The 461,373-nt window shown below is 39.7% G+C and carries 372 protein-coding genes, 3 tRNA genes, 2 other RNA genes and 2 riboswitches (2 of these 379 running past the window's edge); of the genes, 245 read left to right on the forward strand and 132 right to left on the reverse strand.

Annotated elements, in window-relative coordinates; genetic code table 11:
• From ccoN to AC04Q1_RS00285, 7 genes are all read left to right on the forward strand, one after another.
• Positions 1-772, forward strand: the end of a protein-coding gene (gene ccoN, locus AC04Q1_RS00255) for a cytochrome-c oxidase, cbb3-type subunit I (RefSeq protein WP_478360695.1). 1,370 nt of this gene lie to the left of the window's left edge; the window shows 772 of its 2,142 coding nt (coding positions 1,371-2,142); its start codon lies beyond the left edge, outside the window; the stop codon is at positions 770-772.
• Between the two features lie 3 nt (positions 773-775).
• A complete protein-coding gene (locus AC04Q1_RS00260) occupies positions 776-958 on the forward strand; it encodes a hypothetical protein (RefSeq protein WP_478360697.1) in 183 nt (60 codons plus the stop codon).
• A complete protein-coding gene (locus tag AC04Q1_RS00265; RefSeq protein ID WP_478360699.1) occupies positions 945-1,913 on the forward strand; it encodes a cbb3-type cytochrome c oxidase N-terminal domain-containing protein in 969 nt (322 codons plus the stop codon). Before AC04Q1_RS00260 ends, AC04Q1_RS00265 begins: the two co-directional genes overlap by 14 nt.
• A complete protein-coding gene (ccoG, locus tag AC04Q1_RS00270) occupies positions 1,897-3,270 on the forward strand; it encodes a cytochrome c oxidase accessory protein CcoG (RefSeq protein WP_478360701.1) in 1,374 nt (457 codons plus the stop codon). The genes AC04Q1_RS00265 and ccoG overlap by 17 nt, the downstream gene beginning before the upstream one ends.
• Before the next feature lie 71 nt (positions 3,271-3,341).
• Positions 3,342-3,770 carry a FixH family protein gene (locus AC04Q1_RS00275; protein ID WP_478360703.1) on the forward strand — a complete coding sequence of 143 codons (429 nt, stop codon included), beginning with the start codon at positions 3,342-3,344 and terminating at the stop codon, positions 3,768-3,770.
• Positions 3,770-4,468, forward strand: coding sequence for a sulfite exporter TauE/SafE family protein (locus tag AC04Q1_RS00280; protein ID WP_478360705.1), 699 nt, complete (start codon positions 3,770-3,772; stop codon positions 4,466-4,468). Before AC04Q1_RS00275 ends, AC04Q1_RS00280 begins: the two co-directional genes overlap by 1 nt.
• A gap of 299 nt (positions 4,469-4,767) precedes the next feature.
• Positions 4,768-5,175: an Hsp20/alpha crystallin family protein gene (locus tag AC04Q1_RS00285; RefSeq protein WP_478360707.1), complete on the forward strand. Its 408-nt coding sequence runs from the start codon at positions 4,768-4,770 to the stop codon at positions 5,173-5,175.
• Positions 5,176-5,926: 751 nt separating this feature from the next.
• Here the strand turns inward: AC04Q1_RS00285 and AC04Q1_RS00290 are convergent.
• The 5 genes from AC04Q1_RS00290 to AC04Q1_RS00310 all read right to left on the reverse strand — a co-directional run bounded on the left by AC04Q1_RS00290 (position 5,927) and on the right by AC04Q1_RS00310 (position 11,395).
• Complete coding sequence (locus tag AC04Q1_RS00290; RefSeq protein WP_478360709.1) at positions 5,927-6,376, reverse strand: hypothetical protein; 450 nt, start codon at positions 6,374-6,376, stop codon at positions 5,927-5,929.
• 178 nt (positions 6,377-6,554) lie between these two features.
• Positions 6,555-7,688 (reverse strand): PAS domain-containing protein, encoded by a 1,134-nt coding sequence (locus tag AC04Q1_RS00295; RefSeq protein WP_478360711.1) that lies wholly within the window; start codon positions 7,686-7,688, stop codon positions 6,555-6,557.
• Positions 7,689-7,991: 303 nt separating this feature from the next.
• Complete coding sequence (locus AC04Q1_RS00300; protein WP_478360712.1) at positions 7,992-8,420, reverse strand: hypothetical protein; 429 nt, start codon at positions 8,418-8,420, stop codon at positions 7,992-7,994.
• 297 nt (positions 8,421-8,717) lie between these two features.
• Complete coding sequence (locus AC04Q1_RS00305) at positions 8,718-9,866, reverse strand: acyltransferase family protein (RefSeq protein WP_478360714.1); 1,149 nt, start codon at positions 9,864-9,866, stop codon at positions 8,718-8,720.
• A 344-nt stretch (positions 9,867-10,210) separates the two neighbouring features.
• On the reverse strand, positions 10,211-11,395 hold the full coding sequence (locus AC04Q1_RS00310) for a right-handed parallel beta-helix repeat-containing protein (protein ID WP_478360716.1): 1,185 nt from the start codon (positions 11,393-11,395) through the stop codon (positions 10,211-10,213).
• 326 nt (positions 11,396-11,721) lie between these two features.
• On the opposite strand from AC04Q1_RS00310, the gene AC04Q1_RS00315 reads away from it, so the two are divergent.
• The 27 genes from AC04Q1_RS00315 (at position 11,722) to AC04Q1_RS00445 (ending at position 41,819) form a co-directional block, all read left to right on the forward strand.
• Positions 11,722-12,495, forward strand: coding sequence for a polysaccharide biosynthesis/export family protein (locus AC04Q1_RS00315; protein ID WP_478360718.1), 774 nt, complete (start codon positions 11,722-11,724; stop codon positions 12,493-12,495).
• Positions 12,496-12,523: 28 nt separating this feature from the next.
• Entirely contained in the window at positions 12,524-14,776 is a 2,253-nt protein-coding gene (locus AC04Q1_RS00320; protein ID WP_478360719.1) for a GumC family protein, read from the forward strand.
• A 158-nt stretch (positions 14,777-14,934) separates the two neighbouring features.
• Positions 14,935-15,459 carry a UpxY family transcription antiterminator gene (locus AC04Q1_RS00325; RefSeq protein ID WP_478360721.1) on the forward strand — a complete coding sequence of 175 codons (525 nt, stop codon included), beginning with the start codon at positions 14,935-14,937 and terminating at the stop codon, positions 15,457-15,459.
• Positions 15,460-15,468: 9 nt separating this feature from the next.
• The gene (locus AC04Q1_RS00330) at positions 15,469-16,770 is read left to right on the forward strand and encodes a nucleotide sugar dehydrogenase (protein WP_478360723.1); all 1,302 of its coding nucleotides are present in this window, start codon (positions 15,469-15,471) and stop codon (positions 16,768-16,770) included.
• A gap of 23 nt (positions 16,771-16,793) precedes the next feature.
• Positions 16,794-17,825 carry an SDR family oxidoreductase gene (locus AC04Q1_RS00335; RefSeq protein WP_478360725.1) on the forward strand — a complete coding sequence of 344 codons (1,032 nt, stop codon included), beginning with the start codon at positions 16,794-16,796 and terminating at the stop codon, positions 17,823-17,825.
• Complete coding sequence (locus tag AC04Q1_RS00340; RefSeq protein ID WP_478360727.1) at positions 17,822-19,267, forward strand: lipopolysaccharide biosynthesis protein; 1,446 nt, start codon at positions 17,822-17,824, stop codon at positions 19,265-19,267. Before AC04Q1_RS00335 ends, AC04Q1_RS00340 begins: the two co-directional genes overlap by 4 nt.
• Positions 19,268-19,294: 27 nt before the next feature.
• Complete coding sequence (locus AC04Q1_RS00345; protein WP_478360728.1) at positions 19,295-20,560, forward strand: O-antigen ligase family protein; 1,266 nt, start codon at positions 19,295-19,297, stop codon at positions 20,558-20,560.
• Entirely contained in the window at positions 20,490-21,254 is a 765-nt protein-coding gene (locus AC04Q1_RS00350; protein ID WP_478360730.1) for a hypothetical protein, read from the forward strand. Before AC04Q1_RS00345 ends, AC04Q1_RS00350 begins: the two co-directional genes overlap by 71 nt.
• A 123-nt stretch (positions 21,255-21,377) precedes the next feature.
• A complete protein-coding gene (locus tag AC04Q1_RS00355) occupies positions 21,378-22,688 on the forward strand; it encodes an MBOAT family O-acyltransferase (RefSeq protein ID WP_478360732.1) in 1,311 nt (436 codons plus the stop codon).
• Positions 22,689-22,699: 11 nt separating this feature from the next.
• A complete protein-coding gene (locus AC04Q1_RS00360; RefSeq protein WP_478360733.1) occupies positions 22,700-23,656 on the forward strand; it encodes a hypothetical protein in 957 nt (318 codons plus the stop codon).
• Complete coding sequence (locus AC04Q1_RS00365) at positions 23,653-24,717, forward strand: glycosyltransferase (protein WP_478360734.1); 1,065 nt, start codon at positions 23,653-23,655, stop codon at positions 24,715-24,717. Before AC04Q1_RS00360 ends, AC04Q1_RS00365 begins: the two co-directional genes overlap by 4 nt.
• A gap of 35 nt (positions 24,718-24,752) precedes the next feature.
• Entirely contained in the window at positions 24,753-26,594 is a 1,842-nt protein-coding gene (gene asnB, locus AC04Q1_RS00370) for an asparagine synthase (glutamine-hydrolyzing) (RefSeq protein WP_478360736.1), read from the forward strand.
• Positions 26,594-27,481, forward strand: coding sequence for a glucosamine inositolphosphorylceramide transferase family protein (locus AC04Q1_RS00375; RefSeq protein ID WP_478360738.1), 888 nt, complete (start codon positions 26,594-26,596; stop codon positions 27,479-27,481). The genes asnB and AC04Q1_RS00375 overlap by 1 nt, the downstream gene beginning before the upstream one ends.
• Before the next feature lie 47 nt (positions 27,482-27,528).
• Positions 27,529-28,608, forward strand: coding sequence for an NAD-dependent epimerase/dehydratase family protein (locus AC04Q1_RS00380; protein WP_478360740.1), 1,080 nt, complete (start codon positions 27,529-27,531; stop codon positions 28,606-28,608).
• Positions 28,605-29,663 (forward strand): glycosyltransferase, encoded by a 1,059-nt coding sequence (locus tag AC04Q1_RS00385; RefSeq protein WP_478360742.1) that lies wholly within the window; start codon positions 28,605-28,607, stop codon positions 29,661-29,663. The genes AC04Q1_RS00380 and AC04Q1_RS00385 overlap by 4 nt, the downstream gene beginning before the upstream one ends.
• A gap of 52 nt (positions 29,664-29,715) precedes the next feature.
• Complete coding sequence (locus AC04Q1_RS00390) at positions 29,716-30,858, forward strand: glycosyltransferase family 4 protein (RefSeq protein ID WP_478360744.1); 1,143 nt, start codon at positions 29,716-29,718, stop codon at positions 30,856-30,858.
• Positions 30,859-30,868: 10 nt separating this feature from the next.
• The gene (locus tag AC04Q1_RS00395; protein WP_478360746.1) at positions 30,869-31,840 is read left to right on the forward strand and encodes a glycosyltransferase; all 972 of its coding nucleotides are present in this window, start codon (positions 30,869-30,871) and stop codon (positions 31,838-31,840) included.
• Complete coding sequence (locus tag AC04Q1_RS00400; RefSeq protein WP_478360748.1) at positions 31,837-33,009, forward strand: glycosyltransferase family 4 protein; 1,173 nt, start codon at positions 31,837-31,839, stop codon at positions 33,007-33,009. The genes AC04Q1_RS00395 and AC04Q1_RS00400 overlap by 4 nt, the downstream gene beginning before the upstream one ends.
• 18 nt (positions 33,010-33,027) lie before the next feature.
• Positions 33,028-33,651 (forward strand): sugar transferase, encoded by a 624-nt coding sequence (locus AC04Q1_RS00405; RefSeq protein ID WP_478360750.1) that lies wholly within the window; start codon positions 33,028-33,030, stop codon positions 33,649-33,651.
• The gene (locus AC04Q1_RS00410; RefSeq protein ID WP_478360752.1) at positions 33,620-34,429 is read left to right on the forward strand and encodes a hypothetical protein; all 810 of its coding nucleotides are present in this window, start codon (positions 33,620-33,622) and stop codon (positions 34,427-34,429) included. The genes AC04Q1_RS00405 and AC04Q1_RS00410 overlap by 32 nt, the downstream gene beginning before the upstream one ends.
• The gene (locus AC04Q1_RS00415) at positions 34,426-35,463 is read left to right on the forward strand and encodes a GNAT family N-acetyltransferase (RefSeq protein ID WP_478360754.1); all 1,038 of its coding nucleotides are present in this window, start codon (positions 34,426-34,428) and stop codon (positions 35,461-35,463) included. Before AC04Q1_RS00410 ends, AC04Q1_RS00415 begins: the two co-directional genes overlap by 4 nt.
• A gap of 49 nt (positions 35,464-35,512) precedes the next feature.
• Positions 35,513-36,700, forward strand: coding sequence for a DegT/DnrJ/EryC1/StrS family aminotransferase (locus AC04Q1_RS00420; RefSeq protein ID WP_478360756.1), 1,188 nt, complete (start codon positions 35,513-35,515; stop codon positions 36,698-36,700).
• Positions 36,681-38,597 carry a polysaccharide biosynthesis protein gene (locus AC04Q1_RS00425; protein WP_478360758.1) on the forward strand — a complete coding sequence of 639 codons (1,917 nt, stop codon included), beginning with the start codon at positions 36,681-36,683 and terminating at the stop codon, positions 38,595-38,597. The genes AC04Q1_RS00420 and AC04Q1_RS00425 overlap by 20 nt, the downstream gene beginning before the upstream one ends.
• 88 nt (positions 38,598-38,685) lie before the next feature.
• Complete coding sequence (locus AC04Q1_RS00430) at positions 38,686-39,069, forward strand: hypothetical protein (protein ID WP_478360760.1); 384 nt, start codon at positions 38,686-38,688, stop codon at positions 39,067-39,069.
• Between the two features lie 85 nt (positions 39,070-39,154).
• Positions 39,155-40,990, forward strand: coding sequence for a glutamine--fructose-6-phosphate transaminase (isomerizing) (gene glmS / locus AC04Q1_RS00435; protein ID WP_478360762.1), 1,836 nt, complete (start codon positions 39,155-39,157; stop codon positions 40,988-40,990).
• 25 nt (positions 40,991-41,015) lie between these two features.
• Complete coding sequence (locus AC04Q1_RS00440) at positions 41,016-41,153, forward strand: hypothetical protein (protein ID WP_478360764.1); 138 nt, start codon at positions 41,016-41,018, stop codon at positions 41,151-41,153.
• Positions 41,154-41,174: 21 nt separating this feature from the next.
• The gene (locus AC04Q1_RS00445; RefSeq protein WP_478360766.1) at positions 41,175-41,819 is read left to right on the forward strand and encodes a LuxR C-terminal-related transcriptional regulator; all 645 of its coding nucleotides are present in this window, start codon (positions 41,175-41,177) and stop codon (positions 41,817-41,819) included.
• Positions 41,820-42,198: 379 nt separating this feature from the next.
• On the opposite strand, the gene AC04Q1_RS00450 is transcribed toward AC04Q1_RS00445, so the two are convergent.
• From AC04Q1_RS00450 to AC04Q1_RS00470, 5 genes are all read right to left on the reverse strand, one after another.
• Positions 42,199-42,283: transfer RNA gene (locus AC04Q1_RS00450), tRNA-Ser, on the reverse strand.
• 95 nt (positions 42,284-42,378) lie between these two features.
• On the reverse strand, positions 42,379-43,368 hold the full coding sequence (locus tag AC04Q1_RS00455; RefSeq protein ID WP_478360768.1) for a YihY/virulence factor BrkB family protein: 990 nt from the start codon (positions 43,366-43,368) through the stop codon (positions 42,379-42,381).
• Between the two features lie 8 nt (positions 43,369-43,376).
• Complete coding sequence (locus tag AC04Q1_RS00460; protein WP_478360770.1) at positions 43,377-43,784, reverse strand: acyl-CoA thioesterase; 408 nt, start codon at positions 43,782-43,784, stop codon at positions 43,377-43,379.
• Positions 43,784-44,839, reverse strand: coding sequence for an endolytic transglycosylase MltG (gene mltG / locus AC04Q1_RS00465; RefSeq protein ID WP_478360772.1), 1,056 nt, complete (start codon positions 44,837-44,839; stop codon positions 43,784-43,786). Before mltG ends, AC04Q1_RS00460 begins: the two co-directional genes overlap by 1 nt.
• Before the next feature lie 17 nt (positions 44,840-44,856).
• Positions 44,857-45,627 (reverse strand): PASTA domain-containing protein, encoded by a 771-nt coding sequence (locus AC04Q1_RS00470; RefSeq protein WP_478360774.1) that lies wholly within the window; start codon positions 45,625-45,627, stop codon positions 44,857-44,859.
• Between the two features lie 213 nt (positions 45,628-45,840).
• Between AC04Q1_RS00470 and AC04Q1_RS00475 the strand changes: the two genes are divergently transcribed.
• A complete protein-coding gene (locus AC04Q1_RS00475) occupies positions 45,841-46,827 on the forward strand; it encodes a D-alanine--D-alanine ligase (protein ID WP_478360776.1) in 987 nt (328 codons plus the stop codon).
• A 100-nt stretch (positions 46,828-46,927) separates the two neighbouring features.
• Here AC04Q1_RS00475 and AC04Q1_RS00480 read toward each other — a convergent pair whose 3' ends face one another.
• From AC04Q1_RS00480 to AC04Q1_RS00500, 5 genes are all read right to left on the reverse strand, one after another.
• Complete coding sequence (locus AC04Q1_RS00480) at positions 46,928-47,395, reverse strand: hypothetical protein (protein ID WP_478360778.1); 468 nt, start codon at positions 47,393-47,395, stop codon at positions 46,928-46,930.
• A 141-nt stretch (positions 47,396-47,536) separates the two neighbouring features.
• Positions 47,537-48,298, reverse strand: coding sequence for a copper homeostasis protein CutC (locus AC04Q1_RS00485; RefSeq protein ID WP_478360780.1), 762 nt, complete (start codon positions 48,296-48,298; stop codon positions 47,537-47,539).
• A gap of 62 nt (positions 48,299-48,360) precedes the next feature.
• Positions 48,361-49,395 carry a glycosylasparaginase gene (locus AC04Q1_RS00490; protein WP_478360782.1) on the reverse strand — a complete coding sequence of 345 codons (1,035 nt, stop codon included), beginning with the start codon at positions 49,393-49,395 and terminating at the stop codon, positions 48,361-48,363.
• Positions 49,396-49,571: 176 nt separating this feature from the next.
• Positions 49,572-50,378, reverse strand: a complete 807-nt coding sequence (locus AC04Q1_RS00495) for an amidohydrolase (protein ID WP_478360784.1) — start codon at positions 50,376-50,378, stop codon at positions 49,572-49,574.
• A gap of 18 nt (positions 50,379-50,396) precedes the next feature.
• Entirely contained in the window at positions 50,397-51,542 is a 1,146-nt protein-coding gene (locus AC04Q1_RS00500) for a methionine aminotransferase (protein WP_478360785.1), read from the reverse strand.
• A 324-nt stretch (positions 51,543-51,866) separates the two neighbouring features.
• On the opposite strand from AC04Q1_RS00500, the gene AC04Q1_RS00505 reads away from it, so the two are divergent.
• Together AC04Q1_RS00505 and AC04Q1_RS00510 are read left to right on the forward strand one after the other, a co-directional pair.
• Positions 51,867-53,393, forward strand: coding sequence for a DUF2271 domain-containing protein (locus AC04Q1_RS00505; protein WP_478360787.1), 1,527 nt, complete (start codon positions 51,867-51,869; stop codon positions 53,391-53,393).
• Positions 53,365-54,048, forward strand: coding sequence for a PepSY-associated TM helix domain-containing protein (locus tag AC04Q1_RS00510; RefSeq protein WP_478360789.1), 684 nt, complete (start codon positions 53,365-53,367; stop codon positions 54,046-54,048). Before AC04Q1_RS00505 ends, AC04Q1_RS00510 begins: the two co-directional genes overlap by 29 nt.
• Before the next feature lie 72 nt (positions 54,049-54,120).
• On the opposite strand, the gene AC04Q1_RS00515 is transcribed toward AC04Q1_RS00510, so the two are convergent.
• Positions 54,121-55,347 carry a multidrug effflux MFS transporter gene (locus AC04Q1_RS00515; protein ID WP_478360791.1) on the reverse strand — a complete coding sequence of 409 codons (1,227 nt, stop codon included), beginning with the start codon at positions 55,345-55,347 and terminating at the stop codon, positions 54,121-54,123.
• A 201-nt stretch (positions 55,348-55,548) separates the two neighbouring features.
• Here AC04Q1_RS00515 and AC04Q1_RS00520 point away from each other — a divergent pair, with 201 nt between their 5' ends.
• Positions 55,549-56,319 carry a queuosine precursor transporter gene (locus AC04Q1_RS00520; RefSeq protein ID WP_478360794.1) on the forward strand — a complete coding sequence of 257 codons (771 nt, stop codon included), beginning with the start codon at positions 55,549-55,551 and terminating at the stop codon, positions 56,317-56,319.
• 32 nt (positions 56,320-56,351) lie between these two features.
• Entirely contained in the window at positions 56,352-56,801 is a 450-nt protein-coding gene (locus AC04Q1_RS00525) for a hypothetical protein (RefSeq protein ID WP_478360796.1), read from the forward strand.
• A 79-nt stretch (positions 56,802-56,880) separates the two neighbouring features.
• Here AC04Q1_RS00525 and AC04Q1_RS00530 read toward each other — a convergent pair whose 3' ends face one another.
• The 3 genes from AC04Q1_RS00530 to AC04Q1_RS00540 form a co-directional block, all read right to left on the reverse strand.
• Positions 56,881-58,125, reverse strand: a complete 1,245-nt coding sequence (locus AC04Q1_RS00530; RefSeq protein ID WP_478360798.1) for a homoserine dehydrogenase — start codon at positions 58,123-58,125, stop codon at positions 56,881-56,883.
• A 133-nt stretch (positions 58,126-58,258) separates the two neighbouring features.
• Positions 58,259-59,359 carry a homoserine O-acetyltransferase family protein gene (locus tag AC04Q1_RS00535; protein WP_478360800.1) on the reverse strand — a complete coding sequence of 367 codons (1,101 nt, stop codon included), beginning with the start codon at positions 59,357-59,359 and terminating at the stop codon, positions 58,259-58,261.
• Positions 59,360-59,405: 46 nt separating this feature from the next.
• The gene (locus tag AC04Q1_RS00540; RefSeq protein WP_478360802.1) at positions 59,406-60,737 is read right to left on the reverse strand and encodes an O-acetylhomoserine aminocarboxypropyltransferase/cysteine synthase family protein; all 1,332 of its coding nucleotides are present in this window, start codon (positions 60,735-60,737) and stop codon (positions 59,406-59,408) included.
• 266 nt (positions 60,738-61,003) lie between these two features.
• Positions 61,004-61,114: riboswitch (SAM riboswitch) on the reverse strand.
• A gap of 207 nt (positions 61,115-61,321) precedes the next feature.
• On the opposite strand from AC04Q1_RS00540, the gene AC04Q1_RS00545 reads away from it, so the two are divergent.
• On the forward strand, positions 61,322-62,338 hold the full coding sequence (locus AC04Q1_RS00545; protein ID WP_478360804.1) for a hypothetical protein: 1,017 nt from the start codon (positions 61,322-61,324) through the stop codon (positions 62,336-62,338).
• A 49-nt stretch (positions 62,339-62,387) separates the two neighbouring features.
• On the opposite strand, the gene AC04Q1_RS00550 is transcribed toward AC04Q1_RS00545, so the two are convergent.
• A complete protein-coding gene (locus AC04Q1_RS00550; protein WP_478360806.1) occupies positions 62,388-63,503 on the reverse strand; it encodes a trans-sulfuration enzyme family protein in 1,116 nt (371 codons plus the stop codon).
• Positions 63,504-63,625: 122 nt separating this feature from the next.
• Between AC04Q1_RS00550 and AC04Q1_RS00555 the strand changes: the two genes are divergently transcribed.
• From AC04Q1_RS00555 to AC04Q1_RS00570, 4 genes are all read left to right on the forward strand, one after another.
• A complete protein-coding gene (locus AC04Q1_RS00555; protein WP_478360808.1) occupies positions 63,626-64,120 on the forward strand; it encodes a hypothetical protein in 495 nt (164 codons plus the stop codon).
• A gap of 344 nt (positions 64,121-64,464) precedes the next feature.
• Complete coding sequence (mqnE, locus tag AC04Q1_RS00560; protein WP_478360810.1) at positions 64,465-65,658, forward strand: aminofutalosine synthase MqnE; 1,194 nt, start codon at positions 64,465-64,467, stop codon at positions 65,656-65,658.
• A gap of 95 nt (positions 65,659-65,753) precedes the next feature.
• Positions 65,754-66,380, forward strand: a complete 627-nt coding sequence (locus AC04Q1_RS00565) for a histidine phosphatase family protein (RefSeq protein ID WP_478360812.1) — start codon at positions 65,754-65,756, stop codon at positions 66,378-66,380.
• Positions 66,381-66,419: 39 nt separating this feature from the next.
• Positions 66,420-67,160, forward strand: a complete 741-nt coding sequence (locus AC04Q1_RS00570) for a menaquinone biosynthetic enzyme MqnA/MqnD family protein (protein ID WP_478360814.1) — start codon at positions 66,420-66,422, stop codon at positions 67,158-67,160.
• 104 nt (positions 67,161-67,264) lie between these two features.
• On the opposite strand, the gene AC04Q1_RS00575 is transcribed toward AC04Q1_RS00570, so the two are convergent.
• Positions 67,265-67,579, reverse strand: a complete 315-nt coding sequence (locus tag AC04Q1_RS00575; RefSeq protein ID WP_478360816.1) for an HPF/RaiA family ribosome-associated protein — start codon at positions 67,577-67,579, stop codon at positions 67,265-67,267.
• 546 nt (positions 67,580-68,125) lie between these two features.
• Between AC04Q1_RS00575 and mutS the strand changes: the two genes are divergently transcribed.
• The 4 genes from mutS to AC04Q1_RS00595 all read left to right on the forward strand — a co-directional run bounded on the left by mutS (position 68,126) and on the right by AC04Q1_RS00595 (position 72,566).
• Entirely contained in the window at positions 68,126-70,738 is a 2,613-nt protein-coding gene (gene mutS, locus AC04Q1_RS00580; RefSeq protein ID WP_478360818.1) for a DNA mismatch repair protein MutS, read from the forward strand.
• A 72-nt stretch (positions 70,739-70,810) separates the two neighbouring features.
• Positions 70,811-71,338 carry a C40 family peptidase gene (locus AC04Q1_RS00585; RefSeq protein WP_478360820.1) on the forward strand — a complete coding sequence of 176 codons (528 nt, stop codon included), beginning with the start codon at positions 70,811-70,813 and terminating at the stop codon, positions 71,336-71,338.
• Positions 71,339-71,543: 205 nt separating this feature from the next.
• Positions 71,544-71,954 (forward strand): TlpA disulfide reductase family protein, encoded by a 411-nt coding sequence (locus AC04Q1_RS00590; protein WP_478360822.1) that lies wholly within the window; start codon positions 71,544-71,546, stop codon positions 71,952-71,954.
• Between the two features lie 6 nt (positions 71,955-71,960).
• Positions 71,961-72,566, forward strand: a complete 606-nt coding sequence (locus AC04Q1_RS00595) for a thioredoxin family protein (RefSeq protein ID WP_478360824.1) — start codon at positions 71,961-71,963, stop codon at positions 72,564-72,566.
• Here the strand turns inward: AC04Q1_RS00595 and AC04Q1_RS00600 are convergent.
• A complete protein-coding gene (locus AC04Q1_RS00600) occupies positions 72,563-73,750 on the reverse strand; it encodes an acetyltransferase domain-containing protein (RefSeq protein ID WP_478360826.1) in 1,188 nt (395 codons plus the stop codon). The genes AC04Q1_RS00595 and AC04Q1_RS00600 overlap by 4 nt on opposite strands.
• Positions 73,751-74,036: 286 nt before the next feature.
• Between AC04Q1_RS00600 and AC04Q1_RS00605 the strand changes: the two genes are divergently transcribed.
• The 3 genes from AC04Q1_RS00605 to AC04Q1_RS00615 all read left to right on the forward strand — a co-directional run bounded on the left by AC04Q1_RS00605 (position 74,037) and on the right by AC04Q1_RS00615 (position 77,079).
• Positions 74,037-75,461, forward strand: a complete 1,425-nt coding sequence (locus AC04Q1_RS00605; RefSeq protein WP_478360828.1) for a glycoside hydrolase family 125 protein — start codon at positions 74,037-74,039, stop codon at positions 75,459-75,461.
• A gap of 239 nt (positions 75,462-75,700) precedes the next feature.
• Positions 75,701-76,888, forward strand: a complete 1,188-nt coding sequence (locus tag AC04Q1_RS00610; protein ID WP_478360830.1) for a GAF domain-containing sensor histidine kinase — start codon at positions 75,701-75,703, stop codon at positions 76,886-76,888.
• Positions 76,885-77,079, forward strand: a complete 195-nt coding sequence (locus tag AC04Q1_RS00615) for a hypothetical protein (RefSeq protein WP_478360832.1) — start codon at positions 76,885-76,887, stop codon at positions 77,077-77,079. The genes AC04Q1_RS00610 and AC04Q1_RS00615 overlap by 4 nt, the downstream gene beginning before the upstream one ends.
• Here the strand turns inward: AC04Q1_RS00615 and AC04Q1_RS00620 are convergent, their stop codons facing one another.
• The gene (locus AC04Q1_RS00620; RefSeq protein WP_478360834.1) at positions 77,080-77,433 is read right to left on the reverse strand and encodes a nuclear transport factor 2 family protein; all 354 of its coding nucleotides are present in this window, start codon (positions 77,431-77,433) and stop codon (positions 77,080-77,082) included. It abuts the gene before it with no gap.
• 223 nt (positions 77,434-77,656) lie between these two features.
• Complete coding sequence (locus AC04Q1_RS00625) at positions 77,657-79,915, reverse strand: glycoside hydrolase family 95 protein (RefSeq protein ID WP_478360835.1); 2,259 nt, start codon at positions 79,913-79,915, stop codon at positions 77,657-77,659.
• 223 nt (positions 79,916-80,138) lie between these two features.
• Here AC04Q1_RS00625 and AC04Q1_RS00630 point away from each other — a divergent pair, with 223 nt between their 5' ends.
• The 3 genes from AC04Q1_RS00630 to AC04Q1_RS00640 all read left to right on the forward strand — a co-directional run bounded on the left by AC04Q1_RS00630 (position 80,139) and on the right by AC04Q1_RS00640 (position 85,096).
• Positions 80,139-82,292 (forward strand): GH92 family glycosyl hydrolase, encoded by a 2,154-nt coding sequence (locus tag AC04Q1_RS00630; protein ID WP_478360837.1) that lies wholly within the window; start codon positions 80,139-80,141, stop codon positions 82,290-82,292.
• Positions 82,293-82,746: 454 nt separating this feature from the next.
• Positions 82,747-83,862 (forward strand): acyltransferase family protein, encoded by a 1,116-nt coding sequence (locus AC04Q1_RS00635; protein ID WP_478360839.1) that lies wholly within the window; start codon positions 82,747-82,749, stop codon positions 83,860-83,862.
• Positions 83,863-84,097: 235 nt separating this feature from the next.
• Positions 84,098-85,096: a 2-hydroxyacid dehydrogenase gene (locus tag AC04Q1_RS00640; protein ID WP_478360840.1), complete on the forward strand. Its 999-nt coding sequence runs from the start codon at positions 84,098-84,100 to the stop codon at positions 85,094-85,096.
• 530 nt (positions 85,097-85,626) lie between these two features.
• Here AC04Q1_RS00640 and map read toward each other — a convergent pair.
• Positions 85,627-86,427, reverse strand: coding sequence for a type I methionyl aminopeptidase (gene map, locus AC04Q1_RS00645; protein ID WP_478360842.1), 801 nt, complete (start codon positions 86,425-86,427; stop codon positions 85,627-85,629).
• A gap of 206 nt (positions 86,428-86,633) precedes the next feature.
• On the opposite strand from map, the gene AC04Q1_RS00650 reads away from it, so the two are divergent.
• The 3 genes from AC04Q1_RS00650 to AC04Q1_RS00660 all read left to right on the forward strand — a co-directional run bounded on the left by AC04Q1_RS00650 (position 86,634) and on the right by AC04Q1_RS00660 (position 88,648).
• Entirely contained in the window at positions 86,634-87,242 is a 609-nt protein-coding gene (locus AC04Q1_RS00650; protein ID WP_478360845.1) for a Crp/Fnr family transcriptional regulator, read from the forward strand.
• A gap of 231 nt (positions 87,243-87,473) precedes the next feature.
• Entirely contained in the window at positions 87,474-87,884 is a 411-nt protein-coding gene (locus AC04Q1_RS00655) for an ABA4-like family protein (protein WP_478360847.1), read from the forward strand.
• Between the two features lie 2 nt (positions 87,885-87,886).
• Positions 87,887-88,648 (forward strand): hypothetical protein, encoded by a 762-nt coding sequence (locus AC04Q1_RS00660; RefSeq protein WP_478360849.1) that lies wholly within the window; start codon positions 87,887-87,889, stop codon positions 88,646-88,648.
• Positions 88,649-88,797: 149 nt separating this feature from the next.
• Here AC04Q1_RS00660 and AC04Q1_RS00665 read toward each other — a convergent pair whose 3' ends face one another.
• The 4 genes from AC04Q1_RS00665 to AC04Q1_RS00680 form a co-directional block, all read right to left on the reverse strand.
• Positions 88,798-91,170, reverse strand: coding sequence for a YfhO family protein (locus AC04Q1_RS00665; protein ID WP_478360851.1), 2,373 nt, complete (start codon positions 91,168-91,170; stop codon positions 88,798-88,800).
• A 386-nt stretch (positions 91,171-91,556) separates the two neighbouring features.
• The gene (locus tag AC04Q1_RS00670; protein ID WP_478360853.1) at positions 91,557-92,075 is read right to left on the reverse strand and encodes an RNA polymerase sigma factor; all 519 of its coding nucleotides are present in this window, start codon (positions 92,073-92,075) and stop codon (positions 91,557-91,559) included.
• A gap of 509 nt (positions 92,076-92,584) precedes the next feature.
• Positions 92,585-93,211, reverse strand: coding sequence for an NAD(P)-dependent oxidoreductase (locus AC04Q1_RS00675; RefSeq protein ID WP_478360855.1), 627 nt, complete (start codon positions 93,209-93,211; stop codon positions 92,585-92,587).
• A gap of 84 nt (positions 93,212-93,295) precedes the next feature.
• Positions 93,296-94,072: a helix-turn-helix domain-containing protein gene (locus AC04Q1_RS00680; protein ID WP_478360856.1), complete on the reverse strand. Its 777-nt coding sequence runs from the start codon at positions 94,070-94,072 to the stop codon at positions 93,296-93,298.
• A 282-nt stretch (positions 94,073-94,354) separates the two neighbouring features.
• Here AC04Q1_RS00680 and AC04Q1_RS00685 point away from each other — a divergent pair, with 282 nt between their 5' ends.
• Positions 94,355-95,041: a DUF2461 domain-containing protein gene (locus tag AC04Q1_RS00685; RefSeq protein WP_478360858.1), complete on the forward strand. Its 687-nt coding sequence runs from the start codon at positions 94,355-94,357 to the stop codon at positions 95,039-95,041.
• 138 nt (positions 95,042-95,179) lie between these two features.
• On the opposite strand, the gene AC04Q1_RS00690 is transcribed toward AC04Q1_RS00685, so the two are convergent.
• Positions 95,180-95,926 carry an SDR family oxidoreductase gene (locus AC04Q1_RS00690; protein ID WP_478360860.1) on the reverse strand — a complete coding sequence of 249 codons (747 nt, stop codon included), beginning with the start codon at positions 95,924-95,926 and terminating at the stop codon, positions 95,180-95,182.
• 82 nt (positions 95,927-96,008) lie between these two features.
• Between AC04Q1_RS00690 and AC04Q1_RS00695 the strand changes: the two genes are divergently transcribed.
• Entirely contained in the window at positions 96,009-96,389 is a 381-nt protein-coding gene (locus AC04Q1_RS00695) for a winged helix-turn-helix transcriptional regulator (RefSeq protein WP_478360862.1), read from the forward strand.
• Between the two features lie 135 nt (positions 96,390-96,524).
• Here AC04Q1_RS00695 and AC04Q1_RS00700 read toward each other — a convergent pair whose 3' ends face one another.
• The gene (locus tag AC04Q1_RS00700; RefSeq protein WP_478360864.1) at positions 96,525-96,755 is read right to left on the reverse strand and encodes a hypothetical protein; all 231 of its coding nucleotides are present in this window, start codon (positions 96,753-96,755) and stop codon (positions 96,525-96,527) included.
• Positions 96,756-97,056: 301 nt separating this feature from the next.
• On the opposite strand from AC04Q1_RS00700, the gene AC04Q1_RS00705 reads away from it, so the two are divergent.
• The 3 genes from AC04Q1_RS00705 to AC04Q1_RS00715 are packed head-to-tail and all read left to right on the forward strand — an operon-like array spanning position 97,057 to position 100,482.
• Complete coding sequence (locus tag AC04Q1_RS00705) at positions 97,057-97,611, forward strand: YciE/YciF ferroxidase family protein (protein WP_478360866.1); 555 nt, start codon at positions 97,057-97,059, stop codon at positions 97,609-97,611.
• Between the two features lie 11 nt (positions 97,612-97,622).
• The gene (locus AC04Q1_RS00710) at positions 97,623-99,815 is read left to right on the forward strand and encodes a catalase (RefSeq protein WP_478360867.1); all 2,193 of its coding nucleotides are present in this window, start codon (positions 97,623-97,625) and stop codon (positions 99,813-99,815) included.
• Between the two features lie 58 nt (positions 99,816-99,873).
• Positions 99,874-100,482: a hypothetical protein gene (locus AC04Q1_RS00715; protein ID WP_478360869.1), complete on the forward strand. Its 609-nt coding sequence runs from the start codon at positions 99,874-99,876 to the stop codon at positions 100,480-100,482.
• Here the strand turns inward: AC04Q1_RS00715 and AC04Q1_RS00720 are convergent.
• Positions 100,479-100,973, reverse strand: a complete 495-nt coding sequence (locus AC04Q1_RS00720; RefSeq protein WP_478360870.1) for an ankyrin repeat domain-containing protein — start codon at positions 100,971-100,973, stop codon at positions 100,479-100,481. The two genes, AC04Q1_RS00715 and AC04Q1_RS00720, sit on opposite strands and share 4 nt — an antisense overlap.
• A gap of 326 nt (positions 100,974-101,299) precedes the next feature.
• On the opposite strand from AC04Q1_RS00720, the gene AC04Q1_RS00725 reads away from it, so the two are divergent.
• From AC04Q1_RS00725 to AC04Q1_RS00735, 3 genes are all read left to right on the forward strand, one after another.
• On the forward strand, positions 101,300-101,770 hold the full coding sequence (locus tag AC04Q1_RS00725; protein WP_478360872.1) for a PA2169 family four-helix-bundle protein: 471 nt from the start codon (positions 101,300-101,302) through the stop codon (positions 101,768-101,770).
• A gap of 247 nt (positions 101,771-102,017) precedes the next feature.
• Positions 102,018-102,398, forward strand: coding sequence for a LytR/AlgR family response regulator transcription factor (locus AC04Q1_RS00730; protein ID WP_478360873.1), 381 nt, complete (start codon positions 102,018-102,020; stop codon positions 102,396-102,398).
• 11 nt (positions 102,399-102,409) lie between these two features.
• Positions 102,410-102,877, forward strand: a complete 468-nt coding sequence (locus AC04Q1_RS00735; protein WP_478360876.1) for a hypothetical protein — start codon at positions 102,410-102,412, stop codon at positions 102,875-102,877.
• 5 nt (positions 102,878-102,882) lie between these two features.
• Here AC04Q1_RS00735 and AC04Q1_RS00740 read toward each other — a convergent pair whose 3' ends face one another.
• The gene (locus AC04Q1_RS00740) at positions 102,883-103,665 is read right to left on the reverse strand and encodes a sensor histidine kinase (RefSeq protein ID WP_478360877.1); all 783 of its coding nucleotides are present in this window, start codon (positions 103,663-103,665) and stop codon (positions 102,883-102,885) included.
• Between the two features lie 1,059 nt (positions 103,666-104,724).
• Entirely contained in the window at positions 104,725-105,450 is a 726-nt protein-coding gene (locus AC04Q1_RS00745; RefSeq protein ID WP_478360879.1) for a LytR/AlgR family response regulator transcription factor, read from the reverse strand.
• Positions 105,451-105,574: 124 nt separating this feature from the next.
• Here AC04Q1_RS00745 and AC04Q1_RS00750 point away from each other — a divergent pair, with 124 nt between their 5' ends.
• The 3 genes from AC04Q1_RS00750 (at position 105,575) to AC04Q1_RS00760 (ending at position 109,971) form a co-directional block, all read left to right on the forward strand.
• On the forward strand, positions 105,575-105,796 hold the full coding sequence (locus AC04Q1_RS00750) for a cold-shock protein (RefSeq protein ID WP_478360880.1): 222 nt from the start codon (positions 105,575-105,577) through the stop codon (positions 105,794-105,796).
• Between the two features lie 332 nt (positions 105,797-106,128).
• Positions 106,129-106,620, forward strand: coding sequence for an anthrone oxygenase family protein (locus AC04Q1_RS00755; protein ID WP_478360882.1), 492 nt, complete (start codon positions 106,129-106,131; stop codon positions 106,618-106,620).
• A 213-nt stretch (positions 106,621-106,833) separates the two neighbouring features.
• Complete coding sequence (locus AC04Q1_RS00760) at positions 106,834-109,971, forward strand: glycosyl hydrolase (protein WP_478360884.1); 3,138 nt, start codon at positions 106,834-106,836, stop codon at positions 109,969-109,971.
• A 74-nt stretch (positions 109,972-110,045) separates the two neighbouring features.
• Here AC04Q1_RS00760 and AC04Q1_RS00765 read toward each other — a convergent pair whose 3' ends face one another.
• Positions 110,046-111,317: a carcinine hydrolase/isopenicillin-N N-acyltransferase family protein gene (locus tag AC04Q1_RS00765; RefSeq protein ID WP_478360886.1), complete on the reverse strand. Its 1,272-nt coding sequence runs from the start codon at positions 111,315-111,317 to the stop codon at positions 110,046-110,048.
• Between the two features lie 327 nt (positions 111,318-111,644).
• Between AC04Q1_RS00765 and AC04Q1_RS00770 the strand changes: the two genes are divergently transcribed.
• The 10 genes from AC04Q1_RS00770 (at position 111,645) to AC04Q1_RS00815 (ending at position 126,317) form a co-directional block, all read left to right on the forward strand.
• Positions 111,645-112,229 (forward strand): RNA polymerase sigma-70 factor, encoded by a 585-nt coding sequence (locus AC04Q1_RS00770; RefSeq protein WP_478360888.1) that lies wholly within the window; start codon positions 111,645-111,647, stop codon positions 112,227-112,229.
• Positions 112,230-112,373: 144 nt separating this feature from the next.
• Positions 112,374-113,492: a FecR family protein gene (locus AC04Q1_RS00775; protein WP_478360890.1), complete on the forward strand. Its 1,119-nt coding sequence runs from the start codon at positions 112,374-112,376 to the stop codon at positions 113,490-113,492.
• 275 nt (positions 113,493-113,767) lie between these two features.
• Positions 113,768-117,100 (forward strand): SusC/RagA family TonB-linked outer membrane protein, encoded by a 3,333-nt coding sequence (locus AC04Q1_RS00780; protein ID WP_478360892.1) that lies wholly within the window; start codon positions 113,768-113,770, stop codon positions 117,098-117,100.
• 32 nt (positions 117,101-117,132) lie between these two features.
• Positions 117,133-118,623, forward strand: coding sequence for a RagB/SusD family nutrient uptake outer membrane protein (locus AC04Q1_RS00785; protein WP_478360894.1), 1,491 nt, complete (start codon positions 117,133-117,135; stop codon positions 118,621-118,623).
• Between the two features lie 29 nt (positions 118,624-118,652).
• A complete protein-coding gene (locus AC04Q1_RS00790) occupies positions 118,653-119,462 on the forward strand; it encodes a DUF4843 domain-containing protein (protein ID WP_478360896.1) in 810 nt (269 codons plus the stop codon).
• Positions 119,463-119,472: 10 nt separating this feature from the next.
• Positions 119,473-120,894 carry a PKD-like family lipoprotein gene (locus AC04Q1_RS00795; RefSeq protein ID WP_478360898.1) on the forward strand — a complete coding sequence of 474 codons (1,422 nt, stop codon included), beginning with the start codon at positions 119,473-119,475 and terminating at the stop codon, positions 120,892-120,894.
• A gap of 68 nt (positions 120,895-120,962) precedes the next feature.
• On the forward strand, positions 120,963-122,096 hold the full coding sequence (locus AC04Q1_RS00800) for a redoxin domain-containing protein (protein ID WP_478360899.1): 1,134 nt from the start codon (positions 120,963-120,965) through the stop codon (positions 122,094-122,096).
• 20 nt (positions 122,097-122,116) lie between these two features.
• On the forward strand, positions 122,117-123,985 hold the full coding sequence (locus tag AC04Q1_RS00805; protein ID WP_478360901.1) for a protein-disulfide reductase DsbD domain-containing protein: 1,869 nt from the start codon (positions 122,117-122,119) through the stop codon (positions 123,983-123,985).
• Between the two features lie 67 nt (positions 123,986-124,052).
• Positions 124,053-124,640 (forward strand): TlpA family protein disulfide reductase, encoded by a 588-nt coding sequence (locus AC04Q1_RS00810; RefSeq protein ID WP_478360903.1) that lies wholly within the window; start codon positions 124,053-124,055, stop codon positions 124,638-124,640.
• On the forward strand, positions 124,641-126,317 hold the full coding sequence (locus AC04Q1_RS00815; RefSeq protein ID WP_478360905.1) for a trypsin-like peptidase domain-containing protein: 1,677 nt from the start codon (positions 124,641-124,643) through the stop codon (positions 126,315-126,317).
• A gap of 581 nt (positions 126,318-126,898) precedes the next feature.
• Here the strand turns inward: AC04Q1_RS00815 and AC04Q1_RS00820 are convergent.
• The gene (locus AC04Q1_RS00820; protein WP_478360907.1) at positions 126,899-128,170 is read right to left on the reverse strand and encodes a peroxiredoxin family protein; all 1,272 of its coding nucleotides are present in this window, start codon (positions 128,168-128,170) and stop codon (positions 126,899-126,901) included.
• A gap of 136 nt (positions 128,171-128,306) precedes the next feature.
• Positions 128,307-128,414: riboswitch (SAM riboswitch) on the forward strand.
• Positions 128,415-128,736: 322 nt separating this feature from the next.
• On the opposite strand from AC04Q1_RS00820, the gene AC04Q1_RS00825 reads away from it, so the two are divergent.
• Together AC04Q1_RS00825 and AC04Q1_RS00830 are read left to right on the forward strand one after the other, a co-directional pair.
• Complete coding sequence (locus AC04Q1_RS00825) at positions 128,737-131,943, forward strand: SusC/RagA family TonB-linked outer membrane protein (RefSeq protein WP_478360909.1); 3,207 nt, start codon at positions 128,737-128,739, stop codon at positions 131,941-131,943.
• 11 nt (positions 131,944-131,954) lie between these two features.
• Positions 131,955-133,394 (forward strand): SusD/RagB family nutrient-binding outer membrane lipoprotein, encoded by a 1,440-nt coding sequence (locus AC04Q1_RS00830; protein WP_478360911.1) that lies wholly within the window; start codon positions 131,955-131,957, stop codon positions 133,392-133,394.
• A gap of 154 nt (positions 133,395-133,548) precedes the next feature.
• On the opposite strand, the gene AC04Q1_RS00835 is transcribed toward AC04Q1_RS00830, so the two are convergent.
• Together AC04Q1_RS00835 and AC04Q1_RS00840 are read right to left on the reverse strand one after the other, a co-directional pair.
• Positions 133,549-133,749, reverse strand: a complete 201-nt coding sequence (locus AC04Q1_RS00835; protein ID WP_478360913.1) for a YtxH domain-containing protein — start codon at positions 133,747-133,749, stop codon at positions 133,549-133,551.
• Positions 133,750-134,171: 422 nt separating this feature from the next.
• Positions 134,172-134,357, reverse strand: a complete 186-nt coding sequence (locus tag AC04Q1_RS00840) for a hypothetical protein (RefSeq protein WP_478360915.1) — start codon at positions 134,355-134,357, stop codon at positions 134,172-134,174.
• A gap of 395 nt (positions 134,358-134,752) precedes the next feature.
• On the opposite strand from AC04Q1_RS00840, the gene AC04Q1_RS00845 reads away from it, so the two are divergent.
• From AC04Q1_RS00845 to AC04Q1_RS00880, 8 genes are all read left to right on the forward strand, one after another.
• Entirely contained in the window at positions 134,753-135,775 is a 1,023-nt protein-coding gene (locus AC04Q1_RS00845; RefSeq protein ID WP_478360917.1) for a GntR family transcriptional regulator, read from the forward strand.
• A gap of 9 nt (positions 135,776-135,784) precedes the next feature.
• Positions 135,785-137,377 carry a solute:sodium symporter family transporter gene (locus AC04Q1_RS00850; protein WP_478360919.1) on the forward strand — a complete coding sequence of 531 codons (1,593 nt, stop codon included), beginning with the start codon at positions 135,785-135,787 and terminating at the stop codon, positions 137,375-137,377.
• A gap of 380 nt (positions 137,378-137,757) precedes the next feature.
• Complete coding sequence (locus AC04Q1_RS00855) at positions 137,758-141,033, forward strand: SusC/RagA family TonB-linked outer membrane protein (protein ID WP_478360921.1); 3,276 nt, start codon at positions 137,758-137,760, stop codon at positions 141,031-141,033.
• Positions 141,033-142,964, forward strand: coding sequence for a RagB/SusD family nutrient uptake outer membrane protein (locus AC04Q1_RS00860; protein WP_478360922.1), 1,932 nt, complete (start codon positions 141,033-141,035; stop codon positions 142,962-142,964). The genes AC04Q1_RS00855 and AC04Q1_RS00860 overlap by 1 nt, the downstream gene beginning before the upstream one ends.
• A gap of 18 nt (positions 142,965-142,982) precedes the next feature.
• Positions 142,983-144,218: a DUF5000 domain-containing lipoprotein gene (locus AC04Q1_RS00865; protein WP_478360924.1), complete on the forward strand. Its 1,236-nt coding sequence runs from the start codon at positions 142,983-142,985 to the stop codon at positions 144,216-144,218.
• A gap of 35 nt (positions 144,219-144,253) precedes the next feature.
• On the forward strand, positions 144,254-145,474 hold the full coding sequence (locus AC04Q1_RS00870) for a DUF4998 domain-containing protein (RefSeq protein ID WP_478360926.1): 1,221 nt from the start codon (positions 144,254-144,256) through the stop codon (positions 145,472-145,474).
• A 99-nt stretch (positions 145,475-145,573) separates the two neighbouring features.
• Entirely contained in the window at positions 145,574-147,631 is a 2,058-nt protein-coding gene (locus AC04Q1_RS00875; RefSeq protein WP_478360928.1) for an alpha-galactosidase, read from the forward strand.
• Positions 147,632-147,680: 49 nt separating this feature from the next.
• Positions 147,681-149,888 carry an alpha-galactosidase gene (locus tag AC04Q1_RS00880; protein WP_478360929.1) on the forward strand — a complete coding sequence of 736 codons (2,208 nt, stop codon included), beginning with the start codon at positions 147,681-147,683 and terminating at the stop codon, positions 149,886-149,888.
• Positions 149,889-150,509: 621 nt separating this feature from the next.
• Here the strand turns inward: AC04Q1_RS00880 and AC04Q1_RS00885 are convergent.
• Complete coding sequence (locus tag AC04Q1_RS00885) at positions 150,510-154,595, reverse strand: hybrid sensor histidine kinase/response regulator transcription factor (RefSeq protein WP_478360931.1); 4,086 nt, start codon at positions 154,593-154,595, stop codon at positions 150,510-150,512.
• 435 nt (positions 154,596-155,030) lie between these two features.
• Here AC04Q1_RS00885 and AC04Q1_RS00890 point away from each other — a divergent pair, with 435 nt between their 5' ends.
• The 14 genes from AC04Q1_RS00890 (at position 155,031) to AC04Q1_RS00955 (ending at position 176,977) form a co-directional block, all read left to right on the forward strand.
• Complete coding sequence (locus tag AC04Q1_RS00890) at positions 155,031-155,504, forward strand: CHRD domain-containing protein (protein ID WP_478360933.1); 474 nt, start codon at positions 155,031-155,033, stop codon at positions 155,502-155,504.
• 15 nt (positions 155,505-155,519) lie between these two features.
• Positions 155,520-158,354 carry a SusC/RagA family TonB-linked outer membrane protein gene (locus tag AC04Q1_RS00895; RefSeq protein ID WP_478360935.1) on the forward strand — a complete coding sequence of 945 codons (2,835 nt, stop codon included), beginning with the start codon at positions 155,520-155,522 and terminating at the stop codon, positions 158,352-158,354.
• A gap of 10 nt (positions 158,355-158,364) precedes the next feature.
• Positions 158,365-160,116 carry a RagB/SusD family nutrient uptake outer membrane protein gene (locus AC04Q1_RS00900; protein WP_478360937.1) on the forward strand — a complete coding sequence of 584 codons (1,752 nt, stop codon included), beginning with the start codon at positions 158,365-158,367 and terminating at the stop codon, positions 160,114-160,116.
• A gap of 17 nt (positions 160,117-160,133) precedes the next feature.
• Positions 160,134-163,259 (forward strand): SusC/RagA family TonB-linked outer membrane protein, encoded by a 3,126-nt coding sequence (locus AC04Q1_RS00905; RefSeq protein WP_478360939.1) that lies wholly within the window; start codon positions 160,134-160,136, stop codon positions 163,257-163,259.
• A gap of 17 nt (positions 163,260-163,276) precedes the next feature.
• Positions 163,277-165,100 (forward strand): RagB/SusD family nutrient uptake outer membrane protein, encoded by a 1,824-nt coding sequence (locus tag AC04Q1_RS00910; protein ID WP_478360941.1) that lies wholly within the window; start codon positions 163,277-163,279, stop codon positions 165,098-165,100.
• A gap of 83 nt (positions 165,101-165,183) precedes the next feature.
• Positions 165,184-165,576, forward strand: a complete 393-nt coding sequence (locus AC04Q1_RS00915) for a hypothetical protein (RefSeq protein ID WP_478360943.1) — start codon at positions 165,184-165,186, stop codon at positions 165,574-165,576.
• 85 nt (positions 165,577-165,661) lie between these two features.
• Positions 165,662-165,952 (forward strand): hypothetical protein, encoded by a 291-nt coding sequence (locus AC04Q1_RS00920; protein WP_478360945.1) that lies wholly within the window; start codon positions 165,662-165,664, stop codon positions 165,950-165,952.
• Between the two features lie 134 nt (positions 165,953-166,086).
• Positions 166,087-167,511, forward strand: coding sequence for a hypothetical protein (locus tag AC04Q1_RS00925; protein ID WP_478360947.1), 1,425 nt, complete (start codon positions 166,087-166,089; stop codon positions 167,509-167,511).
• 34 nt (positions 167,512-167,545) lie between these two features.
• Positions 167,546-168,961 carry an alpha-L-fucosidase gene (locus AC04Q1_RS00930; RefSeq protein WP_478360949.1) on the forward strand — a complete coding sequence of 472 codons (1,416 nt, stop codon included), beginning with the start codon at positions 167,546-167,548 and terminating at the stop codon, positions 168,959-168,961.
• A complete protein-coding gene (locus AC04Q1_RS00935; RefSeq protein WP_478360951.1) occupies positions 168,961-170,553 on the forward strand; it encodes a beta-N-acetylhexosaminidase in 1,593 nt (530 codons plus the stop codon). The genes AC04Q1_RS00930 and AC04Q1_RS00935 overlap by 1 nt, the downstream gene beginning before the upstream one ends.
• Before the next feature lie 24 nt (positions 170,554-170,577).
• Positions 170,578-172,080, forward strand: a complete 1,503-nt coding sequence (locus tag AC04Q1_RS00940; RefSeq protein WP_478360952.1) for an alpha-L-fucosidase — start codon at positions 170,578-170,580, stop codon at positions 172,078-172,080.
• 100 nt (positions 172,081-172,180) lie between these two features.
• Entirely contained in the window at positions 172,181-174,361 is a 2,181-nt protein-coding gene (locus tag AC04Q1_RS00945; protein WP_478360954.1) for a glycoside hydrolase family 2 protein, read from the forward strand.
• A gap of 304 nt (positions 174,362-174,665) precedes the next feature.
• The gene (locus AC04Q1_RS00950) at positions 174,666-176,156 is read left to right on the forward strand and encodes a family 43 glycosylhydrolase (protein ID WP_478360956.1); all 1,491 of its coding nucleotides are present in this window, start codon (positions 174,666-174,668) and stop codon (positions 176,154-176,156) included.
• Positions 176,157-176,362: 206 nt separating this feature from the next.
• Positions 176,363-176,977, forward strand: a complete 615-nt coding sequence (locus AC04Q1_RS00955; RefSeq protein ID WP_478360958.1) for a class I SAM-dependent methyltransferase — start codon at positions 176,363-176,365, stop codon at positions 176,975-176,977.
• Between the two features lie 76 nt (positions 176,978-177,053).
• Here the strand turns inward: AC04Q1_RS00955 and AC04Q1_RS00960 are convergent, their stop codons facing one another.
• Entirely contained in the window at positions 177,054-177,851 is a 798-nt protein-coding gene (locus AC04Q1_RS00960; protein ID WP_478360960.1) for a M12 family metallopeptidase, read from the reverse strand.
• A 1,121-nt stretch (positions 177,852-178,972) separates the two neighbouring features.
• Here AC04Q1_RS00960 and AC04Q1_RS00965 point away from each other — a divergent pair.
• From AC04Q1_RS00965 to AC04Q1_RS00990, 6 genes are all read left to right on the forward strand, one after another.
• Positions 178,973-179,551: a Crp/Fnr family transcriptional regulator gene (locus AC04Q1_RS00965; RefSeq protein WP_478360962.1), complete on the forward strand. Its 579-nt coding sequence runs from the start codon at positions 178,973-178,975 to the stop codon at positions 179,549-179,551.
• Between the two features lie 86 nt (positions 179,552-179,637).
• Positions 179,638-180,045 carry a VOC family protein gene (locus tag AC04Q1_RS00970; RefSeq protein WP_478360964.1) on the forward strand — a complete coding sequence of 136 codons (408 nt, stop codon included), beginning with the start codon at positions 179,638-179,640 and terminating at the stop codon, positions 180,043-180,045.
• Positions 180,046-180,068: 23 nt separating this feature from the next.
• Complete coding sequence (locus AC04Q1_RS00975) at positions 180,069-180,680, forward strand: YdeI/OmpD-associated family protein (RefSeq protein WP_478360966.1); 612 nt, start codon at positions 180,069-180,071, stop codon at positions 180,678-180,680.
• Positions 180,681-180,817: 137 nt separating this feature from the next.
• Entirely contained in the window at positions 180,818-181,159 is a 342-nt protein-coding gene (locus AC04Q1_RS00980; protein WP_478360967.1) for a YbhB/YbcL family Raf kinase inhibitor-like protein, read from the forward strand.
• A 161-nt stretch (positions 181,160-181,320) separates the two neighbouring features.
• The gene (locus AC04Q1_RS00985) at positions 181,321-182,142 is read left to right on the forward strand and encodes a helix-turn-helix transcriptional regulator (protein ID WP_478360968.1); all 822 of its coding nucleotides are present in this window, start codon (positions 181,321-181,323) and stop codon (positions 182,140-182,142) included.
• Positions 182,143-182,144: 2 nt separating this feature from the next.
• Entirely contained in the window at positions 182,145-182,654 is a 510-nt protein-coding gene (locus AC04Q1_RS00990) for a DinB family protein (RefSeq protein WP_478360969.1), read from the forward strand.
• Positions 182,655-182,852: 198 nt separating this feature from the next.
• Here AC04Q1_RS00990 and AC04Q1_RS00995 read toward each other — a convergent pair whose 3' ends face one another.
• Together AC04Q1_RS00995 and AC04Q1_RS01000 are read right to left on the reverse strand one after the other, a co-directional pair.
• Positions 182,853-183,269, reverse strand: a complete 417-nt coding sequence (locus AC04Q1_RS00995) for a hypothetical protein (protein ID WP_478360971.1) — start codon at positions 183,267-183,269, stop codon at positions 182,853-182,855.
• 10 nt (positions 183,270-183,279) lie between these two features.
• Positions 183,280-183,996, reverse strand: coding sequence for a hypothetical protein (locus tag AC04Q1_RS01000; RefSeq protein WP_478360973.1), 717 nt, complete (start codon positions 183,994-183,996; stop codon positions 183,280-183,282).
• A 440-nt stretch (positions 183,997-184,436) separates the two neighbouring features.
• Here AC04Q1_RS01000 and AC04Q1_RS01005 point away from each other — a divergent pair, with 440 nt between their 5' ends.
• Both AC04Q1_RS01005 and AC04Q1_RS01010 read left to right on the forward strand, forming a co-directional pair.
• Complete coding sequence (locus AC04Q1_RS01005) at positions 184,437-185,186, forward strand: SDR family oxidoreductase (protein WP_478360975.1); 750 nt, start codon at positions 184,437-184,439, stop codon at positions 185,184-185,186.
• Positions 185,187-185,241: 55 nt separating this feature from the next.
• Positions 185,242-186,114: an RNA polymerase sigma factor gene (locus tag AC04Q1_RS01010; RefSeq protein ID WP_478360976.1), complete on the forward strand. Its 873-nt coding sequence runs from the start codon at positions 185,242-185,244 to the stop codon at positions 186,112-186,114.
• Positions 186,115-186,411: 297 nt separating this feature from the next.
• On the opposite strand, the gene AC04Q1_RS01015 is transcribed toward AC04Q1_RS01010, so the two are convergent.
• The 3 genes from AC04Q1_RS01015 to AC04Q1_RS01025 all read right to left on the reverse strand — a co-directional run bounded on the left by AC04Q1_RS01015 (position 186,412) and on the right by AC04Q1_RS01025 (position 188,047).
• A tRNA-Lys gene (locus AC04Q1_RS01015) sits at positions 186,412-186,484 on the reverse strand.
• Positions 186,485-186,675: 191 nt separating this feature from the next.
• Positions 186,676-187,374 carry an NUDIX hydrolase gene (locus AC04Q1_RS01020; RefSeq protein WP_478360977.1) on the reverse strand — a complete coding sequence of 233 codons (699 nt, stop codon included), beginning with the start codon at positions 187,372-187,374 and terminating at the stop codon, positions 186,676-186,678.
• 1 nt (position 187,375) lies between these two features.
• Positions 187,376-188,047, reverse strand: a complete 672-nt coding sequence (locus tag AC04Q1_RS01025; RefSeq protein ID WP_478360979.1) for an HAD family hydrolase — start codon at positions 188,045-188,047, stop codon at positions 187,376-187,378.
• A 195-nt stretch (positions 188,048-188,242) separates the two neighbouring features.
• Here AC04Q1_RS01025 and AC04Q1_RS01030 point away from each other — a divergent pair, with 195 nt between their 5' ends.
• Positions 188,243-189,418, forward strand: coding sequence for an aldose epimerase family protein (locus tag AC04Q1_RS01030; RefSeq protein ID WP_478360981.1), 1,176 nt, complete (start codon positions 188,243-188,245; stop codon positions 189,416-189,418).
• Between the two features lie 80 nt (positions 189,419-189,498).
• On the opposite strand, the gene AC04Q1_RS01035 is transcribed toward AC04Q1_RS01030, so the two are convergent.
• The 5 genes from AC04Q1_RS01035 to AC04Q1_RS01055 all read right to left on the reverse strand — a co-directional run bounded on the left by AC04Q1_RS01035 (position 189,499) and on the right by AC04Q1_RS01055 (position 193,687).
• On the reverse strand, positions 189,499-190,668 hold the full coding sequence (locus tag AC04Q1_RS01035; protein ID WP_478360983.1) for an alpha-hydroxy acid oxidase: 1,170 nt from the start codon (positions 190,666-190,668) through the stop codon (positions 189,499-189,501).
• Between the two features lie 205 nt (positions 190,669-190,873).
• Positions 190,874-191,695: an amidohydrolase family protein gene (locus AC04Q1_RS01040; protein ID WP_478360985.1), complete on the reverse strand. Its 822-nt coding sequence runs from the start codon at positions 191,693-191,695 to the stop codon at positions 190,874-190,876.
• Between the two features lie 11 nt (positions 191,696-191,706).
• Positions 191,707-192,036: an L-rhamnose mutarotase gene (locus tag AC04Q1_RS01045; RefSeq protein ID WP_478360986.1), complete on the reverse strand. Its 330-nt coding sequence runs from the start codon at positions 192,034-192,036 to the stop codon at positions 191,707-191,709.
• Between the two features lies 1 nt (position 192,037).
• Positions 192,038-192,892: a fumarylacetoacetate hydrolase family protein gene (locus AC04Q1_RS01050; RefSeq protein WP_478360988.1), complete on the reverse strand. Its 855-nt coding sequence runs from the start codon at positions 192,890-192,892 to the stop codon at positions 192,038-192,040.
• 30 nt (positions 192,893-192,922) lie between these two features.
• The gene (locus AC04Q1_RS01055; RefSeq protein ID WP_478360989.1) at positions 192,923-193,687 is read right to left on the reverse strand and encodes an SDR family NAD(P)-dependent oxidoreductase; all 765 of its coding nucleotides are present in this window, start codon (positions 193,685-193,687) and stop codon (positions 192,923-192,925) included.
• A 269-nt stretch (positions 193,688-193,956) separates the two neighbouring features.
• Here AC04Q1_RS01055 and AC04Q1_RS01060 point away from each other — a divergent pair, with 269 nt between their 5' ends.
• The 7 genes from AC04Q1_RS01060 to AC04Q1_RS01090 all read left to right on the forward strand — a co-directional run bounded on the left by AC04Q1_RS01060 (position 193,957) and on the right by AC04Q1_RS01090 (position 209,012).
• A complete protein-coding gene (locus AC04Q1_RS01060) occupies positions 193,957-196,692 on the forward strand; it encodes an alpha-d-galacturonidase (protein ID WP_478360991.1) in 2,736 nt (911 codons plus the stop codon).
• A complete protein-coding gene (locus tag AC04Q1_RS01065; protein ID WP_478360992.1) occupies positions 196,692-198,245 on the forward strand; it encodes an MGH1-like glycoside hydrolase domain-containing protein in 1,554 nt (517 codons plus the stop codon). Before AC04Q1_RS01060 ends, AC04Q1_RS01065 begins: the two co-directional genes overlap by 1 nt.
• Positions 198,246-198,342: 97 nt before the next feature.
• Positions 198,343-199,929 (forward strand): glycoside hydrolase family 28 protein, encoded by a 1,587-nt coding sequence (locus tag AC04Q1_RS01070; RefSeq protein WP_478360994.1) that lies wholly within the window; start codon positions 198,343-198,345, stop codon positions 199,927-199,929.
• 1 nt (position 199,930) lies between these two features.
• Entirely contained in the window at positions 199,931-202,747 is a 2,817-nt protein-coding gene (locus AC04Q1_RS01075) for a glycoside hydrolase family 95 protein (protein WP_478360996.1), read from the forward strand.
• 116 nt (positions 202,748-202,863) lie between these two features.
• The gene (locus AC04Q1_RS01080; RefSeq protein ID WP_478360998.1) at positions 202,864-206,355 is read left to right on the forward strand and encodes a malectin domain-containing carbohydrate-binding protein; all 3,492 of its coding nucleotides are present in this window, start codon (positions 202,864-202,866) and stop codon (positions 206,353-206,355) included.
• A 98-nt stretch (positions 206,356-206,453) separates the two neighbouring features.
• A complete protein-coding gene (locus tag AC04Q1_RS01085; protein ID WP_478360999.1) occupies positions 206,454-208,022 on the forward strand; it encodes a sodium:solute symporter family protein in 1,569 nt (522 codons plus the stop codon).
• A 57-nt stretch (positions 208,023-208,079) separates the two neighbouring features.
• Positions 208,080-209,012 carry a dihydrodipicolinate synthase family protein gene (locus AC04Q1_RS01090; protein ID WP_478361001.1) on the forward strand — a complete coding sequence of 311 codons (933 nt, stop codon included), beginning with the start codon at positions 208,080-208,082 and terminating at the stop codon, positions 209,010-209,012.
• A gap of 138 nt (positions 209,013-209,150) precedes the next feature.
• Here the strand turns inward: AC04Q1_RS01090 and AC04Q1_RS01095 are convergent, their stop codons facing one another.
• The gene (locus AC04Q1_RS01095; protein ID WP_478361003.1) at positions 209,151-210,020 is read right to left on the reverse strand and encodes an AraC family transcriptional regulator; all 870 of its coding nucleotides are present in this window, start codon (positions 210,018-210,020) and stop codon (positions 209,151-209,153) included.
• A 228-nt stretch (positions 210,021-210,248) separates the two neighbouring features.
• Between AC04Q1_RS01095 and AC04Q1_RS01100 the strand changes: the two genes are divergently transcribed.
• From AC04Q1_RS01100 to AC04Q1_RS01200, 21 genes are all read left to right on the forward strand, one after another.
• Positions 210,249-211,886, forward strand: a complete 1,638-nt coding sequence (locus AC04Q1_RS01100) for a fucose isomerase (RefSeq protein ID WP_478361005.1) — start codon at positions 210,249-210,251, stop codon at positions 211,884-211,886.
• Between the two features lie 11 nt (positions 211,887-211,897).
• On the forward strand, positions 211,898-212,575 hold the full coding sequence (locus AC04Q1_RS01105) for a DUF3826 domain-containing protein (protein ID WP_478361007.1): 678 nt from the start codon (positions 211,898-211,900) through the stop codon (positions 212,573-212,575).
• Positions 212,576-212,976: 401 nt separating this feature from the next.
• Positions 212,977-216,213 (forward strand): SusC/RagA family TonB-linked outer membrane protein, encoded by a 3,237-nt coding sequence (locus AC04Q1_RS01110; RefSeq protein WP_478361009.1) that lies wholly within the window; start codon positions 212,977-212,979, stop codon positions 216,211-216,213.
• 35 nt (positions 216,214-216,248) lie between these two features.
• Positions 216,249-218,264, forward strand: a complete 2,016-nt coding sequence (locus AC04Q1_RS01115; protein WP_478361011.1) for a RagB/SusD family nutrient uptake outer membrane protein — start codon at positions 216,249-216,251, stop codon at positions 218,262-218,264.
• A 394-nt stretch (positions 218,265-218,658) separates the two neighbouring features.
• The gene (locus AC04Q1_RS01120; RefSeq protein ID WP_478361013.1) at positions 218,659-220,314 is read left to right on the forward strand and encodes a pectate lyase family protein; all 1,656 of its coding nucleotides are present in this window, start codon (positions 218,659-218,661) and stop codon (positions 220,312-220,314) included.
• A 1-nt stretch (position 220,315) separates the two neighbouring features.
• Positions 220,316-221,956 (forward strand): pectate lyase family protein, encoded by a 1,641-nt coding sequence (locus tag AC04Q1_RS01125; RefSeq protein WP_478361015.1) that lies wholly within the window; start codon positions 220,316-220,318, stop codon positions 221,954-221,956.
• 178 nt (positions 221,957-222,134) lie between these two features.
• On the forward strand, positions 222,135-225,266 hold the full coding sequence (locus tag AC04Q1_RS01130) for a DUF6298 domain-containing protein (protein WP_478361017.1): 3,132 nt from the start codon (positions 222,135-222,137) through the stop codon (positions 225,264-225,266).
• 2 nt (positions 225,267-225,268) lie between these two features.
• Entirely contained in the window at positions 225,269-226,669 is a 1,401-nt protein-coding gene (locus tag AC04Q1_RS01135; protein WP_478361019.1) for a glycoside hydrolase family 140 protein, read from the forward strand.
• Positions 226,670-226,880: 211 nt separating this feature from the next.
• Positions 226,881-227,807 carry a glycoside hydrolase family 43 protein gene (locus tag AC04Q1_RS01140; protein ID WP_478361021.1) on the forward strand — a complete coding sequence of 309 codons (927 nt, stop codon included), beginning with the start codon at positions 226,881-226,883 and terminating at the stop codon, positions 227,805-227,807.
• 98 nt (positions 227,808-227,905) lie between these two features.
• Entirely contained in the window at positions 227,906-229,738 is a 1,833-nt protein-coding gene (locus tag AC04Q1_RS01145) for a six-hairpin glycosidase (RefSeq protein ID WP_478361023.1), read from the forward strand.
• Positions 229,739-229,847: 109 nt separating this feature from the next.
• On the forward strand, positions 229,848-231,266 hold the full coding sequence (locus AC04Q1_RS01150; RefSeq protein WP_478361025.1) for a sialate O-acetylesterase: 1,419 nt from the start codon (positions 229,848-229,850) through the stop codon (positions 231,264-231,266).
• Entirely contained in the window at positions 231,266-234,067 is a 2,802-nt protein-coding gene (locus tag AC04Q1_RS01155) for a glycoside hydrolase family 2 protein (RefSeq protein ID WP_478361027.1), read from the forward strand. The genes AC04Q1_RS01150 and AC04Q1_RS01155 overlap by 1 nt, the downstream gene beginning before the upstream one ends.
• A 74-nt stretch (positions 234,068-234,141) precedes the next feature.
• On the forward strand, positions 234,142-236,880 hold the full coding sequence (locus AC04Q1_RS01160) for an alpha-L-rhamnosidase (RefSeq protein ID WP_478361029.1): 2,739 nt from the start codon (positions 234,142-234,144) through the stop codon (positions 236,878-236,880).
• 67 nt (positions 236,881-236,947) lie between these two features.
• Positions 236,948-237,613 (forward strand): DUF3826 domain-containing protein, encoded by a 666-nt coding sequence (locus tag AC04Q1_RS01165; protein ID WP_478361031.1) that lies wholly within the window; start codon positions 236,948-236,950, stop codon positions 237,611-237,613.
• Positions 237,614-237,699: 86 nt separating this feature from the next.
• Positions 237,700-238,854, forward strand: coding sequence for a sialidase family protein (locus AC04Q1_RS01170; RefSeq protein ID WP_478361033.1), 1,155 nt, complete (start codon positions 237,700-237,702; stop codon positions 238,852-238,854).
• Position 238,855: 1 nt separating this feature from the next.
• A complete protein-coding gene (locus tag AC04Q1_RS01175) occupies positions 238,856-240,340 on the forward strand; it encodes an acetylxylan esterase (RefSeq protein ID WP_478361035.1) in 1,485 nt (494 codons plus the stop codon).
• Positions 240,341-240,345: 5 nt separating this feature from the next.
• The gene (locus tag AC04Q1_RS01180) at positions 240,346-241,278 is read left to right on the forward strand and encodes a sugar phosphate isomerase/epimerase family protein (protein WP_478361037.1); all 933 of its coding nucleotides are present in this window, start codon (positions 240,346-240,348) and stop codon (positions 241,276-241,278) included.
• 30 nt (positions 241,279-241,308) lie between these two features.
• Positions 241,309-243,879 carry an L-rhamnose mutarotase gene (locus AC04Q1_RS01185; RefSeq protein ID WP_478361039.1) on the forward strand — a complete coding sequence of 857 codons (2,571 nt, stop codon included), beginning with the start codon at positions 241,309-241,311 and terminating at the stop codon, positions 243,877-243,879.
• Positions 243,880-243,945: 66 nt separating this feature from the next.
• Positions 243,946-245,031, forward strand: a complete 1,086-nt coding sequence (locus AC04Q1_RS01190) for a Gfo/Idh/MocA family protein (protein ID WP_478361041.1) — start codon at positions 243,946-243,948, stop codon at positions 245,029-245,031.
• A 179-nt stretch (positions 245,032-245,210) separates the two neighbouring features.
• Positions 245,211-246,800 (forward strand): sodium:solute symporter family transporter, encoded by a 1,590-nt coding sequence (locus tag AC04Q1_RS01195; protein WP_478361043.1) that lies wholly within the window; start codon positions 245,211-245,213, stop codon positions 246,798-246,800.
• 73 nt (positions 246,801-246,873) lie between these two features.
• Positions 246,874-249,039: an alpha-L-rhamnosidase-related protein gene (locus AC04Q1_RS01200; protein WP_478361045.1), complete on the forward strand. Its 2,166-nt coding sequence runs from the start codon at positions 246,874-246,876 to the stop codon at positions 249,037-249,039.
• A gap of 401 nt (positions 249,040-249,440) precedes the next feature.
• Here AC04Q1_RS01200 and AC04Q1_RS01205 read toward each other — a convergent pair whose 3' ends face one another.
• A complete protein-coding gene (locus AC04Q1_RS01205) occupies positions 249,441-250,214 on the reverse strand; it encodes an IclR family transcriptional regulator (RefSeq protein WP_478361047.1) in 774 nt (257 codons plus the stop codon).
• Positions 250,215-250,489: 275 nt separating this feature from the next.
• On the opposite strand from AC04Q1_RS01205, the gene AC04Q1_RS01210 reads away from it, so the two are divergent.
• From AC04Q1_RS01210 to AC04Q1_RS01300, 19 genes are all read left to right on the forward strand, one after another.
• A complete protein-coding gene (locus AC04Q1_RS01210; RefSeq protein ID WP_478361049.1) occupies positions 250,490-253,249 on the forward strand; it encodes a family 78 glycoside hydrolase catalytic domain in 2,760 nt (919 codons plus the stop codon).
• Entirely contained in the window at positions 253,246-254,355 is a 1,110-nt protein-coding gene (locus tag AC04Q1_RS01215) for a glycoside hydrolase family protein (RefSeq protein ID WP_478361051.1), read from the forward strand. Before AC04Q1_RS01210 ends, AC04Q1_RS01215 begins: the two co-directional genes overlap by 4 nt.
• Before the next feature lie 100 nt (positions 254,356-254,455).
• A complete protein-coding gene (locus AC04Q1_RS01220) occupies positions 254,456-256,885 on the forward strand; it encodes a glycoside hydrolase family 2 TIM barrel-domain containing protein (protein ID WP_478361052.1) in 2,430 nt (809 codons plus the stop codon).
• 102 nt (positions 256,886-256,987) lie between these two features.
• Positions 256,988-258,148 (forward strand): ABC transporter substrate-binding protein, encoded by a 1,161-nt coding sequence (locus AC04Q1_RS01225; RefSeq protein ID WP_478361054.1) that lies wholly within the window; start codon positions 256,988-256,990, stop codon positions 258,146-258,148.
• On the forward strand, positions 258,145-259,296 hold the full coding sequence (locus AC04Q1_RS01230) for a CaiB/BaiF CoA transferase family protein (RefSeq protein WP_478361056.1): 1,152 nt from the start codon (positions 258,145-258,147) through the stop codon (positions 259,294-259,296). Before AC04Q1_RS01225 ends, AC04Q1_RS01230 begins: the two co-directional genes overlap by 4 nt.
• 110 nt (positions 259,297-259,406) lie before the next feature.
• A complete protein-coding gene (locus AC04Q1_RS01235) occupies positions 259,407-260,570 on the forward strand; it encodes a CaiB/BaiF CoA transferase family protein (RefSeq protein WP_478361058.1) in 1,164 nt (387 codons plus the stop codon).
• Positions 260,563-261,801: an extracellular solute-binding protein gene (locus AC04Q1_RS01240; RefSeq protein ID WP_478361059.1), complete on the forward strand. Its 1,239-nt coding sequence runs from the start codon at positions 260,563-260,565 to the stop codon at positions 261,799-261,801. Before AC04Q1_RS01235 ends, AC04Q1_RS01240 begins: the two co-directional genes overlap by 8 nt.
• Positions 261,798-262,880, forward strand: a complete 1,083-nt coding sequence (locus tag AC04Q1_RS01245; RefSeq protein WP_478361061.1) for a Gfo/Idh/MocA family protein — start codon at positions 261,798-261,800, stop codon at positions 262,878-262,880. Before AC04Q1_RS01240 ends, AC04Q1_RS01245 begins: the two co-directional genes overlap by 4 nt.
• 66 nt (positions 262,881-262,946) lie before the next feature.
• Complete coding sequence (locus tag AC04Q1_RS01250) at positions 262,947-263,390, forward strand: MaoC/PaaZ C-terminal domain-containing protein (RefSeq protein ID WP_478361063.1); 444 nt, start codon at positions 262,947-262,949, stop codon at positions 263,388-263,390.
• 157 nt (positions 263,391-263,547) lie between these two features.
• The gene (gene fucP / locus AC04Q1_RS01255; protein ID WP_478361065.1) at positions 263,548-264,834 is read left to right on the forward strand and encodes an L-fucose:H+ symporter permease; all 1,287 of its coding nucleotides are present in this window, start codon (positions 263,548-263,550) and stop codon (positions 264,832-264,834) included.
• Entirely contained in the window at positions 264,834-268,280 is a 3,447-nt protein-coding gene (locus tag AC04Q1_RS01260; RefSeq protein ID WP_478361067.1) for a glycosyl hydrolase, read from the forward strand. Before fucP ends, AC04Q1_RS01260 begins: the two co-directional genes overlap by 1 nt.
• An 18-nt stretch (positions 268,281-268,298) precedes the next feature.
• Positions 268,299-268,892 carry a hypothetical protein gene (locus tag AC04Q1_RS01265; RefSeq protein ID WP_478361069.1) on the forward strand — a complete coding sequence of 198 codons (594 nt, stop codon included), beginning with the start codon at positions 268,299-268,301 and terminating at the stop codon, positions 268,890-268,892.
• A 24-nt stretch (positions 268,893-268,916) separates the two neighbouring features.
• Complete coding sequence (locus AC04Q1_RS01270; RefSeq protein ID WP_478361071.1) at positions 268,917-270,980, forward strand: aceric acid hydrolase; 2,064 nt, start codon at positions 268,917-268,919, stop codon at positions 270,978-270,980.
• Between the two features lie 20 nt (positions 270,981-271,000).
• Entirely contained in the window at positions 271,001-272,452 is a 1,452-nt protein-coding gene (locus tag AC04Q1_RS01275; RefSeq protein WP_478361073.1) for a sialate O-acetylesterase, read from the forward strand.
• 187 nt (positions 272,453-272,639) lie between these two features.
• Positions 272,640-274,892, forward strand: a complete 2,253-nt coding sequence (locus AC04Q1_RS01280) for a DUF5703 domain-containing protein (protein ID WP_478361870.1) — start codon at positions 272,640-272,642, stop codon at positions 274,890-274,892.
• A 97-nt stretch (positions 274,893-274,989) separates the two neighbouring features.
• On the forward strand, positions 274,990-275,778 hold the full coding sequence (locus AC04Q1_RS01285) for an L-fucose dehydrogenase (protein ID WP_478361075.1): 789 nt from the start codon (positions 274,990-274,992) through the stop codon (positions 275,776-275,778).
• 54 nt (positions 275,779-275,832) lie between these two features.
• Entirely contained in the window at positions 275,833-276,852 is a 1,020-nt protein-coding gene (locus tag AC04Q1_RS01290) for a zinc-binding alcohol dehydrogenase family protein (protein WP_478361077.1), read from the forward strand.
• Positions 276,853-277,045: 193 nt separating this feature from the next.
• Positions 277,046-277,240 (forward strand): hypothetical protein, encoded by a 195-nt coding sequence (locus AC04Q1_RS01295; protein WP_478361079.1) that lies wholly within the window; start codon positions 277,046-277,048, stop codon positions 277,238-277,240.
• Complete coding sequence (locus tag AC04Q1_RS01300) at positions 277,228-277,503, forward strand: hypothetical protein (protein WP_478361081.1); 276 nt, start codon at positions 277,228-277,230, stop codon at positions 277,501-277,503. Before AC04Q1_RS01295 ends, AC04Q1_RS01300 begins: the two co-directional genes overlap by 13 nt.
• 115 nt (positions 277,504-277,618) lie before the next feature.
• On the opposite strand, the gene araA is transcribed toward AC04Q1_RS01300, so the two are convergent.
• From araA to AC04Q1_RS01330, 6 genes are all read right to left on the reverse strand, one after another.
• Positions 277,619-279,109: an L-arabinose isomerase gene (araA, locus tag AC04Q1_RS01305; protein WP_478361083.1), complete on the reverse strand. Its 1,491-nt coding sequence runs from the start codon at positions 279,107-279,109 to the stop codon at positions 277,619-277,621.
• A 387-nt stretch (positions 279,110-279,496) separates the two neighbouring features.
• Positions 279,497-280,198, reverse strand: a complete 702-nt coding sequence (locus tag AC04Q1_RS01310) for an L-ribulose-5-phosphate 4-epimerase (protein ID WP_478361085.1) — start codon at positions 280,196-280,198, stop codon at positions 279,497-279,499.
• A complete protein-coding gene (locus AC04Q1_RS01315) occupies positions 280,195-281,895 on the reverse strand; it encodes a ribulokinase (protein ID WP_478361087.1) in 1,701 nt (566 codons plus the stop codon). Before AC04Q1_RS01315 ends, AC04Q1_RS01310 begins: the two co-directional genes overlap by 4 nt.
• A gap of 144 nt (positions 281,896-282,039) precedes the next feature.
• The gene (locus AC04Q1_RS01320; RefSeq protein ID WP_478361089.1) at positions 282,040-282,774 is read right to left on the reverse strand and encodes an AAA family ATPase; all 735 of its coding nucleotides are present in this window, start codon (positions 282,772-282,774) and stop codon (positions 282,040-282,042) included.
• Between the two features lie 289 nt (positions 282,775-283,063).
• Positions 283,064-284,152, reverse strand: a complete 1,089-nt coding sequence (locus AC04Q1_RS01325) for a family 16 glycosylhydrolase (protein ID WP_478361090.1) — start codon at positions 284,150-284,152, stop codon at positions 283,064-283,066.
• A gap of 283 nt (positions 284,153-284,435) precedes the next feature.
• Positions 284,436-285,326 (reverse strand): winged helix-turn-helix domain-containing protein, encoded by an 891-nt coding sequence (locus AC04Q1_RS01330; protein ID WP_478361091.1) that lies wholly within the window; start codon positions 285,324-285,326, stop codon positions 284,436-284,438.
• Between the two features lie 187 nt (positions 285,327-285,513).
• Here AC04Q1_RS01330 and AC04Q1_RS01335 point away from each other — a divergent pair, with 187 nt between their 5' ends.
• Both AC04Q1_RS01335 and AC04Q1_RS01340 read left to right on the forward strand, forming a co-directional pair.
• On the forward strand, positions 285,514-286,653 hold the full coding sequence (locus AC04Q1_RS01335; RefSeq protein WP_478361093.1) for a ligand-binding sensor domain-containing protein: 1,140 nt from the start codon (positions 285,514-285,516) through the stop codon (positions 286,651-286,653).
• A gap of 59 nt (positions 286,654-286,712) precedes the next feature.
• Positions 286,713-287,360 carry a YceI family protein gene (locus AC04Q1_RS01340; protein ID WP_478361095.1) on the forward strand — a complete coding sequence of 216 codons (648 nt, stop codon included), beginning with the start codon at positions 286,713-286,715 and terminating at the stop codon, positions 287,358-287,360.
• A gap of 157 nt (positions 287,361-287,517) precedes the next feature.
• Here AC04Q1_RS01340 and AC04Q1_RS01345 read toward each other — a convergent pair whose 3' ends face one another.
• The 4 genes from AC04Q1_RS01345 to AC04Q1_RS01360 form a co-directional block, all read right to left on the reverse strand.
• Positions 287,518-288,372, reverse strand: a complete 855-nt coding sequence (locus tag AC04Q1_RS01345) for a hypothetical protein (protein ID WP_478361096.1) — start codon at positions 288,370-288,372, stop codon at positions 287,518-287,520.
• A gap of 85 nt (positions 288,373-288,457) precedes the next feature.
• The gene (locus AC04Q1_RS01350; protein WP_478361098.1) at positions 288,458-288,757 is read right to left on the reverse strand and encodes a hypothetical protein; all 300 of its coding nucleotides are present in this window, start codon (positions 288,755-288,757) and stop codon (positions 288,458-288,460) included.
• A 367-nt stretch (positions 288,758-289,124) separates the two neighbouring features.
• Complete coding sequence (locus tag AC04Q1_RS01355) at positions 289,125-290,708, reverse strand: hypothetical protein (RefSeq protein ID WP_478361099.1); 1,584 nt, start codon at positions 290,706-290,708, stop codon at positions 289,125-289,127.
• Between the two features lie 710 nt (positions 290,709-291,418).
• Positions 291,419-291,491, reverse strand: a tRNA-Lys gene (locus AC04Q1_RS01360).
• 183 nt (positions 291,492-291,674) lie between these two features.
• Between AC04Q1_RS01360 and AC04Q1_RS01365 the strand changes: the two genes are divergently transcribed.
• The 3 genes from AC04Q1_RS01365 to AC04Q1_RS01375 all read left to right on the forward strand — a co-directional run bounded on the left by AC04Q1_RS01365 (position 291,675) and on the right by AC04Q1_RS01375 (position 294,848).
• Positions 291,675-292,793 carry a formylglycine-generating enzyme family protein gene (locus tag AC04Q1_RS01365; RefSeq protein ID WP_478361101.1) on the forward strand — a complete coding sequence of 373 codons (1,119 nt, stop codon included), beginning with the start codon at positions 291,675-291,677 and terminating at the stop codon, positions 292,791-292,793.
• A gap of 103 nt (positions 292,794-292,896) precedes the next feature.
• On the forward strand, positions 292,897-294,183 hold the full coding sequence (locus AC04Q1_RS01370) for a sugar MFS transporter (RefSeq protein ID WP_478361103.1): 1,287 nt from the start codon (positions 292,897-292,899) through the stop codon (positions 294,181-294,183).
• A 158-nt stretch (positions 294,184-294,341) separates the two neighbouring features.
• On the forward strand, positions 294,342-294,848 hold the full coding sequence (locus tag AC04Q1_RS01375; RefSeq protein ID WP_478361105.1) for a D-glycero-alpha-D-manno-heptose-1,7-bisphosphate 7-phosphatase: 507 nt from the start codon (positions 294,342-294,344) through the stop codon (positions 294,846-294,848).
• A gap of 323 nt (positions 294,849-295,171) precedes the next feature.
• On the opposite strand, the gene fsa is transcribed toward AC04Q1_RS01375, so the two are convergent.
• The gene (gene fsa / locus AC04Q1_RS01380) at positions 295,172-295,831 is read right to left on the reverse strand and encodes a fructose-6-phosphate aldolase (RefSeq protein WP_478361106.1); all 660 of its coding nucleotides are present in this window, start codon (positions 295,829-295,831) and stop codon (positions 295,172-295,174) included.
• A gap of 92 nt (positions 295,832-295,923) precedes the next feature.
• Positions 295,924-296,023, reverse strand: an RNA gene (gene ffs, locus AC04Q1_RS01385) — signal recognition particle sRNA small type.
• 422 nt (positions 296,024-296,445) lie between these two features.
• On the opposite strand from ffs, the gene gltB reads away from it, so the two are divergent.
• Both gltB and AC04Q1_RS01395 read left to right on the forward strand, forming a co-directional pair.
• A complete protein-coding gene (gltB, locus tag AC04Q1_RS01390; RefSeq protein WP_478361108.1) occupies positions 296,446-300,945 on the forward strand; it encodes a glutamate synthase large subunit in 4,500 nt (1,499 codons plus the stop codon).
• Positions 300,946-300,948: 3 nt separating this feature from the next.
• On the forward strand, positions 300,949-302,415 hold the full coding sequence (locus AC04Q1_RS01395; RefSeq protein ID WP_478361109.1) for a glutamate synthase subunit beta: 1,467 nt from the start codon (positions 300,949-300,951) through the stop codon (positions 302,413-302,415).
• A 78-nt stretch (positions 302,416-302,493) separates the two neighbouring features.
• Here the strand turns inward: AC04Q1_RS01395 and AC04Q1_RS01400 are convergent, their stop codons facing one another.
• Both AC04Q1_RS01400 and AC04Q1_RS01405 read right to left on the reverse strand, forming a co-directional pair.
• Positions 302,494-304,170 (reverse strand): metallophosphoesterase, encoded by a 1,677-nt coding sequence (locus tag AC04Q1_RS01400; protein ID WP_478361111.1) that lies wholly within the window; start codon positions 304,168-304,170, stop codon positions 302,494-302,496.
• A gap of 328 nt (positions 304,171-304,498) precedes the next feature.
• Positions 304,499-305,701: a DUF763 domain-containing protein gene (locus AC04Q1_RS01405; protein ID WP_478361113.1), complete on the reverse strand. Its 1,203-nt coding sequence runs from the start codon at positions 305,699-305,701 to the stop codon at positions 304,499-304,501.
• A gap of 217 nt (positions 305,702-305,918) precedes the next feature.
• Between AC04Q1_RS01405 and AC04Q1_RS01410 the strand changes: the two genes are divergently transcribed.
• Positions 305,919-307,022 (forward strand): metallophosphoesterase, encoded by a 1,104-nt coding sequence (locus tag AC04Q1_RS01410; RefSeq protein ID WP_478361114.1) that lies wholly within the window; start codon positions 305,919-305,921, stop codon positions 307,020-307,022.
• On the opposite strand, the gene AC04Q1_RS01415 is transcribed toward AC04Q1_RS01410, so the two are convergent.
• A complete protein-coding gene (locus AC04Q1_RS01415) occupies positions 307,008-308,099 on the reverse strand; it encodes a sensor histidine kinase (RefSeq protein WP_478361115.1) in 1,092 nt (363 codons plus the stop codon). The genes AC04Q1_RS01410 and AC04Q1_RS01415 overlap by 15 nt on opposite strands.
• Positions 308,100-308,253: 154 nt before the next feature.
• On the opposite strand from AC04Q1_RS01415, the gene AC04Q1_RS01420 reads away from it, so the two are divergent.
• Positions 308,254-309,720, forward strand: coding sequence for a glycoside hydrolase family 130 protein (locus AC04Q1_RS01420; protein WP_478361117.1), 1,467 nt, complete (start codon positions 308,254-308,256; stop codon positions 309,718-309,720).
• 227 nt (positions 309,721-309,947) lie between these two features.
• On the opposite strand, the gene AC04Q1_RS01425 is transcribed toward AC04Q1_RS01420, so the two are convergent.
• A complete protein-coding gene (locus AC04Q1_RS01425) occupies positions 309,948-312,218 on the reverse strand; it encodes a glycosyltransferase family 4 protein (RefSeq protein WP_478361118.1) in 2,271 nt (756 codons plus the stop codon).
• A 130-nt stretch (positions 312,219-312,348) separates the two neighbouring features.
• On the opposite strand from AC04Q1_RS01425, the gene ku reads away from it, so the two are divergent.
• A complete protein-coding gene (gene ku, locus AC04Q1_RS01430) occupies positions 312,349-313,119 on the forward strand; it encodes a non-homologous end joining protein Ku (RefSeq protein ID WP_478361120.1) in 771 nt (256 codons plus the stop codon).
• 107 nt (positions 313,120-313,226) lie between these two features.
• Here ku and AC04Q1_RS01435 read toward each other — a convergent pair whose 3' ends face one another.
• Positions 313,227-314,345, reverse strand: a complete 1,119-nt coding sequence (locus tag AC04Q1_RS01435; protein ID WP_478361122.1) for an alpha/beta hydrolase — start codon at positions 314,343-314,345, stop codon at positions 313,227-313,229.
• A gap of 141 nt (positions 314,346-314,486) precedes the next feature.
• Here AC04Q1_RS01435 and AC04Q1_RS01440 point away from each other — a divergent pair, with 141 nt between their 5' ends.
• Genes AC04Q1_RS01440 through AC04Q1_RS01450 form a run of 3 tightly spaced genes read left to right on the forward strand, consistent with a single transcriptional unit; the run spans position 314,487 to position 315,854 of the window.
• Positions 314,487-314,855 (forward strand): SpoIIAA family protein, encoded by a 369-nt coding sequence (locus AC04Q1_RS01440; protein WP_478361123.1) that lies wholly within the window; start codon positions 314,487-314,489, stop codon positions 314,853-314,855.
• 14 nt (positions 314,856-314,869) lie between these two features.
• On the forward strand, positions 314,870-315,025 hold the full coding sequence (locus AC04Q1_RS01445) for a hypothetical protein (protein WP_478361125.1): 156 nt from the start codon (positions 314,870-314,872) through the stop codon (positions 315,023-315,025).
• Positions 315,026-315,047: 22 nt separating this feature from the next.
• Positions 315,048-315,854: a mechanosensitive ion channel family protein gene (locus AC04Q1_RS01450; protein WP_478361127.1), complete on the forward strand. Its 807-nt coding sequence runs from the start codon at positions 315,048-315,050 to the stop codon at positions 315,852-315,854.
• Between the two features lie 5 nt (positions 315,855-315,859).
• Here AC04Q1_RS01450 and AC04Q1_RS01455 read toward each other — a convergent pair whose 3' ends face one another.
• Complete coding sequence (locus tag AC04Q1_RS01455; RefSeq protein ID WP_478361129.1) at positions 315,860-316,228, reverse strand: response regulator transcription factor; 369 nt, start codon at positions 316,226-316,228, stop codon at positions 315,860-315,862.
• Positions 316,229-316,374: 146 nt separating this feature from the next.
• Here AC04Q1_RS01455 and AC04Q1_RS01460 point away from each other — a divergent pair, with 146 nt between their 5' ends.
• The 4 genes from AC04Q1_RS01460 to AC04Q1_RS01475 all read left to right on the forward strand — a co-directional run bounded on the left by AC04Q1_RS01460 (position 316,375) and on the right by AC04Q1_RS01475 (position 320,040).
• Entirely contained in the window at positions 316,375-318,588 is a 2,214-nt protein-coding gene (locus tag AC04Q1_RS01460) for an ATP-binding protein (protein WP_478361130.1), read from the forward strand.
• Between the two features lies 1 nt (position 318,589).
• Positions 318,590-319,009, forward strand: coding sequence for a response regulator (locus AC04Q1_RS01465; RefSeq protein WP_478361132.1), 420 nt, complete (start codon positions 318,590-318,592; stop codon positions 319,007-319,009).
• Between the two features lie 84 nt (positions 319,010-319,093).
• A complete protein-coding gene (locus tag AC04Q1_RS01470; protein WP_478361134.1) occupies positions 319,094-319,678 on the forward strand; it encodes a biliverdin-producing heme oxygenase in 585 nt (194 codons plus the stop codon).
• Between the two features lie 182 nt (positions 319,679-319,860).
• Positions 319,861-320,040, forward strand: coding sequence for a hypothetical protein (locus AC04Q1_RS01475; RefSeq protein ID WP_010602585.1), 180 nt, complete (start codon positions 319,861-319,863; stop codon positions 320,038-320,040).
• A gap of 236 nt (positions 320,041-320,276) precedes the next feature.
• On the opposite strand, the gene AC04Q1_RS01480 is transcribed toward AC04Q1_RS01475, so the two are convergent.
• Positions 320,277-321,320, reverse strand: a complete 1,044-nt coding sequence (locus tag AC04Q1_RS01480) for an HmuY family protein (RefSeq protein WP_478361135.1) — start codon at positions 321,318-321,320, stop codon at positions 320,277-320,279.
• A gap of 16 nt (positions 321,321-321,336) precedes the next feature.
• Positions 321,337-323,421: a TonB-dependent receptor plug domain-containing protein gene (locus AC04Q1_RS01485; RefSeq protein ID WP_478361137.1), complete on the reverse strand. Its 2,085-nt coding sequence runs from the start codon at positions 323,419-323,421 to the stop codon at positions 321,337-321,339.
• Between the two features lie 103 nt (positions 323,422-323,524).
• Between AC04Q1_RS01485 and AC04Q1_RS01490 the strand changes: the two genes are divergently transcribed.
• A complete protein-coding gene (locus tag AC04Q1_RS01490; protein WP_478361139.1) occupies positions 323,525-324,460 on the forward strand; it encodes a helix-turn-helix transcriptional regulator in 936 nt (311 codons plus the stop codon).
• 25 nt (positions 324,461-324,485) lie between these two features.
• Here AC04Q1_RS01490 and AC04Q1_RS01495 read toward each other — a convergent pair whose 3' ends face one another.
• Positions 324,486-325,502: a LacI family DNA-binding transcriptional regulator gene (locus AC04Q1_RS01495; protein ID WP_478361141.1), complete on the reverse strand. Its 1,017-nt coding sequence runs from the start codon at positions 325,500-325,502 to the stop codon at positions 324,486-324,488.
• A gap of 558 nt (positions 325,503-326,060) precedes the next feature.
• Between AC04Q1_RS01495 and AC04Q1_RS01500 the strand changes: the two genes are divergently transcribed.
• The 8 genes from AC04Q1_RS01500 to AC04Q1_RS01535 all read left to right on the forward strand — a co-directional run bounded on the left by AC04Q1_RS01500 (position 326,061) and on the right by AC04Q1_RS01535 (position 332,724).
• Positions 326,061-327,155, forward strand: a complete 1,095-nt coding sequence (locus AC04Q1_RS01500) for an MBL fold metallo-hydrolase (protein WP_478361143.1) — start codon at positions 326,061-326,063, stop codon at positions 327,153-327,155.
• A 50-nt stretch (positions 327,156-327,205) separates the two neighbouring features.
• Positions 327,206-327,571: a hypothetical protein gene (locus tag AC04Q1_RS01505; RefSeq protein ID WP_478361145.1), complete on the forward strand. Its 366-nt coding sequence runs from the start codon at positions 327,206-327,208 to the stop codon at positions 327,569-327,571.
• Between the two features lie 198 nt (positions 327,572-327,769).
• Positions 327,770-328,408, forward strand: a complete 639-nt coding sequence (locus AC04Q1_RS01510) for a hypothetical protein (protein WP_478361147.1) — start codon at positions 327,770-327,772, stop codon at positions 328,406-328,408.
• Complete coding sequence (gene miaA, locus AC04Q1_RS01515; RefSeq protein ID WP_478361149.1) at positions 328,408-329,337, forward strand: tRNA (adenosine(37)-N6)-dimethylallyltransferase MiaA; 930 nt, start codon at positions 328,408-328,410, stop codon at positions 329,335-329,337. The genes AC04Q1_RS01510 and miaA overlap by 1 nt, the downstream gene beginning before the upstream one ends.
• 117 nt (positions 329,338-329,454) lie before the next feature.
• Positions 329,455-329,973, forward strand: a complete 519-nt coding sequence (locus AC04Q1_RS01520) for a hypothetical protein (protein ID WP_478361151.1) — start codon at positions 329,455-329,457, stop codon at positions 329,971-329,973.
• A 149-nt stretch (positions 329,974-330,122) separates the two neighbouring features.
• On the forward strand, positions 330,123-330,674 hold the full coding sequence (locus tag AC04Q1_RS01525) for a hypothetical protein (RefSeq protein WP_478361153.1): 552 nt from the start codon (positions 330,123-330,125) through the stop codon (positions 330,672-330,674).
• Between the two features lie 96 nt (positions 330,675-330,770).
• The gene (locus tag AC04Q1_RS01530; protein ID WP_478361155.1) at positions 330,771-331,301 is read left to right on the forward strand and encodes a DUF3347 domain-containing protein; all 531 of its coding nucleotides are present in this window, start codon (positions 330,771-330,773) and stop codon (positions 331,299-331,301) included.
• A gap of 133 nt (positions 331,302-331,434) precedes the next feature.
• Positions 331,435-332,724 carry a citrate synthase gene (locus AC04Q1_RS01535; protein WP_478361157.1) on the forward strand — a complete coding sequence of 430 codons (1,290 nt, stop codon included), beginning with the start codon at positions 331,435-331,437 and terminating at the stop codon, positions 332,722-332,724.
• Positions 332,725-332,885: 161 nt separating this feature from the next.
• Here the strand turns inward: AC04Q1_RS01535 and AC04Q1_RS01540 are convergent, their stop codons facing one another.
• The 5 genes from AC04Q1_RS01540 to AC04Q1_RS01560 form a co-directional block, all read right to left on the reverse strand.
• A complete protein-coding gene (locus AC04Q1_RS01540) occupies positions 332,886-334,007 on the reverse strand; it encodes a DUF3667 domain-containing protein (RefSeq protein ID WP_478361159.1) in 1,122 nt (373 codons plus the stop codon).
• Between the two features lie 14 nt (positions 334,008-334,021).
• Entirely contained in the window at positions 334,022-335,401 is a 1,380-nt protein-coding gene (locus AC04Q1_RS01545; protein WP_478361161.1) for a nucleoside permease, read from the reverse strand.
• A 185-nt stretch (positions 335,402-335,586) separates the two neighbouring features.
• Positions 335,587-336,201, reverse strand: a complete 615-nt coding sequence (locus AC04Q1_RS01550; RefSeq protein WP_478361163.1) for a bifunctional nuclease family protein — start codon at positions 336,199-336,201, stop codon at positions 335,587-335,589.
• 53 nt (positions 336,202-336,254) lie between these two features.
• Positions 336,255-337,223 (reverse strand): electron transfer flavoprotein subunit alpha/FixB family protein, encoded by a 969-nt coding sequence (locus tag AC04Q1_RS01555; RefSeq protein ID WP_478361165.1) that lies wholly within the window; start codon positions 337,221-337,223, stop codon positions 336,255-336,257.
• Positions 337,224-337,335: 112 nt separating this feature from the next.
• Positions 337,336-338,073, reverse strand: coding sequence for an electron transfer flavoprotein subunit beta/FixA family protein (locus AC04Q1_RS01560; RefSeq protein WP_478361166.1), 738 nt, complete (start codon positions 338,071-338,073; stop codon positions 337,336-337,338).
• A 131-nt stretch (positions 338,074-338,204) separates the two neighbouring features.
• On the opposite strand from AC04Q1_RS01560, the gene AC04Q1_RS01565 reads away from it, so the two are divergent.
• Positions 338,205-338,540, forward strand: coding sequence for a tetratricopeptide repeat protein (locus AC04Q1_RS01565; RefSeq protein ID WP_478361168.1), 336 nt, complete (start codon positions 338,205-338,207; stop codon positions 338,538-338,540).
• A gap of 37 nt (positions 338,541-338,577) precedes the next feature.
• The gene (gene chrA, locus AC04Q1_RS01570; protein ID WP_478361170.1) at positions 338,578-339,795 is read left to right on the forward strand and encodes a chromate efflux transporter; all 1,218 of its coding nucleotides are present in this window, start codon (positions 338,578-338,580) and stop codon (positions 339,793-339,795) included.
• A gap of 316 nt (positions 339,796-340,111) precedes the next feature.
• Here chrA and dnaB read toward each other — a convergent pair whose 3' ends face one another.
• The gene (gene dnaB / locus AC04Q1_RS01575) at positions 340,112-341,674 is read right to left on the reverse strand and encodes a replicative DNA helicase (RefSeq protein ID WP_478361172.1); all 1,563 of its coding nucleotides are present in this window, start codon (positions 341,672-341,674) and stop codon (positions 340,112-340,114) included.
• 199 nt (positions 341,675-341,873) lie between these two features.
• On the opposite strand from dnaB, the gene rlmB reads away from it, so the two are divergent.
• Complete coding sequence (gene rlmB / locus AC04Q1_RS01580) at positions 341,874-342,641, forward strand: 23S rRNA (guanosine(2251)-2'-O)-methyltransferase RlmB (RefSeq protein WP_478361174.1); 768 nt, start codon at positions 341,874-341,876, stop codon at positions 342,639-342,641.
• A gap of 70 nt (positions 342,642-342,711) precedes the next feature.
• Here the strand turns inward: rlmB and AC04Q1_RS01585 are convergent, their stop codons facing one another.
• Both AC04Q1_RS01585 and AC04Q1_RS01590 read right to left on the reverse strand, forming a co-directional pair.
• Complete coding sequence (locus tag AC04Q1_RS01585; protein ID WP_478361176.1) at positions 342,712-343,803, reverse strand: mannose-1-phosphate guanylyltransferase; 1,092 nt, start codon at positions 343,801-343,803, stop codon at positions 342,712-342,714.
• Between the two features lie 15 nt (positions 343,804-343,818).
• Positions 343,819-344,787 carry a KpsF/GutQ family sugar-phosphate isomerase gene (locus AC04Q1_RS01590; protein WP_478361178.1) on the reverse strand — a complete coding sequence of 323 codons (969 nt, stop codon included), beginning with the start codon at positions 344,785-344,787 and terminating at the stop codon, positions 343,819-343,821.
• 91 nt (positions 344,788-344,878) lie between these two features.
• Here AC04Q1_RS01590 and recQ point away from each other — a divergent pair, with 91 nt between their 5' ends.
• The 3 genes from recQ to AC04Q1_RS01605 all read left to right on the forward strand — a co-directional run bounded on the left by recQ (position 344,879) and on the right by AC04Q1_RS01605 (position 348,682).
• Positions 344,879-347,068, forward strand: coding sequence for a DNA helicase RecQ (recQ, locus tag AC04Q1_RS01595; protein WP_478361873.1), 2,190 nt, complete (start codon positions 344,879-344,881; stop codon positions 347,066-347,068).
• A gap of 82 nt (positions 347,069-347,150) precedes the next feature.
• Positions 347,151-347,963: a 3-deoxy-8-phosphooctulonate synthase gene (gene kdsA / locus AC04Q1_RS01600; protein WP_478361180.1), complete on the forward strand. Its 813-nt coding sequence runs from the start codon at positions 347,151-347,153 to the stop codon at positions 347,961-347,963.
• A 2-nt stretch (positions 347,964-347,965) separates the two neighbouring features.
• The gene (locus AC04Q1_RS01605) at positions 347,966-348,682 is read left to right on the forward strand and encodes a YqjF family protein (RefSeq protein ID WP_478361182.1); all 717 of its coding nucleotides are present in this window, start codon (positions 347,966-347,968) and stop codon (positions 348,680-348,682) included.
• Between the two features lie 180 nt (positions 348,683-348,862).
• Here the strand turns inward: AC04Q1_RS01605 and AC04Q1_RS01610 are convergent, their stop codons facing one another.
• From AC04Q1_RS01610 to AC04Q1_RS01620, 3 genes are read right to left on the reverse strand one after another with little or no spacing between them, the layout of a single operon-like run.
• Entirely contained in the window at positions 348,863-349,279 is a 417-nt protein-coding gene (locus tag AC04Q1_RS01610) for a DUF6526 family protein (RefSeq protein WP_478361184.1), read from the reverse strand.
• Between the two features lie 30 nt (positions 349,280-349,309).
• Positions 349,310-351,196, reverse strand: coding sequence for an OmpA family protein (locus AC04Q1_RS01615; RefSeq protein WP_478361186.1), 1,887 nt, complete (start codon positions 351,194-351,196; stop codon positions 349,310-349,312).
• Positions 351,197-351,233: 37 nt separating this feature from the next.
• Entirely contained in the window at positions 351,234-351,857 is a 624-nt protein-coding gene (locus AC04Q1_RS01620; protein ID WP_478361188.1) for a 7-carboxy-7-deazaguanine synthase QueE, read from the reverse strand.
• A gap of 107 nt (positions 351,858-351,964) precedes the next feature.
• Here AC04Q1_RS01620 and AC04Q1_RS01625 point away from each other — a divergent pair, with 107 nt between their 5' ends.
• Positions 351,965-352,300, forward strand: coding sequence for a Rieske (2Fe-2S) protein (locus tag AC04Q1_RS01625; protein ID WP_478361190.1), 336 nt, complete (start codon positions 351,965-351,967; stop codon positions 352,298-352,300).
• Positions 352,301-352,443: 143 nt separating this feature from the next.
• On the opposite strand, the gene AC04Q1_RS01630 is transcribed toward AC04Q1_RS01625, so the two are convergent.
• Together AC04Q1_RS01630 and lepA are read right to left on the reverse strand one after the other, a co-directional pair.
• The gene (locus tag AC04Q1_RS01630) at positions 352,444-353,325 is read right to left on the reverse strand and encodes a bifunctional 5,10-methylenetetrahydrofolate dehydrogenase/5,10-methenyltetrahydrofolate cyclohydrolase (protein WP_478361192.1); all 882 of its coding nucleotides are present in this window, start codon (positions 353,323-353,325) and stop codon (positions 352,444-352,446) included.
• A gap of 85 nt (positions 353,326-353,410) precedes the next feature.
• The gene (gene lepA, locus AC04Q1_RS01635) at positions 353,411-355,198 is read right to left on the reverse strand and encodes a translation elongation factor 4 (RefSeq protein ID WP_478361194.1); all 1,788 of its coding nucleotides are present in this window, start codon (positions 355,196-355,198) and stop codon (positions 353,411-353,413) included.
• Between the two features lie 294 nt (positions 355,199-355,492).
• On the opposite strand from lepA, the gene AC04Q1_RS01640 reads away from it, so the two are divergent.
• Positions 355,493-356,119 carry an ATP-binding cassette domain-containing protein gene (locus tag AC04Q1_RS01640; protein WP_478361196.1) on the forward strand — a complete coding sequence of 209 codons (627 nt, stop codon included), beginning with the start codon at positions 355,493-355,495 and terminating at the stop codon, positions 356,117-356,119.
• Entirely contained in the window at positions 356,119-357,216 is a 1,098-nt protein-coding gene (locus tag AC04Q1_RS01645) for a hypothetical protein (protein WP_478361198.1), read from the forward strand. The genes AC04Q1_RS01640 and AC04Q1_RS01645 overlap by 1 nt, the downstream gene beginning before the upstream one ends.
• 74 nt (positions 357,217-357,290) lie before the next feature.
• Here AC04Q1_RS01645 and AC04Q1_RS01650 read toward each other — a convergent pair whose 3' ends face one another.
• Both AC04Q1_RS01650 and AC04Q1_RS01655 read right to left on the reverse strand, forming a co-directional pair.
• On the reverse strand, positions 357,291-358,715 hold the full coding sequence (locus AC04Q1_RS01650) for an MATE family efflux transporter (protein ID WP_478361200.1): 1,425 nt from the start codon (positions 358,713-358,715) through the stop codon (positions 357,291-357,293).
• 288 nt (positions 358,716-359,003) lie between these two features.
• Entirely contained in the window at positions 359,004-359,423 is a 420-nt protein-coding gene (locus AC04Q1_RS01655) for an acyl-CoA thioesterase (RefSeq protein ID WP_478361202.1), read from the reverse strand.
• A gap of 70 nt (positions 359,424-359,493) precedes the next feature.
• On the opposite strand from AC04Q1_RS01655, the gene AC04Q1_RS01660 reads away from it, so the two are divergent.
• From AC04Q1_RS01660 to AC04Q1_RS01695, 8 genes are all read left to right on the forward strand, one after another.
• Complete coding sequence (locus AC04Q1_RS01660; RefSeq protein WP_478361204.1) at positions 359,494-359,697, forward strand: hypothetical protein; 204 nt, start codon at positions 359,494-359,496, stop codon at positions 359,695-359,697.
• An 8-nt stretch (positions 359,698-359,705) separates the two neighbouring features.
• Entirely contained in the window at positions 359,706-360,182 is a 477-nt protein-coding gene (locus AC04Q1_RS01665; protein ID WP_478361206.1) for a hypothetical protein, read from the forward strand.
• A 330-nt stretch (positions 360,183-360,512) separates the two neighbouring features.
• Positions 360,513-360,797: a 30S ribosomal protein S15 gene (gene rpsO / locus AC04Q1_RS01670; protein WP_116249811.1), complete on the forward strand. Its 285-nt coding sequence runs from the start codon at positions 360,513-360,515 to the stop codon at positions 360,795-360,797.
• A gap of 177 nt (positions 360,798-360,974) precedes the next feature.
• Positions 360,975-363,110, forward strand: a complete 2,136-nt coding sequence (gene pnp, locus AC04Q1_RS01675) for a polyribonucleotide nucleotidyltransferase (protein WP_025146264.1) — start codon at positions 360,975-360,977, stop codon at positions 363,108-363,110.
• A 328-nt stretch (positions 363,111-363,438) separates the two neighbouring features.
• Positions 363,439-364,110: a ribulose-phosphate 3-epimerase gene (rpe, locus tag AC04Q1_RS01680; protein WP_478361208.1), complete on the forward strand. Its 672-nt coding sequence runs from the start codon at positions 363,439-363,441 to the stop codon at positions 364,108-364,110.
• Between the two features lie 101 nt (positions 364,111-364,211).
• Positions 364,212-366,638 carry a TonB-dependent receptor gene (locus AC04Q1_RS01685; RefSeq protein ID WP_478361210.1) on the forward strand — a complete coding sequence of 809 codons (2,427 nt, stop codon included), beginning with the start codon at positions 364,212-364,214 and terminating at the stop codon, positions 366,636-366,638.
• A 243-nt stretch (positions 366,639-366,881) separates the two neighbouring features.
• A complete protein-coding gene (gene serC, locus AC04Q1_RS01690; protein ID WP_478361212.1) occupies positions 366,882-367,955 on the forward strand; it encodes a 3-phosphoserine/phosphohydroxythreonine transaminase in 1,074 nt (357 codons plus the stop codon).
• A 70-nt stretch (positions 367,956-368,025) separates the two neighbouring features.
• Complete coding sequence (locus AC04Q1_RS01695; RefSeq protein WP_478361214.1) at positions 368,026-368,976, forward strand: D-2-hydroxyacid dehydrogenase; 951 nt, start codon at positions 368,026-368,028, stop codon at positions 368,974-368,976.
• Between the two features lie 106 nt (positions 368,977-369,082).
• Here AC04Q1_RS01695 and AC04Q1_RS01700 read toward each other — a convergent pair whose 3' ends face one another.
• From AC04Q1_RS01700 to AC04Q1_RS01710, 3 genes are all read right to left on the reverse strand, one after another.
• A complete protein-coding gene (locus AC04Q1_RS01700; RefSeq protein ID WP_478361215.1) occupies positions 369,083-369,229 on the reverse strand; it encodes a hypothetical protein in 147 nt (48 codons plus the stop codon).
• 52 nt (positions 369,230-369,281) lie between these two features.
• Positions 369,282-369,806 carry a hypothetical protein gene (locus tag AC04Q1_RS01705; RefSeq protein WP_478361217.1) on the reverse strand — a complete coding sequence of 175 codons (525 nt, stop codon included), beginning with the start codon at positions 369,804-369,806 and terminating at the stop codon, positions 369,282-369,284.
• A gap of 180 nt (positions 369,807-369,986) precedes the next feature.
• A complete protein-coding gene (locus AC04Q1_RS01710) occupies positions 369,987-370,766 on the reverse strand; it encodes an SAM hydrolase/SAM-dependent halogenase family protein (protein WP_478361219.1) in 780 nt (259 codons plus the stop codon).
• A gap of 103 nt (positions 370,767-370,869) precedes the next feature.
• Between AC04Q1_RS01710 and AC04Q1_RS01715 the strand changes: the two genes are divergently transcribed.
• From AC04Q1_RS01715 to AC04Q1_RS01730, 4 genes are all read left to right on the forward strand, one after another.
• Positions 370,870-371,829 carry a PhoH family protein gene (locus AC04Q1_RS01715; protein WP_478361220.1) on the forward strand — a complete coding sequence of 320 codons (960 nt, stop codon included), beginning with the start codon at positions 370,870-370,872 and terminating at the stop codon, positions 371,827-371,829.
• A 134-nt stretch (positions 371,830-371,963) separates the two neighbouring features.
• A complete protein-coding gene (locus AC04Q1_RS01720) occupies positions 371,964-372,908 on the forward strand; it encodes a phosphoribosylaminoimidazolesuccinocarboxamide synthase (protein ID WP_478361221.1) in 945 nt (314 codons plus the stop codon).
• A gap of 43 nt (positions 372,909-372,951) precedes the next feature.
• Positions 372,952-373,329 (forward strand): STAS domain-containing protein, encoded by a 378-nt coding sequence (locus AC04Q1_RS01725; protein WP_478361222.1) that lies wholly within the window; start codon positions 372,952-372,954, stop codon positions 373,327-373,329.
• A 70-nt stretch (positions 373,330-373,399) separates the two neighbouring features.
• Positions 373,400-374,305: a ribonuclease Z gene (locus AC04Q1_RS01730; protein ID WP_478361875.1), complete on the forward strand. Its 906-nt coding sequence runs from the start codon at positions 373,400-373,402 to the stop codon at positions 374,303-374,305.
• A gap of 125 nt (positions 374,306-374,430) precedes the next feature.
• On the opposite strand, the gene AC04Q1_RS01735 is transcribed toward AC04Q1_RS01730, so the two are convergent.
• Entirely contained in the window at positions 374,431-375,780 is a 1,350-nt protein-coding gene (locus AC04Q1_RS01735) for an alpha-L-fucosidase (protein ID WP_478361224.1), read from the reverse strand.
• 182 nt (positions 375,781-375,962) lie between these two features.
• On the opposite strand from AC04Q1_RS01735, the gene AC04Q1_RS01740 reads away from it, so the two are divergent.
• On the forward strand, positions 375,963-376,814 hold the full coding sequence (locus AC04Q1_RS01740; RefSeq protein WP_478361226.1) for an SDR family oxidoreductase: 852 nt from the start codon (positions 375,963-375,965) through the stop codon (positions 376,812-376,814).
• 34 nt (positions 376,815-376,848) lie between these two features.
• Positions 376,849-377,673, forward strand: a complete 825-nt coding sequence (locus AC04Q1_RS01745) for an ion transporter (protein ID WP_478361228.1) — start codon at positions 376,849-376,851, stop codon at positions 377,671-377,673.
• A 49-nt stretch (positions 377,674-377,722) separates the two neighbouring features.
• Here the strand turns inward: AC04Q1_RS01745 and AC04Q1_RS01750 are convergent, their stop codons facing one another.
• Complete coding sequence (locus tag AC04Q1_RS01750; protein WP_478361230.1) at positions 377,723-378,040, reverse strand: hypothetical protein; 318 nt, start codon at positions 378,038-378,040, stop codon at positions 377,723-377,725.
• A gap of 165 nt (positions 378,041-378,205) precedes the next feature.
• Here AC04Q1_RS01750 and AC04Q1_RS01755 point away from each other — a divergent pair, with 165 nt between their 5' ends.
• The 4 genes from AC04Q1_RS01755 to AC04Q1_RS01770 all read left to right on the forward strand — a co-directional run bounded on the left by AC04Q1_RS01755 (position 378,206) and on the right by AC04Q1_RS01770 (position 383,555).
• Positions 378,206-378,889, forward strand: a complete 684-nt coding sequence (locus tag AC04Q1_RS01755; RefSeq protein ID WP_478361232.1) for a DUF4142 domain-containing protein — start codon at positions 378,206-378,208, stop codon at positions 378,887-378,889.
• A gap of 98 nt (positions 378,890-378,987) precedes the next feature.
• Complete coding sequence (locus AC04Q1_RS01760) at positions 378,988-380,754, forward strand: FAD-dependent oxidoreductase (RefSeq protein ID WP_478361234.1); 1,767 nt, start codon at positions 378,988-378,990, stop codon at positions 380,752-380,754.
• A 61-nt stretch (positions 380,755-380,815) separates the two neighbouring features.
• Complete coding sequence (locus AC04Q1_RS01765) at positions 380,816-382,765, forward strand: glycoside hydrolase family 97 protein (RefSeq protein ID WP_478361235.1); 1,950 nt, start codon at positions 380,816-380,818, stop codon at positions 382,763-382,765.
• A gap of 193 nt (positions 382,766-382,958) precedes the next feature.
• Positions 382,959-383,555 (forward strand): FMN-dependent NADH-azoreductase, encoded by a 597-nt coding sequence (locus tag AC04Q1_RS01770; RefSeq protein ID WP_478361237.1) that lies wholly within the window; start codon positions 382,959-382,961, stop codon positions 383,553-383,555.
• A 78-nt stretch (positions 383,556-383,633) separates the two neighbouring features.
• Here the strand turns inward: AC04Q1_RS01770 and AC04Q1_RS01775 are convergent, their stop codons facing one another.
• Positions 383,634-383,996 (reverse strand): response regulator transcription factor, encoded by a 363-nt coding sequence (locus tag AC04Q1_RS01775; protein WP_478361238.1) that lies wholly within the window; start codon positions 383,994-383,996, stop codon positions 383,634-383,636.
• Between the two features lie 285 nt (positions 383,997-384,281).
• Between AC04Q1_RS01775 and AC04Q1_RS01780 the strand changes: the two genes are divergently transcribed.
• Positions 384,282-384,596, forward strand: a complete 315-nt coding sequence (locus AC04Q1_RS01780; protein ID WP_478361240.1) for a hypothetical protein — start codon at positions 384,282-384,284, stop codon at positions 384,594-384,596.
• 222 nt (positions 384,597-384,818) lie between these two features.
• On the opposite strand, the gene mnmA is transcribed toward AC04Q1_RS01780, so the two are convergent.
• The gene (gene mnmA, locus AC04Q1_RS01785) at positions 384,819-385,910 is read right to left on the reverse strand and encodes a tRNA 2-thiouridine(34) synthase MnmA (protein ID WP_478361242.1); all 1,092 of its coding nucleotides are present in this window, start codon (positions 385,908-385,910) and stop codon (positions 384,819-384,821) included.
• A gap of 669 nt (positions 385,911-386,579) precedes the next feature.
• Here mnmA and AC04Q1_RS01790 point away from each other — a divergent pair.
• The 5 genes from AC04Q1_RS01790 to AC04Q1_RS01810 all read left to right on the forward strand — a co-directional run bounded on the left by AC04Q1_RS01790 (position 386,580) and on the right by AC04Q1_RS01810 (position 391,929).
• Positions 386,580-388,865: a GH92 family glycosyl hydrolase gene (locus AC04Q1_RS01790; RefSeq protein WP_478361243.1), complete on the forward strand. Its 2,286-nt coding sequence runs from the start codon at positions 386,580-386,582 to the stop codon at positions 388,863-388,865.
• A 148-nt stretch (positions 388,866-389,013) separates the two neighbouring features.
• Positions 389,014-390,420: a DUF6794 domain-containing protein gene (locus AC04Q1_RS01795; RefSeq protein ID WP_478361245.1), complete on the forward strand. Its 1,407-nt coding sequence runs from the start codon at positions 389,014-389,016 to the stop codon at positions 390,418-390,420.
• 135 nt (positions 390,421-390,555) lie between these two features.
• Positions 390,556-390,885: an ArsR/SmtB family transcription factor gene (locus tag AC04Q1_RS01800; protein ID WP_478361247.1), complete on the forward strand. Its 330-nt coding sequence runs from the start codon at positions 390,556-390,558 to the stop codon at positions 390,883-390,885.
• Between the two features lie 37 nt (positions 390,886-390,922).
• Positions 390,923-391,489, forward strand: coding sequence for a DUF6428 family protein (locus AC04Q1_RS01805; protein ID WP_478361249.1), 567 nt, complete (start codon positions 390,923-390,925; stop codon positions 391,487-391,489).
• Between the two features lie 20 nt (positions 391,490-391,509).
• Positions 391,510-391,929: an arsenate reductase ArsC gene (locus tag AC04Q1_RS01810; RefSeq protein ID WP_478361250.1), complete on the forward strand. Its 420-nt coding sequence runs from the start codon at positions 391,510-391,512 to the stop codon at positions 391,927-391,929.
• Positions 391,930-392,131: 202 nt separating this feature from the next.
• Here the strand turns inward: AC04Q1_RS01810 and AC04Q1_RS01815 are convergent, their stop codons facing one another.
• The 3 genes from AC04Q1_RS01815 to AC04Q1_RS01825 form a co-directional block, all read right to left on the reverse strand.
• The gene (locus AC04Q1_RS01815; RefSeq protein WP_478361252.1) at positions 392,132-392,983 is read right to left on the reverse strand and encodes an SDR family NAD(P)-dependent oxidoreductase; all 852 of its coding nucleotides are present in this window, start codon (positions 392,981-392,983) and stop codon (positions 392,132-392,134) included.
• A 100-nt stretch (positions 392,984-393,083) separates the two neighbouring features.
• Positions 393,084-393,917: an SDR family NAD(P)-dependent oxidoreductase gene (locus AC04Q1_RS01820; RefSeq protein WP_478361254.1), complete on the reverse strand. Its 834-nt coding sequence runs from the start codon at positions 393,915-393,917 to the stop codon at positions 393,084-393,086.
• A gap of 89 nt (positions 393,918-394,006) precedes the next feature.
• Positions 394,007-394,918 (reverse strand): helix-turn-helix domain-containing protein, encoded by a 912-nt coding sequence (locus AC04Q1_RS01825; RefSeq protein ID WP_478361256.1) that lies wholly within the window; start codon positions 394,916-394,918, stop codon positions 394,007-394,009.
• A 166-nt stretch (positions 394,919-395,084) separates the two neighbouring features.
• Here AC04Q1_RS01825 and AC04Q1_RS01830 point away from each other — a divergent pair, with 166 nt between their 5' ends.
• The 4 genes from AC04Q1_RS01830 to fabF all read left to right on the forward strand — a co-directional run bounded on the left by AC04Q1_RS01830 (position 395,085) and on the right by fabF (position 398,457).
• Positions 395,085-395,672 carry a TetR/AcrR family transcriptional regulator gene (locus tag AC04Q1_RS01830; RefSeq protein ID WP_478361257.1) on the forward strand — a complete coding sequence of 196 codons (588 nt, stop codon included), beginning with the start codon at positions 395,085-395,087 and terminating at the stop codon, positions 395,670-395,672.
• Positions 395,673-395,710: 38 nt separating this feature from the next.
• Positions 395,711-396,196, forward strand: coding sequence for a PaaI family thioesterase (locus AC04Q1_RS01835; protein WP_478361259.1), 486 nt, complete (start codon positions 395,711-395,713; stop codon positions 396,194-396,196).
• Positions 396,197-396,209: 13 nt separating this feature from the next.
• Positions 396,210-396,980 (forward strand): SDR family oxidoreductase, encoded by a 771-nt coding sequence (locus AC04Q1_RS01840; protein ID WP_478361261.1) that lies wholly within the window; start codon positions 396,210-396,212, stop codon positions 396,978-396,980.
• A 226-nt stretch (positions 396,981-397,206) separates the two neighbouring features.
• Positions 397,207-398,457, forward strand: coding sequence for a beta-ketoacyl-ACP synthase II (gene fabF / locus AC04Q1_RS01845; protein WP_478361263.1), 1,251 nt, complete (start codon positions 397,207-397,209; stop codon positions 398,455-398,457).
• Positions 398,458-398,719: 262 nt separating this feature from the next.
• Here fabF and AC04Q1_RS01850 read toward each other — a convergent pair whose 3' ends face one another.
• Positions 398,720-399,370: a YceH family protein gene (locus AC04Q1_RS01850; protein ID WP_478361265.1), complete on the reverse strand. Its 651-nt coding sequence runs from the start codon at positions 399,368-399,370 to the stop codon at positions 398,720-398,722.
• Positions 399,371-399,545: 175 nt separating this feature from the next.
• Here AC04Q1_RS01850 and AC04Q1_RS01855 point away from each other — a divergent pair, with 175 nt between their 5' ends.
• The 4 genes from AC04Q1_RS01855 (at position 399,546) to AC04Q1_RS01870 (ending at position 404,540) form a co-directional block, all read left to right on the forward strand.
• Positions 399,546-400,166, forward strand: coding sequence for a (2Fe-2S)-binding protein (locus AC04Q1_RS01855; protein WP_478361267.1), 621 nt, complete (start codon positions 399,546-399,548; stop codon positions 400,164-400,166).
• Positions 400,163-401,146: an FAD binding domain-containing protein gene (locus AC04Q1_RS01860; RefSeq protein WP_478361268.1), complete on the forward strand. Its 984-nt coding sequence runs from the start codon at positions 400,163-400,165 to the stop codon at positions 401,144-401,146. Before AC04Q1_RS01855 ends, AC04Q1_RS01860 begins: the two co-directional genes overlap by 4 nt.
• Positions 401,147-401,148: 2 nt before the next feature.
• Positions 401,149-403,272, forward strand: coding sequence for a xanthine dehydrogenase family protein molybdopterin-binding subunit (locus tag AC04Q1_RS01865; RefSeq protein WP_478361270.1), 2,124 nt, complete (start codon positions 401,149-401,151; stop codon positions 403,270-403,272).
• Between the two features lie 221 nt (positions 403,273-403,493).
• Positions 403,494-404,540: an NAD(P)-dependent alcohol dehydrogenase gene (locus AC04Q1_RS01870; protein WP_478361272.1), complete on the forward strand. Its 1,047-nt coding sequence runs from the start codon at positions 403,494-403,496 to the stop codon at positions 404,538-404,540.
• 221 nt (positions 404,541-404,761) lie between these two features.
• On the opposite strand, the gene AC04Q1_RS01875 is transcribed toward AC04Q1_RS01870, so the two are convergent.
• The 4 genes from AC04Q1_RS01875 to AC04Q1_RS01890 all read right to left on the reverse strand — a co-directional run bounded on the left by AC04Q1_RS01875 (position 404,762) and on the right by AC04Q1_RS01890 (position 408,337).
• Positions 404,762-406,375 (reverse strand): S8 family peptidase, encoded by a 1,614-nt coding sequence (locus AC04Q1_RS01875; RefSeq protein ID WP_478361274.1) that lies wholly within the window; start codon positions 406,373-406,375, stop codon positions 404,762-404,764.
• A 230-nt stretch (positions 406,376-406,605) separates the two neighbouring features.
• Entirely contained in the window at positions 406,606-407,202 is a 597-nt protein-coding gene (locus AC04Q1_RS01880) for a DUF4142 domain-containing protein (RefSeq protein ID WP_478361276.1), read from the reverse strand.
• A 60-nt stretch (positions 407,203-407,262) separates the two neighbouring features.
• On the reverse strand, positions 407,263-407,709 hold the full coding sequence (locus AC04Q1_RS01885; RefSeq protein ID WP_478361277.1) for a GNAT family N-acetyltransferase: 447 nt from the start codon (positions 407,707-407,709) through the stop codon (positions 407,263-407,265).
• A gap of 136 nt (positions 407,710-407,845) precedes the next feature.
• Entirely contained in the window at positions 407,846-408,337 is a 492-nt protein-coding gene (locus tag AC04Q1_RS01890) for a YajQ family cyclic di-GMP-binding protein (protein ID WP_478361279.1), read from the reverse strand.
• A gap of 76 nt (positions 408,338-408,413) precedes the next feature.
• Between AC04Q1_RS01890 and AC04Q1_RS01895 the strand changes: the two genes are divergently transcribed.
• From AC04Q1_RS01895 to AC04Q1_RS01905, 3 genes are all read left to right on the forward strand, one after another.
• Positions 408,414-409,043 carry a hypothetical protein gene (locus tag AC04Q1_RS01895; RefSeq protein ID WP_478361281.1) on the forward strand — a complete coding sequence of 210 codons (630 nt, stop codon included), beginning with the start codon at positions 408,414-408,416 and terminating at the stop codon, positions 409,041-409,043.
• Positions 409,044-409,143: 100 nt separating this feature from the next.
• Positions 409,144-411,204, forward strand: coding sequence for a polyphosphate kinase 1 (gene ppk1, locus AC04Q1_RS01900; protein WP_478361283.1), 2,061 nt, complete (start codon positions 409,144-409,146; stop codon positions 411,202-411,204).
• A complete protein-coding gene (locus AC04Q1_RS01905) occupies positions 411,204-412,085 on the forward strand; it encodes a Ppx/GppA phosphatase family protein (RefSeq protein WP_478361284.1) in 882 nt (293 codons plus the stop codon). Before ppk1 ends, AC04Q1_RS01905 begins: the two co-directional genes overlap by 1 nt.
• 202 nt (positions 412,086-412,287) lie before the next feature.
• Here AC04Q1_RS01905 and AC04Q1_RS01910 read toward each other — a convergent pair whose 3' ends face one another.
• The 5 genes from AC04Q1_RS01910 to AC04Q1_RS01930 form a co-directional block, all read right to left on the reverse strand.
• Positions 412,288-412,665 (reverse strand): DUF5655 domain-containing protein, encoded by a 378-nt coding sequence (locus AC04Q1_RS01910; RefSeq protein ID WP_478361286.1) that lies wholly within the window; start codon positions 412,663-412,665, stop codon positions 412,288-412,290.
• A gap of 4 nt (positions 412,666-412,669) precedes the next feature.
• The gene (gene pgl, locus AC04Q1_RS01915; RefSeq protein ID WP_478361288.1) at positions 412,670-413,395 is read right to left on the reverse strand and encodes a 6-phosphogluconolactonase; all 726 of its coding nucleotides are present in this window, start codon (positions 413,393-413,395) and stop codon (positions 412,670-412,672) included.
• A gap of 114 nt (positions 413,396-413,509) precedes the next feature.
• Complete coding sequence (gene zwf / locus AC04Q1_RS01920) at positions 413,510-415,024, reverse strand: glucose-6-phosphate dehydrogenase (protein WP_478361290.1); 1,515 nt, start codon at positions 415,022-415,024, stop codon at positions 413,510-413,512.
• Between the two features lie 29 nt (positions 415,025-415,053).
• Entirely contained in the window at positions 415,054-416,469 is a 1,416-nt protein-coding gene (gene gndA, locus AC04Q1_RS01925) for an NADP-dependent phosphogluconate dehydrogenase (RefSeq protein WP_478361291.1), read from the reverse strand.
• Between the two features lie 86 nt (positions 416,470-416,555).
• Positions 416,556-417,314, reverse strand: a complete 759-nt coding sequence (locus AC04Q1_RS01930) for an ROK family protein (RefSeq protein ID WP_478361293.1) — start codon at positions 417,312-417,314, stop codon at positions 416,556-416,558.
• 163 nt (positions 417,315-417,477) lie between these two features.
• Between AC04Q1_RS01930 and AC04Q1_RS01935 the strand changes: the two genes are divergently transcribed.
• The 7 genes from AC04Q1_RS01935 (at position 417,478) to AC04Q1_RS01965 (ending at position 429,043) form a co-directional block, all read left to right on the forward strand.
• Entirely contained in the window at positions 417,478-418,698 is a 1,221-nt protein-coding gene (locus AC04Q1_RS01935; protein ID WP_478361295.1) for a sterol desaturase family protein, read from the forward strand.
• Between the two features lie 645 nt (positions 418,699-419,343).
• Positions 419,344-422,517, forward strand: a complete 3,174-nt coding sequence (locus AC04Q1_RS01940; RefSeq protein ID WP_478361297.1) for a SusC/RagA family TonB-linked outer membrane protein — start codon at positions 419,344-419,346, stop codon at positions 422,515-422,517.
• Between the two features lie 11 nt (positions 422,518-422,528).
• Positions 422,529-424,097, forward strand: a complete 1,569-nt coding sequence (locus AC04Q1_RS01945) for a SusD/RagB family nutrient-binding outer membrane lipoprotein (protein WP_478361298.1) — start codon at positions 422,529-422,531, stop codon at positions 424,095-424,097.
• A gap of 10 nt (positions 424,098-424,107) precedes the next feature.
• Positions 424,108-425,649, forward strand: a complete 1,542-nt coding sequence (locus AC04Q1_RS01950) for a DUF5689 domain-containing protein (RefSeq protein ID WP_478361300.1) — start codon at positions 424,108-424,110, stop codon at positions 425,647-425,649.
• 92 nt (positions 425,650-425,741) lie between these two features.
• Positions 425,742-427,151 carry a calcineurin-like phosphoesterase C-terminal domain-containing protein gene (locus AC04Q1_RS01955; RefSeq protein WP_478361302.1) on the forward strand — a complete coding sequence of 470 codons (1,410 nt, stop codon included), beginning with the start codon at positions 425,742-425,744 and terminating at the stop codon, positions 427,149-427,151.
• Between the two features lie 264 nt (positions 427,152-427,415).
• On the forward strand, positions 427,416-428,315 hold the full coding sequence (locus AC04Q1_RS01960) for a glycerophosphodiester phosphodiesterase family protein (protein ID WP_478361304.1): 900 nt from the start codon (positions 427,416-427,418) through the stop codon (positions 428,313-428,315).
• Between the two features lie 29 nt (positions 428,316-428,344).
• Entirely contained in the window at positions 428,345-429,043 is a 699-nt protein-coding gene (locus AC04Q1_RS01965) for a GDSL-type esterase/lipase family protein (RefSeq protein WP_478361305.1), read from the forward strand.
• Between the two features lie 50 nt (positions 429,044-429,093).
• Here the strand turns inward: AC04Q1_RS01965 and bioD are convergent, their stop codons facing one another.
• Positions 429,094-429,702: a dethiobiotin synthase gene (bioD, locus tag AC04Q1_RS01970; RefSeq protein WP_478361306.1), complete on the reverse strand. Its 609-nt coding sequence runs from the start codon at positions 429,700-429,702 to the stop codon at positions 429,094-429,096.
• A complete protein-coding gene (locus AC04Q1_RS01975; protein ID WP_478361308.1) occupies positions 429,703-430,824 on the reverse strand; it encodes an aminotransferase class I/II-fold pyridoxal phosphate-dependent enzyme in 1,122 nt (373 codons plus the stop codon). It lies immediately after the preceding gene.
• Positions 430,825-430,949: 125 nt separating this feature from the next.
• On the opposite strand from AC04Q1_RS01975, the gene AC04Q1_RS01980 reads away from it, so the two are divergent.
• The gene (locus tag AC04Q1_RS01980) at positions 430,950-431,690 is read left to right on the forward strand and encodes a class I SAM-dependent methyltransferase (protein ID WP_478361310.1); all 741 of its coding nucleotides are present in this window, start codon (positions 430,950-430,952) and stop codon (positions 431,688-431,690) included.
• A gap of 68 nt (positions 431,691-431,758) precedes the next feature.
• Here AC04Q1_RS01980 and AC04Q1_RS01985 read toward each other — a convergent pair whose 3' ends face one another.
• Both AC04Q1_RS01985 and AC04Q1_RS01990 read right to left on the reverse strand, forming a co-directional pair.
• Positions 431,759-432,211, reverse strand: coding sequence for a hypothetical protein (locus tag AC04Q1_RS01985; RefSeq protein WP_478361312.1), 453 nt, complete (start codon positions 432,209-432,211; stop codon positions 431,759-431,761).
• Positions 432,212-432,289: 78 nt separating this feature from the next.
• Positions 432,290-433,066, reverse strand: a complete 777-nt coding sequence (locus AC04Q1_RS01990; RefSeq protein ID WP_116249686.1) for a LexA family transcriptional regulator — start codon at positions 433,064-433,066, stop codon at positions 432,290-432,292.
• Between the two features lie 133 nt (positions 433,067-433,199).
• Between AC04Q1_RS01990 and AC04Q1_RS01995 the strand changes: the two genes are divergently transcribed.
• A complete protein-coding gene (locus tag AC04Q1_RS01995) occupies positions 433,200-433,550 on the forward strand; it encodes a GIY-YIG nuclease family protein (RefSeq protein WP_316843709.1) in 351 nt (116 codons plus the stop codon).
• Between the two features lie 187 nt (positions 433,551-433,737).
• On the opposite strand, the gene AC04Q1_RS02000 is transcribed toward AC04Q1_RS01995, so the two are convergent.
• On the reverse strand, positions 433,738-436,926 hold the full coding sequence (locus AC04Q1_RS02000) for a peptidase MA family metallohydrolase (RefSeq protein WP_478361314.1): 3,189 nt from the start codon (positions 436,924-436,926) through the stop codon (positions 433,738-433,740).
• Positions 436,927-437,101: 175 nt separating this feature from the next.
• On the reverse strand, positions 437,102-439,552 hold the full coding sequence (locus AC04Q1_RS02005; protein ID WP_478361316.1) for a transglycosylase domain-containing protein: 2,451 nt from the start codon (positions 439,550-439,552) through the stop codon (positions 437,102-437,104).
• A 142-nt stretch (positions 439,553-439,694) separates the two neighbouring features.
• Between AC04Q1_RS02005 and AC04Q1_RS02010 the strand changes: the two genes are divergently transcribed.
• The gene (locus AC04Q1_RS02010) at positions 439,695-440,573 is read left to right on the forward strand and encodes a polyphosphate kinase 2 family protein (RefSeq protein ID WP_478361317.1); all 879 of its coding nucleotides are present in this window, start codon (positions 439,695-439,697) and stop codon (positions 440,571-440,573) included.
• On the opposite strand, the gene rnpB is transcribed toward AC04Q1_RS02010, so the two are convergent.
• From rnpB to AC04Q1_RS02055, 9 genes are all read right to left on the reverse strand, one after another.
• Positions 440,573-440,969: RNase P RNA component class A (gene rnpB / locus AC04Q1_RS02015), an RNA gene on the reverse strand. The two genes, AC04Q1_RS02010 and rnpB, sit on opposite strands and share 1 nt — an antisense overlap.
• A 149-nt stretch (positions 440,970-441,118) precedes the next feature.
• Positions 441,119-441,541, reverse strand: coding sequence for a c-type cytochrome (locus AC04Q1_RS02020; protein WP_478361319.1), 423 nt, complete (start codon positions 441,539-441,541; stop codon positions 441,119-441,121).
• A gap of 127 nt (positions 441,542-441,668) precedes the next feature.
• Positions 441,669-442,319, reverse strand: coding sequence for an SCO family protein (locus AC04Q1_RS02025; protein ID WP_478361321.1), 651 nt, complete (start codon positions 442,317-442,319; stop codon positions 441,669-441,671).
• A 156-nt stretch (positions 442,320-442,475) separates the two neighbouring features.
• Positions 442,476-442,736 (reverse strand): YHS domain-containing protein, encoded by a 261-nt coding sequence (locus AC04Q1_RS02030; RefSeq protein ID WP_478361323.1) that lies wholly within the window; start codon positions 442,734-442,736, stop codon positions 442,476-442,478.
• Positions 442,737-442,848: 112 nt separating this feature from the next.
• Positions 442,849-443,280 carry a hypothetical protein gene (locus tag AC04Q1_RS02035; protein ID WP_478361325.1) on the reverse strand — a complete coding sequence of 144 codons (432 nt, stop codon included), beginning with the start codon at positions 443,278-443,280 and terminating at the stop codon, positions 442,849-442,851.
• A gap of 10 nt (positions 443,281-443,290) precedes the next feature.
• Entirely contained in the window at positions 443,291-444,268 is a 978-nt protein-coding gene (locus tag AC04Q1_RS02040) for a transporter (protein ID WP_478361326.1), read from the reverse strand.
• Positions 444,231-445,268 carry a cytochrome-c peroxidase gene (locus AC04Q1_RS02045; protein ID WP_478361328.1) on the reverse strand — a complete coding sequence of 346 codons (1,038 nt, stop codon included), beginning with the start codon at positions 445,266-445,268 and terminating at the stop codon, positions 444,231-444,233. Before AC04Q1_RS02045 ends, AC04Q1_RS02040 begins: the two co-directional genes overlap by 38 nt.
• Positions 445,269-446,039 carry an MbnP family protein gene (locus AC04Q1_RS02050; RefSeq protein ID WP_478361329.1) on the reverse strand — a complete coding sequence of 257 codons (771 nt, stop codon included), beginning with the start codon at positions 446,037-446,039 and terminating at the stop codon, positions 445,269-445,271.
• 173 nt (positions 446,040-446,212) lie between these two features.
• Entirely contained in the window at positions 446,213-446,584 is a 372-nt protein-coding gene (locus tag AC04Q1_RS02055; protein WP_478361331.1) for a hypothetical protein, read from the reverse strand.
• 289 nt (positions 446,585-446,873) lie between these two features.
• On the opposite strand from AC04Q1_RS02055, the gene AC04Q1_RS02060 reads away from it, so the two are divergent.
• The gene (locus AC04Q1_RS02060) at positions 446,874-447,608 is read left to right on the forward strand and encodes a beta propeller repeat protein (RefSeq protein ID WP_478361333.1); all 735 of its coding nucleotides are present in this window, start codon (positions 446,874-446,876) and stop codon (positions 447,606-447,608) included.
• Between the two features lie 142 nt (positions 447,609-447,750).
• Here the strand turns inward: AC04Q1_RS02060 and AC04Q1_RS02065 are convergent, their stop codons facing one another.
• Positions 447,751-449,487, reverse strand: coding sequence for a phospho-sugar mutase (locus AC04Q1_RS02065; RefSeq protein WP_478361335.1), 1,737 nt, complete (start codon positions 449,485-449,487; stop codon positions 447,751-447,753).
• Positions 449,488-449,748: 261 nt separating this feature from the next.
• On the opposite strand from AC04Q1_RS02065, the gene AC04Q1_RS02070 reads away from it, so the two are divergent.
• Complete coding sequence (locus tag AC04Q1_RS02070; protein ID WP_478361336.1) at positions 449,749-451,062, forward strand: aspartate kinase; 1,314 nt, start codon at positions 449,749-449,751, stop codon at positions 451,060-451,062.
• Here AC04Q1_RS02070 and AC04Q1_RS02075 read toward each other — a convergent pair.
• Positions 451,051-451,215 carry a hypothetical protein gene (locus AC04Q1_RS02075; protein ID WP_478361337.1) on the reverse strand — a complete coding sequence of 55 codons (165 nt, stop codon included), beginning with the start codon at positions 451,213-451,215 and terminating at the stop codon, positions 451,051-451,053. The two genes, AC04Q1_RS02070 and AC04Q1_RS02075, sit on opposite strands and share 12 nt — an antisense overlap.
• A gap of 165 nt (positions 451,216-451,380) precedes the next feature.
• On the opposite strand from AC04Q1_RS02075, the gene lysA reads away from it, so the two are divergent.
• A complete protein-coding gene (gene lysA, locus AC04Q1_RS02080; protein WP_478361339.1) occupies positions 451,381-452,547 on the forward strand; it encodes a diaminopimelate decarboxylase in 1,167 nt (388 codons plus the stop codon).
• 65 nt (positions 452,548-452,612) lie between these two features.
• Here lysA and AC04Q1_RS02085 read toward each other — a convergent pair whose 3' ends face one another.
• From AC04Q1_RS02085 to AC04Q1_RS02105, 5 genes are all read right to left on the reverse strand, one after another.
• A complete protein-coding gene (locus AC04Q1_RS02085) occupies positions 452,613-452,825 on the reverse strand; it encodes a hypothetical protein (protein ID WP_478361341.1) in 213 nt (70 codons plus the stop codon).
• Between the two features lie 42 nt (positions 452,826-452,867).
• Positions 452,868-453,680, reverse strand: coding sequence for a hypothetical protein (locus tag AC04Q1_RS02090; RefSeq protein ID WP_478361343.1), 813 nt, complete (start codon positions 453,678-453,680; stop codon positions 452,868-452,870).
• Between the two features lie 12 nt (positions 453,681-453,692).
• A complete protein-coding gene (locus AC04Q1_RS02095; RefSeq protein ID WP_478361345.1) occupies positions 453,693-454,073 on the reverse strand; it encodes an SRPBCC domain-containing protein in 381 nt (126 codons plus the stop codon).
• Between the two features lie 56 nt (positions 454,074-454,129).
• Positions 454,130-454,528 (reverse strand): GxxExxY protein, encoded by a 399-nt coding sequence (locus AC04Q1_RS02100; protein ID WP_478361347.1) that lies wholly within the window; start codon positions 454,526-454,528, stop codon positions 454,130-454,132.
• A 136-nt stretch (positions 454,529-454,664) separates the two neighbouring features.
• A complete protein-coding gene (locus AC04Q1_RS02105; protein WP_478361349.1) occupies positions 454,665-455,855 on the reverse strand; it encodes an acyl-CoA dehydrogenase family protein in 1,191 nt (396 codons plus the stop codon).
• Between the two features lie 113 nt (positions 455,856-455,968).
• On the opposite strand from AC04Q1_RS02105, the gene AC04Q1_RS02110 reads away from it, so the two are divergent.
• Both AC04Q1_RS02110 and AC04Q1_RS02115 read left to right on the forward strand, forming a co-directional pair.
• On the forward strand, positions 455,969-456,337 hold the full coding sequence (locus tag AC04Q1_RS02110; RefSeq protein WP_478361351.1) for a dihydroneopterin aldolase: 369 nt from the start codon (positions 455,969-455,971) through the stop codon (positions 456,335-456,337).
• A 1-nt stretch (position 456,338) separates the two neighbouring features.
• Positions 456,339-457,754 carry an FAD-binding oxidoreductase gene (locus AC04Q1_RS02115; RefSeq protein ID WP_478361353.1) on the forward strand — a complete coding sequence of 472 codons (1,416 nt, stop codon included), beginning with the start codon at positions 456,339-456,341 and terminating at the stop codon, positions 457,752-457,754.
• A gap of 135 nt (positions 457,755-457,889) precedes the next feature.
• Here the strand turns inward: AC04Q1_RS02115 and AC04Q1_RS02120 are convergent, their stop codons facing one another.
• Positions 457,890-458,384 (reverse strand): acyl-CoA thioesterase, encoded by a 495-nt coding sequence (locus tag AC04Q1_RS02120; protein ID WP_478361355.1) that lies wholly within the window; start codon positions 458,382-458,384, stop codon positions 457,890-457,892.
• Between the two features lie 76 nt (positions 458,385-458,460).
• Between AC04Q1_RS02120 and AC04Q1_RS02125 the strand changes: the two genes are divergently transcribed.
• Both AC04Q1_RS02125 and AC04Q1_RS02130 read left to right on the forward strand, forming a co-directional pair.
• Positions 458,461-458,895, forward strand: coding sequence for an Hsp20/alpha crystallin family protein (locus tag AC04Q1_RS02125; protein ID WP_478361357.1), 435 nt, complete (start codon positions 458,461-458,463; stop codon positions 458,893-458,895).
• A gap of 254 nt (positions 458,896-459,149) precedes the next feature.
• A complete protein-coding gene (locus AC04Q1_RS02130) occupies positions 459,150-460,466 on the forward strand; it encodes a nicotinamide mononucleotide adenylyltransferase (protein WP_478361359.1) in 1,317 nt (438 codons plus the stop codon).
• 179 nt (positions 460,467-460,645) lie between these two features.
• Here the strand turns inward: AC04Q1_RS02130 and AC04Q1_RS02135 are convergent, their stop codons facing one another.
• Positions 460,646-461,373 carry the 3' portion of a MutS-related protein gene (locus tag AC04Q1_RS02135; protein ID WP_478361361.1) on the reverse strand. Its footprint extends 958 nt past the window's final position, so only the last 728 of its 1,686 coding nucleotides appear in the window; its start codon lies off the right edge, out of view; its stop codon occupies positions 460,646-460,648.

Genomic DNA, 461,373 nt, shown 5'->3' on the forward strand with positions numbered 1-461,373 from the left:
CATGTTGGGTGCTAAACTAATTGCCAACGAACCCGCCGAGGCCATGCCTTTAGCCAAGATTATTATAGAAACATCTCCTGCGGATAAAGCCTGGCATAGGGTTTTAGAGCGCAAACCAATGAAATTTATGGTGCTGTCGCTAATCATTATCCTCATTGGCGGTATGGTAGAAATGATGCCCACTTTTACCATCCAATCTAATGTGCCAACCATTGCCAGTGTAAAACCTTACTCGGCGCTCGAGCTCCAGGGAAGAGACCTGTACATCAGGGAGGGCTGTGTAAACTGCCACTCGCAAACGGTAAGGCCTTTCCGTTCAGAAACGGAACGTTACGGAGAGTACAGTAAAGCCGGAGAATTTGTATACGATCACCCTTTTTTATGGGGAAGCAAACGTACCGGACCTGATCTTCACCGTATAGGCGGAAAGTATTCTGATGCCTGGCATTATAACCACTTAATGGATCCGACTTCTATGTCGCCGGGAAGTATTATGCCCCCGTACGCCTGGCTTACCGAACAGAAACTGGATATAAGCACTACCGCGAGTAAGATCAGGGCTATGCAGACCCTTGGTGTGCCTTATCCCCAAGGTTATGATCAGCATGCCAATGAAGATTTGAAAGTTCAGGCAGAAAAGATAGCCACAGACCTTAAACAGAATAATATCAAGGTTAAAAGCGACAGGGAGATCGTGGCGATTATTGCTTATCTGCAACGCCTGGGTACCGATATTAAAGCGAATAAAGAAACCATTCCTTCAAATCAATAAAATATGTTTAACCAGATTAAAGATTTAGCCGGTGGTGAGATATACCTCATCACCTCTCTGCTCATGTTTATGGTGTTTTTTGTAATCGTGGGTATTTACCTGCTCAAATTAAGCAAGAAACATATTGAAGTGATGAGCGAAATCCCATTACAAGAAAACCAACCCAATGCATATGAAGAAGATTAACCTATCGTTATTGTCGCTGCTTTTATCCATTACAGCTTTTGCTGCGGATGAGAAAACCGTAGCGGAGGTAGCGCCTGCCCCGGCCGGCTTGGGGCTTAGCCAGTCGGAATTGCTTATCGTATTGCTTTTGCTTTTTGTAACCGTACTGCTTGTTGTTTCTTTAACGCTGCTAAAAGCGTTTAAGGTCATGTATCAGGAACAGTTACATCCCACGCCCTACAGCAAGCCAGTAAAAGAGCCGGTTTTAGATTACGACAGCTGGTTAAAGCAACAACCCGTTAAACCATCCATCTGGATTAAACTTTTAAGTTTAAGGCCAATTGAAGAAGAGAAAGATCTTGTTATCGATCATGCATACGATGGTATTAAAGAACTGAATAATCCTGTTCCCGCATGGTTCAACTTCCTTTTTTTTGGCACCATGATTTTCGCGGCAGCTTATCTTTTTTATTACCACATCGGTGGCTATGGCGATCTGCAGGATAAAGAATACGAAAAAGAAATGGCTAAAGCTCAGGTAGAGAAAGCCGCCTATCTCGAGAAATCGGCCAATACCATCGATGAAAACTCGGTGAAGTTTGACAATACTCCCACTGTGCTGGCAGATGGCAGGACCATTTTTACGACCAACTGTGTGGTATGCCATGGTGATAAGGGGCAGGGGATTATCGGGCCAAATTTAACTGATGAATACTGGTTACATGGCGGAGGCATCAACAATGTATTCAAAACCATTAAATATGGTGTTCCGGAAAAAGGGATGATCAGTTGGGAGAAAAACCTGAACCCCAAACAGATCAGTGCAGTTGCCAATTTTATCCTGTCGTTAAAAGGAACAAATCCCACAGGTGCTAAAGCGCCTCAGGGTGAAAAATACGAAGCGAAAGATGTAAAAGACAATGAAATGAAAGCGCCGAAAGACAGTATGAACAAAGCCGATGTTACCAAAAAATAAAACAGGAATTAGGGACAGAAACTTTATCTATCCTAAACAGCCATCTGGCAGGTTATACAATTACCGGAAATGGGTAAGCTATATGCTGCTCTTGTTTTTATTCTCTTGTCCGTTTTTAAAACTTAATGACGAGCAATTGGTGTTGCTCAATTTTATAGAAAGAAAATTTGTCTTTTTTGGACTGATTTTTACCCCACAGGATTTTTACCTGTTTGCCCTTGCTATGCTCATTTTTATCATGTTCATCGTATGTTTTACAGTGGTGCTGGGCAGGTTATGGTGCGGGTGGGCCTGTCCGCAGACGATTTTTATGGAAATGGTTTTCCGCAGGATTGAGTACTGGATTGAAGGTGATGCCGGTAAACAAAGGAAATTGGATCAGGGCAGTTGGAACGCAGAGAAAATTTTGAAAAAAACAAGTAAACATTTTATTTTTCTGGTCATTTCTTTTGCCATTGCCAATACCTTTCTGGCTTACATGATCAGCTCGGATGTGCTTTTTAAAATTATCACCGAACCCATTGCTGGTCATATATCGGGCTTTATATCCATCTGGCTATTTACATTTATTTTCTATGGGGTATTTGCTTATGCCCGCGAAATAGTGTGTACGGTAATCTGCCCTTATGGTAGGCTGCAAGGTGTATTGTTAGATAACCAGAGTTTAGTTGTGGCCTACGATTTTACAAGGGGCGAACCACGTGGCCACATTCAAAAAAGTGCAATGACAATAAAAACCGGCGACTGTATCGATTGTGGCCTTTGCGTACAGGTTTGTCCTACGGGCATCGATATCCGTGAAGGCACACAGCTCGAATGTGTAAACTGTACCGCCTGTATCGACTCTTGTAACGAGGTGATGCTTAAAATAAATAAGCCCAAAAATCTGATCGGTTTTTTTAATCAGGATTTTATCAATGAACGCAAGCCCTATAAAATTGCCTTAAAATCTTATGGATACGCAGCAGTGCTGTTTGCGGTATTGCTGGTTTTTTCTTCACTGATCTATAAAAGGGAAGATATCCAAACTACAGTTTTAAGGGCTAGTGGAACGTTGTACCAGAGCAGGGGAACCGACAGAACAAGCAATCTTTATAATGCAGAACTGATCAATAAAACCAATAAAGCCATAAAATTTAAGTTCTCGTCGCGAACAGACGGTGATGAGATTGATTTTATCCAAAAAGCAGATGTTTTGCCAAAAGAAGGCTCGGTACACCTTACTTTCTTTCTGATCAGGAAAAATAATACCATTAAAAAGTATAAAACAGATGCTGTTTTCGAAATTATCGCCGATGGCAGGGTTTTAAGTACAGCAACAACAAGTTTTTTCGCACAGCCGGAAGGGGTAGAATAATTGAATGGGAGAAGGGTGGATTGAGGGAATTATTGATACCATTCACTCATTCAAAATTAAAAAAGAGAAATATGAACTGGGGAACAAAAATAGTGCTGGGGATGCTAACATTCATGATGTTTATCGTGTGTATGGTCATTTATATGTTTCATGTACACGGACGGGACGCCCTGATCGAAGAGAATTATTACGAAAAAGGTATTAATTACAATGAAGAATATAATGCCAGGCAAAACGTAATCAATGATCATGCTCAACCCAAAATTACGGTGACCAAAACCCAGATTATCGTACAGCTTAAAGACGCTGCGCAATACAATCTTATTTTAATGCGTCCTGCAAATAGCGACGATGATGTTAAACTAAAAGGAAATACTTCAGGCACTTCTAATCTTATTTTAGTTGATAAAACAAAAATGCAAAGGGGAATGTGGTTTTTAAATCTTGGATGGCATTCCTCAGGCAAGGAATATCTGTTTAAAAAAAATATCACCCTGTGATGGACTTTTTACCACTGGCATTCTTGATGGGGCTATTCGGCAGCCTCCACTGTGCAGTAATGTGCGGGCCCATCATGCTGGGCATGCCATTCAGAAAACAGGATTTCTGGCAAAGCGGATTTCAGCTCTTGCTTTACCAGTTTGGCCGAATTGCGGTATATACTGTTTTAGGGCTATTGGCTGGTACCTTAGGAAGCAGCATCCGCATATTTAGCGATCAGAAAATACTGAGTATGTTGATTGGTTTTTTATTGGTCCTGTTTACGGCGCTACAGTTTAATACCGCTTATAGATATCGGTTCTCCAGGTTTCAGTCGCGGGTACTGAATCCTTTAAGCAGCTTGATAGGAAAAACATTCAATTTACCCTTGTGGGGACTGTTTGCGGGGATGCTGAATGGTATTATTCCTTGCGGGATGGTCTATCTGGCGTTGGCTACGGCTTTAAATACGGGCACTGTTCAATCTGGCGGAATATTTATGTTTCTTTTCGGATTGGGCACTACGCCGCTAATGCTCATGGTTTCGCTGGGCGGAATCTACCTGAAAAAATACATCCGCTTTAATTCCAATAAACTTATTCCGTGGTTTATGTTTTTTATGGGGGCATTGCTCATTTTGCGATCAGCAGATTTAGACATTCCTTTTATATCGCCAAGAAATACTGGTGCTTATGGTCATGTGATAGACTGCAGATAAAAATATCTCTTACACAGGTAAAGTAATTGTCTGGTGGTAGGTTATTTTTTTTCGATTGCCTTACTTTATTTCCAATCGTCCTAAGAAATTGCTTGTGATATAGTTTGCTGATCCTTCGATAAAATGCTGCGGTCATTTCTTAAACGCTCCTTGCAAAAGATTGAAACTATGCGATGTGATTGCGGGAAAGCGTTGATACATAGGTTGATTCATTGTGATTGCAATCATTTAATTCAATGAGACCGATCATGTAATGATACGTTTCAAGAAACTAATTTTACCATTCTAAACTAAACGATATGTCACTTTTAGAAAACACAATTACCGAAAAAGGATGCAAAATGACCGAAGATTTTTGGGATCCTGAATTCTCTGATCAACCTGGCCAGCCAAAAATGCCCGTGAATATCAGGGAAAAGGAAAATAAGTTTAAACTTGAGGTTTCTGCACCAGGTTTTAAAAAAAAGGATTTTAGCATCAGCGTCGAAAACGGCCAACTTAATATCCTGGCGGAGCATGAATCTGAAGTGGATGAAGGCTATCTCCGTAAAGAATTTTCCCGGTCGTCTTTTTCAGGAACCTTCACTTTGCCCGAAAATGTGTCGCCTGATCATATAACTGCAAACTATCATGGCGGAGTTCTGATACTTACCCTAAGGAAGTTAGCAAGGTCAAGAGCGATTAAAAAGAAAGTTAAAGTAGCTTAACCTAGTACTAAATCTAAATTCTGCCGTGACAGACAGGTGAGATATTATGGTCTTAAAGACGTACTAAGGTTAGCCGCGATTTTGTGATGGACTTTTCATGCTTCCTTTTTCTGTTCTCGATTTCGGTATTTGTAAAAGATATGTGTGTAGTTTTTTCCTCCTCATGTTGGCTCTAAGAACAAATCAGTGCGCTGAATGATTCCGGTCATTGTTATGGAAATAAATATATCTGATTTTTAGATAAACAATGGAAATCCAAGCGAATGTAACTATCAACGGCGGGACTTTGAAGCGCTTATCCTTGGGGGATATACTTAAAGATATGGCAAAACATTTTGCATGGGATCAGAGGAGATTGGAGATCTTCTACAGGATACCCTGCTCAAGGTACTATGCTTTTACGAAAATTCAATATGGATAGCCGCATCTGTAAATGGTTGTTTAGCATAATGAGAAATACATTCGTTGATTTTGTTATCAGAGAATCTAAGGGAAGGAAAGTTGACCTAGCCTTACAAATTTCAATGAAAGACAAATATCCTGTAAATGCGTTTTTTAAGTTAAAGATGATTTTGACGTGGCCATTTGTCAGTCTGCTCCACCTTTCCATCAGCCATTAACGACGTTCAATGCGGGTTTTAAATACCAGGAGATTTCTGAGGCTATGGCGCTATCGACCGGTAGGATCAAGACCAGGATAAGGAGAGTCCGGATTCCCTTGGGCGTAATCAAATTTAACTAGTTATCTGGCTCAATTTATTGATTTATCTTTTATTGCTTTACCGCTGAGCAGGGTTTTATTCATATTCTCCAGTAACTGGATATATTTACCCATCCAGTAATAAGCTGTATCATTTTGGGTTAAGCTGACAAAGGGCATCTGATTAAATTGTTGATCCATTCCATGAGTCCTGTCTGTCAGGAATTCTTCCGGTAAGTCTACCGAAAAATTATAGCCGATAATGTGACCTATTTTACGGAGCACATCCAAGTTGATTTTATCGGATTCAAACCAGTTGTAAATTGTCCGTCTACTGATCTTGAGCCTTCTGGCGATCTCACTGATTCCAATGGGGGCCCGCCGGATAACTCTTTCAAGTAACTGTCCATGGTGAAGCGTTTGAGGACTAGCTTGCTTTTGGGGATTGATGGCTAGATCCATCGCCCGACTGTCTTGATTTTTGGTTTTGTCGCTGTTCATTCTGATTTTGATTGATTCCTGGATGAATCGCGGCGCAATGGCTCAATACGGTTAATTTTGACTGCGGATCACGTTGCGATTCTATTATATCCTATTGTTCATTTATACATCTAAGATACCAAGATTGATATAGAATGGGAACCTGTTAACGGTCATTTTATACCTGCATAAGTCAATTTTAACAATATTTGATCGATATGATCTCCTGAAAGGTTCCTGATACACTTTGACATCGGCCATCTCTAAATTCTGGAAAACCAATCACTCTGATTAATTTGATATTACCCTTTCCTGTAATCATTTCCACTTGATAATCAAATGGTTGCCCGGTTTCCATCATCGCTTTTAATATTTTTTTAGCATGCGCTCTGCTTTTCCCATTTTTATACAAGCACATCACCCTTTCAAGATCAGGCACAAAGTCTGGGGGTAACTCTAATATCTCCCTCGTAATTTTGCTCCAAATTGCCGTTCCATTGTCGAAGTTTCTTGTCCACGTTCCTATTTTCGAAATTTCGCTGGCCCTGCAAAGTATTTTTACATCCTCATTTAATGAAGTATTTTGAAACCTAACGGATGTTGAAGTATCTTCTTTTCGTATAATGTAACGTTTGTAACAAGATGAGAAGTTTGACGGATTGGAGAAGTTGAACATTACCGCCAATTGATACTTCGTAAATAGTTTCTCCTTTATGTACTTTTCGGCCAGTTCCATTTGTAATTTTCGGTAGAATGAAAATACACTTAAACCATGTTTTTGCTTAAAGTCTCTTTTCAGTTTCGATTCTGATACCCTATGCTGTTTAGCCAGTGTACAAAGGCCGGGAAAAGAGCTCTGAAGGTTTTTCTTGAGTTCCTGCTCAACTTCGTACATCACCTCATCATTTTTGCTGGATGTGTTTGCCGGCCCAGGAGGTATTGTGGTATCACTATTAGTCCCTATTGGATCGATATCTGTTACACAAACATAAAATCCCAGTACGTTGCCATCTTTAATCTCGGGTGTGTATATCGCTCGTGTATTTCTGAGCAATCCGTCCGGGGTAGGGATCATCCGCTCAAAAACCTGTACCTTTCCCGATAGCGCCCCCTTAATGTATTTCAGGTTTTTCTCGTATAGCGGACCCAATAGTTCCTGAATATGCATTTTGTCGATCATCTCTTCCGGCTTTGCCCCAAACCAATACAGGTAGGCAAGATTTGCAAAGCGACAGATTAGGTCCTTATCCCAAAATGCAATCATAGCCGAAGTATGTTGCAAAGCTTTAGGACCGATATCATTTAAACGCTGGTTATAAATTTTTAGCGGCATACATACTCATTACTGAACGCTAATTTTAGAAATCAAAATTAATTTGCGTGGTTAATTATATTTGGCTGTTACTATTAAAATTACTGCAAAAAAAACAATAAAAATGATTTTGATCACATTTTAAGATAGTTAGTTTTTTATATAAAAAAATTTTACTGGTTGCTGTATAGCTGAGGCAATTTTATCAATGCAGGCATACGCGGCTATCATTATTGCTTAAAATAAATAACATTTCGCATGCGCGATAAATTTATGTTATTATTAATCGGCGAAACGGGGAAGGTGAAGACGAAGGATATGAGTCTAGCTATTTTCTCTGCCTAGAATTGCATTGAAGTTTTCTAACAGCTTAATGTATCTATCCTTCCAATAATAAACCGAATCGATATTTTTTTCGTCACCGAAATTATTGCGATCCTGCATATTGGTTTGGTTCGATTCTGTGTAAAATTTCAAATCATCTGGAAACTCCTTTGAAAAATCGTGTCCGATTACGCAACCTATTCGTTTAATAATTTCGACTGTAATTTTTTCGGATTCGAACCAATTATACATAGATTTTCTACTTACACCCATTCTGCGTGCAATCTCACTAATTCCAATGCTATTTCTTCTGATCACTTTTTCAACAACATGACCGTAGTGAAAGTTGTGCGGAGTTGTTGGCGAGCTTGTTTTTTTTGCAGTATCATTGATGGGGTCATCTTGAGTACAATCAATTTTAGTTTGCATGTTAATTTAGTTAGTGAATGATTATAACATTTTATCTGTTTGGTTATCTTACTTGATTTTGGGGATTTCGATATATTAAGATTAATCAAATATTGGATGCTATTCAAGCAGCCAAATATTGTTATTGTATTTTACCGATCAGTGAAATTTGTATTGGGGAGTGAGCTGAGTCTTTCGGTTGTACTGCTTAATACTTAAAGTGAAGGCATATTCATTTATAAACTGGAATCGACTAATGTCAAATATATTAATTTTTGTATTACTACTAATACTATTTGTTTATGTTTTTTGTTTATTTTATTGATAAAAGTCACTAATAATGAGGTTTTTTTTGTTTAATTCATCTGATTTCGTTCTTTTTGAGGTCTTAGGCTTTCGAAAAGTAAACAGCCACCATAGTTGCAAGCGTATACAATTGTTGTAAATAATAATAGGAATGGCTATTCCCAAAATCCAGATAATGGGAAAAAGAATTAGCGCTTCTTTGATCCCCAATATGTTAACCAACGCTATCCTGCTAAAATTCATTACTATAATCTGCATACAGTAAATAAATAAAGAATGGAAGCCGACAACCCTTAAAAAAACGAGCTTTTTTTGTTTCTCCAACATAAATGAAAAACATATCGATATTGCGCATCCTAACAATGCCTGTGCGAGAAATAAAAAGGGAAGTTTTCTTTCTACGTATAACATACCCGATGAATGTGAGCCAAGGTTGATCTGTGTAGCATAATATTGTAGGATAACAAACCCGAGAAAAAGGGGGATATAAAGCTTTGGAGAAGTAAAATATGCTTTTCCTTTTTCAGAAAGCATCAGTTTTGATATATAATCTCCAATGGCAAAAAACAGATAGTATTCTAAAATGTCGGTAAGAAAGCCGGCAGAATAGCCATTGATATGGATGTACCCCGAGATGCAGAAAAGCAACAATCCTATAATTAGCTGATGGGAAGCGCGTAGTGCAAATTTGGTTTTAACGATTGAATAAAAAATACCGATAAAAAAAAGTGCATTCAGGTACCAGAATACTCCGGTTTTTCTGGGATCGATCAATAAATTAAGGTAATCGGCAAACAAAGTTTTTGAGGGAGGGATTTCTCCGGCGCTAACCAGTTTAATCGTAATTTCAATAATGCCCCAAACGAGCAGGGGATGAAGAATATTGTTTACTCTGCTATAAAGGTAACCCCATACTCCTTTGCGCTGAAGGCTTTTGCCCAGAAGCATTCCGGAAATGATAAAGAACAGTGGCATTCTAAACCCATATAAAAAAAAGCCTATATAATTTAAGAAAGGGTAATTCCCAAAGTTTGTTCCGTGCCCCTGCAATACGGCAAATGCGTGTCCATAGCCAACCAAAATAATACTGATGCCTTTATCATAGTCGATCCATTGGGTGCGGTGTTCGGCCAGGATCGCTTTGGAATTGAATATAATCATACAAAATATTGCTAAGTGCCCAAGCGGGTAAATGGATAGAGAAAGGGATAGCGGCTCTAAAAATCAGAAAACAGGCAATGCCAAGCCTACTTACAGGAGGTTGGTGTACGAAATTAGCACTAAAGCATGATTAATATACCTGATTTAAATTATGTGTATGAAGTTGTGTAAAATGCACACATTTATACAACTTTTGGTCAGAAAGAGTATCGTTTATGTTAGAAGCGGCAATTTTAGATTAAAAATTGCCGCTATCAGTAATTATTTTGAAATGATTATAACATCTCCTGCAACATTATATAATAATGCTGAGATTTTTTTTCAGAAAAAAATCTGGGTTAATATTAAAAAGTTAACGAATAGTTTGCCCCGCGGTTAATGCGTGTCTTGTAGGTGAGGTTGCTGATGGTTTGCTCCTGGGTTAATTGCGTGCCATTTACATCCATAATAACGGGTTTGGTAATTACCAATTTAAGGTTGTTCTCATAAAGATTAGTGGTAATTGTTGAGCCTGGATTTTGCCTCCAAAATGGTGATGAAAATGTAAGCATGCCACTGATTATTTCACTACCTCTTCTTTTTGCAATATCTGCTGATACCTTTACGGCTGTTACCGATTTTTTATCGTAATGGTTCTGAATGTTAATGCTGGTTGATTTATTGTTGCCACCATACAGGTTCGAATAGCCTATTTGTATGCCATAGCCTCCATTGTATTCTGTTTTACAGTTTAGCAGACTAATGTTTTGTAATTCATCTGTAGCGGCCTCCGGTTCGAAGTTTATCCCCGTCATTGGCGAGGTGCCGGTGGTATTTCCGGCAACAACCGATTCCATAACGAGTCCGTTTACACTGGTAATCGAAATTCCGGCCCTTCTATTGTATTGCAGTACAGTATTGGTAATGGCAATTTTGGTATTGGTGATTTTGCTGCCCGAAGCTGAAAGATAAATTCCATCGCCCCAACATTTAGTAACGCTACCATCGTTAATGGTGATGTTGCTTGAAGAGAGGATGACGATGCCATTTCCCCATTCTCCACTGCTGCCAAGGTGATTGCCAACATCACCAACAATTACCGGATTATTTAACACCACGTTAGATGCGTTTTCAATCCTGATCAGATTGTAATTGCCACTTGAAGTTGGTTTAAGTAATAATTGCGATCCCGACAGGAAGTTTAGCGTCCTGTTTGAGGGAACAATAATTCCTTTTTCGTTTACCAAAATAGGGAAAGCCGGAAAAGAAACATTTGAATTTGCATTAATGGCCGCCTGTACGTAGCTGGTATAATCAACTGATCCATCTTTTACATATCCTGATGGAAGGCTTTTGGTCAGATCATAGCTACCGTTTGGAATTGAAGTCAGCGGCAACCCCGCGACTTCCAGATTTGAGGTGTTTTGAAAAAGAGCACTTTCATTGCTTGTTGCATCCTCAGCCTTATCGCAGCCTGTTATGGTTACACTAATTACTAGTCCCATTAAAAGACTTTTGAATGCTAAAGTAGTTTTTTCAGTTTTTTTCATATTTATAAATTATTGTTTTCAAAGGTAACGGGCTTCGCTTTGCATTCTTATCTTAACCTATTCCCATTAACCGGTTTATGGTAGAAACACATGTCTTTTTAGTAAAATTACGAAGATTTTTAACCGTGTTGAATAGATTTTCAGCCCATTGTTTGACAATGTTTTTTGAATTTTGAAAATTTTTATACAGAAATCTGATCAGATTTTACACAATATTGTTCGCAACTGTAAAACTTATACATAAAACTTCACAATTGCCCCGAGCAGGGTTTACCGGTGTTGATATTCGCTAATTTTACTGAACAAAACCATTTAAAAAAAGCCTTATGGTAACTCGTGTTAAACTTAGCGCCATTATACTTGCTCTTTGTACCAGTACACTGCTGATCAGTTCGTGCGGATCGAAAAGGAACCTGGTATATTTCAGTGATCTACCTAAACAGGATGGTAAAATGAAATCGCAATCCTTTGAAGTACCCGAAACTGAAATACTTCCTAATGATGTACTTTCTATTATTGTAGTGAGCTCGAGTACAGAATCTAACAACCTTTTCAACAGCACGGTTCCGGGTAACGGACAAACGCCGTTTGTTTATAAAGTTAACGCCAGCGGATTTATCAATTTTCCAGGGATAAAAGAAATTAAGCTTGGTGGAATGAGCCTCTCGGAGGCAAAAGATGCTTTAACACGCGAACTTTCAAAGATGACCAAAAGTCCTAATGTAAGCATCTCCTTTGTCAATTTCAAGATCACCGTAATCGGAGAGGTTAGCCGGCCCGGTACTTTTACAATCACCAATAGCGAAGTTAACCTGCTTGAAGCTTTGGGAATGGCAGGAGACATGACTCCGTTCGGAAGGAGAGATAATGTGCTTGTAATTAGAAATATAAAAGGTGTTCGAACACTCGAAAGACTGAATATCAATTCGGTGGAGCTGCTTAACTCACCCTATTATTTCCTGAAGCAAAATGACATTGTATATGTAGAACCTGATAAGTCGAAAGAACAGGAGGTTAATCAAAATAACAGGTTTATCCCAATCATTTCAGCCTCATTCTCCGTGCTTGCGGTTTTAATCAGCATTCTGGTAAAGAAATAAACATTTCAATCACTTAGTTTCCCTTAATATGAAGCCATTTTTTAAATATGCGAAGTATTGGTACCTTTTTCTGATCTGCATTGCACTTTGCATGGCAGTAGCGGTAGGTGTTATTTATTTTACCACACCATATTACCAGGTAAGTACAACACTGCTTTTGCAGGATGACAAAAAGGGCGACGGGATACTTAAGGAAAGTGCTTTCAGTGATCTTAACATGTTCCATACCACCAAAACCATCGAAAATGAGATCCAGGTATTGCGTTCCGTAAACCTGATGAAAAAAGTACTCAACCGGCTCTCCATTAACAGCCAGGTATTTGTTGGAACAGGATTGTTGCAGAAAGAGGTTTATGGAAAAACTTCTCCGGTAGTGATTAAAGTGATGCGGGTTTCTCCACAGACCATGGGTAAACCTATAACCTTGAAAATGCTTGATCAGAACCGTTTTGCACTTACGCTTCCAGATGAGGTTGTCAATAAAAATTATCATTTTGGAGATACCATTTCAAATGCGGATTTTAGCATCAGCATTGCTAAAGGGCCGGCTATCGTAAAAGGCGATTGGGAAGTGTATTTATCGCTAATCAATGTAGATGAATTAGCCAAATCGTACCGCGACAGAAAACTTGAAATTACCGAAATCGTTAAAGATGCAAATGTATTGCAGATCGGTATGCTTGATAATATACCGGCACGTGGTATCGATATTCTTACTCAATTGGTAAAAGAATATAATCTGGAAGATATTGCCTTTAAAAACCAGATGGCACTTGCCACCATTGATTTTATCGATACCAGGCTGAGGTACCTGACCCAGGATTTGGGTACGGTTGAAAGAAATGTACAACAGTATAAACAGCTTAACCGGGTAACCAACGTAGCGGCTGATGCACAATCAAACCTGCAACGGGCAGAAGATTATAAACAACAATTGGAATCGATAAATGTACAATTGGGCATACTCAATGCCGTTGATGTTTATCTGCGCAAAGCAGGAAGACTTCTTCCGATTGTACCTGGAACAGCAGGGCTGCAAGATGGATCGCTGCTTACCCTCATTAATAAATATAATGCCACGCAGGAAGAGTATCAGCAGTTGCTTACCGAAAATCTGCCGGGAAACCCCCTTGTTATCAATATCAAGCAGAAACTTTCTGTAATCAGGGAGAACATTTCGGGAAATATTGCAAGCATCCGCACAAACCTGATGATTAACAGGCAAAGTCTGGTATCCAACTCGTCAAAATTTGAGGCCAGGATACAGACTGCGCCGGAGATTGAGCATGGTTTGCAACAACGCGACCGTGAGCAGAGCGTTAAGGTTAATCTTTTTCAATACCTGATCCAGAAACGCGAAGAAACAGCCCTTACGCTGTCGGCAAATGTGCCAGAAGCAAAGGTGATCGATCAGGCAAATTACGATAGCAGCCCAACCAAGCCCAAACGTCAGCTGATATTTTTATCTGCGCTACTATTTGGCTTTATTATTCCTGTATCCTTTATCTGGACCAAGGATAAGCTAAACAGAAGGGTGGATAATGTGGACGAAATTACGGATCAAACTAATGTAAGGATACTGGGTGAAGTATGCCATGCCAGGGGAAGCGGGGGATTGGCCATAAACGGAAAGCACAGGAACAACATCACTGAACTTTTTCGCTACATCCGGAGCAATCTTGGAAGCAATGTGCCCCATGGAAACAGTCAGGTGCTGATGGTTACCTCATCAGTGCAGGGTGAAGGCAAAACCTTTACCTGCATTAATCTGGCTGCTACGCTGGCCAATATTGATAAAAAGGTAGTACTGTTAGAATTTGACCTCCGCAAGCCTGACCTGATAAATAAAATGAAACTGGAAAAAGGTATCGGGATAAGCGAGTATTTAGATTCGGAGAATATGAAAGCAGGAGAAATAATTGTTCCATCGGGAATTTCGGATAATCTATCCGTTATTGGCAGTGGATTAAACAAGGTGGATGCAGGCAATGAAATGCTTAATCCGCGTATTGCCACGCTTTTTGAAGAACTCAGGGGAGAATTCGATTATGTGATTATCGATACTTCTCCAATCGCCCTTGTTGCCGATGCTTTTAGTCTTGATATGCACAGTGATGCCACCATATATGTGGTTAGGTATAACTATACCCAGAAAAGCCATTTAAACATACTTGCTGATATAGAAAAGAACAATAAGCTTAAAAATTTAATGGTGATCCTTAACGACGGAAAAACCGAGCATATTAAACATTACGGCTATGGTAGTCGCGATTACGCATAAAATACTGTACGTCAAAAATTAATTCTACCAAATAACATTTTCCCTTAACATTCTTTTACCGTTTTCCATTGCCCACTTGGCCACTGTAACCGAGATAGCGAAGCTTTGTGCTTTGAGCAAAGGAAAATTATACATCTCAATAACAAAAAAAAATGACAATGCTAAGTAACACAAACAAACTCTATCTCCAGCAAAAAAGCTGGAAAGTGGTTTACACGAGGCCAAGATGGGAGAAAAAAGTAGATACACTTTTGCAGGCTTCAGGAGTGGAATCTTATTGCCCGCTGAAAAAAGAATCGCACAGATGGGCTGACCGGAACAAGATTGTACATTTACCTCTTTTCAGTTCCTATGTTTTTGTGCATTCCAGTCTGAAGGAAGAATTCCTGATCAGGCAAACCCTGGGGATAATCAATTTTATCCATTTTGAAGGCCGGCCAGCTACTTTAACCGATGCAGAAATAAACAGGATAAAAGAATTTGTTGCACAGGAAAAAGATATTGAGATTGTTAATGTAAACCAGCTTTCGGCCGGAGACCGTATAAGGATTAAAAGCGGAGCGCTCGAAAGCCTGTCGGGAAAAGTCTTACAAGTACAGGGCAAAAATGTACTCATGGTTCTCGATCATCTGGGTTGCGTGATCATCACAAAAGTTGCCGCCGAAAATACCATTCTTGCTTAATTCCGAATCATGAAAACACAATTAACAGACCTTCCTAAAATAGCCGTAATCGGCCTTGGCTATGTGGGCCTGCCGCTTGCAGTAGCTTTTTCCAAAAAATACAAAGTATTCGGATTTGATACCAATCCATCACGTATAGATGAAATCAAAAATGCGGTTGATCATACCAATGAGATCAGCACCGCAGAGCTGCAACAGGTATTAACGCAGGATTGTACCACATTGAAAGGGCTTTTTTGCACTAGCGATGTGGAACATATCAGAAACTGTACCAGGTACATTGTAACCGTACCCACTCCAGTTGATAAGAATAATAGTCCTGATTTAACACCTTTACTTAAAGCCAGCAAGATTGTTGGCGGTGTGTTAAAAAAGGGGGATATCGTGATATACGAATCTACCGTTTACCCTGGTGTTACAGAAGATGAATGCGTGCCGATACTGGAACAAGAATCGGGATTTCGGTTTAATATTGATTTTTTTGCCGGATATTCTCCAGAGCGCATCAACCCGGGCGACAAGGAACATACTGTTGTGCACATTAAAAAGGTAACTTCAGGATCTACACCAAAAGCCGCAACCATTATCGACGAGCTTTACGGCTCTGTTATTCTTGCCGGTACCTTTAAGGCTTCCTCAATCAGGGTGGCCGAGGCCGCAAAAGTAATAGAAAATGCCCAAAGAGATATTAATATCGCTTTTGTAAACGAGCTGGCTAAAATATTCAATCTCCTAGGTATTGACACCGGAGATGTTTTGGAAGCTGCAGGAACCAAATGGAACTTCATGAGATTTAAGCCCGGCTTGGTAGGCGGTCATTGTATTGGGGTAGATCCTTATTACTTAGCGCAAAAAGCACAGGAAGTAGGTTATCATCCTGAAATTATTTTAGCAGGAAGACGCCTTAATGATGGAATGGGCAGTTATGTTGCCGATGAACTGGTTAGGCTCATGCTGATGAAGGGGATTATTATCCTGAACAGTAAAGTGCTGATTTTGGGCTTCACCTTTAAAGAAAATTGTCCTGATGTACGCAATACCAAAGTGATTAATATTGTGAGGCGATTGGAAAGCTATAAAATCAATGTTTGCATTCAAGATCCATGGGCAGACCCACAACGCGTTCAAAAAGAATATGGCATAGTTTGCCAGGATTCGGAGTATAACGGGAAAAGATATGATGCCATTATACTGGCAGTAGCCCATGAGACATTTAACGATATCGATCTTCTACCGCTGCGCATGCCCCATACCATTGTGTACGACCTGAAATCTGTGCTCCCCAACGCATCAGTTTCTGCCAGGTTATAAGTGTTACACTTTAAAATACGATTATGTACGACAAATCATTCCACGGAGTAAACGATCTTTCCGGATACAGTTTTCTGGTTACCGGAGGGGCCGGTTTTATAGGCTCTAACCTTGTAGAATACCTGCTGAAGTTTGGCGCCGGAAAAGTAAGGGTGTTAGATAATTTCTCAACAGGATTTACAGCCAATATAGAACCCTTTTTTATGCACCGAAATTTTGAGCTGGTGAGGGGCGATATCAGGGACAGGCAAGTTTGCCGCAACGTAATGGAAGGAATAGATTATGTATTCCACGAGGCCGCTCTTGGTTCGGTTCCAAGGTCGATAGAAGATCCGTTTACCACCAATGAGGTGAATATTTCCGGCTTTCTTAATGTTCTTATTGCTGCCCGGGATGCCGGGGTGAAACGGATGGTTTATGCCGCTTCTTCCTCTACTTACGGCGATAGCGAGGCTCTTCCAAAAACAGAAGATGTGATCGGAAAACCACTGTCTCCTTATGCGGTTACCAAATTTGTAAATGAACTGTACGCCGATGTTTTTTCTAAAATGTTTGGAATGGAGCTGATCGGCTTGCGGTACTTCAATGTTTTTGGCCCCAGGCAGGCACCAGATGGCGCTTATGCTGCGGTAATCCCTAAGTTTATCAAATCGCTCATTCGGCTGCTGCCTCCTGTCATCAATGGTGACGGTTCGGTATCAAGAGATTTTACCTACGTAGAAAATATTGTTCAGATCAATATCAAATCGATTTTTACAGAAGATCCGATGGCCGTTAACCAGATATTCAATGCAGCCTGCGGACAAAGAATTACCCTGCTCGAACTGCTTGGTTATATTAAAAAAAGTCTGGCATTACATAATCCTGGAATTCTGGATGTCGACCTGCGCTATTCGCCGGTACGAAAAGGTGATATTGCCCATTCGCTCGCTTCAATTGAAAAAGCTGAAAAACTTTTGCACTACCGCCCAGCGTTTTCAGTAGCGCAGGGAATTACCGAAGCCGTAAAATGGTATTATGCCGAAGAATGTGAAAACCGAGGAGTTAGGGAATGAAACCAAAACCCGAGCAAAAAGGAAGTGGCCTGCATGCGGTTAAATGGGCACTGGTAGATAAGTTTGGCGCACAGCTGGTGCTGTTGGTTAACATGCTGGTATTGGCCAGGTTACTCAGTCCTGAAGATTTTGGCTTAGTAGGCATATTGTATATTTTTTTAAGTGTTGCCGGTGCATTGGTGGATAGTGGAATGGGCGGAGGACTTATTCGGAAACAGGATATGAGTGATCGCGATACCTCGACTTTTTTTTATTTTAATATCGCCATAGCGTTATTGTGTTATCTGGCAATATTTATTGCAGCCCCCTACATTGCTGTATATTATCATCAGCCATCCTTATTGATGCTGGCCCGGATAATGGCTTTAGGGATCATCATCAATGCTTTTGGACTGGTGCAACGGGTATTATTGATCAGGGCGCTTGCTTTTAAGCTTGTTACCCGGGCTTCGCTCATTTCATCGGTTTTTAGTACAATTTTTGCCTTGTTGTGTGCGCTAAAAGGAATGGGTATTCTTAGCCTGTTGGTATTGCAGCTCAGTCAAAGCACGCTCAATACGTTTTTTCTATGTGCTTATGGAAAATGGGCACCAAAACTGATTTTCTCCATATCGGCCTTTAAAGAACTTTTCTTTTTTGGTTTTAGCCTGCTGCTTACTGCAATGCTCAATATTTTCTTTGCTAATATTTATCAGCCCATCATTGGCCGTTATTTTTCAATCGCTTATGCCGGGTTTTACTATCAGGCAAAACGACTTTACGAAGTGCCGGTACTTACCATATCGCAGGTGGTAGATTCGGTTACCTATCCAATTTTGGTGCGTTACCAGCATGATCGGGCAGGCCTGGAAAGCCGCTATCGGAAAATAGTCACATTACTGGTTTTCAGTGCGACACCTGTTGTGGTTATGATCTCTATATTTTCGAGGGATATTGTATTGACATTATTAGGCGAAAAGTGGCTTCCAAGTGCAAAACTGCTGGCCATCCTAAGTTTTTCTGGGATTTTCCAGATACTGGAAACCACCAGCGGCAGTTTACTTAAGGTAGAGGGCAGAACCAGGCTTATTTTCAGGTTAGAACTGCTTAAGAAAACCATTATACTCTTCAATATTATTCTTTTCTGTAAGTGGGGTATAGTAGCGTTGATGTTTGGGATAGTGGCCAACTCGGTCATTTCTTTCGCCATCAACCAGTACTTTACCAGTATCAAAATTGTGAGTTACAAGAAAATGGCTACCATATTGATCAATGCATTTTTGATGGGGCTAATGGCTATTCTGTTAAAAGAAATGATTTCGAATGCATACATGGCAATGGTTGTAGCGGGAAGTGCCGCATTACTTTTCTATTTGCTTCTCGGTTATTTGCAGCGACTTCCCGAACAGATCATGGTGCTTGGTTTTCTCTCCGGAGGAAGGAGGTCGGTGGCTAAACCATAGCTTTAATTAACACTAATCCAGTTCACAATGCCAAAAAAAATACTGATCCTGATTTTAGTAGTGGTTTACATTTACGCCCTAACTTTCGACATCTTCCTGAATAACTATTTCAAGTTTCCGGCGGTGGTAGTGGGGGTCGCCATTGCCCTTTTATTTCCTGCCAGGGGAGATTCACAATTTATCGCGATGCGGGAACTGTGGCTATTGTTCCTGGCCAATTTCTTTTACTATGTACTTGGTCAGGATCAGATTAAACCCCTGATAGTTAATTTGTTGATATTTATCGGTTGTGCACTGTATTTTAACTTTTTTGTGGGGAATACTCTCGGCAGGTTAAAAATGTCGGTCATTGTTTTTTTCTCTTGTTTAGCACTTTCGGCTTTGGTAATGGGAGCAGATCATATTAATCCTATTGCTACCATAATATGGCGGGAGAGATTGATTGGAGGAGAAATTGTACAAAGCCCCTCCGGAATATGTACGAGTATATTTACTTTCGGTTACCAGGTAGCGGCACTTTCTACATTTGCTTTTTTATATGCCCTTTTTAGCGGTAAATCATTTATTGTGGTAATGCTGGTACTTATGATGGCCATAGTCCCCATTTTTTATGGGATGCAACGCTCGGCACTCATGGTATTTGCGATCGGTTCAGTATTGGCCATTGTATTTTATTTCCGAATGAGATCCATACCCATTTTGGTTGGAGTGGCTGTACTGGGGCTGGTGTTCTTTTCTACCATTTCCAGATACAATGGTAATGCACAGGAGAATATTTTGAGCAAGGCACAACAAAATTCAGAAAGGGGAGAAGACAGATCAGGGCTCGTTACAGAAAATATTAAAATCTATAGTGATTATCCACTCGGACTACTGTTTTATAACAGGCAATGGGCTGATGTATCAAGGCATAACCCCATTTATCAGGGTGGCTTAACCTCGCACAATGCTTATCTGATGTTTATTACTTACTTAGGGCCATTGGTTGGTATCATTTTGTTATTGTCCATCTATTGGCGTGTAGGTAAAATATTCAGGTCGGTAATGGTCGACATCAGAAATCCTAAATCGGCTTTACAGGCGGCATTATGTTTTACCTTTTTGGCCATATCGCTCAACTCACTTTTTCATAATGCCTGGCTGGTTAATGCCAATGGGCCTACCGTATTCCTGTTTTTTTGCATCATCCAGTTAAACGCCATCAACTCAAAAAAGAAAATATATGATCATCCTGAAAAAGAAAATATTGCCCTTTCTAAACGGAGAGGTCGTATGGTTCGGGCAGAAGCCTAAAACTGGTCAGTGTTTAACTACCGTATTCAGGCAAAGTTTGGTTAAAGGGGAGCGTTTTGGTTACAAACGCGAAGATTTTTACACCAAACTCATCGATATTTCGGCTAACGAGGATACCTTTTTTTCTCAGTTTGATAAAAATACTGCTTACGATATCCGCAGGGCCAGGAAAGACGGAATTCATACCGATATACACACACAGCTGGATGAGTTTATTATTTTTTACAATGATTTTGCTCTAACAAAGGGGCTGGAGCCTATCGGGTTAAGTTTATTGGAATATGGCGATAACATTTTCATAACCAAAGCGATATCTGAAGGAGAGATTTTGGTGATGCATGCCTACCTGCTCGACCGTTCTGAAGGCCGCGTCCGCCTATTGTATTCGGCATCACTCTACCGGAAAGAGGAAATGGGTGGAACTAAACGCAGTTGGATAGGCAGGGCCAACAGACTGCTGCATCTTGAGGATATGAAAACATTTAAATCTATGGGCTTTACGATGTACGATATGGGAGGATATGCCTTTGGCACAACCGACGACAGCCTCCAAAGGATCAATCTTTTTAAAGATGGTTTTGGCGGGCAAATGGTGGTTGAAAACGATTACTGGCCTTTGCTAATGCTTTTGGCCATACGACTTCGGTTATTGCTCAAAAATCAAAAATCTACCATGGTTATTTCTAAAAATTAAGATAACATGCTGTTTAACTCCTTTCACTTTCTGCTCTTTTTTCCGATAGTTGCCGGGTTCTATTGTATTATGCCCTACAAATACAGGTGGCTGTGGTTATTGTTGGCCAGTTGCTTTTTTTACATGTTTTTTAAGGCAATTTATATTCTGATCCTGTTTTTTACCATCCTGATCGATTATTTTGCCGGTATCTACATCGAGAAAGCAAAATTTCCGAAGACAAAAAAAAGGCTTCTATTACTAAGCATCGTGGCCAATATACTGGTGCTGGGCATATTTAAATATTTCAATTTCCTTAACGATAGTGTATCAGGTATATTAAATTGGGCCGGTTACAATAACCCCATCCCGGCATTGGCTATACTCTTACCTATTGGGCTCTCTTTTCACACCTTTCAGGCCATGAGTTACACCATCGAGGTGTACCGTGGTAACCAAAAGGCAGAGCAGAAATTTGGAATCTATGCCCTGTATGTCATGTTTTTTCCACAACTGGTGGCCGGGCCGATTGAAAGGCCGCAGAACATGTTGCACCAATTTTATGAAAAACATCCCTTTAATCCTTATGATGCCAGTGAAGGACTTAAGCGGATTTTGATCGGTCTGTTTAAAAAAGTGGTGGTGGCAGATCGGCTGGCGATATATGTTAATGCCGTTTATGGCAATTACGAACACCATGGCAGTCTCAGCCTGATCATGGCAACCGTTTTCTTTTCCTTTCAGATTTATTGCGATTTCTCTGGTTATTCTGATATCGCAATCGGTACCGCAAGGATTTTGGGTTTCAGGCTCATGGAAAATTTTGACAGGCCTTATTTTGCCAAGAGCATCAGTGAGTTTTGGAGCAAATGGCACATTTCACTTTCCACCTGGTTTAGAGATTACCTCTATATCCCTATGGGCGGAAACCGCGTTTCGACGCTGAAATGGTACCGTAATCTCTTTGTTGTGTTTATGTTAAGTGGCCTTTGGCACGGTGCAAACTGGACTTTCATCGTTTGGGGTGCACTGCACGGTACTTACCTTATTTTAGAAATCGTGTTCAGGAAATTGCATGGCCCCTGGAAAAAATGGAAGTTTTTAAGCATGCCCAACTTAGGCGGGTTGCTGCAGGTAACCCTTACTTTTCTATTGGTTACGCTTGCCTGGATATTTTTCAGGGCCGATAATATTGCCCAGGCATTAGGCATCCTTAAACGTATTTTCAGTTTTGAACCAGGTTTCTTTTTAGGTCAGCCAAATTATTTTTTCTACAGTATGTTGTCCATTTTATCATTATTGTGCTACGAATTGAGACAGGAATTTCATTGGCAGGGTATAGCTGTTTCAGACCTCCGTTTTCCCTGGCGTTTGCTTACCTATGGTGCCTTGGTTTTTGCCATTATGCTGTTCGGCGTTTTTGACGGCAGCCAGTTCATCTACTTTCAGTTCTAAATCATTAAACAATGCGCAGACTTAATCCAACCCAGTATTTTTTCTTAAAATGCGGCATTTTTATAGCGGTCATTTTATTGGTCGACCAGTTAAGCGGGCGATTGCTCCATGCCTGTTTTATGCGCGAAATAACGGGCGAATATGCAATTGCAAATCATATTGTTTATCAGGCTCAGGAAGATGTACTCATCCTGGGAAGCTCTCGGGCAGCCCATCATTACAATCCTGAAATTTTAGACCGCTCACTCGCGATGAAATGTTACAATGGAGGCCGCGATGGGCAGGGAATGATTTATTACGAGGCTATGCTTGATCTGGCACTTGAACGACATACCCCACGATTGCTTATTTTGGATGTTAACAACAGGGATTTGGATAATGATCCTGAAAAGAAAGATAACCTATCGTGTCTATTGCCTTACCTCAGTACTTCAAATTCAGTAGAACGGTTTCTGCTGCAAAAAAGTTCATTTGAACTCTTAAAAGCATCAATGCAGACTTACAGATACAATGGACAGTTATTTTCCATGGTACAGCATACCTTGTTTTCCAAATTTTCGACTCCTGATATTGCCGGATACAGGCCATTAACAGGTAGGTTGAAAGCGGGAAGTTTACCCAAAAAAGCTAGGGCTGTACAAAAAGAAGAAATGGATGCTGAAAATATCCGGTCATTGGAAAATATTATTGTGAACTGCCGTAAAAACAACATCAGGTTATTTGTATTCATTTCCCCAAGATACTCGCTCGATCCAACTACCACAACCGTAAAAAAGGTGAGGGAAATTTGCAAACTTATGGGAATCGATTTTTCTGACTATACAAGCAACAGGGAATTTGCGCATTGGCAATATTTTGCAGATGCTTCACATCTGAATGATAAGGGAACCGATTTATATTCAAAAACCGTTGCTTCGCATATTTTAAAATCGGATGTCAAAGACTTTTCTAGATCAGCCAAACGATGAAAAAGAAAGTGTTCTTTGTGGTCAGTTCGCTAGGTGCCGGAGGTTCGGAGCGTGTGTTCTGGTTACTTGCCCAGGGATTTGATAAGATCCAATTCGAGGTTTTTATTGTGTATTTAGGTGGCGAAAAGGACGTGTTCTCAACCAATCTGGAAAACGTAAGGGTAATTAATCTGATGACTTTCCGTGCTTCGAGGTCTTTCGGTAAACTCCTTGCTTTGATCAAAAAGGATCGGCCATACGCCATCTTTTCGACGGGGGCGCACATCAATGTACTGATTGCAGTGATATCCCTGTTTGTTAAAATTCCATTCATCATTGCAAGAGAATCAAATGTATACCGCGAAATGGCTCAGGTCAATAACGTGAAACAGCTACTTTGGGTGCCCATGATCGAAATTTTTTATCGCCGGTTTAACAAAATCGTATGTCAGTCGGCAGAAATCAGTTCCTCTTTTTTAAATACTTTTAAGATCCCCAAAAACAGGTTAATCACCATTCCCAATCCCGTTAAAGCACCGCTTCCCGATATCACTAATATAAAAAATGATTTAAACGGGAAAATGAAAATACTTATTGTGGCTAGGCTTGCTACCGAAAAAATGCACAGCCGTTTACTCAATATTTTTGCAGGGCTGCCGAACAATTTTCACCTGAGCATTGCCGGAGACGGACCTTGCAGGGCAGCCATTACCAAACAGATTAATGCGCTAGGCATTGCAGACCGGGTGTGTATGCTTGGAGAAATTGAGGATGTAGATAGGCTTTACCAAAATCACCAGCTCTGTCTGCTTACCTCAGTTACTGAAGGTTTTCCAAATGCCTTGTTGGAGTCAATTGCCAATGGCACTCCGGTAGTGGCCTTTAGGGTTGGGGGGCTGTCTAATCTGGTGATAGAAGGCTTTAACGGATATACCATCGATCAACATGATGATGGTGCTTATGCCATTCATGTTCAAAAAGCCTGTTCGCAGGTATGGGATCATCAGGCCATGATGGATGATGTTCAGAACCGCTTTTCTCTAAACAAAATTGCAAGCTGCTACCAGTCATTGATCAGTTAAATCTTCTTCAAAAAACAAGCTAAAAAGAATAAATTATGTGCGGAATATATGGAACCACCATGGCCGTTGGTGATGAAATGGTATTGGCCAAATTGGACAGGGCCAGATTCAGAGGTCCCGATTTCTCTAATTTTGAGCGGAGCGAAGGCGTAGTGCTGGGGCATAACCGGCTGGCCATTATCGATATTGATCCGCGCTCCAACCAGCCATTTTCGTATGGCTATCTCAAAATTGTTTTCAATGGTGAAATATATAATTATCGCGAACTGCGCAAAACGCTGATGGAATTAGGACATCATTTCCATACCACCTGCGATACCGAAGTAATCTGTGCGGCTTACATGGAGTATGGTGCAAATTGCGTCGAGTATTTTAACGGAATGTTTGCTTTTGTGATACACGATATGCAAAAAGGGCTACTTTTTGGTGCAAGGGATAGGTTAGGCAAAAAACCGCTTTACTATTACAATGGTGAGGGCTTCGAATTTGCCAGTCAACCTTCCCAGATCAGCATGGATAAAGAACTAAGTATAAATCCTGATGCCATAAGCGCTTACCTCCACTGGAGTTACATTCCGGATCAGTACTGCATCTTCAAAGGCATAGAAAAACTGAAAGCTGGCCATTGTTTTACCTACAACCTGCATAAGTGCATTCTGCTCGAAAGAAAATATTGGGATATGGACCAGCAATCAACGGGTACCTATTCTAAAAGTTATGTGGAGGCAAAAGAGGAGCTGGGATTACTGATACATGATGCCGTACGGATCCGCCTTCATGCGGATGTACCATTGGGTATTTTCCTCTCCGGCGGAATCGACTCCTCTCTGATAGCCGGTTTAGCCGCGAAGGAAAATGCATTGACCAAGACCTTTTGTATCCGCTTTGAAGATAAAAACCTTGATGAAAGCATACATGCAGAAAAAATCGCTCATTACTTAGGAACTAAGCACCAAACCATTACCTGTTTACATTCGGACGGATTGGACATGCTCGAAAATTACGGGTGTTTTTTTGACGAACCCTTTGCAGATCCAAGCGCGATACCGCTGATGTTATTGGCCAAACACACTAAAAAACATGTAACAGTAGCGCTTAGTGGAGATGGCGGAGACGAAGGTTTTTTGGGCTATGGCCGGTACGACTGGATGAAAAAAGCCGGCTGGGCCTATCAGCTCCCTTTAAGCATGCGGAGCACATTGTTTTCGCTGGCAAAACTTTCTCCAAATTATCGCCACCGCTTAATTGGTGCCGGCCTGGTTCAAAAGGATCTGGCTTCACTTTACGAAGGGCTATGTACCGGGATGGATACTTCCTGGCTGAGCGAAAAGCATTATCAAACAGATCAGCCCCACCGCTGGCTGCTGGAGCAGGATCAACAACCATTAATGCAACGCTTATCCAATTATGATATCAAAACCTACATGTGTGACGACATTAATACCAAAGTAGATCGGGCAACAATGGCTTACGCTTTAGAGGCACGCGCCCCGCTAATGGATTACAGGGTGATGGAGTTTGCCAACCAGTTACCCGTGCACTATAAAATGGGCGGTAGGTTTGGTAAAAAGCGCATCATAAAGGATCTGCTGTTCGATACGCTGCCCGAAGATTTTTTTAAAAGACCCAAGGCGGGTTTTACACTGCCCATAAAATCGTGGCTCCAAAACGAGCTTAAAGAATATGTACTCGATCACCTGAGCCTTTCATCCCTTAGTGATATTCCTGGGCTTGTGCCTACAAAAGTTAAAACAATGATCGATCTGCACCTCGCTGGCAAGCATAACTACAGCAGCCAGATCTGGTCGGTACTGATGCTTAAAAAATGGCTCGATAACAACAAACTAACACAAAAAAAGATTTTAGTTAACCAATAATGAGAAAATACTTAAATAAGCTCTTTTACTCTGATAAATGGAATATTGGTTATGTAAGCCAATCTGCAGAGTGTTTTATTGAACAAAGGGGACTAAGCGAAAAGGTTACCTGGCTTAACGAAGTGAATGCCGACTATTCTGCCGATCCTTTCGTCATTTTGCACCAATCGAAGGTGTATATCTATTATGAAGAATTAAAAACGATTCTGGGCAGGGGAAAGATAAACGTAATCAGTGGCTTCAATTTCTCGACCAAAAAAAGGGTAAAAGGTTTTGAACCTTATGATATCCACCTTTCTTACCCCTATATTTTTACCGATAAGGAAATCATTTACTGTGTACCCGAAACAGCTACTGCAGAGGAAGTAGCCTTATATCAGGTAAATCCACAGCAAATGAATAAACTGACGAAACTTAGGCTACTTGTTAAAGGTAAGCGGTTTGTAGACAGTTCCATTGTATTCTATGAGGGGAGGTTTTGGTTGTTTACAAGTGTAAGCGGTATGCCAAATGTATTCTACATCTATCATGCAGCCACATTGAAAGATGAGTTTGTACCTCATCAAAAAAATCCGATCGACACCGACAATAAAAATTTTAGAAGTGCAGGCAATCTTTTTGTGGTGGGCAACATGCTTTACCGGCCCACCCAAAACATGGAAATTACCTATGGGGGCTCAGTAATAATCAATCAGATCACAGCGCTCAGTCCGGATCAGTTTGAAAGCGTGGATTTGTTTGAGGTAAAACCAAAAGCACCTTATGATAAAGGATTGCATACGATTAGCCTGTTGGCGGATATCATCGTTTTTGACGGCAAGCGGAGATATTTTTCACCAACGGTGGTTTTCAACAAAATGATCAAAAAGATCATGAACATCCTATAAGCACACTCCTTTAAAGATCAATCATTCATAAACCAAAACCAATAGATATGAAAATTTTAGTAACAGGGTGTGCCGGTTTTATCGGTTTCCACCTTACCCGAGAATTGCTGCAACTGGGCTATGAAGTTACCGGTATCGACAATATTAACGATTATTATGATGTTGGGCTCAAATACGATCGCCTGGGCGAACTTGGTATCAGCCGTGCAGATATAAGTTCAGTTTCATTTTGTTCAAATTTAAAATACCCCAATCTGAAATTCTTTAAAATGGACCTTGTTGATCAGCCTGCAATTTTTTCGCTTTTCGAAAACAGTGGCTTCGACCTGGTTTGCCATTTAGCGGCGCAGGCAGGGGTAAGGTACAGCATTGCCCAACCACAGCGCTATATCGATTCCAATATACAGGGCTTTTTTAATATTTTGGAGGCCAGCAGAAAATCAGCCGTACACCACCTGGTCTACGCCAGTTCATCAAGTGTTTATGGCTTAGGAACCACATTGCCTTTCAGCACCGCTGAAAATACCGATCAGCCTGCCTCACTTTATGCCGCAACCAAAAAATGTAATGAGCTGATGGCACATTCGTATAGCCATGTTTTTGGCATGCCAACAACCGGTTTGAGGTTTTTTACCGTTTACGGTCCATGGGGAAGGCCAGATATGGCCATGTTTCTTTTTACAAGGGCCATTTCCGAACAGAAACCACTTCAGGTATTTAACCAGGGGAATATGAAACGCGATTTTACATACATAGACGATATTGTTGATGGAATAGTGAAAGTAATTGAGAAGGAGGCCAGAGGGGTTGCTAACATAAGGAGAACAGCAACTCCTTACCATGTTTATAACATTGGAAGGGGTAAATCAATACCTTTGGAAGATTTTATTACTGAAATTGAAAAGCAGTTGGGTATAAGTGCCATGCGTGAATTAATGCCCATGCAGGCTGGCGATATTGCCGAAACCTGGTCGGATATCGATGACATGAGAAATGATTTTCGTTACCAGCCACATGTAGATGTAGCTACAGGAGTAAAACATTTTGTTGATTGGTATTCGGTTTATTACGCCAAGCAGAAAGCTCCGCAAGCGTTAAGTGTTTTAGATGAGCCTTTGAGCCAATGAAAACCAACATACTGGTACTTTCGCTCTCTGACCAGATGGGAGGGGCTGAACAGTGCCTCAGATTGATTGCTGCACAAACGAATGCGCAGATGCTCTTTTTACTGAGCGCCAAATCCAGTAAACTTTCAGAAATCGACCCCGAAAAGGCACAATACCTGAGTAGAAGCAGCCTGTTAATGGGTTTCATCAGGCTTCCGTTTGCCCTGTACCGTTATCGTAATTTCACGCTTGTTAGTTCGCATGCTTACCTCAATGCGGTAATCGGGATAATGGGACGTGTGGGTTATTTGAAAGGTGTTCTCATTGTGAGAGAATCTACTTCAATATTTGAAAGATACAACGGCTTAAAAAAACGGCTTTATCTGATACTTTATAGATTAGGTTATCCTGCATTGGATCGGGTAATCTGCCAGAGCAATGCAATGGCCAGTCAACTGTTGGCCAACGCACCATACCTTGGTAAAAATGTGGTTAAGGTGATTCCTAACCCGTTAAATCTTGATAAAGCACTGGAGCTGGCAGCAATTAAAAGTTCGCCGGTTGTGGGACAATATATATGCGCTGCAGGTAGGCTCATTGCTATAAAGGGCTTTGATTTCTTGATCAAGGCATTTTCGCGGTTATTGGTACAGCACCCTGGTTTGCGCCTGGTTATTTTGGGCGCCGGACCACTACATGCCAAACTCAGTTTATTGATTCATGAGCTGGGGATAGAAAAAAACGTAATGCTGATCGGTTATCAGGAAAATCCATATCCCTATTTTAAATCGGCAAGGGTATGCGTCATCCCATCCATTATGGAGGGTTTTCCGAATGTGTTGCTGCAAATGATGGCCGTAAACGATTCGGTAATGAGTACACGTTGTGCTGGGGGTATTGACGAGATTCCCGGCATCATCAAGGTCAATCCCCGATCAGTAAATGAACTTTATGCAGGGTTACAGGAGGCGATGTTGAAAAAAAAAACTGAACGTTCAGCGGTGGACGCCTTTCTGACAGAACGAAACCCGAACACCTTTATCCACAATATATTCTCCGGATTGCCAGCCCACTAAATTAAGATGCTGATCTACCGGTTAGTATTCCCGATTGCCAAACAATTAAAAAATGAAAGATTCACTTCTGCTCATCATGACCCCAAATATGAGCCTTGCACAGTGGCACAGGGCGGGATTGCTCTCGAGGGAACTTGATATTTACCAAAAAATATGCGCTGCAACCGGGCTTCGGCTCATTGTTTACAGTTACGGCAGAGACGAACAACACTTTTTAACAGGTATTGCAGGGGCTAGTGTGCTCCAGATGCCAGGATGGATTCCAAAAGGAATTCCATTTTCAATACAAAATTTGTTGTATCATTTGATTTCGCCGGTACTATACTTTAGCAGTTTTAAAAGAATAAAAATCGCCAAAACAAACCAGTATGCTGCCAGTGCATTTGGACTTTTGATCAAATTGCTTTTCAATATACAGCTTGTGATCAGAATGGGCTATTACCATACCCATTTGAAACCCCGTGGGCGGTTATGGCATTTGATGGAAAAAATAGCTTTCTCTTATTGCGACCGGATTTTGGTGACCTCAAAAAGTGCCGAACGTTTTATTAAAGAGGAATATCGCATTGATCCGGATAAAATAACAACCATTCATAATTCGATTGACCTTGAACTTTTTAAACCCATCAATATGCCAAAACAAGTAGATGTACTTTTTGTGGGAAGGTTGGAAAAGGTGAAAAATATTGGATTACTTACTGATTTTCTGAAGAAAACGAGTTGTAGCGTGTTGGTCATTGGTGATGGCTCACTATCTGGTGAAATCGAAGCAATAACCCAAATAAAAAACAACATTAAATGGATCAAAAGGGTAGATAACAAAGCACTTCCCCAATACTATAACCTTGCCAGGGTGTATATCCTTATATCCGAGTACGAAGGTAATCCAAAAAGCCTGTTAGAGGCCATGTCATGCGGGCTTCCCTGTATCGGGACCAATGTGCCCGGGATAGCCGAATGCATTAGTCAGGATTACACGGGCCTGTTAATCGGCCAGCATGTAAATGTATTGACCAGCGCGGTAAACCGCTTGTTGTCCAATCCGTTGAAAGCCCAAAAAATTGGTGAAAATGCAAGAGAATGGATTATCGCCTCATGCAACATGCAACAGAACATGATGCAGGAGGCAGAATTTTATAAACCATTGTTAGCAGATTCTCGGATGCCAGAAAACAAAATGTTGATCCAGAACTAAATTAAATACTATGTTGATTTCCGTTATTATGTCGGTTTACAATGCGGAGGAGTACCTCAGTGAAGCCATCGACTCCATTCTCAGCCAAAACCATAAAGACTTCGAACTGATCATTGTTGATGATGGTTCTACAGATCGCAGTGCTGATATTATCAGGCAGTATGCCAGTCTCGACAGTCGCATTATCCTTATTTCCAATGAAAAGAATATTGGCCTTCCAAAATCGTTGAACAAGGCGATAATGTTTTCAAAAGGCGAGTACATTGCCCGTCACGATGCCGACGACAGATCTGCCCCAGAGCGTTTTTCAATTCAGGTGGCTTATGCTACGGCCCATCCCGAAATCGACCTGATTGGCAGTGATTGTTATGTGATCGATATTAACGGCGATATCGTTTGCGAAAACAATAGTTATTCTGCCATTAGCGATCCGTGGACAGACCTCCTGCAAAGACGGGCCATATTTACCCATGGCAGCGCTTTTATAAAAAAATCATCTCTGATCAATGTAGGGCTTTATGACGAAAGGTTCTATTATTCGCAGGATGGCGAGTTATGGCTCCGCTTTCTCTCGCGGGGAGCCGAGGTGCATACCATTGCCAGGCCGCTCTACCATTACCGGGTATTGCCATTACAAACGGTAAAAAAATACAATGCACAAGCTTCTTTTAACGAGGTGAAACACATGATGTATGTTCACCACTCAAGCGATACCGAAATTACTTCAAAACTGGAAGAAATTGCCCGTGCTATTGCTGAAAAGAAACCCCAAACAAGCGTAGAAAATTATAAATCCATTTACTGGAAAACCCTGGCTAATATCGCATATTTTAACAATGCCCGCAGCTGGACCATACCTTATCGCTATTTATTTAAGGCTTTCAGGGAAAATGAGGTGAAGCAAAATACTTTCTACCTTTTAAAATTGGGCATACTGTATTTGATGCCCAGGTTTATCACTGCTAAGCTCCGCAAGCAATGAAGCACAAACTGATGAGGATTACCACTGTACCAATTTCCTTATTGGTGCTGCTCAAAAAACAGCTTGTGTTTATGAGCCAGTATTTTGATGTACTGGCCGTTTCTTCAGCTGGCGATGCGCTGCAACAGGTTGGAAAGGAGGCACCGGTAAGGATTAAGGCCGTAAACATGACCCGCAGGGTAACACCGCTACAGGATCTTGTTGCCATTTTTAAACTCTGCAGGATAATGCTCGCCGAACGCCCCGGTATTGTACATACCCACACCCCCAAAGCGGGCCTGCTTGGTATGATTGCCGCAAAACTTGTAGGGGTGCCCATCAGGCTCCATACGGTAGCGGGTTTGCCTGTTCTCGAAAAAAAAGGATTACTGAAATGGGCTATGGGCATCACTGAAATACTTACTTCGGCCTGCGCTACACACATATATGCCAATTCGCCAAATATGATGCGTTTGATGATAGACCGAAGGTATTGCACAGGTAAAAAAATCAAAGTAATTGGGAGGGGCAGCACAGGAGGAATCGATACCGCAGTGTTTAACCCGGATTTACCAGAAATTATTGCTGCAAAAACTGAAACCAGAATTGCACTGAGACTAAAAGATGAAGCATTTGTTTATTGTTTCATCGGCAGGATGGTTGGCGATAAGGGTATATCAGAACTGGTGAGTGCTTTCTGCAGCCTCTATCAGCAAAATCCACAGATGATCTTATTACTGGTTGGGCCTTTCGAAAACGAACTCGATCCGTTACCCGTAGCCATTCATAAGCTTATTAAAGAACATGAAGGAATCAGGTGGCTGGATTTTCAAACCGACATCCGGAAGTATCTGGCCATCAGTGATGTGTTTGTACTTCCGAGTTACCGCGAGGGTTTTCCCAATGTAATTATGCAGGCTGGGGCTATGGGGGTTCCCTGTATCGTAAGCAACATTAACGGTTGCAACGAAATTATTAATGAGGGCATAAACGGCCTGATCGTGCCTATTAAAAACATTCCCGGTTTAGAGCAGGCCATGGCAAGGCTTCATGCCACACCAACCGAAAGGTTAAACATGGCCACTGCAAGCAGGGCAATTATTCAAAACCGATATGAAAGCGATCTGCTGATTGGACAGATATTTTCAGAGTACCAGCTTCAGATACAGAAATACAACGAAAAAAATTAATAGCTACTCTTTAAAATCATGTACAATTCAAAAATGAAAAGGCTTCTGGATATTTTATTGGCCTTAACCATATTTATTCTGGTGTCGCCAATAATGCTGGTTATTCTCCTGATTTTGCTCTTCACCACAGGAGGCCAACCCATATTTATGCAAGAGCGGGCAGGTAAAAATGAAGGGCCATTTATGCTTTTTAAGTTTAGAACGATGAACTCGTTGAGGGCACCAGATGGAGAACTGGCATCCGATCAGGTTAGGCTGACAGCTTTTGGCCGTTTTCTGCGGAAATCATCGCTTGATGAACTTCCACAACTGATCAATGTGATTTGTGGACAGATGAGCCTGATTGGTCCCCGACCACTCTTTATAAGATATCTGGATTATTACCGGCCAATAGAAAAAAAACGCCACAGCGTTCGCCCGGGTATTTCAGGTTGGGCCCAGGTTAATGGTCGTAACAATGCAAATTGGGACGAGCGCCTCCGTATGGATGTATTTTATGTAGAAAATGTTTCTTTTAAGCTTGATGTGCTTATCATTTATAAAACAGTTATCAATATTATTCTTTCGCGTGATGTGGTTGTGGATGAAACCTATTTGATTGCTGATCTTAATGAGGAAAGGCAGGCACATGTCGTTAGGTAGTTATCGGCTCAAACGCCTTCGAGCTAACGAATGTATAGCTATCGATCATATTGCACTATTGTTACGGAACACTTATCATACTCAGGTTTCTGGTTTTTTTATCTATCACGACCCTAATTACGCTAAATACCTGAGAATGGCCTTACTGGATGAGGATAATTTCTGGATATACCAACTAATTGATCCACTAGAAAAGCAGATGCTGGCTTTTTCCATATTAACCTGTAAAGAGCGGGATGTTTTTCTGAACCAGATTGTTGTTTTGGAGCATTTTAGAGGTGATAACTTGGCTGCAACGCTACTTTCAGGCATTCTAGGATTACTGTTAGAAAAATATGGTAATTATAAATTCAGCTCCCTAAAGCTCGAAACTTTTTACAGCAACCAAAGGGCCATGGCCATTTATCAGCATTGGAAAATGGAAGCCAGCCCAGGCAAAAACTGGTATCTATATGAGTTGCCAGACAAGGATAATCAACTTCATGAGCCCATAACCACCTGTTCTACCATTACCGACCGATACGGTTTCCTTCAGCTTTATGCTAACAACAATCCAATGGGAACGGTGATCAACGGTGATCGGGCAACGATAAATGGAGCACACATCGATGACGCAAAGATTTTAGTAAAGTACCTTAACGGACAGATGGGCATTTCCAAAATCTGCCTGGTTGCTGAGCAACAGCTCCAGCTCCCGTTAATCGATCGAACCATAACCTATTCACTTGGCATTTCCAAATTAAAGGATATGCTCACTACAACAAATTATAAACCATGAACTATACGATTATCAAAATAGAAGAAGGTGATAAATGGAGAGATTACGTGCAAAAGGCTAAATACTACGATTTCTATCATTCCTGGTATTATCACCATAACATTAAAAATGGAGAGGCTTTTCTGTTTGTTTATGAAAAGGAAGCTGCCTTTATCGCCATACCGCTAATTAAAAGGGCCATAAATGGCAGCGAATGCTTCGACCTCACTTCTGCTTACGGATACCTTGGTCCAATCACCAACCTTGATATAGAGACAATTAGCAGTGAGTTCCTGTTGGCCTTTAGAGCAGCATTTCTTGATTTTATGGCGCAGGAGAAAATCGTTTGTGCCTTTAGCAGGTTGCATCCCTTACTGCATCAGGTAGCGCTTTTGAATGATATTGGAGGTGTATATGAGAACGGATCAACCGTTTACATCGATCTAAAAAGCTCCATCGAACAGCAGACCAGGCATTACCGAAAATCTGTTAAAAACTCCATTCATGCCCTTGCCGAATATTCGCCCTCGGTTAAAAGGGTTGAAACAGAAGCAGAGTTGGAAACATTTGTTTCCATCTATACCGAGAATATGAAGCGCATAGGGGCCGATGATTATTATCATTTCGACCTGCAGTATTTTAAAGAGCTGATCGGAGCCGAGGAGTTTTTATCGCTGCCCTTAATGTTGTATCTGGATGGAGTTGCCATTGCGGCAGGATTCTTCGTTTACACCAACGATATTATTCAGGTGCACTTGCTGGCAACCAAAACAGAGTTCCTGCATTTTTCGCCTACAAAATTTCTCATTCATGAGGCAAGCAGGATCGGTAGAGACCATGGGATGAGATATCTTCATTTGGGTGGAGGTGTTGGGGGTAAAAATGATTCACTTTTCTTTTGGAAATCAGGTTTTTCCGACCGCTTGCTTTCGTTCCGCACCTGGAGATACATCAACAATCAGGCAGAATATGACCGGCTTAAAGCCAAAGTGGTTTTACACGAACCTAAAGACAGCGATTTCTTCCCTGCTTATCGCACATTGGAAAAACAGTAACCTGGTAAAATCCAATATCCATTATTAAGAACTTAAATAAGATAAGGTTATGAGTAAAAGAATCTATCTCTCTCCTCCGCACATGAGCGGACAGGAGATCATGTATGTAAAAAATGCATTCGATACCAATTGGGTAGCACCTCTCGGGCCAAATGTTGATGGCTTTGAGATTGATATTGCTGGCTTCCTTGGCGATGGTACACAGGTAGCTGCCTTAAATTCGGGCACAGCTGCCATTCATTTGGGGCTGGTATTGTTGGGGGTGGGGGCAGGTGATGAGGTTATCTGTCAATCACTTACTTTTTCAGCCTCTGCCAACCCTATTTTATACCTTGGCGCTAAGCCAGTGTTTATAGATAGTGAATCTCAAACCTGGAACATGTCACCATTTTTTCTGGAACAGGCCATTAAAAATAGGCTTGAAGCCGGAATAACTCCAAAAGCCATTATTGTGGTACACCTTTATGGCATGCCCGCAATGATAGAAGAGATTGTAGAAATAGGTGAACGGTACGGAATTCCAATTCTGGAAGACGCTGCCGAGGCTTTGGGATCAACATTTAGGGGAGCAAAACTCGGAACTTTTGGTACCATCGGGATCTTTTCTTTTAATGGCAATAAAATCATTACCACTTCAGGTGGCGGGGCAATGGTATCTAAAAGTGCTGCATTGGTGGCAAAGGCCCGTTTTCTGTCCTGTCAGGCAAAAGAATCCTGTGCCTATTTTCAGCATACCGAAATTGGCTACAACTATCGCATGAGCAATATTGCTGCTGGAATTGGCAGGGGACAGATGGAAATGTTGCCCATGAGGATTTCGCAGAGGCGTGCCATATTTAACAGGTACAGGGAAAGCCTTTCGGGTACAATCGGAATCAGTTTTCAGGAAGAACCAAACCATCATTATTTCTCCAACAGGTGGCTTACTGCTTTTGTTGTGAACGAATCGGAACATTTTGAGGTCGAAAATTTCAGGCAGGCACTCGAGGCCGAAAATATTGAAGTGAGGTACATCTGGAAGCCGATGCATCTGCAGCCACTGTTTTCGCAATACCTTTATTTTGGCTCAGGTGTAAGCGATCGCCTTTTTCAGAATGGGATCTGTCTTCCATCAGGATCGGCGATGGACGAAGAAGATATGTCGAGAATTATTGGAGCATTTGAGCGTAATTTTTCGCCGAAACCCATTTACTGCGGAGCTATAATACAAGAAGAATATGGTACGGAAACAAACTGAGGGCAGAACACGCTCGAGATGGTTGATTTTTTTGATTGATCAGGTAATTGTGTGCTGGTCCTTATCGCTTTCCTTATTTGTGGTGATGCAGTTCAATTTTTCGATCGTACAGCGTGGTTATTTTTTTATCTATCTTTTTAGCTACCTGCTTATTACGAGTTCTGTATTCCTAGCGATGCGTATCCATACCGGAATTGTGAGGTACGCTAACCTCGATGATGTATACCGGATTTTTATGGCAACGCTCATATCGGGCATTTGTTACTGGCTATTTATAGAACTCATTGTTACGCCCTATCTCAAAAAAGGGTGGACGGGATTTAATCTTGCGCTAATCTTCAATTTTTTCATCTCCAGTTCATTGCTCATACTGCTGCGGGTTTATGTAAGGCAGGGTTATAACCATTTGCATATCCCGTCAGAGCATAAGGTAGAAACGGTTTTAATTTACAGTAGAACCGGATCGGCCATCATTCTAAAACAGGCACTTGAAGCACAAAGGGAGAACAACTTTAATATTTTGGGATATATTAACAACGATCCGGATAAGGTTGGGAAGTATATCCAGCAGAAAAAAATCTACCATTCCTCATCGATCAGTTGCCTCAAGAAAAAATTTAAGCTCGAAAAGGTACTCATCTGTGGCGATGATCTCGATTATGGCGAGCGGAAAAGCATATTGGACAAGTGCATGACTGAAGATATAAAAGTATCGCTCTTACCGCCTCCGAGCCAATGGGCCTGTGGGAGGTTATCCAATAACCAGATTAAGGAGCTAAACATTAATGACCTGTTACAGCGCGAGCCCATTGTACTCAACAAAGAAAAGATTCTTTCAGAGATTACCGGAAAGCGTGTTTTGGTTACTGGTGCTGCAGGATCTATTGGTTCAGAAATTGTCAGGCAGCTTATCGGCTATTCACCAGAACTGATTATCCTTTGCGACCAGGCAGAATCACCGCTACATGAACTTCAGCTTGAGCTAATGGACCGTTATCCGGATTGCAGGGTGGTCATTTTTATGGCAAATATTCAGGACAGGCTTAGAACTTATCAGCTTTTCGATCTATATCGTCCCGAGCTGGTATTTCATGCAGCGGCCTATAAACACGTTCCATTGATGGAGAACAATCCAACAGAAGCCATTATGACCAATGTTTTTGGAACCAAAAATATCGCTTCGCTGTCCAAACGTTTTAAGGTCGAGAAATTTGTGATGATTTCGACCGATAAAGCCGTTAATCCAACCAATGTAATGGGGGCAACTAAGCGGCTTGCCGAAATCTACATTCAAACCCTGCAAAATGATGAAAACGAAGGTCTTAACCGTACAGGTACACGTTTTATTACCACCAGGTTCGGCAACGTACTGGGATCCAACGGCTCTGTAGTTCCCCGGTTTCGTACCCAGATAGATGCTGGCGGTCCGGTTACCGTTACCCACCCGGAAATTACCAGGTATTTTATGACTATCCCTGAGGCTGTAGAACTGGTGATGGAAGCAGCCTCGATGGGCAAGGGGGGGGAGATTTTTGTTTTTGACATGGGGGAGGCCATAAAAATAGTCGACCTCGCCATTAATATGATTAAACTTGCAGGCCTCGCGCCCAAAAAGGATATAGAGATTGTTTTTACCGGTTTGCGTCCCGGAGAAAAGTTGTACGAGGAACTCCTCAACAACGAAGAGGCAACAATGCCCACCCATCACCGTAAAATTAAAATTGCCCGTGTGAAACATAATTCGTCCGGAGCGGTAGAGGTTTTGTTGGACAATTTATGGAAAGCAAAATGTAGTGGCAATGAGATTGATATGATCGGACTTATTAAAAAAATGATACCCGAATACAGAAGTAATAATTCCGTTTTCGAAACGCTCGACAGTCCCGTGGCAGTTTAATCCGCCTGTGTTTGCTATCCAGAAAACCAATGAAATACTAACCGTCTATAGATTATTTGATTGAACTGAACCAGATAAAATCAGCTATATGAGTTTACACTACGGAGCAATCGTTGAGATGGCTGTGCGCCGCAAATCGGTAAATATAAGCGAGATATCGCGAAGGATGAATGTGAACCGGCGTTCTATTTATAACTGGTTTCAAAAGGATTTCCTCAGCATCGAAATCATTTGCGAAATCGGATACATTATCGACTATGATTTTTCAAATGATTTTCCAGATGAATTCGCACCAGACGGTTTTGCCAATCCCAATCATCCAATGGGCTATAAGAGCAGAAGAAATGGAGAACAGGCTTATTCCACCCATTTTTGGATGAATAAATACATTGTTTTATTGGAAAAATATAATAATCTACTGATGGACTATGCCCGGGAAACCCAGGCGAAGGATGGTACAGACCCAACCTGAAAATATTGTAAGGCATTTTAAAGGTCAAAACCTGCAAAAATGTGTTTCAATGCTCAAGCGTACAAAATCTTTAAACTAAATTAATATGTGTGGAATAGTTGGTTATATAGGAAACAGGGAGGCATTCCCTGTCCTGATTAATGGTTTGCGCCGTTTAGAATACCGTGGTTACGATAGTGCCGGAATTGCCTTTCTTGATGATAGGCTAAAAGTCGTTAAAAAATCGGGAAAGGTTGCCGTTCTCGAAGCTGCCTGTAACAATATCAAAATTACCTCCAGAATTGGCATTGCCCATACCCGATGGGCTACTCATGGAGCACCAAGCGATGCCAATGCGCACCCTCATATTTCTCCGAACGGAAAACTGGCCATTGTACATAACGGGATTTTCGAAAACTATGCATCGCTGAAAACAGCCCTTTTATCTAAAGGGCATGTATTTACCAGCGAAACTGATACTGAAGTGCTGATACATTTGATTGAGGAAGTACAAGAACATACAGGACTTGATCTTGCCGAATCTGTTCGGCTGGCATTACACAATGTTACCGGAGCCTATGCTATTGTGATTATAGATGAGGATAATCCAGGTCGACTGATTGCCGCCAGAAAAGGCAGTCCTTTGGTGATAGGTGTCGGTAAAAATGAATATTTTGTAGCCTCCGATGCTACTCCACTTATCGAATATACCAAAAATATTGTCTATCTGAACGATAATGAAATTGCTTGCGTAGCTTATGATGGAATTAGTATTTTTAATCTTGATAACATACCGCAGGTACCTTTTGTACAGGAACTGGAAATGGAAATTGAAATGCTTGAAAAAGGTGGTTATAGCCATTTTATGCTTAAAGAGATCCACGAACAGGCAAAATCGATCCGTGAATGCATGCGGGGCAGGGTTTACCCTGAACAGGGTAAAATTGCCTTGGGTGGCATTGCTTCCTTTGATGGTTTATTGAAAAACGCAGAAAGGATTGTTATCGTGGCCTGCGGTACCTCCTGGCATGCAGGATTAATTGGCGAATACCTGATTGAAAAATATGCCCGTATTCCCGTTGAGGTTGAATATGCTTCCGAATTTAGGTACCGCGATCCTGTGATTCGCAGCAACGACCTTGTAATTGCTATATCCCAGTCAGGCGAGACCGCAGATACCCTTGCTGCAATTGATTTGGCTAAAAATATGGGCGCTGTTGTTTTGGGGGTATGTAATGTAGTGGGTTCATCCGTATCGCGGGCCACAGACGGAGGAATTTATACGCACGTAGGCCCCGAAGTGGGTGTAGCATCTACCAAGGCATTTTCTGGTCAGGTAACGGTACTCACCATGTTGGCGCTCTATCTTGCACAGCTCAAAGAAACCTTATCAAAAGAAGAACTTAGTAATTGTATTCATTCCCTTTGGAAATTGCCCGAATTTGTTGAAGAGACATTGCAGTGTGAAGATCAGGTACAGCGCATTGCTTCCGGAATGTTGCGTAGCAGGAACTGTATTTACCTCGGAAGAGGATGTGCCTTTCCGGTAGCGCTGGAGGGTGCCCTCAAACTTAAAGAAATCTCGTATATCCATGCAGAAGGGTACCCGGCTGCCGAAATGAAACATGGCCCAATTGCCCTTATTGATAAAGAAATGACGGTTATTTTTATTGCTACCAATCATTCCTACCATGAAAAAATAATCAACAATATACAGGAGGTGAGGGCAAGAAAAGGCAAGGTTATCGCCATTGTTTCTAATGCTGGAGGAGAAGTGGCCGCGCTTTCTGATGAGGTTGTTCAAATACCTCATTCAGATGAATTTTTGCTGCCCATCCTTGCAGCCATCCCACTCCAGTTATTGGCCTACCATGTGGCCTTGATCAGGGGGTGCAATGTAGATCAGCCCAGAAACTTGGCTAAATCTGTTACAGTGGAATAGTTCACTCTCTTATTTCCCGATTATTATGAAAAAAATTAAGTTCTCCCTCATCGACATCAATTCTTCCATCACCAAAAATAGGGATAAAATCATTTTTCTGGCTTGTGTAATCAGCATTATTTCGATTATGCTGCTTGCCACCTTGCTGGCCGTTAAGCATTAGTTAACAGAAAACCAGACGCAGATGTTAAAAATTATTATAGTCGAATCGCACATTATCATTCTTGATCACCTTAAAACATTGCTTTCAGATCAAACTGCTTTTAAGGTGGTGGAGGTGGTAAGCTCTGGCAACGGACTAGTAGAATTACTGCTTTCTGGAGTCGGTGTAGATCTGATTATGGCTGGCTTGTACAAAACAAAAGGAAATAACCTGGAGTGGCTGTTGGAGGCAAAACGCCTAAGGCCAGGCTTACCTATACTGGTGATCAGTAATGTGGCAATTGCTACACAGATCAGGGAGGTTTTTCTTGCCGGTGCTTCAGGTTACTTACTGAGTAATATAGGAAGGGACGAGCTGTTTTTTTGTATCCGCCACACTGCTTTGGGTGGAGAATACATTTCGAGCCAATTGGCTGTGAGGGCATTTAAAGAACTATTTTTGTCGCCACAACAAAATTTCTTAAGCGAAAACGGGCGTTACTCGGTCATGGAGGTTCGGCTTTTGCAGGCCATTTCGGATGGATTAAGCAGTCAGGAAATTGCAGATACATTCTTTTTAAGCAGGAGAAGTATTGAAAGTAGGAGAGCTGCATTATTGGCAAAGGCCGGGGTAACCAATACCGCCTCGCTGATTAAATTTGCAGCGCTTAATGGATTGGTTAATTAATTTTATCTTTAAGAACATGGTTCTTAATATATTTCCAATGATGTCTTGCGGATATTTGATAATTTTCTGACAACCAACGTGACTGCTATGTCCTGGAGACTAAGTCAATATTGGGTTCTAGCAGTTCTAGTATGCTGATTTCTTACAGATTTTCTTTATCCTTTGGTAGAATTATTTTGTTTTGGCAAAAGAAATTATTTCAGGATATAATTGATTGCTTTTAGGGCATCTAAGAGAAATAATTGATGACAAAATTAAGCAGGTTAATACTTAATCAGTTCAATGATGTCGCGAACTTTATGATGATTCATGGATGTTTTATATAGTGCCGGAAACGAAAAAGCCTGAAATCTTACAATTTCAGGCTTTAATTTTTCTGCGGAAAGCGAGGGATTCGAACCCCCGGACCTGTTACAGTCAACAGTTTTCAAGACTGCCGCATTCGACCACTCTGCCAGCTTTCCGGAGGCAAAAGTACAAACTCTGGTTAAAACTGCAAAGGTCGTGGCTCTTTTTTTTATATAAACTTGATAATTCCTTAACACAGAGGAAGAAAAAATTATTTCTTTTGGATATTTTCTTCAATTGGCTCCGATTTTTTAAAAAGATTGAAGGTAGGGCGGATAATCTTCACACTTCTTTTGCTTACATCAACACTGGCATTCAACTCAAAACCGATCAATAAAATCAACGAATTTAAATAGAGCCAGATCATGACTACGATTAAAGTACCAATAGAGCCATATACCTTATTATAAGAACCAAAGTGGTTGATGTAGAATGAAAATCCCCAGATGGTTAGGAAGGCCAGGATAGTGGCAAGCCATGAGCCCGCGCTAAACAATCTCCATTTTTTTGAATGTGCCGGTCCATATCGATATAAGACGGATACCGTTAAAAAATATAAAATAGCCAGTAGTGCCCAACGGGTAAACTTTACCGCAAACACAAGAAAACTGTCTTTAATGTGTAGTTCGTTTGTGATCTTATTCAGTAAAAATTCGCCCAAAGCCATCGCACTGATGCAGATGATAATGGAAAAACAGATGATGGTGGTCAAAATGAGTGCAATCAAACGTTGTTTTACCCAACCCCGGGTTTCAATAATCAATGATGATTTGTTAAAAGCCTTCATCAGGTTTTTAACGCCGTTTGTGGCAAAAAATATGGCTGATAAAAAACCGAAAGATAACAATCCCCTATTCTGGTTTTTGATAATGTCTTTTAGGGTAGTTTCAAAGGCATCGAAGGCATTGTGCGGCAACACCAATTGGATTAAATTTAAAAGCTGGTCCTGGAAACCTTTGATTGGGATAAAAGGAATCAACGTAAACAGGAAGATAATTCCCGGGAAGATGGCCAGCATAAAACTATAAGCCAGTGACGACGATTTATTGACCAATGAATCTTTCCCGATTTCGCGAAAGAAAAATGTGGCTACTGTGTATAATGGGAGCGGGCTAAAACCGGGCAAAATACAGCCCTTAGTCCATTCGATAAACCGCGAATAGAGCTTAAGATGTAATAATTGCCGGTGTAACCATTCCATTGTAACTGTTAATTAAAAAATACCGATAACTTTTCCATAAAGTTTTCGGGTGGGTTGGTGGGTTTATTTTTTTTTATATCTACAAAAACAAGCGTAGTAGCCCCTATGTTGATCAGTTCTTCCTTTTCGTTATACAATTCGTAATCAAAGAAAATCCTGATGCCCGGCAAGGTTTTGATAATGGTTTTCACCGTGATTTCCTGATCGTAAAGCGCAGGTTTAATGTATTTGCATTTTAACTCCAGAACTGGCATCATAATTCCATCGGCTTCCATAGCGCTGTAACTCATGCCCAGGCTACGCAACATTTCCACCCGGCCAACTTCGTAATACTGTGCATAATTGCCGTAATACATGTAGCCCATTTGATCGGTTTCGCCGTAACGCACCCTGATTTTTGTACTGTGGCTATACATTATTTAAAGATGTTTCTTTTGTTTAAAGCATCACGATATTTCTTTGCATTGATTTCGTGCTGAGCTTTATCTGCTGCAAAGTTATGATAGCCAGAAAAATCTTCTTTGGCGCACATATAAATGTAATTGTTCTGGTCGCGGTTTAATACAGCATCTATCGCGTTTATACTTGGCATCATAATTGGCCCAGGGGGCAAACCGGCGTATTTATAGGTATTGTAAAGCGATTGTACCTGCAATAATCTTCCGGTAACCCGCTTCACGGTAAAATCGTTATTCGCAAAAATTACGGTCGGATCAGCCTGTAACAATATGCCCTTGTTTAAACGGTTAAGGTATAAGCCCGCTATAATGGGCATTTCTTTGTCGTAAAGCGCCTCAGCATCAACAATCGAAGCCAGTGTATATACCTGGGCAGGCGTAAGGTTTAAACTTGCCGCTTTTTGTTTACGGTCTGCCGTCCAGAATTTGTCATATTCCTTGTGCATCCGCTCAAAAAAATCAACCGGCGAAATATTCCAATACATTTCGTAGGTATTGGGAATAAACATGGCATACACATTATCCTGGTTGAAGCCATATTTGCTGATTAAAGCTGTTGAATCTAATACCTTAATGAAACTTAACGAATCAGCTTCCAGGTTGCTGGCCAGATAAGCAGCGAAATTTTCTTTCTTGCGGATATTGTGGAATTTCAGTTTAACCGGGTCCTGGTTACCTGCCTTAATTAAATTAATTAAGGTACGGTTCGTCATGCCTTTGGTAAGGCGGTAACGCCCTGGTTTTACTGTTGTGGCCAGGTTCATTTTTCCGGCAGCAGCTGTAAAAGTAGCGATGCTTTTTACCAGGTCTTTCTTTTTAATTTCGGCAACTAAATCGTCGTAGCTGCTTCCGGTTTTAATGTATAAATATTTTTGGTTTTCGGTAACGTTAGGGGCAAAGTAAAGCCTGTAAATGTTAAGCGCAAAGTAACCGGCAATTAAAATAACAACAAGCGCGATTACGATCGCCACTTTTTTGCCTGTACTCATGGTCTTTTTTTCTACTTCAGTCATCTGTAATTATGCGTATTTTATTGTTGTTTGTTAGATAGGGTAATGTTGATTTTCGTGCCAATGGCCACTTTGGTCACCGAATCAACCAGCATAGGGTCTTGTTTGGTAATAATGGCAGCGGCACTGTCGGTAATCGGACCATCATAAATAATGGTACCTAAGGTGAGGTTCGAGCCTCTCAGACTAAATTTAGCTTCATCCATGGTTAAACCCATTAATTGCGGGATGTCTACTTCTTCATTCCCACGCCCATCGCCTAAAACCAGATTAATCCTTGAGCCTACCGGTACAATCTGCCCGGCGGTTATCGGTTGACCACCAAAAGAGGCTTCCAAAACGACATCACGGCTTACATCAGGTTTGTAGGTGGTATCACCAAGTTTTAATCTCGAACTTTCTATAATGGCCTGTGCTTCGCGTAAGGTTTTAAACGCAACATCGGGGAATTTGGTATTCGGCGTTTTACCTGCGTTGATGGTAAGGTAAATGGTACGGTTATCTTTTACAAAAGTATTGGGATCGGGATCCTGATCGATTACCATTCCTGCAGGCTGATCCATAATGAAAACAGAATCTACTTCATATTTTAATCCGGCATCTTCCAGTTTTTTTACAGCCTGCTCAAAAGACAAACCTTTTACCATGGGCACATTTAGGCCCTGACCGTGTTTGGTGTAATATCTTAAACTAAAAAAGGCGATCAGTAAAAGTGCAACAACGGTGATTATAGCGGCTAAAATGTTGTTCCTAAACGATTTGGTTTTTAAATAATCTATAAATTTAGACATGAATCTTAATTTGGGTTATGCGTACAAGCTCAAATGTAACTATTTTAATTATCGAATGGAGGATAGAATCAAATTCGCCCACGCAATCATTCAATAATTCTCTCCTTTATTCATTTGATATTTCTATCCTTCAATATTATTAAAGCACAAAGATATTTATATTTTTGAGGATATATTTACATTCAATTTCAATTTAATAAAAGGATTTCTGACATGAAGAAAACGATTGCGTTGTTAACAGGCGGTACAACAGGCGAATGGGTTGTTTCGGTAAAAAGTGCAGCTACCATTGCCCAAAATATCGATCCAAACCTATATGATGTATATAAAATTATGCTGAACGACAAGGGATGGTTTTACGAACCTTCAGATTCTGTTAAAATTGATGTAGATAAAAATGATTTTTCCCTAACGCTTGATGGAAGAAAGATCAAGTTTGATGGGGTATTTATTGCCATTCATGGTTCGCCGGGCGAAGATGGCAAACTTCAGGGTTATTTCGATATGCTGGGAATTCCTTATACTACCTGTGATGCATTAACCTCATCAATTACAATGAATAAAGGTTATACCAAGGCTATTGTAGAGGGTATCGATCACCTCTATACGGCTAAGTCTGTTCAGATATTCAAAGGTGGAAATTACAGCTTAAATAAAATCAAGCAGGATTTAAAATTGCCGTACTTTGTTAAGCCGAACAGCGGCGGAAGCAGCATTGGCATGAGTAAGGTAAAACACGCTGATGATCTCGACAGCGCAATTGATAAAGCTTTTCAGGAAGATGATCAGATTTTGATTGAGGAGTTTGTAAGCGGGAGAGAGTTTTCGATCGGTGTTTTTGGCGCCGAAGGTAAAATTACCGTTTTGCCTACTACCGAAGTTATCCCGCAGAATGAATTTTTCGACTTTGAAGCGAAATATACGCCAGGATCAACCGAAGAAATTACACCTGGACGCATGAATGACGAAGAGTTGGTGCGTGTACAACAAGTAGTAACAGATGTATATAAAAAGTTAAATTGCAGGGGAGTGGTACGCGTTGATTATTTCCTGGAGCACGAAACAGGTAAATTCTATTTTATCGAGATCAATACCATCCCCGGACAAACGGCAACGAGCTTTATTCCACAACAGGTAGCTGCAATGGGTATTACACTGAAGGAGTTTTATACCCGTTTGATGAAGGAAACACTTGGCTAGGTTTTTAGTTCATAGTCAAAGGACCATTAAACCAATGACGATTAATCAATGACTAGTGAACTATCAAAAGGATGTTCTTATGGATAGGAGTTAAGAACATTCAGGATTGCGTCGTTTTGACTAATGATTGTTTACGTTTCATCAGGCCAACAATTAAATTAATTACGGGGAGCAATTGGACAAAAAGAAACCCTAGCCCAAGCGCGGCAAGTTGAGTGTTGAACCGTTTGAAATAAGCCAATGAACCTTCGTTGGTTAACTCAATTACTGCCCGCGACTTGATATAACTATATTGAATATATAAATAGGATAGAAGCAAAAGGATAGACAATAGGATGTGTAACCAACTCAAAGTATCCCAGGCCATGAACCGGCTAAGCAATCTATAGAATAAGGCTAAAATAAATAAAAGTATCACCCAAAATCTGATGAACTGGATATTTGTCATGATATAGTAGGTATCATGAAAATTAATGTCCAGGTTTGATACCGGGATAAAGAATGAAACGATCAGAAGGAGGGTAGCAAGTAAAACCAGAAAATTATAGGTCTTAAAGATTGTTTTCATTTTTATGTAGCATATTAGTTTGTTGGTCTGAGTGTTGACAAAGCACTTACTATGATAAATTTAAAAAAAAAATACCTGGGTTACAAGCAATTTGCAAGTGCAGTGACTGTCTTCCTGAGTGGCAAAAAATATCTAATAACCTTAATTAAATACTTCATTTATGCCATCAACCAAAGCCTTTACTTTGGCTTCCGAAGTAAGTTCATATTGGTATTCATCCTCGATACTGCCCATTTTGGTTTCAGTATTTCGGAACTCCATTTTACTCGCCACAAATTCTTTTGCTGAAGCGTGAAACTGTCTGGCTCCGGTTTGATCGATCAGGGCTTTGATGTTGTGTTCGTTTATTCCTGCACCTGGCATGATGGTAATACGCCCATTGGCTTTTTTCACCAGCTGGGCTAATTTTTCTGCACCTGAAATTGCTGATGGGGCACCGCCCGAGGTAAGTACCCGCTTAATCCTGAGCGCAATTAAATCTTCCAATGCCTGATCCATATCATTGCTCATGTCAAAAGCACGGTGGAAAGCAACCGCCATAGGTTTGGCCAGCTCAATCAGTTCGGCACATCTTTCTTTATCAATGGCACCATCTGCCTTAAGTATTCCGGTAACTATACCTTCACAATGTAATGATTTGCAGATTTTTATATCTTCCTTCATCAATTCAAACTCGATGTCGGAATATAAGAAATCACCACCACGCGGACGGATGATTGGCCACACTTCGATGGATAAGTTTTTCTTGGCGAGCGCAATCTGCGCATAGCTGGGGGTAGTACCGCCTTCTGCCAGATTATCGCAGAATTCGACCCTTTTGGCGCCACCGTTTTGAGCTGCAATCGCAGATTCGTAAGAGTTTGCACATACTTCCAGGCAAGCAATCGCGTCAACACTATTCATATTTTATAGATAATAATCCGATGACCTTAATTTAGTTTATTTTCTGGGATGTTGATTTAAAGCTAGTAGTAACTTTTACCTTTAATTAAAAGATCTTGTTTTTCTGCGTTGCAAACGGCGTAACTAAAGCCTTGTTGAATGGCATAGGCCCCATATTCGCCTTGTTTATTGATGGCTAAAAATCCCACCTGGATGTTTTTAGCTGTTTCTGGTTTCTTTTTGATGATGCGCATCACGGCTTCTTTGCAGGCCGCTTCAGGGGTATAACCCTGGCGCATTAACTCTACTACTAAAAAAGCGCCCACATTTCTGACAACTTCTTCGCCCACACCGGTTGAAGTTGCACCGCCAATTTCGTTATCTACATAGAGGCCGGCACCAATAATCGGACTATCGCCAATCCGGCCACGCAGTTTATAGGCCATGCCGCTCGTGGTACAGGCACCAGATATATTACCCTTGGCGTCGATGGCCAACATGCCGATGGTATCATGATTGTACTGGTTTCCGGGTAGTTTTTGTGGAGCTGCTTTTTCGTAAAGTTTATTTTCAATATTCATTACCGGTGCATACTTCGCTGTTTTTAACCATTCTTTCCAGGCTTTTTCGCTGGCAGGCGTTAGGAGGTTTTCTTTTTTGAAACCTTGTTCCAGGGCGAACTGCAACGCACCGTCGCCAGCCAACATCACATGTGGTGTTTTCTCCATCACCTTTCGGGCTACGGAAATAGGATGTTTGATATGCTCTAGCGCTAAAACAGCACCACAATTGCCGAGCTCGTCCATAATACAGGCGTCGAGGGTAACATGGCCATCCCGATCGGGCAAACCACCATATCCGACAGATTGATTTTTTTCATCTGCTTCTGGCACCCAAACGCCTTGTTCAACAGCATCTAAAGCACGCCCGCCTGATGACAACACTTTCCAGGCATCGGCATTAGCGGCAATCCCAAAATCCCAGGTAGAAATTACAATGGGAAAATTGCCTGCTTGGTTGGCTTTTTGTGGAACTATTTCTGCGATGCTATTTTTATCAATGGCCAACAATCCGGCAGATAGGGCAGATGCTTTTATAAATTTACGGCGGTTAAACATGGGATGGTTATTTGTTTTGTCGGTTAACTGTTGGATTGGTTAACTGGTTAATCGTTTAATTAAGAGATTAATCCAGTTTGAAAAATAGGATTTGATTATAGGTAATAAGTCAATTGGTCGATTGCCCTTGTTTGATCATTGTAGTTTGTACTTTGGTGATGACTAACAATTGATCATTAATCAGTGATTGTAAACCTGTCAGCATCTTTTAAAAATGGAAATTGCCTTCTGATTTTTACCAGTTCTTCATAATTAATACTGAAAGTATATAAATCTTCATCTTCAGGTTTGTAATAAACGGTATTGCCATAAGGATCTAAACACATGGATAATCCACTATGATAAATTTGGTTTCCATCATGGCCAACACGGTTCACGGCAATTACATAACTTTGGTTTTCGATTGCTCTGGCCGGAATTAAGGCTTTCCAGTGTGCCGAACGTTTGTCAGGCCAGTTGGCCACCAAAAGCAGAATGTCGTATTCCTGATCTACATTGCGTAGCCAAACCGGGAAACGAAGATCATAACAGATGGCCAACCTGATTTTCCAGCCTTTTAATTCTACAATCAACTTTTCTTTTCCCGGACTGAAGTGGTGGTCTTCATCTCCCATTCCAAACAAGTGACGTTTATCATAATGCTGGTGTTTGCCATCCGGCTCCATCCAGATTAAACGGTTAAAATATTGATTGTTTTCTTTTATAATTAAGCTTCCGGTAACCACACAATTGTATTGGTGCGCCATTTTTTGCATCCATTGCATGGTTTTTCCGCCCATTTCTTCGGCTAAAGCCTCAGAATTCATGCTAAAGCCCGTATTGAACATCTCAGGTAAAACAATAATGTCTGTTTTCTCCCGAACACCCATCGATAGTCGAAGGGCCAGATTTAAGAGGTTTTTCTCGATGTTTTCCCAAAAAAGATAGGCCTGAAAGACAGTTACTTTCAGATTTTCTATTTGAGTGTAAACAGGTGCTTCCATTTTTGTTATTTGGGATGGTTAAACATTTTTTAATTTCTCTGCCGCCGAGGCAAGCGTAGTGTTTTCTTTTGCAAAACAGAGCCTGATAATTTTATGGTCGGTAGCTTTCTGATAAAATGCAGAAACTGGAATAGTGGCCACTCCAAATTCTTTAATTAGCTTTATACTGAAATCGGTATCTTTTTCATCGCTAATACCGCTATAACTCACACATTGAAAATAAGATCCGTTGCAGGGCAGGAGGGTAAACCTGCTTTCGGCTAATAGCCCTCTAAAATAATCCCTTTTCTGTTGAAAGAAACTGGCTAATCCGCTATAATTTTTGGGTTCTTCAATGTAACTGGCAATAGCTTGCTGCATGGGACTATTAACGCTGAAAACATTAAATTGGTGTACTTTTCTAAATTCTTTTGTTAGCATCTCGGGGGCCAAACAATAGCCCAGCTTCCAGCCGGTGGCATGTAAAAGCTTGCCAAAGGAGGCTACAATGAAGCTTCGCTTTCTTAATTCCGGATAAAGCATCACACTTTGGTGTTTTTGTTCATCATAAATTAAATGTTCGTAAACCTCGTCGCTTAATATTAAAATATCAGTCCCACTGATCAATTTAATGAGCGATTCCATATCCTCAGGCGATAAAATACTGCCTGTAGGGTTATGGGGCGTATTTAAGATAATCATCCGCGTGCGTGCCGTAAACAGCTTCTTCACCATGTCCCAATCAATACCATAAGTAGGTGGGGCAAGCTCATAGGTTTTAACCAAACCGCCTAAAAGCCTAACCGTGGGGGCATAGCTATCGTAAGCGGGCTCGAAAATAATTACTTCATCCCCTGCATTGATAATGGCCGCCAGAGCGGTGAATATAGCCTGTGTTCCACCAGCAGTAACAGTGATTTCCGTTTCCGGATTATATTTTATGTTGTAAAGTCTTTCAACTTTATCGGCAATGGTTTCCTTTAAGAAAAAAGAACCAGGCATTGGCGCATATTGGTTAAAACCATCTTTCATGGCCTTATTTACCAGTTCTATCAATTTTGGGTCGCAGGCGTAGTCGGGAAATCCCTGTGATAAATTAATGGCGTTATGTTCTGCCGCAAGTTTGCTCATCACCGAAAAAATAGTGGTGCTCACTCCTGGAAGTTTTGATTGTATATTCAGCATCGTATAAGCGAAAATAGGAAAAAAAAGCTTAAACCCTAAAGGCCGTTAGCAAAAGCTAGTCTGAATAAAGGACAAATCCTCTGTTTTTTTCTTAAAATTAGCCCTACAGAATATTTTTTGTAAACGAAAAGACATTTTGTTTTTCTATCGATCTCATTAAACCCTTGCTTTAACGAACGTCAATAACATAAACCCAAAAAAGTTTGATCAGAATGGTTTAATAGTACAAACCATGTATCATTTCAAATATATTTCGGCCTTATTTAAAATTATTCCAGATAAACTGTTTTCTTTGCATATAAAATCTCCAATCATCCAAAATATATGAAGTTTAAACACTTAATTTCTGCTTTTTTAGTGGTGATAACTGCTTCCGCATTTATTAGTCCAAAAAAAGCATTGCAAACTTTCGTTTCCAACTACGAAAATGTACTGGGTACCTCCTTAGAATTAAAATTTAAGGCAAATAATCAGGCCGATGCAGACTTGGCTGAAGAAAACGCATTAAAAGAAATAGATCGTTTGGATGGTATTTTAAGTGCTTACAAAACAACAAGCGAGTTTAATAAATGGATGAGCAATGGGAAAAAGACCACCAAAGTTTCATCTGAATTATTTGAGGTTTTGCAACAGTTCGAAGATTATAAGGACCTAACCCATGGGGCGCTCGACGCTTCGGCAGCAGTAATTGGAAATGTTTGGAAAAAAGCAGCAGTTGAGCATCGTTTGCCTTCAACTCTAGAGTTGCAAAATGCGGTTACTTTAGTGAAACAAAAACATTATGTGCTGGATGAAAAAAACAAAACTGCTACACGCTTGGATGAGGTGCCTTTGGCTTTGAATTCTTTTGCAAAGAGTTATATTATCAATAAAGCTGCCGAAAAGGCAATGCAAAGTGAGGGGATTGAAGGTGTAGTGGTCAATATTGGCGGTGATATGGTAATTAAGGGAAATCAACCAGAGGCAATTGAAATTGCCAACCCTAAGGCAGATGCCGAAAATGATGTTGCTTTAACCACGCTAAAAGTTTCGAATATGGCGGTGGCTACCAGCGGGAATTACCGCAGAGGTTTCAATGTAAATGGAAAATGGTATTCACATATTGTAGACCCACGAACGGGAAACCCTGCTGCAGACATCATCAGTGCTACTGTAATTGCAGCTGATGCAAGCGAAGCGGGTGCTTTAGCAACCTCTTTTAATGTACTTTCTGTTTCAGAAATTGAAAAGCTAACCAAAAACAGAACCGATATTGCCTATTTATTGGTGACGAAGGAAGGAAAAGAGATTAAAAGCAGCGAGTGGACAAAATATGAGGTTGTTTTAAATAAATCAGTAAATGTATTACCAAAAACAAGCAAAGCCGATAAACCCTGGAATACCAAATATGAATTGTTGGTAAACTTAGAAATTGCGAATATCGAATCAACAGATGGGAAACGTGTTCGCCGTCCTTTTGTTGCCGTTTGGGTAGAAGATGCCGCCAAAACGCCTGTACGTAACCTGGCCATTTGGTACAATAAACCACGCTGGTTGCCAGATTTAAAATCGTGGAACCGTGCCAATGGCGACGAATTTAGAAAAGCAGAAGCAGGTAAATTGAGTTCAACGAGTTCGGCTACCCGCGGTCCTGGTAAGTATAGTTTATCTTGGGACGGTAAGGATGATAGCGGAAAACTGGTAAAAGCAGGTTTATACACTGTTTTTATTGAAGTGGCACGTGAACATGGAACCTACCAGGTAATTTCTAAAGAAATGAAGTTTACCGGTTCGGCGCAAAAAGTAGAATTAACCCCAAATACAGAATTAGCATCAGCATCTCTTGACTACAGAAAAATCGCAAAAAAATAATATCATTGCCGCACCTTCTGGCCTTGGAAAAAAGCCGGTAAAAAAGGATAGCGGGAAGGGAAAGGGCAAAAAGCGTTTAGCGGGTTTATCACGCTGGTTGCACATCTATCTATCGATGGTAAGTTTTACCATTCTGTTGTTTTTCGCAGTATCGGGTTTGACTTTAAACCATGCAGACTGGTTTACTTCTGGAAAGGAAGTGGTTGTTAAAGATTCTGGTTCGGTCGATTTGAAATGGGTTAATCAACCGGATACCAATAAGATCAATAAACTGCAGATTGTTGAGTTTTTCAGAAACAAACATGAAGTAAAGGGCGCATTGAGCGATTTCAGGATCGACGACCGCGAGCTGAGCTTAACTTTTAACGGCCCCGGTTACCTTGCTGATTCTTTTATCGACCGCGAAACGGGTAAGTATGAATTAACTACCACAAGGTTTGGTGCGGTAGCGGTGATAAACGATCTGCACAAGGGCCGGGATTCTGGCAAAGCCTGGTCCTGGATTATTGATATCTCGGCCGTGCTGATGACCTTGGTTTCCATATCTGGCATCATTCTGATCTGTTTTATCAAAAAGAAACGGCTAAGCGGTTTTATTATCGCCGCTGTAGGAACAATTATATGCTACCTGATCTATAAATTGTTTGTACCCTAGTTGACTACGAAGGCACGAAGGGCGTTATCATGGTGTTCTTTGTGCCTTTAGTAAAAAACAAGCATAGTAAGCTTAATGCGCTATCACAGCCGAATCAGACGATGCTTCCACTTCTGTGGTAATAAATCTTCTGCCGATTAATAAACAAGCTAAAGCGATAAATGCAGCAGCCGTCATGACCAGTGGCATGGGTACAACCGAATGTTCACTGAATAAACTCACCAACACCGAAGCCAAAGCACCTAATCCCATTTGCAGAGCACCCATTAACGCCGATGCGCTACCTGCATTCTTGGTAAAGGGTGCCAGCGATAAAGCAGCAGCGTTGGGATTGATCAAGCCTAAACAGGCTAAAAATAAAGCAATAAAGCCGATGGTAGAATATAAATTCAACCAGTTATTTAGCGCGAAAATTAAGAAAATCAGACTGAAAATACATTGTGCAATAAGTGCATAAGTGACGATTTTCTTACTGGTAAACCACCTCAATATTAGGCTGTTCACCTGACTTGATCCAATAAAGGATACAGAAAGCAGTGCGAAGATCCAGCCGTAACCTGTTTTGCTTACCTCATAAATTTTCATAAATACCTGCGGCGATGAAGATACATAAGCGAATAAACCAGAAAAAGTAACTGAACTGATGAGCGCATAGGTGTAAAATTGTGGCTCCTTTAAAACCATTAGGAAATTGGTTAAAATAGGCTTTGGTTTTAAAGAGTAATTTGGATCGGGCTTATAACTCTCAGGTAATTTAAAAATAGAAGCCAGAAGCATTAAAACAGCCATTAATCCTAAAAATACAAATACATATTTCCAGCCTAATGCCGAAATTAAATAGCCACCAGCGGTTGGGGCAAGCATTGGTGAAACGGCAATAACCAACATTAATGAAGCAAATACCTTAGGACTTTCTTCTACAGAAAATAAATCTCTTACCATAGCAACCGATGCTACAGCGGTGGCACAGCTTCCAATGGCCTGTACAAAACGTAAAACAATCAATTGGTTTACATCGGTTACGGCTAAACACAAGAATGAAGCGATTATATATAATGCCAAACCAAAGTATAAGGGTTTCTTTCTTCCGTATTTATCCAAAAGTGGTCCATACAATAACTGTCCGGCAGAAATTCCGATAAAAAAACTGGATAATGAAAGTGCTACGGTAGATTCGGTACTTTTTAAATCTTTCGCAATATCAACGAAACCAGGTAGGTACATGTCAATAGAGAACGGACCAAGTGCAGCCAATGAACCTAAAATAAGTATCAGATAGAAGTGTTGTTTTTTAGCCATGAAGATTACCGGATTTTGATGCCGCAAAGATTGGGACATTTAATTTCTTAACCTATTTTTATGGTCGAACGATTGTAAAAATCACATTTTTTGTGGAAACTAATTACTCAGTGGAGTGCATGCGTAATCTTTATGTTATCTCTGCTAAAAATGCGATAATCGCTATGCTAAATCTGCTATTTATTTATAGATTTATAGTCTATGACTTTTAAAACGAAAGAAAGCCGTTTACTACTCATTCTGGGTAGCTTTTTTGTAGCAAACGCTATATTATCAGAATTTATTGGCGTTAAGTTATTCAGTGTAGAGGAAACATTGGGCATAAAAAAGTTCGATATCAACTTGCTTGGTGTGCCAAATTTATCATTTGTGATGTCGGCAGGGGTTTTAACCTGGCCGATCATTTTCATCATGACGGATATTATAAATGAATATTTTGGTGTAAAACAGGTTCGTTTTCTTTCCATCATGACCTCAATTTTAATTGCTTTTGCCTTTATGGTGGTTTGGGGATCGATGCATTTGAGTGCTGCAGATTTTTGGGTCCATCAAAAAATTAATGGCGAAGACCTCAATATGAATAATGCCTTCGCGGGGATATTCGGACAGGGCATGTGGATCATCGTCGGTTCCATCACTGCTTTTATAATCGGTCAGCTGGCGGATGTGTTGATTTTCCATCGGATTAAGAAGATTACCGGAGAACGGGCCTTATGGTTACGCGCTACAGGTTCAACGCTGGTTTCGCAGTTAATTGATAGTTTTGTGGTGATCTTTATTGCCTTTTATTTGAATCCACAGTATCATTACAGCTGGCAAATGGTTGCCGCAATTGGCTTGGTGAATTACACTTATAAATTTGTGGTCGCCATTTTAATGACACCAATTTTATATGTGGTACATGCGATTATTGACGGTTATTTAGGAAAAGACCTTGCGCATAAACTGATCAAAATGGCTGGCAGGGGATAAGTTTTGAAGATAAATTAACCAAATAACATACTATGAGACTAAACATTGTAATGCTACTGGCGGTACTTTCGCTTTCATCGTGCGCCAGTAAAGATGATAATAAGAAAGAAGGGATTGATATTCAGGGTACCTGGCAATTGTTTTCAGCTACCACTATCGAAAATGGGAAAAGCCAGACCACAGACTATTCCGGCGACTTAAAAATGATCAAAATTATTAACGGTACGCATTTTGCATTTTTAAAACATAGTATTAACCCGAAAGATACGAGCAGCTTCGATGCGGGCGGAGGAAGCTATACATTAGATAAAGACGATTATACCGAACATCTGGAATATTATAAAAACAAAGACTGGGAAGGCAAGACTTTTAAATTTAAACTCACCATCAATAAGGATACTTTGAGTCAGAAAGGTGTGGAGAAGGTAGAAAAAGCAGGGGTGGACCGGGTAATTATCGAGAAATATATTAAGGTAAAATAATAAACGCAAAAGGTCGGACTCGCTCCGACCTTTGTACTTAACAACAAAACAAATAAAAAAATTAACCTTAAAAAATAAGTTATAGGCTTGCCAATTCCTGGGCAAAAACATTTTCACTCAATTGCTCTTGTTTATAAATCTGTCTGCCAGTATAGGCCACAAAAACAGATTCATCCAAAAGCAGATCGCGGTTTTTAATTAAACTTTCTAACTTAACCGTTCCAACCACATATTTATAACTGCTGGCCGCATAACGTTCGCTGATGTTATCAAATTCCAATAGCGTAATCAGATCTTCGTCAGCGTAACGCAGATAAATTTCCAATAAAATATCTTCCGTATGTTTTACACCATTTTCTGAATGGTATTTCTTGTACTCATAACGATAATCGTAACGCAATGCTGCAATATCCGAAAGTACAGCAGCTCCGGTAGGGTGGCCACCAGCACCTTTTCCATAGAAAAACTGTTTATCTGCAAAGGCTGCCTGTACCGCAACAGCATTGTATTCATTTTCTACGTTATACAAGAAATCATCTTTAGCTACAAGTTTAGGCAACACATAGGTGACGATATCTTTTGTGTTTACCTTGCGCGCAGTAGGAACCAATTTGATTTTAAAGTTTTTCTCACGCGCGTATTTAATGTCGTGTTGAGAAAGATTTTGAATCCCGATATTTAAAATGGCGTCAGGGTTTACAAATAATCCGTAAGCATGTGCCGTAGCAATGGCCAGTTTATATTTTGGGTCGTAACCACCCACATCCAGAATTGGATCTGTTTCGGCGAAGCCTAAATCTTGCGCTTCTTTTAATGCCGAATCGTAATTCTGGTTCTCGTTAAATATTTTAGATAAAATATAATTGGAAGAGCCATTGAAAATACCACTCAAGGCGTGGAACAATTCGTTATCATAATATTCTTCCAGGTTGCGGATGATTGGAATACTACCACATACAGCGCCTTCGTATAATAAAGAAGTGCCATATTCCTGTTGTAAGTCTACCAGCTCCTTTAAATGCGTGGCAATCATTTTTTTATTGGCGGAAACTACATTTTTGCCATTTTTTAATGCTGTAGTTACAATTTCATAAGCGGCATCAGCATCATTGATCAGTTCTACTATCGTATTGATCTCCGTATTGTTCAGGATTTCGTTGCGATCGGTCGTAAAGAGATCTTTATTTAAGGTACGTTTCTTTCTTGGGTCTTTTATCGCAATTTTAATGATCTCCAGGTTCAGGTTCTGGCTTTGGATAATATCCAATAAACCTTGTCCCACAACGCCGAAACCAAATAAACCGATTTTTAAATTCTTACTCATTATTACTTTTGTGATTACACAGGTAGCGGAATTACACCGATTAACTGTATTTATATTATATTATTTTTTTGTTGAATTTTGTTGTACAAATTTTAGCAGTTTCTGTTGTTCTAATCCCTAACCTTCTGCCTTTCTAAGCCGTATGCTGCAATTTAATAATCTTCTTATCCCGGCTTTCTTTAATGAAGTTCCCGATCACATTGGTTAACGCATCCGTTTCGATTAAGAAACCATCATGACCGTAATCAGAATGTAAGGCACTAAATTCTGCCCTCGGGATATGATCAGCTAAATACTTTTGCTCTGAGATAGGAAACAATACATCATTTTCTATTCCAATGACCAGGGTATTGGCGGTGATTAGTTTTAATGCATCGGCAATACTTTTGCGGTTACGGCCAACGTTGTGGCTATCCATCGCCTTGGTTAAATAATAATAACTATAGGCATTAAAGCGGTTGATCAGTTTTTCACCCTGATAATTCTGGTAGGAAGATGACCTGAAATTGTCGGTTTTATCGTTTACGCTTTCTACCTGTGTGCTGCCATAAGCGTTGTATGTTCTGTAACTTAAAAGTGCAATGCTACGCGCTGTTTTTAAACCTTTGCTACCTCCATTTGGCTGGTTGGCATAAAAAGTTCTGTCGGTAGTGATGGCCAAGCGCTGACTTTCATTAAAAGCAATTCCCCAAGGAGAATGCGCGGCATTTGTGGCAATCAAGATCAGGTTTTCGATTTTATTGGGTTCTGAAATGCTCCACTCAACGGCTTGTTGTCCGCCTAATGAACCTCCAATTAACAATTTGATATCTTCTATCCCCAAATGTGCAGCCAGCAGTTGGTGAGCTGACACCAGGTCGCGGATGGTAAACTGCGGAAATGAAAGGTAATAAGGCAAACCATTTACAGGGTTGGTGCTCAATGGATTTGTACTTCCATAGTGCGAGCCCAAAACATTTGCACAAACGATGTAATGGTCTTCCGGATTGAATAAGGCATTTTGACCGAATAAACCTTCCCACCATTCAAAAACATCGGCATTGGCGGTAAGCGCATGGCACACCCAGATTACGTTATCTTTATTCGCATTTATTTTGCCATAAGTTTGATAAGCAATTTGCAGGTTGCGGATCTTTTTCCCGCTTTCTAATTTGAACTGTTTATTGTAACTATATGTAGCTCCTAAATCCCCTGAGGAGGACTTTGAAGTGCTATCGTTTTTACTGTTATGCATTTTTGTAATGTTGTTGTTGTAAAAACCCCCTTTCAGGGTTTCGGTTTTAGGCTTGTAAACTTTCTGCAGGAACTGTGGAATCGATCGTCGCAAACGCCTGCTCGAAATCGGCTTTTATATCATCGATATGCTCAATACCGACTGAAACCCGCAATGCGTTTGGTTTTACACCAGCCGCCAACTGTTCTGCCTCACTCAATTGTTGGTGCGTAGTGGCCGAAGGCTGAATAATCAATGTTTTTGCGTCACCCACATTTGCCAAATGTGATACCAATTTCAAACTATCAATCACCTGGCTTGCGTTTTCTTTGCTTCCATTTAACTCAAAAGATAAAACTGCGCCAAAACCGTTACTTAAATATTTTTTAGCCAGGTGATTATATTTGCTGCTTGCTAAACCAGGGTAATGAACTTCTTTAACCAGTGGATGGTTTTCTAACCAGGTAGCCAGTTCCAAAGCATTATCTACATGGCGTTGTACACGAAGCGATAAGGTTTCTAATCCCTGCAATAAAAGGAATGAATTGAAAGGCGATAGGGCAGGTCCAAGATCTCTTAACCCCTCTACACGGGCGCGGATAATGAACTGGATATTGCCAAAAGGCCCACCGATGCCAAAAACATCACTAAAAACCAATCCATGATATCCTTCTGAAGGTTCGGAGAACTGAGGAAATTTTCCATTACCCCAATTGTAGTTTCCTCCATCAACAATCACACCGCCAATACTTGTGCCGTGACCGCCAATCCATTTGGTTGCCGATTCTACCACAATGTTTGCACCATGCTCCAGTGGTTTAAATAAATATCCTCCCGCCCCGAAAGTATTGTCGACAACCAAAGGCAAATCGTACTTTTTAGCTATTGCTGCAATTTTTTCAAAATCTGGAATGCTAAAAGCCGGATTGCCAATGGTTTCTAAGAAGATTGCTTTGGTTTTATCTGTAATTTTACTTTCAAATTCTTCAGGCACATCCGGATTTGCAAAATCTACCTGAATGCCTAAACGTTTAAAGGCTACTTTAAATTGGTTGTATGTTCCTCCATAAATGTGCGACGAAGACACAATGCTGTCGCCGGCTTCCAGTATGTTATTTAAGGCTATAAATTGAGCTGCTTGTCCTGATGCTACAGCCAAAGCGGCTACACCACCTTCTAAAGCGGCAATGCGTTTTTCGAAAACGTCATTGGTTGGATTCATGATCCTGGTGTAGATATTTCCGAACTCTTTTAGGGCAAATAAGTTGGCACCGTGTTCGGCATTTTTGAATCCGTAAGAAGTGGTTTGGTAAATTGGAACCGCTCTCGAACCTGTTGTTGGATCTATTTCCTGACCAGCGTGTAATTGTAAAGTTTCAAATTTATATGATGTTGACATTTTTCTATTTTTTAAATTGTTATTGATGAGATGCATCCAGATTTAGGATCATCCTAAAACCTAGCAGGGCGTATCCCGATTTGCCGGGACCTTCCAGTTTGAAAGAAACAAAAAAGGAAGATTTTTAAATTACTGTATGCAACAGCACATACCAGTAATCACACGCATGTCGTAACAAATCAAATAAATAGAAGATGCTTCTAAATTTTTCAGGTTTGCACTGGGCTCGCTTAGCGATTGAAGATTTAATGTTTTCATCAGTTCTAAATTTATATCACCCAATAACACCATGTTATCAGGTCAGGAATTGGCACCTTCTCTTTCTGAGGGTTGCCAGTGGGTCATCGAGCCAGTCTCTCGCCACTTCTTTATAAATCAACCTCTGAAGATTGACTTTTATTTAGCTATCTGCCAAATAATATTCCAAATGTCTGAATTTAATTTTAATCCACAAAATAAAATTTCGAATTTAAGTTAACCTATTGATAATGAATATATTATTTTCGTTTATGAGAGATGGTGTAAAAGTTTTAATATAAATTAACGCCTAAAATTCTAAGTTTGTGTTACCTATCTAAATTATCATGATGAAAAATACAAAATCCCTGTGTTTAGGCTTGCTATTTACCGTAGCATGTTTGAATAATGTAAACGCCCAATTTGGAGGTTTAAAAGACAAATTATTAAAAGTGGGTGCCGCGCAAGGTGCCAAAGCTTTAGGGGTAGATAAATTTTTAAAACAACCTGCCGCCATTACCACCAGTTTTGAGGATGTGAACAGAGAGAATGAAAAACTACCTGACTTTGTAAATTCGCTAAAACTAAAAGCCCAGCCCTTATATCTCCTGCCTAAAAATCCGGAAGGTGGTTTTGTACTCTGCGAAGGCCTCTACGAAATGACCAATAAAAGCTACTGCTTAAAAGCCGGAACCTTTGCACCCTCAAAAGGTGATGGTTATATGTTTGCGCCAGTTTTAGGTCCGAAAGAAGAGATTGTAGTTTCCATCTTAAAAAGTGCCGAAAAACACCCTGATGTAGAACAGCACGATATTCAGGCACTATTGTGGACGATCATCGCCAGAACAAAATTTGCCGATTATAACGGTCAGGTTAAATTAACCGCAGTTAAATTATTAACACCAAAACAACTTACCCAATTAGAAGGTGGTGCATTGGGTATTTTGCCATTTGACGTGATGGAAAAGGCCAAAGATCAGTTACCATCAGGTGTGAGGGCTGTTTTTGAAGCAGAGAATAATATTCGCCAATTGGTGGCTTCAGGCAATTATACCTATGCCGATATGGAAAAATATGCGATTGTAGCAGGGATGGCGCCACCAAGAAGTGATGTGCCCAGTGGTATCTGGACCAAACATCCCGATGGTTATTATGTGCGTTACTTTCCTTCAGGTTATGCCATTACCAAAGTACAGGTTTATGTACCAAAAGAATTATTGGCCAATGGAACTAAATTGGTTTATGATGCTGCAGGCGATATTGCTTGCCCTGCCAATACCGGCGCGCAGCGTTTGGCGCAAACAAATGAGCCATTAGAGGCGAATTATTCAGCTAAGCTAATTACGATTTGTAATCCAAAATAGATTGATTATAAACCTATAAGGCCTTGGAGACTTTATAGGTTTTATTTTTTTATCCCAAAGCCTGTTCCAGATCTGCAATAATATCATCTACATGCTCCAGTCCCACAGAAATACGGAGTAAATTTTTAGGTGTTTTACTATCCGGACCTTCTACCGAGTAACGGTGTTCGATTAAACTTTCTACACCGCCCAAACTCGTGGCTTGTGCAAACAATTGAACTTTGTTCACCACTTTATGGGCATCTTCAACATCTCCTTTAACTAAAAAAGACATCATCCCGCCAAAATCTTTCATTTGTTTTTTAGCGATTTCGTGTTGTGGATGACTCGATAATCCCGGATAGAAAACAGCTTCCACTTTTGGATGGCTGTTTAAATAATCAGCAACTATTTTTCCATTTTCGCAATGACCTTTCATGCGGTAGGCTAAAGTTTTAATGCTCCTGGTTAACAGAAAGCAATCAAATGGGGAAGGGACAGCTCCACCGGTTTGTTGGATGTTTTTAATTTTCTCCCAGAGCTCGTCTTTTTTTGCTGTGACTAAAATACCCCCTAATACATCACTATGACCCCCAAGATATTTGGTACTGCTGTGCATTACAATATCAGCTCCTAATAAAATCGGGTTTTGTAAAATAGGGGAAGCAAAGGTACTATCGCAGGCAAAAGTGATATTGTTAGTTTTAGCGATTTTACCAATCCCCTCAATATCAGTAACTTTTAATAATGGGTTAGAAGGTGTTTCGATCCAGATCAGTTTCGTATTGGGTTTAATGCTCGCCTGTATCAGATTTAAATCGGTCTGGTCAACAAAATCAAATTCCAGGCTATCATTAAAAATGGTCAGCAACTGTTTTTTAATCCCCCAGTACATGTCATCAGGCGCAATAATGTGACTGCCAGGTTTTAAAGCCTGAAACATGGCCAGGCCACAGGTATTGCCAGAAGAGAAAGCTGCTGCATCTTCGCCATATTCTAATTTGGCTACAGTGTTTTCTAAAGCAGACCGGTTTGGATTGCTTACCCTGCTATACATGTGCCCACCGGGATAACCTCCATCTTCGTCGCGGAAAAAAGTTGTCGATAGATTAATTGGTGGGGTAACATCACCTGTGGCGTTTTTTACAAGATTAGAAGCGTGAATAGCAAGGGTTTCGGGTTTCATGATCACTTATGTTAATGGAAATAATATCAGGATACAAATTATAATTTGGTGCTAATTTAAGGTTCGTAATGGTTTTGGCAAGATTTATGTAACAAGTTTGACGAAATTTAAATTAAACAAAAATGAAAAGATTATTTATAGCTATCGCAATAGCATGTTCTACTTTAGTAATGTTACAAAGCTGTAATACCGCAAAAAGAGTAACTGCAGGAGTAACTGGTAGCAGAGGTACGGTTGTTCGCGAATGGGTAGTGAGTAATGTAGCTTTAGAAGGATTGCCTGACGGCGCGGTTCAAGGTTTATTCGGCGAGAAATCGTACAAATGTTTTCAGGGCAGTACCTGGAATTTAACCAATAGCGGTAATGGTTCTTATACTTTACCTGCTTCTAGTACTTGTGGTTCGGTAATGCAGACTATTTTCTGGTCGGCTGCCCCTAAAGATCAAACCTTCCAGTTTAAAAAAATATATGAAGGCGATAAGGCTAAGAACGTAACTGAAGGTTACCGTTTAGTATTAACCGACCTTTCGAGCACACAAATGATCTTAAAATCGCCAATCGAATTTGGTGGCAAAACAGCAAACATTGTATTAACGTTTGTACCTGCTGCAAGATAATAGCTAAAAATACTTACCTGTGAAAAACATTAAGCACTTCTGAAAAGAGGTGCTTTTTTTGTCTCTAACCTTTTATGATGGCCACGGAAACACGATTTGCGCGGAGTTTCTTGAGCTCTTTTATAATAGGGATTAACGACAGATGGTACAGATCAATACAGATATAAATGAGGATCAGGTTTTGCTTTACCTGCCTAGCCATCAATTATACTAAGGTTAGACAATTGTTTTTCCGTGCTTCCGTGGCTAATAATCAAGGTCAGTATCCAAAAATCGCCGTTTGTTACAAGAAAATGATTTTCAAATCGGCTCATTATTGTATTTTTGTTCAAAATAAATCAGGAATGAATACAACTGAGCAAGTTGAAAAAATATTAGCTGATACCAATTTATCAACTGAATTACAAAACATAGCACATAAAGTTCTTCGCGGAGAGCGCATTACCTTTGATGAAGGTGTTTACCTGTACGAACATGCGGAACTGGGTTACTTGGGTATCCTGGCAAATTTCATCAGGGAGCGAAAGCATGGCGATAAAACTTATTTTAATCGCAATTTCCATTTAGAACCAACCAATCTTTGCGTTTACGACTGCAAATTTTGTTCTTATTCTCGTTTAATTAAACAAAAAGAAGAAGGCTGGGCACTAACCATGGAGCAGATGCTCGATATTGTTAAAAAATATGATGGTGAGCCTGTAACCGAAGTGCACATTGTAGGTGGTGTGCTGCCTCAGTACGATGTTGCATTTTATGCTGCTTTGTTCACGGCAATCAAACAACACCGTCCTGATTTGCATGTAAAAGCTTTAACTCCTGTAGAGTATCACTATATTTTTAAGAAAGCTAAAATCGATTACGCAACAGGTATGCGTTTGATGAAGGAAGCTGGATTAGAGTCAATACCAGGCGGTGGTGCAGAGATCTTTCATCCCGAAATCAGAGAGCAGATTGCTAAAGATAAATGTACCGGTCAGCAATGGCTGGATATACATGAAGAATGGCACAAACTTGGTATGCGCAGTAATGCGACTATGCTTTACGGACATATCGAAAAATATTGGCACCGTGTAGATCACATGGAAAAACTGCGTGAACTACAAGACCGTACAGGTGGTTTCCAAACCTTTATTCCTTTAAAGTTCAGAAATCAACATAACCAGATGAGCAATGTTCCTGAAACTTCAGTGATTGAGGATTTAAGAAACTATGCCATTGCCAGGATCTACATGGATAATTTTGATCACATTAAAGCTTATTGGGCTATGATCAGTCGAGAAACAGCCCAGTTATCTTTGAATTATGGCGTTGATGATATTGATGGTACTTTAGATGATACCACTAAAATCTATTCAATGGCTGGCGCAGAAGAGCAAACGCCAGCAATGAGCACTAAAGAACTGGTTAATCTGATTAAACAGGTGGGCAGAAAGGCAATAGAGCGCGATACTTTATATAATGTAGTGACCGATTTCGAAAATGTAGTTTTCGAGGAAGAAAAGAAACCGCAATATTATAAATTACCTGTAGTGAATTAGGAGTATTATGATGATAGGATTTTAAGATCTTTTCGTAAAATCCAAAATTTTAAAATAAAAAACGTTAATCCTATAATCCAAAAAATCCCATTTTAATGGTCAAGGAAATATACATCATACGCCACGGCGAAACGGAACTGAATAGACAAGGCATAGTACAGGGCAGAGGTATAAATTCTGACTTAAATGATTTAGGCAGGGCACAGGCAGAAGCTTTTTACCAGACCTATAAAGATATTCCTTTTGACAAAATTTACACTTCGGATTTAAAGCGAACCTGGCAAACCGTTCAGAAGTTTATTGATTCGGAATTGCCCTGGGAAAAACTTTCGGGCTTAGATGAATTGGCCTGGGGTGTTTGGGAGGGAAAACCCAACACCGAAGATGCCCGTGACGCTTTCCGGGAAATGTTACAAAGTTGGCAGGATGGAGATTACACTGCCCATTTTGAGGGGGGTGAAAGTGTTCAGGATGTTTACGAACGTTTAAAGCAACCCATGGAAGTTTTAATGGCCAGACCTGAAGAAAAGACAGTTTTAGTGTGTATGCATGGCAGGGCAATGCGTGTTTTCTTATGTTTATTGCTGGGCAAACCACTCAGCGAAATGACTGAATTTCCGCACCAAAACACGGTACTTTATAAAATGGGTTTCGAAGATGGGAAATTTTCCGTTCTTGAATTTAACAGCGCCGTTCATTTAGACTGTTTAGTAATTGAATAATACGCTTATCGCCAAACGCGAAGCGCAAAACATAACACCTTGAATAAGATTAAAATATCGGCTGTTGCTTACACCAACACCAAAGCTTTTATATACGGATTAGAACATTCGGACATTATAAATAAAATTGATTTAAGTTTAGATATCCCTTCAGATTGCGCGTCCAAAGTGATTAATGGTCAGGTTGATATCGGTTTAATGCCAGTTGCAGCCATTCCCCAGGTTCCAAATGCGAATATTGTGGCCGATTATTGTATCGGCAGCGATGGAGGGGTTAATTCAGTATTTATTTTTAGTGATGTCCCGGCAGAGGAGATTAAAACAGTAAGGTTGGATGCACATTCGCGTACATCGAACAATTTAGCTAAAGTTTTGCTTAAGTTCCATTGGAAAAAGGAAGTGGAGTTTACCACCGATCCTGATGCAAAAACAGATGCCTTTGTTTTGATCGGTGACAGGACTTTTGGCAAAAAAGATGATTTTGCCTATGCCTACGACATGGGAGAGGAGTGGAAAAAGCTAACAGGTTTGCCGTTTATGTATGCCGCCTGGGTAGCGAATAAAGAAATCTCCCGGGAATTTAAAGACGAATTTAATGCGGCGCTGAAGTTTGGCCTTGATCATAGAAAAGAAGTGTTGCAAGAATTGCAAATATCCCCAAATTTCGATCTCGAAGATTATTTATACCACAGACTTCAATTTGATGTTACTGACGACCGGAAAAAAGCACTGAATTTGTTCTTGAGGTATATTCAAGAATTGGAAAAAATAAACATTTAGATAAAGTCGTCATCTCGACTGTAGCGAATGGAAACGGAGATAACATTGATTAGATTTCTCAACTGCGTTGCACTCCACTCGAAATGACGATAAATTGTATATGTCTAATGCGTTTTCATTTTACCAGCTACCTTCTCCAGCGTACTTTTTAATTTGGTTAAAGCTCCTGTAATCGCTAAATCGTATGTATTACCAAGATTAGTAACCGCAATCGGGTCTTTTCCGGTAATTCTGGCTTCCAGTAAACATCTTTTATCGTCCAGGCCATCTTTACTGCCGTTTTCATCAGATAAATGCACCTCTAAACGTGTAATTAAATCGCTATATCTGCTCAAGCCTTCATTTAATTGCGTTTGGATTTTCTCGTCGTATTCCTGGTGGATTGTTAAGTTTTTGTCGGTGTTCAGTTGGATCGTCATAATTAAAATATTAGTTGTAAATTATATAAGATTAACACACAACTTCGGGAAACGTTTTGAATTAGGGTTAATTGTTGATAATATGGTTAACTGTTTAAACTGTAAAAAGTGTTAACTGTTAAAGCAAGAAAATTATTATGCACCGGGTAACAGACCATTGTACCTAAACCTGGTAGGAGCGAACACGAGTGTAACGAAGTAAAGCGGATAGCAGGACTACACACCCCTAAATGCAGAGCACCCTTCATTTTCTAATCCTCGGTTAACTGTCAAACTGTAAAGAAACGGTTAACTGTTGAGTGAAGAAGTTATGCAACCAGGTAACAAACCATTGTACTTAAACCTGGTAGGAGCGAACACGAGTGTAACGAAGTAAAGCGGATAACAGGACTGCACTAACCGAAATGTACAGAACCCTTCATTTCCAAATAGTGGTTAACTGTTCTTAACCGATTAAACAAGCAAATTTTTTTTAACTTTTCAACAAAACAGCTGTAAAATGCATATTCGTGTTATCTTTATGGCTTTTGTAAATTAATTTCAGTTTTGGCTAAAGACACGAATAAAGAAACCCCGTTAATGCAGCAGTACAACGCGATTAAAGCGAAGTATCCGGGCGCACTTTTACTATTTAGGGTTGGCGATTTTTATGAAACCTTTGGCGAAGATGCCATTAAAACGGCACAGATTTTAGGGATAGTATTAACCAGAAGGGGTACAGGGCCAAATGGCGGTGCTTTAGAACTGGCTGGTTTTCCGCATCACTCTCTGGATAATTATTTATCTAAACTGGTAAGGGCGGGTCAGCGGGTAGCCATCTGCGATCAGCTGGAAGATCCAAAAACCACAAAAACCATTGTCAAACGGGGGGTGACTGAATTGGTTACGCCTGGTGTAGCGTATGGCGATAATATAGTCAATCAAAAATCGAACAACTTCCTGGCATGTGTTTTCTTTGATAAAACGCAACTAGGGGTTTCATTTTTAGATATCTCAACAGGTGAATTTTTAATTGCACAGGGCAATAGCGATTATATTGATAAACTTTTGCAGGGTTTTAAACCTACAGAGGTTATTTTCCAAAAATCGAAGCGCCAGGCTTTTACCGAAAACTTCGGCGACCGTTTTTACACTTTCGGTCTAGACGAATGGCCTTTTACATCCGATTATGGCAACGAAACCCTGATGAAACATTTTGAAGTTTCTTCATTAAAAGGTTTTGGTGTAGAGCGTTTACAGAGCGGAATCGTAGCTGCCGGTGTTATTCTGCATTACCTGGGTGAAACTGAACACCGGAATTTACAGCATATCAGTTCGATAGGACGTATTGAAGAAAACCGTTATATGTGGTTAGACCGTTTTACCATCCGTAACCTGGAACTGGTGAACTCGCCAAACGATAATGCCGTAACCTTATTCGATATTCTCGACCATACCTGTACGCCAATGGGTGCACGTTTGCTGCAAAAGTGGATTATCATGCCATTGAAAGAATTGAAACCGATCCAGGAACGCCTGGGTATGGTGGAATATTTTGTGCAGCATGAAGAATTACAGGGCGAATTTTTAAACAACATCAAGCAAATTGGTGATTTAGAACGCCTGATTTCTAAGGTAGGTTTGCAGCGTGTAGGTCCGCGTGAGTTGGTGGCGCTAAAACGTGCGTTATACCATATCGAAGCGGTTAAAAAACTCGCAGCTGATTCTAAAAACCCTTTCCTGATCAAGATAGCAGACCAATTGAACCCGTGTTTGGCCATTAGGGAAAGGATTGAAAGGGAATTACAGCCTGAGCCACCGGCCTTGCTGATTAAAGGAAATGTAATTGCCGATGGTATTGATGAAGATTTGGACCGCCTGCGTAAAATTGCTTTTGGAGGTAAAGATTATTTGGTGCAGATTCAGAAAAGGGAAGCCGAAGCAACAGGTATTCCATCACTAAAAATTGCCTTTAACAACGTTTTTGGGTATTATTTGGAAGTTACCCATACCCATAAAGATAAAGTACCTGAAGGCTGGATCCGTAAACAGACCCTGGTAAATGCCGAGCGTTATATCACACCAGAGCTTAAAGAATACGAAGACCAGATTTTGGGGGCTGAGGAAAAGATACAGGCGATAGAAATCCGTTTGTACAACGAACTGATGTACGAAACGGCAAGTTATATCAAGCCGATCCAGCTCGATTCATTTTTAATCGCACAGTTAGATTGTTTATTGTGTTTCGCACAGTTGGCGGTTAAGAACCACTACAACAAGCCTAAAGTTACCGAAGAAAAGGTGCTAGATATTAAAGGCGGTCGACATCCGGTAATAGAAAAGCAATTGCCCGTAGGACAGGAATACATCACCAATGATGTTTATCTGGATACGGATAGTCAGCAGATTATTATGATTACCGGACCTAACATGGCGGGTAAGTCGGCAATTTTAAGGCAAACTGCACTAATTGTATTGATGGCGCAGATGGGTTCGTTTGTTCCGGCTAAAGATGCTGAAGTGGGTATCGTTGATAAGATTTTCACCCGAGTAGGGGCATCTGATAATATTTCTTCGGGAGAAAGTACATTCATGGTCGAAATGAATGAAACGGCCAGTATTTTGAACAACATTTCTGATGATAGTTTGATTTTGTTGGATGAAATTGGCCGCGGAACGAGTACCTATGATGGTATTTCGATTGCCTGGGCCATTGCCGAATTTTTACACCAACATCCAACAGCCCGGCCCAAAACCCTTTTCGCTACGCACTACCACGAGTTAAACGAATTGGCGAACACGATGCCGCGTATTAAGAACTTTAATGTTTCGGTAAAGGAAATGACCAATAAAGTGATTTTCTTGCGTAAACTGGTGCCTGGTGGAAGCGAGCACAGTTTTGGTATCCATGTGGCAAAAATGGCCGGTATGCCAACAAAATTAATTGGTCGCGCGAACGAGATATTGAAGAAACTCGAAATAGACCGAACTGAAGGACAGAGTATAAAAGACAGCATTAAGAAAGTGCAGAACCAGGCGTACCAACTGCAGATGTTTGCCATTGATGATCCGGTTTTGGTGAAAATACGTGATACACTAAATAATTTGGATGTAAATGCGTTAACTCCTGTAGAAGCTTTGCTAAAGTTGGATGAAATACAACGATTGATCAAGAATTAAGAGGGGTGTAGGGATTGGGGTTTAAGTCATAAGGTTTTGAATCTCATAAACATGCAACTAATCAAGTATACAATGGAAAGAACCTTTAATCTTAAATCATTTACCTTTCACCTCAAAAAGAATATATTCTTTTTAATAGCATTGGTTATCTTCTTTTCTTCCTGTGGTACGCGTAAATACACGGTTAAAAGTGACACCAAAGCTTCCAAAGCAGCTGATGCGATGGCAAATTTACAGAGTAAACCCCTATATCGTTTCATTACCGATTGGACAGGTGTAAAATACCGTTTTGGCGGTTTGGATAAAGGTGGTATTGATTGTTCAGGTTTTGCGTTTTTATTGGAGAAGGAAATTTATGGCGTAACGCTTCCACGTATTTCACGCGAACAGGCCAATGTTGTAAAGCGTAAGGATATTGATCGTTTAAAAGAAGGCGATCTGGTGTTTTTCTCCTTCGGCGGCAATGATGTAGACCATGTTGGGGTTTACCTCAATAATGGCTTTTTTGTACATGCCAGCACCACCAGAGGGGTAATTGTTGATGATTTAACACTTCCTGCCTACCAGAAGGTATTGGTTAAATCGGGATCGGTTAATTAAATTTCTCTGCTACCGTCATGCTGAACTTGTTTCAGCATCTTTTTGATGTAATCATTAGAATTAATATTTTTCCTGGATGGGCCCTGAAACAAGTTCAGGGTGACGCTCCCAATTAATAACAAAACCCTTCATTTTTCGTTATCCATTTATGCGTATATTTTTTATAATCTGCTTATCTTTAATTACTTATTTTGCAAAAGCACAAGTGCGATTACTCAAATTGGATGATCTGGATAAGCGTATAGCCAATGGAAAAGATACTACTTATGTGATCAACTTTTGGGCTACCTGGTGTTCGCCCTGTGTGGCCGAATTGCCAAATTTCGAGAAACTGCGGGTTGCCAATTTAAAAAAGCCGGTTAAAGTGCTTTTGGTGAGCCTGGATTTTAAATCAAAACTACAAAAGGATGTGATTCCCTTTGTACAAAACAATAAAATTAATGCTGAGGTATTTCTTTTAAATGAGCCCGATCAGCAACAATATATTGAAAGGATCGACAAGAAATGGTCTGGAGCTATTCCGGCCACACTTTTTGTAAACAAGAAAAGCAGACGTTTTTACGAAAAAGAGTTTACCGAGACGGAACTGAAAAATACTTTGTTAAACTTAAAATAGATTGTGATGAAAACATTGATTTTAACAGCATTTATGCTGATTTCAGGACTTGCATTTGCACAAACTGAAGGTTATCAGGTGGGTGATGTAGTAAAAGACTTCTCACTGAAAAATGTAAATAACAAAACGGTGTCGCTGGCCGATTACAAGGACGCAAAAGGCTATATTGTTGTTTTTACCTGCAACACCTGTCCGGTAGCTAAAGGCTATCAAGACCGGGTAGCTGCGCTGAATGCAACTTATGCGGCTAAAGGTTATCCCGTTATAGCCATCAATCCAAATGATGCCGGCGTGGTACCTGAGGAAAGCTTTGAAAAGATGCAGGCCCTGGCTTCAGAAAAGAAATTCAGCTTCCCATATCTCTTAGATCCAGGTCATGTAGTTACCAAACAGTTTGGTGCGACCAGAACACCACATGTTTTTGTGTTAAACAAAACAGACAAGGGCAATGTGGTAGAATATATCGGCGCCATTGATAATGATCCTGAAGAAGCAAACTCCACCAAGATCGATTATGTTAAAAATGCTGTGAACGAATTGTCTGCCGGCAAAAAACCGGCGATCGCATCAACCAAAGCCGTTGGCTGTGGCATTAAATGGAAAAAGGGTTAAACATACCTCAACCACCACTGCCGGTGCGTTTCTTTATATTTCTTAAACCATCGGCAGGGTAAATACAGCGAAGCCACCACGCAAAGCCAGATTAAATATACGATTGGTAAACTAAAGCCAAATGCCACAGGCCTGAATAAAAACGGTACCTGCTCAATTTCTTTTGAGCTATGCCCGGTTTCAAAAAATAGCACAACAAGTAAGGTATGCAACAGATAAAAGTGAAGGACATAATAGAAGAAAGGTACTGCGCCATATACTGAGGTTATTTTGGTAAACCAGTTACTGATGTTTTCGGTAAAGGCCAGGACCAGCATCGCCGGACCTAGAGTCATAGCGGCATACTGTAAGGAAGGGGGATATTTGTTTACGTTGAAAAATGCCAGTAAATTTTTAAACAGATCGTGGTATTCTTTTCTTGGCACAGGATCACCATATACATTGATCAATCTTAAAGTGATAAATAAAAAAACAGTAAGTGATCCTACAATTAATAAATTGCGCTTTCTGCGTTCGGCTTCATAACCTTTTTTGTACCAGGCACCAATGCCGTAACCGACAAACATAATGCCTGTCCAGGGGAGGATGGCGTAAAAATCGCCAATCAAATGATTTTTAGTCAACTGTATTACCGAGCCAGATGCGGTAAAAAATAGATTCAAAATCAGTCCACCTGTGGGATCTGTTGGCGATGGAAATAAATTGAAAAGATTGTGTCCGAAAACCAATATCAGGCCCGTAATCAAAACCGCTTTATAGGAAATGCGGCTAAATAGTGCCAACAAGATCATGCTACAGCCAATGGCCCAGATCACCTGAAGGATAATAAAATTATAGAATGGATTAAAGGTTAAACCGAGTGTGATGATTGCAATTTCGATAAAGATCAGCCACAAACCTCTTTTGAATAAGAATGAACTCGCCTGGGCAGGTGTTCTGCTTTGGGCGGATAGATAAGCTGATAATCCAGAGAGAAACACAAACGTAGGTGCACAGAAATGGGTAATCCAACGGGTAAAAAATAACATTCCCGTCGTGGTATCAGGATTTAAGGGATCGGCCGTCATGGCGCCAATGTGAAAGAAATCACGGGTATGATCAAGTGCCATAATGATCATGACTAATCCACGCAATATGTCTATAGATAAAATGCGTTTTGGTAGGGTTGGGCTGTCGGCATTCATGGCAAGAGGTTTGGTTGATTAAAGATAACAATTCAAAATTATTTTCTGTATCCTTATTATACCCCTTTCGTTTGCCAGACTGGTATGGATGCAGGTTTTTATATCATGATCAAGAAAATCGATTTAGGAATAGTTTAATTGGCGATAATCATTTTGATGTTCCAAAAATTATAATAATATTTGTTTAAGCGCTAACCGAATAATATCTTACCTTACTATTGATCACGGTCAATACCAGATGGCTTTCGGTTATTAAAATTTGACCAAATTATCATAACACATTATAATGAAAAGAAGAACATTTATACAAAACACGGGCTTGTTGGGAGCAGGAGTTGTCGCATCGAAATTTTCTTTTGCGGCCAATCCCGCACCAGAATTTCCTGTGGTACGTGTGGCTGCTGCTAAACGACATTTTCAGAGCAAGGCTGTTGATGCCGCAATCAAGACTTTCCAGGCAAACGTTAAAAACCCCGAACTGGCCTGGTTATTCGAAAACTGTTTCCCGAATACACTGGATACTACGGTTTACCATTCTGAGAAAAATGGCAGACCAGATACTTATGTGATTACCGGTGATATTGATGCGATGTGGTTGCGCGATAGTTCTGCCCAGGTTTGGCCATACCTTCAGTTCGTGAACGAGGACGAACCGCTTAAAAAAGTAATCGCTGGGGTAATTATCCACCAAACAAAATGTGTTTTAAAAGATCCGTATGCCAATGCTTTTTATGGTGATGCCACCAAGGTAGGCGAGTGGAAAACAGATAAAACTTCCATGCAGCCTGGGGTACACGAGCGTAAATGGGAGATCGATTCTTTATGTTATCCCATCCGCCTGGCTTATCACTACTGGAAAAAAACAGGCGACAAAACACCTTTCGATGCCGATTGGAAAAAAGGGATCGAAGCCACTTTAAAAACATTCAAAGAACAACAGCGCAAAGCGGATAAAGGTCCGTACCATTTCCAGAGAGAAACAACACAGCCAACAGATTCGTTGCCAATGGCGGGTTATGGTTTTCCGGTAAATCCGGTTGGATTAATCTGCTCTGCTTTCCGTCCAAGTGATGATGCTACCATTTTCCCTTTTCTGGTACCGTCTAACTTTTTCGCGGTATCTAGTTTAAAACAGGCAGCAGAAATGATCAAAGCTTTACAGCCTGATAAAACTTTAGAAAGCAATTTGTTAAACCTTGCCGACGAAGTAAATGCTGCATTACAGAAACATGCCATTGTGAACCATCCGAAATACGGCAAAATTTATGCTTTTGAAGTGGATGGCTTTGGAAGTTCATACCTGATGGACGATTCTAACGTACCAAGCTTATTGGGTTTACCTTATTTAGGCGCCATGAAAGTGGAAGATCCAATTTACCAGAATACCAGGAAGTTTGCCCTTTCTAAAGACAATCCTTATTTCTTTAAAGGAACTGCCGCAGAAGGAATTGGTGGACCGCACGCTGGTCAGGATATGATCTGGCCGATGAGTATTACCATGCGCGCCTTAACGTCGAAAGATGATGCCGAAATTAAATACTGCATCGATACTTTACGTAAAACGCATGCCGGTAAAGGTTTTATGCACGAATCCTTTAATAAAGACAATCCCGAAAACTTTACAAGGGCTTGGTTCGCCTGGTCGAACACTTTATTTGGCGAACTCCTTTGGAGAACTTACCACGAAAAACCAGCTTTGTTAAAAGCTTAATTATACTAACCGTATTTATTGGCAATTTTGGCTAATAAATACGGTTTCTTTCTATAGCCTACTCCGCTGAGTTTTTAATTGCCTGGCCGTTTATTGACATCCCCTGTTAATTACGCCGTAAAACTACGCTATTCAGGAATAATAACGATCAATTTATGTAAAAGCTGTGTTAGAAGAGGTGATGCTGTTTTTTACAAAAATAAATATTTGTAAATTGCCTGAAATTATTTATCCCTACATTGCAAAATCCTGAAAAATTCATCCTTGCTGATATAGAGGCAATAAGCAAAATACCTGCTGTTGCGCATATTTTAGAAATCGTTTGCAGAACTACGGGAATGGGTTTTGCAGCTGTGGCCAGGGTAACTTCTGATCGGTGGATTGCCTGTGCAATACACGACGAAATCAATTTCGGATTGGGCGTTGGTGGCGAACTTAAGCTGGAAACGACCATCTGTAATGAAATCAGGCATCATAAAAAACCTGTTGTAATCGATCATGTTGCTGAAGATCCTCAGTTTGCTGGTCACCATACCCCCTTGATGTATGGTTTTCAAAGTTATATTTCGGTACCGATTACCTTAAAAAACGGAGACTTTTTCGGTACGCTATGTGCCATCGATCCCAAACCTGCAAAACTAAACAACCCGGCCATTACGGGCATGTTTACCATGTTTGCCGATTTGATCGCCTTTCATTTAGATGCGCTGGAGCAGCTGGCCAAAACAGAAGAAGAATTAAAAAAGGAACAGGAGATAGCTGTTTTGAGAGATCAGTTTATTGCTATTTTAGGTCATGATTTGCGAAATCCGCTAAATGCGATTTCAAGTAGTGCGCAGCTTTTATCGCGCTTAAGTTTAGATGAACGCGGTGGGCGTATCGCCAAAATTATTAAGGATTCTTCTTTTAGAATGAACGGCCTGATTGAGAATATGCTTGATTTTGCCAGTGGCCGTTTAGGTGAAGGCATTACGATCGACAAAACAGCTGATGAGGACCTTGAAAAATTACTGACTCAGGTGGTAGATGAGCTGCAGGCGATTTGGCCAGGCAGACATATCAAATTAAATTTTAACCTGGATCATCCTGTTCATGCTGATGGCAAAAGACTTGCCCAGCTTTTTTCTAACTTGTTGGGTAATGCTTTAAATTATTCACCGGCGGATTCGACTGTAGAAATTACCGCTTTTAGCAATACGGAAGAGTTTAATCTTTGTGTAGCGAATAAGGGCAAACAAATCCCGGTTGCTGCTATGGACCGTCTGTTTCAGCCATTTTCGAGAGGTGAAGTAGAACCCAATCAAAAAGGCCTGGGTTTAGGTTTGTATATTGCATCCGAAATCGCGAATGCGCATGATGGTACACTTGATGTATCTTCTACGCCTGAACAAACTTGTTTTACCTTACGTTTACCTTCACAAAAATGATCACTGTTAGTGATAGCTTGCCAACATCAACGCTTTTAGAACTAAAAGTTGGAGAAGAGATTACAGATGGAAATAACCTATCTGGTCCCATTAAAAGTATCGAAATTAGTGAAACAGATGAGTTTTTAATGTTCGTATTTCAATTGGAAAGCAGTTATATCATTGTGAAGAAACTTAAACAGGTCTGTTGATTACAATAGCGGCCTCGGATCAAATATGACCTGAAATGATTTAATCTTTTCTTCTTCCAGTTTGTACCAACCACTGGAAAAGATTGTTTTTTCACCCATATCGATATCGTACCACAGGCAAACTTCTTCCTGATCTACGAATACTTTTTTAACATCGTATTTGAATTTCATTTTCTTCATGTCTCCGATGTAATTATCCGCTCCATTTCTTTCACCCATTACACCTTTAAAGGTCATGTCATCGTGGAGCTGCGCTCTGGCTACTTCAAAATCTTCTGCATTTAAGGCATTGATAAAATCGAGCACAACAACTTTTGCATTGTGTTCGGTCAGGATTTTATTGGATGTACTCATAATAGAAATATTTTACTTAAAACGAAAATCCGGCAGAAAATGTTTGAGATGAGGCGACTTAATGAACAGCAAATGAAAGATTTATATAGATCGGTCATCATCACGATCCAATTAATAATCGGATAAAGCGTAGTCCCAAATTTCGGGAGAGATCTATCAATTAGATCTCTCGGCTACGTTGCACCCGATAGCTACGGGTTCGCTCGAAATGACGACCTTTCTGTCATTCAAAACTGTACACTTTCCCCGCTTGCGTTTTAAAGCTGTATGTAAAGTCTTTTCCTGATTTCTTTTCAATGATGCCTTTACTCCTAAGTGCATTCGGACTTCTTATGATACAATCTTCGCCAGATAATGATTTGATGGATAGCTTCACAATTTTACCATCTTTCCATTGCAGGTTAGTGATTTCGAAGTTGCCACGTGCCCTTAAGCCCTGGATACTCCCTGTCGGCCATTGATCAGGCAAAGCGGGTAAAAACTGTAATTCGCCTGCCTGACTTTGCAAAAGCATTTCAGAAATACCTGCTGTGTAACCAAAGTTACCATCAATCTGGAAGGGTGGATGGGCACAAAAAAGATTGGAATAAATACCACCACCTTTATTGTAATCGGTACCTGAGCCACCAACCGGGGTAATAAAATTCTGTAATATTTTATAGGCGTGGTTTCCATCTTGTAATCTCGCCCAGAAATTCATTTTCCAGGCCATAGACCAACCTGTTGATTCATCGCCACGGGCAGTTAAGGTTACCCTGGCCGCTTTGGCGAGTTCCGGTGTTTTAATGGTACTGATTTCCCTTCCCGGATGCAGACCAAAAAGGTGGGATATATGCCTGTGCTGATCTTTAGGATCGTCACGATCGGTTTCCCATTCCTGTAGCTGTCCCCATTTACCAATTTTTGGTTTTAATAAATGTGCTTTAAGATCGGCAATATGGGTTTTGTAATCTTTGTCAATTCCTAATATATCCGCTGCTTCAATATAGTTGGTAAATAAATCGTACACAATCTGTTGATCGTGTGTTACACCATCCTCTGTAGGGCCATGCTCTGGCGACCAACCCATTGGTGAAACTAAAGTACCATCTGGTCTTCTTTTTAGGTGGTCATCCCAAAACTCAGCGATTTCTTTTATAATCGGGTAGGCAAAGTTCTTTAAATAATCTTTGTCTTTTGTAAAGGCATAATGCTCCCAAAGTGCCTGTGCATACCATGCGCTGCCTGGTGTGTTCCAAAGAAAGCTCATTCCTCCGAAAATATTGTTTTCCGTTTTTACCGTCCAGCCACGCGTATTTGGATATTGTTTGCGGGTAGCAATGGCGCTTACTTCGCGCATGCTGTTGATATAATCGAGGTATGGAATCTGACATTCTGAAAGATTGGTCGGTTCAGCGAGCCAATAGTTCATCTGGATATTGATATTGGAATGGTAATCGCTGCCCCAGGGCGGGGTGTTGGTTTCGTTCCAAAGTCCTTGGAGGTTGGCGGGTAAACCTCCCTTCCTGGACGAACTGATCAATAAATATCTTCCATATTGAAAAATTAAGGATTCGAGTCCCAGATCTGGCGTTTTTTTGTAATTGATCAACCGTTGATAGGTAGGTAGATTGTTGTTTTTTATCTCTTCCGATCCTAAGTGAATAGACAAACGTTTAAACAGCTTTTGATAATCCTTTACATGGCTTCCTAATAAATTGGCATAAGATTTTGCTGAAGCCTGTTGTAGTATCGCATCTATTTTTGGGGCCGGTTCTTCACCTTTCCAGTTTTGCCCGCGTTTATTGCTGTAATTGGTAGCGCCTGTGAAAATGATGGTGATGGCATCGGCGTTTTCTATTTTTAATTTTTCACCATCATCATCTTTAACCGGGTGGCTGCTGCCATTTTCAATTTTAACCAAAGCGGTAGCCTGATACGACATTCCGTTAGACAGTTTGCCTACAAATTGAATGGTATTTCCGGTAACGGTAATGGTGCCCTGATGTGCGTTTTTAAGTCTGATTGCAGCCGAATAAGCCCCTTTTTTATTTGCGCTCAACCTTAAAACCATTACTTTATCGGGAAAACTGCAAAAGTATTCGCGTTTGTAGTTCACTCCATTTTGGGTATAGGTGATGGTATGGATGGCGTCAGCAAGGTTAAGCTGGCGTTTATAAGTGGTAAAGTTTAGGTCTTTATGATCAAAATCTATAAACAGATCGCCAAAGGCCTGGTACATGCCTCTGTCGTTTTCATCACCTGTCCAAAGGGTATTGTCGTTAAACTGGATATGTTCCTGGTTTACACCTCCGAAAACCATCCCGCCGATGCGGCCATTGCCAATAGGATAAGCTTCGGTCATCCAGGTAGTGGCGGGTTTATTGTCCCAAAGCAGTAAGGGTGATGTTTCTTCCTTTTGAGCGAAAACAGCATGGGATAAGCTTAGCGAGAACAATAAAAGTACGGCGCGGGAAATGATTTGCTTAGGTTTAAAAAGCATAAGGAATATTTGATTAGTGTGTGGCCAAATATATAGATAATCAAACAATTGTGTTACGCTTCGGGCAAGTGAAAGCATCTCGATTATTGGCATTATATTGAGTTATTTAAGCAAAGGCATTTTGGTTTTGTTGAACTTTAATAAGTAACTATTGTGATATTTTCAGCAGGGTTTTAATAGATTTTCTATATTTGGTATCACACACTAAAACGTTTTATGTAAAATGAAATCGCTAACCAAATTTCTAAACTTATTCTTATTTCTAAATGTAGCGGGCATTTATCATGCTCAGAGCCAGTCGAAAACATCATTTACCAAGTATGTCAATACTTTTATCGGCACAGCACCGCTAACCGATCCTAAAATTTTGGGTTATGAACTGCCGCAGGGCTGGCGCTCGTGGGCAGGCTTAACCTTTCCGGGGAGTTCGCTGCCTAATGCCATGGTACAGTTGAGTCCGATTACCGAATTCGGTTCGGGCGCAGGCTACGAATATGAAGACGATACCATTTATGGTTTCGCACACACCAACAAAGGGCACTGGAACCTCTGTAATATTCCGATTTTACCGCTTTCTAATCCAACAGCTAAGTTTGGGTCAAAATTTTCGCATAAAAATGAAAGTTCAGCACCGGGTTTTTATCAGGTTTACCTGGATGATTATCAGGTTAACGTGAAGCTTACTTCAACCCTGAGAACGGGATTTCACCAATATGAATATAAAAATAACCACGATAGGCAGATCTTATTTCTGTTGGGGAAAGCCAACAGCGGTGTTTCTACCTGGAATATTGAGCAGGTGGGCACTTCGGCTATTCAAGGTTTTCAGGGGGGAGAGAATATTTATTTTTATGCCACTGTTAACGGTACGATCGGGAAGCTTGATCAAACGGATGTAGGTAAACGCTCGGGCTACGCCATTGTGCATCTTGCCGATGGGAGCAAGGGACCTGTTGAACTTAAAATCGGTTTATCATTTGTAAGTGTGGCCAATGCGAAGGAAAACCTCGAACAAGAACTGGGCAATAAAACTTTTACAGAGGTGCGCAATGCGGCTACCACTACATGGGAAGCACTTTTAGGCAACATTCAGGTAAAGGGGGGGACAGAGAAGCAAAAGCAGATGTTATATTCTTGTTTATACCGGTCTTTTTTATGGCCTGCATTGCGCAGCGATGTGAATGGCGAGTTTAAAGACGCTAAGCGCAATGTGACCAAAGGTAATTTCAACTATTACACCGAACCATCACTTTGGGATACCTACCGCAATAAAGATGTGCTTTTAGGACTGATTACGCCAAAAGTAACCTTAGATGTAATTAAATCAATGAAAGATGTAGGCGATAAAACCGGATTTATCCCGACTTTTTTTCATGGTGATCATGGGGCGTCATCTATAGCGGGGGCTTACTTAAGAGGCATTGATGATTTCGATATCAAGGGCACTTATCAGATTTTGTTGCGCAACGCGAATGTAGAGGGGGGCGCCCGTCCTTTTATAAAGGAATATATTGAGAAGGGTTATATTTCAGATCCTGATGTGAAGAATCCACATGTGGAAACCAAGGCGAAAGCGGGTGTTTCTAAAACGCTGGAGTATTCTTATGATGATTATTCGCTGGCACAGATTGCCAAAAAACTGGGCGATAGTACAAATTATCGTATCCTGATGGCGAGATCTAAAAATTATAAGCATATGTTCGATCCCGGTACCCGTTTTATGCGTGGGCGGTTAGAAAATGGCGACTGGATTAAACCCTTTAATCCGCAGTACCCGTATTATGAGTATATGTACAGGGAAGCCAATGCATGGCAGGTTTCTTTTTATGCCCCGCACGATATGAAAGGTTTAATTGAACTCTATGGTGGTGCTAAAGGTTTCGAATCGAAATTGGATTCGTTGTTTACCTTGCCCTGGAACCCGAAATATATTGCACGTAACGTTGAAACCATGATCGGTCAATATTGTCAGGGTAATCAGCCCGATCATGAAGCACCTTTTGCTTATACTTTTATCGGCAAGCCGGAGAAATCGCAGAAGATAATCGATAAAATTTTGAATGAACTCTATGGCATCGGTAGCGATGGTTTGGCACTTTCGGGCATGGACGATGCCGGTGAGATGTCGGCATGGTATGTATTCAGTTCATTAGGTTTGTATCCGTTTTCGGCAACCGATCCCAATTATATTGTAACGGCACCTCTGTTTGATGAAGTAAAGTGGAAAACAAATACCGGGAAATTGTTAACGATTACCAAACCTGGAAAGGGAAGAGGAATTACTGCGATTAAGGTAAACGGGAAAGTAAATGAAGGGTATTTTATTTCTCATGATCTGTTTAAGAATGGAGGAAAGGTTGAGATTCTGACGAAGTAATACACTAGACCCCGCAGGTTTTTAAAACCTGCGGGGTTTTATAAAATATTAACTCCACAGTCATTTATTGAGTTCAGATTTCTTTTTAGGGCGATAGTTTTATTTTTATAGGGAAATGCAGGTTCAGTTTTTCATCGGATTTTCAGCCCCGCTTTCCGTTTTATTCCGATAAAGGATCGGAATGTCCACTTCAATCGGGTTTATTTGCCTCGGATAAGTGCATGATGGCCGCCAATTAAATCGCCGCCTAAAGCAGGCAAGCGACCGCAGTAAGATTCCTATGAAACATGCGAGGTTTGTGGCTGATGATGGAAGATGTACAATGGATGATGATTGTATGCCCAACTCTGTGCCCTCTGCGTCTTTCTCTTTGCGTTCTTTGCGGTTAAAAAAAGAACCGGATAATATAATGTTAAGTATTTTTTACAAATTACAATTTTTTACAATCGAATAAATGATCACTAATCTAAATAACGAACTGGCTACCAAGCCACACTATCCCATATTAGATGGCTTGCGCGGTATTGCGGCCATTATTGTTGTCACTTTTCACCTTACCGAGCCTTTGGGGACGGGACACCTGGATATCCTGGTTAACCACGGTTACCTGGCGGTAGATTTTTTCTTTTTATTGTCGGGTTTTGTGATGGGCTATGCTTACGACGACAGGTGGCAGAAAATGACCGTAGGCAATTTTTTTAAACGCCGTATCATCCGTCTTCAGCCCATGGTGGTTTTGGGGATGACGCTCGGCGCCATCGGATTCTATTATACGGATTCGACCATATGGCCGCTTATCCATACGATTCCGCTTTGGAAGATGCTGTTGGTGTTGCTGATCGGTTATACGATATTACCGGTATCCTTATCGCTTGATATTCGTGGCTGGCAAGAGATGCACCCCTTGAACAGCGTGGGCTGGTCGTTGTTTTTCGAATATATTGCGAATATCCTTTATGCGGTATGGATCAGGAAGTTTTCTAAAACGGCATTAAGTATTTTAGTGGTGATCGCCGCAATTGCACTTGCATACGTGGCCATTTCAAACGGGGATGTGAGTGGTGGCTGGACGCTAAATGTGGAACAGGTACGCATTGGATTTATCCGTACGATGTACCCTTTCTTTGCGGGGCTGTTGCTTTCACGTATCGCGAAGCCTGCCCGGATTAAAAATGCCTTTTTATGGTGCAGTCTTTTGGTTGCCATTGTATTGTATATGCCACGCATTGGTGGGGCGGAACATCTTTGGATGAACGGGATTTATGAAGCGGTTTGTATTATCTTCATTTTCCCGCTGATCGTATATCTGGGCGCCAGTGGCGTGATTGAATCGCAAAGAGAAAACAGGATATGCAAATTTTTGGGTGATATATCCTACCCGCTTTACCTGGTGCATTACCCGCTGGTGTATTTTTATGTGGCCTGGATCAGCAATCATAAGGGGGTAACGCTTGCACAGGCCTGGCCTTATGCCTTACTGATTTTAATTGGCGGGATTGTTTTGGCTTATGCGGCGTTGAAATGGTATGATGAGCCGGTAAGGAAGTGGTTAAGGATGAAGTTAGGGTAGAAAGATGGAAGATGTAAAATGGATAATGGAATTTGTGCTGCTAAAATCAGTGTGGTCAGCGGGAGGATCTGTTAAACCATTTTGATTATGCGATATTCAACTTAGGAGTACATGATATCTGACGGATGTATTGCTAATTTTAGATTACGATCCATTCATCAATATGGATGGATCGCTAGTGCTTTAATGTTAAACTTAACTTCCCAACCCACATTTAATCCGTATTTTAGCCTATATGAAAATAGTATTTTTTTCTGCTAAGGCTTACGACCGCGAATTTTTTGAAAGTTGTAACGAGGCTTATGGTTTCGAACTGGAATTTTGGGAAACGCATTTAGGGCCTCATATTGCTGATGCGGTAAAGGAAGGTACGGATGCGGTTTGTGTATTTGTAAATGATAAACTTAACGCGGAGGTAATTGAGGTGCTGGCACAGAAAGGGGTAAAAATTATCGCCTTACGTTGTGCAGGTTTTAATAATGTAGATCTCGAAGCGGCCAAACAGTATGGTATCCGTGTTTGCCGGGTGCCGGCCTATTCACCACAGGCAGTAGCTGAGCATGCAGTGGCGATGTTGCTTACGCTGAACCGTAAAACGCATAAGGCTTATAACCGGGTGCGGGAGCAGAATTTTTCGTTGTCGGGTTTAATGGGTTTCAATCTTTTTGGCAAAACGGTAGGAGTAATCGGTACTGGAAAAATAGGGGCCGCTTTTTGCAAGATTATGCTGGGTTTTGGCTGTGTGGTGCTGGCTTCCGATCCCTTTGAAGATGAAGCACTCCGGCATGCAGGGGTAAGGTATATGCCCTTTCACGAAGTAATAAAAGAGGCTGATGTGATTTCGCTGCATTGCCCGTTAACGCCCGACAACCACCACCTCATCGGTTCAGCGAGTTTATCAGCGATGAAAAAGGGCGTTACGCTAATCAATACAAGCAGAGGTGGTTTGATCCATACGCGTGATGTGATTGATGCGCTGAAAACGGGTCAGGTGGCGGCGCTGGGCATTGATGTGTATGAGCAGGAAGAAAAATTGTTTTTCAAGGATCTTTCGGGAAGTATTATTGGAGATGATGATATTCAGCGTTTAATCAGTTTCCCGAATGTTTTGGTTACCGGACACCAGGCTTTCTTTACGCAAGAGGCGTTAACGGAGATTGCCGAGTCGACTTTAGGTACGGTAAAGGCGATTTTGGAAGGGGGAGATGTAGGGGACGGAGCGGTATTGGTGTAGGAAGTCCGGAGTCAGGGGTCGGAGGTCCGAAGTCGAGGAGTAGATCGCATGTGGCCAATTGCGGGGTTCTTTAACTTGTCTTTGAGCCCTTTCCCTTTCAGAGGAATGGTGCCGACAGGCGGATATGGGCTGTGTGCCCTTTATCGTCCTCGTTTATAACGAGGATGAATGAGAAAGGCGATTTTATCGCCATTAATTATTTACTTGTGCATTACAAATGCACAACTCGCTGATCCTCGTTATAAACGAGGACCATTTTGAATAGGGGCTCCGAACCTTTTCTCTGTGGCCTCTGTGGTTAAAAAAGGAAAAGTCGGGAGTCAGAGGTCCGAAGTTGAAGAGCAGATCGCATGCGACTAATTGCAGGATTCACTAACTACTCTTTGAACCCTTTCCCTTCCAGGGGAAAGGTGCCGACAGGCGGATAGGGGCTCTGTGCCCTCTGTGCCTTTTCTCTGCGTACTCCGTGGTTAAAAGAGAAAACATACAAAAGCAACAAAGCCACAACTTGCGCTGTGACTATATTTATTTTAGAAATACGAAGTATTGAGGTTGCTGTTTTGCTTTTCGGCGGCTTCGATGGGTGCATAGTTGGAGAGGATAAGTGCTTCTCCTTTTTTAACGCATACATCGTGTTCGAAATGCACTGATGGACTTCCGTCTGCAGTTCTGATGGTCCAGCCGTCGTCGTCGAGGAAAACTTCTTTTTTACCCATATTGATCATAGGCTCTATGGCCATAACCAGGTTCTCCCTTAATAACAAACCATTGCCTTTGCGGCCGTAATTTGGTACCTGTGGGTCTTCGTGCATGTCTTTGCCCAGGCCATGACCTACCAGATCCCTCACAACACCATAACCTTGTTTTTCGTTATGACTTTGGATGGCTGCGCCGATATCGCCGATGCGTTTCCCTACAACAGCTTCTTTGATGCCCAGAAAAAGGGACTCTTTGGTGGTTTTTACGAGTTTTAATATCTCTGGTGAAACTTCACCAATAATAAAGGTATAGGCATGGTCGCCATGAAAGCCATTTTTGATGGTACCTACGTCAACCGAAATAATATCGCCGTCTTTTAGCTCATCTTTATTTGGAAAGCCATGTACCACTACATCGTTTACTGAGGTGATGATATGGAAGGGAAATCCGTTAAAGTTATAAAACGACGGGATAGCACCGTTATCTAATATATATTCGTTGGCCAGTTTATCAATGGCCAATGTGGTAATGCCAGGTTTTAATATTTTGGCTACTTCTGCCAGTGTATCGCTCACGAGTAGGGCGCTGATCTGCATCAGTTCTACTTCTTCGTTGGTTTTGTAAAAAATCATTGCTGCAAATTTAGTAAAAGAATAGTTAGTATGGAAGATGGATGTTGGAAAATGGATGAGGGAGGGTTTAAAGGTTATTTGTTGGAAGAAGTTAAGCGTGGCGATCGCGCGTTAGGTAAAAAGTCTAATCATGATGCACAACGTATAAATGTTAATCGAAATAAGGTTAATAGCCGCTAAGCATTAACTGCTAAACATAAAAATATATGCTAAATTTGGGTTTAATTCCTAAAGCAGGTATGTACGAAATCATTACACAATCCTTAACTAAAGTAGTCGATTTTACGGATGAAGAGCTTTTTTTGTTTATGCAAAGGCTTAAGCCGGTAAGTTTGAAAAAGTATGGTTTCTACTTATCCGAAGGTCAGGTTTGCAGGAGCATGGTGATTGTGTACAAGGGTGGGATGCGGGTTTTTACGCGCAACGAGAAGGGTGACCATACCTTAGGTTTCGCCTTCGAGGGCGAATGGATCGGGGATTATGAGAGTTTTTTGCTGCAGGCGCCTTCCGATTCTTTTATCGAAGCATTGGAGGATTGTGAACTGTTTACACTCAGTTATGCAGATATGCAGGCCTTGTATTCGCACAGTCAGCGTTTTGAAAGGTTCGGTCGCATTATCGCCGAAAATTTATTCGTGGAAACGGCAAAAAGTAAACGCACCTTACTCCTGCAATCGGCTGAAGACCGGTATTTAGATTTATTGACGAATCAGCCTCATATTCTGGAAAGACTTCCCCAGCATTTAATTGCGTCGTATCTTGGCATCCAGCCTCAAAGCCTGAGCAGGATTAGGGCTAAAGTGGCGAGGAAATAGTTGATTGGTCATTGGTTCACTTGTTTTCGCAAATAGTCTATTTCAAACGCCAAGCTCATCCTGGTTAACTGTCAGCTGTAAACCGCCAATTGGAAACTGCTTAATTGTCTCCAAACGCTCAACGCTTCACCTATGTTAACTAATCTCTTGTGCTTTTTAACCTAAGAGCATTTTTAGCTTTAATGATTATTTTCAGTTTTGTATCAGGTAAAGGATTAAAAATTTTTTTATATGAATACAGCACAGGTTTTTTCGGTGGTTAGCACATTAGCGGCCATGCAGTGGTTATTGTTAATCCTTGCGCCGAAATGGAAGGTAACACAATGGTTAATTCGCTATCCTGTGGTTCCATTAGTATTATCTCTTGTTTACGTGGTTTATATTACGGGTTTCTTTAATATTCAGGGAGGCGGATTCGGATCGATACAGGAGCTGCGCACACTTTTCAATAATGATCATCTGCTCCTGGCGGGTTGGGTACATTATCTCGCTTTTGATCTGCTGATCGGGTTCTCCATTATAAAATCGGCACAGGATAAAAGTGTTTCACATTGGCTTGTGATCCCTTGTTTACTACTCACCTTTATGTTCGGCCCTTGTGGTTATTTACTTTATCTGATTATCCAAAAAATTAAATCATAGTGATGAAAACTTTATTCACAAGGATTAAGACTGCTAGTCCTGCTTTATACTACTGCGGTATAGGTCATTTGGTTCTAATGGCGCTGATGTTGCTTATCACATTGTTCGATCACCGGCAACTGATGGGCATAAACCTTTGGATTAAACCGATCAAATTTGCCATTTCCATCGCCATTTATTGTTTAACCTGGCCACTGTTTTTGCAATACTTCCCATATGTGCGTTTAAAAAAACGCTTTGCGAATTTTACGGTCTTCGCCATGACTTTTGAGATGATCGCCATTGCTACGCAGGCAGCGAGAGGTGAATTGTCGCATTATAATGTTTCAGGTGCGAATGCTTTGGTGTTTGCATCAATGGGGATCGTAATTGTTTCGCAAACTTTATTTGCGTTGTATATGGGGATTGTATTTTTTAAGGTAAAGGCTGTCGATATCAGTCCTGCTTTATTGTGGGCAATGCGTTTGGGTATTATCATGGCTGCTGTTTTTGCTCTAGAGGGTGGGATTATGGCTTCGCGACTGGCCCATACGGTTGGTGCGGCAGATGGCGGTCCGGGGATTCCGTTGTTTAACTGGAGTACGATAGCAGGTGATTTGCGCATTGCCCATTTTATGGGACTGCATGCTTTACAGATTGTGCCTTTGTTTGTGTTGCTCACCAAAGTAAAAACGGCAAGGCCAGTTATTGTTTTTTCGTTGCTATATTTTGTGTTGATCTCATTGCTGTTTTATAACGCGATGTTGGGTAGGCCGTTGTTTTAATTTATAGAATAATTAACCACAGATAAAAGGATAAACACAGATGGAATATTTAATCTGTGTTTGTCCACTCGTGGCCGATTGGGATGGTGTGCGCATCTGCCGCAATCAGGACAGGTAGCGCTAATCCCTCAACCCTAAACGCCTAACGCTTACCGCCTTTCGCTCCGCGCCCGACTAAAGTTCACATACAAGCCAGCGCCGATCAGCAGAACCAACAGCAGGGATGCGGCGAATGAGATTTTTTCGCCCACATAATAAGAAGCCGGATGAAAAATAAATTCAATTTTATGCTTCCCGGCGGCTATTTGTGCACCTCTTAAAATGTAATTGACACTGAAATAGGGCTTTTCAATTCCATCAATAAACATTTTCCAGCCTTTGTTGTAGTAAATTTCGGAGAATACAGCGGTATTGGCCTGTGGCGAATTACTTTCGTAAACCAGGGTGTCGGGCGAGTAGCTGGTCAGTTTGATCTGCCCGTTGGGTAAGGCATTGTTAATGCTTGCTTTGTTGATCAGGCTGCTGAATTTTTCGTTAACAATCACCTCCTTCCTGGGATCCAAAGTGCTTAAGGCATTCATTTCTGCATCTGCACTTTTTACAAAAGTGAGGTTGTTTACAAACCAGGCGTTACCGCAGGCCGCAGGATTGGCCATGGCACGCAACTGCTGGGTAGAATCGCTGGTAATGATGTATTTCGTATTCAGCATGCCCAGAATATTGGGATTAACGCCCTTGGCAAACTGTATTTCAACAATCTCGTTGAATTTTTTTAAGCGCACTGCAGAATATCCACCTATCGATTTGTGGAAATAAGGGGTAGTGGCATCGCTCAAGATATCTTTGGTAAGATCAATTACTTTATAGTTGATATCGCGGTCTTTCCATATTTCTAAGTCGACGGCCCTGGGCTCGGGTGTGTTGGTGATGGATTTGGCCACAAAGCTATCTTTATTCACATAACGTTTATCAACCGTATACAGATCAATCAATACGATCAAGGCGATGGCAATGGGGAAAATAGTCAGGCTAAGTTTATCTTTCAGGTAAAACCAAAGCAATGCAAATGCGGCAATGATATAAGCCAGGCTTCTGATGGCATCGCTTTGTGCAAGCGATTTCCGGTCTTCAACCAACGCATTTCCGATGGTGTTGGCTTCAGGGGCACCGATTTTAAAAGCCGTAGCAATCTGGTTAAGCATTTCGTTATGGTTTGCACTTTTGAAAGATAGAAACAGGGTAGGCACCACAGCGATTAAGAGTGTAAAACCAGCGGTAATGTAAAAAGCCAGCAGTGTTTTTTTGAGCAAAAGTTTTTTGTTACTGTTGATGATGATTTCCTGTAGCGTTAGGATGGCCAGCATCGGAAAACAAAGTCCTGCCACGGCGAGGATCGATTCTACCGCTCGAAATTTATTGTATAGCGGTACATGATAAAAAAACAGATCGGAAAGGTATGGCCAGTTTTTACCAAAGGACAACAACATGGTCAGGATGATCACTGATAAGAGCCACCATTTGATGCTCGATTTTACAATGAAAAGGCCAAGTACAAAGAACAATACAATAATGGCACCGAAATAAAAGGAGCCTTCGGTAAAGGGTTTTTCGCCCCAATAGAGTGCGGGCATACTTTGTGCAATGCCTAAAGCCTGGCTATCATCAGCCCCCAGGGTTTTAAGCGATTTAACAAGGTTAGATTCAGGACTGGTGCTGGGTCTTGAGCTGCCACCGTAAGCATTCGGGATTAAAAAGGTAATGCATTCGCCCACACCCTGACTCCACTCATAAGCATAATCACGGGGTAAGCCGGTTGTTTTTTTCGTGGTGGAGGGGCTGAGTTCAGAATTGCCACGGATAGTTTCTTTACCATATTCGTAAGTGCTCCATAGCGAAGAAATATTCACTAAAATCGCCAGTATGGCAGCAGCGGCAGAAAAACCAACAGATTTAAAAAATACAGGAACCGTTTTTTCTTTGATGGCTTTATAACATTCTATCAGCACAAAAAGCAGGATCGCCAGCAGGAGGTAATAGGTCATTTGGATATGGTTGGCCCTGATTTCCATGGCCAGGAAGGTACTGAGCAGAATCGTACCCATAAGGTATTCTTTTCTGAAAATAAGGATAATACCAGCGATAACCGGGGCAAAAAAAGCAATGGCGAAGATCTGATTGGAGTGGCCTGCACCTATGAGAATAATATTATAAGAAGAGAATCCGAACGCGAGTGCACCTGCAAAAGATAGCCATGGGTTGATTTTGAGCACACAAAAAAGCAAATAGGCACCGAGTAAAAGGATCATGAAAATTCCAGTTGGCGCTGGCAGGGCATAGCTAATTACCTTAACCGCCCAGGTGGTGATGTTGGCCGGATAGGGTGCCCAGATTTGAAAGGTGGGCATCCCGCCATGGATCTGGTTGGTCCATAAAATAGTTTCTCCTTTTTCTTTGTAGCGGTTAATTTCCGTCTGCGTGGATTGTGCCCTGGTGACATCATTTTGTCCGAGGGTTTTGCCCATAAACGATGGACTAAAAAAAAGAAAGCAAATAACGGAAAGTAAAAATACAATGAGGAAGTGTGTAGAATTCTTGCTAAACCAGTTTTTCATCATGATGGGAATGTTTCAGGGATAAAAATATGATTTTCAACCGAGAATGGAGGATGATGTAAAAAGTAAGATGAACTGCTGAGCGCATTTTTTTTAAAAAAAAAGCGTCAAAATTCATTCAAGGCCTTTAGGCTTAAATATTGATTTAAAATGAACATTATATTCCGGGATTGATTAACGGAAGCTAGCAGAACGCTTAAAAATCACGCTATAAGGCATCCAAATGATAGCATAACTAATTTTAGCCCACAACGATGAGCTAAATCATCTTTGCTGTGATCCTAATGCGTTGTGATTTAAAAGTGGTAATTGCCCCGGTAGTTTTTGAGGTATTTTTTGAGTTCGAGACGGGCCTGGTGGATACGTGTTTTTACAGTTCCCAACGGGATATCGAGCTCTTCGGCAATTTCGTGGTATTTATATCCTTCAAAATACCTTTGAAAGGGGATGCTAAAAGCAGGTGGTATACTGTTTAATGCCCGCTGGATGTCGCTGATGACAAAACCTGATTCGGAAGCATTGCGGGAAGAACTTTTGAGAAGCTGTGCACTCGAAATTTCCTCTTCGGTTGTTACCATTTCACTTCGCTTCTTGTTCGAGCGGTAGTTATTGATAAAGGTATTCCGCATAATCACATAGAGCCAACCCTTAATGTTGGTGCCCTGATCGAAATTATGACAGAAGCGGATGCCTTTAAGCAGCGTATCCTGTACCAGATCTTTCGCCTCATCGGGATCTTTGGTAAATTGCATGGCATGCGAATGAAGTGCTGACGCATGCGTGTTTGCAGCTAAGCTGAATTCATTTTGATTCATCGTTTTCTTAATTAGGGCCTTTTTAAATCAATTCAGTACGCCGGATCTAATGTTATTTCAAGGTTAGATCCTATATGATTAGGGATATTGAACGGATTAACAACATAAGATAGATTTGGTTTAAATATTTTTCTGAAAAAAAGAAAATACAGTATTTCTACGGGGGAGAAAGGATGTGAGATGTAAGATGGATGATGGAAAACGGATGAGTGTAGATGTATATGATTAAATGAGAGAATGATTGAGTTATTGAATGGGTCGATCTTCTCAGATGAACTTAGATGGCTAAGGTGGTGAAAAAAGGAGATGTGAAATGTATGAGGTCTGATGGAGGTGTTGAATGATAATTGAATGGGGCGATCGCCTCAGATGTGCTCAGGTAACTAAGGTGGTGAAAAAATGAGAGAATGACTGATTGTCATAAGTAAGAAAAGAATAATAACTCATGCTTCAGGGTGTTTTCGTGGTAAACAGCACCTCCTGAGGCATGAGTTTGTTTTAATGATGGTTTAGTTGGAAATACTGATCGCTTTTTTTATTCCCTGAGGGTTGGCCAGCTGATCAATCATAAAATCGGCTACATCGGCTCTGCTGATTTTAAGACTCAGATTCTTATAGCTTCCATCAAACCCCACTATGTATTGTTTAGTGATTTCGCCATCCGTAAAGGCACTTGGTCTCACAATGGTATAATCACGGTCGCACCCGAAGAGATATTGTTCCTGAACCTCGTGATCCTTAAATGCTTTCTTTAAGAAAAAGCCAAACATGATGTATTTCCACACAAAATCTAAATTACCTGCACTGCTGCCCAAACCGAGGGTAGTTTGGCAGATCAGTCTTTTCACATTGGCTTTTTTCATGCCTTCGATGATGTGTTTAGTACCGATGGCCCTTACTTTGCCCGCTCGTCCATCTCCGATGGCGCACAAAACGGCGTCCTGATTGGTGATGGCTACGGTTACAGCCTCGCTGTCCATGAGATCGCCTTCGAAAATGTTTAGATTCTCGTGTTTTAAGGTCTGAAGTTTACCGGCACTGCGGCTAAAAGCTGTTACCTGATGGCCTTTGGCCAATGCATTTTTTACAAGATGGATGCCTACGCTTCCTGTGGCTCCGAAAATAACTAGTTTCATTTGTATATGATTTAAAGTTTATACAAACAAATGTCGTGAGGAGCAGGGAGGCAGAATAGAAAAAAAACGACAGTTGAACTAATTTTACTGTCTGATAAAAGCATTTGGTGTTTTCCCCGTATAGGCCTTAAATACCTTTATGAAATGCGACTGATCGGAAAAACCATTTTCATAAACGATATCGGTAAGTTTGGTAAAATCTTTATAGTTCAGCTGTTCTAATGAAGATTGAAACTGAATTATTTTGGCGAATTGCTTGGGCGAAAGACCTGTTTCGGCAAAAAAACGACGCTCGAGTGTACGGCTATTGATGTGATGGGATTTGGCGATATCATTGATGTTTTCAGTGCCTTTTTCTTTAATGATGGATTTGATGACCTGAAGAATCTTATAATCGAGCTTCTGCTTTTTCAGGATAAATAACTGTAATAAAAAGTGACTGAGACATTCAACCCGCTGATGGGTGTCGGTTAAGGAAAGCAATATGGCAGAGAAAGCGTTTACATCAAAATCCTTTAATTCGGTTAAATCGTAACAGTTGTCGTTAATGCTATCAGGCGTGATATTAAAAAAGCCTTTCAATAGAAAAGGATAGAGTTGAAAAACAATGATGCGGTAAGCACCGTTCATCTCCAATTCGATCGGTTTTAAGGTTTGTCCATATAGAAAAAGGGTTGGCATCAGCTTTTGGTGCGGATTAACAACCAGTCCTGCCGGAGTTTGATGGAACATCAGTCCGGGGTAGCCATCGGCAAAAAACGGTAGACATGTTTTTACAGTGGTATCCGTATTCTCGAATACCAATATATCCTTCACAAAAAGCGATATATCCATATTTGGCACTACACTTTGAAAATTCATGTTATAACCTTCTGGTTTCCTGCTTCAATTTTTGTGTAAATTAAGCTTAATTGATTTTTTAAACAAAAATGATTGAAGGAAGGGGCAATTTGCCTGGACGTGCTCAGGTAACTAAGGCGGTGAAAAAAGGATGGAGAATGATGAAATAACTAAGTTGTTGAATTAGCGGTTGGTGATAGCGGGCGTTAATTATTAATTTAACTTTATTACTCCAGTATGGATAATCTCTTTTGTGCAGCTGTTATCTTTGAAGCCAGAATACCTATAAAAAAAAGTTACCAAATGCCGGCTACCCCTATAAAAATACAGCGTTCCAGTATCGATTTTTTGGAGAAATTGAAGAAGAACAACAACCGCGAATGGTTTAACGAGCGTAAATCCGAATTTTTATCCGAACAGGCAAATGTCGAAGATTTTGCCTCAGCTTTATTAACCGAGTTGAATTTGCATGATGTAATTGAAACCCCATCGGGCAAGAAAAGTTTATACCGCATTTATCGCGATACACGCTTTTCGTTGGATAAAACACCCTATAAAACACATTGGAGTGGAAGTTTTAAACGGGCAGGTAAAAGCAGGCGTGGTGGCTATTATTTCCATATTGAAAAAGGAAACAGCTTTGTTGGTGGTGGATTTTGGGGTCCATCTCCTGCAGACCTGAAGCTGATTAGGGACGATATTGCTTTTGACGCGCAACCCTTGCGCGATATTTTAAGCAGCAAAGATTTTGTATCTGCTTTTGGTAGTTTAGCTGGCGAACAATTGAAAACTACGCCAAAAGGTTTCGAAGCCGAACATCCAGATATCGATCTTTTGCGTTTTAAGCAATTCCTGCTGGTTAAAAGATTTGATGATGAGGCTGTAGTGAGTGATAATTTTGTCCAGCAAATGGGGCAGGCCTTTAGGGATATGCGTCCGTTTTTTGATTACATGAGTAGTGTGTTGACTGGTGATGCGAATGGGGAATAGTTTTTTGGTTCAATAGTTCATTTGCCTGGTTAATTGACTCTGGACTATCAATTCAGGACTCTGAACTGTCAATTGATCACTGAGACAGTAAAAACAGAAGGCACCAGTTCAATATACCCGTGCCTTCATATTGTTTACTTAAACCTTCAGGCTCATTCCGCCATCCATCACTACCTCTGCACCTGTAATAAAATTAGCTGCATCAGCACAGAAGAATGCGACCATCTTGGCTACATTTTCAGCTTTTCCGATTTTTTTAAGCGGAATGCGGTCGATCATCCATTTGTTCAATTCTGCAAGCTGCTCTTGGTTCAATCCTTTCTTATTCATAATCTCTGTAGCTGTTGGTCCCGGGCTAACACTGTTTACACGGATCTGGCGTGGCGCCAGTTCAACCGCTGCAATACGCATAATGGAGTTGAGTGCAGCTTTGCTTGAAGAATAGATGGAACTGTTTGCGAAATCCATACTTGCGGTATTTGAAGATAGAAATACTACAGATCCGCCATCGTTCAATAATGGGATGAATTTGCTCAGGGTAAAATAAGCCCCTTTAAAATTGATATCAAAAATGGTGTCAAAGATTTTTTCAGTGGCATCTGCAATGCTGCTCTGTTCAACTACTCCCGCATTAATAAATAGGATGTCGATTTTACCAAAGGTTTTATCTACATCACTGGCAAGTGCCTCAATGGCTGCAATCTGACTTTGGTCGGCCACAAAGCCTGTAACACCAAGTTCCGCGGCAGCTTTTTCGATGGCATCTTTTCTTCTGCCGGTAATAATGACTTCTGCACCCTGTTCTTTTAATTCTTTTGCGGTGGCGTAGCCAATACCGCTATTTCCGCCGGTAACCAGCGCTACTTTTCCTGTTAAATTGTTCATGATAAAAAAAAATATTTTATACAGGCAAAAGTATGGAGATATTGGTATACTTTTGTAAGTAGTATAACAGAGTATACCAGGTATGGAAACAGCAAAAATAAACCAGATGGCAGTAGAAGTGCTTTCTAATCCCCGCAATCAGCAAGAAGAAATACAGGCTTTACAAGATACATTGTATGTTTTAGGCGGAAAATGGAAGCTGCCGATTATCAATTCGATCTGTAACGGCAATAAACGATTCAGGGATATTGAAAGGAGTATCCCGGGCATCACTACACGAATGCTTTCGAAAGAATTAAAAGAGATGACGGCAAATCAACTGATCAAAAGAACGGTGATTGACGACACGCCCGTGAGCATCGAATACACTTCTACCGATTATTGCAGATCGTTCGGAGATATTATACTCGAAATGATCAAATGGGGGAAAGCGCACAGGAAAAGATTGAAGGGGAAGGAGTAGTTGATTGGTAATCGACTCCCAACGCAAAGCGCCAAACCCCTAATGCGGCTTGGTTAAATCGGTTAATTGAAACCGGACACCCAATGCTAAACTCCTAACTCTACCTGGTCAGTCGACTTCCGCCTTCCAACTCAATTAACTATTCACCACTTCGAAACCACCATACATGGCCATTTCGGCAGAGTGGTGTACCGTTAGTTTTAATTTCATGCGTTCGATTAATTCTTTTGCAAAAGTTATACTCCTGTGCACATCGTTATTGCCACGGATTTCAATTCCGCGGGCCAGCATTTTAAATTTATTTGGCTCAAACTTTTCGATAAACTTTTGAAGGTCTGTGCTGATCTGAGTATCGGTATTTTTCATATATATGGCTTTGATGTTGGGTATAAGTCAATATTGTATGCAATTGTTTTATTTATTTTTTTAACAAATAGCAGGTTTTAAACAAAATTGCATCATTGCCTTTACATGGTGTTGTAAATGAGTATTTTATATTGTGCGAAAGATTTTCATCTTTTTCAGAACAATTCAATCTGGTTGATAATCCAGTTTGATTTGGATTTTTTACCGAGATAAATACGCTTTATCGTACTATCGGTAAAAAGGCAAAACCTTAAGCTAAAATTATGGGTTGTAACTACACTATAACTAACAGCATAATACCATGAAAAAAAATGAAACTGGTGGCGATCCAAAATTCGCAACTAAAACTACAGCACAGGATGCACCTGCTTTGCACGAACTTTTCAAAGATGCCATTGCTGATCTTTATTGGGCCGAAAACCATTTGGTAAAGGCACTGCCTAAAATGATTTCAGCAGCTACTGCACCTGAACTTAAAAACGCGATCACCTCACATTTAGCGGAAACTAAAGGTCATGTTACCCGGTTAGAACAAGTGTTTGAGCTATTGGGAGAAAAAGCCATTGCTAAAAAGTGCGATGCCATGGAAGGGCTCAGCAAGGAAGCTGAAGGAATTGTTGAAGAAACGGAACCAGGTACGGCCACCCGCGATGTTGGGATTATCCTTGCCTCACAAAAGGTAGAGCATTATGAGATTGCCAGTTATGGTGGTCTTTTTCAATTGGCCACTACACTCGGGTTAACCGAAATAGCCGATATTTTAGAACAAACACTTGCTGAAGAAAAACTCGCCGATAGCAAACTGACCGATATAGCAGAAAACGAAATCAATTATAAAGCAGCTGAAGAAGCTTAAAAGGAAATAAAATGGCTAAGAAAACATCAGATAAAAAAAGCGCACCCTCAAAGCAGGAAAACGATAAAACCAAAAAACTGGAATCGTTTGTTGCCGATGCCAGTGGTGAATTGATGACCACCAACCATGGCTTAAAAATTAACGATGATCAAAACTCCCTTAAGGCTGGCGAACGCGGAGCAACACTTTTAGAGGATTTTATCCTTAGGGAAAAAATCACGCACTTTGATCATGAGCGCATACCCGAAAGAATAGTGCATGCCAGGGGATCTGCGGCACATGGCATTTTTAAGGTATATGAAGATATGTCGGAATTAACCCGGGCTGCTTTTTTATGCGATCCGGGAGTGGAAACACCAGTGTTTGTGCGTTTCTCGACCGTGGCAGGCTCCCGTGGATCGAGCGATCTGGCCAGGGATGTAAGGGGGTTTGCTGTAAAATTTTATACTCAGGAAGGTAATTTTGATCTGGTTGGAAACAATATGCCGGTATTCTTTATTCAGGACGCACTTAAATTCCCTGATCTGATACATGCCGTAAAACCTGAACCCGATAACGAAATGCCACAAGCGGCTTCGGCACACGATACTTTTTGGGATTTTATTGCACAGATGCCGGAATCAGCACATATGGTGATGTGGGCCATGAGCGATAGGGCATTACCAAGAAGTTACCGTATGATGGAAGGTTTTGGCGTACACACTTTTAGATTCGTAAATGCAAAAGGCGTGGCCAGCTTTGTGAAGTTTCATTGGAAGCCTTTGTTAGGCGTACACGCCGTAGCTTGGGACGAAGCGCAGAATATTTCGGGTAAAGATCCCGACTTCCATCGCCGAGATCTCTGGGATGCCATCGAAGCAGGTGCTTTTCCGGAATGGGAACTTGGCGTTCAGATTGTTCCCGAGGCGGATGAATTTAAATTCGAGTTTGATCTTCTGGATCCTACCAAACTGATTCCCGAAGAACTGGTGCCGGTGCAGCGTATTGGTAAAATGACCTTAAACCGGAATCCGGATAACTTTTTTGCAGAAACTGAGCAGGTGGCTTTCCATGTAGGGCATGTGGTTCCCGGTATCGATTTTACCAATGATCCCTTGTTGCAAGGCAGGTTATTTTCGTACACCGATACACAGCTACTCCGTTTGGGCGGTCCTAATTTTCATGAGATCCCGATTAACCGTCCGGTGGTTCCAGTGCACAACAACCAACGCGATGGCCATATGCGTCAGACCATTAACAGGGGCAAAACCAGCTATGGTCCGAACGCTATCGGCAATAATGATCCGCAACAGGTTAAAGCGGCAGAAGGGGGCTTTGTAAGTTATAACGAACGCATCGATGCCAGGAAAGTAAGAGCAAGGAGCAGAAGTTTCTTTGATCATTTCTCACAAGCCAGATTGTTTTTTAACAGTCAGAGCGAGGCGGAAAAAAACCACATAATCGATGCCTTAAGCTTTGAACTTGGTAAAGTTAAAACGATATCTATCCGGGAAAGAATGCTTGCCATATTGGCGCAGATAGACAAAGGTTTGGCTGCTGAGGTGGCTTTTGCGCTTGGATTACACATTCCTAAAATCCCTCTGGAAGATTTAAATAATAGCATACCTGCTGATGGAGACCGGGCTAATTTTGCCTCACTGAACCCTGAAGGAAGTTTAGCTAAATCGGAAGCGTTAAGCATGGCTGGAACGATAAAAGACACCATTAAAACCAGAAAAATTGCTATACTGGCGGCCGATGGTGTTGATGGCAAATCGCTAAGTAAAATGAAAGATGCATTGATCGCTGAAGGAGCCGTTGTACATATCATTGCACCAAAGTTAGGACAGATCATATCGAAAGAAGATCAACAGATTACGCCTGATGAAAGTTTTTTAACAGCCGCTTCGGTATTGTACGATGCGGTGTATATTCCGGGTGGAGGCAATTCGGTTGCTACATTAGAAGCAGAGGCCAATGCGGTTCATTTTTTAAATGAAGCTTTTAAACATTGTAAAGCCATTGCAGCAGATGAAGAAGCGCTTCAGGTATTGGCATCAACTTATTTTTTCAAGAAACTACCAGCGGAATATTCGGAAGAAACCGTGTTGCGGGAAGGGGTACTTGTGGCAAAAGATTTAAAAACACTTTCGGCCACGTTTATAAAAATGATTGCCTTGCACCGTTTTTGGGATCGGGAGAATCCGAGAAAAATCCCAGCATAATAATTATTGATTTATAATGAGCGAAGGGTTTTCCTTCGCTTATTAAAATGCATATAAGATGGAAGAAGATCAGTTTAATCGCAATATTATACCGGCCCAATATATAGGAACCAGTATGGATGCTTTGGAGGAGAAGATTAGTATTTCTACAGATGAGGCTATAGCGTGTTTCAATAGGGCATCGGCCAAACTTTTAACTGTAAATGAGTGGGGTAATTACGCTGGGATGTCAGATTTTCAGTTGATTGATCCACACGGCATTAAAGCAGAGAGGAAAGCAGCGGAAGGAGATTTTATCAGGATCGATATCCCCGGACCGGGCACACAGACCGGAAAAGGATATGATTGGGTAATGATCAAAGAAATAAGGACAATCAACGAAGGAGAGCAGCAGGTATTGGCGATGACCGTAAGGCCTTGCGCGCACCCCCTTGCTCAAAATGGCGATACCGCACATTTTTTAAAAGATGCTGCAACCTCTACCTTTATGATTAAAAGAGATGGCCTTCGGGTAACTGCCGAAGAGCATGGCCGTAATGAAGTACCCAATACTACTGCCGGAACCTTATATGATAAGAGCAGAAATTTTATGGTGGGCATGGCCGCAAAACTTGGCCTCTCTTATCCGCAATGGAAAAGTTTGGTTATTGGTTTATTAAAAGACTAAACCTGGATATGTGCCTGTAGCATTTCAATGCCAACCTTATTGCCCTGAAGTGCCGCAAATTCGATTGCACGCTGGCCATTTTTATCTACGATGAGGGTATCAGCCCTGTTTTCCAGCAATAATCTTAATACTTCATTTCTACCGAACATGGCGGCAAACATCAGTGCCGTGCCCCCGTTTCCATGTTGTAGATTTAAGCTGGCTCCGTTTTCGATGAGCATTTTAGCAATAAGCGGATAACCCTTAAAACTTACGCCCATCAATGCTGTATTTCCACCAAAATCGGCAGCATCAATGTCCGCGCCAGCATCAATCAACAATTTAGCGGCTTCCAGCTGATTGTTGTAACAAGCTATGATTAATGGTGTGTAACCTTTGTCATCACGATGGTTTAAATCTGCACCTCTGCGGATCAATTCTTTCAGTACTTCCAGTTCGCCTAACCGCGCAGCAGGAATAATCAAATCATTTATGTCATTTATGTTCTCCATATTTTCTACAACCTTTATTCACCGTTAAAGTTTTAAATTCAACAGTTTATAATCGATAGAAAATTTATTTATTTTTTTTAAAACAATTTAAAACCGGCAGCGTTTAGTATGTAGTTTGTTTGGTTAGTTTTATACGTGGATGCTTATAAAACATCATTATATAGCCTCATAGTAATATGGGGCTTTCTCTTTTTCCAAATTTTCTACTGTGCCCTTTTTCCTTAGCAGAAAAAACACAATTATTCGAAATTTCAACAAAGTTGTAAGATATTCTAAACTATTCTGGTTAAAGTACTGTTCTTATTTTAAATTATCTACAATACATTATGGAAAATCAAGAAAAAACAGTAGAGGTGCTTAACGACCTCATTCAGATTAACAACGATAGGGCAGATGGCTTTGATAAAGCTAGTGCAGATTTAAAAGACGAGAACATTGATTTAAAAGCAACTTTCAATAAATTATCTTCAGATAGTAGAGCCAATGTAACCGAACTGGCAGGTTTAGTAGGACGTAACGGCGAAAACCCAGACACGGGAAATACCATTTTGGGTAGTTTACACCGTGCATGGATCGATATTAAGGCGAGCTTTGGTGGGGATGACAGGCACAGTATTTTAGAAGAGTGTGAGCGTGGTGAAGATGCGATTAAAAAAGCTTACCGTGATGCCCTTCAGGAAAATGAACTGGGTGAAAACATTAGATCGGTATTATTGAAACAACAGGAAGGTATTAATATCAGCCATGATGCCATTAAAGCATTGAGAGATGCACACGCTGCATTACAAGATTTCTAAATAAAGATGAAGCCGTCCCGATGTAAATCGGGACGGCTTTTTTATGGAAAAAGCAAGATGTTTACCGTAAAGGTTAAGTCTAAACCGGATATGAATTTTTTTGTTAAGCATAATACGTGGCATTAAAGAATGCTCGGTCTTCACCCAAACAGAAATTTATTACCGTAATTTTACCTTTTCTCTTTTTAGCTATTGGAAATGATGTAGATTTTAACAAGATTTGTATGGTCTATTTAAAATTACAAATATGTATTATAACTGTTCGATAGTTGATGATGAGCAGCACGCCATCGACGCGCTTAATGACTATATCAAAGAAATTCATTTCTTAAAAGTGACCAACATATTTAACAACCCGTTAGAAGCATTAAAAACCATTGGCAATGGAGAAAAAGTGGATTTTCTTTTTTTAGATATCGACATGGCGGGAATGGCAGGTACCGAACTATCCAAATGTTTGAGGGAAAAGGCAAGGTTTGTTATTTATGCTTCATCCAATTTGGAACATGAGGTAAGAATGCTCGATTCCAGCTTTGAATGTTACCTCGGAAAACCCATTTCGATGAAACGTTTTGTCACCAGCATAGAAACCATCGTACGACTTAACAATCTACCAATAACAAACTGATAAGCATCGTTATGATCGAATTGACCTACTTATTCAAACAGGAATCTTTAAAAGATAAATCTTATCAGTTAATCCGCGCCAGCACGGGAGACCCATGGTTGGTCCTTGATGGCAGTAATGTGCTTGGTATTATTGATGAGGTTGAAGGCAATTGGATACAGATAGTGGGTAGTGAAATCTCAGAGGATGCAATAAAGGGAATGGGCACATTAATCAAGTTGCAGCAATTTAGCTGGTTACCCAGCCTGTTAAGCAAACAATGGCCCGATTATGTAAAGGAGGTTACCGTTAAAGGCAAGAACCGTTATGAAATCATTTGCCATGAAGATGTTTGTATTAAACGGTTTAAACAACGGTTTATCCCAGGAATCCATGCTTTGGCCAGACGAGAAGAAGAGCTGATATTTAAAGTTTCTTCCTTCAATAAATCGGGTTTTTATGAAGTAATTAAAGCTCCGGCTATTGATCGGTTTGTGTAACTAAATCAAATAGATTGATAAATTACTGTTTCCATGTTGTTGGGAAATGCTTTTTCCAATGCTTTGTCTTCAATGGCTATGTTTAAGGTATAAAAACCTTCTTCATCAACAGAAGCCTTCATTTCAGCACGATTGCCATAGGTATAATCTAACCTGGTGCTGATATTGGCTAAGCCCGATCCAAAACCTACTTTGCTTTTTACCAATGCGGGTAAGTTTCTGCTTTCTATTTTCAATTGCTCGCCATCCATATAAATATCGATGGTGGCTTTGTTATCACTATCGAACAGGTTGCCATGTTTAAACATATTCTCCAGAATGGTTAACAGTACCAATGGAATAAGTTTAATATCCAGCACATCATGCGAGAAGGCCATCTCAATAAAAACCCGGCCTTGGGTAAGCTGATGCAGCTTGATGAGGTTTTGGCATTGGTTAATCTCTTCGCTTAATTTGATATAACCTTCATTGTGTTCGGTGGTTGCAGCAAAACGCATCATGTCTGATAAGTATACCATTACCTGCGCATCTTCCGGAGAATGCTGCCTGATTTTTTGATGAATGAACTCGAAAGTATTGAAAAGTAAATGCGGATTGATCTGTGCTTTTAAAAAGGCATTTTTAGACATTAGAAGTTCCTTGTCCGTTCTTTCCTTATCAATAAGCATCTGGAAACGCTGTTTCTCAATACGTTCTTTTTCGGCTCTTTCATTTAGGAAGCGCTTTAAGAAAAAATAACCAGTAGAGAATAACATAAAAAATGAAGAGCGCCATGCAAGATTGATCATGCGTTTCAAAAATGGTGGTTGGACTCCAGTTAAGAAATTTGTATAGTGTGCAAGAAAATCATCAACCATGTACACAAAGGACATGTAAATGGCTATTTCCAAAAATATAAACAAAGGTACTTTCCAATAGGCACTGCGAAACGACTGTGTCGATATCATTAATAGCCTGGCATGGGTGTAAAAGAGTATTATATTAATTACATAGTGTACGGCATAATTACCGAATTTCCCAAAAACGCCAAAAAATAGACCCACAAGTATGGTTTCCCAAAAAATGTAACAGCTCCACGCAATTATGTGGATCTTATATTCTGCCAACCAATTTTTGATTAAACTATTTTTCCAATTTAAACTATCCATCATGATAATCTTACCATCTATATAATACCTCAGGTTACAGGGCGTTTGGCCAGTTAGTTTTCGGAAAAATGAAATATGAAAACTAAAAAGTTAATCAAGAGATCCCTATTTGTGTTCAAAAAAAATAATTTTAAAGATGCAAAATTACACCCTTCAACTTCATCCGACCCGACAGGAACAACCCTTACTTTGGGAACCACTGGACTTGTATCTCAATAATTTTATTAACAGCAGTCGTTACTTTTTGCGGCTGCTGAAATCAGTTTATCCATAAAAAAAAATCATGAAAATTATTATAATAAACAAGTCCATTACGAAATCGATATGAGCATTATCCAGGCTAAGTTGACCTTAAATGACTGTGAGTATTGCTGTTAAATTCGTATTTTTATATCTTAGACTGGTATTCTTCATTAGAAAAGATGTGGTTATTTTCTTCTAATATTTCAAACATCAGTTCATTATAATAAATTTTAAACAATTATGTTGCTAAAAATCAATCAATTATATTTTTATCATGTACTAAAAAAAAATTATGAAAGCTAAAAAGTTAATCAAGAGATCCCTATTTGTGTTCAAGAAAAATAATTTTAAAGATACAAAATTATACTCTACAACTACATCGGACCCTACAACAACAACCCTTACTGGGGGAACCACTGGACTTGTATCTCAATAATTGTAATTTTCCAGCAGCCGCTACTTTTTGCGGCTGCTGATAATCAGTTTACCGGTAATAAATTCACGGAAGTCGTTATTGTAAATGTCGCCAACCGTAAAACTCGTCTGGTTTGTCAGGGTTATCCTGGTTCCATCAATATTGAGTATATGATCAATCGCAATAATATAGGCCCGGTGCAACTGTATAAAGTTTTTCTTAATACTCAGTTGTTCCTTTACATCCTTTAAACTCAGGTAAGCAATAATTACTTTTTCTTTTGTATGGATTTTGATATAATTATGAAAGCTCTCAAAAGCTATAATATCAGCATAACGTACTAAAACTGCTTTATGTTCCTCTGATTTATTCTTTACCAGAAAATACGTTTCTTCCTCTTTATTTTCCATCTCTTCTCCAAAAAGCCGGTTTAGCGTAAGCGCGAACTTGGCATAACCATAAGGTTTTAACAAGTATGCATCACCTTCGGCCTCAAATGCTTCAAAAGCATATTCCTCGTGCGAAGTCGTAAATATTAATTTTCTGGTTTTCGAACGCACTGCCTTGGCAAGTTCTAATCCGGAAATCTGTGGCATTTGCACATCCATAAAAATAACGTCAACAGTGTCAATCTTTTTCAGTTCCATCAATGCGGTTAGCGGATCAGTATAACTCCCCACAAGCCGCATATTCGGTGTTTCTTCAATATATTTTTCCAGCCCTACTATCGAGCTTTGCTGGTCATCAATGGCTATACACTTAATCATCTCCTAAATCTTCATTTGCATACATCACGAAATTACGCCTTTTCATAACGAAAATAGTACGATTTATCCGGAATTGTATCAATTTTTGATTTTAATGGCTAAATTAATGTAAAAAATGTGTCTTATGAGATATACAGGAATTATTAAATGGTACAACCCGATACGTGGATTCGGATTTATCAAGCCCGATAGTGGCACAGAAATGGTTTATGCCGACAATCAACAGCTGAAAGGTATTTATAAACCATCGTTATTGGTCGGAACCAAGGTTCGTTTTGATTTAGAGAGAGGACATATTGGTTGTCAGGCTACCAATATTGTGGTATTAAGCCAGGATGTTAGCTAGTATTTTGACCCATTTATAACGAAAATTGACCGATCTGTGTAATCTTGTTCATAAAAAGTTTTCTGCATGCGATATTCGCTTAGGTTTTATAAGCATATAGATTTAATCTCAGCTAACCCTTGTTATGCAAAGCTTAATATAGAAAAAATTCGTTCTACATCTACCTATCAATACCTAGTTTAATGTGCCTCCCTATCTAAAATGACGCTCTCATTTTAGATTTGGATATGCACTATACGTCTAGCATGATATTACTCGTGCTTTCGGTGATATCGGCTGATTTTTTCTTAAATTCGTTATACATCTTTATGATTGAATTAACATAACGGTTTATGACTTTCAAAACTTTGTCTCTTTTGCTGAGTACAGTTTCTACTGCACTTATTGGCGGTCTTTTTTATGCTTATTCCTGTTCGGTTATCCCAGGTCTTGCGCGTGTTTCCGATGCTTCTTATCTGCAGGCGATGCAATCTATTAACAGGGCCATTCTAAATCCCTTGTTTTTTATTTCTTTTATGGGGACACTGGTGTTGTTACCCATCAGTGTCTGGTTTTTTAAAGAACAATCTGTGGTCTTTTATTTGCTGCTTGCTGCAGCTTTATTGTATTTTGGAGGCGTCCTTTTAGTTACGATGATAGGCAATGTACCGCTCAATAACCTGTTGGATGCTGCTGATCTTGGTAAACTTGATGCAGAAAGTTTAGCCGATCTTCGGAATAAATTCGAAAACAGCTGGAACTTTTTCCATCGGATAAGGACTATTGCCTCATTTGGATGCATTGTTTTAGTCGCATACGCTGCAATATTAAGCCGGAATACCTGATCGGCGGAACGAAGGAGCAGCTTAAAATCATGTTCCTATAGCGGATTTATTGAAGGTCCCGTTCGGGGAAATATCATTCATAAAGCTTCTGGAAATCGTTTTACCATTTAAATATTATAGCGCACATAAATGTTGCGTTATATTTTTCATTTATCCAGATCTTCATTTTAAATTGCCTGTTCTGACGACCAGGCTTTTTATTAACTAAACCAAATGAATATATCTCAACGATCCACTTTTTGTAAAGTATTACTTGTATTATTTGTCATCACCTTTGCACCTTCAGCTTTACAAGCCCAGCAGTCTGTCCGCAATAATTTTGTTCATATTCCTGATTCTGTGCAAACCAGTATCTACTGGTATTGGCTATCGGGAAATATCTCTAAGGCAGGTGTGATCAAAGATTTGCAGGCCATGAAAAAAGCTGGGATTAACCGGGCATTTATTGGCAACATTGGACTGGACGATAGTAGTGTTCCTCATGGAAAAGTAAAGATGCTTACTGATGAATGGTGGGATATTTTGCATACGGCACTGAAAACGGCTACGGAGCTGAATATTGAAATCGGGCTTTTTAATAGTCCGGGGTGGAGCCAGAGCGGCGGACCATGGGTAAAACCTGCCCAGGCGATGCGTTACTTAACTTCCACCCAAAAGTTGGTAAGCGGCACAGGTTCGAAATCTATTCAACTGGAAAAGCCTGCAGGAGATTTTCAGGATGTAAAGGTTATCGCCTACCGTGCGCCACCTAAGAATAAATCTGAAGAAATTACCAGAACCCTGAAATCGGATAATAAAGTGGCAACCGTAGATTTTGTGGCGGATAAAGCGATTACAGCAAGAAGCATCTCGATTTTAACAGGTGAAAATCAAATCAATGCCACTGCAGTTTTAAAAGTTTTAGACCGGGGGACATACAAAGAGGTGAAAACCTTTACAATAGATCGGCACAACATGGCTTTAAATGTGGGCTTCCTGCCGTATGGTCCCGTGGCCATTTCGCTTCCCGAAACCACTTCCAAAACATACCGGCTGGAAATTAAAAGTAATGGCGGGGGTGTATCATTAAAAGAAATTAAAATTTCCAATGTTCCCGTTGTAGAGCATTATGTAGAAAAAAGCCTTGGTAAAATGTTTCAGGATCCGCTCCCATATTGGAAAGAGTATCAATGGCCGGTACAATTTGAAACTCATTACAGTGAAGTCATCGATCCCAAAAAGGTAATCGATATTTCTGCATTTATGGATAAAAATGGTCTGCTTAATTGGGATACTCCGAAAGGTGAATGGATTGTTCAACGTTTTGGGATGTTGCCAACCGGGGTAACCAATGCTCCGGCTGATCCCGAAGGTACTGGTCTCGAAACGGATAAAATGAGTAAAACCCATATCGAAAGTCATTTTAATGCATTTATGGGCGAGGTGCTTAAACGTATTCCGGCCAACGACAGAAAAACGTGGAAAGTAGTGGTGCAGGATAGTTATGAAACAGGTGGACAAAACTGGACGGATGATATGGCAACACGCTTTACCAGTCAATATCATTACGATCCCGTGCCATATCTTCCTGTTTTAGACGGCAAGGTGGTTGGCTCTCAGGATAAAAGCGATCGTTTTTTATGGGATTTGAGACGATTGATCGCTGACCGGGTAGCCTATGATTATGTTGCCGGATTAGGAGCAATCAGTCATAAATATGGCTTAAGAACCTGGCTCGAAAGTTATGGGCATTGGGGTTTTCCTGGAGAATTTTTGCAATATGGCGGGCAAGCTGATGAAATTGGAGGAGAATTTTGGAGCGAAGGCCAATTGGGTGATATCGAAAACAGGGCAGCCTCATCAGCAGCACACATTTATGGGAAAACAAAGGTGTCAGCCGAATCTTTTACCGCTGCAGGAAAAACTTTTGGAAGATTTCCCTATATGATGAAACAGCGTGGTGACCGTTTTTTTACCGAGGGCATCAACAGTACGCTTTTTCACCTGTATATCCATCAACCTGAAGAGCAACTCCCTGGAATGAACGCCTGGTTCGGTAACGAATTTAACAGGCACAATACATGGTTTCCGTACCTCGATCTGTTTACAGCTTATTTAAAGCGCTGTAACTATATGCTTCAGCAAGGAAATTATGTAGCTGATGTGGCTTATTTTATAGGTGAAGATGCACCGAAAATGACCGGTATAACTGATCCTGCACTTCCGAAAGGCTATTCATTTGATTATATCAACGCAGAAGTGATTTTGCAACGCGCAACGGTAAACAATGGCAGAATGTACCTTAAAGGAGGAATGAGCTATGCTTTACTGGTATTGCCACCACTCGAAACGATGCGACCGCTCTTGTTAAAGAAAATACTGGATATGGCCAATCAGGGATTACACATTATGGGGCAATTGCCAAAACGCTCACCAAGCCTTGAAGGTTTTCCGCAATCGGATATAGAAGTAAGGGCATTGGCGACTGCGCTTAAAAATAATAGTAATTATATTAAGGATAACGACATCTCTAAAACCTTATCAGTTATGGGGCTTGGACCTGATTTTAACGAAGAAGGATCCCATTCAACCTTATTTATTCACCGCAAGCTTGCTGAAGGGGAGTTATATTTTATCAGTAATCAAAAAGAGGAAACAGTAGAACTGTCGCCATCTTTTAGGGTGAAGAATGCTGTTCCGGAATTGTGGGATCCGCTTAATGGAGATATCAGGCCTTTGAAAGGCTTTTCTGTGCAAGACGACCGGACCACGGTACCATTGAAGTTGGCACCGTTGCAAAGTGTTTTTGTGTTTTTCAAAGATGGGGTTCCTCAATCCAATACCGTAAATGCTTTAGCTATGGATCTGAATTTTCCCTCACCGCTAACGCAAATAACCATAAATACCCCTTGGAAAGTCACATTTGATGAATCACTTCGGGGACCAAAAACACCAGTAATTTTTGAAAGTTTAAGCGATTGGACCAAAAGTCCTGAAGATGCCATAAAATATTACGCCGGAACTGCAGTTTACAATAATACATTTAAACTGAAACGACCAGCATCGGGAGAAAAGATTTACCTGAATATCGGTGTGTTAAATGGTATGGCCAAGGTAAAAATAAATGGCAAATACATAGGAGGAATCTGGACTGCTCCGTGGAAACTTGACATTAGTAAAGCCCTTAAAAAGGGCAAAAATAAACTGGAAATATCTGTAGTGAATAACTGGATGAACCGTTTGATCGGAGATAGTAAATTGCCTGCAACGGAAAGGAAAACGGCTACATTTGTAAATCCTTACCGTCCCGATAGCAATCTTCAACCCTCCGGATTGACAGGGCCGGTAGTAATTGAACGGGTTAAATTCTAGATCTTGTAATAGAAGAGGAAATGAGGCTGTATCATTTGATGATGAAGCCTCATTTCCATGTTTTTTTAATCTATTTATAAAAGGGCCAGCATTTTCTTTGATCGGTTAAAGGATATCGGCCAGCTATCGGAAGTATTGCCTGAAGCTATTCCATAATATTCTTTTGCTTTATTTTGATCGCCCTGAAGGAGATTCACATAAGCGCTGAGCTCAAAAATAAAGTTCTTCAATTTAACATCGATTCCATTTTGGGTACCTAAATAGTCAAGGATTTCGCCTGCGGCTTTTAATCGTTTGTCGTTAAAGCTTTCTATTTTAAAACCGCCAGGCATGGCAAACCAATATTCCCATATCCCGCCATTGGCATGCTGGTTATAACTGTCTTTGACCAGTTGGATGCCGACCTCCAGCAACACGCTATTAATGGTGCTGTCTTTTTTTACGGAAACCTTGTTCACACCAAAATAATGGTTAAGCGTAGGCTGTAAGCCTTTCGTATTGATCTCATCCAAAATCATTTCCTTACGGTACATGGCCCGGTCGTTCATGGAAAACTGCTCGTAGGCAAAACTGGCAGGGAAATAATTACTTAGTTTTTCTAACCTGTATCCCTTTGCCAATTCCTTCTTCAAGTCGATTACATAAGGATGTTCGAAATCATGAAAGTTGTAAACGGTAATGATTTTCCGTTTAAGATCGTAGATGTTGGAATAAATTGTCGATAATTTTCCTTCTTGCCGGGTACGGTTTAAAATGTCGCGTAGAAAAGGAACATTTATGGTTTTTGCATCTTTTAACATCTCTTCTGAGATATCATATCTTCTGCACGAATAGTTTTTGGTTTTTAGGTTACTGATATCAAAATTGGTATTGATCTGGTAATGTCCGGATTTTGTTAATCTTGTTCCCGCGTTGATGATCATCGAATTTCCGAGTGCATCTGCAATTAACACCTGTGAGCTGATGGCATAATCGTATTTCTCTAAGAAAACCAATGCTTCCTGTACTGTTTTGCATTTCCCAAGGATTTCAAAAAACAGATCTCCTTTATAAATATTTTTAGGTCCGTATTTAGCGGGATCGATATTCTGAGCAGTAAAATCGTAAAATAAACCGTACTCATTCATCGCAGCTTGAGCCTGCAGATCGGGAAGCCCAAAACATACTGAACCATATCTTTCGGCAGTTTTTGGATTGAACCAGATCCGCGCAAAGCCCATATAATCATCTTCGTTGGCGGCAGCATATACCTCATCATTTAATGCATAAGAGATTACGGTGCAGGAATAAATATTTTGAGATAATATGGAACTAACCATAAGGGCAAATAATAATATCTTCTTCATTCTTAAATTTATATCGCTAACGGCGAAGACTGTGCCAAGAGATAATATCCCTTTTAATAGGACGGAGGAAGGATATTTTGGATTTTAGCCCTCAAATATGTCCGCAATTGAACGCTTCTCGTTCGGAAATGAACATATTTATTGCAAGACTTAAATTTCGTCTTTTTGTGCTGACAAAACCTTTGAAAGTTGTATAATTTCTTATGGTTAAGTAAAAAAATGTTATTTTATTGGGAGAAATACTGCAAATATCAAGATATAAGTAAGATAACACCTGTTTTAGTACAATGAAACCGATTGTATTTATATTATCTTTGTGTTATCTCTATGCGTGTTTACAGTTCATATTCTGATAGCGAATTGGCATTCTTGTTAACTCAGGGTGATGCACTGGCATTTACCGAAATTTATAACCGGTTTTATGGACTACTTTTTATCCATGCCAACAAACGTTTAAACGACGAAGAGGAAGCTAAGGATGTGCTCCACCAATTGTTCGAATCGCTTTGGGTAAAACGTATACAAGTAGCACCTGACGGCAATTTATCCGCTTATTTATATACAGCAGTCCGAAATAGAGTTTTAGATGTGTTTGCACACCAAAAGGTGGAAAGCAAATATGTAGATTCTTTGCAGGACTATATCGATCAGGATCATATTTTAACCGATTATCTTGTTCGTGAAAAGCAAATGGCTTTATTAATTGAGAAAGAAATTGACGCTTTGCCACCCAAAATGCGTGAAATATTTATTTTAAGTCGGAGAGAAAATAAATCACACAAAGAAATTGCCCTTGAACTTGGACTTTCTGAACTAACCGTTAAAACACAAGTCAAAAATGCCTTAAGGATTCTTAAAAACAGGTTAGGGTTGGTGGTTTACCTTGCTTTCTTGTTGAAAACGTATAGATAGCCTTGACGACGCCTGATTTAAAGCGTGTTTTCTCTGCAAAAACAACCCAAATAAATTTATTTTAATAAAAATAAATTTTATATACCCCCAGGGTGATGGCTTTGCCGTATATATAGTAATCAACCAGACTAGATTTCTTTTTTAATGGAGAAAAATTCGAGAAAGCTTTTAGATAAGTACCTTTCAGGTAATTGTACGCCAGAAGAAATGGCTATTGTTGAAGATTGGTATCTTCAGCTACCTGATGAAATTGTAGCTCCAGCCCATATTACGATTGAAAGCAGTAAGGAAGAAGTTTGGAATAAGCTAAGTCCGCGCAGAAAGTCTGTAAAGTTGACTACAGTTAAACGTATTGCGATTGCTGCAAGTATTGTTTTATGCTTTGGCTTAGGGTTTTATATGATTTCCGGTCGCAATGCTTTGCCTTTAGCTGCTAAAACAGAGCTGAAAGATATTCTTCCCGGTGGAAACAAAGCCTTATTAACATTGGCTGATGGCACTGTGGTTAACTTAGATGATGCCAAAAATGGCCAGATTGCCAATCAAAATGGTATTGAAATCCGTAAAGCTAAAAACGGTCAGCTTGAATATGTAATCAATGAAGTACAAAATGCCTCACTTACAGGCTCGAATGCCATTAGCACGCCGCGTGGCGGGCAGTATCAGGTGAGCTTGCCTGATGGTACAAAAGTTTGGCTCAACGCGGCCACCACCTTAAAATATCCATATGCCTTTGCCAAAAACGAAAGGGTAGTGGAATTGAATGGAGAAGCTTACTTCGAGGTTGCTAAAGACCATGCCCGTCCTTTTAGGGTAAAAACTGATGCACAAACAGTAGAAGTTTTAGGTACGCATTTCAATATCAACGCTTATCACGATGAAGCCGTTGTTAAAACCACTCTTTTGGAAGGTGCTGTTAGAGTGAGTGCGGCTTCTGGCAGTGTAAACCTGCATCCCGGAGAACAAGCGCAATTCAGTATGGCCAGCGCCAGGTTAATTGTTGATCAGCAGATTGATATCGATAAAGAAATGGCCTGGAAAAATAATATTTTCTCATTCGATAATGACGATCTACAAAGCATCATGCGACAGATTTCGCGTTGGTATGATGTAGAAGTAGTTTATGAAGGCAAAATTTCAACGGAAAAATATGTTGGCGAGATACCAAGAAGTAGCAACCTCGCAGAGGTATTTAAAATATTAGAACTTAACCATGTTCATATTGATGCGAAGGGCAAGGTATTGACCATAACCAAAGATTAAACAAGAATGGCTTTTCTTTAAACAGCCGAGAAATCAACCAACCAGTTCACAAACAAACTAAACTTTATGATGAAAAAACTACCAGAAATTTAGCATCCTACCTTTAAAAAAAACCGAAAGCGCGACAACGCTTCCGGTAGAAATTTGGACAAGCAGCTTGCTTCGAAACCCAGCTGCTATTTTTTAACCTCATTCATTACAAAGGTATGAAATTAACTACCCTTTACAACCCCGTATGCGACATACGGAGGGTAAAGATTAAATTTTTATTGGTCATGAAATTGACTGCTATTTTACTATTGGTTGGTGCCCTACATGTGTCGGCAGCTTCCTTCTCCCAAACAGTAACGCTCTCTCGAAGAAAAACCTCGCTAAAACAAGTCTTTAAAGAGATAAAAAAGCAAACAGGCTATTTTTTCTTTTACAAAGGTCAGCTGCTTCAGGATAAACCTGATGTAACGGTCGAGTTTGTGAAGGCATCGTTGATAGATGCGTTGAATGCTTCTTTGAAAGATCAAAACCTGAGCTATAGTATCGTTAATAGAACCATCGTCATCAGCGGCAAGGAAAATGTAGCTGTTACACCAGAACGCGCAGCTGTAAAGGTTGAGGTAAAGGGTGTGGTGATTGATAAAACTACCGGTGAAACCATTCCTGGCGTTAATGTTTCTGTTAAAAATGGTTCAAGTGTAGGCATGACCAACGATAAGGGCGAATTTAAGGTCAATGTTGATGAGGGAAGTATTTTGGTTTTTAGTTATGTTGGCTACGATGTGATAGAGGAAAAAGCGACAAGCGGAAAAATCTTAAATATTAAGCTTACGGCTAAATTAACCCAAATGAACGATGTGGTGGTTACGGGTTATCAAACGATTAAAAAGGATAACTATACTGGTAATGCGATCACGATATCCGGAGATCAGCTGAAAAGGGTAAACCCACAAAATTTGCTTCAAAGTATCGGCACATTCGATCCTTCATTTAAACTGATCGATAACAATCTTGCAGGATCTAACCCCAACAGAATTCCTTCTATTAACGTTAGGGGAGCTTCTGCGCTACCAAGCGGTGATAGTCAGGTATTGAGAAGGGATGAAATTCAGGGAAATGCAAATATGCCTGTTTTCATGCTTGATGGATATGAGGTAAGCGTACAGAAAGTATTTGATCTGGATGTGAACAGGATTGCATCGGTTACCTCATTAAAAGATGCGGCTGCAACGGCAATTTACGGTTCACGCGCGGCCAATGGTGTAATTGTAATTACGACCAAAACACCATTAGAGGGAAAATTAAGAATAGAATACAACTACGAATTAAATCTTACCGCTGCGGACCTAACGGATTATCAGGTGTTAAATGCAGCTGAAAAATTAGATTATGAAGTATTGGCAGGCGTATATAGTTCTGCAAAACAACAAGTACCTCAGGACCAGCTTGATGAAATCTATTACCACAATAAAGCGAATGTTGTTGGTGGAGTAAACAGTTACTGGCTATCGCAACCCCTGCGCAATACGATAGGGCATAAGCATGGTATAAATCTGGATGGCGGTTCACAAGCATTTCGATACAATGTAAACCTCCGTTACCAAACAAGACCCGGAGCAATGAAAGGATCTGAAAGGGATCAATATTCGGGTGGAATGAGTTTCCAGTATAACGTGAAGAAAATTCAATTTAGAAATGAATTATCCATCACCCAGGTGGGTGCTACCGAATCTCCCTATGGTGATTTTTCTAATTATGTGAAGATGAACCCCTATTATCCATTGCAGGATGCCAATGGTATGGCGATGAGGATTTCGGATGTATATGAAAAGCAAGACCGGTCAAAGGAATATGTTTTTAATCCATTGTTTGATGCCAGTTTAAGCAGTTTCAATAAATCTAAGTACACGGAAATTATTGATAATCTTTCTGCCGATGTTGAGGTGGCAAAAGACCTTAGATTAAGGGCGCAGATGAGTTTAACCTCGCGATCAAATTCAGATGATGTATTCACTTCGCCTCAGGCAAATAAATATTACCTGTACACAACAGATAAAATAGATGAGAAAGGGGAGTACACGAATAGGGAAATGAAAGAAACCTATTGGGACAGTAATGTCCGGTTAACCTGGTTAAAGCAGATCGGCGGTAACTATTTTAACGCATTAGTAGGTGTAAACGCCCGTACCGAGCTACGCGACCAAAAAGAATTTACTGCTATTGGATTTGCCAACGATCGTTTTACCAGCATAGGTTTTGCCAAGGGATATGCTGAGGATGGAAAACCGATGAGCAAACTCGAAAGAGCAAGGCTTTTTGGCTCTTTCTTTACCATGAACTACTCGTATAAAAACCGCTACCTGATGGATGGAACGGTTCGTATTGACGGTTCTTCAAAATTCGGAGTAAACAATAAACTCGCTCCTTTCTGGTCGTTCGGACTAGGATGGAATGTGCATCAGGAGGAATTTCTAAAGGATAATAGTGTGATTAGCCAACTGAGAATAAAGGCTTCTACGGGCCTCACCGGTTCGGTTGAGTTTGATCCTTACTTATCAAAAACCATTTACAAGTACAATACTGGAAATTGGTACTCATCGGGTATCGGCGCAGGGGTGAATAGTTATGGAAATGAAAACCTGGGCTGGCAAAAAACGAGAATGACGGATATTGGTATCGATATCGGCTTGTTTAAAGATCGTATACTGATTACGCCAAGGATATATAAAAAGTTTACCAAAGACATTTTGGCTGATATTACCTTACCGCCATCAACCGGCTTTTTATCCTATAAAGAAAACCTTGGCGACATGGAGAACAAAGGTGCCGAATTAGGGCTGGTAATAGATGCAGTAAGAAGTAAAGACTGGTCGGTAAACCTGAATGCAAGTATGGTTACCAACAAAAATAAAGTGGTGAGAATCTCTAACGCTTTAAAGAAATACAATGATCGGGCAGACGAATTACAGTCGGTAAAACCTGGAGATGGTGGTTACAGAGGTATACCATTACTTAGATTTAGCGAAGGACAGCCTTTCAATGCCATTTATGGTGTACGTTCGTTGGGTATAGATCCTGAAAACGGACGTGAGCTTTACATCAAAAAAGATGGTACGCTAACATATGATTATGATAAGAGAGATTACGTGGTCATAGGCGATCCCAATCCGAAAGTAAGCGGTTATTTTGGCGGAACTGTTAATTACAAAAGATTTAGCCTGTATGTGCAGTTTCAGACCTACTTCGGTGGCGACAAATATAACCTGACTTTGGTAGAACGCGTTGAAAATGCTGATCCAAGATATAATGTTGATAAACGTGTATTCGAAGAAAAATGGAAACAGCCTGGCGACCTCTCGTTTTATAAAAATATCGCGGATAACGGCGAGACCGATGTAAGTTCGAGATTTATACAGCCGGATAATCTGATCAACCTCCAATCACTCAATATTTCTTATGATATGGATAAAAAAATCGCAGCTAAGTTATCGATGTCGAGTTTGATGTTCCAGATAACAGCCAATGATGTAGTACGTTGGTCGTCAGTAAAAGAAGAGCGTGGAATTAATTATCCATTTACCAGGAGTTTAACCTTTTCTGTTAGAGCAGCTTTTTAAGCTATTCATTAACAGATTTAAAATATAAAAACATGAAAATTAGATTATTAATCTGCTTCATCTTAATAACAGGCTTATTTAGCTCCTGTAAGAAGTGGCTGGAAGTGGAGCCTGAATCGGAAATTGCCGCTCCAATTTTATTCAGCACTGAGAGTGGCTTTATGGAAGCCATAAACGGCGTGTATAACCGGAGTACGGAATCCGATCTCTATGGGAAAGAACTTACTTTTGGTACAACAGAGGTACTGGCCCAAAATTTCTCGATGCGCGATGACGGACAGGATTACAGACAAACCTCCTTGTACAATTATAAACATGGTGAGTTTATCAAACGTAAGGACAAAATATGGGCGGGCTTATACAATGCAATTGTAAACTGCAACCTGATCCTCGAAAACGTTGATGCAAAAAAGAACATTTTTAGTGGTAATAATTATGCCATTATCAAAGGAGAAGCACTTGCATTAAGAGCGTATCTGCATTTCGACCTGTTGCGTCTTTTTGCACCTTCTTATTTGAGAAACCCAACGGCAAAAGGCATTCCATATGCAAACAAATACACCAAAGATATCACTCCGGTTTCCTCTGTAACAGAAACCATGGATCTCATCATCAAAGATTTGGAAGAATCGAAACAACTGTTGGTTGCCGATCCGATCCGGAGTGCCGGTTATATCGTAAACTACCCATTAGTTACCGATACGCTGAAAAATACCGAAGAGAAGAACCCAAGTCTTTTCCTCCAGAACAGAAGGCACCGTTTAAATTATTATGCGGTATGTGGAACACTTGCCAGGGTTTACCTGTATAAAAATGATAAGGTTAAGGCTTTACTGAATGCTAAGGAGGTTATCGACTCAAAAAAATTCCCCTGGACCGCAAAAAGTGATTTTGAGGCCTTCGAAGATTCGAAGAAAGACCGTATCCTTTACAAGGAACTTGTTTTTGGATGGTATATCCCGGGAGCTGCAAAAGATATAAAAGAGAATTGGTTTCAAAGTGGCACCAGGGGCTTTTATCTGATTGAGGACGCCGCAGATTATATTTATGAAAAGGCAACTGCAGGAGCAAGTGATTCCCGTTACAAATACTGGTTATCTGCCACTTCAAGCCAATCGTCAAGATCCTACGATATCGTTAAATACCGCAGAAACCCTTTAAGTGCTGAGGCAAATGCAAATTTACATTACCTGATGGCGCCAGCAATCAGGCTTAGCGAAATGTATTATATCGCTGCCGAGTGTTCGTATGAGAGCAATCCTACAGATGCAGTCAATTACCTTACACAGGTTCGTGAAGCGAGGCAAATCGGTGATCCTTTGACCATCAATAGCCAGGAAGATTTATTAAAAGAACTGCTTAAGGATGCCCGTAAAGAATGGTTAGCCGAAGGCCAGTTGTTTTACATGTACAAAAGGCTCAATAGAGGCATAGTAGGCCAAACTGGTGTAATTATTCCTGCTTCGGATAACATTTTTGTACTCCCTCTTCCCAACGATGAGATTGTTTATGGAGGCAGGTAAAACAATTTGAAAATTATTAATAGCAAATTATGAAAGCATATATATTAATATTCGCAGTCATCTGTCTTGCTTCTTGCAAGAAAGCAGAAGAGATGCGTTTTGATCACAGTGCCAATGTCTACTTCGATATTTATAATGGCGACAAAGACAGTATAGTAAGAACCTTTGCCTATAATCCTACACGAGCGCAGGATACGGTTTGGTTACCGGTACGTTTGTCTGGCGTAAGAACAGATGCAGACCGTAAATTTAGTGCACGGGTAGATCGCGATTCTTCCACCGCCATTCCCGAACTCCATTATGAACCTTTGAAAGCTCAATATTCAATTCTTCCAAATAATGGGATAGGCTATATCCCTGTGGTGATTTATAACAAGGATAAGGAACTTGAAAACAGATCGGTTTCGATACTGATCAAATTAACCGGCACCTCAGATCTGGGCATTGAAAACCCCTACATGATCAGGGCAAAAGTAGTTTTCTCTTCCAAATTGGAAAAACCAGATTGGTGGGACTCCTGGCCGCTTCCTCCTTACTCGAGAACCAAACATGAATTGTTTATTCTGGTAACCGGACAAACTTCGCTTACTACCGACGGACTGGATGCTCCTAAAAACCTTTATTATATAGGTTTATTAACCACAATGTTAAATAATCCATTTAATTGGGTAACTAAAAATGCAGCAAAAGGTTATGTGATTGAAGCCGTAACCGATGGTAATACGGATAACTATTATTTCTACAATAAGAGCAATCCAGCCAAAAAAACGCTTTTGCGGAAAAATGCGCAGAATGGTAAATATTATTTTATAGATGAAAACGGCAATGAGGTTATTTAAATATAAAAACATGGATATTAAAAAATTAATCTTGTTAATAATTGGTGTGGCTTTCCTGGCCGCATGTCATAAAGACCTGGGCAATTATGATATCAATATGCCTGTCGAGCCTAAATTGGCAAACCTCGATTCAGTTTATACCGCGAGTGTAGGTGATAGTTTGATTATCAAGCCAAAAATAGAAGGGGCTGATGCTGCCAATATCGAATTTCAGTGGAGAATCAGCGTAATCGAAGGGAACGATATCCTTTATACCGGCCCAGCTTTAAGGATCATATTCGGTTTGCAGGCTAAAAGATATGCGGCCCGTCTTACCGTTTTAAACAAAGCAAATGGAATGAAATATTTCCATAAGTTTTACATCGACGGCGGAACCGAATTCGCAAATGGTACCTCGGTATTAAGTATTGAAAACGGAATCACACAATTTTCATTTGTAAAACCAGATGGTAGTGTACAGGCACGTTTGTACAGGGCGATGCAAGGGAAAGATCTGCCTCCAAACCCCACCAATTTATTTCTGCTGAGGAACACATTTACGGGTGGAACTTTATTGGGCTACTGGATTATTACAAAAAATGGCGGAGTCAGACTGGAGCCAAACACCATGCAGGAAGATCCAAAATATCCAAATACACTTAAAGATAACTTCTTTACGCAACCGGATAATCTTGAGGTGGGGTCACTGATTTCGCATCCTCAAGGGGTAATGATGGGTATTGTAAATGGTAAGTTTTACGGCGGAACAACAAGTACATGGGATCAGGCTGCTACTTATGGGATGTTTGGTTTACCTGCTGAAGGAGATTATGAACTGGCCCCGTCTTTTGTGATGAGCTTTACGCAATCGGCTACCTATTTTATTGGCTTCGACAAAAACAGAAAGCAATTTGTCCGGATTAATCTGTATGGGGCACCTGTTTATTTTGGTACCCAATACTCGGTTTCCACAACAAGTCCTTTCGATCCTACAAATGTAGGCATGGATCTTATTCATCTGGAGCAGCTCAATAACGCAGATTGTTTTGCTTATTGCAAGGGAACTGATGGAAAGATTTATGAATTAAAATTCAATGTTCAGTTTAACGGACCATTCACTTTTACCCCTCAATATAAACGTGTTTTTGTGCGTCAGGAATTAATCAATGAAAATACAAAATGGAGCGGTGCTAAAAATGGCGTAATCTATATTGCGAATGGCAGTAAACTTTACCGGTATAACCCTGTAAATGAAGAATTGAGGGAATTGGCCACAAGTTTTACCGGAAAAACGATTACGATGCTTAAACTTTCTGAAGACGAAGAAACGTTGATGGTAGGAACAGAAGAAACTGTTACTTTTCTTAATATATCGACCGGAATGAACGGTGTGTTCATTAAAAAGATCGAAGGAATACCAGGTACTCCTGTAGATATCGCCATCAAAAAATAATCTTATTCCATGCCTAGGCCTTCAAAATCTTTGGCATGGAAATATTTAGACCATAAAGAAACATACAAATGAAAATGATAAAATTAGCAGTATTGGCCTTTTTAGTCCCGGTTTTAGGCTGGGCGCAAGCGCCAAATTTTAGTTTAACAGGTAAAATAGGCACATTGGGTGCTCCGGCAAAAGCCTATATCGATTACATGGATAATGGTGTAAGCCATGAAGATTCGGTGGCATTGGTGAACGGAACTTTTAAGTTTGCCGGACATATTTCGGGTAATGCCTATGCGCGCATGGCGCTCGATCATACTGGTGGCGGTAAAGGCAAGGCCGTTTATACTGGCGATGTGATTTACTTTTATTTTGGTAAGGAGCAGGTAAACATTACTTCAAAAGATTCTCTGGAGAATGCGGTTTTTACGGGCTCGAAAGTATACCAGGAATACGACGCCTACAACAAAGCGATCGGCGGCACCATTATGGCGCTTACCAAAGCTGTAAACATCGATTTTAACCGTGGTACGCCCGAACAGCAAAAAGATACCGCTTACATGAAAGCAGTTGATTTGCGCTACCGGAAAAACATCCATAACAGAACAGATAAGCAATTTCAATTTGCTAAAGAACACCCAGCATCTTATTTCGCTCTGGTGGCATTATCAGAAGCTGCCGGAAGCAAAGTAGATGTGGCCAAGGTTCAGTCACTTTTTAATGCCTTAAACAAAGAATACCGCGAAACGGATATGGGCAAAGAACTTGCTCAGCGCATTGCAGCCAGTGGCATTACTGCTGTTGGAAACGTTGCTCCGCTTTTTACACAGAACAATGTGGTAGGCAAGCCAGTTTCGCTGGCTAGTTTAAAGGGTAAAGTCGTGCTGGTTGAGTTTTGGGCCAGCTGGTGTGGACCATGCAGGGCCGAGAATCCGAACCTGGTAAAACAATACCAGACTTATAAAGATAAAGGCTTCGAAATTATATCCGTTTCGCTGGATAATGTAAAGGAACGCTGGTTGGAGGCGATCGAAAAGGATGGTTTAGACTGGATCCATGTTTCTGACCTGAAAGGGTGGAACAACGAAGTAGGCCGTTTATATGGCGTACGTGCTGTACCTGCAAGTTTTCTGGTAGATGCCCAAGGTAAAATCATCGGTAATGGCTTGCGCGGCGAACCATTAAATAAAAAGCTTGCCGAAATATTCAATTAATCATTGATAAAAAATAGATGATGAAAAAGATACTAACGGCATGCCTGATGCTGGTTTCGCTACTCGCTTTCGGCAGTGGAAAATATCGGGATAAAATTGCCCTAAGGATATTGTATGTAGGGTATAATCCTGATAAGCCAATGCCCAAAAATGTAGTGTATTATTCAACTACACCCAATATTCTCGAAAAAATATACAAAACCAGAATGCCCGATTTTAAAGCTTTTCTGGAGCAACGCTTTACCGAAGTTAAGGTGGTAGATGTAGCCGATTATAAAGTAGAAATGTCTGAAGGGGTAGATGTAACCTTAATGGACGCCGGCCCGGTGAATATACCAGCAAACTTTAACCGTCCTATGGTTTTAATGCACGCCATGGCACCCAATGTAGGTTTACCTTTAGGATTGAAGTTCGATTGGTACTGCCAGTGTTTGGATAATGAAGCTTTAAATATTAAAACCAGTCACCCCATTTTTAATACCCCAAATGCCGTAAAACTAAGTATGGTAATGAAACCAACCCCGGGTTCTTTTTTTAATGGGCATCAAGCTGCAACAACACCAAAACAAATGAATATGTGGCAGGTGGTAAAACAAGGTTTTTCTTCCAAAGAACCTTATTTAATCGGTATGGTTTCGCATGGTGAAGGTTTTAATGATTCGCCGGATGCTGAATCTATTTCAGGCGGTGTTTGTCTCAAAAATGCAGAGGCAGTAGCACTTGGCCGTCAGGGAAATTATTTTATGTGGGGTTTTGCGGGTTCGCCCGATTTTATGACGGATGAAGCTAAAGATGTTTTTGTAAATAGCATCTGTTACATCAAAAAGTTCGACCGCCAGCCAGCGATGGTTAAAAAAGTACAGATCGAAACCCGTAGCGGGATTGATGAACTGATTTACCGCTTAAACAAAGACCTGTATAACCAGGCCATAGTATCCAGACGCGAAGGGAACCTGCGGATGCTGAAAATGCAGCAGGAATTAAAGGATAAAAAAGCAAAGGGTGAAGATATTGGCCATGGCAATGAAATGTTTTTAAAAATGCCGGTCACCAACGATACACAATCTTTTGAGGACTATGTAAAAGGTTTCGCAGGCGACAGTTTGTTTGCCATTTATGGCACGAATATCAGCCAGTACCACAAATACTACCGTCAGAATTATGAATACTTCTATCCTTCAGGTGTGTATACCCTTCAATTGGATCAGGATGCGCAAAAATTAGGTATTTCTAACCGTAAGGTGGCCCTTTTAGATAAATGCATCAGTTTATTGGAGAGCGGCAAAGACGTGGCGATGGCGCAACGCTTGCTCGAGCGTTATACCACCGAAAAATTTACTACAGCTTCCGATTGGAAAAAATGGCTCAATCAAAACCGCAACAATTTATTTTATACTGAATCCGGCGGGTTCAAATTTATGGTCAACACTTACGGAAAAAGTATTCCTGTGAGCCAGCAACAAAGCTACCAGTTGCCAAAAGCGGTAGTTGGTGGTGAGCCGACCACCGCCGATCCTGTTGCGGTTTCGGCAAGGTTTATTCCCGGCAATGGCAATAAAAAAGACAGTTTATTGATTGAAGCCAAAATTTTAAAAGGCTGGCATATCTATGCTTATGTTTCAAAAGATAACCCATTTATTGTTACCGAAACCAGACTAGAACTTCCGGAAGGTGCTGTAGCCGATCAGGAATGGAAAACCACTGCAGCGGTGCCTTATCCTGGTAGCGATGGCATGTTCATTTTTGAAGGAAAGGCAAATTTTAGGATCATGGTCGATTATAGCAAGGCTAAAGCGGGCACGAAAATCAAATGTGGTTTATACTATCAGGTGTGTGACGAAACCAAATGTTATCCACCAAAAGAAAAAATACTGGAAATACTCATCTAATCAACCTATGCGCCCGGCATGGCCGGTAAAATGGCCTTGCCGTTTTTTAAATCCTTTAACTCAAACTATGAACCCTTTTTTAAGGCTTTGCTTTTTAGCCTCTTTGTGCCTGTTTATACGTATTTCGGCATCGGCACAAACTGTGCTAAGTAAGGCTGATTCCCTGCACAACAAGCTCTCAACAGAAATGATCACTTTACCAGCACCTGGTTTCACTTTAAAAGACCTTGATGGAAATACCGTGTCGTTAAAAGATTTAAAAGGAAAAGTAATTGTACTCGATTTCTGGTCTACCTGGTGTGTCCCCTGCAAAAAATCATTCCCTGCCATGCAGCTGGCCGTTAATGCCTATAAAAATGATCCATCGGTAAAATTCCTGTTTATCCATACCTGGGAAACCACCAAAACACCTGTTGAAGATGTGAAAAAGTACATCGCACAATCTGGCTTTAAATTCACGGTACTCATGGACCTGAAAGATAGTGCCGGGCATAACGCCGCAGTAGAAGCCTATGGCGCAAGTGCTATACCTGCAAAATTTATTATCGATAAAGCAGGGAATATTGTATTTAAACTCACGGGTTTCACCGGAACCGATGCCGCTGCGCTCGAAGAAATTTCTGAGCGGATTAACCTGGCCAAAAATCATCAATAAATGAAAAGATATATGAAGAATGTAGCGTTAGGTTTGGCGCTATTGCTAAGCCTGAATGTTGCTGCCCAGAGAAAACAGGTTGCGAAATTCCAGAAAACCATTGCTGAAGCCGTACAAAAAGCTTATCCGGCCAGTGTACGCATGTGGGGTTTCGATGTGCAACAGAACCAAAGAACCAGCGGTCAGTTTAGCGGGGTAGTGGTGAGCGCCGATGGTTATATCTTAACGGCTGCACATACCATTTTGCCCGGTAAAAATTACAAGGTCTTTTTTCCTGACGGGCGGGAGTGTATTGCACTGGCCTTGGGTAAGATAGAGAACAAAGATACGCCAGGCATACCTGATGTAGGCATGATGAAAATTACCGACAAAGGAACCTGGCCCTTTGCAGAGATGGGCTACTCTGCAAGTTTGGTTAAAAACGAACCCTGTATCAGTATTTCTTATCCCGAAAGTTTAAACCAAACCTTACCAACTTTAAGGTTGGGGCAGGTGGCCGAGGTGAAAAATGAATATGGTTTTATCCGCTCCACCTGCAAAATGGAGCCCGGCGATTCAGGCGGCCCATTGTTTGATTATTACGGTCGCGTAATTGGCCTACACAGTGCCATTGATATTTCTGAAGACATGAACTTTGAAATCCCTGTTGATCTGTACCACCGATATTGGACAGCCTTAAACAAGGAAACCCTTTATACAGCGTTCCCCGAAAAGCTGGATAGTGTTAAAGCAGATCCATTATTTTCGGTTATCAAAAAAGAAAATAAACAAAAAGCATTACATCCGGAGTTTGAGGCACCAAAGGTTAAAAACAGCACCCTTTTGATTAAGAGTGTTTTGAAAGGTAAAGTACAGGAAATAGACGTTACTTTATTGAATGTTAAAACAGCCAATGGCGATGAAAAACAGTTTCTTTTGAGTAAAAATACCATGATTGGTGAAAATGCCCAGTTGTATAATAATGGGTCATCTGCTCCACTTACGTTAATCGCAAGAGATCAAGAAAGTGATCTTATATTATTCCAGATGGGAGAGAAAATAACTGGTGGAGTCGATTTAGATCTTGCTCCAAATGATACCGCCAAAATGGAAATGGGAAGATTTTTATATACCATTGAGCATGATGGTAAAACAATGCGCAGTGTTTTAGGCAGTACGCTATTTAATTTAGCGAAAATTAACAGTCAGCCTTATTTGGGTGCTATGGTGGTGTACAATTCGAGTCCGGTTCAGTTCTCGTTAATCAAAGAGGGGAGTCCGGCAGAAAAAGCAGGTTTAAAAGTTGGCGACGAACTGATCAGTATTAATGGAAAAGCGATTAAAAAGGCAAATGAATTTGCGCCTGAAATACTGAAATATTGGGCAAACGATGAAGTAACTTTCGAGTGGACAAACACAACTGGTAAAATGAGCAAAACATTCAAGCTCGACGGCAGGGGACAATCGGTTTTCAATCACCCGGCAGAGCAATTTGAAGGGGGTAAATCACAAAGAAGAGATGGTTTTAATGCTATATTTACGCACGATGCCGCCATTAAAGCCAATGTCTGTGGATCACCGGTTTTCGATTGGGAAGGCCGTTTTTACGGCATTAATATCGCCAGGTTCAGCCGGACGACCACTGTTGTGGTGCCTAAAAAGACAATTACGGAGTTTATTTTGAAGGTAATTAAATAATCGAGTTTTTTTGCCACGGAGACACGAAGATCACGGAATTAATTCTTTAGCAGTTCCTTCTTCTATTTTTTATTATTCCATTGGTCGGTGTCTCACCGACCAATGCTTAAAATTTCGCCGATGAACATGCTGTCTTTGATATTCATTCACCTGTTTTGTTCCACTGCCTTCAGTTAAATAAACCATATTGTAGCGGCTATCCTTTTTGATGCATTACCAATCATTATACAATTACTGTCACAAAAAGATAGAAGCGGAAAGAAGGACTGCCTAAACCGAAGAGCAATGAGACTGCTTTACTAAGAAAAAGTTATTTATCTGTTTCTAAGCCTTTCATTTTGGAGCGCAGTGGCTGTGCAACTATTTGAGTGGTTCCCGCGCTTCGCTGTATCCCTCCGCTACGCTTCGGGGATGCCACTACGCCCTGGGCTAAATACTCCTTTTCTGCAAGCAATACGCTCTAAAGCCGCCAATGCTTAAATTTTATTTCTATTCTGCATTTAAAAGATTTCTCAGCAAAAGGAGCTCCTTTAAGGCATTGTGGTCGAAATGATGATACTATGGAGGGTTGTTGGCTCCAGTTATTTCTTCAGCAAGGTATCAATCTCCGTATTAAATTCTTTCACAAACTCATCATAAAACCTGCCTGTGGCGGGGCCGTTAAAACCAGTATGGATTTGTGCTACATTACCTTGTTTATCAATGATGATCGTAGTTGGGAAAGATAAAAAAGAATCCAGCGCTGGCAGCGATTCGGATACTACCTGTTTATCGGCTGTGCCTGCAAGAACCTGATCGTACTCGATGCCAAAACGCTCACGGAAACGCGTCATTACTTTTTTTGCATACTCAGGCTCGGTAGAACGTTCGTAATGTAAGGCAATAATTTCTACACCACGTTTTTTATTTGCTTTATACCAGGGTGCAATAAAAGTAGCTTCATCCACACAGTTCGGGCACCAGCTTCCGGTGATGGTTAAAACCACTACCTTGTTCTTGTATTTTTCATCTTTAAGCGAAATCTTCTTGCCGTTTACATCAGGGAAAGAGAAATCAAGCGTCTTATAACCTGTTTTAAGATAAGTCAGTTTATAAGGATCAGGAAGGGCTGCATCTTTGTTTTTGGTTCCGGTAAAAGCCTGACTTCCCCTTGCACCCAAAATTTCGCCAGTTAAAGTACCATCTGCCCGGAAAGTCCCTTTGTAATAGGCAGGAGAGGAGCCAATGAAACTCGATAACTGAAATTCATTTCCTTCCACTATACCTTCGAGATAACGCGAGTCGCCGGTTACGCGTAAAAAAGTACCCGTAAGTTTGTTCCCGGTCTGCTTAAATAAACCCACTGTTTTTTCGTCCTTACCACTTGGCGACTTAAAAACCACATCGTAACTGCCAGAGTAATCTGCGGTTGCAGGTTTGTCTGTAGTTTTAAACCGGTAGTTTTTGCGCTCAGCAACAATAACCAATGGTTTGCCACCTTTATCTTGTTTTCGCAAAGTACCGCTTAATTGGTCACCTTCAATCGCAAAAGCCAGTTCATTATCAAACTGATCGAGTTTTACAAAGAGTGAATCGGCGGTTTGTTTAACCAGACCACCTTCAAAACTTTCTTCCGCATTGCGGAAATATAATTTCTGTTGACCGCTTTTTTCATTGATTTCGAAGTTGAAAGGGATCTCTAGCCCTTCCTTCACTTTTGCTACGCCACGCCAGTTACCCAGGGCAACAAAAGCTTTCGATTTTTTCTCCTTTGGCCTTGCCGCCTGATTATTGGCTAAACTAGCAGGTTCCTGAGCATAAGTAAAGGATGTTGATATGGCCAATAAGGCTGTAAGGATGGATTTTGATTTCATCGGGATTGTGTTAATCGACTAAATTAGTCGACAAATATAGGGATGAAATGATCAAAGAAAAAATATTTCAATAAAAATCTATAAAAACTATAGGATAAATGGAATTAGTTATACCTTTGCAGCAGTTATTTTAAAATACTTATCAAGAAAGGCGGAGGGAATGGCCCTGTGAAGCCTTAGCAACCATCTATTTATTTAGAAATGGTGCTAATTCCATCCCAGACGATTCTGGGGTAGTTAAGTCAGTTGTTTGCATTATCCCTATCAAAAATATATGGAGCACTTCTGATTTAAGGGGTGCTTTTTTTTTGCCCTGATGCAATCTTGACAGGTAAATAATGTTTTAAATAAAAATCATCAAATGAAAAAAACAGACGAGCTGAAATCCCTTTGCGTAAACCCTGATGCATACTTCCGAATGCGCAGGTCCTGTTAAAACTGCTCTAATTTAACAGGCTTTTCCAGGCTTAATTCCCTTTCATTCTTAACGAAGAAACACGGTTTTAGATCGTGCTGGAATGGTATGGCCTAAATTTTATCCTTTAACTAATTATTAATACATACACATGATCAAAATTTTTAAATCAATTGCGTTGATCCTGCTGCTCTTTATTACGCAGCAGCTATTCGCTCAAAATGCCACCATTACCGGAACGGTAAAGTCGGCAGATGGTGAGACACTGCCAGGTGTTTCCATCTTCATAAAAGAGACCAAACAAACTACCATAACGGATGGCAAGGGTGCTTTTAGCATTAGTGCACCAGAAAAGGGTACCCTGGTGTTTTCTTATATCGGTTTTAAAACCCAGGAAATACAGATCAGCAAAAACGGACCGGTTTCGGTGGTCCTGCAATCGAGCGACAATGCGCTTGATGAGGTGGTGGTTACGGCTTTGGGTATATCCAGACAGAAAAAATCTTTAGGTTATGCGGTTCAAGAATTAAAAGGACAGGATTTAGCTGAAGCAAAAGAATCGAACCTAGTTAATGCACTTGCAGGTAAAATTGCCGGTGTACGGGTAACCAATAGTCAGGGGAGTATGGGGTCATCCAGGGTGGTGATCAGGGGTGAAACCTCTATCGCCGGAAATAACCAGCCGCTATTTGTGGTGGATGGTATCCCGGTTGATAACTCTCAGTTAAACTCTGCCGGAGCAAGAGATTATGCCAATACTATTTCGGACATCAATCCTGAAGATATCGAATCCATCAGTGTATTGAAAGGACCCAATGCAGCTGCATTGTATGGTTCGAGGGCGGCAGCAGGGGTGATCCTGATTAAAACCAAAACGGGTAAATCAAAAAAAGGGTTGGGGATCGCTGTTAATTCCAATGCCGTATTGGAAACTTTGCTTACCCTCCCAGTTTATCAAAATGCTTTCGGCCAGGGATCTGAAGGTAGGTTCAGTTATGTAGATGGTGCTGGTAAGGGTTTAAACGACGGGGTAGATGAAAGCTGGGGGCCAAAACTGGATGGAAGATTGATCCCTCAGTTTTATTCGAAAGGGGTAGCAGTTCCCTTTGTGGCGCATCCTGATAACGTACGTGATTTCTTCCAAACCGGATATTCATTGAACAATGGGGTATCTGTTGCCGATGCCGGAGAAAAATACGATTACCGGATTTCTTACAATAACCTGAAACAGGTAGGTATAGTGCCGAACTCTGGTCAGGGCAAAAATTCGTTTGTATTCAATACCTCGTTAAAAATCACACCAAAATTAACCTTAACCGCGAATGCGAATTACAGTAAACTGAATTCAGATAATTTACCGGGTACAGGTGGTTCAAGATCAACCAGTACCATGTTGCAGTTTACCTGGTTCGGGCGTCAGGTAGATATCAACCAGTTGAAAAACTATTTGGACGAAAATGGAAAAACGTTTAACTGGAACAATAGTTACTATAGCAATCCATATTGGGTAGCTTACGAAAATACCGTATCGCAAAACCGCAACCGGATTATTGGAAGTTTAGCGCTGAACTATAAAATTATTGATGGTCTTGATTTCAATTTCAGATCAGGTACGGATTATTATAACGACAGACGTAAAGTGAGGATTGCCTATGGTACCAATGGAACACCATTTGGTTCCTATACCGAAAGTGCTTTTACAGTGAATGAGAACAATACCGATGCAACTTTAAATTTTAACAAACAGCTAAATGAGGATTTCAGTTTAGAATTGTTAGGCGGTGGTAACATCCGTACGCAATCGATAGAGCAGAACGATCAGAGTGCGCCTAAACTGGCCATCGCCGGACTATATACGCTTAAGAACTCCCGCGATCCGCTCATCTCTTCCAATAACCTATCACGTTTAAAATCGTATAGTGTGTATGCCTCCGGACAGATTGGGTTTAGAAACTACCTTTTTGCCAACATTACAGCACGTAACGATTGGTCTTCTACCTTACCGGCACAAAACAGATCTTATTTTTATCCCTCATTTAACGGAAGTTTTGTTGCAACAGAAGCATTTGATATTAAAAGCGAAGCGCTCACTTATTTAAAAATCCGTGGCGGCTGGTCGAAGGTTGGTAAAGATGCCGATCCTTATCGTTTGATTAATACTTACGCATTTGGTGCGCCATTTAATATCAATCCTGACCTACTTAAACTATATCCTGATATTGTTGGTGCAAATCCTCAGTTAAGTCCGGGTGCTATAGATTTAAATCCTAACCTCAAACCAGAGACTACTACATCTACAGAGCTGGGAGTAGAGGCCGTATTTTTTAATAAAAGGTTACGTTTCGATTTAAGTGCCTACAATACCAATAGTTACAATCAGATTTTGGCTGCCGATGTAAGTCAGAGTACTGGTTTCAGCTCTAAATTGCTCAATGCGGGTAAAATCAACAATAAGGGAATTGAAGCACAATTGGGCATAACACCAATTAAAAAAGCCTTTACCTGGGATATCGATTTCAATTTTGCAGCAAACCGGAGCAGGGTAATAGAACTGGATGCTGAAAAATTATTAACCAATTATGTTGTGGCCTCCAGCTCTGCTCAGGTAATCGCCACTGTTGGCCAGCCTTATGGATCACTTTTTGGAACGGCCTTTTTAAGGGATGGAAATGGAAACATTATAGTAAATGCCACGGGAGCACCATCCACAAACCCCAACAAGCAAGTTTTGGGAAAATATACCCCGGATTGGATTGGCGGCGTATACAATACTTTTACGTACAAAGGTTTAAGCTTAGGTGTTTTAGTTGATGCAAGCATTGGTGGGTCTATCTACAACGGTACGTATTCAACTGGTACCTATACTGGTGTGTTGGCTTCTACACTTCCGGGCAGAGCAGCAGAATATGGTGGTATTTCCTACTATTATCCAGGCAATGATAAAACTAAAGGAACAGTAAGGGTAAACGGAACTGCTCCTGCAGGTGTTACCGTTTATGATGACGGGATTATTTTTGATGGGGTAACAGCTGATGGCAAGCCTAATGATAAGATATTGCCTGCTCAACAGTACTACAAAACATTCAGAAATATCGACGAATCAAGCATATTCGATGCCTCTTATGTTAAACTTCGTGAGGTAAAATTAAGCTATAACCTGCCGGCCAAATGGATCCGTCCGCTAAGTTTACAAGGGGTTTCCGTATCGCTTGTTGGCCGTAACCTTTGGATTATCCACCGCAATACGGTAGATATTGATCCGGAGGTGGCCTTTAATACAGGTAACGGACAAGGTTTAGAAAGTTTATCTAACCCAAGTACCCGCAGTTATGGTATCAACCTGAATGTTAAATTTTAATTATCTTCATCATGAAAAATAAAAAATTCTATATACTGGCCATTTTGGCAATTGCATTTTCATCTTGTAATAAAGAGCTTGATGAGGTGAATATTAACCCAAATGCCCCTGAAATTCCACAGCCGGATTATCTATTAACCGGGGCAATTAAAAATACCTCCGATACATATTGGGGTACTACAAATAACCTGAACTCAAGTTTGCTTTTTGTGCAACATTGGGCCAAGGTTCAGTATACAGAAGAAGATCGGTTTATCTTCTCAAACAGTAGTTTTACAGCATTGTGGTCTACAGGATATGCACAGAGTGTCGCTGGCTTAAATAAAATAATAGAACTTGCCGATGCGCAATCTAATCCAAATTATAAAGGTGTAGCGCTTGTGTTAAGATCCTGGGTATTTTTATTGCTTGCCGATGCTTATGGCGATGTGCCATATACCCAGGCAGGAAAAATAAAACAGTTTGTTACACCGGTTTACGACAAGCAAAAGGATGTATATTATGGTATTCTGAATGATTTAAAATCTGCCCAGAGTGTTTTAGATCCCGCTGCTGGTGCAGCACGTATTTCTGGTGATATTATGTATGGTGGCAACATTACCCACTGGAAAGAATTTGCCAATTCGCTGCGTTTACGTATTGCTTTGCGCATTGCGGATAAAGAGCCCACAAAATCGAAAGCAGTAATTGATGAGATTAAGACCGAAGGCGGCAATTATATTGGTAGTAACGCATTTAATGCACAGCTTGTTTACCAGGCATCACCGCAACAGAATCCGGTAGCGGCTTCTTTCGAAACCCGAAACGATTACAGGATCAGCAAAACTATCGTGGATAAACTTTTTGCCCTTAAGGATCCGAGACTTCCGGTATATGCAAGTAAAACTGAAAATGTAACCCCGCAAAATTATGTAGGTATTCCAAACGGTTCTACCAACTCTGAAGCGAGCGCAATAGGTTTGGCAAACTCTTCAAAACCAGGTGCATATTTTTTAAATCCACTTGCGCCGGCAGTAATTTTAAGTTATGCGGAAGTGCTTTTTGATCGCGCAGAGGCAGCAGCAAGAGGCTTTACCACTGAAAACGCTGAGGATCTCTATAAACAGGCGATCAGGGCGTCGTTTAGTCAATATGCTTTAACTGGAAGTGATGTTGATAATTATATTAACCAGGCCGCAGTGCAATATGACCCAGGCAATTATAAAAAATCAATCGGTGAGCAAAAATGGATTGCCCTATTTGGGCAAGGTTTAGAAGCCTGGGCAGAGCAAAGAAGGTTAGATTATCCGCAGTTAACCGCTTCCGTAAATACCGTGCTTAACGGTAAAATTCCCGTGCGTTTTATTTACCCAGGTACCGAGCAATCATTAAACGGACAGAATTATAAAAATGCCGTGAGCAGCCAGGGTGCTGATTTATTAACCACCAAACTTTGGTTTGATGCTTTTTAATCGAGCAGTAGTGACAGATGTTGCCATCTGACACAGTGCTATGATCAACTACTATTAAACAAAAAACGTCCCGATATAAAACCGAGACGTTTTTTGTTTTTTACCATCAAAGAAAAAGGTAAACCTCTTCAGGTTTCTTTCTTCTAATTGGTATTCATCTCGCTAAATCTTCAGCGGCATTGCTAGCCCTGGTTTGCAAATCCTCTGCATAACCTTTCGCTTTATCTGCCCATTGCGGTGCTTTATCCATTAATTCATCAACAATTGATTGTCCGGTAATTGGATCTTTCTTGGTGATATATTTTACGCCTGCATATACAGCGGCGCCAATAATTGCTGTTTTTAAAATTCCCATGTTCTTTTCTTTTTTTAGTTAAACATTGTGAGACCGTTAAAAGTTTTAGACGATTTGTAAGGCTGGTTGTTACAACAGGTCGCTTGCTGTCAAATGTTTCCATCTGACAGATTCAACATACGCTACAAATGGAAATGCAAAAACAACTGGAATTTAATAGCAGCAGATGGTAACATCTGCCGCCACAATACAATTGGCGGAAAATTACAACCCATTTTACCCTGTCCATTTCAGTCTGCTATCTTCCCATTTCAAACCTGATTATGTCCGGCCAGACAATTTTTCGCTGCCTGAACGGCACTTTTTGGAATAGTTTTGCGCAATAAAAAGAGATATAAAATGAAAACAACCAGAATTTTAGGGCTGATAAATTTTGTAATGATTACCGCCCTTTCCATTACTGCCATTGCCGCCATGTATCATTATAGAAAATCCGCTGGCACATCACGTGAAACATAAGCGGGAAGCGTCATTACATTATAGTACCAGATGAGTACGGCAAAAAGAAAAGTCACTGTAGAATCGATCAGGGCCTCGTATGGGTTAAACCGGTGTTCGACAATTTTGGGTACAGAAGTGAGTATGCCCAGGAAAATGAACTCAGCCATATTACTTTGTGCGAAATCTTAAAGGTTTTCTTTTTCATGCCGGACCAAATATAATATAAATTTGGTCCTGTCAGATGTTACCGTCTCACACTGAATCCAATCTTTTATGTTTTTACCACAGAAACACGGAAACCACAGAAAATGCCTCAGTGTTTATCTATATTTTAATTCACCAGATTATTTAGACTGCATCAGAAATACTTTGACCCCGCTCAAGATGATGAAATGAGCTGGAGAATTACCTACAGAATATCCCGTGTTAATCCATGTCTACGTGGTTAATTTCAACAACAACGTATCGTACATCTGTAAAAATTTTATACATAATCACTATTAAATTTATATATTTCGGGCAAATTAACCTCAGGTAAATCGATTAAACCAAATATTACTGCATGAATAAAGAAAAGCTGTTCAATGAAATCAAGGAGTTGAGCATCATCAATTCTTTCTCGAAACACGAACAGCTTGTACAGGGAATCATCAATGGCTTAAACCATAAACTGATTGCTAAGGGAGATATTCTGCCTTCGGTAAACGAGATGATGCGGGAAACAGGTTTTGCCAAAGAAACTATAGGTAAGGCTTATAAAGATTTGATTAGTAGGGGGATACTGGAATCTAAAAATAGGATGGGCTATTTTGTAGCCACCGATGATACCGAACAACATCTTAAGGTTTGTTTATTAATTTATGCCTTTGATACTTTCCAGGAAACCTTTTACCAGAATTTCCGGGACCATTTAGGGGAGAACATTCAGGTTGATGTGTATTTCCATCACAATAATTTTAGTGTTTTCGAATCGATCATCAACAGCAACAAAGGCCAGTACGGTTTATATGTGATTGCACCGATAGAAAGCGATTCGGCCAAAGAAGTATTGGAACAGTTGCCAAAAGAAAAACTACTGATTGTAGATCGGTACGTAGAGCTAAAAGGCGATTATTCTTATATCGTTCAGGAATTTAAAAAGGCATCTTACAATGCGTTTTTACAATTGGCGCCCAGGATTAAAGAATTCTCAGAATTTGTGTTTTTTTTTAAACCTTCATCTGCCGAGCCCAATGAAGTATTGCTTTCTTTCAAGCGTTTTGTAAAAGAATTTAAGATCAACGGCGTAATCAGGAACAGTTATGAACCTGGGAGTATCGCACCGGATAAGGTCTATTTCACCATTCATAACCTCGAGCTTTGGGAAATGTTAAAGGATACCAAGGTGAAAGGATTAAAAGTAGGTAAGGATTTGGGAATCCTTTCGCATAATGATGATAACGTAAAGGAAATTATTTTTGATGGAATCACCACTTTTTCGATCGATTTTGCGCAAATGGGCCGTTTGGCTGCTGAGTTTGTACTGAGCTTAAAACCGATTAAGCATGTCATGGAAAATAAACTGATCAGACGAAATTCACTTTAACACCATCGAGTGGGCACAACGGCAATCATCAGCTTTATTTTGTTTACGGTACTCGCCGCAACAATTTCTTATTTTAAAACCCGTAAAACGCAGAGATCAACCATCAGTGGTTTTTTCTTCGCCAACAGGACCAATGGTTTTATCATCATTGGGGCTTCATTGTTTTTTAGCAACATCAGCGCCAACCAGTTTATCGGCGAAAATGAGTCGGTTTACATCAATAATATGTCAGTAATCGGGTGGGGAATTTCCTCTATACTCGCTATGATTATTGTGTCTGAGTTTTTTATTCCCATTTATTTCAAAACCGGTATCCGCACCATCCCCGATTTTCTGGAGAAACGTTATGATAAACAGACTAAAACCCTGGTTTCTGTTGTTTTTCTGTTTAGTTATATCATCAATCTGCTGCCATCGGTATTATACGGCGGAGCGGTGGCCTTTAGCAATCTGATCGATCTTTCAGGTTTCCATCTTTCTTATTGGGAAAGCATCTGGATATTTGTGTGGATTATGGGCTTAATTGGGTCAGTTTATACGATTTTGGGTGGCTTTAAAGCGATAACGATATCCGATACGGTTTTGAGTGCAGGGATGTTGATCTTAATTATTGCCTTACCGTATTACGGCTTACGGTTTTTAGGTCATGGCGATTTTTTTAGCGGGCTCTCTACCGTACTTTCGACCAAAAAAGAGCACTTAAACTCCATTGGCAACAGCCATGATGCTGTTCCTTTTTCTACGCTGTTTACGGGGATGCTGATTGTTAACCTCTATTATTGGGGAATGGAGCAGTACATTGTTCAACAGGTATTGGCCGCTAAAAGTCTGGAAGAAGGTCAGAAGGGTATTGCCTTAACCTGTTTTGCAAAACTGCTATGTCCCTTGTTGATCAATATCCCCGGTTTAATTGCAGTGCATTTGTACCCGGTTTTAACCAATACCAATCAGGTATTTCCTTTATTGATCAAAGATGTACTGCCACCGCTGTTGATGGGTTTATCGGCCTGCGTACTTTTCGGTGCGGCCATTACCACCTTTAACGCTGGTCTTAACAGTTCGAGCACTTTGTTTCTCCTCAATTTATACAAGCCTTTTATGGAGAAGAAAGGGAAAGTATTATCAGATAAAAGTTTATTGCGAACAGGGCGCTTATTCCAGATTTCGGTATCGTTGTTTGCCATGGCATTCGCACCCTTTATCATATTTTCGAAGAATGGCTTTTATGAATACCTGCAAAAAATAAGTGCGATATTTAGCCTCCCCATTTTTACGATTATTTTTCTGGGCTTTATTACCAAAAAAATGCCGCCGATAGCAGCCAAAATCGGGATGATTTTCTTTATTTCCTGTTATGTACTTAGCGAATGGGTTTTTACCATTCATCTTCATTATCTGCATACTTTGGCCATCATTTTTTTAATCACGATTGTATTGATGCTGATCATTTCGAAAATGTACCCCAATCAAACGCCTTACACATTGGTGTTGGATAATAAAATAGAAATTATCCCCTGGCGCCGCAGGCACTACTACCATGTGTTCTTGATTTCGTTGATGGCACTCGTATTCTTCATTTTTTCATCCTATATACTCGCATAGCCAGATTTTTTATTCTCAGACGTTTTATTTAAGAAACTTGGAATATTGATTTTTTTGTTTATCATTGTACTTGAGAATAGTAGGATAGGATAGGATAGGTTAAAATATCGCATTTACTTGCGTTCCAGCGTTTTGTTTCCTTTTAAAAAAGGGCATAAAGGTAAAGAAGATGCTATGATCGTTTATCCTAACTAGATTCCGTTAACCAAATAAATCCCAAATTATGAGAAATTTTACAACTTATTGTGCAGCAATGCAAACCCCTCCTTCAATTGCTAAAGGATGGCCGGCAGGTTTACAAAATCTTAAAAGAGGTTAATTCCCGTCGATCTACATCTATCTACAATTTTTTAATTCATCATTTAAAAGCTTATTAGCAAATGAAGCAATTATTTTTGTTTTGTAGACACCTGTCGGTGTCTGGCAGGGTAAAAAATGCAATGGTATTGACAGGTTCGATACTTGTATTTTTCCTGATTTTTATGCCTGTAAAAGGTTATTCCCAAGCGGGAAAGAAAACGATTACGGGTAAGGTTACGGATACGTTGGGGGCAGGGCTTCCCGGTGTAACTGTAGCCGTAGTGAATAAGGTTAATGTGGGCACACAGACCGACAATAACGGAAAGTTTGTACTTGACGTGGCTCCTGGCGAAATATTAAGATTTTCTTATGTAGGATACAGGGAGCAAAGGGCAACTGTTGGTGCTGCTAATGTGCTAAACATCAGGTTAACTGAAGAAAACATGCTCTCAGAAGAGGTGGTTATTACCGCTTTGGGGCAGAAACAACGTAAAGAAGCTTTGGTGGGTTCAGTTACCACGGTAAAAGTTGGTAATCTTAAAATACCCTCAAGCAATTTAACCAATGCACTTTCTGGTCAGATTGCGGGCGTAATCGGTTATCAGCGTAGCGGACAGCCTGGACAGGACAACTCTCAATTTTTTATCCGCGGGGTCACAACTTTCGGTTATAAAAGAGATCCATTGATTTTAATTGATAACGTAGAGCTGACGAGTTCAGATCTGGCCCGCCTTCAGGTGGATGATATAGAAAGTTTTTCGATCCTGAAAGATGCCAGTGCAACAGCACTTTATGGTGCAAGGGGTGCGAATGGGGTAATTTTGGTAGCGACCAAATCTGGTAAAGAAGGCAAGGCTAAGATTAGTTTCCGCCTGGAGAACTCCTCTTCTCAGTCTACCCAGAATTTAGAACTCGCCGATCCGATAACTTATATGAGGCTCTTTAACGAGGCGGCGATTGGAAGGGGAATGGATCCTAAATTTACCCCAAACCAGATTATCAATACGCAGGCAACAGTAAATAAAAGTCCGGGTTATAACGAATATGTGTACCCGGCGGTTGATTGGTTAGGCTTATTATTTAAAAAACGAACCAGTACACAGCGGGCGAATTTGGGCATTAGTGGTGGTGGTGGTGTAGCACGTTATTATATTGCAGGCTCTTATAATCTGGATAACGGCGTGTTGAATCAAGATGAGCGGAACAACAACGATAACAATGTAAAGTTCCGCAACTATCAGTTGCGCTCCAATATAAATATAGACCTGGGAAAGACTACAGAACTGGTGATCCGTTTGGCAGGGAATTTTAGCGAATACAATGGCCCTTTGGCTACTGATGGTGGCTTTTCAACTGATTTGTATAATATAGCGATGCACACCAGTCCGGTTGCTTTTCCGGCATATTATCCTGCTGATGCGGCGAACCAGAACGCACAACATATTCTTTTTGGAAATACTGGCGGATCTGGTGTAAACAGTATTTTAGATAACAACCCTTATGCGGCTTTATTGCGTGGGCATAAAAACTCATCAGAATCGCGGATGTCGGCCCAGTTAGAACTGAACCAAAAACTGGATTTCTTTACCCAGGGACTGTCATTCAAATCGATTTTTAGTACCAATCGTTATTCATATTTCGATTCGTCAATGGCTTATTCGCCATTTTATTACAATATCAGTTCGTATGATAAGCAGAGCAATACCTATGTATTAAACTGGTTAAATTCTTCGGTAACAGGTAATCCGCCTAATATCGCGCAGGAGTATTTAAGTTATTATCCTGGCGACCCTAATATTAGTACTTTCCTTTATGGACAGGCATCGGTAAATTACGACAGGACCTTTGGCGAAAAGCACAGCATTAGTGGAACGTTAATTGGTACGGCACAGCAGAATCTGTATAGCAATGTTAAAGATCCGGTTACCAAGGAGCGCACACTTCAGTATTCACTTCCTTACCGAAATTTGGGGCTGGCTGGACGTTTAACTTATTCGTATAAAAGCCGTTACTTTTTAGAGACCAATTTTGGATACAATGGATCAGAAAGGTTTTCAGAAAACCACAGGTTTGGTTTTTTTCCAACCATTGGCGCTGGATGGGTGGTTTCGAACGAAAAATTCTGGACTGGCGGAATTGCCAATGTGGTTAACCGATTAAAATTGAGGGGAAGTTACGGTATTGTAGGTAATGATGCTATTGGTGCACAACGGTTTTTCTATATTTCAGATGTTAACTTAAACGGAGGTGGGAATTATGCCGCTTTTGGCTTTAACAGCTTTTCTAGCCGTAATGGAGTATTCGTTAAAAACTACGAAAACAGGGATGTTACCTGGGAAACCTCAAGACAGACCAATTTAGCATTGGAAGCTACGCTATTTAAAAATATGAATCTCGTTGCGGAAGTGTATAATAATTACCGGTATAATATTTATATGAGCCGGGCCAACCTCCCTACCACACTCGGACTTGAGTCTGGCGTAGGTGCTAATGTTGGTGAGGCAAAATCAAGGGGAATTGATTTATCGCTAGATTATAAATTTAATGTAAATGCTTTTTCTTTTGCAGTGCGATCTAACCTAACTTTTGCGAAAAACAAATATATTAATTATGAAGAGCCACAGTGGGCGGAAGCATACCGTTACACCACAGGACAAGCCATTAACCGTAACTTTGGCTACATCGCCGAACGTTTATTTGTTGATGACAAAGAAGTACAGAATTCGCCCACACAGATATTTTCCGCAAACGGAAAACCACCCAGAGCAGGCGATATTAAATACCGCGATTTAAATAATGATGGTAGAATTGATGATGCAGATAAAGCATTTATCGGCTACCCACAATCGCCAGAGGTGGTGTATGGTTTTGGTTTCAGTTCATCTTATAAAGGATTTGATCTTTCGGCCTTTTTTACCGGACAGGATAGAATGACCTTCTTTATCGATCCAACTAAGGTGAGTCCTTTCGTACCCAGTAACCAGGATTATATCTATGGTAATACCCAATTATTGAAAGATTTTGCTGACAACCATTGGTCGCCCGAAAACCAGAACCTGTATGCGCTTTATCCCAGATTGGCGGTGAATTCGGTCGATTTACAAAATAATGCACAAACCAGCACCTGGTGGATGAGAAACGGACGTTTAATGCGACTGAAATCGCTTGAGCTTGGCTACACGCTACCTAAGCGCATGTCTAACAAGATTAAATTAAACTCTTGCAGGATTTATTTTAATGGATTAAACCTGCTTACCTGGAGCCCTTTTAAATTATGGGATCCGGAACAGGGCGGAAACGGTTTTGCTTATCCAATACAAAAGGTATTCAATGTTGGTCTTAACGTAACATTATAATGAAAACAATAAAAACTTATTTCACATACAGTTGCATATTTTTAATGATTTGCGGTTTTGCGTCCTGTAAAAAATATCTTGATGTAACACCTGATGACATCGGTACATTAGACTATGCCTTTAGAAACAGAAATGAGGCCGAAAACTATTTGTATTCTTGCTATGCTTATTTGCAGCGCATGAACGATATGGCCACAAACCCGGGTTTTACGACTTCTTCCGAATTGATTTATTCGAATACCCTGGATAATTTCCAAGGCTTTAACCCAACTGGCTTTAACCTTTTAAGGGGAACACAAACCGCTGCCAAACCGGGTTTAAATACCTGGGATGGAGAGGAGGGAAGTTACAGTCTTTGGCGTTCCATCAGAATCTGTAACATCATGCTCGAAAATATTGATAAACCTATCGATCTGGGGGCAGCGGAAAAGAAACGCTGGATAGCGGAAACCAAATTTCTAAAAGCTTATTATCATTATGTGCTTTTCAAAATGTATGGGCCGATTCCACTGGTAAAAACAAACCTGGCCATTAACAGTACCACAGATGAAGTGCGTGTTAAAAGGGCACCAGTGGATGAAACAGTAGATTATATCGTTTCCTTATTAGATGAAGCCGCTGCCGATCTTCCACCGGAAATTACCAGCCAGGCAACAGAGCTGGGTAGGGTAACCAGTGTTATTGCATTATCAGTTAAGGCAGATGTTTTGGCAACAGCTGCAAGTCCGCTTTTTAATGGTAATCCTGATTATGTTAGCTTTAGAGATAAAGATGGACTGAGCCTGTTCCCGGCTGCCTATAATGCCCAAAAATGGCAAAAAGCGGCTGATGCCGCGAAAATCGCGATAACAGCTGCCGAAGCACAGGGCATTAAGCTTTACACCTTCAATTCACCTTCAACCGTGGGTAAATTATCCGATTCGATTAAAAGAGAATTGGATGTACAGAACGCGGTGGCGGAAAAGTGGGAACTTAATCCAGAAATTATCTGGGCTTCAAATCCCGAATTTAACTATCAGGGCTTTTCGACACCGAGACTTACCGCGAATTCGGCAGTAAACAATTTCTCTAACCCTTCTACTTTCTCTGCACCTATAAGTACTCAGGAGCTTTTTTATACCGTTAACGGTGTACCTATTAGTGAAGATAAAACCTGGGATTACGCAGGCAGGAATACAATAAAAGCAGGTGATAATGCCAGTCGCTACTACATCCAACAAGGTTACGAAACCATTAAAGGGCATTTTGCGCGGGAAAGCCGTTTTTATGCCGATGTCGCTTTTGATGGCGGGATCTGGTTCGGAAATGGAAGGAATAATCAGGACGACCCTGGCAAACCCCTTTATTATGTTTCGGCAAGAGGAAATGGATTTGCCGCACCAAGTGATAATATCAGACTAAATATTACTGGTTATTGGCCAAAAAAACTGGTGAGCTACGCTTCTGTATATGATGATGGTTTCCAGCCATCGCCATTCCGTTTGCCTTTAATCAGACTGGCCGGTTTGTATCTGTTGTATGCGGAAGCCCTAAATGAGGTAAATGGCCCAACTGCTGAGGTATTTACTTATTTAGATAAGGTTAGGCAAAGGGCAGGTTTGCAGGGGGTACAGGCCTCATGGACCAATTTCGCTAAAAATCCGAATAAATTTAATACCAAGGATGGTTTAAGACAGATTATTCATCAGGAAAGAAGGATTGAACTGTGTTTTGAGGGCCAGAGTGGCTGGGATTTAAGAAGATGGAAAGAGCTTCAGGCGGTTTTAAGCAATCCGATACAAGGCTGGAGTATCAATAACGCAGAGGCAGTGAATTACTACCGACCAACTACTCAATTTATCCCAGTATTTGGTTTAAAAGATTATTTATGGCCGATTAGAAGTTCTGATCTGGTGGTCAATCCAAACTTAGTTCAAAACCCTTATTGGTAGTTTAAAATATTTAAAGACATGAAAAATATTAAAAATAGTATTTACCTGCTTTTTATCGTTTCTGTTTTAGCGGGCATCACTGCCTGCGAAAAAATGGATAGCTATAATGATCCTGCTTCTTCGGATATGACCAAGCCAGGAGTAGTAAGCAATATTAAAGTTGATAACTTTAGCGGTGGCGCCTATATTACCTATTCTTTGCCTAATTCCAAAAACCTTTTGTATGTACTGGCACAGTATAAAATAAACGGTGTAACTACCCGCGAAACAAAATCGAGCTATTATTCTGATTCAATTATGGTTGATGGTTTTGCCAAAAAGCAAGGTTATGATGTTACCTTGTATGCCGTAAGCAGAGCAGAAGTTAAATCAGATCCTGTTGTGGTAAGGGTTAATCCTGATACCCCACCTTACCTGCTGGCAAAGCCGACCATAAACGCCGATGCGGATTTTGGCGGTATAAAAATTACCGGTACAAATCCTTCAAAAAATAATCTTGGGGTTATTCTTCTGAGTGTAGGTGATAACAATACTTCAGATGTAATCGATCAGCATTATGGCAAATCGGATGTGATTAATTATTCGGTAAGGGGTTACCCACCGGTAGCGAAGAAAATCGGTTTTTATGTGACCGATAATTTTGGAAATATCTCTGATACGACCTTTAAAACCATTACGCCATTTTTTGAAACGTTGTTAGATAGAGGTAAGTTTTTTCAGTACAGGCTTCCATCTGATGGTGTAATTGCATACGGATGGGATTTACCATATTTATGGGATGGAAAAACAGACGGAAGTTCTAATGGATGGCACACAGCCCCCGGTGGCGCTATGCCCGCCATCGCAACATTTGGTTTAGGTGTCAGCGCAAAATTAAGCCGTTTCGTACTATGGGAAAGACCTGATGGAAGCGACAAATTTGCTTATGGACATGGAAACCCTAAAGTGTTTTCAGTATGGGGTTCTGATGTGGCCGTTCCACGCGATGCTCAGCTTCCAATGTCGGCACCAGAAGGCACTATAATAGGCGACTGGATCAATATGGGCAACTATAATTATCCAAATCCCCCATCAGGAGCAACTCCAGTAGCGCACACCACTGCCGATAACGATTTTGTAAAAGCTGGGGTAAGTTTCAACTTCCCGTTAACCAATCCGAAAGTGCGTTATGTTCGCTTGTCGGTAAGCACCACATGGTCTAACGGTACATTTGCCCATGCCATGGAAATGGCCCTTTACGGCGACCCGAGGTAGTTAATAATTGATATAAAAAGATAAATTTTCATATTATGAAAAGTATATATAAAATTAGCGGTCTGCTATTGCTGTTGGTAACCATAGTGATCAGCTGTACCAAAGATGATCTTGCCTTTAAAGATTTTTTAAAAGATGGCGAGATTGTTTACCCAGGCCGTGTATCCAACATCATCACTAAACCGGGAAATTTGCGCACAGGTTTGTGGTGGAATCCAAGTCCCGATCCAAGTATCAGTAAATATGTCGTGTACTGGAACAATAATGCAGATTCTGTTGTCGTAAATTCAAGTACCCATAATCCGCTCGACACTATAAAAGTAACGATCCCGAACCTTAAAGAATATACGTATACTTTTACGGTATATTCTTACGATTCGCAGGGGCATAAATCGATCCCGATAGAGGCCAGAAATGTGCGGGTTTTTGGTCCCCTGTATCAATCAGGCTTGCTAAACAGACCTTATAATGCAACAAACCCGTATGTGGTAAACAGTAATGGATCGGTGCAATTAAATTTTAAGACACCCGATACCATTAATGTAAATACGACTATTAGATATACCACAACTGCTGGTGTAAGTGTAGATAAGATTCTTTTACCAGCCGATACAGCCATTACGCTCGCTGATTATAAAGCAGGAACAGATATTACCTATAAATCGGCCTATATTCCTGGTAAAGGATCTTTGGATGTATTTTCAGTAACAGATTTTTCTACCTTTCCTAAAATTTTTACTTACGTACTTTGCGACCGCTCACTTTTTACCGAAGTACACTTACCCGGAGATGTACCTACCTATGAGTCGGGCACCAGTATCAGCAAGCTTTGGGACGGAAGTGTTGGCCCACAGGGTTACCCGAATATTTTTCACAGTGCGGGCAATAGTGGTATGCCACATGTCTTAACCTTTGATCTGGGTAAGGTTTACACCAACCTCTCGCGTATAGAAGAAACCGGAAGGGATTGTTGTAACAATCCTGATCGTTTTGAGGTTTGGGGAACAGCCGATTTAACCAATGCCACGACCTCTTTACCGGCCAGTGATAATGGCTGGCCAGCAGAAGCCACCAGTAAAGGATGGACACTTTTAAAAGAGGTAATCCGGTCTGACGATGGAAAAAATGCAATAACAGCAGAACTGGATAATGGAGGAAAAGCGATTCGTTATATTCGAATCAGGATTAAACATGTAACTACAGGCGATGGCAATTATAGCAATATGAGCGAAATCAGGTTCTGGGACAAACAATAATCTTTTTACACACCTGAGTTCGATTAATCATTAATTTCGTTTAATCGAACCCAGGTAATTTCACAAATACAATGCGGGCAATGATTTATTATTGCGCTAATGAAACCACAATACATGATTTTTAAATATTTATTCAAACAGAAGCCCTTTTTAGTTTTATTGGTTTTATGTTGCGCTCATCAATCAGCTACAGCAATTGTTATTGATTACGGCAAAAGCGGAAAAATAGATTACAATCTCCAAACCGGTACTTTTAAAGTCTTGAACGGAAACAAAAATCTGTTGTTAAACGGTTTTTCTCAGGTAACGTATCAGGAGAAGATCCTCAGTTCGAAAGATTACAAACAGATCAGTTATGCCAAATCAATAATTAATGACGGGATTGGAAAAGGCTTTAACTATACTTTTCTTTTAAAAAAGGCAGGTTTACCCGACATGTTGCAGAGCTTTTATACCTATACGGGGAAAGATTTTTTTATGATAGGGATTACGCTGAAAGGCACTAATTTATCCATTAACCATATGGTACCCATAAATGGAACCTTGATTGATGGCGAAAATTCAGACACACCGACCAGTTTATTCGTTCCCTTTGATAACGATACTTTTATCTCTTACAATACGGTACCATTAAACGCCAATGTAAGCAATCCAAGTGCGGAGGTTGGTGCTTTATATCATGATTTATCGAGGGAAGGTTTCGTTATCGGTTCTGTAGAACATCAGAACTGGAAAACGGGTATCATTACGGCGATGGATAACGATAAAAACATTGGATTACAAACGGTTTGTGGTTATACCGAAGAAAAGATCACCCGCGATAAAATAGCACATGGCTATCTGAAGGGAAATACGATCAGTTCGGCGAAAGTGTTTTTTGGTGTTTTTGACGATTGGCGCGAAGGGATGGAAACTTATGCCAAAACGAACCGCCTGGCAGAACCACCCCTGGTTTTTAAATGGAAAGCGGCAACACCGGTAGGATGGAACAGCTGGGGTGCCATGCAGGAAAAAATCACACTCGAAAAAGCGAATAAGGTAACAGATTTTTTTGCCGATAGTTTGAAGTCTTTCAGAAGTGGGGGCGTGGCTTATATCGATCTCGATTCGTATTGGGATAACCTGTTAAACGGTGGTTTGCATGGTGACTATTCCAAACTAAAAGCCTTTGCCGACCATGCGAAATCAAAAGGATTAAAGCCGGGCATTTATTGGGCACCTTTTGTAGATTGGGGTTTCGCAGCTGGCGGAAAGCGCGTAGCCGATGGTAGTTTTTATACTTTTGGTGAAATGTGGACAAAAGTTGGCGGAGCTTATCACGATCTTGATGGCGCACGGGCGCTGGATCCCACCCATCCGGGCACAAGGCAGCGCATTATGACTGTAATAAACAAGTTTAAGGAATGTGGTTTCGAAATGATCAAAATTGATTTCTTAGGTCATGCGGCGATAGAATCCGACCACTTTTACGATCCAAAGATTACCACAGGCATGCAGGCTTATAAAGCTGGTATGGAGTTTTTGTTAAAACAACTTGATGGTAAAATGCTGGTGTATGCAGCCATCTCACCAAGTTTAGCTTCAGGACGCTACATACATGTACGTAGAATAGCATGCGATGCTTTTAAATCCATAAAGGACACCGAATACACCTTGAACAGTGTAAGCAATGGCTGGTGGCAAACATATCTCTACGATTACATCGATGCCGATCATGTGGTGTTCTCTGATCAATCGGATGGGGAAAACAATGCCAGGTTTTTATCTGCAATTGTTACCGGAACCTGCATTACCGGCGATGATTTTTCCCGTCAGGGCAAATGGAGCGGCACCGCCCGGCGTTTATTGAACAATACTGAAATCATTAACGTTTTGAAAGATGGAAAGGCATTTGTTCCGGTAGAAGGGAACAGGGGCAAATCGGCTTCACAACTATTTGTTAAACAGGTGGGAAATGTAAAATATCTTGCCGTGTTTAATTACAGCGATGAGGCAAAAGCTTTTGGTATCGATTTTTCGCGGATCGGTTTAAAAAAAGATCAGGTATATAGCACCGAAAACCTCCTTAGCAAAAAAACGGAAAGTTTTAAAAACAAACAGACCATCAGCCTTGCGGCAAAAGATGCGGTCATTTTTAAGATGACGCTCAAACCATAACATCAACCCTCTATCTATAAAACATTATCGAATAGTATTGAAAGCACAAATGAACAGATCACATCACATTACAGCTTACATCAGACATGGTGCATTGGCAATGGCCGTTTCTCTTTTTACGATCGCCACTATACAGGCACAAAACATTATTCCCATTGAAACTGCCCATAACGCGCTTGTTTTACAAGCCAATTCGAAGAAGGATGTAAACACCATATTTTTTGGAAAGAAACTGGCCAATAAAGAGGAATACAATCAGGTTAACGGACAGTACAAACAAACAGAAGATTATACCGGACAGTTAAACTCTGTTTATACCCCTTCAGGTTCGCGCAACCTGGTAGAACCTGCCATCAGTGTTACCCATGCCGACGGCAACAACTCCCTCGACCTGAAATATGTTGACCATGCGGTTACCAGGATAGATGATAATGTAAGTTTGTTAAAGATCAGGTTAAAAGATCCGGCTTACAATTTTGAGGTAACCATGTGTTACAAATCCTTTTATCAGCAGGATGTGATCGAGCAATGGACAGAGATCAAACACGCAGAGAAAGGTACGGTAGTGCTGCATAAATACGCATCGGCCAACCTGCATATAAAATCGCCACATTTTTGGCTGAACCAGTACCATGGCGATTGGGCCAAGGAAATGCAACCTGAACAAAGTGAAATTACCCATGGCATTAAGACATTGGATAGCAAGCTGGGAACAAGAGCGAACCTATTTCAGCCTTCAGTTTTCATGATCTCACTAGATAAACCTGCTGAAGAGAATGAAGGGAATGTTTTATACGGTGCACTGGAGTGGAGTGGTAATTTCAAGATCGATCTGGAACTGGATTATCAGGATAACCTCCGCATCATTGCCGGAATGAACAATTATGCATCGCCATACAGCTTAAAACCGGGCGAAGTTTTTGCAACACCTGCATTTTTGTACACTTTTTCTGACCAGGGAAAAGGCGATGCCAGCAGAAAGTTACAGAACTGGGCACGCAATTATAAAATACTGGATGGCAAGGGAAGCAGGTTAACCCTTTTGAACAACTGGGAGGCCACTTATTTCGACTTTAACGAACAAAAGCTTGCCGGTTTATTACAGGACACCAAAAAGCTGGGTGTCGATCTCTTTTTATTGGACGACGGTTGGTTCGGCAATAAATACCCGCGTAACGACGATCATGCGGCATTAGGCGACTGGCAGGAAAATAAGAAGAAACTGCCTAATGGCATCGCATCATTGGTAAAAGAAGCCGACTATGTGGGAACGAAATTTGGAATCTGGATCGAACCGGAAATGGTGAGCCCGAAAAGCGAACTCTACGAAAAACATCCTGATTGGGTCGTGAAACAGCCTAACCGACCTGAATATTATTTCAGAAACCAGTTGGAGCTTGATCTTTCAAATCCTAAGGTACAGGATTTCGTTTTTGGAGTGGTTGACGATTTATTTACCAAAAACCCGAAACTGGCCTATATTAAGTGGGACTGCAACGCGGTAATTTACAATGCCTATTCGGCACATTTAAAAAATCAATCTCACTTTTATGTCGAATATGTAAAGGGTTTGTATAGCGTATTACAGCGCATCAGGGCAAAATATCCAACAGTGCCGATGATGTTGTGTTCTGGAGGAGGTGGCAGGGTAGACTATGCAGCCTTACAGTATTTTACCGAGTTCTGGCCGAGTGATAATACCGATCCATTAGAGCGGATATTTATGCAATGGGAATATTCCTACTTCTATCCGGCTGTAAGCAGTTCCAACCATGTTACGGATTGGGGTAAACAATCAATCAAGTTCCGCACCGATGTGGCCATGATGGGCAAATTGGGCTTTGATATTGTGGTGAGTAAACTGCCTGAAAACGAACTTCAGTTTTGTCAGGAGGCCATTAAAAATTATAATGATGTAAAACAGATCATTTGGCAGGGCGAACAATACCGTTTGTCGAATCCGCGTGCAGGTAGTGTAGCTTCGATGCTATATGTAAACGAACAAAAAACGGAAGCCGTGATCTTTAATTACCTCGTAAACTACCGTTATGGTGAAAGCAGTAAGTATCCGATTAAACTGAATGGTTTGGATGCGGCAAAGAAATACCAGATTAAAGAGATCAATGTTTTTCCGGGTACAAAATCATCTATCGATAGCAGCAAAACCTATACAGGGGATTTCTTAATGAAGATTGGTTTTAACCCTGATCTGAATAAAGACAGGACGAGTGTGGTGTTGAAGGTAGAAGAGGCATAATAATTTAACTTAGTTCGTCATCTCGATTGAAGCGCAACGAAATGGAGAGATCTAATGATAGTTTCTCCATTTTTTTTACCGCAAAGTGGGCTAAGTATTTGGCGCAAAGGCTGCAAAGCTGGGCATATATTAGGTTATATCATTTACTGATGCAGTAGTTCGTGTCATCATGAAGTACTTTAGTGACCACATTGTCACCATTAAATAGTCCTTCGATTACGCTCAGGTGATACAAGAAGCGTAAATTGCTGGAGATATTTCGTGCTTTTCGAGCATCAGTAGCTCTGTTTATAACATAGTGATCTGGATACTGACCAACCGTCAGTTGCAGCCAAACATATCGATCTTTATGCTGACCAATTGACACTGGAAGGAAAGAGATCGATGATGTACGTTAAGCAATTGACACTGGAAGGAAAGAGATCAATGATGTACGTTAAGCAATTGACACTGGAAGGTAAGAAATCGATGCTGTAGGCCAAGCAATTGATACTGAAAGGGAAGAAATCGATACTGTACCCCATTATTTCCTTTCCCTAATATTGATTTTTATAAAAAAAATACCCCCCAGGGTGACACACTTAAGGGAGGGGAATCGACTCAAGACTAAGGACTGATGACTCAGGACTCAAAACCACCATTCATAATCTCCCTCGGGCTCTTTCCAAATTGTTTCTTAAATTCCCTGCTAAAGTATTTCGGATCATTAAATCCAACCTGATAGGCCACTTCATAGATGGTAAACCTCTTCTGTTTAAACAGTTCCATCGCCTTTTTAAGCCGGATCGATTTTACGAAGTCATTTACCGATAGGTTGGTGAGCTGTCTGATTTTTTTGTATAGCACAGGTTTGCTCATACCTACCATCGAAGCCAGTTCCGATACCCCAAAATCTTCGTTGGCAATATGTGTGTCTATGTATTTCAATAGCTTTAACATAAAAGCTTCGTCTATGGCGTTAACCGTGAGCTCTTTTGGCTGTAAGTGGATATGTTTCAGAAACTTCTGGCGCATGATCTTTCTGGACATCAGTAAGTTGCGTACATTCAATAAAAGCAGCTCCGGACTGAAAGGTTTGGTGATGTAAGCATCGGCGCCGGTTTCTAAACCGCTCACCTGATGAATGTGTGATGAACGGGCAGTCAGGATAATCACAGGAATATGGCTGGTCCGCTCATCTTGCTTAAGTCTGCTGCAAAGTTCTATACCATCCATAACTGGCATCATAATGTCACAGATAATGAGGTCGGGTAGGGTTTCTATGGCAGTTTCCCAACCCGTTAAGCCATTTTCGCGTTCTGCTATCTGGTAATGGCTACCCACTAAAGATGTAATCAATGACCTGATTTCACTATTGTCTTCTACCACCAGGATGGTTTCGGCTGAAATAGCAGCCTCACGGTCAGGTTTTACAATATTAAGGCCCTGTTCCGCCTGTTCGGTATAAAGATTTGGATGAGCCGGGTAATCTTTTACACCATCAAAAAGGGCCGTTTTAAAATGCGTCCTACCTTTCTTCAACTTTACGATAAATTGGGTAAAACCGCGCAATCCATTTTCGGCAGGAGTACTTTCTACTGCAATATGGCCCTGATGTTCTTCAATAATGGCTTTTGAAAGGGCAAGGCCTATGCCCGAACCAATATGGCTTTGTTGCTCGTCTACCTGGAAATAATCGCTAAAAAGGTTCTTTAAACTTTCGGCAGGGATACCCAGGCCATTATCCGAAATGCTGATGACTACCTCATCCTCTGATTCGCGTACTGAAACGGAAATCTGCCCACCTTTGTCGCAGAATTTAAAGGCATTGGATAACAGGTTGAACAATACCTTTTCGAGCTGCCGTTTGTCAAAATACAAATTGATTCTCTCCTGCTCATGTATAAATTTGTAATCTATATCGTTAGCCTGCGCCAGATGCGAGAAAGAAATGAATATTTCATTGATAAATCCGATGATATTATCTTCGGTAACATGGAGGGTAAGGTGCCCGGTTTCAGCTTTCCTAAAGTCCATCAGTTCCGTAATTAAACGCATGAGCCTGTTTGCGTTGTTTTTTATGGGAACGAGTTGCCGGTTCAGCTCGGGATCGCTTTGGTGCTGACTGGAAAGGTTTTCCAAAGGGCCAAGGATCAGGGTAAGCGGCGTTCTGATTTCGTGGGCCACATAGGTAAAGAAATTCAGTTTCATCTTCTGAATATCTTCAGTACGTTTAAGCAAGGCACGTATAAAGAGATAACGCACAATCAGGAACAGTAAACCTGAAAAGAAGGCCAGATAAATGAGGTAAGCCCACCAGGTTGCCCAAAAGGGCGGGAGTATGGTAATTTTTAATGAAGCTGCCTTACCAGTGGGATTTCCATCGTTATTATTGCCTGTAACCATAAAGGTATAGTTGCCAGAAGGCAAATCAGCATAATTTACAGTCGGTATATTGGTTTTAGTCCATACTTTACTATGGCCTTTAAGGATATAACTGTAGCTGTTTTTTTCAGGTTTGATATAATTGAGCAGTGCAAAATCGATACTGAAATTGTTTTCGTCGTGTTTAAAGGTAATTTGTTGTGTGTTTTGGATATCCTCCTTTAATATGCCGTCGGCACCGTTTACCTCTACAGGCTGATTGAACAGTTTAAGTCCGGTAAAAGTGATCGGTGCGGTGTTTTTATTGATATCGATTTGTTTGGGATAAAAAGCAGTCAAGCCATCGTATCCACCAAAAAACAATTCGCCATGGCTATCTTTTAAAAACGACCGGATGTTAAAATCGTTTCCAGCAAGTCCATCGCTTTTGGTGTAGTTGATAAATTTTCCCGTTTGCGTAATCAGTTTGGATAAACCTTTATCGGTACTGACCCATAAATTCTTTTCCTCATCCTCTATAATACCAAATACATTGCTGTTCGGGAGGCCATCTTTTTCACTGTAATTTATGAATCTTCTGGTTTTGTAATCGAAGATACTCAAGCCGCCAAAAGCAGTTCCGATGCAGATATTTCCATTTTGGATCTGTACGATACAATTGATATGACCAGACTTTAAACTGCCCGCATCGCCTCTGTTCTGGTAATAAGCCTTAATTTTTTTAGATATAGGGTTGAAGGCATAGAGTCCTTCCATCGTTCCAATCCACAGGTTTTTGGCTTTATCTTCAAAAATCACCTGAATATATTTGTTCTTCAGGCTTTTTTCTACAATACTTTTAACGGTGGAGCTGGCGTAGTGACCATTGGCTTTAGATAAGGTAGATAAGCCGTCTCTGGAGCCGACCCAAACCGTACCATTGCTGTCTTCCGTTATCGCGATCACTTCAGCATCACCAGGCGTATTTTTTACATCCCTAACGTTGATTACCTTTCTGAATTTCTGTGCCGATGGATTAAACACATAGAGGCCACCGCGGTGCGTACCCACCAATAGCTGTCCGGTTTTATCCAGACATAAAGTTTTGATCAGGTTCGAATTGAGGCCGTTGCTGTTATTGGGCTCTGATTTATAATAAGTAAAGGTATTGTGGCTTCTGTTTACATAATTCAGACCACCACCTTCAGTACCGATCCAGAGGTTATGGTATTGATCTTCGGCCATAGCGCTTACAATATTACTGCTTAAGCTTTGCTGCTGTTTAGAATTTCGGTAAACCGTAAAGGGGGTGGCAGAGGGATAAACCACATTAACACCCTTATAATATGTACCCACCAACATTGAACCGTTAAGATCCTGAAAGATGCTGTGGATGGAGTTTTGGCTCAATCCGTTGCTCTGTTCGGGATCGTAACGGTAATTGCTGAATTTGCGGGTGTTGGGATCCAGGATACTCAGTCCTTCCTGTGTGCCGATCCAGATGTTGCCAGCTTTATCGCAGGTCAGTTTCCTGATGTCGTTATTGACCAATGCATTTGGATCTGTTGAACTGGTTTGATAACGGGTAAACGTTTTATGCTTGTAATCGAATAGGTTTAGACCATTGTAGGTACCTAGCCAAAGTCTTTTTTGTTTATCGATCACAATGCTTTTTACGGCATTGGAGCTGATGCTATTTGCATCATTGACTTTGTGCCTGAAGATTTCGGAATGGTATTTACCATTGATTTGGTAAATGCGCACCAAACCATTTAGGGTGCCTGCCCAAAGATTCTGCTGGTCGTCTTTAAAAACCGAGAAAACATAATTAAGCCCCGATTTATAATTGGTTTTATCGAAAAGAAACTTTTTAAAGATCTGCTTCTCAGCATCAATTAATAAGTCTAATCCATTATTGCTTCCAATCCAGATATTTTTTTGCGGGTCTTCGTACACACACTCTACCGAATCGCGACTGAAAGATTTTGCAGCGTTTTTTTTGTTGATCCGGATAAAACGATCGCTTTTTTCATTATAGATATTTAATCCATTTTCGGTACCTACCCATAAATGTCCTTTACTATCACTCAGGAGGCTGGTAATCACATTATCGGAGATGCTGTTGTGGTTATCGGAGCTGCTGGTGTAAATTTTGAACCGGTAACCATCGTAACGGTTCAGTCCGTGATGGGTACCCAACCAGATCAATTGATTTTTATCCTGTGTGATGGCCATCACAGAGTTTTGTGACAAACCATTCTCCATGGTAAGGTGATTAAAAACAACAGGCCTTTGTGCGCGTAGGGAAGTGCATATCAAAAGCATCAGGAAAAACCATATCGCGTTTAAACGCAGCTTCATCATTTGGGTTAGATTTTTTAGGGATGGTTGTATTTCAGTTTAAATATAGGGTGAAGTTCTTAAAATATGGAAGAATTGCCTTTTTTCTACCCTTTCATTTACAATTTTCGACCTTTTTCATTTTACACCCCACTAGTTTTGAAGAAGCTAATGCAGTGGTATTAAAAGCAATATATACCAACAGAAATTAACCAGCTTCTGGCATCGGCTTAACCAAATTAACTAACAACCAATACTGTATGTAAATCTGATGTCAATCCATCTTAAGTTCTGCAGTAGATATTAACCAAACCAAGCATGAAACAAAAATTACTTTTATCAAAAGCAGTGCTTTTAAAATTTAGGCGTTTGTATGGCCATTCTTTATCCGTAGGCGGGAACAAACAAAACCGGATGAGCAATTAAATTAACATCCCTAAACAATCAATCCTAAAATTTATGAACTTATTTACATTAAAAAGGCATTGTCTGATGCCTGCACTTGCGCTGCTGTTTTTTACTTCCTGTAAGAAAAAGGAAGTTGAATCAGACATCTATACCATCAGACAGTGGAAATCAGATTTATCGGTAAGCAATATCGTACCCGCAATTACTGGTAGAACGGACCACGCGGTAGCGGTATGTTATTTAATGACGGATAACAAGCTTTATTATTACCTGTATTTTGATAAACCCCTCAACAATGAGGATACCCCCACCAAAGCAGTGATTTACAGCGGAGTTTCCGGAGCAAACGGAACTGTTTTAATCGACCTGAATAATGGAGCCTATAATAGCAATCGGGAAGTAAAAGGCTCGGTTGAATTATCAGCCCAAAGTATAGCAGATTTAAATTCCAAAACACTTTACCTGCAGATTTCCTCAAGCCAGCAGGCTTCAGGTTTGGTAAGGGGTACATTAACATCATACTAATAAACAGCTGATATTATGAAGAGAAAAATTACCAATATTAAGCTTCAGTCGTTGATGGGATTGTTAAGCCTGCTGCCTGTTTTTGCACTTGCACAGGAAAAACCAAGCGCTAGCACCAGCAAAACAGCTGATAGTACGCTGATCAGAAAATTTGATCCGAAAAACTTCCTGCAGAATAAGGTGGATCAATGGAACGGAAACACCAAAAAGGCTAACCTGATCGCGGGAGCTGCCACCATATACAGCGATGATATTAATGCGACTCCGGTATCGGATGTAACCAATACCGTAGCAGGCCGTTTAACGGGTTTGTATACCTTACAATCGTCGGCCCGGACCGGCTTTGATGCAACCCAATTGGTGCTTCGCGGACAAACGCCGCTTATTGTGGTGGATGGCGTTCCAAGATCGTTCACTAATTTTAATCCTGATGATGTAGAAAGCATTACGGTATTAAAAGATGCCTTATCCACTTCTATGTATGGCATGCGTTCATCTGGTGGAATAATTTACATTACCACCAAGAAACAATCAAAAAACAATCTCTTTGAAATTAATTTCGGGGCAGAATATGGTGCGCTGCAAAATCTCTTTACGCCCAAATTTATTACAGGTGGCGATTATGCCCGTATTTATAACGAAGCGCAGTTAAATACAAATCCTGGCAGTACTCCTGTATACAGCGATGGGGTAATCAGTGCTTATGATAATCAAACCAACAATCCGTTTTTACAGCCTGATAACAACTGGTATGATATGGTTTATAAAAAGAACAGCGCCCAAAAACGCTATCACCTGGGGGTTGCAGGCAATTCTGAGGCCTTTAAATATTATGCGAGTTTAGAGCACTTTGCATCTGATGGTAATTTTGTAACCGATGACAACAACGTTTACAATACCAACAACTACTACAAACGGTATAATATCCGTACCAATGCCGAAATTAACTTTAATGAAGATATTTCCTTACAGTTAAATATTTTCGGATCCGTAGAAAACAACAACCAGCCGGGCGGTAATGCCTCAACGATTATGGGCTTGGTTTATGCTACCTCACCTTTGGCCTATGCGGTAAAAAATCCCGACGGTACTTACGGTGGTACGGCCGCCTTAACCAATAATATCCTGGCAAACACGATCAATTCGGGCTACGTAATGACCACCACCCGTACTTTAAACTCCGATGTCGCATTAAAATATAAGTTAGATGATATTACCAAAGGTTTATGGGTGAAGGCAGGCCTGTCTATAGCAAACTATTACAGCGAAGATGTTTTAAAAACAAAAACATTCGCCATTTACTATCCAACCGTCAATGGTACTACGGTTAACTATACCAAATCGGGCACGGATAGTAAGGTGCTTTTAGGTGGCGGTACTTCAGATGTAACTGATCAGTTGAAACAGACCTATTACAATTTCATGTTAGGTTATGCAAGAGATTTTGGTAGCCATCATTTAGACTTGTTGGGTGCCTATAATGGCGATAACAGTTTAACCAGTGGCTTTTTAAACAGTGGTCAGCTAAACAGCATCCTTAAGACCGGAGGTTTGACAGCCAGGTACAACTATAACGATAAATATTTTTTCGAAGCAGCTGGTTCATATAGTAGTTTTAATAAATATGCCGATTCAAAAAAATGGGAATTTCTCCCATCGGTAGGTTTAGGCTGGGTAGCTTCGAAAGAGGAATGGTTTAATCCTTCGACTGTCAATTTTCTAAAATTCAGGGCTACTTATGGTTTAACGGCAAAAGTAAATCTTTCTGATTATTTCTCCTACATCCAAAAGTATGCGATTGGTAGCTCCGGATATGTTTTTGGCACCGGACAAACGGTTGTTGGTTCGGCCACACAAGTAAGCCTGGCTACAACAAATGTAGGCGCTGCAAAGGCCAAAAAATTTGAAGTAGGAGCTGATGCGGCATTTCTAAACAATAAGTTAAATGTAGGTTTAACCTATTATAACAATAAATACTATGATTTATTAATCTCCAGGCCAGATGCAAGTACCATTATCGGTGCAACTTATCCCAGTCAGAACCTTGGCGAAAACAGGTACTCGGGTATAGAGGGCACAGTTGATTTCATAGGTAAATCGGGCGATTTTGGCTATAAAATAGGACTAAACCTTAGTGCACAACAAAATAAAGTTTTATATGCGGGCGAACCGGATTATCCCTATAGCTGGATGTATACCGCCGGCCAGGCATCAGGAACTTTTGGTTACCAGGCTATTGGCTTTTATCAAACAGGAGAAACGGCAGGTAATACCCCAACATTATTGGGTTATACACCGGTTCCCGGCGATATCAAATACCTGGATCTGAATGGTGACGGTGTAATTTCTTCTCTCGACCAAAAGAAAATTACCAGCGACAAAGCCCTTATTTACGGAGGTTTAAACCTTGCCTTCAATTACAAAGGATTTGACTTTTCGGCCCTGGTGCAAGGGGTTTTCAATAGAGAAGTGTTACTGGCTACAGGTTCTATGCTGGCTTTAAATAACAACACAGGTTATGTTTTAGATTATACTACCCAAAACAGATGGACACCAGGCAATCAGGAAAACGCCACCTTGCCACGCTTAACATTGGGAACCAATTTAAACAATAACGCGACTTCTTCTTTCTGGTTAAGAAACGGCAATTATCTCAGGCTGAAAAATGTAGAACTGGGTTACACGCTTCCTGCTCAACTCGTAAGCAGGTTGAAAATAAAAAAGCTTAGGTTTTTCGTAAACGGCTATAACATGCTTACCGCTTCAAAACTGGATTTTGATCCCGAATCGTTGGTGAGCAGTTTCCCCAATCAACGGGTAATTAACGGAGGTGTATCATTAACATTATAGAAAAAGATTTATGAAAAAATATTTTATAATATCCTTAGTATCTGCTGTATTATGTGGAACATGGGGATGTAAAAAATTAAGTGAAGATACCCCTTTAGAACTCATTGGTCAGGAAATTATCTTTGATAAGACAGATTCCCTGGGGGTAAATGCCGAGAAATTTCTAAACAGTATTTACTCAGGTTTGCCCAATGGATACAACAGAATCACCAACAATCTACTGGATGCAGGGACAGATGATGCCCTGCCAAATGCCGTAGGCGATGCAGTGCAATATTATAGTAACGATGGGATAAGTCCTTCAAATGTCGTGGACAACGTATGGGCAAAAAACTATGCCAACATCCGGAAAACAAATATCTTTCTGGCCAATATCGATGTTGTGCCCTTAAACCTTAAAGGGTATAAAGACAGGTGGAAAGCAGAAGCGCGTTGTTTAAGGGCAATGTCGTATTTCGAACTGATTAAAAGATGGGGAGGGGTACCACTAATTGGTGATAAAGTTTTTACAGCGGAAGAAACCATTAATGTTCCTCGCAATACCTACCAGCAATGCGTAGATTATATATTAGTTGAGCTGGATGCTGCGATGCCATATCTATTAACTGCAAATGCGTCTACCAATGGTACCTTCGCTGCAAACTTTTACGGGCGTTTTGGTCGTGGGGCAGCCATGGCATTAAAAAGCAGATTGCTCTTATATGCCGCCAGCCCGCTCAACAACCCTTCAAACGATCTGACCAAATGGACAACTGCAGCTGCCGCTGCGAAAGCAGTAATGGATAGTGTTACAGCAGCTAAATTTACCTATGCGTTAAATAACGCAGCGACAACAGCGCATTATACCACAACGACACTTGCAGGTGTGGCACCAGCAGCAACACTTGCCACATATGTAACCAATGTGAACAAGTTTTTAAGCGTTTTTACCACGGCAAGTAACAACGAAATTATTTTGCCTTATATGGCCACGAGCAACTCTACCGTTGAAGCGCTTAATGATCCGGTAGGTTACACGCGTGCCGCATCTTCAGGAAAAACGAATCCAACTCAGGAACTGGTTAATGAATATGAAATGAGTAATGGCAAAATGATTACTGAAACAGGTTCAGGTTATGCGGCCACTAATCCTTATTACGACAGAGATCCGCGTTTTCCTGCAACCATTACCTTCGACGGTCTTTATTGGCTGAACAGAAAAGTGCAGACTTACGATGGTGGGCTGGATAGACCTTTCGGATATGGAAGGGTAACAAAAGGCGAAACCCGAACCGGCTATTACATGCGCAAGTTTATGACCAGCAATTCGAGCGGGACATCTTATTCCAATTATCCTCACATCTTTCCGATTATCAGGTACGCAGAAATTCTGTTAAACTATGCTGAGGCACAGAATGAGGCTGTTGGAGCAGATGCAAGCGTTTACGCAGCCATTAATGCCATCAGAACGCGTGTAGGCATGCCAGTCTTGCCCGCAGGTTTAACGCAAATACAGATGCGCGATAAGATCAGGCATGAGCGAAGAGTAGAGTTTGCTTTTGAAGAGCATCGCTTCTGGGATATCAGAAGATGGAAAATTGCTGAAACAGTACTTAATGGAATGCTTCATGGCGTTCAGGGTACCACGGCTGGCGGCGTGGTTAACTACGAAACGGTAGATGCTGCTGCGACTAAATTTGACGCGAATAAAGGTTATCTGTTTCCAATTCCATTAAATGAGGTGATTTCAAATAAAGCAATGGTTCAGAACCCTAACTGGTAAAAATTAGCACAAATCACATGAAAAAAATTATAAAAACAATCATCTTGTTTGTTGTGCTTATGGTTTGCAACAGGGCATTCGCACAAACAGGTAAAATAATAACGGGAACAGTGAGTGATGGCAATGGACCCATTCCTGCAGCCACCATTTTTGAAAAAGAGTTTACAAGCAATGGTGTTTCTTCCGATGAAAAGGGCCGTTTCAGTTTAAAATTAAGAGGTAACCAAGGTATTATTGTGGTGAAATCAGTTGGTTATCTTTCACAGGAAATCAATGTATCCTCAAAATCCGCTATTAACATTATTTTAAAAGATGATGCCAAGGGCTTAGAGGACGTGGTGGTACTGGGCGTAGGCCAATCGGCGAAAAAAATAACGGTTACCGGAGCGGTAAGTTCCATTTCCGGAGAAAAAATCCGTCAGAGCCCATCTGCAAGTTTACAGAACAGTCTGGCAGGCCGTTTACCGGGTTTCTTTTCGCAACAGCGTAGTGGTCAGCCGGGAAATGACGGTGCTGCTTTCCAGATTAGGGGTATCAGTACCTACGCTGGTGGTACTACTCCACTGGTTATTGTTGATGATGTAGAAGTAAGTGCCGACCAGATCAGTTCCATCGATAATAACGAAGTAGAAAGCGTAACCATATTAAAAGACGCGTCAACTACAGCAGTTTATGGGATCAGGGGTGCAAATGGTGTGGTTATTATTACTACCCGGAGAGGACAAAGTGGAAAACCTGCATTAAATATCAAAAATGAAAGCGGGCTACAGATGCCTACACAACGCCCAGTGGTGAATTCGGGTTTTACTACCTTGAGTTTATTTCGCGAGCGTTTAGCTGGTCTGTATAATAACCCGGCTACTTTATATCCAAATTTCTTTTCAGGTGACAACCTGCAGCATTATTTAACCAACGATGATCCTTATAACCATCCAAACGTAAACTGGTGGGATGAGGTGATTAAAAAGGTGAGTTTGCAAAACAAAATAAACTTCGACATTTCAGGTGGTACCGAAAAGGTAAAATATTTTGTCAACCTGGGTTACCTATATCAGGGCGGTTTATTTAAAGATTTTTCAGAAGATCAGGGCTATAACTCCAACTATTTATACAACAGGTATAATTTCAGGTCGAATGTGGATATTACGCCCAATAAAAATTTAAAGATCAAGATCGATCTTTCAGGTAAATTTGGGGTTACCAACGAGCCGAACGATAAACCGTGGAACAATGGCGGTACCATATTTCAATATTTATGGAACGGCGAGCTTTCTTCGTTCCTTTATCCGATATATTGGCCAAATGGTTTAATCGCCAGTTCTGCCGCAACGGGAACCAAACCGAATCCGGTAGCCAACTTAATGTATTCGGGTTATAACCGCGGCTATAATAATAATATCGCGGCAGCTACAAGTGCCAACCAATTGCTGGATGTAGTTACACCTGGCTTATCGGCAAATTTTCTGGTATCGTACACTGGCGATTATAGCTTTAGCAGAAACCTAACGCGCGCATCAAGCGAAATTTTAGCTTATAGTTATGATCCGGCTACGCAGAAATACAATCCGGTTACGCCCAATCTCTATCGAATGGGTGTTTTAACCAGAAGTACAACTTTTAACGATACAAAACGCACCACAACCATCCGTGGAGGTTTGAATTACAACCGCAGCTTTGGTGATCATAATGTGGCTGCAGTAGCGTTGATTAACCAAACACGTACCAATATTTTACCGGTAGGAACAACCACGGTTACTTTAATCGATCCCTACAATATTCAGGGCTTTACTGGTAAGGCCACCTATGCCTATAAACAGAAATACCTGCTAGACTTAACTGCAGCCTATAACGGGTCAGACAGGTTTAGCGAAAACAACCGTTTTGCCTGGTTCCCTGCAGCCAGTATTGGGTGGAACATCAGTGAGGAGAAATTTATCAAGGACAATTTAAAGTTTGTCAGTTTCTTAAAACTCAGGGCTTCGTATGGCATAACGGGTAACGACAACATCGGTGTATCGAGTTTGATTTATCAAAAAAGCTACTCAACCGGTGCAAGCGGTATTGTTTTTGGCGAAACGCCACAGTCTTATACCGGTATTGTAGAACCAACTTTATCTAACCAAAACGTAAAGTGGATGACCGTAAATGATTTGGATGTGGGTTTAGATGCCAAGTTCTTCGGTAGCAAACTGTCTTTGACCCTGGATTATTTTAACAAAAAGACAAAGGATATTTTTACTACCCCGGGCCTGATACCCGCATCTTTTGGTGCAACATTACCGCCTTATAACTTAGGACGGGTAAGTAATAAGGGTTATGAAATCGATTTAACCTATCGGGATAAAATCGGCGCAAATTTTGAGTTTTTTGTAAATGGAAATGTTACCTATGCCAAAAACAAGGTATTATACAGAGATGAGCCAGCTTACCTTTATGACGGACTGGCCTTAACCGGCAAGCCTGTCGGCGCTGTTTTTCAATACACAGCTGATGGTTATTATGAAAGTTTATCCGATCTGTACAATGCACCCCGTTTAGCAGCTTCCGTTCCCTTGTCCACCCTGCAACTGGGTTCAATAAAATATAAAGACTTAACCGGCGATGGTATAATTGATGCCAATGACAAGCAATACATCGGCAATAATAATCCAAATTATACCGGAGGTTTAAGTTTTGGTTTTTCTTACAAAGGATTCGATGTGTCGACACTGTTCCAGGGTTCATTCGATTATATCATCAACATGAACAGGGGAGCACTGTCATATGCACGGCCAGATAGGGTTTCGGTTCCCTGGAACTTGGGCAGATGGACGCCCGTAACGGCTGGTACAGCTTCATTTCCAGAACTTTCGGGCAGTGTGCAAAATGGATTTGATGGTTCGGGGAACTACTGGTCGACCTTCTGGTTTGTTCAGGGCGATTTCATCAGGTGGAAGAATTTTGAAGTGGGTTACAGGGTTCCTTCCTCTTTTGCTAAAAAACTACATGTAAACAATATCCGGGTTTATGCCAACGGTTACAATATGGGCATTGTTTATACTAAAATCCCCTCATTTATTGATCCTGAGTCGGCATTAACGGCATCAGCTGGAGAATATCCTCAACAACGTGTATTGAATTTTGGGATACAATTTGGACTATAACTTTTAAATCAAAAGATATGAAAACTAAAATATTTACAATAACAATGGCATCGGTAGTGGTGATGTTGTTATTCTCCTGCAAGAAAGGCGGTTTCCTTGATTCGCAGGTAGAAGTGCTTTCGGAAGAGAATGTTTTTGCCGACAGTACCATGACCTTTAATTTTCTTAATAATATTTATTGGAATACTGGTTTGGATATCCATCCTTACCGGAATACCATAGGTGGTGTGTCAGGCGCCGGACCTGGTAGCAGCGATTGGAACGATGCCTTCGAAACCCTGTCGTCTAATGCTGCAAGCGGTTTTTCAGGACAGGATGCCTTTTTAAAAGGAACTTGTACCAGTTCCAGTCATCCTTTGCTGGCCATGTGGACACTGATGTACAAAAAGATCAGGGCAGCGAATAAATTTATAGCGAATGTGCCTAATTCGCCTATTTCGGCTTCCAGGAAGAAAGTTTTAATTGCTGAGGCTAAATTCTTAAGGGCATTTTATTATCAGATGTTGGTAAGGTATTATGGTGGGGTACAGTTGGTAGGTAACGATGTAAGTGATGATTTTCCGACCTATGATTATAAACGTGATACCTACAAAGACTGTGTAGATTATATTGCTGCAGAATATGATAAGGCAGCTGTTGATTTACCAGATGCCGCTACGCTGGAGGCCATTAATTATGGTAGAGCTACTTCAGGAGCATGTAAGGCTTATAAAGCCAGACTTTTGGTCACTGCGGCAAGCACATTGTTTAATGGCAGCCCTGTGGCTTCTGATGCATCGATACGCCCTCTGATCTGTTATTCGGCCAGTTACGACCCTGCTTTATGGCAAAAGGCAGCCGACGCCTGTAAGGCGGTTATGGATTTACCAGAATATGCCCTGATTGTAGATAACGCAACCAAGGCAGGGGACGGTTTTTTTAAACTCTTTACAAGTGGGAGAAAAACCAGCGAATTTATCTTTGTATATAATCTGGCATTAGCTGCTGCCAATGCATCTGATACCAATGGAGGGTTAGAGCGCCCGTTTTTCCCCTGGTCTATCACAGCAAGGGGTACAGGCTCTACAACATCAATGAATCCAAGCCAGAATGTGGTTGACGCATTTGGAATGGCGAACGGAAAACTGATCAGTGACGCCTCATCAGGTTATAATATTTTGGATCCTTATAAAAACCGTGATCCACGATTTTATAATTCTATTATTTACAATCAGGCTACTATGACCAGTAGGTCTACAACAGCTTTAACCACCATAAATATTTATACTGATGCCAATAATAATGCGGTTGGTGATGGCATCCAGTCATATCATACCAAAACCGGATATTATACCCGCAAAATGTGTAATGATCGTTTACCTTTTGCAAGTTTAACCGTAGCAAGGGCTTTGCCGATGATGCGTCTGGCTGAGATGATTTTGGGATATGCAGAAGCGCTAAACGAACTGGGAAGAATTGAAGAAGCCGTAACAGAGGTAAATAAAATCAGAAATCGAGGTGGTATTACACCAGGATCGGATAACCGTTATGGTATTCCTGTTGGGGTAACACAGGCAGAGTTAAGAACTATAATCAGAAATGAATATCGTGTAGAATTTTATGGTGAAGGACATTGGTATTACGATACCCGCAGATGGAAAACAGCAGAAATTACTGAAAACGGCAGTTTATTATTGGCTAAAGGAAGGCCGAATACAGCTGGGAGTACTTATCCTTTCGCTTATACTTATGAAAATGCATTGTCAATGAATTTTTTAGCACCAGCCATGTATTTCGTGCCTATCCCGTTAAGTGAGGTGTTAAAATCCAAAGGATTGTTGTTGCAGAACCCGGGCTGGTAATGGAGTTGTGCCGGTTGGCAACCTTTAATAGCACGCTAGGTAATTGATATGTTTCCAGATTTCAAACCATTAAATAAATTAATATGAAAAAGTCTATTTTAATCTTATCCTTCTTTTTAAGTTTCTTCGCTATCCATAGCGAAATAAAAGCGCAATGTGTACAACCACCTGCACAGATTTTAACTACTGCATATGATCAGTCGCAGTATTATGTAACGGTAACCTTAAATCCAACCACAGGTGCACAATCAGTATTGATTGAAGACCCCAGCAATACCTTCAACAATGCTTATGTAACTATTGACAGCACTTATGGTGGTTGTACCTTATCTGCTTACGAGGTTTACGGCTCGTTCGTCATATTTGATATTCCATCACAAAGCTATAAACGTTATACTGTGGCCTTAACTGCACAAACAGGCTTTGATGGAACCGATCCGGAGCGGGGAGCTTACACTATAAGCGAGTATTATTGAGTGAGATTGATACCAGTTGCCTGCACCTAATTTAGGGCAGGCAACACGATTAACCAATAAGCCAAGAACTATCTACCGTGTACCAATGACAAATGAACAAATAAACCCTGCCACCAATATCAGAACACTCGAACCCATTCTATTTTATTCAGGGAAGAATGATGAGCTACAGATTTTTTTGAATGAGACCGAGTTCGGCGAATTGATTATTATCTCACTGTCAAATGATCAGTTAGTGGTAAAAGATGTGCAATTGGAAGAAACAGATCAGAGACTGGAGTGGAAGCAAGACCATAAAGGGCTGCGGATTTCAGTACCTGAAGGGTTACAAAAAAATGGGGGAAAGATGGGACGTGTATTGAAAGTTACATTTTAACCGGCCAATCGATTGGAACGGGTACCTCAACTCAGTGAACAAATGAACAGCCTTGCACTTGGAGTTCGGCCTTTGGCGGCTTTAACCAATTTCAACAGTTAACCAATAACCAATTAATCCTAAACCTTTAAACAATGAGAAACAAAAAACAACTTTGCTTTGCCTTGCTTTTAATGATTTCGAGTGGCTTTTTAATGAGCGCTTGTAAAAAAGCAACAGTTTCAGAACCAGAAACGGTGAATACAAAGCCCAAAACGCTGGCATTAACAGGAACCACGCCGCCAAGTTTTGTAAGCAACACCAAAAACCTGAACATTGTGATGTTTGTGCCGACGGATAATCCGGCACTGTCGGATTACAAAACCCGCTTGACATCTTTGCTCGTGCACTTTCAAGGCTGGTTTCATACCGAAATGTTACGGTATGGGTACGATAAGTATATGGGCCTTCCTAAAATAGATTCTACCGGACTGGTACGTTTTATTGAAATACCGGCACAGTTTGCACAATCGGCCTATCCTTACGATTCGGGAGTTTCTGCTACCAAAATCCTGAACGAAATTGCGGCCTACAAAGCCACGCATGCTTCTGAATTTTCAAATTCGAGCCATACGCTGATTTTATTGCCCAATAGAACCGATGGCGGTGATCAGCCATTTTATGGCTATGGCAGAAACTGTTTTGCGGTGGATAATGCAAACATGGCGGTAGATAAAATTCCTAATGCAACATCAAATTTACTGGGCGGTATGCTGCACGAATTGGGTCACGGACTAAATTTACCGCACGATCATGCCAAATACGCCTCAGAACAACCAACCTTAGGCACTTCATTAATGGGCTCGGGCAATGTAACCTTTAGTAAAGGACAGCCGACTTTCTTGACCGAAGTGGATGCTGCTATTTTAAACCGTAATGAAATATTCCAAAACCCTTTACCAACTGAAATACCTTACGAAGCAGCCACTACAACGATCGATGCCCAGTTTGCGTACAATGCAACCACACAGGCTTTCAATGTTACCGGCTCATTTACAAGTAATAAAGATGTAAATGATATTTTGATTTATATGGACCCGGATTTGGGCAATAGTGATGCCGACTATAATGCTGTTGCCTGGAGATCTAATCCTGGTACCGGAAATACCATTTCAACAACAATTCCTTTTAACGAACTTTATTATAAAAATAACGAGGCTTATAATGTTAGGGTGAAATTACTATTGAAAAATGGAAATAATGTGAGCAAAAACTACTCCTTTTCGTTTTTGAATGGGGTGCCACAGATTGGAGCAAACGGTTCTGCTAAATTTTATCAGAATGCAAGTTACGGTGGTTATGGTGTAAGCTTACCGGTTGGCCAATACACAACTGCTGATCTGATCAGTCGTGGCATTAGCAATAACGATGTATCATCTGTTAGTTTAGGTTTGGGCGTAAAGGTAATCATGTATGATGGAGATAACTTTACCGGAAACAGTATTGAATTAACCTCATCAAGCACGTACGTATCTACCTTTAACGACAAGGCATCATCCATAAAAGTGATTGCCCTTTAATGATTATATTTATAAAAAGCTTGTGCTGAACGTTTTGAAAGATAAAATAAAATTGAGAAAACCGCTTTTTATAAGCTTGTTATTTGTACTGTTTGCCCAGTTATTGCTTGGGCAAACAGTGCAAAATAATGCATTGGAAAAATTTAAAGCTGAAAAGTTTGGACTCTTTCTGCATTGGGGCTTATATGCTCAAACGGCAGGCGATTGGAAAGGCCACAAAGTAAAGGGTGGGGAGCATTTTATGCTCTACGAACGTATTCCGGTACAGGAGTATGCAAGCATGGCTGATCAGTTTAGTCCGGTAAAGTTTGATGCAGATCAATGGGTTAAACAAGCCAAAGAAACTGGCATGAAGTATATTGTTTTTACCGCCAAACACCATGATGGTTTTGCCATGTACAATTCGGTCAGTAGCGATTATAATATCCTGAAAAGAAGTCCGTTTAAACGAGATCCGATTGCCGAACTGGCAAAAGCCTGCAAAAAATACAACATTATACTCTGCCTGTATTATTCTTTAGGTCGAGACTGGCAAGACCCCGATGTGCCAACCAACTGGCCGGTAAAAGCGGGCAGGAGCAATACCTGGGACTATCCAAATGAAGACGCAAAAGTATTTAACCACTATTTTGAAAGAAAGGTTAAACCTCAGATTACCGAACTTTTAAGTAATTATGGCCCAATTGGGGCAATATGGTTCGACACCCCCGAACTGATTAGCAAAAAAGAAAGCGCTGAACTTAAAGCCTTGGTTCATCAACTGCAGCCAAACTGTTTGGTAAACAATAGGATCGGTAATGGATTAGGTGATTTTTCGATCTCCGAACAGTCCTTATCGCCATCATCAAAAAAGGCCTGGGAATCTTGTTTAACCATTGGGCAGAACTGGGGTTACAACAGGCACGATAGTGTTTGGAAATCACCCGAGGTATTGGTACGCCATTTGGTTGAAGTTGTCGCCAATGGTGGAAATTTATTATTAAACGTGGGCCCAAAAGGCGACGGAACATTTCCCGATTGGGCAACCGCAAGGTTAAAAGCAATCGGTAAATGGATAAATATTAATCATGAAGCCATTTACGATAGCCATCCATGGTTAGCAGTAAAAGAAAATACTAAAGCCAATAAAGAAAACAACACAATAGAAGAGCATATAAATACCATCAAAGATGCTGTTTTTGATGGTACGCCAAAGTCAATAACTCCAGATGTATATTATACTGCGAAAGATAAATCGGTATATGTTTTTCTTCGAAGCTGGCAAAGTTCAGAAGTGGTTTTAAAGCAAATTAATAAAACTAACCTATCTGTTAAAAACATAGAACTACTGGGCAGCAAAAAGAAAGTTAAATGGTCGGTAAATGAGCAAGAGTTAATACTTAATTTACCTTCAGATTTTAAAAATGGAAGTGAGATTCCTGTCTATGTATTGAAAATAACAACCAATTAATGAGGTTACTATATATATTAAGTATATTTTTTGTTTATTCAAACGCTTTTGCTCAACAGCAAGCGGGTGTTATTCCTATGCCTGATAAATTTTTACCTGGCAATGGCTTTTTTACACTCAATAATAGCAGTACCATTGGCTACAATAACAATCAGTTAAAAATGATTGCTTATTATTTTCAGAACGAATTATTAAACCAAAAAGGAATTACTGTTCAGCAAAAGGTGGAGTCAGCGAGTATTGTTCTGGTGTTGAAACCAGAAAAAAAGCAGGTAGATTCATCTGCTTATCACATCAGCATAAAACCCCGACAGATTGTTGTTTCTGCCAGTCACCCTAAGGGCATTTTTTACGGCTTAGTTTCGCTGTTGCAACTGGCATTGACTGACAAGAACAATCAAATTCCTGTTGCTGAAATAACCGATGCACCTGCTTATGCCTGGCGGGGTTTCATGCTTGATGAATCACGTCATTTCTTTGGGAAAGCGAAAGTAAAATCCATTCTCAATTGGATGGCTTTTTATAAACTGAACATCTTCCACTGGCATTTAACTGACGAGCCGGCCTGGCGATTGGAGATCAAGAAATACCCTAACTTAACACTTATTGGCGGTATTGGCGATTATTTAAATCCTGATTTACCTGCCCAGTTTTATACACAGGCAGATGTGCAAGAAATTGTGGCTTATGCAAACGAACGGTACATTAAGGTAATACCGGAGATCGATATGCCTGGTCATGCCACTGCGGCCAATAAAGCTTATCCGGAATATTCTGGGGGCGGTTCGGCAGGGCATCCGGAATTCACCTTTAATCCTGGCCTGGAGAAAACATACAGTTATCTAACCAGTATTTTAAAAGAAAGTAATGTGCTTTTTCCTGCCGGACTGATTCATTTGGGAGGTGATGAAGTGAGTTATGGAAATGAAAAATGGAAAAGTAATCCTGATATTTTGAAACTCCGTGACCGTGAAAAGCTTAAAGATGATGCTGCGGTAGAACACTATTTTATGCAGCGGATGGCCGATTCACTTTATCACCTGAATGCTAAAGCTATCTTTTGGGATGAGATGGCCGATGTGGAACTCCCAAAAGATAAGACCATCATGCTCTGGTGGCGACAGGAAAAACCCGGACAGCTTCGGACAGCTTTTAGCAAGGGTTATCCAACCGTTTTATGTCCGAGGTTACCTCTATATTTCGATTTTGTTCAGGACAGCACCCACCAATATGGTAGAAAATGGAATAAACTATACAATCCAATCGAACAGGTATACCAGTTCGACGCACAATCTTTTGCCACAGATGCAAAAGAAAAATCGCTGATTTTAGGTATTCAGGCTAACCTCTGGACTGAAACTGTAGATAACAACAATAGATTAGACTACCTGCTTTTTCCACGTATTGCAGCCCTGGCAGAAGCAGCATGGACACGGCAAACCCGCAAAGATTTTAAAGCTTTCGAAAAGAATTTAGTTCAGCATCTGGCCCTTTACAGCAAAGCAGGTTTGTATTATTATCACCCCTCAAGGCCATTACAGAATCCGGAAATACCCGTAAAAAGAAAGAAACCATTAAACTATAAAGATTAACAAGAAGACGCATAAAATTTGAATATGAAAAATATATTAAGGTCTGCATTGCTTGCAGTAGCTTCTATTATTGTTACAAACCAGGCAGATGCTCAGTGGACCGGACCAAAGCACAAACCGGGCAAGGAATTGGAGGTTAAATTTGGGACATTAACTCCTCCACACCGTACAGATGCCGATATGCAGGCTTTCCGAAGTTATGGTTTGGGGCAATTTATCCATTGGGGCATTTATTCCATAGCTGGTAACGAATGGAATGGGGTGAGTGCAAGAGGAGGTGCAGCAGCCTCAGAATGGATCCGCTCCTGGGGCGGCCCAACAGCGCCGAAAGACTGGACAACAACCTACGATAACCTATACAAACAGTTTAATCCGAAGAATTTCGATGCGAAGCGCTGGGCAAAACAGGCAAAGGATATGGGTGCAAAGTATGTTATATTTACCACCAAACACCACGATGGCTTTGCCATGTGGCCGACGAAATATTCAGATTATAGCATCTCAGCATCTCCTTACAAAAAAGATATTGTAAAACAGATTATAGATGCCTATACCGCCGAAGGCATCGATGTTTATCTATACTTTTCAATCTTAGAGTGGAACAATCCGAACTATATGGGCAAGGCACCAAAAACAGATGGAGAGAAAGCAAAATTTGATAAATTTCTGCAATACACCCGCAACCAGTTATTAGAACAGTTGGAAAATTATCCTAAAATTAAAGGATTCTGGTTTGATGGTACCTGGGATGCTTCGTGGAAAAGCGCCTACGAATTTACTTATAACCTGGAAAAGGAACTCCGTGAAAAACATCCTGGATTAATTATTGGTTCCCGTTTCCGCAATGATGAACATGGATCACGTCATTTTGATTCGAACGGAAATATTCTGGGCGACTACGAACAAGGCTGGGAGCGCAAACTGCCTGCAGAATTTGAATGGCTCAACGGTAACGATTGGGATGCCGTAATGACCATTCCACCAAATGGCTGGGGTTATATGAAAGATTGGTCAGGAATTTATACTAAAACTACCGATGACTTATTGGATATGTTAATGCATTCGGTATCCATGAATGGCAATTTTGTGTTGAACTTTGGCCCTGATGGCAATGGTAACATGCATCCGGAAGAAGATAAAATTGCAAAAGAAATCGGGGAATGGATGAAAGTCAACTCCGAAGCCGTTTACGGTGTACGCCATGCGGCACTCACACCTTCCAGATTGGGTTATTTTACACAAAAAGAAGATAATCTTTATCTAACCGTTTTCAACAGACCCGTGAATAATATTATCCGTATTGCCGTACCTAAAAATGCAAAAGAGGTTCCTGGCAATGCGGCGCTTTTAGTGGATGGCAAAAATTTACCGCTAAAACAGTCAGATATTGGATTGGATCTGGATAAGAATACTTACTATGATGTAACGCTACCAAAAGATTTCCAAACCAACAGGGCCTTTGTGATCAAGATGAAACTGGTTGCGCCTAAAGCGAAATCGGCAAAGTTGATGGATGCGAAGATGTAGCTGAGATGATCCTTCATTTCGACAGTAATGGAGGAATCTGCGTTCGTCATTCAAAGATTTCTTCTTCTGCCATGATCCACCCGATAGTTATCGGATCGAAATGACGAATGTTCAACAGAGTTGTCATCCTAAGCTTGCCGAAGGACATAAACAGCCCTTATATAAATTATTGAAACCACTTGAGGGTGAAGAAACCTCAATTTTACAAAGAAGAATGAAGATAGATACTTCCAGATTTAGAAAAATACTTTTAATCACGTTATTTACCTTAACAGCTGGCCTTGCATCGGCGCAACAGCAGGCCAGGATTATTTTGCCTTTTAATGCCGATTGGTCGTTTAAAAAAACGAAAGACAGTTCCGAAACGAAATGGGAGAAAGTTACGCTTCCGCACACCTGGAATGCTGTGGATATGCAGACCACAAAAAACTTTTACGAAGGCGAAGGGATTTATAAAAAGGATTTTCTTTTTGGAAACGAGTACAAAGACAAACGGCTTTTTTTAAAGTTCGAAGGTGTAGGCCAGTTGGCCGAGGTTTATGTCAACAATAAACTGGTTGGTAAACACAAAGGATCTTATAGTGCCTTCTGTCTGGATATCAGTTATGCGGTAAACCTTGGTAAAAGCAACACCATTGTGGTTAAGGCCAACAATACTGCTAAAAGAGATGTGATTCCTGTAAACCATTTCCTGTTTGGTATATACGGTGGGATTTACCGTCCCGTTGAATTGATCGCGACGAATAAACTCAACATTACAACCACCGATTACGCTTCGCCTGGGATTTATATTTCGCAGAAAAATGTTTCAGCCCAATCGGCCGATATTGCTGTTGAAGTGAAAATAGAAAACAAACTGGCCGTAGCAACGGATGCATCGATCAGAACCACCATTTATGATCAAGCTGGGAAGGATGTGGCACACCAGACAAAAAGCTATACTGTAAACACTCAGGGCAGACAGGATTATGTACAGCAATTAACTGTTCAGAACCCAACGCTCTGGGACGGTTTTAATAATCCATATCTCTATAAAGTGGTTACTCAGATTATTAAGGATAAGGAGGTAATAGATGAAGTTACGCAACCTTTGGGTATCCGTAAGTTTGAACTGGTAGCTGGAAAAGGAATGATGCTTAACGGAAAACGCTACAATATGTATGGCGTATCCAGGCATCAGGATCGGTGGCAATATGGCAATGCCCTGAGCAATGCACAGCACAAAGAAGATTTAAATATCATTAAAGAAATGGGCGCTACCACTATCCGCCTGGCGCATTATCAACAGGCAGAATATCTGTATTCGCAATGCGATAGTATGGGTTTTGTGATTTCAGCCGAAATCCCCTTTGTAAATACTTATTCAGGAGAGGAGGGAGATAACGCCAAACAGCAATTAATGGAATTGATTAAGCAGAACTACAATCACCCTTCCATTTACCTGTGGGGCCTGCATAATGAAGTGTACGGAAAAACTCCTGCAGATTTTCCTGCGGTATTAACGCGCGATTTAAACGATCTGGCAAAACAGCTCGATCCGTACCGCTATACGATTACGGTGAGCGGTTATGGTGAAATGGAACGGCCAACCAATCTCAATGCAGATGTACAGGGAATGAACCGTTATTATGGCTGGTATGAAGGTAAAATTGGTGGTTTAGAAAAATGGGCTACAGATCTGGAGACAAAATATCCGAATAATAAGGTCATTTTATCTGAATATGGTGCAGATGGGAATATATTTCACCAGCAGGAACAGGCCGATTTAAAGGATACTTATAATTATACCTTGCCCGATTATCCTGAAACTTACGAAACAAAAACCCACGAAATCCAGTGGCCTATTTTGGCAAAACATCCTTATATATTGGCTTCCTATGTATGGAATATGTTCGATTTCGCTACCCCAATGTGGAACCGTGGCAGTATGCCAGCTCGAAACATGAAAGGCCTGGTTTCTTTCGATAGGAAAATCAAAAAAGACGCTTTTTACTGGTATAAGGCCAACTGGAGTAAAACACCTGTACTATATTTAACTGAACGAAGGGCAACAGTGCGTAAACATCAGGTTACCGATGTGGTGGTATATTCAAATATAGGTGCACCGAAACTTTATTTAAACGGAAGGAAAATTGCTTCCGAACCTAAATTGGTTGATGGGAACGTATTGTACAGATTCGAGAATATCAATCTGAAAAAAGGTAAAAATATAATTGAAACCACCATCATTAAAGGTGGTAAGACCATTAAAGACAGCATCAGCTGGGATTTCAATAGGTAATATTTAAATGTAAATGAGTTGGCATCCTGTAATTTGGTTGATTAGTCCAGATTTGCCAACTGCGCTCGACTGTATATTGGGATGGTTATCCAAAGGTCTTGCTGCAGCACATTTATTTGATTAGTTAATGATGGCGTAGCGATGGATGTTGCTGCGCAATCTTAACCTTTTCCGTTTCATTTAAAGCTATCTTTAACCGATGGTGACTCCAAAAAGCACAAACTTTTTATCAAAAACTACAAGGTTAATTTTTATGATTAATTTACATTTGATTCAACGTTTAGTGATAATTTAGAATCGTATAATGAGAAAAATTTCAACGGTAATATTGATAGTTTTGTTATTTGGTAGTGCTTTGCACGCCCAGGAAATTAAAAACTTTAACCCTGATGGCAAGCAGATTACGAAATTCGATCAAATGGGAAAAGCTGTTGATGCCCATGATGGTGAAATTGCTTATTTCGAAGGAACTTATTATCTATATGGCACCAGTTACGACTGTGGTTTCGAATGGAACAACAAAACAGCACCCTTTTGTGGTTTCAAAACCTACTCTTCCAAAGATATGGTGAGCTGGAAAGATGAAGGTTATTTATTTGATGCGAGTACACCTTTATGGCAATCGCGCTGCGATGGCAAAACTTATGGTTGCTTCCGTCCGCATGTCATTTTCAATTCAAAAAATAAAACCTATGTGTTGTGGATCAATGTGTACGATAATGTGAGCGGGTATAGGGTATTTACGGGTAAATCACCGATAGGACCTTTTACAGAACAACCTGAACCCAAAATTTCCATCAACAGCAACATGCCTGCCGCTGGTTTAAACAATGGCGATCACGATCTTTTTATTGATGATGATGGAACAGGATACCTGGCTTTTACCGATTGGAGAACAAAAGGAACGATAGTAATAGAACAACTAACGGCCGACTATCTTTCAGGTACCGGTAAAGTTGTTAAGGCTATCACACCAGGACAAACAGAAGCACCGGCATTATTTAAAAGAAAGGGGATGTATTACTTAACCTATTCTGATCCCAATTGTGGTTATTGCTCGGGTACAGGAACCTCTTACCGCACTGCAAAAAATGTTTTAGGCCCTTGGTCGGAAGGCAAAAAGATTAGCGATAACTCTTGCGGTGGACAACCCTCTTTTGTGTCTACCATGAAAATCAATTCTGAAACCATTTATCTTTATGGAAGTGATTTATGGAACAATGCAGCGAAAAACGAAGCGCTGGCTAATTTTTATTGGGCTCCCTTGACGTTTGCGGCCGATGGTGCTATAAACCCAATGGAATGTTTGAAAACTTTCGCTATAAAGAAAAGTAATGTAACGCATAAAGCTTTAGATGAAGAAGATTATCTGGCCACTTGCGATATTAATTTAAAACTACAGCGCACGCAATCTTTCACCGCGACAAAGTCTGGTACCTTAAAATCCGTAGAGATTACGACGCTAAAAAGTGGCTATCCTGATCAGGATCTGAACATGGATTTTTATCCCGCGGCCGCTGGAAAAATTAATGGGACGGCTATCGGAAAAGTGAGTATCTCTGAAAAAGAGATGGGCTGGTCAGCAAAACCGATTCTGGTGAAAACAAATGTACCCTTAAAGAAAAACCAGCAATATGTTGCCGTAATCTATTCTAGCACTACGAAAGGATGTTATGGATTGGCTTCAAGTACTATAATTGAACCGAAAGAAATGGCTTCGATCAGTAAGGATAAGGGTGAAAGTTTTGAAGTAGAGCAGGGTAAAAAACTTAAAATCAATTTCAATATCAAATAATTCCAATCGGCGGTCGCGTCTAAATCACTCATGCGTCATCCCCCTGCGGAGGCGGGGATTTTGGGGCACTCAGCAAATTAGAAAAGCATTAGGAATATCTCCGATAGGCATTGTACAACTCCTAATGATTTCGGTATGGCAATGCCCATAAATAGTTTTACTTACTCTTGCTATATTGCGCTCAATAATAATTTAAGTAAATCTGAATGGAAGAAAGCGATAAACCCGAATTTTGGGAAGTTGCATTTGGCGATAAACAAGAAATGTGGGGCTTTGAACCTGCAAAATCTGCTGTGCTCACCAAGGATCTCTTCCTGACTAAATCAGTAAAAAACATACTGATTCCAGGAATTGGTTATGGTAGGAATGCGCAGGTTTTTGTAGATGATGGAATAAGTGTTACCGGAATTGAGATATCCAAAACGGCTATCGAGATGGCCAGAAAACATTATGGTACAGATATGGTAATTTACCATGGCTCTGTAACCAATATGCCTTTTGACCAAAATAAGTATGATGGCATTTTTTGTTACGCACTGATCCATTTATTGGATGGTGATGAAAGAAAAAAGTTGATCAGTGATTGTTATCATCAGCTTAGAGACGGTGGTTATATGGTTTTTACAGCAATTTCTAAAATAGCGCATACCTATGGACAAGGAAAATTGATCAGTGAAGACCGTTATGAAATTGTAGAAGGAGTTCCACTGTTCTTTTATGATCAAAAATCGATAACTTCTGAGTTTAGTGGTGCTGGCTTATTTGAAATTACCGAAATTGAAGAAAACCAATCTTTTTACCTGATTAAATGTAGAAAGTAGCAATAAATAAAGAGATGCTAATAATCATCTAACATCTCTTTATTAAGTTAATCTATATTTTGAAATTTAAATGGATTTAATTTCTTCCTGGATAATAGGTTCTCACATAGGCAATATCTCCCTGCGAAATGGTGGTGTTATTTGACGCAATTGCTTTATTGTTGGTTGTAAAGCGTGCTTGAACAGGATAATGCATAATCGATTTCGTATCGTAAGCATTATAGTTTAAACCAGTTCTGGAGTTTACGGAAAGCACATTGAAATCAATCTCTGATTTAGTCCAGAAATTTGGAGAACCCATATAATAATTATAAACTGCTTGTTTATTCCATGGGATATTGGAATCAGGATGTGATTGTTCATGCTCCAATCCCAGGGCATGACCAAATTCGTGAGTGATTACTCTTCTGAATTCAGTTTCATCTGTACTAGCATCGAACCCATAATTCATTGATGTTGTAGCGCTTCTGGAATCTGTACCCATATAAGACCAATAACCATCATCTTCAAAAGCAACCTTAACATCAGCGGCTGCATTGTCGGCAACGAATGAGAACGTAATGTTGGCATAAGGCTCCCAAGTTTTGGCATATTGTATTACTTTGTTACGAAACAAGGTAGATCCTCCAATGAAACGAACTTTAACAATACTTCCATTAACCCATCTTTTTCTGGCGTAGCCGTTCGCTTCAGTTGCTGGTCCGCCATCATTATTAACGAGCATTTTACAACTGAAAGCATCATGCAGTTCTGTTTTTTCAGTTTTTAAATCAGTGTTGTCGGGGATTGTTTCTTCTACATTTTTCTTACAGCTTATGGTCATGGTCATGATCAGCGCTAGCAAGAGGCTTGATTTTAAAAAATAATTTTTCATAGGTTTTTGGTTTTAAATGTTAATAATAGGTTTATGTTTTTTATAGATTAAGCTGGTTAGAAAAATACAGTGGAAATACGGTTGAGGAAAAATCCCACGCAGGGTTAAACAGCAATATTAAAAGGCTGAAAGTATTCTTTTACGAGATTATAGCATGCCGATTGGCTGCTTTAATTGTTTCCCTGAAACAGTTGGTTTTTGGCCCTGGGCCTTTGTAGAAATGAAAATATCCTCCATAATACGGTCTTTTGTTAGTAACAGTAAATATTATTCGGGATGAATAATCAAATATAGAAGGGGATATGCTTTAAATGAAAATAAAATTTGCTTTTTTACACCAAATCTAGTGTATGTTTGTAATTAGGAATATTTAGACGGTATTTTATGTTGAATTTTACATGAAGACTGAATTCGGTCGATGTTAGTGTCAATCATAATAATTTAAGTCCCTAAATTTCGAAGACTTAAATTATGTTTTAATGATTTTATGGAACTTGATTTAACATCGCTAGCATTTTGTCTTGTGCATCATCAACATGCATACATTCTACCCTGTAAAAGTCTGGAAACTGTCAACCCTCCCGGACCACCACCTATGATGGTTACCTGTTTGTTATCTAACAACACGTATTTTTATTTTAATACATCAAATAAATTCTACACAAAATTGTTGTTACCTTTGTGGATAAAATAGCTGCCTACGTCATTAAAATAGTTGTGAATGAAAATATCAATTACAGATAAGGGTTCGGGCATCGTGCATGAATTTACAAAAGTGACAGGAGCCAGGATGGAGGACTGATACATCTATATCCCCCGAAAGTAGAGACTCAAGCTATATCACCGGTTTTTCATGGGGCAACGAGTTGCACGTGATGATTGGATATTATCACTTTAAGGAAGATGTTTTTATTGATCGTACAAACGAACTTGCGGAGGGGCAGGAGGATGTTGTTTTCCTGTTAAGTGGAATTTTTCTCCCACCTGTAGAACCGCAAAAGAGAATATTGGGAGGGCAGGACAATGTATTGACCTGTATGTATGCTGTTTCTTCGATAATGGCCATGCCATCCATGAAGTGTTATTACCATTGGCAAAATTGAACAATTACATTAGCCTTAATGAATACTGACCTGTTTTTTCAAAAGATCCGAAGCTATTACAATATTTCAGCAGAAGCAGAATGTGCGTTTAAAAATCTGTTGAGGTTTAAGAAATATGCTAAAAATGAAAATTTTATCTCCCTGGGTCAGCAACCCAAAAAAGTAGCTTTTGTGCTGAGCGGACTGCTTTCTCAAAACTACCTAACCGATGAAGGCGACGTGGTGATCAAATATTTCTTTCCCGAACAAAGATTAGCGGCTTCTTTAAGCGCAATGCTGGCAGGCCAGCCCAGTATGTTCTATATCACAGCCATTGAAGAAAGCAATGTGATTGAATATGATTTTTTTGAATTTAAAAAGTTATTTACTGCTTTTCCTGATCTTGCTCTATTTTATATCAACTATACCGAACTGCATTGGATTATAGAAAAAGAACCCTTAGAAGTTACCTTTCGGACGGAAACGGCCGCCAAGCGCTATGATGACTTTCTTAAAAAATACCCCAATCTGGTAAAAAGGCTGAAGAAACACCATATCTCGTCCTATTTAGGGATTACACCAACACAGTTGAGCAGAATATTTTTAACCAATAAATAATTTTTCATTTTCTCAACATATGTAAAAGTTTAGTCCAGACCGGTGTTCCATCTTTGTGTATCGTTTACAAATTAAAATATACAGAAATGGCAACAAAAATTTTTATCAACCTACCCGTGAAAGATTTAAGCAAATCAATTTCATTCTTTACAAACCTTGGATTTAATTTCAATCCACAGTTTAGCGATGAGAAAGGCACATGCATGGTGATTAGCGACAACATCTTTGTGATGCTCTTAACCGAAAACTATTTTCAGACTTTTACAAAAAAGCCCGTGTCTGATGCAAAAAGCACGACAGAAGTTTTAATTACATTGGATAGCAATTCAAAAGAAGAACTTAAACAACTGGTTGAAAAAGCGGTAGCGTTAGGCGCTATGGTTTACAACGAGCCACAAGACTATGGCTGGATGTATCAGCACGGTTTCGCTGACCTTGACGGACATCAGTGGGAACTGGCCTATATGGATCTCTCGCAATTGCCAACTGAATAATTTTTAACCTAATATTGATCAAAATGTCAACATTCAATCCAAAATTCGAAGAATATATTGCAGGATCCGCAGATTTTGCCAAACCAATCCTAAGCTATTTGAGGGAAATCATTCACGAAGTATGTCCTGAAGTTGAAGAAATAATCAAGTGGGGGATTCCCCACTTTGATTATAAGGGCGATATGATGTGTATTTTGGCGGCCTACAAAAACCATTGTTCTTTTAGTCTTTATAAAGCGGAGCTGATGAGCGATCAAAAGCTAATCGAAAGCGTAAAAGCAGGGAAGAAGATGGGCTACATGGATAAAATAAAAGCTTTATCAGATTTACCCGACAAGAAGACATTAGTTGCCTATATTAAGGAAGCGATGGTTTTAAATGAAACTGGTATGAAAAAAGTAAAACCTGTAACTGAAAAACCAAAAACAATTGAAGTACCGGATTACTTTAGCGAAAGACTCGAAGCCCATCCTGTGGCGAAAGAAATTTTTGAAAGTAAAACACCATCTTTTCGAAAGGATTATCTGGTCTGGATTACTGATGCAAAAACGGAGGCGACCCGTCAGAAAAGAATTGATCAATCTTTAGCTTGGATCGCGGAAGGAAAAGGAAGGTTTTGGCAATATGAGAAATAAAAACCATCTACTTCAAACGTTTAGTTCGTTATTGATTTGTTTTCTAAAATTGAACGTTTAGCGATACTTTTTGAACGTTGGGCTATCGTCCTGCCCAAATAGGCAGTTTATCTTTGGTTTATTAAAATAAATCAAAAATGACGACAACAATATTCACTTTAAAAAGTAACGAATTAGGCGGACAGCTCAATCAGGAACAATATGTCAGGGGTATGGGTTTTACAGGGCAGAACCGCTCGCCTCAGCTTTATTGGGAGAACCCGCCCAAGGAAACCGTGGCTTTCGCTTTGACCATGTACGACCTGGATGCCCCAACGGGCAGTGGTTTCTGGCATTGGGTGGTTTTTAATATTCCGGCAAACATCAGTGAACTGCCATCTGATGCCGGCAATCCAGTTAAAAATTTAATGCCAGATAATGTGATCCAGAGCAATACGGATATGGGCACACCAGGATATGCCGGTGCTGCTCCACCCTAAGGCCCGGCGCATCGTTATCTGATCACTGTTTATGCCCTTGCTCAAAAACTTGACCTGGATAAAAACGCAACGCCCGCATTTGTAGGCTTTAATCTGAATTACGTTACGCTCGCTAAAGCCTCATTATTGGTTTACGGACAAAAGTATTAAATTAGCCTGAGATGAAACTAACTGAACCCATCTCCATTTTTAGCTATCAGGCCAAAGGGAGCAGCATTAAAAACAGGATTACCCTCCAGCAAAACCTTTTTAGCTTTTTGCTGGAAGGGGCAAAAACTGTCTGTTATGCAGATACCAGGATTGATATCATACCCGGTCAGTTTCTATTGCTTGCCGCAGGAAATTGCCTGATGAGCGAAAAAATGGTGACATCAGACGGCCATTACCGAAGCATACTGATCTCTTTCGATAATGGCGTACTTGCTGATTTTTTCATCAGGCATACAGATCTGCTTCGTGTACAAGCCGCTAAAATTGCTGAAGAACCTATTCTGCGTTTTGAGCAGGATGCTTTTCTCAAAAATTTTATCCTTTCCCTTGAACATATGCTGGCGGATAATCAAAGTATTTCACCAAAAATGCAGCAATTAAAATTGCACGAGCTATTGCTCTATCTAAGTGAGCATTATCCGGGTGAACTGCAAAAACTCCGGGGCATCAGTCAGGAACCTGTTGATGATATCCTGATCAGGCAGGCTGTTAATGCCAATATTGATCATCCGGTAAGCGTCGAAGAGCTGGCTTTTTTATGTAACACAAGTTTATCTACCTTCAAGCGTCGCTTTGCCAGGATCTATTACACCTCGCCAAGCAAATGGCTGCTGGAAAAAAGAATGCAAAAAGCGGCTATGCTGCTTAAACAGGGAAATACCACCGCCAGTGAAATCTACTATGAACTTGGCTATGAAAATTTATCCAGCTTTATACAATCTTTTAAGCAGGTACACGGTATCACGCCCAAACAGTATCAATTAAGTCATTAAAAATGAACAAACAATATTTTACCAGCTTAGCTGCTTATAACAGCTGGGCGGATGATAAAGTTATGGCCTGGTTAAGCCAGATCACTGACACACAATGGGAGCAATCCCTTCCTAGCAGCTTCAGCAGCATTAAACAAACCAGTGTCCATATGGCCAGTGCGGAAAAAATATGGATCGATTTCTGGACAAAAGAAACCAACCCGGTTTATCTGTCTGCCCATTTTGAGGGCTCTAAAAATGAGCTGATCAACATCTGGAAAATAGCTTCAACAGGGATGCGGAATTTTATAGAAAACTATCCCGAAGAAAACTACAACGATCTGGTTACCTTTGTTTATCCCAGAGGAGGGGCTGGACAGATGGTTTACTGGCAAAGCTTTGCGCATATCATGAACCACTCCACCTATCATCGCGGTCAGTTGGTAAACCTATTGCGGCAAGCAGATTTTACTGGACTATCTTCGCTCGATCTGGCCACTTATTACTTGACGCACACTATAAATGCATCATAGAAACAGTATTTAATACAAAAGCTCCAAGCCTTAAGACTTGGAGCTTTTTGTGATCCCGCAGGTACTGAACTCGAACAATTAGATTTAAGGTTTAACACTTAAATGGACCAGATCATCTTTGATCAATTATTTTGCCGGCCCCGAAAATTAATCCAGCCCTTCTAATGGGTTGTAATGGCCTTTTTAGCATATCCCAGGTTAAATCTCGTTGTATTTCCATACACCGGAAATGGTAAGCAAAGTTAGTCCGGGCTGTTTTTCACCATAACTAAAAACACAAATATACTTACAGCCACAAGAAGGGCAATCTGTTCCAATGTATAGCGTTGGTAAATTATTTACCGTTAATTCTCCAAAATGCAGTGAATTTCTGGAAGTTTCGGAAACAATTTTATTGCCTAGTAATTCATTCTTAGCTAAAACCTTTTCGTGGTTGTACAATTGAAAAACCGGAAAACCGGTTTCGTATGGCGTTATTTTAATGCTGTTTTCTTCTCCGCAATCGGAACATTTGAATTTTACTTCTGCTAACTGACCGATTTCGTCGTTACTGAAGATGTTTTTTTCAACAGGAACCTGTTTTTCAATGAATATTTTTTTTGAAATGGAATACATCTAAATTATTTTATTGTGCAATAACTACCCCTACAGCTCCCGGATATTTTCCACTTGGATTTTTCTTAATCGTAACTTTGATGTATCCTTCCTGTGCCAGTTTATTCCATGTTTTTTGGTAGCCGGTTGTCGGATCGATCGGGATTTTCCACATCGTCTGCTTACCATTACCTACCTGATTAAACCAGGGGATAACGTCTGCTGTTTGGCCCCCGAAATTTAGCGAATTATTTAGAACTTCTATTTCATAATAAAAATCATAAGAATTTTCAGGTTGGTTCAAAGCCCTTTGCCCGAAAGTATATACGGATCCATTGATAATCGGACTTGTAAAACTACCGCCCAAAGTCGGAGCTCCGGTTCCGCTATAAGTTCCTATGCCATTGCTATACCGATCATATCTTTGTCCCATCGTAATAGGCGTATCATCTACCGTATTATACCCTCCATTTGCAGGCGGCCATTTTCCGTTTAAATTATCATTTATAAATAAAGTTTCCAGCTCACCCCACTTTTTCGACCTGTATAAATCGTAAACCCTATCTCTTACCGTCTGACTTACAGCATTCGAAGGATCATAAGTTGCAGCCAGTTCGTTTGCATTTTTGTAGAACTCAGTAGCCGGTTTGTGCGGCTGTTCACCTAAAAGGTCATCCTTATCTGAACGGCAGGCCACAGAAAATACGGCAATGTTTAAAAGCAGCAGGTACTTCAATAAATTTTTCATAATTGTTAGTTTGGGTTTATTAAAATAGGGTTTAAAAAACTGATGGATGATGATGTAAAATCAGACATGAAAATGCATAACGAAGCTAATATTTTTTATATTAAAAAATACAATTGTATTATAATATTTACTACAACAATAAACACATGAGTTTTATATGATGTGATCAATCCATAAGAACTTGAGGACTTGAATGCTTCTTTTGCCGGTGGGAATCAGTTGAATAATAGGAAAAAAGATATGGCTGTCCTTATCCTGATTAATAAGCTCTGCTTTATGTGAAGGTAATGGCTTAATTAAGGGATGATGAAAATAGGAAAAAATTCTGCAGTTTTCACAAATAGGGTGAGATCAAAATAGCTTCCCAACTTTTGTAACACGGTACTTTTTGCTTGTCCAAATAGTGGCGACAATAGAGTTGCTATTAAATTATTGTAAAAATGGACAAATTAAAAAACAAAGTTGCTGTAATAACAGGGGGGAGTAGTGGGATTGGTTTGGCTACAGCCAAAGAATTTATCGCAAACGATGCAAAAGTTGTAATTTTTGGGCGGGGTAAACAAGCCCTCAATGAAGCTGTAAGCGAACTTGGCCCAAACAGTCTTGCTGTACAGGGAGATGTGTGTAAACTAGCAGACCTGGACAAATTGTTCGATGAAACGAAATCTAGATTTGGAAAAATTGACATCTTATTCGTTAATGCTGCACAAGCAAAATTGGCAACCATTGCGGACACAACAGAAGCTTTTTTTGATGAAATGATCAATGTAAATTTCAAAGGAGCTTACTTTACACTTCAAAAGGCCATTCCTTACCTAAATAATAACGCTTCTGTAGTCATTACGACATCTTGGTTAAATAGTATAGGTTTTGGCGGGAGCAGTTTATTAAGTGCAAGTAAAGCGGCTTTACGTTCTGTTGTCAGGGTTGCATCTGCCGAATTAATTGAAAAAGGGATCAGAGTAAATGCAGTAAGCCCAGGAGCGATCGGAACGCCACTTTGGGGTAAAATCGGGTTGCCTGAAGAGGTATTAAAAGCAGCAGGCGAAGCCATTACAGATCAAATCCCGGTTAAACGTTGGGGACAACCGGAAGAAATTGCTAAAACAGTACTATTTCTTGCTTCTGATGATTCGTCCTATATTATAGGTAACGAATTAACAGTAGATGGTGGTTTAAGGCAAATTTAAATTGTAAATTAACTAAAGCAAATTTAATGGTTTGCTTTAGTTTTATTAAAAATAAATGGATAATCCTTTTCAAATAAATTATACCGACGAAATAGATTCGGGCTTGGTAAAACTGGCCATTGGTGGTGATAAAAAGGCACTACAAAATCTAATTGGCAGACATCAATTGTTCATTTATAACCTTGCGTTAAAAATGACTAAAAGTGTTGAAGATGCAGAAGACTTAACTCAGGAAGTATTTATAAAAGCAATTACTGCATTAACAAAATTTGAAGGTAAAAGTAAATTCAGAACCTGGCTATATAGAATAACTGTAAACCACTTCTTAAACACAAAAAAAAGTAAATCCGCATTGAAAACAATAGACTTTGAAAGTTATTTTAATTCAATTGACAATATCCCTGTTCACGAACTAAATGAAACTGAAGAAAATGAACTCAAAGACACAATAGAAGAAATTAGAATAAGCTGTACAGCTGGAATGTTACTTTGTTTAAGCAGAGAACAAAGAATGGTTTATATACTAGGCGAAATGTTTGACATTGACCATAACTTAGGTTCGGAAATTTTAGGAATTACAACGGGTAATTTTCGTATTCGGTTAATGCGGGCAAGGCAGGACTTATATCATTGGATGAATAAAAGATGCGGTTTGGTGAATAAATCTAACCCTTGCAGATGCGCTAAGAAAACAAGGGCCTATATTGATGCAGGAATTGTTGATCCAAACAATTTAGTATTCAATATCCGCCACAAGAAAAAAATATATGAACTATCGGAACAAAAGGCTATTTTAATTACCCATACCATAGAAGATTTACATAGAAATGTTTTTCGACAACATCCACTTCAAGAACCTTTAACATCAACAAAAATAGTGAACGAAATATTTAATAATAAGCTAATAAAATCAATATTGGATTCTTAAATAGCACCTGTAAACTATCGATTATGAAACGTGCTTCGAGCTGGAAACTGTATATTTTATTTTGCAGGCATGTGATAAGGAATCCTATGATTTGAACGCTAAAATATATTTAATCATTGATACCTGTCGCCAAAGCAATTGGGCTTTTAGAAAGAGAAGGTAATGCCGCAGAAGAGGATTGAGCTGGACAAATGACAGGATTTATGACAGAAATCTTTCGCTCCCTGTACAGACGCATGCCCGCCCAAAATCACCTTTGACAAAAAACCTCCAAGCTTTTTGGCTTGAAGGTTTCTGTGATCCCGCTGGGATTCGAACCCAGGACCACTACATTAAAAGTGTAATGCTCTACCAGCTGAGCTACGGAATCATTTCCCTTTGTTTAAGGAGGTGCAAATATAGAGATTTATCCTTTCGTTGCAAACATTTTTTAAAAATGTTTTAGCTGTTTTTTGCTTAGCTAAAAAACAGCGCTTATAACTTGTTGATTTTGAATTTTCTAAGCATAAAAATAATTTAAAAATTTATTTTCGGCGTAACAGCAAATTTTAAAATCAGCCTCTATTTGCTTGCTTTCGGGATAAAATTCAGAAAAGACTGAAACTGTGCCTTGTGTTTATTCTTATCCAGTTTAAAATAAAAAGCACCTCTGCGGGAACTCGATTTATCCTTATCGGTCTGTTTGATCAATAGTCCACTGGCTGTGATCTTGCGGATAAAGTTCCGGTTATCGATCGGCGAATCGTAAACCTGTTCATATAAAGCCTGCAGCTGTGGTATCGTAAAGCGTTTTGGTAAAAGTTCAAATAAGATGGGATGGAGGGCTGCCTGATAACGGATTTTATCCATTGCAGCTTTTACCATCATATCGTGGTCAAAAATCAGTTCAGGAACTTCTTTGAGTTTAAACCACTCGGCATGGTATTGATCGTTGATCTGTTTACTGTATTTGTTGATATCGATAAGTGCAAAATAAACTACAGAAACCGTGCGTTCGATGGGGTCACGGTCGGGGCGGCCATAAGCGTGGAGCTGTTCGAGATAAACATCATGTAATCCCGTTAATTCCAATAATATCCTTTTGGCTGCGCCATCAAGATCTTCTGTTTCACCAATAAAACCACCCATCAAACTCCATTTGTCTTTAACGGGTTCTATGGCTCTTTTGATGACCAAAAGTTTTAACTGTTCGCCATCATAGCCAAAAATGATGCAGTCTACTGCAACAAGAACAGGTTTTTGATTTAAATATTTTCCCATGTTAAAAAAGCGTGTTTAATTTGGCATCATTATAATCTGTAATATAGCCTAAGATATTTGGATAACCATCAAATTCTTCGATCGTGTGCGTGGTTGTTAATACCATACATTGCATACCGGCATTTAAGGCCGACTCTACACCCTTCGGTGCATCTTCGAATACCAGACAATCGATTGGGGCAATATTTAAAGCTTTTGCTGCCTTTATAAAAGTTTCAGGATCCGGTTTACTTGTTTTTACATCATCTGCACTTACTATCGCATTCATATAATGACGGATATTAAGCCCGTCTATTACAAAATCGATATTAAAAGGTATTGCCGCTGATCCAATGGCCATTTTAATATTGGCTTTTTTTGAACGTTCCAGGAAAAGGTCCAGGCCATCAATAAGCGCAAGGTGTGGCATATAACCTTGCTGATAGCGTTTTTCCTTATCCATAGAAAGCCGTTCTATTTCTTCAGCATTAAATTTACCTTTTCCAAAAACACGTTCCAAAACCTCATGGTTTTTGCCATACATTTCTTTTTTAATGTTTTCGTAATCGAGTTTAGCGCCTAAATCTTCCGTCATGATGCTGTACCATGCTAAAGTATGGTATCCCATATCATTAATCATAGTGCCATTTAAGTCGAAAAGAAAAGCCTTTGGCCTGAAATTCAAATGATGCATATGGCCGCTAAATTATGTGATTTTTTTTATTGTTGATGATCATCGACCAGAATAGGAGAAATAATAATTATAATCGTTACTATGACGTTAATATTTTTTTCATACTTTAGTCTTAACCAAAAATAAATCAATATGAAGCCATGTCAATAGTTGTATCGCATTACAATCAAGGCCTGCTTCCTCAAAATTTAATCCATGAAAAAAATATTTCTTAAGGCTTTGCCCTTCGCTACACTGTGTTTATCTATAGTTTTTACTTCCTGTAATCCTAAATCGGATAAAGGGGCCACAACAACCGTACAAAGTGATTCCGTAAAATTCAACAGCACCATTGATGGGAAAAATGTTAAACTATACACCTTGAAAAATAAACAGGGCGCCTCGGTTTCCATAACCAATTACGGTGGTAGAGTAGTCTCACTCCTGGTGCCCGATAAAGATAACAAATTAACCGATGTTGTTTTGGGTTACGACAGTATAGGTGCTTACCGTAAAAAAGGAGAACCGTTTTTTGGCGCATTAATTGGCCGATATGGCAACAGGATCGGGAAGGGTAAATTTACTTTAGCAGAAAAAGAATATACTTTACAGCTTAACGATGGTGTGAATACCCTGCACGGTGGTAAGGACGGTTTCTTTTCAAAAGTTTGGGAGGCTAAACAACTGGATAGTCAAAAACTGGAGTTGAACTATGTTTCAAAAGATGGTGAAGCAGGTTATCCAGGCAAATTAGATGTTAAGGTAACGTATACTTTAACCGATGACAATGCCTTACAAATTGATTATTTGGCTACCACAGACAAAGCTACAGTGGTAAATTTAACCAACCATGCTTATTTTAACCTAAATGGAGAAGGCAATAATACAATTTTGGACCACGAACTCACCATCGATGCGAATGCCTATACTCCGGTTGATTCTACCTTGATTCCAACTGGTAAACTACAGCCGGTAGCCGGAACAGCTTTCGATTTTAACAAAGCCAAAACCATCGGAAAATCGATCGAAGAAAATGATCAGCAATTAAAATTCGGTAAAGGTTACGACCATAATTTTGTATTAACGCATCACGATGGCAAAACACCCGTGGCTATCGTTAAAAGTCCGGTAACGGGTATTGTTTTGGAAGTTTATACAGTTGAGCCCGGCCTACAGTTTTATAGCGGTAACTTCTTGACAGGGGCTGATAAAGATGGTAAAGGCGGAAAGTCATACCCTCACCGTTCGGCCTTTTGCCTAGAAACACAACATTTTCCTGATGCGCCAAACCATGCGAATTTTGCATCTACAGTGCTCAAACCAGGCGAAACGTATAAAACGAGTACAACTTATAAGTTTTTGAAAACAGCAGCACTGAAGAAAATGGATTAAGAATTGTTATAAAATTTCAAACAAAAAAAGCAAAACTAGGAGTTTTGCTTTTTTTGTTTGTTTTATCTGAAAATCCGTCTTTAAGGGGTTAATAACCGATCAGGGAATTGTGTAATCTTCTCAATGGTTAATTGTTGCATGATCTGGTATAAATGCGTTTTGAACATATTGATGGTATGATCGCCTCCTTCATTGCCCAAAGCGCCAACGCCATACATAAAAGGCCGGCCCATAAAATTGAATTCCGATCCTACGGCATGTGCTCTTGCTAAATCAACGCCCGAACGGATACCACCATCTAACATGATCTTCAGTTTTGATTTGTATAGTGGATTGTTCGCCAGTTTAATCAGTGAATTGATCGAAGATTCGCCTGCGTCAATTTGTCTGCCACCATGATTGGAAACAATCACACCATCAGCACCCAGTTGTATAGCAGCCTGCATATCTTCATCAGTCGTGATTCCTTTTAGTACCAAAGGTCCTTTCCAAAGATCACGAATGGCAGCAACCTTTTCAATATCAACCTTACCGGTAAATGTTCTGTTCATGAATTGCCCCAGCTGCGACATATCCATTCCTTTTTCCATATAAGGCTTTAAGGTCGCAAATGATGGAATCCCATGTTGCAGGGTTTTAATTCCCCATAGCGGACGGGCAAAAGCCTGCAAGATATTATTGACTGACATTTTTGGTGGTATAGATAGGCCACTCTTAATTTCTTTATATCGTAAACCAAATGCAGGCACATCGACCAGAACAACCAATACCGGACATTCAACAGCTTTTAATCGATTTAAGATGTCATCTCTTAAGCTGTTCTCCGTTGGATGGTACAATTGAAACCAGGCTTTTCCTTCTGATACTTCGGCAATCCGTTCGATGCTACTCGTGGATACAGTGCTTAACGTATAAGGAATATCGGCTTTAGCGGCAGCCTTGGCTAAAATTTCGGGGGCATTAGGCCACATCAAACCTTGCAAACCAATCGGAGATACCCCAAATGGAGCACTATAACGACGGCCAAATAATTCAACCGACATGTCGATATCCCCACCAACACGTAAGTAATTCGGTTTAAGGTAAATATTGTCGAAGTCGCTCTCGTTTCGCGATAAATTAAGTCCCTCATTACAACCACCCTCCAGATAGTCGAAAGCAAATTTAGGAATCCTTGATTTTGCCTTTTTCCTTAAGTCGGCTACAGAAGGGTATTGAGGATTGTATGGGAATGTAATCTTTTTACTCATTTTTAAATATTGTATTGGTCAGATGCTGTTTTAAAAGGCGGAAACTAATCTTTTATATTATATTTTCCATCCTGCTCTATCTGCTATTTTGTATTTATTGTTTTATGTTGGAGAACATTAGCGATTTGCTTACACGAGTTAGGGATATCAATAAGAGATAGCAGCAATCTGTGTATATCTGTGAATCTTTGGCTAAAAACGACAGTTAAACCGAATAAAAAGCATTTGCATTATCCGTAAAAATTAGTTTTCGCTCTTCCGCAGAAAACCGTTCGGCATATTTATGCACTAAATTAAACCAATCCTGGTACGGTCTGCTAATCAACATGACCGGCCAATCGCTGCCATACATCACCCTTTCAGGGCCGAAATGTTCGAAAACTGTATCAAAACAATTGAAAAGTTCTTTTTCTTTCCAGTTTTTCCAGTCTGCTTCTGCAAGTAAACCAGAAACTTTACAGTGTATATTGGGGTGAGCCGCTAAGATTTTAATGTTTTCAGACCATGATTTCAAATCTTGATTTTTAACATTGGGTTTGCCACAATGATCCAATACAAATGGTTGGTCAGGGATCTGATCAACCATTTTGATAATAGCTGGCAATTGATTGTGGTAGCACAACAAATCGTAAGTATAATGGTATTTTTTTAAAAGCTTAATGCCATCAATAAATTTTTTATTGAGTATAAATTCCGCATTTTCAGCCTGTAAAATATGTCGCCAGCCCTTAATGGTTTTGAAGGTGTTCCAATAGCTTAAACGTTCATCTAAACCTGGATTAAGCAGATCAACCCAGCCCACAATGCCTTTTATGATTTCATTTTGCTCTGCCAGCGTTAAGAGAAACTGATTTTCTTCTTCCGATTGGTTAGCCTGTACTGCAATACAACCGGTTATCTGAAGATCATTGTATACCCTTAAAAGATTTTTCGGTGAGAAATCTTTACGGATAGCCATCATCTCTTTACTGATCCAGCTATCCCTGACCGGATCAAAATTCCAAAAATGTACGTGCGTATCAATCATGTAACAAGAGGTTAAAGTTTAAATATCTGATCCATTAAAATCCATTTTTCGCCAGGTTTCGAACCTGGTATAGCCTGTTGGTATTTCCACATCAAAGTTTCCCATTCCTGTACTTTTGGATTGGCCAAATCGGCTTTTGATTTTTCTTCAAAGGAAAAGCTTTCATTTACCTCCATGATCATAAATAAGCGGTTCCCAAGCAGATATATTTCTAAGTTCTCTATTCCAGAAGAAGTGATACTTTCTTTAATCTCCGGCCAAACCGATTGATGATACTGCTTATACGCTTCGATAAGCTTTTCATCATTTACAAGATCGAGTGTTAAACAGTATCTTTTCATGTTAAATTCCGCTGTATGCCTTAACGGTTTGTTTACTCGATCCAAGGCCATCAATACCTAATTCTACTACGTCGCCAGGCTTTAAATACCATGGCTCTGGTTTTTGACCTAAGCCAACACCGGCCGGTGTTCCCGTAGTAATCACATCTCCTGGTAAAAGCGTCATAAACTGACTGATGTACGAAATCATAAAGGGAACATTGAAAATCAGGTTTGAGGTATTTCCATCCTGTAATGTTTTTCCGTTTACGGTTAACCACAGGCGAAGATTGTGCACGTCGGCAATTTCATCCTGAGTGGCGATAAATGGTCCGATAGGTGCGAAGGTATCGCAGCTTTTTCCCTTTACCCATTGTCCGTTTCTTTCGATCTGAAATTCACGTTCGCTATAGTCGTTATGCAAAACATATCCCGCGATATGGTCTAAAGCATTTTCTTCAGCAACATAACTTGCTTTTTTATCAATAACAATGGCCAGTTCTACTTCCCAATCGGTTTTTTTACTGTTTTTTGGAATGATTAAGTCGTCATTTGGTCCAACTATTGCCGAAGTGGCTTTGAAGAACAAAATCGGTTCCGCTGGAATCGGCGCATTGGTTTCTGCAGCATGGTCTTTATAATTTAAGCCTACGCAGATTATTTTTGAAGGACGGGCCAAAGCAGGGCCTAGGCGTACACCTTTATCAACCTGTGGCAGATCTGCCGATTCGATATCCTTTTTTAGTTTTTCTAAACCATCACCACCGAAAAATTCTTCGTTATAATCTTTCACCAATGCAGAAACGTCGAAATAATTATCGTTAATCATTACTCCAGGTTTTTCGGCGCCGGCTTCTCCAAATCGTATTAATTTCATTATAATCTCTTTATTGTATTTAAAATTCTTTTAGTTGTTTAAGGTTGTAAATCCACCATCAATAGGGTAATCGCAACCCGTAATAAACGAGGCTTCATCGCTGCAAAGGTATAGTGCCAATGCACCCACTTCTTCTGGTTTGGCCATTCTGCCGATGGGTTGTGTTTTCGATAGTTTTTCGAACATTTCCGGGATATTATCTGGATAGTTTTTATGTAAAAAGCCATCCACAAAAGGCGTATGTACCCTTGCAGGTGAAATAGAGTTACATCTGATGTTCTCGCCGATATAATCTTTAGCAACACTCATCGTGATGGCCTTTACTGCACCTTTTGCCGCGCTGTAAACAAAGCGGTCTGGTAATCCGATGAGTGCCGCAATCGATGCCATGTTTATGATCACACCGCCGCCAGCTAAACGGATCTGTGGAATGGCTGCATGCAAACAATTGTAAACACCTTTAACGTTTACGCGCATAACGCGGTCAAAATCTGCTTCATCTGTGGTATCGGCCTTTCCAATGTGTGCGATACCTGCATTGTTAATCAGGATGTTAATCGCTCCGATCTCCTTAAAAATATCGTGAACCGATTTGTGATCAGAAACATCACAACCGTAACTGAATGCCGAGCCTCCATTGGTCGTAATTTCATTTATGGTATCAAGGGCTTGTTCAGTTCCTAGCTCGATAATATGGACTTCAGCACCCTGTTTGGCTAAAATGGTTGCAATGGCTTTTCCAATGCCGCTTCCGCCACCGGTAACTACGGCTTTTTTGTTTTTTAGTGAAAACATGTATATGCTTATAAAATTATAATTGATTAGAATAGGATACAAATAAAATAAATAATGTTGATTAAAAATTTTATCTTCTTGCCTAAATATTAACAGATATTGTCATAAGCTGTTCTGAAGAGATAAACGGCTTTACCTTGCATAAATTTTACAAAGCCAATCAAACTTTTTACTTATATTTGAATATCGTCTTTATATTTAAAGATAATGTTTAGCCAGATATCCTACAAAAACCTAGCGAATATAGGTTTTGTTATAGAGCCAATTGAATGAGAAATTTTCTGATTTTTATTTCCTGCTGTTTTTTATCCATATCATTTGCCGGTGCTACAGATCGTGTGCAAAAAACAATAGTCACTTCTACCGAAAACCATGTCCGGGTACGTTTTGGTGCCGAAAAGTTATCAAAAGCTCTGCTTAAATTAAACTATGCGGTCAAATTTGAACAAAAGGATAAGCTTGCTGGCGCTAACAATATTATTGCAATCGGTGTATTTTCAGATAAACTTTTTACCGATCACCTTCCGGCGGAAATCAAAAATAAAATTTCAGTAACAAAAAAAGAGGGTTTTCATCTTTATACCGGAAAAAATGGAACAATTTATATCATTGGCAACGATGCGTCTGGTGCATTGTATGGTTGTATAGAACTGGTTGATCGGATCAGTAACAGCGGTAAATTACCGACACAACTTGCATTTTCCGATCAGCCTGAAATGGTGTTAAGGGGCACTTGCATCGGCCTGCAGAAACCTGATTATCTGCCCGGTCATGATGTATATGAATATCCTTACACACCCGAAACTTTTCCCTGGCTTTATGATAAAGCTTTATGGATCAAGTATCTCGATATGATGGTGGAAAACCGTTACAATTCACTTTATTTGTGGAATGGCCATCCATTTTCGTCATTATTAAGACTTAAAGATTATCCCTATGCGGTTGAGGTAGATGACGCTACCTTGAAAAAGAACGAGGAAATCTTCCAGTTTTTAACCAAAGAAGCGGATAAACGTGGCATCTGGGTGATCCAGATGTTTTACAATATCATTATCCCAAAACCTTTTGCCGATAAACATGGCTTAAAAACACAGGACAGGAACCGTCCGATTATCCCAATCATCGCTGATTACACCCGAAAATCGATTGCTTCTTTTGTAGAGAAATATCCCAACGTGGGTTTAATGGTAGCTTTGGGCGAGGCGATGGAAGGTGTGGGGCAGGACGATATTGATTGGTTTACCAAAACGATTATTCCTGGGGTACAGGATGGCTTAAAAGCCGCAGGAATTAAGGATGAACCGCCAATTGTTTTGCGTGCGCACGATACCGACGCACCAAGCGTGATGAAAGCCGCATTACCGTTATATAAAAATCTGTATACCGAAAATAAGTTTAATGGAGAGGCTTTAACCACATATACCCCTCGGGGTACCTGGGCAGCGCTCAATCGGAAATTAGCGGCTATTGGCACGGTTAATATCTCCAATGTGCATATCTTGGCCAATCTGGAACCCTTTAGATATGCTTCGGCCGATTTTATTCAGAAATCGGTACAGGCGATGAACAAAATTTATGGTGCAAAGGGCCTGCACCTGTACCCACAGGCAAGTTATTGGGACTGGCCATATTCTGCAGACAATGTAAAGGGGCGATTGCTGGAAGTAGACCGCGATTGGATCTGGTACAAAGAATGGGCCAGGTACTCGTGGAATTCGCAAAGAAACCGTAACCAGGAAATTGATTATTGGGGCAAAGCGCTCTCTGATAAATATGGAACTAATTTGAATAGCGGAAAAGCCATTTTGAATGCTTATGAAGAATCTGGAGAAATTTCGCCCAAACTTTTGCGCAGGTATGGCATTACAGATGGCAACCGACAAACGCTGACCTTAGGCATGTTGATGACACAGCTCATTAATCCTTATCGATATGGTGTATTTACATTGATGTACGAATCGGAAGCACCCGAAGGTGAGATGATTATCGAATACGCGGAAAAAGAGTGGAAGAAACAGGGGCATATTGGAGAAACACCTGTTCAGATTGCCCGGGAAGTGGTTGAGCATGGTAAAAAAGCGATTCAATCGATTAATGATGCTAAATCAACCGTAACAAAAGATACGGCAGAATTCGGCAGATTAAAAAATGACATCTATTGCTACGATGCTATGGCTAACTTTTATGCGGAAAAAGTGAAGGCTGCGCTTTGGATATTGAGGTATAAATATTCGAATCAGGTATCTGATTTAGAACAGGCTTTGCCTTTTTTACAAAAAAGTGTAGTTCATTATGAAGTATTGGTTAAACTAACGGAGAACAGTTATCTGTATGCCAATAGTATGCAAACCAAGCAGCGTAAAATACCAATGCGCGGCGTAGACAAAACTTTTATCCATTGGAAAGAAATGTTACCTGTTTTTACAAAAGAACTTGATCATTTTAAACATAGCATTGATTCTCTAAAATCAATAAAGCAGGGAACAGTTGCTGCAATTGTACCTTATAAAGCTGCCGAAGTGAAAGTTTTAAATGAAACAGAAAGTTATGTGATTGCCAAAGACGTGGAGCTGTTTGCAGATACGGCGGTTAGGATAAAGGAAGTTGCAGCGCAATTGCTGGGTTTAAAAGGAATAACGTTAAGTAAACAGAACCAGATTAAAACGGGTACCGAAATTAAATTTAGCACTAAAGATCCCGTAAAACTGCTCATCGGTTTTTTCAATCAGAAGAACCCTCAATACCTTGCTCCACCGCAATTGGAAACCGACGCAAGCGCCAATAATTATGGTCAATCGGAAATTAAAATATCAAACGCGTTGGTGCCATATGGCCTTCCTCCGGTAAATGTTCATGCCTATGCTTTCCCCGCCGGAACGCATACGTTGAATTTAGGTAAAGGTGCCTGTTTAGTTTTAGGGTTTATTGATGATAAACAGGAACTGCGGATTTTTAATGCGGGTTTAGATGGTAGAGGAAAAGATATAGATTGGTTATTTGAATAATGATAAATACAAGAAATTTTATAGCTACAGCCGCACTGTCGGTTTGGGCAATCACCGGATTTGCGCAACAGAATTCTATTCTGGGCACTGAGAAACTGAAGAAATATGTCACTTATTTCAATTCTATAGATACGGAGGCGGTCAAAAATTACGTGCCCAATGCCGAAGCTTTTACCTGGCTTGCTGAGCAGATACCTTTATTCGAATGTCCGGATTCGGTACTGGAGCAAAATTACTATTATCGCTGGTGGACGTACCGCAAACACCTCGTTAAAACCCCTGAAGGCTTCATTTTCACAGAGTTTATTGAGCCTGTTAAACACGCTGGTAAATATAATTCCATCAGTTGTGCTTTAGGGCACCATATTTATGAGGGCAGATGGTTAAGGGATAATTCGTATCTTAAGGATTACATCAAATTCTGGCTTTACCATGCTGATGTGGGGCAAACGAAACAGCGTTTTCACCAATTTAGCAGTTGGGTAGATGATGCGGTTTATCAAAATTCCCTTGTCAAGCCCGATCAGGCCTTTTTAAAGGAGATTTTGCCGGCCTTAGACAAAGATTATAGCAAATGGGAAACCGAGCGACAGCTTAAAAATGGATTGTTCTGGCAAAATGATGTGAAGGATGGAATGGAAGAATCCATCAGCGGATCAAGAAAAGACCAGAACCAACGACCAACCATTAACAGTTATATGTATGGCAATGCGGTGGCTTTAAATAAAATGGCAACGCTCTTGGGAGATGAAACGCTGGCTGAAAAATATAAAAATAAGTCAATTGTGCTCAAAAAACTCGTTCAGGATAGTTTATGGAATGATGCAGCTTCATTCTTCGAAACGAGAAAAGCCAAAGGCGGCTCATCGGAGGTAAGGGAAGCCATCGGTTTCACACCTTGGGAGTTCAATTTGCCTGATGATGAATCTAAATACGCAAAAGCATGGGATCAGCTATTAGATACCGCTGGTTTTAAGGCTCCCTGGGGTTTAACTACAGCGGAAAGAAGAGATCCGACCTTTAGAACCAGAGGAACCGGGCATAGTTGCGAATGGGATGGCGCACTCTGGCCATATGCGAGCTCACAAACATTAAAGGGATTGGCAAATCTGTTGACGAATTATAAAAAACACGGTAATATGAATGCAGCCGTTTTTTATCAGGAATTGCATCAGTATGCAGCTTCACACATTAAAAATGGAAAACCTTATTTGGGTGAATATCAGGATGAAAAAACCGGAGAATGGTTAAAGGGCGATAATCCGCGCAGCAGTTTTTATAATCACTCTACCTTCAACGATTTAATTATCAATGACCTGATTGGTATAAAACCACGTCAGGATAATGTGCTGGAGCTTTTTCCATTAATCCCTAAAAATCAATGGGATTGGTTTATGTTGGACAATGTTTCTTATCATAATAAAACCTTAACTATTTTATGGGATAAAACCGGAACAAAATATAATAAAGGCAAAGGATTATTCATTTTTGTGGATGGTAAAGAAATTTATAAAGGCAAAGATTTAAAGCCTCTGAAAATTAAAATGGACTAAATGGATCGTCCTTGTGAGCTACGAAACAAATCCTAAAGCGATAGTAGTAAGATTGCTTAGTGCCTCGCAATAAGGACAAAAAATAAAATGTAACCGAATGAAATATTCCATCAATATTATCAAAGCTTTAATTTTCTTGCTTACTACTTGCTTTGGCTTAACCGCCAATGCCCAATCTTATTACAACGTACTTAAATACGGCGCTAAAAATGATAGCAGCAAACTGGCCACAACAGCAATCAGGAATGCGATAGAAGCTGCAGCAAAGGCTGGTGGAGGAACCGTTTATTTTCCCGCTGGAAAATACCTGACAGGAGCTATCCATTTAAAAAGCAACATTACCATATTGATTGATGCCGGAGCAGAGTTGCATTTCAGCGATAATTTTGACGATTATCTGCCTATGGTTAAGAGCCGCTATGAAGGGGTAGATGTAACCAGTTTTTCGCCCTTATTTTATGCATATCAGGTAGAAAATATTTCCATTATCGGCCGGGGAATCATTGATGGGCATGGCAAAAAGTGGTGGGATTTTGTAGAGGGCTATAAGGAAGGACAGCCACGATCGAAGTGGCAAACTACTTTTGACGGTTTGAATAAGGATATAATTTTGCCTGATGATGCGAAACAGATGAAAAGAGGTTTTCTACGTCCGCCTTTTATACAGCCCATGTTTTGTAAAAATGTATTGATCGATGGAATTACCATCCGCAATTCTCCTTTTTGGACGATAAATCCGGAGTTTTGTGAAAATGTAAAAGTGCATGCGGTAACGATCAACAATCCCCACTCGCCAAATACCGATGGGATCAATCCTGAATCCTGCAATAATGTGCACATTTCCGATTGCCACATCAGCGTGGGCGATGATTGCATTACGATTAAATCAGGAAAGGATGCTCCGGGAAGAAAGATGGCTGTTCCGGCAGAAAATTATGTGATTATCAACTGTACCATGCTTTCCGGCCATGGAGGCGTGGTAATCGGCAGTGAAATGTCGGGCGATGTACGTAAAATCGCCATATCCAATTGTATTTTTGATGGAACTGAACGCGGCATCCGCATTAAAACGGCTCGTGGCAGGGGCGGTGTGGTTGAAGAAATCAGGGTGAGCAATATCATCATGAAAAATATTAAAGATCAGGCTATTGTGCTCGATATGCAATATGCCAAAACAAATATTGAACCTGTTTCTGAACGGACACCAATCTTTCGAAATATCCATTTCAGTAATATCACCGGTGAGGTTAACCAGGCTGGGTATTTAAACGGACTGGAAGAAATGCCTATAGACAATATTACCTTCAACGACATTAATGTGGAGGCGAAAACGGGTTTTTCAATCAATAATGCTAAAAACATTGAGTTTCACGATGTAAGGGTGAATACGGAATTAGGTGCGTCTATAAAAGCAGTAAAGGTGAACAATTTAATTATAGACGGTTTAAAAAGCAATAAACCGCATAGCAATGCCGCCGTAATTGATCTCACCAATGTGTCCGATTTATTTCTGTACAATGCCTTTCCAGGCAAAGAAACTGTTACTTACCTGAAACTAAATGGAGCTGAAACGAAAAATATATACCTTGGGAATAATAATTTCAGAAGTGTAAGGGAAGCCGTTAAGAAAGAAAAAGAAGTGACTGCTGACATCGAAATTATTTCAGGTGATAAAGGACAATAATATGAAGTTTAAACTTTTACTGATTATATTATTTTTTTTCATAACGGCCCATTTTGGAAGTTATGCACAAGAAAATAACCATACTTTGTGGTATACGAAGCCTGCCGAAAAGTGGACAGATGCTTTGCCTATTGGAAATGGCAGGCTAGGTGCGATGATTTTCGCCGGAACTGCAGTTGATCATATTCAGTTTAACGAAGAAACCCTGTGGACGGGCAAGCCTAGGAACTATAACCGCAAAGGTGCTTATCAATACCTGCCTGAAATTAGGAAATTACTTGCTGAAGGGAAACAGGCAGCAGCTGAGGCATTGGCGCAGGAACAGTTTATGGGCTTGCAAAGTATCTCTGGAGATCGAAAAGTTTGGGTAGATAAAATGAAATCCGGAAAAGGCATCCAGGGGAATCCCGCGCTGGTTGATTTTGACGATAAACCCTGGAAAACCATTAAAGTGCCTGCATACGAAGGCTGGGAGGCCGTTGGTTTGGCCAATTTAGATGGTGCCGTTTGGTTTAGGACCACTTTTGATGTTCCCGAAAACTGGGTTGGAAAAGACCTGACACTTGATCTTAACCGTATCCGTGATCAGGATTTTACCTACGTAAATGGTCAATTGGTTGGCAATACCGATAATACGGAGCCAAGAAAATATATCATTCCTGCAAAACTGATAAAAAAAGGCAGAAATGTGATTGCCATCCAGGTACTCAATTATTTCGATAAGGGCGGATTGGCGGGCTACAAAGACACTTCAAAAAAGATCGGGATCTATCCCGTGGGAGCTAGTATGGACCAGGGTATCTCACTTGTTAAAGATTGGAAATATAAAATCCAGGATGAAGACCCGCCTGCTGTTCCACAGTATCAGGGCAGTTATCAGCCTTTTGGTGATTTAAATTTATATTTCAAACAAACAAAATCCCTTGTTACCAATTACAAAAGATCTTTGGATATCAGTACGGCAGTTGCCAAAACAGCTTACACCTTAAATGGTGTAAACTATCAACGGGAGTATTTTGCGAGTCAGCCGGATCAGGCTATTGCCATCCATTTAACGGCTGATAAAAAAGCATCCATTAGTTTTGACGCTGAGTTCTCGAGTGCACACCGAAAATCGACGATAAAGGCTCTGGGCACTAATGTAATTGCTTTATCGGTTCAGGTAAAGGATGGTGCCATCAATGGAGAAAGCCGTTTAACCGCTCTGATCAAAAATGGATCAGTTAAGGTAGTGAATGGTAAAATCAGCATCAACCAGGCTGATGAAGTAACGCTTTATTTAACAGGTCGTACGAATTTTATCAATGCCCAAGATGTTTCCGGAAACCCTGCAACGGCCAATGTCAAGGCTTTGACTGGATTGAAAGGTAAAACGTATACAGAAATCAAACAGCGTCATATTAAGGAATACCAAAGCTATTACAACACCTTTAGCGTTGATTTTGGCCGGTCGGAAAACGAAAATCTACCTACCGACGAAAGACTGGCAAAATTTGCAACGGCTAACGACCCTGGTTTTGCTGCCTTATATGTACAATATGGACGGTATTTGTTAATTTCAAGTTCGCGTCCCGGCACGCAGCCTGCTAATCTTCAGGGGATTTGGAACGATCTGCTTACGCCACCCTGGGGAAGCAAGTATACTACCAATATTAACCTCGAAATGAATTATTGGCCGACTGAAATTCTCAATTTGCCGGCTTTAAACGAACCACTTTTTAACAAAATTAAAGGTTTATCAAAAACCGGTGCCGAAACTGCAAAAGCATATTACAATGCCCGTGGTTGGGTTTTACACCACAATACCGATTTATGGAACGGAACAGCGCCCATCAACGCCTCAGATCATGGTATTTGGGTAAGTGGGGGCGGTTGGTTAAGTCAGCATTTATGGGAACATTACCAATTTAGTAAAGACCATAAATTTCTGGAAACTGAGGCTTATCCTTTAATGAAACAGGCAGCTTTATTTTTCGAGGATTTTTTAGTGAAAGATCCGAAAACAGGATGGTTGATCAGTACACCATCCAATTCGCCTGAAAACGGAGGTTTAGTGGCCGGACCAACGATGGATCACCAGATTATCAGATCGCTGTTCAATAACTGTATTGAAGCTGCTAAGATACTCGGTATAGATCAGGACTTTAGGAAATCACTAAGTGAAAAAACAAAGCAGATCGCACCAAATCAGATCGGAAAATATGGTCAGTTACAAGAATGGCTAACAGACATAGATGATACAGCCAGTAAGCACCGTCATGTTTCTCACTTGTGGGGTGTTTATCCCGGGAATGACATTACCTGGGATAATAATGAAAAGGTGATGCAGGCCGCAAAACAATCGTTGCTTTATCGCGGCGATGATGCAACGGGTTGGAGCCTGGCCTGGAAGATTAATTTCTGGGCAAGGTTCAAGGATGGTAACCATGCCATGAAATTGGTGAAAATGTTGATGAAGCCTGCCAATAATGGTGCAGGTTCATATGTGAACCTTTTTGATGCGCATCCTCCATTTCAGATTGACGGAAACTTTGGCGGCGCAGCAGGAATTGCAGAAATGATCGTGCAGAGCCATCAGGGATATTTAGATATTTTACCGGCCTTGCCAACAGCGATTCCAAACGGAGAAATTAAGGGGCTTTGTGCCAGAGGTGGCTTTGAACTGGACTTAAGTTGGGCTAATGGCCTGCTTACCTCACTAACGCTAAAGTCTAAGGCAGGCGGGGTTTGTAAGATCCGTTATAAAAACAGTAACGCAACCATCGAAACAAAAGCTGGCGAAAGCTATAAACTGAATGGAGATTTGAAAGCGCGATGAATCCAATATCGAAATCCAAAAAAGCCGAACGGGAGAAGATCTTATCAGTTATGAGATGGCTTAAGGCATATAAAATCTGCCTAAGCAGATCCCTGCAAAATTTTGTGATGAGGTTCGTGGAGATACGAACCTCGGCTGAAGCATTATCTTTTTGCGCTGTTTTCTTGCTTGGAATCAATTTTGTTCATGCTCAGCGTCAACCCCGCAAAGATATTTCTTTAAACTCCAATTGGCTCACTATTGCCGACGAAAAAAACAGCCATACTTATGAGGGTTTTCAGCAGGCCAATTACAACACCTTAAACTGGAAAAATGTAAACGTTCCGCACAACTGGGATCAGTATGAAGGTTACCAAAGAAAACTCCATGGCAATAAACATGGTTATGCCTGGTACCGCAAAACATTTAAAAGCAATGAAATTAAAACAGGCAAGCAATTTTTTCTGTATTTTGAAGGTGTAGGTTCTTATGCCACAGTTTGGCTCAACGGTAAAAAAGTAGGTGATCATGCAGGTGGTCGAACAACTTTCACTTTAGATGTGAGTTCGGCCATCAAATTGAATAATGAGGAAAATATTCTGGCTGTCAGGGCCGATCATCCTGCGAACATTCAGGATTTACCCTGGGTGGATGGCGGTTGTTCTACAGAACGTGGTTTTTCCGAAGGTTCGCAACCTATGGGAATCTTCCGTCCGGTTCATCTGATCATAACCAATGATGTACGGGTGGAACCTTTTGGTGTCCACATTTGGAATGATAATAAAATCTCAGAAAAGTCTGCTGTGTTAAAACTGAGTACAACCTTAAAAAATTACGGCCTGAAAGCAAAAAATGTAACTGTGGTGAACAGATTACTAGATGCAAATGGAAAACAGGTTAAAGAACTTAGAAAAAATATTCTTGTTCCGGTAGGAAAAGTAACCCAGATTGATCAGCAGACCGATAAAATCATCAACCCTAAACTTTGGTCTCTGGAAAATCCATATCTCTATACATTACAAACTACCATAATGGAGCATGGAAAGGTTGTAGATGAACTTAAAACATCATATGGTATCCGATGGATCAGCTGGCCTGTAGGCGATCAGGCGGGTCAAAAACAGTTTCTATTAAATGGAAAACCGGTTTTTATCAATGGAATTGCAGAATACGAACATTTAATTGGCGAGAGTCATGCTTTTAGTAATGAACAGATCAGGTCACGGGTAATGCAGATTAAAGCAGCGGGATTTAATGCTTTCCGCGATGCACACCAGCCTCATAATTTGTTGTATTCTGAATATTGGGATAAGGAAGGAATTTTATGCTGGACACAAATGGCAGCGCATATTTGGTATGATACACCCGAATTCAGAAATAACTTTAAATCGCTTTTAACCGATTGGGTAAAGGAACGTCGAAATAGTCCGGCGGTGGTGTTATGGGGCTTGGAAAACGAAAGTACCTTACCCGAAGATTTCGCGAAAGAATGTACCGAACTGATCAGGAAATTAGATCCTACAGCTTCGTCGCAAAGAAAAGTAACCACTTGTAACGGTGGAAAGGGAACCGATTGGGATGTGCCCCAAAACTGGACAGGAACCTATGGCGGCAACCCCTTAACCTATGGAGAAGATCTCCAACGGCAGGTTTTGGTTGGCGAATATGGGGCCTGGAGAACAATTGATCTCCATACGCAAGATGCCAAAGGCAAAGGCTATACTGAGAACAAAATGACTGATTTAATGGAAACCAAAGTGCGTTTGGCCGAATCGGTGAAAGATAAAACAGCGGGGCATTTTTTCTGGCTGTATAGTTCGCACGATAATCCGGGAAGGGTACAGGGAGGTGAGGGACTGAGAGATCTGGATCGGGTGGGTCCGGTAAATTATAAGGGAATGTTTACCCCCTGGGAAGAACCAACAGATGTATTTTATATGTTTAGGGCGAATTATGCGTCAAAACATACCGAACCAATGGTATATATCGTTTCGCATACCTGGCCAAACCGCTGGGCAAAACCTGGAATAAAAGACAGCGTTGTGGTGTACTCCAATTGTGATGAAGTAGAACTTTTTAACGATATTAATGGCGAATCTTTAGGTAAACGAAAACGCAGCGGAATTGGGACACATTTTCAATGGGACAAACCAAATATCCAGTATAATATATTGTTTGCAGTCGGTTATGTGAATGGAAAAGCGGTTGCTAAAGATAAAATCGTGTTGCAAAATCTACCACAAAGCCCAAATTTTAATAGCTTAATTACCGATAAAAAAATAACAGTTCCGGTGCAAGGATATCGTTATCTGTACCGTGTAAATTGCGGTGGCGGCGATTATACGGATACTAACGGCAATAAATGGTCTGCTGACCGGAATTTAACTTCGCAAAATAACTTCGGCTCAACTTCCTGGACAACGGATTTCACAGGGATACCCGCATTTTTTGCCAGTCAGCGCCGCACTTTTCAGCCCATTGATGGTACGAAGGATTGGAAGCTTTTTCAAACCTTTAGATACGGAAGAAACCAGTTGAAATATCATTTTCCATTACCTGACGGAGCATATTTGGTCGAACTTTATTTCATAGAGCCATGGCTGGGGATAGGAGGTGATTTGGACGCTAAAGCCATGCGCTTGTTTGATGTGGCCTTTAATGGTAAAACCGTAATTAAAGATCTGGACATCTGGAAAGAAGCAGGGAGCAATACTTTGCTGAAGAAAACGATAAGAACAACTGTTAAGGATGGCTTTTTAGACATCGACTTCCCTGAAGTAAAAGTGGGGCAGGCCGTGATTTCTGCCATTGCCATTGCGGGTCTAAATCAAAATATTCAAGCCGCAACGGCGAGTAAATCGCTTCTAACCAAAACTAAAAATGCTGAACTCAACAGTTGGCTGGATATTGGTGATGAGCAGTTTAAGGGTGAAACCTCTACGTTTACAGATCTACCCTCAAATTTGTATGGTGCAGAATGGCTAAAAGCCTCCCGGGGACAGGAAAGCATCGAATTTACGGCTACAGATACGCTTGATACTTTTATCGCCCTGACTGATAACAGCAGTGTTCCGGCAGGATTCGAAGATTCTAAAACCTCATTAAGCAATAGCAAGGAGGAAACATTCAATCTTTATCGCAAAAGGCTAGAACCTAATGAAAGAATTATTTTGGACGGCAGAACGGCAAGCGTTTTTGTATTGCCCGTGACCCATTTGCAACCCGCTTATGATTTAAAGACTACTACCACCTATAAAGCTGTCGATGGTGTGTTGGCAGGCAAAGAGGTGGTGAAATCGATGCTAATGGATAAGGAACGCATCGTTTTTGATGCCGCAGATCGCGGAAGTTTGACCTGGAAAATTTCAGTTGGCGTTGCCGATACCTATTCATTGACCGTAAAATACCATAATCCGACAGAACGGATTTTAAAAGGAAAACTGGAGTTTTTATCAGCAGACGGTACCTTAATGAAAACAGAATTGGTTGAATTTGCACCGACAAAAACGGGGAAATGGAATTATTTAAGCACCAATACCGGAAGCATGGTTAATGCCGGAAGCTATAATCTCAGATTGATTGCCATAGATAGCAAAGGATTGGCCATTGACGCTTTAGATGTTCAATAAGATAAGATGGTATAATATGTGGCCAAAATCTTATATTAATGCCGCCATTTAGACATGCATATTTGTTTTAACCAAATTAATAAACGAGCCAACAAATAATGAAAGGACTTCCGGTAGTCGACCTTGCGATCATCTTCATTTATCTTGTTGGAATGATATTAGTTGGGGTTTATTTTTCGAAGAAAAATAAAAACTCCGAGCAATTTACAAAAGCTTCGGGCCTGATCCCCGGATGGGCGATAGGTTTATCTATTTATGCAACATTTTTAAGTAGCAACACTTTTTTAGGCGTGCCAGGAAAGGCTTTCGGAAGCAATTGGAATGCATTTGTATTTAGTATTTCAATGCCATTGGCGGCTTGGATCGCTTCAAAATACTTTGTTCCTTTTTACCGGAACACTGGCGAAATATCGGCTTATACCCATTTAGAAAAGCGTTTCGGTGCCTGGGCAAGGGTGTATGCCGTAATCTGTTTTTTATTGACGCAGCTGGCCAGAATGGGCTCGATCTTTTTTGGGATTGCCTTAAGCCTACAAGCACTCACAGGCTATTCCATGCAAACGATTATGATCGTGATGGGTATTTGTATCATTATTTATACTGTTTTAGGGGGAATTGAAGCGGTAATATGGACAGAAGTGGTGCAAGCCGTGGTGAAAACTTTTGGGGCCTTGCTTATCCTGTATCTAATCATCTCGAATATGCCGGGAGGGCTTTCAAAAATAGTAGCGATCGGACAATCGGCGCATAAATTTAGTCTGGGCAGTTTTAAACCTGATTTTGTGTCATCGTCGTTTTGGGTGGTGCTGCTCTATGGGTTTTTCATCAACCTGAATAACTTTGGGATGGATCAGAATTATATCCAGCGTTATCATACGGCATCATCAAGTAAAGCTGCATCAAAGTCCATCTGGTTATGTGTATGGTTATATATTCCGGCATCTCTGCTCTTTTTTATTATAGGATCTTGCTTGTATGCGTATTATGAAGTTAATCCAGAATTGGTACAGTCGATTAAACATCAGGTGGCGATAGAACGTTTGCCTTTATATGCATCAGCTGCAGAAGTATTGAAAGTACAGCATGCATTGCAACCATCAGACTATGGCGATAAAATTATGCCCCATTTTATGGTAACTAAAATCCCGATAGGTTTGGTAGGTTTGATTGTATCAGCCATATTATCTGCGGCAATGAGTACGATAAGTTCAGGTATGAATGCCTCGGCAACGGTATTTTCGGTAGATATTTATAAAAGATATTTTAAACCTGATGTAACGGAGAAGCAGAATCTGTCGCTTTTACATTTTGCTACAGTAGGTTTTGGTTTGTTGGGCATGATCACCGGAATAGCCATGATCGGTGTAAAAAGCATTTTAGATGTGTGGTGGGAGTTGTCGGGTATTTTTGCAGCCGGAATGTTAGGTTTATTTTTACTCGGGATTATAAGTAGGCAAACCAAAAATCACGAAGCCATTACGGCAACAATAATCGGCATTGCCGTAATTATATGGATGACATTTTCTTCACTTCTTCCTCCAGAATATGAGGTTTTTAGAAATCCCTTGCATAAAAACATGATTATTGTAGTCGGCACTTTGACCATTTTTTTATCAGGGCTTTTCCTGACAAGAATTAAAACAAAAAAAACAAAAACAGCCAATTAGCATCCTCAGGATGTTTATCCAGGCAATTACATAGAACATTTACCATATCAGAATACAATGGAAAACTCACAAAAAGGGTTCATCCCGGTTATGCTTACGCCTTTTTTAAGCAACGGAAATATCGATTACCCAGCCCTTACACAGCTCACGGAAATATATTTACAGGCAGGCTCCTCAGGTTTGTTTGCCAATTGTCTATCCAGCGAAATGTTCGAACTGAGTAGCAAGGAACGGATTCAAGCCATCAAACATGTTGTTAAGGTGGTTAATGGAGCTGTACCTGTGGTGGCTACGGGTACTTTTGGCGGAGCCATTGCCGAGCAGGCAGATTTTGTAAAAGAGGTAAGCGATGCAGGAGTGGAGGCCGTAATTGCCATTACCAGTTTGCTGGCTGATGAAAATGAATCCGATGAGATCTTTAATGAACGTGTTTTCGACCTGCTTGATCAGACGGGTCAGATTCCAGTTGGCTTTTACGAATGCCCTGTTCCCTATAAAAGGGTATTAAAACCCACACAGCTGGCCGATTTTGTAGATACTGGAAGAGTAATCTACCATAAAGACACGAGTTTAGACCTCGTTCAGATTCAGGAAAAACTTAAACTAACTGAGGGCAAGGCTTTTGGACTCTACGATGCCTATATCGTCCATGCGGTAGCATCATTAAAAGCTGGCGCTTCAGGCCTCTCATGCATTCAGGGGAATTATTTTCCAGAGCTGATTGTTTGGCTTTGCGATCATTATAACGATGAAGCGTTCAAGGAAGAAGTACAGATAGTACAACAGTTTTTAACCGATAATATGGATGTCATGCACAATGTTTATCCCGTGGTGTCAAAATATTTTTTACAAAAACGTGGATTAAATATTTCCACCTTTACGCGCAGAAACGTGGGTTCATTTACCCCAAGCGTTGTTGAAGAAGTAGAGACTTTATTTAATGATTACACCTCCCTACGTAATAGCCTGGATATTAAGGTTTTTATATAGGTACGATCGTCAACTTGTTTTAGGATCCATCCTGCTGATCATTTTTGGATCGGATTTTTCAATATTTTTTTTTAAAAAAAAAATACTCGATTTTTGAGGATCTGATAATGTATTTCAGCATGGCAATTCATTAAAAGTTTAATTTAAATACTTCCTTTTATAATCCAAAGGAGTCATTCCGGTAACTTTTTTAAAGTGCCTGTAAAAATTCGATACATTGTTAAAACCACAGTCAAAACAGATCATTTCCGTAGGCAGCTTATTTTCAATTAAAAAACGGCAGGCGTGACTCACCCTGATTTCGATTAAAAAATCATAAAAGGTCTTTTTTGTCATCAGTTTAAAATACCTGCAAAAAGAGGTTACGCTCAGATTGCTTAGCGAGGCCACTTCTTCCAGTGTAATATCCTTCTTATAATTGCTTAAAGTATAATTGCAGATTTTATTAATACGGAGTGTTTCAGACTCATTACTTTGGTAGAATGTATTTTTACTTGTTACGATTGTAGAAAATTCATCTGTTTCGGCCAGTGTTTTTAAGATTGATAACAGGATGATAATCCGGTCTAAGTTTGTTGCATCCACAGCGGCCCGCATTAAATCGATCAGTTTATCTTTAGCCTTTCCTTTAATCACCATTCCACTCTTGGCCTTTTCGAACAATTTAGGAATGAGGTAGGCTTCTGGTAAAGTAAGCATGTATTTTCCCAAACAGTCGGGCAGAAAGTGAATCACCATGGCTTCGGTAGTAAGATCAGGGTTGTTTTGGAAATACTCGTCTTTACACCGCCAGGTATGGGGAAGGTTTTCGCCTAAAAGTACCATCTCATCAGGCACAAAATTACTGATGTTATCACCAATAAAACGGACGCCTTCTCCTTTGATTACATAATGCAATTCTAATTCGGGATGATAGTGCCAAATGTTTCCAAAATCAGGTTTAATGTCGTGACGGATACTGAATGAACTTTGTAAGGTTATTGGAACTTTATGAAAATGAGGTTTCATGCTGTAAATTAAAATATTTGGTTAGCGCTGCGCCATTATGATTCATAAATCGTTGCACAACAGGGCTAAAGTTAAATAGTTTAATGATAATATCCTATATTAATTTGATAAAAACCATTAGAAAATAGTGTTTTTGATTGTTGAGTTTTGTATAGAGCCCTAATGGCCTAACCAAAATACAAATGGAACAAATTATTTTTATATAAATTATTTGTTCATTAATAAATTATGAGACAGGGTAGACAACGAGAAATTCTATTGGTTTCCAGTGGCGATTTACGGCTTTCAGCAAATCAAAATTGTTGGGCAGCACAGATCGAAATGGAACGAAAATTAACTTTAGCCATCGAGCAATTGGGATGGACGGTTGAACGTGCCCATGCTTATCATCCAACAAAAAAACACGGCTTTATCGATTCGCAAAGAATGGGCATGGATATCTTTAGAAATATAGATCCCGATCAACCCTTAATTGTTGCAGAAAGTGTTTGGCAGTACTCACATCATGTATTGGCAGGACTTTTCACGCATCGTGGACCAATATTAACGGTTGCTAATTGGAGTGGCCAATGGCCGGGTTTGGTAGGCATGTTAAATCTGAACGGCTGTTTAACCAAAGCCTCAATAGAATACAGTACATTATGGAGTGAAAACTTTACCGATGATTTTTTTAAGGATGGCTTGCAGGAATGGTTATCAACGGGCAAGATCAGTTACGACCAAAGTCATGTGAAAAGTTTTGCATTGAATAAAATCCCCCAGAGTGATGATAAGATCGGAAGAACTTTTGCCAAAAGTTTAAAAGAGCGAAAAGTGATCATGGGCGTATTTGATGAAGGTTGCATGGGTATGTACAATGCTATCATTCCTGATGAACTGCTGCATAAAACAGGATTCTTTAAAGAACGTTTGAGTCAATCTGCATTATATGCGGCCATGCTACAGGTTACTGCCGATGAAGCAGCAGCCGTGTTGGATTGGCTTTTAGAAAAAGGAATGACTTTTAATTGGGGAAATGAAGAGGAGACACAATTAACAAAAAATCAAAGCCTCGAACAGTGTAAAATGTATATTGCCGCTTTGAGGATTGCGGATGATTTTAGCTGTGATACCATTGGGATCCAATATCAACAGGGATTAAGAGATTTAACTGTAGCCAGCGATTTGGTTGAAGGTTTATTGAACAATGAAGACCGTCCACCAGTATTTTCGGTTGATGGTAGGGAACTCTATCCCAAGCGGGCCTTACCTCATTTTAACGAGGTGGATGAATGTGCAGGATTGGATGCTTTGGTTACTTACCACCTTTGGAAAGAATTGGGTATGACTGGAGAAAACACACTCCACGATATCCGTTGGGGTGAACATTATAAAAATGATGAAATAGATGGCTTTGTTTGGCTGTTTTTAATCTCAGGGGCAGCACCGCCTGCACATTTCATTAATGGTTATGCCGGAGCAAGCAGCGACAGGCAACCCGCAATGTATTTTCGCTTGGGCGGTGGATCGTTAAAAGGCATCAGTAAGCCAGGTTTTATCGTGTGGAGCCGGGTATATATTATGGATAATGAAATACATTGCGATTTAGGTGTTGGCGAAGTAGTAGCTTTGCCAGATGCGGAGACCAAAAGACGCTGGGAGGGTACAACGCCCGAATGGCCGATTATGCATGCCATTTTAAAGGGTGTAAGTCGCGACCAGATGATGGCCAGACACAAAGCCAACCATATTCAGGTGGTTTATACCAATTATGAGGCTGGGGCACACGAAGCTTGCCGCATTAAAGCTGCTGCAATGGATGAACTTGGTTTAAAAGTACATTTCTGCGGGGAGGTAAACTTAAATAAAAAAAGAAATTCAATTTAAAATATCAAAACATGAAATCATCAATTTTAGCCTTATTGTTAACGTGCTCGAGTATTATGGCAATTTTTGCCCAGAATAATGCAGCTACCGATAAGGAAGCTTACACCAAAATGATTACCGAACGCTCAGCTAAGATTGTGGGTAACCTTGGCATCACCGACCCGAAAAAAACTGAAAAGATAACCGTTATTATAAGAGATCAGTATAGTGAGTTAAACGACATTTATGCGGCACGCGATGTAAGGATTAAAGAGATCAAGGAGAAAAATAAAGACAATAAAGTGGAACGCGATTCGGCCCTGGCCAAAGATGGCAGAATGGTTGACGCGGCTTTAGCCAAACAGCACAGGAAGTATATCAGCAAACTTTCTTCACAGCTTACTGCCGAGCAGGTTGAAGGGGTGAAAAATGGTATGACCTATAACGTATTGCCAATTACCTACAAGGCCTATCAGGAAGAAATTTTAACATTAACCGAGGATCAGAAAAAGCAGATCTTAATCTGGTTGACCGAAGCCCGGGAACATGCGATGGATGCGGAATCGTCAGATAAAAAGCATGCCTGGTTTGGTAAGTATAAAGGCCGTATTAACAATTACTTATCGGCTGCAGGATATGATTTAAAGAAAGAAGGAGCGGAGTGGGAGAAGCGGAGAAAAGTAAAAACTGATGTTTTAGATAGACACTGATGTTATCTTTTGTAGAAAAAATCCATAAAAAATTATTTTATTTTTTTTTATTTAAGAATATTGTATTTATATATGAATTATTTATATCTTGTATCATCAATTAAAATATAAATTATAGAATAGCATAATGATTGTTTTAGCTGATAATATTATATAATAAATAGCTATATTTTAATTACAAACTGTAGTATTAACTGTAATTTTGAATTATAATATACTTTCTAACCAAAAAAAACTCAAACTCGAAATATAAAAAATGAGCCAAATTACATTCTGTTTTCTTTTGTTTCCATTTTAATAAGCGTTGTTTCGACGTTTTTATTTAATTAAAAGAAGGAATAACATGAAACGAAGGGCTCAAACCCCGTCAAAACCAAATTAAAAACTAACCAAATAATAAGATGAACTTAAAATTTTTACGCAAAATTTCTTTGCCCTTGCTATTCATGCTACTGGCAAGTACAATCCTCTTTGCTCAGGACCGAAAGGTTACAGGCAAAGTTGTTGATCAGGCCGATGGGAGCGGTATCCCCGGCGTGAATGTAAGTATCAAAGGCGTGCCTAGTAACGTAAGCACGAATGGTGATGGTGCCTTCACCATTCAGGTAAAATCTGATGCAGATGTACTTGTCTTCTCATTTATAGGCTATGTAAGACAACAAGTGACAGTGGGTAAGCAGGGAAACATTACTGTTAAATTGGTATCTGAAAATAAAAACCTTGAAGATGTGGTAGTTGTGGGCTATGGCACACAGAAAAGGAGTCATTTAACAGGTGCTGTTGTTGATATAAAAGCAACAGCGGTTGAAGATTTACCTGCCAGTAACATCGGTGCTTCACTAGCAGGAAAAATATTGGGAGTTGGTGTAAGTGGAGGGATTTCAAGACCAGGTTCTACAGCAAAGCTAACCATTAGAAATCCGAATACAATATTCTCCAAAGATGGTGGTTCTACAGACCCTTTATATGTTATTGATGATGTAATCCAGATTAACCCGTCAAACGGCCAACCAGATGCTACGCTTTTCAATAATTTAGACCCGTCTGAAATAGAGAGTTTGTCTTTCCTAAAAGATGCATCGGCTGCAATTTATGGTACCAGGGCTGGTAACGGAGTAGTGCTAGTGAAAACCAAGCGTGGTAAAATCGGACCTCCCCGTATTAGCTATAGTGGTTCTTATGCCTTTAATGATGAAGCTTACAGAACCAAAATGCTGAGTGCTTATCAGTTTGGAATGTATTATAATATTATGAACGGGCCAAATGGTGCTAATGTGAATCCAACAGGTGCATCTGCTGCTGACAGCTTTTTTAGTCAGGATGAATTAGAGCATTTTAAAAACATCGATTATGATTGGTTAGAGGATGCATGGAAATCGGCCTATAATATGAAACATACGTTAAGTGTTTCTGGGGGCTCAGATCGTGCAACTTATTTTGGCGATGTGGCTTATTACAAACAGGACGGAAACCTTTCCAGTCTTGATTTTAAAAGATGGAATTTTAGATCAGGTGCCGATATTAAAGTGGCAACCAATCTGAAAGTGGGCTTACAGGTTTCAGGAAACAACAGTGAACTCATTAAAACCTTTAATAAAATCGGTAGTGAATTAGACGACAATGATTATCGTAACCTTATCCTTGCACCACGTTATGTTCCGATATACATTAATGGATACCCGGTTAAACTACCAGGAACCACAAATGATTTTTCGACATATCATTTTTATGAAATCGAAAAATTGGGAAATCTTGCCAATACCAAAAACACCAACTTTACGGTAAATTTAAATGCACAATATGATATTCCCTTTGTTAAAGGCTTAAGTGCAAGGGCCGCATATTCCAGAAATATGGGCAGCAGTGCCGGATCGCAGATCGGTACAAAATATAATGTGTATACTTTTAAAAAATTAGGCACAAACGAGCATATTTATGATGGTGCAACATTACCAACTGCCCTTGTTGCTTCTAATGGTAACCGTTTATACTATTCTAATACTACACAAAGCTCTACACAATCCAACTTTATACTCACCTATAACAGGTCTTTCGGAAAACATACTATTGGTGCATTAGCTACAGTAGAGCGATCAGAACAGGCTTATGATAACGAAACTGTATTAAAGGCAGATCCGATCCAACTTACAAATGGCCAGTTTAACTCGGCAACCGGCGCGATTGATGGTACGACCACAAAATCGGAAGGAGGTTCGCTATCGTATGTAGCGCGAGCCAACTATAGCTATGCCGATAAGTACCTTGCAGAATTCATGTTTAGAAGTGATGCTTCTACCAAATTTGCACCAGGTAACTATTGGGGTAATTTTTATTCAGGTTCACTGGGCTGGGTAATTTCGGAAGAAGACTTTTTTAAAGTGCCAGGTATTGATTTCTTAAAACTTAGGTATTCAATAGGTCTATTGGGTAATGACCAAACGAAAGCCTGGTTATGGAGACAACGTTATACTTTTCAGGATGGCAAAGGCGCTGTATTTGGTGGAGATGGCAATACAACAGCAGGTTATAAAATGGAAGCATCACCAAATCCTGATGCAACCTGGAGTGACGAGCTTAAGAACAATGTAGGTATTGATGCAAGATTCTTAAAAAACCGCCTCACCTTGTCACTAGACGGGTATTACAACCATGCAACAAATATTTTAACAGAGGTAACATCCAATATTCCGATCACAATTGGCGGTTCTGTAGCTTCGCAAAATTTTGCAACAGCAGATTATTTTGGTTACGAAGTGGGAATAGGATGGAACGATAAAATCGGGAAAGACTTTAGTTACGGTGTAGATTTTAGATTTGCCTGGTCTGATAATAAGGTAATCAAAGCCGATTATAATGCCAATGATGTCCTATATCCATGGAATCCGCGCAATGGAACCTCCTCCGACGTAGGTAAATGGGGTTACGATTATTTAGGCATGTTTAAAGATCAGCAAGAAATTGATGCTTATGTAAGTCAGTACAAGATTACTGCAGTTAGTCCCGGAAATGCAGGAAGTGCAACCACTGTTTTGGCAAAGGATTTAAAACCGGGAATGCTGTATTATAGAGATGTTAGAGGCCCTTTACAGCCTGATGGATCTTTTGCTGGTCCGGATGGGATCATCGATTTTAACGATCAGGTACAATTATCAAAAAAAGCAACCAACCATTATGGCTACGGAACAACATTAAAAGCAAATTATAAAGGAATAGGCATAGAGGCTGTAATCTCGGGATCCTTCGGTGGTTGGTCGGAAATCGACGCACGTAAAAAAATGAACAATTCCATTTCACGTACATTTGCCAGTGTGCCGGAAATCTGGGGTGATATTTATGATCCTATTCTCAATCCGACAGGTACTATGCCAAATCCAAACTGGGAAGCAACAAGCTTGAGTCCAACATCAAACTTTTGGAAAGTATCTTCTTTTAGGATGCGCCTGGCAAGTGTACAATTGAACTACTCGCTACCTAAAAATTTATTGGAGAAAGTTAAGTTGAGTAATGTACGTGTTTTTGCAACCGCATTAAATCCGTATAATTTTTACAACCCATATTCATATAGAGATAGCGATACAGCGTACGATGTTTTTCCTAATCTGAAAACATTTTCTTTTGGATTAAACGTAACGTTTTAATAATTAAAAATTTAAGACTATTAAATTTTAAAGACATGAAAAAGATTAATATAATATATGTTTTGGTTTCGCTGGTTATGTTAACTGCAAGCTGTAAAGACAGTTTTCTGGAAGAGAAAAAAGATTATGCGGGTTTTAACGAACAGGTTTTTCAGGAGGCTTCATTGGCCCAGGGCTATGTAGATTATGTGTATGGTATGTTCTTACCTGCAAATAACGGCACCCCAAATGTTCAGGTGCAAAGTGCTACCGAAAATGCTGTGTATAGTTCTGCCTTTACGCAAACAACCGATGAACTGGCGGGTGAAACGGATTGGAATAAAGAATGGGCACAGATTTCTTACGTAAATACCAATGCCCTGAAATATTTCGGACAACGCCTTCCTAGTAGTGTAGCCAATAATACCTGGACACGCATGAAAGAGATTAATCTTTTTCTTCAGGAGATCGATAAACATGGTTTAACAACAGATGTTACCAATAAATTTAAAGGACAGATGTATTTTTGGAGAGCCTGGCAATATTTCGAACTGGTTAAACTGTATGGTGGAGTACCGTTGGTTTTAGTGCCACAAGATCCAATCATTACTTCTGGAAGTTCAAGTGAAATACAAAGAAGCCCAACATCTGTTTGTATCGAACAGATCGTGAAGGATTTGGATTTAGCGGTGTCCTTATTGCCAGGAAAATGGACAGGTGCAGATAATGGCAGAATTACCTCAGGAGCGGCAGCAGCATTAAAAGGCAGGGTTTTGTTGACATGGGCAAGCCCGCTTTTTAACCGTAGCGATGATAGAGCACGCTGGGAGCGTGCTTACCAGGCAAATTTGGCTGCTAAAACCTTACTTGAAGCTAACGGTTTTAATTTGTATAAAACAGGTGGAACAGCAAATGGAGTAGCCTGGGGCAATATGTTTATCACCGATAATAGCAGCGAATCTGTTTTCTCATTCGGTTTTAATGCGTTAACAACTGGTAATCCTCAGAAAAATAATGGTTGGGAACAAGCTACCCGATCAAGAGAAATCAATGGAGCCGGATCGATATCGCCAACCAAACAGATTGTTGATGCCTTTCCGATGAGGGATGGTAAACCGATCAATGCATCATCTGCTAACTATCCATATTCGGAAGCTAAGTTTTACAAAAACAGAGACCCAAGATTTTATAAAACTTTTGTTTACAATGGCGCCATTTGGCCGTATTCTGGAGCAACTAATTACAAACAATGGACTTATGTTTGGAAAAAAACGGCTACAGCTGGCTATAATGGTACGACAGAAACAAAAGGAGCTAATGGTAGCGGGATATACTTATGTAAAGCAAACAATCCAAATGCCAATAATTCAATTGGCAACTTTAGCAATAGCCCAACCGATTATATGGAAATACGATTTGCAGAGGTTGTGCTTAACCTTGCCGAATCGGCCATCGGTGCAGACAAACCAAGCGAAGGCTTTGAAGGTATTAAGTCAATAAGAGATAGGGCAGGGATTTTAGCAGGTACAGACGGATCTTACGGTTTGGGCACCGGCTTAAGTCGAGACCAATTATTTGCCGCCGTTTTAAATGAAAGAAAAATTGAATTCGCTTACGAAAGTAAACGTTTTTGGGACCTGAGAAGATGGATGCTTTTCGAATCCGGTCCAACAACAGCGAGATTAGGTTTCGCACCTTTAAATGGTACACGTAGAACGGGTTTTTATATTGGTGTTAAAACGATCGATGGCGCTGATTACGTTGGTACAAATGATCCGCTATTGAAACCAGCGTCAGGAGCAGCTCCACTAATCGATAGAGATCCTGCGACTTATCCTGACGGAATTACCTCCTACGATCAGTATGTTGATTATCTTTATGATAACTACTTTAAGGTAAGTGTAAGGGATGATCTGGATAAGACCAGTCCGGCAAACTGGAAATTTACCTGGTATCCTCAATATTATTTTTTCGGGATTAATCAAACGGTATTATCGGCAAGTCCATATCTGCAACAAACAACCGGTTGGGATAGTATGAATGGAGCAGGCACTTTTGACCCATTAAAATAGTGAGCTAAGATATTTGGGGCGGTTTGCTCATCGCCCCGGTTTTTTATATTTGGTTTGAAAAAGGAAACATGAATTTGTTTCCTTTTTTTTTATTCAAGAATGTTACATTTATATATGAATATTATTTCTATCTTGTAACATGGCTGAGAGAATGAATTTGATTTGTTACAGGTATTTTTACCAAATGATAAGATGATACAATAGCTAGCCAAAATTATACAGTAAACAGGCGCTTTTTGCGTGCAAATTTGAAAGATAATATACTTTCTAACCAAAATTATTTACAAGGATAGACAAAGAAATGAGCCACGATTTTCGATAACAGCGATTAGTTTTTTTCTGCTAATCAAAATATTTTCGTAATTTTTCTTTCTTCCCAACGAGCAAACACAAAATGAAAAAGAACCTTTTAAATCTGTTGTGCACAACAGCATTAATCCTCTCGGCGAATTATACATTTGCACAATACCCGAATATCCCGGCTGATATAAAAAAATCATCTGATTCGATGATGAAAGAAGCCTATCACCAATCGGATATCGCCTGGGAAAAAGCAAAGCCCATCATCGCAAAAGAAGCGGGTGAGGGCAAACCCTACATTCCCTGGGCGGGCAGACCGAACGATTTGCCGCAATCTAAATTATTAGCGTTTCCTGGAGCAGAAGGCGGTGGCGCTTATAGCTTTGGTGGTCATGGCGGCAGGGTTATTGTCGTAAAAAACTTAAATGATAGTGGCCCGGGTTCATTACGCGACGCTTGTGAGCAAGGTGGTGCAAGGATTGTCGTTTTTAACGTTGCCGGAATCATCAGGTTAAAAACGCCTTTGATGATCCGGGCTCCATATATTACTATTGCTGGTCAGACTGCACCTGGCGATGGCATTTGCGTAGCTGGCGAGTCGGTTTGGTTAAATACCCATGATGTAATCGTGCGTTTCATGCGTTTCAGAAGAGGTGAAACTTTTGTGGGGCGCAGGGATGATGCCATTGGTGGAAATCCGGTTGGGAATATCATGATCGATCACGTTTCGGCGAGCTGGGGATTAGATGAAAACATGTCGATGTACCGCCACATGTATAACGACAGTACTGGCAAAACAGAAGAAAAATTAGGGACAGTTAACATTACCATACAGAATTCAATTTTCTCTGAAGCATTAGATTATTGGAACCATGCTTTCGGAAGTACTTTAGGCGGTGAAAATTGTGCCTTTGTGCGTAACCTTTGGGCAGATAATGGTGCCCGTAATCCATCAATTGGTTGGAACGGCATTTTTAATTTCGCTAATAATGTCGTGTTTAACTGGAACAACCGCTCTACAGATGGCGGCGATTATACCGCACAATACAACATTATCAACAACTTTTACAAACCTGGTCCGGTTACTGAATTAAAAGACCCGATCAGTTATCGCATTTTAAAGCCAGAATCAGGTCGTAGCAAATTGCCATATGTCGTTTTTGGCAGAGCTTATGTGAATGGAAACATTATTGATGGTAATGAAAAAGTAACCAAAAATAACTGGGACGGTGGCGTACAGGTGGAAGATAAAAAAGGAAATTTAATGTCATTCGAAGCGGCAAGCAAATATTTTGCGGCCATGAAGGCCAAGGATCCATTTCCGATGCCAAAAATCAGCATCATCCCAACCTTACAGGCCAAAGATTATGTATTGGCAAATGCTGGTGCAACCTTACCGAAAAGAGATCCTGTTGATACGCGTATCGTTAAACAGGTAACCACTGGAAAAATCGAGGTACATCCTGATGCCAAACCCTCTGCTTTTCAGTTCGAACACCGCCGTTTAGCTAAAGATTCGTACAAACAAGGCATCATTACTGAGATTTCTCAGGTAGGTGGTTACCCGGATTATAAAGGAACACCTTACAAAGACAGTGATGATGATGGTATGCCCGATGCTTACGAACTCAAAAATGGCCTCAATCCAAAAGATGCTTCTGATGCTTCAAAGATTACTAAAAGTGGTTATGCAAACATCGAGGTGTATTTAAATAGTGTTGTTCCGGTTTCAATCGTAAAACCTAACTAATATGCGTACCTGGAACTCAATTTTTAGCCTAATCGCTTTATGCGGTATTGGAAATGTGGCTTTTGCCCAATATCCGGTTATTCCCGAGGCGATGGAAAAGAAAGCCGATTCACTTTTAAAAAGCATCGAAGAAAAATCGGAGCTGCAATTTTTAAAGGTAAAACATATTGTTGATGAAGAAGCGAAACATGGTAAACCTTACATTCCATGGGCGGCTAAACCGAGTGATTTGCCACAAGCTAAAACAGTTGCCTTTCCGGGTGCTGAAGGCGGTGGTGCTTATTCTTTTGGCGGTCGGGGTGGAAAGGTTTATGTAATAACCAGTCTGGAAGATTCTGGTCGCGGAACTTTACGTGAAGCTTGTGAGCAAGGTGGAGCGAGAATTATTGTTTTCAATGTTTCGGGTATCATCAAACTAAAAACACCATTGATTATCCGTGCTCCGTATATTACGATAGCTGGTCAAAGTGCTCCTGGTGATGGGATATGTATAGCCGGAGAGTCGGTTTGGATCAATACCCACGATGTGGTGATCCGTTATATGCGCTTCCGCCGCGGACAAACAGATGTTACCCGCAGGGATGATGCTATTGGTGGAAATCCTGTAGGAAATATCATTATCGACCATGTTTCGGCAAGCTGGGGTCTGGATGAAAACATGTCGATTTATCGCCATGTTTACGACCCCAAAGATGGTTCTAAACCTGTAAAACTCCCAACAGTAAATGTGACCATCCAAAATTCGATCTTTTCTGAAGCCTTAGATACCTATAACCATGCATTTGGAAGTACCATTGGTGGCTTAAATTCAACCTTCATGCGTAACCTTTGGGCATCGAACATCAGCCGCAATCCATCCGTAGGCATGTATGGCGATTTTGGTTTTGCCAATAACGTGATTTTCAACTGGTGGAACCGCAGTGCAGATGGTGGCGATAATGCCTCATTTTATAGTTTCATTAACAACTATTACAAACCCGGGCCAATTACACCTGCTGGCGAACCGATATCTTATCGTATCTTAAAACCTGAATCAGGTAGAGACAAAAAATTCGCGAACGAATTTGGGAAAGCTTACGTAACCGGAAATATTATCGAAGGCAATGAAAAAGTAACCAAAAACAACTGGGACGGTGGCGTTCAGCCAGAAAGTAAAAGAGATAAACAAAAACTCTTAGATTCGATGAAAGTGGACAAACCTTTGCCAATGGCTAAAATTTCCATTATGGATACCAAAAAAGCTTATGATTATGTCCTGGCCAATGCAGGTGCATCTTTACCGGTACGCGACGCGGTGGATCAACGGATTATCAAACAGGTAACTACGGGTAAAATCGAGCATATTGAAGATGGTAAATTGCCAGCCAAACAGAGTTATGTAAAACGCCGTTTACCTGCCGATTCATATAAACAGGGAATAATTTCCGATATCGCTCAAGTAGGCGGTTATCCGGAATATAAGGGGAAACCTTATGTAGATACTGATCACGATGGGATCCCGGATGCCTGGGAAGCCAAAAACAGGCTTAACCCTAAGGATGCCAAAGATGCTACTAAGCTATCGAAATCTGGTTATGCCAATATCGAAGTGTATTTGAACAGTTTGGTAGATATCAATAAAGTGAGGCCTGCGAAAGATTAAAGAAAAAAGACTAAAGCTGAAATACTGAGTATCTTCTATCCAAAATCGTCATGCTGAATTTATTTCAGCATCTTTCATGCCATAAAGACCCTGAAATGAATTCAGGGTGACGACCGTTCATAGATTGTTGACAAAGAAAATAACATTAATGCCAAAAACTAACCACATATTAAAAGCCATGCGACTGAAAATTATACCGATTTCGGTAATGGCACTTTTAGTGACTAACTTTTCTTTTGCCCAAAAAACAAAGCCAGTTGAGCCACCAAAACCAATATTTAAAGGGAAGGATGGCAAAATGGCTTATACACCAGATGCAGATGGAAACCGCATTCCTGATTTTTCGTATGCAGGTTATATGGCAGGAGAAAGAGCTATTCCAAATGCGACAGTAAAAGTAATTGTTCCTGTTTCAAAGGGTGATGCCACCTTACGCATTCAATCTGCTATTAATTATGTAGCTAAACTACCCATTGGAAAAGATGGTTTACGTGGTGCGGTTTTATTGGAAAAGGGGACTTATGAAGTCGCCGGAACATTAAGGTTATCAGCTTCTGGTATTGTACTTCGTGGAAGTGGCATGGGCGAAAATGGCACGAAAATTTTTGCAACAGGTTTAGATCGTATCGGGGTAATCAGAATTTTAGGTAAAAAGAACAGGGAAGAAGAACAGGCAATAGCGGTTACGGATAATTATGTGCCTGTTAATGCGGATAAAATTACCCTATCGAATACCAGTGGGTTTAAGGTTGGTGACCAGATTTTAATCCATCGGCCTTCAACTAAAGAATGGATCGAAACCCTGAAAACTGTAGAATTTGGTGGTGGAGAAAGTGCTTTGGGTTGGAAACCAGGTACAAGAGATGTTCATTGGGACAGAAGAATCACTGCAATCAATGGAAATACGATCTCTTTTAATGCGCCAATTACAACTGCTTTAGATGCTAAATTTGGTGGTGCAACCGTTTCAAAATACAAATGGGATGGAAGAATTGCTCAATCAGGCGTTGAAAACTTAAAAATAGAATCCGATTACCATAAAGAAAATAATAAAGACGAATACCACCGCTGGACAGCCATCTGTTTGGAGAATGTACAAGATGCGTGGGTCCGTCAGGTGGTTTTTGAACATTTCGCAGGTTCTGCCGTTAATATACTCGAAACCGCAAAAAGAATTACCGTCGAAGATTGCAAATCGCTTGCACCTGTTTCTGAAATTGGTGGGGAGCGTCGATTTACCTTTTTAACTACTGGACAGCAAACGCTTTTCCAAAGGTTATATTCTGAATATGGCTACCACGATTTCGCCGTTGGCTTTTGTGCACCCGGACCAAATGTATTTTTACAATGTCAATCTTATTTGCCTTTTAGTTTTAGTGGTGCGATTGATAGCTGGGCATCAGGTGTGCTTTTTGATATTGTAAATGTTGATGGACAAGCATTAAGCTATTTAAACCGCGGTCAGGATGGACAAGGTGCAGGCTGGAGTGCTGCAAATAGTGTATTTTGGCAGTGTAGTGCAGCCAGGGTTGATAATTTTCAGCCGCCAACTGCGCAAAACTGGGCTTTCGGAACCTGGTCGCAATTTGCCGGAAATGGCTATTGGGATATGTCAAACGAACAGATTCAGCCCCGCAGTTTATATTACGCACAGTTAAAGGATCGGATAGGTAATGAAGCTGAAACCAGAAATTTCGTTCTTCCGGTAGAAACCGAAGCGTCAAGCAGCCCACCAGTTGATGTGGCTCAGAAATTAACAAAATTGGCATACAAGCCTGCATTAACCGTTTCAGAATATATTGATGCGGCTTCAGATAGAAATAAAATCCCTACAGATGCCAATCAGGCAAAAAGCATTGATAAAATCGGTTTAGATAAAGAGAGCCAACCTGCAGTTGCCGGCATTATGGGTGTCAAAAATGGTTGGTTGGTTCGGGGCAGTGAAATCGTGCTCGGTGATCGTCAGGATGTACCTTGGTGGAGCGGCAGCGCCCGTCCGTTTGCATTAAAGAACACTAAATTTCATATCACCCGATTTGTTCCAGGCCGTTCGGGAAATGGCCTTACCGACGATTTAGATTCGATTACAGATGCGATGAAAAATGGTCAAGTTAAGGTGCTTGATCACAATTATGGTTTGTGGTACGACAGGAGAAGAGATGATCATGAACGCATCCGCAGAATGGATGGCGAGGTTTGGGCGCCTTTTTACGAACTGCCATTTGCCCGTAGCGGACAGGATAAAGCCTGGGATGGCCTGAGCAAATACGATATTACCAAATATAACCTTTGGTACTGGGACAGGCTAAAACAGTTTGCGGATTTAGCTGATCAAAAAGGCCTGGTTTTAATCCACGAGAATTATTTTCAGCACAATATTATTGAGGCTGGAGCGCATTATGCCGATTTTCCATGGCGTACCGCCAACAATATCAACAACACGGGTTTCCCGGAACCTGTGCCATATGCTGGCGACAAACGCATCTTTATGGCCGAGCAGTTTTACGATATCAGCAATGAACACCGCAGGGCCATCCATAAAGCGTATATCAGAAAATGTCTGGAGAATTTCAAAGGTAACACCGGAGTAATCCAGTTGATCGGCGCGGAATTTACAGGTCCGTTACACTTTGTACAATTCTGGGTCGATACCATTAAAGAATGGGAGAAAGAAACCGGTAAACATCCAATCATTGGTTTAAGTGTAACCAAAGATGTTCAGGATGCCATTTTAGCTGATCCAAGTCGTGCCAACGTTGTAGATCTGATCGATATCAGGTATTGGCATTACCAGGCCGATGGAACCGCTTATGCCCCACAGGGAGGTTTAAGTTTAGCACCACGTCAGCATGCACGTTTGTTGAAACCTAAAAAAACTTCTTTCGAAGAAGTATACCATGCCGTTGCGGAATACAAAAACAAATTTCCTGAAAAGGCCGTGATCTATTCAGGCGATAGTTTTGATAGTTTCGGATGGGCTATTTTAATGGCTGGAGGATCGCTTTCTAATGTTGATGGAATGGAGCCTTCGGTACTAACAGCTTCTTCTTCAATGAAACCATTCCTTCCTGCCGGAAAAACGGCAAAACAATACGGTTTGGAGAATCAAGGCAAGGCTTACATCTTATATAATGCTTCATCAGCTGCTATAAACCTTGATTTAAGTAAATCAGCAGGGAAATTTATTATTAAAGTATTGAACACCAAAACTGGTAAAGCAATTAAAGAAGAAAAAATAAATGGTGGCGTTATTGCCAAGCTGGATAAAGTGGGATCGGGAGACGAGGTCATCATCATCAATAAAATTTAAATATGAACGCTAAATCTAAAATATTTCTATTTGTTGTGCTTTCTTGTTTGGCTTTTGGCTGTAAAAAAAGGCCACATTTTGGAGATAAAAGTCTCCTGGTTTCAGAAAATGGAAGATATTTGACTACTGGAGATGGCAAACCTTTCTTTTGGCTGGGCGATACGGGCTGGTTATTGTTCGGCAGATTAACTAGAGAAGAGGCGAATACCTATCTCGAAGACCGTAAGCAAAAAGGATTTAATGTCATCCAGGTGATGTTGTTACACGATGTTCCTTCGAGAAATGTCTACCTCGATTCCTCACTTGTTCATGCGGATGCTTCCAAACCAATGATTACACCGGGAAGCAATCCAAAAGATTCTTTGGCTTACGATTATTGGGACCATGTAGATTATATCATCGACAGAGCAGCCGAAAAAGGCCTCTACATGGCTTTAGTTCCGGTTTGGGGCACCAATGTTAAAGCTAAGAAAGTAAATAAACAGCAGGCAAAAACATATGCTGAGTTTCTGGCAAAACGTTATAAAGAAAAATGGAATGTCATCTGGTTAAATGGTGGCGATATCAAGGGCAGCGAGGGTGCAGCCGTTTGGAACACCATTGGTGAAACCTTAAGGGCAAACGATCCCAATCATTTAATTACATTCCACCCAAGGGGAAGAACAGCTTCTTCGCAATGGTTTCAAAATGCAAAATGGTGTGATTTTGATATGGTCCAGTCAGGTCACCGCCGTTACGATCAGGACACTTCTAAAAATGAGCAATTACATTATGGAGAGGATAACTGGAAATACATCGAGGCCGATTATAAACTGAAACCAACCAAGCCAACCATAGATGGAGAACCTTCCTATGAAGATATTCCCCAAGGTTTGCACGATACCACACAACCCCGTTGGACAGATAGCGATGTGAGAAGATATGGCTATTGGTCGGTTTTTGCGGGAGCATTTGGCTACACCTACGGCCATAATTCAGTGATGCAGATGTATAAAAAAACAGATTTAAAGCCGGCTTATGGTCCTCGAGACCAGTGGATAACGGCTTTAAATGCGCCCGGTGCCAGGCAAATGCAATACCTCAGGGATTTAATGCTTTCTCATTCTTATTTCGACCGGGTACCTGATCAAACATTAGTTGCTGGTCAAATCGGAGAAAAATACGAGCGTATCCTGGCCACAAGAGGTGAAGAATTTGCATTGCTTTATGCCTATACAGGCAGAAATTTCAGCGTACAAATGGGTAAAATAGATGGTGATGAGGTAAAAGCGTCCTGGTTTGATCCGAGAACAGGGAAAATTACGCCGATTGGTGAATTTGAAAATAAAGGAGTTAAAGAATTTAATCCACCTGGTGAGCCTGTAAATGGTAACGATTGGGTATTAGTATTGGAAGAGGTATAGTAGAAGCGATGAGCGAAAGGCGCATGGCGTTAAGCCTGCACAAAAATCGTCATTTCGACTAGAGTGCAACGGATTGGAGAAATCTATCGCAAGAGTTAAAAAGATGTCATTCTGAGCATAGTCGAAAGACAATCTTTCTAGCAAATTATATAATAGGTCTTCGACTACGCTCAGACCCACAATTACTACAGAAGAATAATTAAAGAAAATAGTGTTTAGAACAAAGTCCATATCATCATTTCGCTTAGCCATTATTGGCCTGTTGTTGTGCGGATTAATTTCTTGCTCAAAGCAAGCTTATCTGTTTACCTCATTCCACGAACCAGCGAATGAAGGTTTAAGGCTTTTATACAGCTATGATGCTTACCACTGGACGGATATGAATAAAACTTTCCTGAAACCAGCCGTTGGCACACTAAAAGTGTTGCGCGACCCATCTATTGTTCAAGGCCCGGATGGAACCTTTCATTTGGTATGGACTTGCAGCTGGAAAGGCGATAAGGGTTTCGGTTATGCCAGTTCCAAAGATCTGATCAACTGGAGCGAACAAAAGTTTCTACCTGTGATGGAAAGCGAAGCCAAGACAGTAAACGTTTGGGCACCTGAAATTTTCTATGATAATAAAAAAAATGAATATGTAATTATCTGGGCTTCAACTATTCCATTCCGGTTTACTAAAGGAGTAGAAGAAGAAGAAAATAATCACCGGATGTACAGCATAACCACAAAAGACTTTGTGACTTTCTCGAAATCAAAATTGTTTTTAGATCCAGGTTTCAGCGTGATTGATGCGGTGATTGTGAAACGGGCAAGCAAAGATTATGCATTGGTTTTGAAAGATAATACCCGTCCGAACAGGAACTTAAAGGTAGCTTTTGCTAAAGATGCTTTAGGCCCTTATGAAAATGTTTCAGTGCCTTTTAGTCCTAAATTAACAGAAGGGCCAACGGTTGTAAAGGTAGGAAAGGATTGGTTGATTTATTTTGATGCTTACGGACAAAAGACTTATTCGGCCTATAAAACAGATGATTTTAAAACATTTAAAGATGTCACTCCCGAAGTTTCAATCCCTGAAGGGCATAAACACGGAACGATTATAAAAGTGAAGAGGAAAGTAATTGAGCATTTATTAAAATAATAAATGACTCGTCATTGCGAACTGGCGCAAGGGAATGAGCGAAAGTGTGAGGCAATTGAAAGATCGGAAACTCGCAATGACGTAATGAACTAGAAAACATGAATACATTTAAAATACTTTGTTTAAACCTAACACTAGCATTTGGGCTACAAGCTTCGCAGGCGCAAGATACCGTACGTTATACGGGCAAAACCCTGGTTAATGCAGATTACCATCATGGGCAGCTTTCGCCAGTGATGGGTGTGCATAGTATCCAGACTTTCAGGGCAAACAGGGAACATCCGGAATTGGCCGAAAACTTTGGCTGGACCTACAACCATGCACCTATGCTGGCATATTGGAACAACAAATTTTATATCGAATATTTGAGTGATCAGGTTGGAGAGAGTATCCCGCCTGGACAAACCTTAATACAATCATCTAAAGATGGTTACAGCTGGACCAAACCAGAAGTTGTATTTCCAAGGTATAGAATTCCAGATGGAACTACAAAAGAGGGCAGAACCGATGTTGCGAAGGATCTGGATGCCGTAATGCATCAACGCATGGGGTTTTATGTTTCAACAAAAAACGTGTTCCTGGTTTTAGGTTTTTACGCCATCAGTTTTGATGCAAAAGACGATCCCAACGATGGTCATGGTATTGGCAGGGCGGTAAGGGAAATTCAGGCAGATGGAAAATACGGTCCGATTTATTTTATTCACTATAATCCAGGCTACTCAGAGAAAAACACTAAATATTTATTGTACACCAAAAGTAAAAGTAAAACTTTCATTGAGGCCTGTAATGAGCTGTTGGCAAATAAATTAATGACACAACAATGGAATGAAGAAGCCGATAGAAAGGATCCTTTAATCACTTTACAAAAACAATATAAAGCCTTCAGTTATTATCACTTGCCTGACGGAAGAGTAGTGGGTTTATGGAAAAATGCCTTAACCGCAATCAGCAATGATAACGGCAAAAGTTGGCCGGAAAATGCTTCCCGCGCACCCGGTTTTGTAAATAGTAATGCCAAAATATGGGGACAAAAGACTTCCGATGGGAATTATGCTACCGTCTATAATCCTTCAGAATACCGCTGGCCATTAGCCATTTCAACCAGTAAAAACGGACTTGATTACACAAACCTGCTATTGGTAAACGGAGAAATTACACCCATGCGTTATGGAGGGAATTACAAATCGTACGGCCCGCAATATGTTCGGGGGATTGAAGAAGGAAATGGAAAGCCTGCAGATGGGAAATTATGGGTTACCTACAGCATGAATAAGGAAGACATATGGGTTTCTTCAGTGCCAGTACCTGTGAATGATAAAGCCACACAGCAGGTAAATGATGATTTTGGTAAAACATCAGCTGATAAACCACTCGAAATGTGGAACATATACAGTCCGTTATGGGCGCCTGTTAAAGTTGAAAATGGTACTTTGGTTTTAAAAGACAAAGATCCTTTTGATTACGCTAAAGCCGAAAGATTATTTCCTGCAGCTAAAAAAGTGATCACCTCCTTTTCTGTTACGCCGAAACAAAATGACTTTGGCTTATTGGAAATTGAATTACAGGATGCAAAGGGAACAGCCACAGTTCGCTTAACTTTTGATACCGCAGGAACATTAAGCGCAAAGGCGGGTGCCCGTTACAAAAATTTTATGAAATACGAGGCTGGAAAAAATTATGATATTAAACTAAAACTGGATGCTTTTACCCGGTTTTATACCATCACGGTAAATGGAAAAGAGGCATTAACGAGTTTAGCCTTTCAGCCTGTTGCGGATGTTTCCAGAATTGTTTTCCGCACCGGGGATGTGCGTCGTTTTCCTGATGTAGATACACCTGCAGATCAAACTTATGATCTAAAAAATGCTGGAGAATCAGAAAAAAAGGAAGCGGTTTATTTGATAAAATATTTAAAAACGGAGGGATTTTAGGATGGTTGAATTTTTAAAATATACCGTCGTTACAAGCTTTCGATTTTTCATCGAAGCGAAACAATCTTTTCAAAAGGCTAGAAAGATTGCTTCGTCGTTCCTCCTCGCAATGACGGCGATAACGACATTACTTTCACTTTTCTCCCTTACAGCCAATGCAAAAATCCTTTTGCCTCAAATCTTATCGAGCAATATGGTATTGCAAAGGGATAAACCCATCAATATTTGGGGTTTTGCTTCAGTTGGCGAAAAGGTAGAAGTGGCATTTGCTGGTCAGAAAAAGGCAACCATTACCGACAAAAATGGAAACTGGTTTGTAGTTTTAACGCCTTTAAAAATATCGGCGAAAGCTCAAACAATGACTATCACTGGCTCGAATAAAATTGAACTCACCAATATTTTAGTCGGTGAGGTTTGGGTCTGTTCAGGTCAATCCAACATGGAATATGCCATGCGTAAACTGGCTAAAATTCCGAGACCTAAAAACGAAAAATTAGGTTTCCCGTCGGATGAGGTGGCAAAAGCAAAAAATGATCAGATCAGGATCTTCCTGGTTAACCGAAAAACCCTGATCAAACCCGATTCGATTCATAAAAGCTGGGCTATAGCTCAGGATTCGGCCTTACGTGCTTTTTCTGCTGTAGGTTATTTCTTTGCAAAAGAAGTTCAGGAGAAACTGGGTGTACCTGTCGGAATGATCTCCTCAGCCATTCCAGGCAGTGCCATTGAGCCGTGGATTTCAGAAAATGCGTTTGAACATGAGGATTATTTCAAGAACCAAAAGGTAGGTAATGATCCTGGTAAATTTTATCCCACCATGATCGAACCACTTACCCAATTTAAAATCCGTGGTTTTCTTTGGTATCAGGGCGAAACCAATTGTTTTTTGAATGAGAAAATCAGTTATGCCTATAAAATGAAGGTGTTAATCAATAGCTGGAGAAAGGCCTGGAAAGAAAATACTCTTCCATTTTATTACGTACAGATTGCCCCTTTTAATTATTCAAAAACCAAAGGAAAGGTACCTGTTGATGAAAATACAGAGCCCGAACTTTGGGAAGCACAAAGCCAGTTGCTACGTTTACCCAATACCGGAATGGTATCGACTAATGATTTAACAGATTCGAACGAAGACCTGCACCCCACATACAAATGGGAGGTAGGAAGAAGATTGGCGCTTTGGGCATTGGCAAAAACCTACAGTCAAAACATAGATTTTTCGGGCCCTATTTACAAAATGGCCTCTTTTAAAGAAGGGAAGGTACTGTTGGATTTTGATTATTTAAAATCTTCCTCTTCAAATCCAATTACAGGCTTTACCATTGCCGGAAAAGATGGAAAGTTCATCAATGCCGGGGCTGTAGTTAAAGATGGAAAAGTGATGGTTTCGGCAAAAGAAATTGCAGAACCTGTGGCTGTGCGCTATAACTGGACAGAGAATCCGTCAGGAAATTTTTATAGCAATGGCTTACCTGCTTTGCCTTTCCGTACTGATAATCCCTTAACTAAAACTTTTAAAACCAATTAATGAAGCGCAGATTTATACTCTTCTTGTGTTTAGTAACCACGTTTTGCTCATTAAAGGCACAGCAAATTGAAAAATTATACCTATCGGGAACCGGAAATGACGATACGGTGAATTGGGATTTTTTCTGTACAGCTGGTGCCAATTCTGGCAAATGGACCACCATTCCGGTGCCATCAAACTGGGAATTACAAGGTTTTGGGAAATATAATTACGGTTTTAATAAAGAGGAAAATAAAGGCAAAGAACAAGGACTTTATAAATATAGTTTTAAGATTCCTGCCAATTGGAAAGACCAAAAAATCAATATTGTTTTCGAAGGATCAATGACTGATACCGAAGTGAAGATTAATGGGAAATCTGCTGGTGAAACACATCAGGGCTCCTTTTACGTATTTAGATATGACATCTCAAAATTGATTAAGCTTGATGGCGATAATTTACTTGAAGTAAAGGTATCCAAACATTCTGCAAATCAATCCGTTAATGAAGCCGAACGTAAAGCCGATTTCTGGATTTTCGGAGGGATTTTCAGACCTGTTTACCTGGAATCATTACCTCAAACGCATATCGATCGAATCCAGATTGATGCCAAAGCTGATGGTAATTTAAACGCTCAACTTTCTTACACAGGCGATGCGGATAAAATGGAAGTTAAGCTTTTTGCTAAAGATGGAAAGCGTTTGGATCATTTTACCACCAGTATTAAAAAAGGAATCAAAAATGTACAGCTGAATCATCAGTTTCTGAATCCGGCATTATGGTCTTCAGAGTTTCCAAACCTTTATACCGCTACTTTTACACTGATCAAAAACGGAAAAGAAATCCATCAGGTTGCTAAAAAAGTAGGTTTTAGAACGGTAGAGGTAAAAGAACGTGATGGTGTTTACATCAATGGCGTAAAAATGAAATTTAAAGGTGTAAACCGGCACTCTTTTTATCCATCATCGGGCAGAACAACAAGCAAAAAAATCAGTATTGCCGATGTACTGTTGATGAAAGAAATGAATATGAATGCCGTTCGCATGTCGCATTATCCTCCAGACGGACATTTTCTGGATGTCTGCGATTCGCTTGGGATGTTTGTGATGGATGAACTGGCAGGCTGGCATGGCACTTACGATACCCCAACAGGAACAAAATTGATGAAGGAAATGATGTTGAATGATGAAAACCATCCATCCATTATATTTTGGGCCAATGGAAACGAAGGTGGACACAACCGCCAGCTAGATCACCTTTTCGCAGAAGAAGATATTCAAAAACGGTCTTTAATTCATCCATGGGAAGTTTTTAACGGATTCGAAACCACGCATTACCGTGAGTTTAATTACGGAATTGGCAATTACGATCACGGACACAACATTTTAATGCCTACCGAATTTCTACATGGCATGTGGGACGGCGGTCATGGTGCAGGGATACAAGATTACTGGAATGCCATGTGGAACAATCCGCTTTCGGCAGGTGGTTTTCTTTGGGATTTTGCCGATCAGGGCATAGTGCGTACCGATAAGAACGGCGAATTAGATACAGATGGTAATCATGGTCCGGACGGAATTGTTGGCCCATACCACGAAAAAGAAGGCAGTTTTTATACTATTAAGGAGGTTTGGAGTCCGGTTTTTGTAGAAAAAAGAGAAATGACCGCTGGCTTTGATGGTTCGTTTACCATAGAAAACCGTTATGCTTTTACGAACCTTAACCTATGTACTTTCAGCTGGAAACTCAAAAAACTAAAAGCTGGTAAAGATGACGAATTTAAAACCGGAAAAACGGATGCACCAGATATCAAGCCTTTTGAAAAAGGAAAGCTGCAGGTTAATCTTCCGGCGGATTGGCGAAGTTTTGATGCCTTATACTTAACGGCAAATGCACCAGATGGTAAGGAGCTGTTCACCTGGAGTTTTCCGATTGCACTGCCAGCGGATGATGCAACAAAAATCGTTGTAAAAACAGGTTCTACTAAGGTGAGTTTAAAAGAAGATTCAAAAGTTTATCAGGTTTCTGCCAATGGCATTGATTTAACTTTCGATAAAACGACTGGTTTGCTGCAACAAGTGAAAAATGCAAATGGTGTAATTCCATTTTCAAACGGACCGGTTTTGCAGGAGGGTGTAAATAACTTTAAAAACTTCACCAAAAGGGTGGACGGTGAAAATTTGGTGATTTCATCCAAATTTGATAAAAAAGAAAGTTGGAATACTTTGCAATGGACCATTTATCCATCCGGCTGGTTAAAAATGGAAGTGAAATATTTTCCATCGGATTACTTTACCACATTCGTGGGTTTGAACTTTTCTTATCCCGAAACAGCGATCAAAGCGGTTGAATATAAGGGGAACGGACCATATCGTGTTTGGAAAAACAGAATGAAGGGCACGCAATTTGGCATCTGGAAAAAGGATTACAACAATTCTGCAACAGGCGAAGCTCCATGGCAATATCCTGAATTTAAAGGTTATTATTCGAACATGTATTGGTGCGAGTTTATCGGAAAACAACAATCGTTTAAAGTAATAACGGATAAAGAAGATGTTTTCTTAAGGTTATTTACACCTAAGAAATCGAAGGATACTGAATACGATAACATGAGCCCGACATTCCCTAATGGTGATATTTCATTTATGAATGCAATTTCGGCTATTGGCACAAAAACACAAAAACCCGAAACAACCGGACCAATGGGAATGAAAAATATTTATTACGATTTTGATAAAGATCCGGCCAGGGCACTGAATATGACCTTGTATTTTGATTTTTCAATAAGTACATCGTCATTGCGGGAAGGTACCACGAAGTGAAGGAGAAAAGTATTATTAAACAATATAAAAGATCAGTAAAATCAATAGATCCGTGTAATCAACCGCGAAGCGTAATGAACATTAAAACCTATATATTGATCATCTGCGTTTGCTTACTGCCATTTTCAAAAGTGGTGGGGCAAATCGTTTTGCAGCATACCACCTGCGAGATGCTCGAAAATCCATTGGGAATCGATGTTCAAAAACCAAGGTTTGCCTGGCATACCATTTCCAAAGCGCGTAATGTTATGCAAACCGCTTATCAGATCTTAGTGGCTTCATCTGAAGAAAAGTTAACAGCAAATGATGGCGATTTATGGGATTCAGGAAAAGTAAATTCACCAGTATCTATTCATGTAATTTACAATGGAAAAGGGCTTAAAAGCAGGGATAAAGTATATTGGAAGGTTAAAGTGTGGACGAGCGCAGGTGAAAGCGAATGGTCTGCAAACAACTATTTCTCAATGGGTTTGCTATATTACAAAGACTGGCCGAAAGGCTGGATTGGTTTCGACAAGGCATTCCCATGGGATAACATTAAAACCGATTCACGCTTGTCTGCAAGGTATTTCAGAAAAGAGTTTCAAAGTACGAAAGAAATTAAATCCGCCACGGCATCTATTGTGGGTTTAGGTTTATACGAACTGTTTATCAACGGTAAAAAGGTGGGCAATGATGTTTTATCTCCATCCGCGACTGATTACACCAAAAATGTAAAGTATAACACTTACGATGTAAGCAGTTATATTCAGAATGGTAAAAATGCCATCGGTACGGTACTTGGAAATGGCCGTTTCTTTGCCATGCGCCAAAATGAAAAGCCTTATAAAATCAAAACATTTGGTTTTCCGAAAATGCTGATGAACATCAATATCGTTTATACCGATGGAACAACAGCAAACATTGACACTGACGACAGCTGGAAAGGCACAGCTGATGGACCAATCAGAACCAATAACGAATATGACGGTGAAGAATACGATGCTACCAAAGAAGCAACTGGCTGGAATAAAATAGGCTTTGACGATAGTAAGTGGGCAAAAGCCGAATTTGTACAGGAACCAACAGGAACCATTGAAGCCCAAATGAATGAAAACATGCGGGTGATGAATACAATAAAACCTGTTTCCATTACTAAGCTTTCGGGAGGGCGGTATATTTTGGATATGGGTCAGAATATGGTGGGCTGGTTGCAGATTAAGGTAAGAGGGGTAAAGGGAAAACAAATCAAAATGCGTTTTGCAGAGTCGCTACAAGATAATGGAGAACTTTTTACGGCTAATCTTCGTAATGCAAAATGCACCGATTTGTACACATTAAAAGGAGGCGAACCGGAAACCTGGGAGCCTACTTTTGCTTATCGTGGATTTAGATACGTAGAACTTTCGGGATATACTTACCAGCCATCGGCAAATGATTTTGTTGGCAAAATGATCTACGATAACATTAAAACGGTCGGAATGTTCGAAACCTCGGATGCTTTGACCAATCAGATCTTCAAAAATGCCTGGTGGGGAATTGCCGGTAGTTATAAGGGGATTCCGGTTGATTGCCCGCAACGCAACGAACGCATGCCTTGGCTGGGCGATAGGGGCGCTGTGGCTTATGGAGAAAGCTTTCTTTTTGATAACGGCCGTTTTTATGCCAAATGGTTACAGGATATCAGAAATTCGCAGAAAGAGGATGGCGCCATTCCGGATGTTGCTCCAGCTTTCTGGCGTTACTATAGCGACAACATGACCTGGCCTGGAGCGATGCTTTTGGTTACCGAAATGTTATACAAACAAACTGGTGATGTTTCTGCCGTTCGTGATAATTATCCGTCAATGAAAAAATGGCTGGCCTACATGCAGGATCGTTACATGAAAGATTACATCCTGACTAAAGACAGTTATGGCGATTGGTGTATGCCACCGATTACCATCGAGTTTGGAAGAGGAAAAAGTGCAGACAAGAAATATCCATCTGAGTTAATCTCAACGGCTTATTATTATCATTTCACTCAATTGATGATGCAATTTGCTAAGGTAAGCGGCAACAACGAAGATGTTGAAGCATATGAGCAATTGGGAAATAAAATAAAAGAGGCTTTTAACCAGAAATACTACAACGAAAAAGGCTATTACGCTACAAATGCGTTAACTGATAATATCATTCCACTTTATTTTGGAATGGTTCCGCAGAACAAGGTAGATCAGGTGTTTAAGAATATAACCTACACGGTCGAAGTAACCAATAAAGGCCATTTAAGTAATGGTTTGGTGGGTATTCAATGGCTGATGCGCTGTTTAAACGATAACGGCCGACCAGACCTGGCTTATACCGTGGCCACACAGAAAACCTATCCGAGCTGGGGCTATATGGTTGATCAGGGTGCAACCACCATCTGGGAATTGTGGAATGGAAATACGGCAGATCCAAAAATGAATTCGCAGAACCATGTGATGATGCTCGGCGATCTGCTTATCTGGTATTATGAAAATCTGGCCGGTATTAAATCAGAAACTGCTGCCTTTAAAAAGATACTGATGAAACCGGAGATAATTACTGGTTTAAACTCAGTTAATGCCAGCTACAATTCGGCTTATGGGTTAATCAAAAGTAGTTATAAGCGAACAGGAAATCAGTTTAACTGGAACGTTACCATTCCGCCAAACACAACGGCATGGGTTTATATTCCGGCAAACAACAAAAATGAAGTTTCAGAAAAAATTAAGTCTATAAAGGACTTAAAGTTTATAAAAATGGAGCATAACAGGGCAGTGTATGAGCTTGGTTCTGGTGATTACGCTTTTGTGGTGGAGAAGAAATAATATAACTGGCCGTCTTTGCGAGGTATGAAGCAATCCTTTTGGCAATGACGCATAAATAAATACAATTATGAGAAAGTTTTTAAACCCATTGATTTTGATCACCTTACTGATTACCTCGGTAAACGCGTTCAGTCAAACGAAAGATGTTGTTGTACCAGAAGAAATCCTGACTAAGGTTAAAGAATGGACTTCAGCTTTAAATTTAACTGATGCAGCTAAAAAATCAGCTGTTGAACATGCGATTGCGGTGCATTTAACAACGGTAAGGGATTGGCATAACGAGCATCCTTCATCAAGTGTTCCTGATGGAATAAACCCGGTTACAGGCAATAAATTAAGTGATTTAGATAAACAGATTATTGCCGATTCCGCCATGCCGTCAACGGTTCATCAATCGCTTATGGATGAATTGAAAAAGAATTTAACAGCAACGGAGGTGGAAAGCATTTTGGATAAATACACTATTGGAAAAGTTGAATTCACGATGAAAGGTTATAAAGCCATCGTTCCTGATTTAACCGCTGATGAGGAAGCGAAAATTTTAGCTTTTTTAAAACAAGCGAGAGAACAGGCGATAGATTATAAAAACATGAAACAGATTTCAGCCATCTTCGAAATTTACAAAACAAAATCGGAACAAATGCTCAATAATAACGGACGCAGCTGGAGAGCACTTTACAGTGCTTATACCAAAAAGATAAAAGAAGAAAAGGCGGTTAAGGCGAAACAGTAAAATAACATCGTCGTTGCGAGGAGGAACGACGAAGCAATCTTTCTTGATAGGATAGATTGCTTCAGTGAAGAAAAATCAGCTTCGCAATGACGGTAATCAAAAATAAGATGTTAAAAAGAAAAATATACTTCACAATAGGACTTGTTTTCATGGTAGCAGCTGCTCAGGCCCAGGTCGAAAAATGGCAAAAAGGTGTGATCAAACAGGAGTTTTTGTATGACAAAGCACCATTCCCATCCTGCCACTCTGCTACCATAGCAGAAACGCCAACAGGTTTAGTGGCCTCATTTTTTGGTGGGACTAAGGAGCGTAATCCAGATGTAGAAATTTATATCAGCCGTTTTGTGGATGGTAAATGGCTGGCGCCCTTTTCGGTAGCCAATGGTATCCAGCCTGATGGCAAAAGATTGCCCACGTGGAATCCGGTCTTATATCAGGTTCCGGGTGGAGACTTGCAGTTGTTTTACAAAATCGGGCCAAAACCCTCAGAATGGTGGGGAATGATGAGAACTTCAAAGGATGGTGGCAAAAACTGGTCTGAGGCCATTAAATTACCTGATGGTGCTATCGGCCCGGTAAAAAATAAACCCGTTTTATTAAGCAATGGAAATCTTTTTGCACCCTCGAGCAGAGAAGGCGATGGTTGGAAAATTCATTTCGAAGTAACCAAAGACAACGGCAAAACCTGGAGAACAATTGGCCCACTTCCTGAAAACGGGATCAAAGCTATTCAGCCAAGCATTTTACAATATGGAAATGGCAAACTGCAGATCTTGGCCAGAACAGCTAACCGTGCGATTGTAGAATCCTGGTCTAATGATAACGGAGAAACCTGGTCGGCCTTAACCAAAACTTCATTACCAAATAACAACTCCGGAACCGATGCGGTAACGATGAAAGATGGTCGCCAGGTATTGGTGTACAATCATGTTTTACCCCCAGGCGATTTAGCAAAAGGACCCCGTACCCCGTTAAATGTCTCCATTTCCAAAGATGGAAAAGAATGGTTTGCGGCCTTAATTTTAGAAGATTCACCGATCAGTCAATATTCTTATCCTGCTGTTATTCAAACTTCTGATGGGATGTTACACTTCATTTATACCTGGAGAAGAGAGAAAATTAAACATGTAGTAGTTGATCCGTCAAAATTGAAATTGAAGAAAATTGTAAACGGCACCTGGCCTAAAATAAAAGGTTATACCGCTCCCGTGATTACAGAAACCAAAAATGAGGAGGGTTAAGATGAGCAATGCAAATAGATATGTTATTTCGGGTACCGAAATCTTTGATAGCAGAAATTGTCCCCCTCTGGAGGGGGTTGGGGGAGGATTTAAATTACTTTTTGCTATTTTATTAAGTTTATTTTCAGTTACAAATCTCTCCGCCCAAAACCAAAATACCGATAACCTCTATAAAAAACCATTAGTTGAGGTCTTAAAAGAGATTCAAACCCGTTTTAAAGTTCAGATCAAATATTCGGAGCCACAGGTAAAAGACAAATGGGTAAACTATGCGGAGTGGCGTTTTCGTGCAAACGTTGATGAGACGCTCGCGAATGTACTTACCCCTTTGGATATGAAAGTAAACAAAGAAAAGCCTGGTGTTTACAAATTAAAAGAATACGAATATTACCGATGGGAAGTTCAGGATGGATGGGCCTATCTGGATAGTTTGGCCACAAAATATCACGATAAGATGAGTTTGGAAAAACGTAAGGCAGAAATAAAACCTGAATTGTACAAGGCTTTATTGTTATCGCCATTACCTGCAAAACCCGACTCAAAACCGATTGTAACTGCGAAGAGAATTTACGACGGCTATTCTGTAGAAAACATTGCGCTGGAGATTCTACCCGGCGTATGGATTAATGGTTCATTATACAAACCACTTCATTCTAAAGGAAAAATCCCTGTTGTACTTAGTCCCGATGGGCACTGGGAAAAACAACGCTACAGACCCGATTGTCAGATTCGTTGCGCCATGATTGCCAAGATGGGTGCTATGGCTTTCAGCTACGATCTGTTTGCCTGGGGTGAATCGATGTTGCAGTTTAAATACGAAGATCACCGTAAAAGCCTGTCGCAAACCATTCAAACTTTGGGCGGAATCAGAATTTTAGATTACTTCTCATCATTAAAAGAAACAGATACCACCAGAATTGGAATCAGCGGTGGTTCCGGAGCGGGAAGCCATTCTATTTTAATGACGGCTATGGATGACAGGATTAAACTGAGTGCCCCTGTAGTGGCCATGTCGTCTTATTTTTATGGTGGCTGCCCATGCGAAAGTGGAATGCCTGTTCATCAGTGTGGCGGCGGAACTGATAACGTAGAATTAGCCGCAATGGCCGCACCCCGTCCCCAGTTATTAGTTTCAGATGGCAGCGATTGGACAGCAAATACACCCGAACATGATTTTCCATACCTGCAAAAAATGTATGGTTATTATGGCGTGAAGGATAAAGTGGAAAACGTTCATCTTCCTGATGAAAAACATGATTTTGGTATTAATAAACGCATTGCATTGTACGATTTTTTAATCAAAAACTTCAAATTAAACGCGGCTGCAGTTAAAGGTAAAACCAGTAAATATGATGAAAGCAAAGTAACCATCGAAAAGGAAAATGCCCTATATGTTTTTGGCGACAAAGGTGAAAAATTACCTAAAAATGCCGTAATGGGTTTTGAAAATTTAGAGAAATTATTTCCGTTAACCTCGATCAAATAACAGATATGGAGCATCAAAATAGAAGATCTTTTATTAGCAATGTGGCTTTATTAACAGGTGTTTTAATGATTCCCGATCAATTGCTTTTTGCGGTTGAAAATAAAAAGAATAGGTATAAGATCGCCGTAATCGATTTAATGATCCTGAAACGTCAAAAAATAAGTGCTTTGCCAATGGCAAAAGAAATTGGTGCCGATGGATTGGAAATTGATATGGGTGGTTTGGGCGATCGGGAGACATTTGACAATAAACTCGCCGATCCAAAAATCAGACAGGAGTATCTGGATAAGGCAAAAGAATTAAATCTTGAGATCTGTTCTTTGGCGATGACCGGATTTTATGCACAATCATTCGCCAAGCGACCAACTTATCAGAAAATGATTCAGGATGCTTTAGATACCGCCAAAGCCATGAATATTAAAGTAATATTTCTTCCATTAGGTATTCAAGGCAATTTGGTTAAAAATCCAGAATTGCGTGAACCAATTGTAGAAAGATTAAAGGTGGCAGGCAAAATGGCATCCAAAGATGGCATCACCATCGGAATTGAAAGTGCATTAGATGCAAAAGGCGAATTACAGTTATTAAAGGAGGTGGGTTCTATACATGTTAAAAGTTATTTCAATTTCTCCAACGCCATAAAAAATGGGCGGGATTTGCATCAGGAACTCAGGATTTTAGGCAAGAAAAATATTGTTCAAATTCACGCTACAAATGAAGATGGTGTTTGGTTACAAAATGATCCAAAGATCGATCTGAATAAGGTAAAAGAAACCCTAGACGACATGGGCTGGAAGGGATGGCTGGTGGTAGAAAGAAGCCGGGATGCAAAACAGCCGACAAATGTAAAATATAATTTCAGCGCCAATACCGCTTACCTGAAATCAGTTTTTCAAAACCATGCGTTGTCATTTCGGGGTACGAAGCAATCTCAATAAGGGAATATGGAAATATCCAGAATAAAAAAGATGCAAATCGCAAATGATAAAAAAAGTCTTGTGCCTTGGTTCGCGTCTTCACGAACCAAACAGTTTAAACCGTTTTATAGTCTGGTAATTCTGTTATCGTTACTGTGCCTGAAATCAAGCGCAATAGATATTTATGTGTCCGTAAATGGTACTGATCGTAATTTAGGTACGAAAGAAAAGCCTTTGGCAACATTGCATTCGGCCATTAGAAAAGCCCGTGAATTGCGGCGTTTAAATGATGTCTCGATTAAGAATGGAATCCGGATTATCATGGGCAAAGGTTTTTATCCATTAAACGAACCTGTTGTTCTTCGTCCTGAAGATTCTGGTACAAAAGATAGTCCGACGGAAATTATTTCAGCGCCTGCTGAAAAGGTTATTTTGAGTGGAGGTGTTCAAATAAATGGCTGGAAAAAACTCAGCCATTTTATTGCCGGTCTGCCAAAAGAATCTATTGGGAAGGTTTGGGTTACTGATATTCCCAATTTTGATGGCAGTGATCTCCAGTTCAGACAGCTTTGGGTAAACGGAACCAAAGCTATCCGTGCAAAAAATTACAACGGTGAAGAAATGGGAAGGATTTTATCCTGGGATAGCAAAAAGCAGACTTGTACCATTCCACTCCAAAAAAACATCAGTTTAGCGAATATTAAAGGGATGGAAATGCTCATCCACCAGTGGTGGGCCATTGCAAATCTCCGCGTAAAATCTGTTAAAGTGACTGGCAATAGTGCAGAACTTTCTTTTATGCAGCCCGAAAGCAGGATCCAATCTGAGCATCCCTGGCCAGCGCCATGGATTTCGGAGAAAACCGGAAATTCTGCTTTTTACCTCAGCAATGCGATCCAGTTTTTGAACGAACCTGGCGAATGGTTTGAAGATTTACTAAACCATAAAATTTATTACTGGCCAAAGGCATCGGAAAACATGCAAAAGGCTGAAGTAATTGCTCCTGCATTAGAGAACCTTATTAAAATTGAAGGTACAATTGATCAACCGGTTTCTTTTGTGAACTTCAAAGGGATTTCTTTTGAACATTCCAGTTGGTTGCGCCCATCAAAACAAGGTCACGTACCTCACCAGGCGGGTATGTATATGCTTGATGCCTATAAACTGGAAAAAGCTGGCACAGCAGATAAACCCACTTTAGAAAACCAGGCCTGGGTTGGCCGTCCCGCCGCTGCTGTGGAAGTGAGTTACGCAAATAACACTTCATTCGAATCTTGCCGATTTGAACATCTGGCTTCAACAGGACTGGATTACAGAAAAGGAACTGCTGATAATGAAATCAAAGGAAACTTATTTAAGGATATTGGTGGTTCGGCCATTTTAATCGGGACTTTTTCTGATGAAGCCACAGAAGTGCATTTGCCATATAATCCGACAGATCAAAGGGAAATTTCGACCAATAATACAATTGAAAATAACCTGATTACCGATGTAACTAATGAAGATTGGGGTGCTGTGGGTATTGGAGCAGGGTATGTTCGGGAAATTAAAATCCTCCATAACGAAATCAGTGAGGTTTCCTATTCGGGTATCAGTATGGGTTGGGGCTGGACGAAAACGAAAAACGCGATGGAGAATAACACCATTAGGGCAAATAAAATCCACCATTACGGCAAACACATGTATGATGTAGCAGGGATTTATACCTTATCTGCTCAGCCTGGATCATCTATTACCGAAAATGTGGTCGACAGTATTTATAAAGCACCATATGCACACCTTCCTGATCATTGGTTTTACCTGTATACAGATGAAGGTTCATCCTATTTCACCATCAAAAATAATTGGACACCCGCTGAAAAATATCTCCAAAATGCCAACGGACCAGATAACCTGTGGGAAAACAATGGACCAAAGGTGGATGAAAAAATAAAGCAACATGCGGGCTTAGAAAAACCTTTTCAATATCTGTTAAAGGAAAAAGCAAGCTATTCGAAAAAAACTATTAATCAAGCTATTGATCAGCCTGTCGTATTCGAATTGATCTTTAAATCAGATAATCTTCCAGGAAACAGCGCCATAAAAACTTTCGCAAAAGAAAACAACCTTCTGGCAAGCTCAATTTATAAATGGAACAATCGATTGGTGATTTATACTTCCGGTTTAAAAGTGGAGAGTTTAAAACAAACTTTGAAACGCTTAAGCGCTACTGAAATTAAATTGTATGATAATCTGTTTTATGATTTTAGCAGAGAAAAGAACTGTGGCGACAAATCCGTTGCAGAATGGGATAACATCATTTTATCGGCCAATTTGGTTAAAGATGAAAAAATGCAAAAAGAATACCTGAGCTATCATAAAACACAATTTGAGAAATGGCCCGAAATTTCAAGAGGGTTCTGTAATGCTGAATTTCAACGTTTAGCCATCTTTAAAAATGACCGGCAATTGATGCTGATCATCAGTATACCAAAAGGGAAAAAATTGGATGATTTAAATCCAAAAACCACCGAAAACAATCCTAAGGTGGATGAATGGAATGCCATTATGAAAAAGTATCAGGAAGGAATTGAAGGCACAAAACCCAACGAGGTTTGGGTGTTCTTTAAACCTATAGAATAGAGGACTTATTGTCCTCCACAGGAGAGGGCAAAGGGAGGTAAACAATAACGCTTAAAAAATAATATCATGTTAAGATTAGGGATTTTAGGTTTAGGAGAGGGCAGAAGTACAATTTCTGCATCATTATCAAGTAGGAAGTTTAAACTTATCCAAATTTGTGATGCCAATAAAAAACTTTGTGAAGAGCGTGCATTGGAATTTGATTTTAAAAACTGGACAACCAATTACGAGGACATGTTAACCAGTGACAAAATCGATATGATCGCAATTTATACGCCAGATCACCTGCATTTCGAACACATTAAACTGGCACTCGAACACGGAAAACACGTGGTGTGTACCAAACCATTTATTGATGATCTGAGTCAGGCGAATGAACTGTTGGAGTTGGCGAAGAAATCACGGAAAAAGATTTTTGTAGGACAAAGTTCCCGTTTTTTCGAACCTGCTAAACGTCAGAAGAAAGATTTTGATGAAGGTTTGATCGGAGATTTAATCACAATAGAGAGTCACTATCATGCCGATCACCGTTGGTTTTTGGAAAAAGGCTGGTCGCTAAAGCAATCGTTTAAATGGTTGTACGGCGGATTAAGCCACCCGGTTGATTTTATCAGATGGTATATGCCTGACATTGAAGAGGTAATGGGTTATGGTATGTTAAGTAGCAATGGTTTAAAAGCCGGCTTGAAAAATCAGGATACCATGCACTTCATATTTAAGGCAAAAGATGGCCGGATTGCAAGGGTTAGTGGTGCTTATACCGGGCCAACGCAACCTGCAAGTCGTGATAGTGGCATGAGCTGTATTTTGCGGGGAACAGAAGGCGCTAGTCAAGCCGATTACCACGAGCTTCGTTATTCGGTTACGACCAAGACCGGAGAAGAAAAGATCATTACCTGGGGCGATGCGACCTTAAAACATTATTTCCGTTTCGAAGGGCAGAGCCATCACGCTGGAGAATACCAGAACTACCTTGATTATTTTGCGGATAGCATCAATAACAATTTTACTGCCTATCCGGATTTAAAAGAAGGAATCGGAACTGTAGCGTTATTGCAGGCGATGGATCAATCTTTAGAAACCGGTTTGCCGGTAAAAATTGATGAAATTTTGGAGGCAAATCATATTAGCAGAGCATCGATAGGATTGTAATGATTGACCTCTATTACCTGATCATTCAGCCACGGAGACAAGGAGGAGCACATACACCTTAAAATGCCATGGGTCGTGTCTCTACGAACCACTACGGTAACGTATACTGTGTGATTCGCGATAATGAAAAAATAAACGCTCCGTGGATTCCGTGGCAAAAACTAAAAAAAACTAACCAAATGGGGAATATAGTAGAACGTTTAACCAATTTAGATTATTTCATCGTAATTGCTTACCTCATTATCCTGATGATCATCGGATATAGGGCAAGCTTTTCCAAAAAGAAGAACAGTGATGAAACCTTATTTCTGGCTAATAAATCATTAAACTGGAGCAGTATTGGCTTCAATATGTGGGGCACCAATGTTGGCCCATCCATGTTATTGGCTTTTGCGAGCATCGGTTATAGTACAGGTATCGTAGCAGTCAATTTCGATTGGTACGCCTTTATATTTTTATTCTTACTGGCTATTGTTTTTGCACCGAAATACCTTGCCGCCAAAGTGAGTACCATGCCCGAGTTTATGGGCAACCGATATGGCGATTCCACTCAGAATATTCTGGCATGGTATGCCTTGGTGAAGATCTTAATTTCATGGCTGTCGTTAGGGCTGTTTGCAGGAGGCTTTTTAGTCCGCCAGATTTTAGGCATTCCCATGTGGCAATCGGTTACGGTGTTGGTGGCCTTTGCCGGACTTTTCACCTTTTTTGGTGGTTTAAAAGCGATTGCCAAAGTAAACGTTTTCCAGATGATTTTACTGATTGCGGTTTCACTTTCATTGATGTTATTAGGCTTAAACAAGGTAGGTGGAATTTTGGCTTTGTATGAAAAGACACCCCATCATTTCTGGAATTTAATCCAACCCGCCAGCGATCCAAAATATCCTTGGTACGCCATTTTATTGGGTTATCCTGTTGCCGCTGTCGCCTTTTTCTGTACTGATCAATCCATGGTTCAGTCGGTTTTGGGCGCTAAAAATTTAAAGGAGGGACAATTGGGCGTGAGTTTTATTGGCTGGTTAAAAATTCTTTCGCTTCCTCTGTTTATCGGAACAGGGATACTTTGTTATGTATTGTTCCCGAACCTGAAAGACCCAAACGAAGCTTATATGACCATGGTAACCAATTTATTTCCTCCGGGCATGAACGGCCTGGTGATCGTGGTGCTGATTGCCGTTTTGGTGGGGACCATCGGTTCATCTTTAAACTCGTTAAGTACCGTTTTCACGATGGATATTTACGTGAAAAAAATCAATCCACAGGCCAGCAATAAACAGATTGTCCGTATTGGTCGTTGGGCAGTTGTAGCAGGGTGCATTTTTGCCGTTGTAGTGGTTTTAGCCATCGACAACATCAAAGGGCTAAATTTATTCGACGTTTTTCAGTCGGTTTTAGGTTTCATTGCACCGCCATTATCGGTGGTATTCTTACTCACCGTTTTCTGGAAAAGAACGACAAGAAAAGCCGTAAATTTTACGCTTTCGATCGGCTCTGTTTTGAGTTTGGGCACAGGTGTTACTTATTTATGGATTTTACCATCGGATAAGTATGCATTCTGGCCGCATTATCTGATGCTCTCGTTTTTTATTTTCGCTGGATTACTGATCATTGCGATCCTGATTTCCCTATTGGATAGAACACCAAGCATTTACACGGTTAATGCAGAACATGAGGCCAATATTGAAAAACCACAAAGGGCAGTTTGGATTTCGTGGATTGCATTAGCGGTGGTCATGATCGCACTATACTTATTTTTTAACGGACATTAATAATGATTAAAAGACAGATATAATATCAGTGTTTATCTGTGCCCATCCGTGGTAAAAGCCTTAAGCTAATAATATGAAAAACTTAAAAAAACTCATTCTCATCAGCATTTTTATCTGTTTAACAGCACAACTTTTTGCCCAAAAAGCATCGTGGATCTGGTATCCAGGGGATTTTGATATCTATATGAGCAATATGATGCAGAACCGGAGAACAGAAAGAGGTTCTTTTTTTCCGGTGTTTTGGAAAATGGATAGCCATTATGTGCTGGTCGATTTTCACAAAGAATTTAATCTTTCCCAGCCAGAAGAAGTTAAGTTGTTCGTAGAAGGTACTTACAATGTGAAAATTGATGGTCAGGCCATTTCAGGTTTTCCAAAAAGTATCCAAATTCCTGCGGGCAAGCACAAATTGAGTTTAAAGGTTTATAATCAGGCACACGTTCCGGCTATTTTTGTTCAGGGCAAAACGGTTGTTTCTGATGATACCTGGTTAAGCACCTTTGAGGATAAAGAATGGATTGATGCCAGTGGAAAAACCTCTGATAAATCGGGAACTACCTTTGTTTCGGCAGGTTCATGGAATTTAACGGATCCAACTCAACTACCATCACAATTTAAATTGCCCGTAATTGCGAAATTGGCTGTTAAAACCGAAAAAATAAATAAGGGTTCTGTTGCCGACTTTGGAAAAGAGACTTTCGGTTTCATTAAAGTTCACGGTTTGAAAGGAAAGGGAAGACTGGGCATTTATTATGGAGAATCAAGAGAAGAGGCCTTGTCAACAGACAAATGTGAAACCCTGGATTATCTTGATATCGACCTGGCTCAAAAAAAAGACTCCATTATGCCACTTTCGAAAGCTTTCAGATACGTGAATTATCAATCTGAAGGTTCTGTATCTGCCGATTCAGTTTCAATGCTGTATGAATATGCACCGGTTACCGAGCGCGGAAGTTTTAAATCTTCAGATACCGAACTCAACAAAATTTATGATGTAGCCAAATATACGTTCCATTTAAATACCCGTGAGTTTTTTATCGATGGAATTAAACGCGACCGTTGGGTGTGGAGCGGCGATGCTTACCAGAGTTATTTAATGAACTATTATTCATTTTTCGATGCACCAACTGTAAAGCGGACATTACTTGCTCAGCGTGGTAAGGATCCTGTAACAGCACACATCAATACCATTATGGATTATTCTTTTTATTGGTTTTTAGGGATTTATGATTATTACAAATTTACGGGCGATAAAAAGTTTGTGCAGGATATTTATCCACGAATGCAGTCGTTAATGACTTACATTGATGGTAGAAAGAATAAAAATGGCTTATTGGAATGGATGCCTGGCGATTGGATTTTTATCGATTGGGCAGATAAACTGAGTAAAGACGGTGAAGTGAGTTTCGAACAGCTTTTATATGCCCGGAGTTTAGAAACCATGGCATTGTGCGCTAAATTAGCTAATGACGGTGAGGGAGTTACAAAATACGATCAACAGGCGAAAGAACTGAAAAATAAGATTTTCGAACTTTACTGGAACCAGAACAAAAGTGCTTTAGTGCATAGCCGTATTGATGGTAAACAAACCGATAATGTAACCCGATATGCCAATATGTTCGGGATCTTCTTTGATTATTTTACGCCAGAACAAAAAATGGCTGTTAAGAAAAATGTGTTGCTGAATGATCAGATTGCCAAAATCACCACGCCATACATGCGTTTTTACGAACTTGAAGCCTTGTGTGCCATGGGCGAACAGCCTTACGTACTCAAAGAAATGAAAAGTTATTGGGGTGGTATGCTAAAATTGGGCGCAACATCTTTTTGGGAAGAATACAACCCCGATAAAAAAGGAACAGAGCACCTGGCTATGTACGGCCGGCCATTTGGAAAAAGCCTTTGTCATGCCTGGGGCGCGAGTCCGGTTTATTTATTGGGAAAATATTATTTGGGGGTACAACCCACAACACCGGGCTACGAAACCTATACGATTGAACCAAATTTAGGTAGCTTAAACTGGATGGAAGGAAAAATACCAACAGCCAACGGCGACATTTCGGTGTATTGCAGTAAAAAAGAAATCAAAGTTTCCTCAACAACGGGCTTAGGAAAATTAAAAATCAAAAGTAAAACCAAACCTGTTGTAAAAGATGCTAAAGTGAAAGAGGTTTCGAAAGGAATTTATGAAGTGGTGATTGAGAGGGGAAGGGATTACAATGTGAAGTATTCAGGATAGAAATATTAAACCTCACAGGTTTGGGAAACCTGCGAGGTTTGAAATTAAAAATCTTAATGTAGTAACTGCGTTGAATAGCTTGTCATTTACAAACGATAAAATTGTAAAGCTAGCTGCGCACTCATTGTGAGACGAGCGCAAGCAATTGGCGAAAAATCAGGATGTAATAACTCCGCGTTAGGGATTGTAAGGGTTCAGTGCCGATACTTCATCGGTACCGGAGCGAAGCCCTGCAAAGCCCGACCCTATCCGTATTTCACGGGATTGGGTAACGCCCAAATAAGTGTGAACTACTATTTTTCCGCTAACGCAAGCTTCTAACGAGCGTTGAATAGCTTATCGTTTATCTAGCTACGCACTTGTTGTAAAACAAGCACAAACACAAAAGCCACTCAAAGGGGTTAAACCCCAATCCGTTGTTCAATTTTCTTCACACATTTGTAAGCTTCAGCGAGTATCACATCATTGGCAATAGTTTGATCTACATTTATCGCATTTAACATCGAGATGGTCAAACAGGCGATGATCCCATTATTACCGGCAATCCCGATCGGTACCGAAAGGTCGGTCACACCAGAAACTGAATCACTATTTTTAAAATAAGAACCGGTTTGTTGAATATCAGTCAAAGAATTTAAGAAATCCTCTTGTTGGGCTTTGGCGTATTTTTTGAAAATGCCATTGTTTTTTAAGGTTGTGCTGCGCTCAGCATCAGACATATAGGCCAACAAAACTTTACCCGATGCAGTTAAAGGCAAAGGAAACAAATTCCCTTCTTCAATCGATAATGCAATCGGTCCCGGGCTTTTGGCGTGGATAATCACCATGACCTGGTTCATGTATAAAATACTTAAATGGCACGACTGGCGGATACTGTTTGCCAATTCTTCCAGCGGAAACTGTGCAGCCTTACGCAGCTCATCAATAGGCGAATGCCGGTGTGAAAGGTAGAAAAGTTTTAGCGACAGCCTATATTTACCCGATACCTCATCACGCAAAATATAACCGCGACTTTCCAAACTCATCAACATTCTGTAAATTTCGTTTGGTGTTTTCTCAATACCAATGGCAATTTCGGTTTGAGACAATGGGATAGACTGTGCGGATAAGTATTCCAATATATCAAGTCCTTTATCCAAAGCAGGCGCCTGGTATTTTGATTCTTTTTCGTTCATACGGGTTTAAATTTGGCTGTAGCGTATTTTTTACAATTTCAAACATACAAAATGCTTTCTTATTTCTACAAAAGAAGATTTCGTGTAATTTAAATACGAATATATGTTTTCATATTTAAAAAAAACATTTATATTTGAATTAGAGATAGCGATTTAAAGTTAAGCAATTTATAGGGCTTAATTAATAAGAGTTAAGAAATTATTTCTAAACTGATTTTATCGCTGATAACCATTTATAAACCTAAGCAAACACCGGTAACGGTGCACGACTATTGATGAGTAAACTCGTAATCTTTTCCTGGCTTTACTTCTTGAGTATTCCGCTCTTTGGGCAAGATATTAAGGTTGCTCAATTAGATTGTGAATACCGGAATAACCCGATCGGAATTAATGTGCTTTCGCCTCATCTAAGCTGGAAATTGCAATCTGCTAAACACAATGTAACGCAGGTAGCTTACCGGATTTTGGTTTCGGGCAGTTTAAATAACCTCGCTCATAATATCGGTGATGTTTGGGATAGCAAAAAAGTGACTTCAAGCCAATCCATTCAGATATCTTATAAAGGAATTAAACTTTTATCAACTAAAACCTATTATTGGAAAGTCTGTGTTTGGGACAATTACGGAAATCAATCGCCCTGGAGCACTTCTGCCCTTTGGCAAATGGGACTGCTCAATACCGAAGATTGGAAAGGCGCTAAATGGATTGCCTATGAAAAACTGGCCGATTCTAATGTGAACAGCTTGCCAACAGATGGCAAAAAAGACAAATACAATGGCAATAACACCTTGCCAATGTTCCGAAAAGCTTTTGCAGTAACAAAGACAATAAAAAAAGCAACCGCTTTTATTTCGGGTTTAGGCCATTTCGAAATGAGTTTGAACGGCTCAAAAGTAGGTGATGACTTTTTAGCGCCAGGCTGGACCAAATACGATAAAGAAGCTTTATACATGGCGTACGATTTAACCGGACAACTCAGAAAAGGGGAAAATGTAATTGGTGTGATGCTGGGTAATGGTTTTTATTATATTCCGCCAGTTAAAGAACGTTATAGAAAACTGAAAGTAGCTTATGGTTATCCGAAAATGATCTGTAGGCTATTGATCGAATATACAGACGGAACTTCAGCCAATATTATCAGTAACCAAACCTGGAAAACAGCACCTTCGCCAATCACTTTTTCAAGCATTTATGGTGGTGAAGATTATAATGCTAATTTAGAGCAAAAAGGATGGAATCTAGCCGCTTTTAACGACAGTAAATGGAAAGCTTCCTTGTTGGTTGACGGCCCTAAGTTAAACGCACAGAAAGAAGAACCTGTAAAAGTTTTTGAAAATTTCTCTGTTAAAACGATTACGCCAGTTGCCAATGGAGAATGGGTTTACGATATGGGGCAGAATTCATCTGCAATTATTGAATTAAAAGTTCGAGGTAAAAGAGGTGATACTGTTCGCATTACGCCTGCTGAACTGTTAAAAGCCGATGGTTCGGTAACACAGAAGAATATTGGCGGACCATCCTATTTCACCTACATTTTAAAAGGCGAAGGGGCCGAAACCTGGCGGCCAAAATTCTTTTATACCGGGTTCCGGTATCTGCAGGTTAAGGGTGGCGTTCCATCAGGTAAAGAAAATGCATCAGGCAAAACAGTGATTGAAAATCTAAAAGCCTTACATATCAGGAATGCAGCTCAGCAAGTAGGGAAATTCTCCTCTTCAAACGAATTATTGAACAAAACTTTCAGTCTGATCGATTGGGCCATTAAAAGCAACATGGTAAGTGTGTTTACTGACTGTCCGCACCGCGAAAAATTGGGTTGGTTAGAAGAGTTGCATTTAATGGGCAGTTCTGTACGCTACAATTACAATGCCGCCCCTCTTTTTAAAAAAGCCTTGCAGGATATGAAAAACTCGCAATTAGCGAGTGGCTTGATCCCTGAAATTGCACCGGAATATGTAAAGTTCGAATGGGGTGGCGATATGTTCCGCGATTCGCCCGAATGGGGGAGCAGTGGGATCTTAATGCCCTGGTACCTCTACCAATGGTACGGCGACAAACAATCTATGGCAGATTACTATCCGATGATGCAACGTTACATCAATTATCTGGCTACCAAAGCGAATAACCATATCTTGGCACAAGGTTTAGGCGATTGGTATGATTTAGGCGAAAAACCACCTGGTGTTTCTCAGTTAACGCCAATGGGGGTTACGGGTACAGCCATTTATTACTATGATTTAAAAATACTGGAAAAGATGGCTGCCCTTTTAGGACATAAAGCGGATGCCTCAGGATATGCGAAACTTGCCATTGAGGTAAGAGCTGCTTTTAATAAAAAATTCTTCAGCGCGCAAAGCAAGCAATACGCAACAGGCTCACAGTCGGCGAATGCCATGGCTGTTTATATGGAACTGGTCGATGAAAAAGATAAAAATGCTGTAATTAATAATCTGGTTAAAGATATCAGAGACCGGAAAAACAGTTTAACAGCCGGCGATATCGGCTACCGTTATGTATTACGCGTTTTAGAAGATGCCGGTAAATCGGATGTGATTTTTGATATGAACAGCCGCTCAGATGTACCGGGTTATGGGATGCAGATCGCCAAAGGCGCTACGGCATTAACCGAATCATGGGCCGCATTGCCAACGGTATCCAACAATCATTTTATGCTTGGACATTTAATGGAATGGTTGTACAGCGGAATAGGCGGTATCCGTCAGGCAGAAAACTCAATTGCATTTAATCATATTAAAATCGAACCAGAAGTAGTTGGCGATTTAACTTCTGCAGATGTAAGTTACGATACTCCTTATGGCAGGATTTCTACGAATTGGGCCAAAACAGATAAAAATTTCACGCTGGAAGTCAACATTCCTGTGAATACTAAGGCTACAGTATATTTTCCCGCTTGCCCAAAATCTGTGATTACCGAGGAGTATAATTCGTCGTTTACGGGGCTTGGAACTGAAAATGGTAAGGTCAAGCTGACTATCGGATCTGGGTATTATAAGTTTAATTTAAAACACCAATGAAAAAGATAATCCTTGCATTGTTCCTTTTTGTAAGTGCATTAAAATTAAATGCCCAAACGAATCCTGTTTCAGCAGAAACCATGGAGAAGATTTATCAGGAAGTTAAAACGCCTTATAAATATGGCCTGGTAATGGTGCCAGCAGATAAAGACCATAAAATGGATTGCCCGACTATATTTAGAAAAGGTAAGTTCTGGTATATGACTTATCTGATCTTTAGCGGTCGTGGTTACGAAACCTGGCTGGCAAAGAGTAAAGATCTATTGCATTGGGAGAATCAAGGTAAACTGTTGTCGTTTGGTGGTGCAGGTCATTGGGACGATAATCAAAAAGCAGGTTACAATGCGTTGCTGGATACGAAATGGGGTGGAAATTACAGTGTAAAGCAATTCGATGGTAAATATTGGATGTCGTATTTCGGTGGCAAGGAAAAAGGTTATGAAGTAGAACCCTTATCAATCGGTATGGCGTATACAAGCAAAGATCCATCAATAGTTCAGGAGTGGAGCCGCCTGGATAAACCCGTTTTAGCATCAGGCGATGCAGATGTACGCTGGTGGGAAAACCGTAATAAGCTTTTTAAAAGTACGGTAATTGAAGACAAACAAAAATTAACGGGACATGCATTTGTAATGTATTACAATGCCGTGGGAGATTCGTTGGTAAACAATAAAAAAACACGCTGGTACGAACGTATCGGCATGGCGGTTTCAGACGATATGGTGCACTGGCAACGGTTTAATAAAAATCCAGTAGTTCACCATCCGGTTGGCATAACAGGAGATGCTGTAATCCAGAAGATTAACGGTACCTGGGTAATGTTTTACTTTGGTGCTTTTTGGGAGGATAGAAAGGGTTCGTTTAACCGTTTTGCTGCTTCAAATGACCTGGTAAACTGGACCGACTGGACAGCTGATAACCTTATTGAATCGTCAGAAAAATATGATGAACTATATGCACATAAATCTTTCGTACTGAAATATAAAGGCATAGTATATCACTTTTATTGCGCTGTTAATAAACAAGATCAACGCGGCATTGCTGTGGCTACATCAAAAGATTTAGGTACAAGTAAACTGAATTTTGTAAGTGAAACAAAGAAATAGGATGAAGAGGCCAGAGAAAACATTAGGATGTAAAGTATTTCCAATAGCCAGGGTTAGTGTCCTCACGAACCTTAAGGTGGATTTTTTTTACAAATTATTATTGGCATTAATCTTATTAAACGGAACCGCATCTGCACAATCGCGCATCAGAGAACGCTTCAATAAAAGCTGGAAATTCTTTCTAGGAGATGAACCAGATGCAAAATCTCCAGCCTACAGCGATTTAAAATGGCGGAAACTTACCTTGCCGCACGATTGGAGCATTGAGGGCAAATTCGACGAGAAAAACCCTGCCAAACCTGAGGGAGGTGGTTTGCCTACAGGTATTGGCTGGTATCGAAAAGAATTTTCTGCACCTGCTAATTTCAAGGATAGATTAATCACTATTGAATTTGACGGCGTGTATAAAAACAGTGAAGTTTGGATCAATGGCCAATATTTAGGCAAACGCCCATATGGTTACAGCTCTTTTTCGTACGAGATCAGTAAATTCTTAAAGGCTGGAAAAAATAGCATTGCGGTTAAAGTGGATAATTCCGCCCAGCCCGATTCGCGCTGGTATTCGGGTTCGGGCATTTATAGAAATGTGTGGCTTACATCTTCCGCAAAGGTGTCGATAAAACGCAACGGTATATTCGTAAAAGCCTTTGTAATCAGTGGCGATAAAGGTCAAAGCACCGAAAGCAGGAAATTAAGACCTGGTGAAAGCATCGCATCGGTTAATGCCGAAATCGAGATTGAAAATAAATTCAACACAAAAGGCAGTTATAAAATACTAACCACCATTTTGGATGAAAAAAATAGCCAGCTGCAAAAAAAAGAATGGCCGCTAAATACAGGTGAAACTTCTACTACCATGATGATTAACGGACTTGGAATCGCTAATCCTAAATTGTGGTCTGTTGAACAACCTGTGATGTACAAATTGCGGGTAGAAATCGCACAAGCTGACGGAAAAATTATTGATCAATATACAACGCCCTTTGGGATTCGTGAATTTAATTTCGATGCCGCTAAAGGTTTCTCTTTGAACGGAAAACCGATGAAGATACTAGGTGTTTGTTTGCATCACGATTTGGGTGCATTAGGTGCTGCCGTGAATGTTCGTGCCATGGAACGTCAACTTGAAATCATGAAGGCAATGGGGGTGAACGCTATCCGCACTGCGCATAATCCCCCGGCGCCTGAATTTTTAGATCTATGCGATAAAATGGGTTTCCTTGTGATGGATGAGGCTTTTGACATGTGGGTGAAGAAGAAAACCAAAAACGATTATCACGTGGACTTTCCGGAATGGCACAAAAGAGATCTGGAAGAGATGATCAAACGCGACCGTAATCATCCATCCATCATTCTTTGGAGCATCGGTAACGAAATCCGTGAACAGTTTGATAGTACAGGGATCACGATTACGAAGGAACTGGTAGGCATTGTTAAAAATCTGGATAAAACACGTCCGGTGATTTCGGCATTGACAGAAACAAAAGCGGAAAAAAACTTTATTTATCAGGCCAATGCGCTCGATATCTATGGATTAAATTATAACCATAAATTGTATAAGGATTTCCCTGTAAACTATCCAGGCATTAAATTTTTGGCAACAGAAACCACTTCTGCATTAGAAACCAGAGGCTATTACGATACTGCTGATACCATTCGCCGTTGGCCAAAGGATGGAAAAACGAAGTTTACAGAAGGCAATAAGGAGTGGTCGGCCTCTGCCTATGATAATGTTTCCGCCTATTGGGGTTCTACGCACGAAGAAACCTGGAAGGAGGCCAAAAAATATGATCATGTGTCAGGTTTATTTGTTTGGACAGGTTTCGACTATCTGGGCGAACCATTACCATATCCCTGGCCTGCCAGAAGCGCTTATTTTGGAATTGTTGATTTGGCTGGATTTCCTAAAGATTCCTACTATATGTATCAAAGCGAATGGACAAACAAACCCGTATTGCATATTCTGCCGCATTGGAATTGGGAGAAAGGTAAATCGGTTGAAGTTTGGGCTTATTATAATAATGCCGATGAAGTAGAACTTTATCTAAACGGAAAATCGCTAGGCAAAAGGTCGAAACAAGGTGATGAACTACATGTATTATGGAAGGTCAATTTTGAACCTGGAACTTTAAAAGCTGTATCGCGTAAAAACGGCAAAGACGTTTTAGTACGTGAAGTGAAAACTGCAGGATCGCCGGCAAAGATTGAATTAATAGCAGACAGGAAAAACATTAAAGCCGATGGTAATGATTTATCGTTTGTTACTGTTCGCATTTTAGATGCAGAAGGAAATGTGGTGCCAGATGCAGATAATTTAGTCGATTTTAAAGTAGATGGTGCCGGTTTTATTGCTGGTGTTGATAATGGATTTCAGGCCAGTTTAGAGCCTTTTAAAGCCAGTTACCGCAAGGCTTTTCATGGATTGTGTTTAGCGATCCTGCAATCAACAGAAAAAAGCGGAACAATAAAATTAGTAGCTACCTCGGCAGGTTTGGCTTCTTCATCAGTCATCATTAAAACGCTTAGATAGAAATAACAGAAAATGAATCTATCGGTTGGTGTCTCACCGACCGAAATATATTAAATAATATGGTCGGTGAAGACACTGACCACCAGATAAAGAGAAAATAAAGTGGAGAAGACGATTAATTTAAAAGGAATAACCTGGAACCACAGCCGTGGACTTTTACCCATGGTGGCAACCGCGCAGCGGTTTTCCGAATGGCACCCAAACGTAAATATTACCTGGGAAAAAAGAAGTTTGCAACAATTTGCTGATTTTTCTATTCAGGAATTGGCGGAGCGCTTCGATCTTTTGGTGATCGATCATCCCTGGGCGGGCTTTGCAGCAAAAACAAATTCGATTGTACCCTTAGACCTTTATCTTTCTCCAGAATATCTAAAGGATCAGAAGGAAAATTCAGTAGGGCAATCTTACGAAAGCTATTTCTACAATGAACACTTATGGGCATTGCCAATTGATGCCGCAACACCAGTGGCAGCATCACGGCCAGATCTGTTCGCTCAAAAGGGCTTGGAATTGCCTAAATCTTTCGAAGATGTATTGGCGCTTGCTGATCAGGGTTTAGTGGCCTTTGCAGGCATTCCTATTGATGTATTAATGAATTTTTATACCCTTTGCTGCTCTTTGGGTGAAGATCCTTGTCAGCGCGATGAAGAAGTGGTTTCTGAAAAAATTGGCACCAAAGCTTTACAAATGTACCATGAACTGGCATCAAAAATAGATCCGGCAAATTTCGACAGAAATCCAATCCAGGTATATGAGGCGATGACTTTAAACGATGAAATCGCTTATTGCCCTTTCGCTTATGGATATTCAAACTATTCGCGCAATGGCTATGCCCGCAAAACTTTGCATTTCCACGATATGATTACCCTGGATGGAAAAACAAATTTGAGGAGTACATTGGGTGGAACAGGTTTGGCCATTTCTTCTAAATGTGAAGAATTGGAGATGGCTGCTCAATATGTCAATTTTGTGGGCTCAGCATCCTGTCAATCTACTTTATTCTTTGAAAGCGGCGGGCAACCCGGACATCTATCCGCCTGGAAAAATGAAGAGGTAAACCGACATAGTCAGAATTACTTTCTGAATACCTTACCCGCCCTGCAACGCGCTTTTCTTCGTCCACGTTACCATGGTTCGATGTATTTTCAAGATCATGCAGGTGATGTGGTCCGTGATTATTTAAGGAATGGTGGAGATGAAATCCAGGTGCTAAGGGCCATAAACAAATTGTATCAGGAATCTAAAAGCTTAGTATTATCATGAACAAACCGCTAGAAGGGCTTTTGGTTTTAGAGTTTTGTCAATTTTTAGCAGGACCATCTGCAGGTTTAAAACTTGCTGATCTGGGTGCCCGTGTAATCAAAATTGAGCGACCAAAAACAGGCGATGCCTGCCGGTCTTTATCTATTAAAAATCTTTTCGTTGATGAAGACAGCTTACTTTTTCATACCATTAACCGCAACAAAGAAAGTTACGCCGCTGATCTAAAGAACCCTGAGGATTTAGAAAAACTGAAGAAACTGATCGCTCAAGCCGATGTTATGACTCACAATTTCCGTCCGGGGGTGATGGAAAAAATAGGACTGGATTATAAAACAGTACAAACGATAAACCCTAAGATAGTATATGGCGTTGTAACGGGTTATGGTAATGAAGGCCCATGGAAAAATAAACCCGGTCAGGATTTATTGGTGCAATCCGTTTCTGGCCTTACTTTTTTATCCGGGGTCGATGTTGATGGACCTGTTCCTTTCGGTCTTTCGGTTTCTGATATCATGTGTGGCAACCACTTGGCACAGGGCATTATGGCCGCTTTAATCAAAAGAGCGAAAACAAATAAAAGTGTTTTAGTGGAAGTAAGTTTGCTGGAATCCATTCTTGATGTACAGTTCGAGGTCATCACCACTTACTTAAACGATGGCGGAAAATTGCCAGATAGAAGTGGGGCAAAGGGAAGCGCACATGCCTATTTAAGTGCACCTTATGGCATGTATGAAACTGCTGATGGTTATATTGCAATGGCCATGGGAAATCTTCCAAACATCTGTGCAGTAATCAATTGTGATATTACTGATTTGTATGTAGAAGCAGGATCGGCCTTCGAAAACCGTGATAAATTAATTGTCAGATTAGCCGATACCTTTAAGAATGAAAATACTAAAACGTGGGTCGATCTGCTCGAAGAGCATGGAATCTGGTGTGCTGAAGTAATGAATTATCAAACAGCAACGGCTTTAAGTACCTACAAAGAACTGGATATAGAACAATACCTGGATTTAAATGGGGGCAAAAAAATAAAGACAACTGTTAGCCCGATACGTTTGGATAACAAGAAATTATTCGCTCCGAAAGCTGCGCCAAAATTAGGTTTTGATACACAAGATATTAATCAAGAGTTTGAATTGAAATAAGAATATCGTCATTTCGACTGGAGCGCAGCGGAATGGAGAAATCTTTGAACATAGTTTAAAAGATCTCTCCGCCATGGCCGGGATGAGGATTAATATTAAAAAATAAAATTATGCTACCGCTTGAAGATTATTTAGTGATCGATTTCAGCCAGTTTCTGTCTGGTCCATCGGCAAGTTTACGCCTGGCTGATATGGGTGCGCGCGTGATCAAAATTGAGCGTTTAGGTGTAGGCGATATTTGCCGGACACTGTACACTTCAAACCTGATTATGAATGGCGAATCATCGGTATTTCATGCCATCAATAGGAATAAAGAAAGTTTTGAAGTTGATTTAAAGCGCGAAGAAGATTGTGAAATGGTACGGGAACTGCTCAAAAAAGCAGATGTAATGATCCATAATTTCCGCCCTGGTGTAATGGAACGTTTGGGTTTCGATTATCAGACGGTACAATCCCTAAACCCATCAATCATTTATGGTGAAATTTCGGGTTACGGAACAACCACTGACTGGAAGAACAAACCAGGCCAGGATTTGCTTTTACAATCCGTTACCGGACTAACATCTTTAACAGGAAACGCCGATAGTGGCCCTGTTGCAATGGGCTTATCTGTAATAGACATGCTGGCTGGTGCACATTTAGCACAAGGACTTTTGGCTTGTTTATATCGTAAAGCCATTAAAAATGCGGGCGGTTTTGTACAAGTAAGTATGATGGAATCGGCTTACGATTTTCAGTTTGAAACCATTACCACCTTTATGAATGATGGTGGATCTTTACCTGAAAGGTCAAAAAAGAATAATGCAAATGCATATTTAGGCGCACCTTATGGTATTTATCAAACAGAAAACGGATATTTAGCCCTGGCGATGGGATCAATTCCGCAATTGGGAAATTTGCTTCGTTGCGAGAAGCTGGAAGATTATATCGAGTTAAGCGAAGCATTTGATAAACGTGATGAAATTAAGGCCATTTTAGCCGAACATCTCCTATCTTCAACTACTGAAGACTGGCTTGCTATATTAGAACCTGCCGATATCTGGTGTGCCGATGTTTTAAACTGGAATGCCTTAATGGCACACGATGGTTTTAAAGTACTGAACATGGTTCAGGAGGTAGAGATGATAGACGGTTACAAATATGAAACCACGCGATGTCCAATCCGCATTGATGGCGAATTGCTAACTTCATCGAAAGGCTCGCCAAAACTTGGTCAGGATAATAAACAGATTATCAAAGAATTTATAACACAGCATACCACTGCAAATGCATAACCAAATAGAAACTTTCAGAATAGCTGTTCGCAAATTCAAACCTTTTGAAACTGCCATGCAGAAATTCTGGGATCAATATTGCAAATATTCGGGCTGTAACCTTAAATTGGAGATGGTGGTGATGGAATTGCATGAGCTCTATGATAGCACAATTGCGAAGAAAGGTTTGGCAAATGGAGATTTCGATATCGCGCATATCAGTACCGATTGGATTTTAGAGGGATATAGCAATCATGATTTTGAGGTTTTAAATCCTTACATCAATAAAAATAAACCCGATGATTTCCCACGGGGCTGGAGCAAGTCGCTTTTAGGTTTACAACGTTTTGGATGGGAAGTGCTGGGTTTACCCTTTCATGATGGTCCTGAATGTTTCATCTACAGAACAGATCTGTTCGAAAGTGAAATTGAAAAAGCAAGTTATTCAAGTCAATTCGGAAAAGCGCTGGAAGTACCCAAAACCTGGGAAGATTTCCAACAAATCGCACGTTTTTTCCATCGCCCCGCTGAAAATTTATATGGCAGTATTTTCGCCTGTTACCCTGACGGGCACAATACCGTTTTCGATTTTTGCCTGCAATTATGGACCAGGGGCGGAAGTTTGGTGGATAAAAATGGCCTGATTCAGATCAATACACAAGCTGCAATAGATGGATTGAACTTCTATCGGACCATTGTTAACGATAAAACGGCGATTCATCCAAAATCAGCTGAATTTGAATCTGTGGCCGCGGGAATGGCTTTCGCACAAGGAGAGGCGGCAATGATGATCAATTGGTTTGGTTTTGCAGCCATGTGCGAAGTGGATCCTAATTCAAAAGTAAAAGGGAAAATTGATGTAGAACTTTTGCCTAGTGCAACTGATCAAAAATCAGCTTCATTAAACGTTTACTGGCTTTATACGATCGCCAAAGGCAGTAAAAATAAAGACATCGCATACAATTTTCTACGCTTTGCAATGGCGGAAGAACAAGATAAACAACTTACCCTCGAAGGTGGAATCGGATGCCGGATTTCGACATGGAAAGATGAAGAAATCAATAAAATAATTCCCTATTACCACAAATTAGAACAACTGCACGAGGTAGCCAATATGCTCCCTCAGAAAACAAACTGGGCTGCAATTGCCGCAATAATCGACCAGATGGTTTTGCAGGCCATTCACACGGATCAGCCAACTGAAGAATTGATCCGGCAGGCACAAAACTTAATTAATGAAATTGACAAATGAGTATCGACATCAAATATAAGCCCGAATTACCGCTAAGCAAACAACCCATCATCATTATCGGGGCCGGTGGAATCGTATCAGATGCGCATCTTCCTGCCTATAAAATCGCAGGTTTTGAGGTGCATGGTATTGTTAACCGGACGAAAGAAAGGGCACAGAAATTGGCCGATGTTTTTGGCATTCCAAACGTATATAACTCAGTAGCTGAAGCGGTAAAGCTTGCACCAGGAAATGCGGTTTATGATTTAACCATTATGCCTGAGCAATACATCGAAACGTTAAAACAATTGCCCAACGGAAGTGCGGTGTTGATTCAAAAACCGATGGGTGATGATTTTACGCAGGCAAAAGAAATCCTCGAATTGTGCCTTGCAAAAAACTTAAAGGCGGCCATTAACTTTCAATTGCGTTTTGCACCCTTTGTAAGTGCAGCAAAATACCTGATCGATACAGGATTAATTGGCGAATTATACGATATGGAAGTTCGCGTAACGATCAAAACACCCTGGGAAATTTTTCCGCATGTAATTGTCCATCCACGTTTAGAGATTCAATACCATAGTATTCATTATGTTGATTTAATCCGTTCGTTTTTGGGCAATCCTGAAAGTATTCTAGCTAAAACCTTAAAACATCCTGCCAAAAGCCTGTCGTCATCCCGCTCAACGATTTTATTCGATTACGGCGATACGATGCATGCGGTGATCAATACCAACCACGATCACGATTTCGGGCCAGACCATCAGGAAAGTTATATCAAATGGGAGGGAACAAAAGGTGCCATTGTGGCTAAAATTGGATTATTAATGGATTATCCGCATGGCGTGCCCGATGTATTCGAGTATTGTATTGTAGAAAATGGAAAAACTCCAGAGTGGCAAACCGTAAAACTGGAAGGCTCCTGGTTTCCGGAGGCATTTATAGGTACCATGGCCAATTTAATGCGTTATAACGAAGGTTCAACCGATGTTCTGCATACCAGCGTTGAAGATGTGATTCAGACGATGGCAGTTGTAGAAAGTGCATATAAATCGAGTGATATTGGTGGGATTAACGTAAAGGAACAGTTAAGGAACTAAATGGTCCCCATTTGCAACGAGGATTCATGAGAGAAGCGATTGTATCGCTTATAAAAATTATAAACTATGTATTTCAAATCAACATTTTTTGAAGATTATCAATTACAGGAGAAACGTATAACCCTAGGCCGCACGATAACAGAAACAGATTTTGTTGTTCATGCAGGCCATACCGGCGATTTCTTTCCACACCATATGGATGCCGAATGGTGTTCAACACAACCCTTTAAGCAACGCATTGCGCATGGAACAATGATTTTCAGCATTGGCATTGGTTTAACAGCCTCGGAAATCAATCCTGAAGCCATGAGCAAAGGTTATGATAAATTACGTTTTGTAAAACCTGTTTTTATTGGCGATACCATCCATTCGGAGGTCACGATTTCCGAAAAAGGAGATAGCAAAAGACCAGAATATGGAACCGTAACTGAACATGTAGAAATCATCAACCAACATGGAGAAGTCGTATTGGTCTGCGACCATCTTTTGGTGGTGAAGAAAGTTCATTAGTTCAATGGTCAATAGTTCATTGGTTTGGGAGCTTACAGCTAGCGTTTGAGTAGAGATGATTAAAAGTACTAATAACTAATGAACTACTGAACCACACTAATGAACAAATGAACCAAAAAAAATGAACTAATGAACCACACTAATTACAAATGAGCTAATGAACCAACAACCAGAAATTGTAACCGTGAGCGATCCCTCATCCGGAAAGAAGTATTTATTACCATTTATTCTCGTAGTAAGCTTATTCTTTCTTTGGGGAATGGCCCATAATCTGGATTCGATCCTGATTCCACATTTAAAAAAAGCCTGTAATTTAAATAACAGACAATCTACTTTAATTGATACCTCTGTTTTCTTTGCCTACTTTTTAATGGCCATTCCCGCTGGAATGATTTTAAAAAAATGGGGTTATAAAGCTACTATGATATCAGGCCTGCTGGCCTTTGCTTTTGGAGCCTTTCTATTTGTTCCCGCTGCAAATAATCTTTCATACATCACGTTTCTTATCGCGCTTTTTATCATTGGCTGTGGTTTAACCATGCTAGAAACCTCGGCTAATCCTTATGCCGCTGTATTAGGCGATCCTGCAAAAGCCACAAATAGACTTAACCTTGCTGCGTCTTTCAATGGCTTGGCCGCAATGGTAGCACCGTTAATCGGTGGTTTATTTATTCTTTCAGGGAAATCGCACACTAAAGCGGAATTAGCAGCAATGACCGAAATTAATCGGAACAGTTACTTTCTTCAAGAGGCGGCATCGGTTAAAACGCCCTACATCACTTTAGGGGTTGTTTTATTGGTAATTGCTGCCATATTCTATTTTATCCATCTCCCGGAAATCAAAACCATAAGCATTGATGGCGAAGCAAAAGGAAGTTTCTTTGGTGCCTTACGCCATAAACATCTACGATGGGCAGTGGTCGCCCAGTTTTTTTATGTTGGTGCGCAAGTTTGTGTAACCAGCTTTTTCATTAGAATGGCGCAACAAGGCGGGGGCTTTGATGAGAAAACAGCCGCCTCATATTTAATTATTTATGGCTTTTTATTTACTGCCGGACGTTTCGCGGGAACAGCAATTTTGCAGTTTGTATCATCACATAAATTGTTGGCTATTTATGCTATAATCTCCGTTCTGCTGTGTCTTGTTGCCATTTTAGGAAAAGGATCTTATGTGGTTTATGCGCTTGGTGCCATAGGCTTTTTTATGTCTATTATGTTTCCAACCATTTTTGCTTTAGGTATTGATGGCATAGGTGATGATACTAAACCAGGCTCTTCATGGTTAATTATGTCGATTGTGGGTGGAGCGATTTTGCCATTTGGAATGGGCAGCTTAATTGATATGTATGGAGATAATATTCAAATCGGTTACAGCATCCCTCTGGTATGTTTTCTGGTGATTCTTTATTTCGGTTTAAGAGGTTATAAAATCACGCATATATAATGAAGAATTTTAAATACATCAGGGTTTTATGCTTTGTACTGATCAGTATTCACTTTTCAGTAAGCGTTTTTGCACAGCAAAACGAAAATGCAAAACCCTGGGTATTTTGGTATTGGGTAAAAGGAGGGGTTTCGAAAGCTGGTATAACAGCCGATTTGGAAGCCATGAAATCGAACGGCATTGCCGGAGCGTATCTCATGAGCATCCAGGGACCGGATAAAGCTCCAATCTATTCGCCGCCTGTCGCTCAGCTTACACCCGAATGGTGGAACATGGTGGAGTTCGCCATGGAGGAAGCAAAACGGTTAAATCTGAAATTAGGCATGCACGTGAGCGATGGTTTTGCCTTAGCCGGTGGTCCATGGATTACGCCGGAACTTTCCATGCAAAAGGTCGTTTGGTCGAAGATAAATATCAGTAATTCAGGTGCTAAAATTACTTTACCTCGGCCAGTAACAAAAGAAAACTATTATAAAGATGTTGCCGTTTACGCCTATCCATCGCCCGTTGGTGAAGGCATTTCGACCAGAACCATTGCCCCCAAAATTACGGCAAGCAATGGAGCCGATGCCACAGGCCTGGTTCAACCCAGGAATAAGAAAAACTTTGGTTCAAACGAACCCTGTTATATAGAATACGAATTTGCAAAACCTTTCACCTGCAGAACAATAACCGTTAAGGTAAGCGGGAATAATTATCAGGCACAGCGTTTGGCCATCGAAGTGAGTAATGACGGAAAAGTATTCCGTTCTATCGGCAGGTTAGAAGCACCACGCCATGGCTGGCAGGATACCGACGAAGATGTTACACACTCGATTGTACCTGTAACAGCTAAGTTTTTTAGGTTTATTTATGATAAAAAAGGGTCTGAACCGGGTTCTGAAGATTTAGATGCAGCGAAATGGAAACCCTCTTTAAAACTCCTTAATCTTGAATTGTCCTCTGAAGCAACAATTAATCAATTCGAAGGTAAAAATGGTTCCGTTTGGCGCATCAGTAAAAGATCTACCGAAGCACAGCTTGCTAAAAATATATGTATTCCACTAAACAAGATCATAAACTTAACCGGTAAACTAAATCCTGATGGAACGCTAAACTGGAAAGCACCAAAGGGAAACTGGACGGTTTTAAGGATTGGACATACCTCAACCGGCCATACCAATGCCACTGGCGGCGGTGGAAAAGGCTTGGAGTGCGACAAGTTTAATCCTGAAGCCGTAAAGCTACAATTCAATAAGTGGTATGGCGAAGCTTTAAAACACGGCGGACCAGAAATCGCCAGAAAAGTTTTAAGCGTTTTCCATGTAGACAGTTGGGAGTGTGGCAGTCAGAACTGGTCGCCGGTATTTAAAGCCGAGTTTTTAAAACGCAGAGGCTATGATTTAACGCCATATTTACCCATAATGACCGGATTGCCGATAGAAAGCGCCGCTGTATCCGAAAACTTTCTATACGACATCAGAAAAACGATATCAGAATTGGTTGTCGACCAATTTTATAAAACTTTGGCCAAACTGGCAAAGGAGCAAGGTGTAACTTTTACGGCTGAAAGTATTGCCCCCACAATGATGAGCGATGGATTGATGCATTATAAAACTGTTGACATACCAATGGGCGAATTCTGGCTAAACAGTCCTACGCACGACAAACCAAACGATATGCTGGATGCGGTTTCTGGAGCGCATATTTATGGTAAAAACATTATCCAGGCCGAGGCATTTACCACAGTGCGGATGGACTGGAACGAAAGTCCGGCAAATATGAAAACCTTACAGGACCGGAATTATGCGCTTGGGATCAATAAACTGGTGTACCATGTTTTTACACATAACCCCTGGACCGATCGAAAACCAGGAATGACTTTAGATGGTGTAGGTTTATATTTTCAACGCGACCAAACCTGGTGGAAGGCAGGAAAAGCATGGATTGAGTATGCAGAACGAGCCCAAAAACTATTGCAGCAGGGTAAACCCGTTGTTGATATCGCTGTTTTCACTGGTGAAGAACTGCCACGTCGATCTGTATTGCCAGATCGCCTGATAGAAACCCTGCCCGGTATTTTTGGCGCAGATGTAGTGGAGGCAGAACAGAAACGTTTGGCCAATGTTGGTGAGCCATTAAGACAAATTCCAGCCGGTGTAACCCACTCGGCAAATATGGCTGATCCCGAAAACTGGGTAAATCCTTTGCGGGGTTATGCCTATGATAGTTTCAATCCTGATGTATTAAAAACAGCAACGGTCAAAAACGGAAATGTAGTTTTCGAAAGTGGCGCGGCTTATAAAATTCTGGTCGTACCGGGCAATATGAAAATGAACCCCAACTATGAATATATGAGTGATGCTACAGCTAAAACACTCTTTGCATTAATCAAAGCCGGAGCTAAAGTGATTGTAGGAGATAAGCCATTGTATCAATCTGGAATTAAACAGGTTAATGATGCTGGATTCAATAAAACAGTTGAAGATATCTGGGGTGGAAATTTTGAATCTTATAAAAACAATGGGCATCCGGTTTATAAAAAGAAACTGGGTTTAGGGCAAGTTTTTAAAGCACCGTTTTATGGGGAAACTTTTGATGCAATAGGTTTGCAAAGAGATTTAAATGTACGCGAAGAAATAGAAGATAAGTTAAGTCATGCTTACGCGAAGGGGATCGGTTATACACATAGAATGGATGGTACAAAGGAAATTTATTTTATTACCAATCAGCAAAATAAAAAAAGAGCATTGTATATAAGCCTAAGAAATGGTAAAAAATCAGTACAAACTTACGATGCGGTAAGTGATACCTGGTTTAAGCCGTATAAAGTCAATAACGCCATAGCTGGCACTGACTTAAATTTAACGCTATATCCCAATCAATCAATTTTTGTCGTTTTGGATACGCCTGGTGTATATTCTTTCTATTCGGAAATCTCAGAAGAACAATCGAAGAAGAGCAAAGGGGAAAAAATTAAAAAAGCTGATTTAGATATTTCCAAAACCTGGCAAGCGAAATTCGATACTACTTACGGCGGGCCATCGCAACCAGTTATTTTTAACGATTTAGCCGATTGGACAAACAATATGGATAGCTTGGTTAAATACTATTCCGGAACAGCTCTTTACACGAAAACCTTCACTTTTGATGGTGATCTTAAGAAAAAACTTTGGATCGATCTGGGTGATTTCAACAGTATCGCCGTGGTTAAAATCAACGGCATAAATTGTGGCACCTTATGGACAGCGCCGCACCGTTTAGAAATCAGTAAAGCTGTCAAAAAAGGTGAAAATCAAATTACCATTGAGGTGAGCAATACCTGGGCCAACCGTTTAATCGGAGATAGCAAATTGCCTGAAGATAAAAGAATTACAAAAACAACTGCGCCTTTCCGTTTGGAAGGTAAACCATTAAATCCAGCTGGATTATTAGGTCCTGTGGTAATACAAACCGAAGAACATTGAGCATTTAATATTTACTAGATGAAAAAAATAATTGTACTATTTCTGGTTTTGGTTCAAACTGTTGTTTATGCTCAACAAAAGAAAGTAAAGGATAATTTTAATGTCCAGATCCGTTTAGAAAAGGGCGATTTGAATAAAGATGGTTTAATTGATAAAACGGTAATTACGATGGATACGATTTCTGCATCCGTCCCCTTAAGGCTGCAAATATTCTTTTTACAGCCCAATAAGAAATACAAACTGGTTTTCTCTTCAACGGATGTGATTGAACCGCAATATGTAAACGGTGTACATACTAAAAACAGCATTCCTTATTTTTTTATTGAGAAAGGATTTTTATTAATGAGCTCTGAAAAAAATGACATTCGGTACGAACACAAATTCATTTATAAAAACGGAATTTTCCAATTGATTAAAATCTCCAGCGTAGTGTATGATGGGCAAAACGCAACAACCGAAACCGTATTCGATCTTGTGGCAGGCACGAGAACCGAAACATTAGAATCACTGGGTCCTGGAAAAGCTGCCAGAAAAAAAACAAAGAAAATGATGATAAGACCTTTACCCACGCTTCAGAATTTAAGCACTTTTGGTGATAAATTATATTGGTAACATTTCAGGTAAAACGAACAAATAATGATAAAGCTACCTCATATAACCGATTTTTTTGCGTTTCAGAGTTTAAGACTCCGGACGATTATTGGCGTTATACTTTTTATAAGCTTAAACTCAAAAGCGCAGGATAAAGCTTTGGTTAATACTTCAAATTCGCCTTATGCCAAATTGCATAGCATTAATATGACCGATGTAAGCTGGACGAAAGGTTTCTGGGCCAATCGCTTCAAAGTGGCTACCGAAACCATGGTGCCGAATATGTGGGCGATTTATAACGATCCAAAGATTAGTCATGCTTTTGAAAATTTTAAAATCGCCGCCGGATTAGATACAGGCTCACATTCCGGGCCATCTTTCCACGATGGCGATTATTACAAAACCTTAGAAGCTGTTGCCGTACTTTATGCTGCTACCAAAAATCCAAAATTGAATGAAATGATGGATAAAGCCATTGTGGTAATCGGTAAATCGCAGCGTGAAGATGGTTATATTTATACAAAAGCGATGATTGAGCAGCGAAAAACAGGATCTAAAAACCAGTTTCAGGATCGCTTAAGCTTCGAATCCTACAACATTGGTCATCTTATGACGGCAGGATGCATTCATTATCGTGCAACGGGCAAAACAACTTTGCTTAACATCGCTAAAAAAGCAACCGATTACCTGTATAATTTTTATAAATCAGCATCACCAACTTTAGCCCGAAATGCCATTTGTCCATCGCACTATATGGGTGTTGTAGAAATGTACCGTACCACAAAAGATCCCAGATATTTAGAACTGGCCCAACATTTAATCGCTATAAAGGGCAAAATTGATGATGGCACGGACGATAATCAGGATCGGATTCCGTTTTTACAGCAAACCAAGGCAATGGGGCATGCCGTAAGGGCAAATTACCTCTATGCAGGCGTAGCTGATCTTTATGCTGAAACCGGCAAGGATTCACTTTTAAACACCTTGAGTTTAATGTGGAATGACGTAAACCAACATAAAATGTATATTACGGGTGGTTGTGGTTCATTGTATGATGGTACTTCGCCTGATGGAACCTCTTATAACCCCGCGGATGTGCAGAAAATCCACCAGGCATTTGGCCGCGATTACCAGCTACCAAATTTTACTGCACATAACGAAACCTGTGCCAATATTGGCAATGTCCTCTGGAACTGGCGGATGTTGCAAATTACAGGCGATGCCAAATATGCCGATGTAATGGAACTGGCTTTACACAACAGCGTTTTGTCGGGCATCAGCCTGGATGGAAAGAATTTTTTGTATACGAATCCCTTGGCGCAATCGGATGATTTACCCTTTAAACAACGCTGGTCTAAAGATCGTGTGCCTTATATTGCATTATCAAATTGCTGTCCGCCAAACGTGGTACGCACCATTGCCGAAGTAAGCGATTATGCGTACAGTATTTCGGATAAAGGCCTGTGGTTTAATTTGTATGGTGGAAATAACTTAAGTACAAAATTAACTGATGGAACAAAAATTTCATTATCCGAAGAAACCAATTATCCCTGGGATGGAAAGATAAAAATCACCATTAATGAAACGGGAAATAAGCCCTATGCCATCTTTATGAGAATTCCTTCCTGGACACATGATGCTAAAATCAACATCAATGGGAAGGCCGAAAACATTACAACCACTTCGGGTACTTATGCTGAGGTTAGCCGCCTTTGGAAAAAGGGCGATGTAATCGAATTAAACCTGCCAATGGAGACTACTTTGATCGAGGCAAATCCGTTGGTAGAAGAAAACAGGAATCAGGTTGCCGTAAAGCGGGGGCCGATTGTGTACTGTTTGGAATCTAAAGATTTGCCCGGGAAAAGCATCTTTAATGCTTTTATACCCACATCAACAAAATTTGAAGCCAAATCCATCACTATCGATGGCGCTGAAATGATGAGCCTGGTTGGAAACGCTAAAATTGTGGAGCCGAATAACTGGAAGAATGTATTGTACAGGCCAATTGATAATAGGAATTTACAAACAGAGATCAAACTGATTCCATATTTTGCATGGGGAAACAGAGGGCATTCAGAAATGTCAGTCTGGCTGCCTGTGAGTAGATAGACTTATTAATAAGACCCGGTATGACTAAAATTATTAACATCGTAATGAAACTAAAACTGATCATATTTCTAAACCTGGCCTGGTGCAGTATCGCATATGCCAACGTTAAACCTGCATCTATTTTTACCGATCACATGGTATTGCAGCAACAAAGCAATGTCGCCATTTGGGGATGGGCAAAGCCATTGGCCAAAGTAAAAATCAATACCTCCTGGAATAAACAAAACTATACTGTTACCGCTGACCAAACTGGCAAATGGAAAGTTAAAGTTGTAACGCCAATAGCAGGTGGGCCATACGATATTGAATTAAACGATGGCGAAAAACTTGTTTTAACAGACATCCTGATTGGTGAAGTCTGGTTTTGCGGTGGTCAATCCAACATGGAAATGCCCATGAAAGGTTTTAAAAGTCAACCCATCATCGGTTCAAATGAGGCAATATTAAAATCAGCTAATAAAAATATCAGGTTATATACCGTTCCGCGCTCCTCCATAACCGAAAGACAAGACAACAGTAAATCCTCACCATGGAAGTTGGCTGCACCTGAAACCGTTTCCAATTTTAGTGCAACGGCTTATTATTTTGGTTCATTGTTAAGCGAAATGTTAAATGTTCCCGTTGGTATTATTAACGATAGTTATGGAGGCTCGACCATTGAGGCCTGGATGTCGCCGAAAGAGCTGAAACCTTTTACTGAAATCAAGATCCCATCAAAAGGAGATAGCATCAGGGAAGTGAGCCGCACACCAACCACTTTGTATAACGGCATGCTTTATCCGGTAATTGGTTATGGGATAAAAGGCGCAATCTGGTATCAGGGGGAATCTAATTATGAGCGCCCAGACCGTTACGAAGATTTATTTCCGGCAATGGTTGCTTCATGGCGCAAAAACTGGGATAATGGTGAGTTTCCTTTTTACTATGCCCAGATTGCACCCTATAATTATGCGCAGTTGCCACCTAATCATATTGGGGGAAAATATAATTCTGCATTTTTAAGAGATGCACAGCGGAAATCTTTGGCTAAAATCCCAAATTCAGGAATGGCTGTTTTAATGGATATTGGAGAAGAAAAATCCATCCATCCAGCAAACAAGAAACAGGGAGGACAAAGACTTGCTTATCTTGCCCTGGCACAAACTTATGGCATTAAAGGTTTTGGTTCCGCAAGTCCAGCATACGAATCGGTAAGTATAGAAAAAAATGCTGCTGTAATTAAGTTTCAAAATGTTCCAAACGGACTAACTTCTTTTGGCAAAGCATTATCTTTATTCGAAATTGCGGGTGCGGATCATAAATTCTACCCGGCAAGTGCAGTCATAAAAGGAAGTAGTGTAAGTATTTCGGCCACTGAAGTTAAAGTACCTGTTGCGGTTCGTTATGCATTTAAGGATTTTGTAGCTGGCGATTTATTTGGAAACGACGGTTTACCGGTTTCCTCCTTCCGTACGGATAACTGGGATAATTAATAACCGAATAATGATTTTAACCACCAAGACACGGAGCACACCAGCTATTTTAGCTAGGAACTTAAATGTTCTCAGCTGTTTGATATGGTTGGAATTTGTTCTGCATCCAGTATCAGGTGTGCTCAGGTGCCTGAGGTGGTCAAAAAACAGACGACTAAAAAAGACTAAGCTTTCCTTTGTGTTCTTGGTGCCCTTGTGGTTAATCATTCCAAAAGCTTTTTCACAGGAAAAAGACAATGTGGTGTGGGCTTCCCAAAGTAACAATTCATCAGAATCAATGCCTGTTGGCGGGGGCGATATCGGTCTAAACCTTTGGGTAGAAAAAGGGGATGTTTATCTTTACCTCTCCCGCAGTGGAACTTTCGATGAAAACAATACCTTGCTTAAACTTGGCCGCGTAAAACTAAAATTAAGTCCGAATCCATTTGCAGGAGAAACATTTAAACAGGAGCTGATTCTAAAAGATGGTTACGCACAAATTTCAGGATCAAATGGTAAACTCAATACCCAAATTAAAGTTTGGGTGGATGTTTTTAATCCCATCATTCATATTGAGGTCAAATCCAATCAGAAAGTAATTACCGAAGCGGGTTACGAAAGCTGGCGTTTTGAAGATCGGATCACCAAGGGCAAGGAGAATAACCAGAACTCCTATAAATGGGCACCGCAAGGGATTGTAAAAACAGTCAAAGACGAAATCAACTTCAAAAACAACAGTATTCAGTTTTATCATCAGAACAAACCCGAAACCGTATTCGATGTCGCGGTAAAACAGCAAGGCCTGGAAGATAGGAAAGTTGAATTATTTAATCCCTTGAAGAACCTGGTTTTTGGTGGATCCATGCAAGGCTACCATATGGTTCCTGCAGGAAATTATACAGGAATATATCTAAATACACCATTTCGGGGCTGGAAGTTAAAAACTAAGACGCCATCAAAATCGAACCAAATCACCATTACTTTAAACACCAGTAAAACTGCAACTGTTTCAGATTGGGAAAAATCGCTCGGAGTTGTCAAAGATAAAGCAAAAACCAACCAGCAAGCCAGTATAAAATGGTGGAATGACTACTGGAAAAAGAGTTTCATTTATATCGATGCAAAAGATTTAACGGCCAATCAATCGGCTAAAAATTATCAGTTGTTCCGTTATATGCTGGGCTGTAATGCCTTTGGCAGATACCCCACGAAGTTTAATGGCGGTTTATTCACCTTTGATCCCCAATTAACGGATAGCACGTTAAAATATACGCCGGATTTTAGAAACTGGGGCGGTGGAACCCATACCGCCCAAAATCAGCGCCTGGTGTATTGGCCCATGCTGAAAAGCGGAGATTTCGACATGATGAAACCACAGTTTGATTTCTATCTTAATCTGTTAAAGAACGCGGAAGTCAGAACGGAAGCTGCCTGGGGACATAAAGGCGCAAGTTTTACTGAACAACTGGAGAATTTCGGATTGCCAAATCCAGCAGAATATGGCTGGAAACGTCCTGCCGGTTTTAACAAAGGCATGGAATACAATGCCTGGCTAGAGTACGAATGGGATACCGTTCTGGAATTTTGTATGATGATTTTAGAAACCGAAAGATACGGTGGTAAAAACATCGATAAGTATCTTCCTTTAATCGAAAGCTCATTGACTTTTTTTAAAGAACATTATACCTATCTAGCCAAACAGAGAGGGGCAAAAGCTTTAGATGCAAATGGCCATCTGGTTTTATATCCAGGTTCGGGAGCCGAAACCTATAAGATGGCTTATAATTCCACTTCAACGGTAGCTGCCTTAAAAACAGTTTTGGAAAGACTGATCGATCAGCCTTCGTTAAGCGAAACCAAAAAAGCCGAATGGGTCGCCATGCTAAAAAGCATTCCACCAATCAGTTTCAGGGAATTTGATGGGCATACCACCATCTCTCCTGCAAAACTTTGGGAACGCATCAACAATACAGAAAGTCCGCAATTGTATCCGGTTTATCCCTGGGGGATTTACGGTATAGGCAAACCTGGATTAGATACCGCAATCAACACCTTTAAATACGATAGTGATGCCTTAAAATTCCGTAGTCACCTGGGATGGAAACAGGACAATATTTTTGCAGCAAGGCTCGGTTTAACTGAAGATGCGGCGAAACTAACTACCGCTAAATTAAAGGATTCAGGAAGAAGGTTTCCTGCCTTCTGGGGACCTGGTTTTGATTGGACACCAGATCACAATTGGGGCGGATCTGGTATGATCGGTTTACAGGAAATGCTGATGCAGGTAAATGGAAAAAAAATCTACCTCTTTCCAGCCTGGCCAAAAGAATGGGATGTGCATTTTAAACTTCACGCACCTTACCAAACTACAGTTGAAGGAAGGTTGAAAGATGGAAAATTAATAGATTTAAAGGTTGTACCAGAATCTAGAAAAGTGGATATAATGAATATGATTAACTAGCATATCGTCCTCCTGAACTTGTTTCAGCATCTTAATAACAATAAAGATGCTGCAATAAATTCTGCATGGCGAATGCTTAAATAATTTAAAAAAGGATATGGATTTACAGTTAAAAGAAAAAGTAATTATCATCACAGGTGCCGCTAAAGGGATTGGCCGTAGTATTGCAGAAGTGTTTGCTAAAGAAAATGCAATCGCCATAATCGTAGGCAGAAAAGCAGAAGATAACCAAAAAGTAGTTGATGCTATTGTAGCAGAAGGAGGAAAGGCAGCACAGTTTGTAGCTGAATTGTCAAACCCTGAAGATTGTGAAACAGTAGTCAAAAATATTGTTGATCAGTTAGGCAGAATTGATGGTTTGGTGAATAACGCGGGTGTGAACGATGGAGTAGGTTTGGAAAGTGGAAATTATAAAGATTTTATGGCTTCCTTACATAAAAACGTGGTGCATTATTATTTAATGGCCCATCATGCCTTGCCAGAACTGATCAAAAGCAAAGGCGCAATAGTAAATATTACCTCTAAAACAGCTGAAACCGGACAAGGAAATACTTCGGCCTATGCCGCCGCAAATGGAGGGCGAAATGCCTTAACCCGCGAATGGGCGGTTGAACTCTTAAAATATGGAATCCGCGTAAATGCAGTTGTAGTGGCCGAATGTTGGACACCAGCCTACGAAACCTGGATCGAAACCCTGGATAATGCCGAAGAAAAGCTAAAGGAAATTACGTCAAAAATTCCATTGGAAAACAGAATGACCACCGCCGAAGAAATCGCAAATATGACCGCCTTTTTAATGTCGAACAAATCAAGCCACACCACCGGACAGATTATCCATGTTGATGGGGGCTATGTACATTTAGACAGAGCTTTGGCGAACGCTTAGCCAGTTGTCAGTTTACTATTTGCAATTCACCGTTAACCGATTAACCACCCATAAATGAAAACCCTTACCTGTACCACCCCTGGAACTTTCGAATATTCAGAAACAGAAAAACCTGAGCTGAAAAAAGACCATGCCATTATAAAAATTAAACGGATCGGCATTTGCGGAACCGATTTACACGCCTTTGAGGGTACACAACCCTTCTTTAACTATCCCAGAGTTTTAGGTCATGAACTTTCTGGCGAACTGATTGAGGCCGATGGTGCCGAAGGTTTTAAAATAGGAGAGGCTGTAACTTTTATTCCATATTTTAATTGTGGCGAATGTATTGCCTGTAGGATGAATAAGCCCAACTGCTGTGTCAATATGCAGGTTTGTGGAGTTCATGTGGATGGGGGTATGCGTGAATATTTACAGGTCCCGTCCAGAACGCTTTTACATGGTGAAGGGTTGAGTTATGATGAACTCGCCCTGGTTGAGCCTTTGGCCATTGGTGCACATGGTGTGCGCAGGGCAGCTGTTCAGCCTGGAGAATTTGTATTGGTTATTGGCGCCGGACCAATTGGCTTAGGCACCATGGAATTTGCAAGGATAGCTGGAGCAAATGTAATCGCCTTGGATATTAACGAAGACAGATTGGCTTTTTGTAAGGATAAACTGAAAGTGGCACACGTAGTAAACGCAATGGCTTCTGATGTGCTACTACAACTGAGCAATATAACCAATGGCGATATGCCGACAGTTGTAATCGATGCCACAGGCAACCAGAAAGCGATTAATAATGCCATCAACTATATGGCACATGGAGCCAGGTTTGTTTTAATCGGGCTTCAAAAAGGTGATCTGATTTTTAACCATCCGGAGTTTCATAAACGGGAGTCTACCTTAATGAGCAGTCGAAATGCTACAATTGAAGATTTTGAACATGTAATCAAATCAATGAAAGCTGGCTTGGTTAATCCTACCAATTATATCACCCACCAGGTTAAATTTGAAGAAGTAAAAGATGAATTTGAAAAATGGTTGGATCCAAAGAATGGGGTGATTAAAGCCATGGTGGGGTTGGACGATTAAATCTTAGCCATCAGGCTAACCACCATGTCATGCTGTCCCGAAGCTTCCAGCTCAACATGTATGATTACTGGACGCAAATCTTAAAAATCAATTGGCAGTGGGATGCAATCTAAAAGACATATTACCATTTATATTGCTTTGCCGAAAATACTTATATTTGTAATAACATTAAGTTATTTAATAAGAACCCGTTATGAAAATAGGCGATAAAGTTTCCATTTCTCCACAAGTAACCGATAGAACTGATTGGATTGATGGGGTTATTATAGAGATAGAAAAAAACCCATTTGCTGGTATTGTAATCACGGCAAAATCAGATGATGGCGAAGTCTTTTTTGAAAAAGTAGATCTTTTTAGATTTTCGGGAGAAGAAGCATGTACGCACTAAGTTTTGATATGACCATATCTGATTTAAAAAAAGAATATGGCGAAAAATATCACAGTGCTTATGCTGAAATAAAAAATCATTTGAATAATAGTGGCTTCTATTGGATTCAGGGAAGCACCTATGTCACTGAAGAAAATTTGACCGCGGTTTATAAAGCTATTCATATTCTAGCTAATATTGATTGGTTCAAGAAGTCAGTCAGAGATATTAGGGCATTTAAAGTCGAAGATTTTTCTGATTTCACCGCTATTGTTAAGGGATAAGTATTCCCACTGAAAGATCCTGAAACAAGTTCAGGAGGTCGATCAAAGGATAACCACTACATAAAAAAGCCGATAATCATCAGATTACCGGCTTTGAGCATTAATTTATCAAAAGCTATTTATAAAAAACTTCATTCCAGTGTAATTCATTTCTGAATTGATTGATTTTGGTATCTGCACCAATATTTACATATTCTAATCCCGCGATATTGGCAAAATCCAATAAGTGTTCTGTAGTTAAATTCTGACTATATGCCGTATGGTGTGCACCACCAGCATAAATCCATGCTGCACAGCCCGTTTTCATATCAGGAAGTGGTTTCCACAATACCCGTGCTACGGGTAAGTTTGGTAAATCATGTTCAGCCTCCACAGCCTTTACTTCGTTCACTAATAAGCGGAAACGGTTACCCATATCAATTAAAGATGCATTTAAAGCCTCACCACCAGCAACATTAAAAACCAAACGTGCAGGATCTGCTTTGCCACCAATTCCTAGCGGATGAACCTCTAAACTCGCTTTTCCATTGGCTAGTGAGGCATCAACTTCAAGCATATGTGAACCTAAAACCATGGAGTTGGCCGGATCGAAATGATAGGTGTAATCTTCCATAAAAGCATTACCGCCAGCCAAACCAGCACCCATTACTTTACAGGCACGTACGAGGGCTGCTGTTTTCCAGTCACCTTCACCAGCAAAACCATAACCATCAGCCATTAAACGTTGCGCAGCAATACCTGGCAACTGGATCATACCGTGTAAATCTTCAAAAGTATCAGAGAAACCTTTAAAGCCACCATCTTCTAAAAATTTCCTTAAACCCAGTTCTATTTTAGCCGCCTCATAAACCGATGAATGTCTGCCACCACCAGCTTTTAAGTCATCAGCAATTTCATAGGTTTCATTATATTCTTTTAATAATTCCTGGATCGATTCCTCACTAATCTCATTAATTACCGCCACTAAATCGCCTATACCATAAGTGTTTACGGCAAATCCTAACTTCATTTCCGCCTCCACCTTATCGCCATCGGTTACCGCAACATAACGCATATTGTCACCAAAACGGGCAAATTTAGCACCCTGCCAATCGTGCCATCCCGCGGCAGCCCTGCACCAGGTATCAATCTGTTTGGCTACTTCCTCATCTTGCCAATGGCCAACCACCACCTTACGGTCTTTACGCATGCGCGAAACCATAAAACCAAATTCCCGGTCGCCATGGGCACTTTGGTTCAGGTTCATGAAATCCATATCAATGGTATTCCAGGGGATATCGCGGTTAAACTGTGTATGTAAATGCAATAAAGGCTTTTGTAATACATTTAAACCCCTAATCCACATTTTAGCAGGAGAGAAGGTATGCATCCACGTGATAACGCCGATACAGTTTTCGTCGATATTGGCTTGCTGTAAAGTTTCGAAAATCTCTTCAGTCGTTTTTACAATCGGCTTGTAAACCACAGAAACCGAAATGTTTTCGTTCTGGTTTAACGAATCAGCCACTTGTTGCGCGTGTTCCGCTACTTGTTTTAAGGTTTCTTCTCCGTACAAATGTTGTGTACCGGTAATAAACCAAACTTGTAATTTTTTTAAATCAATCATTACTATTTATGTTATTTTTAATTTGTTTGATCCCACGGCCCGTCTCTTCGCAAATCGCTATCTATAATTCTTTTATAAAGCCAGGTTCCGTGTTATATCGGTTAGGATAGTCCTGCTTTCCGTTTTATTTCACCCACCTGCGGTTGGGCTCATGCTCACTCCATCCTATAGCTATCGGATCAGGTTTAGGTTACCAGGGTAAACCTTACCAGGTTAAACCTGACAGTAGCGAAAATCCTTTTTAGTTGCAGTACATCGCCAGTTTCATTACCACCATTCCCTAAAAAGATTGTAGCGAATGGAGGGACTGCGGTTTCCTAAGTATCACCACAACTGCTTTCCAAAACCTAGACAACGGTATCTCTGCATCCAAGACTATAGACTACCCTAACGCTGTCCATAATAAGCTCCATCTCCATGTTTCCGTTCGTAATGTTTCTCAATTAACGAATCCTTTAACTTGGGTGCCTGCGCATTAATCTGTTCGGTTAACAAAGCCATTTGCGCCACAGTTTCTAAAACGGCACTATTGTAAACTGCTTTTTCAGCTGTTTTTCCCCAGGTAAAAGGTGCGTGGTTACCCACTAAAATCATTTCGACTTCTTTATAACTTAAACCCAGACTTTCGAAATGATTCATGATCTGAAATCCTGTTTCGTACTCATAGTTTCCTTTGATCATTTCATCAGCCATTGGCGGTGCACAGGGAATATCAACTGTCAAATGATCTGCATGTGTGGTACCGAAAATGGGAATCGCCCTTTGTGCCTGCGCCCATGCTGTACCATAGGTAGAGTGTGTATGTACGATACCGCCGATAGCTTCCCAATGTTTGTATAAAACGGCATGGGTTTTCGTATCAGAGGAAGGACGTAGGTCACCTTCCACTGTATTTCCATCAAAATCCACAATCACCATTTTCTCAGGCGACAGATCTTCGTAAGGTACACCACTCGGTTTAATGGCAAAAACACCTTTGTTACGGTCAGCAGCACTTACATTACCGAAAGTAAAAAGCACCAAACCAAGTTTAGGCAATTGCATATTAGCGCGGTAAGCCTGCTCTTTTATATCCTGATAATTGCTCATGATAAATAAGGTTTAACATCCTTTTTGTTGTATTTCTCTAAATATCTACCCAGTCCTAAATATTGCTGGTAGTGCTGGCGGTAAAGCTTTTGTTTTTTGATATTGGGTTTGTATTCTTTTTCAAAACCTGTTCCCATGGCTTTCATAGCGGTTTCCACATCGGGATAAACGCCGGCAGCTACAGCAGCAAACATGGCTGCTCCCAACGCACAGGTATGTTCGAAACGATGAATCCTGATCGGCATTTCCAATACATCGGCCATCATTTGCATAATATATGCCGATTTCTTCGCTACGCCACCAATACCGATGATGCCCTTTACGGGAACGCCCTGTTCTTTAAAACGATCTACAATCGCTTTTGCACCAAAACAGGTGGCAGCGGCCAATGCGCGAAAAAACCTTGGGGCATCAGTGCCTAAACCTAAGCCTGTTATCGCACCTTTAAGTTCCTGGTTGGCGTCGGGTGTTCTACGACCGTTTAACCAATCAACGGCCAGTTCTGCATAATCACCATCTGCTAAAGCCTCAGCTTCTTTACTTAAACTGGCAATAATTTTACCTTCCAATTCTGTTTTCAATGCTGTAGCAGTAGCTTCATCAATTACATCAGATTCAGCCAGCAAATGATTTAATGGCCAGCTGATTAAGTTTTTAAACCAGGCATAAACATCGCCAAAGGCAGATTGACCAGCCTCTAAACCCGCCATGCCCGGAATTACCGATCCATTAACCTGCCCGCAGATGCCGTTGATCAATTTGCCATGAAGATCCTGATTTGGTGCAACCAGAATATCGCAGGTACTGGTGCCCATTACCTTGCTCAGGTAATAAGGCTCAATCTGACCACCAACGGCACCCATGTGTGCGTCAAATGCGCCTACACCAACCACTACATTGGTATTTAAACCCAATTTCGTGGCCCATTCTTCACTCAATGTTCCGGCAGCGATATCTGAAGTATAGGTATCTGTGAATAGTTTATCTCTAAATCCGGTTAAAAGCGGATCAAGGCTGCTAAAGAAATCTTCAGGAGGTAGTCCGTTAAATTCTTCTGCCCATAAGGCTTTATGTCCGGCTGCACAACGGCTGCGTTTCATGGTTGCGATATCATTTCCGCCGCAAAGTAAAAATGGGATCCAGTCGCAATGTTCAACCCACGATGCTGCCCCCTTTTTAATGGATGAATCTACTCTTAAGATGTGCAACAATTTAGCCCAAAACCATTCTGATGAATAAATTCCACCAACATATTTAAGGTAATTGTTGCTAAATTTTGTTGCATGTTCATTGATTTCGGCAGCTTCCTTAACTGCGGTGTGGTCTTTCCAAAGTACAAACATGGCATTTGGATTTTCTTCAAAATCTTCGGTCAAAGCAAGGGGAGTACCCGTTGCATCCACGGCAACGGGACTCGATCCGGTGGTATCAACCGAGATCCCTTTTACCAGATGTGCAATAGCTGCGCCGCCAGCTTTAGCTAAACAGTCTTTTATGGTGTATGTTAAACCTTCAATATAATCTAATGGATGCTGGCGGAATTGATTAACAGCCGGTTTACAGTATAAACCCTTCTGCCATCTGGGATAAAGAAAAACTGAGGAGGATATCTCTTTTCCGTTTGCGGTATCGACCAGAACGGAGCGGACAGAATCTGTCCCGTAATCCACGCCAATTACATAGTTTGCTGTGCTCATAACAATAAATAAATGTCTAATTAACGTTTATTTATTTGAATTAAAAAATTTAATATGTTTTTTAATCAAAAACACGGATTAAAGATTGTAAAGCGCCTGTTTCGGATGGCGGATTTTATGACAATGGAATGTAAAGATGTGCGACTAGCTCAACAGGATCGATAACATTTCTTCGGGGTGGTTAATAAACTCCCTGAACGTACGGTACATTTCTGTTTCCCTGTATTTTACCTGTTTGATTCCCTCTTCCCCAAATTCATAAATAATAGCGTCGGGATAAGCGAGAATAACCGGAGAGTGTGTGGCAATAATAAATTGTGACCGATCTTCCGCCAGTTGATGTATGCGCGAAAGCATAGCCATCTGGCGAACTACAGATAGGGCCGACTCAGGCTCATCAAGGATATAGAGCCCTTTTCCCCTGAACCGGGTATTCATCAATGCCCAAAATGATTCTCCATGCGATTGTTCATGAAGGGATTTACCACCATAACTCTCATAAAGACCGCTTTCCTCATCATTAAGTGCATCAACTTCTGAAGCCACATTATAAAAACTCTCACTCCTCAAAAAGAATCCATCATTCATTAATTGGTGTCCCTTGCTTAATAAAATATGATCCTGAAGGATAGAATGAGAATCCTTTGTTTTAAAATTAAAATTTTTACTGCCACCTTCTGCATTGAAACCACAGTAAACTGCAATGGCTTCTAACAATGTTGATTTACCCATTCCATTTTCGCCAACAAAATAAGTTACACGGGGATGAAATTTTAAGTTTATCAAACTTTTTATTGCCGGGATGTTAAATGGATATAAAGTACCCATGCTTTCTGGTTGACGAAGACTAAGTGCTAATAAATATCCTCTAAAATCCATCTCTGGTCTGTATTATAGTCAATTCCTGATTTTCAATTGAGCAGGCATGCTGAAAAAGTAATAATTATATATTGCATTTTCAAAACTTAAATTATAGGCTCACTTCAAAATCCCCTTTATTACCTAGCCATTTTAACGCGTGATGGTTAGCGGATACAGATCATACTGGTATTTTAGCATGAACTGCATCCGCAACAGTAGCAGATCGTTAAGTCACTTTAATTATTTTAAAAGTGTAGCCACATGTGGTGAGCGGAAATCCCGGTCTCATAAAATCATTTTATAAATCTTAATTGGCTCTTACTTTTACAGAGGAAACATTATTATCAAAAGCTTCATCTGTAAGACAATTGTTATCGGCAGTTAGGGTAATAGAAGGCCCGGTAAAATTATCGCCCTGAAAGAGTTGTATCTTGATGCCTGAAGGTACTGAAATAGAGGAAATGGCATCGTTAGTCACGCCAAGCGCCGCCAATTGTGCCATGGTATAATTGCCAATCGGGAGCTGTTTTGCCCAGCCTTTGTACGCACAATCCTGAAATACGGAAGCTTTTCGGGTTTTGTACACCCTTACCCAGTCGATATCCATAAAATCAGGATAGGTACCTGTAAAACGGTCGCCGCCAAATCCGGTAATTTCCTGACTAAATATCAGGTATTCACTGGTGTGGGAAAGGGCCGTACTGGTACGCCATCTTTCGACCCCATCTACATAAAAAATATATGCTGAGGAGGTCCATTCCAAGCCAAAGGTATGAAAGCCATATTGAAGACCACTGATCGTTTCCAACGACCCTATACTTTGATGATCGGCCCCATAACCATTCCAGTGCAGGTTATGGCGGGCAATATTTGGTCCGTTTGCCATATGGTGTTCAAAAACATCTATTTCTGTTCCTGATACACCCGGATCGTTGGTATTGCCATAAGTAGGCGATTGTATCCAGAATGAACAATGTGGCCCAACCGTTCGGTTAACAAGTACACGGCATTCGAAATAGCCATATTTCTGTAAAAACGAGTTTTGTGTCGAAATCTGACTGGCGGTAAAGGTATCGCCGTTTCTCTTGGCCGCTAACCTTAAAATACCGGCTCCGCTCACCGCATACGAAACATTGGAACGCAGAATAGTCGCATAACCACGGACGGTATTTTCGGCCCGGTAGTTCCAACGGGCATTCAGCGGACCTACACCATCAAAATTATCTTCTAAAGTCAAGGTGTAGTCGTCCAGGTTAACGGTACTGGCCGTCAGTTCAGTTTGTGCTTTTGCTGAAATCTTTGCGGTTGTTTGTGAAACCTCTTCTTCAGCGCCTTTTTTACAGCTTAAGTTGTAAAGGCATACTCCGATCAGGAGCTTTGATGTGATTGTTTTCATGTTGGTAATTGGTTTTTATCTGGTTAACCAAATTTACCGGACATAAAATTTAGGATAGGGGTAATATTAGAAGTAAATGGGGGTGTAATTCTAAATACATCTGTGAATTTTCCTGCTAATAGCAATTGTAAAAAGGATCAGGGATTAGGATTGAATTACGACGGATCTAATACCGATATGATTGTCACAGCCTTGAGTGATCTTTTAGGCACTGAATTTGGCAGTTATTGAGACTTTTCTTTGGAAAGCTCAACAATATTCAAATCTGACACAGAAAGCCCCTTTAACCAATCTCAAGCTTATATCCCTTGCCCCGTATCACCACAATATTGATATTCGGATCGTATTCCAGCTTTTTTCTCAGTTTTGAGATGAACATATCCAGGCTTCTTCCCACAATCACGCCTTCATCTTCCCAAATCTCTTTTTGCAACCGGCTTCGTTCTATGTTTTCATTAGGAGACAATGCAAAAATGAGCAATATCCGGGATTCCGTGGCAGTGAGGTCTAGCGTATTTTCATTAATGATGAGCTTCCGGTTTTTCGCATCAAACAGAACTGAACCTAAAGTGATCATACCTGTATGCTGATTTTCTTCAGGTAAAGCACCTCGCGGACTGATTGAGCTTAAAAAAATAAAGCCCACAAATGCCAAAAATGGGAGGCTACCCAACAGATATCTATTCTTTGAGGTATTAATTGCTGTAGGCTTAAATTTAATATTAATCAGATAAGGTGCTTTAGGTTGCTTTCTGCCAATACAGGCTACAATGTCATTTTTTTTGTTTTTAGAAATCGCATATCCATAAGCTACACCCGAGTTTTTGGCGTTTAGTACTTTAACCAGATAATCACTTGCGAGCCGATCTTCGGCCAATACACGCCGGGTGGTATTCACCAGTGCGGCGGGTTCAAAAGTAAATGCCTGTTCAAAGCTGATCTGATATTCATTTTCGGCGATTATTTTTATCGGGAGAACCCTTGAGGTACGATCGCCCGACTGCAAAAGTAGCTGATCTCCAATCTTGCGGAGCAAAACTTCCCTTCTGGCAAAGTCAAATTCGTTATTGTCCCTCATACTAAAAGCTACACAGATTACAGCTGTAAAAGAAAGTAATATCAATCCGAACAGATATTTACATTTCCCCGAAAAGAGATTTTGGCCACGATCCATTTGTCAATGATTTATTTACAAAGTTTACATTTTTATTTACAATCTAAATTCCGCATACCGAAAAACAGCAAGGTAATTTTGCTGCGGCCATTTTAACAGCAGATGTAATCACCATGGGCAAAAAGTAATAAATATCCGCTTGATCGTTTCATCACCTAAGCCAGTTACCAATATTAAATAAATAAATATGAAATACATACGGTTAGCTATTTTGTTTTTGATAGTTGTTTGTCAGATTTTCTGCAAACAACACACAAACAGCAGATCAAAAGAGGATATTAAGTCTGAAACCAAAGATACCGTCTCTTCCAATGGTCCTACTACGATGGTCCGCAATGTAAAGATGGGCAGAAACGGCACCGTTCTGATCGCTGCATCATTTGGGGGTGTTTTTCGATATGATTTCAGCCAGCCAAAGCGACAAGTGTTTACCAACCTCACCAGTAAATTGGGTCCGCGCAGGTTCTGGGATGTGCTGGAAGATCGTCGTGGCAACCTATGGTTCGCCACTACCGATTCGGGTGTTTATTGTTATAATGGCAAATCCTTTCAACATTTTACCATCCGGGAGGGACTTGCCAGTAATGGCGTTTTCGCCATATATGAAGATAGGGCAGGCGTGATCTGGTTTGGTACGGGTGGTGGTGTAAGCCGTTATGATGGCCGTACCAGATCGGAGGGGAATGGCAAAGCGGGGCGAGGGAAATACTTTCAAAATTTTACCATTAAAGACGGGCTTTCCAATAATGGTATTCATACCATCCTTGAAGACAAAACGGGAAAATTATGGTTTGGCACAAACGGGCAGGCTTGTTATTATGATACCCGCTTGCCTGACGGAAAGGGAAATAAATTTACCGTATTCAAAAACAAAAACGGTGAAGCCTTCAACAATGTTTGGTCGATCGTAGAAGATAAAAAAGGAAACATCTGGTTTGGTGCATCGATCATCGAAGATAAAAGTGGCGATACCGTGTTCGTTGAAAATGGTCTTTGGCGTTATGATGGCAGTACATTTACTAAGGTATCGAATAGGACTGCTACGGCTATAATCGAAGATAAAAAAGGAAACATCTGGACCACCGGTAGTGTAAGTCCGAACGGAGTTGGCGCCTGGAGACTTTCCCGTTATGATCAGAAGACCTTATATCATAACAAGCCAACTGCAACCGAAATCATGTCAGTAAACAAAATGCTTTGTGGAATTGTGGAAGCTCAGGATGGAGCGATCTGGTTTGGATCGATGAACGGCGTGTACCGTTACGATTCCAGTATGCCGGCCGGGCAGACCATAACCGACTTTAAAAACACTACAAATCCGCAATAAGGCGTATTGCAGATTTCAAATCAATTGTCAATTATTAATTCATCAATATTAATTTTATTATGAACAACAACCGATCAATTTCTTACTTCATTTTAATTGTTACTGTTTTCATCTTTGGCTGCCGTGGGTCTGTAAAAGAACGGCATCCAGCATTGCCAAGTTCCTTATCCTTACACATTGGGGATGAAAAATATACGATGATTGATCCTAAAGAAAGTGTGATCACATGGAAAGGTGCCAGCCTGGCGGGTACAAACAGTCATACCGGCTATGTCTATATATCAAAAGGAGAATTGAGGATTGAAAAAGGTCAATTAACGGGTGGTACAGTCGAAATCGACATGAATACCATTGAAGATCAAAAACACGAACGTGATAATAAACTGGTTAATCACCTTAAAGATTCTGATTTTTTTGATGTAGAAAAATTTCCCTTTTCCACGATTGTAATTACCAGCATTGCATCAATAGATGGTGAAAACAAAAAAGTTACAGGAAACCTCACCATTAAAGGAATCACACACCCTGTTAATTTCCTGGCCAAAACAGGTATTAATGGCAGAACCGTCGAAGCTAATGGTAAGCTGGTCATCGATCGGTCAAAATGGGATGTCCGTTATAAATCAGCAAAATTCTATAATCTTTTGGCCAATCAAACGATTTCGGATTCCATAGAATTGGAGGTGAAGATTGTAGCAAAAAAATAAATGGATGAACGTTTAAAGGACTTTAACCAGGTCAGATTATCTTGGTGACCACCGTAGGTGCCTGGATTTTCCATATTACGCAACCTTAACAGACTAACATACAATAGTAAGCGGGGGCAAGCTTATTCTTTTAACCCTAAGATAAAGTCTGAAAAAATCAGATCGCCGCATGATTAGGAAGCGGGAAATGGGACACAACTGTTTTTTTCTTTGGCTGCTTGTTTCTACCTGTTGGGGCGGTTACATTGAGCACGGTGATAAACTTGGTTGGATCACCGACCGACTCATAAACGATCACCTCGGCATAATCGGGCTGCGTGATGAGATCCGGGCTGTCCTTTAATACACCGAAGTTTTTATTCCTCAGCTGACTTAACAGATACTCTTTATCATGAACAAAAGAAATAATATGGTTTGGCGTACGCCGCTTCATCCACTGGTCGTTCAGCTCTGAATAGGGGATCTTAACCTGGCCGCTCCAGGCAACCACAATGGTACCCCCTATGATCACGATAAATTCACCTGCCCATATCAGCCAGAGCAAAAGCCCGGAGACATTATCACTGCCCTGTATGCGAAAGGTACCTGCTTCGTTTAATGCCGCAATTTCCTTAAATAAAATTCCTGGGTGGACAAACAGAAAAACCATATCCACAAACAACTGCTTAAGATCTGCCGAGCTTAGCCTAAAGGTGAAACCGCTGCGGCTGTACATAACCGCATCGAAGAAAACCCATTGCACGTAGAATGCGAGCAGACTGCACACGATGGCAATGATAAGGGCAACCTGAAGGTTCCTGATCTTACCGATCCTGATACCGATGTCGATCGCCAGTCCCAGGAGCATGCCCAAAGAAAATGCACAGATGGCGATGAACCAGATATTTGGGATCAACTGACACAGGATAATATAAAGGAGCGGGAGTATGAAGGATGCAACGATGCCAATGGCAAGGGTGGTTAATATGCTGGAGGGCGAGGCATGGCCTGCAGGGATGTATTTTTCTTCCATGTAAGTGTGTAATCAGATCTGATGTCAAACAGCGGGAGAGGGGGATTTGTTTTAGGCGCTGCTGATGCTACATCTGAAGGCAAATTTAATTGTCAGTCTTCTCGTATTTATAAATCAGCGTTCTTCCACTGGCATGATAAATACTGTCCTGTTGTTCATTTCTGCGGTGTTCAGTCAAAACAATATAATCCGAGCTTAAAAAAATTGCATCGGGATTTTTTGCAACGCTTGGATCCTCTGAATTGAAAACGGCAAGACCGTCATTTGAAACCCTTGCTCTGTATAGGTCCCTTTTCCACTTATAAGGCGTTTGATCATCATCGCCGTTTTTTTTACAGCCCAGCGTGATAAGCAATAACAGCACAACCAAAAAGTTTTTTGCCATGTCTATTTTTTATTGAAAATAATTACAATAAATGATTTTGCAAAATTTTACGCTGGTATTTAGACATTTGAATATTTACCTTCCCCAAAGAATAAAATCATTATTGCAACATTAAATTATTATTTACATATTGCCCGTGCAAGGGGTGAGAGCCTTGCATCAATCATCGATTGAGAGCGTTAATTTAGATAAAAAGGATGTGACAGCGAGTGTCGCATCCTTTTTTTGTTTAAAGCTTACCATGTTAGCAATTTGAAAAAGGAAAGTACCCATAGGCAAGTTGTCGCATCATCTTCAATAAGCTGCCATCAATTGTAATTGAATGCATTTAACTGGATTAAAAAATAATATGGACTGGAAATAAATACTAAAAACGATCCATTATTTCCAAAAGTTTCATACTACTCAAATATTTACTCTGCTGATTTGAGACAAAAAGATAGGTGTCGTACTCGTATTTACCATTAATTAACTGTAAGAGCCGGTATCCGGTATACTTCTTTCGGATAATTTCATTAATAATATAGTAGACGATATTATCATTAAATTCTTTACCTATAAGGTCGCAATCGATCTCATGATATTCACCGTTACATTTGAAGGAAACCTTAAAAATGACTTCAGTTTCATAGGTGAAATCTTCCGGAGTTCCATCGGAAATATCCGTAAAATTAAGCACCCCATTCGAAATTTGATTTAGTGCCATAAGAAACTCATTATATGGTTTCTTCCCGGCACTCACTTCACGATTAGTAGCTGCAACTGTATCTGGAAAGATAGCAATTAAATCTGCTACATGATCGTAAGTTGTTTCGTAAACCTTACCTAAAATATCATCAAATTGCTCATCGCTTATATATGCCAATAATCCACATTTTTTAAAGTGGTAAATGGCATATTCTATATGAAGATAAGAAAGTGGGAATTTACTAAAAAGGGGGAAAGGTTTATTAAACAAAAACCTTTTTCGCATTTCATCAGAATCAAAGATATTGCTGTTTTCAGGTTCAAAACGACAAATCGCAAATTGCGCCCTACTATTTGGGAATAAAGCCTCAATTAAATGATTGGTAATTCCACTCAATCTATATGTGGCGTTAAAACCGGCCAATAGCTGATTTGCCATAAGCAATAGATTTTCTAGCAATAAATTGAGTTTATTGTTGTTTTGATTTTTGTCTTCGTTTTGAAAAAATGTATAGGTATATCGATGTTCCCGGGCACCTGTATTCACCACAATTGTTGTTTGCTTATTGTCGTAAGAAGGCTCTCCTGTAAAATCTTCATCGTAACTGGTAATCTCAGTGATGGTAAATGCACTATAGCATAATTGATTTAATTTTTTAACCACTTCTTTTAAAAGATTACGCTCATTACCCCGATAGCTTAAGATATTAACAATTCTGCATCCGTAGCAATACTTAAAAAAATCGAGATAGGTCTCCATTTTTTCAGCTTTAATGTCCTGAATCAGTTTTTTTTTCTCTTGGGCATTAAGCATGGAATCGCTACCGTAAGGACTTTTTCCACCGAGTAAGGTAGCAAAGGCCAGTTGATTCTCAATCGTGAAAGACCTGTTAAAAGACATTAATGCTCTGGATAAATGGAGTATAATGAAATAACCAGACTGATCTGATGCATATGGAAACGGTTTTATCTTTTGGTATACAACCTCCGGGATTACCTCCTCCTTGTACAGGATTTCAAGAAATTCTGATTGCTCATTTGTGCCGCCGTAAGGGGACTCCTTGTCTCGCTTTTCTAATGGTCCCACTGACACATAGATACTTCCGAATTCAGATCCTCCGCTTATTTTTTGCATAAAATAGCGATACAGGATTTCCAACATATCTTGTGATTGTAAAACATTTTTCCCGATTTTCTTATTCAGATCGATAGCATCTTGCTTATCAATAATTCCTGCATGAGATAAATCGTTAATTAATGACATCGTTTTTGTTTGAATTATAAATTTTATTTTAAATATACAAAGCGATTTAGTATCGGCAGCTCCTAAATGATGGAAATTGTACTAGGCTTAGTTTTTAAATCTGAATGTAGTATAATATTAACATTATGCATTATTCTTTCTCTTACATCTGGAAAGTGCGCTATTGCTATCGAAATAAGGTGCATTATCCAAATGGATACATACAATCTGTTACTTTAAAGACAATCATTTTACTGGAAGAGGAAGGATTATAAATGCTAAGGGTGCATAAAACATCTCATTGAAGGATAATATGTGTGAAGGCTGTGGTGGGGAATTTATATTGATGGAACAGGGGATCCTTCAGTTTCCACTATTCGTATTGAAGATAGTTTATGGGAAAGCAGTGGCCTATTCTTAAAATTGAGTGCTATTCTGGCGGGAACAATATCAGGAAATTATTTCGAATCCAATTCTTCGGGGGATGTAGTAAACTATAATTGTGTGACATATATGATAAGGTCTTCAGGTGGATATAGTTCTGGCATTCGATCATCTCTAATATGTTTGGAGCTACAGCAGCACAAAAAACAAATATGGATTGGTTTGATATAAAGATATCATTAGCATTTAACTACTGCTGGGCTTACAAATCGAACCCAGGCCGGCGCTTCTGTTCGATTCAGGCTGGAATAAAACAAAAAAACCTCACATTTCTGTGAGGTTTTTCGTGATCCCGCTGGGATTCGAACCCAGGACCACTACATTAAAAGTGTAATGCTCTACCAGCTGAGCTACGGAATCTACTTTGTTAAAAACGTTGTGTGTTTCCTTTAAAGTGGTGCAAATATAGGGTTATGATGCATTTCTTGCAAATAAAAAATCGCCGAACACGGTAGTGTATTGATTTATAGGCGAATTAATTATTTGCCTTCTCTTTTTTAAATAGATTTGATATTTTTAGGGCTTATATTTTAATACCCCCACATGCACAGATCACTTCTTACCTTACTTTTTTTGCCGACGCTCCTCATTTTATCCTGCCAATCCAATAAAGCTAAAGAAGAGGAGCGGGCCAAACACAAGCAAGATTCGCTGGCTTCCTGTGAAAAGAATATGCCCAGCCGTTTTGGTGCAGTTAAAGATTCTTCGAGTTTTGCCGCTAATAAAGTAAGTCATGAAGGGATGGTTTTAATTCCTGCCGGCGAATTTGCCATGGGCGCATCTGATAAAGAGGGCAGGGATGACGAATATCCTCATCACAGCGTTAAGTTACCGTCGTTTTGGATTGATGTTACCGAAGTAACCAATGCCAGTTTCAAAAAGTTTGTAGACGCTACAGGATATAAAACCACAGCTGAACGCAAACCAGATTGGGAGGAAATGAAAAAACAGCTTCCTCAGGGCACACCAAAACCACCTGACAGTGTTTTTGTGGCTGCATCATTGGTTTTTTATCAGCCAAAAAGCATTACTTCTTTAAACGATGCCTCGCAATGGTGGCGCTGGGTTAAAGGCGCCGATTGGAAACATCCACATGGCCCTAAAAGCGATCTTAAGGGAAAAGAAAACTACCCGGTTGTCCACATTTCCTGGGATGATGCCATGGCCTACTGCAAATGGTCGGGCAAACGCCTGCCAACTGAAGCCGAGTGGGAATATGCGGCAAGAGGAGGACTAAAAGATCAAAAATATCCCTGGGGAAATGAAGATATCGAAAAAGGCAAGGTAAAAGCCAATACCTGGCAGGGCAGTTTCCCAATCAAGAATACAGACTGGGATGGTTTTAATGGTTTGGCTGCCGTAAAACAGTTTAAAGCCAATGGCTATGGGCTTTACGATATGGCAGGAAATGTCTGGGAGTGGTGCAGCGATTGGTACCGCCCCGATTATTACGCCACGCTTTCGGGGGTAACCAGCAATCCCCAAGGCCCATCCGACAGTTATGATCCAATGGAACCCACAGTGCCCAAAAGGGTGGTTAGGGGAGGCTCTTTTATGTGCAATGCTTCTTATTGTAAGGGATACCGCGTAACTTCAAGAATGAAAACCTCTACGGATACAGGCCTGGAACATACCGGTTTTAGGTGTGTGAGCACCAATTAAATAAGTTTTTGTGTTAAAGTAAAATCACGCAAACGTTTGACTCCTATATTATTAAATTTTATTGTTTAGTTTGGTCGCCACAACTAAAACCGAACCAAATTTTATGCAACAAACTACAGCATCAGGTCGAACGCAGGGACCTAAACCACTCATTATCATTTGTGCTTTATTCTTTATTTTTGGCTTTGTAACCTGGGCCAATGGAACATTGATCCCGTTCTTTAAATTATCTTTCGGACTATCCAATTTACAGGCCTTCTTTGTCACTTTTGCTTCGTATATGGCCTATTTCTTTTTGGCTTTACCATCATCATGGATCCTAAAAAAAGTGGGTTTTAAAAATGGTATTGTATTAGGTCTGGTAATTTTAGGTTTAGGCTCGTTAATATTTATACCCGCTGCTCAAACCAGAACTTTTGGTCTGTTTTTAACTGGTATTTTTGTTCAGGGAGCTGCACTGGCACTGCTTCAAACAGCTTCAAACCCTTATTTAACCATTATAGGCCCGATAGAAAGCGCTGCCAAACGCATCAGTATCGCGGGTATCTGTAATAAATTTGCCGGAATGATTGTGCCATTGATTATGGGCAGTTTATTTTTGAAAAACGCATCTGAGGTTGAAAAACAGATTAAAGCAGCTACAGGCGCTGTACACGAGCAATTATTGAACGATGTTTTAGGCCGTGTAAATATGCCTTATATCGTTTTAGCCATTGTTTTCTGCCTTTTTGCTGTTTTTATCAAATTCACCGATCTGCCTGAAGTAGAGGTTGAAGAAGATATTGTTGACGAAAGCAAAGGCGCTGTGGTAAAACACCAGAGCATATTCCAGTTTCCACACTTGTTCTTGGGTGCGCTTTGTATTTTTGTATATGTGGGTGCAGAGGTAATGGCTGGCGATATTATCGGGATTTATGGTCGCGAATTAGGTATTAGTACCGAAATCAGCGGAAAATTGACTTCCATAACGCTTTTTAGTATGTTAATCGGTTATATTATCGGGATCGTAGCCATTCCAAAATATATCTCCCAACAAAAGGCACTTAGAATCTGTGCCATTTTAGGAATCATATTTACCATTTTATCTTTTGCAATATCAAGCTGGTTTGCTGTAATTTTTGTGGCCTTACTGGGCCTGGCAAATTCATTGATGTGGCCGGCAATTTTCCCATTGGGCATTAGCCATTTAGGAAAATTCACAAAAATCGGCTCCGCAATTATGGTAATGGGTATAGCAGGTGGCGCAATCATGCCATTGTTGTATGCTTTTTTAAACGAAAAACTGCATGTGCACTTCCAGCTGGCCTATCTGTTAACGGTATTGCCTTGTTATTTGTACATCCTGTTTTTTGCCATCAAAGGCCACAAAGCCGGCTTGAAATTAAAATAACCCAAACCAAATAAATTTTATGATTAGGCCCGACCTTAAAAAGGTTGGGCTTTCTTTTGTCCTTAATTTTCGCTTATTTTGCGCAACAATAACGAGGTTGAATCTTGATACTCAATACTCACTACTCAAATCTTGATACTTTATCTCCATACCCCACAATGAACAAAGCTATTTTTCTCGACCGCGATGGTGTACTTAATCACGAAATATACGATTACATCTGCCGTGTAGAAGATTTTGAAATATTAGAATACCAGATTCCAGTATTAAAAAAACTATTCGACGAGGGTTATTTGCTGATCGTAATCACCAACCAGGGCGGCATTGCTTTAAAACGTTATACTGAAGAACAGCTGGCCACGATGCACCAAATGCTGAAAAATGCTTTTGTTGCCCAGGGAGCCGATATTAAAGCTTTTTATCATTGTCCGCACCACCCAACTGTTGGGGGCGAATGCAAATGTAGAAAACCAGCTTCGGGAATGATCCTGGATGCCATTGAACTGTATGATATCGATCCAGCTCAATCTGTGATGATCGGCGACAAGCCAAGGGATGTAGAAGCCGCAAACGGGGCGGGAGTGAAGGGGATTCTGATCGAGCCAGACGAACAGATTAATTATGAACAGGTTAAAGAGGTGCTGAAAAGAGCATCTTTAGTTTAGAGTTCGGCGTTTAGAGTTACCCAGATGCCGATGTAAAACTGTTACTGCCACCTAGACCTGATTGAAATGGCATTCCGGTATTTCACAACTTTATTGGTATCATAAATTACCGGAATATAATGTAAAGCAGGACTGCCGGAACCGATCAGCACAGGCTCTGCTCTCCAAAAATAAAAGATGGAAAAGAGAAGAAGGTTGGTATTGCTTGCAATCGTCCGTTTTCCATCATACATCTCACATCTGCCATAAAAAAAAGTCCCAAGTCTTAAACCGGAAACCCGACCTAAGACTTAGGACTAAAAACTTTCGACTTTTTTAAAAATCTATTTACCCGCTGCTTTAGCGTGGTCAGCTAGGAATGTAGCTAAACCGCTATCGGTTAACGGGTGTTTCAATAAACCAGTAATGGCAGCCAATGGCGCAGTAATTACATCAGCACCTAATTTAGCACAGTTAACGATGTGCAATGGTCCGCGGATTGATGCAGCTAAGATCTGGGTTTCGTAACCGTAGTTATCAAAAATAGTTCTGATATCTTCGATTAAAACCAGGCCATCGCTTGAAATATCATCTAAACGGCCTAAAAATGGAGAAACATAAGTAGCTCCGGCTTTAGCAGCCAATAAGGCCTGTCCAGCAGAGAAAATTAAAGTACAGTTGGTTTTGATTCCTTTTGATGAGAAATATTTAATGGCTTTAACACCATCTTTAATCATCGGAACCTTAACCACGATTTTCGGGTTTAAAGCTGCTAAAGCCTCACCTTCTTTAACAATCTCATCGAAAGTAGTGGCGATAACTTCAGCACTTACGTTATCATCAACGATATCGCAAATGGCTTTATAATGATTGATTACATTTTCCTGGCCGGTAATACCCTCTTTAGCCATTAAGCTAGGGTTGGTAGTTACGCCATCTAAAATGCCAAGATCTTGCGCTTCTTTGATTTGATCAAGATTTGCTGTGTCAATAAAAAATTTCATGCTTATAAATTCTTAAAATGATTACTAGGTTCTGCTGTTAGAACCCCTGAAGAATTTAATATCCCCCCTTCAGGGGGTTAGGGGGTAAAAAAAAAGGGCAAGCACCTTCTATCGCACCGCTACAACCTTCTACCCTTGCTGTGTTCCCACCCTGGGGGAGTTCAAAGGGAGCTGGTCGTAAAAGACTTGCCCGGCCACAAAGGTAGAAAAAGAAGTTGTTTCCCGAAATGCATTTTTCTATTTTTTTTGTCAATTAAGCTATCTTACTGATTAGTAAATTAATAAAATTAAAATGTGTATTTTTAAAAGCCAAAGAAAACAGGGACATAATCCAGCATTACAAAGTATTGTTCACTTATGAATGATATATTTATAAGTAAATACATATATAAAACGATTTATGTCTGGTTTTAAGCTAAAAATGAGATTTATTGTATAATCTTATCATTATAAATATAATAATTAATACGCACTAAGATTGTCATTATTTTAATTTAAAAGCTTTAAATTACTTAAGAACTAAAATTATTCTAAAAAACATGTCAACTCTGTAATTTAAAGATTGTTTTTCGTATCTTAGTGTTTCCTATACACTAACAACTAACGAGCAAAGAATGGAACCAAACAGTGGATTGTACGATGCGCAATTTGAACACGATGCCTGCGGTATTGGGTTCGTTGCGCATGTGAAAGGGCGAAAATCGCATCAAATCATCTCCGATGCACTTACTATTTTAGAGAATCTAGATCATAGAGGGGCATGTGGAGCAGAACCGAATACCGGCGATGGGGCAGGTATTATGATTCAGATTCCTCATGAATTTTTTTATGACGAATGTTTAAAAGCTGGCTTTAGCCTGCCTGAAACCAATAATTATGGTGTAGGGATGTTATTTATGCCAAAGGATATCAGATCCAGAGAAGAGTGCAGAGAATTAATTTACCGTGCCGCCGAAAAACTTGGCCTTGAAATTTTAGGCTTTAGAAAGGTAGATGTGGATACCACAGATATTGGCAATATGGCACTTTCGGTTGAGCCGGAAATTGAGCAGGTATTTATTGCACGCCCGTACGCAGTGGCACCGGGAGCAGATTTCGAACGCAAACTTTATATTTTCAAAAATTACCTGATTAAACTGATCGTGAACACGGTTCACGGTGGTAAGGATTTTTATATTGTTTCGCTTTCTGCACAAACCATTATATATAAAGGTCAGCTTACCTCACTTCAGGTACGTACCTATTTTACCGATCTTACCGATAAGCGCATGGTTTCTGCTTTAGGTTTGGTACACTCTCGTTTTGCAACCAATACTTTCCCATCGTGGAGATTGGCACAACCCTTCCGCTTTATTGCCCATAATGGTGAGATCAATACCTTACAGGGAAATTTAAACTGGTTTAGGGCCGGTGTTAAATCTTTTGCTTCGGCATATTTTACACCGGAAGAACTGGATATGTTATTACCGGTTATCGACGAAACGAATTCAGATTCAGGCTGTTTGGACAATGTGATTGAATTATTGCTGCATGCCGGCAGAACCTTACCTCATGTATTGATGATGCTGGTTCCTGAAGCATGGGACGGTAACGAAGATATGGATCCTGTTAAAAGGGCTTTTTACGAATTCCATGCTACTTTAATGGAGCCATGGGACGGACCAGCAGCGATCGCATTTACCGATGGTAAATTAATCGGTGCAACTTTAGACCGTAACGGATTGCGTCCGTCGCGTTATGCGATCACTTCTGATGACCGTGTAATTATGGGTTCTGAAGCTGGTGCATTGGCGATTGATCAAAGCACAGTAATCGAGAAAGGCCGTTTAACGCCGGGCAAAATGTTCGTTGTGGATATGGAGCAGGGCAGAATTATCAGCGACAACGAAATTAAACAACAGGTTTGCGGCAAAAGCCCTTATGCCGATTGGATTAATCAATATCAGATCCGTTTAGAAGAATTACCTGAGCCGCGCGTCATGTTTACCGGCTTGTCTTCTGAATCGATTTTTAAATACCAGCAGGTTTTTGGTTACAGCAGAGAAGATGTGGATCTTTTGCTTAAACCAATGGCCATTGAAGCCAAAGAACCAATAGGTTCGATGGGTACCGATACCCCTCTAGCTATTTTATCAAAACGCCCTCAGCATTTATCTTCTTATTTTAAACAGTTATTTGCACAGGTAACCAATCCACCGATCGATCCGATCCGGGAGAAGGTTGTAATGAGTTTGGCCAGTTTCATGGGCAGTAACGGAAATCTTTTGGAAGAAAATCCGCTACAATCGCACTGTGTAGCCATTAAACATCCTATTCTAACCAATCAGGAGCTGGAAAAACTAAGAAGTATTGATACAGGTGTTTTCCAGGCGAAAACCTTACAGACCTACTTCAGGGCGGATGGCAAACCAGGCGCTATGGCGAAAGCTTTAGACCGTTTGTGCCGTTATGCGGTTGATGCGGTTGAAGATGGTTTCCAGGTGATTGTATTAACGGACAGGGCTATCGATTCGGAACATGCTGCTATGCCGTCTTTATTGGCGGTTTCAGCTGTACACCATCATTTGATCCGCAAAGGATACCGTGGTGCAGTTGGTATTGTGATTGAGGCCGGTGATATTTGGGAAGTACACCATTTTGCTACTTTATTGGGTTTTGGGGTTACTGCAATTAATCCTTACCTGGCTTTGGAAACCATTAGTGAGTTTAAAGAAGAGTCGGGTTTATCAGTTGAGCAGTTAACTAAAAACTATATCTACGCAGTAAACAGCGGATTGCTTAAAATTTTCTCTAAAATGGGCATCTCGACCTTGCAATCATATCAGGGGGCACAGATTTTTGAAATTTTAGGATTGAACAAACAAGTGGTTAACACCTATTTCACGGGAGCAGTTTCGCGTATTGGTGGATTAGGACTGGATGAAATTGCAAAAGAAACCTTGATTAAACATCACCGCAGTTTTGGTCCATTAACAGAAACAGAAAACTTATTGCCTGCGGGTGGAACGTATAAATTCCGCCGCAAGGGTGAAGCACATTTGTTCAACCCACAAACCATCCACTTGTTGCAGAATGCAACGCGTAAAAACGATTACAATATTTTCAAACAATACTCTAAGCTGGTTAATGAGCAAACACAACAGGCTTATACCATCCGTGGATTGTTTGAATTTAACTATAGCCGTCCGTCGGTACCTTTAAATGAAGTAGAATCTACCGAAGCAATTTTGAAAAGATTTGCTACAGGGGCAATGTCTTTCGGTTCTATTTCTCACGAAGCACACTCTACTTTAGCCATTGCGATGAACCGCATCGGTGGAAAAAGCAATACAGGAGAGGGTGGCGAAGATGAAATGCGTTATACTAAATTGCCAAATGGCGACAGTATGCGCTCGGCAATCAAACAAGTGGCTTCTGCACGTTTTGGTGTAACGAGCTATTATTTAACCAATGCCGATGAGTTACAGATTAAAATGGCGCAAGGTGCCAAACCCGGAGAAGGTGGTCAGTTACCCGGCCACAAAGTGGACGACTGGATTGCAAAAGTTCGCCACTCTACACCGGGAGTTGGTTTAATTTCTCCGCCGCCGCACCATGATATTTATTCGATCGAGGATTTGGCACAGTTGATTTTCGATTTGAAAAATGCAAACCGTGCCGCCAGGATTAACGTAAAATTGGTTTCGAAAGCTGGTGTGGGTACTATTGCAGCTGGTGTGGCAAAAGCGCATGCCGACGTGATTTTAGTATCGGGTTTTGATGGTGGAACAGGAGCTTCTCCTTTAACTTCTATTCAACACGCAGGTTTACCCTGGGAACTTGGATTAGCCGAGGCGCACCAAACCCTGGTTAAAAATAAATTACGTAACCGTATTGTATTACAAACTGATGGTCAGCTTAAAACCGGTAGAGATATCGCGATTGCTGCATTATTAGGTGCTGAAGAATGGGGTGTTGCAACAGCAGCGCTGGTTACTTCAGGTTGTATTATGATGCGCAAATGCCATTTAAATACCTGTCCGGTTGGTGTGGCTACGCAAGATCCCGAATTGAGAAAATTATTTACAGGTGATGCTGATCATGTGGTGAACTTATTCTATTTCCTTGCTGAAGAATTACGTGAGATTATGGCTGAATTAGGTTTCAGAACCATCCACGAAATGATCGGTCAGGCAGATATTTTAAAAGTACGCGAATTACCTGCTGAAGACTGGAAATTGAAACACCTTGACTTATCAGCTATATTATATAAAGCTGAAGACAATAGTTTGCCTTTATTTAATACTGAAGGTCAGGATCATGGTTTAACCAATGTGTTAGATCATAAATTAATTGCTGCAGCAAAACCTGCTATTGACAATAATGAACCTGTTTTTGCGAGTTTCGATGTAAAAAATACCGATCGTGCCTTGGGTACCATGTTATCAAATGAAATCTCAAAAGTTCATTTGGGCGCAGGCTTACCTCCTGATACCATCAACTTTAAATTTGTAGGTTCTGCCGGACAAAGTTTCGGAGCCTTCAATACCCGTGGGGTAACCTTATCATTAGAAGGTGAAGCGAACGATTATGTAGGTAAAGGATTATCAGGGGCCAGATTGGCGATTTATCCATTCTCAAATTCAACTTTTATTCCTGAGCAAAATATTATCATCGGAAACGTTGCCCTTTACGGTGCTACTTCTGGTGAGTTGTTTGCCCGTGGTAAAGCCGGTGAACGTTTTGCTGTTCGTAACTCTGGCGCAACAGCTGTTGTAGAAGGCGTGGGCGATCACGGTTGCGAATACATGACTGGTGGTGAGGTGTTGATTTTAGGCGATACCGGAAGTAATTTCGCTGCTGGTATGAGCGGTGGTGTAGCCTGGATTTATGACGCCAATGGCACTTTTGCCCGTAAGTGCAATAAGGAAATGGTTGATCTTGATCCGCTACAAGCTGAAGATGAAGAACGCATTTTGGCCTTACTTAAAACGCATATACGCCTGACAGATAGCAGGGTTGCTGAGTTTATTTTAAGTGATTGGAAAACGCAGTCTGCTCATTTTGTAAAAGTATTCCCTAAAGAATACAAAGCGGTTTTAAGCAAACGTAATCAACAAGTAAAAACACACTAGGCCATGGGAAAAGTAACAGGATTTCAAGAATACGATAGAGTTGCGCCCACAAGAGAAGAGGCTGCAACACGTGTAAAACACTACGGGGAATTTTTAAACGAATTGCCCTCACAAGAATTAAATAACCAAGCTGCCCGTTGTATGGATTGCGGCGTTCCTTTCTGTCAGTCAGGTTGCCCTTTGGGTAACGTTATTCCGGAATTTAACGATGCCGTATACCAGGGCAAGTGGGAATTGGCTGCAAATATTTTGTTAAGCACTAACAATTTCCCTGAATTTACAGGCAGGATTTGCCCTGCGCCATGCGAATCTGCATGTGTGTTAGGCATCAACCGTCCGCCGGTTTCTATTGAGGAAATTGAAAAACACATTATTGAAATTGCTTTCGAAAAAGGTTTTATCAAAGCAAAAGCACCATTAATCAGAACAGGTAAAAAAGTGGCTGTTATTGGTTCAGGTCCTGCAGGTTTAGCCGCTGCTGCTCAATTAAATAAAGTTGGACATGAAGTTACTGTTTTCGAGCGCGACGATGCTCCAGGTGGTTTATTGAGGTATGGCATTCCTGATTTTAAACTGCAAAAAAATGTAGTAGATCGCCGTATCGATTTAATGAAAGAAGAAGGTATTCTCTTTAAATGTAATGCTAACGTTGGTGAAAATGTCGAAATCGGCACTTTACTGAGAGATTTCAACGCGGTTGTATTGGCTGGTGGTTCTACTATTCCACGCGATTTACCTATCCCTGGCCGAGCTGCTAAAGGTGTGCACTTTGCAATGGATTTTTTAAAACAGCAAAATAAACGTGTGGCGAACAGAACTTTCGAGGTCGAAGACATTTTGGCTACAGGTAAAAATGTAATCGTAATCGGTGGTGGTGACACCGGATCTGACTGTATCGGTACTTCAAACCGTCATGGTGCGAAATCCGTTACACAGTTCGAGATTATGCCGATGCCACCACAGGCACGTAACGAGCACATGCCCTGGCCGAATTACCCAATGTTGCTAAAAAATACTTCATCTCACGAGGAAGGTGCACAAAGGGCATGGTCGGTAAATACCAAAAACTTTATTGCTGATGAAGAGGGCAACCTTAAAGCATTAAAAGTGGTGGATGTTGAATGGGAAATCGATGCGAACGGCCGTCCGGTTACATTTAAAGAAGTGGCTGGTACCGAAAGGGATCTTCCTTGCGAACTGGTGCTGTTAGCAATGGGTTTCTTACATCCACAGAAAGAAGGCTTAATTGAAAAGCTGGGAGTGGAGCTGGATAACCGCGGCAACGTAAAGGCATCTGAGCACACTTATCAAACCAATATCGCAAAGATTTTTGCTGCTGGTGATGTTCGCCGCGGACAATCATTGGTAGTTTGGGCCATTTCAGAAGGTAGAGAAGCTGCCCGCAAGGTAGACGAATATTTAATGGGAACAACCAAACTGGCATCTAAAGATGCTGTTGCATACGCTTAGTAAAGTTTAAATTCTATATTTTTAAGGTCGTGGTGCAAACCACGACCTTTTTTTGTTAGTATCTGATTATTTCAAGCATTAAGGTGCTGTGCAATTACTACCGATCAAAGGGGTATATGTGGTATTCAATTGTGTGGTATGAAATTTAAAATAACATCCATTGTTGTAATATACACCTTCCATGTAGCCATCATTATAATTGTTGGCATGCTCTAAATCTATTGCCAGGATTTTATTTTGATACAATAAAGTGATCTGATTATTAAGAATGGTATGACCTATATAAGTACGATCTGCCCCAAACTTGGTGAGTATAGCGTCTACTTCGGCTTGGGTTAGCGCCTGTTGAGCCATCCCTCTGTACCAATAGAGACCAACTGAACTACTTGTGGCTGTTTTACAATTCTGTGTGGTACAGGTTTTATTGATCACATTGCCTACATAAACATTCAGATCGGTTACGGTTTTGGGCAGTGCAGCCACATCAGGACTGATACCGGCATGCAAGAATAAAGTACTGCCTGATTTTTCCAGCATATTTTTGCTCCTTAGCCATTTACCCAACTCACTGTCAGCATCATACAGCGCCGAGTAGGCTTCGCCAATAGTTTGTGCATTGGTCATATATTTTGCATTCACATAGCGATAATCACCTATCAGATTCATAATATCGTGGTTTCCCAATATAAAATGCACTTTACCACCAGCATTGGCAGCTTCCTGTTCCAGTTTGTAAATCAGCCATAAACATTGTGTAACGTATGGTCCTCTGTCAAAAACATCACCCATAATATAGAGATGGCCTGTGCCATATTTCCAGGTGTAGTTATTATCTATAATGTTTGCTTTTTTGAGCATCAGGATAAACGCATCAATACTGCCTTCGATATCGGAAGTCGCAAAATATTTGCCTGGTAAAGTGGCAGATTCTGAGGGCTCGCGACTAATCAATTGTGGTTTCAGTTTTACGGCAAATGAACTGCCTCCGGGTAATTCGACATTAAGATTTACCTGATCGCGACTGGAATACGTTTGGGTCACATAACCGTTATCTCGGGTAATCGATTTTACTACATACTGGTTGTTCCTGAAAAACACATAGGGTCCATCAGGATCTGAGGCTACAGCATTTTTGATAGTCAAATCAAAAGAGACATCACTACTGCTCGTATTCTGGTTGTGCACTTCTACTGCAATTACATTATCTCCGGTAATAAAGCGTGATTTAGCTATTTTGTAATTAAAAAAGCTATTTTCCTGAGCGGTGGGTATAAAGGTACTGGTTCCGGTGGTGTATGTAATGGTTCCGCTTTGAGGTAACAAGGCTGTCCGCAATACTTCAGTGCCATTTATATATACCACGGCTCCATCGTCATGGATCATCGATAAGATGATAGAATCGGGCAGGGCATTAACATCCGCTATATTCACATGCTTCCTAAAGTAATAAGTCACAAATCCCGATTGTAACACTGTTGCTTCATCTCCGTCGCCAAAGCCAAACTGGCCTGAACCCGTTTTCCAGTTTGCGTCGTTAAAGCCGGAAGAACGCCAGTTTATTCCTTGATCAGATCCATTATCAAGGTATTTCCAGCTGGATTTTTCATCTACGATAGATCCCGCGAGCGTTATTGCTTGTACAACAGATTCTTGTTTCAGTTCATTTTTTGAACCGGGGATTAAACCCATTTTTTGGCAGCCCATTGTCGCAACTAATGCAACAAAGCTACAGGCAAGTAGAAATTGTTTTTTCATTTTTTGTTTTTCTTAGGTTAGAAATAGGTGCTGGCCCTTTAGGCAGAAGGCATAAATTACTAATTTAGATATTAACAAGTGACTATCAACCGACAAAATTAATTCACTACTTAATTGGTCAATTTTGTATGATTATTGGTTAATTTTTTGCTAGCAAAGCTAGAAGGAACGGATATATATATCCACAACGCATTCCGGTTTAGGGGGAGAAAAAAAGGATAAGTTAGATTTATTAAGTTGTGAAAAAAATGTTACCAGTAAAGATGTTCGACTTCCCTTAGAATGGCAATCTAAGATAGATTCTGTGTCTGGTAGCAAAAATATAGACCTAAAACAATTTCAATTGCTCATCTTTCGGCGGCTTCTCTTTCCCAAAAACAGTTCTGCCACCATATTTCCAACTTTCGTTACGTTCTTTCTGGATGACCTTTTCGAAATCCATGTTAGGAACAAAGTTTTGTTCCGCCTGACGGGCAATCTGATGTAAGGATTTTATCGCCTGCTGTTTATCGGAGTTTCCAATCTTCGCTTTTTCAATGGCCCTTTGCAAAACGCTTATTGTTTCGTCGTAAACATTTACCGGAACAGGGAAAGGGTGACCATCTTTGCCTCCATGGGCAAAAGAATAACGTGCAGGATCTGTAAATCGGGAAGGTGTACCATAAATCACCTCACTCACCAGTGCCATCGATTGTAAGGTTCTTGGCCCCATACCTTCGAGTAACAATAATTCTTCGAAATCGCTTGGTTTCTTTTCCTGTGCCAGCCATAGAATACTGCCCAGACGTTTCAAATCTACATCTTTCGATTTTACCTCATGATGGTTGGGCATCACCAGCTTTTGTATTTCAGTAAGCATCCGCGTTGGCGATTCGGCGGTAATGTTCATCATGCTTTGTCTGGTCTTATCTGCATCATTCGAAGTCAGGTTTAATATTTGACCTTGATTGATTCCACAAATACCTATATGTGGTTCTTCAACAAAGGATTTCAGGTTTTCCGAATGCCAATGATATCTTCTTGCAGTCGAACTGCTGTCGCTCATGCCTTGCTGAACCACGGTCCAATCACCATCGCTACTCAAAATGAAACTATGGAGATATAACTGGAAACCATCTTGAATGGCTGTATTGTCGACTTTTGCACTCAACTTGCTGGCACGGACCAGTTCGGTACCATTTAAACCTGTTTTATCGGCTATTTTTAAAAGTTCGTTAGGCGTTTCGCGGCTGTGTTTCCCTTTACCGCCACAGATATAAATGCCCAGTTCTTTGGATAAAGGATTGATCGATTTCTTTAAAGCGCCCATTACCGAAGTGGTAATTCCAGACGAATGCCAATCCATGCCCATTACTGCACCCAGGCTTTGAAACCAAAACGGATTACTTAAACGGCGGATTACTTCTGCTTTGCCGTATTCTAATAATATCGCTTCAGTTATCGCCAGACCTAGTGTAGCCATACGCTGGGCTAGCCAAGGTGGTACATGGCCATAATGTAAAGGTAAATCTGCGCTTCCTGATCTTTTCAATACTAACAAATTTAGTAAAATATTTTATAAATGAAGATTTTTGTTGGTTAAGAGTCTAGATCAAGTAAACAAATCATTATTGAATAAGATTAGTGATTCATAGGTTGAAGATTCCGTACTTTATTCAGAATGACAGTTTATGCTGAGAAATAAAACGATTGACTATATTTTTTGTTATTTTGAGAAACAATACCACAGACGAAGCCCATTTTTTTACATGCGAAAACTCTTACAACGTTTACTTGGTGCCTGGATCATCCGCATGTCGAATAAATTCGGTTCGAGGCCAGACCGTAAACGCATTCATGATGCCTTAAGTACCTTATATAAAACCATTAACAAGGAGCCAGGAAAACGGGGACCTATTTTCGAAATTTCCAACAGCGATAAGTTTATCATTTTATCCGATCAGCACAAAGGCGCGCGTGATTATGCCGACGATTTTTCTCTGGCAGAAAGGAACTATCTCAAAGCGCTCGAACATTACCATCAACACGATTTCCATTATATCAACTTAGGTGATAGCGAAGAACTTTGGGAGAACTTGATGGAATCGGTGATTAAACACAATAAAGCTACCTTCGAAGCAGAAAAAAACTTTATCACAAAAGACCGTTTCATCAAAATATTTGGTAATCATGATCTGTATTGGGACAATGATCCATTAGCTGGCTTTAACCTCAATAGAATTTACGGCAAGAAAATCCGAATTTATGAAGGTGCGATACTTAGAATGTCTATTGGCGAAAGACCATTTGATATTTTCCTCACCCACGGACATCAAGGCGATTTGCAAAGTGACGGAAACTGGTTTAGTAAATGGTTTGTGAGTACCATCTGGGCGCCTTTACAAGCTTATCTTCAGATTAATCCAAATACGCCCGCATACGATAATCAGTTGAAAACCGCACACAACACTATGATGTACAGCTGGATTGCGGAGCAACCCAATATGGCTTTGATTACCGGACATACGCACCAGCCTGTTTTTGCGTCTTTAACACACCTCGAAAGGATTTATGTGAAATTAGATAAAGCAAAAAAGGAAAAGAATACTGAAGACCTGACGTTTTTAAACGGGGAACTTCACAAAAGAATAAAGGAAGGAGATAAAGCACCGCGCCTTGGGAAGTATAAACCAGACTATTTCAATAGTGGCTGCTGTTGTTTTAGTGATGGCGATATTACCGGGATCGAGATTGAAAATGGCTTTATCCGATTGGTGAAATGGTCGTACCACAAAAATAACATCCCCGAAAGAATTCTGCTCGAAGAAATGAAACTAAGCGATTTGGCTGATCAAAACTTATTTAATGGGTAGCATAATATAAAACGTTGTGCCTTCATTTTTACCATTACTTTCAGCCCATAATTTCCCTTTGTGGATATCGATTAATGCATTAGCGGTTATCAACCCTAAACCATAAGTATTTTCAGCTGCCGTAGCTATAGCACTTAGGGGGGCAAATTTCAAGAAAATCCTGTCCAGATCTTCTTCAGTTAAACCTACACCATCATCCTGTATGGCAATAGTGATTTCGTTATCGGCCCTTTGATGCGTTATTTTAATTTCCTTCTCCTTTGGAGAAAATTTGATGGCATTATCAATCAGTTGACTAAAAACAACCTTTAGTTTATCCCCATCACCAAAGATTTCAACTGGATGGTCGATATCGATCAGTACTGATTGATTTTTATCCTTAAGCTTAAAACCTAAATCAAGTATTGCTGCTCTAATCAATTCATTTAAATCAACTATAGTTTTTTTAGGTTTAAAGGAGTGGCTCTCTTTTCTGGCGTTGCTCAAAATATCATTTAAGTGATCAATCATTCTTTTCGATTGCCCGTTAATCTTGCCAGCAATTAACGATACTTTTTCATCAACTCCAGGAATACGGCCTAAAAGTTCCGATTGTAACGAAATGGTCGTCATGGGATTTTTAAGATCATGAACCAATACATGTAAACGGTCGTCATAAGCCCTAAAAGTTCTTCTTATGGCTATTCTCGCTTCCAGTTTCTCCGTGACCATATCAGCCAATAATTTTAACATATTCAATTGTTGTTCGGTAGCTGATTTAGCTTGATCGTCTGCCGCGTAAATCAAACCTAATATATAACCTTCGGGCGATTGGATTGCGGCTGATGCAAAAAATGGAGCGGCTTTATCCTTTTGTAATAGATCAACTGTTGATCCAATCCTGGCTTTTAAAAAAAAATACTCTTCCGCCTGAAAACAAATGCCCGCACGGGGCGCATCAAATATTTCTGCAGCCAACTTTGCAATCAGATCAAAAGCGCTTTCTTTTGGCGTATCCAAAATTTCATAGTAGGCCAGCTTCGCTACGCGCAGGGAATCTTCGGTATCAATAATATGCTTTGCTTTTTCGATCTGCATTTAAGGATTGATTAATTTTAGGATGAAAAATTAAAGGTAAAGATTATGATCAATACTCTAAATAATATAAACAATTAAGTCGTAAATTCCGTTAATATATAATTGCATAAAATAGAAGATAAAGCGTTAAATTACCAGCAAAACAGCTTAAACAATGAGATTATACATAGAACGTAAACCTGTTAAGGTTAACCCGGATACGAAAAGAGTGATTGCCCGTTTTTTTTTTAACGGAGAGGAAAGAGCATTAGAGGTAATTAGGAAGGTTTTAGAATTTTCTGACGAAAAAGTGTTTTCGCTGATCTCACCCATATTGCAGGAATATTCTAAAAGACACCGAAACATTACCAAAATTTTAACCCGCCATTGTAAAAAGCTTAAAAAACAATTTATAACGCTTGGTACCGAACTTGAGGATGTAGATGAATATACCAGGTTATTAATTGGTGCTTATTTTACTCACGAGTATTCTATCGAATCAGCCGCTTTTTTTAATCCAAGCATTGTCGATGATCCTGATCAGACCGATCTTGTAGAAGGAGAGAAACGCGTCATCATTAGCTTCAGGGCTGTGGGCGAAGGCCATATTTCTTCTATTGTGTTCCGCCGTGCTTTGATCGATAAAAACAACAACATCCAGGTTTTACCTGTAGGGAATTATGTTGATGAAGCGGAGGTGGTTAAAAATGCCATTTATGTGAAAAAACTGTTTCTGAAAAAAGCAGCTTATGCGCAGATTGATCCTTCGGTACTGGAAGAAATAGAGTCGAAACTGGATGATAAATTTGAATATACCAGTTTAAGTAATATCATTAAAGATTCCAAGAGCCTGCATAAAGAAAATCCGGCGCGTTTAATCGAATACGATAAAGTGTTATGGTTATCAGACACCTATCATACCATTAGCTTTTCTAAAGATACTGATATTTCTGACCGCGTCATTTTTCCTATCTCGGAGTTCGAACGTAAAGGGATTGAAGATGCCCGTTTTGTTAAATTTATAAAAGATGATGGTAAAGTATTATATTATGCTACTTATACCGCATTTGATGGCTCACTGATTATTCCAAAATTGGTGCAAACCGATGATTTTTATGAGTTTAAGGTAATTCCATTGTATGGTGATGGCGCACAGAACAAAAACCTGGCTTTATTCCCTCGGAAAATTAAAGGCAAATACGTGATGATGAGCAGGATAGATGGCTGGAACAATTACCTCATGTTTTCTGATAAAGTAAATGTTTGGGAAAATCCGATCCTCTTAAAGCAACCACGGTACGATTGGGAATTGGTGCAGATTGGAAATTGCGGATCGCCGATTGAAACCGATAAGGGCTGGATTGTGATTACCCACGGGGTGGGGCCGATGCGCAAGTACTGTATAGGAGTGAGCTTGCTTGATCTTGAAGACCCTAGTAAAGAAATTGGTCACTTAAAGGAACCGTTGATTATACCCAACAATGATGAACGTGAGGGGTATGTGCCAAACGTGGTATATTCATGCGGGTCGATCATCAGCAATGGCGAATTAATTATTCCTTATGGCTTATCTGATTATAGTTCTTCTTTTGCCACGGTAAATCTGGAATTGCTGTTGAATAAACTATTGGATAATAATTAGAAACAGATCTTAAAATTTGGTAGTCCCTGAAACAAGTTCATGATGACGTATGGTTTCTTAAATCCGTATACTAGACTTGCTTCAGCAGCTATGCCAGAGGGCTAAAGAAGCCTGAATGTTTAATTAGCCATGAAGTAATTTATCTGATAGATAATCGCGAATTAAAACCATAAAAAAGGCTGATTCATTTCTGAACCAGCCTTTAATATTTACGAGACATTTTATAGTTAAGTACATTTATCTGCTTCCACTAAGGGGGAAGATAAGGTTTCATATTCTGCTTCGGCAGCTTTAAGAATGGCGAGGTGCGAAATAAAGTAAGCCAATGTACTCTCGGCGCCCTGATTTCGGTTTACACTATTATATTGTAGCCCATCGGCACAACCATGAGTTTCAAAATCGTACAAAGGAATATGCAAACTGTTTTTACCCAAAAACCATTCGTAGCTAATGTGCATTAAATTCAGGTATTGATCATCTTTGGTAATCTCGAATACTTTGGCATACAACAAAACCATGGCCATAGTTTCAAGTGCCTGTTGATCATAAATGGGGTTTTTACCATGTTTTTTCATCCATCCTGCATTGCCAACAGGATTTAAATAGCCATTCTCGAAGGAGAAACTGTTTAGAAATGTTATGCTTTCCATTGCAATTTTATACGACTTGCTATTTCCGGTAACTTCGTAATGATGCAACAAAGCCAGTGGCAATATGGCATTATCGTAAGTGAGAATATCTTCGAACCAGTGCCAATCGCCATCTTTATTTTCTTTGTAAGAATTTATCAATGAATCAGCAAGTGCATTAATTTCTTTAATGATCAATTCATCTCCCGGATGCGCACATAAATAATAAGATAATCCAATAATGGTATTAGCTTTCCCGCGCAAATATTTTAAAGCTTTAAAATGAGGGACTGAATGCGAAAACAGTTCTCTTCCAAACTCACGGTAAGAATTATTTGGGGCGCTGCAAACCAGGTAACCCAACGACCAGATGGTCCGGCCAAAAGAATCTTCCGAGCCAACCTCATCCAGATAATTGCGGTTAAAGCTTAAGAAATTTCTAAAGTTTCCGTCATCCGTTTGCATATATTGAATAAAACTCAAATAAATAGGCATGAACTTTAATGCTACCGGGTTTTTGTCCTGCTCAGTTGCCATTAAGGCCATAATTAAAGCCCTGGCATTGTCGTCAATACAATAGCCTTCTTTTAGGTTGGGAACCCCAAAACGTGCATGCTGAATGATCCCTGTATCATCGGTCAATAATGAAATGTGGTTTAAATTTAGTGCAGGCATGCCTTCCACATCAATAATTGGTGGGGTAACCCTTTCTGGTTTTTTCCCATCCGCCACAGCTTCATCCAATGCTTTAAGATAAACGCCACCAATAGCAGGCCAGCGTAGCTTTAAACCATACTCGTAAGCATTTTGCCTAAGTTTTTGATATTTATCTTTATCACCTAAAAGATCATTTACAATTGTTGCCAATTGAGCGTCGTTTTTGAAATCGAAAAGTTTCCCTCTGTTATCGGCCAACAACTCTTGTGCATGCCAATATGGGGTAGAAACTACAGCAGCCCCGGCACCTATTGCATAGGATAGTGTTCCACTTGTGATTTGTGCCTCATTTAAATACGGTGTGATGTAGAGGTAACAAGCCGTTAAATATTGATGAAGCTGTTCTTCTGATACAAATTTATTGACGAAAGCAAGGTTATTTTCTACACCCAGATCTTTAGCTAAGGCTTTCAAACTGTCGCGATATTCTTCCCCATTGTGTTTTACCACACCAGGATGGGTATTTCCTAAAATCACATACAACACATCAGGATGCTGCGCTACGATTTTGGGTAACGCATTAATTACGGTTTCTAAACCTTTGTTACGGCTGATCAGCCCAAAGGTAAAAAGTACTTTACGTCCTTTAAATAATTCGCTTTGTGCAATTTCATTATTTGGAATAGGTTCCAGATCCGGCACACCATGTTCAATTAGTTTGATAGACGATTTAGGAACCTGATAGATACTCGTTAAAAATAATACTGCTTTTTTGCTCATTACCACGATTTTAGAAGATTTAACGGCAATCTCTTTAATAATGGTTTGCTGCATAAAATTTGGCTCTTTTAAAACCGTGTGCAGAATCGTAATAAATGGCTTCTTTAATCTATTAATTAACGACAGTAAAAATACGCCGCTGTTTCCGCCATAAATACCAAACTCATGCTCGATAATACAGCTGTCGATATCGCTGTTATTGATAAAATCTGCGGCTTCAATATAATCCTGCTGGTTTTGTTGGCGGATAATAAACTTTACTTCCTTCGGATAATCATGTTCGCTAACATCGTCCGACTCATTCATGGCAACAACAAAACTTTTTTGCGGATCGTAAGCAGGATTTAAACTTAAAGCATTTACCAAATTCTGATTAAATGTAGCTAAACCGCATTCGCGAGGAGGATAGGTTGAAATATAGGCGATTTTCATATGTATTTCAAATAGGGTTGATACTTAAATAACATTATATTATCTAAATAGTTTGTGATTTCCTCAATTAACGCTCAATAAACCCAAAACAATCTGTTTTAAGTGCTTGTTAATAAGTAAATATTAAGCTATGAGATCAATATGGAAAGGCTCGATTGGTTTTGGATTGGTAAACATTCCGATTAAGTTGTTCTCGGGTGTCCAGAACAGTAATCTCGATCTGGATATGCTCGATGAACGCGATCATGCCAAGATTAAATTTTTACGGGTCAATGAAAATACCCACAAAGAAGTGCCTTACGAGAAAATAGTGAAAGGTTACTTTTTAAAGGATAAATACATCGTATTGGATAAGCATGATTTTGAAGAGGCCGCTCCCGAGAAAACCAAGATTATCGAACTGGAAAACTTCGTAGACATCAAAGATATCAATCCGGTTTACTACGAAACATCTTATTATACCGAACCTGAAAAGCAAGGTAAAAAAGCTTATGGTTTATTGTTAAAAGCGCTGGAAAAATCGGGCAAAGCAGGTGTAGCCAGATTTGTATTGAGAAATACTGAAAATCTTTGTGTTATCCATCCCATGCAACACGTCATCGTTGTTACCAAAATCAGGTTCGAACAGGAAATCAGGAGTTTATCTGAAATTAACAAGGTAGACGACATTACCATCAGTAAAAAAGAAATGGATGTGGGTTTAGCCTTGATCAAACAATACAGTTCTAAATTTGATTTGAGTGCTTTTAAAGATGATTATAGTTTAGAACTCTTGAAAATTATCAAAGCAAAAGCAAAAGGAAAACGTGCCACCGTTAAAAAGATGAAACCACAAAAAGCCACAAGTGATGATTTATATGATCAATTGATGCAGAGTTTGGGATCAAAAAAAGGAGCTTAATTAGTTGGGAATTTTCAGTTGGGGTTGGGAGTAAGAGATAAAACGCTTTACGCCAAACGTGAGAAAAGAACCGCATTGGAGTCAAAACTACTCCAATGCGGTTCTTTTTATTTAAATGCAGCTTTCAATTGATCTGCAACATAGGCCTGTGCTGCTTTTGCTTCCGGGATTACAAGGGCCATTCCAAAGAATTCGTGTGTAACACCCTCATAATTTTTACTGTCAACTTTTACACCAGCGGCTTTTAGCTTATCGGCCAGCATTATACCATCATCATGTAAAGGGTCAATCTCAGCCGTAATAATGGTTGTTGGTGGTAATCCTTTTAAATTCGCATTAACCAGGGATATTTTTGGATCTTGGGCTTCAATCATGGTGTTCAAATACTTTTCTGTAAACCAGCCCATCATGGCTTTATTTAGCGGTTTTGCATTTTCATACATTTTATAAGATGCTGTGTTCATATCCGCCTGTGCAATTGGATACACTAAAACTTCATGTACAGGGCTCATAATATGTTTATCCCTTGCCATAATCGAAACATTTGCGGCTAAATTTCCACCGGCACTTTCGCCAACAACTGCAATTTTAGCTGGATCGGCTTTTAAGCTTACCGCATTTTTTATTGCCCATTCGTAAGCAGCAAAAGCATCATTATGTGCAGCTGGGAATTTATTTTCGGGCGCCAAACGATAGGCTACGGAAACTACAATGGCCCCAACCTGCTCCGATAAGGCTTGTGCTGATGCATTGTAGACATCTAAATTGGCAATAACGAAACCACCTCCATGGTAATAAACAATTAATGGATAGGGTCCGCTACCTTCCTTTGGTGTGTAAATCCGTAAATGGATTTTTCCGCTGCTAACATCGATATCCCTTCCCATAGTATCTACTTTTGGTGTAGGAAGGTTAATATTATTCTGTTTTGCCAGGTCCATTACGGCATCAGTTGGCGTGTGGTTTTTCCGCGCATCAGTAGCGCTTAAGGTTTCGATCGGTTGATCCCCATAACTGCCAAGTTTCTCAATTACCGCTTGCATTTCAGGCTTAATGGTTTTACCCCACTCAGGCGCCGGACCAGCTGGTTTTAATCCTGCAGCAGCAGTAGAGTCGGTTATTGTCGAATCGGTTGTCGTTGTCGTTTTTGTTCCACCCGTACAAGAAGCAAGTGAAACAGCTACACCACAAACAAGCGCAGATAATTTTAATAAGTTGGTTTTCATAGGGTTATTTCTTTTTGTTATTAATTTAATCTATAACACGATCAGTTAAGGAAGTGTTTTTATGCCCTTACAACTTTTCAGAATTTAACCAAATAACAAACATCTTTATGAATTTAGGTGTTCACTATATAAAAACTAGATATGCTAACAGAAATAACAGGACTGCCAGACCATATTTTTGGCGTAAGGGCTACCGGAGAAGTAACCGCTGATGATATTAAAAACGTATTGCTCACAGGTTTAAAAAGAACGGCTAAAAGGTTTAAAGAAATCAGATACCTGCTTGTTTTAGAAACTGATGTAAAGAATTTTACCGCCGGGGCTTGGGTACAGGATGCCAAGGCCGGTCTGCAAAACTTTACCAAATGGAAAAAGATTGCAGTAGTTAGCGCAGAGAAAGGGGTAGAATGGTTTACTGATATTTTTACGATAGCCACACCAGGGAAATCAAAAGGTTTCAAACCAGAAGAGATAGCAGAAGCTACAGCCTGGCTAAACACAGAAGATTAACCATAAAACAATAAATGATGAAAAATTCTAAAACACCGGAAGAAAGTAGCAAGGCTACTGCACCTAAAAACACAAAAGCTAAAGGAGCCGATGATAAAGTAACATCTGCCAAAGATGCCAAAAAAGTAAATGTAACCAAAGATGCTCCCGCAAAACGTAAAAAAGCCTAAACGTTAACAAGAACCCGTTTTTATGAAAGCCGATGCTAATAATACCGACCATTTTTATAATAAAGCCTATGATTGGATCATCGATAAAGGGCCATCTGTAATTTTAGGTATTTCCATACTTATTTTAGGACTATGGTTAATTAAATTATTGGGCAAATGGATGCAGGGCAGTATGCACCGTAAAGATGTAAACCCATCGCTAAGACCATTCCTCACCAGTTTAATGCTCATTACATTGAGAATTTTACTGGTACTTACTGTTATGCAGATTATCGGTATCCAACTTACTTTTTTAACCGTATTAATTGGTGGCATAGGCGTAGCGGCTGGTTTAGCCCTGTCAGGAACACTTCAAAACTTTGCCAGCGGTGTACTTATATTATTGCTCAGGCCATTCGTTGTAGGCGACAATATTATTGCCCAGAGCCAGGAAGGTACGGTAACATCGATCCAGATATTTTATACGATCGTAAAAACATTCGACAACAGAACTGTTGTGATCCCGAACGGAAAATTATCGAACGAGGTGATCATTAACATCAGCAGAGAAGGAAGCAGGAGACTGGATATTGAAATGAAATTTAGCTATGGCATCGATTACGAACAGATCGTGACTATTTTTAACAAAACAGTTGATGAGTTTAAAGACTGCCTTAAAACGCCAGAAAGAAGAGTAGGGGTATCTGCTTTAGAAGATAGTGGTTTTAAAGTTTCTTTAAATATTTGGGTAAAGGCACATGGCTTTACAGATACTAAGCTCTCTTTTTTGGAAGTATTGATGAAAAACTTAAAACTGGGAGGAATAAAATTACCAGGAATGTCCGAATAAAATAATTACTTTCTTAACAGTGCATAGATTTTATCCATCAACTCGTCGATATTGAACGGCTTTGCCATAAAATCGTCTGCTTCCACACCATCCAATGTATAATTATTGGCATTATAACGCGCTGAGATCATTAAAACGGGAATATGCCGGGTACTTTGAATATCTTTAAGTTCTTTCAAAAGCGTCCTGCCATCTACATCAGGAAGCATAATATCCATAATAATCACATCAGGTTTAAATTCCTGAACGTGGTTAATAAAATCTGCTCCTTTGTTTAGTCCGGCAACATGGAAAGCTTCGCTTTCTAAAATAAGGGTAATAACATCTAGGATTGCATGGTTATCTTCGATAACCAAAATGTTTTTCTTTGCCAATTTTGGGATGATCGTTTAAATTTTAAACAAATATATAATAAAAAATAAATCCAAAAACCGAATTTATCAAATTAGAGCCATTCTAAAAAAAGGCTTAATATTTGTTAATCCGTTAATATGATACTTTTGCAATATCAAAATAAATTATGACTAAATTTTCTGTAGACTTAACCAATTGCGATAAAGAACCCATCCATATTCCTGGTAAGATTCAATCACACGGTTTTCTTATTGCTGTTGATAAAAACAATCTTTCAATTACTTATCTGAGTGAAAATACAGGAGATTTTTTTAATGAACCGGCAAAAAATTTATTGAACAAACAGCTCTCTGTTTTAAATAACTTTATAAAACAGCAGGATCCTGAATTTAATGTGGAAGACCTGCTGAAACTGGGTATTATCCGAAAGAGCTTTGATGCCATTAGTCCTCATCCGATCGAAATCAATGGCAACCGATATTACCTGATTATTTCCTCCGCTAAAAATGATTGGCTGTTGGAATTTGAACCAGTAACATTGCAGTACGATATCCAAGGTTCGATAGGTCGCTCGGCCTCCTCTATGCTCCAGGGCAAAAGCATTTCCGCCTTACTGAGCGCCGCTGCCCTTGAAGTCAAAAAACTGATCAATTACGATAGGATCATGATCTATAAATTTTTAGATGACGGACATGGGGAGGTTGTAGCTGAAGAAAAGGAAGATCATTTAGAACCATTTTTTGGTCTGCATTACCCGGCCTCTGATATTCCCAAACAGGCACGGGAGCTCTATAAGCTGAACCTTACAAGGTTAATTGCCGACGTCAATACCGATGATTCGCCAATTATTACTTTTAAAGAAAATGAACCACTCGATTTAACTAACGGTGGTTTACGCGCTGTTTCGCCCATCCATATCCAATATTTAAAAAATATGGGGGTTCAATCCAGCTTTAGTATTTCCCTCATTTCTCATGGCGAATTATGGGGACTGATTGCCTGCCATAACTATAGTCCCAAATTTATAGATTATAAGGCCAGAGAAGGCTCGAAATTGATCGGACAAATTCTTTCCTCAGCATTAGAGTATCGCCAGGACGAAGAAGATGCGGAAGTGATCCAACAGTTCAAAGACGCGGCCAATGTACTTTCAGAACATTTAAGCCGCGATAAATACTTAATTGAAGCCATAACTGGTCACAAAACAACTATTTTGGACGTCGCCAAGGCTTCAGGCGTTGCAATCATTTTTGAAAATGAACTTAAAACCATAGGCAATGTTCCTGCTGATGATGAAATACGGGAACTTTCCGATTGGTTAAAAAATACAAATGATGAATCGATCTTCTATACACATCGTTTACCAGAGATTCATTTACCGGCAAAAAAATATAAATCAATTGCATCAGGTATTCTTTCCTGTATCCTAAATAAAGAACTTGGCGAGATGATCATCTGGTTTAAGCCCGAAATCATCACGAATGTAAATTGGGCAGGAAACCCGGAAAAGCCAGCAACACCATCAGAAAATGGATTATTAAGTCTGTCTCCAAGGAAATCTTTCGAGATCTGGTCTCAGGTGGTGAACAATACTTCCGAAAAATGGCTGGCCGAGGAGGTAGCTTCCGTTTTGCGTATCCGCGAGATTATCATTACTGATATTAATAAAAAAGCGAATGAGATCCGACAGCTAAACGAAAAGCTACAGGCTGCTTACGACGAACTGGATACTTTTAGTTATACCATTTCGCATGATCTGAGAACGCCTTTAACTTCTATAAAAACCTATGCCGAATTGCTGTTAAAAAATAAAAGCATCGACGAAAACGGGATAAAGATGTTAGGTCGTATTTTAACTGGTGCAGATAAGATGAACTTCCTGATTAAAGAGATTCTAAATCTTGCAAGAGTGGGCCGTTCTGATATTCATTTTGAAACAGTTGATATGCCATCGCTATTAGAAGAAATCAAGAACGAAGTTTGGACGGCTTTTAAAGCAGACAATTCCGAACTGATTTTAGGCCAATTACCTAATTTAAAAGGCGATAAAACCATGATCGCACAGCTGTTTACAAATCTGATCGGTAATGCCGTAAAGTACTCCGCAATGGTAGATAAACCCCAAATTGAGGTTTCTGCATATATTGATGGAGGAGAGATTATTTATTCAGTTAAAGATAACGGTATAGGAATTGATAACAGGTATTACGACAGGGTCTTTGAACTTTTTAAACGCATGGATAATGTTAAGGATATTGAGGGAACAGGAGTAGGACTGGCTATTGTAAAAAGAGTCGTAGAAAAACACAACGGAAGAGTTTGGTTCGAAAGTAAACTAAATGCAGGTTCTACCTTTTATGTAGCTTTTAAAAACAGATAAAATGAAAACGCCAGATATATTTTATGTTGAAGATGATATGGATTATGCATTTTTTATGCAAAGTGCCATACAGGAAGTTAAAGATACGCTTAACTTAACCATTGTTGAAGATGGGGCAGAAGCATTGCAGAAACTGCAGAGTTTCGCCGATAGTAAAACAAAACCTAAACTGATCCTTTTAGACTTAAATCTTCCAGGTTTATCAGGATTGGATCTGTTAAAGTTTATCAGGGATATTCCTTATCTAAAAACCATACCTGTAATTCTGTTTTCTACCTCCGATAATCCGGATGACGTAAAAGCTTCGATAGAATTTGGCGCAAATGCTTATTTAACCAAACCCGATGGCTATGAAAATCTGGTAAAATGTGTACATTCGGTGCACGATTTTTGGTTTAACCAACATCTAAGGTTAAATTAGATTTTATAAAACAATATTGAAAGATTCGGGTATTATTATCCGAATCTTTTCTTTTTAAACCATTTTAAAATAAAACCTTCTGACATGATTGCCAACTTATTGAGAACAGAAACCGCCGAAAACCATAAAGCTTTAGAATCATTGATGTTTGTGAATGAGATTATGAACAATTCTTTAAGTATTGATCAATATAAAAAACTGTTGACCATCAATTACATCATACACCATAAATTAGAAAATACCCTGGCCAATATGCTCGACGCAGACATTGCCGCCGAATTGGAAATGAACAGCAGGTTAAAACTTTCTGCATTGGAACAGGATTTAAATTACTGGCACATTGACAGTTTAACCTTACCAGGCTTAAACTTCGAACTCTTTGTGCCTCAGAAAAATACAGGCGAAGTCTTAGGGGCTTTATATGTACTGGAAGGGGCTACATTGGGCGGAAACGTAATCAAGAGGCACATTCTGGCCAATAAAAATTTTAAAGATCACGAAGCTGGTTTAAATTACTACGGTGTTTATGGTGAAGAGCTCAGTACAAAATGGAAAAAATTTGTTTCTGTATTGAACGAGCGCGTTGTAGAGGCGGATTACGAACGCTGTGTAAATAGTGCAAATCTAACTTTCAGCAACCTGATTAACTTATCGAAACAACTCAGCTAAGCGGCGGGAATTTAATCCTGAAATTCAAAAAAATACGTCTATAATACTGCCAGGGCATTTTTTTGATTGTGTAAATGTGCAAAACTTCTTTCAAATAAATATTTGCTTTCTGTTGTTAATTCAAGGTAAATATGTATTATTGAAAAAATAAATTTTTTAAACCTTAAAAACATCAATTAGCGATGGAAAAATTCTCAAAAGTTAAAGCTGCTGTTGCTGCGATTGAAGCAGATGTAGAAAAATTTTATAATGCTGGCAATGCAGCTGCTGGTACTCGTGTGCGTAAAGCAATGCAAGATCTTAAAGTTTTAGCACAAGAAATCCGTGCAGAAGTAACTGACAAGAAAAACTCTGGAAAATAATATTTCGCGAGTAAGAAACAAAAAGGGTTCTGGTATGCCAGGGCCCTTTTTGCGTATAGGAGACTTACGAAGTCTACTTGCAACATGCTTATAGACTTCGTAGTCTTGCCGCCCCTCTGAAAAGATAAAGCTCCCCATCGCGGAGAGCTTATATCCAACTAACAAAACATATTTTTTCTCGATATCCGAAGCCTAATTTGCGGTATGCCTGTCAGACTTTGGAAGACGCTAAAGGATTATCCTTTTTTGACTAATTTATATTCGATTACTGGTTTACCACGTTCACCACCATCGCCAGATATATAACTGTTAAACTTTAGTTTATAAACGTTACCTGTACCATCTTTAACCACGTAAAAAACATCGGCTTTAACGCCACCACCAACACCAGTTTGGCTAGGAGAAGTTCTCCAGGAAGAACCAATTACATCTCTTAATGGAGAAAAAGTTAAGTTTGCAACATCAGCTTCTGTAAACAAAGCATAAGCTTTAGTTGCTGTAGAAACTTTTGCAGCAGTTACATTGCCAAGGTTGTTGATGGCAACATAATCTTGAAACCAATAGGGAGAACCTAATCCAGAATTATAAGTACTATAACTCCATGAAATATCCCATGCAACTTTAACTGGCTCAGCCTGTACCACTTTATTATTCTCCAACGATACAAAAACAAGGTTATAATCTGTACTTTTCGCAACGTCCAAAGTTTTAATAACTGTTTCACCTAATCTTGCATACTGAATTTTGTAACCAGTACCATTTCTTGTAACTTTTATTTTAAACCATTTATCTTTATCCTTGCTCCCTTCAAAACTTAACAAATAAACTTTGTTTTCTGCTTCTGTGGCACTAATCTCAGCAAAAGCAGTTTTAGTTATATCACCATCCCAATAATCTACTAAAGAAACTGTTAGTGGGTTCGTGATATCATGATTTAACTCAACAGTAGTGCCCGGATCGGCTAGTGTAACAGCGGTAATATCCGTTTTAGATGTTGCTGTTGCCGTAGTCTGATAAGAAGGATTAAGCACCACTCTAAATTTGCTATCGGACGTTAATCCAATATTGAAACTTTTTCTATCTACAGAGGTTTGTTTATCCGCGCTAAAATCAACATATACGATATTTGTATAATTTGATTCTGATGTTTTTCCATTTAGAGTTAGCGTACTTCCATCTGATGGCGGAACCACTACAATAGGTTCATCAGAATCTTTTTTACAGGCTGTAAATGTTACCGCTAAAAATGCGATAGCGATCATTGAGTTAAATTTGTTCATGTTTATCGTGATTATATTATTTTAAATTATTTATATCCAAATTATAGCTCAGTCCCAATACATAAGAGCGGCCATAGCTATACGGAACAGTAGCCCCTCCCGTACTGTGTGCGCTACCAGTCGCAGTTGAGCTGTTGGTTAATTGTGTAACATTAAGCAGGTTTTTAACCCCAGCATTGATGGTTAAAGATTTAAACAGATTTTTGTTCAGCATTAAATCAGCGGTATGGAAATCGCCTATTTTAACAAGTTTTACTGTGCTGGTATTGTTTTCCGTAGTAAGCTGATAGCTTGGCAATGCACCTGTATATTTGTAGAAAAAACTGATACTTCCGCGTATTTTAGGAAACGTGTATGTAATGTTCGAATTGAGTTCCGTAGCCCAGGCAAATTCGGGTGTTTCGAGATTATTGTTCTCGCTTAAATCGTTGAATCTTCCAATATAAGATACGCCAAGGCTAGCCTGAAGATTCTTTTTATAAATTAAAACGTTATCTATCGTCCCGCCTGTAGTTTTATATTTTGATACATTAATCAGTGTAGTTACCGAATTATCAGTAGGGGATAAGCCAAAATAAATCCTGTTCTTAACCAGATTATAGAAACCGGTTAATGTAGAACGGAATTCTATATCGCTATCATGGATGCCTGCCCATACCAGTGATCCGTTAAGGCTGTTCGATTCTTCTGCCTTTAAATTGGGATTACCTAAAATATTATGACTGGCATCTACGAAATCATAGTACAATTCTCGTAATGCTGGAGAACGGAAGCCTTTGGCATAAGCCAATCGTAAATCAAGGTCTTTGGTCAGGATCAACTTGGCATTTAAAGACGGAATTACCGGAGGTGCATCATAAATAGAATTTTTAATAAACCTCAAACCCGGTCTGATATTGATCACCTCCCCAAGTTTAATTTCAGCCGTAACAAATGCCGCATAATCATTAATTATCGGTGATCCTTTAATTCTTTGTCCACTCGCTGCATCTCTGCTGTATTCGATCCCGGGCTGAAATGAAACTGATTTATTTAAAGTATAAATTGCGGTCGCCCTAAAATTGGTCGCGTTAAATTTAGCCACATCCTGTTCTCCGGCACCGCCTGATAATTCCTCGGTATTATTGGTAAAATCATGGATTACTGTGCTGGTTGCACGATCGAGCTTGGTAAAACCCGCAACAGCAGAAAGTTGTAATGTATTGCTGATTTTATATTCAGATTGAACCTGTTGCGTATAACGATGTGTTGTATAGGTTTGGAGTAGTCCCTTATAATTGTTCGGGTTGAGTCCATTGCGTACATCAATATCTTCTTTCAGCCCATCTAAACGGTACCAGATACTAAAATTACTGTGGCGGTAACCAATTTTTGTATTGCCTAAAAACTGTTCCTTTGGTTTCCAGCGGTTGCCAACAGCCGCAACTTCTTCTATGGTGGCCGTTTTACCAGCCAAATTCCAGCCGCCAAAATCGTTATGCGTAAAGCCAGCCAAAATACTCCAGTTATTGTTTTTCCAGTTGAGGCCAATGTTCTGCATGTGGTTTCCCTTTCCTGATAAAGCTTCATATTCATTACCAGCAGTTTCTTCCTGAAGCCTGGCAGATAGGTTTAATAACGGCTTTCCTGGATTTTTGGTAATAATATTGATCACTCCTGCTAAGGCGTCGGCACCATATACCACCGACATCGGTCCTTCTACAATTTCAATTCTTTCAATCGTATTGATATCGATCTGATTTAAACTTTCACGGGTATCAGAACGATCTACCATCGGTACGCCATCTAAAAGTATTTTAACGTTCCTGCCTGTCATCCCCATTAACTGAACATCGGTGGTACCCAATGTTAAATCATTACTAAAACGAAAACCCAGTTCGGTATTTAAAATCTGCTGTATATTGCTTGCTGCCCTAAGCTTTATCCGCTCGGCCGTGATGGTTCTAATATTGTAAACAGAATTCCTCAATGTTTGCGGACCATATTGCCCCGTAACCACCACATCTTTCAAATCATTTGCCTTTGTAGTATCAACTTTAATCTCTTGAGCCACAGTAACAAATCCACAAAGCGATAAGGCAATTGATAAATATATTTTCATTTATTTAGACTAATTATAAATAATTGTGCAAATTTGTGCATAATCACAAAAAGCAGATAACGTTAAACGGATAATTAATACCGCTAAACGGATTAAATCATTTATGGAATTTAAACTCTCAACCCAGCCAGACGGAAATATTATTTACATAAACACCTATGCGGATGATTTTAATAGCATTGGGGATATTGATGAGCTGGGGACTGAATTGCGTATAGAAAATGCCGTTTTGCATTTTAAAGAAAAGTGGTTTAATGGAATCCACATCTGTATAGTGGAGATTGATCCGAGCAAGGCCGTAGATTTTTTATTTGAATCTTCCTGCCAGCATATAGGCTTTCTATTTTGTTTAAGTGGTACAATCAATTATTACTGTAACCACCAACACGATAATCTCTTATCACTTTCCAGGTATGAGCAAAACATTAATACAGGTAAGATCACTGCGATTAGATTTAGCGTAACGGAGAAAACCAAATACGTTTATATACAGCTAACGGAAACGTATTTTCATACAACTACTGGTCGCGAGTTTGGTGACAAACCTTTCACACGTCAACAGGAACCGATTTCAGCAGAAATTAGTTTAATACTACAGCATTTGCTTAGCCATAAACATCAGGGAAGGGTAAAGCGCTTATTTTTGGAGGCCAGGATATTTGAGCTGATCATCATTTACATTAACCAGAAGCAAGAAAAACAAACGGTTAGTCTAAAGCGAGAAGATATTGTCAAGATTATGTTGGCCAAGCAACTGGTAGAACAAGATTTACAAAAGCCCAATTCATTAATGGAACTATCGCGTAAAGCCGGGATTAATGACTATAAACTTAAAAAAGGATTTAAAGAACTTACCGGACATACCGTATTTGGTTATCTGTACAAAATCAGGATGGAAAAAGCCCATTATTTTCTATCTAAAGAAAAAAGGGCCGTAAACGAAGTTGCCTTTTTGGTAGGCTACAAAAATGCACAACACTTTATTGCAGCCTTTAAAAAACAGTATCATATTTTACCTGGCAGTTTGAACAAAAACTAAAACTTAGCGCAAACGTTTGTTTTTTTTACTCTTTTACCTCGTTTACAATTAAATCAGATTCTACAATAGTATTGTAATAAGCCTGATTTTCTGAATTAGGACTATGAATAAGATCCAATAAGATGTTTGCAGCCTTTTGTCCCTGCAGATAAGGGTACTGTTCTACTGATGCAACAGGCGAATTGTCTAAATAACTAATGATAGGCAGATTGGCATAACTTACCACATCAAAATCATTAATTACATTCAGCTTTTTGAAATATTTAATTAAAAAGAGTGCTACATAATCATTGAAAGTAACAATAGCCGTAGGTTTTCTTTTATGGTTCAAAAATTGATCAGCAGCTTCAATGGTACCCTGTTCGGTTAAATCACAGTTTACCACCAATGAAGGATCAAACTTTAAGCGGTTAAAAGTAATGGCTTGCATATAGCCGTCTTTACGCTCCTCACTGGCATATAGGGTAGTTGGGCCGTTTATCATCCCGATACTTCTATGTCCTTTTTTGAGCAGGTAATTAACAGCCTTGATCGTTGCACTTTCTAAACTACAGGCCACATAGTGCACATTTTTAAAAGGAGGTATCCGATCAAAAAATACCACAGGAATATTGAAAGAATTCAGTTTCTCAAAATGATCAAACTTAGAGGTGTCTTTACTGATTGATACCAATAAACCATCTACACGTTGATTTTTCATTTTTTCAACGAGTTTAACTTCCTGCTCATAGTTATCATGCGATTGCGCAAAAATAACTGTATAGTTTTTTTTGATCGCTTCGTCTTCAATAGCCGAAATGGCAATGGAGAAAAAGTGTTCAGAAAGCTCTGGTAAAATTACGCCAATGGTATACGTTTTTCCTTTTTGAAATAGGATAGCAGCGTTGTTAGGCTCATAGTTTAGAGACTTTGCCAGTTGTTTAATTTTCTCTCTCGTTACTGCTCCAATACTGGGATGATCGTGCAATCCCCTTGAAACACTGGAAGGAGAAATGTTTAAAATTCTGGCTATTTCTTTAATGGTGGTTGGTTTCGATTGCATTGTAATTGCTAAACTACATTAAATTTCTTCAATATGTAATATTACAAAATTAATCAAACGTTTGCGCTGTTTTTTTTTCTCATTTCTTTCCTTGACTGTGTAAATAGTGATACATTCGACGAAGAATCAGGACATCATGCGCTAAACATTTGATTCGAAAATTTATAAATGGAAAGCAATTTTTGACGCTCAAAAAGTAAAATAGTCGTCGCCATAAAAATATACCCCAATGATTAACAAAAGTGCCCCTCAATTTGGAGGGGTATTTAAATAAAAAACGAGAAGTGTTCGTACCACTCCTCGCCAAATCGGGTTATTTTCCTGCAGGCAGGTACAATAAGTTATCTAAGCTATATGTTTAACCCATTTCAAAGGTATAAAATTTACTCATTTTTAATAACTTAATTCTTTAAAACAGTTATTCCAGGATACCTTTAAATGCCCCGAATCCTGGGGCATTATATTTATGACAAGAGAAGAAGTAATCCATACGTCATATATATTAACCAGGCTTCATTTGTAAAATCATATTACTACTTTGGTTTTTTAATTTTAAAAATGATAGTCATATATATATTAGCTTTTATCATTATAGTGTTTTTCATTATAATAAACCTGCCTGTTTTTGGCCGCCTTCCCAAAGGTTTGAGGTTAGAAAAAATCCATCAACTGTCCAATTATCATGATGGAGCATTACAAAACCAGTCAGTAACACCCATGCAGCCAGAAGGGGTTAGTTTTTTTAAGATCTTAAAGGCTTTTCTTTTTGAAAAACATCCCGATAAATCACCCGATAAAGCACTCCCATTTGTAAGGCCTGATATAGCGGGCGAACCAAAAGGTACAACTCCAGAAATCATTTGGTTTGGACATTCTTCGTATCTGATCAAAGTCGATGGATTAAGGATTTTGGTCGATCCAATTTTTAGTATTACCCCATCGCCATTTTCATTCATTGGCAGCAAAGCCTTTATGGGAACAGATGTTGTAACAGCAGAACAGTTCAAAAATATCGACATATTGCTAATTACCCATGATCATTACGACCATCTTGATTATCAGAGTATTCTGAAAATCGCTCCTCAAGCCAAATCAATCGTTACTTCGTTGGGTGTAGGAGCGCATCTGGAGAGATGGGGCATTAAAGCAGATAAAATCAATGAATTAGGCTGGAATCAATCGCTTACTTCATTTAACGGACTGGAATTTACCGCTGTTCCGGCAAGGCATTTCACCGGAAGGAAATTTAAAAGAAACCAAACACTTTGGTCGGCATTCGTACTGAAAACTGCCAGCTGTAAACTATTTCTGGGTGGCGATTCGGGTTACGATACACATTTCGCCAAAATAGGGGAAGAATTTGGTCCTTTTGACCTGGCTTTGTTAGAATGCGGACAATATAACACCTATTGGCCATATATCCATATGTTTCCAGAAGAAACCGTTCAGGCGGCAATTGATCTAAAAGCCAAGGTGTTAATGCCAGTGCATTGGGGTAAGTTTAGTTTGGCCATGCATCCCTGGGATGAATCGATTAAAAGAGTTGTTCTGGCTGCATCAGCAAAAGACTTTCCTTTGGTTACGCCAAAATTAGGAGAAACTGTTGTTTTAAATGAATATATGCCAACCGAAAATTGGTGGCTCAAACAATAAAACTAAACAATAAGTACCCCAATGGTGTTTAATTTCTAAAATCAATTAGCATGAATAAAACGGATCTTGTAGAAATTTTTCAAACCATAAGGGCAGGTATACAACCCTATGCTACCTGCGGTTATACGGTACACGAAAACTCTGAAAGCGGATACGATCTTTATAGTGAAAAAAATATCGACGTAAACGGAGAAAAAGTAACCGAACGTTTTTTTTCGGGTGTTTATATTAACGGGAGCGAAGTAGAAGTTAAGGTAAATACAACCGATTTTTCACTTTCCAATCAGGAATTGGATAATTTTGGAGAAGATAAAGCCGGTTTAAAAATTTCCGGGTTAGATGATACCAAATTAAAAGAAGTTGAAACACTCGTTGAAATTATCCATTCGAACTTCAAAGAAAAAGAATGGATTTAATAATTTGATGGTTAAATTTGCAACAGATAATTTTTCTGAATAACCTTCTGCTGATTGAATAATTTAACGTCTGATTGTAACTGGCACCATCAATTAAACTTAGCGCTTGCTAACAATAAAATTGAGTGCCATTTTTTTTTGGAAAGCGACTTTCAGTTATTGCGGCTAAATAATCAACTGCTGGTTCATTTGGTTAGTTTGAATAATACGTTTAAAGCCGGCGATCTCATCAGCTTACAGGAAGACTACCACAAAAAAAACAGTAAACTCATTCACCTTTGGGAAGATGTGTGGAAATTAAAGCCTAATCAGGTGTTAGCCAGAATAAAATCGTTGCTTGGTAAAAACACCCGCATCCATGGAAGAAAAACCAAAGTATCTAAAATAACCAAGCCAGTTGCTGATGCTTTTTTAATAGAAAATCATTTGCAGGGACCAGTAAGCAGCCGCTATAAAATTGGTTTATTTGAAAAAGAAGAACTGGTGGCCGTAGCCACTTTTTCAGCATTGCGTAAAATGAACCATACCGAAAATTATAAATCGGCAGAATTGATCAGGTTTGCTGTTAAAGCAGGCTATTCTATTACCGGAGGATTGAGTAAATTGATTGCTTTTTTCGCTGAAACGCATAAACCCAACGACCTAATGAGTTATGCTGATCGGGATTGGTCGGCAGGAGAGGCCTACACGAAACTTGGATTTACGCTAACTGCGATTGTTGAGCCCCATATTTATATCCTGGATAAAAATCTAAACCGTCAGCTTAAAAAAGATGATCAGATGTCGGCAACCGAAGTATTTAATACAGGAAGTTTAAAATTTATTCTCCAATTTTAATGGATCAGCATAACCTCATTATTATTTTAGGCGCAACGGCATCTGGTAAAACAAAACTTGCCGTGCAGATTGCTGATGCTTTAGACGGAGAAATTATCAGCGCGGATAGCCGTCAGATATTTAAACGCATGGATATTGGAACCGGGAAAGACCTGCAGGAATATCAGATTAACGGCAGAACAATTCCTCATCATCTTATAGATATTTTAACACCAGGTGACCGTTACCATGTTGATGCCTTTAAAAACGATTTTTATACCGCTTTTGAAACGATAACAGCACTAAACAAAATCCCAATTCTTTGTGGTGGTACAGGAATGTACATCCATAGTCTTCTTCAAAACCAAACTTTTACAGCCATTCCGATAAACGAACAATTAAGGGATCAATTAAACTTATTGTCGAAAGAAGAATTGATTGAGAAATTGCAAAACGATGAAAGCGACCATGACGATCATGTAGATTTATCTTCGAAAAAGAGGTTAATCAGGGCTCTGGAAATATCAGATTTTCTGAAACACAATCAATTGGAAGTCGTCGACCGTCCAATACTTAAACCCATTATCTTTGGCCTAAAGAATGAAGTAGAAATTACCCGTGCCAAAATCCTGAACAGATTGGATCAAAGATTTAAAGACGGACTTATTGAGGAAGTGATACAGCTACTTAAAGAAGGGATTAGTAAAGAAATTTTGGTTTTCTACGGGCTCGAATATAAATTCATCGTGAATTACCTGGACGGGAAATTCACATCAGATGAATTAAAATTAAAATTGGGTATCGCCATTTGCCAGTATGCCAAACGACAAAACACCTTTTTCAGGAAGATGGAAAAGGACAGTGTTGATATCATTTGGCTGGATGCGTTGGCCCCAACAAACCAGTTAAAACAACAGGTTCTTGAAAAGGTTTCAGATCGGGTTAATTAAATCTATTTGGTCATCATAGCGTTGGTTTATCAGTGAAATAGCTTCAAAAAAGCCTTTTTGGCACAACCTTTGCGTTTATCGATGTATTATATTTTTAACTCATAAATTATCCTTAAAATGAAAACAATTACTAAAATCATTGCTACTTCAGCAGCTGTAGTGGCATTATTTTTCACCACAAATGCAAATGCTCAATCATCTCAAAAATTAGGAATAGGAATATTTGGCGGTATACCAACCAGTGATGCATATAGTGTTGCACTTGGTGCCGATTTACGTTATCAGTTTGATATCGATAAGCAATTATCAATCCCGGTTACCGCTGGTTATACCCGTTTCTTAGGTAAAGAAATTGGTAATACAGGTGTAGATGCTCCAGATTTCGGATATATCCCTGTAAAAGCTGGTGTTAAATATTTCTTTAACGAATCTGGCTCTGGTATTTATGGTTTAGCTGAACTGGGTGCAGGTTTCGGTACCAATGAAGGTAGCGGAACTTCATTCGTTTATTCTCCAGCTGTTGGTTATGCATGGAGCAATGGATTAGATTTAGGCGTGAAATACGAAGGCTTAGCTAGAAATGGCAACAGTACTGGTTATGTTGGTCTACGTTTAGCTTACGGATTTAACTTGTAAGCGTTAATTCATAATAAAACAGGAAGCCTCCCTTTAGGAGGCTTTTTTATTTCACAAGATTCTGAAAAAAATGAAAACTTAAAAATCCATGCTAGATATTTTAACGTATATACCCTAAACCCTTAATTAATAACTTAAAATATCTTAAAATGAAAACAGTTACTAAACTTTTTGCAACGACATTAACGGCCCTTGCAATTTTAACCACATCAAATTTAAAAGCACAAACGATGGGTTCAACTGAACCAATGACAAGCGGAAGCGGCATGGCTTTCAAAATTGGCGTTGGTGTAAACTATGGCATATTTCCTGACAGATCTGAAATGGATTATGGCTACGGTGCTGATGTAAAACTTCAATATGATTTAAGTCCTTACGTGGCTGTTACCGCTTCTGGTGGTTACACCAGGTTGAAATGGAAAGACAGTCCGCTTAAATTCGAATTTATCCCGCTATTGGGTGGTGTTAGGGTATTCCCAATAGAAAGAATGTACCTGGCTACCGAGCTTGGCTCGGGCCTGGCGATTAAAGATGGCGCCAACATGAACTTCATCTACACAGGTGGTTTAGGTTACGAGTGGAAAAATGGATTAGATCTTGGTGTGAAATACGAAGGTTATGTAAACAATAGTTCGTCGGATCTTTACTTCATGAAAACCGGTCAATTTAATCTTCGATTGGCTTATAATTTTAAATTATAATTGAAACATCATATATTTTGAAAGTCCCGATGAAAATCGGGACTTTTTTATTTATTTAATATTTTAATTGCTATTTTGAGCCGAAAACCAAATACAATGAAAAGAATCTTCGGAATAGCCATACTTACCGCACTAATGGCCTGCAATCAGGCAAATCAAAAATCTACAGCAACTACAGACTCCACTAAAACCGATTCAACAAAGGTTAAAAACGAGGTTTTGATAAACGATAAACAGAAATCTTCAATCTTCAATCAATATGTGGGGCTGAAAGACGCATTGGTCAAATCAGATTCAAGTAATGCCCAGAAGTCGGCTGCTCAGCTACAAACGAGTTTGGCTACATATAAAGGCTGTGAACCTACCGCTGCAGTAGCCGGTAGAATTGCTGCAAGCACTGACCTTGTTTCACAAAGAAAAGATTTTACCGTTTTAAGTGCTGATTTGATTGCTTTGCTAAAAGGTGCTGAAATCGAAAAAGGCACTATTTATGTTCAACATTGCCCAATGGCGAATAAAGGAGATGGAGGAGACTGGTTATCAACAGAAAAGGAAATCAGGAATCCTTATTATGGAAATGAAATGCTGGAGTGTGGGAGAGTGGCAGAGGAGATCAAAGCAAAATAAGATTGCAAAAGCCGTTTAATTAAGCATGATTGTTACGTCATTTTGACCAATTATTCATATTAATTTAACAGATTTGTTATGCATGTATATTAATTTTATATAATTTAGAAAGCTATAAACACAATACAATAATATGTCAGATATTGCAGAGATTAAAGTTGATGGTAAGACAATAGAATTGCCAGTAATTACAGGAACAGAAGATGAAAAGGCCATTGATATTTCAAAATTAAGAGATCTTACAGGTTTTGTAACTTTAGATACTGGTTTTAAAAATACGGGTTCTACAAAAAGTAAAATCACTTTTTTAGATGGTGAAAAAGGCATTTTAAAATATAGGGGTTATTCTATCGAGGAACTTGCCGCAAAATCGAGTTTTTTGGAAGTGATTTATCTGATCATTTATGGTGATCTTCCGACACAAAAACAATTAGAAGATTTACAGGCTGACATCAGCAAACACACTTTGATCCATGAGGATATGAAGAAATTCTTTGATGGTTATCCGTCAAGATCTCATCCTATGGGTCAATTGGGATCTTTGATCTTCTCGTTGTCTACGTTTTATCCGGAGTGTTTAAAACCAAACCAAACGGCAGAAGAGCAAGATTTAACCATCATCAAACTGTTGGCCAAATTCCCAACGATTGTTTCTTTTGTGTATAAAAAATCATTGGGACATCCGCTTATTTATCCAAAAAATAAATATGATTATGTAACCAACTTCCTTTGGATGACTTTCGGACAACGTACCGAAGATTATGATGTAAATCCGATCGTTGTTAACGCAATGAACAAACTACTGATTCTACATGCAGATCATGAGCAAAACTGTTCTGCATCTACGGTACGTATCGTAGGTTCATCAGATTGTAATTTATATGCATCTATCGCTGCTGGTATTGCTGCACTATGGGGCCCGCTACACGGTGGTGCCAACCAGGCAGTTATCGATATGTTAGAGCTAATCAAAGCTGATGGAGGCGATACAGAGAAATGGATTGCAAAAGCAAAAGATAAAAATGATACCTTCCGTATGATGGGCTTTGGACACCGGGTGTATAAAAACTTCGATCCAAGGGCAAAAATCATTAAAAAAGCCTGTGACGATATTTTAGAAAACTTAGGTATCGACGATCCGATTTTAGAAATTGCAAAAAAACTGGAAGAAGCAGCCTTAACTGATCAATACTTCATCGACCGTAAATTATATCCAAACGTAGATTTCTATTCAGGTATTATTTACCGTGCTTTGGGCTTCCCTTCTGAGATGTTTACCGTTCTTTTTGCCTTAGGACGTTTACCGGGATGGATAGCACAATGGAAAGAAATGCACGAGAACAAAGAGCCGATAGGCCGCCCACGTCAGATCTATGTTGGCGAAACCGATAGAGAATTTATTGAATTGAAAGACCGAAAATAATTTCATTAAGCATAAAAAAACCATCCGATTTTATCGGGTGGTTTTTTTATGTCTTATTTTTTAACAACCAATCGTCAAGCAGAATTTATTTCAGCATCCTTCCTGCATCACGACTTGAAACAAATCCGATAACTATCATCAGATCAACATGACTTTACATGTTATGTAGCTACGTAGTAAATCAGGTTGATCATGACCATTTCCGATATCTTAAAGGCCACAGCATATAAAATCAAGATCCAGAAGATTTTGAAAATCGTGCTCCAGGTTTTGCGCTGATAAAAAATAGTGAGTGCCTTAAACATATACCAAAACAAATATACAGTAACACCAACCTCAATAATATTGCTTACCAGAGAATCTTCACCAAACACATGTTTCATGATGGGTTGTGTAAATATGGAGACAATAAAATAAACCATCATGCCGTGGATGGTAAAGATCAGGTGATCTAAGTAATAGATATGATTCTTACGGAAATTGAGCATGATAAACCAGGCCAGCAAGGGCATCAGCAAAAAGTATTGCTTCGGACGGTTGTGCTCTAAGGTTTCCTGGATAACTTCTGATTTTTCTCCGATGGTGATAGCCCTTTTTTTAATCAGTCGGTCGTACCAGCCATCTTGTTCAGAAAGGGGTAGCTTTTTCTGTCTGGATAGATACGCCGCATAGGTACTATCATTTCTTTCAGTATGGATATCATTATATTCATCAACGATGTCAGTAAGCGAATCAGATTTTAACTTAACACTTTCGGCTTTTAATCTATTTAATTCCTTTTCCTGATCGGCAAAACCAAGGTCTATAAATTCTTTCTTTTTGATTGCTTTATTAATCGATCCTGTGGCCTTATTTGCAATATCTTTAGATATGCCTGCGAGCTTAAGCGCTTTATTTACGCTATCGGTAACATTTTGATCCTTTTTCTTTTCAACACTGATATGGCCATTATCCGGGTCTTTTTCCACGTGCTTTGGCGAATATACCACCAAAAAATACACAATAGATACAAAGATGTACATGCTCACTGGATTGATGTACCTGGCTCTTTTACCAGCCAAATAATCGAGGGTAACCTGTCCGGGTTTTGTTAAAAGAGGAGAGAGGGTTTGAAAGAACTTATTGTCGAAATGAAAATAATGGGCAATGCTGTGGCTGATAAAGCCCCAAAAACTCTCTTTTAATTCTAAATTTGGCTGACCACAGCTACTGCAGTAATGTTTCTCTACATGGGAACCGCAGTTTAAACAATTGTGTTCTTTTCTATACTTACCAGCTGACATGGGATTAATCGAAATTATAAATGGTTAATGGCTTCTACTTCCGCTCGGGTATGTTTGTGTTTAAATATGATTACAAAAACTATCGCAATAACTAAAACGTAGATGGTGAATGATAGCCAGATATTGTGCCAGTCTTTTACATCTAATGCTCTGCTCAGATCACCATTTTGCAATACACTAATGCCTTTGTTTTTCAAAAATTTAAGCAAATGCTCATTATCGGCTTCACTTTTTACATATTTAGATAGCGAACCAATGTTGTTATAATATGAAGTAAAAAACTTATTGATCATCCAACCCGACACCAAACTTCCAAACACGGCTCCAAAGCCATTGGTCATCATCATAAATAAACCTTGCGCAGATGAACGCGTTTTTGGGGTGGTTGAAGTTTCTACAAACAATGATCCCGAAATATTAAAGAAATCGAAGGCCATACCATACACTATACAAGAGGTTATGATCATCCATAAATTGGTAGATGGATCGCCAAAGGCAAATAAACCAAAACGCAATACCCAGGCAAACATTGCTATGGCGATTACCCATTTAATCCCGAATCTTTTTAAAAAGAACGGAATAGCCAGGATAAACAATGTTTCTGATATTTGTGAGATGGATAAAATGATGGTAGAAAATTTGATTACAAAAGATTCTGCGAAAACCGGGAATAATTTAAATTCATCTAAAAAAACATCCCCATAGGCATTTGTCAATTGTAAAGCAGCTCCCAGAAACATAGAGAAAATGAAGAACAATGCCATTTTATAATCAGCAAATAGTTTGAAAGACTCTAAGCCTAGCTTTTGTACGAATGTTTTTTTCTCACTGATTAAATTTTGTGGTTTACATGCGGGGAGGGTAAAAGAATAAACACCTAAAAATAAAGCACTTATACCTGCAATATAAAATTGATTTGCACTGGCTTTGTTACCTGTTAAGTTGGTAAGCCACATGGCGGCAATAAAACCTACTGTACCCCAAACACGAATGGGCGGGAAGTTTTTTACAACGTCGAAATTACCATTTTTTAATGTGGTATAACTGATCGAATTACTTAAGGCTATGGTTGGCATATAAAAGCACATCGCCACTAATATTACCCAAAAAAAAGTATGTGGATCTTCTACCTGCGGCAGATAGAACATAGTGGCTGCGTAAAGAATATGCAAAATGGCGTAAAGTTTCTCTGCATTGATCCATTTATCGGCCAGGATACCGGTTATGGTTGGCATAAACAGTGAAGCAATACCCATTGTAGAAAAAATGACCCCAAAATCTGCACCATCCCATTGTTTGGTCCCAAACCAATAATTTGCAATCGTTATTAACCAGGCAGCCCATACAAAGAATTGCATGAAACTCATTATAGTTAAGCGAAACTTAACGTTCATAATAATAGTTTAGTTTGATTATTGAAAGTAAAAGCTGAATATAGAACTATTTTAAATGATAATCCAAAATGAGCCTGAATTATTTTAAACAATTTGGCTCATCTTAAGATTTAGCTTTTTTATTAGGTGATTTTTAGAAAAATATATGCGAATTTAGATCGGATGAACATTTATTTTGATAAAAATTAAGATGTTCCCCGTTTGTTCAGTTCATCTCTTAACCTTGCCGCTTTTTCATAAGCTTCTTCGGCAATGGCTTCTTGTAATTTCTGCTGAAGTTCTTCCAAGGTCAAATCGCCATAACCCTGTTGTTTCGTTGAGGTTGGTACACTATCAGCTTCAGGTTCTTTCGCAATGGAATCCATATTTTCGAGAAAAAGAAAATCATTTCCTTCAATTACGATTCCTGCAGACGCCAAAATAAACTCATACGTATAAATCATGGCATTAAAGCGAACGGCCAGGGCAATCGCATCGGATGTCCGGGCATCGACCTCGTGTGTGTTTTTACCATCGCTACAGATCAGTTTGGCATAAAATACACCATCAACCAAATTGTAGATAATGATTTCCTGAATGTTGATATGAAAAGTATCAGCCATCGATTTAAATAAATCGTGCGTAAGGGGCCTACTAGGAGTCATTTTCTCAATTTCTATGGCAATGGCCTGCGCTTCAAATGCACCAATAATAATCGGCAATCGGCGGCGACCATTTACTTCTCCTAAAACAAGGGCATAAGCACCAGATTGAGTCTGGCTGTAAGATAAACCTACAATATCTAATTTTACTTTTTTCATATCTGTTTTTCAAACCTCGCAGGTATAAAACCTGCGAGGTTTAAAGGTTTATTTTATGCTTTATGCGCTTTTAGTGCTTCAATTAATTTTGGTACTACTTCAAAAGCATCACCAACAATACCGTAATCGGCTACTTTAAAGAAAGGTGCCTCCGGATCTTTGTTGATCACCACAATTACTTTTGATGAGCTTACACCTGCCAAATGCTGGATTGCTCCAGAAATGCCAATGGCAATGTACAAGTTCGGACTGATTGCAATACCGGTTTGACCAACGTGCTCTGAGTGTGGTCTCCAATCTGCATCCGAAACTGGTTTAGAACAAGCCGTAGCTGCACCTAATAATCCGGCTAGCTCTTCAATCATTCCCCAGTTTTCTGGTCCTTTTAAACCTCTACCAGCCGAAACTACCAATTCAGCATCTGGTAACGATACTTTATCCGTTGCCCTTACAATCTCTTTAATAACAGTACCTAAGTCTGATTGTTTAATATCTGCAGCAAAGGTTTCTATTGCTGCATCGGTTGCATTTTCTTTAACACCAAACGCATTTGGGTTTAAGGCAATTACTTTGTTTGCAGAAGTCAATTCTGTAATGGCAAATGCCTTACCAGAGAAAGCCGTTTTCTTAATTGAAAATTTACCATCTGTACTTGGCAATTCTACAGCACCGTCAGCCAAACCAGCTTTAAGTTTTACTGCAATTCGCGGCGCTAAACCTTTACCGGAGAATGAGTTAGACAAAACAACGATATCTGATCCTTCTTGCTCAGCTGCAGCAGCAATAATGCTTGCATAAGCCTGGTTAACGAAAGTTTTTAACTGATCGGCACTTACATTCAAAACTTTAGACGCACCGTATTTACCCAATTCTTTCAATTCAGTTTCTGCAACATCACCAATAGAAATGGCAGTTAAATGAGTTGATTGTTGATCGGCAATCGCTTTGGCATAAGACACTGCTTCGAAAACAGATTTCTTAAATTTGCCTTCAGCTTGTTCTACATATACTAATACTGACATATATTTATCCCTAAATTCCCTTATGGGAATTAAATTTTTATATTGAATATTCTATTTATTATCTCTATATCATCAGGCAACTGGAAACTGAAAATTCCAAACTGCCAAGTGGTTATATTACTTTAGCTTCGCTGTGCAATAAGCCGATTAACTGCTCTGTCTGATCAGCAGGAATTAACTTCACCGTACCGCGTGGGGCAGGAGTTTCGTATTTGGTAACCTTAGTTACTTCTTCTATTGAAACTGCATCTACAACAGCCAATGGTTTTGTCCTGGCGCTCATGATGCCGCGCATATTAGGGATTTTTGGTTCAGCAACACCTTCGGCACAACTGGCTACAAATTTACCCGAAACGGTTAATACTTCTTTACCGCCTTCAATTTCTCTTTCTATGGTTGCATTGTCGCCATCAATATCCAGTTTTTTGATGATCGATACAGATGGGATATCCAGAAATTCGCCAACCATTGCTGCAACCTGGTTACCATTATAGTCGATAGATTCGCGACCTGTTAAAATGATATTAAAATCTTTGTCTTTGGCATATTCTGCGATTTGTTTCGCCACAAAATAAGCATCACGGGGAGCCGCATTCACCCTCACGGCATCATCGGCACCAATTGCAAGTGCTTTTCTGATGGTGGGATCGTTCGCCGCTTCGCCAACATTGATCACGGTTACCGTTCCTTTGCCACCTTCAGTTAACTCAATTGCACGTGATAAAGCGATTTCATCGTATGGATTAACAATATATTGCACTCCTGACGTATTGAATTCGGTATTATCATTAGTAAAAGTTATTTTTGTCGTTGTGTCTGGCACGTTACTGATACAAACTAATATTTTCATATGTTAATAGTGGTTTTTATTGCTATGAACGATCTAGAACTGTAATTGTTTAGCTGTCGATCGGTTCATATATGATATCATTATTATATAAGGTCTTTCTGCAAATTTAATTAAAAAAGCAAGGAATTAAAATGTCATCCACCCGTTTAAGCAAGTTATTAGAATTTTTAGAAAGTGATCCCAACGATCCCTTTATACTATATGCCTTAGCCACAGAGTATAACGCTCTAAATGAGAAAGAAAACGCCTATTCTTTTTACCTTCAGTTAACTGATAAACATCCTGATTATGTAGGAACCTATTATCATTTGGGCAAATTACTGGAAAAAGACGACCAAAAAGAGAAAGCAATCGAAATTTATCAAAAAGGAATGCAGGTGGCCAGAAATAAAAGGGATATGCATGCATTTTCAGAATTGCAGGGCGCTTACAATACAGCCGCAGGATTAGATTACGAAGATGATTAAACCCCACCCCCTAAAAGGGGCTTAGTTTATTATTATAATGCAAACCAAACCTATTGCTGCTAAAAAACAGTGGCTGTTTATTAGAAACGTAATCTTTTTTACATTTACCTCTTTTGGCGGGGCGCAGGCGCACCTGGCTTTACTGCTTAAATATTTTGTACAGAGCACTAAATTTATCTCTGAAGAGGAGTTGTTAGAACTAAATGCGCTTGCTCAGGTATTGCCAGGGCCGGCATCTACACAAACACTGGTAGGAATTGCCTGGAAGGTCGGAAAGCTTAAATTGGCCATCATCACTTTTCTCATCTGGATCTTACCTACAGCAGCCATTATGACCTTTGCAGCGATCAGTTATGCCTTACTCGATCAGAAACAAAAGTTTAATGATATTTTAGAATATATCCAGCCCATCGCTTTGGGCATTGTTGCCTATGGCGCATGGAAGTTAGGCCGAAAAGTTTTGTCCTCCCAGGTTTCTATATTTTTAGCTGTTGCCTCAGTTATTGCTACTCTGGTATTAAGAAATGCTTATGTATTCCCCTTGTCGATTTTGATCGGAGGAATGATCTCATCGGCGATCGAAACCCCAAAGGAGGAAACAGAATTAAGGGTTAAACTTTTTTCGAACATTAACCCGAGAAAGCTGGTTTATTTTATTGGTGCATTATTGCTGTTTGCTTTGGTAGGTGCAATTATTAACCGTACATCGCCCTTCAGTTTACCTATCCGTTTATTGGAAAATTTTTACCGTAATGGTATTTTGGTTTTCGGTGGCGGACAGGTACTTGTGCCACTAATGTTTACCGAGTTTGTAGAAATGAAACACTATCTACCTTCATCGGGCTTTCTATCTGGTTTTGCCTTACAGCAAGCCTTACCGGGACCTACATTTTCATTCACCAGTTATCTGGGTGCTTTGAGCATGAAAAACTTTGGATATGGGATGTGGGGGCAGATTCTGGGTGGATTAATCGGCGTAATCGGCATAAATTTACCTGGTTTAATTCTGGTTTTGTTCATTGTGCCTTTTTGGGATGATCTTAAAAAGATCTCGAGGATACGCCATAGCCTCTCCGGGATCAATGCCGTTAGTGTTGGGTTTATCATCGCCGCATTTATTCTTCTTTTAATCCCAATGGGCTTTAACTGGATATTTCTGGGGATTATGATCGCTACATTTTTACTGTTGAGTTTCACCAGGGTTAGTCCGCCAATAATTGTACTGGCAGGTATATTGATTGGGTATTTATTTTAGCACATGGCCCCTCTTAATTGGTTTATAGAAAAAACGTCTTAAATAAAAAGACCTGCATGGCATAGGCAATGTAGGTCTTGTTTTTACGGGTTATTAATTGCGGCTATTCATGATTTGGAAAGCAATTACAGCACAAGGTCAGTTAATGTAGCTCCATTAAAACCTGTAAACTAGCAAGCACACCATTAAAAGCAAAAATACCAGGTGCTTAAATCGGGAGCATTCGTTTTATCGGGTTTAGATTAGTCAGCTTCCTGCTATTAGGCTTTGTCCCCGCATAAACGTCAATTTTTAACCTTTATCATAATAATTATTACTAAAACGGTGGATCGTCATCGTTATAATCATCCATTTTTGATGGGCGGATAATCACATTGCTCTGTTTTTCGAAATCTTGCGATGGATACATTCCGGCAGAGGGATCTGCAGCAAATGAATTTGGCGGTGCATTAAAATCATCTTCCAGATCGACAAACTTCACAAACTTACCAACGAATTTAAGCGGAACAATTCCGGTTTCACCGTTACGGTGTTTTGCGATAATAACCTCTCCAATACCTGCCTGAGAACGTCCCTGCTCATCTTCGGTAATACCATAATATTCAGGACGGTATAAGAACAATACCATATCCGCATCCTGCTCAATTGATCCGGATTCACGTAAATCGGATAACATCGGCCTTTTTCCCTGCAAACCTGGTCTACTCTCTACCGCACGACTCAACTGCGATAGTGCCAATACCGGAACATCCAGTTCTTTCGCTACAGACTTTAACGCCCTCGAAATACTACCAATTTCCTGCTCACGGTTACCACCACCTTTTCCTTCGCCTTTACCGTGCATTAACTGCAAGTAATCGACAATTACCAGTTGAATGTCGTACTGCGATTTTAATCTACGGCATTTTGCCCTAAACTCAAATATATTCAGTGCCGGGGTATCATCAATTAACAGGGGAGCTTCAGTTAAACGGCCGATTTTACTGTGTAACTGTTGCCATTCCCACTCCTGTAAATTTCCTTTTCTGATTTTTTCCTGCTCAATTTCTGCTTCACCGGAAATCAAACGGTTAACCAACTGAACCGATGACATCTCCAGTGAGAATACTACTGTTGGTTTAGCAAAATCAACTGTCGCATTCCTGGCACAGGTGAGTACGAATGCGGTTTTTCCCATCGCAGGACGGGCTGCAATGATTACCAGATCCTGCTTTTGCCAGCCACCGGTAATCCGGTCCAAACCTGTGAAACCGGTTGGCACACCTGTTAAACCATCTGTTTTGGTACGGAGCTCTTCAAGAGTTGCCAATGATTGTTTGATGATATCGTCCATTTTCTGAGTATCTCTACGCAGGTTATTCTGGGCGATTTCGAAAAGACCTTTTTCTGCCTGATCTAATAAATCGAAAATATCGGTGGTATCCTCGTAAGCGTTTGTTATAATTTCGGTTGAGATCCTGATTAACTCACGCTGAATATATTTCTGAGAAATGATACGGGCGTGAAACTCGATATTCGCTGCTGAAGCAACACGATTGGTTAAATTAGTAATGTAATAAGCACCACCAACTATTTCTAAAGTACCGAGCGTACGCAGTTCGGCTGTAACCGTTAAAATATCTACAGGCCTCGATTTTTGGAATAAAATATGAATAGCCTCAAAGATTTTCTGGTGGGCAATATTGTAAAAAACCTCTGGCTTTAAAACATCGATTACGGCTGAAAGGGCATCTTTTTCGAGCATGAGCGCACCTAAAACCGCTTCCTCAAGGTCTAATGCCTGAGGAGGGATTTTACCCTGTGAACTAATCGTATTACTTAACCTGCTTTTTCTAGCAGTCATACTGTTCTTTCCGCCTTGTTCGTTATCCGTACTCATGCAACAAAAGTAATCAAATTTTGACGCGATTGCTCGAATTAGTTCTTAGCTGTTTGTTAACAAATTGAAGCATAATCAGATTAATTTTTGAGAGATTTTATAAATCGCAGAAATTTTTAAACAATTAAATGTTAATAAGGATGATATAGATTAGGGCTAAAACATTTATTTGAATACTTTTGCCTAACAATTTCAAAACATGGATAATTTTAGAAGACCGCAACGCGCAAAAGAGAATAATGAGTTTGTATTCGGCATCAGGGCCGTAATAGAAGCCGTTAAAGCAGGAAGAGATATTGAAACGATATATCAGCAACGCGGTTTAGGTGGCGAATTGTTCTTAGAATTAAAAGCACTTTTAAAAGATACATTGATTCCTTTAAATTCAGTTCCGATTGAGAAACTGAACCGGATGTCGCAGAAAAACCATCAGGGGGTAATTGCGGTAATTTCTCCAATCACCTATCAAAATATTGAAGATATTGTACCTGCAGTTTTCGAAAAAGGCGAGGTACCTTTAATATTGGTTCTAGATAGTGTAACCGATGTCCGCAACATGGGTGCAATTGCCCGGACAGCTGCTTGTGTTGGGGTACATGCTATTGTTGTGCCCTTAAAAAACGCTGCACAGATCAATGCTGACGCGATAAAAACATCAGCAGGCGCATTATTTAGCATTCCAATCTGTCGCCATGCCAATCTGCATAAAACCTGTTTGTTTTTACAGGAAAGTGGCTTGCAGATTGTAGCCTGTACCGAAAAGACCAACGATTTTATTTATACCCCAGATTATACAATGCCTACTGCAATTGTGATGGGATCGGAAGATGAAGGTATTTCCAATGAGCTTTTACGTGTGGCCGATCATTTGGCTAAAATTCCAATGGCGGGTAAAATCGAATCCTTAAATGTCTCAGTAGCGGCCGGCGTAATTTTATACGAAGCGGTTAGACAAAGGACTTTATAATGTAAGATTTAAAAGGGAAGATGGGTAATGTAAGATGGAGATTTACCTTATCCATCTTACATCATCCGTATTAAATGAATTTATTTCCAAATCTGGATTTAACCTCAGCTACAAACTCTTTAACTTTCTGCTCTTCATCTCTTGGACAGATCATCAGCATATTGTTGTTTTCCACAACGATATAATCGTGCAACCCCTGCAAAATCACCAGTTTATCTTTCGGAACATTGACCATGCAATTCGACGAATCGAACATAATCACCTGTTCGGAAGGGATAACGGCATTTCCAACGTAATCTTTCTCAGCCATCTCGTAAATGGATGCCCATGTACCTAAATCAGACCAGCCAAAATCGGATGGAAGAACATACACATTTTCGGCTTTCTCCATGATCCCAAAATCGATTGAGATATTGGTGCATTGGAAATAGGCATTATTGATAAATTCTTTTTCACCTGCGTTATTCAGTTCTGACCTACCAACGTTAAATATTTCATACATATCTGGCAGGTGTTTCTCAAAGGCACTTAAAATTGCCTTGGCCGACCAGATAAATATCCCTGCATTCCACAAGAAATCGCCGCTTTGTAAAAATGATTTTGCTAATTCTAAATTTGGTTTTTCGGTAAATGTTTTAACCTTATGCAGATCGGTATCGGTATTGAGCACGTAATCTGTGTGCTGGATATAACCGTAACCCGTATCCGGGCGGTTTGGTTTGATCCCCAAAGTGATTAAACAATCATTTTTAGACGCAGCCTCCAAAGATTGTTCAATAGAGGCAACAAAGCCATCAATATTGGCAATTGTATGATCAGAAGGTGCAACTACTATAGTGGCATTCGGATTTAATTCTGCAATTTTTAAACTTCCGTAAGCCACACAAGGGGCTGTATTCCGCATTAAAGGCTCAGCCAGAATCTGGTTATCTGTTAATTGTGGTAATTGCTTTTTAATTAAATCTGAATAAATTTCGTTGGTAACGATAAATATATTTTCAGGGGGGCAGATGTTTAAAAATCTTTCGTATGTGCTCTGGATCAGCGTTTTACCAATACCAAAAAAATCGATAAACTGTTTTGGATATTCTGTTCTGCTTACTGGCCAAAAGCGACTTCCGACGCCACCGGCCATAATTAATGCATAATAATCTTTATTCATTTTTTATTTTAAAAATTACACTATGCCTTCGTTGAGGAGATCGTGTAAATGGATAATGCCAAAGTAAGTATTTTGTTCTAGAACTAACAACTGTGTAATGTTATTTTGCTTAATAATATCCAACGCGTCAACCGCCAAAGCGTCAAATTGTATACTCTTTGGCGTTCTGCCCATGATATCTTCGGCTTTTAAATCTGCTATAGAATTATAGTTTTCTAACATTCTTCTAATGTCACCATCGGTAATAATGCCCAATACCGTATTGTCGCTATCAACAACAGCAACAGCGCCCAAACGGTTTTTACTAATTTCGATCAGCACATCTTTAACTGAAGCAGATGGAGATATGGCTGGTTTTTCGTTTGACAAAGCTAAATCGCGGGCTTTTAAATAGAGTTTTTTACCTAACGATCCGCCCGGATGGTATTTTGCAAAGTCTGATTCGTTAAAATCCCTGCATTCGAGTAAGCAGATCGCCAGGGCATCGCCCAGTGCCAATTGCGCCGTAGTGCTCGTGGTTGGCGCTAAATTATGCGGACAGGCTTCTTTTTCGAAAGAAGTATTTAGAATCAGATCAGCCTGTTCTGCCAGAAAGGAATTTAATTCTCCAACCATTCCGATTAAAAGATTACCTGATGTTTTTAATAATGGCGTTAGGACTTTAATTTCCGGTGTATTTCCACTTTTCGATAAACAAATTACAATATCATCAACCTGAATCATTCCAAGGTCACCATGTATGGCGTCTGCAGCATGCATGAAAATTGCCGGCGTCCCTGTAGAATTAAAAGTAGCCACCATTTTTTGTGCAATAATGGCACTTTTTCCTATACCTGTTACAATTACCCGGCCTTTACCTTGTAAAATGCTTGATACGACTTTCTCAAAATCGTCATTTAAATTCTTCGCAACATTTAATATTGCCGCTGCCTCAAGCGTTAATGTGCTTACAGCCGATTGGATAATTGATTTTTTACTTTTCAAAGAGAAAATAATTGTCTGTTAATACTTGAAATTCTTGTAAAATTATGTTATTTTGGATACAAAAATAGCATCGCATATTTTATTACACAAAATGGACGTGAAAAAGTCGTTATTTGATAACCTACAAAATTTCTTCGGGTTTGATAATTTCAAGGGTGATCAGGAGTCGATCATTACAAATATTTTAGAAGGCAATAACACGTTTGTTATTATGCCAACAGGCGGTGGGAAGTCTATTTGCTATCAGTTGCCCGCTTTAATGAGCGAGGGGACGGCAATTGTTATTTCTCCGTTAATCGCATTGATGAAAAACCAGGTAGACCAGTTAAGAGCTTTTGGTGGGAATGACAGTATTGCTCATTTTCTTAATTCATCCCTAAACAAATCTGAAATTACCCAAGTTAAATCTGATCTTCTAAGCGGTCAGACTAAATTATTGTACGTTGCGCCCGAATCTCTGGCGAAACAGGACAATATTGAATTTTTAAATCTGATTAAAATTTCTTTCGTTGCCGTTGATGAAGCGCATTGTATATCTGAATGGGGGCATGATTTCAGACCGGAATACCGCAAGATTAAACAGGTTATTGCAGGATTAGGAAATAACATTCCAATTATTGCATTAACAGCAACTGCTACCCCAAAAGTGCAGCAGGATATTATGAAGAATCTTGGGATGACGGAAGCTACGTTATTTAAGTCTTCATTTAACAGACCCAATTTATTCTATGAAATCCGTCCCAAAAGAGACATTACTAAGGAAATCATTAAATATATTAAGTCTAATCCGGGTAAATCTGGCATTATTTACTGCTTAAGCCGTAAAAAAGTAGAGGAGGTTGCTGAAGCATTAAACCTCAACGGAATTAGTGCCTTACCTTATCATGCTGGTTTGGATCCAAAGGTGAGGGCCGATACACAGGATAGGTTTTTGATGGAAGATGCTGAAGTGATTGTGGCAACCATTGCATTCGGTATGGGGATTGATAAACCAGATGTGCGCTTTGTTATTCACCATGATGTACCAAAAAGTATGGAAGGCTATTACCAGGAAACAGGTAGGGCCGGCCGCGATGGTGGTGAGGGGGTGTGCATTGCTTTCTACGCCCAAAAGGATGTAGATAAGCTCGCCAAATTTATGAAGGATAAACCGGTTTCGGAACGCGAAATTGGCACACAGATATTAAAAGAAGTGATTGATTATGCCGAGTCAGGCGTTTGCCGACGTAAGCAGATCCTGCATTACTTCGGTGAGAATTTTAATGAAACTGGATGTAATTGTATGTGTGACAATTGCAAAAAGCCAAAAAAACAATTTGATGCTGAAAGTCAATTGTTAATCCTTTTGAAATTCATCGAAAAATCGGGCGAAAAATTTGATGACGCACACCTGTTGAACGTATTTCTGGGTTTAGAAACCGCTCAGACCATTGCATACGAACATAGTAAGATTCCTGAATTTGGAATAGGCAAGGAAGAAGGCGAGCTGATGTGGAAATCGATTATCCGCCAGGCCGTTTTAAACAATTACTTATTTAAAGACATTGATAACTACGGATTATTAAAATTAACGAAGCAGGGGAGAGATTTTATTGTCAATCCTTACAGTTTGAAATTCATATTAAATGAACCGATAGAATCGGGTGTTGATGACGATGATGATGATGTAAAACAAGGCACAGGTGCTTTAGATGCCCATCTTTTATCGCTGCTTAAAGATCAGCGCAAGAAAATCGCAAAACAGAAAAATGTTCCCCCGTTTGTTGTTTTTCAAGATCCATCTTTAGAGGAAATGTGCACACATTACCCGATTACGATGGAAGAGCTTCGCCAGATTTCGGGTGTAGGTTCGGGTAAGGCGATGAAATTCGGAACACCATTTATTGAACTGATCAAAAAATATGTTGAAGATAACGATATTGAACGTCCGATCGATCTGATTATAAAAACCCAGGCCAATAAATCGCAGATGAAGGTTTCGATTATCCAAAATATTGATAGACAGATTGGTTTAGAGGATATTGCCGATTCAAAAGGCATTACTTACGAAGAAATCCTGAAAGAAGTGGAGTCTATCGTTAATTCGGGCACTAAACTCAATCTGAATTATTTCATCGATGAAGTGATTGATGATGATCGTCAGGACGAAGTTTTCGATTACTTCAGAGCAGCTGAAAGCGATTCAATAGATGAAGCCCTTAACGAATTAGGCGAAACCGATTACACCCGCGAAGAAATTCAACTGATGCGGATTAAATTCATGTCAGAACTAGGAAACTAAAAATTAGATGTGAGACGGGAGAAGTTAGATTTGAGACCAACTCATCTCTCACATCTCACCTCTCACATCTCACATCTCAAAAATGATAAACTATTTAGATAAAATAAAAAATACAGATTCAGGAAATTTCTTTTTAATGGCTGGTCCATGCGCTATTGAAGGCGAGGACATTGCCATGAGGATTGCTGAAAAGATTATTACGATTACTGATAAACTTCAAATTCCATACATCTTTAAAGGTTCTTACCGGAAAGCGAACCGAAGTAAGGGCAGCTCTTTTACCGGTATTGGCGATGAAAAAGCTTTACGTATTTTAGAACGCATTGGCAGAGAATTTGGTGTACCTACAGTTACCGATATCCACGAAAGCGGCGAGGCTGCAATGGCTGCAGCTTACGTAGATGTATTGCAGATCCCTGCATTTTTATGTCGCCAAACAGACTTATTAATCGCAGCTGCCGAAACCGGAAAAGTGGTGAACGTTAAAAAGGGCCAGTTTCTTTCTGCGGGATCAATGAAATTTGCGGTGGAAAAAGTAAAAGAAGCAGGGAATAACAAAGTAATTCTAACGGATAGAGGCAACACTTTCGGTTATCAGGACTTAATTGTTGATTATCGGGGTTTACCAGAAATGCAGGGTTTCGGCGTGCCGGTAGTGATGGATTGTACGCATTCTTTGCAACAGCCCAATCAGAGCAGTGGTGTTACCGGAGGTAAGCCTGAACTCATCTTAACTATTGCTAAAGCAGCCATTGCAGTAGGCGCTGATGGTTTATTTATCGAAACGCATCCTGATCCGGCTAATGCAAAATCAGACGGCGCAAACATGCTGCATTTAGATCTGTTGGAGGAAACTTTGACCAAACTGATCAGAATCAGACAAGCCATTCTATAATCTTGAATAACCCGAAAGTATTTCTTACCGCAGAATGGCGGAAATTAGCATTGGTACAATATGCTGTGGATCAAGAAATACTTTCGAAATATCTTCCGCCAAATACAGAATTAGACGATTGGCAGGGTAAGTACTATGTGAGTTTAGTCGGATTTATGTTTGTTGATGTTAAACTGTTAGGCTTTAATATCCCATTTCATACAAACTTTGAAGAAGTTAACCTAAGGTTTTATGTAAAATTTAAAGATGGTAATGTCTGGAAAAGAGGGGTGGTCTTTATTAAAGAATTTGTACCCAAACCTGCCATCACTTTTGTAGCCAATACCATTTATAAAGAGAATTACCAAACCTTCCCAATGAAACATTTTTGGGTTGAAGAAGAAGATCAAATCGAGGTAGATTATCTTTGGAAGAATAAAAACTGGCATAATTTTTCCGTAACCGCTTCTTCAAAAGCAGCAGAAATCCGGGTAGGCAGTGAAGAAGAATTTATTACCGAGCATTATTGGGGTTACACCAAAATAGGAAATAATAAAACTTCTGAATATGGTGTGGAACATCCCCGTTGGGAAGTTTACCCTGTAAAGGATTATAAAATCAACGTTGATTTTGGGATAAATTATGGAGATGATTTCACTTTCCTCAACAATGCCATTCCCAATTCTGTAATGCTGGCAGAAGGCTCAGAAATCAGGGTGTTAAAAGGAAAAAAGTTTTAATTTATAAACTAAATCGTCCTCTCGACCGTAGCGGAAAGATCTGAATAATATATATTCTTTATTTCCCTTCATCCAATAGCTATCGGATGCAGTGAAGAATTCTGATCAATTGCGATCGTATTAAGCTCCATTCGCTGGAATGACGGCCGTCAGATTCATAACAGTATAACGAGAGCCGGATTATATCCGATGATAATCTCCGCGCCAATTTTTAATTGCTTTTTTAATCTCATCAGGAGATAACTTTTCGGAAACTGCTCTATCTGTTAAGGCCAAATACTCTTCATCACCAGCAAAACGTAAGGCCAAAATCTGGCCCATTCTCAGTTCGTCTGGAAATGCTTTACCCGCAAGCATGTAATAACGTAATTTTTCTTCTGCCCTTGCGGCTCTGTCCTGTGCTTTAAGTGCAAACATCCTTGCCATTACAGCTATAATAGCAATCAGGAAAAATGCAAGTACAAGTAAGCCAGTAATAATTGTGGGTATTGCAATACACGAATAAATGGCAAAACCCAATCCTAAAACCGCCAATGGTATGGTAAAAAAATGGAAGGGCGGATAAAATCTTTTATGGTTTCCGTAATGTTGAGACATTTTGAGTTTTTTAAGTAATACTTTATATGTTTATAATTTTGTAATCACAAATGATGTCCTTCGGTTGTTTTTCCTACCCGATTCCGTTTTATTATCAGCAATAGGTTTACTTGGTCCAAAGCCCTTGAAATTAAGTCTTTTAGCATCAATACTGTTTTTGATCAGGTATTCGTAAACGGCCTTGGCACGGTTAAAAGATAATTTTTCATTCAGCTGATCATCGCCAACATTATCGGTATGGCCTTGAATTTCTATCTGAACGCTTTGATTTTGATGTAAAAAATCGATGAGTAGATCCAATTCACGGATAGAGGCTGGTAAAAGATTAAACTTATTGGTATCAAAAAATATATTCCTTAGCGTAACATTACCGCCCTGTTTTATTTTTTCAATGTACACCTCAATCTGATAAGGCTTATTGATATCTCCGGCTTTAAGTTCGAAGTTTTCTGAATAAAACATGTACCCCTCTGCATTTACGTTAAATAAATAATTGCTTCCAACAGGCATTACCGCTAAAAACTGACCGGTTTCCGGATCGGTATAATCATCAAACACCGTTTTATTGGTTTTCAGATCAACTAACTGAACATTGCTTTCTATCGTTTTTTTAGTGTCCTTATCTTTTACAATACCCTTTACATAACTTATTTTCAAAGGCTTAGCTTGCTCTGGGATACCAAAACTATAAATATCCTGTAAACCAAAGCCACCCTTTAAGTTTGACGAAAACAGACCAAAATTCCCATCGGCACTAACCACCAAACCGCTTTCATCTTCAAAAGAATTAATCGGATAGCCTATATTGACCGGCTTTTGCCATTTGCCATCATCCCCCTGTCTGCTATAATAAATATCCTTATTTCCAAAGCCAGGCCAGCCGTCGGAAGAAAAATATAAAGTTTTACCATCAGCATGCAAAAAAGGGGTATTCTCGTCAAAAGCCGTGTTGATTTCGGGTCCAAGGTTAATAGCAGGACCCCATTTCGCATCATCGGTAATGGTACTTCTCCAGATATCATAACCTCCCGATCCGCCTGGTCTGTTGCTGATAAAATACAAAGTTCTTCCATCAGGACTGATGGCCGGCTGCGACTCCCAATATTCTGAATTAACGGGTTTACCCACATTGTAGGGTTCGCCCCAATCTTTCCCTTCACGGTGTGAAACATAAATATCACATCTTCCCAAGCCATCTGGTCGGTTACAACCCGTAAAAAACAGGTATTTACCGTCTGGAGAGATCGTTTGAGCACCTTCGTTGTATTGGGCCGTATTGATTTTATTTGATAAGGGTGTTGCGGCCGCCCACGAGTTATTTTTGAACTGAGAGGTCCAGAAATCCTCATTTCCATTAACCTGACGGGTAAAAACCAATGTTTCACCATCGGCAGTTAGCGCAGGGAAATATTCCGCATCTGTTGTATTTACACCACCGCCTAAATTGGTCGGACTATATTTTACAGGTTTTTTTATTGCTACTGAAGCGAAATCACAATCTAAAAGATATTTTTTTGCTTTCTTAGCCCGATCTGAAGAGGAATCTAAAGCCAGAAATTCCACAAAATGCTGTTTTGCCTTTACATAATCCTGTGTAGCAAATTCCATTTCAGCCAGGCCATAAATTACTTCAGGAGTGACGGATTTATTGATCAATATTGCTTTTTCATAAGCGGCTTTGGCTTCCGGATATTTCTTTAGTGCTTTTTGAACGGCAGCAAGTGTAATATAAGCACCCTGAAACAATGGATCGGCATCGACAGCACTTTTTAAAGCTTGTTCGGCAGAAACATAATCCAGCTTCTGGATTAACGGACCAGTTTTTTCGAAAAAAACCTGTGCTTTTTTATTCGATGAACTTTGCCCAAAACAATAAATGCCCAGTATGCTAAAGATGAGGACGAGACGGAATTTCATTACATTAACATTTGGTTATAAAGCTAATGTATTGTTTTTAAGGAATATTTAAAAATTTGTGTGTTTGTAAAGAAATTTCCCATTTCGGATTAGCCATTACATATTCTATGATTAAAGGCGTAATTTCTTTCGATTTAGACCACTCAGGCTGAAGATATAACTTACAGGAGGGAGATACCATGGCGGCATATTCTTCTGCCCACTTGAAATCGCTCTTATTAAAAACAATCACCTTTAATTCGTGCGCGAAAGGTGTAATGTCTGGTCTCGGTGCTTTAAACTTCTTTGGCGATAAACAGATCCAGTCCCAGTTTCCTGATAGCGGATAAGCACCTGATGTTTCGATAAAGGTTAGTATACCTCTCTCTTTTAACTTATTGGTGAGGTAATCAAGGTTGTAAATCAATGGCTCACCACCGGTAATCACAACTGCCTTTCCGGGAAATTTATCAGCATTTTCTACAATAACATCTGAGGCCGTTAGCGGATGCATTTCTGCATCCCAGCTTTCTTTAACATCGCACCAGTGGCAACCCACGTCGCAGCCCCCTAAACGGATAAAATAAGCTGCTTTACCTGTATTAAATCCTTCGCCCTGTATGGTATAAAATTCTTCCATCAAGGGAAGTAATGTGCCGTCTTCTGGTATGTCTTGTTTCATTTTTGAGGATGCAAATATCCTAAAAAATATGGTGAAAGCAGTTCCTCTTCTGAAATTTAATGTAAAGATGAAATAAGAGTGATATTTATTTGCTGTATTTTAGCAGCATGAAGTGGTTCAAGGCACTAAATAACAATCAAATTCCCCGTCCTGATACAATTAAGACCATTGAGGTGGCTGGGAAACAAATTTGTTTGATCAACAATGAGGATAAAATTATAGCAACCCAATCACATTGCCCACACGCTGGCGGTCATTTTAGTGGCGGCTGGTGCAAAAATGGGAATCTTGTTTGCCCAATCCATCGCTACGAATACAGTTTAACTACTGGAAGAGGCGCAGAGGGTCAGGGCGATTATATTAATATTTACCCAACCGAATTACGTGAGGATGGATTGTACATCGGTTTTGAAGAAAGTTGGTGGAGTAAATTATGGGGGTAATTGTTCATTGCTAAACAAATTTCCTTATAAGGTCAATTGAGCAAAACGGCAACCCTTTTCAGATTAACAAAAAAGCGATTCAATTTCTTGAGCCGCTTTTCATATTTTTTTAGACTATCTATCTGACTTTCAACCTTCCACCTTTAAGAATAAATCTCTTTTCTGGCAGAGGCCAATGTGTTTTTCAATAAACCCACAATGGTCATCAAACCTACGCCACCTGGAACAGGCGTAATGTAAGAGGCTTTAGGCGCTACATTTTCAAAGTCTACATCACCATATAACTTAAAGCCCGATTTGGTTTCGGTAGAAGTTTCGCGGTTAATGCCTACATCAATGATAATGGCACCAGGTTTCACCATATCGGCTGTAACAAAATTCTTTTTACCGATTGCTGCAATCACAATATCAGCCTGAAGGATTTGCTCTTTTAAATCTTTTGTCCTTGAATGTGTAAGCGTTACGGTGCAGTTGCCTGGATTGGCATTACGGGCCATTAAGATACTCATCGGGCTACCTACAATGTTACTGCGGCCTACCACAACACAGTGCATTCCTGTGGTGTCAATACCGTATTCCTGCAACATTAATAATATGCCATAAGGTGTTGCGGGAATAAAGCAAGGTAGGTTACGCATCATCCTGCCTAAATTTACAGGGTGGAAACCGTCTACATCTTTACGATGATCGATCTTTTCGGTCACTTTCTCCGGGTCGATATGTTTTGGCAATGGCAATTGAACAATTAATCCATCTACATCATCATCCTGATTGATCTCTTCAATTTTTGCCAATAATTCTGCCTCGGTTACCGAGTTATCATAGCGGTGAAGTGAAGATTTGAAACCAACTTTTTCGCAGTTTTTCATCTTACTGGCCACATAGGTTTCGCTACCACCATCATTCCCTACTAAAATGGCCACTAAGTGGGGTTTGCGTCCACTTTTGTTCAAAAATTCGGCAGCTTCTTCTGCAATTTGAACTTTAACTTTTTCTGATACGTATTTACCGTCTAATAACTTCATTTTTATGAGATGTGAGATACCAGATATTAGGTTTGAGATTAGACGCTTCGTCTCATGTCTCAAATCTAATATCTCAAATCTGATTCTAATCTAATTTCAAAACCGCCATAAATGCACTTTGCGGAATTTCTACGTTTCCAACCTGGCGCATGCGTTTTTTACCTTTTTTCTGTTTCTCCAATAACTTCCGCTTACGGGAAATATCACCACCATAACACTTAGCCGTTACATCTTTACGTAAGGCACTCAATGTTTCGCGGGCAATCACTTTAGCGCCAATAGAAGCTTGTATTTTAATCTCGAACTGTTGACGGGGGATTAACTCTCTTAATTTCTCGCAAATTTTCTTTCCGAAATCGTAAGCATTACTGCGGTGGATCAAAGATGATAATGCATCAACCGGCTCTTCATTTATTAACATATCCAGACGAACCAAATCCGATTTACGGTAACCGATCTGATGATAATCGAAAGATGCATAGCCTTTTGAAATCGTTTTCAGTTTATCATAAAAATCGAATACAATTTCGCCCATTGGCATTTCGAAAATCAACTCAACTCTGTCAGATGTTAAGTATGATTGATTTACAATTGTTCCTCTTTTCTGAATACAAAGTGACATTACCGGGCCAACAAAATCGGCTTTGGTAATAATGTTCGCTTTAATAAATGGTTCTTCAACAGAATCCAGTTTACTTGGGTCAGGTAAGTCAGATGGGTTATTTACAAAAATTTCAACGCCTTTGGTCGTATGCGCAATGTATGACACGTTGGGAACGGTAGTGATTACCGTCATGTCGAATTCACGTTCTAAACGTTCCTGAATAATTTCCATGTGCAGCATGCCCAGGAATCCGCAACGGAAACCAAAGCCTAATGCCGCGGAACTCTCAGGTTCGAAAACAATAGAAGCATCATTCAGTTGCAACTTGTGCATCGCCTCACGCAATTCTTCAAACTCATCGGTATCAACCGGGTAAATACCAGCGAAAACCATTGGTTTAACCTCTTCAAATCCCTGAATTGCCTCTAACGATGGTCTTGCGGTAGTCGTAATCGTATCACCAACTTTTACTTCCCTGGCTTCTTTAATGCCAGAAATAATGTAACCCACATCCCCGGTTTTAACCACACTGCGTGGCGCCATATCCAGTTTCAAAATACCAACCTCATCAGCCAGATATTCTTTTCCGGTATTGATAAATTTTACTTTATCACCTTTTTTGATTTCGCCGTTTACAACTTTATAATAAGCAATAATCCCACGGAAGGAGTTAAAAACAGAATCGAAAATCAAAGCCTGTAATGGTGCTTCCGGATCGCCAACCGGAGCTGGAACACGGTCAACAATGGCCTGGATAATATCTGGGATCCCCAATCCGGTTTTACCCGAGGCAGGAATAATATCTTCTCTTTTACATCCGATTAAATCAATAATCTGGTCTTTCACTTCCTCAGGCATTGCCCCAGGTAAATCCATTTTATTTAAAATCGGGATAATTTCAAGGTCGTGCTCTAATGCTAAATACAAGTTAGAAATCGTCTGTGCCTGAATACCTTGCGAAGCATCTACAATAAGTAGTGCACCCTCGCAGGCCGCAATAGAACGCGAAACTTCGTAAGAAAAATCGACGTGACCAGGTGTATCAATCAGGTTGAAATTGTATTCAATATCACCCACTTTATAGTTCATTTGTATGGCATGACTTTTAATCGTAATGCCTCTCTCACGCTCTAAATCCATGTTATCGAGCAACTGTGCCTGCGCTTCACGCTTAGAAATTGTCTCGGTGTATTCTAATAACCTATCAGCCAAAGTACTTTTACCATGGTCGATATGTGCAATAATGCAAAAATTACGTATATGCTTCATCTTTGCGCAAAGATATGTTTTTTAAGGTAATTTTTAATCTAGAAAATATCGTTGCCAGACAGATTAATCTGAAAAGCAAATACAGTCGTTTTTCGGTTACTATAGACCTGCATTTCACTGTATATTTTGGTAAATATCATCCTGGACTTGTTGAAAGATTCAACCAAAATGATGTCGTTCCAACCCCTCATTTGATTAGAGACAGTAATGCTATTGATACTTTAGCAAACAAGATGCATTAAAAAGTAACAAATCTCTTGTCACGAAATCTAAACCAGAATTAAACTAAAGATCTTGCTTAGCTTAACCAACATCAATAAGAAATACGGAAGTCATGAAGTGTTAAACTTTGTCGAATGGAAAGTCGATGATGGAATCCATTGGCTAAAAGGAGGTAATGGGACGGGTAAATCGACCTTATTCAGGATTATTTCAGGCCAGATCCCGTTTAAAGGAGAAGTGGAACTCAATGGAATAAACCTTAAAAAAGAACCGATAAAATTCAGATCTAAAATCAGTTTTGCTGAAGCGGAACCACAATATCCCTTATTTATAACTGGGCAGGAGTTGATCGATTTCTATCTGGAAACACGAAAAGCAAAAAGGGAGCAAGCCGAAGAACTTACAGCTTATTTCGATATGACGGCCTTTATTGATCAGAAAGTTGGGGAGTATTCGAGCGGAATGCTTAAAAAGCTTTCTTTGATCTGCGCTTTTATAGGCAGCCCCAATTTATATATTTTAGATGAGCCGTTGATTACCATCGACATAGCTTCGGCAGATAAACTGTATCAATTAATCACGGAAAAAGTGAAAGAGGGAAAGAGCTTTCTTTTATCGTCGCACCAGGAAGTAAATGCGGATAAACTAAAGTTAGATCGTTTATTTCAGATCGTTGGTAAACAAATCATTCAGCGATAATGCTCAGGTTATTGATCAATAGTTTAGCTAAAGAATTTTACCAGCAACATGCGGGCTTTTTTCTGGTAGGCATCTATATTTTATTCGGCGTGGTGGAGCCTTCACAACTAATCGGATACCAGAAGGCTTTATTGTTGGCAGGTATTTCATCGCCGGTTGGGATGGCCATAGTATTTTCATCATGGCTTTTATACAGCCTGAAAGTTCATTTCTTTATTAAACAAAAATTATCACTGGCAAAGTATTCCTTTATTAAAGAATCGGCCGCTTTAAAAAAGAATTTGCAGTTAAAATTGTGGTTAGAGTTATATTTTATCCTGCTCTTGCCAATAGTTGTTTATGTTTTCCTACTCATCGCTTTAAGCCTCAGCTACCGCTTTTTTATCAGCATCATTGGTATCCTAACTGTTTTTTCAATACTGATTTTAGGTTTATCCTGGCTTACTTACCAATCGGTAACGTTGGGCTTTTTGAAACAGGAAAAGCAATCCGTCAATGTTGGGGTAAATATTAGGAAACCTTTCTTTAGCTGGCCGCTATTTCATTTATTCAAAGAACAACCGCTAATGCTGTTCATGTGTAAGCTGTTATCTTTTGTTTTCTTTAAAGGAATGATGTGGATGTTTGCCGATATTGGCGATGATGTCCGGGTAATACTGGTTGCTTTATTGGCATCTATTTTATGCCATGCAGTTTTGGTTTTTACAATATTAAAGTTCGAAACGGATTACCTCAGTTTCAGCAAAAGCCTTCAGATATCCATCTATAAAAGAATATTCAACTGGTTATTGGTTTTCGTCATTGTATTAATCCCCGAATGGATATTTTTGTTTTCAGTGGCTCAGTTCGAATTACTTCCGATCACAAATGGATTTATTTTCGCCTTATCAGGATTATTCTTCCTTTTGAACTTATTGCATATGGTTCGGTTAAATATGGATAACTATCTAAAGTGGCTGCTGTTTTTCTTTTTTATTGCCATGTGGTCTATCCTCGCACATCATTATTTCTTATTCAGTGGGCTATTGTTGGGCAGTTGTATGTTATATTATGTGTTCATGTTTAATAAAGCCGATTTGAAAGGAATAGGGGAATAAGAATTTTAACCACAGATGTCTCTATAACTGATGCAGATTTTTCATCTGTGGTTAAATCCTGTTAATGGGTCAATTTAAACCATCGTTTTCTTCCATTTACCTTTCTTAAACAAAATGTAGGCTGCTATCGCAATTCCCGCTTCAGCAGTTGGAATGGCAATAAAAACACCTGTAGGTCCCATTTCTAAAAACTTGGCTAAAAAATAAGCTAGTGGTATCTGAAATAACCAAAAGGCAAAAACATTAATTTTTGTAGGTGTCCAGGTATCGCCTGCACCATTAAATGCACTGCTAAAAACCATTGCAGCACCATAAATCACAAAACCCAAACTCAAAATTTTCAAGGCTCTGCTTGCAATAGCGATTACTTTTTCATCTGCAGTGAAAAATGCGGCAAATAAATGTCCGCAGGTAAGAAAAAGCACGCTTACTACCGCCATAAAAATCAGGATGTATTTTAAGGTTTGGAAAACTGATTTTTCAGCCCGATCTATATGTCCAGCGCCTAAATTCTGACCAACCAGGGTAGCGGCAGCATTGCTTAATCCCCATGCTGGTAACATGAAAAACATCATTAAGCGTAACGCGGTTTGATAACCTGCCGATCCTGTGTCTCCGCCTGTGGTGGCAACCAATTCAGCCAAAAACACCCAGCTGCAGCTTGCAATTACGAACTGGAAAATAGCTGGTGCTGCGATTTTAACAATCGCCTTAATCTGGGTGAAATCCGGGATAAAATGACTGATGCGTATCTTCAATGCATTTTTCCCACTGAACAGATTATAAACCTGATAGCTAACACCTAAACCACGTCCGATGGTAGTGGCGATTGCTGCACCCGTTAAACCAAATGCCGGTATCGGGCCAAAACCATTGATAAAAATAGGGCAGAGGATGATGTTTGCAATATTGGCAATCCATAAACTGCGCATCGCGATTGCCGCGTTACCCGCACCTCTAAAAATTCCGTTGATTAAGAATAAAAGCACAATAATGATACTTCCACCCATCATAATACGAACAAATGTGGTACCATGGTCTGCGGTTTCTGTTGAGGCGCCCATTAATAATAGAATGTCTCTCGCATAGATTAGTCCTGCGATGCTAATCAAAACATTAACAGCAACAGCAATTACAATGGTTTGCATTCCTGCTTTTGATGCGGCTTCCGGATTTTTCTCGCCGATTCTCCGGGCAACTACTGCAGTAGCGGCCATACTTAATCCAATGGCTAAAGAATATATAATGGTTAAAACCGATTCTGTTAAACCAACGGTTTGTATGGCATGACTACTGTTTTCTAAATGACCTACAAAATATAGATCGACTAACGCAAACACCGATTCCATAGCCATTTCCAGCATCATCGGAATGGCCAATAAAATAATTGCGCGTTTAATACTTATTGAAGTTAAATCAACTTCGTTACCTTTTAAAGACTGGATCAGGATATCGAAAAAAGACGATAGTTTCCCCTGCGCCTTTGTAGACTGTGACATAAAATATAAATAAAAAGTAATGTATAAACCAATCATACGCAGTTAAGCGTACATACCTAAAATTGAAATGGAGGTGAATCCTCGGTTGTTTTAGAACCTCAAACGGATTGCAGATACTATCATGGCTCTGGTCTTTTTGATGACGCAAATATAGTTAAAATTTTGAATTGTCAAATTTTGATGACTAATTTTCAGGAAATTGATTAACTTTTTTGCTAAGGAAATAAAGAAGTCAATGATTTATGACCTTATTGGTCTTGTGTGATCCATAAACGTGTGTATCATCTTTTATACACTATAGGCCTTAATCATTTCTTCGGTAACTTTTGTTCCGCGACTGGTGGCTAAATCAATTAATACATAATCAAAAACCCCATCTGATGCCACTTTTCCTGTCTTTTGATTGATGATTTCGAACTGAACGGAACAACCTTTATCATTCATCGTTAAGATTCCCGTTCTGATCAACATCAAGTCGTTCATCAACAGGGGGCGTTTAAAATTTATGTCTACATGGCTCACCACCCAACCCAAACCTTGTTTTGTGAAATGCTCCCATGGCATGCCATAGAACCTTTCCATTTGTTCGTATCGAGCAGCCAATACATAATCTAAATATTTGCTATTATGTACATGGTTAAACATATCGATATCATCAGGACGGACGCGCAATTCGCTTTCGAAAATGCTATATTGATTCTTTTCCAAGGTTAAAATGTTTTAGGCAAAAGTATGCAATTGTATATTTTTATTGCTCTTTTTTCGTATTTTTGATGAAATGGGAAAACTCAAATTATATGATATCAATACTCCACGCGAAACAATTGTGGAGGAACGTGATGCTGTTTATTTGAGCCGCACCCCTGAGCAACGCTTTTTTGGTGTTTTGCAACTCAACCACATTTCAGTTACCATGAATGGTGGCCGGCCTTTGAAATCTCCACAGGGCAAAGGGCTTGTAATACGCAAGCCAGCCATATAATTTGCTTTATGTCTTTTGATAAAGAAAATCCTGAAATGCTCTTGTTATTAGAAACATTTGAGCAGTTTAATGTTAATTATCTGATTGTTGGAGGTTTCGCTGTTAACCGATATGGTTATAACCGTACTACCGGCGATTTAGATATTTATTTAAAGGATACTAAAGAAAACAGGCAGAATTTGATTTACGCTCTTGATAAAATGGGATATGGCAGATATGATATGTTATTGGATGTGCCCATTATTGCAGGTTATTGCGAAGTTTTAATGGATGACGGTATGTATGCAGATCTGATGACGGATATTCCCGGCCTAGATAAACAAAAGTTTGATGAGTATTTCCAAATGGCTACAGTTGATGAAATAAGCGGTATTAAGGCAAGGTTTCTGCATTATAATCACCTTTTAGATAATAAACGGGCTACCAACAGGCTTAAAGATCAGCTGGATGTTTTAGAATTGGAACGCATTAATAAGAAAAACTAGGTCTCTTGTACTGCATTAAGTTCTCTAAACCTGACTTAGCGGAAATCCTTTTAAAATGTGCATCAACCCTAAATAAGCTGTCGTTCTGAGGTACGAAGAATCTGCAGCCGATGAAACTGATCCTTCGTGCTCAAAATGACAGGCGTTTTTAAAAGATTGTAGCGAGGGCAGGAGGGCAGCAACCGATTAAAACTGAACTTTGCTTTACCCTTAAATCTGCCCAAAAGTGGTTTTGATTTACCAATTAAGAAATACTTGTTTATAATTAAAAATACCCTTATCTTTGCGCCACAATTAATTAATTTTTTATTGCTTTAATATTATTCAAGAATGTATTTAAGTCCAGAAAAGAAAGCCGTAATCTTTAAACAACACGGAGAAGTAGAAACCAACACGGGTTCTGCAGAAGGTCAGGTAGCGTTATTTACATACCGTATTGCGCACTTAACAGAACACTTAAAGAAAAACCGTAAAGATTTTTCAACTCAGTTGTCACTTCAAAAATTGGTAGGTAAACGCCGTGGTATTTTGGCTTACCTATACAAAAAAGATATTGAGCGCTATCGTGCTATCATCAAAGCTTTATCGCTTCGTGATATCATCAAACAAAAGTAAGCGCAAGTTTATCATTGAAAGCCATTCTTTAGGGAATGGCTTTTTAATTCCCTGTTAATTTTTTTAACGGGATTTATTATAGATAGGCTTTTTTAATCCTATCTTCGTTTGCAAAAACAAATACATATATAAACAACGGTGTGTAGAAAGAGGAAAACACACCATAATTCTAATTAAATGAATGTAATAAAAAAATCGTTCGATTTGGGCGATGGCAGAATTGTAGAAATTGAAACAGGCAAACTGGCTAAACAAGCTGATGGTTCGGTTGTAGTAAAAATGGGTGATACCATGTTGTTAGCAACTGTTGTATCTACTGTTGGTGCCAAACCAGGTACTGATTTTTTACCATTATCGGTAGATTATCAGGAAAAATATGCGGCTACCGGCCGTATTCCAGGAGGCTTTCTACGTCGTGAGGCAAGATTATCTGATTACGAGGTTTTAATCTCTCGTTTGGTGGATAGAGCTTTACGTCCAATGTTCCCAAGTGATTATCACTCTGATACACAGGTGATGATTTCTTTAATCTCTGCTGATAAAGATATTATGCCAGATTGTTTGGCAGGTTTAGCGGCATCTGCTGCATTATCAGTTTCTGATATTCCTTTCAATGGCCCGATTTCTGAAGTACGTGTGGCTAAAATTGATGGCAAGTTAATTATCAATCCAAAAGCCAGCGAATTAGAACGTGCAACTTTAGAGTTTATGGTTGCTGGTTCGGCTAACGATATTGGCATGGTTGAAGGTGAGTGTGATGAGATTCAGGAAGATGAAATGGTTGAAGCTTTAAAATTTGCACACGATGCAATTAAAGTTCAATGTGCTATTCAGGTTGAATTAACTGAGGCTACCGGCAAAACCGTTAAACGTGAATATAACCACGAAGACCACGATGCTGATTTAAAAGCGAAAGTTTATGCTGATACTTATGATAAAGTTTATGCTGTAGCAAAAGCTGGCGGCAATAAAGATGTTCGTAAAGAAGGTTTTACTGCGATCATTAACGAATTCTTCGAAGCAATGCCAGAAGATACTGCAGATTTAACCAAAGCAATGGCTAAACACTATTACCATGATGTTCAGTACGATGCAATTAGAAATCTATTATTAGATGAAGGTATCCGTTTGGATGGCCGTAAAACTACTGAAATCCGTCCAATCTGGAGTGAAGTTGGTTACTTACCTGCTGCTCACGGTTCAGCTGTGTTTACACGTGGTGAAACGCAATCGTTAACATCAGTTACTTTAGGTAGCAAAGATGATGAGCAAATGATTGATGGTGCTTTCTTTAATGGTTACAACAAATTCTTATTACACTATAATTTCCCTGGTTTCTCAACTGGTGAGGTTAGACCTAACAGAGGTGCTGGTCGTAGAGAAATTGGTCACGGTGCTTTAGCACAACGTTCATTGAAAAAAGTATTGCCTCAAGGTGAAGCAAATCCATATACCATCCGTATTGTTTCTGATATTTTAGAATCTAACGGTTCATCATCAATGGCAACTGTTTGTGCGGGTACATTGGCACTTATGGATGCAGGTATTAAAATCAAATCGCCAGTTTCTGGTATTGCAATGGGTTTAATTACCGATGAGAAAACTGGTAAATATGCAATCCTTTCTGATATTTTAGGTGATGAAGATCATTTAGGTGATATGGACTTTAAAGTAACGGGTACCGAACATGGTATTGTTGCTTGTCAGATGGACTTAAAAATCAATGGTTTATCGTACGAAGTTTTAACTAAAGCTTTGTTACAGGCTAAAGATGGTCGTTTACACATCTTAAACGAGATGAAGAAAACCATCAGCTCACCTAACGAAGATTACAAACCACATGCTCCGCGTATTGTTTCTTTAACTATTGATAAAGAATTTATCGGTGCAATTATCGGCCCAGGTGGTAAAATTATCCAGGAAATGCAACGCGAAACCGGTGCTTCAATCTCTATCGAAGAAGTTGATGGTAAAGGTATCGTAGAGGTATTTGCTGATAACAAAGCTGCAATTGATGCAGCGGTTACCCGTATCCGTAACATCGTTGCCAAACCGGAAATAGGCGAAGTTTACCAGGGTAAAGTAAAATCAATTATGCCATTTGGTGCATTTGTTGAGGTTATGCCAGGTAAAGATGGTTTATTACACATCTCTGAAATTTCATGGGAGCGTTTAGAAACTATGGACGGTGTGTTAAAAGAAGGTGATAAAATCGAGGTTAAATTATTAGACATCGATAAACAGGGTAAAATGAAACTTTCCCGCAAAGTTTTATTGCCAAGACCAGAAAAACCAGCTGCGCCACAAGCGTAACAATCGATACGTCATGCTGAACTTGATTCAGCATCTGTTTGATAGACCCAGAAATAAATTCAGGGTGACGGACACAAATAACAAAACCCTTTCAGTTTTTACTGGAAGGGTTTTTTGTTCCTATAAAAATTAACATCGGAATTTCTAACTAAAAACTTTCGGACTTCTTTTGTAACTTGCATCATACAGTCATGCTGTCACGAAAAATCGGAATCAGCATCTTTTTTGCTATTAAGACCCTGGAACGAATTCTGGGTGACGATGTTGATAAATGTTTCCATAAAAAATAATAGCGGAATTCGGAATTAAGAAAATAAGAAATAATTAAATGAAATACATCATTGCCCCATCCATACTTTCTGCCGATTTTGGCAACTTACAACGCGATATTGAAATGATTAACCAAAGTGAAGCCGATTGGTTTCACGTTGATGTGATGGATGGCGTTTTCGTGCCAAACATCTCTTTCGGCTTCCCTGTAATGACCGCGGTTAAAAAACATGCTACAAAACCACTGGATGTACATTTAATGATCGTAGAACCTGATAAATATATTGAAGATTTTGCGACAGCAGGGGCAGACCGGATTACGGTCCACTACGAAGCCTGTACACATTTGCACAGAACCATTCAGTTAATAAAAGCCTCTGGATGTAAGGCTGGGGTGGCTTTAAATCCCCACACTCCGGTGACTTTATTGCAGGATGTGATTGAGGATCTGGATTTGGTATTGATCATGTCAGTTAATCCAGGTTTTGGCGGGCAAGCATTCATTCACAATACTTACAAGAAAATCAAAGATCTAAAAACGCTGATTCAAGGTATAAATGAAGATTTAATTATTGAGGTTGATGGCGGTGTCGGTTTGCAAAATATTGCTACATTAGTAGCTGCAGGTGCCAATGCTTTTGTGGCAGGAAACGCGATTTTTGCAACAGATAATCCAACAGAAACAATTGCTAAAATGAAACAGCTAACCAACAGTAGTATTAGCATTTAATTGTTTATTGCTAAATTGTTCCAATGATAAGGACCATAGAGTATAATCATCCTGATAATCAACACTTTTATCTTGATACTTTTACATTTCGCAACTAAAAAATGCTCAAATTTCGGTTTATCCTTTTCCTGTTAATTGCTGGTTGCAGTTTTGCTGTAGCCCAGCCATTGGTTAGGATTTCAGGAATTGTGTATAGTGCTGAAAAGTTGCCCTTATCCCAGGTTACTGTAATTGTTTTAGGTCAGGCACAATCTACGGTAACCGATGAATTCGGGGTATACACCATTTATTCAAAATCGAAAACTTTTAGCATTAAATATTCACTTTTGGGTTATCAGCCTCAAACGATAAAGTTTAGTGAACGTTCGGGCGCTAGGATTATCAAACAGGTAAACCTGATTGCCAATATTAATGAACTAGAACAGGTTAACATTACCAATAAGCAAAACCAGTTAAGCAATACAACAACCATTAATATTGCTGATGTTTCATCAATGCCGCTGGTTTCGGGCAATTTCGAAACCATGCTCAAAACTCTTCCCGGCGTATCCACAAATAACGAATTAAGCGCTCAATACAGTGTTAGAGGAGGTAATTTCGATGAAAATTTAATTTACATCAATGATGTAGAGATCAACCGGCCTGTATTGATCCGCAATGGACAGCAGGAAGGGCTGAGTTTTATCAACTCGGATCTGGTGAGTAAGGCAAAGTTCTCTGCAGGGGGTTTTGAAGCAAAATATTGCGACAAACTTTCTTCCATTTTAGACATTAAATATGATAAACCCGACAGCAATCAGACCATTTTTAGTACCAGTCTTTTAAATACCTCATTAAGTACAAAAAAAATATTCAAAAACAGCTTTCTGCTGGCAGGTTTACGGTATAAAAATAATTCGAGTGTATTAATCAAACAAGATGAGAAGGGGAGTTACAGTCCAAATTTTGCTGATGCCCAATTGCTGTATCAATATGATTTTTCATCTAAATTCAATGTCAGTTTTCTGGGCAGCTTTAATCTCGGTCAGTTTAAACTGGTTCCTACCAATAGAGAAACCCAATTTGGGACTTTAAGTACCACCCTAAGGCTTAATGTTGATTATACCGGTGAGGAGATCGATGATTACCAAACCTTAGGAAGCGCTGTTACCGCTACTTATTCTCCTAAACCGAATTTAGTGATCAAGTTTATCAACAGCTACTTCAATACCATTGAAAGAGAACGTTTCGATATCAACGGCAGCTATATTTTTGATGAAGAGGACAACACATTTCCTGGGGAAAATTTTGGATTGATCAATAAAAACAGGGGCATTGGCAGTTATTATAACTACGGAAGAAATAGCCTTAATACCCAGGTTTTTGCATCCGAAGTAAAAGTAGATCAAAACTTCGATAACCATGTATTTTCCTGGGGGATAAAATTTGATAAATCCAATTATAACGATCAATTGAATGAATATAATTATACCGATTCAGCAGGCTTTATTTTGCCGAACAATTCGAAAAATATTGTTTTGCAAAATGTAATCAATGTTCAGAACACAATTGATATAAAAAATTACAGTGCCTATATTCAAGACAGTTACTCGCTTTCAAGTTCAGCCGAACTTCAATTAGGAGCACGCGCCTCATATAGTTCACTGAGCAAACAATTGCTGATCAGCCCGAGGATGTTAATTGCTTACCGGCCAAACTCGAACAATAAAATTTTAAGGTTTTCTGCCGGTGTTTACAAACAGCCACCATCATACCGCACCATCCGCGATTTTTCCGGGATATTAAATATTGATCAAAAAGCGCAAAGCTCTTATAATACTTCCTTAGGTTATGAGTATGCTTTTGATGCCTTCGGAACGCGTTTAAAGTTTACATCTGAAGCCTATTTTAAATATTCAGATCGATTAATTCCATACAAAATTGATAACCTGAGAATTAAATACCTGGCCAACGAAGTATCACGGGGTTATGCTTATGGTGCCGATTTTAGTATTGGCGGTGAGTTCGTTAAGGATTTGGTTTCTTATTTCAGAATGTCGGTAATGCATGCAAATGAAGACATTATCGGTGACAGTTATGTTCAAAATGGAATCACAATTTATCCCGGTTATTTAAAACGGCCAACAGATCAGCGTTTAAATTTCTCTATATTTTTTCAGGATAAATTATTAAACAGCCCAACATATAAGGTACATTTAAATGCGCTATATGGCTCAAGATTACCGATAGGCCCGTCGCAAACACCAAGATATTTAGATAAATTCTTTATCCCATCGTACAAACGTGTTGACATTGGTTTCTCCAAAGATTTCCTTGATGATGCCGCATTGCACAAACCAAAGTTTTTAGACCGGAATTTCAGCTCTGTTATCTTGTTTTTTGAAGTTTTCAATATGCTGAATATCGACAATACCGTTTCTTACCTCTGGTTAAAAGATGTTGATAATGTGCAATATGCGATTCCAAATTATTTAACAGGCAGGCAGTTTAATCTGAAATTGATTGTAAGACTGAAGAATAAGCCATGATTAAGGATTGTAGATTTTAGGATCACTCTTTCAAACCAGCTAACCGAATATCCACGGTTTGTATATTCAAAAAATAAAAAGAAATCCATCATTTCCAGTTAAACGATTTAATTGCAAAAACTGCAATAAATCAATCGATTTTCGACTTTTTTTTAACAAAATTTAATTTTTTATGATACGATTTTATAGGCATAACTGCTTTAAAAATTTTACATTTACCGCCATAAAACATTATATAATAAGATGAAGCATAATTTTGGCGCAGGCCCTTGTATTTTACCTCAAGAAGTGTTTAAACAAGCAGCTCAGGCTGTTTTAGATTTTAACGATGGATTATCAATTTTAGAAATTTCGCACAGAACAACCGAATTTGAGGCAGTTGTTGCTGAAGCTGATAAGTTGGTAAAGGAATTATTAAATGTGCCGTCGGGTTATTCCGTTTTATTTTTACAAGGTGGTGCAAGTTTGCAATTTGCAATGGTTCCGATGAACTTATTGGGCGATGGACAAACAGCAAGTTATTTAGATTCGGGTGTTTGGGCAACCAAGGCATTAAAAGAAGCTAAATTTATCGGTAATGTAAATGTGGTAGCTTCTTCAAAAGACGCCAACTACACTTTCATTCCAAAGGATTTTGAAATTCCGGCTGATAGTGCTTATTTTCACTATACCTCGAACAACACGATTTATGGAACTGAACTTTTCGAAGTACCTAAAACTGATGTTCCTGTGGTTTGCGACATGTCTTCGGATATTATGAGCCGCGTAATTGATGTTTCTCAGTTCGATTTAATTTATGCTGGGGCGCAAAAAAATATTGGTCCCGCTGGTTTAACCATCGCTATTGTTAAAAATGAGGTTTTAGGTAAAATTGAGCGTAAAATCCCATCAATGCTGAACTATCAATCGCATATTGATAATGATTCAATGTACAATACACCTCCGGTTTTTTCCATCTATGTAGCATTATTAAATCTTCGCTGGTTAAAATCAAAAGGTGGGGTTGCTGAAATTGAAAAAGAAAACAAACAAAAAGCTGAAGCACTTTATAGAGAGATCGATCGCAATACTTTGTTTAAAGGAACCTGTGCCGTTGAAGACCGCTCCAGAATGAACATCTGTTTCGTAATGGAAAATGCCGAATTGGAAAAACCATTTTTGAAGTATGCTGAAGAGCAGGGCATTGTTGGTATTAAAGGACATAGAAGTGTTGGCGGTTTCCGGGCTTCGATGTATAATGCATTACCGATTACCAGTGTACATGCTTTAATTGATGCCATGCAACTATTTGAAGAACAACAGTCAAAAGCAAATTAATTTAAATTTTAACCGATAATTGATTCGCATTTAAATGTGTGTAATCAATTTAATCAGTGAAATCATACATATGATTAAGATATTAGCAAACGATGGGATTGATCCGATCGGAAAAGAATTATTAGAAAAAGCAGGTTTTCAGGTAGATACTGAAACCGTTCCCCAGGATAAATTAGCCGAAGCTTTAAAAAACTATGATGCCATTACTGTTCGTAGTGCAACAAAAGTTAGAAAAGAATTAATCGATGCCGTTCCAAATATCAAATTAATTGGTAGAGGTGGAGTAGGCATGGATAATATTGATGTCGAATATGCACGTAGTCAAGGTGTTAATGTCGTAAATACCCCGGCAGCTTCTTCATTATCAGTTGCTGAGTTGGTATTCTCACACTTATTTACGGGTATCAGATTTTTACAGGATGCCAACCGTAAAATGCCTGTAGAAGGTTCAACACAATTCAATAACCTAAAAAAGGCTTATGCTAAAGGAACTGAGTTAAGTGGAAAAACCATCGGCATTATCGGCTTTGGCCGTATAGGCCGTGCTACTGCAAAAGTAGCTTTAGGTTTAGGCATGAATGTTTTAGCCTATGATCTATATCCTTCAGAGTCAGAAATTACATTAGAATTCCAGGGAGGGAAATCAGTAAGTATTCCAATTAAAACTGTTTCATTGGATGAAGTAATTGCTGGAAGTGATTTCTTTAGTTTACACACACCATTTGCAGACAAACCGATTTTAGGTGCAGAAGAATTTGCAAAAATGAAAAACGGAGTTGGGATCGTAAACTGTTCTCGCGGTGGAACGATTGATGAGCCTGCTTTAATTGAGGCATTAAATTCTGGTAAAGTTGCCTTTGCCGGATTAGATGTTTTCGATAACGAGCCAACGCCATTGGCAGAAATTTTAACTCATCCTAAAATCTCTTTAACACCACACATTGGCGCATCAACCAACGAAGCACAAGAACGTATAGGTACGGAACTGGCTACTTTGATTATTGAGCATTTTACAAAATAAACATTATTGATGTCACCCTGATCTCGTTTCAGGGCCTTTTAAACAGGTTCTGAAATAAATTCATCATGACGGATTTTATAAAAGGCCAATCTGAGATTGGTCTTTTTTAATCTAATGCATTTGTTAGTACCCAATAACGATAGCCCAATATTGCTTTCTGAAAAGTGGTTAACTTACTCGGATCCTTTTTATATAAACTTGGCAAAACCACCTTGTTTATCTTCGCCAGGATTTTAAACAGTCCTTTTTTCATAATTTGTTTATTGCCTTTAAAGCTTATGAAGCTCCTAAAATATGGTTATAATTTAAGGCTTGATTTTAGCAGTTTCATATCGCTGTAATTTTTTGTTGAAGAAATAAAATCCACCGGCCATCACTAGAATCAGAAAGACAATAATATAGGTTGATAAACTTCCTTTGTTTTTCTTGTCTAAATCTTCTTTAAGCTGTGCGTTTTGATCCTGAAGCTTTTTGATGGTACCCATATAGGCTTCAATCCGGGTTTGTGAATTATCTGCAACTGCCACTTTTTGCTGATTCTGTAAATCTTTGTAATCCATTAATATTTTCAATTCTTTAAAAATATTATTATCGGCTAAAACCACCTGACGGAGAATCTCATTTGAATTTTTGATATCACGTTTGGTTTGCCAACCGAAGATGCCCGTTCGTTGATTTAAACTTTCATCGTATTGACCAAACCTGGTACTTCGTTCTGCCAATAACGAATTTACTTTAACACGCTGTGCAGCATAAGCCACAGTATCTTGCTGTGCTGAGGCATATAAGTTCAGCAATAATAAGGAGAGCAGATAAAAATATTTTTTCATGCTTTATAAACGCGAAAAGGATGGAAGTTGTTTTGGCTGGTTAATTGGCTCATTGGCCATTAGTTTTTTGGTCGTGATTGGCCATTGTGCTCTTCTCAATGGTGTATCCACAGTGATATTTTGTCGATTAATTCGTTTAAAAGCCGCGCCAAAACGAACGATTGAACTGTTAAACTAAATTTAAGGATGAAACTCAACCCGTACAATATCACCCAAATGTAAACCCAATAAACCACTTGCTTTTCCTTTGTTAATGGCGATTTCCAGATGGTTACTGATGCCAAACAGGCAAAGTTTTTCGCCTTCCTGTACTTCATTGTAATGCCAGCTCAACTGCGTAATGGTTTCGCTTTTCCTAAAGTACAAAGTAAAATCTCTGTTCTTCTGGATTTTGGTAAAAAGGTCTTTGGTAATGTTGGTGATTACATTGCAAAAAGTGTCAATATAAACCACACTTCCCCTAATCACATCACGTTCGATTACAGGGTGTAAAAGCATCTTTTGCTCAATCTCTGCTACAGGTAAACCAATCTCTTTTAGTTTGCCACCTTTAGCCAGATGCGTTGCTGCTTTCACAAAAATATCAACCAATGGAAAATGCAGATATTTTAGATCCTGCATAATGTTCAGCTCTACCACATCTTCCGGAACATCATCAAAAAGAAGGGAAAAAATACCATTATCTGCCCCTACAAAATAATGATCGCGATGCTTTATGGCTATGTATTTAGTGTTTTCACTATATACAGAATCAATGCCGATTAAGTGTACCGTATTCTTCGGAAAGTAGGGATAGGCATTTTTTAGAACAAAGGCAGCATATGAAATATTGAACGATGGAACCTCGTGGGTAATATCAACTAAATTAACATTAGGCATCAGACTGAACAGACTACCTTTAAGGGCACTCTGGTAAAAATCTTTTGAACCTAAATCTGTTGTTAAAGTAATTATCCCCATTAAAAATTCATTATTATTGCTTATTCTTGTGTACAGGCCTAAGCGTCTGCAAATATTCAAATTTTAATTAATATACCCCGATAACTTTTTAAAATACTACAGTTTGAACGAATTAAAATTAACTCTGGATACCGTAAATCCTGCTCACTTTTGGGGGCCGAATAACGAGAATTACGAAATGATTAAAGGTGCTTTCGCGAAGTTGAAACTGGTAGCGAGAGGTAGTGATGTTAAGGTTCTCGGTGATGAACAGGAACTTAAGACTTTTGAGGAGAAGTTTAATCAGCTGCTTGCACACCTCGAAAAATATAGCTCACTTACCAATAACGATGTCGAATCTATATTGGGCGCAAAGGCAGCCGGCGTAGTAAAAAAAGATGCAGAACAACCTACAGGCGGCGGCGGGGAGGTGATTGTTTTTGGCACAAATGGTCTTTTGGTAAAGGCAAGAACAGCAAATCAGCGTAAGATGGTGAGCAGTATTGCCAAAAATGATATTCTATTTGCCATCGGTCCTGCGGGAACAGGAAAAACATATACCGCTGTGGCTTTAGCCGTAAGGGCCTTAAAGAATAAAGAAATTAAGCGGATTATTTTAACCCGTCCGGCGGTTGAAGCAGGAGAGAACCTTGGTTTCTTACCTGGCGATTTAAAAGAAAAAATCGATCCATATTTACGCCCGCTTTACGATGCCTTGGATGATATGATCCCTGCCGAGAAATTGAAATTCTACATCGAAAACCGTACAATTGAAATTGCTCCCCTGGCATTTATGCGTGGACGTACCTTAGATAATTGTTTTGTGATTTTAGATGAGGCTCAAAATGCGACCGATATGCAGTTAAAAATGTTTTTAACGCGAATGGGCCCAACAGCTAAATTTATTGTTACAGGGGATGTTACGCAGATCGATTTACCTAAAAAACAGATGTCGGGCTTATTTAATGGCTTGAGGATTTTGGAGGATATTAAAGGAATCGATATTATTTATCTAAGCGGAGAAGATGTGGTAAGACATAAATTGGTAAAAGATATCTTAAAAGCTTACGGAGATATTCAATAAGCTGGAAGTCAGAAAGTCAGGGGTCCGAAGTTTAAGTCCTACAATAGAACTACTTCGGACTTTTGTTTTTACAGCTTTTATCATCCGGCTCCGGTCTTCGGACTTTCGGACTTTTTTCCTATTTTTACCCCCTCATGAAAGCACTAAAAGAAACCCATTTCAATTTCCCAAATCAAAGTAATTTTTACAAAGGTAAAGTTCGTGATGTTTATACGATTGCTGATCAATCTATGGTAATGGTAGTATCCGATCGTATTTCTGCATTTGATGTCGTATTGCCTGAGGCTATTCCATTTAAGGGGCAGGTATTGAACCAGATTGCAGCTAAATTTTTAGCGGCTACGCAGGATATTGTTCCCAACTGGGTTTTGGCCGTTCCGGATCCAATGGTTACCATCGGCCGCATCTGTGAGCCGTTTAAAGTAGAAATGGTGATCAGAGGTTACTTAGCCGGACATGCCTGGCGCGAATATAGTGCAGGAAAACGTGCCGTTTGTGGCGTTTCTTTACCTGATGGTTTAAAAGAAAATGATAAACTGCCTCAACCCATTATTACCCCAACAACAAAAGCTTCTGTAGGCCATGATGAGGATATCTCGAAAGAAGATATTTTAGCTAAGGGCATTGTTTCGGTAACCGATTACGAAAAACTGGAAGAATATACTTATGCCCTGTATCAGAGAGGGACTGAAATTGCTGCAAAAAGTGGATTGATTTTAGTCGATACAAAATACGAATTTGGTGCTGCTGATGGTGTAATTTACCTGATTGATGAGATTCATACGCCAGATTCTTCACGTTATTTTTATGCAGAGGGATACCAGGATCGTCAAGATAACAATGAGCCACAAAAACAACTTTCGAAAGAATTCGTCAGAAAATGGTTAATCGAAAATGGCTTTCAGGGAAAAGACGGCCAGGTTGTTCCGCAAATGACGCCGGAAATCGTAAATTCAATTTCAGAACGTTACATCGAACTTTACGAAAAGATTGTAGGAGAAACCTTTATAAAAGCTGATGCTGATGCCATTTCCAGCCGCATTGAAACCAATGTTTTAAAGGCTTTAGAAACACTTTAAATCCGAAAGAAATTTATACATTAGTGAACTAAAGATTAGAGAGATGAAATTTTCAGTAGATAAACACGATAAATACGTAAGCTTAAAGTTAGAAGAACCCAAGTTTACAAACGATAACGCTCCCGGCTTGAAATCAGAATTCTATTTACTTAATGCAGAAGGATTTCAGAATATCATTGTTGATTTAAGTCATGTTACTGAATGCAACGATGCGCAGGATTTAAGTTGTTTATTGGTTGGCGATCGGCTTTGTAAATCGGCAGGCGGATTGTTTATTGTAACCGGAATTAACGATGAACTGGCATCAATTATTGAATTATCAAACATATTTCAGTCTGTAACGTTTGTTAATACATTAGACGAAGCAACAGATTTTATCTTTATGGATGAACTGGAGAAAGAGTTTAGAGGCACTAAATAATATAAAATTTACATAAAATTCTGGCCTCGTAGTTCCTAAAAATCTACGAGGCTTTTTATATCTTATCATGATGAAATTTGAAGTTACCATTTTAGGAAGCAGTTCTGCTACACCTGTATTTAACAGGAATCCATCGGCACAGCTTTTAAATTGTAACGAAAAATATTATTTAATCGACTGTGGCGAAGGCACACAACAACAATTAACCAAATATAACCTCAAAGCCGCCCGTATTGATTATATTTTCATCAGTCATTTACATGGCGATCATTATTTTGGTTTAATCGGTTTACTCTCCAGCCTGCATTTAAATGGCAGAATTAAACCCATGCAGATATTCGGACCAAAACCTTTATTGGAAATCCTTGAGATTCAGTTTAAATATTCTGATACTGTTCTAAGGTATCCAATTGAATTTTTTCCAATTGAAGCAGATCAATCAAAACAAATATTCGAAAATAGTGATTTAACCGTTCAGACCATTGTTTTAAATCACCGTATCCCTACCACAGGTTTTATTTTTAAGCAAAAGAAACGGCAACGCAAATTGATTAAGGAGAAAACAGACGATGTGCCCATGGCATATTACACTACCCTGAAAAAAGGTATGGATGTAGAACTTCCAAATGGTGATATTTTGCGTAGCACAGATTATACAACAGAAGCCGATCCACCGAGATGTTATGCTTACTGTTCTGATACCTTATTCGATGAAAGCTATTTCTCTACCATAAAAGATTGTGATACCTTATACCACGAAGCAACGTTTATGCACGAGCTTTTAGATAGGGCAAAGGAAACGCACCATACCACGGCATTACAGGCGGGAGAGGTAGCCAAAATTAACGGAGCAAAGAAATTACTTATCGGACACTTTTCATCACGCTATAAAACACTACAGATGCTTTTAGAAGAAGCACAGTCTGTTTTCGAAAACACAGAATTGGCTGTAGAGGGAAGAACTTTTCAGCTTTAGGTTTCTGCTTTTTTACCACAAAGTGCACAGGGAAAAAGCACAGAATCTCTTTGTCCGAAAAATTGCGACATGCTAATAAAAAAGCCCGCATCATCAAAATGCAGGCTTTAGTAAAATAGGTAGGTTTAATTTAATGTCAATTCGATTACGGGGATCTCGAAATCAGGCTTTTTCTTTGGTAGTTTTAAGACCAGGTTATTTCCGTTTGATTTCTCTATATCAATCTGTAGTTCTGAATTATCGTGTAAAAACTGGGCATACTTTACTTTATCTTTATATCCCTCTAAGGTAAGGTAACCTGTATTCGGGTATTCGAAAAGGTGTACAAATAATTTTTTAGCATCTTTATTATAGGTGAGCTTTACGCCTTCTGCTGCTTTAAATTCTGCTGGTGCAAAAGTGCAATGGTAAATGGATTTCGAATTTGCATGCATCCATAAACTTAGACTATCTAACGCCGTAATAGCACGATTATCGAATTCGCCACGGGCGGTAGGACCAACATTTAACAATAAATTACCTCCATTGGCTACCGAAGTAATCAACAGATCCAATAATTTCCTGTTGCTTTTCCAGGTGTTTTCGTCGCGGTGATATCCCCATGAACCGGAGAAAGTTTGACAGGTTTCCCAAACTTTGCCACGGTACTTTTCTAATTCTTTCGGACTAACCTGTTCTGGTGTTTCGAAATCGGTTCCGTCTTCATAATCATTCAGGTCCAAACGGTTATCTACAATAATCTGTGGTTGCAGTTTTCTGATCTGCTTAAGCAATGCTACGGAGCCCCAATCGTCGCGCCCTTTACCATGCTTGCCAGGATAGGAAAAATCGGCCCAAAGAATGTCGATTTTCCCGTATTTGGTTAAAAGCTCTGTTACCTGGTTGTAGAGGTATTTACGGTATTTGGCCATATCTCTGTTTTTATTTAACGCAGCATAAGCTTCGTCGCTTTCAGGCTGTGGCCTTAAGGGGTGGTATTGATCTACGGGAAAATCAGGATGGTGCCAATCAATCAGTGAATAATAAAAGCCGACTTTGATACCCTCAGCCCGGAAAGCCTCCACAAATTCTTTAACAAGATCTCTTTTCGCCTGCGTATTGGTGGCTTTATAATCGGTATATTTACTGTCAAATAAATTAAAGCCTTCGTGGTGCTTGGTGGTTAATACCGCATATTTCATTCCTGCAGCTTTGGCTTCCTTTGCCCACTTTTTAGGGTCGAAAAGATCAGGGTTAAACTGGTCGAAGTATTTCTGGTAAGTTTCGTTGGTAATGCGTTCGTAATTTCTTACCCATTCGTGGCGGGCAGGTAAAGCATAAAGCCCCCAGTGTATAAACATCCCAAAGCGGGCATCTGTCCACCATTCCATTCTTTTGGTTTTTTGAGCAGCAGTTTCGTTACCCAACCGCTTCTGGGCGAAGCCTGGTAAGGTTAAGCTGAGTATCAGCAAAGCCGATAAAATTGTTTTTTTCATTGTGTGGTTTTTTGGTTAGGATTAAACAACTAATTTACTGCGCTATGGGGTTCGAAAATGTTGGCATATGAGCAAAATATTAAGGGAAATTGGTTTAGAATCCTGTTGAGGATTTAATGTTCCAAAAACTTTGCTGATGAAATCTTTGTTTATCCGGTAATGTTAATTTGATTAAAGAAGTAATGAAAACTCAAAAAACACCCGCCAAACAGAATAAGCAACCAGGTATAGAAGCTAAAATGGATCCCCAACCTGAAGTGATTAAAGCAGGTTATAAAGGAGCAGGTAAGCTAGGCGACAAAGTAGCACTGATTACCGGCGGCGATAGTGGAATTGGACGTTCGGTAGCTGTTCATTTTGCACGGGAAGGTGCCGATGTTGCAATTGTGTATCTGGATGAAGATATTGACGCGAAGGAAACCCAGAAAATGGTTGAAGCGGAAGGTAAAAACTGCATATTAATTAAGGGCGACGTTAAAAAGCCTGCGTTTTGTAAAAGAGCGGTGGAAACAACAGTTAAAAAACTTGGAAAGATTAATATTCTGGTAAACAATGCTGGGATGCAGGTTCCACAAAAGGATCCTAAGAAAATTGATGATCAACAACTGGAAGATACTTTCCGTACCAATATCTTTGGTTATTTCTATTTCGCACACGAGGTGCTGGAATACTTTAAGGCAGGCGATACCATTATCAATACCACGTCGGTAACAGCTTACCGTTCGTCGCCAAATCTCATCGATTATTCCTCCACCAAGGGAGCCATTACATCTTTTACACGATCATTGGCCACTAATTTAGCTAAAACCGGAATCCGTGTAAATGCGGTAGCGCCAGGCCCGGTATGGACACCCCTAATTGTTTCTACCTTTGATGAAAAAAAGATCAAATCTTTTGGGGCGGAAACCGCAATGGAAAGGGCAGGGCAACCTTCAGAACTTGGCCCGGCTTATGTGTTTTTGGCCTCAGATGATGCCTCTTTTATCACAGGACAGGTCATACATGTTAATGGCGGAGAAGTTGTAAATGGATAATTTCTGTTAACTTTAAGCTTAATTAACAGTTTATATGGCATCAGAACCTTCAAAAGATTGGCGTTTCAAACTGCACGAAGTGATCTACGAATCGAATACGCCTGCAGGTAAAGCTTTTGACGTAGGTTTATTGATTGCTATTTTTTCGAGCATTATTGTCGTAATGCTGGATAGCGTGTTGAGCATTCATCAGCAATATGGCAAATTATTCAATATTACCGAATGGGTTTTTGCTTCGCTTTTTACCATCGAATATATTTTAAGGTTGGTGAGCATCAGAAAGCCGATCAGGTATGTGTTTAGTCCCTTGGGAATTATCGACCTGATTGCGCTCTTACCATCTTACTTAAGCATCTTTTTTATTGGCGCACAATCGTTATTGGTATTCAGGGCCTTGAGGTTGCTCAGGGTTTTCAGGATTTTTAAACTGGGCCATTTTTTAACGGAGATTAACTTTTTAACCCAGGCATTAAAAAACAGCGTACGGAAAATAAGCATTTTTCTGTTAACCGTTTTAACCATAACTGTAATTCTCGGATCGATTATGTATCTGGTAGAAAAACGGGAAAATGGATTTTCTAATATTCCGGAAAGCATTTATTGGGCCATCGTTACCATCACCACCGTTGGTTACGGAGATATATCACCCATCACCCCATTGGGTAAGTTTGTGGCTTCTGTTGTGATGTTAATTGGTTATGCCATTATTGCGGTGCCAACGGGCATAATTACACACGATATTGCTGTTGCCGCGCGGCAGAAAAAAGAATTACCCGAATCGTGTCCAAGCTGCAGCAGGGAAGGGCATGACAGTGATGCATTGTTTTGTAAATACTGCGGATCGTCGTTATTTAAATAAAAATGCCAGACCGTTAAGATCTGGCATTTTTCGTTTGATTAAAAGATGATTAAAGCATTTCGCCATCTTCCTTTTCATAGGCATTTGGATCTTTATCCAGTTCTGCCAAATCAGATTCATAATCCTCTTCAGTTTCACTTCCTTCCAATTCTTCATCGTCCTCTTCATCTTCAGGACCTTCGATTTCTTCGTTTAGCTGAGTGCCTTCGCCATCGGCAAAGGGAATTTCATCTTCAGTATATTCTTCATCTTCAGTTGGTTTCGGAGTGGCATGTCCTTCAGGGGCATTGCCTTCCGATCGGTTAATCTGAAACTGTTCGATATTCTGAATTTCTTCTTCTGGTTGGTTGTTTTCTTGATTTTCCATGGTATATTCTTTTATTATAGAACAGGATCAAATTGGATTAAGTTTAGTGAAAATTTAAAATCTTAAACCCCTGGCGTTGTATAGTTATTAAATAATGAGGCGATTATTCAAACTTTTTAAGTGTTAACTGGGTTTTATTAATGCGTCTTACTTTAATTAATAACCATGAAAAACCATTTCAATACCAGGAAAATAGCAGTAGTGGGAATGATCATTTCGGCTACTTCATTTAATGCAGTTGCAAAAGCGGATTGGCCCTATGCAACATTACTTAATGTTATTCATCAACAGGACAGTTTAACAACTGCGCAATTTTTACAGCAGGCAGCAATTGCAGGAATGAAAGAGGTTTTAACAGGTAAACTTGCCGCAGATAAAGCTTCTGATAAAAAGGTGAAAGCCTTCGGCCAAATGATGGTTACGGAGCATATTAAGGCCAACGAAGAATTAAAGACATTGGCAAAACTTAAAAAAGTAGAGCTGCCCATGAGTACTCCCGAAGGTGGGCAACGACCAGATGGCAGGGTTGATTCGGCACCTGAAAATTTAAAAGATACTTCACGTACTAAAAATGCAGGAGGTGAGGCTGGCAATACCGGGCAGGCCAAAAAAAACAATAACGGTGCTACTGAGGCTGAAGTGACCAATGCGACCGAAAAACTGAATAGCTTAAGCGGGACTTCATTTGATAAAGCCTATGTTGAGATGATGGTTACTGATCATCAAAATGCGGTTGCGCTGTTTGAAAAAGCTGCACAATCTACTGATGGAGCAATTAAAGCATACGCCAATAAATATCTTCCAATATTAAAAAGACACTTAAAACAGGTAAACGCATTGAATAAATAAACTATGATAGGATGATGCGCTTATAATCTTCTAAATCGATTTATATTGGTTTTGTAAGTTTAAATAATTAATATATTTGTTTAAACCTAACCGAATATATGTCGCCAATAAACCATCATTCAGTTGCAGAATTATTCTTCCGTTTGCAACAGAAAATTCAGCGTTTAAGTGCTGAAATCTGTATTAAGCGCTATCCACTTAGTTCGTTTATATCGATCAATAAAATCTTATTATGCCTTACAGCGTCTGGCATTTTTTCTATGGCTTATAGTCAGCCTGTGGAAGCACGCCATCAGGCTGATATCGTGATCTATGGCGGAACATCAGCAGGTGTAATTGCTGCCGTACAGGCTACTAAAATGGGTAAAAGTGTTGTTGTAATTTCTCCGGATCTACATCTAGGTGGTTTATCTGCCTCAGGTTTAGGCTTTACTGATACGGGTGATAAATCCGTAATTGGGGGTTTAGCCAGAACTTTTTACCAAAGGGTTTATCAACACTATCAAAAGGCCAGTGCCTGGAACTGGCAGAAAAAAGAGGAATATGGAAATACAGGCCAGGGCACACCTGCTATTGATGGAAAAGACCGCACCATGTGGATTTTCGAACCCCATGTTGCGGAACAAATAATGGAAGATTTTGTTAAGGAAAACAAATTAATTGTTTACCGTAACGAATGGTTAGACCGGAAAGCAGGAGTGGAGATGAAGGGTGGTAAAATCATCAGTATTAAAACTTTATCGGGTAAGATATTCAAGGCAAAAATGTTTATTGATGCCACTTATGAAGGAGATTTGATGGCTGCTGCAAAAGTAAGTTATCATGTAGGGAGAGAAGCTAATGCTACTTATCAAGAACATTGGAATGGCGTACAGACCATGGTTTTTCAGCATTCGCATTATTTTAAAAATAATATTGATCCTTACAAAACTCCGGGGGATAAAAGCAGCGGTTTATTAACAGGGATTTCTCCGGGTCAACCCGGACCAAACGGAACGGCAGACCGTAAACTCCAGGCCTATTGCTACCGGATGTGCCTTAGCAATCAGCCTGAAAACAGAATTGAATTTCCAAAACCCGACCGATACAATCCAATGGATTACGAATTGCTTTTAAGGGTATTCGATAAGGGGTGGAACGAACTTTTTAGTAAATACGATCCTATTCCTAACCATAAAACAGATACCAATAACCACGGGCCATTTAGCACTGATTTTATAGGGATGAACTATGATTATCCGGAAGCCACCTACACAAAGCGAAAGGAAATCATTAAGGCTCATGAAAACTACCAAAAAGGATTGATGTATTTTATGGCCAATGATCCACGGATGCCGAAAAATATTCAACAGCAGTTAAAAAAATGGGGGTTAGCAAAAGATGAATTTAAGGACAATGGAAACTGGCCATATCAGATTTATGTACGTGAATCCAGAAGAATGTTAGGCGATTTCGTCATGACAGAAAATGAAGTGCTCGGCAAAAAAGAAGTGCCAAATCCGATCGGAATGGGGTCTTACGCCTTGGATTCCCACAATGTTCAACGCTATGTTACACCAGAAGGTTTTGTTCAGAATGAAGGCGATATTGGTGTTAAAGCACCAAAACCGTATAGTATTTCCTATAAGGCCATCATACCAAAGAAAAGCGAATGTAAAAATTTATTGGTACCGGTGTGCCTGTCATCATCACATATCGCCTATGGATCTGTACGGATGGAACCTGTGTTTATGATCTTAGGCGAATCGGCTGCAACGGCCGCGTCTTTAGCGATCGATCATAAAACCGATATTCAGGAGGTGAACTACAATCAATTAAAAAATCTGTTGCTAAATCAAAAACAGTATTTAACTTTAGCTGACTAAAACGATTTATTAAATTCACTAAACACACAAACATAATATTCACCACAAAACCTGATCAAATATGAAAAAACACTTATCATTAGTTATTTTACTCTTGCTAATCACCTTAAAACTCTTTAGCTCACCGATAGAGTTGCTATCGCCCGATAAACGGATTAAAGTATCGGTAAATATTAAAGATAAAATCGGCTATGCAGTGGCTTTTAACGGTGATCCTTTTTTAAATAGTTCGTATCTACAGTTAAATTTAGATCAGGCAAAGCTTGGTGCAAACGCAAAACTGTTAAAGAAAACATTTTCTTCTGTTAATAGCAGCTCGAATCCGATAGTTCCGCTTAAAAACAGTACCGTAGTAAATCAGTATAATGTATTGCGAATGGATTTTAAAGGCGATTTCAGTGTAGAATTTAGGGCTTACAACGATGGGATTGCTTATCGTTTTATCACCAATAAAAAAGACTCGATTACAGTAAACAGTGAAGATGTGCATATCAACTTTAATGATGCAGTTAAAGCTGATTATTTAGAAACCGGTGGCTTTAAAACTTCCTATGAAATTCTTTACCGCCAAAGTGAACTTGGAAAGGTAAATAAGGATAAGATGAGTGTGCTGCCAATTTTATTTGATACCGGTAAGTATAAAGCGTTATTATCAGAAGCTGATCTTTACGATTATCCCTGTTTATTTGTTAAAGCGGTAGACGGTAAAACCGTTGATGCAGTTTTTCCTAAAGTACCTTTGGCTTTTGGAGAAGATGGCGATAGAAGCAAGAAAATACTGAAGGAAGGAGATTATATTGCCAAAACAACCGGAAAAAGAAGCTTTCCTTGGCGGTTTTTAGTCATTACGGATAAAGATACGCAGTTGGCCGCTAACCAAATGGTTTATAAATTGAGTACGCCCAATCAATTACAGGATACCAAATGGATAAAACCAGGTCAGGTAACCTGGGAGTGGTGGCACAATGCCTATGTTTATGGGGTTGATTTTAAATCAGGTTATAACCAGGATACCTATAAATATTACATTGATTTTGCTTCAAAATTTGGTATTCCTTATATTATTATGGACGAAGGATGGGCAAAAACCACGCTTAACCCTTTTGAACCAAACCCAACCATTAACCTGCAGGAACTGATTGCTTATGGCAAACAAAAAAATGTAAGGATTGTACTTTGGTTTACCTGGCTGGCGGTAGAAAATAACTTTAATATATTTGAAACTTTAGAGAAATGGGGTATTGCGGGGGTGAAAATCGATTTTATGGACAGAAGCGATCAGTGGATGGTGAATTATTATACCCGCGTGGCCAAAGAAGCGGCTAAACACCATATCCTCGTCGATTTTCATGGTGCATTTAAACCAGCCGGATTGGAAGTTGCCTATCCGAATGTGCTTTCGTACGAAGGCGTTATTGGGATGGAACAAAATATTGGCGGTGGCCTGGCTACCCCAAACAATAATTTATTCCTTCCGTTTTTACGTAACGCAGTAGGGCCTATGGATTATACCCCGGGTGCCATGCGTTCGGCTCATAAACAAGATTATAAACCAAGCTGGGTAAATACCATGAGTATCGGTACGAGGGCACACCAGCTGGCCATGTATATTGTTTTTGAAAGCGGTCTGCAAATGCTGGCCGATAATCCATTCAATTATTTAAGAGAACCTGAGACTACATCTTTTATCACCAGCGTTCCGGTAACCTGGGATGAAACTAAAATTCTGGATGCTAGTGTTGGTGAATATATTGTTACAGCGAAACGCAAAGGTGATAAATGGTTTATCGGTGCCATGGGTAACGATCAGAAGCACGATTTACAAATTAAAACCGGTTTTCTGAAAGCAAATGCAAATTATCAGATCACGCTGATCAAAGATGGTATAAATGCCGATTTTCAGGCGATGGATTTTAAACGGATTGTAAAACCAATTAAAGCCGGAGAAACAATCGATATCAATATGGTTAAGGATGGTGGTTTTGTTGCTGTAATCGAACCAGTTAAATAGAGGGAGGGACACCATTCTAGAAATCATTAATAATAGAGGATACTTAAAAAAGGGAGCATCACTACCAGATCAACTCCCTTTTTGTTGCAAAGAATAGCTACTATATCAGAGGATAGCGCTATCCTTTGGTATAGTAATAGCTTTTTGATACTTCGTATCCATAATTTTGCCAGGCACAAAAAGGCAAAAAAAAATGAAAATATTACATCTTATATCAAGCCCAAGGGGCGCAGCATCTTTCAGTATTAAATTGGGAAATGCCATAGTAGAAAAATTGCAGGCTGCAAATCCTGGCAGCACTTTAACTACGCATAATTTAGTCGACTCTCCATTTCCACATTTGGAAGAGGTACACATCAATTCTTTTTTTACACCGCTTGAAAACCATACTCCAGAATTTGCTGAGGCGATAAAACATTCTAACGAAGCAATCGCCCAGCTTAAAGATGCAGATGCCATCGTTATAGGTGCACCAATGTACAACTTCGGGATCCATTCTTCCTTAAAAGCCTGGATCGATCACATTGCCCGCGCAGGTCAAACTTTCAGTTACTCTGAAAAGGGTCCTGAAGGTTTGGTGAAAAACAAAAAAGTATACTTGGCAATCTCTTCAGGAGGCGTATATTCGGAAGGGCCAATGAAGCCTTACGATTTTACAGAATCTTATTTAAGATCTGTACTGGGCTTCCTGGGTATGACAGATGTTACCGTTTATAGAGCAGAAGGTTTAAACATGCCAGACCTTAAAGATGTGGCATTGGATAAAGCTATTGAAAGTATTACATTTTAGATAATTCGTTAGTCATTAGTCCGCTTGTCATTGGTTTAGATTGACTGAAGACTGTGGACTAATGACTTTAAACTAAAACTAAGCCGCTAAATACTTTTCTACCCTGTTGGCAAAGTCATTTAGATCGAAAGGTTTATTGATGAAATCTTCGGCATCACATTTGGCCTTAACTGCATTCAAATGATTATTTGCCGACATCATCATCACCGGGATATCGTGTGTTTTGATGTTTCGCTTTAAGCTATTGCAGATATCCAGACCATTCCCATCGGGTAACATAATATCCAGGATCACCATATCTGGCCGGTGTTTACTCATCTCAAGCCAAAAATCGTTGGTGTTGGGGCAGGTTTTTACCTCGTATTGTTCTTCAATTAATAGAAATTCGATGATTTCCCTAATATTTGGATTGTCTTCAACTACATAGATGCACTTTTTCATAAGCTCTACTTTTAGTATCTATATAACCTCCCTTGTTATCAGATGTTTATGATAGTTATGCACAATGAATGAGTTATTAACCATCTTCCAAGGTGATGTCATGCTTTTGTACCATTTTAACTTTACTAAAAAAAATATACCAATAATTTTTATTACTAATATTTTTAGTATAAATTTGTTTAGAAGTCGAACAATATGTTAAATGATACAATAACATACCCTGACATATTGATTTGATGATTTAATGTGAAAGACTTTTGCTTCTTGCTTACTAATATATTTTTTATGACCGTTACCGTTTTACCTATATTCGAAACCGATTTCAGACCGGATGCTTCATTGGGCAAAATTATGAATGAACGATTGAGGATTGCTGCAGCAGATCTGCAGGATATTCATCTGCAACATTTAAATGCTATTGGGCAACGCAAGGATGATCTGGTGGTGTATATGAGCTATAATCCAAAATATACCATCAGGTGGCGGATAGTAAACGATGTACCAGAAGAGATAGAAAGTTTCGTGGCCCGTATTTGTGGAAATTTGGGTTACATCCAATGGAAAACAGCTTCTATTAATGTTTTTAAGGGGAATGAGTAATCCCATTATATAGTTCCGTCATCTGATTCTATAGCTATCGGATTTATTAAAGATGACCATAACTACCATTTGCGCATCATTTTGATTATACCTTGTCAAACAGGTAGAAAAAGATACCGAATAACTTCAGCATAACGATCTCAAGGGTACCGCATACAAAAGCAAAAAAAAACGAGTCACCAATGGCAACTCGTTTTTTTGTGTAAATATGGCAATGGAGTATTAAACTAAAAATCCTCCGCCCAATAAATCATTCCCTTCGTAAAATACAGCCGATTGGCCAGGTGCAATTGCCGATACATTATGATCGAAAACCACCCTCATTTTATCTTTTTCCTGAACAATAGTACTTAACATACCCGCATCTTTGTAGCGGATTTTGGTAATCACATCATTCATTGGTTCTTCAATGCTAGCATATTTAACCAGGTTCACATTGCGCACCATGGCTTCTCTGCGTTCCAGTTCATCAGCTTTGCCTAACACTACGGTATTGCTTTCCGGCAGAATTTGGGTCACAAACATAGGCTCTCCAAAGGCAACACCCAAACCTTTACGCTGGCCGATGGTATAAAAAGGATAACCTTTATGTTGTCCAACGATCATTCCATTGCTTAAAATGAAATTTCCACCGGCTACTCTGTCTTCTAAATCTTCTACCTTATGTTTTAAGAATGCCCTGTAATCGTTATCCGGCACGAAACAAATTTCGTAACTCTCCGATTTTTTTGCCAGTTCTTCCTGTCCCATATCTAAAGCCATTTGTCTGATATCAGATTTGGCAAAACTGCCCAAGGGAAATTTAGTACGCGAAAGGTTTTCTTGCGAAACACCCCAAAGCACATAAGATTGATCCTTATTTTCGTCTTTTCCTTTCGAAATTACATAACGGCCGCTATCTTGCTGACGGATATTGGCATAATGCCCCGTTGCGATAAATTCGCAATCCAGTTTATTGGCACGTTTTAATAAAGCTTCCCATTTTATATGGGTATTGCATAAAACACAGGGGTTTGGTGTTCTTCCGGCCAAATACTCATCAACGAAATTGTCGATCACATAATCGCCAAATTCATCACGTATGTCTAAAATATAGTGTGGAAAACCATAGTTTACGGCAAGGGTACGGGCATCGTTAATGCTATCTAACGAGCAACAACCAGTTTCCTTGCTGCTACCACCCGAGCTGGCATAGTCCCAGGTCTTCATGGTTAAGCCAATCACCTCATAACCCTGCTCATGCAACATTACAGCCGCTACCGAACTATCAACCCCGCCACTCATGGCAACCAGAATTCTACCGTGTTTACTCATCTTAAAAATATTGGATGCAAAAATAAGGTTTATTTAGCTGAAATTATTTAAAGCAAGTCAGTTACTTGTAAAAAGCGGTTACTTAATTGCCTGGATTTATCACTTAGGTGCGCTAAGATGGCTTGGGTGGTCAATAGTTTTGAAAATGAATGGTTCGGTGTTAATGGCAGTAGGCAGTCCTGCTATTCCTTCAAGTCCTCACTCGTACCTCGCTCCGGGCTTTCCGTTCTATCAGGTTTATTTAACGAGGCCTGTGGTTCTAACCTTAAATTAATGCGATTATAAAATTGCCAGGTTATTATCCGTGAGTTTGGAACGGGTGCAAACAAATTAAATAACTTAAGGTGGTAGATGCGCGTTAAGGATTGTAAGGGTTTAGTGCCGGTTTTTACCGGTACCGGAGCGAAGCGCAGCCCTGAAAAGCCTGACCCTTGCGCAGCTTGGGTAACGCCCATATCAGTAAGCAATTTCTACTTGTCAGTTTATAAGCTTTCGGAACCCTGGTTATTAGAATTTAAAATAATAGCAAAAAAGATGTAAATTGTATCTTCAACAATCCACAATGTATTTTTTGTTTTACTTAAACGTTTTAGTATTTCGTTTTATGCATATTTGGAGATAAATTAATACCTTAGAATTTTCAAAAAAACAAGCTAATTTTTAAAAGATATGATTAAAAAAGTTATCCTGCCTTGTCTTTTGCTTTCAGCCATGATGGCATCGGCACAGCAGAATCTGGTGCAGTACGTAAAACCCATCATCGGTACATCTAAAATGGGGCATACATATCCAGGCGCTACAGTTCCATTTGGTTCCGTACAGTTAAGTCCCGAGACTGATACTTTATCTTATGAAGTAAATGGAAAATACAATGGCGATGTATATAAATACTGTGCTGGTTATAAGTATGAGGATAAAACCATTACCGGTTTTAGTCACACCCATTTCAGCGGCACAGGCCATTCCGATCTGGGCGATTTCCTGATTATGCCTACCCAAGGTAAACTACAGTTAAACCCGGGTACAGCTTCAAATCCAAAAGGCGGTTACCGATCAGCATTTTCGCATGCCAATGAGGTTGCAGAAGCAGGTTACTACAAAGTAAAACTTGATGATGATAATATCACTGCAGAATTGACCTCCACCACTAGGGTAGGGATGCACCAATATACTTTCCCTAAATCAGATCAATCGCACATAATCCTCGATTTGATGGCAGGTATTTACAATTACGAAGAAAAAACTGTTTGGACTTATGTTCGAGTGGTAAACGATACCTTGATTACAGGTTACCGTCAAACAAACGGGTGGGCCAGAACCAGAACGGTTTATTTTGCGATGAGTTTTTCCAAACCCTTTAAAAGCTACGGACGTAAAAGCTACGATGCCAAACAAGCTTACAGAGGTTTTTGGGGCAAGTTTAACCAGGAACAAAACTTCCCTGAAATTGCAGGTAAAAAGTTAAAAATGTTCTTTGATTTCGATACCCAGGAAGGAGAGAAGATCAAAATTAAATTTGCGCTATCGCCTGTTAGCCAGGAAAACGCATTACAAAATATGCGTGCAGAAATTTCAGGCTGGGATTTCGAAAAAGTGAAAGCGCAGGCACAGGCTACCTGGAATAAAGAATTGAATAAAATTCAGGTAACAACTTCTAACGATAACAAGGTAAATTTTTACACGGCTTTATATCACGCTTATATCAACCCTACAACTTATACAGATATTAATGGAGAGTATAAAGGTTTAGATCAGGGTGTGCACAAAGCGGATGGTTTTACCAACTATACCACCTTCTCACTTTGGGATACCTACCGTGCTTTACATCCATTCTTCAATATTACCCAACCGGGCCGTAGTAATGATATGGTAAAATCGATGCTGGCGCATTACGATCAGAGCAGTTTGCATATGTTGCCAATCTGGTCGCATTATGCCAATGATAACTGGTGCATGAGTGGTTACCACAGTGTTTCGGTAATTTCTGACGCCATTATTAAAGGCACATACAATGGTGATGCAAACAAAGCCTTAGATGCCTGCGTTGCAACGGCTAAACACCGCGATTATGAAGGAATTGGTTATTACATGGATAAGGGTTATATCCCGGCAGAGAAATCTGGAATTTCAGTTTCCAATAACTTAGAATATTCTTATGATGACTGGTCGATTGCTCAGTTGGCAAAGAAATTAAACCGCATGGATGTTTACGACGAATTTATCAAACGTTCTAACAACTGGAAAAACAACTACGATAGTGCTTCAGGCTTTATGCGCCCGAAACTGGCAGATGGGACTTTTAAAAAGGAGTTTGATCCAAAAGATACGGAAGGCCAAGGTTTTATTGAAGGAAACAGCTGGAACTATAGTTTTTTTGTGCCGCAGGATCCTGCTTCACTGATCGAAATGATGGGCGGTAAAAAGAAATTTGCTACCCGTTTGGATACATTGTTTACCATGCATTTGCCTGATGAGTTTTTTGCGCATACCGAGGACATTACCCGCGAAGGTATTATTGGTGGTTACGTGCATGGTAACGAGCCGGCGCACCATATTGCTTATTTGTACAACTGGACTGATCAGCCATGGAAAACACAAGCACAGATCCGTCATATCTTAAACATGCAGTATAAACCTACCGCTGATGGTTTGGGTGGAAATGATGATTGTGGACAGATGAGCGCCTGGTATATGTTTTCTTCATTAGGTTTTTATCCCGTAGCACCAGGTTCGGATGTGTATTCGTTGGGTAGTCCACTGGTTAACAATGCCATAATCAATTTAGAAAATGGTAAAACCTTCACGGTTGAAGCCATCAAACAAAGTGATAAGAACGTTTATGTAGAGAAAGTTTTATTGAACGGCAAAGAAATCACCGATCATAAAATTAAACACTCCGATATTACCAACGGTGGAAAGCTTACTTTTTACATGAGCGCAAAACCTAAAAAATAATTCTTCTCATCCCTGTACCAATTAAACCGTTAACTAATTAGTTAACGGTTTTTTTATTTTAAATGAAACTATGTTAATGCCTGTGGAATTTAAGATCTTTTAACATCTATAATTTAACCGATTAATCATTTTTATTTATTTTAATAACATGACAAAAATAACGCTCACATTCGCATTTCTTTTATTACTAAGCATTCCTGTTTTTAGCCAATCTTCAAGCTCTCGTGTTCCAATTACAGAAGTTTTTTCTTCCAACGGAAAATTTTCAGTTAAATCATATTCATACGATAATGAATTTCCAACAACCAGGGGAAGATCCATAGTATACAATGGCGATAAAGTGATGTATGAAATCAACCGTTCATTTGATGTATATACTTTTGAACCGTATTTCTTAACCATTTCGAATGATGGCTCCACTATAGCTTATCTGGCAAATGCGACTTATCGTGATGATAGTTTTAAGAATGTTATTATCTATAAGGATGGGAAAAGGGCCGAAACTTATACTACAAAGGAATTTTCGAGCTGTAATTCTGATGCTGAGAAATGCAATCTGTTTTACGATAATTCGAGTACGGTAATCGATTATCAAAAAAGTAAGCCAGAACTTGTCGTATTTAAAGAAGGTACAACCGATGAAGAAAAGTTTTTAAACGAGCAGTATGTGCTTAATTATAATGATGTTATTTACTGTGTAGATACAAAGAAGATGGTAACGTTATACGATCTTAAAAAGCTTGAAATTATTTCAAAAGTTCCTTTCGCATCTGTTTATGAGACGCTCAAAAGACTAAAACGCGAAATACCAAAAACCGATTTTTTCGAATATGCCCATAAATACATTCCAGATTTTGTGATAAAGAAAACCCAAAAAAAACTTGCGGTTGAGATGGAAAATAAGACCGGATTAAAGTATGTGGATATAAACACGAGTGACTTTTTAAATTATAAAATATATCGGATCGTTTTAGCGGGCTACCTTACAAAAAACGGCAATTTTGAAATTGACACTTTAAGCTGCGACAAAGAAATTGATGAAAATAAGATTAGGGAAATCATGACAAGCAATACTTTCGATGCCAGTTTTTTGTCTGAAAAAACAGAAAAACAATATTTCAAATACTTTTTTGGCGGTTTCAGGAATTCTGTTAATGCTCTGGCTAAACAAGAACTTTTGGCAGAGAAAGAAGAGCAAAAGAAGGAGCGTGCCAGGCGGCTAACATTAGATTCTATTAATCATGTTTATATTCCCGTTAATCTTAACGATTGTTTTCTGCAGTTGAATAAAACTTTAAAACCAATTGATAGGGAGATGATTAAAAACTTTAAAGAAAGAAGCGATTTATGGAGCTTACATCATGGATTGGGTATGTGGATCAGGAATAACTGGGGATTATGGGGCGGTTCCAGGTTACAAAGTTATTTTGCACAAAGGGGTTTTTCTGAACCAGATGGAGTATCCAGCATCATTTTAAATGAATATTACGACTGGCTGAGGGGACATCAGGAAGCCGGAACCAATTTTGAATTAAAGTATCCCATAAAAAACTAACGAATAAATAAATGATGCATTGTGAATATGGCTTAAAGTAATATCTCTGTAGATAATCTGTTTTTGATGAAAACCGAAAATTAAAATAAAATTTTGATTTCTAAACTATCTATCGTAATATTGCGATGTAAAATTATGGGACTTACCAAAACAGAAATCTTCACTGAAGAGCAGAACAAGATGGCGGCATTGTTAAAAGCAATGGCGCATCCTGCACGAATAGCCATTCTTCAGCGCATTCTTAAATCAAATACCTGTATCTGCGGCGATTTGGTTGAAGAACTGGGGTTAGCCCAGGCTACCATTTCCCAGCATCTAAAAGAACTTAAAAATGCCGGCATTATACAGGGCACTATCGAAGGGGTAAGCATCTGTTATTGCATCGAACCTAATACATGGAAATTATTTCAAAATCAATTGGGCAGTTTCTTTGCCTCATATAAAGGCGGGCAAAGCTGCTGTTAAAATTTTTTATTTAAATCAATCGTTAAATTGCAATATTATGATTAATACATCCTCAATCGAATGGAACAGCTTTAAAGCTGAACTTCAACAACATCCAGGGTTGATATTACAGTTCCAATATGCTCCTGGCAAATGGGTAAATGCCAATTATCACATCACTGAAATTAAACAGGCACCGATTGTTTCGGTAGATTGTGGAGGCGTAATGAATGCCTGGACTGAAATTATTGTACAGTTATGGGAGCCTACAGAAGAAGAAACAGGTAGAGCAATGGAGGTGAAAAAAGCATTAGCCATTATCAACCTGGTAGAAAGTAAAATGCCATTAAATCCTAAGGGTATAGTAAAGATCGAATTTGGCAATTCTGCATTTGATACCCGACAGATGTTTCCGGGTGAATTTAATATTGATGGAGAAAACCTGGTTCTGAACCTAACGCCTGACGCTACCCAATGTAAAGCCATTAGCCGGGGCGGAAGTTGTGGTACCACCGAAACGGGAGAAGAATGTTGCGCTCCTGCCCAGCCGTTAAAACAAAAAGTCGAATTGATTAATCTGGCCGCTGATCAAAATAGCTGTATCCCGGGAAGCGGATGTTGTTAATGGTTCAAAATTTATAGGAAATGAAAAACGTATTGGTGCTTTGCACAGGGAATAGCTGCAGAAGTCAACTGGCAGAAGGATATTTAAAATATTTCGCACAAGATAGCGCTAAAATCTATAGCGCAGGGATCGAAGTGCACGGTGTAAATCCTAAAGCGGTGCAAGTAATGGCCGAAGATGGAATCGATATTTCTGATCAGACTTCGAACAATATTGATGAATATTTTAACATACCTTTCGATTATGTGATTACGGTTTGCGATCATGCAAAAGAAAGTTGTCCGTATTTTCCTACGCAGGCCATAAAATTGCATCATAACTTTCCTGATCCGGCAAAAGCGGTGGGTAGTGAGGCAGAAATCATGTTACAATTCAGAAGGACGAGAGATCTAGTGAAGGCCTACATGGAAGATTTTGTAAACAAAAATTTAAGAGAATAAATACGTCAGTAAATGTTTGGTACTCCGGCGGTAGTTCAAAGGAAACAACTCAGTTTTTTAGACCGTTATTTAACGCCTTGGATTTTACAGACCTCAAAGAAAAAACGTCATCTCGACTGAAACGCAGTGAAATGTAGAGATCTACCACGATAGATTTCTCAACTTCACTGCACTCCGCCCGAAACGACGATTGAGTTAGATATTACGCGCCAAGCTCTTCGAAATTGGTGGCGGTTGCCAGATATTTCCAATTGGCCATATCTCTTTGTACATCTGCAATTTTTGCATCAGCAACCTGGTAAGCATCAGGGCCTAAGAACAAATGAAGTGGTGGATTTTCGCTTTTTGAAGCTTCTATAATCACTTCAACCGCTTTGGCCGGATCGCCAGGCTGTTGATTATTGATGTCGTTTTGGTGAGCGGCCTGCGAATCGCGCACCTCTTTGTAAGCATCTATCGGAGAAGCCGGCACTGCTAAAGATCCTTCAGTAAGAAATGCAGTTCTGAAATAACCAGGTTCTACAACCGTGGCTTTTATGCCAAGTGATTTTACTTCAGCGGCCAAAGATTCGGTAAATCCAACTACCGCAAATTTTGTAGCGCAATAAATTCCGAAACCAGGGAAGTTCCCTGAAAAACCACCGATGGAGGAAATATTGAAAATATGACCCGATTGTTGTTTTCTCAGCTGAGGGAGCACCTTCCGGATGACATTTAACGATCCGAAAACATTTACATCGAAATTCTGACGCGATTCCGTATCGCTTAATTCTTCCAGGGCACCAAGCATGCCATAGCCTGCATTGTTTACCACCACATCTACCTGACCGAATTTGCTGATCGTTTGACTAACTGCTGCTTCAACACTGCTCTCGTCGATCAGGTCAACTGCTAAGGGTAAGAAGTTTTCGTGCTCACCAACAGCTTTTGCTAAATCGTTTAGATTTCTTGAGGTTGCGGCAACGTTAATGCCATTGCTTAATAATGTTTTTACTAGGGTTAATCCCAGACCTTTAGACGCGCCTGTTACAAACCAAACTTTTTGATTTTCCATGATATTGTTTTTTAATAAATGAAATGATTGATGGACAGGCAGTCGCGAAGTATTTCGTGACTGCCGCCGTTTTTGATTGCTAATGCTACCTTAGCATTGATTAGTTGTCGAAATCTGTCGATATCGTGATGGCTTTCCAGTCTTTGAATTCCTTTTGCAGGGCTTCTACTTTGCTGTTTGCTCTTTGGAAAGCATCGTTACCAAGCAAAAGATGAACCGGAGGATTAGGCATACTGGCCAAAGAGATCATTGCCGCAGCAGCTTTCTCAGGGTCACCAATCTGTTGCCCATCCATATTTAAATACTTCGCGTGTGTTGCCCGTACTTCTTCGTATTCAGCGATAGGATTGGTTGCCAATATCAGCGAGTCAGCGGTTAAGAAACTGGTTCTGAAAGCGCCAGGTGCCACAACTGTTACTTTTATACCAAATTCTTTCAGGTCTTCAGCCGACACTTCTGATAGTGCAATTACTGCCGATTTTGTTGCCGCATAGATTGCCCAGCCAGTTGCTCCGGCGATTCCTGCAATAGACGCAATGTTGATGATATGTCCTGAACGTTGTGCCCTTAAATAAGGTGAAGTTTTTCTGATGACGTTTAGCGTTCCGAAAACATTAACGTCGAAACTGTTGCGTGTTTCTGTATCAGTTAATTCTTCTATACTTCCCCCGATGCCATATCCCGCATTATTGATCACGACATCAATTCTTTCGAATTTTGCAATGGTAGCTTTAATTGCCTCCTCAACACTTTTTTCATCTGCCAGATTAACCGCCAACGGAAGGAATTTTGCGGTTTCAACAGTTACTGCTTTTTTAAGTTCATCGATATTTCTTGATGTGGCCGCAACAAACTGACCAGCTTTGAGTAATTGATGAACTAAACTTAATCCTAAGCCTTTTGAAGCTCCGGTAATAAACCAAACTTTTTTCATGCCCATAGTTTTATCCTTTTTTGTTAAGACAAAATTACGGTACAATTCCCTCTAGCTTATTACGCTAATCAAACTGATGATTACGAAATTCAAACAATTCGATAAGAAGTAGGGGTATGCTTGGTCAGTTTTTTGAAAAAGTTGTTAAAATGGGTGGGTTCTTCAAAGCCCAGACAATAACCTATTTCTGATATATTCCAGTCCGTGTGTTTCAATAAAGCTTTTGCTTCACTTAATAAACGTTCGGTAATGTAATGTGTAGTGGTTTTGCCAGTGGTTTCCTTGATTGCGCGGTTTAAATGGTTTACGTGTACCGAAAGCTGTGAAGCATAATCCTTTGCCGAGCGCATGGTAAACCTTTGCGTGGTGGTTTCGATAGGAAACTGACGCTCCAGCAACTCAGTAAAAACTGAGGTAATCCTGGTATTGGCATCCGTATGTTTGAATAAATTTTCGGATGGCTCTGTTTTTAGCGCAAAATGTGTGATTTCTGTAATGTAATTGCGGAGCAGATCATACTTATAGATGTAGTCGGTATTGATTTCCTCAAACATTTTGGCGAAAATACCTTCTATTTGCTTGTCTTGCTGTTCATTTAAGATATATGCAGGCTTTCCGCCATGGGTAAACATGGGCAAATCACCTATGTTTCCGCGGATCTTTTCCTTAAAAAAAGCTTCCGTAAAAATACAGAAATAACCGGTTACGTCACTTTGTTTGCCAGTGGCCAGCTCCCAAGTGTAGGGAACAAGCGGATTGAAAAAGATTAAAGCCGTGCCATTGATCTCAATACTTTTATCCGCATAATGATAAACGTTGTGTCCGCGGGTAAGGCAGATCTTATAATAATCCCTGCGGTTATAACTCATTGGTTTATGATCATCCCTTAAACAGTCTTCAAGTTTAAATACATTAAAATGTCCCACGCCGTTCTGCAGGTTATCTGGTAGGAAACTGAATTTGTTCTGATAAAAGTCTTCAATGGTTTCTGGCTTATTCATAAAACAAAGTTACAAAATTCAAACGAAAAACAGATGAGGTGCATGGCGGTTAATCAGTCCCTCATCATAAAATCTTATGTTCCCGTTTAAAAGGAGATTGTAATGATAAAAAAATTTGCATTTAATATACCGACTGGTATATATTTGCACTGTCAATTAGAACAACATGACTAAAGCAGAAAAAACAAGAAATTTCATTGTAGAGAAAACGGCACCGATTTTTAATATGAAAGGTTACGCGGGAACTTCTTTAAATGATATTACTGCTGCTACAGGTTTAACCAAAGGCAGTATTTACGGTAACTTCGCCAATAAGGATGAGGTGGCATTGGCGGCTTTTGATTATAACCTGAAAAATGTATCATCCAGGATTGATGCTGAAATGAACAGACAGACCACTATAAAGGATAAACTTTTGGTCTATATCAATATCTACCAAAAGTTTATTGATGGTTCAGCATCAGCAGGAGGGTGCCCGGTGTTAAATACGGCAATAGATGCCGATGATACCCATCCCGAGTTGAGAGCTAAAGTTTTGAAAGCTGTTTTAAGCTGGAAAAATAAAATTGCTAAGCTGGTTGAATTGGGAATTGACAATAAGGAATTTAACGCAGATAACAATCCGGAGCAGATTGCTTTAACCATCATTGCAATGGTAGAAGGAGGGATCATGATTTCGAAACTGGCATCAAAAACCGAGTATTGGAGTCTGATTATGGGCTCGTTAAAAAAATATGTAGGTAGCCTGGGCTAAAAATTTTTAATTTAAAATATACCGATTGGTATTTTATTATGAAAAGAAGCAGAACTATAAAGTGGGATGATCCTATGACGGGAGCGAAGGAAGCCATACAGATGGATGGTATTGAGTATTTGCGGGCAATGAGCGATGATAAATTTCCGTTGCCTCCACTTTTGCACACGCTTGATTTTAGCGTAACCCAGATCGAAAAGGGAAATGTGGTTTTCGAATTTACGCCGCAGGAGTTTCATTATAATCCGATCGGAACCGTTCACGGGGGTGTAATCACGGCTATTTTAGATTCGGCCATGGGCTGTTCGGTGCATTCGCTTTTGCCTGCCGGGAAAGGTTATACCACTTTAGAGCTTAAAGTAAACTTTTTGAAAGCCATTACCATGAAAACCGGCAAATTAAAAACCATTGCTAAAGTGATCAACCTTGGTGGTCGTACTGCTTTGGTAGAAGCTCAGCTGGTTGATCAAAATAACACCGCTTATGCGCACGCAGTGAGCACCTGTTTAATCTTAAAATTTTAAAAAATATATAAAAATGAAAACTTCACAAAATACTGTTTTATTGATCGGCGGAACAGCTGGTATCGGTTTAGAAATCGCAAAACAATTAACTGCATCAGATAACCATGTCATTATAACAGGTAGAAACCAGGAAAGGCTTAACGCTGTAGCTGCTTCACTGGAAAATGTAACCACTATTCTTTCCGATGTAAGCAAAGCTGAAGATGTTGATCAGTTGGTGACACGCATTAAAGCAGATTTTCCTCAATTGAATATCGTAATCAACAATGCCGGAAGAGCGATCGTATACAATCTAGCTAACCCCGAGCAAGATGCTTTTGCGAATGCTGAAGATGAAATGCTGACCAATTATCTGTCTATTATCAGGATCAATCAAAAATTATTGCCGGTTTTAAAACAACAAAGCGAATCAGCTATCGTAAATGTGTCGTCTGTTGTTGCGTACGTTCCTGGGGTTACTTTGCCAACTTATGCGGCCAGTAAAGCCGCTTTACATTCATACAGCACATCATTAAGGTTAAGTTTAGAAGAAACATCTGTTAAAGTTTTCGAATTAATGCCACCATTGGTGGATACTGAATTCTCAAAAGAAATTGGCGGTCATAACGGAATCAAACCATCTGTAGTCGCTGATGATCTTTTATCCGCTTTAGCTAGTGATACGTTCGAAATCAGGGTGGGTGATACCGCAAAGATTTACGAATTATTCAGGCAATCGCCAATTGATGCTTTGAATGTGATGAATGCAAACAGAAAAGCCTGGATAGATTCTGTCGAAAACTAGCTGATATGCCGGGAATAAATAAAAGCCGTTATTTTATTATGACGGTTTTTCCTATTGGAATAGTTACTTTCGCGGCATAATTGTAAATCCTGAATTTAAGCCAACTTCAGCTGATGATCAATAATGCCTTTAGTAGGCTTGATCGTACAGTTGTTTGCTGTGAGTCAGCCTTAGGCGGTAATCGCAGGCGGGTTTTATTCAGGTAGATTGACTAAAAAACAAAAAAATGAAAAGAGTAGTAGTAACAGGTTTAGGTGCTATCACCCCGCTGGGTAATACTGTTGTGCAATTTTGGCAACAGATATTAGCTGGTAAAAGTGGCATTGGTCCAATTACAAAATTTGATTCGAGCAAATTTAAAACACAATTTGCAGGTGAGGTAAAGGGTTTTAATGCTGAAGAATACCTGGAGAAAAAAGAGATTAAGAAGTATGATCTTTTTACACAGTATGCAATTGCTTCGAGCGATCAGGCCATCAAAGATGCACGACTGGATTTCAGTACCATGAGCAACGATCAATTGGCTGAAGTGGGTGTGATCTGGGCAACGGGAAACGGTGGTATCGGTACTTTCGAGGCCCAGCTGGAAGAATTTCATGCAGGCGATGGAACGCCAAGGTTTAATCCTTATTTCATCCCAAAAATGATCGTGGATATTGCTGCCGGAGCCATTTCGATCCGTCACAAATTACGCGGACCGAATTATTGTACCGTATCTGCCTGCGCATCATCTAATACCGCGATTATCAACGCTTTCGATACCATTCGCTTAGGCAAAGCAAATGTAATGATTGCAGGAGGCTCTGAAGCTGCGTTAACCAAATCATCTGTTGGTGGCTTTAATGCCGCCCAGGCTTTATCTAAAAATAATGAGGATCCACAGGGTGCTTCCAAACCGTTTGATAAAGATAGGGATGGTTTTGTAATGAGTGAGGGTGCAGGTGCATTGGTTCTGGAAGATCTTGACCATGCTTTGGCGCGCGGTGCATACATTTATGCCGAAATTATTGGTGGCGGAATGGCTGCTGATGCTTATCACTTGACCGGAACACCTCCTGATGGAATTGGAGCGGCTTTAGGAATGACAAAAGCCTTAAAAGATGCCGGAATTTCAGCTGATAAAATTGATTATATCAATGCACACGCCACTTCTACTGGTTTAGGTGATTTAAGTGAATTACAGGCAATCCATACCGTGTTTAATGGTTTGCCAGTGTTTATTGGTGCAACTAAATCGATGACCGGGCATTTACTTGGTGCAGCAGGAGCTGTGGAAAGCGTAATCAGTGTGTTATCCATCAGGGATAATGTAGTACCACCTACTATTAATACCAAAAATCTGGATGAAAATATCCCAAAAGGATTAAATATTGTATTGGGAGAACCAGTTAAAAAAGAAATCAATTATGTTTTAAATAATACTTTCGGCTTTGGTGGACATACAGCCAGTACGATTTTTAAAAAGTACGAGGCTTAATTAATTTTCCCTATATTATGATGAAGTGTTTGGTGGCCTCACCAAACACTTTTTTTTTGCATTTGGACTTTTATCCCAGCATCATCTCAAGAAATTTCGTCTTGATATGATGCTGAACGCAGTGAAGAATCCTTGGCAAAACCTTCTCCTGCACTAATACAATAGAAAATCCAGAGATTCTTCTGCACTTAGAATGACAATCGCATTAGTTATGGCCCCGGGTTGGCAAACTAATGCACTAATGACCAGTAAATCAATGAAGCTACTTGTCCATCAGTAAATTAACCAGTTCCTTCAGTTCTTCGAGCTCTGATTCCAGTTTTTCGATTCTATTTTCCAGTTCTGTAGCATCAAAAGTTGGCGTTACAACAGTTTCGGTTTCTGCTTCAATGGTGGTTTCGGCCTGTTCACCCAAAAGATGTACAAAACGGGCTTCTTTCTGGCCGGCTTTTTTAGCCAGCTGTTTTACAAATGCTGGTTCTTCATCCGATAGTTTTTGAAGCTGTTCCAAAACTTCTTCTATACTTTCAAACTCATATAGCCTTCCCGAGTTGCTGTTAATTTCGCCGGGCGTAAGCGGTCCGCGTAAAAGTAGTAGGGAGATTATGGCCAGCTCCGAAGGCAATAGTGGATATACTATCGCCAGGTTATGTTTGTATTTAGTTGCCCTGCTCGATCCACCTGTAGCAGTGGAAATTAAACCTTTTATTTTGAGTTGGTTTAGCGTCAAGGTGATGGTTTCCTCATTGTAATTAACCACCGGATTTCTTGAACTTTTCTGGTTACATGCGGCCGTTAAACTGTTCAAGGTCATCGGGTAATAATCTGGTGTAGTTCTGCTTTTTTCTATCAACGCACCTAAAACACGTTGTTCTTCTGCTGATAAATCAGGTAGTGGTTTTACATTGTCCATATTATAAAAGTATACATTGGTTGAACATTTTGAAAATTATTTTGTTAATGATTTATTTCTAGGGAGTTATATGAAAATATTACTGAATAGAACAATTCTAAATTTACAAATGTCTAAAATTTGAGGTTTAGAATGACGAACTTAGGAAAACATCTCATATCTAAATATTTTAATTATGAAATCTTCTGATCAGAAACCAAAGGGTGATAGCAGGCGCGATTTCCTCAAAAAAAGCTCTGTAATCACAGCAATAGCCTTAACACCCGGAGTGGCTGTGAAAGCTGCAGAAAGCAATGCTGATGAACGTTTTGCCGAACTGTTCGAAAAAATACCCTTAAACCTGACAGTAAATAATAAAGCGTATAAAACATCAGTGGAGCCTAGGGTAACGCTTTTAGATTTGCTGCGTGAAGAACTGCATTTAACAGGGACTAAAAAAGGTTGCGATCATGGTCAGTGTGGAGCCTGTACCGTACATGTAGATGGACAGAGGATAAATTCATGTCTGAGTTTGGCAGTGATGAATGAGGGAAAGAAAATCACCACCATAGAAGGTTTGGCCAATGGCGATACACTTCACCCCATGCAGGCTGCATTTATAAAACACGATGGTTTTCAGTGTGGTTATTGTACTCCTGGCCAGATTATGTCGGCTGTGGCTTGTATACGCGAAGGACATACCAATTCAAGAGCGGAAATAAGTGAATATATGAGTGGAAATATCTGTCGGTGTGGTGCTTATCCAAATATAGTTGATGCAATAGTTGATGTGAAGGAAGGAGGAGCAGCGGTATGATCAATTTTCAATACTTAAGAACAACCAGCGTAAAATCTGCCATTGCCTTATTGGTAAAAGATAGAAATGCCAAATTCCTGGCAGGAGGTACCAATCTCATTGATTTAATGAAAAGGGGCGTTACCGCACCTGAAAAGCTCATCGATATCAACCATGTGCCATTAAAACAGATTGAACAGATCGGGAACAAAATCCATATTGGCGCTTTGGCATCCAATTCGGCTGTTGCAGAGCATGTGCTGATTAAAGGAAAACTACCTCTACTTTCCTGGGCCTTACAGGCGGGGGCATCTGCTCAACTCAGGAATGTAGCTACGGTTGGTGGCAATATGATGCAGCGCACACGTTGCGGGTACTTTTATGATACCGAAATGCCCTGCAATAAACGTCAGCCCGGCACTGGTTGCGGCGCAATGGAAGGATTCAACCGCATGCATGCCATTTTCGGAACATCTGAAAAATGTATTGCCGTTCATCCAAGTGATATGTGCGTAGCACTTACTGCCTTAGATGCTGAAGTGGTGTTGGCCAACGGCAAAGGCGAACGTAAAATGCTATTTAAAGAATTCCATCGCTTAGCGGGTGATACACCACAGTTGGACAATAACTTAAAGACGGACGAAATGATTATCCGATTGGAAATCCCGGTGAACAATCTGGCTAGAAATTATCATTATTTAAAGGTGAGAGACCGTTCCTCTTATGCTTTTGCACTCGTTTCGGTTGCAGCGGCTTTTGAAATCAACAACAACCAAATTACTGATATTCGTTTAGCCATGGGTGGTGTAGCACATAAACCCTGGCGTTTAACAGCATCAGAAAATTTCTTAAAGGGAAAAGAAGCCACTTTATCGAATTTCGAACAAGCGGCGCAGTTGGCCATGAAGGATGCGAAAAGTTTCGGTGGAAATGACTTCAAACTTAAACTGGCACCCAATACAATTACCGAGGCGTTGAATCTTGCAAAATCTAAAGCTTAGTTATGGAAAAGAGAATTTTAAAAGACGATAACGACCGCGTAGATGGCTTTTTAAAAGTTACCGGACAAGCTAAATATTTTGCCGAATATGAGCTGCCAGGTTTAACCTATGGTGTTCTGGTAACGAGTACCATTACCAAAGGGAAAATTACGGCATTGGATACCAAAGCCGCTGAAAAGGCTCCCGGGGTGATTGCGGTAGTTTCGCATCTCAATAAACCGTCAGCGGCAGCATACGAACAGGAAGGTGGCCCTCAGATGAAGGTTTTTTATACCGATAAAATTTTTTATAATGGACAACCTATTGCAATTGTGGTGGCCAATACTTTCGAGAGGGCCACGCATGCGGCTTCTTTAGTTAAGGCAACCTACGCAAAAGAAGATTTCAATACGGATTTTGAAAAAGCATTAAAAGATCCAAAGGCTAAAAAACTTCAGGGACAGGCTGATTATAAACGCGGTGTAGAAAATGCCTATAAAACAGCGGAAGTTAAGCTTGAAGAAAGGTATTTTTTACCTATTGAGACACATAACCCGATGGAACTTCATGGGATTATCGCCGATTGGCGACCAAATAATCAGCTTACCGTTTATGCCAAGACACAAGGTGTTAAGGCCACCCAGGGAACCATTGCAAATGTTTTTAAAATCCCGATGGAAAACATACAGGTAAATTCGGAATTTGTAGGCGGTGGTTTCGGCATGGCATTACGTACCTGGCCATTAGAAATTGCAACGGTAATGGCCTCCAAACACATTGGTAAGCCTGTTAAAGTGGTGATTACCAGGATGCAGATGTTTACCATGGTGGGTAACCGGCCTGCCGCAATACAGACCATTGGTTTGGGTGCAAATAAAGATGGTAAGCTAACAGGGATCACTCATAGGGCTTATGGCGAAACCTCTACTTACGAGAACTTTACCGAAGGGGTGGTGAACATGGCCAAATTTATGTATCAGTGTGATAACGTAAATACATCCTATGCCATTGTTCCGGTAGATCTTGGCGTTCCGATATGGATGCGGGGACCGGGAGAGGCTACAGGTGCTTTTGCTTTAGAAAGTGCAATAGATGAAATGGCGCATGCACTGGATATGGATCCCCTGGATTTCAGGATTAAAAACGATCCTGAAACCGATCAGCAAAAGAATAAACCTTTTTCCAGCAAGAATATCAAAGAGGCCTATCAGATCGGTGCAGAGAAAATAGGCTGGAGCAACAGGAAAAATAAACCTGGAAGTTTAGTTGAAGGATCATGGCAGACAGGTTATGGTGTAAGTATTGGCGTATTTAATGCCAATAGGGGCAAAGCCAGCGTGAAAGGGATTTTAAAGGCAGATGGATCATTGCTTTTACAAAGTGCAACGAGCGATATTGGCCCCGGAACAGGAACTGGTATGACTTTGATTGCCAATAAACTACTGAAAATCCCAGTGCGTAAAATTACTTTTGAACTAGGCGATTCTTCTTTGCCTCCGGCACCAAGCCAGGGCGGTTCTGCAACCTTGTCTACTGTGGGATCCGCTGTAAACGATGTTTGTGTGGCATTAAAATCAGCCATAGCAGAATTGGCTGCAAATTCAAATATGGATGCCACTGCCAATTTTGTGGATGTATTAAAGAAGAACAATCTTCCATCAATTGAAGTCACCAAAGAAAGTCAGAGCGGTAAAGAAAAGGATAATTACTCGATGTATTCCTTTTCGATCCATTTTGTACAGGTGAAGGTTCATGCATTAACAGGTGTAGTAAAAGTGAGTAAAATCGTTTCTGTAGGCGATTCGGGCACAATTGTAAGTCCAAAAACAGCCCGAAGCCAGATGCTTGGTGGTGCTGTGGGTGGTATAGGTATGGCGCTAACGGAGGAATCGATCATCGATCACCGTTATGGAAGGTATATCAATAATAATTTTGCCGATTACCACGTCCCGGTTAATGCCGATGTACCCGAAATTGATGTCAATTTTATCAACAAACCCGATCCTTATATCAACCCGATGGGGGCAAAAGGAATGGGCGAAATTGCATTGATCGGTTTTTCTGCCGCTGTTGCCAATGCCGTTTTTAATGCTACAGGGAAAAGGATCAGGACATTGCCGATTACACCGGATAAGATTTTAGCGTAGGTTTCTTAAAGATTTGTCATTCTGAGCGTGGTCGAAGGATCTTTTCTCTCATGATGGATGCTGAAACAATTCAGTATGACGGATTTAAAGAACTCACTGGTTAGAAAACCTACGAGATCTGTTTTAACAGCAATCGCAACAATATGGCACCTGCCGAAATGAACCGGTTATGACGAAACGTAACAGGTAATCGCCTAGCTTTGGACAAAATTTAATATAATATGATAGCTGCAAAAGGATACGCTGTTCACAGCCAAACCGATAAATTGGCTCCATGGAATTTCGAAAGAAGGAATGTTGGGCCGAAAGATGTATTGATTGAGATTTTATTTAGTGGTATTTGTCATTCTGATATCCACCAGGTAAGAAGCGAATGGGGGCCTGCAAGGTACCCAATGGTTCCTGGGCATGAGATTGTTGGCCGGATTACAGAAGTGGGATCGGCAGTTACTAAATTTAAAGTTGGTGAGTTGGCAGGCATTGGCTGTATGGTTGATAGCTGTAAAGAATGCCCAACCTGTAAAGGTGGTCAGCAACAGTTTTGTGAAAAGGGAGAAACCGTTTGGACTTACAATAGTGTAGAGCGCGATAAAACTACCCCAACTTATGGTGGTTATTCAAACAAAATTGTATGTACGGAAGAATTTTTGGTACATGTTTCTGATAAATTGCCCTTAGCAGGTGTGGCGCCATTGTTATGTGCCGGTATTACCACTTATTCGCCGATCAAGAGATGGGGAATTACCAAGGGACATAAAGTAGCTGTTTTAGGTTTAGGCGGCTTAGGCCACATGGCGGTGAAATTTGCTGTTGCTTTTGGTGCAGAAGTGACGGTCTTAAGTACTTCAGCATCAAAAGAAGCGGATGCCAGAAAATTAGGTGCACATAATTTTGTGATCACCAAAGATCCTGAACAATTAAAGCAATATGCGAAACATTTTGATTTTATTATCGACTCGGTATCCGCACCACACGATTATGAAATGTACTTTAAACTGTTGAATGTGAATGGTGTACATATTTGTGTGGGCATACCTGCAGAACCCATCAAATTCCCAGGTTCAGGTTTGATGCATGGCAACAGGGTTTTAACGGCTTCGAGTATTGGTGGTATTGAAGAAACGCAGGAAATGCTCGATTTCTGTGCTGCACACGATATTGTTTCTGAAGTGGAAGTCATCAACATCAACTACTTAAACGAAGCTTATGAGCGGGTGTTAGGCAGCGATGTAAAATACCGTTTCGTGATTGATATGGATACCATATAATTTGAGAAATCAAGTTTAACTGGCAATATGCCTATCACAATTGACTTCTCTAAATTCAATAAAAAAAGCGTCCCGATTTTTACATCAGGACGCTTTTTTATTGAAAGAATGATTTGATGATTCTTCGACTTTGCTCAGAATAACAAAAATGAAAGACAATATTCCGTGTTTCTGTGATTCCCTGCCCGAATGGCTAGGCGGGCGTGGCAAAACCTGTAGAATTATTTTGCAGTTGCTTTACCTGAGTAGGTTGCTGCTAATTTTAATGCATTATATGTGTTTACAATACCACCGCTGATACAAAGATCAGAGAACGGAACAGAAACCTTTTCCGCATCAGGTTCTTCACCTTTTGCATATTCTACATTGTGGTTAACTTTGGTAACCGATTTAACGATAATTTCTTTTACCTGCGCTGCTGTTAATTTTGGATAATAAGAGCGGATTAATCCGGCTAAACCTGCTACAACAGGAGAGGCCATACTGGTTCCATCTAAGTTCTTGTATTTAGAACCCGGTACAGTAGAATAAATCTGAACACCAGGTGCAAAAACATCTACCTGCGTTTTGCCAAAATTAGAGAAGCTTGCCTTAAGCGTTTCATCGTCTTTAGGACCAGAAGCACCCACAGTAATCCATGAGGCAATGGTTTTTTCGTCTAAATCTTTGTGGTTAGGGAAATTGCTTTCCGAATCGATGTTTTTGTTTTCATTACCAGCTGCCTGAACGATTAATACATCTTTTGAAGCTGCATATTTCATGGCCTCATTTACAACTTCCTTGTTCCAGCTGTATGCCTTACCAAAACTCATATTGATTACTTTAGCCCCATTATCAACCGCATAGCGAATGGCATTGGCAACATCCTTATCCCTCTCATCACCATTTGGCGTACAACGAACACCCATAATGGCAACATTATCAGCTACGCCTAAAATACCAAGTTTGTTGGTTCTGTCGGCAGCGATAATACCGGCTACGTGTGTACCGTGCATGGCATCCGGACCAGCAACATCGTTATTGCCATAAAATTTCTCCTTAACATTATTCGGATCATCACCAACAATTGCACGTGGATCATAATCAAGATTTAAGTTATAGTTGGCCTGACGGGTGTAATAATCCAAACCTTCTACAATCTGATCTTCGTAAAAATCTTTAAAACTGCCTTTTTCCAGTTGTTGTGTTAATACACCCTGGATCCTGCCTTCAACCTCGGTAGTAGGTTTGAAGTTTTTAAAATCCTCGACAGTTGGATTTTCCTTACCGATTTTCTTTACTACAGCATCTAATGCCGTTTTAAAACCAGTAATACCAGCAAGATTTTCTTTAGCTTCTGCCAGTTGTTTCTCTAAATCGGCTCTTTCTGCTTTAAAAACTTCAAAATCCTTTTTATCTTTTTCTGCAACATTGGCATCATTAGTATTCGCAAAACGTACCTGATCGCGGCGCACCAAACGGGTTAACTCTAACGTTTCGAAATTTACAGATTCTTTTGGGCCACCTATAAAGTTCCAGCCATTGATATCGTCGATATAACCGTTTTTATCATCGTCTTTGCCGTTGCCAGCTATTTCTTTGGTATTTACCCACATCACCCGTTTGAGGTCTTCGTGGGTAGCTTCTACACCACCGTCGTTAACAGCAACAATAACTTTTACTGATTTTTTGCCTTTTAAAAGTTCTTTATATGCTTTTTCAGTACTGATCCCGAAAGTAGTATCACTTTTAAGATCAAGATTTTGCCAGTTGGCTTTTTGCGCATTGGCTAAAGTTGGCACTGCACTTACGAAGGCCGCACTTAAAAGGGCGCTAAAAATTCTACTCTTATTCATTTATGTATTTTTGTATTAAACGGCGAAAGTTAATTTTAATTTTTTTATTGAAAGAAATTGTATTAAAAATAATGGTTTTAGCACATTTTGTGGTTGCGTTGGGCAGGATTCCAATAAAAAGTCGTCCTCTCGACCGGAGCACCGCAGAGCAGAGAGATCTATCTTGACAGATTTCCCGGCTTCGTTTCACTTCGCTCGAAAGGACGACTTATCTTAATGGGAATACCCGCCTATTTCACATTGGCTACAATCTTTTTCGCCAATTCATCATGCGATTCGATTACACCTAAAGTACTGCTTGCCCAATCTTTGATTGATTGATCGCGGTTTTGCATACCCAGTTTAAACAGGGCCACCGTTTTATCATGATCGGTAACCATCATGTCCATATAATGTTTGTCAAAAGCTGCTCCGGTCATTTTTTTCATGGCATCCAGATGGATCTGATCATCGGCAGGTAATGCATCCGGTGTAATTACTTTTTTACTTACCGCCAGTGCCTTTAATTCGGTATTGGCTTTGGTATGATCGGCCAACATTTTAGCGGCAAAATCTTTTACCTCAGCACTTTTGGCATTTTTCTGAGCGATCTTCGCGGCTTCAACTTCCATAATGCCGCCAACAGCAGCTTTTCTTAAAAAAGTTGCTCCAGCTTCATCTACACCCGATTCGGTACTTTCTGCGCCAGTAACGTGGTTGCCATTTACCATGGTGGTATCGCCACCCACACTGTCTTTTGTGGTTGCCGATTTTTTGTCAGCGGTTTGACAAGCCTGAAACGAAAGGCTTAGGGCAAAAGCAGTGGATAATAAAAATATCTTTTTCATGTTTTCTCTATGTTTTGATGTGTATGGAAAACAAGGTAACTTAAAAAAGGTTTTTTTGATCTATTCTGCAGCTTTGGTATAAATGTCTGGTATTACAATGCCCATTTGCCTATCAGGATTCTGGATCTGTGAAAAACCAAACTGTTCATAGAGGCCATGTGCATCTAATGTTGCAAGTTGATATCGCCGCAAGCCCTGTAAATCGAGATGAAAAATCATAAACGACATTAGTTTTTTTGATAAGCCCAAACCGCGGTAAATTTCTTTGATATATACATCGCAGAGCCAGGCAAAAGTAGCTTTGTCGGTTACCCAGCGGGCAAAACCAACCTGCTCTGGCCCTTTGTAAATACCAAAGCAAAGCGAATTTTCTATAGAACGTTTAACGGTTTCAAAAGGTATGCCTTTGGCCCAGTAAGATTCTTCACTTAAGTACCGGTGTATGGCTTCGACATCTAAAATCTCCTTTTTATCCGAAAATATAAATCCGTTTTCGCTGATTTCCATTTTAATTAATGATTGAATTTTGAATGATGAAAATGAGTGAATGCTATCTACACTCATTTAAAAAATACCATCCCATCAGTTAACCAGTTTCAAGATTAACAGTTAACCGATTAACAAATTTATACGGTTAACTTTATTAGTTCCGCATATTAATGAACTGTAACGGCTGCCCGAAATCTTCATTTCTGCAAAGATTCATCACAGCTTGTAAATCATCGATTTTTTTTGCCGTTACGCGCACCTGGTCATCCATAATAGCAGGTTGCACTTTCAGGCCACTGGCTTTGATCTTAGCCACAACTTTTTTGGCAGCTTCTTTATCCAATCCTTCTTTAATGCTGATTTCCTTCCTGATCATATTACCAGAGGCCTGGTGTTCATCGCCAAAGTCTAAGCTTTTTGGGTCCAGATTTTGTTTCATCATCCGCGATATAATAGAACCTTCGATTGCTTTTAACCGCATATCGTCTTCGGTAACGATGGTAATCACATTTGTTTTTTTATCCAGATCGATGGTGCTTTTTGATCCGTTAAAATCGAATCGGTTGAGGATTTCTTTTTTAGCATTGTTAATGGCATTGTCTAATGTCTGCGCGTCAACTTTACTTACAATATCAAAAGAAGGCATGGTTTTAGCTTTAAAGTAAAAAAATAAGTAGATTTAATAGAAATTAATCCATCCTCACAAAAAAACGAAAAATAATATGAAAACCACTAAGCCGAAGTCTCAAAAAAAGATCACCAAAAAAGAAGTGAAGAAACAACTGGAGCAATCGATCACCGATAAGTTCCTGGATGTGATCAAAAGTTTAGGTCATGATGTATCTGAAATCAGCACAGAGGTGGGAAAAGCGAGTAAGCGTGTGGCTAAAAAATTAACCAAAAAATTCACCATTGTAAAGGCAGATGTAGGTCAGAAAATTGATGGCTTATTACATGCTTCAAAAGAAAAAGCAAAAGAAGCAAAAAAAACTGCTACCAAGGCGCCGAGTAAGGCTGAAAAATCTGCCGCAAAAGTGGTGAAGAAAGCAGTTGCTAAAGCTAAGCCTGTAGTGCAGAGCATCAAGGTAGCCGCAATAGAAACCGAAGAAAAAGCTGAAAAGGTATTGGCAAAGCCGGTTGATGCAGTTAAGGAAGCTGTAAAAGAATCAACAACTGTTGCTAAAAAAGCCGCGACTACAGTTGCAAAAGCACCTGCAAAGGCTTCAACCGCAGTTAAAAAGGCGGTAGCTCCGGCAAATACAGCTGATAAACCAGTATCTGGTGTTAAAAAAACAGTTGCTAAAGCTGCACCAGTGGTTAAGAAAGAGGTGAAAACAGCCGTTAAAAAATAGATTTGTTAACATTAACACGCAGATGAATTAACATCGATTTAACAAATTAATGTGCAGTTTTGAACATCCCTGTTTTGGCAGGGATTTTTTATTTTTTTAAATGAGCAATAAGAAGATCCCATTTTTTAACCGAGAAATTAGTTGGCTTTACTTTAACGATCGCGTATTGCAAGAGGCAGCGGATGAAACCGTGCCGCTAATCGAAAGGATTAAATTTTTATCTATATTTTCTTCTAATTTAGAAGAGTTTTATCGTGTTCGGGTGGCCACTATAACGAGGCTAACCAATCTTAACGATAAGGCAAAAGCACTGTTGGGCTTTAACCCAAAAAAAATCCTGAACGAGATCAAAAATATCGTGGTAAAACAGGAAAAGAAATTTGACCAGCTTTTTCAGGCCACCTTGATCAATGAATTGGCCCAGAACCGCATTTTCATTTTAAATGATACTCAGCTGAACGTAAGCAGGGGCGAGTTTGTTAAAAACCATTTCCGGGATAAGATTTTATCCAATATAGTTCCGATCATGCTGGATATGGACAAACCTTTTCCTGAACTGAAAGACCGGTATCTGTATTTTTTTGTCAAGCTTTCTAAAAAGGATACAAAGGTTAGGGAAAAGTATGCCTTAATTGAAATTCCGCCCAATTTGCCGCGGTTTTTGGTGCTGCCAGAAACGAACGACCTGAAATTTATTATTCTTGCCGAAGACATCATCAGATATTGTTTAGACGATATTTTTTATGTTTTCACCTATGATAATTTAGAGGCGTATTCGATCCAGTTAACACGGGATGCAGAACTCGATATCGATAAAAATATCAACGATAAGTTTATCGAGGATTTAAAAAGCAGTTTGGAAAAACGCAAAAAGGGAAAACCCATGCGTTTGCTTTATGATTCTGCGATGCCGCTAAACATGCTTACCGTATTGGTGAACAAATTAAAACTCGAGGCAGAAAGTCTGATTCCTGGCAACCGTTACCATAAATTTGGTGATTTTATTGCCTTTCCCAATGTCGGCAAAAAGGAACTGGAATATGCGCCAAACGTACCGTTAAAGGTGCACGATCTGCACCGTACGCAAAGCATGTTCAATAAAGTGGCACAACGCGATTATCTGGTCAATTTACCCTATCAGTCATACGATTATATCATACTGTTCTTGCGTGAAGCGGCCCTTGATCCAAAGGTAACCGAGATCCAGATTACCTTGTACCGTTTAGCAGAAAACTCGAAGGTCATTAATGCCTTAATTAATGCGGCCAAAAATGGTAAAACCGTTTCGGTTTTATTGGAATTAAAGGCCCGCTTTGATGAACAGGCCAATATTTTCTGGACCACCCGTTTGATGGAAGAAGGGGTAAAGGTAAATTATGGTTTAACTGATTATAAGGTACATTCTAAAATCTGTCTGGTTAAACGGATGGAAAAGGATAAACCTGTTTATTATGCAAATTTAGCAACCGGTAACTTTAATGAGAAAACAGCAGGTTTATACTGTGATCATAGTATTTTTACAGCCAAAAAGGAAATCACGAACGATTTGGTAAAACTGTTTGATGCCTTAAGTAAACGTACGGTAACCAAAGGTTTCAAACACCTGATTGTTTCGCCTTTAGAAAGCCGGTCGAAACTGGTTAATTTTATCAACCGAGAAATCAGAAATGCGAAACAGGGCAAACTGGCCTACATCATGTTAAAGGTGAATAGTTTGGCCGATGAAGGCATTATTGCCAAACTTTACGATGCAAGTAATGCGGGGGTTAAAATCCAGCTTATTATCCGTGGCATCTGTTGTTTGGTTCCCGGCGTGAAAGGATTTAGCGAAAATATCACGGCCATTAGCATCATCGATAAGTTTTTAGAACATGCCCGTGTGTACATTTTTGGCAATAATGGCAAAAACGATATGTATTTATCGTCTGCCGATCTAATGAGCCGGAATTTTGAACACCGTGTAGAAGTTGGATTTCCGGTTTTAGATCATGATGTGAAACAGGAAATACAGGATATCATTGATCTGCAACTGCAGGACAATACCAAATCGAGACAGATTAACGCCTTGAACAACAATAAATACCACAAAAACAGATTAAGTAAAAAGATAAGGGCGCAAGTAGATATTTATAACTATTTAAAAACCAAGCATCAATCATAATGTTAAGATACGCAGCTATAGATATCGGTTCGAACGCCGTGAGGTTACTCATTGCCGATATCAGCAAACAGGACGGAAAATACAAATACAAGAAAAACACCTTAATCCGTGTGCCGCTCCGCCTGGGAGATGATGCATTCCTGGATCAGCATATTTCAGATAAAAAATCGGCAGACCTGATAAAAACGATGACTGCCTTTAAAAACCTGATGGATGTTTATCATGTATCCGAATATCTGGCCTGTGCAACATCTGCGATGCGTGAAGCCCATAACGGTCAGGATATCGTTAAACTGATTAAGGAACAAACTGATGTTACCTTAGAGATCATTGAGGGGCAACGCGAAGCAAATATTATTTATGCCAACCACATTGAGGAAGAGTTAGATGAGAATAAGACTTATTTATACATCGATGTTGGTGGTGGCAGTACCGAACTATCTGTTTTTGTAAAGGGCTCGCCAGAGGCTTCGAGATCTTTTAATATCGGTACCATCAGAATGCTCGATAACCAGGATAAAGAAGAAACGTGGGAAGAGATGAAAGAGTGGGTAAAAGAACATACAAAGGCTTATAAACACCTAGCTGGTATTGGTACTGGTGGAAACATCAATAAACTTTTCCGGATGTCTGACGAAAAGGAAAATGCACCTTTATCATTACAGAAATTAAATTCGATGTATAATAAGTTGACTAGTTATTCATTGAAAGAACGGATCAATACCCTGGGCTTAAACCCCGACCGTGCAGATGTAATTATCCCGGCCTGCGAAATCTATTTAACTTTAATGAAATGGACAGGCATTAAACAGATTTATGTGCCTAAAGTGGGTATGGCTGACGGGATTATTAAACTGTTGATTGAAGAGAAACTAGATTAAGACGGTTTCCTTTCATGAAATCGTGATTGAGAAAGGGCCTTTTCAGCCGGCGAAGCAATCTTTCTTGTGGTGTCAGATTTTGTCATCTGACACTGATATACTCATGGCGTTAGATGTTACCGAATCTGATATGAATTCTTTTAACTGTCGGATGGTAACATCCGACAGCACACAGGTGTTAACAGCCGACAACCTTTAATCATCATCCTGAAATTGTTTCAGGATCTTTTCCTATTGCCATTTTCAAAAAACCTTCCACTTCCTCATTGATATCTTCCTTAAAAAAAATCCTTAAATGGTGGTTAAATTGGTTTGTTCCTGGTACCTGAGCAATTTTGGTTAAGCAAAGATTATCATCGTAAGCCTGATCGAAAGGAATAACTATATGGATAAAATTTTTGCCCAGTTGTGTAATGTATGCAAAGCTGGTTTCAGATTCGATGGCGATCATCGTTTTTGTTGCACGAAGTTTAATTTCGCCAAATTTGCTCAACTGGTCAATAAAAAAACGGAACAACCCAAGAGTATATTCCGTTTTTCCGTTTAAAAAGTCTGATAAATGTTTTTCTTCAGACATCATGATTTTAATCTTCTAATAATTTTGTTGCAGCCTCATCGGTAAACCAGGTTAATTTTCCATCAGTAGGATCGATTAACTGAGAAGGGTATAAGTCTACATTTTTTTCTGTATCACCAATCACATGTTTCAATGCTTCGGCTTTGTTCTCTCCAAAAACCAGGAATGCAACGTTATCGGCTTTGTTGATTAAAGGGGCAGTAAAACTGATGCGGTAAGTATCTAACTTTTCTACATAAACCGAAGCGATATTTACTTCTTCATCTTTAACTAAAGTGGTATGAGGGAAAATAGAAGCGGTATGTGCATCGTCGCCCATCCCCAAAAGGATTAAGTCAAATACAATATCTTCACCCTTAAAGTGTTTGTCGATTGCTTTTTTATATTCGATCGCAGCTTTTTCTGGTGCCAAAGTGGTATCTACATAAAAAATATGATCTTCCTGAATACCTAATGGATCTAGAATCGCTTTTTTTGCCATTAATCCATTGTAGTTGTCGTCGTTAGCCGGAACATTACGTTCATCGCCAAAGAAGAAGTACACTTTTTCCCAGTCAATCCTATGCTGACCTTCTGTAGCCAACAAATGATAAAGTGCTTTAGGAGAACTGCCACCGGTTAATACGAAATTAAAGCGGTCGTTTTCTTCGATAGACATTTCTGCAATTTTAATTACATAATCTGCAAGATCCTGGTTGAGTTCTTCTAATGTTTTATATATGAGTAGATTCATTTTATTAATAATAAAACCGTCATGCCGAATTTGTTTCAGCATCTATCACGAATAGACCCTGAAATAAATCCGATAGCTATCGGATTTATTTCAGGGTGACGACCGGGTAAAAATTTATTCTTTATTCTTCAAGGGCAAGTTAAACCAATGGAAACCATCTCTCGCGATAAGGGCTTCGGCTTCTTCCGGGCCCCAGCTATCTGCAGGGTAGTTCGGGAAATTGATCGATTTTTTGCTTTCCCATGTATTTAAGATCGGCATAACCAGTTCCCAAGCGGCCTCTACCTGATCGCCACGCATAAACAAGGTTTGATCGCCCATCATGGCATCCAATAATAGTGTTTCGTAAGCTTCAGGAGTATCACCTTCGTAGGTCCCTTTGTAATCGAAAACCATATCAACCGGATTTAATACCATATCCAAACCAGGTCTTTTGGCCTGTACCTGCATACGGATACTCATTTCTGGCTGAATACTGATCACCAATCTATTTTGTTGCCAGTTTTCGGTTACACCTGATGAGAAAATCTGGTGTGGAACATCTCTAAACTGAATGGTAATTAATGATGAGGTTTGGTTTAAACGTTTTCCTGTTCTCAAATAGAACGGAATGCCTTGCCATCTCCAGTTATCGATATGGAATTTAACTGCAGCAAATGTTTCAGTATTGGAATGAGGATCTACACCTTTCTCCTGACGGTAGCCTGGAACTTCCTTACCTTCAACCCAGCCTTTGCTATATTGACCTCTAACCGTATGGAAACGGATATCTTCTGCAGAAAAAGGACGCATTGCCTTTAAAACTTCTACCTTACGGTTTCTGATTTCATCGGCATCAAAGTTGATTGGCGCTTCCATTCCGATTAAGCAAAGCAATTGCAAAAGGTGATTCTGAATCATATCTCTCAAGGCACCAGAACCTTCATAGTAACCGCCACGATCGCCCACACCCAATTGTTCTGTTACCGAAATCTGAACGTGATCGATATACGATCTGTTCCATAAAGGCTCGAACAAGGCGTTGGCAAAACGGAAAGCCATCATGTTTTGAACAGTTTCTTTGCCTAAGTAGTGATCGATACGGTAAATCTGTTTTTCGGTAAAGATGGTAGCCAGTAAGGTGTTTAATTCTTTTGCAGATTCTAAATCATGTCCGAAAGGTTTTTCAATAACAATACGGCTGTTATCTTCATCTTGCGTGAGTTTATATTTCTGTAAACATTCCGCAATGATAGGGAAGAAGTTTGGTGCCACGGCGAGATAAAAAATGACCTGTGTACCAGCGCCATATTCTTTTTGATATTTTTCTACGGCTGCCTTTAAATTTTCGAAAGTTTTTGGTTGGGCAAAATCGGTAGGACAGTAATGCATGGTCTTTGCAAAATCCTCCCATTTATCTTTTTTTACCTTTCCGCTGCGTGAAAACTGATTTACGGCATCTTCTAAAGCAGCTTTATAACTATCATCGGTAAATTCGGTTCTACCCGTACCTATAACGGCAAACTTATTTGGCATGTAACCCTCTATAAATAAGTTATATAGGGCAGGTGCTAATTTTCTTTTATTTAAATCACCTGTTCCACCAAATATTACAAAAATGGTAGGGTTTAATGCGGTTTTGCTTTTCATTTTATATTGTTGTTCGTGAATCTAATAGGTTATGATAATTTATTCCAATCAGCATGGAAAACACCATCTTTATCGATACGCTCGAAAGTATGTGCCCCAAAGAAATCTCTTTGTGCCTGGATTAAATTAGAAGGCATTCTTGCTGTAGTAATGATATCGAAATAGGTTAGGGTAGAGGCAAATGCAGGGATGCCTAAGCCAGAGTTAAGACATGCGCTGATTGTTTTGCGTGTACCCGCTAATGTGCCTTTAATGATGTTCTGGATACCGGCATCACCAAATAAATGTTCTAAAGCGTTATTTTTATCGTAAGCCTGATAAATATCTTCTAAGAATTTAGCCCTGATGATACATCCCCCACGCCAGATTTTGGCAATTTCCTGCAACTGTAAATCGTATTGATATTCTTTTGAAGCCTGAACCAATAAATGCATGCCCTGCGCATATGCACTGATCATCGAGAAATAGAATGCATCTTCTAATTCTTCGATCGTAACGGCAATTTTAGTGTCTTTTTTGCCAAAAGCCTCTTCTAAGGAAACCCTTAAGGCTTTGAATTTGGATAAGTCGCGGTTAGACACTGCTTCGTTAATGGTTGGGATCGGCAATTGAAGTTCCATTGAAACCTCTGATGTCCATTTTCCTGTCCCTTTTGAGCGTGCTTCATCCTTGATCTGATCTAGAAGATCATTTTGGGTTTCAGTATCTTTAAAAAGGAAAATTTCAGCAGTGATCTCCAACAAGAAAGATTGTAACCTGCCTTCGTTCCATTTTTTGAATACTTTATATATTTCTTCGTTGCTATAACCTAATCCGTTTTTAAGGATGCCATACACTTCGGCGATAAGTTCCATAATGGCATATTCGATTCCATTGTGTACCATTTTAACAAAGTGGCCAGAAGCGCCCGGGCCAATGTACGTTACGCAAGGATCGGTGCCAACCTTTGCAGCAACTGAATCAAAAACATCTTTTACTACATTGTAGGCTTGTTTATCGCCGCCAGGCATCATACTCGGACCAAAACGTGCGCCTTCTTCGCCGCCAGAAATACCCATTCCGAAGAAATGCAGGCCATCTTTTTCTAATTCATCAACACGGCGGTTGGTATCGGTAAAATGTGAGTTTCCACTATCAATAATGATATCGCCCTTGCTTAACAATGGTTTTAGTTCTGCAATAACGCTATCTACAATTGGTCCGGCTGGCACTAACAAGATTAGTGTACGTGGTGTCTGTAAGCTTGCAATAAAACTTTCAATGTCGTCAAATCCTTCTAAATTGTGCGTTTTGCCTTCTTCTTCAAGTTTCGAGATCATTTTTCTGTCTTTATCGTAACCGGTTACAGAGAAGCCTTTATCCGCCATGTTCAACAATAGGTTGCGGCCCATTGTGCCCAAACCGATCATTCCCAATTTATATTTTTTTGAATCGTTATTTGCCATTTTTTATTTTTTAGGATGCACCCAAAATTAGGGTTTACAAATTAATAATGTAGATTTTGTTGTTAAAAGATTGTAATAAAGATCAATTATTTTTTAGGCTCAACGGTAAAGATGTTGTACTTATCGGCCAGCTTCCAAAGCTTGGCACCACCTTTAATCCCGTCTTTGTTGGTTACGATTTTAATATTGCTTTCCAGTTTGAAATCAATCTGTTTGGAATTTCCACCTCCAATATATAAGGTGTCGTAATTAAAAACCGTTTTATAGATTTCGATTACTTTTTTCAGCCTTTTATTCCAGCGTTCGGAGCCTATTTTTTCAAAAGCCCTGTTCCCGATATAATCATCGTAATCTTCTTCTTTATTGATGGGGAAGTGTGCCAGTTCTAAATGTGGAAGTAATTCTCCGTCGAATAATAAAGCGGTACCAAAACCAGTGCCTACGGTGAAAACAATTTCGAAACCCTTACCTTCAACAACACCTAAGCCCTGCTGATCGGCGTCGTTAACCAGGCGGACGGATTTGCCCAACTCATTGGCCACGCGCTGAGCGAGATCAACATCTGCCCATTTGTTTTTGGCGAGGTTAGGAGCGGTTTTAACAATTCCATTTTTAACATATCCCGGAAATCCGATCGATACACGGTTATAAGTAAGGGGAAAAGGCTTAATCAACTCTACAATGCCCGAAACAATATCTTTAGGGGTAGCTTCTGCGGGGGTTTTACTTTTTAAATATTCGGTAAGCATATTTCCGGTTTCATCTAAAAGAACCGTTTTTATACTCGTACCGCCAATATCTATTGATAATATATTGTTGTTTTCAGCTTTTTTCGTTGTAGCCATAATTGTGTATTTATAAATCCGAAGTTCTACAAATAAATTAAAACGACAAACAATAAATCGCGATCGGGGTAATTTATGTGTAATAATATATTCTATAAAATCTATGTATTTAATAGAATATAATTAAGTTTGTTCCGTTAAACTAAAAAAGACCACTAAAGTTATGACGGTAAACTACCTTGCATTTGCTATTCCAGCATTTTTTATTTTTGTATTTATTGAATTTAAGATCGCCCAACACCAAAAAAAAGCAAAAGTATTCAAATATGAAAGTACGGTTGCAAATTTTAGCGTAGGTATTGCCGAAAGGTTGTTAAACCTGTTTATCGCTGCCAGTTTTTATCAGGTTTACGATTGGATATATGTAAACTATTCAATATTCGATATTTCTACAAAATGGTACGTGTGGATATTGCTGTTACTTTCAACTGATCTGGTTTGGTATTGGTACCATAGGTTGGGGCACGAAATTAATTTTTTATGGGCAGCACATATTGTGCATCACCAGAGCGAGGAGTTTAACTTGTCTGCAGCTGCAAGAATTACCACCATTCAAGCTGTTTTCCGTAATGTATTTTGGTGTATACTTCCCCTGATTGGCTTTCATCCAAACATGATCATTACTATTCTTTTGGCTCATGGTGCCTATTCTTTTTTTACGCATACGCAATTAATCGGCAAGTTGGGCTGGCTGGAGTATATATTGATTACACCTTCTTTGCACGGCGTTCATCATGCTTCTGATGAAAAATACCTGGACAAAAACTATGGTGATGTTTTTGTTTTTTGGGATAAGCTTTTTGGAACTTTTCAAACCGAAGAAGAAGCGCCGAAATATGGTTTAACACACCCGATTAAAAGTTATAGTTTCCTTTGGCAGCATTTTCATTATTACCTGGAGATAGGGGAAGCATATAAGCGTGCACATGGATTTAAGGCCAAATGGAATGCTGTTTTTGGAAGTCCGGCATTAATGGACCAGAATATCAGGCCGGTTTTAGAAGAGCGCTATTTTCAAAATAAAAAACAGGATGTGGCCAAACCCAAGTTCAAAACGTATTTAAATATTCAGTTGATCGCTGTGGTAGCAATGCTTACCTGTACCACTTTATTTTATAGTTCTTTAACATCATTGAATAAGGTAGCTATCCTCATTTTTATTTTAGTGACATTAATTAACATTGGTGCACTTTTAGAACAGAGAAAGTGGATTTACTACCTGGAGTGTTTCAGATTAATCTTAATTTTTGGCTTCTTTTTCTACACTTATAACCTACTTGGTTTTTTGATATTCCCTGTGATCGTATTAATTACACTTGAGCGGACTTTTTCTTTACGTAAACTTTACATGAAGCATGTGTTTGCATATGTAAAGGCAGGATAATGGTGTTTCTTTATCTTTCGATTTTAAATCGCATATAAATGTTACAAGCCGTTGTTTCGTTTTGTTGAAGTCTATTGATGTGTATTTTTTCAATTTGTAATAACATTATTACATCTTATTGTTGTGTTCACGCTTCTTGCCATAAAAAAGTCCGTTTTCCAGCTTTTTATGGATTTTTTTAGCGTTTTTGCATGCTAACCTGATAAACGTACTGTTGCGTTATTTTCTCCTATCATTCGAATTGTTGTCTTTTTAATCATTCAGTTAATGAATGTTTGTTGTTGATAATCTTTATTATTTTTAGTTTCGATTTGTTTTTATAATTTTATATAACGAAACTTATAGTAAGCAAAATCAAACTAAACGTAACATTTAAAGACTGTCTTTAATACATTAATATTTGCTTAACATAGTTTTAACACAAACAGGCTTACTTTGCCCGCAAATCCGGACGAAATAAATCGAAGTTGTGAACCCAATTGCTAACCGGATATATAAATGATTATGATTATAAATTTTACTCAACAGATTTCTTGGTATCAGTGCGTTCTGCATGTAAAGAAAAGTAAGCCTGAGCATCATCAGAAAAAGGGCAACACTTTTATTAAGGTCACGCTAAAACGCTTTAGCATTCTGCTATGCGCAATGGTTATACAATTAATCGGCGTGAACGAAAGTTTTGCGCAGAACCCCGCCCAAAATATAGTAATTAAAGGGACTGTCTTGGATGACGAGGATGGACAAGTATTAATTGGAACCACCATAACCGACAACAATAAAAAGTTTTTGGCGGTAACCAATGAGAAAGGTAATTATTCCATCAGTATTCCTAAGGGAACTGCCGTTTTATATAATATGGTCGGTTACAAAACCCTTTCTAAAGTTTTTAATAACAATGACAATAATGCTGTTGTAAGGCTGCAATCATCTACCAGTACATTAAATGATGTTGTTGTTACAGCTTTGGGCATTAAACGTGAAGAAAAGGCCTTGGGTTATGCAACAACCAAGATTGATAGTAACGAATTTACAAATGCAGTAGCCAGTAACTGGACGGACGCCTTATCAGGGAAAGTAGCAGGCTTAAATTTGATAAGAAACAGCGGACCCGCGGCTTCAAATAAAATTATTCTTCGTGGCGAAAATAACCTTACTGGTGATAACGAAGCGTTAATTGTAATAGACGGAGTTGTAGCCAGTAGTTCTGCCAGAAGAACTGCAGCTTCATCCGGAGGTGTTTATGGAACATCGGGAGACATTATGCCACCCGATTTTGGTTCTGCACTAAACGATTTAAATCCCGATGATATTGAAAGTGTTACCGTACTGAAAGGACCGGGTGCATCGGCACTTTATGGTCAGCGCGGCGCGAATGGTGCAATCATCATTACCACCAAATCAGGTAATAAATCAAGAAAAAAACTATCAATCACTTTTACATCCAATAGTACCTGGGAGAAAGTGAACAAAAGTCCTGAAATTCAAAGTGAATTCGGGCAAGGCCAATTTGGTGTAAATTATTTCTCTTACGGCGCTTCTGATGATGGTGCGAGTACAAACGCAACAAGTGCAAGCTGGGGAGCACCATTTAATCAAGGGACAAGCTTTTTTCAATACGATCCAACTACTAAAACAAGAGGAACAACCCGAACGCCATGGGTAGCTTACGAAAATCCTGTTGATGCATTTTTCCAGACTGGTTTTGAATCTTCAAACGCAGTGAGTTTAGATGGAACGTACAAAGGTGTAGCGATGAGATTCTCGGCTTCGCATGGTAACAATGAATGGATTGTTCCGAACACTGGCTTAGAGCGTACCTCATTGTCTTACTCTGCTAATTCTGATGTGACGAAAAAGTTAAATATTCAATTTAAAGCCATCTATAATAATAGACATAGTGATAACCTACCGGCTACAGGATACGGTAATCAATCGTTAATGTATTGGTTTATGTTTGCGCAACCAAACGTAAATACAGACTGGTATAAAGATTATTGGGCTAACGGACGCGTGAATGAACAGTTTGTTAATATAACCACTACGAATCCGGAAAGTCCATACGCCATATCAGAGCAATATCTTAATAAACAGCGCAGAAATGGATTATTGGGAAGCTTACAAGCTACTTATAAACTTACCAGCGAGTTGAGTTTAATGGTTCGCGGATCGGTAGATTATAACCATGATATTCGCGATACACAACGTCCTTATGATGCTGCAGGCAATAAATTTGCTCAGGGGTCTTATCGTCAACAAAATATTAATTCTTATGAGATTAATGCTGATTTCTTATTGAGATATAATAAAAAGATCTCGCCATCCATTCAAATGAATGCAACCGTGGGTGGTAGCCAAATGCGGAATGAATATAAAAAAGGTGAACTAAGAGCTGATGGATTAGTTATTCCAGGGATTTATAGTTTGACTAATAATGCAAATCCCTTAATATCAGTACCAGACACAGCGAGATATAGAATTAACAGTTTTTATTCATTGTTATCATTCAGCTTTAAAAATTATTTATACTTGGATATTACCGGTCGTCAAGATTGGAACAGTACTTTAGCCACTCCATTTAGAACGGATAACGTGGGTTTCTTTTATCCATCGGCAAGTGCATCATTTGTACCATCAGATCTTTGGGAAATGCCAAAATTCATCAGCTTTTTTAAGTTACGAGCATCAATTTCTCAAGTAGGTAGTGGTGGTACTACGCCATATCGTACAGCTTATAACTACAGTTTAGCCTCTAACGGAATTTATCCGGATAGCGCAATGACTAACCCAAGTATTTTGCCAAATCCAAACTTAAAGCCATTAAAAACTACAACAATTGAATTAGGTACAGAATTACGATTATTTAAAAATAGATTAAACTTTGATTTCGCTGCGTACTCAGGAAATACAAAAAATCAAATTTTAAGTAGAATTGTAGATCGTGCTACCGGTTATAATGTAGCTGTATTTAACGTAGGCGAAGTGCAAAACAAAGGTTTGGAGGTTTCCATCAGCGGAACACCGTTGCAAACAAAGAAATTTAAATGGCAACTTAACGGAACGTTTACCGCAAATAGAAACAAGATTATAGAATTAGCAGATAGTTCGGTTGTTTTAAGGACCGGAGCATTAGGTGGCGGACAAATTGTTGCCAACGTTGGAGGTAGTATGGGCGATTTATACGGTAGGGGATTTGTTCGCTCTCCAGATGGTCAAATTGTATATGACGCGACAACCGGTAATGCAAAAACTGGCACAGATCTCATTTACTTAGGTAACACAATGCCAAAATTTAGATTTAGTTTTGGTACAACAATAACTTATGATCGTTTTACGCTTTCAGGATTGTTCGATGCGCAGTTGGGAGCCGTGGCACATTCATTAACATTCTCGAGAATGGCTGCGCTTGGTAAATTGGCTTTAACATTGCCTGGTCGTTATAATGGTGTGGTTGGCGATGGAGTGGTGCAAAACACAGATGGTACCTATCGTACCAATGATGTTGTGGCTACCAATCTGGAGAATTTCTATACCTCACTATATGGATCTGATCAAGCAGAGGGAAGTATTTTCCGTACCGATTATCTAAAGTTTAGAGAGGCAAACATCACTTATTCTTTCGGCCCAATGTTTCTTAGAAAAATTGGCTTCACCAAGCTTACCATCGGTGCGTATGGCCGTAACCTGTTTATTTGGTCACCATGGCCGGCGTTCGATCCTGAGTTTGGTACCTTATCGGGAACTGACATTGTGCAGGGTTTTGAAACCGGGCAATTGCCATCAACCAGATCTTATGGTGTACGTTTAGTTGTAGGCCTTTAATTAAAAAGAAAATGAAAAATATTAAAAACATATCCGGTTACACATTATTATTTGTTATTAGCATTTCGTTTTTTTCTTGTAAGAAAAATTTTAATGAAGTTAATACAGATCCAATTGGAAAAAGCACAACAACAGCAAACCAATTATTGGCGCCAGCATTGGTGAATGTTTTAAGTGCCAACATGAGTAGAAATCGTAGTTTCAATAATGAGCTGATGCAAGTTACTGTAGACATTAACGATGGTGAGGGAAGAATATTTAGGTATGACGTAAGACGCAATGTTGCAGATCAAACCTGGAATGCATGGTATCCTGAACTTACTAATTTAAGAAACATCAACACCATTGCGAGTGAGGCTGGTTCTATAAATAAATCATATCAGGCAATTTCTAAAATCACTGAAGCCTGGGTATTTCAATTACTTACAGATGTTTACGGTGATGTGCCATACACGCAAGCAAACCAAGGTAAGGAAGGGATTTTGGAGCCAATTTTTGATAAACAAAAAGATATCTATCTGGATTTATTTAAAAAGTTAGAAGAAGCAAATACCCTATTAAGCGAGCGAGCCGCAATTATAGCCACCGGCGACCCAGTATACCAGGGTGATGTAACTAAATGGCGTAGATTAGGCAATTCTTTATATCTAAGACTTTTAATGCGCATTGCAGGAAAATCAGAGGTTAGTGCCCAGGTAATAGCCAAGATCAAAGAAATGATTGATACTAATCCAGCCAAATATCCAATTATTCAAGACAATAGCCAAACAGCTAAAATTCTTTGGAATGGTACAAACAGCAGCACTGCAGTGTATTCATCACCTTTTATGAGTATTCGTGCTGTAGATTTTAGAACTCCGGCAATTACTAAGTTTTTTATGGATAACCTGACTACATGGGCCGATCCACGAATAGATACAAAATACGGAAGAAACAATATTGGCCGTTGGGGAATTGCGCAAGGTCCTGGAGGGTACATTGGCGTTCCCAGTGGTTACGCTGCCGGTAGTTCTGTAGTGAAACAAGCATATTTTTATTCTGATGCTCAGGTCACTAATGGGATTACACTTCAGACGGATGCCTTTACTGGTATTATTATGAATGCTGCTGAAGTCGATTTTATTTTAGCAGAAGCAGCAGCGAAAGGATGGATTAATACAAGCGGCGAAACCTATTACTACAAAGGGATAGGTGATGCGATTAATTATTGGTTACCTTCTTTATTTACAAATCCAAACGATCCATTAATAAAAGCTTATGCAGTTACTGCAGACATCGATTGGGATAACACACTTCCTTTAGATAATGTAACAGCAGGTACAGCAAGTAAAATGGAATTGATCCACTTGCAAAAATATTATGCCATGTTTTTGGTAGATTTTCAACAGTGGTTCGAGTATCGAAGAACTGGTCATCCATTTATACCAAAGGGTAATGGCTTAGAAAATGGTGGCAGAATGCCGGCAAGATTAAATTATCCGTTAATTACGCAATCTACAAACCCAACAGGTTACAAAAATGCAGTAGCCGCTCAAGGCACCGATGATATCAATACATTGGTTTGGTGGCAAAAACCTTAATATTCAGAATATGAAAAAGACATTAAACTATATCCTTTTACTAGTACTAACGGCTTGCATTTTTACCGCATGTAAGAGAGAAGACGATTACATTAAGATTCTGCCAAGTTCTTTTATCGCCAACTTCGATTTAAAAAAACTTTATAAAGGCGGAGACGTACAACTTACATCAGAATTAATGGCTGGTGCAACTTTGGTTAAAGGTGTGGTAATATCAGATTTTAGATCGGGAAATTCTCCTACAGGATTATTAATTATGCAAAACAGTAGGCTGGCAGGCAATGGAATCGATTCATTAAGAGGTATGGCTTTTAATCTTGGTGCCGACGCTTCAAAATTTATTCCAGGCGATTCTATTCATGTTAAAGTTGAAGGCGCAACGTTAAAGCGTGTAAATGGTATTTTACAAATTACAGGTGTTCAACTTAGCGCAATTACCAAAATAGCTAGTGGTAAAACGCCAAAAATGTTAGTAGTTAATACAGCTGCAATGTTAGCCGCACCAAATACTTTTGAAAGTACGCTCGTTACTATTGCTAATTCCATTTACGAACCAGAAATAGTAGCCGGAGCTACCTATAGTGGTGAAAAAACGATAAATGATGGATATGGGAAAGCAATTATTCATACAGAAGCAACAGCCACTTTTGCTTCAAAAGCATTGTCACCTACAGGGAATTTCACAGGAATTCCATTTATCATTCCAACAAATGGCGTTAATCAAATCCAATTGTGGATGCGTGAGGAAAATGATTTTGTATTTGTTGCATTACCTAAACTTTCTCCTATAGTAATTTCAGGCTTTCTTGTTGATCCAAATGGAGGAGATGCTAATAATGAATATATCCAGTTTCTTGCTACACGGGATATTAATTTTGCTACCACTCCATTTTCGGTATATACAAATAATAATGCAGGTGCAACTACATTCCCAACCCAGGGCTGGAATACAGGAGGAGCAAGAACTTATAAGTTTAACCTCACCAGTGGAACCGTGAGTAAAGGCGAGTATTTCTATGTTGGTGGTACCCCGAAAAGAATTAATGGCTCTTCGAGCGTTCTTTCTACAGATATTAGCGGCGCTAAATGGATAAGAAGTGTAGATTATTCTGTTGCTACAGGCGCTGTGGGAGCAGATGGAATCGGTTCGAAAACTGATAACTTATTAGCTAACAGCGGTAATGTTGCTGGTATTGCGGTTTTTGAAGGGACTGCAGCTACAGTAACTTCAACACCATTAGATGTAATCTTTTATGGTGGAGCAAATGGAAACTTTTATTCGGCTGGCCCGCCAGAGGTTGGATATAGAATTACCATTAACGATTTTTACACCACTTTTAATCCCTCGACTCGTGGATCGCAGTTGTTTTATGGAGCAGGAACCAATTCAACTCGTTTATCCTTCCCAGCTGCTACTAGTTTTGCAAAATTAGGCGGCGTTTACGATGCTACATCCGGCAGATGGGTAAATGGAAGATCACTGACCAATGTTCCGTTAACGGTAACTTCCCCACTAACAGCTATTGAGGGTGGTACATCCCTTGTAAATTAAATAAAAATAAAGGGTCAGCTAGCAATAACTGACCCTTTTTAATCCCATTGAATTTTATATGGATGATTCGATATCATCACAACAAACATCCTATGAACAGAAGATCATTTATACAAAAATCAACTTTATTAACTTCAACAGTTTTCATCAGCTTAAAATCCTTCCCATCATCTTTGTTTTCTGTAGATGGATTAGTGAGGGGCTCTGTGACCAGTAAAGGAAAAGCGGTTGCAGGCGTAGTAATTTCGGACGGTTACAGTGTGGTACAAACCGATAAAACAGGTAATTATCAGATTCAATTGCATGAACTTGCCCGTTTCGTTTGGATCAGTACGCCATCCGGCTATGAATTCAAAACCGAAAGCAGTATTGCGCGTCACTATTACAAACCAGATACCGCAGGTCAATTAAATTTCGATCTCAAGCCGTTAAAACAAGACGACAACAAACATAATTTTATCATTTGGGCCGATCCACAGGTAAAGAACAAAAAAGATGTTCAGCAAATGATGGAAACTTCTGTGCCCGATACAAGGGATGTGGTAAGGGGAATGGGAAAAAAACTTGTTCACGGTATTGGTGTGGGCGATTTGGTTTGGGATAATTTCGATCTGTTTCCAGCTTATGATGAGGCCATCGCTAAAATAGGGATTCCTTTTTTTCAGGCCTTAGGTAATCATGATCAGGATTACAGACAAGGAGGGGATGAGACCTCAGACCGTACTTTTCAGGCCCATTATGGACCTACATATTATTCGTTCAATAGAGGTAAGGCCCATTACGTTGTTTTGGATGATGTTCGCTATTTAGGGGTAGAAAGAACTTATGACGGTTACATTACACCAACACAGCTTAAATGGTTGGCTAAAGATCTTCAGCTGGTGCCCAAAGATGCACTATTGATTATCTGTCTCCACATTCCGGTGCATAACTCCGTTAAAAATAACGAAGATTTTTATGCTGTCCTCAAAGATTTTAAAAACGTTCACATTATGTCAGGCCACACGCATTTTAACAAAAATGTAATCAAGAACGGCATTTACGAACATAACCATGGTACCGTTTGCGGTGGCTGGTGGACAGGTCCGATTTGTGAGGATGGAACCCCACGTGGTTATGGTGTTTACGAAGTGGATGGCACTAATTTAAAATGGTACTACAAATCTACAGGCAGAGACCGAAAAGAACAGCTCGATATTTATGTAGATACCTTAACCAATCAAAAAAGGTTAATTGCCAATGTTTGGAATTATGATCCTGAATGGAAAGTAGAATATTTTTTGGATGGAAAAGCGATGGGAGTATTGGCGCAACAGGATGGATACGATCCGTTGGCCCTTAAACTGTATAAGGGTGATAAATTACCAAATCCGAGACCATTTGTGGAGCCAAGATCTACTGATCACTTATTTATGGCGCATTTTGAGCCATCGGTTAAAAAAGTAAGGGTTGTGGCTACCGATCGTTTCGGAGAAAAATTTGAAGCAGAAATTGATGCTTAGTGGTGCTGTAAGATATTACTATCCGACAGTTTCGTGGAAAAATTAATGTAAATTTAATTAATCTCCTCACTTGATCACATTTAACACTACTATATTGCAAATTAATCGACATGGCGGAATAATAACATTTTATGCCGCTAAAAATTAATGAATATCTGTGCTGTCGGATGTTACCATCCGATAGGTGCTTCAAAAAATAAACTTTGATTAGATTAATGGCGCCAGATGGAAACATCTGACGCCAAAATAAAGCCACATTTCAATATGAAACTTACAAAAACAGCAATTTTTGTTCTTTTATCTGCATTCGCGGTAAAATCGAATAGTCAGGAAATTAAATTCCCTGCATTTAGTGCCGAAGCACATCGTGGTGGAAGAGGCTTGATGCCCGAGAATACCATTTTGGCCATGTTAAACGCCATGAAGATCGAAGGAATCACAACTTTAGAGATGGATACGCATATCTCTAAAGACGGTAAAGTAGTGGTTACACATGATGACTATTTAAGTCCTGCATTTATGCTTACGCCTGAAGGAAAAGATATCCCGGCAACAGATGCTAAGAAATATCCGATTTTCGGGATGAATTATGATGAGATTATGAAATTTGATCTGGGTACCAAATATTATGATCTGTTTCCTCAACAGAAAAAAGAAAAAACACATCTTTCTTTACTATCTGATTTGATTGATGCCGTTCAGAACGATATTAAAGCCAATAAACGCAAGCAATTTTTCTATAACATCGAAACCAAGTGCAGCGAGAGCGGAGATGGCATTACCAACCCTAAACCAGAAGAATTTGTTAAGCTTTTAATGGATGTAATCATGAAGAAAAAGATCGCCGATTTTGTAGTGATCCAGTCTTTCGATAAAAGGACAATCCAGATTATCCATGAAAAGTATCCAAAAATGAAAACATCTTTTTTGGTTGCCAATAAAAAAACTTACGAAGAAAATATTGCCGATTTAGGATTTAAACCTTTTATTTTAAGTCCGGTTTGGCAGATGGTGAATGAGGAGCTGGTTAAAAAAGCGCATACCGATGGTGTGAAAATCATTCCGTGGACAGCCAATACTTTAGCCGATATCCAAAAATTAAAGGCTTTAAATGTGGATGGGATTATTTCCGATTATCCGGATATTTTAGTTCAGGCAAAATAGTATTTTAGGCCCTAATAACCAGATATCATATGAAAGCACTTTTTAATAGGCTATTATTAATTTCTTGCTCCGTGTTGGTGCTGAATTTTACAGCATTACAAGCACAGGAAGTTAAATGGGACAGCACCTATCGCCCAGGGAAGTATATAGAGCAGGTAGCAAAGTTTAAAGCCGATCCAAAATCGAAAAAGGATTTCGTTTTTTTAGGCAACAGCATTACCGCTGGAACAGACTGGGCAAAACTTTTAGATCTTCCCCATGCAAAAAACAGGGGAATTTCCGGTGATATTACTTTTGGTGTGTTAGAACGGTTGCAAGATGTAATAGATGGTAAGCCCGCCAAGGTTTTTATCCTGATCGGAATAAACGATATCTCGAGGAATATTCCAGATAGCGTGATTCTGAAGAATTACAAAACGATGGTTACCCGCATCAGAAAAGGTTCTAAGAAAACACATATTTATTTCAATACACTTTTGCCCGTGAATAGTGCTTTCGAAAAGTTTAAAAATCATTATGGCAAAGACGAACACATTCTTTGGTTAAATGACGAAATCAGAAAATTCGCGACAAAAAATGTAACGGTTATTGATCTATATCCGAATTTTACCGATAAGGATAAACATTTAAAGGCTGAACTTACCAAGGATGGCCTGCACCTTATCCCTGCTGGATATCAGGTTTGGGCAGATTTCCTGAAACAAAGTGGTTATTTGACAGAGAAATAATAAGATTTAGTAAGAAGTCAAGTTTCAAAAAATTGCTTCTTACTAACTTATTAAATTAAAAGGTTTTGGCCAGCTGCCTCCACTTCCTCTTTATCAATGTTTTTTAAGACAGGTACATAACCTAGCCTTTTTATTTTGGCATATTGAAGGATGTACCTTTCTGTTTCCAGATTCTCCCCGCCATTAAAAATGATACCTTTAATTGGGATTTCATACTGTTTTAGGAGATTAACTGATAAAAGCGTGTGGTTAATACTGCCCAGATAGTGCTGAGAGATCAATATTACTTCTACATTCAATTTTTTGATTAAATCGATAATCAGTTCTTTTTCGTTTAAAGGCACCATTAAACCACCTGCACCTTCAATAATTAAATCGTTATCTGTTTCAGGGATATTTATTTTGTGAAGATCAATGTCAATTCCGTCTAATTTAGCCGATAAATGAGGCGATAGCGGCTGTGTTAGCCTATAGCTTTCGGGATGAATAACCGTTTTTGTGTTGCTGATTAATTTTTCGATAGTTAAGCTATCGCTGGTTTCTAAATCCCCAGATTGGATCGGTTTCCAATAATCTGCCTTTAATTTCTCGGTTAAGATGGCACTAATCAATGTTTTTCCGATTCCTGTTCCGATTCCTGTAATAAAATATGTAGCCATTTAATTCAATTCTTTAAGATGATTACCCAATGAAATAATTTCATCATCGGTATTAAAAGTGTGCAGGCAGATTCTTAAGCGTTCTTTTCCTAAGGCTACCGTTGGACTTAATATCGCCCGAACATCAAAGCCTTTGTTTTGCAAGCTGGTTGCGGCTAGCTTGGTTGCTTCGTTTGATGAAAATAAGACCCCTTGGATAGTGCTTTCGCTTGCCAGAGCATTAATATTCTTTTCCATTAAGACCTTTCTAAACAACGCAATCTTTTGATGGACCAGCTGGTGGTCAAAATCATTTAACAAATGATAGGCCGACCTGATGGCTACAATATTATGAATGGGCGCTGCGGTAGTGTAAATAAATGATCTGGCAAAATTAATTAAGTAGTGGCGCAAATTTTTGCTCCCCAAAACAATGGCTCCATGCGTACCCATGGCTTTCCCAAAAGTTACGATGCGTGCAAATACCTGATCGGTGAGATCAAGATGGTTGATCAATCCACGGCCCTGGTTACCAAAAATACCTGTCGCATGCGCCTCATCTACGATTAAGCTGGCCTTATATAGTTGACAGAAATAAGCAATTTCGGTTAATGGGGCCATATCACCATCCATGGAATAAATGCTTTCAACTACAACAAATATATTGCCTTTAGCAAGTTTAAGTTTGTTCTCCAGATCATTTATATCGTTATGCAGAAATTTATAACGTGTTGCATGGCTTAACCTACAGCCATCTATAATGCTTGCGTGGATCAGCTCGTCGGTAATGATGGTATCGCCACGTTGAGGAACGCTTGATAACAGTCCTACATTCGCATCATAACCCGAATTGAAGATTAATCCGCTTTCCGCTTCATGAAAATCGGCTATAAATCGTTCAGTTTCTTCAATAAATGCTGTGTTGCCGCTTAATAATCGTGAGCCTCCCGCGCCATTTAGGTAATTGGGCAGTGTTGCTACAGCATTGCTGATCAGTTTTTTTAATTCAGCAGACCTGGCAAAACCCAGATAATCATTTGAACAAAAATCGACAGGAGGGATGTTTGTTGATAAATTCCTGATCGATAGATTGTCTTTTCGCTCCTGAAGTTTACCGTTTAGAAACTGTTCAATTCTGCTCATTGGTCAAAAGTAAATAAAGCAGCTTATAAATATAAATCTTTCAAAAAAAATGTCTGCTTACCGAATGTATAGATAACATAAGGCTACAATTTTTAATTTATAAATTTGCAGTCTGAATTCAATTTATGCAAGAGAATAAATACGACGATAAGGATTTTTTTAAGCAATATAGTTTAATGAACCGTTCGGTAAAGGGATTGGATGGAGCTGGCGAATGGCATATTCTTCAAGGGCTTTTTCCTGACTTTAAGGATAAAAATGTACTCGATCTGGGTTGTGGTTTTGGCTGGCACGCTAAATACGCGGTAGAACATGGCGCAAAATCAGTCGTGGCCATTGATTTATCCGAAAATATGTTAAAAAAGGCTCGTGAAATGAATTCGTCCACAAAGATTGATTATCAGCTAAGTGCTATTGAAGATTTTGATTTCGGGCAGAATAGTTATGATGTTGTCATCAGTTCACTGTCTTTTCATTATCTCGCTTCTTTTGACGAAATCTGTTTGCAGATTAATAAAAGCCTGGTAAGAGGCGGAAGTTTCGTTTTTTCTGTGGAGCATCCCGTGTTTACCGCTCAGGGCAAACAGGACTGGACTTATGATGAGAACGGAAAGCCATTGCATTGGCCGCTCGATCATTATTTTGTGGAGGGTAAACGTACCGCAAATTTTTTAGGTACAGATGTGGTAAAATACCATAGAACATTAACTTCATACATCGGAAGTCTAATTCATAATGGTTTTGAAATCAAGGCACTTGTGGAACCCACGCCTAGTGATCAGGATTTGTTAACAATTCCAGAAATGAAGCACGAACTCCGCCGACCAATGTTTTTAATTGTGTCTGCAGTGAAAAAGGAATTATAAGGCATAAAAAAAGCGCCCCGAATAATCGGAACGCTTTCAAAAATATAATTAATTACTTATTACTTCATTTATCCTTGTGCTGGAGGATTAGAAACTACTGGTGCCTTATCTTTTTTGCCTCTGCCACCCATTCCTTTTCTCATTTTTTCACCCTTTTCTTTTGCTTCGGCACGGAAAGCATCCATTTTTGTTTTCTGCTCCGCGGTTAAAACGGCATCAATTTTAGTTTTTTGCTCATCCATGGCCGCTTTGCGCTCCTTCATCTTACCTTTCATGTCGCCTTGATCAGCAGATCTCCAGGTTTCCATTTTTTTTGCATTGTCTAATTGAATGGCATAGATTTTCGTTTTCTGATCAGCTGTTAAGCTTAACTCTTTCTCTAATCTCGAAGTTACTCGTTCTGCTCTTTGTTCTGCGGTCATTTTAGGCATTGCCCGTCTTGCACGCTTGGTTGTGTCTTGAGCAAATGCAGCGGTTAAACCCATTACTGCAATTGCTATTGTTAAAATTACCTTTTTCATGTTATGTTTTTTATGTGTTTGTTAAATCAATAGATACATAAAAATGCAAACGGTTTAATCGGCTGTTGTTAAAAAGTGTTAATTTTTATTTAATTGCGAAATTGATTTCTGCATTTGCGCCATCATTTGGGTCAGTGTTTCCATTGTTGGATCTGGTGCAGGCTCGGGCAATGACGTAGATATATAAGCTTTAGCTCTCCAGATTTCTAGGATGTCTTCAGCTGCGATGGTATAAGCGTCATATACCTTATTATCAGATATCAGTTTCAAATCTTTATTTTCTCTGAAACGGTTACCAGCCCTTTTATACACTACACCTTCATTTTTACTAATTACAATGTAGGTTTCTCCGGTTTTTACTTCATTCCAGTTATCCAGATATTCGCCAATAATTACGCTGCCAGGTTGAACGGGTAACATACTATCGCCCATAATTTCGAATGCCCTAAAGGTACCCTGTCTTAATGCCGCTAAAGGAAGTTGAAATTTTGGAAGATCGCTAATGTATTGTGGGTCTGAAAAACCATTCAAATAACCAGCACTTGCCTTAACGGGAACTAATTCGATATTCTCCCGATCGTTCTGATCTACAGAAATACTAAGCACCCTTAAGTTTGATCCCTGGCTTTTTGGCTTAGGTTTCCAGCTGTCAGATATCTTCTCATTGATAAATTCATCAATGGTCAAATCAAAATATTCAGCTATTTTTTTTAGCAAATCATATTTAGGTTCTGCCCGGTCTTCCTCATAAGCACCGATAAGTGATCTCTTGATTTCCATAATATCAGCGAAATTCTGCTGTGTATGGCCTTTTTTCTTCCTGAGGTACTTTAAATTATTTGAAATATTTGACATAAAAATAAATTTTAAAATAAATTTGGAATTACTAAAATAGTTAGTAATTTTATGCTCATAAAGTTAGTAATATTATTTTGAATTGCAAGAAGGTATACTAAATAGTTTAGTTTTAATTTTTAGACACAAGATCATGAAAAAGTTTGTTTATATCGTTACCGACAGAAATCGTACAAGTATGCACGTGGGCATGAGCTCAGATTTGATTAAAACCCTGGATTTCTATAAACAGATGCCAAACTTATTTTTTGATAGTGGTCAGCAATTAACGCGTTTGGTTTATTTTGAAGAATTTAAAACAGAAGCGCAGGCTTTGCTTCGCTTTAAATCCATTAGCAGGTTTACACGGATGCAGAAAGAACGTTTAGTAAGATCTTGTAATCCGGATTGGATTGATTTAACCATAGGCCTCGATTTCGAAAATATCCTTTTGGAAAGAAACATTACCAATCAAGTTAAACTTTCGTTTTCGAGCTTATCTTAATCAAATTTAAGTTGCAAATGTTTTAAATAATCAGATAAGAATGAAGAAATATAAAAAATGCTTGAATGATCAGGATATAGTTTCCAATTATTCAAGCATCTCATTTAATTTAATGAATGATTCAAGCACTAATTAAATCATTCAATTATTCGTTCATTCAGTTGTTCTCTCCTTCGGTCATTCAATTTTACCATCCAGGTGCAAACGTTAAACCAAATACTCCGGTTTTAACATCTTTACGTTGAAAAGGAATGGCATAATAAGGCTCTAATACAAAATAACCGAAAACATTTACCCGTACCGATATACCAACACTCATTGCCGGCACACGCTCTGTTGTGGCCTGATAAGTAACTGGATTTCCATTATCATCTTTAACCGGTACACCATTATTGTCTAATACTGGCTCTGAAGTGTAAGTTGGTTCGCTTTTGAATTTTACTTTAGTATCGTTTGTCCAGGCCAATCCAGCATCAAAGAATAAATTCAGATCTGAAAATAAAAATTTAGAAGGTATTGCCGCTAATTTTTTAGGTCCGGTAAAAGGTAAACGGACTTCAAAGTTAAAAACTGCTATTTTACTTCCTGTTAACTGATTAATGTCAAACGACTCCGACGATTGGGCTGAGGTACTTTTGTAAATCGAGTTCGATTCGTATCCTCTAATTAAATAAGGATAACCTACGTACATCGGATAAAGCCTGTCGGCATCTTTACCAATTCTTAAGGTATTATAACTTCTTACGGCAAAAGTTACCGGTTTAGCTCTCCAATACTTACGAAGATCTGCAGTTACGCCTGCAAAGTTGTAGGTGCCAAAGTATTTTTCTCCACTCACACGATATCTGAAACCATCAAGTGGACCAGTTAAACCGAATATTGAGTTATCACCAACAAAACCAGCATTCAGCTGATAAAGGGTGAAAGAATTAAATGGAATACCGTAATCTTGAGAAGCAACATCGTTAGAAATTCTGCTTTTATCTGATCCTCTGTAAAAACCAGCATCATCATAATAGTTGCTATAGCGGTCGATCCTGTAGCTGTAATGAGAAAATGCACCGCCTAATTCAAACCGGTGAATTTTACTGAACGGATAAGCACCAAAAACCTGAATCTGGTCTTCAAAGGTTCTAATGATATCTGTGCGGTCTGAAAGCACATTAATGGTTTGATCCTTCCCGGCCTGATCTTTACCCACAGTGATATTCTCATAGCCATACGACCTAAATCCAGATACATAAGGTATATGTGAAACGGCTGCACCCCAGTTTATCCTGCTTTTTTGATTGATGTAGCCTACCAATCCACCAAAATCGTAAATCTCTCCATTTACCGATAAATTTGCAATGATCTGGTTCGTGCCCAAGATATCACTGAACATACCAACAATACCACCTGAAACACCTGTTCCAAAACGGCTCGTTGAAACACCAACACCGCTATTTGCCAGATAATCTAACCTGAATTTCGGTTTGTAAGGAACCGTTTTCATCGAATCGGCAATGATTTTCTCGAAACGGTCGAAATTATTCAAGTTGGAGTTAATGATATTTACCCCAATGTTTTCCATAGGAGGGAGGATTGCTGCATCAAAATTTTCCTCCTGATTACCAATCCGTTTTGCTTTAAAACTGTTCAGTTTAGCATTGTACAAAGTATAACGTTGGTAGCGGTAATAGCTATATACGATATCATCTGTTGTTGAAACCGAAATTGCTGGCGAAAACTCTGTGATTCCACTAATACCTGTAAAGTAATCGGTTAGCTGATCAACCGTATTATCGGCAAAATTGTATTTGTATAAATTCCTGAAACCATCTCTGTTGGATAGGAAATAGATATTTTGACTATTAGCAGAGAACTGTGCATTTAAGTTATTCGCCCCCGGAAATACATCAAGATTACTTACTGTTTTACCCGCAATATCATAAACAGCTAAATTGATTGGCAATACAGCATTTACTACATTCGCCTGGATTGCAGCTCTATCTGATGAGAATACCAGCTTTTTTCCGTCAGGAGAGTAGCTTGGTGCATAATCAGAATATACATCGTTCGTCATCTGCGTGACAACTTTGGTATCCAGGTTGTAAGAAAAGATATCACTTTGTCCTTCAACCATACCCGAAAAAGCGATGTCTTTTCCATTGGGCGACCAGGTTAAATTACCAAATTGTTGCACCTGATCCATAGGCGTTTGCGAAACGGTAGTTCCATTTGCAACATTGATAATCATCATCTGGTTTTTACCCTGACTAAAAATACTGAAAGCAAACTGTTTACTGTCTGGCGACCAAGCTCCGGCTGACTCAATGAAATTAAAGTCATCAATATGCCCGTTCGAGATCTGGCTGCTCAATTTCCTGATAATTTGCCCTGTTTTAGCATCAGCAAGAAACAAATCGATACCAAACAGATCTTTTTCAGACATAAAAGCCAAATACTTTCCATCTGGACTAAGGGCAGGAGCAACGTTCATATTTCCTGCATTTTTATTATCGATGATTTTTGTACCTGTAATTTTGATCTGTGAACTATCGGCCTTTAACATCGGCTTGTAATGCGCATCTATCGAGTTTTTCCAAAGTCCTGATAGAGTTTTATCATCATAACCAAAAGTATACCGTATCGCATTTTCGTAGCCATATTTTGCGGTATTTTTAAATAACGGAACAATGGTTGTATCGCCATACTGAGAACCGATATAAGTCCAAAATGCCTGTCCGTAACGGTATGGAAAATATTTATTGGAATTGGTTAAATCTTTTAATGAGGGGATATCGCGGTTTAACATGGCATCACGCATCCACATCGAAGTAAATGCGTCTTTCTTTCCAATTGATAAATACTCGGCCATACCCTCAACCATCCACAATGGTGTTTGGCCAACATTTTCTAAACTGATCGAATCTTTTTCGAGTAGGAGGTGGTATTGAAAAGCGTGAACAAGCTCGTGACCTAGTACATGCCTGGTTTGGCTATTAAGTTCCATTACCGGCATAATCACTCTGTTTTTCAAGGCTTCAGTAACACCACCAGTTCCAATGCCGATTTCTCCGTTTAATACAGTTGTTTGTTGGAAATCAGGGTGGTTATTATATAAAATGATAGGGTTCTTCTTTAAAAAAGTATCTCTAAAAACTTCCTGGTGCATCTTGTACCAGGTTTCTGCATCCTGAGAAAAACGTTTTAAAAGTTTTTCATTTTTGATGTAATAGTAAATCTCGAAATGGGGTGTCTGTAAAACTTTAAAATCGAGTTTTTTATACCTCACTTTATTTTGTCCGAAATATTGGGCTTTAACAGAAAAAGAAAGAATAAGCAAGAGCAATAGGGAAGAATACCGCTTGAATAGAGTAGAGCCTATTTTCATATGTGTGGTTTTAGTAATGATGTTCAATAATTTACAAAAATGAAATGGTAAGATTCGGAAAATAAAAATAGCAATAGTTTAAAACACTATTAAAAATTTTAACACTTTTTAAAAGTTTTCGGCCTTTATGACTCAGATAATCATATCATCTGAGCTGTTCTGAATAAAATGATGGCTAAGGTTGATTATTTTCGAGCTTTTTTCTTTCTTTTTCTTCCTGACGCTGCTTTCTTTTCAGTTCTCTTTCTTCCTTTCTTGTTAAAGGAACAGTAGCGGCTGGTGGGGTTTGAGCAGGATCAGATTTCTTCTCCTCCTTTTTAACCTCAGGTTCAACCGTTACAGGTACTTCTGTTACAGGCAGTTCAGGAACAGTAAAATCTGTAGAATCTACTACAGCGCTATCCGTTGATGTTGTATCTCTAACAATCTGTGGACTAGGGCAGTTATAACTTCTTGTTATATCAACCGTTGCTTTTGGAAATGCACCATAAGTATATCCCGATTTGGGATCCAGGTACACCTTCTCCATAAATTTAGCAAAAATGGGCAATGCGGTTCTCGAGCCTTCGCCCTGTTCACCGTTTTTAAAGTGTGCCGTTCTTTCGTCGCAACCTACCCAAATACCTGTTACCAGATCTTTGGTTAAGCCCATGTACCAGGCATCAACGTAATCAGAAGATGTTCCTGTTTTACCACCAATCTGGTTATTTTTCTTGAATAGATTTGGCCATTCCCACAGTGCTTGTGAGGTTCCGCCTGGCTCTTCCATACCTCCACGGAACATGTAAGTCATTAACCAGGCAATTTCTTCTGTTAAAACCCTTTTGGTTTTTGGCTTAAATTCATCGATAACTTTATTATCCTGATCCGTAATCTTTTCTACCAAAATCGGATCGGTTTTAATGCCCTTATTCATAAAGGTGGCGTATGCCTTTACCATTTCGTAAACGGTAACATCGTTAGAACCCAAACTTACCGATGGCACAGACTCTAAATGACTATCGATACCACATTCATGTGCATATTTAACCACATTATCCCAGCCTACTTTTTCGGTAACCTGAGCGGTTATGGTATTCACCGATTTTGCCATGGCCCAACGCAAACTCATTTCGCGGTAGGAGATACTATAATCGGCATTTTTTGGCTCCCAGTATTTGGTTTGGCCTTTATCCTGATACGCTATTTTAACAGGTTTGTCGGTAAATTTATCGCAAGGGCTCATACCTTGTTCCAATGCCGTTAAATAAGCGAAAGGTTTGAAAGTAGATCCAGCCTGACGTTTAGATTGATTAACATGATCGTATTTGAAAAATTTATGGTCAATACCACCCACCCAAACTTTGATTTTTCCACTCGCTGGCTCCATGGTCATCATCCCTGTATTCATGATTTTTCCGTAATAGCGGATAGAATCTAGAGTAGAGAACGAAGTATCACGGTCGCCTTTGTAAGTGAAAATCTGCATCCGCTTCTTTTTATTGAAATAGGCTTTAACAGAATCCGGGCTATTCGGGAATTTCTTTTGTAAAAGCGCATAAATGGGCAGGTTTTTCATGGCTCTGTCCGGATAATCAACTTTTTGCTTTTCCGAATCATACCAAGGATCTTCATTGCCCCAAACGCTGTAAAACCTGCGTTGCAAAATCCTCATCTGATCAGCTACAGCTTCCTCGGCATAGCCTTGAAGTCTGGAATCAATGGTGGTATAAATTTTCAGACCATCTTCATAAAGATCGTAACCATTATCGGTACACCATTTTTCAAGGTATTTCGCTACAGCAGCCCTTAAATAAGAATCTCCATCGCTACCATCCTGTATTTTACCTTCTTTCAATTTAAGGGGCTCTTTTGATAAGGCCGTTAAACTATCTTTACTGAGGTACTTATACTTGTTCATCTGCGCAAGTACCACATTTCTTCTTTCTAACGCCTTTACAGGGTTTTTGGTTGGATTGTACATCGTAGTGCCTTTGAGCATCCCTACGAGTATGGCCGCATCATTGGTCGATAAATCTTTCGCTTCTTTATCAAAGTAAATACGGCTTGCCGTTTTTATTCCATAGGTATTATTACCAAAGGAAACGGTATTCAGGTACATCGTAATAATGTCGTTTTTAGAATAGTTAGACTCTAATTTTACCGCCGTCTGCCATTCTTTTAATTTTACAATCAGCGTTCTCACTAAAGGGATTTTGATTAATAAACCCTGCGATTTATTGTAACGCGTACGGTACAGGTTTTTGGCCAGCTGTTGCGTAATGGTACTGGCCCCGCCATCTTTACCTAAACCAATAACAGCACGGCCAACCGCCTGAACATCAATACCCCAGTGTTTGTAAAAACGAACATCTTCGGTAGCCACCAAAGCCTGTATTACACTTGGGGCAATTTCCTCGTAGTTTATGGGTGTTCTGTTCTCTTTGAAATACCTGCCGATCAGTTTTCCATCAGCCGTATAGAGTTCTGAGCCCACACGAAGCGTAGGTGCTTTTATGTCGTGAACACTTGGCGAGTAACCAAATAGCCACAAAAAGTTTAATTGCAGTGCTGAAAAGAAAATTATTATAAAAAATAAAACGATTGCAGAATAACGTAAGTACTTGTTTTTTATCTCTTTAAACATATTGGATAAGATGATCTTTAGGTAAAAGCTGTAGCGCTAAATATAAAAAACTCTAAATGCAAATTAACGTATTTAATTTACTTATTTTTTAGTTCTATATTTAAATTATTGATAGATGGATTTACCTAAATAGTGCATAAGTATGAAAAACGAATTTAAAGGATTAATTGTACAGGGCGAGAAGAAATTTTCATTAAAAAACCATAAAACCGACTTTACTGGTGGTTACAATAAAGAAAAAGCGAAAGATGCATTGGTGAATTCGAAAATAGAACTGAATCATTTACAGGAAAAGTTATATGCATCCGGAAAACATTCACTTTTGATTATTTTCCAGGCGATGGATGCTGCAGGGAAAGATAGTGCTATAGAACACGTAATGAGTGGACTAAATCCACAAGGATGCCAGGTGTACAGTTTCAAAGTGCCAACATCGGAAGAATATGAACATGATTTCTTATGGAGACATTATCGGGCTTTGCCAGAGCGTGGAAGGATTGGTATCCATAACCGATCGCACTATGAAAACGTTTTGGTTTGCAAAGTGCATCCGGAGTATATTTTAAGTGAAAATATTCCAGGTTTTTCTGATGTAAAAAAGATTAACAAGAATTTTTGGCAGCAGCGCTATAAAAGCATTAAAAATTTCGAAGAACATTTAACCGCAAATGGAACTGTAATTCTAAAGTTCTTTTTAAACGTAGGTAAGGACGAACAGAAACAGCGGTTTTTGGATAGGATAGAGGATCCAACCAAAAACTGGAAATTCTCATCAGGTGATATTAAAGAAAGAGCCTTGTGGGATAAATATATGGCTGCTTATGAAGACGCCATTAACGAAACCAGTACCAAAGATTCGCCCTGGCACATTATACCTGCCGACAAAAAATGGTTTGCCCGTTTGGCCATTAGTGAAATTATTGAAGATAAATTGAAAAGTTTAGACCTTAAATTTCCCATATTGGGAGAAGACGAAACAGCTAAACTAAGTGAAACAAAGAATATTTTGCTGAGTGAATAAAAAAATGCAGGTCTGTAAGCCGGGTTCTGTTTCCTGATTGCTCAGGATTTCTATCATTTATCCACTATAAACGTTGCCGTTTATCTCTAACGACCTACCCACTAACATCGGACGGGCAGCCCTTTATCCCGACCTGAAGTCGGGACGTTAGCCTATTTGGTCTTTCAACTCCCGGGGTTTACAAACCACTACAGTCGCCTGTAATGCTCGTGCGCTCTTACCGCACGTTTTCACCCTTACTCCGACCAAAGCCGGAGCGGTATATTTTCTGCTGCACTAATCCGTAATTCAGGTTTTCATTCCTGAACCCCTTTCCGTTAGAAAGCGGGATGCCCTGCGTTGCCCGGACTTTCCTCTCTCCCGATAAATCGGAACAGCGATAGAACAACCTGCATTTTGCGCAAAGATGGGCTTTTTTGATCACAAAGACACAAAAAACACGAAGATTTATTGAGGAAACTATAATGGAGGTAAGTTTATCGGTTAGCGCAAAGCGTTCGATGCCGTAGATACAGTTTATATCAAAAATATCATCATAATGATCTTTATTTACAATTCTGCAAATCTTTTGAAACTTTCGAGTAAGGTACAAAACCCTGCTTATTGCCAAACGAATTGGTGATATAAACCATCACCTGCGCCACATCAATATCTGCCAATTCAGGGAAGGCTGGCATTTTTTCCTTGTATTCTTTACCGTGAATAATCAGAGATTCGTTAGCTCCGTTTTTGATGAAACAAGCTAAGCGCGTTTTATTCGCCTTTAAAAATACCGAATCGGTTAAGGGAGGGGCAAGCTGACCGAGTCCTTCACCATTTGAACCATGGCAGTTCTGACATTTGGCTTTATAAATATCTTTTCCATTCGACATATAATTTTGAAGATCGATAGTCTCCTGATTTTGGCAAGAAACGATAATGGCGATAAGGGAAAGCAGAAATATAGCGTTGATAATGTACTTGCGCATAATGTTTTGTTATGAAAATCGTCATTTCGAGCGGAATGAAATGGAGCCGAGAAATCTATAAAGATAGATCTCTCATTCCACTGCATTTCATCTGATAGCTATCGGATCGGGATGACGACCTGTATTGTTACTTTTTATACTCCGCCAATAAAACCGGAATATCTTTTTTCAGTTGTTCTACCTGTTCTTCTTTAGTCCCATCATAAGCACCGCGGATCCGTCTGTCTTTATCAATTAGAACCAGATACCCCTGGTGGATGTAACCGTCTTTCGCAGTACTGTCTTCGCCAACGGCTACCAAATAGTTCTTTTCGGCTAAAGTATATACACTATCTTTAGTTCCATAAAGAAATTGCCATTTTGCCCCATCTACGCCTAATTTCTGGGCATACTTTTTTAATACAGAAGGCTTGTCGTATTTAAAATCGATCGTATGCGAAACAAACATTACATCCGGATTGGTTTTGAAATCGTTGTAAACCGTCATTAAATTGCGGTGCATGGTAGGGCAGATGGTGGTGCAGGAAGTAAAGAAAAAATCTGCAACATAAACTTTACCATCAGTGGCTTTATTGGTGGTAATTACACTATCCTGATTTAAGAAAGACCAGTCAGGAATGGTTTGATATACGGTGTCTATTTTCTCTACACCAGCGGCATCTTTAATTGTTTCGGCATGACGTTCACCATAAAAGGGAAGCTTTTTTTCTTGTTTACAAGCGGTGAATATGGAAATGGCTAACAGAGATGTTGCCAGGTAAGCAGTAATTCTATTCATGATTTTATTTTAAAATGTAAATATACGAGGTAATTTTGTCTGGAACGTTAATTGTTTGGAAAAGTGCGGGGTCAGATGTCCGAAAGTCAGAAGTTTGGGCGTATAAAATTTATGGCTCAATATCTTCCGACTCCGGTCTTCGGACCCCCGACTAATTTACTTTTTAATGTACTTCGCTGGCTCCGTTACAAACTTTTGTTTGCAACTTTCCGAGCAAAAACTATAGGTAACTTTATTATAAACCGTGGTTTTAGCTGTCTCAGCTTTTACTTTCATTTTGCAAACTGGATCTACCACCACTTTCTTTGCTGAATCGATCAAATTTGTTTTTGTTCCATCGATATCGGAGTTTGCATTTGATTTTAGTGCTATTGTTGTTAATCCAATTAGGATTATTGCTAAGATTGATTTTTTCATTTTGAATTTATTTTAGTATGGGGTTGGCAGTTCGAAAATCGAGGTTTCGGGCTTAACGGCTAAACTTCATATCTTCTGACTCCGGTCTTCGGACCTCCGACTTATTAACTATTTATTTTACATGATATATTCTTATTAACGAATCCGATTCTCTCGTAACCTTGATATAACCATCTTCAACGGCCCTGATCTTAACCATTTCTGATTTGTAGTAATCAAGATCTTCCTCAGCTGTTTTCCCTTTAAAATCATCTTTAAAGAAATGCATCCAATCCATCATTTTTTCATCAGCGGCATTTAACCGGCTAATTAAATCGTTAATTTTCTGTTTTTGTACGACTGAATCCGGAGCGTGTTTAACCCGGTCAGAAACCAGCAAGGTATCTAACTTCATTTTGTTTTTGATTACTTTTTCGCCATCAATCATCAGTTTATCATGGATATTTAACACTTCCTGACGTATCGCCTTTGCGTCTGGTTCCGTTTTACAGGAAAAAAGCAAAGCCGAGATCAGACATAACATCGTAATACTTAATCTGTTCATATGCTGTTGTTTAAAAATTATAGGTTAATCCAATGTATGCTTTTCCAGCACTCATGGGGTGATCGGTTTCCGCTTCCCAAATATTCTTTTGGACACCGACATTCAAGGCTATATTTTTATAAAAAACATCTACACCCAGGCCACCCATCAGGTTATTCATGACGTGTTCTCCCGTTTTTTGGCCTTTGTATTTTTCTCCTCCAGAATATTCGTAAAAAAACTGCGCCGACGGCATGATTTTTACGTCCTTACCAATGCTCTGCGTGTAAAAAATATTAAGGAAACTGGTAGTGCTATTGGCAATTCCTTCGTCACGGCTGTTGGTTCCATTAACCTTATAAGAGGTATTTAAACTTGCCCCAAATTTACCCAAACCAACCATGTAGTTGAGATAAATAAAACCATCGGTACTTCCGGTACCTGCCTGCATCAATGATGAATAACGGATACCAGCGGTATTCTTGAAATCGTTTTTGCCTGTAGGCAACTTTATCCCTGCTCCGGCAATCAGCTGTTGTTTGAAATTATCTTCCAGTTTTTGAACAAGATGATAACCTGCGTACAAATTGACATCACCTAAACTCGATATTGATGAAGTATAACCATTGTAGCGTTCGCTATTGGAAACATAAGGTAAAATCGCATTAATTTCTAGTCTGCTGTTGATGAAATATTTACCTCTGATTTCTAAGGATCGGTAAAGTTCATAATCATCCGGATTACCGGCATGATTGGTGATTGGTGAATCCTGACTCCGGGCCGGGATAAAGAAATTCCCACCATTTGGAAAAAGGGAATGCGATTGTCCTTCGTAACCGCTAAACGAACGGTAGCGGTATAAAAGACTGATGCTATTGCGGTTATAGTATGGCGTAATACCCATAAAACAGCCGCAGATATCGCAGGCGAAAACCTGACTGCCCATGAGTACGAAAACTAAAATCAATAGCTTACGACTCGCTGTATAATGTATTTTTGATAAATTCATGGTCTGTTAATGTTTTTAAAAATGCTTTGATCTGCTCTTTTTCTGTTGTGTTTAAAGGGATGCCATTTTTGAGTTGGACATCAAGATTTGCTGACGCTTTTACACCTGAATTGTAATGTTCTAAAACCTCGTCTAAACTGTAAAAACGTCCGTTGTGCATGTACGGACTGGTGTATTCGATATTGCGTAAAGTCGGAACGCGGAACTTTCCAAAGTCTGAGGCTACACCAGTAATGTGCGAACGCCCCTCATCTGTGCTTACCAGATCCAATCCGTTACTGCGGTAAGAAAAATCAGTGAAAAATGGCTCCGCATGGCAAGAGCTGCATTTTTCTTTGAAAAGATTATAACCAGCCAATTCTTCAGGTGTAAAAACAGCGCCGCTCTCTTCACGTATTACTTTATCATATTTCGAATTGCCCGAAACCAGTACCGCCGTAAATTGGGTAATCGACTTTAAAATCAATTGCGAATTAATTTCCGTCGAGCCAAAAGCCTGCTTAAATAAATCAGGATAAGGTGCGGTATTTTTCAGAAATGCAACAATGGTTTGTATATCTGTTCCCATTTCGCAGGCATCGGTAATGGCATTTAACGGTGAAGTTTCAATGTTTTTTACCCCACCATCCCAAAAAAAGGCTTTTTGCCAGGCCAGGTTAACAAGGGGGGGAGTGTTCCTTTTCCCCTGACAGTTATTTACTCCATGACTAACCTTATGATCGAGCTGGGTAAAGGCGGCAAATTGTTGGTGACAACTTCCGCATGACACACTTTTATCGGCCGATAACCGGGCCTCATAAAATAACTTTTTGCCCAATGCAAAACCTGCGTTGGTTAACTTATTATCTTCGAAATTGTATGCAGGAGCAGGGAAGTTGGCTGGAACTGAAAAGGTGACTTTCTTTTCTTCCTGAGCTACTTCATCTTCGTTCTTGCTACAGGCATACATCAACGCAATGCTTAAAAAAAGCATTGCGAAGACGGTTATTTTCTTTAACATTTAGTTATGGATGTGATCTAAACGGAATAAACCATTTACATAATTGTTGGCCACAATTACCGAATTTGCATCGCCCATGGTGAAATTTAAAGTGGCGAAACTCACATCGGTTTTACCGGTAAACAGCGCAGCCGCATTTACGATAAAGTGCATGTTCGGTTTACCATCTGTTCTCACGCGAAGCGGGTTTGCAGCATTGATTTCGGTAGCAAAGGTCCTGATGGTATTTTTGGGTTCAGTAACACCACCAATGTGAAAAGTGAGCGCGTTTCCGGCTGCTGTTGATTGCGGAGAAGTTCCTTCCAGTTTAACAAAGATGTAACCGCTGTTCCATGTCCAGAACATGCCATTAATTGGATCTAAAGCACCTGTTTGCGCACCTGCAAAGTTACGGGCATAATCTACACCAATCGTATATTCAATTTTGGTATAATCGCCGGTTGGAACATCTTTTAAGGTAATATTGGTCGATTCTGTTTTCGAAGCATCGATTAAGAAATAACTTTCAGGAATCAGATAAGTTGTTCCATCAGCCTTACTTAATTTGATATTGCTTACATAGTATTTAAATACATTGATCTTAAAATCTTCGCCTTTGGCATTTTTGTATGTAGTGGTATTTAAAACCAGCGGACTCCCATTTACCTGATTTTCGAATTCGATAGAGAAAGTGGATTTGGTATCTGCGGCAACTTCATCTGCATCTTTTTTGCAAGATGAAAGTAATATAATAGGGCATAACAATGCCAAAAAATAGGTTGAAATTTTCATTTTAAAGAAATTGGATAAGTAAAAAGTATTAAAGAAATTCTAATACGGCCGTCATGCTGATCCGATAGCTATCGGATTCATTTCAGCATCTTACTAACAATGCAATATTGCAGCCCCTGAATTAACTCCGATAATTTATCGGATCGAGGTGACGATCGAAGAAAAAGATTTACTTAAACCGTTTTCGGTGGATGAAAAATAGAAATAGAAAGATCTTTAACCGGTTTTTCGATGTAAAGATTTTCTGAAGTGATAATGAAATAGGGAAGATGGTGATTTACTACGACTGTCTGAAACCTGGGTTCAGCCTCTGCAACTCTTTTCAGGTTTTCCTGAGCCTGTTTGTTTTTACCATCGAGGTCTTTTAATTTTTTGGCTAGGAAACACTGTCCATCGCAATGCAATTCAGGATGTTCTTTATTGATACAGAATACACTCGTGATGTATTCTTTGTTCATTTTATAACCAGAATAAACCACCAGCTGCATGAAACCGTTGCTAACGGTACATGTAATGATCAGATATATTAAGATTTTTTTGAACATGGTATTGCGCTGCAAAAGTATTAAAGAAATTGATTGCAGCAAAGAAAAAATAAAAAGGCATATAGATTTCTTAAAACTTTAGATCTATTTGGAATTGTATAGTGCAAAATTTTTGAATTTCAATCATCAGGTCACTTAGTTAATGCTTCAAGCAAAATTACAATGAAAGTTTCCTGAAGTGCCGCGGCAAATCATGAGCAATCAGTAAAAACCCTTATTATTAAATTCACCTGCTTTTTTAGTTATGACGTTTTTTTATTTATCTTGCATTACACAAAAATTGAAACCGATGAAATTACTTAAAGCTGTTGCCGTGATGATGGTATTATCCTCATGCGCAAAAAAAGAGGTGCCGGATGTACCGCCCACATTTAACGACCCGAACTGGATCAGGATTGAAATCGCGAATGGGAGAGAAGCCCATGCTGTTTATGGGGACATTGACGATACTTTAATGGTATCCACACTTACCGAGGTTTATCAAACCACCGATAAAGGCAAAACCTGGCGAAAAACCAAAGTGAATAATCAACCCATTTACGGTTTTCTGTCGGTTAAGGATACTATTTTTGCACTGCAATCTAATGGTTTGCTAAAAGATAATCTAAGAATGGCAACCTTTAGTCAGTATTTTAGCTTAGATAAGGGTTCTACCTGGGATTGGTGCAGCAAATATGGTATTTCAGAACAAAGATTTCAGGAGTTTGCAACACTTTATTTAGATAACCAGTTTAAAATTAAGCTCAAAGAAAATATTGAGCCTTTTGATGAGCATTCAGGTCCTTGGTCTGGTTATGTATTAAAAAGCGATATTCAAATTTTTAAAAATGGAACTTCTAAAATACTGCAGGTTCCCTTTGATAATCAGATCAATAACATACATACGGATAAATCAGGAAAACTCTACGTTTCAGCAGGAAGAGCCATTCACGATAAAAAAACAGGTAAGTATTTATCTGCTGAGAAAAGTGACGCTGCAATTATTTATATTTCTAAGAAAAATGTATCGCAACTGATTGATTAAGGTTAGCAGATTTCTCCATGTCAATCTGTATTTCCTTGGCTGAAAAACGATGCTCGCGTCAAGACAATACTAAATAAAAAACACAGATGAATCACCTTCATCTGTGTTTTTTATTTCTGTCTGTGGTGCCTGTGCCGTAAAACTATGCCTGCAGATCGGCCATTACCGCTTTGATTTTTTCGGCAAGTTGCGCGTTAACCGAATCAAAATCTTTTCTATCGGCTAACGGTGCGTTAACGCTGCAATAAAATTTAATTTTTGGTTCTGTACCACTTGGACGGGCAGAAACGATACTTCCATCTTCTGTAATAAACTGCAAAACATCCGAAGTTGGATAATCCAGTTTGCTTACTTTTCCGGTTGCTAAATCAGTTTCCTGACTTAATTCGTAATCTTTTAATATCGAAACTTTCGATCCACCCAATGTTGCAGGAGGATTTTCCCTGAATTTAACCATCATGGCTTTGATCTCTTCTGCACCAGATTTACCTTTTTTGGTTAGTGAAACTAAATCTTCTTTATATAGGCCATATTCTACATACATGTCTAACAATGCATTGTATAAACTTGCGCCTTTATCTTTGTAGTAGGCTGTCATTTCAGAGATGAAAGCTGCAGAAACTACAGCATCCTTATCACGCACTAAATCGCCGATTAAGTAGCCGTAACTTTCTTCACCACCACCTATGAAATATTTTTTACCCTCTAACTCCGTCATCAACTGACCGATGTATTTAAATCCGGTTAAGGTATTGTAGTAAGTTACATTTTTCTGTTTGGCAATCGCTTCGATTAGATTAGAGGTAACGATGGTTTTCACAATAAATTGATTTCCGTCTAACTTTCCGCTTTCTTCCCAGGCAGATAAAAGATAATTAATTAATAAACTTCCGGTTTGGTTACCATTAAGCAATACCCATTCACCATCGTTATCTTTTACCGCAATACCCACACGGTCGGCATCAGGATCGGTTGCCAATACTAAATCAGCATCGATTTCCTTTGCCTTGTTCATGGCTAAGGTTAATGCGTCTTTTTCCTCCGGATTTGGATATACTACTGTTGGGAAATTACCATCGGGTGTGCTTTGCTCTTCAACCAAAGTTACATTGGTAAAACCAAACTGAGCCAAAGCTTTAGGTACAAGGGTAATTCCCGTGCCATGGATTGGCGAGTATACAATTTTTAAGTCGTGCTGTCTTTTAATCGCTTCGGGAGAGATTGAAAGTGCAGTAATGCCATCTAAGTAAAGTTTATCTACATCTTCACCAATCAACTCGATATTGGATTCCACACGGTCGAATTTTACTTCGTCGATGCTTTTAATCTTATTTACCTCATCGATGACCAATTTATCATCGGGAGAAGTAAACTGGCCGCCATCGGCACCATAAGCTTTATAACCGTTATATTCTTTTGGATTATGCGATGCCGTTAACATTACACCGCTTTTGCAGCCAAAATGGCGTACGGCGAAAGAAAGTTCTGGTGTTGGTCTTAACGCAGAGAAGAAATAAACATGGATTCCGTTTGCTGAGAATACATCTGCAGTAATTTTAGCAAAGTAATCAGAATTGTTCCGGCTATCGTGCGCAATAGCCACTTTGATTTTTTCGTTAGGATATTTGTTGTTTAAGTAGTTGGCCAATCCTTGTGTGGCCGTGCCGATGGTGTATTTATTGATCCGGTTAGAACCTGCACCCATAATGCCACGTAAACCACCCGTTCCAAACTCTAAACTTCTATAAAATGCATCTGTTAATTCGGTAGTTGCATCTTTATCTACAAGGGCCTGAATTTCTGCCTTTGTATTTTCATCATAATTCCCACTTAACCACTGATTGATTGTGGCTTGCGTTGATTGGTCGATTGCCTGCATTGAGCTGTCTTTTTTAATTTAATATCTGGTGTTGAACAAATTTTAATGAATGATGTTTGGTAGAAACGAATTTATTTCAGCCCATCCAAATTTTATTTTGTTGAGGGTGTTGCTTTTAAGCAGCTTTTGTTTAATTTCACGCCCCGATACAATAATAAAGAAAATCCACTATTAATGTGACGCGAATGTAACTTTTTTAAAATGCTTGTAAAACCGGCAGGTTACCGTTGCATGATCATGGGTGAAAAAACAATTTAACAGATGAAAATATTAAAATTTGGGGGTACTTCTGTAGGTAGTCCTGAGCGCATGACGAAGTTGTTGGATATCGTTAATCCAAATGAAGAACAGATTGTAGTGTTATCAGCCGTGTCTGGAACTACAAATAGTTTAGTAGAAATTGCAAATTATTTTTTAGCTGGAGATAAGAAGAAGGGGAGCGAATGCGTTGAAAATCTATATCAAAAATATAAAACTTTTGTTGTTGAGTTATTGCCGGTTGCCGAATTTCAGGAGCAGGGAAATGAAGTGATCGATTACCACTTCGGTTTTTTGGCCGGATTGGCAAATGATATTTTCACTTCAATTGAAGAGAAAGTAGTATTGGCACAAGGTGAGCTATTATCTACAACTTTATACCATATTTATTTAAAGTCGATCGGTGTACCATCGGTATTGCTGCCAGCTTTAGATTTCATGAAAACGGATGAAGATAACGAACCAGATATCCCTTTTACCACAAAACATTTAACTCCGCTTTTGGAGCAGCATAAAGAAAATAAATTATTTATTACGCAAGGATACATCTGCCGCAATAGTTTTGGTGAGGTAGATAACCTGCGCCGTGGTGGAAGCGATTATACCGCATCTCTATTGGGTGCTGCAATCCTGGCTGAAGAAGTTCAGATCTGGACGGATATCGACGGAATGCACAACAATGATCCACGCGTGGTTAAAGGAACCAAACCAATTGCCCAGTTATCTTTTGATGAAGCAGCGGAATTGGCTTACTTTGGTGCAAAAATTTTACACCCACAATCTGTTTTCCCGGCACAGAAATATAAAATTCCGGTTCGTTTGTTAAATACCATGGAACCTTCTGCAGCGGGTACCTTGATTACTCACGATAGTGAAAAAGGTAAAATCAAATCGATCGCGGCTAAAGACGGCATTACGGCAATCCGTATCCAATCGAGCAGAATGTTGTTGGCTTATGGTTTTTTGCGTAGGGTTTTCGAAGTTTTTGAACGGTATAAAACACCAATTGACATGATTACAACCTCTGAGGTTGCCGTATCATTAACGATTGATGAAACTGCACATTTGCCACAGATTATAGAAGAACTAGAAAGTTTTGGAACTGTCGAGGTTGATACCGATCACAGTATTGTGTGTGTAGTTGGCGATTTCGGTTCAGAGAAGCATGGTTTTGCCAGCAGGGTTTTAGAAGGCTTAAAGCATATTCCAATCCGCATGATTTCTTATGGAGGAAGTAACTACAACGTTTCGCTATTAATCTTAAGCGAATATAAAACCGAGGCTTTAAGAAGCCTGCACAATAGATTATTCGAATAAGAGGAAGAAGGCGCCGATTATTACCAGCAATCCGATCAGGAAGTGAAAAGCCAGAAACCTTGATGGTAATAATCCATTTTTATATTTTTTGTACGAGTTATACAATCCTGCAGAAAGAATAAGAACAATAAATATGGCGGCCGCTATCTTCATTTTTTGATAAATAAAAGAAATAGTACAATAAGGAGTAACACGATAAAAAACCGGATTTTTCCATTGTATTGTTTCTGGGTAATTCTTCCACGCTTTAAATCCAGGTAGTTACCCAAATAAATTAGCCCAAAGAATAAAATTAAAATTATAATAAGGAATTTGAACATGTTCGCCGATAAAGATATATCAAAGTTTAACAATATTGAAACGCCTTTTTACTATTACGATACCGATTTGTTGCAAAAAACACTGCGCACTTGTGCAGATGCAGCAGCTCCGTATCAATTTCATATCCATTATGCCCTAAAAGCGAATTTCAATAGCATACTGCTTAACCAGATCAAAGAAATTGGTTTTGGTGCAGATTGTGTGAGTGCAGGTGAGGTGAGAAGAGCAGTTGAAGTTGGTTTCGACAATAAAAAAATAGTTTTTGCCGGGGTTGGCAAATCTGATAAAGAAATTAATGAGGCTTTAGACCTTGATATTTTCTGCTTTAATGTAGAATCTATTCAGGAATTAGAAGTTTTAAATGAGCTTGCGGCTAAGAAGGGTAAAATTGCCCAGGTAGCCATCAGGATCAATCCTAATGTTGATGCACACACACACCACAACATCACCACTGGTTTGGACGAAAACAAATTTGGAATCAATTCATGGGATTTGCCAGAATGTGCCGAAACATTAAAAGCATCACCGAACCTAAAGTTTATCGGGATCCACTTTCATATCGGTTCTCAGATTACCAATCTGGATGTTTATAAGAATCTCTGCGTTCGCGTAAACGAATTTGCTGCATGGTTTGAGGATAAGGGATTTAATCTTCAGGTATTGAATGTTGGTGGTGGTTTAGGGATTGATTATTACAACCCAGATCATCAAATCCCGGATTTTGAATCATACTTTAAGATTTTTAATGAATTTTTAACCGTTAAACCTGGCCAGGAAGTACATTTTGAATTGGGAAGAGCATTAGTAGGACAGTCAGCTTCTTTAATTACAAGGGTATTGTACATTAAAAACGGAAAGAAGAAAAACTTTGTGGTTTTGGATGCTGGTATGACTGAATTAATGCGTCCGGCACTGTATCAGGCTTATCATAAAATCGAAAATCTGTCTCAAATCTCAAATCTCAAGGCTCAAGGCACAGTTAAATACGATATCGTAGGTCCGATCTGTGAAAGTACAGACTGCTTTGGTAAAGAAGTAGAGCAACCACAATCTTTCAGAGGCGATATTTTTGCCATCCGTAGTGCGGGTGCTTATGGAGAGGTAATGGCTTCTAAATATAATTTGAGAGATGCGATAAGATCAGTTTATAGTTACGAGATATAAAATGTCATATTGAGCCTGTAGGAGTGTTTCAAAGTTCTTCGGCAGGCTCGACATGACAAACCTAATTATTTCTTCTTCGACGCCACAAATACGATTACACCTGCTATCAAAATAATACCGCCTGCGTACGGCGGCCAGTTGACAGCTTTTTCCCTGTCGGCCGATATTTGAATAGGGCCCGCATCAACAATTTTTTCTTTTCTGGTATAGGTAAAACCTGTCCAGATCAGCATAGCAATTCCAACCACAATTAATATAAGTCCTACCGTTTTGTTCATGATGTTTTGTTTATATCAGAACAACGGCAGGTTAATTATGTTTTATTGAAATGAATAACCCAGGCTTATTTTCTGCGCATAATTAACATTGTCGGCCATTTCTAAAGAAAAAGAAAAACGTTTGAAATACAGGTAATAGTTGAAAACCCAACCCATTGAATTTTTTCCGCTGATGATATCATTTGTTTTGATGCCAGACCTAAAACTATTTGCAAAGTTAGGAGTGCCACCAATAAAAAGTCTAAAAGCATGCCGGATATCATGGTTATCCCTTACTCTCCAAATTACCTCTGTAGATAACCCTGTGGTCCAAAGCACCTTTCTGTTTGAAACAGCTACATAGTCAGGAATGTGATTATGGTAAACCTCTTGTCTGAACCTGGTGTAACCGCCACCCTCAAAACTAACTGCATTTTCAAAATTAATATACCTAAAATCCGTATTACCATTAGCCGAGGAATGGTGAAGGCCTGCAGAAAATCTTAAGCCAACGCCACTGATGGATTTTTTAAAGGAGGGAAGATAATTCTTTAAATTCTCTGCGCTGCTGTCATTGTCGCCACCCGAGGCCTCTCCCGCATAAGCGAACATCCCATAAGAAATGTTTGATTTTTTGAAAGTATGCGAACGGCTTATATTGGCCATTCCCAATTGGAAACCTGTACCAGCACTTGGTGATATGGAACCAGCATAACTTGCTGATACATTTGTTAAAGTTTTAACGCTATCCGCAACCATTGCCTTTGGCATATAGCCCATATTATTCCCCAGAATAGCTGGGGTAAGAAAAGATGTACAGGAAGTAAATATGGCAAGAAAAAGGAAAGAAGAGAGAACGATAATTTTATGTTTCATTTTTTAATTTGTTTATTCATCAAAGAAGTCTACTAAACCACCCAGGAAATATTCCTCAATACCGTCAGTAAAATCTTTATAATCTTCATCAGGAATGTTGGTCTGTTTAAATTCAAGCGAAGTTCCTTTTTTATCTTCGTGAAGTTTGATGGTTACAATTGAGGCTTCGTTTTCTTCGCCAAAATACCATTGTTGTACAATTTGTTTACCATAGGTAAATTCTATGTTTTTCCCGGTAATATCGCCATCCCAAAAAGAAAATTCCGTTCCTGGTACTTCTTCAAATTCAACATCTGCACCCGTCCATAGTTTTATACTGGTTTCTTTGGTAAGCGCTAAATAAACTTCTTCAGGTGGAGCAGGGATGTAGGTGTATTTTTTAAAGTCTTTCATGATCGTGATTTGCTGGATTTATGGATTTTTATGATTAATGTCTGTAATAAAAATCTTTACTTTTCCAATCCTGCTTTATATTTATTGATTTTTGAGTTGTATATCTTTTTAAACTGGAGGCTTGTAGCGCCAAAATTAATTAATAATCCTATAGAAAACCCATAAGCAACAACATAATTTTTAGCTTGAACTAAGTGTGCATTTTCCAAATTTATTAATGCCTTAATTTCTACTACTACTTGATTTTCGACTACAAAATCTGCTCTTCTTGTGCCAACATGCATTTCGTTATAGAACATAGCTTGCTCAACTTCTCTTTTAAGGTTTAACCGAGCATTTTTGAATTCAATAGCTAAACATCGTTGATAAATAACTTCCTGAAAACCGTTGCCCAAAGTATTATGTACTTTCATAGCACAGCCGTTTATTTTATAGGTTATCTCATCTATTTCCATCTTGTAAATGTTTTTAGCACTTGGTTCAAGACAATAGTTAGGGATAAAACTATCTAAGTTACCAACTTCAATTATTATCTATTCTACTATTAGGTTCTGGCATCACGAAAATCTTTTAATCTTTTTAATCCTGACGTTATTTAAATGCATTTAGTCCTGTCACGTCCATTCCAGTGATCAGTAAATGTATATCGTGTGTACCTTCGTAGGTAACGACCGATTCCAGGTTCATCATATGGCGCATAATGGAGTATTCGCCAGTAATACCCATTCCGCCAAGCATTTGGCGGGCATTACGGGCAATATCCAATGCAATTTCTACACTGTTTCTTTTGGCCATCGAGATTTGTTCGGCTGATGCTCTGTTTTCGCTTTTTAAAACCCCTAAACGCCAAACCAATAACTGACCTTTGGTAATTTCAGTGATCATTTCTGCCAACTTCTTTTGTTGCAACTGAAAACCACCTATAGGTTTTCCGAACTGAACGCGTTCTTTCGAATAACGTAAAGCTGTATCGTAACAATCCATTGCTGCGCCCAATGCACCCCAGGCAATACCATAACGGGCCTGATTTAAACAACCCAATGGCCCTTTTAATCCGCTGATCTCGGGGAAGATATTTTCTTTTGGCACTTTAACGTTATCGAAAACAAGCTCACCTGTAGCCGATGCACGTAGGCTCCATTTATGATGTGTTTCAGGGGTTGAGAATCCTTCCATTCCACGTTCTACCACCAATCCCCTAATTTTTCCCGATTCGTCTTTTGCCCAAACCACCGCAATATCAGCAAATGGTGCATTGCTGATCCACATTTTGGCGCCATTTAAAACATAATGACTTCCTGCATCTTTAATATTGGTTACCATTCCACCAGGATTAGAACCATGATCGGGTTCCGTTAGTCCAAAGCAGCCCATCATTTCGCCACTGGCTAATTTAGGGAGATATTCTTTGCGCTGTTCTTCGGTGCCATAAGCATAAATGGGGTACATCACCAAAGAGCCTTGCACCGATGCCGTGGAACGAATGCCAGAATCACCGCGTTCAATTTCCTGCATCAAAATTCCATACGCGGTATAATCTAGTCCTGCACCGCCATATTCAACCGGGATAGTAGGACCAAAAGCACCAATGTCAGCAAGTCCTTTTATCAAATGTTTCGGGAATTCTGCTTTTTGCGCATAATCTTCAATAATCGGACTTACATCTTTTTTTACCCAATCTCTGGCAGTTGCACGAATTAATTTATGTTCATCGGTCAACAATTCGTCCAATAAATAATAGTCTGGTGCCTCGTACAGGTCCTTTTTTACTGATTTGCTCATGTAATTTCGTGTTATCTGGTTAAGAAATCGCGTTGATTTCAAAGGTAACAATTTACGGCAAGGGGCATTATATTCATGAATAAAAAATTAATTTTGCAGCTTACAAAACATACATGAGCCTTTTTAAACAAACTGTAGCGTTAAAAGATGTAAAATGCTTTGCCTTGCACGGATATTATCCGGAAGAGCAACTTACTGGAAATCATTTCGTTGTAGATTTGGAAACCGAATTTACACCACAAGGTTTTGATGATGAATTGTCGCAGACCGTTAATTATGAGGACCTCAACAACATTATTCTCGAGGAAATGAAACACAGCCAAAAGTTATTGGAAACGGTATTACACAATATCATTTGGAAAGTGATAGAGCTATACCCTTATGTCGATACCATTCATGTTAGTATGAAGAAATTAAACCCGCCAATGCCTGGTCAGATCGGGCACTCTTTTGTTAAGCTAACCTACACATCAGCCAATTAAAATGAATTTTACAAAGATAAGTCCTGAAATTTTAGCAGAAATTAAAACTGCAGTAGGAGCAGAAAAAGTTTTTACTGATGCGGAGAGTTTAGAAAATTACAGTCATGATGAAACGGAAGATCTACGTTATCAACCGGAGTTGGTCGTAAAGCCAACAACGCCTGAAGAGGTTTCTGCTTTACTCAAAATATGTAACGCACATCATGTTCCGGTAACTCCCCGTGGAGGCGGTACGGGTTTGAGTGGGGCTGCCTTGCCCATTTATGGCGGTGTTTCTTTATCAATGGAAAAATTTAAAGCTATCCTTGATATTGATACGGAAAACCTGCAGGCCACGGTTGAACCGGGCGTGATTACAGAAGAATTTATCAATGCTGTGGCCGAAAAAGGGTTTTTATATCCGGTTGATCCAAGCAGCAAGGGCTCTTGCTTTATCGGCGGCAATGTAGCCCATGGCTCTGGCGGACCAAGGGTAGTGAAATATGGTACCATTCGCGAATATATCTTAAATCTTGAGGTTGTTTTACCTAATGGCGATATTATATGGACGGGAGCCAACACCCTAAAATATGCCTCTGGTTATAACTTAACGCAGTTGATGATCGGTTCAGAAGGTACTTTGGGCGTGGTAACTAAAATTGTAACCAAGCTTTTGCCAAAGCCAACGCAATCGGTTTTAATGATGGGCTCCTTTAATACCAACGAAGATGCATGTGCTGCAGTTTCGGCCATTTTTAGGGCAGGTGTTACACCATCGGCTTTAGAATTTATGGAACGCAAAGGAGTGGAGTGGGTCATAAAATTCGATGATATTAAGTTTGATTTAAAAGATGGGGTGGCCGCCTTATTGATGATTGAGTTTGATGGAGATGATTTAGACGACATTTTTAAAAACTGTGAAAAAACCAATATCGTTTTAGAAGAGCATCGCTGTACCGAAGTTTTGTTTGCAGACACAGCCGCTCAAAAAGAAGAGTTATGGCGGATGCGCAGAACAATGGCCGAATCAGTCAAGGCTAACTCAGTTTATAAAGAAGAAGATACTGTTGTACCCCGGGCAGCGCTTCCAGGGCTCATCAATGGAATAAAAGAAATTGGCGGCAAATATGGCTTTGAGAGTGTTTGTTACGGACATGCCGGCGATGGAAACCTGCACGTAAATATTATAAAAGCCGGTATGAGTGATGAAGATTGGAAGAACAAACTTAAGTTTGGCATCGCTGAAATATTTGAGTTAACCACCGCTTTAGGCGGAACGTTATCCGGCGAACACGGTATCGGTTTGGTTCAAAAAGAGTTTATGCCGATCAAGTACTCGGAGATCCACCTGAATTTAATGAGGGGCATTAAAAATGTTTTTGATCCGAAAGGGATCTTAAATCCAGGTAAAATTATGCCTGATACCCCTAACCCCTAACAGGGGATTACAGGCGATACGGGAATTTGCTAAATATAGCAAGGTGATTTTTTTTAAGATGCAAAAAGAATTAATATTAGGAAATCAATTTTATTTACACTTTAAGCAATACTGATAAACATTCAAAAAGCCCCTTTAGGGGTTGGGATCTAATTGCTCAAAACCAAGCATCTTTTGTTTTTCTTCCTCTGGTATTGCAGTTGGTTTGCCTGTGGCATAATCAACAGCAATGCATACCGTTTTCCCTTTACTACAGATTACTTCTTCTGCTCCTTTTAGCTTAACGATCTGATAGTCCAGATCAAAACTTGTATTGCCAATCCTTGATGTCTTCACGTGGATAGCAATTTTATCGTTCATCTTAATCGGTAAAATGTAGTCTAGCTCTGCATGAGCAATTACAATCCCGGTTTTCTTCCAGTCCCATTTGATGATTTCCTCCCAGTACTTGGTTCTGGCAATTTCCAGGTAGGTAAAGTAAATAGAATTGTTTACATGACCCATCATATCAAAATCGATGAAGCGCAGGTGGATGTTGGTTTTGTAGTTGAATTTGTCCGAAAAACCTTTAATTTCTGCCAATTTGTCTTTTGATTTGGATTTATTTTGCCAAAATGTCTTAAAAATCATAAATTATTGGTTTGGTATGTAAGTTGAATATGGTGTATTATCAATTTAAAAATTAAAAAAATAAAGAATAAGCGATATGACACTAGTAAATTTTAACAACAGAACCCGTAACACAGCTCCTTACTTTAACAATGTTTTTGATTCATTGTTTAGCGATGCAGTAACTAAAAACAAATTGGTTGATAAATCACCTAATGTGAATATTTATGAAAATGAAACTGCATATGTGATTGAGTTAGCTGCCCCTGGTTTAAAGAAAGAAGATTTTCAGATCAATTTAAAAAAAGACAACCTTTCTGTTTGGGCAGAAGTTAAAAAAGACGAAACCCAGATAGCAAAAGATTTTACACGTAAAGAATTTGATTACAGCTCATTCGCAAGATCATTTAATTTACCAGATAGCGCTGATGGCGATAACATTACTGCCGAATACAAGGACGGTATTTTATCAATCAATATCAGTAAAAAAGACGATGCTAAATTACAGCATAAAGAAATTGTAGTATCGTAATAAAAATATTCTCGAAAGAGGGTTTTTCATAATAGTTTAGGTTTAAGTTTAGGTTTTATAAGGTTAATGCCGGATGGTATTAACCTTATTTTTTTTTGAAGCCCTCGGTATTGCCCAGCTATATAATCAGCATGTTTTAGACATCATTGTCCCTGAAATTGATTAGGGGTGAAGAATGGTTATGGTGGTATTTAGATTGATTTTAAGTTGCAATCTTAAAATCACCTTAATCTCATTTTTCGTACTTTTGCGGCATGGAGAGAGAAATTCTGGATACTAAACGTAAAGCACTTAAAATAAACCTTGACCCGAGGATTTACGGCACTTTCGCCGAGATTGGCGCTGGACAAGAGGTTTCCAGGAATTTTTTCAATGCAGGAGCAGCATCTGGAACAGTTGCTAAAACCATGTCGGCTTATGATATGACTTTTAGCGATGCCATCTACGGAGCAGAAGCCAATGGCCGTTATGTGAGTCAGAACAGGCTTTTACAAATGCTCGATCACGAATTCGGTTTACTTAACGAACGCTTATCAGGTGAAAAATACGAAAGCCGTACCTTTTTTGCCTTTGCAGATACCGTCACCACATTAAATTATAAACGTACCAACGAACCCCATGGCTGGGTTGGAATCCGTTTCCAAAGTGAGCCTGGAGGGATGCCGAATGAAATATTTTTCCACGTCCGTTTGCTGGATACCGATGTAAATATGCAACAGCGTGTGCTTGGTATCATTGGTGTAAACTTGCTTTATGCGGCTTTTTACCATTATCAGGACCCTAAAATTATGGTAGAATCGCTGGCTGATAATTTAACCATCGGTTCGGTAGAAATCGATTTGATCTCGGTTAAGGGACCAGCCTTTCCTGAAGTTGATAATATCTTGCTTAATCTGTATATGATTATGAAGGATTTCTCCGCAGCGGCAATTTTCGACGCAGATGCACACCCACGTCAAGCCAAAGATCTTTTATATAAAAAGGATATCATGATCTTGCGTACCAAATATGGACAGAGATCGTTGCCCAACTTTAATCTTTTTAATAAAGCTACCGATCAGTTTAAACGTACAAACAAAGTAGCGGAGGGGAACCTCGCGGTGATGATAGAGGTTTTGTTGACCAATGTTTTAACCGATGCACAAGAAACACCAGATGATATTGATTTAGAATCTGTAGCTAAACGTGCTCAGGAAATGTGCGATACGGGAAATATAGTGATCGTTTCGAACTTTACGCGTCATAACCGTCTTGCAAAATATTTGGCCAGGTGTAAGCCAAAAAGCGTTGGCCTGGCGACCAACATCAACAACTTAAAATTTGTATTCAATTCGAAGAACTTCACAGGCGAAAACTACTCAGGTCAGTTATTGAGCTATGTAAACGATATGTTCAATACCAATGTACGGTTGTTTGCTTATCCATTTCTGGATAAAAAGACCAATCAGGTTATTACAACAGCAAATATGCCAGTCACACCTGAAGCTAAACCTTTATTCGATTTCCTTTTAATCAATGGTTATATCACTGATATTAAAGATTATAATGAGGATGAAGTGAAGACAGTTTAAGAATTAATCTGTCGAAAATCTGCATTGCAGTGGAGCAATCCATTAATCGAAATTCGATGTGATTAGAAATTAAATTCATCATTTAATAGGCTACTTTACCCTTTTTTTGTTACAAAAGAGCCACTGATGCTAGTTTAGAGGCCGTTTCAATGCTTGTTTACATCTATATGTTTGCTTACCTATGTATGCAACCTGTCTTTAGTACTCAAATTTTTACTGATCCGAAAGGCCTCCAGTAAAATTTCTTTAGGATAATTGGACATTTCCAAAATTTTGATGGCATTTTTGGTCTTAAGAGGCCCTTTTTTTAATTTATGGTCAAAAATAAGTTCGTCATTGGCTATGGTTTCGGTAAAGTGATAAAGTGCGTACTCTTCTTCAAGAAGGTTTGATAATTCAATATCATGAGTGGCTACAAAAGTTAAATTCTGTTTGCGGTTCAAGTGGGATAATATGGCTTTTGCAGCAGCAATTCTTTCGACGGTATTTGTACCCTTAAATACTTCATCCAAAATAAAAAGATTTTGATCCTTACTTTCAACTGCATTGATCAAAGAAGACATCACATCTACTTCTTCTAAAAAATAACTTTTCCCTTGAAATAAATTATCATCGATTCTTATTGAGGTGTATAATCTGAAAAATGGTGCTTTATACTCTTCAGCAAAACAGGTATAAATCGTTTGAGCGAGTAACGAATTGATGGCTATAGTACGTAAGAAAGTTGATTTTCCCGACATATTTGATCCCGTAATCAATATGCTTTTTCCATCAAGCTTCAACGTATTGCCGATGCAGTTTTCGATTAACGGATGTTTAATTCCTTTAAATTCGACTCCTTTGTAAGCTTGGCTAAACTGAGGTTCGCAGGTATTTTCGCTTGCCTTTAGCGAAGCTACGGATATAG

This window comes from Pedobacter humicola (assembly GCF_056490705.1).

Excerpts from the sequence above, each read along its gene's own strand:
- AC04Q1_RS00260 (WP_478360697.1), top strand. The coding sequence starts at position 776 with ATGTTTAACCAGATTAAAGATTTAGCCGGTGGTGAGATATACCTCATC.
- AC04Q1_RS00265 (WP_478360699.1), top strand. The coding sequence starts at position 945 with ATGAAGAAGATTAACCTATCGTTATTGTCGCTGCTTTTATCCATTACA.
- ccoG (WP_478360701.1), top strand. The coding sequence starts at position 1,897 with ATGTTACCAAAAAATAAAACAGGAATTAGGGACAGAAACTTTATCTAT.
- AC04Q1_RS00275 (WP_478360703.1), top strand. The coding sequence starts at position 3,342 with ATGAACTGGGGAACAAAAATAGTGCTGGGGATGCTAACATTCATGATG.
- AC04Q1_RS00280 (WP_478360705.1), top strand. The coding sequence starts at position 3,770 with ATGGACTTTTTACCACTGGCATTCTTGATGGGGCTATTCGGCAGCCTC.
- AC04Q1_RS00285 (WP_478360707.1), top strand. The coding sequence starts at position 4,768 with ATGTCACTTTTAGAAAACACAATTACCGAAAAAGGATGCAAAATGACC.
- AC04Q1_RS00290 (WP_478360709.1), bottom strand. The coding sequence starts at position 6,376 with ATGAACAGCGACAAAACCAAAAATCAAGACAGTCGGGCGATGGATCTA.
- AC04Q1_RS00295 (WP_478360711.1), bottom strand. The coding sequence starts at position 7,688 with ATGCCGCTAAAAATTTATAACCAGCGTTTAAATGATATCGGTCCTAAA.
- AC04Q1_RS00300 (WP_478360712.1), bottom strand. The coding sequence starts at position 8,420 with ATGCAAACTAAAATTGATTGTACTCAAGATGACCCCATCAATGATACT.
- AC04Q1_RS00305 (WP_478360714.1), bottom strand. The coding sequence starts at position 9,866 with ATGATTATATTCAATTCCAAAGCGATCCTGGCCGAACACCGCACCCAA.
- AC04Q1_RS00310 (WP_478360716.1), bottom strand. The coding sequence starts at position 11,395 with ATGAAAAAAACTGAAAAAACTACTTTAGCATTCAAAAGTCTTTTAATG.
- AC04Q1_RS00315 (WP_478360718.1), top strand. The coding sequence starts at position 11,722 with ATGGTAACTCGTGTTAAACTTAGCGCCATTATACTTGCTCTTTGTACC.
- AC04Q1_RS00320 (WP_478360719.1), top strand. The coding sequence starts at position 12,524 with ATGAAGCCATTTTTTAAATATGCGAAGTATTGGTACCTTTTTCTGATC.
- AC04Q1_RS00325 (WP_478360721.1), top strand. The coding sequence starts at position 14,935 with ATGCTAAGTAACACAAACAAACTCTATCTCCAGCAAAAAAGCTGGAAA.
- AC04Q1_RS00330 (WP_478360723.1), top strand. The coding sequence starts at position 15,469 with ATGAAAACACAATTAACAGACCTTCCTAAAATAGCCGTAATCGGCCTT.
- AC04Q1_RS00335 (WP_478360725.1), top strand. The coding sequence starts at position 16,794 with ATGTACGACAAATCATTCCACGGAGTAAACGATCTTTCCGGATACAGT.
- AC04Q1_RS00340 (WP_478360727.1), top strand. The coding sequence starts at position 17,822 with ATGAAACCAAAACCCGAGCAAAAAGGAAGTGGCCTGCATGCGGTTAAA.
- AC04Q1_RS00345 (WP_478360728.1), top strand. The coding sequence starts at position 19,295 with ATGCCAAAAAAAATACTGATCCTGATTTTAGTAGTGGTTTACATTTAC.
- AC04Q1_RS00350 (WP_478360730.1), top strand. The coding sequence starts at position 20,490 with ATGATCATCCTGAAAAAGAAAATATTGCCCTTTCTAAACGGAGAGGTC.
- AC04Q1_RS00355 (WP_478360732.1), top strand. The coding sequence starts at position 21,378 with ATGTTTTTTAAGGCAATTTATATTCTGATCCTGTTTTTTACCATCCTG.
- AC04Q1_RS00360 (WP_478360733.1), top strand. The coding sequence starts at position 22,700 with ATGCGCAGACTTAATCCAACCCAGTATTTTTTCTTAAAATGCGGCATT.
- AC04Q1_RS00365 (WP_478360734.1), top strand. The coding sequence starts at position 23,653 with ATGAAAAAGAAAGTGTTCTTTGTGGTCAGTTCGCTAGGTGCCGGAGGT.
- asnB (WP_478360736.1), top strand. The coding sequence starts at position 24,753 with ATGTGCGGAATATATGGAACCACCATGGCCGTTGGTGATGAAATGGTA.
- AC04Q1_RS00375 (WP_478360738.1), top strand. The coding sequence starts at position 26,594 with ATGAGAAAATACTTAAATAAGCTCTTTTACTCTGATAAATGGAATATT.
- AC04Q1_RS00380 (WP_478360740.1), top strand. The coding sequence starts at position 27,529 with ATGAAAATTTTAGTAACAGGGTGTGCCGGTTTTATCGGTTTCCACCTT.
- AC04Q1_RS00385 (WP_478360742.1), top strand. The coding sequence starts at position 28,605 with ATGAAAACCAACATACTGGTACTTTCGCTCTCTGACCAGATGGGAGGG.
- AC04Q1_RS00390 (WP_478360744.1), top strand. The coding sequence starts at position 29,716 with ATGAAAGATTCACTTCTGCTCATCATGACCCCAAATATGAGCCTTGCA.
- AC04Q1_RS00395 (WP_478360746.1), top strand. The coding sequence starts at position 30,869 with ATGTTGATTTCCGTTATTATGTCGGTTTACAATGCGGAGGAGTACCTC.
- AC04Q1_RS00400 (WP_478360748.1), top strand. The coding sequence starts at position 31,837 with ATGAAGCACAAACTGATGAGGATTACCACTGTACCAATTTCCTTATTG.
- AC04Q1_RS00405 (WP_478360750.1), top strand. The coding sequence starts at position 33,028 with ATGTACAATTCAAAAATGAAAAGGCTTCTGGATATTTTATTGGCCTTA.
- AC04Q1_RS00410 (WP_478360752.1), top strand. The coding sequence starts at position 33,620 with ATGAGGAAAGGCAGGCACATGTCGTTAGGTAGTTATCGGCTCAAACGC.
- AC04Q1_RS00415 (WP_478360754.1), top strand. The coding sequence starts at position 34,426 with ATGAACTATACGATTATCAAAATAGAAGAAGGTGATAAATGGAGAGAT.
- AC04Q1_RS00420 (WP_478360756.1), top strand. The coding sequence starts at position 35,513 with ATGAGTAAAAGAATCTATCTCTCTCCTCCGCACATGAGCGGACAGGAG.
- AC04Q1_RS00425 (WP_478360758.1), top strand. The coding sequence starts at position 36,681 with ATGGTACGGAAACAAACTGAGGGCAGAACACGCTCGAGATGGTTGATT.
- AC04Q1_RS00430 (WP_478360760.1), top strand. The coding sequence starts at position 38,686 with ATGAGTTTACACTACGGAGCAATCGTTGAGATGGCTGTGCGCCGCAAA.
- glmS (WP_478360762.1), top strand. The coding sequence starts at position 39,155 with ATGTGTGGAATAGTTGGTTATATAGGAAACAGGGAGGCATTCCCTGTC.
- AC04Q1_RS00440 (WP_478360764.1), top strand. The coding sequence starts at position 41,016 with ATGAAAAAAATTAAGTTCTCCCTCATCGACATCAATTCTTCCATCACC.
- AC04Q1_RS00445 (WP_478360766.1), top strand. The coding sequence starts at position 41,175 with ATGTTAAAAATTATTATAGTCGAATCGCACATTATCATTCTTGATCAC.
- AC04Q1_RS00455 (WP_478360768.1), bottom strand. The coding sequence starts at position 43,368 with ATGGAATGGTTACACCGGCAATTATTACATCTTAAGCTCTATTCGCGG.
- AC04Q1_RS00460 (WP_478360770.1), bottom strand. The coding sequence starts at position 43,784 with ATGTATAGCCACAGTACAAAAATCAGGGTGCGTTACGGCGAAACCGAT.
- mltG (WP_478360772.1), bottom strand. The coding sequence starts at position 44,839 with ATGACTGAAGTAGAAAAAAAGACCATGAGTACAGGCAAAAAAGTGGCG.
- AC04Q1_RS00470 (WP_478360774.1), bottom strand. The coding sequence starts at position 45,627 with ATGTCTAAATTTATAGATTATTTAAAAACCAAATCGTTTAGGAACAAC.
- AC04Q1_RS00475 (WP_478360776.1), top strand. The coding sequence starts at position 45,841 with ATGAAGAAAACGATTGCGTTGTTAACAGGCGGTACAACAGGCGAATGG.
- AC04Q1_RS00480 (WP_478360778.1), bottom strand. The coding sequence starts at position 47,395 with ATGAAAACAATCTTTAAGACCTATAATTTTCTGGTTTTACTTGCTACC.
- AC04Q1_RS00485 (WP_478360780.1), bottom strand. The coding sequence starts at position 48,298 with ATGAATAGTGTTGACGCGATTGCTTGCCTGGAAGTATGTGCAAACTCT.
- AC04Q1_RS00490 (WP_478360782.1), bottom strand. The coding sequence starts at position 49,395 with ATGTTTAACCGCCGTAAATTTATAAAAGCATCTGCCCTATCTGCCGGA.
- AC04Q1_RS00495 (WP_478360784.1), bottom strand. The coding sequence starts at position 50,378 with ATGGAAGCACCTGTTTACACTCAAATAGAAAATCTGAAAGTAACTGTC.
- AC04Q1_RS00500 (WP_478360785.1), bottom strand. The coding sequence starts at position 51,542 with ATGCTGAATATACAATCAAAACTTCCAGGAGTGAGCACCACTATTTTT.
- AC04Q1_RS00505 (WP_478360787.1), top strand. The coding sequence starts at position 51,867 with ATGAAGTTTAAACACTTAATTTCTGCTTTTTTAGTGGTGATAACTGCT.
- AC04Q1_RS00515 (WP_478360791.1), bottom strand. The coding sequence starts at position 55,347 with ATGGCTAAAAAACAACACTTCTATCTGATACTTATTTTAGGTTCATTG.
- AC04Q1_RS00520 (WP_478360794.1), top strand. The coding sequence starts at position 55,549 with ATGACTTTTAAAACGAAAGAAAGCCGTTTACTACTCATTCTGGGTAGC.
- AC04Q1_RS00525 (WP_478360796.1), top strand. The coding sequence starts at position 56,352 with ATGAGACTAAACATTGTAATGCTACTGGCGGTACTTTCGCTTTCATCG.
- AC04Q1_RS00530 (WP_478360798.1), bottom strand. The coding sequence starts at position 58,125 with ATGAGTAAGAATTTAAAAATCGGTTTATTTGGTTTCGGCGTTGTGGGA.
- AC04Q1_RS00535 (WP_478360800.1), bottom strand. The coding sequence starts at position 59,359 with ATGCATAACAGTAAAAACGATAGCACTTCAAAGTCCTCCTCAGGGGAT.
- AC04Q1_RS00540 (WP_478360802.1), bottom strand. The coding sequence starts at position 60,737 with ATGTCAACATCATATAAATTTGAAACTTTACAATTACACGCTGGTCAG.
- AC04Q1_RS00545 (WP_478360804.1), top strand. The coding sequence starts at position 61,322 with ATGATGAAAAATACAAAATCCCTGTGTTTAGGCTTGCTATTTACCGTA.
- AC04Q1_RS00550 (WP_478360806.1), bottom strand. The coding sequence starts at position 63,503 with ATGAAACCCGAAACCCTTGCTATTCACGCTTCTAATCTTGTAAAAAAC.
- AC04Q1_RS00555 (WP_478360808.1), top strand. The coding sequence starts at position 63,626 with ATGAAAAGATTATTTATAGCTATCGCAATAGCATGTTCTACTTTAGTA.
- mqnE (WP_478360810.1), top strand. The coding sequence starts at position 64,465 with ATGAATACAACTGAGCAAGTTGAAAAAATATTAGCTGATACCAATTTA.
- AC04Q1_RS00565 (WP_478360812.1), top strand. The coding sequence starts at position 65,754 with ATGGTCAAGGAAATATACATCATACGCCACGGCGAAACGGAACTGAAT.
- AC04Q1_RS00575 (WP_478360816.1), bottom strand. The coding sequence starts at position 67,579 with ATGACGATCCAACTGAACACCGACAAAAACTTAACAATCCACCAGGAA.
- AC04Q1_RS00585 (WP_478360820.1), top strand. The coding sequence starts at position 70,811 with ATGGAAAGAACCTTTAATCTTAAATCATTTACCTTTCACCTCAAAAAG.
- AC04Q1_RS00595 (WP_478360824.1), top strand. The coding sequence starts at position 71,961 with ATGAAAACATTGATTTTAACAGCATTTATGCTGATTTCAGGACTTGCA.
- AC04Q1_RS00600 (WP_478360826.1), bottom strand. The coding sequence starts at position 73,750 with ATGAATGCCGACAGCCCAACCCTACCAAAACGCATTTTATCTATAGAC.
- AC04Q1_RS00605 (WP_478360828.1), top strand. The coding sequence starts at position 74,037 with ATGAAAAGAAGAACATTTATACAAAACACGGGCTTGTTGGGAGCAGGA.
- AC04Q1_RS00615 (WP_478360832.1), top strand. The coding sequence starts at position 76,885 with ATGATCACTGTTAGTGATAGCTTGCCAACATCAACGCTTTTAGAACTA.
- AC04Q1_RS00620 (WP_478360834.1), bottom strand. The coding sequence starts at position 77,433 with ATGAGTACATCCAATAAAATCCTGACCGAACACAATGCAAAAGTTGTT.
- AC04Q1_RS00625 (WP_478360835.1), bottom strand. The coding sequence starts at position 79,915 with ATGCTTTTTAAACCTAAGCAAATCATTTCCCGCGCCGTACTTTTATTG.
- AC04Q1_RS00630 (WP_478360837.1), top strand. The coding sequence starts at position 80,139 with ATGAAATCGCTAACCAAATTTCTAAACTTATTCTTATTTCTAAATGTA.
- AC04Q1_RS00635 (WP_478360839.1), top strand. The coding sequence starts at position 82,747 with ATGATCACTAATCTAAATAACGAACTGGCTACCAAGCCACACTATCCC.
- AC04Q1_RS00640 (WP_478360840.1), top strand. The coding sequence starts at position 84,098 with ATGAAAATAGTATTTTTTTCTGCTAAGGCTTACGACCGCGAATTTTTT.
- map (WP_478360842.1), bottom strand. The coding sequence starts at position 86,427 with ATGATTTTTTACAAAACCAACGAAGAAGTAGAACTGATGCAGATCAGC.
- AC04Q1_RS00650 (WP_478360845.1), top strand. The coding sequence starts at position 86,634 with ATGCTAAATTTGGGTTTAATTCCTAAAGCAGGTATGTACGAAATCATT.
- AC04Q1_RS00655 (WP_478360847.1), top strand. The coding sequence starts at position 87,474 with ATGAATACAGCACAGGTTTTTTCGGTGGTTAGCACATTAGCGGCCATG.
- AC04Q1_RS00660 (WP_478360849.1), top strand. The coding sequence starts at position 87,887 with ATGAAAACTTTATTCACAAGGATTAAGACTGCTAGTCCTGCTTTATAC.
- AC04Q1_RS00665 (WP_478360851.1), bottom strand. The coding sequence starts at position 91,170 with ATGGGCAAAACCCTCGGACAAAATGATGTCACCAGGGCACAATCCACG.
- AC04Q1_RS00670 (WP_478360853.1), bottom strand. The coding sequence starts at position 92,075 with ATGAATCAAAATGAATTCAGCTTAGCTGCAAACACGCATGCGTCAGCA.
- AC04Q1_RS00675 (WP_478360855.1), bottom strand. The coding sequence starts at position 93,211 with ATGAAACTAGTTATTTTCGGAGCCACAGGAAGCGTAGGCATCCATCTT.
- AC04Q1_RS00680 (WP_478360856.1), bottom strand. The coding sequence starts at position 94,072 with ATGAATTTTCAAAGTGTAGTGCCAAATATGGATATATCGCTTTTTGTG.
- AC04Q1_RS00685 (WP_478360858.1), top strand. The coding sequence starts at position 94,355 with ATGCCGGCTACCCCTATAAAAATACAGCGTTCCAGTATCGATTTTTTG.
- AC04Q1_RS00690 (WP_478360860.1), bottom strand. The coding sequence starts at position 95,926 with ATGAACAATTTAACAGGAAAAGTAGCGCTGGTTACCGGCGGAAATAGC.
- AC04Q1_RS00695 (WP_478360862.1), top strand. The coding sequence starts at position 96,009 with ATGGAAACAGCAAAAATAAACCAGATGGCAGTAGAAGTGCTTTCTAAT.
- AC04Q1_RS00700 (WP_478360864.1), bottom strand. The coding sequence starts at position 96,755 with ATGAAAAATACCGATACTCAGATCAGCACAGACCTTCAAAAGTTTATC.
- AC04Q1_RS00705 (WP_478360866.1), top strand. The coding sequence starts at position 97,057 with ATGAAAAAAAATGAAACTGGTGGCGATCCAAAATTCGCAACTAAAACT.
- AC04Q1_RS00710 (WP_478360867.1), top strand. The coding sequence starts at position 97,623 with ATGGCTAAGAAAACATCAGATAAAAAAAGCGCACCCTCAAAGCAGGAA.
- AC04Q1_RS00715 (WP_478360869.1), top strand. The coding sequence starts at position 99,874 with ATGGAAGAAGATCAGTTTAATCGCAATATTATACCGGCCCAATATATA.
- AC04Q1_RS00720 (WP_478360870.1), bottom strand. The coding sequence starts at position 100,973 with ATGGAGAACATAAATGACATAAATGATTTGATTATTCCTGCTGCGCGG.
- AC04Q1_RS00725 (WP_478360872.1), top strand. The coding sequence starts at position 101,300 with ATGGAAAATCAAGAAAAAACAGTAGAGGTGCTTAACGACCTCATTCAG.
- AC04Q1_RS00730 (WP_478360873.1), top strand. The coding sequence starts at position 102,018 with ATGTATTATAACTGTTCGATAGTTGATGATGAGCAGCACGCCATCGAC.
- AC04Q1_RS00735 (WP_478360876.1), top strand. The coding sequence starts at position 102,410 with ATGATCGAATTGACCTACTTATTCAAACAGGAATCTTTAAAAGATAAA.
- AC04Q1_RS00740 (WP_478360877.1), bottom strand. The coding sequence starts at position 103,665 with ATGATCAATCTTGCATGGCGCTCTTCATTTTTTATGTTATTCTCTACT.
- AC04Q1_RS00745 (WP_478360879.1), bottom strand. The coding sequence starts at position 105,450 with ATGATTAAGTGTATAGCCATTGATGACCAGCAAAGCTCGATAGTAGGG.
- AC04Q1_RS00750 (WP_478360880.1), top strand. The coding sequence starts at position 105,575 with ATGAGATATACAGGAATTATTAAATGGTACAACCCGATACGTGGATTC.
- AC04Q1_RS00755 (WP_478360882.1), top strand. The coding sequence starts at position 106,129 with ATGACTTTCAAAACTTTGTCTCTTTTGCTGAGTACAGTTTCTACTGCA.
- AC04Q1_RS00760 (WP_478360884.1), top strand. The coding sequence starts at position 106,834 with ATGAATATATCTCAACGATCCACTTTTTGTAAAGTATTACTTGTATTA.
- AC04Q1_RS00765 (WP_478360886.1), bottom strand. The coding sequence starts at position 111,317 with ATGAAGAAGATATTATTATTTGCCCTTATGGTTAGTTCCATATTATCT.
- AC04Q1_RS00770 (WP_478360888.1), top strand. The coding sequence starts at position 111,645 with ATGCGTGTTTACAGTTCATATTCTGATAGCGAATTGGCATTCTTGTTA.
- AC04Q1_RS00775 (WP_478360890.1), top strand. The coding sequence starts at position 112,374 with ATGGAGAAAAATTCGAGAAAGCTTTTAGATAAGTACCTTTCAGGTAAT.
- AC04Q1_RS00780 (WP_478360892.1), top strand. The coding sequence starts at position 113,768 with ATGAAATTGACTGCTATTTTACTATTGGTTGGTGCCCTACATGTGTCG.
- AC04Q1_RS00785 (WP_478360894.1), top strand. The coding sequence starts at position 117,133 with ATGAAAATTAGATTATTAATCTGCTTCATCTTAATAACAGGCTTATTT.
- AC04Q1_RS00790 (WP_478360896.1), top strand. The coding sequence starts at position 118,653 with ATGAAAGCATATATATTAATATTCGCAGTCATCTGTCTTGCTTCTTGC.
- AC04Q1_RS00795 (WP_478360898.1), top strand. The coding sequence starts at position 119,473 with ATGGATATTAAAAAATTAATCTTGTTAATAATTGGTGTGGCTTTCCTG.
- AC04Q1_RS00800 (WP_478360899.1), top strand. The coding sequence starts at position 120,963 with ATGAAAATGATAAAATTAGCAGTATTGGCCTTTTTAGTCCCGGTTTTA.
- AC04Q1_RS00805 (WP_478360901.1), top strand. The coding sequence starts at position 122,117 with ATGAAAAAGATACTAACGGCATGCCTGATGCTGGTTTCGCTACTCGCT.
- AC04Q1_RS00810 (WP_478360903.1), top strand. The coding sequence starts at position 124,053 with ATGAACCCTTTTTTAAGGCTTTGCTTTTTAGCCTCTTTGTGCCTGTTT.
- AC04Q1_RS00815 (WP_478360905.1), top strand. The coding sequence starts at position 124,641 with ATGAAAAGATATATGAAGAATGTAGCGTTAGGTTTGGCGCTATTGCTA.
- AC04Q1_RS00820 (WP_478360907.1), bottom strand. The coding sequence starts at position 128,170 with ATGAAATCAAAATCCATCCTTACAGCCTTATTGGCCATATCAACATCC.
- AC04Q1_RS00825 (WP_478360909.1), top strand. The coding sequence starts at position 128,737 with ATGATCAAAATTTTTAAATCAATTGCGTTGATCCTGCTGCTCTTTATT.
- AC04Q1_RS00830 (WP_478360911.1), top strand. The coding sequence starts at position 131,955 with ATGAAAAATAAAAAATTCTATATACTGGCCATTTTGGCAATTGCATTT.
- AC04Q1_RS00835 (WP_478360913.1), bottom strand. The coding sequence starts at position 133,749 with ATGGGAATTTTAAAAACAGCAATTATTGGCGCCGCTGTATATGCAGGC.
- AC04Q1_RS00840 (WP_478360915.1), bottom strand. The coding sequence starts at position 134,357 with ATGGCTGAGTTCATTTTCCTGGGCATACTCACTTCTGTACCCAAAATT.
- AC04Q1_RS00845 (WP_478360917.1), top strand. The coding sequence starts at position 134,753 with ATGAATAAAGAAAAGCTGTTCAATGAAATCAAGGAGTTGAGCATCATC.
- AC04Q1_RS00855 (WP_478360921.1), top strand. The coding sequence starts at position 137,758 with ATGAAGCAATTATTTTTGTTTTGTAGACACCTGTCGGTGTCTGGCAGG.
- AC04Q1_RS00860 (WP_478360922.1), top strand. The coding sequence starts at position 141,033 with ATGAAAACAATAAAAACTTATTTCACATACAGTTGCATATTTTTAATG.
- AC04Q1_RS00865 (WP_478360924.1), top strand. The coding sequence starts at position 142,983 with ATGAAAAATATTAAAAATAGTATTTACCTGCTTTTTATCGTTTCTGTT.
- AC04Q1_RS00870 (WP_478360926.1), top strand. The coding sequence starts at position 144,254 with ATGAAAAGTATATATAAAATTAGCGGTCTGCTATTGCTGTTGGTAACC.
- AC04Q1_RS00875 (WP_478360928.1), top strand. The coding sequence starts at position 145,574 with ATGAAACCACAATACATGATTTTTAAATATTTATTCAAACAGAAGCCC.
- AC04Q1_RS00880 (WP_478360929.1), top strand. The coding sequence starts at position 147,681 with ATGAACAGATCACATCACATTACAGCTTACATCAGACATGGTGCATTG.
- AC04Q1_RS00885 (WP_478360931.1), bottom strand. The coding sequence starts at position 154,595 with ATGATGAAGCTGCGTTTAAACGCGATATGGTTTTTCCTGATGCTTTTG.
- AC04Q1_RS00890 (WP_478360933.1), top strand. The coding sequence starts at position 155,031 with ATGAACTTATTTACATTAAAAAGGCATTGTCTGATGCCTGCACTTGCG.
- AC04Q1_RS00895 (WP_478360935.1), top strand. The coding sequence starts at position 155,520 with ATGAAGAGAAAAATTACCAATATTAAGCTTCAGTCGTTGATGGGATTG.
- AC04Q1_RS00900 (WP_478360937.1), top strand. The coding sequence starts at position 158,365 with ATGAAAAAATATTTTATAATATCCTTAGTATCTGCTGTATTATGTGGA.
- AC04Q1_RS00905 (WP_478360939.1), top strand. The coding sequence starts at position 160,134 with ATGAAAAAAATTATAAAAACAATCATCTTGTTTGTTGTGCTTATGGTT.
- AC04Q1_RS00910 (WP_478360941.1), top strand. The coding sequence starts at position 163,277 with ATGAAAACTAAAATATTTACAATAACAATGGCATCGGTAGTGGTGATG.
- AC04Q1_RS00915 (WP_478360943.1), top strand. The coding sequence starts at position 165,184 with ATGAAAAAGTCTATTTTAATCTTATCCTTCTTTTTAAGTTTCTTCGCT.
- AC04Q1_RS00920 (WP_478360945.1), top strand. The coding sequence starts at position 165,662 with ATGACAAATGAACAAATAAACCCTGCCACCAATATCAGAACACTCGAA.
- AC04Q1_RS00925 (WP_478360947.1), top strand. The coding sequence starts at position 166,087 with ATGAGAAACAAAAAACAACTTTGCTTTGCCTTGCTTTTAATGATTTCG.
- AC04Q1_RS00935 (WP_478360951.1), top strand. The coding sequence starts at position 168,961 with ATGAGGTTACTATATATATTAAGTATATTTTTTGTTTATTCAAACGCT.
- AC04Q1_RS00940 (WP_478360952.1), top strand. The coding sequence starts at position 170,578 with ATGAAAAATATATTAAGGTCTGCATTGCTTGCAGTAGCTTCTATTATT.
- AC04Q1_RS00945 (WP_478360954.1), top strand. The coding sequence starts at position 172,181 with ATGACGAATGTTCAACAGAGTTGTCATCCTAAGCTTGCCGAAGGACAT.
- AC04Q1_RS00950 (WP_478360956.1), top strand. The coding sequence starts at position 174,666 with ATGAGAAAAATTTCAACGGTAATATTGATAGTTTTGTTATTTGGTAGT.
- AC04Q1_RS00955 (WP_478360958.1), top strand. The coding sequence starts at position 176,363 with ATGGAAGAAAGCGATAAACCCGAATTTTGGGAAGTTGCATTTGGCGAT.
- AC04Q1_RS00960 (WP_478360960.1), bottom strand. The coding sequence starts at position 177,851 with ATGAAAAATTATTTTTTAAAATCAAGCCTCTTGCTAGCGCTGATCATG.
- AC04Q1_RS00965 (WP_478360962.1), top strand. The coding sequence starts at position 178,973 with ATGAATACTGACCTGTTTTTTCAAAAGATCCGAAGCTATTACAATATT.
- AC04Q1_RS00970 (WP_478360964.1), top strand. The coding sequence starts at position 179,638 with ATGGCAACAAAAATTTTTATCAACCTACCCGTGAAAGATTTAAGCAAA.
- AC04Q1_RS00975 (WP_478360966.1), top strand. The coding sequence starts at position 180,069 with ATGTCAACATTCAATCCAAAATTCGAAGAATATATTGCAGGATCCGCA.
- AC04Q1_RS00980 (WP_478360967.1), top strand. The coding sequence starts at position 180,818 with ATGACGACAACAATATTCACTTTAAAAAGTAACGAATTAGGCGGACAG.
- AC04Q1_RS00985 (WP_478360968.1), top strand. The coding sequence starts at position 181,321 with ATGAAACTAACTGAACCCATCTCCATTTTTAGCTATCAGGCCAAAGGG.
- AC04Q1_RS00990 (WP_478360969.1), top strand. The coding sequence starts at position 182,145 with ATGAACAAACAATATTTTACCAGCTTAGCTGCTTATAACAGCTGGGCG.
- AC04Q1_RS00995 (WP_478360971.1), bottom strand. The coding sequence starts at position 183,269 with ATGTATTCCATTTCAAAAAAAATATTCATTGAAAAACAGGTTCCTGTT.
- AC04Q1_RS01000 (WP_478360973.1), bottom strand. The coding sequence starts at position 183,996 with ATGAAAAATTTATTGAAGTACCTGCTGCTTTTAAACATTGCCGTATTT.
- AC04Q1_RS01005 (WP_478360975.1), top strand. The coding sequence starts at position 184,437 with ATGGACAAATTAAAAAACAAAGTTGCTGTAATAACAGGGGGGAGTAGT.
- AC04Q1_RS01010 (WP_478360976.1), top strand. The coding sequence starts at position 185,242 with ATGGATAATCCTTTTCAAATAAATTATACCGACGAAATAGATTCGGGC.
- AC04Q1_RS01020 (WP_478360977.1), bottom strand. The coding sequence starts at position 187,374 with ATGGGAAAATATTTAAATCAAAAACCTGTTCTTGTTGCAGTAGACTGC.
- AC04Q1_RS01025 (WP_478360979.1), bottom strand. The coding sequence starts at position 188,047 with ATGCATCATTTGAATTTCAGGCCAAAGGCTTTTCTTTTCGACTTAAAT.
- AC04Q1_RS01030 (WP_478360981.1), top strand. The coding sequence starts at position 188,243 with ATGAAAAAAATATTTCTTAAGGCTTTGCCCTTCGCTACACTGTGTTTA.
- AC04Q1_RS01035 (WP_478360983.1), bottom strand. The coding sequence starts at position 190,668 with ATGAGTAAAAAGATTACATTCCCATACAATCCTCAATACCCTTCTGTA.
- AC04Q1_RS01040 (WP_478360985.1), bottom strand. The coding sequence starts at position 191,695 with ATGATTGATACGCACGTACATTTTTGGAATTTTGATCCGGTCAGGGAT.
- AC04Q1_RS01045 (WP_478360986.1), bottom strand. The coding sequence starts at position 192,036 with ATGAAAAGATACTGTTTAACACTCGATCTTGTAAATGATGAAAAGCTT.
- AC04Q1_RS01050 (WP_478360988.1), bottom strand. The coding sequence starts at position 192,892 with ATGAAATTAATACGATTTGGAGAAGCCGGCGCCGAAAAACCTGGAGTA.
- AC04Q1_RS01055 (WP_478360989.1), bottom strand. The coding sequence starts at position 193,687 with ATGTTTTCACTAAAAAACAAAAAAGCCGTAGTTACCGGTGGCGGAAGC.
- AC04Q1_RS01060 (WP_478360991.1), top strand. The coding sequence starts at position 193,957 with ATGAGAAATTTTCTGATTTTTATTTCCTGCTGTTTTTTATCCATATCA.
- AC04Q1_RS01065 (WP_478360992.1), top strand. The coding sequence starts at position 196,692 with ATGATAAATACAAGAAATTTTATAGCTACAGCCGCACTGTCGGTTTGG.
- AC04Q1_RS01070 (WP_478360994.1), top strand. The coding sequence starts at position 198,343 with ATGAAATATTCCATCAATATTATCAAAGCTTTAATTTTCTTGCTTACT.
- AC04Q1_RS01075 (WP_478360996.1), top strand. The coding sequence starts at position 199,931 with ATGAAGTTTAAACTTTTACTGATTATATTATTTTTTTTCATAACGGCC.
- AC04Q1_RS01085 (WP_478360999.1), top strand. The coding sequence starts at position 206,454 with ATGAAAGGACTTCCGGTAGTCGACCTTGCGATCATCTTCATTTATCTT.
- AC04Q1_RS01090 (WP_478361001.1), top strand. The coding sequence starts at position 208,080 with ATGGAAAACTCACAAAAAGGGTTCATCCCGGTTATGCTTACGCCTTTT.
- AC04Q1_RS01095 (WP_478361003.1), bottom strand. The coding sequence starts at position 210,020 with ATGAAACCTCATTTTCATAAAGTTCCAATAACCTTACAAAGTTCATTC.
- AC04Q1_RS01100 (WP_478361005.1), top strand. The coding sequence starts at position 210,249 with ATGAGACAGGGTAGACAACGAGAAATTCTATTGGTTTCCAGTGGCGAT.
- AC04Q1_RS01105 (WP_478361007.1), top strand. The coding sequence starts at position 211,898 with ATGAAATCATCAATTTTAGCCTTATTGTTAACGTGCTCGAGTATTATG.
- AC04Q1_RS01110 (WP_478361009.1), top strand. The coding sequence starts at position 212,977 with ATGAACTTAAAATTTTTACGCAAAATTTCTTTGCCCTTGCTATTCATG.
- AC04Q1_RS01115 (WP_478361011.1), top strand. The coding sequence starts at position 216,249 with ATGAAAAAGATTAATATAATATATGTTTTGGTTTCGCTGGTTATGTTA.
- AC04Q1_RS01120 (WP_478361013.1), top strand. The coding sequence starts at position 218,659 with ATGAAAAAGAACCTTTTAAATCTGTTGTGCACAACAGCATTAATCCTC.
- AC04Q1_RS01125 (WP_478361015.1), top strand. The coding sequence starts at position 220,316 with ATGCGTACCTGGAACTCAATTTTTAGCCTAATCGCTTTATGCGGTATT.
- AC04Q1_RS01130 (WP_478361017.1), top strand. The coding sequence starts at position 222,135 with ATGCGACTGAAAATTATACCGATTTCGGTAATGGCACTTTTAGTGACT.
- AC04Q1_RS01135 (WP_478361019.1), top strand. The coding sequence starts at position 225,269 with ATGAACGCTAAATCTAAAATATTTCTATTTGTTGTGCTTTCTTGTTTG.
- AC04Q1_RS01145 (WP_478361023.1), top strand. The coding sequence starts at position 227,906 with ATGAATACATTTAAAATACTTTGTTTAAACCTAACACTAGCATTTGGG.
- AC04Q1_RS01150 (WP_478361025.1), top strand. The coding sequence starts at position 229,848 with ATGACGGCGATAACGACATTACTTTCACTTTTCTCCCTTACAGCCAAT.
- AC04Q1_RS01155 (WP_478361027.1), top strand. The coding sequence starts at position 231,266 with ATGAAGCGCAGATTTATACTCTTCTTGTGTTTAGTAACCACGTTTTGC.
- AC04Q1_RS01160 (WP_478361029.1), top strand. The coding sequence starts at position 234,142 with ATGAACATTAAAACCTATATATTGATCATCTGCGTTTGCTTACTGCCA.
- AC04Q1_RS01165 (WP_478361031.1), top strand. The coding sequence starts at position 236,948 with ATGAGAAAGTTTTTAAACCCATTGATTTTGATCACCTTACTGATTACC.
- AC04Q1_RS01170 (WP_478361033.1), top strand. The coding sequence starts at position 237,700 with ATGACGGTAATCAAAAATAAGATGTTAAAAAGAAAAATATACTTCACA.
- AC04Q1_RS01175 (WP_478361035.1), top strand. The coding sequence starts at position 238,856 with ATGAGCAATGCAAATAGATATGTTATTTCGGGTACCGAAATCTTTGAT.
- AC04Q1_RS01180 (WP_478361037.1), top strand. The coding sequence starts at position 240,346 with ATGGAGCATCAAAATAGAAGATCTTTTATTAGCAATGTGGCTTTATTA.
- AC04Q1_RS01185 (WP_478361039.1), top strand. The coding sequence starts at position 241,309 with ATGCAAATCGCAAATGATAAAAAAAGTCTTGTGCCTTGGTTCGCGTCT.
- AC04Q1_RS01190 (WP_478361041.1), top strand. The coding sequence starts at position 243,946 with ATGTTAAGATTAGGGATTTTAGGTTTAGGAGAGGGCAGAAGTACAATT.
- AC04Q1_RS01195 (WP_478361043.1), top strand. The coding sequence starts at position 245,211 with ATGGGGAATATAGTAGAACGTTTAACCAATTTAGATTATTTCATCGTA.
- AC04Q1_RS01200 (WP_478361045.1), top strand. The coding sequence starts at position 246,874 with ATGAAAAACTTAAAAAAACTCATTCTCATCAGCATTTTTATCTGTTTA.
- AC04Q1_RS01205 (WP_478361047.1), bottom strand. The coding sequence starts at position 250,214 with ATGAACGAAAAAGAATCAAAATACCAGGCGCCTGCTTTGGATAAAGGA.
- AC04Q1_RS01210 (WP_478361049.1), top strand. The coding sequence starts at position 250,490 with ATGAGTAAACTCGTAATCTTTTCCTGGCTTTACTTCTTGAGTATTCCG.
- AC04Q1_RS01215 (WP_478361051.1), top strand. The coding sequence starts at position 253,246 with ATGAAAAAGATAATCCTTGCATTGTTCCTTTTTGTAAGTGCATTAAAA.
- AC04Q1_RS01230 (WP_478361056.1), top strand. The coding sequence starts at position 258,145 with ATGAACAAACCGCTAGAAGGGCTTTTGGTTTTAGAGTTTTGTCAATTT.
- AC04Q1_RS01235 (WP_478361058.1), top strand. The coding sequence starts at position 259,407 with ATGCTACCGCTTGAAGATTATTTAGTGATCGATTTCAGCCAGTTTCTG.
- AC04Q1_RS01240 (WP_478361059.1), top strand. The coding sequence starts at position 260,563 with ATGCATAACCAAATAGAAACTTTCAGAATAGCTGTTCGCAAATTCAAA.
- AC04Q1_RS01245 (WP_478361061.1), top strand. The coding sequence starts at position 261,798 with ATGAGTATCGACATCAAATATAAGCCCGAATTACCGCTAAGCAAACAA.
- AC04Q1_RS01250 (WP_478361063.1), top strand. The coding sequence starts at position 262,947 with ATGTATTTCAAATCAACATTTTTTGAAGATTATCAATTACAGGAGAAA.
- fucP (WP_478361065.1), top strand. The coding sequence starts at position 263,548 with ATGAACCAACAACCAGAAATTGTAACCGTGAGCGATCCCTCATCCGGA.
- AC04Q1_RS01260 (WP_478361067.1), top strand. The coding sequence starts at position 264,834 with ATGAAGAATTTTAAATACATCAGGGTTTTATGCTTTGTACTGATCAGT.
- AC04Q1_RS01265 (WP_478361069.1), top strand. The coding sequence starts at position 268,299 with ATGAAAAAAATAATTGTACTATTTCTGGTTTTGGTTCAAACTGTTGTT.
- AC04Q1_RS01270 (WP_478361071.1), top strand. The coding sequence starts at position 268,917 with ATGATAAAGCTACCTCATATAACCGATTTTTTTGCGTTTCAGAGTTTA.
- AC04Q1_RS01275 (WP_478361073.1), top strand. The coding sequence starts at position 271,001 with ATGACTAAAATTATTAACATCGTAATGAAACTAAAACTGATCATATTT.
- AC04Q1_RS01285 (WP_478361075.1), top strand. The coding sequence starts at position 274,990 with ATGGATTTACAGTTAAAAGAAAAAGTAATTATCATCACAGGTGCCGCT.
- AC04Q1_RS01290 (WP_478361077.1), top strand. The coding sequence starts at position 275,833 with ATGAAAACCCTTACCTGTACCACCCCTGGAACTTTCGAATATTCAGAA.
- AC04Q1_RS01295 (WP_478361079.1), top strand. The coding sequence starts at position 277,046 with ATGAAAATAGGCGATAAAGTTTCCATTTCTCCACAAGTAACCGATAGA.
- AC04Q1_RS01300 (WP_478361081.1), top strand. The coding sequence starts at position 277,228 with ATGTACGCACTAAGTTTTGATATGACCATATCTGATTTAAAAAAAGAA.
- araA (WP_478361083.1), bottom strand. The coding sequence starts at position 279,109 with ATGATTGATTTAAAAAAATTACAAGTTTGGTTTATTACCGGTACACAA.
- AC04Q1_RS01310 (WP_478361085.1), bottom strand. The coding sequence starts at position 280,198 with ATGAGCAATTATCAGGATATAAAAGAGCAGGCTTACCGCGCTAATATG.
- AC04Q1_RS01315 (WP_478361087.1), bottom strand. The coding sequence starts at position 281,895 with ATGAGCACAGCAAACTATGTAATTGGCGTGGATTACGGGACAGATTCT.
- AC04Q1_RS01320 (WP_478361089.1), bottom strand. The coding sequence starts at position 282,774 with ATGGATTTTAGAGGATATTTATTAGCACTTAGTCTTCGTCAACCAGAA.
- AC04Q1_RS01325 (WP_478361090.1), bottom strand. The coding sequence starts at position 284,152 with ATGAAAACAATCACATCAAAGCTCCTGATCGGAGTATGCCTTTACAAC.
- AC04Q1_RS01330 (WP_478361091.1), bottom strand. The coding sequence starts at position 285,326 with ATGGATCGTGGCCAAAATCTCTTTTCGGGGAAATGTAAATATCTGTTC.
- AC04Q1_RS01335 (WP_478361093.1), top strand. The coding sequence starts at position 285,514 with ATGAAATACATACGGTTAGCTATTTTGTTTTTGATAGTTGTTTGTCAG.
- AC04Q1_RS01340 (WP_478361095.1), top strand. The coding sequence starts at position 286,713 with ATGAACAACAACCGATCAATTTCTTACTTCATTTTAATTGTTACTGTT.
- AC04Q1_RS01345 (WP_478361096.1), bottom strand. The coding sequence starts at position 288,372 with ATGGAAGAAAAATACATCCCTGCAGGCCATGCCTCGCCCTCCAGCATA.
- AC04Q1_RS01350 (WP_478361098.1), bottom strand. The coding sequence starts at position 288,757 with ATGGCAAAAAACTTTTTGGTTGTGCTGTTATTGCTTATCACGCTGGGC.
- AC04Q1_RS01355 (WP_478361099.1), bottom strand. The coding sequence starts at position 290,708 with ATGTCATTAATTAACGATTTATCTCATGCAGGAATTATTGATAAGCAA.
- AC04Q1_RS01365 (WP_478361101.1), top strand. The coding sequence starts at position 291,675 with ATGCACAGATCACTTCTTACCTTACTTTTTTTGCCGACGCTCCTCATT.
- AC04Q1_RS01370 (WP_478361103.1), top strand. The coding sequence starts at position 292,897 with ATGCAACAAACTACAGCATCAGGTCGAACGCAGGGACCTAAACCACTC.
- AC04Q1_RS01375 (WP_478361105.1), top strand. The coding sequence starts at position 294,342 with ATGAACAAAGCTATTTTTCTCGACCGCGATGGTGTACTTAATCACGAA.
- fsa (WP_478361106.1), bottom strand. The coding sequence starts at position 295,831 with ATGAAATTTTTTATTGACACAGCAAATCTTGATCAAATCAAAGAAGCG.
- gltB (WP_478361108.1), top strand. The coding sequence starts at position 296,446 with ATGGAACCAAACAGTGGATTGTACGATGCGCAATTTGAACACGATGCC.
- AC04Q1_RS01395 (WP_478361109.1), top strand. The coding sequence starts at position 300,949 with ATGGGAAAAGTAACAGGATTTCAAGAATACGATAGAGTTGCGCCCACA.
- AC04Q1_RS01400 (WP_478361111.1), bottom strand. The coding sequence starts at position 304,170 with ATGAAAAAACAATTTCTACTTGCCTGTAGCTTTGTTGCATTAGTTGCG.
- AC04Q1_RS01410 (WP_478361114.1), top strand. The coding sequence starts at position 305,919 with ATGCGAAAACTCTTACAACGTTTACTTGGTGCCTGGATCATCCGCATG.
- AC04Q1_RS01415 (WP_478361115.1), bottom strand. The coding sequence starts at position 308,099 with ATGCAGATCGAAAAAGCAAAGCATATTATTGATACCGAAGATTCCCTG.
- AC04Q1_RS01420 (WP_478361117.1), top strand. The coding sequence starts at position 308,254 with ATGAGATTATACATAGAACGTAAACCTGTTAAGGTTAACCCGGATACG.
- AC04Q1_RS01425 (WP_478361118.1), bottom strand. The coding sequence starts at position 312,218 with ATGAAAATCGCCTATATTTCAACCTATCCTCCTCGCGAATGCGGTTTA.
- ku (WP_478361120.1), top strand. The coding sequence starts at position 312,349 with ATGAGATCAATATGGAAAGGCTCGATTGGTTTTGGATTGGTAAACATT.
- AC04Q1_RS01435 (WP_478361122.1), bottom strand. The coding sequence starts at position 314,345 with ATGAAAACCAACTTATTAAAATTATCTGCGCTTGTTTGTGGTGTAGCT.
- AC04Q1_RS01440 (WP_478361123.1), top strand. The coding sequence starts at position 314,487 with ATGCTAACAGAAATAACAGGACTGCCAGACCATATTTTTGGCGTAAGG.
- AC04Q1_RS01445 (WP_478361125.1), top strand. The coding sequence starts at position 314,870 with ATGATGAAAAATTCTAAAACACCGGAAGAAAGTAGCAAGGCTACTGCA.
- AC04Q1_RS01450 (WP_478361127.1), top strand. The coding sequence starts at position 315,048 with ATGAAAGCCGATGCTAATAATACCGACCATTTTTATAATAAAGCCTAT.
- AC04Q1_RS01460 (WP_478361130.1), top strand. The coding sequence starts at position 316,375 with ATGACTAAATTTTCTGTAGACTTAACCAATTGCGATAAAGAACCCATC.
- AC04Q1_RS01465 (WP_478361132.1), top strand. The coding sequence starts at position 318,590 with ATGAAAACGCCAGATATATTTTATGTTGAAGATGATATGGATTATGCA.
- AC04Q1_RS01470 (WP_478361134.1), top strand. The coding sequence starts at position 319,094 with ATGATTGCCAACTTATTGAGAACAGAAACCGCCGAAAACCATAAAGCT.
- AC04Q1_RS01475 (WP_010602585.1), top strand. The coding sequence starts at position 319,861 with ATGGAAAAATTCTCAAAAGTTAAAGCTGCTGTTGCTGCGATTGAAGCA.
- AC04Q1_RS01480 (WP_478361135.1), bottom strand. The coding sequence starts at position 321,320 with ATGAACAAATTTAACTCAATGATCGCTATCGCATTTTTAGCGGTAACA.
- AC04Q1_RS01485 (WP_478361137.1), bottom strand. The coding sequence starts at position 323,421 with ATGAAAATATATTTATCAATTGCCTTATCGCTTTGTGGATTTGTTACT.
- AC04Q1_RS01490 (WP_478361139.1), top strand. The coding sequence starts at position 323,525 with ATGGAATTTAAACTCTCAACCCAGCCAGACGGAAATATTATTTACATA.
- AC04Q1_RS01495 (WP_478361141.1), bottom strand. The coding sequence starts at position 325,502 with ATGCAATCGAAACCAACCACCATTAAAGAAATAGCCAGAATTTTAAAC.
- AC04Q1_RS01500 (WP_478361143.1), top strand. The coding sequence starts at position 326,061 with ATGATAGTCATATATATATTAGCTTTTATCATTATAGTGTTTTTCATT.
- AC04Q1_RS01505 (WP_478361145.1), top strand. The coding sequence starts at position 327,206 with ATGAATAAAACGGATCTTGTAGAAATTTTTCAAACCATAAGGGCAGGT.
- miaA (WP_478361149.1), top strand. The coding sequence starts at position 328,408 with ATGGATCAGCATAACCTCATTATTATTTTAGGCGCAACGGCATCTGGT.
- AC04Q1_RS01520 (WP_478361151.1), top strand. The coding sequence starts at position 329,455 with ATGAAAACAATTACTAAAATCATTGCTACTTCAGCAGCTGTAGTGGCA.
- AC04Q1_RS01525 (WP_478361153.1), top strand. The coding sequence starts at position 330,123 with ATGAAAACAGTTACTAAACTTTTTGCAACGACATTAACGGCCCTTGCA.
- AC04Q1_RS01530 (WP_478361155.1), top strand. The coding sequence starts at position 330,771 with ATGAAAAGAATCTTCGGAATAGCCATACTTACCGCACTAATGGCCTGC.
- AC04Q1_RS01535 (WP_478361157.1), top strand. The coding sequence starts at position 331,435 with ATGTCAGATATTGCAGAGATTAAAGTTGATGGTAAGACAATAGAATTG.
- AC04Q1_RS01540 (WP_478361159.1), bottom strand. The coding sequence starts at position 334,007 with ATGTCAGCTGGTAAGTATAGAAAAGAACACAATTGTTTAAACTGCGGT.
- AC04Q1_RS01545 (WP_478361161.1), bottom strand. The coding sequence starts at position 335,401 with ATGAACGTTAAGTTTCGCTTAACTATAATGAGTTTCATGCAATTCTTT.
- AC04Q1_RS01550 (WP_478361163.1), bottom strand. The coding sequence starts at position 336,201 with ATGAAAAAAGTAAAATTAGATATTGTAGGTTTATCTTACAGCCAGACT.
- AC04Q1_RS01555 (WP_478361165.1), bottom strand. The coding sequence starts at position 337,223 with ATGTCAGTATTAGTATATGTAGAACAAGCTGAAGGCAAATTTAAGAAA.
- AC04Q1_RS01560 (WP_478361166.1), bottom strand. The coding sequence starts at position 338,073 with ATGAAAATATTAGTTTGTATCAGTAACGTGCCAGACACAACGACAAAA.
- AC04Q1_RS01565 (WP_478361168.1), top strand. The coding sequence starts at position 338,205 with ATGTCATCCACCCGTTTAAGCAAGTTATTAGAATTTTTAGAAAGTGAT.
- chrA (WP_478361170.1), top strand. The coding sequence starts at position 338,578 with ATGCAAACCAAACCTATTGCTGCTAAAAAACAGTGGCTGTTTATTAGA.
- dnaB (WP_478361172.1), bottom strand. The coding sequence starts at position 341,674 with ATGAGTACGGATAACGAACAAGGCGGAAAGAACAGTATGACTGCTAGA.
- rlmB (WP_478361174.1), top strand. The coding sequence starts at position 341,874 with ATGGATAATTTTAGAAGACCGCAACGCGCAAAAGAGAATAATGAGTTT.
- AC04Q1_RS01585 (WP_478361176.1), bottom strand. The coding sequence starts at position 343,803 with ATGAATAAAGATTATTATGCATTAATTATGGCCGGTGGCGTCGGAAGT.
- recQ (WP_478361873.1), top strand. The coding sequence starts at position 344,879 with ATGGACGTGAAAAAGTCGTTATTTGATAACCTACAAAATTTCTTCGGG.
- kdsA (WP_478361180.1), top strand. The coding sequence starts at position 347,151 with ATGATAAACTATTTAGATAAAATAAAAAATACAGATTCAGGAAATTTC.
- AC04Q1_RS01610 (WP_478361184.1), bottom strand. The coding sequence starts at position 349,279 with ATGTCTCAACATTACGGAAACCATAAAAGATTTTATCCGCCCTTCCAT.
- AC04Q1_RS01615 (WP_478361186.1), bottom strand. The coding sequence starts at position 351,196 with ATGAAATTCCGTCTCGTCCTCATCTTTAGCATACTGGGCATTTATTGT.
- AC04Q1_RS01620 (WP_478361188.1), bottom strand. The coding sequence starts at position 351,857 with ATGAAACAAGACATACCAGAAGACGGCACATTACTTCCCTTGATGGAA.
- AC04Q1_RS01625 (WP_478361190.1), top strand. The coding sequence starts at position 351,965 with ATGAAGTGGTTCAAGGCACTAAATAACAATCAAATTCCCCGTCCTGAT.
- AC04Q1_RS01630 (WP_478361192.1), bottom strand. The coding sequence starts at position 353,325 with ATGAAGTTATTAGACGGTAAATACGTATCAGAAAAAGTTAAAGTTCAA.
- lepA (WP_478361194.1), bottom strand. The coding sequence starts at position 355,198 with ATGAAGCATATACGTAATTTTTGCATTATTGCACATATCGACCATGGT.
- AC04Q1_RS01645 (WP_478361198.1), top strand. The coding sequence starts at position 356,119 with ATGCTCAGGTTATTGATCAATAGTTTAGCTAAAGAATTTTACCAGCAA.
- AC04Q1_RS01650 (WP_478361200.1), bottom strand. The coding sequence starts at position 358,715 with ATGTCACAGTCTACAAAGGCGCAGGGGAAACTATCGTCTTTTTTCGAT.
- AC04Q1_RS01660 (WP_478361204.1), top strand. The coding sequence starts at position 359,494 with ATGGGAAAACTCAAATTATATGATATCAATACTCCACGCGAAACAATT.
- AC04Q1_RS01665 (WP_478361206.1), top strand. The coding sequence starts at position 359,706 with ATGTCTTTTGATAAAGAAAATCCTGAAATGCTCTTGTTATTAGAAACA.
- rpsO (WP_116249811.1), top strand. The coding sequence starts at position 360,513 with ATGTATTTAAGTCCAGAAAAGAAAGCCGTAATCTTTAAACAACACGGA.
- pnp (WP_025146264.1), top strand. The coding sequence starts at position 360,975 with ATGAATGTAATAAAAAAATCGTTCGATTTGGGCGATGGCAGAATTGTA.
- rpe (WP_478361208.1), top strand. The coding sequence starts at position 363,439 with ATGAAATACATCATTGCCCCATCCATACTTTCTGCCGATTTTGGCAAC.
- AC04Q1_RS01685 (WP_478361210.1), top strand. The coding sequence starts at position 364,212 with ATGCTCAAATTTCGGTTTATCCTTTTCCTGTTAATTGCTGGTTGCAGT.
- serC (WP_478361212.1), top strand. The coding sequence starts at position 366,882 with ATGAAGCATAATTTTGGCGCAGGCCCTTGTATTTTACCTCAAGAAGTG.
- AC04Q1_RS01695 (WP_478361214.1), top strand. The coding sequence starts at position 368,026 with ATGATTAAGATATTAGCAAACGATGGGATTGATCCGATCGGAAAAGAA.
- AC04Q1_RS01700 (WP_478361215.1), bottom strand. The coding sequence starts at position 369,229 with ATGAAAAAAGGACTGTTTAAAATCCTGGCGAAGATAAACAAGGTGGTT.
- AC04Q1_RS01705 (WP_478361217.1), bottom strand. The coding sequence starts at position 369,806 with ATGAAAAAATATTTTTATCTGCTCTCCTTATTATTGCTGAACTTATAT.
- AC04Q1_RS01710 (WP_478361219.1), bottom strand. The coding sequence starts at position 370,766 with ATGGGGATAATTACTTTAACAACAGATTTAGGTTCAAAAGATTTTTAC.
- AC04Q1_RS01720 (WP_478361221.1), top strand. The coding sequence starts at position 371,964 with ATGAAAGCACTAAAAGAAACCCATTTCAATTTCCCAAATCAAAGTAAT.
- AC04Q1_RS01725 (WP_478361222.1), top strand. The coding sequence starts at position 372,952 with ATGAAATTTTCAGTAGATAAACACGATAAATACGTAAGCTTAAAGTTA.
- AC04Q1_RS01730 (WP_478361875.1), top strand. The coding sequence starts at position 373,400 with ATGAAATTTGAAGTTACCATTTTAGGAAGCAGTTCTGCTACACCTGTA.
- AC04Q1_RS01735 (WP_478361224.1), bottom strand. The coding sequence starts at position 375,780 with ATGAAAAAAACAATTTTATCGGCTTTGCTGATACTCAGCTTAACCTTA.
- AC04Q1_RS01740 (WP_478361226.1), top strand. The coding sequence starts at position 375,963 with ATGAAAACTCAAAAAACACCCGCCAAACAGAATAAGCAACCAGGTATA.
- AC04Q1_RS01745 (WP_478361228.1), top strand. The coding sequence starts at position 376,849 with ATGGCATCAGAACCTTCAAAAGATTGGCGTTTCAAACTGCACGAAGTG.
- AC04Q1_RS01750 (WP_478361230.1), bottom strand. The coding sequence starts at position 378,040 with ATGGAAAATCAAGAAAACAACCAACCAGAAGAAGAAATTCAGAATATC.
- AC04Q1_RS01755 (WP_478361232.1), top strand. The coding sequence starts at position 378,206 with ATGAAAAACCATTTCAATACCAGGAAAATAGCAGTAGTGGGAATGATC.
- AC04Q1_RS01760 (WP_478361234.1), top strand. The coding sequence starts at position 378,988 with ATGTCGCCAATAAACCATCATTCAGTTGCAGAATTATTCTTCCGTTTG.
- AC04Q1_RS01765 (WP_478361235.1), top strand. The coding sequence starts at position 380,816 with ATGAAAAAACACTTATCATTAGTTATTTTACTCTTGCTAATCACCTTA.
- AC04Q1_RS01770 (WP_478361237.1), top strand. The coding sequence starts at position 382,959 with ATGAAAATATTACATCTTATATCAAGCCCAAGGGGCGCAGCATCTTTC.
- AC04Q1_RS01775 (WP_478361238.1), bottom strand. The coding sequence starts at position 383,996 with ATGAAAAAGTGCATCTATGTAGTTGAAGACAATCCAAATATTAGGGAA.
- AC04Q1_RS01780 (WP_478361240.1), top strand. The coding sequence starts at position 384,282 with ATGACCGTTACCGTTTTACCTATATTCGAAACCGATTTCAGACCGGAT.
- mnmA (WP_478361242.1), bottom strand. The coding sequence starts at position 385,910 with ATGAGTAAACACGGTAGAATTCTGGTTGCCATGAGTGGCGGGGTTGAT.
- AC04Q1_RS01790 (WP_478361243.1), top strand. The coding sequence starts at position 386,580 with ATGATTAAAAAAGTTATCCTGCCTTGTCTTTTGCTTTCAGCCATGATG.
- AC04Q1_RS01795 (WP_478361245.1), top strand. The coding sequence starts at position 389,014 with ATGACAAAAATAACGCTCACATTCGCATTTCTTTTATTACTAAGCATT.
- AC04Q1_RS01800 (WP_478361247.1), top strand. The coding sequence starts at position 390,556 with ATGGGACTTACCAAAACAGAAATCTTCACTGAAGAGCAGAACAAGATG.
- AC04Q1_RS01805 (WP_478361249.1), top strand. The coding sequence starts at position 390,923 with ATGATTAATACATCCTCAATCGAATGGAACAGCTTTAAAGCTGAACTT.
- AC04Q1_RS01810 (WP_478361250.1), top strand. The coding sequence starts at position 391,510 with ATGAAAAACGTATTGGTGCTTTGCACAGGGAATAGCTGCAGAAGTCAA.
- AC04Q1_RS01815 (WP_478361252.1), bottom strand. The coding sequence starts at position 392,983 with ATGGAAAATCAAAAAGTTTGGTTTGTAACAGGCGCGTCTAAAGGTCTG.
- AC04Q1_RS01820 (WP_478361254.1), bottom strand. The coding sequence starts at position 393,917 with ATGAAAAAAGTTTGGTTTATTACCGGAGCTTCAAAAGGCTTAGGATTA.
- AC04Q1_RS01825 (WP_478361256.1), bottom strand. The coding sequence starts at position 394,918 with ATGAATAAGCCAGAAACCATTGAAGACTTTTATCAGAACAAATTCAGT.
- AC04Q1_RS01830 (WP_478361257.1), top strand. The coding sequence starts at position 395,085 with ATGACTAAAGCAGAAAAAACAAGAAATTTCATTGTAGAGAAAACGGCA.
- AC04Q1_RS01835 (WP_478361259.1), top strand. The coding sequence starts at position 395,711 with ATGAAAAGAAGCAGAACTATAAAGTGGGATGATCCTATGACGGGAGCG.
- AC04Q1_RS01840 (WP_478361261.1), top strand. The coding sequence starts at position 396,210 with ATGAAAACTTCACAAAATACTGTTTTATTGATCGGCGGAACAGCTGGT.
- fabF (WP_478361263.1), top strand. The coding sequence starts at position 397,207 with ATGAAAAGAGTAGTAGTAACAGGTTTAGGTGCTATCACCCCGCTGGGT.
- AC04Q1_RS01850 (WP_478361265.1), bottom strand. The coding sequence starts at position 399,370 with ATGGACAATGTAAAACCACTACCTGATTTATCAGCAGAAGAACAACGT.
- AC04Q1_RS01855 (WP_478361267.1), top strand. The coding sequence starts at position 399,546 with ATGAAATCTTCTGATCAGAAACCAAAGGGTGATAGCAGGCGCGATTTC.
- AC04Q1_RS01860 (WP_478361268.1), top strand. The coding sequence starts at position 400,163 with ATGATCAATTTTCAATACTTAAGAACAACCAGCGTAAAATCTGCCATT.
- AC04Q1_RS01865 (WP_478361270.1), top strand. The coding sequence starts at position 401,149 with ATGGAAAAGAGAATTTTAAAAGACGATAACGACCGCGTAGATGGCTTT.
- AC04Q1_RS01870 (WP_478361272.1), top strand. The coding sequence starts at position 403,494 with ATGATAGCTGCAAAAGGATACGCTGTTCACAGCCAAACCGATAAATTG.
- AC04Q1_RS01875 (WP_478361274.1), bottom strand. The coding sequence starts at position 406,375 with ATGAATAAGAGTAGAATTTTTAGCGCCCTTTTAAGTGCGGCCTTCGTA.
- AC04Q1_RS01880 (WP_478361276.1), bottom strand. The coding sequence starts at position 407,202 with ATGAAAAAGATATTTTTATTATCCACTGCTTTTGCCCTAAGCCTTTCG.
- AC04Q1_RS01885 (WP_478361277.1), bottom strand. The coding sequence starts at position 407,709 with ATGGAAATCAGCGAAAACGGATTTATATTTTCGGATAAAAAGGAGATT.
- AC04Q1_RS01890 (WP_478361279.1), bottom strand. The coding sequence starts at position 408,337 with ATGCCTTCTTTTGATATTGTAAGTAAAGTTGACGCGCAGACATTAGAC.
- AC04Q1_RS01895 (WP_478361281.1), top strand. The coding sequence starts at position 408,414 with ATGAAAACCACTAAGCCGAAGTCTCAAAAAAAGATCACCAAAAAAGAA.
- ppk1 (WP_478361283.1), top strand. The coding sequence starts at position 409,144 with ATGAGCAATAAGAAGATCCCATTTTTTAACCGAGAAATTAGTTGGCTT.
- AC04Q1_RS01905 (WP_478361284.1), top strand. The coding sequence starts at position 411,204 with ATGTTAAGATACGCAGCTATAGATATCGGTTCGAACGCCGTGAGGTTA.
- AC04Q1_RS01910 (WP_478361286.1), bottom strand. The coding sequence starts at position 412,665 with ATGATGTCTGAAGAAAAACATTTATCAGACTTTTTAAACGGAAAAACG.
- pgl (WP_478361288.1), bottom strand. The coding sequence starts at position 413,395 with ATGAATCTACTCATATATAAAACATTAGAAGAACTCAACCAGGATCTT.
- zwf (WP_478361290.1), bottom strand. The coding sequence starts at position 415,024 with ATGAAAAGCAAAACCGCATTAAACCCTACCATTTTTGTAATATTTGGT.
- gndA (WP_478361291.1), bottom strand. The coding sequence starts at position 416,469 with ATGGCAAATAACGATTCAAAAAAATATAAATTGGGAATGATCGGTTTG.
- AC04Q1_RS01930 (WP_478361293.1), bottom strand. The coding sequence starts at position 417,314 with ATGGCTACAACGAAAAAAGCTGAAAACAACAATATATTATCAATAGAT.
- AC04Q1_RS01935 (WP_478361295.1), top strand. The coding sequence starts at position 417,478 with ATGACGGTAAACTACCTTGCATTTGCTATTCCAGCATTTTTTATTTTT.
- AC04Q1_RS01940 (WP_478361297.1), top strand. The coding sequence starts at position 419,344 with ATGGTTATACAATTAATCGGCGTGAACGAAAGTTTTGCGCAGAACCCC.
- AC04Q1_RS01945 (WP_478361298.1), top strand. The coding sequence starts at position 422,529 with ATGAAAAATATTAAAAACATATCCGGTTACACATTATTATTTGTTATT.
- AC04Q1_RS01950 (WP_478361300.1), top strand. The coding sequence starts at position 424,108 with ATGAAAAAGACATTAAACTATATCCTTTTACTAGTACTAACGGCTTGC.
- AC04Q1_RS01955 (WP_478361302.1), top strand. The coding sequence starts at position 425,742 with ATGAACAGAAGATCATTTATACAAAAATCAACTTTATTAACTTCAACA.
- AC04Q1_RS01960 (WP_478361304.1), top strand. The coding sequence starts at position 427,416 with ATGAAACTTACAAAAACAGCAATTTTTGTTCTTTTATCTGCATTCGCG.
- AC04Q1_RS01965 (WP_478361305.1), top strand. The coding sequence starts at position 428,345 with ATGAAAGCACTTTTTAATAGGCTATTATTAATTTCTTGCTCCGTGTTG.
- bioD (WP_478361306.1), bottom strand. The coding sequence starts at position 429,702 with ATGGCTACATATTTTATTACAGGAATCGGAACAGGAATCGGAAAAACA.
- AC04Q1_RS01975 (WP_478361308.1), bottom strand. The coding sequence starts at position 430,824 with ATGAGCAGAATTGAACAGTTTCTAAACGGTAAACTTCAGGAGCGAAAA.
- AC04Q1_RS01980 (WP_478361310.1), top strand. The coding sequence starts at position 430,950 with ATGCAAGAGAATAAATACGACGATAAGGATTTTTTTAAGCAATATAGT.
- AC04Q1_RS01985 (WP_478361312.1), bottom strand. The coding sequence starts at position 432,211 with ATGAAAAAGGTAATTTTAACAATAGCAATTGCAGTAATGGGTTTAACC.
- AC04Q1_RS01990 (WP_116249686.1), bottom strand. The coding sequence starts at position 433,066 with ATGTCAAATATTTCAAATAATTTAAAGTACCTCAGGAAGAAAAAAGGC.
- AC04Q1_RS01995 (WP_316843709.1), top strand. The coding sequence starts at position 433,200 with ATGAAAAAGTTTGTTTATATCGTTACCGACAGAAATCGTACAAGTATG.
- AC04Q1_RS02000 (WP_478361314.1), bottom strand. The coding sequence starts at position 436,926 with ATGAAAATAGGCTCTACTCTATTCAAGCGGTATTCTTCCCTATTGCTC.
- AC04Q1_RS02005 (WP_478361316.1), bottom strand. The coding sequence starts at position 439,552 with ATGTTTAAAGAGATAAAAAACAAGTACTTACGTTATTCTGCAATCGTT.
- AC04Q1_RS02010 (WP_478361317.1), top strand. The coding sequence starts at position 439,695 with ATGAAAAACGAATTTAAAGGATTAATTGTACAGGGCGAGAAGAAATTT.
- AC04Q1_RS02020 (WP_478361319.1), bottom strand. The coding sequence starts at position 441,541 with ATGCGCAAGTACATTATCAACGCTATATTTCTGCTTTCCCTTATCGCC.
- AC04Q1_RS02025 (WP_478361321.1), bottom strand. The coding sequence starts at position 442,319 with ATGAATAGAATTACTGCTTACCTGGCAACATCTCTGTTAGCCATTTCC.
- AC04Q1_RS02030 (WP_478361323.1), bottom strand. The coding sequence starts at position 442,736 with ATGAAAAAATCAATCTTAGCAATAATCCTAATTGGATTAACAACAATA.
- AC04Q1_RS02035 (WP_478361325.1), bottom strand. The coding sequence starts at position 443,280 with ATGAACAGATTAAGTATTACGATGTTATGTCTGATCTCGGCTTTGCTT.
- AC04Q1_RS02040 (WP_478361326.1), bottom strand. The coding sequence starts at position 444,268 with ATGAATTTATCAAAAATACATTATACAGCGAGTCGTAAGCTATTGATT.
- AC04Q1_RS02045 (WP_478361328.1), bottom strand. The coding sequence starts at position 445,268 with ATGTTAAAGAAAATAACCGTCTTCGCAATGCTTTTTTTAAGCATTGCG.
- AC04Q1_RS02050 (WP_478361329.1), bottom strand. The coding sequence starts at position 446,039 with ATGAAAATTTCAACCTATTTTTTGGCATTGTTATGCCCTATTATATTA.
- AC04Q1_RS02055 (WP_478361331.1), bottom strand. The coding sequence starts at position 446,584 with ATGTTCAAAAAAATCTTAATATATCTGATCATTACATGTACCGTTAGC.
- AC04Q1_RS02060 (WP_478361333.1), top strand. The coding sequence starts at position 446,874 with ATGAAATTACTTAAAGCTGTTGCCGTGATGATGGTATTATCCTCATGC.
- AC04Q1_RS02065 (WP_478361335.1), bottom strand. The coding sequence starts at position 449,487 with ATGCAGGCAATCGACCAATCAACGCAAGCCACAATCAATCAGTGGTTA.
- AC04Q1_RS02070 (WP_478361336.1), top strand. The coding sequence starts at position 449,749 with ATGAAAATATTAAAATTTGGGGGTACTTCTGTAGGTAGTCCTGAGCGC.
- AC04Q1_RS02075 (WP_478361337.1), bottom strand. The coding sequence starts at position 451,215 with ATGAAGATAGCGGCCGCCATATTTATTGTTCTTATTCTTTCTGCAGGA.
- lysA (WP_478361339.1), top strand. The coding sequence starts at position 451,381 with ATGTTCGCCGATAAAGATATATCAAAGTTTAACAATATTGAAACGCCT.
- AC04Q1_RS02085 (WP_478361341.1), bottom strand. The coding sequence starts at position 452,825 with ATGAACAAAACGGTAGGACTTATATTAATTGTGGTTGGAATTGCTATG.
- AC04Q1_RS02090 (WP_478361343.1), bottom strand. The coding sequence starts at position 453,680 with ATGAAACATAAAATTATCGTTCTCTCTTCTTTCCTTTTTCTTGCCATA.
- AC04Q1_RS02095 (WP_478361345.1), bottom strand. The coding sequence starts at position 454,073 with ATGAAAGACTTTAAAAAATACACCTACATCCCTGCTCCACCTGAAGAA.
- AC04Q1_RS02100 (WP_478361347.1), bottom strand. The coding sequence starts at position 454,528 with ATGGAAATAGATGAGATAACCTATAAAATAAACGGCTGTGCTATGAAA.
- AC04Q1_RS02105 (WP_478361349.1), bottom strand. The coding sequence starts at position 455,855 with ATGAGCAAATCAGTAAAAAAGGACCTGTACGAGGCACCAGACTATTAT.
- AC04Q1_RS02110 (WP_478361351.1), top strand. The coding sequence starts at position 455,969 with ATGAGCCTTTTTAAACAAACTGTAGCGTTAAAAGATGTAAAATGCTTT.
- AC04Q1_RS02115 (WP_478361353.1), top strand. The coding sequence starts at position 456,339 with ATGAATTTTACAAAGATAAGTCCTGAAATTTTAGCAGAAATTAAAACT.
- AC04Q1_RS02120 (WP_478361355.1), bottom strand. The coding sequence starts at position 458,384 with ATGATTTTTAAGACATTTTGGCAAAATAAATCCAAATCAAAAGACAAA.
- AC04Q1_RS02125 (WP_478361357.1), top strand. The coding sequence starts at position 458,461 with ATGACACTAGTAAATTTTAACAACAGAACCCGTAACACAGCTCCTTAC.
- AC04Q1_RS02130 (WP_478361359.1), top strand. The coding sequence starts at position 459,150 with ATGGAGAGAGAAATTCTGGATACTAAACGTAAAGCACTTAAAATAAAC.